Origin of the sequence: Methylobacterium sp. 13MFTsu3.1M2 (genome assembly GCF_900112625.1) — a bacterium.
Taxonomy (GTDB): domain Bacteria; phylum Pseudomonadota; class Alphaproteobacteria; order Rhizobiales; family Beijerinckiaceae; genus Methylobacterium.
This window is the reverse complement of record NZ_FOMM01000002.1, coordinates 57274-438130: the sequence shown is the minus strand read 5'-3', so window position 1 is coordinate 438130 and position 380857 is coordinate 57274. Positions and strand designations below refer to the sequence as shown.

Below are 380857 nucleotides of genomic sequence, written 5' to 3'. Positions count from 1 at the left end.
GCCCGCGCGCGCCGCCTCGATCGTGGCGTTGAGCGCCAGCAGGTTGGTCTGGCCCGCGATGGTCGAGATCAGCCCGACCACGTCGCCGATCCGCGCCACGGCCTCGCTCAGGTCCCGGACCAGCGCGCCGGTCCGGTCGGCCTCCGCGACCGCCGCCCGCGCGAGGCCGGCCGAGCCGTCGACCTGCCGGCCGATCTCCTGCACGGAGGCGCCGAGTTCCTCGGCCGCCGCCGCCACGGTGCCGACGTTGCTGGCCGCCTCCTCGGCCGCGGCCGCGACGGTGGTCGACTGCCCCGCGGTCTCGGCCGCGGTCTCCGTCATGCCGCGGGCCGTGGCCTGCAGGCCGGCCGCCGCGGTCGAGACCTGCGCGACGATCCCGCCGACGGCGTCGGCGAACCGGTCGGCGACCTGCCGCATCGCGAGGCCGCGCTGACGCTCCGCGTCCTGCCGCGCCGCCTCGGCCTCGGCCTCCAGCTGCCGGGTGCGGATCAGGTTGTCCTTGAACACCTGCACGGCCGCCGCCATGGCGCCGATCTCGTCGCGACGGTGTCGGAACGGGACCTCGGTGCCGGCCTCACCCCGCGCCAGTCGGGTCATCGCGGCGGTCATCGCGGCGATCGGCCGCGAGATGTAGAGGAGGCCGAAGATCGCCGCCGCCAGGGCGGACACCAGCGCGAGGCCGATGCTGGCGACGGCCGCGGCGGACGCGGCCTCGACCCGGATCATCGCCGCGTCCGCGTCCTGCTGCGCCGCTTTCTCGTCGTGGTCCGCCAGACGGGCCAGGGCCGCCCGGGCACCGTCGTACAGTGCCACGACGTCGGGCCGGATCAGCAGCGCGGTCGCCTCCGTCTGCCGCCCCGCCTCCACGAGGCGCCGCACGTCCCGATCCACCTCCGCGAATCGGGTCCAGGACGCGCCGAACGCGTCGTAGTGCCGCCGCTCCTCGGCGGTGGTGATCAGCGGTTCGTAAGCCCGGCGCGCGTCGCGCAGCCGCGCGTGCGTGGTCGCCAGGGCGGCCTCATTGGCGTCCCGGTGCTCCGGCGTATCCGACAGCAGGATGAGCCGGTACTGCTTGATGCGCACCTCGGAGGCCGCCACTTCGATCGCGCCGACCTTCTCGAGGGAGGGCACCCAGTCCCTGGCCAGCGCCGTCGCAGCCTGCCCGATCCCGGCCAGCTGACGGAGGGACAGACCGCCCTGCGCCGCGGAGATCAGGGCAAGTCCCGCGAAGAGAAGGGCCAGGATTGCTTTGAGTGGAATGGATGCGCGCATGACGATCCTCGGCCAGATCCGAGTGCGGGACGGTCGCATCGGGCGGCCCGACGCAGGCGACTGCATCTAGCCACTTCGGGATCCCGCGCAACTCGCGCCTTAGAAACATCACAGAACGATTTTTGCTTATAAAAATACTGCAGAAACCGATAATTTACCGAGCAAAGCTACATTATCATATCAGATAAAGGTGAACCGTCGCGCAGGTTCGGGTATCCGGTTCGCCCGAAAATCTCTCTTATCCAGACGAAAGCGTTGACGGCGACGAGACAAGTGACGTTTGTGCCGGACCCGCACGCGACGGACCGCGCCGACCGAGCCCCCATCCTTCCGAGAGGATTCAGCGCCCGGCCGCGATGCCTACCAGAGTCCTCACGCACCTCCGTCGATCCGGCCTTCCGCCGGGATCACCGGGACGAGTTGCACCCCGGCCTTCGCTCCTGCATTGCTCCTCAACCGCAAGGGGAGGGTTCGGGGCATGTCGACGGCTCGGGTCACCGTGGTCGATCACCCGCTGGTGCAGCACAAGCTGACCCATCTGCGGGACAAGAACCGCTCGACCAAGGGCTTCCGGCAGATCCTCAACGAGATCGGGATGCTGCTGGCCTACGAGGTGACCCGTGACCTCCCGCTGGAGCCCGTCACCATCGAGACGCCCCTCCAGCCGATGCAGGGGCAGCAGATCCAGGGCAAGAAGCTGGTGCTCGCGCCGATCCTCCGCGCCGGAGTGGGCTTTCTCGACGGCATGCTGTCGCTGGTCCCGTCGGCCCGCGTCGCGCATATCGGGCTCTACCGGGATCCCGAGACGCTGGAAGCCGTGGAGTACTACTTCAAGGCGCCGTCCGATCTGGCCGACCGGACGGTGCTGGTGCTGGATCCGATGCTGGCGACCGCCAACTCGGCGATCGCGGCCCTCGACCGCCTCAAGGCCCGGGGCGCCTCCGACCTCCGCTTCGTCTGCCTACTGGCGGCGCCGGAGGGCCTCGCCAAGTTCCAGGCCGCCCATCCGGACGTGCCGGTCTGGACCGCGGCGATCGACAGCCACCTGAACGACCACGGCTACATCGTCCCGGGCCTCGGCGACGCCGGCGACCGGATGTACGGCACCCGCTAGGAGCCGGCCTCAGCGCCGACGCCGGGCTCCGGCGCGGCCCTTGCCGACGACCTTGCGGAGGGTCTGCGAGAGCTGATCCACCGAGTAGGGCTTCTGGATCAGGTCGAAGCCGTGGACGCCCTCCTGCGCCAGCACGTGGCTGTAGCCGGAGGTGAGGACCACCGGCAGGTCGGGCAGGCGCCGCTGCAGCTCGCGGGCCAGCGCGATACCGCCCATGCCGGGCATCACGACGTCGGAGAAGACGGCGTCGAAGCGGAAGGGGATCCTCTCGATCTCGACGAGCGCCTCCTCGGCATTGGTCGCCCAGACGGTCTTGTGCCCGAGATCTTCCAGGATCTGCGTGGCGAAGCGGCCGACCTCGATGTTGTCCTCGACGACCAGCACGCAGAGGCTGGCGCCGTCGAGCCCGTTCTCCTCGCTCCGCGGCGTGACGGACATGTCCGGCGCGTGCTCCGCCTGCGGCAGGTAGAGCGTGAAGGTCGTGCCGTGGCCCGGGCTGCTCGACACGTCGACGTCGCCCCCGGACTGCTTGGCGAAGCCGAAGACCTGGGACAGCCCGAGCCCGGTGCCCTTGCCGATGTCCTTGGTGGTGAAGAACGGCTCGAAGATGCGCGGCAGCACGTCGGCCGGAATGCCGATGCCGGTGTCGGACAGCGACACCGCCGCGAAGGTGCTGCGCGACCCCGCGTGACCGCGGATCGCCGGCATCGGCCGGTCGCCGGATAGCTTCAGGGTGAGGGTGCCCTCACCGCCCATCGCGTCGCGGGCGTTCACCGCCATGTTGATCAGCGCGGTCTCGAACTGGCTGAGGTCGGCGCGGATGTAGCAGGGGGTGGCGGGGATCTCGGCCAGAACGCTGATGCGCGCTCCGGTGACCGAATCCAGCATCTCCGCCACGGCCCGCAGCGAGGCGCCCACCTCGAAAACTTCGGGCCGGAGGGCCTGGCGACGCGCGAAGGCCAGGAGCTGGCCGGTCAGCTTGGCGGCGCGGTCGACCGTGTCGGAGATGGCCTCGACGTAACGGCGACGGCGCTCCTCCGGCAGGTCCGGGCGCTTGAGCAGGTCGGTGGAGGATTTGATCACCGTCAACAGGTTGTTGAAGTCGTGGGCGACGCCGCCGGTCAGCTGCCCCACCGCTTCGAGCTTCTGCGACTGCCGCAGCGCCTCCTCCACGCGCTCGCGCTCGGCGCTCTCGGACTGGAGTTTGGCATGAGCCTCCGCCAACGCCTGCATATTGCGTCGCTGCTCGGTCAGATCCGTCAGGATCCCGCAGAGGAGCGGCTGATCGCCCTGGCAGGCGAAGCGGCTGAGCGACAGGAAGGTCGCGCTCTCCGATCCCGCCGCGTGCAGCGCGATCTCCTCGCGGACGGGCCCGTCCATCGCGTGCCGGATCAGGCGCCCGAGGTCGACGTCCGCGTGGACGAAACCCTGGAGCGTGCGGCCGGTCAGGCGCTCCTGCGGCTCGCCGAGCATCTCGGCCAGCCGCCGATTGCAGTAGAGCAGCGTCCCGTCCAGCGCCAACGTGAACGCGCCTTCCTGCATCTGCTCGATCAGCGCCCGGTAGGGCAGGTCCGCGTTCTCGAGCGTGTAGACGAGGCGCTCGTGGTTCGGCCCCTCCACCACGACGGCGTCGAAATCGCCCCGGCGGATGGCCGCGAGGGTCTCCTCGCTCTCCTCCAGCCGCGCCTCGAGTTCGCGGATATGGGCGCGATAGGCGTCGAGCCCGGGCTCGTCGCCGGGCAGCAGAGCGTCCACACCCATCAGAGCGGCTCCGCGGCGGACGCGATCTCGAGACTGCGCAGCACGCGGCCCTCGTCCAGGAGGTCGCCCGAGAGGCGCCGTTCCGGCCCCGGCGCCAGTCTCAGGAGTGTGGGCGCGGCGAGGATCCCGTCGCGCTCGGCAAGGTCGGGTTGCTGATAGATGTCGACGATCTCCAGCTCGTAGCGGCCCGGGAAGTGGGCTTCGCAGATGCGGCGCAGCACTTCGACCGCGCGCAGCGAGCGCGACGCGGTTCCGGCCACGAACAGCCGCAACCGGACGTGCTCCGCGTCCGTCGGAGACGAGGCGGCCGCGTTCAAGGCCGGTCGGCCTTGGGACGGATGTCGAGGCCGACCAGAACCTTCTCGGTGTTCGACAGGTCGCCGATGATCCGCTTGAGCGGCGACGGCAGCCGGCGCACGAGGGTCGGGATCGCGAGGATCTGATCGCCGGCGGCGAGCTGCGGGTTCTTCATGAGGTCGATGACCTCGATGTCGTAGTGGCCGGCCAGATGCTCCTCGCAGAAGCGCTTCAGGTTGCTCAGGGCAGCGAGAGACTTGGCCGTCTGCCCGGCGACGTAGAGGCGCAGGTGATAGTGGCCGGAATCGCGGTCGGGATCCGTCTCGGGTGCTTGGTCGTCCGATGTCGTATCGCTCATTCCGCGGCACTCCGTCGTGCGCTCAACGCCTGCTGCTCCGCCGCGAGCGTGACGCCCCGCGCCGCGTCCTCGGTACGCAGGCTCTCCTCCTCGTCCACGGCCGCCTCGAGGCCGGCCCTGAGCTCCTCGATCTGACGCTCCAGGGCGGAGCGTCGGCGCGCCATATCCCGGAGCCGGCGCTCGGTCGCGTCCCGGTGCTGCTGCGCGGCCGCGCGTTCCTGAGCCTCCTGAACCAGGCGCGCGGTGCCGGTGAGAACACCTGAAGGACCAATATAGGCATCCACCAACTGGATCCCGTCCGACGACATCAGAAATTCGCGGATCTGGTTGGAGTGGCTCATACCCCGCGCCTTGATGACGTAGAGGGTCCGCGTCCGCTCGCCGTTCGCCTCCATGTTCTGGAGCTTGATCCAGGCATCCATCAGGGAGGACACGCCGAGATCGTTGTCCTCGATCAGGGAGCCGTCGCCGCGGAGGGTCGTGAAGATCGCCGTGATGCCGCGGGTCTTGATCAGGTCGATCATGCGCAGGAGCGTCGCCTGCAGCTCGCCCGACGACCCGCGCAGGGCCGAGATCGGGTCGAGCACCACCACGTCCGGCCGGAACTGGTCGAGGTCGCGGTGCATCCGCGCGAGATGCGTCTCCAGACCGAACAGGCTCGGCCGCGCGGCCTCGAAGCGGAGGCGGCCGCTCGCCACGTGCGCGGCGAGGTCGAGCCCGATCGAGCGCGCGTTGCGGATGATCTGGGCACCGCTCTCCTCGAACACGAAGGCCATGCAGCGCTCGCCGCGCCGGCAGGCCGCGTCGAGGATCGAGGCGGCGAGCATGCTCTTCCCGGTCCCGGCCTCGCCGGAGATCAGGATCCCGGAGCCGCGATGGAAGCCCCGCGGTCCCAGCATGGCGTCGAGCCCGGCGATCCCCGTCGAGAGGATGCCGTCGGGCACCCCGTAGACGAGATCCGCCGAGGTCACCGGCAGGACGCTGATCCCCGCGTGATCGATCAGGAACGGGTACTCGTTGGTGCCGTGGGCGGAGCCTCGATACTTGACGACGCGCAACCGTCGCGTGGTGATCTGGTCCTCGACGCGGTTGTCGAGCAGCACGACGCAGTCCGAGACGTACTCCTCCAGGCCCTGGCGGGTGAGCGGCCCGTCGCCGCGCTCGCCCGTGATGATCGCGGTCAGGCCGCGATCCTTGATCCAGCCGAACAGGCGGCGCAGCTCGGTGCGGAGCAGGGTCGGATCGGTGAAGCCCGCGAACAGTGTCTCGATCGTGTCGAGGACGACGCGCTTGGCCCCGATCGAGTCCACCGCGAAGCCGAGGCGGATGAACAGGCCCTCGAGGTCGTACTCGCCGGTCTCCTCGATCTCGCTCCGCTCCACGCGCACGTGGTCGATGGCAAGATGGCCGGCGGCGACGAGACCGTCGAGGTCGTAGCCGAGCGACGCGACGTTCGCCGCCAGATCCTCGGCCCGCTCCTCGAAGCTCATGAACACGCCGGGCTCGCCGTAGAGCGTCGCGCCGTTGACCAGGAAGGTCGTGGCGAACAGCGTCTTGCCGCAGCCCGCGGCGCCGCAGATGAGCGTCGGCCGCCCGGCCGGCAGACCGCCATGGGTCAGGTCGTCGAAACCGGTGATGCCGGTCGCGACCTTGGGCAGTGTCCGGGCGGCTTGCGGGTCGGGCACGATGGGCGAATCCCTGGACGTCTCGGAGGACGGCAAGTCCGGAAGTGCGGCGGCGCTCTCAACCCTGCCGGACCGATCGGGACGGTTCGCACCGCGAGAGACGCGGAGGCGGGCGCGAACAGCGCGTCGAACGGGCAGAGCACCGGTGGAATGCGGTATGGCAACGGGTCCGCCCGCGCAATATGGGTGCGTGACGCGTCCGGCCGCCATCCCGTCGACGGACTGCGCAGATCGATGGAAGGCCTCCATGCTCGGCTGGGACGTCGACGTCAACGAGGCCCTGACGGCGCCGGCCGTCGCGCGCAACCGCGACGCGATCCTGGCCGTGCTCCGCGAGATCCTGCCCGACAGAGGCACCGTTCTGGAGATCGCCAGCGGCTCCGGTGAGCACGCGGTCCACGTCGCCGCGGCCCTGCCGGGCCTGGACTGGCTGCCGAGCGATCCCGAACCCGCCGCCCGGCGCAGCATCGCCGCGCACGCGCTCCGGGCCGGGCTCGCCAATATCCGGCCGCCGCTTGCGCTCGACGCCGCCGCCGCGGCGTGGCCCGTCGCGCGGGTCGACGGGATCGTGTGCATCAACATGATCCACATCGCGCCCTGGGCCGCCACCGAGGGCTTGATGGCCGGCGCCGGACACGCCCTGAGCGCGGGCGGCGTCCTGTTCCTGTACGGGCCGTTCCGCGAGGCGGACCGGCCGTTCGCGGAGAGCAACGCCGCCTTCGACGCCTCCTTACGCGCGCGGGATCCCGCCTGGGGCGTGCGGGACCTCGACGCCGTCGCGGCGGAAGCGGCCCGGCACGGGCTCAGCCTGGTCCGGCGCGTGGCCATGCCCGCCAACAATCTGAGCCTGATCTTCGGCCGGGCGGACAGGTGAGCGCCCGTCTGTCACGGCTTTCCGCATCTGCACACTGTATTCAAGCATCCGCGTGCTGCACTATCCTGTCCTGGACCCGATGCGGCGGCAAAAGCCGCACGGGCCGCAGGAGGAAGCCCATGCGGATGGAACGCAGCGTCTCGAGCCGGGCCCTGGCCCTGCTCGCAGTGGCCGGATTACTGGGATCGACGCAGGCGCGGGCCGCGGATCCCATCAGGATCGGCGTGATCGCCGAGGCGCAGTCGGTGGTCGGGGCCTCGATCCCGCAGGCCGTTCAGCTCGCCGCCGACGAGATCAACGCCCAGGGCGGCGTCGACGGGCGCCAGATCCAGGTCGTCACCTACGACGACAAGTCCTCCGCCTCCGACGCGGTCCGCGCCTTCCAGCGGGCGGTCTCCGAGGACAAGGTCAACCTCGTCATCGCCAGCTACATCTCGGAGGTCGTGCTGGCGCTGATGCCCTGGGCGGCCCGGCTCAAGACGCCGATGATCACGCCCGGCGCGGCCTCGAACGAGATCAGCGCCGCGGTCCACAAGGACTACGCGCGCAACAAGTACACCTTCCACGGCTACCTGACCTCGGCGGCGCTCGCCCAGTCCATCTGCGATTCCACCAAGGACATGCTGATCGACCTGATGAAGGTGAAGACCGCCGCGATCATGAGCGAGGACGCGGCCTGGACCCGGCCGCTCGACGTCGGTTACGAGAAGTGCCTGCCCGAGATCGGCGTGAAGGTCGTCGACCACATCCGCTTCTCGCCGGACACGGGCGACTTCACGCCGATCTACAACAAGATCGAGGCGGCCAAGCCCGACCTGATCGTCACCGGCATCTCGCATGTCGGCGTGCAGCCGACCGTGCAGTGGCAGAATCAGAAGGTGCCGCTCGCCATGACCGGCATGAACTCGCAGGCGACCTCCTCGACCTTCTGGTCGAACACCAACGGCGCGACCCAGGGCGTGATCTTCCAGAGCATCGCCGTGCCAGGCGCGGCGATCACCGACAAGTCGCTCGCCTTCAGCGCCGCGTTCAAGAAGCGCTTCGGCAGCGACCCGTCCTACGCCGGGTACATGGCCTACGATCAGGTCTACTACGCGGCCGACGCGGTGAAGCGGGCCGGCACCACGGAGGCCGACAAACTCGTCGACGCCCTGGAGAAGACCGACTGGGTCGGCACCGTCGGGCGCACGCAGTTCTACGGCAAGGACGACCAATTCACCCACTCGATCAAGTACGGGCCGGGCTTCGTCACCGGCCTGATGGCGCAGTGGCAGGACGGCAAGCAGGTCGCGGTCTGGCCGAAGAGCCTCGCGCAGGGCGCGATCGTGCTCCCGGCGGCCGTGAAGGCGGCGGCCCGCTAGGCGGCTCTCCGGCCCGGCAACGGGCGCGCGGCTTGCCAAGCGCGCCCGTTGCCGCAAGTAGAGCCGGGCCGCGACACCGTGAGCGCGGCCGAGACGACGTGCGCGCGAAGGACAATCGCTGATGGCCACCACCGACCTGCCCGGGACCATGCGCCAGATCCGTTACGCGGGTTCCGGCGGACCGGAGGTGATCAGCCTGGAGAACGCGCCCGTGCCGAGCCCGGGGCCCGGCCAGGTCCTGATCGAGGTGGTGGCGGCCGGGGTGAACCGGCCCGACGTCGCGCAGCGGTCCGGGGTGTACCCGCCGCCGCCCGGCGCCACCGAGATTCCGGGCCTCGAAGTCGCCGGCCGCGTGGTCGCGCTCGGCAGCGGAGTCGAGGGCCTGTCGGCCGGCGACGAGGTCTGTGCCCTGGTGATCAGCGGCGGCTACGCCGAGTACGCCGTGGCCGAGGCGGCCCACTGCCTGCCGCGACCGAAGGCCGTCTCGCTGGTCGATGCCGGCGGTCTGCCGGAGACCTTCTTCACGGTCTACTCCAACGTGGTCCAGCGCGGCCGCCTGACGCGCGGCGAGAGCTTCCTCGTCCACGGCGGGTCGAGCGGCATCGGCGCCACGGCGATCCAGATCGCCAAGCATGTCGGCGCCCGGGTCTTCGCGACGGCGGGCTCCGCCGAGAAGTGCCGGTTCTGCGAGGATCTCGGGGCGGATGCCGCGATCGACTACAAGCAGGCCGACTTCGCCGAGGAACTGAAGCGCCTCACCGACGGGCGCGGCGTCGACGTCATCCTCGACATGATCGGCGCCAGCTACCTCGCCCGGAACCTGAAGTCGCTGGCACCGGACGGGCGGCTGGTGATGATCGCGCTGATGGGCGGCTACAAGGTCGACGGGCTGAACATCACGCCGATCATGCGCAACCGCCTGACCTTCACCGGCTCGACGCTCCGGCCGCGCGGGAAGGCCGACAAGGCCGCGATCGCCGACGGTCTCCGCCGGGACATCTGGCCCGAACTCGAGGCCGGACGCATCCGGTCCGTCACCCACGCCACGTTCCCGCTCGAAGAGGCGCGGGCGGCGCATGAGCTGATGGAATCGAGCGCCCATCTCGGCAAGATCCTGCTGACGACAGGGCGCTGAGCCGGCCCCGTCAGGAACCTGCCTCGGCGGCCCCGCGTTGGCGGCCGGTAACGAGATTGTGTCGCACAGCGCCCGTTCCGGCGTGTGGCGTCCCGCCGAGGAAGGTTTTGCACATGGCCGAGAGACTGAACCCCAACGAGAGCCGCCAGGGCGAGCGCGGTAAGCCGGTGCTCTGGGTCCTGGTGGCGAGTCTCGTCCTGCTGGCGATCGCCACCGTGGGCCTGCTCACGTGGAACGGCGCGAACTCGCCGAAGGACTACGCCAGCCAGAGCCAGGACGCGTCGCGCAAGGAGGTGACGGGCTCGGTCAACGGCCAGTCCGGCGGGTCGTCGCCGTCGAACAGCACCGCCGTTCCGGGCGGCAACCCGTCCTATCCGCAGCCGGCCCAGCCGGGCGCGAACGGCGCGCCGAAGTAAGGCGTCACGCGCGGGACGGGATGCGCCGTCCCGCGGCCGACCCTCTCAGCGGGTCGGGATCGGCGTCGGGCCGCGGTAATCGTAGAAGCCGCGCTTGGCCTTCCGACCGAGCCAGCCGGCCTCGACGTACTTCACGAGGAGCGGGCAGGGCCGGTACTTCGAATCGGCGAGGCCCTCGTAGAGTACCTGCATGACCGACAAGCAGGTATCGAGGCCGATGAAGTCGGCCAGCTGCAGCGGCCCCATCGGGTGGTTCGCGCCGAGCTTCATGGCGGTGTCGATCGACTCGACCGATCCGACGCCCTCGTAGAGCGTGTAGATCGCCTCGTTGATCATCGGCAGCAGGATCCGGTTGACGATGAAGGCCGGGAAATCCTCCGACATCGTCGACGTCTTGCCGAGCTTCGCGATGAACGCCTTGGCCGACTCGTAGGTCGTGTCTTCGGTGGCGATGCCACGGATCAGCTCGACGAGCTGCATCACCGGCACCGGGTTCATGAAGTGGATGCCGATGAACTTCTCCGGCCGGTCGGTCGCCGCCGCCAGCCGGGTGATGGAGATCGACGACGTGTTGGTCGCCACCAGGGTCTCCGGCCGCAGCGACCCGCACAGCGTGGTGAAGATCTCGCGCTTGGTCGCCTCGTTCTCGGTCGCCGCCTCGATGACGAGATCGCACGGGCCGAGGGCAGCGAAGTCGCGGGCGGGGACGATGCGCGAGCGGGCCTCGCCGCTGTCGCCTTCGGTGAGCGTGCCCTTCGAGACGAGGCGCGCGAGGCTGCCCTCGATCACCGACAGCCCGTTCTCGAGCCGGGCGGGATCGCGGTCGTTCAGCAGAACCTCGAAGCCGGCGGTGGCGCAGACTTGCGCGATGCCGCTGCCCATCTGGCCCGCGCCGACGATGCCGACCCGCTTGATCTCCATTTGCATGTGCCGACCTGTGCCCCCAAGGCGGATGCCGCAGCGCTGCCGCCCAGCTCTCTGGACGGCACGGACGCGACGGCACCGCGCGAAGTCTCGCCGCTGCTGCCTTCTAGACCAATCCTCGATCCGGAAGGAACCCGTGAAGCCGCGTTCTGCGACAATGCTCGCGGGTTGCCAGATCCGGTGCCGTTACTGGCCCTTGGCTTTGCCGATCTCGGATTGCAGCTCGGGAACGACCTGGAACAGGTCGCCGACGAGGCCGTAATCGGCCACCTGGAAGATCGGCGCGTCCTCATCCTTGTTGATGGCGACGATGACCTTCGAGTCCTTCATGCCGGCGAGGTGCTGGATCGCGCCCGAGATGCCCACCGCGACGTAGAGGTCCGGCGCCACGACCTTGCCGGTCTGCCCCACCTGCCAGTCGTTCGGCGCGTAGCCCGCGTCCACGGCGGCGCGCGAGGCGCCGACGGCGGCACCGAGCGAGTCGGCCAGCGGCTCGATCAGCTCGTGGAACTTGTCCGAGGAGCCGAGCGAGCGGCCGCCGGAGACGATGATCCGCGCCGAGGCCAATTCCGGCCGGTCGGACTTCGCGATCTCCTCGCCCTTGAAGCTCGAGCCGCCCGCCTCGGGCGCGGCCGCCGAGACGGCCTCCACAGGCGCCGGGGCGCCGCCCTCTTCGGCCGCCTTGAAGGCCGCCGTGCGCACCGTGATCACCTTCTTGCCGGCGGGCGCCTGCACGGTCTGGATGGCGTTGCCGGCGTAGATCGGCCGCTCGAACGTGTCGGGCGAGACCACCTTGATGATGTCGGAGACCTGCGCGACGTCGAGCAGGGCGGCCACGCGCGGCAGCACGTTCTTGCCCGTGGTCGAGGCCGAGGCGATGATCGTGTCGTAGGGCTCGGCGATGGCGGCGATGAGCGCCGAGACCGGCTCGGCGAGATCGTGGTCGTAGACGCCGTCCTCGGCGTTCAGGACCTTCTCGACGCCGTCGAGCTTGCCCGCGGTCTCGGCCACGGCCTTGGAGCCGGTGCCCAGCACGAGGGCGTGGACCGGCGCGCCGATCTCCTTGGCGGCGGCGAGCGCCTTCAGCGTGCTGTCCTTGATCTGGCCGTTGCCGTGCTCGACGAAGAGGAGTGTCGTCATGGTCTGCTGGTGCCCTCGAAGGTGGTGGCGCGGGGCTCGACCGTCGACCGGGAGCCCCGCCTCGGATCAGATGACGCCGGCTTCGACCTTGAGCTTCTGGACGAGCTCGGCCGCGGAGGCGACCTTGACGCCGGCCGAGCGGCCCGGCGGTTCGGCGGTCTTCAGCACTGTGAGCCGCGGCGTGACGTCGACGCCGAGCGCGTCGGGTGCCAGCTCCTCCAGGGGCTTCTTCTTGGCCTTCATGATGTTGGGCAGCGACGCGTAGCGCGGCTCGTTGAGGCGCAGGTCCGTCGTCACGATGGCCGGCAGCTTGAGGCTCACGGTCTGCAGGCCGCCGTCGACCTCGCGGGTGACGTCGAGGCTGCCCTCGCCGGGCTCGATCTTGTACGCGAAGGTGCCCTGAGGCCAGCCGAGCAGGGCGGCGAGCATCTGGCCGGTCTGGTTCGAGTCGTCGTCGATCGCCTGCTTGCCGAGGATGACGAGCTCCGGGCTCTCCTTCTCGACGACGGCCTTCAGGAGCTTCGCGACGGCGAGCGGCTCGCAGTTCACGTCGGTCTTCACCAGGATCGCCCGGTCGGCGCCCATGGCGAGTGCCGTGCGCAGCGTCTCCTGCGCCTGCTGCGGGCCGATCGACACGGCCACGATCTCGGTGACCTTGCCCTTCTCCTTCAGGCGGATCGCCTCCTCGACGGCGATCTCGTCGAAGGGGTTCATGGACATCTTGACGTTGGCGAGCTCGACGCCGGAGCCGTCGGCCTTCACGCGAATCTTGACGTTGTAGTCCACCACCCGCTTGACGGGCACCAGCACCTTCATGGCGGTCACGATCCTTCCCCGGAGGATTCTTGTCGTCGTGCAGGCCACTCCCACGGGCGCGCGAGGCGCAGCGTGGCCGGGGCACGCAAGGCGCCGGACCGTAACGGCCACATTTCCGCCTTGTCAACGCGGCGCCGTGGCGGCCCCGCGAAAACCGCGATGCCGGCTCAGCGATTGGCGCCGGGCACCCAGAGCACGTCGTCGGCCCCGTCGCCGTTCGCCGCCCGGCTCGCCACGAACAGGAAGTCCGACAGGCGGTTGAGGTAGCGCAGCGCCTCCGGTGAGACCGTCTCGTCCTCCCGCGCAGCGAGGCTGACCGCGAGCCGCTCGGCGCGCCGGCAGACGGTCCGGGCGAGGTGCAGCGCCGCGGCAGCCGGCGAGCCGCCGGGCAGCACGAAGGATTTCAGCGGCGGGATCGCGGCGTTGAGCGCGTCGATGTCGCGCTCCAGCCGGTCGACCTGGCTCGCCACGATCCGCAGCGGCTCGTAGGGGAGGGGCTCCGGGGTCGGCGGCGTCGCGAGATCGGCGCCGAGGTCGAACAGGTCGTTCTGGATCGCCCCCAGCATCCCGTCGAGGGGGCCCTGCGTGTGCAGGCGCGCCATGCCGATGCAGGCATTGGTCTCGTCGACGGTGCCGTAGGTCTCGACCCGCAGGTCCGCCTTCGAGCGCCGCTGCCCGTCCGCCAGCGCGGTCGTCCCCTTGTCGCCGGTCCTCGTGTAGATGCGGTTGAGCTTGACCACGGGGTGGCGTACCTCAGAATGTGTAGCCGATCTTGCCGCCGAAATTGGTCAGGCCGCGGTTGTTGGCGCAGAGCCCGGCATTCGACATGTGCTCGACCGTCGCCATGATGCTCCAGTGCTCCGTGAGGCGGAAGCCCAGGGCGGCCGCCTCGCGGAACATCGGCGAGCAGCCGAGGGTGTTGAAGCCGTAGGGCGTCTCGGCCTTCGGGCCGGTCCAGCCGTTATGGGCCACGCCGCCGAAGAACCCGTCGAGGAACACGCGGCGGTTGAAGGTCTCGGGGAAGATCTCGAGCGTCCAGGTCGCGCCGAGATAGGCGTAGCTGGTCCGGCCGCCGGTGTTGTAGCTGCCGCCGACGGTCGGCCGCGGCACGAAGGCCTGCCAGAACGGATCGTCGCTGATGCGCGGCTTGGCGAACAGGATCTCGCCGTTGACGTTCGCCTTGCTGAATCCGGGGAGCTTGCCCTCGGCGCTCCCGGGATCCTGCACCGAGCCGCCGATCCGGATCTCCGACACGATGCTGAGCGGCTGGACGGGGGCCGCGTAGGCGGCGGGCGGCGGCGGCGCGAGGTCGGCGGCCGAAGCCGGCAGAATCGCCGCCCCGGTCAGAAGGCCGAACAGACGGAGGCGGGAAGGGGCAGTCATGCGGGCTCGGCCGGTTAGGCGCAGCGATTTGCTTCTACCGAGCGTAGCAGAGGCCCGCGCGGCGGGGCGGCCTATTCATCCTTCACCGGATCGAAAGGTGTTCGGTGCGGCGGCGCGGTCACACCCGGCCCGACGACCTCACGCCGAGCGCCACCAGACGACGCCCATGATGATCACGATCGCGACGAACTGCAGGAGCACCCGGAGGCGCATCAGCTTCTGCGAGAGGTTCACGCTGCCGCCGCGCATCATGTTGGCGAGGCCCGCGACCAGGACCGCGGCGACGGCGAGGCAGGCGATCAGGACGAGGGTGTTGGACGACATGCGGTCGGGGATCCGGGTGGGGCGCGAGCCGCGATGCGGCTCGGCGCGTCGTTGAGGTCTCGGGCGCTCAGTTGCGGCGGAGCAGGCGCTCGAAATAGTCGAGTTCCTCGCGGGGGCGACTCGGGTCGCCGAGCTTGCGCCGCAGCTCCTCCATGATGCGCCGGGCGCGCTGGACCGCGGATTCGTCGGCCGTGGGGACGCGGACCCGCCCGTCGCTCATGTCGCGGCCGCGGGTCGGGCGCCCGAGGGGATCGTCGTCGCGGGCGCCGGCCTGACCCTGCTGGCCCGGCTGCTGGCCGCCCTCCTGCTGGCCCTCGCCCTGGCCCTCGGCCATCTCCTGCATCTGCTGGGCCATGCCGTCGGCGCCGCGCTTGAGGCCGTCGAGGGCGCGGCCCTGCGCGTCGACCGCGCCGTCCGAATCGCCGTCCTTCAGCGCGTTCTCGGCCTCGCGCATGGCGTCCTCGGCGTCGGAGAGGCCCTGCTCGCCGCGCATGCCGTTCTCCTTCATGCGCTTCTGAAGGTCCTCCAGCCGCTGCCGGAGCGCCTGCTGGCGCTCGCCGACGCCGCCCTGCTGGCCCTCGCCCTGCTGCCCCTGACCGTTCTGGCCCTGTTGGCCCTGACCCTGCTGGCCTTGCCCCTGCTGACCTTGCCCCTGCTGACCCTTCTGACCCTGCTGGCGCTGGCCCTGCTGCCCCTGGCCCTGCTGGCCGCGCTGTCCCTGCTGCGGCTGGCCGCGGTTCTGCGGGCGCTGGCCGTCGCGCTGCTCCTCGCCGTCCTTGAAGGTCTCGTCGCGCAGGCCCTGCTGCTCGCGCGACATCGCGTCGAGATCGCGCATCTGCTTCTGCATCTCGCGGGACGCCTGATCGGAGCGACCGCCGCGCTCGGCGGTCTGGAGATTCTCCAGGATGTTGCGCAGCTGCTCCATCAGGCGCTGCGCCTCGGCGGTGTCGCCGCGCTTCATCGCCTCCGCCATGTCCTGGATCATCTTGTCGAGATCCTCCGGCGTGACGGTCTTGGTCTGCCCGTTGTTCTGGCCGCGCTCGCTCTGCTCGCGGGGCTCGCGGCCCTGCTTCTGCGCCATCTCGGACAGGAACTTGTCGAGCGCCTGCTTCAGGTCCTGCGTCAGGCGCTTGATCTCGTCGTCGGGCGCGTTGCGCTCGATCGCCTCCTTCAGCCGGTCCTGAGCCTGGCGGAGCTGCTTCTCGGCGTCCGACAGGTCGCCGTCCTCGATCTTGAGGGCCATCTCCCAGAGGAGGTCGGCCACCGCGACGAGGTCGGCATCCGTGCGGGCGCGGCGCAGGCGCTCGGTCGCGGTCCGCAGGCCGAGGAAGATCGCGGGCTGCGGCGTGTACGTGTCGGGCGCGACCAGCAGGGCGTCCAGCGCCCCCTGGACCCAGCGGCGATCCGTGTCGGGCGCGATGACGAGCCGGCGGCGCTGCTCGGCGAGCGCCCGCGCCAGCGGTTCGCGGAACGGCCGCGCCGGCAGGACGATCTCGGTGTCCGGCGTGCGCCCCTCCTGGCCGGCCTCGTCCTTGACGACGATGTGGTAGCGGACCTTCGCGCCGGACCACGGGCTCTCGGTGAGGTCCACGAGGGTCTTGGTATCGGTGTCGCCGCTCGCGTCGCCCGGCAGCGCCAGGTTGAACTGCGGCACCGGGACCAGGGCCCGCGCGGACTTCAGCGGCTCGATCACCGCCTCGGCCGAGCTGATCCCGTAATCGTCCTTCGCCCGGTAGGTCAGGTTGAAGGTGCCGCGCCCGTTCACCTCGGGGCCGCCCACGGCGGTCACCTCCGGCGGCCGGTCGGGGATCGCGTCGACCGTGAGACGCTGCTTGCCCGCCGGGGTGACGATCGTCAGCGCGGCGCCGCCGACGATGCGGTAGCGCTCCTCGCGCAGGTCGGCGCGCGCCTCCTGGCCCGGCACCGGGACGAGGCCGGCATTGGGCGTGAGGGTCGTCTCGGACGCGGCCTTGCCCTGGCCGGCGATCCGCACGATCAGCTGCGCGTTGACCGGCGCGCGCAGGTGCTGGTCGCTCCCGTCCATCGCGATCAGCAGCGGCGGAAGCCGCGTGTAGAGCGGCGGGTCGATCCAGCCGTCCACGCGGAAGTTCGGGCCGGGCGCCGCCGGCTCCTGCCAGTCGAAGGCGGCGCCGATCCGCTGGCGCCACTCGGGGCCGGCCACGAACAGGCTGGCGACCGCCGCGACCACCAGGCCGGCGCGCAGCGCGAAGGGGTCGTGCCGGGTCATGCCCGGCCGCGGCAGGCCGACCCGCAGGGCCGAGATCGCCTGCGCGGCGCGGCGCTGGTGGAGGTCCCACAGCAGCCGGCTCCCCGGATCGGCGGCGCCGACGGCGAGGCTGTCCTGGGCGGCCGAGGCCGGCCCGTGCCGCAGCTTCGGATCGCGGGAGGCGGCCTCGCGGTCGAGCCGCGCCAGGGCGAGGCGCCGGTCCGGCCGGGCGATGTGGATCAGCGGCAGGAGCGCGGCGACGAGCAGGATGGCGAGGCCGCCGAGGCCGATCTGGCGCCAGAGCGGCGTGAGGTCGAGCCAGACGCCCGCCCAGGAGACGACCAGGAAGAGCAGGAAGACGCCGATACCGCGCCAGAGCACGGGCCAGGCCTGCTCCCACAGGGCGGCTGCCCGCGCCTGCGCCACGAGCCGGTCGAGCCGCGTGGACGCCGCGTCCGCTCCGCCCACCCGGGTCTTGCTCTCGGTGCCGTTGCTGCCGATCACGCCGACCGTTCCGCCTCACGCCGAAGGAGTGGCCCACGGAGCCGCCCCCGGCGGGCCCCGTCACACGTGCCTAGCATGGTGGGCCGCGCGGGTCGGCGGGTCAAATCGGCGCGACGGCGGCCCGACCGGCGCGCCGGTCAGTTGTGCGCCTGGATGAAGTTGCGCACCTGCGGGTAGATCTGCGACTCCCAGCGCCGCCCGGCGAAGACGCCGTAATGGCCCACGCCGGCCTGGAGGTGGTGGGTCCGCATGTACGGGGCGAGGTCCGAGCACAGGTCGTGGGCCGCCATGGTCTGCCCGACCGCGCAGATGTCGTCCCGCTCGCCCTCGACCGTCATCAGCGCCGTGCGGCGGATCGCGCGCAGGTCGATCGGCTCGCCCCGATACGACACCGCGTTCCGGGCCAGGGCGTGGTCTTGGAACACGGTCTTGACCGTCTCGAGGTAGAAATCGGCGGCGAGATCGAGCACCGCGAAATACTCGTCGTAGAAGGTCTCGATCGCCTCGGCCTTGTCGTGCTCGCCGTTGGCCATGTGCCAGAACAGGTCGGCGTGGCCCTGGACGTGGCGCTTGGCGTTCATCGCCATGAAGGCCGAGACCTGCACGAAACCCGGATAGACCTTGCGGCCGGCCCCCTTGTGGCGCGACGGCACCGTGGCGATCAGGTTCTTCTCGAACCACTCGATCGGCTTGGAGGTCGCGAGCTCGTTCACGCCCGTCGGGTTGATCCGGCAATCCACCGGGCCGGCCATCAGGGTCATGCTGCGCGGGGCGGCCGGGTCCTTCGACTGCGCCATCGCGGCGGCGGCCACCAGCGCCTGCACGGCGGGCTGGCACACCGCCACCATGTGGGCGCCTTCGCCCATGGTCCGCAGGAACTGGATGAGGTGGCTCACGTAGTCGTCGAAGCCGAAGGTCCCGTCGGAGAGCGGCACATCCCGGGCGTTGTGCCAGTCGGTGATGTAGACGTCGTGATCGGGCAGCATCGTGCGCACGGTGGCGCGGAGCAGCGTGGCGAAGTGGCCCGACATCGGCGCCACCATCAGCACCTTGGGCTGCTCGGTGTGGATGTCCTTCTTGAAGTGGAGCAGCGTGGCGAAGGGCGTGACCTCGACCGCCTCCTCGGAGACCGGGACGCTCCGGTTCCCGACATTCACCGACTCGATGCCGTAGGGCGGCCGCGCGAAGGTCAGGCCGGCGCGCATCATCATCCGGGCCCCGGCGGACATCCAGGTCGCCGGCTCGCCCCACCCGACCCAGGGCGACCAGATGTCGTTCAGCAGCCGCCCCCACGCCCGGGTCTGGGCGGCCATGTCGGTCTGCAGATCGAACGCGTCGTACAGCATCGGGCAGGCACTCGCTTGAGCCCTGCCCGGCACGCGGGCCATCGGGGCGGCAACGTTGGCGGATGCCGGAGTGAGGGTTGCATCAGCGTGGCCGTGCAGGATGGGTCCCGTTCCCGGAGGCGGCAACTGTCCGATAGGCGGATGCGAACAAGAATTGTCGTGACGTGACTTTGATGCACCACGCGCCGCGCCGATCACATTCGGGTGTGCCGAATCGCCCGGCACACCCCCGCCGTCACGAGGAGCGGCGAATGACCGGGCGCGGGTCGGACTCGCTCCGACGATGCTCGCAGGCGACCTTGAGGTACCGGTCGCTGCCCCCGGGCAACCTCGCCTGGGCGGCCATCGTCTGGGCGTGCATCAGGCATTCCATCGGCGTGTGCGCCGGCGCGACGATGACGTCGAGGGCGGTGTCGCGCGAGCAGTCCTGGGCCAGCAGCGTGCCGGCACAGACGAGGGCAACGGAGAGCAATTCCGACATGACGGACCTCAGCTTCGAGTGATCGAAAGGTCCGCGGGGTGCTCCGGCGTGCGAGCCACCGCGTTGTCGTTGCCTGGTCGCTTCCTCCGGTTGCTGAAGACTTGAAGCACGTCATGTGCCAGCGCAGCACGACGCGTCCCTTGAGAGGTGCAACGCCGTCCGGGCCGGACTCAGTCGCGGGCGGGAAGCCAGCGCGTCTCTGGCTCGTCGGCGGGCAGGAGCGCCGCGACCGCGTCGAGGTCGACCACGTACTGATCGGTGAGGCGCTGCCACATCTCGACCGGCGAGGCGACCTGCGGCCGGAGCCCGTCGAGGGCGCGGGCGAGCAGGGCCGCATTGACGAGCTTCGGGCGCGGCACGAGCGGGTCAGCGTTCAGCATCGATGACGATCCCATTGGAGTGACGCCATCCTGGGTCGATCGTGGTTAATGATGGGTTACGTGCCGCCTCGACATCTTGCGCTGTTCTTGCGGACGCTTTCGCGCCGGGCTCTGAGCTGGATTCGCCGGCGCCCCCGGTCACGCCGAGGCGCCGCCAGACCTGAGCAACGCTGCCCGCGGACGCACCGGGCCGCGCGGGATCGCCCAGGCGAATCCACGCGCGTTCGCCAGGGCGTCGGCACCCGCTCGAGTTCACAAGCCGGACCCCTTCCCTTATCAGGCAGGCGCATCGAGCCTGTCCCGGCCGACGAAGTGCCGCCGCGCAGGGCGCGCACGGCTCCGGTCGCGCGGCTCCGGTCGATTGTGCGAACGGGACATCATGGACGCCAAACCTGAAGCGATCGGCGCGACGCAGGAGCCGACGGCGCGACTCGTGCTCGCGTCCGCTTCGCCCCGCCGTCTCGCGCTGCTCCAGCAAATCGGGATCGAGCCCGCGGCGCTCCTGCCCGCCGAGATCGACGAGACACCGCGCAAGGCCGAGCCGCCGCGCGAGCTGGCGCGGCGCCTCGCGCGGACGAAGCTCGCCACCGCCGAGGCGGCACTCCACCTGGAGGACACGACGACGCCGACCTGGCTTCTCTCGGCCGACACGGTCGTCGCGGTCGGGCGGCGCGTCCTGCCGAAGGCCGAGATCCCCGACGAGGCCGCGGATTGCCTGCGCCTGCTCTCGGGCCGGCAGCACCGGGTCTACACGGCGGTCTGCGTGCTCTCGCCCCGCGGGCGCCGCGAGCGGATCGTCGAGAGCCGCGTCCGGTTCAAGCGGCTCTCGGGCCGGGACATCCAGGGCTACGTGGCCTCGGGCGAGTGGCGCGGCAAAGCCGGCGGCTACGCGATCCAGGGCCTGGCCGGGGCCTTCGTGGTCAAGCTGGTCGGCTCGTACAGCGGCGTGGTCGGCCTGCCGCTCTACGAGACCCTGAGCCTGCTCGACGGCGAGGGGTATCCTGTGCGGGCCGGGTGGGGCGCCCTCGCATGAACCGCGAACGCCGGCCGCCGCCCTGTCCGATCTGCCGGAAACCGTCCGCGCCAGAGTTCCAGCCGTTCTGCTCCCAGCGCTGCGCCGACGTCGATCTGGGGCGCTGGCTCAACGAGCGCTACGCGATCCCCGAGGAGCTCGATCCCGACGCGCCGCCGCCCCCGCCGGATCCGGAGCGCTGAATTTTTCGGCCTTCCGGTCCCGTCGATGTCACGCGAGGCTGGACAGGCCGCCAAGCACTCACTATACCCCGCGACGTCCGAGGCCGGCACCGGCGCGGACGACGCCCAGGTAGCTCAGTTGGTAGAGCATGCGACTGAAAATCGCAGTGTCGGCGGTTCGACTCCGTCCCTGGGCACCATCATCCCGCTGAGCGCCCGACCATCGGATCGGTAGAGCCGGCGGCAGGATCCTCGATTTTCTGACAATACTCGGCTGCAGGTCGCGGGCGTCCGCGCGTCCTGATCAGCGCGTCTCCGCGTCGCGCAGGTGCAGGTAGGTCGGATCGAATTCGGCCGCTTCCTGCAGCCCGGCCCAGTCGTGGACGGTGAGACGGCGACCCCGGAGCGTGATGAGGCCGGCGGCTTTGAGATCGCGGATCGTCCGGTTGACGTGGACCGATGTGATCCCGAGGGCATCAGCGAGTTCAGGCTGCGTCATCGGCAGGTCGCAGGTCCGGTCGGGTGCCAGCCCGACGGCGTCGAGGCGGGTCATCAGCTCGCAGAACAGGTGGGCCATCCGCGCATACGCTTCCCGGCGCCCGGTGTTGAGCATCCATTCCCGGACCAGGGCGGCGTCCATCAGCGTCGCGCGCCAGAACACCTCGTTGAGGCGCGGGTGCGCCCGCAGCATCGCCCGGACCGTGTCGTGCTGGACGAAGCCGAGGCGGCAGGCGCTCACCGTGGCGATGTTGATGTCGAGCACCTCCAGGAACAGGCTCTGGAAATCCGGCACGTCCCCGGGGACGTGGTAGCTCATCACCTGCCGCTTGCCCGCGCGTGTCGACTTGTAGGTGCAGGCGATACCGCTGAGCAGCGTGAAGCTCCGGGACGGCCGGTCGCCCTCCCGAATGATGTCCTGGTTGGGCTCGAACTGGGCGACCTGCAGCGGGAGCGCGACGAGGGCGGCGCGCTCCGCGTCGGACAGCCGGAACAGGGCCACGGTCTCGATCCGGCGCAGGAACGGGTCTCTGACCGACGGTTGGGGTGTCTCGTTCATCGCGCCTCGGCCGTCCGGCAGAAGCGCTCGGCGTCGCGCGGCCGGTCGTCCACCGTCGTTGGTCCCCGCGTAAGTGTAGGGTCCCGGTCGGGCGCGACCAGGGCGAGGGCCGGCACCGGGCGCCCTCGGTGAGGCCGGGACTGGAATTTCCCGGCCCGTCCGCGCACAGAAGTCCGGCGGCGCGATCGCCGTTCAGCCTGACGGAAAGCCCGATGAACACGGCAGATCTCGCCCCGCACGCGCATCAGGTCCTGCGCGACGCGACCCTGCCCGAGCTGCCCCGGCACTACCGCGGCAAGGTCCGGGACAATTACGACCTCCCCGACGGCCGTCGCATCCTCATCACGTCGGATCGGATCAGCGCCTTCGACCGGGCGCTCGCGGCGATCCCGTTCAAGGGCCAGGTCCTGACCCAGACCGCCCGCTACTGGTTCGAGCAGACCGCCGACCTGTGCCCGAACCACGTCCTCGCCTATCCCGATCCCAACGTGGTGGTCGGCCGGCGCCTGGAGATCCTGCCCGTGGAGGTGGTGGTGCGCGGCTACCTCGCGGGCACCACGTCAACCTCGATCCTGACGCGCTACCGCGCGGGCGAGCGGGACATGTACGGCCACACCTTCCCCGACGGGATGCGGCCGAACCAGCGCCTGCCGGAGGCGATCATCACGCCGACCACCAAGGCGTTCGACGGCGGCCACGACGAGCCGCTCACCGAGGCGGAGATCCTCGAGCGCGGGTTGCTGACGCGCGCGCAGTGGGAGACCGTGTCGAGGGCGGCCCTGGCGCTGTTCGCGCGCGGGACGGCGCTCGCGGCGGAGCGCGGCCTGATCCTGGCCGACACGAAGTACGAGTTCGGCACGGATCCCGAGGGCCGGATCGTCCTCGCCGACGAGATCCACACGCCGGACAGCAGCCGGTACTGGTTCGCGCAGAGCTATCCCGAGCGCTTCGCCGCCGGTTCGGCTCCGGAGAGCTTCGACAAGGATTTCGTGCGCAACTGGGTCGTCGCCCGCTGCGACCCGTACAAGGACCCGATCCCTGAGATCCCCGCCGAGGTCGTCTTGGAGACCGCCGCGGTCTACATCCGCGCCTACGAGACGATCACGGGCAAGCGCTTCGTCCTGCCGGACCCGGCCGAGGAGCCCCTGGAGCGGATCCGGCGCAACATCGCCGCCTATCTCGCGGCGTAGCCTCGGGGTCGGGACAGGGGGTGCGGCGCCCGGCGCCGCACCCGGTGGAGCCTGTCAGGCCGCCGCGGCGATCGGGGCCGGCGACGGCGCGTCCATGGCGCGCAGGTAGACGTCGAGGAGCGTCTCCTGCTCGTCGCGCTCGTCCTTGTCCTGCTTGCGGATCTTCAGGATCTCCTTGAGCACCTTCACGTCGAGACCCTCGCCCTTGGCCTCGGCGAAGACCTCCTTTTTGGCCTCCATCAGGTCCTTGATCTCCTCCTCCAGCCGTTCCACGCGCTCGATGATCGAGCGGATGCGGTCGCCCGCGACGCCCACGGTGTCGGTCATGTCGGTCATGCAGTCCCTCGTCGGATGACGGGGGCACCCTCGCCCGACAGGGTAAGCGGTGGGTTAAGGCCGGGCCGGTGCTTCGACTTGGCCCTGGACCGGGCCCTGGACCCGGCCCCGGATCCAGCCGGAGATCGCATCCGCCACGGCGTCGCTGTTCGATTCCAGCATCATCATGTGGCCGTTTCCGCGGATGCCGTGGTCGGCGAGCGCCAGCCGGTCCGGCTTCGCGCCCGCCTGAGTCAGGAAGGCCGCCGTGCAATCGTCCATTGTCGCCCGGAACGACGCCTCGGCGGTCACGATCACCGCCGGCACCCGGGCGAGGTTCGGCAATCGGCGCGCGGGTTCGGCCTGGAGCCAGCAGCGGATCCTGTCGGGCGCGGCGGCGCTCTCCGCCTGGACGACCGTCAGGTCGGCCGGGCCGCTCACCGGCGGCTCGAAGTGCAGCGGCACCCGGGTGATGCCGTAGGGCCGCGCCCGCGCCTCGCCGACGCGCTCGTACCAGTCCGCGCCGCCCTTGAAGCGGATGTCGTAGAAGGTCGGCCCGTTCGGCTCGACGGCGACGTGCGCCTTCACGAGGTCGGGCCGCTGATCGGAGACCGCCCAGCCGAAGACGCCCGCCTGCGAGTGCGTCAGCAGGATCGCCGGGCCGATCTTCTCCAGCAGGGCGATCAGCGCCGGGTCGACCAGCTCCTCGCTCCGCAGCGCGCTGGCGATGTAGGGCACCTGGGAGAGGTAGAACTGATCGAAGGCGGCGTTGCCGCGGATCCCGGCGCCACCCGGCCACTGCGTGTGGAGCTTCGCCTGCGGGTAGAGCGCGGAGCGCTCCTGCCCGGTGAACACCGTCTCCAGATCCTCGGCAGGCAGGCGGGCGTAGGGGCCGTAGGTGTCCGGGTCGCCGCCCGAGCGGCCGCGACCGACTTGGTCGACGACGTAGACCGCGAAGCCCTGCGCGGCGAAGCGGTCGGCCCAGCCCGGCCGGCCGTCGGGCGTCCCGAGGAAGTTGGTCCCGGTCTGGGCGGTGCCGTGCACTAGGACGATCGGGTAGGGCTGCGTCACCCGCTCCGGAACGCGGTACTCCACGAACATCTGGCCGGACGCCGTCGTCTTGCCGCCCGCGGTGGCGTAGCGGCCGCCGACGAAGAAGTAGCCCGCGGGCTGCGTCGGCCTGAACGGCCCGTCGGCGGCACCCGGCTCGGCGGCTCGGGACGGCGATGCGGTGGCGAGACAGAGCAGGGCCAGCGTCCCGGCGGCGGCGTTCCTCGACATGGCGTCCTCCCGCGGGCGTCTGGCGCGCCCGGCGGGAGGCATATCAGCGTGAAAGTCCGGCCCGGTCCAGCCGGGCGGCCGATCAGGCGTGGGCGAGGCGCGGCTTCTTCCCCAGCGCCTCCTCGACGGTGCCCGCGCCGTCGAGATAGCCGTGGACCTTGGGGTTCGGCATGATCAGCGAGGCCACGAAGGCGATCGCCATCAGGACGGTCACGTACCAGAAGAACGTGCTCTCCATGCCGGCGTCCTTGAACCACAGGGCGACGAACTCGGCGGTGCCGCCGAAGGTGGCGTTGGCGATCGCGTAGGAGAGGCCGACCCCGAGCGCCCGGACGTTGGTGGGGAACAGCTCGGCTTTCACGATACCGCTGATGCCCGTGTAGAACGACACCACGGCGAGCCCGAGGGTGATCAGCGCGAAGGCGAGGTAGGGGTCCTTGTTGGTGCCGAGGGCCGTCATCAGCGGCACCACCATGAGCGTGCCGAGGCCGCTGTAGAGCAGCATGTTCGCCTTGCGGCCGATCTTGTCGGAGAGCGCGCCGAAGATCGGCTGGATGATCATGTAGACGAACAGCACAACCGTCATCGTCTGCGAGGCCGACGTCTTCGGCATGCCGGCGGTGTTGACGAGGTACTTCTGCATGTACGTCGTGAACGTGTAGAAGCTCAGCGAGCCGCCCGCCGTGTAGGCGACCACGACCAGGAACGCCCGCCAGTGCTTGGCCAGCGCGGCGAAGGTGCCGGCGGTCTCCTTGTCGCTGCTGTCCTTCGTCTCGGCCAGGGAGCGCCGGAGATAGAGCGCGACGACCGCCAGCGCGGCGCCGATGAAGAACGGGATGCGCCAGCCCCAGGCGGTGAGTTCCGGACCGGTCATCACCGTCTGCAGCAGCACCAGGACCAGCGAGGCGAGGAGCTGGCCGCCGATCAGCGTCACGTACTGGAACGAGGCGAAGAAGCCGCGCCGCCCCTTGATCGCCACCTCGCTCATGTAGGTCGCCGAGGTGCCGTACTCGCCGCCGACCGACAGGCCCTGGAGCATGCGCGCGAGCAGCAGCAGCACGGGCGCCAGCGTGCCGACATGCTCGTAGGTCGGCAGGATGCCGATCAGCAGCGAGCCGAAGCACATCATCAGCACCGAGATGACCATCGAGGTCCGACGGCCGACGCGGTCGGCGATGCGCCCGAACAGCCAGCCGCCGATCGGCCGCATGAAGAAGCCCACCGCGAAGATGCCGGCGGTCTGCAGGAGCTGACTGGTCGAATCGCCCTTCGGGAAGAAGGCCGGCGCGAAATAGAGCGCGAAGAACGCGTAGCAGTAGAAATCGTACCACTCGACGAGATTGCCCGACGACGAGCCGACGATCGCCCAAATCCGGCGCTTGCGGTCCGCGGCATCATCGAGGTCGCTCGGTGCGATACCGATCGTATCGTCGCGCGAGGCGGACATGGCGTCTCCGTCGATCAATCTTGGTGCCGGCCGAGGCCGGTCTCTTCTTGGTGCGGCGCGACGTTACAGGTGACGCGCCCGATCGCAAGACCGTGATCCGACTTAGCCGAGGACAGCGCAGGGCTGTGTCACCGGCCGCGGGTCCACAGTGCCGCGGGAGGGAACGGTTCGCCTCAGGACCCCGTTGCGGGCCGGCGTGGGCGTCGATGGCGTTCCGACCACCGCAGGAGGAAGAGGCCATGAAGCGAGTTCTGAGAGACGCGGTCGCGGCCGCCATCGTCGTCGCCGGCGCGGCGACGGCGTTCGCGCAGGGCGGCCCGGGCGGCGGCGGGGCCGGCCCCGGTGGTGCGGGCGGCGGCGCCGGCGGCCCGGGTGGTGGGGCCGGAGCGGGCGCGGGTCCGTCCGGCGGCGGCCCGGCCGGCGGCCCTGCTGGCGGTGCCGGCGGCGGGATGAGGGGCGGCGCGCCCGAAGGCGGGGCGATGCGCGGTCCCGGCGGTGCCGAGGGTGGGCCGCGCGGCGCCGAGGGACCGGGTCGCCCGGGCGGCGCGGCCGAGCGCAACGGACCGGCGGACCGGGGCGGCGCGGCCGCGAATCCAGGTGCGGGCGACCGCGGCGCGGGCGACCGCGGCGCGGGCGAACGCGGTGCGGGTGAACGCGGTGCGGGTGAACGCGGTGCGGGTGAACGCGGTGCCGGCGATCGGGGTGGCCGCGAGCCGGGTGCCGGACCCGAGCGGGGCAACCGCGACGCGGCCGGTCCCGAGCGCGGCGGTCGCGGTCCGGCCGGCGAACGGGACGGCCGTGCCGGTGCCCGCGACCGGGGCGCCGTCCGCGGCGCTGTCGGCCGCCTCGACACCCGTCAGCGGACCGAGTTCCGCAGCTCGATCACGCGTCTGGGCGTCTCGCCGCTCCGGGACGTGGCTTTCGGCTTGGCGATCGGCACCGCGATCCCCCGCACGGTCAGGCTCCACAGGCTGCCGCCGGCGATCATCGAGCTGGTGCCGGAATACGAGGGCTACGACTTCGTCCTGGTCCGCGACGACATCGTGATCATCGATCCCGACACCTACGAGATCGTGGACGTGATCCCGGCCTGAGCGGGCAATCACAGGAAGATCGGTGGGCCGGGCGGATCCTCTGCCCGGTGCCCTCTACCGTCCGCCGTCCAGGAGCTTCGACACCACGCGCGCCGTGTAGTCGACCATCGGCACGATCCGCGCGTAGTTCAGCCGGGTCGGACCGATCACGCCGACGACGCCCACGATCTTCTGCGAGCCGTCGCGGAACGGCGCCGCGATCAGCGAGGATCCGGAGAGCGAGAACAGCTTGTTCTCCGAGCCGATGAAGATCCGCACGCCCTCGCCGCCCTCGGCGCGGGACAGGAGATCGATCACGTCCTTCTGGGTCTCCAGATCGTTGAACAGGAGGCGGATCCGCTCGAGATCCTCGACCGCGCGCAGGTCGTCGAGCAGGTTGGCCTGCCCGCGCACGATCAGCTGGCGGGCCTCCGTCGGGCCGACCGGCGTGGCGAGCCCGGCATCGACGAGGCGCTCGGTGATCGCGTCGAGCTCCCGCTTCATCGCCTTGCGGCCGGCCTCGATCTCGGCGCGCAGCGTGCCGAGGGTGCGGCCCTGCAGGCGCGCGTTGAGGAAGTTCGTCGCCTCCTGGAGGGCCCCGGCCGGCAGGCCCGCCGGCAGGTCCACGAGGCGGTTCTCCACCGAGCCGTCGTCCGAGACGAGGATGACGAGGGCGCGGGCGGGATCGAGGCGCACGAACTCGATGTGCTTCAGGTTGACGTTCGCCTTGGTGGTCAGGACGACCCCGGCGCCCCGGGAGACGCCGGACAGCATGGTCGAGGCTTCGGCCAGGGCCGAGTCGAAGGTGTGACCCGAGGCGGCGGCGCGCATCTGCGCCTCGATGCGCGCCTGCTCGTCCTGGCTGACGTCGCCGAGCTCGAGCATCGCGTCCACGAAGAAGCGCAGGCCGAGCTCCGTCGGCAGGCGGCCGGCGGAGGTGTGCGGCGCGAAGATGAGGCCGGAATGCTCAAGATCCGCCATGACGTTGCGGATCGAGGCCGGCGACAGCGCCATCGGGAGGATGCGCGCGAGATTCCGGGAACCGACCGGCTCGCCGGTCGTGAGGTAGCTCTCCACGATCTGCCGGAAGATCTCCCGGGCACGCTCGTTGAGGGCGGCGAGCGCCTGCATCGCTTGGCCGTTCGAGAAGTTGGAACTGGGGTGTGTCACGGGGTCATCCTGTGGTCCGATCATGTCCAACCGTCCCGCGCGGATCAATCCGTACGGCGATGCTTGCCCGCGGTGGCGCGGCGGCCTAAGAGCCCGGCCCTCGACACTCTCGACAGAAGGGGCCCGCGATGCGGCCTTCCAAGCGTGCCGCCGACGAGTTGCGGTCCGTGAGCCTGGAGCGCGCGGTCTCGCGCTACGCCGAGGGCTCCTGCCTCGTCAGCTTCGGCAACACCCGGGTGCTCTGCACCGCGTCGCTGGAAGAGCGCGCGCCGCCGTGGCTGCGCGGTTCCGGCAAGGGCTGGGTCACGGCCGAGTACGCCATGCTGCCGCGTGCGACGCACGAACGCACCCGCCGCGAGGTCGGTTCCGGGAAGCCGTCGGGCCGGACCCAGGAGATCCAGCGATTGATCGGCCGTTCGCTGCGCGCCGTCACCAACCTCCCGGCCATGGGTGAGCGCCAGATCACGATCGATTGCGACGTGATCCAGGCCGACGGCGGCACCCGGACGGCCGCGATCACGGGCGCCTGGGTGGCGCTGCACGATTGCTTCGCCTGGATGCGGACCCGCTCGATCATCTCCGTCGATCCGCTGCGCGACCACGTCGCCGCCGTTTCCTGCGGCCTGTACAAGGGCACGCCGGTCCTCGACCTCGACTACGCCGAGGATTCGGCGGCCGAGACCGACGCCAACTTCGTGCTCACCGGCCGGGGCGGCATCGTCGAGGTGCAGGGCACCGCCGAGATGGAGCCCTTCACGCAGGAGCAGCTTCTCGAGCTCCTCGGCCTCGCCCGCGCCGGCACCGAGCGGCTGGTCGCCCTGCAGAAGGAGGCCCTCGCGTGAGCCGCCGTCTGACCGGGAAGGTGGTCATCGCCACGCACAATGCCGGCAAGCTCGCCGAGATGCGCGACCTGCTCGCGCCGTTCGGGATCGAGGCGGTGTCGGCGGGCGAGCTCGGCCTGCCCGAGCCCGACGAGACCGGCACGATGTTCGCCGAGAACGCGGCGATCAAGGCGCGGGCGGCGGCCGACGCCACCGGTCTGCCGGCCTTCGCGGACGATTCCGGCCTGTGCGTCGACGCCCTGGACGGCGCGCCGGGCATCTTCTCGGCCCGCTGGGCCGGCGCGACCAAGGACTTCACCGGCGCGATGGCGCGGATCTTCGCCGAACTCGACCGGCGCGGCGCCGCCGAGCGCCGGGCGCACTTCGTGTCCGCGCTCGTGCTGGCTTGGCCGGACGGGCACACCGAGCTGTTCGAGGGACGGGTCTTCGGCGACCTCGTCGCCGCGAAGGGCTCCGCAGGCTTCGGCTACGATCCGATCTTCCGGCCGGACGGCCACGACCGCACGTTCGGCGAGATGAGCGCCGAGGAGAAGCACGGGGTCGACTGGCAGCAGGGGCGGGGCCTGTCGCACCGGGCGCGGGCCTTCGTCGAGCTGAGCCGCGCCTGCCTCGCGCCCGGCGCCTGATTGCCAAACGGCGCGCGGGCGCTCACATGCCCGCCATCATGTCATCGACCGGCCCGGACCATCCGACCCGCGACGCGGGCTTCGGGATCTACCTGCACTGGCCCTTCTGCGCCGCGAAGTGCCCGTACTGCGACTTCAACAGCCACGTCCGCCACGCGGGCGTGGACGAGCCGCGCTTCCTGGCAGCCTTCCGCGCCGAGATCGCCCACACCGCCGCCCGCACGCCGGGCCGGACCGTGACCAGCATCTTCCTCGGCGGCGGCACGCCCTCGCTGATGCAGCCCGCGACCGTGGCCGGGCTGCTCGACGCGGTGGCGGAGCATTGGGCGGTCGCGCCGGACGCGGAGGTGACCCTCGAGGCCAACCCGTCGAGCGTCGAGGCGGGCCGCTTCCAGGGCTACCGCGCCGCCGGGGTCAACCGGGTGTCGCTCGGGATCCAGGCCCTCGACGACGCCTCGCTGCGGACCCTCGGGCGCCTGCACGACACCGCGCAGGCGCTCGGCGCGATCGCCCTGGCGCAGTCGGCCTTCGCGCGGACCTCCTTCGATCTGATCTACGCGCGGCCCGGACAGACGCCGGACCTGTGGCGGGCGGAGCTTAGCGACGCGCTCGCGCGGGCCGCCGAGCACCTCTCGCTCTACCAACTCACCATCGAGCCCGGGACGCCGTTCCACGGGCTCGCCGCCGCCGGCAAGCTGGTGACGCCGGACGACGAGGTCGGTCGCGCCCTCTACGACGTCACCCAGGAGCTCTGCGCGAAGGCCGGCCTCCCGGCCTACGAGATCTCGAACCACGCGCGGCCCGGGGCGGAATCGCGGCACAACCTGCTTTACTGGCGCTACGGCGAGTATGCCGGCATCGGTCCGGGCGCCCACGGACGGCTCGTGACGGGACAGGGCCGGGTCGGAACCGTGACGGAGCGGTCGCCCGAGGCGTGGCTCGCCCGCGTCGAGGCCGAGGGCCACGGGATCGTCGAGACCGAGAGCCTCTCGGCCGCCGACCAGGCCGACGAGTTCCTGGTGATGGGCCTGCGCCTGCGCGAGGGGATCGATCCCGAGCGCTACGCGGCGCTCAAGGGCCGGCCCCTGAACGGCAACCGCATCGGCATGCTGATCGGGGACGGCCTGCTCGAGCGGCTGCCGGGCGGCCGCATCGCCGCCACGGCGCGGGGGGCGCCGGTGCTCAACGCCCTGGTCGCGGAGCTCGCCGCCTGATCAGATCGCCGGCTTGGCGAGAACCCGGGGCGCCGGGCTGACGGGCGTCGCGGCGTTGTTGCGGATCTCGTAGACCGCGAGGGACCGCTCGCTCTGACCGTCCGGCCGGAACCGGAACGTCCCATCGACGCCGGCGAAGCCCAGGCCGTTGGTCAGGGTGCTCTCCGCGAAGCGCTGCGAGCCGTAGCGCCGCGACAGGGCCGCGGCGAGCAGCACCGCGTCGTAGGCGAGCGAGGCCACCCGCGGCGGGACGGCGCCGAACCGGGCCTGGTAGCGCGCGCTGAAATTCGAGAAGCCGACGCGGTCCGGCGCGGCGAAGCGGCCACCCTGGAGGGCCGGCACCGCGAACAGTGACGGCTCGTTCCAGAGGGCGGTGCCGAGGGGGCGCACCCGGGCCGGCGAGAAGCCCGCCTTCGTCAGCGCGGCCGCCACGGCGGGCATCGCGTCCGCGGTCTCGGGGATGAACAGCGCGTCGGCGGTGGCGCCGGGCCCGGCGATCACTCGCGCGAGCCGCTCGACCGCCGGGCCGGGCGCGCCGGCCGGGTAGCGCTCCACGGCGGCGACGCGCGCGCCCTTGCGGGCGACGACCTCCCGGAACGCCGCCTCGACGGCGTTGCCGTAGGCGGTCTCGGGGATCAGCGCCGCGAAGGACCTTTTCCCGCCCGCGACCGCGTCCTCGACCACGCGGTCCACCTCCGGCTGCGGCAGGAAGCTCAGCAGGTAGACGCCCTGGTTCGCCACGGTCGCGTCCGTGGAGAAGCCGATCACCGGCTTGCCGGCGGTCCTGGCGACGGCCGCGGCGGCCTGGACGCTGCCGGCGAAGAGCGGGCCGAGGACGATCTCGGCGCCCTGCCGCAGCGCCTCCTGGGTCGCCTCCCGGGCGCCGTCCGGACTGCCCCGGTCGTCCTCGACGATGAGCGTCAGGTCGGGCTGCTGGGCCTCGTCGTAGGCGAGCTGCGCCGCGTTACGCATGGCGGCCCCCACGGTCGATCCCTGGCCGGTCAGCGGCAGCACCAGGGCGACCTTCACCGAGCCCGCCCCGATGCGCCCGCCGCCGCCCGCGGCCGGCATCGACGGCGCCGCGGGCGCGGCGCCCGGTGCATCCGGCACGGCGGCCGGCGGTGACAGCTCGGCCTGCGGCCCGGTCGCGCGTCGCGCGAGGTCGCTGCCGACGCAACCGCCGAGCGAGAGCAGGATCGCGCAGAGCGCGGCGGTCTGGGCGGTGACACGCACGAGACGGTCCCGCGCGCTTGTCGGGCGCGCCATGGCGCGTACTCCTTCGGGCAGGCTCCGCAGCCTGACCGGCAGATTCTCAAATGTAAACGCGGCGGCGAGGACTTGCCCCCGGCCACGCGGCCTCGCCGCGACGAGAGGCGACCAGTGTGGCAAGATCGCCGGTGATGACCCGTAGATTCGACGACCCGGGGCCCGCCGCCCCGACCCGAGCTCCGTCCCCGAAGCTCGCCCCCGACCGCCCGCGCAGCACGACCTTCACGGCCTTCGGCCTCGCGAGCGAGACCGAACCCCTGTCGCCGGGCCTGCACATCGTGGCGACGCCGATCGGGAACTTGCGCGACATCACCATCCGGGCGCTGGCGACGCTGGCGGCCGCCGACGCGGTCCTGGCCGAGGACACCCGCGTCACCCGGAACCTACTGGCGCATTACGGGATCACGACGCCGCTGCTCGCCTATCACGAGCATTCCAACGACGCGGTGCGCGAGCGGATGGTGGCCCGGCTCACCGCCGGCGAGGCCCTGGCGCTGGTCTCGGATGCCGGGACGCCGCTCGTCTCGGATCCCGGCTACAAGCTGGTCCAGGCCGCCATCGAGGCCGGGATCGCCATCACGCCCGTCCCGGGGCCGTCCGCGGTGATGACCGCGCTGGTCGCGGCGGGCCTGCCGACCGACCGGTTCTTCTTCGAGGGCTTCCTGCCGCAGAAGGCCGGAGCGCGGCGCAACCGCCTGGAGGCGCTGATCCAGGTTCCCGGCACCCTGGTCCTGTTCGAGTCGCCGCATCGCCTGCCCGACATGCTGGCCGACGCCGCCGCGGTGCTCGGTCCGGAGCGGCCGGCGGCCGTGACCCGCGAGCTGACCAAGCTCTACGAAACCATCCGGCGCGATACGTTGGGCAGCCTGAGCGCGCGCTTCGCCCAGGAGGGACCGCCGAAGGGGGAGATCGTGGTGATCATCGGTGCGGCGACGGCGCCGGAGCGCAGCGCGGATTCGGATGCCGCCCTCGACGCCCTGATCCTGGCGGCGCTGGAGCGGCACTCGATCAAGGATGCCGCCAGCCTCGTATCCGACGAGACCGGTCAGCCGAGGCGCCTCGTCTACACCCGCGCGCTGGCGCTGGCGCGGGACCAGGGATGACCGGGGCCCTGCCGGACCGGGCCGGCCGGCGCCGCGCCGCCTACCGGCTCGGCCACCGCGCCGAGTGGCTGGCGCTCGCCGCGCTGATGCTCAAGGGCTACTGGCCGATCGGCCGGCGCGTCAGCGTCGCGGGCGGCGAGATCGATCTCGTCGTCCGGCGCTGGAAGACCGTCGTGTTCGTGGAGGTGAAGGCGCGGGCGCGCCGCGACGATGCCCGGGAGGCGATCGACGCCGCCAAGCGGCGGCGGTTCTCACGCGCGGTCCGCGCCTGGATCGGACGCAATGCGTGGTGTGCCGGGTCGACGTTCCGGGCCGACGCCGTGTTCGTCGGATCCCGCACCTGGCCCGCCCATGTCGAGCGGGTCTTCACCATCGAGGGTCTCTGACGGGCGGCCCGAGGCCGCCGGAGCCGACGCGCCGGGTCTCAGTCCCGGGCGGCGCGGATCGCCCCGATCAGGGTCCGCTTCAGGTCGGCCTGGCTGAACGGCTTCTGGACGACGGGCCTGTCGCGGAACGGCTCGCGGATGCCGGCACCGCCGTAACCGGTCGAGAAGACCAGCGGCAGGTCGCGCTTGGCGATGGCCTCGGCGACCGGGTAGATCGGCTCACCCGCCACGTTCACGTCGAGAATGGCGACCTCGAACGCTTCCTGCGACGCCATCTCCAGCGCGGAGGACAGCCGCGCGGCCGGCCCGACCACGGCGCAGCCGAAATCGAGGAGCATGTCCTCCAGCAGCATCGAGATCGCGGCCTCGTCCTCGACGACGAGAACACGGACGCCGTTGAGGACGTCGTCGTTGGGGTCAGCAATCACGCCGGGCCGTCTTCCCTTCGAATGCCCCCGTCGCCGGGGATCTTGCCATGCGGCTGGTCACGCCTTGCGCACCGCGTGAGCAGCGTCCGGACGGGTGAACGCGGCCCGAGGGTCAGCCCGCGAGACAACCTGAGGCGTCGCCCGTAATGCGCAATGTGTCAAGCGTTCCCGGCCCGTTCCGACACCCAGACCGGGCGCTATGTTAACCGATGATACATTTTTGTGCGGGCGGCTTCGCGCGGGCGTATGCGAGTGTCGCCGCGCGGCCGCTCAGTCGTCCTTGAACGTGACCTTGGCGCCCCGTGTCACATGCGCGGCGAGGTCGCGGGCGTTCCAGTTGGTCAGGCGGATGCAGCCGTGGGACTCCGTCTTCCCGACCTTCTCGGGCTCGGGCGTCCCGTGGATCCCGTAGCTCGGAATCGCCAGGTCGATCCAGACCAGGCCGACCGGGTTGTTGGGCCCCGACTGGATGGTGAATTTGTGCTGCGCCTTCACGCCCTTGAACGCGTATTTCGGGTTGTAGGTGTAGTCCGGGTCGAACGCGACGCCCTTCACCTTGGTCTCGCCGCTCGGGGCCGGCTTCTCGGCACTGCCGATCGACGCGGGGTAATAGGCCACGAGCTTCCCGTCGGCGCCGTAGGCGCGGACGTCGCGGCTCGACTTGTCGACCTCGATGCGTTCGACCTTCGGCTCCTGGGGCAGATCCTTGCCCTTCGGCTTGTCCATGCCCATCGGGTCCACCGCCGCGACCGCGATGGTCGTGCCGGCCTTGTCGAGGGGCTTGCCGGGATTGAGCGCGCTCACGAGGTCGCGGCTCATGTGGAAGCGCTCGGCCAGCATCTCGCGGGGATTGGTGTAGCCCAGCGACTTGAGCTCGGCCTGCTCCTCCATCTTGGGCGGGATCCGCTCGACGTAGGGGCCCGCCGCGTCGGCCTCGGAGAGCGTGTAGTCCGTGACGGCGGGCTTGTCGCTGGTCGCCTGGAGCTTGTCCCAGATCTCGGGCGTCAGGGTCTCGCCGGCGGGAAGCCCCTGCGCTACCGCGAAGGCCGAGAGGGCGTGACGGTAATTGTCACCCTTCCGGCCGTCGATCGCTCCGGGATAGAAGCGCGCGCGATCGAGCAGCACCTGGGCCTTGACGATCAGCGGATCGGGCTTGTCGTCCGACGACTTGGCCCGACGGGCCTTCGCGTCGGACTTCGTGCCCTCGCTCTTCCCGGCGCCCGGCTGCGCCAGGGTCGCGGCGTTCACCGCCTCGGCGGTCAGCGCCGGCGGCTGCGCCGTCTCGGCCTTCCGGCCCTTCCCGGTCCGGGCAGCCGCGCCGTGCGCGGCCAGACAACTCGCCAGGAGAGCCACGCAGACCGGCCGCCAAGGTTTCGGGATCATCGCCGTCGTCATTCCGGGGAGCGGGCGCGCTCCCGAGCCGAGAAATGCCGGACCTGCGGGAACGTTCCACGCCGCTCTACTGGCATAGGCGGTGACCGCCGTTACGCTCGCGCTCGTCGAGGTGGAAATGGTTGGCGTGGGCGGCGTTCGAGCCCGGGCCGAGGACGGTGCGGAAGAAGCCGCAGGCCTTGGCGCGCACCGCGCCGAGGAACTGCGCCTCCTCGGAGCCGTCCGGCATCGCCTTGACGGGGATGCTCGCGCGTCCCGCGAAGGCGAAGCCCATGATGTCGGCGGCGTTGGCGAAGGCGTGCTCGCTGAGCTTGGCGTCGACGTCGTGGTTCTGTCCCCGGCAGACATAGGAACCGCCGAGTTCGAGCGCGGTCAGCGGATGCTTCAGCGTTCGATCGGCCTCGATCTGCACCTCCGTGACCCAGCGCGCCAGCGCCTCGGCGGTCCGGCAGGTCAGCGTGGCGCCCTGCGGCAGCACCACCCCGTCGGCGAACTTCGTCACCTTGAGCGGCAGCGGCGCGGTGCACTGGCCTTCGGAGATCGGCGGCAGCGGCTCGAACTCGACCCCGAGGCGCTTGAGGCGTGTCCGGCAGGCGGAATCGTCCGGCGGTGTCACCTTGAGCGCCAGGGCTGCGGCGCCCGACAGCTCCGGCGGCCGCGCGGGCGGCGCCGGCGGCGGTGCGGGGATATCGGGCTTCGCGGTCTCCTTCGCGGTTTCCTGCCCGGACTCCGGCGGCTTGTCCCGGCCATTCTCCCTCGACGGCTCCCGGGCCAGGTCCTTGCTCGGCTCCTTGCTCGGCTCAGCCACCGCAGGTTTCAGCTCGGGCGGCCGCGCCGGCGGCATCGGTGGCGCCGGCTCGGCGACGGGCGGCTTCAGCGCCTCGGGGCGCTCCGGCGGCAGCGGCGGGGGCGTCGGCACCGTGGCCGCCGGCGTGTCGACGGCGCCGACCGGCGTGGCCGGTAGCGCGAGCCCCGCGGCGAGGGCGCCGCCCGCCAGGAGCGTCGCGGATCGGAGGATCGACAGGCTGCGTCCCGGCATGGGGCCTCGAAGCGTGGGCGTTGGCCTCTACAACGGGCGAGACGCCATTCGGATCGCCCGGACCCGGTTGACGGCCGCGCCGATCGGACCACTGTCTTCCGGATCGCGCCGGCACACCCCATGTCGGCGCACCTGCGGCGCGGACGATCGCGCCGTCGCGTGGACGTCGAGATCGAGGACTGCATGTCGGACGCAGCTGATGCCGGGCTCCCGAGCCTGCCGCCGGACAATCCCTTCCGCGAGGCGCAGTGGAGCACCCCGCACGGCCTCCCGCCGTTCGAGCGGATCCGGCCGGAGCACTACCGGCCCGCGTTCGACGCCGCCCTGGCGGCGCACGATTCCGAGATCCGCGCCATCGCGAGTGAGTCCGCTCCCGCCACCTTCGGCAACACCGTCGAGGCGATGGAGCGGGCCGGCCTCGCCCTCGAGCGCGTCGCCGGCGTGTTCTACAACCTGACAGGCAGCCACACGAACCCCGAGCTGCAGGCCATCGAGCGGGAGATCGGGCCGAAGCTCGCCCGGCACGGCAGCGCCATCTACCTCAACCCCGAGCTCTGGGCCCGGATCTCGGCGATCGACGCCGAGGGCCTGAGCGCGGAGCAGCGCCGGGTCCTCGACCGGTACCGGATCCGCTTCCGCCGGTCGGGGGCGGATCTCGGGCCCGAGGACAAAGCCCGCATCGCCGAGATCGCGGCGCGTATGGCGGAGCTCGGGACCACGTTCAGCCAGAACCTCCTGGCCGACGAGAGCAGCTTCACCCTGCCGCTGCAGGGCGAGGAGGATCTGGCCGGCCTGCCGCCGTTCCTGCGGGCCGCGGCCGAGAGCGCCGCGAAGGAGCGCGGCCTCGACGGGCACGTCATCACCCTGTCCCGCTCACTGATCGAGCCGTTCCTGGTCTGCTCGACCCGGCGCGACCTGCGCGAGCGCGCCTACGCGGCCTGGACGCGGCGCGGCGAGAACGGCGGCGCGACCGACAACCGGGCGATCATCGCGGAGATCATCCGGCTGCGCGCCGAGCGGGCGCGGCTCCTCGGCTTCGAGAGCTTCGCCCATTTCGCCCTCGACGACACGATGGCGGCGAGCCCGGACGCGGCGACCGGGCTGCTGCGGGATGTGTGGACGCCGGCCCGGGCGCGGGCGGCGGAGGAGCGCGACCGTCTCCAGGCCACCATCCAGGCGGAGGGGCACAACTTCGCCCTCCAGGCGCACGATTGGCGGCACTACGCCGAGAAGGTGCGGCGCGCCGAGCACGACCTCGACGAGAGCGAGATCAAGGCATACCTGCCGCTGGAGCGGATGATCCAGGCGGCGTTCGACACGGCCTCGCGGCTGTTCGGTCTGACCTTCACGGAACTCGCCGACGTGCCGCGCTACCATCCCGATGTCCGGGTCTGGCGGGTCGGCAATCCCGACGGGTCCGAGGTCGGCCTGTTCCTGGGCGACTACTTCGCCCGCGCCTCGAAGCGGTCCGGCGCCTGGATGAGCGCCTTCCGCTCGCAGGAGCGCCTGAACGGGACGGTCACGCCGATCATCGTCAACGTCATGAACTTCGCCAAGGCGCCGGACGGCGAGGCGACGCTGCTGTCCTTCGACGACGCGCGCACCCTGTTCCACGAATTCGGCCACGCCCTGCACGGGCTGCTCTCGGATGTGACCTACCCGCTCCTGTCCGGGACGGCGGTGTCGCGCGACTTCGTGGAACTGCCCTCGCAGCTCTACGAGCACTGGCTGGAGCAGCCGGAAGTCCTGCGGACCCACGCGCGCCACCATCGCACGGGCGAGCCCATGCCCGACGCCCTGCTGCGGAAGCTGCTCGCCGCGCGGACCTTCAACCAGGGTTTCGCCACCGTGGAGTACACGTCCTCGGCGATCGTCGACATGACCCTGCACCTCTCGGCGGAAGGCGAGGGCGGTCTCGACGTGCCCGCCTTCGAGGCCGAGGCGCTGCGGCGGATCAGCATGCCGGCCGAGATCAGCATGCGGCACCGGACGCCGCACTTCGCCCACATCTTCTCGGGGGATGGCTACGCCGCCGGATACTACAGCTATCTCTGGTCTGAGGTGCTGGACGCGGACGCCTTCGACGCGTTCCGCGAGGTCGGCGACATCTTCGATCCGGAGACGGCGAAGCGGCTGCGGACCTTCGTGTACGGGGCCGGCAATTTGCGCGACCCGCGCGAGGCCTACACGGCCTTCCGCGGGCGGATGCCGAGCATCGAGCCGCTCCTGAAGAAGCGCGGGCTCGCGGCCTGAGCGACGGGCGTGCGGTAAGGGTTTCGTAAACAAACGTCCTTAACGAACGCTTGCAGCGCGAGGCCGCGTGCGGAGTTCGGGGCGATGACGAAGATCGAAGCCAAGCAGGGCGTTTCCCAGGGCATCTCGCCGGCCGACCTGCTCAAGGCCGCGGTGACCGGCAAGACCGACGCCGCGGCCGCCGCGACCGAGACCGCGGCCTCGCCGGCCGGCGGGAAGTTCGCGCTGGCGTCGCTGGCGCGCCTGGATCCGAAGCGGTTCGCGATCCCGGGCGCGACCCTGGCGGTCGGTGTCCTCCTGGGCGGGGGCGTCATGGCGCTCTCCCGCCCGGCCTCGGTCCGGCCCGACGCGCTCGCGGCCCTCGAGACGACGCTCGATGCCGGCCGCACCGAGACCGTGCGCCTCGCCGCCGACATCGCGCAGCTCCACACCGTGCTCGCCGACCTGCGCGCCTCGACCGACGTGGCGCGGAAGGAGGCGGCCAGCCGCAGCACCGCCCTCGGCGAGCGCCTGGCGCAGGTCGACAAGAGCCTGAACGGCAAGATCACGGCCCTCGGCGAGCGGCTCGAGCAGGTCGAGCGCGACCACAACACCCGCCTCAGCGGCCTCGCCGCGCAGCTCGACCGCCGCTCGGCCGCGACTCCGGCCGCCGCGAAGGCGGAGCCGACCCAGACCGGCAGCATCGGCGAGCCCGCCCGCGCCGCCGAGGCGAAGCCCGAGGTCAAGGTCGCGGACGCCAAGGTGAGCGAGCCCAAGCCGAAGCCGGCGGCGGCCGACAAGCCGCCGGTCATCGAGGGCTGGGCCCTGCGGGACGTCTACGAGGGCACCGCGATCCTGGAGAACCGCCGGCGCCGCCTCGTCGAGGTCGCGCCCGGCGACGTCATCCCGGGCGTCGGCCGCGTCGAGGGCGTCGAGCGCCACGGTCGGGAATGGGTGGTGGTGACCCGCCAGGGCCTCGTCACCGCGCAGGCTTGGTAGCCCTCAGCGGCCCGTGAACCCGGTCGGCGCCAGCTCGCCGGGCGCGATCGGGAAGCGCGGCTCGATCGTCATCGGATCGGCCAGGGCCGCCGCGCGCTCAGCGCGCCGGCGACCGTGCCTCAGGGCCCGGGTCTGCGCCGCGCGGGTCGGGTGCAGGATGGCAGCGAGCAGGGACTGCCCTTCGAACTCGCTGTCCAGGTTCTTGGCTTCGAAGACGGGCATGGCCGGCCTGCTTGAGTGCGGTACCGGACACTGCCGAAGGCGTCGATCCGGTCCACATCCCCAATAACGGGGATCGCGTGGACAGGTTCCGTCAAGCTTTCGCTCCGCAACCTCTTTTTTACTTTCGTCCAGGCGTCACCCGAATGCAGTGCGGCCGCGCACACCGGTCCGCGGTCAGACGAACTGGTTCAGCCCCGGGATCGAACCGATGATCGGGCCCATCGCGTCCTCGCCGACCTTCTCGCGGCCGAAGGCGAACAGCTCCTGGCCGAGCGGCTGCATCTGACCCATCGGCACGCCGGCGGCCATCAGCTTCTGGCCGAGCGCCATGACGCCGCCGCCGCCCATCATGCCGCCGAGCATGCCCATCAGGCCGCCGCCGCCGCTGTCGCCGGCATTCGACTCGGCGATCAGCGCCTCGGAGCCCGGCAGGGCCGCCAGCAGCTGGCCGACCTCGGCCGCGGGCCCTTCCTTCTGCAGGAAGGCCAGGATGTGCCCGATGGCGGTCTGAGCGGTCGCGGCGTCGAGCCCGGTGCGGGTGGTGACGCGGGCGAGCAGTTCTTCCATGGTGATGATCTCTTCGGAACGCTTCCAGACGTCCTTCGACTCTGAGGCGTCGGAAATCAAGCGCGCGGCATCGCTTCCCAGGAAAACTCCCCGGTTACAGCGGGCACGGTGCCGCAGCGGGCGACCTCGCCAAGGGCCGCCCCTTCCGGTAGACCCTCGGTCAGTCTTGAACCGTTCCAGGCCGCTGGGCCAGGTGATCCAGGGAGTTGCCGGACCATGCGGGTCGGCCTGTTCGTGCCGTGCTACGTCGACGCCTTCGAGCCCGAGGTCGGGATCGCCACCCTGGAGCTCCTCGAGCGCCTGGGCTGCACGGTCGAGTACCCGTTCGACCAGACCTGCTGCGGCCAGCCGATGACCAACACCGGCTGCCACGCCGAGGCCGCCGCGACCGAGGCGCTGTTCGTCAAGAACTTCTCCGGCTTCGACTATATCGTCGCCCCGTCGGGATCCTGTGTCCATCAGGTGCGCGAGCACCTGACGGCGATCCCGCAGACCGACGAGGTCCGGCACGTCCGCGCCAGCACCTACGAGCTCGTGGAGTTCCTGCACGACGTGCTGAAGGTCGAGGACCTGCCCTGGGCGAACTTCCCCCACAAGGTCGCCTATCACACCAACTGCAACGCCCTGCGCGGCATCCACCACGCGCGGCCGACCGAGCTGGTGAAGCCCTACTTCTCGAAGCCCCTCGACCTGCTGCGCCTCGTGAAGGGGGTCGAGCTCGTCGACCTCGCCCGGCCGGACGAGTGCTGCGGCTTCGGCGGCACCTTCTCGGTGTTCGAGCCCGCCGTCTCGGCGAAGATGGGCTACGACAAGGTCGCCGATCAGAACCGGGCCGGGGCCGCCTACGTCGTCTCGGCGGATTCCTCCTGCCTCATGCACCAGAAGGGCTGCGCCGAACGGCTCGGCTTGCCGCTCAAGTACATCCACATCGCGCAGGTGCTGAACGGAGCCGCCGCATGAGCGCCGAGGACCTCAACCCCCGCGAGCGCGAAGGCGTCATCCACCCCGAGGTGCGGGCCGGCCACGACGAGAGCGAGCGGGCGCCGGACGGCCGGCGTCTCCAGCACGCGGAAGCCGCCTCGAAGCCGATCCGCGCCCCGCAGACCCGGGAGCCGCAGCCGCGCGGCGCGAAGATCCGGGGCGACCGGCCGATCAATCAGTCGGAGGCCGCCGAGCGCTTCCTCGCGGCGCCGCTGCACCAGGCCGCCCACGACGAGCGCCTGTGGGACCTGCGCAAGAAGCGCGACGCCTCCGCGCACGGCATCCCGGAGTGGGAGGAGCTGCGCGAGCTCGCCTCGCAGATCAAGACCCACACGCTGAGCCACCTTGACCGGTACCTCGAGCAGTTCGAGGCGGCCGCGAAGGCCAACGGTGTCCACGTGCACTGGGCGAAGGACGGCGCCGATCACAACCGGATCGTGCTGGACATCCTGCGGAGTCACGGCGCGAAGACGTTGGTGAAGTCGAAGTCGATGCTCACCGAGGAGTGCGGCTTCCGCCACCACATGGCGGCCAACGGCATCGAGGTCATCGAGACGGATCTCGGCGAGCGGATCCAGCAGCTCGACAACGAGGAGCCGAGCCACGTCGTGGCGCCGGCCGTCCACAAGACCCGGATGGACGTGGCCGAGGTCTTCGCCAAGACGCTCGGCACCGATCCGGACAACGACGACGCGCACTACCTTGCCGAGAGCCAGCGCGAGACCACCCGGCCCTACATTCTGAAGGCCGATGCCGGCATGACCGGATGCAACTTCGCGATCGCCGAGACCGGCACGGTCGTGACCTGCACCAATGAGGGCAACGCCGACCTGTCCGGCAACGTGCCGCCGCTGCAGATCCACTCCATCGGCATCGAGAAGATCATCCCGAAGGTCGAGCACCTCGGGGTGTTCATCCGCCTGCTGTCGCGCTCGGCGCTGGGCTCGCCGATCACCCAGTACACCTCGCATTTCCGCGGCCCCCGCGCGGGCACCGAGATGCACATGGTGCTGGTCGACAACGGCCGCTCCGAGCGCCTCGGCATGGAGGAGTTCTGGACCTCGCTGAAATGCATCCGCTGCGGCGCGTGCATGAACACCTGCCCGGTCTACCGGCGCTCGGGCGGCCTCTCCTACGGCGCGACCTATTCGGGGCCGATCGGTCTGATCATCGATCCGACCTTCAACAAGCGGAAATACTCGACGCTGCCGTTCTCCTCGACGATGAACGGCTCCTGCACCAACGTCTGCCCGGTAAAGATCAATATCCACGAGCAGATCTTCGCGTGGCGGAAGGTGCTGGTCGAGGAGCACCAGATCCCGGCGCTCAAGCAGGGCATGATGAAGGCCGCGGGCGCCGTGCTCTCGCGCCCGGCCGCCTACCGGGCGGCGATCGGCGCGGCGGATTCCGCCCTGAAGGTCCTGCCGCGCTTCGCGGTCTACAACCCGCTCAACACCTGGGGGAAGAAGCGCGAGATGCCCGACGCGCCGCGCCAGACCTTCCACGCCTGGTACAAGCAGAACCGCATGAAGGACACGGGTCGATGAGCGCCCGCGACGCGATCCTCGACGGCATCCGCAGGAACCGGCCGGCCGGCGACTTCCCGCTGCCGGAGGTGCCGCTGTTCGCGCCGCTGGTCGGCGAGGACTTGGTCGCCGAGTTCGGCGAGCGACTGAAGCGCATGGGCGGCCGCGTGGCCGAGCCCGGCACCGGCGACGTGTTCGCGGGCGTGCGCGAGCGCCTCGACGCCGCCAAGGTTATCGCCTCCGCGGTGCCGGAGCTGACCGGCAACCGCGACCTGCGGAGCGTGCGCGCGCCCCAGGAGGTCGAGGACGTGGACGTGGCGGTGGTCCGCGCGGTGTTCGGCATCGCCGAGACCGGCTCGGTGCTGTTCACGCAGGACCAGCTGATCGTCAACGCCGTCGCCTATCTCGCGCAGCACCTCGTCGTGCTGCTCGACCCGGCCGACATCGTGCCGAACGTGCAGGCGGCCTACCGCCGGCCGGAATTCGGCCGCTCGGCCTACGCGGTGCTGCATACCGGCCCGTCGGCCACCGCCGACATCGAGGGCGTCCTCATCCACGGCGCGCAGGGCGTGCGCTCTCTGACGGTGGTGCTGCTCCCGAGGGATGGCGCCGAGCGCGGCTAAGACCGGCTCCATCGCTTCAGCCGTCCTTGCGAGCGGAGCGAAGCAATCCAGGGACGCGCTGCTCTGCCTCGCTTCGCTGCGCTCGCGATGACGGTGGCGCCGTCCGACGCACGCGGCGCCGCCGTCTCGCACGCGCCCCCCGATTGAGCCGGAACCGACGGTCGGGCGCGCCCCTTGCTTGGACGGCGGATGGGCCGTCATCCGGCAAGGAGATCCGATGCGCTACACCCTCGGTTGCAGCCTGTCCTACAACATCCTCTCGGACACCACCTTCATCTTTAATCTGGAGGTGGCGAAGCTGAAGAGCGTCGAGATCCTCAGCGAGAGCCTGGTCCTGACGCCGAACCTCAAGCGCGATCTCTACACGACCCCCGATCTCCAGAACCGCTATCTCGCGGTCAACGTCCCGACCGGTCAGTTCGCGCTGGAGTACAATGCCGAGGTCGACCTGACCGTGCACCGGGCCGACCCGGCGACCGTCAACGAGACGCCCATCGGGCAGCTGCCCCTCGACATCCTGCCGTTCCTGCTGCCGAGCCGGTTCGTCTCCTCGGACCGGCTGACGCCCTTCGCGCTCGCCGAGTTCGGGGCGCTCCCCAAGGGCCACGCGCGCGTGAACCAGATCTGCAACTGGATCCACGACCACATCGCCTACCAGCCCGGCTCCAGCGACGGCGAGACGACCGCCCACGAGTCGCTCCTGAAGCGCGCCGGCGTCTGCCGCGACTTCGCGCATATCGGCGCCGCCTTCTGCCGGGCGCTCGGGATCCCAGCCCGGTTCGTGAGCTGCTACGCCCACGGCCTCGTCCCGAGCGACTTCCACGCGGTGTTCGAGGCCTATCTCGACGGGCGCTGGTGGCTGTTCGACGCCACCCGGCAGGCCGACCTCGACGGGCTGGTGCGGATCGGCGTCGGGCGCGACGCCGCGGAGATCGCCTTCTCGACGCCCTTCGGCAACATGCAGCCGGTCAATCAGCAGGTCCGGATCCAGCGCGCGGACGGGCAGGGCAGCCCGATGCCGCGCACGGTGGATGCCATCTCGACCGAGATCCCGGCGCCGCACGCCGGAGCGGCCTGAGCGCGGATCCGGCCGGGATCACGTCGTCCTGTGATCCCGTGATCCCGGCCGCGCCGCCGCGAAGCGGGTGCCGGTGCAGGACGCCCGATCCCGGCCTGCGTCGGCGAAGAGCGGCGCGTCGGCCGCGAAAAGCGGCATGCGGGCTTTATCCGATCAGGCCCGCGACGCCGCCACGGACGCGCGCCGGACCCACCGTTCCGCGCGAGCGAGGACCGCGCGGCGCGCAAGCAGATTGGCGCGCCGGACCTGCCGCGGCGGCGGTGCGACATGTCGTTCCGCCCGTCGGTCGGCGTATTGCCGGCGCCGGTCCCGCGCAGGGATAGTGATACAGCGACTTTCCGGGTGCCGGATTGCCGCGTCCCGCCCGGATCGCGGCCGGGAGATCCTCGGCTTCTCCGAAGACAAGTTGCGTCTCGGAGAAGCGCCCCGTTAGCGCCGGGCCATTGTCCTTCATCTTGTCGTCGCCGCCGAAATGGCCGCAAGCGTGGCTGTGGCGGGGTCGCAACACCGTAAAACGATCCCCGCTCCGCCCCGAGACCTGCCCGTAAACGCCGCGATCCCGCCATAGTCCGGGCCCACCTCAACATCCGCGGTAAACGGCAAATTCGACAACGGTTTACCGTTCGGAAACGAGGACTTCCCGAGCACGCGGACGGATCTCCCGGCGCCTCGCGAACGGCGACGCGCCGCGGTTCAACGCACCCTCGGGATCGGCTGCGAAGGCTTGGTCTGAAGTCATGGTGACGCGTTTGAACGACAAGTCGAAGCTGCCGAGTCGCCACGTCACGGAGGGGCCCGACCGCGCCCCGCACCGCTCCTACCTCTACGCCATGGGCCTGACCCGCGAGCAGATCCACCAGCCGCTGGTGGGTGTCGCCTCCTGCTGGAACGAGGCCGCGCCCTGCAACATCTCGCTGATGCGCCAGGCGCAGGCGGTGAAGAAGGGCGTCGCCGCCGCCAACGGGACGCCGCGCGAGTTCTGCACGATCACCGTCACCGACGGCATCGCCATGGGCCATGGCGGCATGCGCGCGTCGCTGCCGTCGCGGGAGGTCATCGCCGACTCGGTCGAGCTGACCATGCGCGGCCACGCCTACGACGCCCTCGTCGGCCTCGCGGGCTGCGACAAGTCTCTGCCCGGCATGATGATGGCGATGGTCCGGCTGAACGTGCCCTCGATCTTCATCTACGGCGGCTCGATCCTGCCCGGCTCGTTCCGCGGCAAGCCCGTGACCGTCCAGGACCTGTTCGAGGCGGTCGGCAAGGTCGCCGTCGGCGACATGAGCCTCGAGGACCTCGACGAGCTGGAGCAGGTCGCCTGCCCGTCGGCCGGCGCCTGCGGCGCGCAGTTCACCGCCAACACCATGGCGACCGTCTCCGAGGCGATTGGCCTGGCGCTGCCCTACTCGGCCGGCGCCCCGGCCCCCTACGAGATCCGCGACAAGTTCTGCGCCACCGCCGGCGAGAAGGTGATGGAGCTCCTGGAGAAGCGCATCCGCCCGCGCGACATCGTCACCCGCAAGGCGCTGGAGAACGCCGCCACGGTGGTGGCGGCCTCGGGCGGCTCCACCAACGCGGCGCTGCACCTGCCGGCGATCGCCCACGAGTGCGGCATCGAGTTCACCCTGTTCGACGTGGCCGAGATCTTCCGGCGCACGCCCTACATCGCCGACCTGAAGCCCGGCGGGCGCTACGTCGCCAAGGACATGTTCGAGGTCGGCGGCATCCCGCTGCTGATGAAGACGCTCCTCGACCACGGCTTCATGCACGGCGACTGCCTGACGGTCACCGGCCGCACCATCGCGGAGAACATGGACCGGGTGACCTGGAACCCGGACCAGGACGTGGTCTACCCGGCCAACAAGCCGATCACCCCGACCGGCGGCGTCGTCGGCCTGAAGGGCAACCTCGCCCCCGAGGGCGCGATCGTGAAGGTCGCCGGCATCCCGGCCGAGAAGCAGGTCTTCACCGGCCCGGCCCGCGTGTTCGACGGCGAAGAGGCCTGCTTCGCGGCCGTGCAGGCCCGCAGCTACGAGGAGGGCGACGTCCTCGTGATCCGCTACGAGGGCCCGCGGGGCGGCCCCGGCATGCGCGAGATGCTGTCGACCACCGCGGCCCTCTACGGCCAGGGCATGGGCGACAAGGTCGCGCTGATCACCGACGGGCGCTTCTCGGGCGCGACCCGGGGCTTCTGCGTCGGGCATGTCGGCCCCGAGGCCGCCGTGGGCGGCCCGATCGGGCTGCTGCGCGACGGCGACGTCATCACCCTCGACGCGATCCAGGGCACGCTCAGCGTCGCCCTGTCGGACGCGGAGCTGGCCGAGCGGCGCAAGGCCTGGACCGCGCGGCCCAACACCGCGACCTCCGGCTACCTCTGGAAATACGCGCAGGGCGTCGGCCCGGCCTTGTACGGCGCCGTCACCCATCCGGGAGGTGCCAAGGAGACGCAGAGCTATGCGGACGTCTAGGACTGACCTCAGCCGGCGCAGGGCGCCGGCCGGGGCCGATCCCGGTCGGTTCCGGTCCGTCGGCCGGCTCGCGGTCGCGACCTGGGCGCTCGCCCTGGTCGCGCTGCCGGTCGCGCCGTCGCGCGCCCTCGACGCCAATGTCCGCACGCCCGTGCAGGTCCCGGTCGCCGACAAGAGCTACCGATCGGCCAAGGACGCGCTGCGCGCCGGCATGCGCGAGTACAATGCCGGCGACAAGCAGGGCGCCGCCCGCGCGCTGGAGTACGCGGCCGGCCAGGGCCACGCCCTTGCGCTGTGGAAGCTCGGCCGGATGTACGCCGACGGCGACGGCGTCCCGCACGACGACCTGAAGGCGTTCGAGTTCTTCTCGCGGATCGCCGACGCCAGCACCGACGACGGGCCCGATCCGCAGAACTCGGCGGTCCTGGGCAGCGCCTTCACGGCGCTGGGCACCTACTTCCTGGAGGGGATCAAGGGCACCTACGTGCGCCCCAATCCCGAGCGCGCCTACGACATGTTCAACTACGCGGCGTCCTACTACGGGGACCCCAACGCGCAGTACAATCTCGCCCGGCTCTACCTCGACGGCACCGGCGTCGAGGCCGACCCGCGGCAGGCCGCGCGCTGGTTCAACCTCGCCGCCGAGAAGGGCCACCACCCGGCGCAGGCGCTGCTCGGCGACATGCTGGTCAACGGCCTGGGCGGCATCCCGGTCCAGCGGGTGCGCGGCCTGATGTGGCTCTCGCTCGCCCGGGAAGGCGCCGAGAGCCGCAAGGACGACTGGATCGTCGCGCTCTACGAGAAGAACTGGGCGGCCGCCAGCGAGGACGACCGCGCCGAGGCGCAGACGCAGCTCCAGACCGTGGGCTCGATCCGCAAGCGGCGCTGAGCCGCCCTCGACTGTGCAAGCGGCGCTGAGCGGCCTCAGCTCTTCGCCGCGGCGATCGCCGCGGTGAAGGACGGCCGCTCCAGCGTCGCCGCCACCCAGTCGGCGAGCTTCGGCCACCGGGCGCCGTCGACCGGGACCTTGGCCAGCCGCAGGTTGTGGAACGGCGCCGCCACGGCGATGTCGGCGATGCCGAACCGGCCGCCGACGAGGTAGGGCCCGGCGATCTGCGATTCGAGGTAGTCGAACAGCGGCGGCAGCGCCGTGTCGACGGTCCGCTGCGCCAGGGCCTCGTCGCCCTCGACCTTGAACAGGCGGGGCTTGAGGAAGCGCTCGACGAACGGCACCAGCACCTGCCGGGTCAGCTCGCACTCGCCGAACTTGTCGAACCAGCGGGCGCAGGCGGCGTCCCGCGCGTCCTCGGGGATCAGCGCGGGCGCCGGATGCAGCCGCTCGAGATAGTCCACGATGGCGCTCGAATCGGCGAGGCGATACCCGGCATCCTCCATCGCGGGGATCTTCCCCATCGGGCTCGCCGCCCGGAAGCCGGGATCCGCCGCGTGGAAGCCGACCGGGCGGTGCTCGAAGGCGACGCCCTTCTCGTAGAGCGCCGCGAGCACCTTGCGCACGTAGGGCGACACGCTGCTACCGTAGATGATCATCGTCGTTCCCCCCGATCGCGGCTCTAACCGGCCGCCAGCTCCGCCGTCACCGGCACGTGGTCCGACGGCTTGTCGAGCCCGCGCATGTGCTTCTGGACCGAGGCCGAGACCAGGCGGTCGCCGGCCTGGGGCGAGAGCAGCAGATGGTCGATGCGGATGCCGGCATTCCGCTGCCAGCACCCGGCTTGATAGTCCCAGAAGGTGTAGAGCCCGTCGCGCGGGTCGCAGGCGCGCAGGGCGTCGGTGTAGCCCTCGGCGAGGATCGCCCGGAACGCGGACCGGGTCGTCCCGAGGAACAGGGCGTCCGAGCGCCACGCCTCCGGATCGGCCGCGTCGGCCGCCTCCGGGATGACGTTGTAGTCGCCCGCCAGCACCACCGCGATCTCGTCGTCCAGCAGCGCCCGGGCGTGGAGCCGCAGCCGCTCCATGAAGGCGAGCTTGTACGGGTATTTCGGGCTGTCCACCGGGTTGCCGTTCGGCAGGTAGATCGACGCCACGCGCACCGGGCAGGTGTCCGCGCCCGAGATCAGCGCCTCGATGTAGCGGGCCTGCTCGTCGGCGGCGTCGCCCGGCAGCCCGCGCCGAATCTCCGACATGCCGAGGGGCGCCCGGACCAGCAGCGCCACGCCGTTATAGGCCTTCTGGCCCAGCGTCTCGACCGCGTAGCCCGCTGCCTCGATGTCGGCGCGCGGGAAGGCCTCGTCCTGGCATTTCAGCTCCTGCAGGCAGACCACGTCGGGCCGCGCCTCCTCCAGGAAGCCGAGGAGGTGCGGGAGCCGCTGCTTGATCGAGTTGACGTTCCAGGTGGTGATCCGCATCGCCTCGCTTCCGGTCGCCGCCCGGCCGTCATCCGCGCTTCGCGTCGCGCTGACAAGGCCATCCCGGCGCAAGGACGGGCAAGTAGGGTCGGCGGATGAACTGGTTCGAGCCGGTGTCGGCTTACTGCGAGCGGGGCGGGCCGGACTTCTGGGCCGAGCCCGCGAACGCGCTGTCGAACGCGGCCTTCCTGCTGGCCGCCGCCGCCGCGGCGCGGCGCGCCGCCGTCACCGATCCGCCGGACCGGACCTGCCTCGGGCTGGCGGCCCTGATCGCCGTGGTGGGCGTCGGCTCGTTCCTGTTCCACACCCTGGCGGTCTACTGGGCGATGCTCGCGGACGTCGTCCCGATCGCGCTGTTCATCTACGCCTATCTCGCGCTGGCCCTCTCGCGGTTCCTGCGCTTGGCGCCGGTCCGGGTCGCGGCGGCGACGGGCGGCTTCGCGCTCCTCGGATTCGCGCTCACGCCCCTGCTCGACGGGCTGACCGGCCTCGACGTCGCGCGGCTGACCAACGGATCGGTCGACTACCTGCCGGCCCTGCTGGCGCTGTTCGGCGTCGCCTGGGCGGCCGCGCGGCGGCCGGAGGAGCGCTTCGTCGGGACCGGGCGGCGGCTCGCCGGCATCGGACTGCTCTTCCTGATCTCGCTCGCGGCGCGAACCGGCGACCGGGCGGCCTGCGCGCTGCTGCCGACCGGCACGCACCCGCTCTGGCATGTGCTGAACGCCGTCGTCCTGTACGCCCTCGTGGCGACGGCGATCCGCCACCGGGAGACCGCCGGGTGACACGCCCCGCGGTCCCGGGCCAATTCCTTGCGGGCGGGGCGGAATTCTTGCAGAAGTGCGCCGCATCGGGCGCCCGGCCCATCGCGGTCGCCCGGGCACGGAAGGGGTCATGACAGTGAGCTTTCGCCTCGGGATCGCCGGACTCGGGACCGTCGGTGCGTCCGTTGTCCGGATGGTCGAGCGCCGCCGCGCCGCCTTCGCTGCGGCGGGCCTCGACATCCGCGTCACCGCGGTCTCCTCGCGCGACCGTGGCCGGGACCGCGGCCTCGACCTGTCCGGCATCGCGTGGTTCGACGATCCGGTGGCGCTCGCCCGGTCGGAATCCGTGGACTGCGTGGTCGAGCTGATCGGCGGCGCCGAGGGACCGGCCAAGGCCGTGGTCGAGGCGGCGCTCGCGGCGGGCAAGCCGGTGGTGACCGCCAACAAGGCGCTGCTGGCCCGTCACGGCGCCGCCCTGGCCGCGCAGGCCGAGGCGAAGGGCGTGGCCCTCGCCTTCGAGGCGGCGGTGGCCGGCGGCATCCCGGTGATCAAGACCCTGCGCGAGGGCCTGCCGGGCAACGCGGTCTCCCGCGTCTACGGGATCCTCAACGGCACCTGCAACTACATCCTCAGCCGCATGGAGCGCGAGGGGCTGACCTTCGAGGCCTGCCTGAAGGACGCGCAGGCCCTGGGCTACGCCGAGGCGGACCCGACCTTCGACGTCGAGGGGTTCGACACCGCGCACAAGCTCGCGATCCTGACGAGCCTCGCCTTCGGGACCGTCGTCGACGCCGACGGCGTGTCGGTCGAGGGCATCTCCCGGGTGCAGCCCCTCGATCTGCGCATGGCGGACGAACTCGGATACCGGATCAAGCTGCTCGGCGTCGCGCAGGCGACCGAGGCCGGCATCGAGCAGCGGGTCCACCCGACCATGGTGCCGAAATCCTCGGCGATCGCGCAGGTCATGGGCGTGACCAACGCCGTGACGATCGACGCGGACGCGGTGGGCGAGCTCACGCTCATCGGTCCCGGCGCCGGCGGCGAGGCCACGGCCTCCGCGGTGGTGGCCGACATCGCCGACGTGGCGCGCGGCGTGATCCGCCCGACCTTCGGCGTTCCGGCCGCGGCGATGCGCGCCAGCGAGCGCGTGGAGATGCAACGTCACGAGGGCGGCTACTACATCCGCCTCACCGTCCATGACCGCCCGGGCGTCGCGGCCGGCGTCGCGCAGCGGATGGCCGAGCGATCCATCTCCCTGGAGAGCATCCTGCAGCGCCGCGTCGAGGGGCCGGAGACCGATCCGCGCGGCCGCTCCGGCCGGCCGGTGCCGCTGGTGCTGATCACCTACGCGGCGACCGAGGGCAACATCCGCGACGCCCTCGACGCCATCGGCGCCGACGGGCTGCTGGCGGAGCCGCCGCAGCTGATCCGGATCGAGCGTGAATAACAGTGCATACGGTCGCGTGACCCCCCACCGCTTGATGCAGGATAGTGGGCTTTAGCGAACCGGCGTATACGCTGCGCGGCCGTCATCCGACGGTATCCATCCGGGATCCGACCCCAAGATCGGACCCGGCCAGAGGCAGGAAACCATGGAAGAGGCCCCCAAGCCGGCATCGCGCGGCGTCCCGCGCACGCTCGCCCTCGAACTGGCCCGCGTGACGGAGCGTGCCGCCATCGCCGCCGCCCGATTGCGCGGCCAGGGCGACGAGAAGGCGGCCGACCAGGCCGCGGTCGACGCGATGCGCGACGAACTCAACGGCCTGCCGATCCGCGGCACCGTGGTGATCGGGGAGGGGGAGCGCGATCAGGCGCCGATGCTGTTCATCGGCGAGCAGCTCGGTCTCGGGGAAGGGCCCGAGGTCGACATCGCGGTCGATCCGCTTGAGGGCACGACCCTCTGCGCCAAGGACATGCCCGGCGCCATCGCCGTCATGGCCATGGCCGAGCGCGGCTCGCTCCTCGCCGCGCCGGACGTCTACATGCAGAAGATCGCGATCGGGCCCGGCTACCCGCCCGGCCTCGTCGATCTCGACGCCAGCCCGACCGACAACATCGCGGCGCTGGCCCGGGCCAAGGGCGTCGACCCGAAGCAGATCACCGCGCTGATCCTCGACCGGCCGCGCCACGCGGCGCTCGTGGCCGAGGTGCGGGCGGCCGGCGCGGCGGTCCGCCTGATCTCGGACGGCGACATCGCCGGCATCATCTTCACGGCGAGCCCCGAGGAGACGGGCATCGACCTCTATCTCGGGACCGGCGCGGCGCCCGAGGGCGTGCTGGCGGCCGCCGCGATGCGCTGCATCGGCGGCCAGATGCAGGGACGCCTGATCCTCGACACCCCGGACCGTCGGCGCCGGGCCGCCGAGATGGGCATCGAGAATCTGGACCGGAAATACGACCTGACCGATCTCGCGAGCGGCGACGTCATCGTGGCCGCCACGGGCATCACGGACGGGGCTCTCCTGCGCGGCGTGCGCTTCCGGCCGGACAAGATCCAGACCGAGACCCTGGTGTACCGGTCCGAGGCCGGGACGGTCCGCCGGATCCTCGGCGAACACCGGCGCGGGCTGACCTGAACCGGCGGACCGCCGGTCCCGGACCGGCGGCGCTCGGGCGGTGGGCCCGGCCCGGCCTCAGTTCAGCACCACTACCTTGCTGCCGACGCCGACCCGGCTGAACAGGTCGATCGCGTCCTGATTGATCATCCGGATGCAGCCCGACGACACGCTCTTGCCAATGGAGAAGGGCTCGAGGGTTCCGTGGATGCGGAACAGCGTGTCCTTGTTGCCCTGCCAAAGGTACATGGCGCGGGCGCCGAGCGGATTACGCAGACCGCCGGCGACGCCGAGACCGCTCTGCAGCTTGTCGACCTCGCTGGCGAGCTTCGGGCTGCGGGCGATCATCTCCTTCGGCGGATACCAGTCCGGCCACGCCTGCTTGGAATTCACCGTCGCGGTGCCCGACCACGAGAAGCCCTGCTTGCCGACGCCGACGCCGTAGCGGCGGGCCCGGCCGTTGGCCTCGACCAGGGTGAGCTGGTGGGCCCGCGGGTCGACGATGATCGTCCCCGGCTCGTAGGGACCGTGATAGGCGATCTCCTGACGGAGGAAGGCGGGGTTCATCTTCTTGTAATTGAACGCCTGGACCGGGAACACGTCGTCCGTGATCGGGCCGTAGATCTTGGCGTAGTCGATCGGCTCGTTGTCGGGCGCGCGGAGCACGGCCTTGGCCTTGGCGGCCTCTAGCGGCGAGAGCCCCTCGGCCGGAGGCGTGCTGCCCGGGCGTGCCGGGACCGTCGGGTCCGTCTCCAGGTTGGCGGCCGGCGGCGGCGCGACCGGGGCCTGCGCGGCGGGCGGCGGGGGTGCCGGGCGCACGAAGTCGGTGCGGCCGGTATAGGGCAGGTAGCGGCCGCCGCGACGCACGTAGAGCGCGCCGTTCTGATCCTGGTAGAGCTGATTATCGTCGCCGAACCCGTCGATCCCGGCATCGCCCACGGGGCCGCGGCCCTGGGCGTTTGCGGCGGAGGCGAGGGCGAGGACCGTGAAGCCGGCCAGGAGAAGGCGACGGATCGGGGCGGACATGGTTCGAATTCCTCGGGAGGCGCCGCCGGGGCTTGCCGCGACGCGCAGGCGAGCGGGCCGGCACGAAGTCGCGGCACAGCTCATCCCGGGGCTTAGCAAAGGTCGCGCTTTACCGCCAAGTTGCCGACGATCATCGAGGGCAACTTACAGGGTCTTCCGGGTCGTTTCTCGCCGCGTGTGTTGCCCTCGTGCAGCAACGATTTCGGCCGCGCCGCTCACCGATCCGTGAGGGCGCCGGGCGAGCGCCCGTTTACTCGGCACGCCTGCCTCGCCGAGCGGCAGCGACTCGGCGCCAGCGACTTGGCGGATTGCGGTTCGGCCGCGGCGCCGCGACGGCCGAGCGATCCGGTCGGCGGGCGTCCGTCCGGGATGGCACGCTTGCTGCATTGCCCAGTCAGCCGCGCCTGCTGCGGCGGCGGAGCAACGACGCTCCAAACAGCGGACGGTGTGAGTCCGGATCCCCGGCATGAGCGACCGCACGGCGGTTCGCCCACTTACGACGAGCACCAGCTATGGCCAGCTTCAAAACGGTGATGAAGTCGGGTCACCCCCCGACGCTGTTCGCGGCATTCCTCTACTTCGATTTCTGCTTCGCCATCTGGGTCCTGAACGGCGCCATGGGCCCGTTCATCACCGAGACCTACAAGCTGACGCCGGCCCAGACCGGCTTCATGATCTCGCTACCGATCCTCGCCGGTGCGCTGATGCGCTTCCCGCTCGGCGTCTTGGCCCAGTATATCGGCCGCAAGAACGCCGCGATCACCGAGATGGTCGTGATCATGCTGGCGATGGCCTACGGCTATCTCTTCGTCTCCTCCTACAACGACGTGCTCGCCATGGGCGTGCTGCTCGGCATCGCCGGCGCGTCCTTCGGCGTCGCGCTCTCCCTCGGCTCCGGCTGGTTCCCGCCGGAACACAAGGGGTTGGCGATGGGTATCGCGGGCGCCGGCAATTCCGGCACCGTGCTGGCCGTGCTGTTCGCCCCGCCGCTGGCCCAGGCCTACGGCTGGCAGACCACCTACGCCTTCGCGGGCCTCGTGATGCTGCTGCCGCTGGCGGTCATGATCGTGCTCGCCAAGGAGCCGCCGGATTGCGAGCACCAGTCCTTCAAGGAGCACGTCTCCTGCCTGTTCACGAAGGACGGCTGGGCGTTCTCGCTGATCTACGTCATCACCTTCGGCGGCTTCATCGGCCTGTCGAACTTCCTGCCGACCTTCTTCTACGAGCAGTTCGCGGTGACGAAGGTCGAGGCCGGGCGGCTGACGATGCTGGCGGCCTTCATGGGCTCCGGCATCCGGATCGTCGGCGGTTACTTCGCCGACCGGATGGGCGGCATCGCGGTGCTGTCGGTGGTGCTGCTGGCGGCGATCGCGACCCTGCTCTCGCTGACCGCGACCCCGTCGCTGGCGCTCACGACGCTCCTGTTCATGCTGTGCTTCGCGGCGCTCGGCGCCGGCAACGGCGCGCTGTTCCAGCTCGTCCCGCTGCGCTGGCCCACCAACACGGCGGTGGCCGGCTCGATGATCGGCGAGATCGGCGCGCTCGGCGGCGCGATCCTGCCGAACGTCATGGGCCTGTCGAAGCAGTATACCGGCTCGTTCTCGCTGGGCTTCGTCGGCTACGCCGTCTTCACCGCGATCGTGCTCGGTTGCCTCGCCCTCTGGCAGCGCAAGTGGGTCGGGAGCTGGGTCGGGCCGCGCGGCAAGGCGCTCGGCAAGGCGATCGGCACGCCGACCGAGGCCGAGCAGGGTCAGCTCCGGCCCGCGACGGCCTGACCGGCGCCGCGGCGCCTTTCAGCGACGACCGACACGAGACGGGGGCCCGGGCGGTCCCCGTTTTCAGTTGCACCCCGTGGAACGAATTCACGTGCCGGATGCACGTCGGCGGTTGCCTTCCGCCGCGCGACGCGTTTGAATAATGCATTACGAAAGAGCGCCCGGCCCGAGAGCCGAGGTGCCCGGCGACCGCGCGAGGCGGCGCCCCCATGGGAGGAACGGTCGATGTCGAAGCGCTTCAGCGCCACGAACGGCGTGCTCGGCCTGCTCTGTCTGATGTACTTCATCACGTACCTGGACCGGGTGAACATCGCCACGGCCGGTGCGGAGATCATGCGCGATTTCGGCATGTCGAAGACCGATTTCGGTCTGATCCTGTCGGCCTTCGCGTACCCCTACGCGATCTTCCAGGTGATCGGCGGCTCGGTCGGCGACAAGTTCGGCGCCCGGCGCACGCTGCTCGCCTGCGGGGTGATCTGGGCCTCGGCGACCATCCTGACCGGCATGGTCGGCGGCCTCGTCAGCCTGTTCATGGCCCGGGTGCTGCTCGGCTTCGGCGAGGGCGCGACCTTCCCGACCGCCACCCGCGCCATGCAGAACTGGACGGCGCCCGGCCGGCGCGGCTTCGCGCAGGGCATCACCCACGCCTTCGCGCGGCTCGGCAACGCGGTGGCGCCCCCGATCGTGGCCTTCCTGATCTACCATTTCGGCTGGCGGACGAGCTTCGTCATCCTCGGCGCGGTGAGCTTCGTCTGGGTCGCGATCTGGTGGCTGTACTTTCGCGACGACCCGTCCGAGCATCCGGCGATCACCGAGGCCGAGCTCGCGACGCTGCCGCCGCCCCGCCAGGTCGGCGCGAAGCAGAGCGTGCCGTGGGGCGCCCTGACGCGCCGGATGCTGCCGGTCACCGTCACGTATTTCTGCTACGGCTGGACCCTGTGGCTGTTCCTCGGCTGGCTGCCGAGCTTCTTTAAGGAGAACTACAGCCTCGACCTGAAGAACTCGGCCCTGTTCGCCTCGGGCGTGTTCTTCGCCGGCGTCGTCGGCGACACGGTCGGCGGCCTGCTCAGCGACTCGATCCTGCACCGCACCGGCAAGGTGAAGCTCGCGCGCCTGTCGGTGATCGTGATCGGCTTCCTCGGGGCGGCCGCGAGCCTCGCGGGCGTGTTCATGACCCGGGACCTGACCCTCGTCGCGCTGCTGCTGTCCTCCGGCTTCTTCTTCGCCGAACTGGTGATCGGACCGATCTGGTCGGTGCCGATGGACATCGCGCCGAAATACGCCGGCACCGCCAGCGGCCTGATGAACACCGGCTCCGCCGTGGCGGCGATCGTCTCGCCGATCGTCTTCGGCGTCATCGTCGACGTGACCGGGAGCTGGACGCTGCCCTTCGTCGGCTCGATCGGCCTGTGCCTGCTCGGCGCCGCGCTGGCCTTCACGATGCACCCCGAGCGGGAGTTCGTGGATCCCGTCACGCCGCCGGTCGGCCCCGCGGCCACCGTCCCGGCCGGGGAGTAGCGCGCGATGGCGGAGACGATGAAGCGGTCGGGTCCCCTCGCCGGGATGCGGGTGATCGAGCTCGCCCACATCATGGCCGGGCCGGTCTGCGGGCTGATGCTCGCCGACATGGGTGCGGAGGTGATCAAGGTCGAGAAGAGGGAGGGCGACGACACCCGTCGCACCGTCCCGCCCGCCCTCGAGGGCGAGAGCGCGGCCTACATGATGATGAACCGCGGCAAGCGCGGACTCAGCCTCGACCTGAAGGATCCGGACGGTGTCGCGGTCCTGCGGCGCCTGCTCAAGGGCGCGGACGCCCTGATCGAGAACTACCGCGGCGGCACGATGGAGCGCCTCGGGATCGGGTACGAGACCCTGAAGGTCGAGTTCCCGGAGCTGGTCTACTGCTCGCTCTCCGGCTTCGGCCGCACCGGTCCCTACGCCGACCGGGCCGGGTTCGACCTCGTGGCGCAGGGGATGAGCGGCCTCATGTCGGTGACCGGGGAGGGGCCCGGGCGTCCGCCGATGAAGTGCGGGCCGCCGGTCACCGACATCACCGCCGGCATCCTGGCCGCCATGGGCATCCTCGCCGCCTACGCGAACCGGCTCCGCACGGGCCGGGGCCAGGCGGTCGACACGTCGCTGTTCGAGGCCGGCATCACCCACACCTACTGGCAGTCGGCCATCGCCATGGCGACCGGGGTCGCTCCCGGGCCGATGGGCTCGGCCCATCCGCTGAACGCCCCCTACGAGGCCTTCGAGACCGCCGACGGCTGGATCACGATCGGCGCGGCCAACCAGACCAACTGGACGCGCCTGCTGAAGGCCATCGGCGCCGACGACCTCGCCGAAGACCCGCGCTTCGCGCTGAACCGCGACCGGATGGCCAACCGGCACGCGCTCGCCGCGACCCTCGCGCCGGTCTTCCGGGCCCACGGCTCGGCCGAGTGGCTCGCCCGGCTGGAAGCCGGCGGCGTCCCGGCCGGCCCGGTCCTCGACGTGAACGCGATGCACCGGGACCCGCAGACCCTCGCCCGCGAGATGGTGGTCGAGGTCGATCACCCGCGGGTCGGCCGCATGAAGACGCTCGGCCTGCCGGTGAAGTTCTCCGAGACACCGGGTCGCGTGCACGGGCCGGCCCCGTTGCTCGGCGAGCATTCCCGGGCGATCCTGGCGGAGGCCGGCTACGCGCCGGCCGAGATCGACGCGCTGATCGCGCGGGGCGTGGTCCGCGAGACCGCGGCCTGACGCCGCCACCCGGAGACGCCGCGCATGACCGCCAAGCCCGCGACCGACGAGTTGCTGTTCACCACCGACGAGGCCGGCATCGCCCGCATCGTCCTGAACCGTCCGCAGGCGCGCAACGCGCTGACCTTCGCGATGTACCAGGGCCTGATCACCTGCTGCGAGGCGATCGCCGGGAACCCCGCGGTCAAGGCGCTGATCATCACCGGTGCGGGCGACAAGGCCTTCGCGGCCGGGACCGACATCGCCCAGTTCCGCGACTTCAGCACCGCCGAGGACGCGCTGGGCTACGAGCGCTTCATGGACAGGGTGCTGGGCTCCCTGGAGCGGCTGCGGGTGCCGACCATCGCGGCGATCGCCGGCGCCTGCACGGGCGGCGGCGCGGCCATCGCGGCGGCCTGCGACCTGCGCATCGCCACGCGCGACGCCCGCTTCGGCTTCCCGATCGCCCGCACCCTCGGCAACTGCCTGAGCCAGGGCAACCTCAAGCGGCTCTCCGGCCTGATCGGCCCGGCGCGAGTCAAGGACATCATCTTCACCGCCCGCCTCGTCGGCGCCGAGGAGGCGCTCGCCATCGGCCTCGTGGGCGAGGTGGTCGACGATCGGATCGCGCTCACGGAGCGGGTCGATACGCTGGCCCAGCTCTTGGCCAACCACGCGCCGCTGACCATGCAGGCGACCAAGGAGGGTCTGCGGCGGCTCGCCGAGGAGGAGGCCGGCGCCGAGGGCGCGCCGCATCCCGGCGATGACCTGATCCTCATGTGCTACATGAGCCAGGATTTCCGCGAGGGCATGGAGGCGTTCCTCGGCAAGCGCCCGCCCAACTGGACCGGGCGCTAGGGCCGCACCGGAGGGTGTTGCGACGGTCCGGAGAGAAAGCGTCTTCAGTGTCGAGACAGAGGCGCCATGCCTCCTCTCCCGGGCGGGAGAGGGTTGGGGTGAGGGACGAGAACGTTAAGGATCAAGCGCGCGATCCTCCGTCGACGGCGCGCGCCTCGTCTGGACAGCCCTGATCCCTCAACCTCTCCCTCTCCCGCGCGGGAGCGGGGATCCGCACCTCGTGCGGAGCGGGAATGGCGCTGGCCGCGCCGCTCAGCCCGGCAGCGCGCAGACATCGACCCAGGCGGCGCCGGTCAGCTCGGCCATCCGCGCCGGCGCGATCCGCACCGAGCTGTGGGTGCTGCCGGCGGCCGGCACCACCTCGTCGAACGCCTGCAGGGAGACGTCGCAGTAGACCGGCAGCGGCGCCAGCAGGCCGAAGGGGCAGACGCCGCCCACCGGATGGCCGGTGAGCGCCTCGACCTCGCCGAGGTCGAGCATCCGCACCTTGCCGCCGAAGGCAGCCTTGGCCTTCCGGTTGTCGAGCCGCGCGTCGCCGCGCGTCACCACCAGGGCGACCTGATCGCCGACCCGGATCGAGAGCGTCTTGGCGATCTGGGCCGGGGCGACGCCGTGGCCCTCCGCCGCCTCGGCAACGGTCGCGGTGCTGGTCTCCAGCACGATGACCGCGATGTCGGGCGCCTTCTCGGCGAAGAAGGCGCGCACGGAGGCGAGGCTCATGGTTCGGTCCGAAGCTCGGGATCGGGGCGGGGCGGCGCGCGCGCTGCCATAGGCGGCTCCGGTCGCGCCGGCCAGCGCGCCGACGCGGGCCGCCACTGCGCGGGGCGCGACGCTCGCGCGACCGTGTCCCCTCGCGCGACAGGCCCCTCTCCCGGCGGAGAGGGGCCTGCCCGGCAGACTCGCTGCGTGTTTCGACCTACCGCGTCGTCGTCAGCAGCAGGTCCGGCAGCCACATCGCGATGCCCGGCACGAGGCACAGGATCAGGATCGCCACCGCCATCAGGATCACGAAGGGCAGGGTGCCCCAGATGATGTCCGAGAGCGGGATGTCCGGGGCGATGTTCTTGATGACGAAGATGTTGAGGCCCACCGGCGGGTGGATCAGGCCCATCTCCATGGTGATGGTCATCACGACGCCGAACCAGACGAGGTCGAAGCCGGCGGCCTTGAGCGGCGGCAGGATGATCGGCGCCGTCATCAGGATGATCGAGACCGGCGGCAGGAAGAAGCCGAGCGCGATCACCAGCGCCAGGATGGTCACCAGCAGCACCCACGGCGACAGCTGCATCGCGACGATCGCGGCGGCGGCCGACTGCGAGATGTGCAGGTAGCTCATCACGTAGGCGTAGAGCAGCGACATGCCGATGATCAGCATCAGCATGGTCGATTCCCGCAGCGTCGCCGTCAGGATCGGCGTGACGTCGCGGAAGCGCCAGACGCCGTAGATCGCGGCGATCAGCGCCAGGGCCATCAGCCCGCCGAGGCCCGCGGTCTCGGACGGTGTGGCGTAGCCGCCGTACAGCGCCACCATCACGCCGGTGAGCAGGACCACGAAGGGCAGAACCCGCGGCAGCGTCGAGAAGCGCTGCGCCATGCTGTACTGCTCGTCCGCCAGGATCGGCGAGGCCGGCCCGCCGCGCTCCAGGGCCACCTTCGCGGCGGCGTATTCCGAGCGGAAGCGCACCATCGACCACGCGGCGAACAGGCCCACGAGCAGGAGCCCAGGCCCGATGCCCGCGAGGAACAGCCGCCCGAGCGACTGCTCGGCCGCCACCGCGTACAGGATCATGGTGATCGAGGGCGGCAGCAGGATGCCGAGCGTGCCGCCCGCCGCGATGATCCCGGCCGCGAAGCCCGGCGAGTAGCCGCGCTTGCGCATCTCCGGGATGCCGGCCGAGCCGATCGCCGAGCAGGTGGCCGGGCTGGAGCCCGCCATGGCGGCGAAGAGCGCGCAGGCGAAGACGTTGGCGATGCCCAGGCCGCCCGGGATGCGGTGCATCCAGGCGTGCATGGCCGTGTAGAGATCCTGGCCCGCCTTGGACCGCCCGATGGCCGCGCCCTTCAGGATGAAGAGCGGGATCGACAGCAGGGTGATGGAGGCCATTTCCTCGTAGACGTTCTGCGCCACCGTATCGAGGGAGGCGCCGGGCATGAACGCCACCATGAAGGCGAGCGCCACGAAGCCCAGCGCGAAGGCGATGGGGATGCCCGAGAGCATCGCCCCGAGGGTCGCGCCCGCGTACAGGAAGCCGATCGCGGCCGTGCTCATCGTTCAACCTTCGCGGAAACGGTCTGACCCATCGGGTCCGGTCCCCGGGGCGCGACCTCGGCCGCCCCGTGCATGTCGCGATTCACGTCGGCCCCGAGCCCGATCTTGGGCTGCGCCCAGCCGGCGGCCCGCGGCCCGTAGGCGAGGGCCTCGGCGATCTGCAGGACGAACTGGAGGCACAGCAGGCTCATGCCGACGGACATGAGCGTGTAGGGGATCCAGAGGGGCGGTCCCCAGGTCGACTGCGAGACCTGACCGTCGACCCAGGCCTCGTGATCGAGCGACCAGCTCTTCCACGCGAAGAACAGACAGAAGGCGAGGCTGACGACGTCGGCCAGCAGGAGCCGGACCCGGTTCGCCGCAGGCGGGAGGAGGCCGGTCAGGGCCTCGATCGCCACGTGCCCGCGCTTGGCCTGCACGCCGGCCGCCGACAGGAAGGTGGCCCCGATGATGAGGTACACCGCCATCTCGTCCTGCCACTCCGTCGGCTCCTTCAGGAGGTAGCGGACGACGACGCTGTGGGTCAGGACGAGGCAGGCTGCCACCAGGCAGAGGCCGCCGACGGCCAGGATCACCTTGTTCAGGAGGCGCATGCCCCGATCGAAGGTGCCGAGGAGGCCCGGAAGGCGCGGTTCCTCGGCCCCGCGCGCCTCCGGAGCGGCCGTGGCCGCGTCGAAGCCGTGGCTCACGCGACCTGCTCCGCGAGCTTCAGCAGTTCCGCGCAGTTCGCGTTCTTGGCGGCGTAGTCCTTCCAGGCCGTGCTGCGGGCGAGATCCCGCCACTGGCCGAGGGACTTCTCGTCGACCTGGACGACCTTGGCGCCGGCCTTGGCGAAGATCTCCTCGACGCGGGTGTCGTCCTCCTTCGCGCCGGCCTGGCCGAAGGCCTCGAGCTCCGTGCCGACCGCCATGATCAGGTCCTGCTGCTCCTTCGGCAGGCCCGAGAACACGATCTTGGACATCATGATCGGCTCGAGCATGAACCAGTAGGAGCGCTCGCGTCCCGAGGTCAGCGCCTTGGACAGCTCCTCCAGGCGGAAGGAGATCAGGCTAGTGGATGAGGTGATCACCGCGTCGCAGGCGCCGGTCTGCATCGCCGCGTAGGACTCGTTCGACGGGATCGAGAGGGTGGCCGCGCCGGCCTCCTTCATCATCATGTCCATCTCGCGCGAGCCGCCGCGGACCTTCATCCCCTTGGCGTCGGCCGGCGCCACGAGGGCGCGCTCCCGGCTCGCGACGCCGCCGGCCTGCCAGACCCAGGAGACCAGGATGATGCCCTTCGCGTCCAGGATCTCGGTGAGCTTGCGGCCGACGGGGGCCGCCTTCCACGCCACGGCCTGCGCGTAGGACGTCACGAGGGCGGGCATCAGGCCGATATTGAGTTCCGGAATCTCGCCGCCCGCATAGGGGCTCGGGTAGAGCGACATGTCGAGCGCGCCCTTGCGCATGGCGCCGAACTGGGCGTTCGTCTTCATCAGCGAGGAGCCCGGGTAGACCTGGACGTCCAGGGCGCCCTTCGAGCGCTCGCCGACCATCTTGGCGAACTTCCGGCACATGCGGTCGCGGAAATCGCCCTCGTCGATCGTGCCGCCGGGGAACTGGTGGGACAGCTTCAGCGTCGTGGCTGCCTGCGCGCTGTTCAGGCCGAACCGCAGGATGGCCGGTGCCGCGAGCGTGGCCGCGATCAGCGATCGACGAGTTGGCGTCATGGAGCTCTCCCGCACCGCAAACAACGCGGCGTAATTTTGTGCGCTGCAATAGTGCAGCGCTTCGTTGTATGCATGGAAAACCGGCTTGTATATTTTGTCAATGCTCCAGCATAATGTTCGCGCGCGCCGAACATCCGCCGGCCTCAAGGGCGGGGCGGCGCGCGACCCGTTCATCGGGGGAGGGAACGGCGGCATGAGCCACGCGCAGCGGCTGCGGCAGCGAATCGAGGATGAGATCGTCTCCGGCGAGCTCGCCTTGGGATCGCGACTCGACGAGAACCAGCTCGCGGCCCGCTTCGGGGTCTCGCGCACGCCCATCCGGGAGGCGCTGCTGCAGCTCGCCGTCACCGGGCTGGTGCAGACGAAGCCCCGGCGGGGAGCGATCGTCAGCGCGCCCGAGCCGCACCTGCTGCTCGCCATGTTCGAGACGATGGCGGAGATCGAGGCGGCCTGCGGCCGTCTCGCGGCGCGCCGCCTCGTCCCCGAGGACGCCGCCGCACTGCGCGCCGCGCTGGAGGGCTGCCGCGCCGCCCTGACCACCGAGGACACCGAGGCCTACTACGCCGAGAACTACGTGTTCCACACGGTGGTGTACCGGGCGAGCCGGAACGCCTTCCTGGCGGAGCAGGCGCTGTCGCTCCATCGCCGCTTGGCCCCGTATCGCCGGCTGCAGCTGCGCGTGCGCCAGCGCCTGCCGCAATCGCTGGCCGAGCACGAGGCGATCGTCGCCGCGATCATCGCGGGCGACGAGGCCGGCGCCGCGGAGGCCCTCCGGGGCCACGTGATCGTCCAGGGCGACCGCTTCACCGATCTGGTGGCCGGACTGCGGGCGCCGAGCGCCGCCTGAGCGGCGGGGGGCGCGTCGCCCGCGATAATTGCGTCGGCGGTCTGTCCGAATCCGGGCCCGGCCCGGGATCGTCCCTTCATCGCGCCCTAACCCTGCCGGCAGGTCGGACTGCGTAGGTGTTCCGCCCGACTCGACCATAAGTTGCAGTCCCGGCATTGTCGATCCGGAGCCGGGGATCGATCATGCTGAAGGACGTCGTCAGGAGCGCGGGCCGTCGCGCGGGGGTGGATATCTTCCGGGCCAGCCGGGAAGTTTTTCGCTGGAGCCACACGGTCCACGATTACTACCCCGTCGTGCCGTCCGCGCGCTGGTCGCCGGGCCGGGCGCCGCACGGCCAGCTCAAGGCGGTGCTCGCCCGGTCGCACGCGGCCTACGACAGCTTCCTCACGGAACTCGAGGCGCGGGCGGACCTGCTGCACAGCGTCCCGCACGACGCGCCCGTGACCGGTGGGGCGACGCCCCACTGGAACAACACGTGGTTCACCGCCCTCGACGGCGCCGCGCTGATGACCATGCTGGCCTGGAAGCGTCCGTCTCGGTTCTTCGAGATCGGCTCGGGCTGCTCGACCTGCTTCGCGCGGCACGCGATCGACACCCTGAACCTTCCGACGCGGATCACCTCGATCGATCCGATGCCCCGCCGCGAGATCGACGCGCTCTGCGACTGGACCGTGCGCAGCCCGCTGGAATCCTGCGATCTGAAGATCTTCGAGGAACTGAAGGCGGGCGACATCCTCTTCTTCGACGGTTCGCACCGCTCCTTCGCGAATTCGGATGTAACGGTGTTCTTCTTCGAGGTGATGCCGCGCCTCGCGCCGGGCGTGATCGTGCAGATCCACGACATCTTCATCCCGGACGACTACCCGTCCGCCTGGAACTGCCGATTGTACAACGAGCAGTACCTTCTGGCAGCGATGCTGCTGTGCGGCGCGCCGCCGTTCCGGGTGACCGTGCCGGTGATGTATATCTGCCAGGACCCTGCGATGAGCGCTCGGGTCAAGACGGTCTTCGCCGCCCGCGGCACCGGCCCCGACATCCCGTTCCTCTACGCGAACGATTCCCGCACGCCGGGCGCGTCGTTCTGGTTCGAGATGACCGGGACGCCCGGCTGATCGCGGGCGCGGTCTATCGCAGCTGAGGCTCAGGCAGTCTCGGCCGCACCGTAATTGGCGGCGATCACCGACTTCTTCCCGCGGATGTGCTCGCGCATCAGGACGGCCAGCGCCGCACCGTCCCGGGCGCGCAGCAGCGCGATCATGCGCTCGTGCTCGGAGACGGCGCGGGCCCACTGCTCGGGGGTCTGGTGGGCGGAGTAGCGCGAGCGCTGGATCCGGCCGGACAGGCTCTCGTAGATATTGGCGAGGATCGTGTTGCGGCTCGCCGCCATGATCCCCTCGTGGATGCGCCGGTTGTGGCTGAAGTAACCGGCCTCGTCGCCCGATTTCCAGGCCTCGACCATCGCGTCGTGGTCGACCACCAGGGCGTCGATGTCGGCGTCGGTGATCGTGCGGCAGGCGAGGTCACCGGCCGTCGCCTCGAGCCCGGCGATCACCTCCATCATCTCCTCGAGTTCGCCGTCTGAGATGCTGGCGACGCGCGCCCCGCGATTCGGGAGCAGTTCGAGCAGTCCCTCCGTCGCCAGGATCTTGATCGCCTCGCGGAGCGGCGTCCGCGAGATCCCGAAGCGCTCGGTCAGCTCGCTCTCGTTGATCCGCGCCTTCGGCTCCATCTCGCCGGACCGGATCAGTTCGCGCATGCGCTCGGCGACCTCGTCGTGGAGGTAGCGGCGGCTGATGCCGATCCCGGGCTCGATTTTGTTCATGGTCCCCCGACACACGTCAGGTCAGTGCGACCTGTGGTCTATGTGTAGGTGCCCGGCAATGGAGTGTCGAGGCACGAGGGCCCGATCCAGCACGCGGGCCACATGTTCCGCCTGGAGACCCAGCCCGTCGTGGATCTGGTGACGGCAGCTCGTCCCGTCGGCCACCACGAGGTCGTCGGGCCCTGCGGCGCGCAGCGCCGGGAACAGCGACAGCTCCGCCATGGCGAAGGACGTCTCGATGGATTCCGGCCGGTAGCCGAAGGCGCCCGCCATCCCGCAGCAGCTCGACTCGATGACCCGCAGGTCGAGCCCCGGCACCGACCGGAGCACCGTCTCGACCGAGCCCATGACGCCGAAGGATTTCTGATGGCAGTGGCCGTGCAGGTGCGCGACCCGGCCGCCCTGATCGGCGAACGGCAGCGCGATGCGTCCGGCCGTCAGGTCGGCGGCCAGAAGCTCCTCGAACAGGAATGACTGCTTGGCCAGCAGCGCGGCCTCTTCGCCGGGCAGGAGCGCCGCGAACTCGTCCCGGAAGGTCAGCAGGCAGGACGGCTCGAGGCCGACGACCCGTGCCCCCGCACGCAGGAACGGCAGCAGCGCGTCGAGGGTGCGGCGCGCCTCCTGGCGCGCCCGGTCGGTCTGGCCGGCAGAGAGCCAGGTCCGGCCGCAGCAGAGGGGGCGCCGGCCGCGGGACGGGTAGACCCGGTGCAGCCGGTAGCCGGCCGCCTGCAGGACGCGCTCGGCCGCCTCGAGATTCTCCCGCTCGAAGGCCCGGTTGAAGGTGTCACCGAACAGGATCACGTCGCGTAAATCGCCCGCGACGTCCTGCGCGTGGGCGGGCTCGCCCTGCTCGCTCCAGGGCCGGCGCCAGCGCGGCAGCGAGCGCCTGGCCGAGAGGCCGGCGACGCGCTCCGAGAGGGCGGCGAGGGCCGGGTACCGGTCCCGTAGGTTGAGGAGCGGCGCCAGCCGCGCGGCGGCCCCGGCGTAGAGCGGCATCGTCGCGATCAGGCGCTCCCGCAGGGGCAGCCCGTGGCGGGCGTGGTAATGGTGCAGGAACTCGATCTTCATCTTGGCCATGTCGACGCCGGTCGGGCACTCGCGGCGGCAGGCCTTGCAGGAGACGCAGAGATCGAGGGTGCGCTTCATCTCCGGGCTGGTGAAGGCGTCCTTGCCGAGTTGGCCCGAGATCGCGAGCCGCAAGGAATTGGCCCGGCCCCGGGTCAGGTGCTGCTCCTCCCGGGTTGCCCGGAAGGAGGGGCACATGGCGCCGCCGACGAGCTTCCGGCAGGTGCCGTTGTTGTTGCACATCTCGACGGCGGAGCCGAAGCCGCCCCAGTCCGACCAGTCGAGGGCGGTCTTCATCGGAGCCGACACGGCGTAGTCCGGTTTAAAGCGGAACAGGCTGCGATCGTCGAACTTCGGCGCCCGCACGATCTTGCCGGGGTTGAGCCGGTTGTCCGGGTCGAACGTGTCCTTCACGGTCTCGAAGGCGCGGGTGAGCGTCGCGCCGAACAGCGGCTCGACGAATTCCGAGCGCGAGAGGCCGTCGCCGTGCTCGCCGGAATACGAGCCCTTGTAGCGGCGCACCAGCTCGGAGGTCTCCTCCGCGATCGCCCGCATCCGCCGGACGTCACCGGCCTCCTTCATGTCGAGGATCGGGCGGACATGCAGGCAGCCGACAGACGCGTGGGCATACCACGTGCCGCGGGTGCCGTTCTTGGTGAAGACCTCCGTCACCGCGTCGGTGTAGTCGGCGAGGTGCTCCAGCGGGACGGCGCAATCCTCGATGAACGAGACCGGCTTCGCGTCGCCCTTCATCGACATCATGATGTTGAGGCAGGCCTCGCGCACCTCCCAGACGGATTTCTGGCGCGCGGGCTCGACGACCTCCATGACGGCGTCTGGGAAGCCGTGATCGGCCATGCAGGCGTCGAGGCGCTTCAGGTCGCGCCGGAGCGACGCGAGGTCGTCGCCGGCGAACTCCGTCAGCAGAAGGCAGTTCGGCTTGCCCTTGGTGATGTCGGCGAGCGTCGTGCGGAACAGCGGGATATCGGCGCCGAGCACGAGGACGTTGTTGTCGACCAGCTCGACCGCCACCGGGTCCAGGCCGACGATGTGCCGCGTCGTCTCCATGGCCGCCCGGAAGGACGGGAAGTGGCACACGCCCATCACGCGGTGTGTCGGCAGGCGCGAGAGCTTCAGCGTCACCGCGGTGGTCGCGGCCAGCGTGCCCTCGGACCCGACGAGCAGGTGCGCGAGGTTCGGCTGGGCCTCGATCAGCGAATCGAGGTTGTAGCCGCCCACGCGGCGCTGAACCTTCGGGTAGTGCGCCTCGATTTCGGCGCGGTGGTCCTCGGCGAGGCCGCGCATCCGCGCGGCGAGCGCCGCGGCCCGATCCGACCCGTTCACGCCCGGATGCGCGTTTCCGGTCAGGCCGAAGCCGAAGGCCTCGCCGTCGTGGAGCAGCGCCTCGATCGCGAGGACGTTGTCGCTCATCTTCCCGTAGCGCAGGGAGCGGGCCCCGCAGGAATTGTTGCCCGCCATGCCGCCGATGGTGCAGCGGGTGGCCGTCGAGGGCTCGACCGGGAAGAACCAGCCGTCGGCCTTCACCCGGGTGTTCAGGCGCTCCAGCACCATGCCGGGCTCGACGGTGATCGTGCCGGCCTCCGCGTCGTAGGCCAGGACGCCGTTGAAGTACCGCGAGCAGTCGACGACGAGGCCGGACCCGATCGGCTGGCCGTTCTGCGAGGTGCCGCCGCCACGCAGGATGACCGGGGCGCCGTGCTCGGCGGCGATGCGCAGGGTCGCGGCGATGTCGGCGGCGGAGCGCGGCAGCACCACGCCGGCGGGCATGATCTGGTAGATCGACGCATCGGTGCTGTAGCGTCCGCGCGTGAAGGCGTCGAAGCGCGCCTCACCATGGAGCTGCTCCGCCAGCCGGCGCGGCAAACCGGCCTCGAGGCGCGCCGCTGCACGCGGCGCCGGGGCATCCGCCCTCGCTTCCGTCACGATCGATCCCTCCCGAGATGGGACGCGCCCACCCGCGGGGAAATGTATTCAAAATTCACTGCGGCGCAAACCGGCCGCGGTGTCACGCTGGTAACGGGCTGCCGGGGCCCGGTTCCGCGGTCGGCCTCGCGGGCTGCCGCGAACCTCGCCCGGCGCGCGGGCCGTCGCAGCCCCGCGTCCGCCCGTCGGGCGGGTTCTGGTAACGGCCTCAGTGGTTGTCCCGCGGCACCCCGGAGGCCTGCGCGACCTTCTGGAACTTCACCGCGCCCTTCAGCACCATGCCTTGATCGAGCTGGTCGACCTGATCGCGGTAGATCTCCTGCCAGGGCGTCTGCGTCGCCGGGTAGGGATATCCGCCGCGCGCCGCCAGATCCGAGCGCCGGCGCGCGATCTCCTCGGCCGGGAGCAGGATGTCGGCGCTCCGGCGGTTGAGATCGATGCGGATGCGGTCGCCGCTCTGCAGCAGGGCCAGCCCGCCGCCCACGGCCGCCTCGGGAGACGCGTTCAGGATGGCGGGCGTGCCGGAGGTGCCGGATTGCCGGCCGTCGCCGATGCAGGGCAGCGAGGTGACGCCGCGCCGGATCAGGGCGCCGGGCGGCTGCATATTCACCACCTCGGCGGCGCCGGGATAGCCGATCGGTCCGGCCCCGCGCATGATCAGGATGGTGTTCTCGTCGATGTCGAGCGCCGGGTCGTCGATCCGCGTGTGGTAGTCCTCGGGACCGTCGAACACGATCACCCGCCCCTCGAAGGCCATCGGATCGTTCGGATTGCGCAGGTAGCGGGCGGCAAATTCCTCCGAGATCACGCAGGTCTTCATGATCGCGGAATCGAACAGGCTCCCCTTGAGATTGAGGAAGCCGGCGCGCTCCATCAGCGGCTCGCCGTAGGCGCGGATCACGTCGCGGTTCCAGCTGTGCCGCCCGCGGTAGTTCTCGCCGACGGTCCGGCCGTTGCAGGTCAGGGCACCCTCGTGGACCTTCCCGGCCTCGATCAGCTCGGCGAAGACCGCCGGCAGGCCGCCCGCGCGGAAATACTCCTCGCCGAGCCAGCGGCCGGCGGGCTGCATGTCCACGAGCAGCGGGATCTCGAACCCGACCCGTTCCCAGTCGTCGCAGCTCAGCGGCACGCCGATATGCTTGGCGATGGCGTTGATGTGGATCGGCGCGTTGGTCGAACCGCCGATCGCGGCGTTGGCCACGATCGCGTTCTCGAAGGCCTCGCGGGTCAGGATGTCAGAGGGCTTGAGGTCTTCCCAGACCATCTCGACGATCCGCTGGCCGGTGGCGTAGGCCGCCTGGCCGCGCTCGCGGTAGGGCGCCGGGATCGCCGCCGAGCCGGGCAGCGCGAGGCCGAGCGCCTCGGCGAGGGCGTTCATCGTCGAGGCCGTGCCCATCGTGTTGCAGTGGCCCGTGGACGGTGCCGACGACCCGACGATGTCCATGAACTGCTGGAAGTCGATATCGCCGGCGGCATGCCGCTCGCGCGTCTTCCAGACGATCGTGCCGGACCCGGTCAGCTCCTTCTGGAAGTAACCGTTGAGCATCGGTCCGACGTTCAGCGAGATCGCCGGGATGTTGACGGTGGCCGCCGCCATCAGACAGGCCGGCATGGTCTTGTCGCAGCCGGTCAGCAGCACGACGCCGTCGAGCGGGTAGCCGTACAGCACCTCGACCAGCGACAGGTAGGCGAGGTTCCGGTCGAGCGACGCGGTCGGCCGCTTCCCGGTCTCCTGGATCGGGTGGCAGGGAAACTCGAAGGCGACGCCGCCGGCCGCCGTGATGCCGTCCCGCACCCGCTTGGCGAGCTCGACGTGATGGCGGTTGCAGGGCGACAGGTCGGAACCCGTCTGGGCGATGCCGATCAGGGGCTTGCCCGACCGCAGCTCCTCCGGCGTCAGCCCGTAATTGAGGTAGCGCTCCAGGTAGAGGGCGGTCATGCCCGGGTTGTGCGGGTTGTCGAACCAGGCCTTCGAGCGCAGGTCGGCGGGCGTGATCCGGCGTTTGTCGCTCATGGTCGCTTCCTCGCATCCTGGGGCCGGCGCTGGCGGTCCGGCTCGTGTCTTCCGCTACCGCGGCGGGCGTCGCGGCCGCGGTCGCGGCGCCCTGAGCTCGATCTTGCAATACTCTGAGGATTGATCCGCCGCAGCATCTCCGGCGCTGGATTAATTTCAGGACAGCATCCGGGTGTCACCATCGATGGAAATGGCCTGCCCCGAGATCGTCCGGCCGCGCGGCGAGCAGAGCAGCAGGATCTGGTCGGCGAGCTGCCGCGCCGTGACGTACTCCTTCACCGACACGAACGAGAACGCCCGCGCCTCCATGTCGGCGAAGCTCGTGCCCTGCTGCTGGGCCTTCGATTCGAGCACCCGGCGCTGGCGATCCCCGGCGACGAGGCCCGGCAGGATCGCGTTCACCCGGATCCCCGCGCCGCCGAGCTCGATCGCCAGGGACTTGGTGAAGCCGATCACCCCCCACTTGGCGGCCGCGTAGGGGCTGCGCAGGGCGAAGCCGAACTTACCCGCGGCCGAGGAGAGGTTGACGATCGAGGCGTTGGCGCTCTGGCGGAGATGCGGCACCGCCAGGCGCGCGCAGTTGAACTGGCTGGTCAGGCAGACCGTGAGGCAGCGATCCCACTCCTCGGGGGCAATCTCCTCGACCCGGCCGGTCGGGCCGGCGATCCCGGCATTGTTGACGAGCACGTCGAGGCCGCCGAGGAACTCGACCGCCTGGTCCATCATCGCGGCGACGGCGTCGCGGTCGGCGACGTCGGTCCGGCTGCGCCCGACGGTGTCCGGCAGCGCGGCCAAGGCCTCGGCGTCGATATCGCAGGCGAAGACGCGCGCGCCTTCGTCCAGGAACGCGTCGACGATCTCGCGACCGATTCCGGCAGCGCCCGCCGTCACCAGGACCCGCAGGCCGGCAATCCCCAGATCCATGATCAATCCTCTCCCTGAACGTCCCGCAATCCGCCGCGGGTCAAGATGAACTCCGCGGCTTCCCGGATGTCGGCGGCGATCGCGGCCGCGGCCGCCGCACCGTCCCGGATCTCGATGGCTGCCACGGCCTCGGCGTGCCGGCGCAGAGCGAAGCCCTGGAGGAGGCGCTCCGGGTGGGCGCGCAGATCCAGGTTGATCACCGGGCCGGCCTTCAGCCAGAGCCGCGCGATGATCTCCTGCAGGGGTGCCAGCCCGCAGGCGCCGTAGATGGCGAAATGCAGGTCGCGGTTGAGCTGAACGGCGCGCGCCCTGTCGGGCTCCGCCGCCTCGGCCTCGGCCCGGAAGGCCGCCTCGGCACTCCGTATCGCCGCGAGTTCGGCCCCCGTCCGCCGGTCGGCCGCCCGCGCCACCGCGATGCCCTCGACCGCGATGCGGGTCTCGACCAGGGCCCGGAACGCGGCCGCGCCCATGACCGGCACCCGGATCACGCGATTCGGCGCCACCTCCAGCACGCCGTCCGCCGCGAGCCGGCTCACCGCCTCGCGCACCGGCATGACCGAGACGCCGAGCGCCGCCGCACTCTGCCGGAGGGACAGCCGGTCGCCCGGCGCCAGCCGCCCCGAGGCGAGGAGATCCGACAGGGCCTCGTAGACGGTGTCGGACAGGGTCCGCCGCGCGAGCTGGGGCAGGTCGGCCAGCGCCAAAGTGGAATTCATATGCCGACACTAGACGGATCCGGCACTATCGCGCTAGTGATCTGTGATCACAGTTCGGGTGAGGGCCGTCAGAGCCCGCCACAACAACCCGGCTGGAGGACACGCACGGGAGCGGAACGATGACGGACCGGTACGGGGAATCCCTTTCTCGCCGCAGCCTCCTGCGCGCCGGCGGCGCGGCGCTCCTCGCGCCGGCCCTCGCGAGCCCGGCGCTCTCCCAGGGACAGTCCGAGGTGATCCGGATCGGTCACCTCACGCCGCGGACCGGCTTCCTCGGGCCGCTCGGCGAGTTCGCCGTGCAGGCGGCCCAGCTCGCGGTGGAGGAGATCAACGCCGCCGGCGGCATCGCGGGCCGGAAGGTCGAGCTCCTGTCGGAGGACAGCGTCAACCCGCAGACCGCCTCGGCCAAGGCCGAGCGCATGGTCCAGCGCGACCGCGTCGCCTGCCTCGTCGGCGAGATCAACTCCGCTTCGGCGCTGGCGATCAGCCAGGTCGCGCAGCGCGAGAAGATCCTGTTCATCAACACCGGCGCCAACTCGGACGCGCTGCGCGGCTCCGACTGCAAGCGGTTCATGTTCCACGTCGAATCGCAGAACACCATGATGGTGCGGGCCTGCGGGCGGGCGCTCCTCGAGCGGGGCCTGATCAAGGGGCGCAAGGTCTACGCGCTCACCGCCGACTACGCCTTCGGCCACGATCTCCTGAAGCAGGCCAAGAAGTACTTCGCCGCCAACGACGCCACCCTCGTCGGCGAGGATCTGATCCCGACCGAGCTCACCGACTTCTCACCGTTCCTGCTCAAGCTCCGTCAGGCCAAGCCGGACCTCGTGATCTGCAACCTCGCGGGCGCGCAGATCACCAACTTCCTGAAACAGTACAGCGAGTTCGGCCTGCCGTTCCCGGTTGCCGGCTTCGGCTTCGACACGGCGCTCGCCTGGGGCGCCGGGCCGGGGAACTTCCTCGGCACCTGGCCGGTGATCTGGCACCACCAGATCGATTCGCCCTCGGCGAAGAAGTTCGTCGCCGCCTTCAAGGCCAAGTACAAGAAGCCGCCGGAGAACCAGGGCTGGGGCGACTACACGGCGATGAAGATCGTCGCGCAATCGATGAACGAGCTCAAATCGACCGAGTCGATCAAGGTCGTGGAGCACCTGGAATCGGGCGCGAAGTTCGACATCGCCAAGGTCCGCGAGGGCTATTTCCGCCCCTGGGACCACGAGCTGATGCAGGAGATGTTCGCGATCACCGCCTTGCCGGCGGACCAGGTCAAGAACCCCTACGACATCTTCACCTCGACCGGCCCGTTGCCCGGTCCCGGCGAGAGCCTGGAAGTGCTCGCCACGACCCGCGACGAGAACGCCTGCACCTTCCCGGCGTGAGGCGTCCATGCAGCTCGTCTTCATCCTGGAGCAGGTGCTCAACGGCCTGCTGATCGGCGTGCAGTACCTGCTGATCGCGCTGGGTTTGTCGCTGATCTTCAGCCTCGGCGGGATCGTGAACCTCGCCCACGGCGCGTTCTACGCGATCGGCGCCTACATGACCGTGCTGCTGACGCCGACGATCGGCTTCGGCGGCGCGCTCATCGCCTCGCCGCTCGCGGTGGCGGTGCTCGGCCTCCTGATCGAGCGGTTCCTGCTCCGGCGCTTCTACCGTGGCGACCCGACGCTCGGCCTGCTCCTCACCTTCGGGCTCGCGATGGTGGCGGAGCAGGCGCTGCGCATGGCCTTCGGGGCCGCGCCGGTGCCGTTCGGGATCCCGAGCTGGCTGCGCGGGCAGATCTTCATCGGCGACCTGATCTACTCGCGCTACCGGCTCTCGATCCTCGTCGTGGCCCTCGCCTGCGTCGCCGGCCTGTGGCTGCTCCTGACGCGGACCAGCTTCGGGCGGGTGGTCCGGGCGGGCGTGCAGAACCCCGACATGGTCGCGGCGCTGGGCATCTCGCTGCGGCCCTACATGACCGCCGTGGTGACGATCGCGGTCGGGCTCGCGGCGCTCGCCGGGACCATGATGGCGCCGGTCACGGGCGTGCAGCCCGCCATGGGCGCCGAGATCCTGACCTTCGCCTTCGTGGTCGTGGTGATCGGCGGTCTCGGCTCCTTCTGGGGCGTGGTGCTCGCCGCGCTGATCGTCGGCGTGGTCCGGGGCCTCACCGCCTACGCCTACCCGCCGGCCACCGAGGCCGCCGTCTACGCCCTCATGGTGCTCGTCCTGCTGCTGCGCCCGCGCGGCCTGTTCGGCGAGCACATCGCCCGGTTCGAGTGAGCGGAGAGCGTCCCATGTCCGGAACCGCCGAGCCGCTGCCGCTCGCCCTGCCGCAGCGCGGCCTGATCCTGCGCGAGAGCCGCCAGCTCTGGGCGGCGCTCGCCGCTCTGATCGTCCTGCCCTTCGCCCTCGACGCGATCGGCCTGACGCTGATCACCGCCACCGACGTGGTGATCTTCGCCCTGGCGGTGCTCGGCCTCAACATCCTGGTCGGCTGGACCGGGCTCACCTCGTTCGGCCACGGGGCGTGGTTCGGGATCGGCGCCTACGCGGTGGCGATCCTCCAGACGCGCCTCTTCCCCGGCGACATGGCCCTGCCGCTCCTCGGCGCCCTGGCGATCACCGGGCTCGCGGCCCTCGCCGCCGGCGGCCTGATCCTGCGGCGGCGGGGCGTCTACTTCTCGCTCCTGACCCTCGCCTTCACGGCGATGCTCTACGCCATCGCGTTCCGCTGGACCGACCTCACCGGTGGCGAGAACGGCATCGGAAACCTGCACCGCTGGGCGGCGCTGCAGGAGCCCGGCGCCTACTACGCCGCGGTGTCCGGGATCGCCTTCGCGGTCCTGATCGCCCTGTGGCGCTTCCGGCGCTCGCCCATGGGCACCGTCCTGGTGGCAATCCGCGAGAACGAGCAGCGCGCGGGATTCCTCGGCTACGCCACCAACCGCTACAAGCTCGCGGCCTTCGTGATCTCGGCGACGATCACCGGGCTGGCGGGGGCGCTCGCGGCCTACAGTCACCGCTTCACCTCGGCCGACCCGATCTCCATCGCCTTCTCGGGCGAGCTGCTCGCCATGGTGGTGATCGGAGGGATGCGCTCGTTCCTCGGGCCGGCGCTCGGCGCGCTATTCTACATCCTCTTCCGCGAGTTCCTGTCGATCTACACCGCCGACTGGCTGCTGTATTTCGGCCTGCTGTTCGTCGCCTTCATCGTGTTCTCGCCGGACGGGCTCGTCGGCATCGCGGCGCGGCTGCTGAAACCGTTCCGGCGCGTCCCGACCGAGGGCGCGGCCATGTCGGCCCGCCGCGCCGGCGCCTCGGGCCGAGTCCCGGCCCGCTTCATCGCGGAGGGGCGCGGCGACGGCCCGGTGCTGGTCGCCGACGAGATCCGGAAGAGCTTCGGGCCCGTGAAGGCGGTGCGCGGCGTGTCCTTCGCGGTCGCCGACCGGACGCTCCACGCCCTGATCGGGCCGAACGGCGCCGGCAAGACCACCGCCTTCAACCTGCTGTCCGGGATGTTCCGCCCGAGCGGCGGCAGCATTCGCCTCGACGGAAGCGAGATCGCCGGCCTGGAGCCGCACGCCATCACCCGTGCCGGGATCGGGCGCTCGTTCCAGATCACCAACCTGTTCCCGGGCCTCTCCGTGGAGGAGAACGTCCGCCTCGCGGTGCAGGCCCGGCACGCCGCGCATTTCAGCCCCTGGCGGGACGCGTTGGCCGTCCGGGAGATCGCCGACGACACCGCCGAGCTGCTGCGCTGGACCGGCCTGTCCGGCATCGAGCGGGCCGAGGCCGGCAGCCTGTCCTACGGCGGCCAGCGGCTCCTCGACATGGGGCTGGCCCTGGCCACGCGGCCGCGCGTGCTGCTGCTCGACGAGCCCCTCGCCGGGCTGGCGGCCGCCGAGCGCGAGCGGGTCGGCGACCTGATCAAGGCGCTGTCGGCCGACATCCCGGTGCTCCTCGTCGAGCACGACATCGACCGCGTCTTCCGCCTCGCCGACCGCGTCACCGTGATGGCCGACGGCGCCGTGCTGGTCGACGGCTCGGTCGCGGATGCCCGGGACGACGAGCGGGTGCAGGCGGTCTATCTCGGCTCGGGCACGGCGGCGATCGCCGCGAAGCCGCGCGCCAGCGCCGCCGAGGCCGAGACGCTGCTCGCCATGGAGGGCGTCGACACCTTCTACGGCAAATCGCACATCTTGAACGGGGTGAACCTGGCGGTGCGCCGGGGCGAGGTCGTGGCGCTCCTCGGACGCAACGGGGCCGGCAAGTCGACTCTGCTCAAGACCCTGATCGGCACCGCGCCGCCGGCCGCCGGCCGGATCGTGCTCGCCGGCCAGGACATCGCCGGCCTGTCGCCCGACCGGATCGCCCGGCTCGGGATCGGCTACGTGCCGCAGGGGCGGGCGCTGTTCGCCGGCATGACCGTCGCGGAGAATCTGGGCCTCGGCCGCCTGCGGCGGTTCACCGGCGCCGGCATCCACTGGGACGAGGAGAAGGTCCTCGAGTTCTTCCCGCGCCTGAAGGAGCGCTGGACCATCGACGCGGCCCGCCTGTCCGGCGGCGAGCAGCAGATGGTGGCGGTGGCCCGCGCCCTCTCGGGCGACACGCGGCTTCTCCTCCTCGACGAGCCCTTCGAGGGCCTGTCGCCGGCGGTGACGGAGGAGCTGTTCGAGGCCTTCGACCGACTGCGCCGGGAGATCGCGATCATCCTGGTGGACCACCACCTCGACCTCGCCCTGGCGCTGTCCGACCGCACCGTCGCCCTGGAGCGCGGCAGCGTGCAGTGGACGGGCGAGTCGCGTCTCCTGCGCGAGGATCAGGAGTTGAGGCGGAAGGTGCTGTGGCTATGACCGAGAGCGTCGCGATCGTCGGCGCCGGCCTGATCGGCCGGGCCTGGGCGATGATCTTCGCCCGTGCCGGCTGGGATGTGCGCCTGTTCGATCCCGCAGCGGGCGTCGCCGAGGCCGCGATCCCGCTCTGCGCCGAGGGGCTGCGGACGCTGGCGGCGAATGACCTCTGCGCGGATCCCGCGGGTGCCGCGGCGCGCATCCGCGCGGCCGGCACCCTCGCGGCGGCCCTCGACGGCGTCGCCTTCGTGCAGGAGAATGGCCCGGAGCGGCTGGAGGTGAAGCGGAGCCTGTTCGCGGACCTCGACGCCGCGGCACCGCGGGAGGCCGTCATCGCCTCGTCCTCCTCGGCGATCCGCTGCTCCTTGTTCACCGAGGACCTACCGGGTCGGGCCCGTTGCTTGGTCGGCCATCCGGTCAATCCGCCGCACCTGATCCCGCTCGTGGAGATCTCCGGCGCGCCGTGGACGGCCCCCGAGGCGCTGGTGCGGGCCCGTCAGGTCTACGAGCAGATCGGGCAGGTCCCGATCACCGTGCTGAAGGAGATCGAGGGCTTCATCCTCAACCGGCTCCAGGGCGCCCTGTTGGCGGAGGCGTTCCGCCTCGCTTCGGAGGGCTACGTGACCCCGCAGGACCTCGACAAGACCGTGGCGGACGGCCTCGGCCTGCGCTGGAGCTTCATGGGTCCGTTCGAGACGATCGAGCTCAACGCGCCCGGCGGCATCGCCGATTACTGCGCCCGCTACACCGGTTTCTACAAGAGCCTCGCCGCCGACCCGGCGCTGCCCTCGGTCTACGAGGCGCCGGCCACCGAGGCGATCCTGGCCAAGTGGCAACCGCCGACCGATCTGCCCGCACGCATGAACCGCCGCGACGCGCGGCTGGCGGCGCTCCGCGCCCACAAGGCTTCACGGAAGGACTGAGCATGGCCTCACAGCGGAAAGTCATCATCACCTGCGCGGTGACGGGCGCGATCCACACGCCCAGCATGTCGCCGCACCTGCCCGTGACGCCCGAGGAGATCGCCGACGCCGCCATCGGCGCCGCCGAGGCCGGCGCCGCCATCGTGCACCTGCACGCCCGCAACCCGGAGAACGGCCAGCCCGACCAGACACCCGAGGCCTTCGCCAAGTTCCTGCCGGTGATCAAGCAGCGCTCGAACTGCGTGGTGAACATCACCACGGGCGGCGCGCCGACCATGTCCATCGAGGAGCGGGTGCGCCCGGCCGCGACCTTCCAGCCGGAGGTCGCCTCGCTGAACCTCGGCTCGATGAACTTCGGCCTGTTCGGCATGCTCGACCGCTTCAAGGACCTGAAGCACCAGTGGGAGCGGGACTATCTCGGCAACAAGGACATCATCTTCCGCAACACGTTCGGCCAGATCGAGCACATCCTGACGACCTGCGGCCCGAACGGGACGAAGTTCGAGTTCGAGTGCTACGACACCGCGCATCTCTACAACCTGAAATACTTCTTCGACCGCGGGCTCGTGCAGGCGCCGCTGTTCATCCAGACGGTCTTCGGCCTGCAGGGCGGGATCGGCGCGCATCCGGACGACGTGATGCACATGAAGCGCACCGCCGACCGTCTGTTCGGCGATCAGTACCGCTGGTCGGTGCTCGGCGCGGGCCGCAACCAGATGAACATCGCCGCCATGGCGGCCGCGATGGGCGGCAACGTCCGCGTCGGGCTCGAGGACAGCCTCTGGGACGGTCCGGGCAAGCTCGCCGAGACCAACGCCGCGCAGGTCCGGCGGGTGCGCGCGATCATCGAGGGGCTGGGCCTCGCGGTCGCCTCGCCCGACGAGGCGCGCGAGATGCTGGCGCTGAAGGGCGGCGACAAGGTCGCGTTCTGATCGATCAGTCGATGGACGATGCGTCGCGGAAGGTGGGACGCATCGTCCGAGAGCGGCTGACGTTCAGGCTCTTCCGTCCTTGCGAGCGCAGCGAAGCAATCCAGGCGCGCCTCAGGCCTCCGATCGCGCGCAACACTGGATTGCTTCGCTGCGCTCGCAAAGACGTAGGCGAGCGCTCACGGCGAACCGAACACGCGATCCAGATCCGCCTGCGCGGCGCCGTCGATCTCCAGGATCTTCAGCCGGCTCTGCTCGCCGGTCACGATGCGGACCGAGCCGCGGCTGACCTTCAGCGCCTTGGCGATCAGCGCGACGAGCGCCTCATTGGCCGCGCCCTCAACCGGCGGGGCGGCGACGCGGACCTTCAGGTAGGGCTGCCCCTTGTCGTCCCGGGCCCAGCCCTCCGCGGCGTCGCGCCCCCCGCGCGGCGTCAGGCGCACCGCCAAGCGGATCGCCACGGCGGAGCCCTCAGAAGATCTTGCCCGGATTCAGCCGGTTGTCCGGATCGAGCGCCCGCTTCACGAGCCGCATGACGGCGATCTCCTCGGGCGAGCGCGACAGCTTCAGCTTGGCCCGCTTCTCGAGCCCGATCCCGTGCTCCGCCGAGACGGAGCCGTTCAGCTCCGCCAGCGGCTCGTAGATCGCCGCGTCGATCGCCGCGTTGCCGACGGCGTCGAGGCGGGTGGTGTTCCAGTGGAGATTGTTGTCGCCGATATGCCCGTAGACGACCGCCCGGCAGCCCGGGATCGCCGCGAGCCGGTCGAGCGCGCCGCGGACGTAGCCGTCCATCCGCGCGAGCGGCACGCTCACGTCGAAGGCCCGGTCGATCCCGTCGGCGTTCAGGTGCTCGACGCGGTCGCGGATCCGCCACATGCCGCGGCGCTGCTCCTCCGAGGCGGCGACCACGGCGTCGAGGATCGTGCCGTCGCCCATCAGCCCTTCCAGCAGACCGAGGAACCGGTCCGATTCCTCGGGGACGCACTCGACCTCGATGATCGCGTAGAACGGGTAGTCCGGCCCCAGCGGCGGGGTCGCGCGCCCGGGCGCCGTCATCAGCCGGTAGAAGTCCGGCCATAGGCCCTCGAACGAGGAGACACGCCCCTGGAAGGCGCTCTGCGCCGCCCGCAGCACCCGCGCGCCGTCATCGACGCCGGGGCACGCGATCAGCGCCGTCGCGTAGCCGGCGGGCTCCGGCCGCAGGCGGATGACCGCCCGCGTGACGATGCCCATCGTGCCCTCGGTGCCGAGGAAGAGCTGCTTGAGGTCGAGCCCGGTGTTGTTCTTGATGAGCGGCCGCATCGACGACACGATCGTGCCGTCGGCGAGCACCGCCTCCAGGCCGAGCACCATCTCGCGCATCATGCCGTAGCGCAGCACCCGCAGGCCGCCCGCGTTGGTGGAGATCGCGCCGCCGATCGTCGCCGAGCCGCGGGCCCCGAGATCGAGGGGGAAGAACAGGCCCGCCGCGGACGCGGCGTCCTGCACGCTCTCGAGGGTCGCGCCGGTGCCGACCACCACCGTCATGCCGAGCGGGTCCACCGGCTCGATGCCGGTCATGCGCTCGGTCGACAGGGTGATCTCGTCGGGTTGGCAGAGCGTGCCGTCGACGAGGCCGGTGGCTCCGCCCCGCGGGACGACCGCGACGCCCGCCGCGTGGCAGGCGGCCATGACGGCGCCGGTCTCCTCCGTGCTGTGCGGGCGGACCAGGGCCAGGGCGGCGCAGGGCTCAGTCGGGCGCGTCCAGTTGGCCGAGCGTCCCCGCAGCTCCGCACCGGTGACGAGACCGGACGGTCCGACGATCGCGGCGAGGCGGTCGAGGAAGGCGGTGTCGGTCATCGGCATCATCTCGGGGCTCGGTCCGATCGCCGCTCTGTCACAGAATCCCGCGCGCGGCGAGGTTCCGCATGAGCGCGCGGGCACCGAAGGTCCAGGGCTCGCAGGCGTCGCAGCGGCGCATGCGGTTGACGAGGCTGCCGAGCTCCGGGCTCGCCACGACAACGCGGTCGCCGTCGGCGTGGGTGAAGCCGAGGCCCGGCCCGTGCCGGTCCTGGATCGGCGCGAACATGGTGCCGAGGAGGAGGAGGGCGCCGTCGGGGTAGTCGTGCGTCCGCCCCATCAGCGCCTCCGCCAGCTCCTCCGGGTCGCGGCTGATCTCGGAGAGCGGCGAGGTGCCCTCCAGCCGGAAGCCGTCCGTGCCGGTCACCTCGAGGGTCACGGTCGTGCGGCGGACGTCGTCGAGGCCGAACGTATCGTCGAACAGGCGCAGGAACGGCCCCACGGCGCAGGAGGCGTTGTTGTCCTTGGCCTTCCCGAGGAGCAGCGCCGACCGGCCCTCGAAGTCGCGCAGGTTCACGTCGTTGGCGAGCGTCGCCCCGACGATGCGCTGGTGGGAGGCGACCGCGAGCGCCACCTCGGGCTCGGGGTTGTTCCAGTGCGAGTCCGGGTGCAGCCCCGCATCCGCGCCGCAGCCGACGGCCGAGAGCGGCTGCGCCTTGGTGAAGATCTCGGCGTCCGGGCCGATGCCGACTTCCAGGTACTGGCTCCAGGCGCCCTGCGCGACCAGCACCTCCTTGAGGGCCATGGCCTCGGGCGAGCCGGGCTTCAGCCGGCGCAGGTCGTGCCCGACCAGGCGCTCGACCTCGGCGCGGATCGCCGCCGCGGCGGCGAGATCGCCGCGTGCGCGCTCCTCGATCACCCGCTCCAGCATCGAGGTGGCGAAGGTCACGCCCGCCGCCTTCAGGGCCTGGAGGTCGACCGGGGCCAGGAGCCACGGCTTGGTGGCGTCGCGCGCGTCCGGCGGCGTGTTGGCCAGCACCGCGTCGAGGCTGCCGAGGTCCTCGCCCTCTGCGCCGCGCAGGGCGGCGGCGGGGTCTCGGGCCTCGCACAGGTCGCTGACGGTGGGGAAGGCGGCGGTGACGTCGACGATTCGGGCAGCGCCGTCCGCGTCGGCGCGGATCGCCACGACGCTCGGACCTTCCACGTCCGGCCGCCACACCCGGCCCACGAGGGCGCCGCGGCATCCGTCGGCGGGCAGGATCTCCCGCGCGGTCAGGCCCGATAACGACATGTGCTCACGTCCCCTGGATGTCCGCCTTGGATGTCAGCCGCTGAATGCCCGCGCGCGACGGGCTCGGTTCCGGCACCGCGGCCGGCGCCCAATCCCATAGCATTCCGCGCCGCCCGTCATCCCGCCGGAAGTTTCACCGGGCCGCGCCCGTCACGGGCGCCCGGGGGCTCGCCTGACAGATCCAAGATTATCTGCAGCTTTGCCAGGAGGCCGGCTTGCTTTCCCGCGAACCCTCATTTGTACTGCTGCCCTAGAGCCGCCGACAGAGCGGCCTTGATCGGGAGGAAGCATGGCCTCGGTGGGAATCCGCGAGGTTCGCAAGGCTTTCGGATCGACGAATGTCCTGCACGGCGTGTCGGTGGATATCCGGGACGGTGAATTCGTGATCCTGGTCGGCCCGTCGGGCTGCGGGAAATCAACGCTCCTGCGGATGATCGCCGGGCTCGAGAACATCTCCGGCGGCGAGATCCACATCGGCGAGCGCGTGGTGAACGATGTGCCGCCCAAGGAGCGGGACATCGCCATGGTGTTCCAGAACTACGCCCTCTATCCGCATCTCACCGTCCGCGAGAACATGGCGTTCTCGATGCGGATCCGGAAGGCGCCGGCCTCCGAGATCGATCTCCGGGTCAACAAGGCCGCCCAGATCCTCGGGCTGGCTCCCCTGCTGGACCGCTACCCGCGCCAGCTCTCGGGCGGCCAGCGCCAGCGCGTCGCCATGGGCCGGGCGATCGTGCGCGACCCGCAGGTCTTCCTGTTCGACGAGCCGCTCTCCAACCTCGACGCCAAGCTCCGGGTGGCGATGCGCACCGAGATCAAGGAGCTGCACCAGCGCCTGAAGACGACGACGATCTACGTCACCCACGACCAGATCGAGGCCATGACCATGGCCGACCGGATCGTGGTGATGCACGACGGGGTCGTGGAGCAGATCGGGCCGCCCCTCGAGCTCTACGACCGGCCCGACAACCTGTTCGTCGCGGGCTTTATCGGCTCGCCGGCCATGAATTTCATGCCCGGCAAGGTCCGGGCGAACGGGCGTCTGACCTTCACCACCGAGACCGGCCTGTCGATCCCGCTCGCCGACGCGCCCTCCGGGGTCGATGGTCGGCCGCTCATCCTGGGCGTCCGCCCCGAGCATTTCGACCTCGCGCGCGAGGGGATCGCCGCGGAGGTCGTCGTCGTGGAGCCGACCGGCTCCGAGACCATGCTGGCGGTGCGGGCCGGGGGCCAGGACCTCACCTGCGTGCTGCGCGAGCGCGTGCGCGAGCGGCCGGGCGAGACGGTCTCCCTGCGGCCGAACCGCGTGCACTTCTTCGACGCCGAGACCGGCCGTCGCCTGCCGAGCTGACCCGCGTCGGATCCGGCGCGGATTCGAGGCGCGCGGCGCCTCCAGGATCACGATCACCGAGGGAGAAGAAACGATGTCCGTTCTCGATCGCCGGTCCCTCCTCGCGGGCGCCGCAGCGACAGGTCTCGCCGCCGGCGGCGACCTCCTCGGCTTCGCCAAGGCCTGGGCGCAGAACGCGGAGTGGAAGCCCGAGCCGGGGGCGAGCCTGTCGCTCCTGCGCTGGAAGCGCTTCGTGCCGGCCGAGGACGAGGCCTTCATGAAGCTCGTCGACGCCTTCACCAAGGCGACGGGCGTCAAGGTCACGGTGACCAACGAGTCCTTCGACGACATCCAGCCCAAGGCGTCCGTCGCCGCCAATACGGGCCAAGGGCCCGACATGGTCTGGGGTCTGTTCTCGTTCCCGGCGCTCTTCCCCGACAAGTGCCTGCCGCTCGAGGACGTGGCGGAGTCCCTCGGCAAGAAGTACGGCCCCTGGTTCCCGTCGGCCGAGGCCTACGGCAAGGTCAAGGGCAAGTGGATCGCGATCCCCGTGGCGTTCAACGGCGGCTATCCGAATTACCGCATCTCGGCGATGAAGAAGGCCGGGTTCGACAAGTTCCCGACCGACACCGCGGGCTTCCTCGAACTCTGCCGCGGACTGAAGAAGAACAACACCCCCGCCGGCTTCGCTCTCGGCCACGCCACCGGTGACGGCAACACGTGGTGCCACTGGGCGCTCTGGTCACACGGCGGCAACCTCGTCGACGCCAACGAGAAGATCGTCATCAACTCGCCCGAGACCGCCAAGGCGCTCGAATACGTCAAGTCCCTGTACGAGACCTTCGTGCCCGGCACGGTGTCGTGGAACGATTCCTCGAACAACAAGGCCTTCCTGGCCGGCGACCTGTACCTGACCAACAACGGCATCTCGATCTACGCGGCGGCCAAGAAGGACAACCCGAAGCTCGCCGAGGACATGGACCACGCGGTCTGGCCGATCGGCCCGGTCGGCAAGCCCACCGAGTTCCAGCTCGCCTTCCCGATCCTGGCCTTCAAGTACTCGAAGGCGCCGAACGCCTGTAAGGCCTTCATCGCCTTCATGATGGAGGCGGCGAACTACAATCCCTGGCTGGAGGCGGCCCAGGGCTACCTCTGCGAGCCGCTGTCGAACTATCCGAAGAACCCGATCTGGACGAGCGACCCGAAGAACGCGGTCTTCGCCGAGGCGGGACGGCGCTCCCTGGCGGCGGGCGGGCTCGCGCCGGTGAGCGAGCGGATCGCCGCGGTGCTGGCCGACTTCGTGATCGTCGACATGTTCGCCAGTCACTGCACCGGCCGCGAGGACGTGAAGGGCGCCATCAAGAACGCTGAGCGCGCCGCCACCCGCATCTTCCGGAACACCTGACCGCACCCGCCGGAGGCGAGACCATGGCGCACACGGCCCTGACGCAGCCCGCCCCGGCCGCAATCCCGACCCGCTCGGCCTGGCAGCGCGTGCGCGCGAGCCGCGGCTGGGCGGGGTTCTGGTTCATGCTGCCGACGGCGCTGATCCTCGGCCTGTTCCTGGCCTACCCGCTCCTGAAGGGCATCTGGCTGTCCTTCACCAACGCGCGGATCGGCCGCGACGGGGTCTTCGTCGGCCTGGAGAACTACGAGTGGCTCTGGGACGACGACGTCTTCTGGCTCTCGGTGTTCAACACCTGCCTCTACACGGCGGTGGCGTCCGTGGTGAAGTTCGGGGTCGGGCTCTACCTCGCGTTGCTGCTCAACAAGAACATGCCGTTCAAGTCGATCATCCGGTCGATCGTGCTGATCCCGTTCGTGGTGCCGACCGTGCTGTCGGCCATCGCCTTCTGGTGGATCTTCGACAGCCAGTTCTCGATCATCTCTTGGTCGCTGCGCCATCTCGGGGTGATCGACGGCAACATCGACTTCCTCGGCGATCCCGCCATGGCGCGGGCCTGCGTGATCTTCGCCAACATCTGGCGGGGCGTGCCGTTCATCGCCATCACGCTGCTCGCCGGTCTCCAGACGGTCTCGCCCTCGCTCTACGAGGCCGCGACGCTGGACGGCGCCTCCAACTGGCAGATCTTCTCGCGGATCACCCTGCCGCTGCTGACCCCGATCATCGCGGTCGTGATGACCTTCTCGGTGCTGTTCACCTTCACCGATTTCCAGCTGATCTGGGCCATGACGCGCGGCGGCCCGGTGAACGCCACCCACCTGATGGCGACCCTGTCGTACCAGCGCGGCATCCTCTCGGGGACGCTCGGCGAGGGCGCGGCCATCGCCACCGCCATGGTGCCGTTCCTGCTCGCGGCCATCGGCATCTCGTGGTTCGGCCTGCAGCGCAGGGCCTGGCAATCCGGGGGGAACGACCGATGAGCGCGCCCGCACCGCCCGCCCATGCCGATCCGCATCTCAACTCCGTGCTGGAGGCGCGGCCTGCCGGGCTCACGGACAATTCGGAGGGCATGGCCTATCTCGAGCGCCTGCCCCGGCGGCTCGTGACGACCTACCTGCCGCTCCTCCTCATCCTCGCCGTGCTGCTGTTCCCGTTCTACTGGATGGCGCTGACGGCCATCAAACCGGACGAGCAGCTGATCGACATGGAGCGGTTCAACCCGTTCTGGGTCGTGGATCCGACGCTCAAGCACATCAACAAGCTCCTCTTCGAGACGCAGTATCCGCGCTGGCTCTGGAACACGATGTACGTGTCGGTGGCGGCGACCGTGCTGTCGCTGTTCGCGAGCGTGCTCGCCGCCTATGCCTGCGTCCGCGTGCGCTACCGGGGCGCCGGCTGGGTCGGGGCGGCGATCTTCCTCGCCTACCTCGTGCCGCCCTCGATCCTGTTCATCCCGCTCGCCACGATCATCCAGGCCTACGGCCTGTTCGACTCGCCGATCGCCCTGATCCTCGCCTACCCGACGATCCTGATCCCGTTCTCGACGTGGCTCCTGATGGGCTACTTCAAGACCATTCCCTACGAGCTGGAGGAATGCGCTCTGATGGACGGCGCCAGCCGGTGGCAGATCCTCACCAAGATCATCCTGCCGCTCGCCTTCCCGGGGCTGATCTCGGCGGGGATCTTCTCGCTGACCCTGTGCTGGAACGAGTTCATCTACGCGCTGACCTTCCTGTCCTCGACGCAGAACAAGACGGTGCCCATCGCCGTGGTGAGCGAGTTCGTGGACGGCGACGTCTACAAGTGGGGGTCGCTGATGGCCGGCGCGCTGCTCGGCTCGCTGCCGCTGGTGATCCTCTACTCGTTCTTCGTCGAGTACTACGTCTCCGCGCTCACCGGCGCCGTGAAGGAATAGGGGACGGGCAGGACCGTCGTCGTCGCGCGCGCAGCGAAGCGCGTCGGGACGGCGGGACCTCGGTCGGCGTGGCGCGGGCCGGATCGCTGCGCTGTGCTCGCGAGGACGAAGTCCGTTGCCAGCAGGGCTCGACGAGGCGGACAATGCGCGCGGATCCGCCGACGTAGAATCGCGGATTGGCCCCATCGAAGGTCACGCCATGGCCCACTTCATCGACGCCCGCTCCACCCTGGTCAACGACGCCGTCGACGGCCTCGTCGCCGCGAGCGGCGGACGCCTGGCACGGCTCGACGGCGACCCGGGCATCCGCGTCGTCCTCCGCGCCGCTCCGGATCCCGGGAAGGTCGCGGTCATCTCCGGCGGCGGCTCCGGCCACGAGCCGGCCCATGCGGGCTTCGTGGGACCGGGCCTGCTCAGCGCCGCTGTCTGCGGTGACGTCTTCGCCTCGCCGAGCGTCGACGCGGTGCTGGCCGGGATCCTCGCGGTGACGGGGCCGGCGGGGTGCCTGCTCGTCATCAAGAACTACGCGGGTGACCGGCTGAATTTCGGGCTCGCCGCCGAGCGCGCCCGGGCGCTGGGCCACAGGGTCGAGACCGTGATCGTCGCGGACGACATCGCGCTGCCGGACGCCAAGCAGCCGCGCGGCGTCGCCGGGACGCTGTTCGTCCACAAGGTGGCGGGTCACGCCGCGGAGGCCGGGGAACCGCTCGAGACCGTGGCGTCGCTCGCCCGCCGGGCGGCCGGGGCGGCGAAGTCGCTCGGCATCGCGGTCTCTACCTGCACGATCCCCGGCTCGCCGCGCAGCGAGCGGCTGGCGGAGGGACAGGCCGAGCTCGGCCTCGGCATCCACGGCGAGCCCGGCGCGGAGCGCATCGCGCTGCCAAAGGCCAGCGACCTCTCCGAGCTGATGGCCGAGCGTCTCGCGCGGGCCGTCGAAGGTGCGGACCGGCTGGCGCTGCTCGTGAACAATCTCGGCTCCGCCTCCGCGCTCGAGATGCAGGTCCTCACCCGCGCCGTGCTCACCACCGGCCTGGGGCGGCGCGTCCGCCTGCTGCTCGGGCCCGCGCCACTGATGACGGCGCTCGACATGCACGGTGCCTCGCTGTCGGTCCTGCCGCTCGACGACGCGCTGGAGCGCGCCCTGTCGGAGCCCGTCCCGGTCCCGGCCTGGCCCGCAGCGGTGCGGGTCGCGCCGCCGATCCTGAGGCCGGTGCCCGAGGGACTCGCGGGCGAGGCCTTCGTGCCGTCGCAAGACGCCGTCACCACCGCCCGGATCCGGGCCGTCGCCGAGGCCCTGATCGGGGCCGAGGACACCCTGAACGGCCTCGATGCCAAGGTCGGGGACGGCGATGCCGGCACGACCTTCGCGGGCGCGGCGCGGGCCGTCCTGGCCGAGCTCGACCGGCTGCCGCAGGCGGAACCCGCGGCCCTGTGCCGGGCGCTCGCCGAGCGGATCGGGCGCGCGGTCGGCGGATCGAGCGGCGTGCTCGGCTCGATCTTCTTCGCCGCGACGGCCTCGGCCCTCGCCGGCGGCGCCGCGTGGCCCGAGGCGCTCGGGCAGGGCGTGGCGCGCGTCCAGGGTTACGGCGGCGCCCGGGCCGGCGACCGCACGCTGCTCGACGCCCTGATCCCCGCCGTCGAGGCCCTGACGGGCGGCGACCTCGCGGCCGCCGCGGCGGCGGCCCGGGCCGGAGCCGAGGCCACGGCCGGCATGGATCGCGCCGGCGCGGGCCGCTCCAGCTACCTGGCCGCCGGGGACCTCGCCGGTGTCCAGGATCCCGGCGCCGCCGGCGTCGCGGCGGCGTTCGCGGCCCTGGTCGGGGCGTAGGCGCCGGGCGCCGTCACCCGGCATCCGTTGACGCTCCACCCGTCGAGGCCTACCCCATCCCCCATGCGCACCGGCCTGATCCTCGACGATTACCAGCAGGCGGCCCTCGCGCTCGCGGACTGGGCGCGCCTCTCCGACCGCGTCGCGATCTCCGCGATCAGCCAGCACATCCCGAACCCGGACGACCTCGTGGCGCGGATCGCGCAGGCCGAGATCCTCGTGATCATGCGGGAGCGGACGCCGTTCCCGGCGGCTCTGCTGGAAAGGCTGCCGCGGCTGGAACTCCTCGTCACCAGCGGCATGCGCAACCTCGCCATCGACCTCGCGGCGGCCCGGGCGCGCAACGTCGTCGTCTGCGGCACCGATTCCAGCCCGACGCCGCCGACGGAGCTGACCTGGGCGCTGATCCTCGGACTGGCCCGACACGTGGCGCCGGAGAGCCTGACCCTGCGCGCGGGCGGCCCCTGGCAGAGCACGATCGGGACCGACCTCGCCGGCGCGACCCTCGGCGTTCTGGGCCTGGGGAAGATCGGGACGCGGGTGGCCGAGATCGGGCGCGCCTTCGGCATGCGGGTGATCGCCTGGAGCCCGAACCTCGACGATGGTCGCGCCGCCGCCGCCGGGGTGGAGCGGGCGGCCTCGAAGGAAGCCCTGCTGGAGGCGAGCGACGTCGTCACGATCCACCTCGTGCTGGGCGACCGGACCCGCGGCCTCCTGGGCGCGGCCGAGCTGCGCCGCATGCGCCGCGACGCGTTTCTCGTGAACACCTCGCGCGCGCCGATCATCGATCAGGCCGCGCTGGTCCAGGCGCTGGAGGAGGGCTGGATCGCCGGCGCGGGCCTCGACGTGTTCGAGACCGAGCCGCTGCCGGCCGACAGCCCGTTCCGGCGCCTGCCGAACGTGCTGGCGCTGCCGCATCTCGGCTACGTGTCGCGCAACAACTACCGGACCTTCTTCACCCAGGCGGTGGAGGACATCGAGGCCTGGCTCGCCGGCGCCCCGATCCGGCAACTGCGCTGACGTCGCGGAGCTTGCCGGACCCGAACTCAGTCCCGGCGGGGGTCCAGCGCGTCCGCGAGGCCGTCGCCGATCAGGTTGAGCGCCACCAGGGTCGCGATCAGGAACGCGGCCGGGGCCGCGAGCAGGTGCGGCGCCGCCTCGATGGAGCGGGCGCCCTCGGCGATCAGGACGCCCCAGCTGGTCTGCGGCTCCTGCACGCCGAGCCCGAGGAACGACAGGAAGCTCTCCAGCAGGATCACCTGCGGCACCAGCAGCGTCGCGGTCACGGCCACCGGGCCGAGGGTGTTCGGCACGATGTGCCGGAGGATGATCCGGGGTGTTCCGAGGCCGAGCGCCCGCGCGGCGCGGACGAAGTCGCGCTCGCGCAGCGACAGGGTCACGGCGCGCACCACCCGGGCCATGTCGAGCCACTCCACCGCGGCGATCGCCACCAGCATGAGCAGCAGGCTCGGGCGGAAGAAGACCAGCAGCAGGATCACGAAGAACACGAAGGGGAGCGCGTAGAGCACGTCGACGGCGCGCATCATCACGGCGTCGACGGCGCCCCCGACGAAGCCCGCAATCGCCCCGTAGGCGACGCCGATGAGCAGGGCGACGAGGCTGGCCGCGAGCCCGATCGCCAGCGAGATCCGGCCGGCGACGAGGCAGCGGGTCAGCAGGTCGCGGCCCTGGATGTCGGTGCCGAGGGGGAAGTGCAGGCGCCGGACCGGCACCGCCACGACGAGCCCGCGGCCGCCGTCCCGCTCCTCCGCGACGACGGGCGTCCCGAACAGGGCCGAGCGCGGCAGGTAGACGAGGCTGCGCCGGTCGACGCCGGCATCGGAGCCGAGGGTGAGCCGCAACGTGTCGCCGTCGCGCTCGACCGCGTCGAGCCGCGCGCGCATGCGGAAGGCCAGACGCTCGAGCGCCGGCCGGAGACGCGCGGCGTCGGGCTGCGCGGTGAGGCCGGCCGGGAGCTGGCGCAGGTCCGGATAGGCGCGCTCGGGGTCGTGGCCGGTGAGGCCCGGGCCGATCAGGCAGGCGAGGGCGATCAGGACCAGCACGGCGAGCGCCGCCACGGCGGTCCGCTCCCGCGCGAACCGGAGGACGGCGCGCCGGGCCGGCGCCGTGGAAACCGCCGTCACGCCGCCACCCGGAGGCTTGGGTCGAGCCACGCGCAGGCGAGGTCGGCGGCGAGGTTGAGCAGGATCACAAGCCCGGCGACGAGCAGGACCGTGCCCATCACCAGCGTGTAGTCGCGGTTGAGCGCGCCCTCCACGAAGTACCGGCCGATCCCCGGCAGCCCGAAGATCGTCTCGACCACCACCGAGCCGGTGAGCAGGGCCGCCGCCAGCGGTCCGAGATAGGCGACCACCGGCAGCAGCGCCCCCCGCAGGGCGTGCCGGGTGACGCGGGCCGGCGGCAGGCCGAGGCTGCGCATGGTGCGGACGGGCTGCGTCCGCAGCGCCTCGGCGAGCGAGGTCCGGGTCAGCCGGGCCAGGGCGCCGACCTGCGGCAGGGCCAGCGTCACCACCGGCAGGACGAGGTGGCTCGGGGCGCCGTCGTTCCAGCCGCCGAGCGGCAGCCAGCGCAGGGTCAGGCCGAAGGCGATCTGCAGCAGCGGCGCGACCACGAAGCTCGGCAGCGAGAGGGTCAGGGCGGCCCCGACGCCGAGGAGCCGGTCGACGAACCCGCCGCGCCGGAGCGCCGCCACGATCCCGAGGCCGACCCCGAGCACCGTCGCCAGCGCGAGGGCGAGGGCGCCCAACGTCGCGGAGACCGGCAGGCCCCGGGCGATCAGGCCGAGGACGCTCTGGTCGCGGAACGAGAAGGACGGACCGAGGTCGCCCCGCGCCAGCGCCGCGAGGTAGCTCCCGAACTGCGCGATCAGCGGCCGGTCGAGGCCGTAGACCCGGCGCAGGTTCTCCATGGCGGCGGGCGCCAGCGGCCGCTCCAGGTCGAACGGCCCCCCCGGAGCGAGGCGCATCAGGAAGAAGCTGACGGTCACCACGGCGAGCAGCGTCGGCACCGCCTGGAGAAGGCGGCGCAGGATGAAGCGGATCACGCGTCGAGCCTCATGAAGCGGGTCGGCGCGGCGTTGCGCAGGTTCGGGTGGTAGCCGTGCAGCCGCGGCGCAATCAGCGCCTTCGATCGGTAGTGCATCAGCGGGATCCACGGCAGCTCGCGCAGGGCGATCGCCTCGGCGTCGTAGAGCAGGCCGGCCCGGCGGGTGAGGTCGCGCTCGGTGGCGGCTCGCGCCATCAGGGCGTCGTAGGCGACGTCCGACCAGTGGCCGGCATTCATGCCGTCATTCCCGCTCTGGAGCAGGAACAGGAAGTTCTGCGGATCGGAATAGTCGGCGATCCAGCTGTAGCGGGCGACGTCGAAGTCGCCGCCGTCGCGCAGGTAGGCGAAATGCGTCTTCGCGTCCGTGTAGACGTAGCGCGTCACGATTCCGAGGTCGCGCCACATCTCGCCGAGCGCCACCGCGATGGTGCGGTTGTTGTCGCTGAAATTGAACCGGTACTCCACCGTGAGTGGCCGGTCCGGGCCGAAGCCCGCCTCCGCGAGCAGCCGGCGCGCCTCCGCCTCGTGGTCGATCGGCAGGCCGAGGCGGCCCTCGGTCTCGGGGGGCGTGCGGTAATTGTCGAGGCCGGGCGGGCACAGGGAGTAGGCCGGGCTCATGGTGCCGCCGTTGAGGCCGTCGGCGAGGTACTCGCGGTCGATCACGAGCGACAGCGCCCGGCGGACGCGCCGATCCGAGAACGGCGCCTTGCGGGTGTTCACCACCAGCGCCGCGAGCCCCAGCGAGGGGCCGAGCACCACCTGCGGCCCGAAGCGGCGGCGCAGGTCGGCGATCTGGTCGACGGGCAGGTCGGAGAGGGAGTCGATCTCGCCGGCGGCGTAGCGGCGCACCGCGGCGGCGATGTCGGGCGTCGGCAGGAAGGCGACGCGCCGGATCGCCAGGCTCGCGGCGTCCGGATGGTGCGGGTTGGCCTCCAGCGTGATCGCGCCGCCCGGAACGCGGTCGGCGAGCCGGTAGGGTCCGTTGGTCACGAGGTTCCCCGGCCGGGTGAAGCTGTCGCCGTAGCGCTCCACCGAGGCCCGGTGGACCGGCAGGGCGGTCTGGTGGGTCAGGAGCTCCAGGATGTAGGGCGTCGGCTGTTCCAGGGTAATCGCGAGCCGGAGCGGCGCCTCGGCGGCGACGCCGAGGGCGTCGGCCGGCGTCTCGCCGCGGTTCACGGCGGCGGCGTTGCGGATCGGGAACAGGATCTCGGCGTATTTCGCCGCCGTGGACGGGTCGAGCATTCGGCGGAACGCGTAGACGAAGTCGTTCGCTGTGACCGGCTCGCCGTTCGACCAGCGGCCGTCGGGGCGCAGGTCGAAATGCAGGCTCACCCCGTCCTCGGAGATCGACCAGGCGCGCGCCGCGCCCGGGATGATCGTGCCCCGGTTGTCGTAGGTGAGCAGCCCGTCGCAGAGGTCGCGCAGGATGTGCGCCTCCGCGACCGTGGACGAGCGGTGCGGGTCCAGCGTCTCGGGATCGGCGTCGTTGCCGCGGCGGTAGAGCGCGTCGGCCGCGCGGGCGGGCCGCACGGCCGCGAGGGCGAACGCGCCGGCCAGCCAGTCGCGCCGGCGCGGGCGCACGGTCAGGCGCCGGTATCCGGCTTCAGGCCGGCCGCCTCGATTCCCGCCACCGCGCAGATCTCGTCGTTGTCGGAGGTGTCCCCGGAGATGCCGACCGCGCCGAGAAGGCGTCCCTCGCCGGAGCGGATCAGCACGCCGCCCGGCACCGGCACGAGGGCGTCGGGCCCGGCGAGGTGCGTCACGGCGGCGACGAAGTAGGGCTGCTGCTCCGCCCGCGCGTGGATCGCCCGGGAGCCGAGGCCCAGCGCCAGGGCACCGTTGGCCTTGCCGCTCGCGATCTCGGCCCGGCGCAGGGACGTGCCGTCCTCGACCGCGACCGCCTTCAGCGCGCCGCGGGCATCGTAGACGACGACGGCGAGGGGCTTGAGGTTGCGGGCGCGCGCCTCCCGCAGGGCGGTGTCGACGACGGTGCGGGCGGCCTCGAGGGTCAGGTCGATCATCGGATTCCAACACGGACGCCGCTCCGGGCGGCGCCTCCATCCTTACGGACGAGGGCGCGCCGGGTCCACCGACGCGGATCGCTGCGGCCTCCGACACACGACCTCGACGTTCGGCGGCCGGCGCGCTCGACCCGCCAGCCTGCGAGCGCCTGCGCGCCGGTGTCCCGCGGGCCCGTTAACGGATCACGCCGGTCGCGCGGCCGGTAGGCGGATGATGCTCGCCAGGAACGCGTCGTAGCCGGCCGCCACCGCCTCCGGCCGCTCGAAATGCGGGAACGCGCCGGTCGGCAGGGTGTCGACGCGCCAGTTCGGCCGGTCGGCGACCCGCGGCACCAGCCGGTAGTCGACGAAGTCGCCGCGCTCCCCGTGCACCATCCAGACCGGGAGGCGGAGGCGCTCGTAGAGGCGGGTCGCGTCGGTGGGGAACAGGTGGCCCGCGATGAAGCAGAACGGGGCGTGCTCGGCGCCGGGCTGGTGAGCCGAGGCGTGATCGTAGGCGAGCAGACCCTCGTCGATCTCGGAGGAACCGAAGGTCTTCTCCAGGAAGAACCGCATGCTCGGCCGCGTGACCAGCGCGTCGAAGAGCGGCCGGCCGAGCGGAGGGCGGTCGAGGACGCGGAGCAGCCAGTCGCGGCCGCGATGGCCGTCCGGCGGACCCTCCCCGGAGAGCCGGGCGTCGAACCCCGTCGGGCTGACCAGCGCGAGGCTGCGATAGGCGTCGGACCGCTCCAGGCTCGCCCGCGCCAGGAACGAGCACGAGAGCGACAGGGCGAGGGCGTCGATCGCCCAGCCGCCGTGCCGGCTCCGGATCTCGTCGACCGCCGCGTGGATCGCCTCCACCATCAGGCGCGGCGTGTAGCGGCGGCGCGAGCGCTCCGAGAAGCCGAAACCCGGGAGTTCCAGGGCGTAGACCGGGCGCGTGCCGCGGTAGCGCAGGTACACCGGCCGGACCTCGTAGGCGTTGGCCGCCGCGTTGATCGAGTGGATCAGCAGGAGCGGCACGCCCTCGGCCTCAGCGGAGCCGTAGAGCGACAGCGCGCCGGCGCGGCGGGTTCGGATCCGCTCGTGGCGGCCCGGCAGGGCAGGCGGCAGGGTCATCCGCCGGTCCACGGCCAGCGCGCTCCAGCCGACCAGCGCCGCCGCCGAGCCGGCGAGCGTCAGGGCCGCCGCGGTCGCGGCGCGACCGGTGCGATGGCGGGACACGGAACTCATCGGAACACCTCGACGTCCTTCCCGCGGCGGCGGGCCGTGGCCGACAACGCCGGGCCCGCGGGGAAGTGCCCTTCCGGACGCTACGAGGCGTGGCCGGCGAGGCTGCCGGCATTCACCGCCGGGGCCCGGCTCGCCGGCCGCGCCGGCGCGTCGCCCCGGCCCGCGGCCTCGCGCAGGAAATCCACCGTCGGCGCGTCGCTGAGCCAGCCCTGGACGCGCTGCGAGATCAGGAGCTTCCGCTCGCGCCGGTCGTAGTTCGCGTAGGAGGCGGCGACGAATTCGGGCCGGCTCATCGTGCGCGCGGGGCCGGACCGGCGCGTCTCCGCCTTGAAGAACAGGGCGCTGCCGGGCACGCCGTAATGCTGGGCGATCTCCGGATAGACCGGCCAGCTGCCCTGGCCGCCGAGATCGTCCGGGAGGAACGCGTCGAGGTCGCATTCCTCGAAGGGCACGCCGGCCCGGGTCAGCAGGCCGCGGGCGAGGTCGGCCACCACGTAGAGCTTCGTGTGGTTGATCGAGTGCATGAAGCAGCCCCGACGCGCCCAGCGCGTGAGGTGCGTGTCGAGATCGTACCCGGCCTGGACGCCGAGGCCGCGCAGGTACGCGACCGACTCGTCCCAGAGATTGAAGTATCCGAGGCGCTCGAAGACCGGCTCGGAGAACAGCCGCAGCGCCTGCGCCTGCGAGAAGCCCGACAGGTAGGCAAACAGCGTGATCGCCGAGTGCGAGTGCCCCATCGGACCCGAGATCAGGCCGTTGAGCGTGACGTGATCCTGAACGCCCACGTGGACGAGGTCGGGATGGTAGGCGCTGAACACGATGGTCGGGATCAGGCGGACCTTCGGGTGCGTCCGAAGCGTGTCGATCGAGCCGCCGCCCTTGAACTTGGGCAGGTAGATGCTGGTGAAGACGTGGTCGTACCCGTCCGCGTGCGCCATCAGGTCGGCGAGCCGCGGGAACCGGCGGGACGCCGTGAAGGCCGAGACGAAATCCACCTGTGCGTGCGGCAGCAGGTAGCGCATCGTCTTGGCGATGGATCCGGCCTGGCAGACCCCGATCACGAGGATGCGCGGCGATCCGGTCCGCTTCTTCCCGAACTGCGCGAGCCGGTGCCGCGCGCGCCAGAGGCTATCGACGGTCAACATCCGGCCTCTCTCGCATGTCCGCGGGCCGCGGGCAAACACCGCACCCGTGCGGATCCGGCGGGCCGGGACCGCCGATCGCGCCCATCGGGAGGAGCCCCCTCGCGGTGCCGACCGTCGGACCGCCTGCGCGACCAGCGCGGCGGAACCGTGGCTCACGGCGACGCGCGCCGCCTGTGGATCGCCCGGGCTCGGAGGGAGGCGCTCGTCGATCTCCGATTATTCGGAGCGCCGCCCGCCATTTCTGAGAAAAGCGGAAGCAACGCGTACAGCGGACCGCCGAATTCCGACGATTTCGCTCAGATATACGGGCTATGAAAGTCTGTCGCGGAGACGATTCAACTTGCGTGCCGTAGACAGAGTCAAGTCGTTGGATACAAATCCGATTCAACGAAGCATGAAGCTCGCGGACTGGGCGCTCGCGGTCATGAGGACCGGCAGGCCCCCGATGACCGAGGTGGATCCCCTCTCTCGCCGTGACTCCGCGTCAGCGGCCGCTCCGACGGGCGCGGGGCGCTTCCGACCGACCTGCCTGGACAACGGGCCACGGTCCGAGCCGCTCGGACGGCGCAGCCGCGGCATGCCCGCGGTGGCGCCCCTCCGCATCGCCGCGACTGTCGTCGATCCACGCCCGCATGGCCGTCGGCAAACGGTCGATGCGCGGGCGACGGCGCTGCGCGGGTCGGAGGCCGGGTTCCGCATCGGGTCGAAAGCTGGAGACTGCGCGATGGATTACGTACCTCCGATGGCCGCGATCGCGGCGGCCGCACAGAAGGCGCCGCCCGGCGAGGCGACCGTGCTTACCCCGGCGCGCGACGTGAATCCCGTCGCGGCGCCGGATCCGCGGTCGATCTACACGCTCACGCCGGAGGCGGCCGGGGCCGTCTTCGCGCTCGTCGAGAACCGCATCCAAGTGATCGACGCCGCGCTTGACGTGACCGACCGGCGGGGCACGCAGGTCGCTGCCGCCGCGATGGCGACGGCCACGGCGACGACCCCGGTCGTGTCGCCGGAGACGACGAAGACGATCGGCGCCGCCAATCGCAACTGGAGCGAGGATGTCCGGTTGGATCACAGCCCGTCCCGACTCGTCGGCGCCGACACGGTCGTGGCGTACGACAGCCCGCGGGTCACGGCGGCCTGGAGCCTGGCCTTTCCGGACGTGCCCGGCCGGCGGTTCCGGGCCGTGCAATTGCCGGGTCCGAGCCTCCGCTCCGTCCTGCGCGAGGCGGAGGCCGGTTTGGACGACACGGGGAGCGACATCTACCTGCTCTGCAACAGCGCGCATTTCGAGACGATCCGCCAAGCCCATCCGCGCACCCACATCAACTGGATCAACGTCGACAACGACGAGATCGTCGTCGTCTGGCGGAAGCCGTCCGAGGCGGGCTAGCGACAGGCCCGACCGGCTCGGGGCGGCCGCGATCGCGATCGGACCAGGGCTACCCCGTCCGGACGAACGGGAGCCCGGCGGGACCGCCCGATCAGAGCGTCGGCAGCACCGCGCGCAGGTGGGCGGCGAAGGCGCGGGTCAGCGGCGCGGCGTGCGCCTCGTCCAGGTGGATCGTCAGGCCGATCCGCGGCAGCGCGGGCAGGTCGCTGCCGCGGTTCAGGACGCGCAGGTCGGGCGGGACCGCGGCCCGGGTGAGGACTGCGACCGCCTGGGCGGAGCGCGCCACCGCCAGGAGCCCGGACAGGCTGCCGCTCGCGTAGGCGATCCGGTACGCGCGCCCGCCCGCGTCGAGGGCGGCCCGCGCCGCCCGGTGGTCCAGCGTGTCGGGGTCGCCGAGCGCGAGCGGCAACGGGTCGGGCCATGGCGCTTCGGCGCCGCGCGGCGCCACCCAGACGAGGTCCTCGCGCCGCAGGATCTCCCGCCCGGCCGCCAGCGGGACCGAGACGAGGGCCAGATCGAGCTCGCCGCGGGCGAGCCGCTCCTCCAGACGGGGCGTCGCGCCGCAGACCACCTCGATCGCCGCGTCGGGATGCAGGTGCGCGAAGCCGCGCAGCAGGGTGGGGAGGAAGGCCTGCGCGTAATCGTCCGGGCAGCCGAACCTGAGCGTGCCGTTGAGGCGGCCGCCGGACAGTTCCGCCACCGCGTCGTCGTGCGAGGCCAGGATCCGGCGCGCGTGGACGAGGAGCCGCTCGCCCTGCACCGTGAGCACCACCCCGCGCCCGGTCCGGCGCAGCAGCGGCTGCGCGACCAGATCCTCCAGTCGCTTCATCTGCATGCTGAGGGCGGCCTGGCTGCGCCCGACCCGCTCCGCGGCCCGGCTCAGCGCGCCCGTCTCCGCGACCGTGGCGAAGCTGCGCAGGAGGTCGATGTCGAGGCTCTGGGCCATCAGGATCGCTGAACCCTTGGTTCAGAACTATAAGCTTCTCTGGGGTCACGGGCGGTCCTAGCATGGCGGGGCCTGCCACGGGACCCGGATCGATGACGACGCGGAACGACGACCCCGACTTCTGGACGCGCGCGCGCCGGCACCTCGTGCGCTACGGCGGCGCCTTCGCGCCGGTCATCATCGAGCGCGCGGAGGGCAGCTTCGTCTACGACGCGGACGGCCGGAAGATCCTCGACTTCACCTCCGGCCAGATGAGCGCGATCCTGGGTCACGGGCATCCCGAGATCGCCGCCGTCGTCGCCGACCACGTCGGGCGCCTGGATCACCTGTTCAGCGGCATGCTGAGCCGGCCGGTGGTCGACCTCGCGACCGAGCTGGCCGGCCTCGCCCCCGGCGGGCTGGAGCGCGCGCTTCTCCTGACCACCGGCGCCGAGGCCAACGAGGCCGCCCTGCGCATGGCCAAGCTCGCCACAGGCGGCTGGGAGATCGTCAGCTTCGCGCAGTCGTGGCACGGCATGACGGCGGGGGCCGCTTCGGCGACCTACAGCGCCGGCCGCAAGGGCTACGGCCCGGCCCCGGTCGGATCCTTCGCGATTCCCGCCCCGAACGCCTACCGCCCGACCTTCGCGCGGGACGGGGCCGCCGACTGGCAGACCGAGCTCGACTACGCCTTCGCGCTGGTGGACCGGCAGTCGACCGGCAATCTCGCCGCGTTCCTGGCGGAGCCGATCCTCAGCTCCGGCGGCATCCTCGAACTCCCGCCCGGCTACCTCGCGGCGCTGAAGCGCAAGTGCACCGAGCGGGGCATGCTGCTGATCCTCGACGAGGCCCAGACAGGCATCGGCCGCACCGGCCTGATGTTCGCCTGCGAGCGCGACGGGGTGGTGCCCGACATCCTCACCCTGTCGAAGACCCTGGGCGCCGGCCTGCCCCTCGCGGCGGTCCTGACCACGCCGGAGATCGAGGATCTCTGCCACGCCCGCGGCTTCCTGTTCTACACCACGCACGTCTCTGACCCGCTTCCCGCCGCGGTCGGCCTCAAGGTGCTGGAGATCGTCCGGCGCGACGGCCTGGTCGGCCGGGCCGAGGCGGCCGGCGCGCGGCTCGCGGCGCGGCTGCGGGCGCTGCAGCAGCGCTTCGCCTGCATCGGCGACGTGCGCGGGCGCGGCCTTCTGCAGGGCGTGGAGATCGTGGCCGACCGGGACACGAAGGTGCCGGCCCCGGAGCTGGGCGACGCGATCACGCGGCGCTGCCTCGAGCTCGGCTTGAGCATGAACATCGTGCAGCTGCCCGGCATGGGCGGCGTGTTCCGGATCGCCCCGCCGCTCACGGCCACGGACGCGGAGATCGACCTCGGGGTCGACATCCTGGAGCGGGCGATCGAAGGCTCGGTGTGAGGCGGCCCCGTCAGGCCGCCTCGATCTCCGCGCTGACCGTCAGCCACTCCTCCTCGGCGGCGGCGAGCGCAGTCGCGGCGTCCGACCGCATCTTGGCGATCTCGCCGGCCTTGGCGGCGTTCTCCCGAAACGCGGACCCGTCCTCCAGGGCGGCGTCGATCTTCTGGATCGCCGCGGTCAGCTTGGCCATCCGCGCCTCGATCGCCTCCAGCCGCTTGCGCAGGGGCGCGAGGACCGCGCGGCGCTCGACGCCGGCGCGGCGCGCCTCGGCCTTCTGGCCGCCGGAGGGCTCCGAGTCGCGCTCGGCCTCGCGCTCGGGCCCCGACAGGACGAAGCGCCGGTAATCGTCCATGTCGCCGTCGAAGGTCTTCACCGTGCCGTCCGCGACCAGCCAGAGCCGGTCGGCGCAGGCCTCGACGAGGAACCGGTCGTGCGAGACGAGGATGACGGCGCCCTCGTAGTCGTTGATCGCCTCCACGAGGGCCTGCCGGCTCTCGATGTCGAGGTGATTGGTCGGCTCGTCGAGGATCAGGAGGTGCGGGCCGTGGAAGGCGGCGAGCCCCATGAGCAGCCGCGCCTTCTCGCCACCCGACAGCTTCTCGACCGGCGTGTCGGCCTTGTTGGCGCCGAATCCGAGCCGCGCCGTCGCGCTGCGGACCTTCGCCTCGGGGACATCCGGCATCAGGGTCCGGACATGCGCGTAGGCGCTCTCGGCGGGGCGCAGCTCGTCGAGCTGGTGCTGGGCGAAGTAGGCGACCTCCATCTTGGAGGAGCGCTTCACCTCGCCGGCGACCGGCCCGAGCCGGCCGCCGATCAGCTTGCAGAAGGTCGACTTGCCGTTGCCGTTCGCGCCCAGCAGCGCGACCCGGTCGTCCGGCGCGAGGCTGAGGTCGAGGCCGGTCAGGACGATCCGGTCCCCGTAGCCGGCCTTGACGCGCTCCATGGCGACGATCGGCGGCGACAGCGGCTTCTCCGGGCTCGGCAGGTGGATCACCGGCACGTCGTCCTCGAGGAGCGCGGCGATCGGCTCCATCTTGGCGAGCCGCTTCATCCGCGACTGAGCCTGCCGCGCCTTGGTGGCCTTGGCCTTGAAGCGGTCGATGAAGCTCTGCAGGTGCGCGCGCTCGGCATCCTGCTTGGCCTTCGCCTTGGCCTGGAGAACGCGCTTCTCCGAGAGCTGCTTGGCGAAGCTGGTGTAGCCGCCGCGGTAGATCGCCAGCTTGCCGCGGTCGAGGTGCAGGATGTGGTCGACGCTGGTGTCGAGCAGGTCGCGGTCGTGGCTGATGATGATCGCGGTGCGCGGGTAGCGTTCCAGGTAATCATACAGCCAGAGCGTGCCCTCGATGTCGAGGTAGTTGGTCGGCTCGTCGAGGAGCAGCAGGTCCGGCTCCGAGAACAGGACGGCGGCGAGCGCCACGCGCATCCGCCAGCCGCCGGAGAAGTCCGCGCAGGGCCGCGCCTGGGCCGCCGCGTCGAAGCCCAGCCCGTGCAGGATCGCGGCGGCCCGGGCCGGCGCCGAGTGGGCGCCGATATCCACGAGCCGCGTCTCGATCTCGGCCCGGCGCAGACCGTCCGCGTGCTCGGCCTCCGCCATCAGGCGGGCGCGCTCCGTGTCGGCGGCGAGCACGACCGCGTGCAGCGTCTCCGGTCCTGCCGGCGCCTCCTGGGCGACGGCGCCGATCCGCATGCCCTTGGGCAGCGCCACCGACTTCGCGTCGACCGGGAGGTCGCCGAGAATGGCCTTGAACAGGGTGGTCTTGCCGGCCCCGTTGCGCCCGACCAGCCCGACGCGGGCGCCTTCCGGGATCGTGAAGCTCGCGGAATCGAGAATCAGACGGTCGCCGATGCGGTAGGTGAGGTCGTTGACGCGCAGCATGCCGGCGTTCTGGCGGTCCGGACGCCGCGAGGCAAGCGCCGCCGTCGCGCGGGCAGGCCGGCATCCCCGTGTCGCCCCCCGACACAACGCGACGCCTATTTTAAGCTTCAAACATCAGCTTCGGCTGTCGGATTTTTAACGGAATGCCGTCAAACCTGTGGCGAGTGCTGCGCAAATAGACGCTGATAGTGCGTTCATCGGCTCTAGAACGTCGGCACGCGAGTCGGAAAAGCGCCCGGGCGGGGGCGAGCCACAGGGGGGAATCTTGGGCCAGACCCTGATCCTGACCGACGATGTCGAGCGCGCCGAGAGGCTCGCGCGCAATCTCGGCGGCGTCACGCCCGTTGTGCTGCACGACCTCTACGGCGACGCCATCCCGCCGCGGGGGGCGGGGCTGATCATCAGCGACGTCAGCGCGCTGACCTCCGAATCCGTGCGCCGGCTGCGCCAGGCGCTATCCACCGCGCGCGGGCCCGGCATCCCGTTCCTGGCCCTGATCCACGGCAACCTCGGCCGCGGCGAGATCCAGGCCACCGCCCTCGGCGCGACCCGCGCGATGCCGGCCGCCGCGGTCAGCGCCATGCTGCTGAACGCGGTCGCGACCCTGATCGGCACCGCCAAGGCCCCGCCGCAGACCGGCAACTGGCAGGAGCAGGTGAACGAGGCCCGCTCGGCCTTCGTCAGCCTGTTCCGCGCCGATCAGGCGCCCCCGGCCGCGCTGGTCGAGAACGGCGCCGACTTGGTCAACCAGGCGATCCGCGAGGCCAAGGTGCGCGAATGGCTCAGGGTCGTGGCGAGCTTCGACGACGTCACGCACCGCCACTGCCTGAGCGTGGCCGGGATCGCGGCCGAGTTCGCCCGCGTCCTGGGGCTCAACGAGGCGGATTCCCGCTACCTCGTCAAAGGCGCGCTGCTCCACGACATCGGGAAGGCCAAGATCCCCCTCGCGATCCTGAACAAGCCCGCGCCGCTGACGCCGACGGAGCGCGCCGAGATGGCTCGCCACCCGGCGCTCGGACACGAGATGCTGCTGACGGGCGACTACGACGCGCTGACCCTGTCGGTGGTCCGCTCGCACCACGAGTATCTCGACGGGTCGGGCTATCCGGACGGGCTGCGCGGGCAGCAGATCCCCGACCTCGTCCGCCTGATCACCATCGCCGACATCTTCGCCGCGCTGATCGAGGCGCGCCCCTACAAGGCGCCGAAGGCCCCGCGCGAGGCCTACGCCATCCTCGAATCGATGAGGGCGAAGCTCGATGCCGACCTCGTCCGCGCCTTCGGAGCGGTCGCGGTCGCCTGCGAGACGCCCCGCCGCGCCTCCGCCTGAACCCGACCCTCAGACGAGTTCCCAGGCCTTGCCGTCCCGCATCAGGGCGGTGACGAGGGCGTGGTTCAGCTCGTGCCCCGTGTGGAACGCCGAGATCCGGCCCTCGACCGGGTGGCCCGCCAGCGCGAGGTCGCCGACGAGGTCGAGGATCCGGTGGCGAACCGGCTCGCCGGGGACGCGCATCCCGCCCAGGACGTGCCCGCGCACCAGCAGCGCTGCCGAGCGGGGCGAGACGCCCTGCAGGAAGTCGTTCCGCATCAGGTAGCCGTAGGCGCGGCCCGCCATGGCCCGCGCGTAGCGCCCGAAGCTGCGCGCCGGCGCGATCTCCCGCTCGAAGGATTCCGGCGTGATCGCGCCCGACCAGTCGATCGAGCCGAAATGCGCCAGCGCGACGTGGCCGGTGATGTGCAGGCCCGGGCCCGGCTCGATCTCGAGGCGGCGCCGCCCGTTCTCGACCGCCACCGTGCGCAGCAGGCGGATCACCCGGCAGGGCAGGCTCTGCTCGCGCCGGCCCGCGATCCCTATCGCCTCACACCAGGGCGTCGCGCTCCCGTCGAAGATCGGCAACTCGTCGGCGTCGATCTCGGCCAGCACGTTGTCGATCCGCAGCGCGCTGAGCGAGGCCATCAGGTGCTCGATCGTGCGCACGAGGACGCCGTCGCGTCGCAGCGCCGAGGAGAGCGGCTGCGATTCCCGGTAGTGCCAGTGGGCGGGCACGTCGACCGCCCGTCCGTCCTTCAGGTGGCGGCGGAAGACGATGCCGTGGCCGGCCGGGGCGGGGCTGACGCGGACCGTGGCGTGCCGCCCGGAATGGAGGCTGCGGCCCGAACGCTCGAAGGGGCGCGCGAGTGTCGCCTGCTGGCGGGGACCGGTGGAGGATGTCGAGCGCGGGAAAGGTACGTCTTGATGCATCGATACTGCCCGCCTCGGCGGGCCAGGAATTTAGCCCTGATACCTGATCCACGCTAATAAACTCCTGTTCATCGGGACGCGGCTTGACCGCCCCGCCCGCGACCGTCACGATTGCGGCGCCCGATCGATCCAGCACCGCCCCGGCGGGGCGCGGCTTCACTGTGCGGGCTGCTCCCGTCCCCAGATCTGCTGGCCGGCCCCCGTCAGGGCAGGGACGGAGGCCGGAGTTGAGGGAACACGATCGATGGCGCGGTTGGGGACAATACCTTTCTTCAAGGATCCCGGCATCGAGCTCAGCCCCTACGAGCCCCGCTGCCACTGGCGCCGCTTCGACGAGAACGAGGTCCTCGTCGACTTCGACGACATCTCCACCGACGTGTACTTCATCGCCTCCGGCGAGGTCCGCATCCTGAACCGGACCCAGTCCGGCAAGGAAGTCATCCTGGGCGAGATGCGGGGCGGGGCCTTCTTCGGCGAGCTCGCCGCCATCGACGGGATCGGCCGCTCGGCCAACGTCACGGCGCTGACCCGCGGCGAGGTCTGCGTGGTGCCGGCGCCGGTCTTCCGGCAGATCGTGTTCGCCTCCGAGGCGATCGCCGACCGGCTGTTCCGCCTCCTGGCCAAGCGCGTGCGGGAGCTGAACACGCGGCTCATGGAGCACGCCCTGCTCGACCTGAAGCACCGGCTCTACGCCGAGCTGCTCCGTCTCTCCGTGCCCCGGGCCGGCACGGCGGGCGAGCGGGTGGTCTCGCCGCCGCCCTACCATCACGTCCTCGCCGCGCGGATCGGCTGCCGCCGCGAGCAGGTGACCAGGGAGTTCACCGCGATGGCGGCGGAGGGACTGGTCGACCGCACCCGCGGCGCCCTGGTCCTGCGCCGGCCGGACCTCCTGGAAGCGCGCGTGGCCGAGGCGCTGCGCGAGGATTCCTGATCCGTTGTCCGAGGGGCCTGCGCCGCGCCTGCGGCTGGAGGAGCTGACCAAGCGCTTCGGCACCCATCGGGCCGTCGACGCCGTGTCCCTCGACCTCGAGGCGGGGGAGTTCTTCTGCCTGCTCGGCCCGTCCGGATGCGGCAAGAGCACACTCCTGCGCATGATCGCGGGCTTCGAGAGCCCGACCTCGGGACGGATCCTGCTGGGCGCGCAGGACCTGACCGCGCTGCCGCCCCATCGGCGGCCGGTCAATATGATGTTCCAGTCCTACGCCCTGTTCCCGCACATGAGCGTGGCCGGCAATATCGGCTACGGGCTGAAGGGCCTCGGCCGCTCCGCCTCGGCGGAGCGCGTGTCGGAACTGCTCAAGCTCGTGCGCCTGGACGGGTTCGGCGACCGTCGACCGGAGACGCTCTCGGGCGGCCAGCGCCAGCGGGTCGCCCTGGCCCGGGCGCTCGCCCGGGAGCCGAAGCTGCTGCTGCTCGACGAGCCGCTCGGCGCGCTCGACCGCGGCCTGCGCGAGGAGACCCAGGGCGAACTGCGCGCGGTCCAGCGCCGCCTCGGCACCGCCTTCGTCGTCGTCACGCACGATCCCGAGGAGGCGATGATGCTCGCCGACCGGATCGGCGTCATGGAAGCGGGCCGCCTGATCCAGGTCGGGCCGCCGGCCGATCTCTACCGGCGCCCGGCGAGCCGCTTCGTCGCCGGCCTGCTCGGCGACGTGAACCTCATCCCCGGCCGTGTCGGCGCCGGAGGCGCCGACACGGTCCGCACGGTCGAGACCGCGCACGGTCCCGTGCGGGGCGTCGCGGAGGCCGCGCTCGCGGAAGGGGCCGCGGTCGTGGTGGCGGTGCGGCCCGAGGACGTGGTGCTGGGCACGGAAGGGCTGCCGGTGGTCGTCGCCGACGCCGTGTTCCTGGGCGACCGGGTGCGCCGGACGCTGCGCCTGCCCGACGGCGCCACGCTGCGGGCGAGCGGGCGGCCCGCGGAGGCCGCCGCGGCGCCGGGCTCGGACGCACGGGCCAGCTTTCCCGCCGACGTCGCCGTGATCCTGCCGGCATGAGGGCCGCCAGAGCGGAGGCCGACCGCGCGACCGGGCGAACGGAGGCCGGGTCCGCGCGCGCCCGCAAGCGCGGCCGGGTGTTCGAGCGTCTGGCGCGCCTGCCGCCCTTCCTGTGGCTGGCGGCGTTCTTCCTGCTGCCCTTCGTCATCACCCTGAAGATCAGCCTCTCGGAGCCGGCGACGGCGATCCCGCCCTACCTGCCGCTGCTCGACTGGCGCGGCGGGCTCGACGGCTGGTCGGCTTTCCTCGAGGCCCTGAACTTCGACAATTACCGCACGCTCGCCGCCGACCCCCTCTACCGCGACGCCGCCCTGGGCTCCCTGACCTACGCGGGCGTCGCCAGCCTGATCCTCGTCGCTCTCGGGACGCCGCTCGCCTACGCCCTGGCGCGGGCGCCGTCCCGCTGGCAGCCGCTCCTCGTCGCGCTGGTGATCGTGCCGTTCTGGACGAGCTTCCTGATCCGGATCTACGCCTGGATCGCGATCCTGAAGCCCGAGGGACTGCTCAATCTCGCCCTGCGCCGGCTCGGCCTGATCGACGCGCCGCTGACGATCCTCAACACCGACGCGGCGGTGATCGTCGGTCTCGTCTACGCCTACCTGCCCTTCATGGTGCTGCCGCTCTACGCGGTGATGAACCGCCTCGATCCGACCCTGCGCGAGGCCGCGGCGGATCTCGGCGCCTCGCCGAGCCGGGTGTTCTGGACCGTGACCGTGCCGCTCAGCCTGCCCGGGATCGCGGCCGGCGCGGGGCTCTGCTTCATCCCGATGGTCGGCGAGTTCGTGATCCCCGACCTGCTCGGCGGGTCGGAGACGCTGATGCTCGGCCGGGTGCTCTGGAGCGAGTTCTTCTCGAACCGCGACTGGCCGCTCGCCGCGGCCGTCGCCGTGCTGATCCTCGCCATCGTCATCGGACCGGTGATCCTGTTCCGGGACAGCCTGCGCGCGGGCGAGGACGAGGCGCCGTGAGCTGGGTGACCCGCACCGCCCTGGTGGCCGGCCTGGGCTTCCTCTACGGGCCGATCGCGGTGCTGATCGTGTACTCATTCAACGCCTCGCCGATGGTGACGGTCTGGGGCGGGTTCTCGACCCGCTGGTACGGCGCCCTGCTCGCCGACGCGCCGCTCCTGTCGGCCGCCTGGGTCTCCCTGAAGGTCGCTTTCCTCGCGAGCCTGCTCGCCACGATCCTCGGGATGCTGGCCGCGCTCGCCCTGGAGCGGCAGGGGCGCTTCCGCGGTCGCGCCCTGTTCACGGGTCTCGTCTTCGGGCCGATCGTGATGCCGGAGGTGATGATCGGGCTGTCGCTCCTGCTCATGTTCATCGGGATCGGGCTGGACCGCGGCCTCCTGACGATCGTCATCGCGCACACGACCTTCTGCACCGGCTTCGTGGCGGTGGTGGTCGGCGCGCGCCTGCGCGGCCTCGACCGGTCCCTCGAGGAGGCCGCGGCCGATCTCGGGGCGGCGCCGGCGCGCGTGCTGATGACCGTGACGCTGCCGCTGCTCGCGCCCGCCCTCGCGGCCGGCGCGCTCCTCGCCTTCACCCTGTCGCTCGACGACCTGGTGATCGCGAGCTTCGTCTCCGGCCCGGGCTCCACCACCCTGCCGATGCGGCTCTACAGCCAGGTCCGGCTCGGCGTGAATCCGGAGATCAACGCGGCCTCGACCCTCCTCGTCGGGCTGGTGAGCGTCGCGGTGCTGCTGGCGTCCTGGCTCACCGCCCGCCGCGGACAGGGCTGAGCGGCGTCACTCCGCGGCCTGCGCCGCGGTCGCGCCCCCGCGCACCATCTGCGCCACGGCGACCGTCACGACGACGTTCACCACCAGCGCCACGATGCCGACATTCACGTCCTGGAGCGGCCCCAGGACCGGCAGCTTCGCCAAGCTGAACCCGGAGAGGACGGTCGCCGCCACGGTGGCCACGCCCGCGACGATCCCGGCGATGGCGGCGCGGCGGTCGAGGGGATTGCGGCGCATCAGGCTGGTGATGAAGCACGGGAAGAGCTGCGTCACGAAGTTGTAGCCCATGAGCAGGAGCTGCACGATCGTGTCGCCGCCCGACAGGGTGAAGCCGACGCAGACCAGCGCCAGCACCGGAACGAGGATCTTGCACAGCCGCGCGGTCGCGGCGTCGTCCATGCCGGGGCGCAGTGGCCGGACGAGGTTGTTCGCCACCAGCGTGACGCCCGCGATCAGGATCATGGAGCCCGGGACGAGGGCGGTCAGCACCCCCGTGGCGCCGATCAGCCCGATGACCCAGGGCGGGAAGGTCGCGAGGGAGAGCTTGAACAGCGAGAGGTCGACGTCGGGCCCCGTCAGGCCCGGCACCTGCATCACGGCGGTGAAGCCGATCACGAACACGAACAGGTTGATCAGCTGGTAGATCGGCAGGATCACGGCGTTGCGGCGGAAGGCACCGGGCTCCCGCGCCGTGTAGAGCGACGCGAAGGTGTGGGGCCACATGTAGCCGCCGAGCGCGGTCAGCAGGACCGTGGTGGTGAACCAGGTCGGGCTCTGGCCGCGGTCGGGCAGGGCCAGGAAGCCGGGCTTCGCCACCTCGATCGCCGTGAACAGGCCCTCGTAGCCGCCGTAATAGTGGACCGGCAGGTAGATCCCGAGGAACACCACCACGAACAGGATGCTGGTGTCCTTGATCACCGCCGTCCAGGCGGAGCCGTGCACGCCCGACACCACGACGTAGGCGGTGAGCGCGGCCGCGCCGATCCAGACCGCGGTCGTCGACGAGATCGCGCCGTAGGACGCGGTCGAGACGATGATCCCGAGGCCCTTGAACTGCAGCACGAGGTAGGGGACGAGGGCGACGATCCCCACGAGCGCCACCAGCATGCCGAGCGCCCGGCTGCCGTACTTGCGCGCGAAGAAGTCGGGCTGCGTGTAGAGGTTGTGCTGCTTGGCGTAGCGCCAGACCGGCGGCAGCAGCCAGTACGAGGTGACGTAGGCGAGCGTCAGGTAGCAGAGGATGTAGTAGGCGGGGCCGCCCTTGCCGTAGGCGATGCCGGAGCCGCCGAGGAACGTGAAGGTCGTGTAGATCTCCCCGGCCATCAGCAGGAAGACCAGGGCGGTGCCGAAGCCGCGGCCGCCGACGGTCCACTGCTCCAGCCCCATCTCGCGGCCGACCCGCGCGTAGAGTCCGAGGCCGATCGCCAGCGCGAAGCCGGCGGCCACGATAACGAGCGCGATGCTCATCGGGGATCCTCCGGCGCGCGGTTCTGAGGGTCGGTCAGGTAGATCACCCCCATCACGACCGAGGTTCCGATCACGCAGAACACCAGCCAGGCGAGGAGCAGCGGCAAGCCGAACACGAAGGGCTCGACCCGGTTCAGGAAGAACGGGCCGACCAGGATGCCGAGGAAGGGAAGGGCGGCCAGCCACCGCAGATTTCGCATGCGCGATACCGTTCAGAAGGCCCCGATATCGCGGGTTGAATCAGTCACGGACCGTTGTCAACGCCGCGATGGCCCGACGGCGCTCATCCCGATCACGTCTGCGTGCTGTGCGCTCGCGCACGCGGCCGCGCTCCGGGCGCGCATATCCTCAGCGCAGCGTCGCGCCGTCCGACACGGCGGGCGCCGAAGGATTTCACGATGACCCGCACTCTGACCATCGCGGCGCTGGCCGCGCTCCTCGCCGTTCCGGCGGTCCAGGCGGAGGCCCGCCCGCGGCACACCCCCGCCAAGGCGCAGCCCAGCGCCGCGATCAAGGCGCGTCAGACCGTCTTGAACGATTTCAACGCGCGGATGAGCCGCCTGGACGCGCTCATGGGCACCCCGAGCAGGCCGTCGGTCCGCGCGCGCTCGGCCGAGGCCGGCCGCTAGGAAACGTGACGCGCCGGCCGCCCGGACCGGCGCGTCGACTCAGCGGCCCAGGCCGCCCGCCTCCTCCACGAAACGCGCCACCGCGTCCGCGCCCGCGCCCTTGCGCAGGGACGCGAACACGTACGGCCGGGTGCCACGCATCCGCTGCGTGTCGGATTCCATCACCGACAGGTCGGCGCCGACGAGCGGCGCGAGGTCCGTCTTGTTGACGATCAGCAGGTCGGACCGGGTGATGCCCGGACCGCCCTTGCGGGGGATCTTCTCGCCGCCGGCGACGTCGATCACGTAGAGCGTGATGTCGGCGAGTTCCGGCGAGAACGTCGCCGCGAGGTTGTCGCCGCCGGACTCGATCAGCACGAGGTCGAGCTTCGGGAAGCGCCGGCTCATCTCGGCGACGGCGGCGAGATTGATCGAGGCATCCTCCCGGATCGCCGTGTGCGGGCACCCCCCAGTCTCGACGCCGAGGATGCGCTCCTCCGGCAGGGCGCCCGCGACGGTGAGGATCCGCGCGTCCTCCTTCGTGTAGATGTCGTTGGTGATGGCGCAGATCTCGTAGCGGTCGCGGAAGCGCTTGCAGAGCTGCTCCATCAGGGCGGTCTTGCCGGAACCGACAGGTCCGCCGATGCCGACGCGGAGGGGGCCGTTCGTGGAGGTCATGCTGCGGGCTCAGGATCGGAAGATGCGGGAATACTGGGTCTCATGGCGGAAGGAGCCGAGATCCAGGCGGAAGGTGGCGGCACCGAGGGCGTCGAGATCCGCCGCGGCGGCCGCCTCGGCGAGCCCGGCGAGGCGCGGCGCGAGGGCGGCCACGACTCGCGTGCCGGCGGCCTGACCCACGGGCGCCGCCCGGAGGGCCGCGGAGACGAGGTTCTGCAGGAAGGCGAGGCCGTAGGCGGCGAGCACGGGGCCCGGATCCATGCGGTGCGCGCCGGCCGCGAGGCCGACCGCGACCGGGTAGGCGACCGGCCCCGGCAGATTGCCGGCCAGGGCGTCGAGGGCGTCGCAGGGCCACGCGCCGCGCGTCGCGTCGAGGAAGCTGCGGCCCTGCTGGCTCGTCTCCAGGTGCAGCTCCCGCGACGGCGCCAGGGCCAGGGCGAGGTCGTTGACGGCTACCAGCGCGGCGCCGTCCGCGGACAGCGCCGCCGCGTGGGCGTGGGTGGCCAGGATCAGGTCGTTGCGCAGGGCGCCGCGCTCGCAGACGTCCCGGAGCCACGCGGTCAGGCTCGCCTCGTCGCGGACGTCGCCCGCTTCGACCGCCCATTCGAGCCCGTGCGAGTAGGCGTAGGCCCCGACCGGGTAGCCGGGCGACAGCCACGCCATCAGGCGCAGCGCCTCCAGGGCGTCAGCCCGCGGCATGGTGGTGCTGATGGCCGCCGTGCGGGTGGTCGTGCCCGTGGTCGTGCCCGTGGCCGCCGGAATAGGCGCCGCCCTCGGGCCGGAACGGGCGCTCCACCGGCTCGGCGGTGCCGCCGAGGCCCCGGACCATCTCGGCGAGGACGTGGTCGTGCGCAATCCAGACCGCGTCCGGGCCGATCTCGGCGGCGATGTGCCGGTTGCCGATGTGCCAGATCAGGCGCTTGAGGGCGTGATCGCCGGCGGCCCGGATCTCGAGCAGGCGCTCCGGCGCGGCCTCGACCCAGACGAGGCGTCCGTCCTGCAGGACCAGAGCGTCGCCGTCCTCCAGCACGGTCGGCTCCGGAAGGTCCAGCAGGAAGCTCAGCCCCCCGGCGCCGCGCATGGCGACGCGGCGGCGGTGGCGGTCGCCGTGATCGAGGACGACGCGGTCGACGATCTCGCCACCCGACAGGGCGTCGCGGCGGAGGATGCGGGTGGCGCGGATCATGGTCGACGGTTCGGGCTGGATACTCGGGCGCGGTCAGACAACGTCCGTCTCCGGCGTGCCCGGATAGAAGCCGAGCTCACGGATCTGCTCGATCGCGTAGGGACAAGATTTCGGAAAGACGGATCCGGGCAAGCCCGTCTCGCTCGCGGCCCCGAGAACAGCGACGGAATAGGCCTTCGCGAGCACCGCATCCGGCCAGGACTGGAGGCTGGGGCTCATGTCGATCAGGTCATCGATCCGGATGCGCTGCTCGAGGATGGTCGCGCGCCAGCCGTACTTCCGCTTCTCCGGCTGGAATTCCCACTTCAGCAGGTGCAGCAGCAGGATGGCGAGACGGCTCCGGATCTCGGCTTTCTGGGATCCGCCCAAGCTCTCGATCTCCTCGGCGACGTTGGCGCGGTCCAGATCCGGCCAGCGCCCGGCCCGGAGCAGGGCTGCCTGCTCCTCGGTCCAGAGGCAGAGATCGGTCGTGTAGAGGTCGTCCCTCGCCGGAAGCTGGGCGATCTTCGTCATCGCGGCTCTCCTGCCACCGAGCCCATCCTATCTCAGAACAGGAAGTAGCGCTGCGCCATCGGCAGCACCTCGGCCGGCTCGCAGACCAGCAGCTCGCCGTCGGCGCGCACGTCGTAGGTCTCCGGATCGACCTCGATGACCGGCGTGGCGTCGTTCAGCACCATGCTCTTCTTCGAGATGCCGCCGCGGACGTTCTCCACCGCGACCAGCTCCTTCTGCACGCCCAGCCGCTCCCGCAGGCCGTCCTCCACCGCCGCCCGCGAGACGAAGGTGAGGGCGGTTGCGAAGGGCGCCCGGCCGTAGGCGCCGAACATCGGCCGGTAGTGCACCGGCTGCGGCGTCGGGATCGAGGCGTTCGGGTCGCCCATGGGCGCGGCCGCGATGCTGCCGCCCTTCAGCACGAGGTCGGGCTTCACGCCGAAGAAGGCCGGCGTCCACAGCACGAGGTCGGCGAGCTTGCCGGGCTCCACCGAGCCGATGTGCCGGGAGATGCCGTGCGCGATGGCCGGGTTGATCGTGTACTTGGCGACGTAGCGGCGCGCGCGCAGGTTGTCGGTGCCGGACGCGTCGCCCGGCAGGGCGCCCCGCTGGCGCTTCATCTTGTCGGCGGTCTGCCACGTGCGGATGATGACCTCGCCGACCCGGCCCATCGCCTGGCTGTCGGAGGACATCATCGAGAGCGCGCCGATGTCGTGCAGGATGTCCTCGGCCGCGATGGTCTCGCGCCGGATCCGGCTCTCCGCGAAGGCGAGATCCTCGGGGATCGACGGGTCGAGGTGGTGGCACACCATGAGCATGTCGAGATGCTCGTCGATCGTGTTCCACGTGTAGGGCCGCGTCGGGTTGGTGGACGACGGCAGCACGTTCGGCAGCCCGGCCACCTTGATGATGTCCGGCGCGTGGCCGCCGCCCGCGCCCTCGGTGTGGAAGGCGTGGATGGTCCGGCCCTTGAAGGCCGCGATCGTGTCCTCGACGAAGCCCGATTCGTTGAGCGTGTCGGTGTGGATCATGACTTGGATGTCGTGGGCGTCCGCCACCGACAGGCAGGTATCGATCGCCGCGGGCGTGGTGCCCCAGTCCTCGTGCAGCTTCAGCGCGCAGGCACCCGCCCGCACCATCTCGACGAGGCTCTCCGGACGGGACGCGTTGCCCTTCCCGGCGAAGGCGAGGTTCATCGGGAAGGAATCCGCCGCCTCGATCATCCGGGCGATGTGCCAGGGGCCCGGCGTGCAGGTGGTGGCGAAGGTGCCGTGCGCCGGGCCGGTGCCGCCGCCGAGCATCGTGGTGACCCCCGAGCAGAGCGCCTCCTCGATCTGCTGCGGGCAGATGAAGTGGATGTGGCTGTCGAAGCCGCCCGCCGTCAGGATCTTGCCCTCGCCGGCGATGACCTCGGTGCCAGGCCCGACCACGATGTCGACCCCGGGCTGCACGTCCGGATTGCCGGCCTTGCCGAGCCGGAAGATCCGGCCGCGCACGATGCCGACATCGCACTTCACGATGCCCCAGTGGTCGAGGACCACCGCGTTGGTGATCACCGTGTCGACGGCGCCGTCGGCGTTCGTGGCCTGGCTCTGGCCCATGCCGTCGCGGATGACCTTGCCGCCGCCGAACTTCACCTCCTCGCCGTAGGTGGTGAAGTCGCGCTCGACCGTGATCTCCAGGCTCGTGTCCGCGAGCCTGATGCGGTCGCCGACGGTCGGTCCGAACATGTCGGCGTAGGCCGAGCGCGGCAGGCTGGCGGGCTTGGGCGTGTTGGCCATGATCAGAGCTTGCCCATCACGTCGCCGCGGAACCCGTAGACGGTGCGCCCGCCGGAGAGCGGCACCAGCGCCACTTCCCGCGTCGATCCCGGCTCGAACCGCACGGCGGTGCCCGGCGCGATGTCGAGGCGCTTGCCGCGGGCCTGCTCCCGCGGGAACACGAGGCCCGGATTGACCTCGAAGAAGTGATAGTGCGAGCCGACCTGGATCGGCCGGTCGCCGACATTGGCGACCTCGATCACGGTCCGCTCGGCGCCGGGGTTGAACACGATCTCGCCGGGCAGAGTCGTCACAGCGCCGGGGATGTCGGACGAGGCCGCACCGCGGATCGGGTGATGCACGGTGACGAGCTTCGTGCCGTCCGGGAAGGTCGCCTCCACCTGGATGTCGTGGATCATCTCGGGCACGCCCTCCATGACCTGATCGGCGTTCAGCACGGTGGCGCCGGCCTGCATCAGGTCGGCCACGGTGCGGCCGTCCCGCGCGCCCTCGACCACGAAGTCGGTGATCAACGCCACCGATTCCGGATGGTTGAGCTTCACGCCGCGGGCGAGGCGGTTGCGCGCCACCTGCGCCGCCATGGCGATGAGCAACTTGTCCTTCTCACGGGGCGTCAGCAGCACGGGCAACCTCGTCGTCGCGGCGGCCGGAGCAAGGATCATGCGCGCGGCGCGGTCAAGGGCGGGCGTCGGCCGTTGCAGGACCCGGACCAGCGGCCGTCGCGGCCCGCCGGAATCACGGAGGCGTCACGGCGTCATGGCGATGAAGCCGGCGAACAGGTCGGGCAGGGGGGCGCCTTTCACGGCACCCGGCAGGTCGCGGGGGTGGATGAACTCGTCCCGGAACCAGGGATAGCGCTTCGGATCGAAGGAGGCCCGTAGCCAGTCGATCGTCCGCCGCACGCGGGTGATCCGCTCGGCGTCCGGGTGATAGGTCAGCCAGATGTCGACGCTGAAGCGGCCGAGATTGTCCACAGGGACGACCTGCGCGCCGATCGCGCTGGCATAGGTCGGCAGCAGGCCGATCCCGGCCCCCTTGGCGATGGCCCAGTAATACGCGCTGCTGACGTTGATCTTCAGGGTGATCGGGACCTTCGCGGGGAAGCCCGGCACCGTGCGCACGTAATCCTCGAGGGCGACGGTCTGGCCGCCGTCCTGCACCACGATCCGGTGGCGCTCCAGGTCCTCGGGGCGCGCCGGGAGCCCGTAGGTCTCCTCGTAGCTCCGCGCGGCGTAGGGCACCATGTGGATCCGGCCGAGCTTGACGATGCGCAGGTCCGGGCTGGTCGGCCGCGTCAGCTGGATCGCGACGTCGGCCTCCAGCCGCAGGACGTCGGCGGATTCCATCGCGCAGCGGAGGTCGACGGTCAGGCGCGGGTTGGCGCGCTGGAACTCGACGAGGCGCGGCGCGAGCCAGAACGCCCCCAGCCCCTCCGTCACGGCGATCCGCACCTCGCCGGTCTCGGCGAAGGGCGCGCCCTCGCCGGTGCGCACCAGGCTGAACGCCGCCGCCTCCATGCGGCCGGCGGCCTCGAGGATCGCGTGGCCCTCAGCGGTGAGGCGGATGCCGTCGACGTGGCGGGTCAGCAGCGGCGCGCCGATCAGCGCCTCGAGATCGTCGATCCGGCGCCGCACCGAGTTCACCGACAGGCCGAGCTTCGTGGCCGCCGAGCGGAAGCTGCCGGACCGCTGGAGCGCCAGGAAGACCCGGATGCTCTGCCAGTCGGGCATCGGGTCCCGGATCGCCTCCGCCTGTTCCATCGACGGAACACCCCTGTTTCAAATTTTGCACATACAGACAGAGCGCTAGATGCGAAGTGCTTAACCGTCAATCCGTACCCGAATGACAGGTCATCCGATGACGGTGCACATTGCTCGCGCGCAGTTCGTGGCCAAGGACGCCGATCAACTCGGTACAGCGCTAGTCTCTCCCGAGCCGCGGCACGCGCTGAATGCGCTCGAGGTCGGCCGAATTGCCCGGCACCTCGTCATCTTCACGCCGACCCCGGACGATCTGGCGCGGCTGATCGCGTCGGCGCGCGCGGATCTGCCCGATCTCGCGCCCCTGCGCACCGTCCAGCGGGTGATGTCGATCAATCCCGACAGCGTCGTGGCGATCGCCCAGCGCCACCGGTTCGACGCCGCGGATCCGCGGGGCGAGGGGTTCGTGGCCTGCCTGATGCTGAACGCCGACGGCCTGGCGGCGCTCAAGGCCGGGACGCTCGACGCGTCCGATCCGCCCGCCGCGATGCTGGCCGGCCAGCACGAACGCCCGGCCGGGATCTACGTCTGGGCCGTCTACGCGCGGCGGCGCCTCTCCGGCGGCGTCGGCCTCGTCTTCGACCGTCTGTCGAGCCCGACCTACCGGGGCGTCGACTTCTACGCCCGCGCGGCCACCCCCGAGGGGGCCGACCTCCTGACGACTCTCGGCTTCACGGCGCAGACCTCCGTCCGCGGTGCCCTGTACCATTTCGCCCGCGCACCGAAGGCGGAGCCGGCGCCCCCGTACGACACCCACCGCTCCGGCGGGACCGGCATCAGCGTCGCGGTCGCGCGGAACATGGAGGACCTGTCGCGCGTGATCGCCCTGCGCGCCGCCGTCTACATGGCGGAACAAGCCTGCCCGTACGAGGAGGAGTTCGACGGCAACGACCTCTCGGCGACGCACCTGATCGGCTACGTCGGCGACGAGCCGGCGGGCTGCCTGCGCATCCGGTTCTTCGCGGATTTCGCCAAGATCGAGCGCCTCGCGGTCCGGGCCGAGTTCCGCAACACGCGCCTGTCCTTCGCGCTGGTCCGCGCCGGGATCGAGCTGGCCCGGGTCAAGGGCTACCGGCGGCTCTACGGCCACGCCCAGAAGCGCCTCGTCGGCTTCTGGAGCCGCTTCGGCTTCCGGGTCTTCGAGGGCGCGCAGGAGCTGGTCTTCTCGGATTTCGACTACGTCGAGATGCTGATGGAGGCGGAGCCGCACCCGCAGGCGATCGGCCTCGGCGCAGATCCCTACGTCATCATCCGACCGGAGGGGCGCTGGCACCAGGCGGGCGCCCTCGACCGCTCGCGGAGCCGCGCCGTGACCCGCCCGTCCGTCGACCGGGCGGTGGCCGCGCGATGAACCGGCCGATCAACCCGGCGCTGTATCGCCGGCCGCGCAGCGTCCCGGCCCTGGTGCTGGTGGACATGCAGCAGGAATACGAGATCGCGGGCCGCCCGCTCGCCCTGGCGGGGATCGAGCCCGCTCTGTCGAATTGCCGGCGCGCCCTCGCGCATGCCCGCGCGAGCGGCATGCAGGTCGTCTACGTCCGCTGGATCGGCGCGCCGCTGTTCCAGGCGGGCAGCCGCTTCGTCCGCTGGATCGAGGGGTTCGAGCCGCACGGCTGCGACATGATCTTCGACCGGGATCGCCCGTCCTGCTACGCCAGCCCCGCCTTCGCGGACGCGATGGAGCGGGGATCGCCGCCGCTCGTCATCGCGGGCTTCGCCGGCGAGTCGTCCTGCCTCGCGACGGCGGTCGACGGCTTCCACCGCGGCCAGGACGTGACCTTCCTGTCCGACGCCTCCGCGAGCCACGACCTCGACGGGATCTCCGCCGACGAGATCCACCGGTCGGTGAGCGCGGTGATGCGGGTGTTCGGCGACGTCACCGACACGCAATCCTGGATCGCGGCCTCGGCGCCTTTCAGGCCCCAGCCCACAGCTTCGAGACCCACGCACGCCAATGACTGACCGAAGCCAGAATCACGGGGTTCCGGAGGGGGTCCCGGCCGGCGACGATGTGGACCTGCGCCTCGGCCGGCACGCGATCGAGCTGCTGCAGGCGGCGCGCGAGGCCGGCGAGCCGACGCTGATCGCGCAGGCCGAGGCCATGGCGATGGCGGTCGGCTTCGTGCTGGCGAGCCGGCTGCCGGGCGGCGCGCCGGAGACCGCGTGATCAGTCGGCGCCGTCCTCGCCGCCGATGAGGCGCATGGCGCGCAGGCGCGCGGTCCGCTCGTCCTGGGCGCGCCGGTCCGCGGCGAGCGCCCGCCAGAGCACGACGAGCTCATCCGCGACAGGCGAATCGACGGTTTCGTCGGCATCGCGCGCGATATTGGCGTGATCGAAGGCGTCCATGTTCGAGGTTCCGCGCCTTGAGATGCGGTCCGCTAACAGGACAGGATCGCGATCGTCCAGCCCGAAAGTTGAGCAGATCCTGTACAAGCCGACGGGATCGTCACGCGCCGCGCAATCCATCGCCGGCAAACCGAACACCGGATCGTAGATCGGCGAGGATGGGGAGGCTGACGGCGGTCGATCGACCGGGACGATGATCCGGTTCGACCGAATTGCATCCGGAGCCGCTGTTCCGCCGCCTGCCGGGACATGAATTCAATAATCTATTGACGATAATCGATAAATACGCGACCGGCCACGCCGCCCGCCGCCTCGAACAGTGTCCGCACGGGGCCGCGCACGCCGCGAGCCCTCAGAAACATCTCGGACACCGAACTGTGACAAGCCCGACCGGTATCGGCCAGGGCCCGGGCGCCGCACGGGTGCGTCCGATCGGACCGCGAGCACCTCAGGCCCGGGATCGCGTCAGCGCGGCGATGATGGATTCGACCACCACGATCTGCTCCTGCACGGCGACCAGCCGCGGCCCGGCATCCGCGCCGTCGCCCAGCACGAAGGTGCCCTTCTGCCGCCGCGCGTCGCGCAGCTTGCGCACCGACGCGACGATGACCTGCCGCTCCTCGATCAGCGCGTCGCGCAGTTCGTTCAGGCCGTCCAGTTCCAGGGTCGAGGCCATGCGGCGTCCCGGTCTCACATCCTCGGCGCGGCGTCGGCGGCCATCCCGCGCGGGCACGCCGGGCGCCTGTCGTCCGCGCGGAGCGTCCGGCCCCGCGGCGCGGCCCACTCTCGGCGGCGGTAGCACGCTTTCCGCTCACGGAACATTGCCGCGATCCGGGGAGCGCCGCGATGTCCGGCGCGGCCATTGTATGCTATTGAATGCAAAATTATCCCGGTCCGCGAAGCGGTCGGATCAACGGGCGGATAGCGGCGCATGCTGAGTGAGGACGTGCACGACCGCGACGGGTCTCGCGCGGACGAGACGGTCACGGACCGGGGCCACGGCGACGCGCGCCGCGCCGCGATCAAACCGGCGAAGAAGCGCTCGGGCGCGGCCGGCCTGATCCTCCTGCTGCTCGCCGTCGCGGGCGGCGGTGCCTACGGCTACACGCGCCTGAATCAGCCCGCAGTGAAGTCCCGGGCGGCGGCCCCGCCGCCGGTGCCCGTCACCCTCGGAACGGTCGAGCAGGGGCCGTTCGCCCTCGTGTCGAACGGCCTCGGCACCGTCCAGGCGTACAACACCGTCCAGGTGCGCACGCGCGTCGACGGCGAGATCCAGCAGGTCGCGTTCCGCGAAGGTCAGACCGTCCGCAAGGGCGACGTGCTCGTGCAGATCGACCCGCGGCCCTACCGGGCGGCGCTGGATCAGGCGAAGGCCAAGAAGGAGCAGGACACGGCCAACCTCGGCAACGCGAAGGCGGACCTCGTCCGCTACACCGGGCTGGGCGCCTTCGCGTCCCGGCAGCAGACTGAGACGCAGACGGCCCTGGTCGCCCAGCTCACCGCGCAGGTGGCGTCCGACCAGGCGGCCATCGACAACGCCACGACGCAGCTCGGCTACGCCACGATCCGCGCGCCCATCGACGGCGTCACGGGCTTCCGGCAGGTCGATATCGGCAACATCGTCAACGCGGCCGGCCAGACCCCGATCGTGACGATCACCCAGGTCGAGCCGATCTTCGTGGTGTTCACGGCCCCGGAGGATCAGCTGCCCGCCATCACCGCGGCCCTCAAGGCCGGTGACGTGCCGGTGGAGGCCTGGACGTCGGACGGGCTGACCAAGCTCGCCGACGGCAAGCTCGCCCTGTTCAACAATCAGGTCGACACCGCGACGGGCACGATCCGCCTCAAGGCCGTCTACGAGAACAGGAACCACGCGCTGTGGCCGGGCCTGTCGGTCTCCACCAAGATGCGCGTCGGCACGGTCGCGGTCGCCACGACGGTGCCGGACGACGCGATCCAGCACGGGCCCGACGGGCTGTTCGCCTTCGTGGTGGACGATGCCAGCCGGGCGCATCAGCGCGCGCTGAAGGCGGGCCGCTCGGATTCGGGGCGGACGCGCGTTCTCAGCGGCGACCTCCGGCCCGGCGAGCGGGTGATCGTCGCCGGCCAGTACAAGGTGCAGGACGGCAGCCTCGTGGCCGATCCGCACGCGGCCCACACCGCGCAGGCGGAGGCGGTCCAGTGACGCGCGCCGGACGCCTCACGGCGGGCGCGTCCCCGCGCGGGGCCCGGCCATGAAGGGCGGCATCTCGGCGCCGTTCATCCGGTTCCCGGTGGCGACCACGCTGATCATGGTCGGCATCCTGTTCCTCGGGATCGTGGCCTACCCGCTGCTCGGCGTCGCACCGCTGCCGCAGGTGGATTTCCCGACCATCCAGGTGACCGCGCAGCTCCCCGGGGCCAGCCCGGAGACGATGGCCTCGTCGGTGGCGCAGCCCCTGGAGCGGCAGTTCTCGCAGATTCCCGGCGTGTCGCAGATGACCTCGACGAGCTCCCTCGGGATCTCGACGGTCACGGTCCAGTTCGACCTCAACCGCAACATCGACGGCGCCGCGAGCGACATCCAGGCGGCCATCAACGCCGCCAGCGGCCAGCTCCCGAAGAATCTCCCGACCCCGCCGACCTACCGCAAGGTCAATCCGGCCGATTCGCCGATCCTGCTGCTCTCGGCCACCTCCGACAGCATGCCGCTGATCGACGTCGACGACGCGGTCGACGTCCAGCTCGCCCAGCGGATCAGCCAGATCTCGGGCGTCGCGCAGGTCTTCATCGGCGGCCAGCAGAAGCCCGCCGTGCGGATCCAGATCGACCCGGCCAAGCTCGTGGCCAAGGGCCTGTCGCTGGAGGACGTGCGCGCGCAGCTCACCCTCACCACGGTCAACAACCCGAAGGGCAGCATCGACGGCGGCAGCCACAGCTACACCATCTACGCCAACGACCAGCTCACCGCGGCGCACAACTGGAACGACGTCATCGTCGCCTATCGCGACGGCGCGCCGCTGCGCGTCCGCGACATCGGACAGGCGGTCGCCGGCCCCGAGGACACCAAGCAGGCCGGCTGGACCAACGGCAAGCGCGGCATCTTCCTGGTCGTGTTCAAGCAGCCCGGCGCCAACGTCATCGACACGGTCGACAGCATCAAGGCCCAGCTGCCCCGCCTGACCGCCACACTGCCAGCCGCCATCAAGGTCGGCATCCTGAGCGACCGCACGCAGACCATCCGCGCCTCGGTCGAGGACGTGCAGTTCACCCTGCTGCTGACGATCGCGCTGGTCGTCGGGGTGATCTTCGTCTTCCTGCGCAGCTTCTGGGCGACCGTGATCCCGAGCGTGACCGTGCCGCTCGCGCTGCTCGGCGCCTGCGCGCTGATGTGGATGGCGGGCTACACCCTCGACAACCTCTCGCTGATGGCGCTCACCATCTCGGTCGGCTTCGTGGTCGACGACGCCATCGTCGTGCTGGAGAACATCAGCCGCTACGTCGAGGAGGGGATGCGGCCCATGGAGGCCGCCTTCAAGGGCGCGGGCGAGATCGGCTTCACCATCGTGTCGATCTCGGTGTCGCTGATCGCCGTGCTGATCCCGCTCCTGCTGATGGGCGGCATCATCGGAAGGCTGTTCCGCGAGTTCGCCGTGGTGCTGTCGATGACCATCGCGGTCTCGGCCTTCGTGTCGCTGACGCTGACCCCGATGATGGCCTCGCGGCTGCTGAAGGCCCACGACGCCGAGCGCCACGGCCGCCTCTACCGCATGAGCGAGGCCGCCTTCGACTGGCTGCTGGCGGTCTACGCCGACGCCCTCGACGTCGCGCTGCGCTTCCGCCGCGTCACGCTGCTGGTCTTCTTCGCCACGCTGGCGCTGACCGGCTACCTGTTCGTCGCCATCCCGAAGGGCTTCTTCCCGCAGCAGGACACCGGTTTCATGATCGGGGTCACCGAGGCGTCGCAGGACATCTCCTTCTCGGCGATGAAGGCGCTGCAGGAGAAGGTCGGCGCGATCGTCCAGGCCGATCCCGCGGTCGCCACCGTCGGCATGTCGCTCGGCGGCAACGGCCAAGCGCTCAATTCCGGGCGCATGTACATCACGCTCAAGCCCCGCGACGAGCGCGACGTCAACGCCTTCCAAGTGATCGGCCGGCTGCGCCCCAAACTGGAGCGCGTCGAGGGCATCCGGACCTTCATCCAAGCGACCCAGGACGTGCGCACCGGCGGCCGCACCTCGCGGACGCAGTTCGAGTACACCCTCCAGGACCCGGACCTCGCCGAGCTGAACACCTGGGCGCCGCGCATCCTCGACAAGATGAAGACGCTGCCGGAGCTGCGCGACGTCGCCACCGACCAGCAGACCCGCGGCACGACGCTGACGCTGTCGATCGACCGCGACGCCGCCTCGCGCTACGGCATCACGCCCCAGCTCATCGACGACACGCTCTACGACGCGTTCGGCCAGCGCCAGATCGCGCAGTACTTCACGCAGCTCAACAGCTACCACGTCGTCCTAGAGGTGCTGCCGGCGCTGCAGGGCAGCGTCGAGAGCCTCGACAAGATCTACATCAAGGCGCCGATCGGCGGCGGGCAGGTGCCGCTGGCGGCCTTCGCCCGCTGGACGACGGTTCCGGTGGCGCCGCTGGCCGTGAACCACCAGGGGCAGTTCCCGGCGGTGACGATCAGCTTCAACCTCGCCCCCGACGTCGCCCTCGGGCAGGCCACGGAGGCGATCGGCCGGGCGATGCGGGAGCTGCAGGTCCCGCCGACCGTTGTGAGCGGCTTCCAGGGCACCGCCCAGGCCTTCCAGCAATCGCTCTCGACGGTGCCGCTGCTGATCCTGGCGGCCCTGTTCGTGGTCTACCTGATCCTCGGCATCCTCTACGAGAGCTTCATCCACCCGATCACCATCCTGTCGACGCTGCCCTCGGCCGGCGTCGGCGCCCTGGCGGTGCTGATGTGGGCGGGATACGACTTCAGCCTGATCGCGCTGATCGGCATCATCCTCCTCATCGGCATCGTGAAGAAGAACGGCATCATGCTGGTCGACTTCGCCATCGTCGCCGAGCGGGAGGAGGGCCTCTCGCCCGAGGTCGCGATCCGGAAAGCCGCGCTGCTGCGCTTCCGGCCGATCCTCATGACCACGATGGCGGCCCTGCTCGGCGGCATCCCGCTGATGGTCGCCACCGGGACCGGCTCGGAAATCCGGCAGCCCTTGGGCTACGCCATGGTGGGCGGCCTCGCGGTCAGCCAGGTGCTGACGCTGTTCACCACGCCGGTGATCTACATCTACCTCGACCGGCTGGCGCACCGCTTCTCGTTCCGCGACAAGCCGCGGGCGGTGGACGCGGCGCTCGATGACCCCGAGCCGGTGGAGGAGGTCCGCGGCCCGCCAACGCTGCGCGCGGCGGAGTGAGTCCGACCGCCGTCTCTGCGAGCGGAGCGAAGCGATCCAGATACGCCGCGCTCGCCGACGTCGCGCTTCCCTGGATTGCTTCGCTCCGCTCGCAAAGACGCTGAGCGCGGCGAAAGCGACGTCCCGAAGCCAATGGCCGGGCAGCCCTGTCACCGCGGCCCGCTTGGCGGGGCTTCTCGCCGTTCCAGTTCATGCGGCACCGGCCCTCTGAGACCGCGGGAAGCCGAAGGATGCGGATGAGCCAGAACCTGCCGCTGCGAGGGCTGACCGTGCTCGCCCTGGAGCAGGCCGTCGCCGCGCCCTACTGCACCTCGCGGCTCGCCGATGCCGGGGCCCGGGTCATCAAGATCGAGCGGCCGGAGGGGGATTTCGCCCGCGGCTACGATGCGGCGGTCAATGGGCTGGCGAGCTACTTCGTCTGGCTCAACCGCGGCAAGGAGAGCCTCGTCGCCGACATCAAGGATCCGGCCGACGCCCGCCTCCTGCACGCGATCCTCGCCCAGGCCGACGTGTTCGTGCAGAACCTCGCCCCCGGCGCGGCGGCCCGGGCGGGCTTCGGCTCGGCGGAGTTGCGCGCGCGCTACCCCCGGCTGATCACCGTCGACATCTCCGGCTACGGCGCCGGCAACGCCTACAGCGACATGAAGGCCTACGACCTGCTGGTCCAGGCCGAGAGCGGGCTCGCCGGGATCACCGGCCACCCGGCGGGGCCCGGCCGCGTCGGCGTCTCCGTCTGCGACGTCGCCTGCGGGATGGACGCCCACGCCGCGGTCCTCGAGGCGCTGATCGCCCGCGGGATTACCGGGCAGGGCTGCGCCCTGGAGGTCAGCCTGTTCAGCGGCGCCGCCGACTGGATGAACGTCCCGCTGCTCTACTTCGAGGGGACCGGCAAGGCGCCCCAGCGGGTCGGCCTCGCGCACCCGTCGATCTGTCCCTACGGCGCCTTCCCCACGGCCGACGGCAGCCTCGTGCTGATCTCGATCCAGAACGAGCGCGAATGGGCGAATTTCTGCGCCGGCGTGCTCGGGGAGCCGGAGCTCGCCCGGGCCGAGGGCTTCGCATCGAACAACGCCCGTGTGGCCAACCGCGCCGCGGTCGACCTGCGCATCGGCGCCGCGCTGGTGCGGCTGACCCGCGACGCGGCCGCCGCCCGGCTGAAGGCGGCGGGCACCGCCTACGGTTTCGTCAACACGCTGGCGGACCTCGCCACGCACCCCGCGCTGATCCGCGCGGAGGTCCGGACGCCTTCGGGGCCGGCCCGGATCGTGGCGCCGCCGGTGCTGATCGACGGCGCGGTCCGCGCCCTCGGGCCGGTCCCGGCGATCGACGAGCACGGGGCGCGGATCCGCACGGAATTCGCGCCCCGGGCTCGAGGACAGTGATCTGGCAGCGCATCGGAACGGGCGGGAGGAGACGATGAGACTGGACGGCAAGATCGCGCTCGTGACGGGGGCCGGCAGCGGCTTCGGGGCCGGGATCGCCCAGCGCTTCGCCGCGGAGGGCGCCAGGGTGGCCTGCGTCGACATCGACGGCGCGGCGGCCGGGCGCGTCGCGGCGGCGCTCGGCGAGAACGCCATCGCGATCGCCGCCGATGTCGGTCTGGCCGCCGACGTCGCCGCCAGCGTCGCCGAGACGCGGCAGCGCTTCGGCGTGCCGAGCATCCTCGTCAACAACGCCGGCACCACCCACCGCAACAAGCCGCTGATGGAGGTGACGGAGGAGGATTTCGACCGGGTCTTCCGGGTCAACGTGAAGTCGATCTTCCACTACGTCCGGGAAGTCGCCCCGCTGATGCGCGACGCGGGCGGCGGCGCGATCCTCAACGTCAGCTCGACGGCGGCGCTGCGGCCGCGCCCGGGTCTGACGTGGTACAACGCCTCCAAGGGTGCGGCGAGCCTCGCCTCGAAGTCGCTGGCCCTGGAATTGGCACCCTGGAAGATCCGGGTGAACGCCCTCTGCCCGGTCATGGGCGCCACGGGGCTCCTCGAGCACTTCATGGGCGTCCTCGACACGCCCGAGAACCGCGACCGCTTCATCGCCACGATCCCGCTCGGGCGCCTGTCGGAGGCGAGCGACATCGCCGCCGCCGCCCTGTTCCTCGCCTCCGACGAGGCGGCGTTCATCACCGGCGTCGATCTCCCCGTCGACGGCGGCCGCACGGCCTGAGGAGCCCCCGATGGAAGCCTATACCGAGATCCGCGAGGCGGTCGCCAAGCTCTGCGCCGGCTTCCCGGGACCGTACTGGCGGGCCCTCGACCGGGAGATGGCCTACCCGACCGAATTCGTGAACGCGCTGACCGAGAGCGGCTACCTGTCGGTGCTGATTCCCGAGGCGTACGGCGGCTCCGGCCTGCCGCTCTCGGCGGCCGCCGCGATCCTCGAGGAGGTGCAGCGGGCGGGCTGCAACGGCGGCGCCTGCCACGCGCAGATGTACACGATGGGCACGCTGCTGCGGCACGGCTCGGAGGCGCAGAAGGCCGAGTACCTGCCGGGCATCGCGGAGGGCCGCCTGCGGCTCCAAGCCTTCGGCGTGACCGAGCCCACCTCCGGCACCGATACCGGCAGCCTGAAGACGACGGCCCGCCTGGAGGGCGATCACTACGTCGTCAACGGCCAGAAGATCTGGACCAGCCGCGCCGAGCATTCGGACCTGATGCTGCTCCTCGCCCGCACCACGCCAAGGGCCGAGGGCATGAAGCGCACGGACGGGCTGTCGGTGCTGCTCGTCGACATGCGCGCAGCCAAGGGCAACGGCCTGACGATCCGGCCGATCCGCACGATGATGAACCATGCCACCACGGAGGTGTTCTTCGACAATCTCCGCGTTCCGGCGCAGAACCTCATCGGCGAGGAGGGCAGGGGCTTCCGCTACATCCTGTCCGGCATGAACGCGGAGCGGATCCTGATCGCCGCCGAGTGCGTCGGCGACGCCAAGTGGTTCATCGACAGGGCCCGGGCCTATGCCGGCGAGCGGACCGTCTTCGGCCGGCCGATCGGTGCCAACCAGGGCGTGCAGTTCCCCATCGCCAAAGCCTACGCGAACATGCGCGCGGCCGAGCTCATGGTCCGCGAGGCGCTGACCCTCTACGAGGGCGGCGCCAATCCCGGGGCCGAGGCCAACATGGCCAAGATGCTCGCCGCCGACGCCTCCTTCGAGGCCGCCAACGCCTGCATCCAGACCCATGGCGGCTTCGGATTCGCCGAGGAGTACGACGTGGAGCGCAAGTTCCGCGAGACGCGCCTCTATCAGGTCGCGCCGATCTCCACGAACCTGATCCTCGCCTACCTGTCCGAGCACGTGCTCGGCCTGCCGCGCTCGTACTGACATGACCGATCTCAGCGCCTGGATCGGCCGGACGCGGGCGGCGTCCGACCTCGTCACCCCGCGCCTCCTCGCCGAGTTCCGCGCGACCTTCGCGCCGCACCTGGCGCCGGTCGCCGACGGGATCGCGCCGCCGGCCCTGCACTGGTGCCTCGCGCCGGAGACGCCGCCGGCCGACTCCCTCGGGCCCGACGGCCACGCCGCCAAGGGCGGCTTCCTGCCCCCGGTGCCGCTGCCCCGGCGGATGTGGGCGGGGGGCGAGATCGAGACGCTCTCGGACCTGCGCGCGGGGGACACGGTCACGCGCACCGAGACCGTGCGGGACGTCGCCTTCAAGAGCGGGCGGAGCGGGAGCCTGTGCTTCGTCACCGTCGACCACACGGTCTCGACAGAACGGGGCGTCGCGATCCGCGAGCGGCAGGATATCGTCTACCGCGAGGCGGCGGGCGCGCAGACGGGAACCGGCGCCGCACCCGAGCGCGACGGTTCCGAATCCTACGCGGTGATCTGGGAGGTGCCGGCGACGCCGACGCTGCTGTTCCGCTACTCGGCGATGACCTTCAACGGCCATCGCTTCCACTACGACCAGCCCTACGCGACGCGGGTGGAAGGCTACGCCGACCTCGTCGTGCACGGCCCGATGCAGGCGACGCTGCTGATGAACCTCGCCGCGACGCTCCTCGGACGCGTGCCGCGGACGTTCACGTATCGCGGGGTCGCGCCGATGACGGCGAACCAGGTGTTTCGAGTCTGCGGGCGGGTCGCCGGGACGGCGTTCGAGGGCGTGACCCTCGACGCGGGAGGGCATGTCTGCATGCGGGCCCGGGCCGGCGGGTGAGCGGCCGCGGACGCTCGGTCCGCATCCGAGATTGGGCCGGGATCGGCACCCCCGTCGCGCCGCGCGCGAAAAAAGCGGCCCGCGGACGCGTCCGCGGGCCGGCCCCGGGCGGGATCAGGCCAGCTTCAGGCCGACGTTGACGTTGCCGCGGGTCGCGTTGGAGTACGGGCAGACCTGATGGGCGGCGTCGACGAGCTTCTGCGCGTCGGCGCGGTCCAGGCCCGGGAGGCTGATGGTCAGGTCGGCGGTGATGCCGAAGCCGCCCTCGGAGCGCGGGCCGATGCCGACATCGGCGGTGACGGTGGTCTCGGCCGGGACCTTCAGCTGCAGCGACGGCGCGACGGCCTTCATGGCGCCGAGGAAGCAGGCCGAGTAGCCGGACGCGAAGAGCTGCTCCGGGTTCGCGCCCGGACCGCCCGCGCCGCCGAGCTCCTTCGGGGTCGAGAGCTTGACCTCGAAGCTGCCGTCGGCAGTCCGGGCGGCGCCGTCGCGGCCGCCGGTGGCCGTGGCGGTGGTACGGTACTTCACGTCTACGGGCATGGGACTCTCCGGTTTGGGGATGCCGCCGGCATGTAGGCGCCGACTCGCCTCCGCACAGCCCACTTAGATTGCGCGCAATCTAATTTCAAGGATCGATCAGCGCGAAGCGGTCTACATCGACGAGCCCACGATCGGTTATCTTCAGGTGGGGGATCACCGGCAGGGGCAGGAAGGCCACCTGCAGGAAGGGTTCGGGAAGGACGACCTCCAGGCTTCGCGCCGCGTCGCGCAGGGTTACGAGCGACCGGCGGATGGCGTCGAACGGCATGAGACTCATGAGCCCGGCGACCGGCAGCGCGATCTCGGCCAGCACACGGCCGCCCTCGACCACCACGAAGCCGCCCTCGATCGCGCCGAGCCGGTTCACCGCCACGGCCATGTCGGCGTCGTCCGCCCCGACCACCGTGATGTTGTGGCTGTCGTGCCCGACCGACGAGGCGATGGCGCCGCGCTTGAGGCCGAAGCCCTTCACGAACGCGACCCCGACGCCGCGCGCGCCCGGCTGTGTCCGGCCGTGGCGCTCGACCACCGCGACCTTGATGACGTCCTGGTCGAGGTCGATCCGTCGCTCGCCGCCGGAATAGGGCAGGGTCAGGTCGTGCCGCAGGGTGATGATCTTGCCGGGCACGACGCCGATCACCGGCGTCGACGGCCCGGAGCCCGGAGCGGCGAAGTCGGCGGCCGTCACGTGCCGCGCCCGCACGCTCCGGCGGCCGATCGGCTCGATCGACGCGCGCGCGTCGAAGAGCGCCGCGCCCACCGGCCGGCCCGCGCTGAGGACTTGCGACACGGCACAGGCGGCGAGATCGTCGAGCACCACGAGGTCGGCGCGCTGGCCGGGCGCGACGAGGCCCCGGTCGTGCAGCCCGAAGGCGCGGGCCGCCGACCAGGAGGCCGCCCGGTAGGCGGCCAGCGGCGGCACGCCGAGGGCGATGGCCGTGCGGATGACGAAGTCGAGGTGCCCCTCCTCGGCGATGTCGAGGGGATTCCGATCGTCGGTGCAGAAGGCCAGGAACGGCGCCGTCCGCTCGGTCAGGATCGGCGCGAGGGCGTGCAGGTCCTTGCACACCGAGCCCTCGCGGATCAGCACGGTCATGCCCTTGGACAGCTTCTCGCGGGCCTCCTCGGGCGATGTCGCCTCGTGCTCGGTGCGGATGCCCGCCGCGATGTAGCCGTTGAGGCCGAGGCCGCGCAGGAGCGGCGCGTGCCCGTCGATGTGCCGCCCCTGGAAGGCCGCGAGCTTGTCCAGCACGCCCGGGTCGCCCGCCAGCACGCCCGGGAAGTTCATGAACTCGGCGAGGCCGATCACCTTGGGGTGCGTCGCGAAGGGCAGGAGATCCTGCGCCTCGATCCGGGCGCCCGAGGTCTCTAGGTGGTCGGTGGCCGGCACGCAGGACGAGAGCTGCACCCGCAGATCCATCGCCAGCGTCTCGGAGGATCTGAGGAACCACGTGAAGGCGTCGGTGCCGAGCACGTTGGCCATCTCGTGCGGGTCGCAGATCCCGGTGGTGACGCCGTGCGGCAGGACGCACCGCTCGTATTCCTGCGGCGGCATCAGCGACGACTCGACGTGGAAATGCGTGTCGATGAAACCCGGCACCACGATCTTCCCGGACGCGTCGATCTCCCGGGCGCCGCGATACTGCCCGAAGGTCCCGACGATCCGGTCGCCGCAGATCGCGATGTCGGAGGCCACCAGATCGCCGGTGACGAGGTCGAGGAAGTGGCCGCCCTTCAGGACCAGATCGGCCTCGGCCCGGCCCTGACCCTGCGCGATCGCGCGCCGGAGGAAATCCACCTGTGTCATCGCGATCCGCCCCTCCCGCCTGCCATCCGCCAGAAGCATGCCACGGGTGCCGGTCTCCCGGCGACGCTTGCGGATGCGCGGGCGCGGGCGCAGAAGCCCTTCACCTTTGAACCAGTCGAAGCTCTCGATGCCTGCCTATCGCTCACGCACCACCACCCACGGTCGCAACATGGCCGGTGCCCGCGGCCTCTGGCGCGCCACCGGCATGAAGGATTCGGATTTCGGCAAGCCGATCATCGCGGTGGTGAACTCCTTCACGCAGTTCGTGCCGGGCCACGTTCACCTCAAGGACCTCGGCCAGCTCGTCGCCCGGGAGATCGAGGCGGCCGGCGGCGTCGCCAAGGAGTTCAACACCATCGCGGTCGATGACGGGATCGCGATGGGCCACGATGGGATGCTGTACTCGCTGCCGTCCCGCGAGCTGATCGCCGATTCCGTCGAGTACATGGTCAACGCGCACTGCGCCGACGCGATGGTGTGCATCTCGAACTGCGACAAGATCACCCCCGGCATGCTGATGGCGACGCTGCGCCTCAACATCCCGACCGTCTTCGTCTCGGGCGGCCCGATGGAGGCCGGCGAGGTCCAGCTGCCGGGCATCGCCAGGAAGGTCGACCTCGTCGACGCGATGATCGCGGCGGCCGACGACCGGATCTCCGACGAGGACGTCGCCGTCATCGAGCGCTCCGCCTGCCCGACCTGCGGCTCCTGTTCGGGCATGTTCACGGCGAACTCGATGAACTGCCTCACCGAGGCCCTCGGGTTGGCCCTGCCGGGCAACGGCTCGGTGCTCGCCACCCACGCCGACCGCAAGCGCCTCTTCGTCGAGGCCGGCCACCTGATCGTCGATCTGGCCCGCCGCCACTACGAGCAGGACGACGCCAGCGTGCTGCCGCGCGCGGTCGCGAGCTTCCAGGCGTTCGAGAACGCCATGACCCTCGACATCGCCATGGGCGGCTCGACCAACACGGTGCTGCACCTGCTGGCCGCCGCCTACGAGGGCGAGGTGCCCTTCACCATGGCCGACATCGACCGGCTGTCCCGGCGGGTGCCGGTGCTGTGCAAGGTCGCCCCGGCGGTGGCCAACGTCCACATGGAGGACGTCCACCGGGCGGGCGGCATCATGGGGATCCTGGGCGAGCTCGACCGGGCCGGCCTGATCGACACCGGCGTCGGCAACGTCTCGGCCGGAACGCTCGGCGGGGCGCTCGCCCGCTGGGACGTGCGCGGCGAACCGGCCGCTTCGGTCCAGACCTTCTATCGCGCGGCCCCGGGCGGCGTGCCGACCCAGGTGGCGTTCAGCCAGGAATCGCGCTTCGACGCGCTCGACCTCGACCGGGAGGGCGGCGTCATCCGCGACGCGGCGCACGCCTACTCGCAGGATGGCGGCCTCGCCGTGCTCTACGGCAATCTCGCCGAGCAGGGCTGCATCGTGAAGACCGCGGGCGTCGACGCCTCGATCCTGACCTTCACGGGCACCGCCCGCGTGTTCGAGAGCCAGGACGCGGCCGTCGACGGCATCCTCAACGGCAAGGTCACGGCCGGCGAGGTGGTGCTGATCCGCTACGAGGGCCCCCGCGGCGGCCCCGGCATGCAGGAGATGCTCTACCCGACGAGCTACCTGAAATCGAAGGGTCTGGGTAAGGCCTGCGCTCTCGTCACCGACGGGCGGTTCTCCGGCGGGTCGTCGGGCCTGTCCATCGGGCACGTCTCGCCCGAGGCGGCCGAGGGCGGCCTCATCGGCCTCGTGCGGGACGGCGACCGGATCGCCATCGACATCCCGAACCGGCGCATCCACCTCGATGTCGAGACGGCAGAGCTCGACCAGCGGCGGGCCGCCCAGGAGGCGGCGGGCTGGCAGCCGGCGAAGCCGCGCAAGCGGAAGGTGAGCGCGGCCCTGCGCGCCTACGCCATGCTCACGACGAGCGCGGCGCACGGCGCGGTGCGCCGGGTCTGATCAGCGGAGCTCGAGGACCAGGGCGGCGATGGCGGCCAGCAGGGCCGCCGCCGCCACCGCGGCGCCGATGAGGCGCGCGCGGACGGACCGCGTCGCCTTCGCGGGCGCGCCCTTCACACACAGCGCAGGCGCGGATGGGGCATCCGGGATGCGCCCCAGCGCCCGGAGCATCAACGGTTCGATCGCCGCGTATCCGGCCGGGCTCAGGTGGAGCCCGTCCGTCCCGTAATCCGGCAGGAGCCCGCCGGACTCGGACACCAGCACGGCGTGGTAATCGATGAACGTCGCGCCGTGCTCGTGGGCGTGGTCCCGGAGCCACGCGTTGACCGCAGCGATCATGGCGGGGGCGTCCCGCACCTCCGGATTCCACGGGATGCCGTCCACCGGCGTGAGCGAGCCGATCCAGGCCTTCACACCCAGGGCGCGGGCCTCGTCGAGCATGCCGGCGAGCGTGCGGCAGATCTCCTCGACCGGGACGAAGACACCCTCGTTGCGGCCGATATCGTTGACGCCGCACAGGAGATGCACGCCCCGGGCGCCGGTCTCCGCGAGGTCGCGGGCGAACCGCATGGTGATCCAGCGCGCCGTCTGGCCGGAGCCGCCACGGGGGATGAGGTCGTAAGCCTCGAAAGTGCCGGCCCGGTGGAAGCCCCAGAGCTCCGTGATCGAGTCGCCCACGAAGACGATCGGTTCGGCCATGGCTCAGGCGGCCGTCGCCGCCCCGACCGTCTCGACCACCTCCGCCTGGAGACGGTCGGCCATCACTTGGCGCCCCTCCGAAGTCACGTGGACGATGTCGGTGAACAGGGCGCGGGCGTCGGCCTCGAACAGCCGGCTCAGATCCCGCGCCGCGAAGGCCCGGTCGGCCGTGTCCAGCCGAACGAGGACATTCTCGAAGCGCTCGTACTGGCGGTCGAGATAGGCGAGGAACGCGCCGGACGCGGCGCCGGCCTCCGCGCCCGCGAGCGTCCCCTTGCGGACGACCGTCGGTTGCAGGAGGAACCGGACCGGCGCGCCGATCCCGGGCGCGAGCCGCGCGAGTCGCCTGAGCGCCAGCTCGAACTGCCGCACCACCTCCCATTCCCAGATGTCGGACTGCCAGTTCGTGAGCGCGCGCAGGTTCTCGAGGCGATTGAAGATCATCGCCTGCAGGCCGTCATACGACAGGTCCTCCGCGTCCTCGGCGGATTTCCTCGGGTCGAAGAAGTAGTCGTAGAGGCTCTCGTTCGCGAAGTGATTGTAGGGAACGCCGGCCCGCGGATCGAAGCTCCACGGCTGAAATATGTCGGTCGCGCCGCCGACGACCAGGATGACGTCGGGCTGCAGGTCCATCAGCCGCGTCGTGATCAGGGCGATCATCTGGTTGAGACAGGCCGAGACCGCGCCGAAATTGTAGACCCGCGCGCCGGGCCCGTGCGCCTGTTTCAGCCCGGTCTCCAGCCGTCCGGGCACGGTGTCGGCGAAGACCTGGCCGTCGATCAGCGTGCTGTCGCCGACGACGAAGACCCGCAGCGTCTCGGACGGCGGCCGCGCGTCCGCGTGCGCGTCGTTGCGATACCCGAGGGCGTCGTAGCGCCAGCCCTGACCGGACGCCTCGGCCAGCGGCTTCCCGGCGAACTGCGCGTAGGGCGCGGGAAACCGGCTGTTCGCGTCGAAATTCTGGAAGCTCTGCAGGAACTTCCGCCGTCGCGCGTCCGCGCTGTCGTCGGGCGGCCGGTGGGCCATGGTCCGTCTCCTCGCCGGGCGGATGCCCGGTGGCTGTGCGATGGTCGGTGAGCCGGGCGGCGCGACGGCGGGCCCGCTCAGCTCCGCAGCGTCGCGTGGTTCTCCAGGAACCAGCCGTAGGTCTGGCGCAGGCCGTCCTCGAGGGCGATCTCCGGTCGCCAGCCCATCGCCCGCAGCCGCGACACGTCCATCAGCTTGCGCGGCGTGCCGTCCGGCTTGGTCGCGTCGAACGCCAGCTCGCCCGCGTAGCCGATCACCCGCGCGAGCGCCTCGGCGAGCTGACGGATGGTGCAGTCCTCACCCGTCCCGACGTTGATGTGCGAGAGGTCGGGGCGCGTGTTCGCGGCGTAGACCGCGTCGTCCATCTCCATCACGTAGACGCTGGCCCGCGCCATGTCGTCGACGTGCAGGAACTCGCGCATCGCCCGGCCGGTGCCCCAGACCGTGACCTTCGCCAGACCCTCCCGCTTCGCCTCGTGGAAGCGGCGCATCAGCGCCGGCAGCACGTGGGCGTTCTCGGGATGGAAGTTGTCGTTCGGGCCGTAGAGGTTCGTCGGCATCACGCTGCGATAGCGGCGCCCATACTGGCGGTTGTAGCTCTCGCACATCTTGATCCCCGCGATCTTGGCGATCGCGTAGGGCTCGTTGGTCGGCTCGAGCAGCCCGGTCAGCAGGGCGTCCTCGCGCATCGGCTGGGGCGCGAGCTTCGGGTAGATGCAGGACGAGCCCAGGAACAGCAGCCGGTCGACGCCGTGCGTGTGCGCGGCGTCGATCAGGTTCGACTGGATCAGCAGGTTCTCGTGGATGAACTCGGCCGGGTAGGTGTTGTTGGCGTGGATGCCGCCGACGCGCGCGGCGGCGAGGTAGACCTGGTCGATGCGGTTCTCGGCGAAGAAGCGCCGGACCGCGGCCTGATCGAGGAGGTCGAGGGTCCGGCGGTCGGCCGTGAGGATCCGCTCGTGACCGAGCTCACGCAGGCGACGCACGATCGCCGAGCCCACCATGCCGCGATGGCCCGCCACGAAAATGGTCTGACCTCGACCGTCCATCACGCGTCCGTTCCCTGCCGAAAGCTCGGATTTCCAAGCCCCTATAGCCCCTTTGCGGCGCGATATCGCCGCGCAAACACGCGTTTTCTGAGGCGGGCCACGGGGCGCGCGCCGGCCTCCGCGAACCGCGTCGTTGTACGGGAAACGACGAAACCAAATACAACTGAAAGTTAGCGTTAATCATTCTACCAGAAGCTGCATCTCGTTCCTGCTTGCCGACCAACGGGTTGCAGGGCCGGATCGGAATCGCTCCCCGGCCGCGCAGCAATGGAGTTCCAGATGCGTCCCTTGACCGTCGTCCCGGTTACGCCGCGGACTGCGATGATCGCTGTCATCCGTCCGGGCGCCGCCCGCGCGATCCCGATCGCGGCCGGGCTCCTGCTCTGCACGGCCCTGGCGACGCCCGCCCAGGCGCAGCTCCTGCGCGGCGCGCTGGATACAACCACGAATGGCATCCTCGGCACCGGGCTCACGATCGGCACGAGCAGCCCCGGCAGCGGCGTGCTCGGAACCGGCCTCAACGTCGGCACGACGAGCGGCGGGCTTCTCGGCACCGGCGTCACGGTCGGTACCACTGATCCCGGCACCGGCGTGCTGGGGACCGGCCTCAACGTAGGAACCACCAGCGGGGGTGTGCTCGGGACCGGCGTGCTCGTCGGCACGACCGGTCCGGGAGACGGGCTGCTCGGCACCGGTCTCACCCTGGGAACCGCGGGAGGGACCGGAACGGGCGGCTGCGGCACATGCGGCGGCACCGGCGGGGGTGGGACCGGCGGAGGCGGAACCGGTGGTGGTGGTACCGGTGGCGGGTCCAATCAGGGCATCTACATCATCACCGGCAACGTGACGCAGTCCCAGGGGCAGACCGTCATCAACGAGCTGAGGCTCTCGCAGCTCACGAGCGTCACGGGCGTCGCCGCCAACAACACCAGCAACCAGGCCGCGCCGATCGCCGTCGGCAGCGACGCGCTGGCGGTGGGCTACGGTTCGAGCGCGGCCGGGACGGCCTCGACCGCGGTCGGCACGGGCGCCAGCGCCGCCAACACCGGCAGCGTCGCCCTCGGCTACGCGGCCAGCGCGCAGGGCCTCGGCGGAACGGCGATCGGCACGGCCTCCGCGGCGTCCGGAGCCGGCAGCACCGCCCTGGGCTTCGTCGCCGGCGCGACCGGGACCGGCTCGACCGCCGTCGGCGCGGCCGCCTCGGCGGCCGGCAACAACAGCGTCGCGCTCGGCAACGGGGCGGCCGCCAATCAGGCCAACACGATCGCGATCGGCGCGAACGTCAAGACGACCCAGGCCAACCAGGTCGCGATCGGCAATTCCGCGAACACCTACAGGCTCGCCGGCATCGCCTCGCAGGCGAGCGCCGCCGCGCAGAGCGGAGCGACGGCCTTTGTGACCACGGACGCGAACGGCAACCTCGCGGCCTCGGCCTACGGACCGTCGACGATCGCCGGCCTCGGTAACCGGATCGATTCGGTGCAGGCGCAGGTCAACAACCTGGAAGCCAAGACCGACTCGGTCCAGCGCTACGCCATCCAGACCCGCAAGGAGGCCCGGCAGGGCGTCGCCATGGCCATCGCGATGGCGACCGCGCCGATGCCGTCGGCGCCGGGCAAGACGACCTGGGCCACCAACGGGGCGACCTACCGGGGCGAGTGGGCGGGCGGCCTCGCCGTGGCGCACCGGTTGCCGACCTGCTGCGTCCCGATCGCGGTGACCGCCGGCGTGGCCTACGGCGGCGACAACGCCGTCGGTGTCCGCGCCGGTCTCGCAGGCGAGTTCTGACGCGACCATCGCCGCCAGGGACGCACATGATTTCGTCCTTGCGCGGCGGGAAAGGACCGCGATAGTGTCAAGCAATGCTGACACTCGCGGTCGACCATCGGGTTGCGCAAGAGATCGATCGGCGCCCGCACGCCGTCGTGGTCGGCTCGGGCTTCGGCGGCCTCGCCGCGGCGGTCCGGCTGGGCGCGCGCGGCTATCGGGTCACCGTGCTGGAGCGCCTCGCGCAGCCCGGGGGACGGGCCCGCGTCCACCGGCAGGACGGCTTCACCTTCGACGCCGGTCCGACCATCGTCACCGCGCCCCAGCTCTTCGAGGAGTTGTGGCAGCTGGCCGGCCGCAGGCTCGCCGACGACGTGACGCTGGTGCCGATGGATCCGTTCTACCGGATCCGCTTCGCCGACGGCACGTCCTTCGCCTACAGCGGCGACGTGGACCGGATGCGCGCCGAGGTGGCCCGCTTCGCGCCGGACGACGTCGCGGGGTACGAGCGCTTCATGGCGCACAGCCGCGCCGTCTGCCGGATCGGGTTCGAGCAGCTCGGACACGTGCCGTTCGGCAGCGTCGGCGCGATGCTCAAGATCGCGCCCGACCTGCTGCGCCTCTCGGGACACCGCTCGGTGCACGACGTGGTGGCGCGCTTCATCCGCGACGAGCGGCTGCGCACGGTCTTCAGCTTCCATCCGCTCCTGATCGGCGGCAACCCGTTCCGGGCCAGCGCCATCTACTGCCTGATCGCCGACCTCGAGCGGCGCTGGGGCGTTCACTTCGCGATGGGCGGTACGGGACAGCTGGTCGACGGGCTGGTGCGGCTGATCCGGTCGCAGGGCGGCCGCCTGCGCCTCGGCGTCGAGGTCGCGCGCATCCGGGTCGAGGCGGGGGCGGCCACCGGCGTCGACCTGACCGGCGGCGAGACGATCGCGGCCGACGTCGTGGTGTCCAACGCCGATTCGGCCGTGACGCACGCGCGCCTGCTTCCGGAGGCGCAGCGCTGGAGCCCGGGGCGGTTCCAGCGGGCCCGCTCGTCGATGGGACTGTTCGTCTGGTACTTCGGCACCAAGCGGCGCTACCCGGCGGTGGATCACCACACGATCCTGCTCGGGCCCCGATACCGCGGCCTGCTCGCCGACATCTTCGACCGCAAGGTGCTGGCCGAGGACGCGAGCCTCTACCTGCATCGTCCGACCGCCACCGATCCGAGTCTCGCCCCACCGGGATGCGACGCCTTCTACGTGCTGGCCCCGGTGCCGAACCTCGCCGGCGGCCAGGATTGGCAGACCCTCGCCGAACCGTACCGGCGCCGGATCGCCGCCCTGCTCGAGGCGAGCGTGATGCCCGGCCTGTCGGAGGCCATCGTGACCTCGAAGGTGACGACGCCGCTGGATTTCCAGGACGATTTCCTGAGCTACCGGGGCTCCGGATTCGGCCTGGAGCCGGTGCTGACGCAATCGGCCTGGTTCCGTCCGCACAACCGGTCGAGCGCAGTCCGCAACCTCTACCTCGTGGGGGCCGGCACGCATCCGGGGGCCGGCCTCCCCGGGGTGCTGTCCTCCGCCCGCATCCTCGACAGCGTGGTCCCCGATGCCCGCGTTACCGCCTGAATTCGCCGCCGCGGCCGACCGGACCGCCTGCCGGATGGCGATCCGGGCCGGCTCGAAGAGCTTCTTCGCGGCCGGCCAGCTGCTGCCGGCCGACATGCGCGAGGCGGCTTACGGCCTCTACGCCTTCTGCCGGCTGTCCGACGATCTCGTCGACGATGCGGCGAGCCCGGCCGACCGGCGCGGCGCCGTGGCGCGTCTCGAGGCCCGGATCGGCCAGGCCTATGCGGGCCGTCCCGGCGACGCCCCGGCGGACCGCGCCTTCGCGGAGATCGTCGCGGCCCACGCGATTCCGGAAGCGCTGCCGCGCGCGCTGATCGAGGGCTTCGCCTGGGACGCCGAGGGCCGGCGCTACGCCGATCTCGGGGCGCTCCACGCCTACGCTGCCCGGGTCGCGGGCTCGGTCGGGGCGATGATGGCCCTGATCATGGGGACCCGCTGTCCCGACGCGCTGGCCCGCGCCTGCGATCTCGGCGCCGCGATGCAGCTCACCAACATCGCGCGCGACGTCGGCGAGGACGCGCGGATGGGCCGCCTCTACCTGCCGCTGGACTGGATGCGGGAGGCGGGGCTCGATCCGGACGCGTTCCTCGCCGATCCGCGGCCGAGCCCGGCGCTGGCCGGCGTGGTTGCCCGCCTCCTCGCCGAGGCGGACAGCCTCTACGCGCGCGCCGAGGCGGGCATCGCGGTGCTGCCACGCGGCTGCCGGCCCTCGATCCGGGCGGCGGGGCTGATCTACGCCGAGATCGGCCGGGTCGTCGCGGCGCAGGGCTACGATTCGGTCCGCCACCGCGCCCGGGTCACGACGGCGCGGAAGCTCGCCCTGATCGTCCGCGCGATCCGAACGCCCGCGGACGCCGCCGGCCTCGGCGCGGCCCCGCTTCCCGAGACGGCGTTCCTGATCGAGGCCGTGGCGGCCGAGCCGGTCCTGCCGATGCGCGCGCGCCCGGCGCTGCGGCCCTGGTGGGACGTCGGCGGCCGGGTCGTGCACGTCCTCGACCTGATCGAGCGGATGCGCGAGCGCGAGGCGTTCGGCCGCTCCGCACCGTCCTGATCGACGCGGCGGAGGCTCCTCGGTGCGCGACGGGCTGTTCGCCGCCCTCGATATCGGACTCGTCTTCGCCCTGGCGCTGGGTGTCGGGGTCTGGCAGCTCATCGCGGTCCGCCGCAGCATCCGCCGCGACCGGGACGGCAAGGTGGATTGAGGCCACGGTTACCGACGGCGGCCTCCGGGCCGTGACGGCGCGGTGAGCCACTACCCCGCGATCCGGCCGCCCTCATCCGTCGCGGTCACGCGGTCGGCGGATTCGGCGAGCGCGACGTCGCCCTCCAGCAGGCACCCGACCGGGCGGCCGTCCACGAAGCCGAGCCGCACCCGGATCTCGGACAGGCGGCCCATAGCCCGACCCTGCAGGATCCGGATCGGACGGTCGTCCGGCTCGATGAGGCCGTCCTGCAACAGCCCGAAGGCCAGGGCTGCGGCCGCGATGCCCGTGGCGGCGTCCTCGGGATAGCCGGAGGCGCGGGGAAACTGCCGCGCCTCGAACAGCCGGGCCGGGCCGTCCAGCACGGCGTAGGGATAGAGGCCGGTCGACCCGATCCGCGTGCAGGCAGCCTCGACGGCATCGCTGGCGGGCGCGAGGGCGTTCAGCGCCGCCGCGTCGCGCATCGGCACGAGCGTCTTGATCCGGGACGTCACAGCGTTGTGGACCGGCCGCGCAGCGAGGGCGTCGCGCCCGATTCCGAGCGCCGCTTGGGCTGCGGCGCTCTGCTCGTCCGTCAGGGGCCGCACGCGGCCGACCGACTGCGTGATCGCGACGCTCCAAGCATCCGCGCCGCGCGGGCTGACGAACCCCGTTACGGAACCGCTGCCGGTGGCGATGCGGACCGACCCCTCCGGCAGGCGCCCCTCGCGGGCTAGCACCCACAGGACGCCGATCGTGGCGTGGGCGCACATCTCCATCTCGTGGTTCGGCACGAAGAAGCGGAGGTGCAGATCGTGGGCCGGGTCATCGGCCGGCAGCGCGAAGCCCGATTCGTGGCCGTACCGCCGGGCGACGCCCCGCATGGCCTCCGCGTCGAGGGCCCGCGCGTCGGAGACGACGGGACAGGGATTGCCGCCCGTGCCGGCGTGCGTGAAGACGTCGACCACAGTCACGGGCGGCATCGGCCGGCCCTCACTGGAGGTGGCGGGTATAGGTGTCGCCGGCCGCCGCCTTGAGGGCCGCGCCCGCCTCGCGGCCGATCCGCTCCGCCTCCGCGACGGGCCCCTGCCGGGACGCCGCCCAGTGGCGGCTGCCGTCGGGCAGGAAGAGCAGCCCGTCGATCCGCAGAGTGTCCCCGTCGATCTGCGCCAGCGCGGCGATGGGCGTCCGGCAGGACCCGTCGAGTTCCGCGAGCAGCGCCCGCTCGGCCGAGACCGCGATGGTGGTCCGCGCGCAGGCGATGGGCGCCAGGAGGTCGCGGATCGCCGCGTCGTCCGAGCGGCACTCGATGCCCAGGGCGCCCTGCGCCACGGCCGGCAGCATCTCCTCGACCGACAGGACGCTGCGCGCCATGCTCTCCAGGCCGAGGCGCTCCAGGCCCGCGATGGCGAGGAGCGTCGCGTCGCACTCGCCGGCCTCGAGCTTGCGCATCCGGGTGTTGGCGTTGCCCCGCAGCGGGACCACTCGGAGATCGGGCCGCCGCATCAGCACCTGCGCGCCGCGGCGGAGCGACGAGGTCCCGACCCGGGCGCCGGCCGGCAGCCCCGCCAGTCCGTCGGCGTGCGGCGACAGGAACGCGTCCCGCGGGTCGTCGCGCGCGAGGATGCAGGCGATGGTGAGGCCGTCGGGGAGCCAGGTCTCCACGTCCTTCATCGAATGCACGGCGACGTCGACCTCGCCGGCGAACAGGGCCTGTTCCAGCTCCTTGGTGAACAGGCCCTTGCCGCCGATTTCGGACAGGGGCCGGTCCAGGATCTTGTCGGCCACGGTGGTCACGACCACCAGCTCGGTCTCGAGGCCCGGATTGGCCGCCACGATCCGGTCGCGCACCATCCCGGTCTGCGCGAGCGCCATCGGAGAGCCGCGGGTGCCGATGCGCAGGGGGCGGTTCAACATCTGTTCCGGATCGCTTCGCTGGACGAGACACTGCCTTATAGACCGAGCGCGGCGGCAGGCCACATTCCGTCAACCGGTTTCGGGCCAGGGTCTCGCGGCCGTGAAGGCGGGGCGCCCCGCTTTCGCCGGACTGCGCGCCTAGCGGAACCCCGGCGGGTTCTGGAGCCTACAGGTCTTATCGCGATGCTGATCATGCCGAGCCGCCGGCAGTTCCTGACCGGGCTCGGCGTGGGCGCCGGCCTCACCGCCGCGACGGGCGTCTACGCCTTCGACGTCGAGCCGCTGCACCGGCTCGTGGTCACGTCCTACGCGCCGTCCCTGCCGCGCTGGGATCCGGCGCTGCGCCTGCGGGTGGCGGTGCTGGCGGATTTCCACATCTGCGAGCCGTACATGCCGTTCGACCGGGTGTCGGAGATCGTCGCGGCCACCAACGCCCTCGCGCCCGATCTGGTCCTGCTGCTCGGCGACTACCCGGCCGGGCGCATCGCGTGGCGCAAGCTGCCGCTCGACCAGTTCGCCCGGATGATGACCGAGCTGAAGGCGCCCCTGGGCACGCACGCGATCCTCGGCAACCACGATTGGTGGGACGACCACGCCGTCCAGCGGGCCGGCCGCGGCGTTCCGGCGGTCCGGCGCCTGCTGGAGGCGCAGGGCATCCCGGTCCTGGAGAATCAGGCCGTGCGCCTGGTGAAGGACGGGCGGCCGTTCTGGCTGGCCGGGCTCGGCGACCAGCTGCCGTTCCTCAACGCGTGGAGCACGTTCAGCCTGGCCGACCTGCCGCGAACGCTGCGAGCGGTCACGGACTCGGCGCCCGTGATCCTGATGGCCCACGAACCCGACATCTTCGTCTCCGTGCCCGACCGCGTCTCGCTGACCCTCGCCGGCCACACCCATGGCGGCCAGGTCCGGCTGTTCGGCCACGCCCCCGCCATCCGGAAGGTGCGCGGCCACGATTACTCCTACGGCCACATCGTTCAGGACGGCCGCCACATGATCGTCTCGGGCGGTTTCGGGATGAGCCGGATCCCGGTGCGGATGGGCGTCCCGCCGGAGATCGTCCTCCTCGAACTCGGCACGTCGGACGCGTCCGCGACCGCCAGCTGAGCGCGCGAGCGCGTCACGCGGATGCCGACGGTCGCCGCATCGGTGAAGTAGATCCGGGTCGCGCGCAATGGATGTGTCGCCTGCGCGCGCGATCCCGCAAGTCACAGCGGTCATTCGCAGGCATTGACGCGGGTTTGACACACCGAGATGTGCGTGAGAGCGTCCCGCGTCGATTCGATCTGGGGACGTTCATGCCGATCCTGCTCGGCCTCATCGGGATCATCGTCGCGGGACTGTTCTGGATCTTGCGGACGCACGGGACCGTCAAGGGCCTGCAGGAGGTCAACCGGGACACGAAGGGGCTTCAGCGCCGCGCCGTCTCGACCTTCCAGAACCTCGTGGGGACGCCGTTGCAGCGCGTCCGCGACCCGCGCCTGGCGGCGGTGATCCTGATGATCCAGCTGGTCCGGACCGGCAGCCCCCTCACCGCCAGCGAGAAGACGCGGATCCTCGAATACATGGAGCGTCCGCTCGAGGTGGATCGGATCTCGGCCGCCTTCGAGCGGGCCTGGGGCTACACGCAGGCGCGTCTCCCGTTCTCGCAAGTCGCCGACGCCCTGGCGCCGCTGCTGCGAGACGCGCTGACGGTGTCCGAGCGGGGCGAGCTGATCGCGATGCTGACCCAGGTGGCCAGCGCGCATTCCCCGCCCAGCGAGTTGCAGCGCGAGGGCATCGCCCGCCTCAAGCGGCGCCTCCTCGTCGGCGAGGGACCCGTCCTGGTCAGGGGACGAGGCGAATCCGCCTGATCCGCATCGGGGTGGGGCGACGCGCGCCGGAACGCCGCGCCGCTCGCCTTTCCGGACCGCCGCGCTACCTCGCGGGCATGCGCGCGCTCCTGCCTCTCCTCGTCTTCACCGCCCTCTCGGCCGGCGCCGGCCCCGTCCGGGCACAGTCCTGCGACGCGCTGGTCGACAAGGTCACGGCCGAGACGGCGGCCAAGACGGCCGAGCGCCGGAGCGACTACGCGAGCTTCACGGCCGGTCCAGACATGACCCTGACGCTGGCCTGCGGCGGGCCAAACCTGTCCTCTGTAGGCGCGCAGTTTCGCGGCGCGAACCCGCCCGACCACTACTACGACCTGTTCGGGCAGGCCGGGCACGCGGTGACCGGCATCGATGCCGCCGTGATCACCGAGGCCGCGCACCGGGCCCAGGCGACGGCCACGAAGCTCAGGCACAGCAACGTCGATCTCGGCGGGGCCCGGGTCACCTGCTCGGCGATGGTGTCGCCCGACAAGGGTCCGCTGACGCTGTGCGCGGTGATCGAGAACAGCAACCGCAGCTGAGACCGGCGGCGGCGCGGCCGCCGGCCCGTGCGCCCGCCTCAGAGCGGGATGTTGTCGTGCTTCTTCCAGGGCTGCTCCATCTTCTTGGTGCGGAGCATCCCGAGGGCCTTGGCGATCCGGCGGCGGGTCGAGTGCGGCATGATCACCTCGTCGATGTAGCCGCGCTCGGCCGCCACGAAGGGCGAGAGGAACCGGTCCTCGTACTCGCCGGTGCGCGCCGCGATCTTCTCCGGGTCGCCGATCTCGCTGCGGAAGATGATCTCGACCGCGCCCTTCGCGCCCATCACGGCGATCTGCGCCGTCGGCCACGCGTAGTTCACGTCCGCGCCGACGTGCTTCGACGCCATGACGTCGTAGGCGCCGCCGAAAGCCTTGCGGGTGATGATCGTGACCAGCGGCACCGTCGCCTGCGAGTAGGCGAAGAGCAGCTTGGCGCCGTGCTTGATCAGGCCGCCGTATTCCTGCGCCGTGCCCGGCAGGAAGCCCGGCACGTCCACGAAGGTGACGATCGGGATGCCGAAGGCGTCGCAGTAGCGCACGAAGCGCGCGGCTTTCCGCGAGGCGTCCGAATCGAGCACGCCCGCGAGCACCAGCGGCTGGTTGGCCACGAAGCCGACGGTCCGGCCCTCGATCCGGCCGAACCCGGTGATGATGTTGCGCGCGTAGGCGGACTGGATCTCGAAGAAGTCGCCCTCGTCCACCACGTGGCGGATCAGCTCGCCCATGTCGTAGGGCTTGTTCGGGTTGTCGGGGATCAGCGTGTCGAGGGAGGCGTCGATCCGGTTGACGTCGTCGAAGCTCTCCAGCTCCGGCACGCCGTCGATGTTGTTCGCCGGAAGGAAGTCGAGGAGGCGGCGGATCTGGAGGATCGCCTCGACGTCGTTCTCGAAGGACCCGTCGGCGATCGACGACTTGGTGGTGTGGACCTTGGCGCCGCCGAGTTCCTCGGCGGTCACGACCTCGTTGGTGACGGTCTTCACCACGTCGGGGCCGGTCACGAACATGTAGCTCGTGTCGCGAACCATGAAGATGAAGTCGGTCATGGCCGGCGAGTAGACGTCGCCGCCCGCGCAGGGACCCATGATCACCGAGATCTGCGGGATGACGCCCGAGGCCATGACGTTGCGGCGGAACACCTCGCCGTAGCCGCCGAGCGCCGCGACGCCCTCCTGGATGCGCGCGCCGCCGGCGTCGAAGATACCGATGATCGGGGCGCGCATCTTCAGCGCCATGTCCTGAACCTTCACGATCTTCTGGGCATGCGCCTCGGACAGCGAGCCGCCGAACACCGTGAAGTCCTTCGAGAAGAGGAAGACCGTGCGGCCGTTGATCGTGCCCCAGCCGGTCACGACGCCGTCGCCGGGGATCTTCTGCTTCTCCATGCCGAAATCGGTGGAGCGGTGCTGCACGAACATGTCGAACTCCTCGAACGACCCGTGGTCGAGGAGGAGTTCGATGCGCTCGCGCGCCGTCAGCTTGCCGCGCTTGTGCTGGGCCTCGACGCGCTTCTCACCGCCGCCGAGCCGGGCCTGCGCCCGCCGCTCTTCGAGCTTGTCGAGGATGTCCTTCATGGCTGTTCCCGCCCTTCCCCTGCCTGTGACCTGCGACCCGGATCGGGCCGGGTCCAAGCTTATGCGTTCACCGATCGAGCGCCCTTAGCACGCGCTTTTCGGGTGGCAAACCGACGCGGGGAGCCGCGGGATCAGACCTTCGGGGGATAGGGGATGATGGTGGACGGTGCAGGGATCGAACCTGCGACCTTTCCCGTGTGAAGGGAACGCACTACCGCTGTGCTAACCGTCCGTACCGGCGTGCCGCCTGAGCGCACGCCATCGCCGCTCGCCCGTGGGGGCGTCGCGACCCGGTGGCGGGCCTTCTAGAGCGCGGCGGGCCGCGACGTCAAGCGCGGCCGGCGATGTTGGCCGACAGCCGGACGAGCGTTCGAGCAGGCGTCCAGATACGCACCGCACTCGGCTGAGCGCCGCCGTCGCCGGCCCGGGGCACGCCGACGTGCGCGTGCGTGAGGTTGACAAGGGCGCCGGCCCGGTGCGCTGTGCGGGCATGCACGATGGGCCAGCGGGCGCGAAGCCCGGCAGCGACGTGACGGTGGAGGGCGCGGCGAGGCCAGGACGGCCGCGCGTCGCGATCACGTACTGCACCCAATGCAACTGGCTGCTGCGCTCCGCCTGGATGGCGCAGGAACTCCTCTCGACGTTTCGCGATGATCTGGGCGAGGTCGCCCTCGTCCCGGCCACGGGGGGCGCTTTCAACATCCAACTGGACGGGGTGCTCCTGTGGGAACGGGTGCGCGACGGCGGTTTCCCGGACGTGAAGGCGCTGAAGCAGCGCGTGCGCGACCACCTCGACCCGACACGCGATCTCGGTCATATCGACCGGTCATGAGGCGAGGGAACGGCGACGAGCCCGCGTGGCACCGCGGGCCGGGGACGGACCCCGCTTGAGTCCGGACCATCACGCCGAGGGCGCGGGCGTCCCCGCGGTGATTCCCGCGCGCCGTTCCTGGCTGTCGCGGCGGCTGCACCGCTTCGGGCGAAACGGCTTCTCGACCCAGGTCTACCTGATCGCGCTGGTGATCGCGCTGATCGGCCCCGGCCTGCTGTTCACCAGCATCCTGCTGATGCGCTACGCCTCCGCCGAGCGGGCACGGTTCGAGCAGGACGCCCGCGAGAACGTGCGCGGCATCGGCCTGTCCCTGGACCGCGACACCGCCGGTCTCGTGTCGGTGCTGCAGACTCTGGCGACCTCACCGCGGATCCGGCAGGGCGACTTCGAGGCGTTCGACGCCCAGGCGCGCCTCGTCCGCGAATCGATCGACCTGGACGTGCTCCTGCGCCGACCCAACGGGCAGGAGATGGTGAATACCGGCGTGCCGCGCGGCGCGCCGATGCCGGTCGTGACGCTACCCTTCGACCAGGATCTGGCCCGCGGGACGCAGCGCGCCATGGTGAGCGGCTACGTGCCGGGCCCGACGCCGAGCGAGGCCACCTACGCGGTCGGCGTGCCCGTGATGGTCGACGGCGAGGTCGGCTATATCCTGAGCTTCACCGTCCCCCTGTCGCGCCTGCAGGGCATCCTGTCCCGGGAGGTCGTCCCGGGCTGGACGACGGGGATCAGCGACAGGTCGGGCATCGTCCTGGCGCGCCTGCCCGATCCCGAGGCGGTGGTCGGCAAGCAGCGCCTCGCCAGCCTTCGCCAGGTGCAGTCGTCGACGCCCGGGGTCTGGGAAGGCCAGGATCGCCAGCACAAGCCGGTGGTGGTCATCGAGGCGCGCTCGCGGCTCACCGGCTGGATGGTCGCGACCAGCATCCCGCAGGCCCTCGTCGACGCGCGGGTGCGGCGCTGGATCTGGGCCTTCGCGGGCTTCGGCCTGCTGGTGCTGGCCACCTCGTCGCTCCTGGCGGTGAACCTCTGGTCGCGGGTCTCGCGCCCCCTCCGGCTGCTGGCCGCTTCGGGGCCTGCCCTGGCCCGGGGCGAGGCGATCCCGCGCGTGTCGTCGCCGGTCCACGAGATCCAGCGGCTCGGCGTCGTGCTGTCGGAGGCGTCTCTCCGGCTGCGCACCCGGGAGGAGGAGCGCGACCGGGCGCTCGCCGAGACCAAGCGCGGCCTGAGCGCCCTGAGCGAGTCCGAGGCGCGCTTCCGGCACATGGCCGATTCGGCGCCGGCCCTGATCTGGATGACCGACGAGACCGGTGCGGTCAGCTTCGCCAACCTCCATTTCGAGCACCTGTTCGGGCTGCCGGCCGCACGGTTCAACGACGACGGCTGGCACCAGATCGTGCATCCCGACGACCTGGAGAATTTCCGCAGCGCCTTCACGGAGGCGTTCGACGCCCGGATCCCGTTCCGCACGGAGGCGCGGGTGATCGACCGGACGGGCGCGGTGCGCTGGCTCCAGTGCGAGGGCGTGCCGCGGCTCGACGACGCCCAGAACTTCCTGGGCTACACCGGCTGCAACATCGACATCACCGACACGAAGAACGCCGAGGAGCACCTCCTGCTCCTGATCCACGAGTTGAATCACCGGGTGAAGAACACCCTGGCGACGGTGCAGTCGATCGCGGCCCAGTCGCTGCGCGGGCTGGAAGGCGCCGAGGCCGACGCGGCGCGCGCCGCCTTCGAGGCACGGCTCCTCGCCCTGGCGCGGGTCCACGACGTGCTGACCCGGGAGAGCTGGGAGGGAGCGGAACTCTCCGCCGTCGTGGCGGACGCGATCCGGCCGCTGGAGGCCGGCGACGGCCGGGCCTCGCGGTTCCAGGTTCAGGGACCGGCCCTGCGGCTGCCGCCGCGGCTCGCGCTGTCCATCGCCATGGCCCTGCACGAGCTCGGCACGAACGCCGTGAAGTACGGCGCGCTCTCGACCGAGGGCGGCACGGTCGAGATCGCCTGGACGGTGCGGCGCCTGGACGAGATGCAGCTCTCGCTCCGCTGGTCCGAGCGCGGCGGCCCGCCGGTGAAGAAGCCGACGCGGACCGGATTCGGATCACGCCTGATCGAGCGCAGTCTGGCGCGCGAGCTCGCCGGCGAGGTGGTGCTGAGCTACGAGCCGACCGGCGTGGTCTGCACCATCGACGCCCCGGTGCCGCCGCCGGGCCTCCTCGAGCGCAAGGGCGTCGCCGCCCCGACGCGGATCGCGCCGCTGCCGCTCGCCGGGTAGGCACACGGCGCGGCGCGCGCCCGTCAGTGGTACGGATCGGCAGCGTCGCGCAGGCCGTCGCCCATGAAGTTGAAGGCGAGCACCGTCACCAGCACGGGCAGGACCGGCAGCAGCAGCCAGGGGTAGAGCTGCACCGCCGCGAGATTCTGCGCCTCGTTGAGCAGCACGCCCCAGCTGGTCACCGGCGGTCTGAGTCCGAGGCCCAGGAACGACAGGGCGGTCTCGCCGAGGATCATGGTCGGGATCGACAGCGTCGCCGACGCGATCAGGTGGCTCATAAAGTTCGGGATCAGGTGGCGGCCGATCACCCGGGTCGGCGAGGCGCCCATCAGCTCGGCGGCCTGGACGAAATCCTCCTCCCGCAGCGCCAGGAGCTTCCCGCGCACCGCCCGCGCGAGCCCCGGCCAGTCGAGCAGGCCGAGGATCACCGTGATGCCGAAGAAGATCAGCAGCGGGCTCCAGTTCGGCGGCAGCGCCGCCGACAGGGCGAGCCAGAGCGGCAGCTCCGGCAGGGAGCGCACTACCTCGATCAGCCGCTGCACCCCGGCATCGACGACGCCGCCGAAATAGCCCGCGATGCCGCCGAAGAAGAGCCCGAGCGCGAACGAGATGGCGACGCCCACGAGGCCGATGGTGAGGGAGATCCGGGCCCCGTAGATCATGCGCGAGAACAGGTCGCGCCCGAGCTTGTCGGTGCCGAGGAGGAACAGCGTGCCGTTCTCCGGCGGGCAGACGAGGTGCAGGTCGGTGCGGACGAGCCCCAGCCAGTCGTAGCCGTCGCCCCGGCAGAGGAAGCGCAGCGGCTGCGGGGCGGCGGCGTCCACCTTGTAGTCCCGGCGGAACGTGTCGAGGTCGAGATGGGCCCGGTAGGGATAGACGAACGGGCCGACGAAGCGGCCCTCGTGGAACAGGTGCACGCCCTGTGGCGGCGCGTAGAGGAAGTCGCCGTTGCGGCGGGCCTGTCCGTAGGGCGCGAGCTGCTCGACGAACGGCACGGTCGCGTAGAGCGCGAGCAGGATCAGGGCCGAGGCCACGGCGAGGCGGTGGCGCAGGAACTTGCGGAGGATGAGCCGCCACGCGGAGGCCGTGGCGACCGGGCTCTCGGTCCGGGCCTCCGCCTCGAAGGGCGCCGGATCGACGAAGTGTCCGGATGCGGGCAGCGCGTCGGTCATCGCGGGGCGAGTCATCGCAGGCCCATGCGGATGCGCGGATCGAGCCAGACCAGGATCAGGTCCGAGATCAGCATGCCGACGAGGGTGAGGGCCGCGACGAACATCAGGATGAACCCGGCCATGAACTGGTCCTGGCTGCGCAGGGCCTCGAGGAGCAGCGGCCCGACGGTCGGCAGGCTGAGCACCAGGGAGACCAGCACCGACCCCGAGACGAGGTGCGGGAGCAGGTTGCCGATATCCGCGACGAACGGGTTGAGCGACATCCGGAACGGGTATTTCAGCAGCGCCTGCAGGGGCGGCAGACCCTTGGCGCGAGCGGTCACCGTGTAGGGCTTGGCCAGCTCGTCGAGCAGGTTGGCGCGCATGCGCCGGATCATGGCCGCGGTGCCGCCGAGGCCGATCACCAGCGTCGGCACGATCAGGTGCGCCATGAGCGAGCGGACCTTCTCCCAGGTCCAGGGCTGGTTGGTGAGGGCCGAATCGTAGAGGCCGCCGATCGAAAGCCCGAACCACCGGTTGGCGTAGAACAGCAGGATCAGGGCGAGCAGGAAGCCCGGCACCGCGAGGCCGACATAGCCCAGCAGGGTGACGACGGCGTCGCCGAGCGTGTTCCGGTGCGTCGCGGAGTAGATCGCCGCCGGGATCGCCACGAGGTGGACGAACACCACCGCCGTGAGGTTGATCAGCAGGGTCAGCCACAGGGCGTCGCCGACGACGTCCGCCACCGGCTTGTCGTACTCGAACGACCAGCCCCAGTCGCCCTGGAGCAGCCCGGAGAACCCGACCGATCCGGGCAGCACGCCGATCCACATCAGGTACTGCTGCCAGACCGGGCGATCGAGCCCGTACTGCTTGATGAGCAGCTCCGCCTTCGCCACGGAGCTCGCGTCGCCGGTGGCCCGCAGCTCCATGATCCGGTTGGTCAGGTAGTCGCCCGGCGGCAGCTTGATGATCACGAAGACGAGCGCCGAGATGACCAGCAGCGTCACCGCCATCGTGACGACGCGGCGGAGGATCTGGACGATCACCGGGCCTCCGCGCGCTTGTCGGCGCCGGTTTCGGTGCCCTTGTCCCAGAACAGCTCGTCGAGGCGCTGCACGCCGATCATCGCGGTGGGCTCCCAGGAATAGAGGGCGCGCTTCGGGAGGTTGATCAGGCGATCGGCGCCGACCACCGGCTGGAGCGCGCCCGCCACCGTGCCGATCACCCAGGTGTTGTGCGCGTGGTTCATCAGCATCTCGCGCCAGATCGCGGCCTGCCGGCCGGCATCGTCGGTGTGGCGCCACTCCCGGTCGAGCTCGATGAGGCGCTGGACCTCAGGGACGTCGCAGGGCTCGCCGCTCTTGCCGCGGCTCTCGACGTTCATGCTCCACAGCGGCCAGGAATAATGCTCCGGCTGGGCCGGGCTCAGCTCGGTCGGGGGCATGATCGCGGTCGGGACGGCAAGGTCGAGGCCCTGGGCGGCGACCATGACGGTCACGCCCGCGATCGAGCGCCGGTGCAGGTTCGTGCGCTCCTGCGGCTTGGTGATCAGGCGGATCCCGACCTCGCGCCAGAACTCCGTGATGAGCAGCAGCGCGTCGAGGACCATCTCGGCCTCGCCGTCGCTCTCCACCACCAGTTCCAGGGCGCGACCGCCGGGGAGCAGCCGCGTGCCGGAACCGTCGCGGGCCGTCAGCCCGATCTCGTCCAGAAGCTTGGCGGCCCGGGCCGGGTCGTAGGCGGCGTTGAGGGTCCGCATCTCGGGCTCGAACAGCGCGCTCTCCGGCACGATCGTGTCGTTGCCCTCGGTGCCCAGGCCGAACAGGAGCGTGTTGTTCAGGGTGCGCCGATCGATGGCGAGCGACAAGGCGTGCCGGTAACGCACGTCGCGGTTGAGCTGCCGCCACGCCGGATCCGTCGTGGTCAGGTTCGGGTAGAGCGCGATCTCCGAGCCGCGGGCCACTGGCCACAGGTTGGTGCGGTAGCGATGCGCCGCCTCACCCTCCTTGAGGCTCGGGATGTCGGGCATCATCAGCCCGCGGAACATCAGGTCGGCCTCGCCGGCATTGGTCTTGGCGACCAGGAGGCCCTGCGAGGCCACGTCCATCACGATGGAATCGACGTAGGGGAGCTGCGTGCCGGCCGTGTCGACCCGGTGGTAGCTGCGGTTGCGCTCGAACCGGAACCGGGTGGCCGGCGAGCGGGTCCGCGGGACCCAGCCCTGCAGGGTCGGGCAGTCCGGGTTGTTGAGCTCGTAATTGTCGTCGAGGCGATTGTGCAGGGCCGCCCAGCTGCGGAGCTTCAGCGCCTTGGCCTTCGCGTCGGCCGCTTCCTTGCCGACGTAGCGGGCGTGGTACGGCTTGAGATAGTGCGACGGCCGGTAGATCAGTGGGTCGCGCGGCGCCGCCAGGGCCGGCAGGAACATCGGGTTCGGCCGGTCCCAGCTGTAGCGGACGGTGACCGGATCGAGGAATTCCACCTCCGGGAGCTTGCCGTCGACCCGGAAGAAGGCCGCGGGCCCGTCGGGGCTCAGGGCCTTCTCGTTGGCGACATCCTCCCAGTAGTAGCGGAAATCCTCCGCGGTGAACGGGTGCCCGTCCGACCAGCGGTGGCCCTGGCGGAGCGTGAACGTGAAGCGGCCGCCCTCCACGTCGACGCGCTCCAGCACGTCGGGCCGCAGGTTGAGGTCGGCATCGTAGCCGACGAGGCGGGTGTAGCCGTAGACCGACAGGTAGCGGACGTCCCGCGCCTTGGCGATCAGGGTGCGGATCGTGCCGCCCGCGCTGCCGAGGCGGCGTCCGTGGGCGGCGAGGTCGGCCACGTAGGGGGTGGTCGGCGGGCCGGGCGCGTCGGCCGGCGGGGTGTCGGCGAAGGCCCGCGACGGCGCGCGCGACCAGATCAGGCTGGCGCCGAGCCCGGCGAGCAGGGCGCGGCGGGACACGGTGCTGTCGTTCCCGCCCCGCAGCGGGAGAGCGGACGGGGTGCCGTCCTGAATGTCCCAGGCCTTCATGAGCTGCCCCGCAACGTCACGGAGGTGAGCCGGGCGGGCGAGTAGCCGGTCGCCCTGTGCAGGTCGTCGAAGGCGTGGGACCGTGCGATCAGCCCGGCGGCCTGCCGCACCAGGGCGTCGTCGGCCGGCTGCTCGAAATGGCGGCCGTTCCGCGTCCACCGGATCGGCTCCGGGCTGCGCTCGGGCCCGGTGATCATCGCGATGGTCGGGTGCGCGGGGCCGCCATGGGCGTGGATCCGGTGCCCGGCCGCGTCGTCGTCGAACAGCAGCCGGGTCAGACCGCGCGCCCGCGCCTCCACGACCCGCCGGCCCTGGGCGACGTGGTCGTCGAAGAACGCCACCGTCCGCGCCGGGTCGAGCATGGACCAGTCGGCGGTCGACCAATCCGCCGTGCTGTAGCGGGCCTGCCGGTCGCGGTACTGCAGGCCCGACAGGTCCGGATCGTGGCAGAAGATCTGCGCCTGCGGGCGGGCCTGCCGGATCACCCAGGTCGTGAGCCCGCGGAAGACACCCGATTCGATCACGTAGTCGGGCTTCAGCGCCCGCATGGCGACGTAGAGCTGCAGCGCGCCGTTGAAGCCGCTGCCGCCGCGCCGCTGCCGGACGGGGGCGGTGGGTATCAGCGCCCAGAATGCCCGGACCTGCTCCAGGACGTCGCCGTCGGGGACGAGGCCGGCGGCGGCGAGATCGCGTTCCAGGATGGCGGCGGCCGATTCGAGCAGGGTGGCGACTTCGCGCGGCGAGGTCGGCCGGTGGGTCCAGTCGGGGGCGGCCGGGACGAGGTCGTAGCCCAGGCGGTCGAAGAACGGCGACAGCACCTTGCGGCGCAGGCGCTCCAGCATCACGGGCGGCCGGGCCTGCATCACGCGGCCTCCGCGCTGTGGGCGGCGCTGAAGCGCACCCGGTGTCCGGTCTCGACCGGGCGCATCGCCCCGGCCTCGTCGGGGGCCAGGCGGAACGGCTCCTCCCAGCGGGTCGGGTCGTTGCGGTCGGAGGCGACGGCCGCGAAGTCGAGGGGATGGTCCAGGCTCGGGTCGGGCACGGCGGCGAGCAGCGCCCGCGTGTAGGGATGGACGGGCCGGCGGAACAGGGCCGCGCGGGGCGCCTCCTCGACGATGCGGCCCCGGCACATCACGCTGATCGTGTCCGCCATGTAGTCGATCACTGCCAGATTGTGGGAAACGATGAGGTAGGAGAGGCCCAGGGCGGCCTGGAGATCCTTGAGCAGGTTCAGGATCTGCGCCTGGACCGAGACGTCGAGGGCCGAGACCGGCTCGTCGAGCACCAGCAGCCGCGGCTTCGGGGCGAGCGCCCGGGCGATCCCGATGCGCTGCCGCTGCCCGCCCGAGAAGGCGTGCGGGTACCGGCCGAGACCGCTGGGCTCCAGGCCGACCATCGCCATCAGGGCGCGGCAGCGCTCCCGCCGCTCCGCCGCCGGGACGCCGTGGATCTCCATCGGCTCCGACAGGATCTGCCGGACGGTCATGCGCGGATCGAGGGACGCGTAGGGGTCCTGGAACACGAACTGGACCGTGCGGCGATAGGCGAAGAGGGCGTCGCCGCTCAGGCCGTGGACGTCCCGCGGGCCGCTGCCGTCGTCGAACAGGATCCGCCCGGAATCCGGCTGGAGCGCCCGCATGATCATCTTCGAGACCGTGGTCTTGCCCGACCCGGACTCGCCGACGAGCCCCAGCGTCTGGCCCGCCGCCAAACTCAAGGAGACGTCGGACACGGCGTGGACGATCCGCGGCTTCTGCCACAGCCGACCGGCGCGCAGCGTGAAGCTCTTGCTCACCCCCTCCACCTGCAGGATCGGCCCGGCCAGGGGCGCGGGCGCCGGGCCGGGCGGGATCTCGGCCTTGGCCGGGCGGATCGGCGTGAGCCGCTCGCCGGGCGCCATGTCGAAGCGCGGCACCGCGTGGAGGAGCGCGCGGAGATAGGCGTGGCCCGGCGCGCGCATCACCGTGTCGCGCGGGCCCGCCTCGACGAGGCGTCCGCGGTAGAGGACGGCGACGTCGTGGGCGATGTTGGCGACCACGCCGAGGTCGTGGGTGATCAGCAGGATCGCCATCCCGGTCTCCTCCTGGAGCCGGGCCAGCAGGGCGAGGATCTGGGCCTGGGTGGTGACGTCGAGCGCGGTGGTCGGCTCGTCGGCGACGAGGAGGGCGGGTTTCAGGATCAGCGCCATGGCGATCATGGCGCGCTGGCGCAGGCCGCCGGACAGCTCGAACGGGTAGGTCCGCAGGGCGCGGTGCGGGTCCGGGAAGCCGACCCGGGCCAGCGCCCCCTCGGTCCGGGCATCGGCCTCCTTGCGGTCGGCCCCGGTGTGGATGCGCAGCGCCTCGCCGATCTGGTCGCCCACCGTGTGGAGCGGTGACAGGCAGGTCATGGGCTCCTGGAAGATCATGGCGATGCGCTGGCCACGGATCGCCCGCATCGCCTCGCCCTCGGAGGGGAGCCGCGCGATGTCGGCCTCGACCTCGCCGTCCCGGAACAGGATCTGACCGCGGGTGATGGCGGCGGAGGGCGGCAGGATCCGCAGAATCGCCTGGGCGGTCACCGACTTGCCCGAACCGGACTCGCCGACCAGGGCGAGGGTGCGGCCGCGGTGAACGTCGAGGGACAGGCCGTGCAGCGCCTCGAACGGACCGCTCTCCGTGCGGAACGCGACCGCGAGGTCGCGGATGGACAATAGCGGGCTCAACCCGTCCTCGCGATCTGTGAGACCTGAGACTTAGATGCCGCCGGCCCCTTGTCCATCGCGGACGCGCCGAAGTGCGCCCGAACATCCACGACCTGTATCGCCGGGTGCCGCAGGAGGTTGGCCACCAGCGCGCCAACGAAGTCCCAGACGGCCTCGTCGTGGACGCGGTGGTGCGTCAGCAGGCCGAGCGGCCGCTCCGGCGCGCCCGCGATGTCGGCGGCGAGGCCGCGCAGCAGGGCTTCCGGATCGCGCAGGGACCGGCTGCCCCGCCAGTCGATCGGATCGATGGTGGCATCGAGCCGGCGCAAACCCGGGATCGACGGGCCGGGCACGGCCGAGAGGCCGCGATAGCCGAGATCCGGCAGGGCGGCGGCGAGTTCCGGCGCGACGCGGTTCCACGGCGGCACGAAGACAGGCAGCAGCGAGCCTTCCGGCAGACGCTGCCGGGCGATCCGGAGGCCGGCAGCGGCGTCGGCGACCAGGGTGTCGAGCGGGCGGTGCGCGCCGAACTCGGCCCGCTTCTCGCCCGGCGGGGCGTGATTGTGGTGGGCGAGGCCGTGGACGGCGACGGATACACCGGCAGCCGCTTCGAGCCGCCGCGGCAGCGAGGCGTCGATGCCGGCCGGGATCGCGGCGAGGAGCAGCGGGACGCCGTGGTGCTCGGCGAGACCGATGAGGCGGTCGAGGTCCGGACCGCCCGCGACCGCGTCGTCGTCGCGCCAGAACAGCGGCACGCGCAGGCCCCGCGCTGCGACGGCGTCGAGAGCACGGCGGAGAGCGTCGAGGGCCGGCTCGGCCGGCTTAGCCCGGACGGGGCGGGATCGCTCGCCCCCGCGGAGGGATTCGACCAGCGCGACCGTGCGCGCTGCGCCGTCCCGATCGATCCCGGGATCGCCGGGCGCGGGGAGGACGCCCCGCGACGCGATGGCCTGCACCAGGGTCCCGGGCGTCAGCTCCGATTCCGGCAGCACCCGGGCGAGGCCCCGGGCGGCGAGGCGCTCGGCGCGCAGGCGCTGCTCGGTCTCGCCGCCGGCCTCGAAGGGCACGAGGACAGCGGGTGTGCCGGTGGCGAGGAGATCGACGGCCGTGTTGTAGCCGCACTGGCTGACCGACAGGGCGGCGCCGGCCAGGAGCGCGCGATAGTCCGGCTGGGCGCGACCGAGGATGCCGGGCGCGAGACCGTGACCGATCTCGGACAGCTCGGCCTCGGGGACGCCGTGGCCGGCGAGGATCCGCCAGCCGAGATCCGGCCGAAGCCGGGCCGCGCCTGCGGCCGCGCGCAGCAGGACCAGCCCGGCCGGTCCGGATCCGGCGGCGACCACCACGCCGGAGCGGCGCGAGGCCGGCGCGGGCACGGTCCCCTCGTCCACGTAGCCGGTGTAGCGGACCTTCGCGGCGGTGGCCGCGTCGAGGGGCCACGAGGCCTCGAGGGGGATCAGGGCCGGGTCGCCGTGCACCAGCACGGCGTCGTAGAGGTCCGCCACACGCGCGTGCGCCTGGGCGATCCGCTCCGGCTTGGTCGAGGCCACGAGGACGTCGCGCACGGAGGCGAGGACGAGCGGGCGCGGCCGCCGGGCGCGGGCCGCGTCCACCAGGGCGAGGAACTCGGCCGCCAGGGCGCGCCGGCCGAACGGGAACAGCTCGGTGATCACCGCCTCAGGCTCGAAGGCCGCCAGGGTATCGACCATCAGGGCCCGGCGGCGTTCGAGGAGCGCCGGCCCGGCCGGGCGTCCGTCGGAATCCAGCAGCGTCGAGAAGTCCGTGCCGGCGATCCGGAGCGGCGGCAGCTGCACGCGGCGCAACCCGTCCTGTCGGACCATCGGTGCCGGGACGCCGCCCGAGACCAGCATCGTCTCGTGGTCGGCCGCCGCGAAGGCGCGGGCGATGGCGGCCGCGCGGGTGAGGTGCCCCGCGCCGAGCAGATGCGTGACCGCGATCAGGACGCGCACGCGGACAACTCCGATTCGCGGGCGGCCGCGCCCTGCGGCAGACCCGCGGACGCGCGCAGCCGGCCGGCGATCAGCGCGATCGCCGCTTCCGCGGAGAAGTCCTGCACGAGCCGGGCCAGGGCCGCCGCGCCGAGCCGCTGACGGAGGCGCGGATCGCCCGCGAGACGCGACAGGGCCTCGGCCAGCGCCGCCGGCTCGCCGGGCGGCGTCAGGACGCCGTGGACACCGTCGGTGATGAATTCCGGCGTGCCGGCGAAGGCGGTTGCCAGGATCGGCAGCGCCTGGCTCGCGGCCTCCATCAGCACGTTCGGCAGGCCGTCGCGATCGCCGCCGGGGGCGGGCTTCGTCGGCAGGACGAAGAGGTCCGCCGCGCGCATGGCCTCGATCACCGCGGGCTGCGCCAGGGCGCCGCGGAAGCGGACCCGCTCCGCCAGGCCGCAGGCAGCGACCCGGGCCTCCAGGGCTTCGCGCCGCTCGCCACTGCCGATCAGGTCGAGCCGCCAGTGCAGGTGCGCGGGCAGGGCGGCGAGGGCGTCGATGAGATCGTCGTGCCCCTTCTTGGCGACGAGCCGGCCGACACAGAGGAGCCGGAGGGGGCGGTCCGGGTCCGTCCCGTCGCGCGGCTCGCGCGGCGGCGGCGCGTCGGGGAACCGGGCGAGATCGAGCCCGTGATAGGCGAGGAGCGTCCGGCCCGGGGCGAGGCTGTCGAGCCGGGCGAGGCCGTCACGGGTGCAGGTCACGCCCCATTCGGCGTCGCGCAGCTTCTCGGCCAGTTCCCAGTCGGGCGTGGTCCAGATGTCCTTGGCATGCGCCGAGAAGCTCCACCGGCGCCCGGTCAGGAGCGCGGCGTAGCGGGCGACGCTGGCCGGCGTGTGCAGGAAGTGCACGTGGATATGGGCGACCTCGGCCGGCAATTCCCGGGCGAGGACCAAGGCCTGCCCGAGGCGCCGCAGCCGCGACGCCGTCGGATCGCGCCGGAGATCGCGGGCGAACAGCGCCAGGAGCGCGGGCAGGTTCGGCCGCCGGAGCGCGGCGCCGAGGCCTCGGAGCACCCGCAGCGGCGCGTCGCGCAGGTACTCGGGCAGGTAGGCGGCCTCCGCGCGGATCTGCGCGTGCATCGGATGGCGGGCCCGATCGGTCGGGCGCCGGAGGGACCAGATCTCGAGAGCCAGTCCGCACCGTTCCAGCGCCAGCAACTCCTGCGCGATGAAGGTCTCGGAGAGCCGCGGATAGCCCTTCAGCACCACGGCGACCCGTTTGGCGCTCACGAATAGGCCTGCAGGTACGGCCGGGCCGCGACGTCCGCGCCGCCGCGGGCGGTCAGCGCCCGGACGCGGCGCGCGACCGCGTCGAGGCCGTCCAGGAGACCCGGCACCAGAACCCGCGACGGCGGGTCCTGTCCCGGCAGGTCGCGGAGCGCCGCCGCCATGCGCCCGGGCGCCCGGCCTTCCGCCTCCATCAGCACCCGCGCGAGGCCGAGCCGCTCGGCCGCCAGCGCCCGGATCGCCTGTTCCCGCCGCGGCTCGGTCCGGGGCACGAGGATCGCCCGGCGGTCGAAGGACAGGATCTCGCAGAACGTGTTGTAGCCCCCCATTGCGACGACGCCGGCGGCCTTGCGCATCAGGAACTCGATCTCGCTGTCGAAGGTGATGGCCGCGATCCGGTCACCGAGGCGGCGGATGCGCGCCATGAACCCGTCGCGGATGCCGGCATCGAGGAAGGGACCGAAGGCGATGAGCGCGGGCAGGGGGATCGCGGGATCGGCCTCGTAGGCGGCGATCACCCAGTCGATCAGGGCCGCCCCGTCGCCGCCGCCGCCCGGCGTCACCAGGATGAAGGGGCCGTTCGCGATCGGGGGCTCCTCGCGGCCGGCGCGGCGCTCCGGGAGGTCGCGGCGGAGATAGCCGGTGTAGATCAGGCGCCCGTCGATGCGGGCGGCCATCTCGGGCTCCATCGGCAGCGCCGCCAGGGGCTCGTGGATCCGGCTCAGCCCGTACACCCAGATCTCGTCGTAGAAACGCACCATCGTCTCGGCCGCGCCCTTGCGCTCCCATTCGGGGACGAGGCGGTCGGCGTCGTCGAGGACGTCGCGCAGGCCCAGGACGAGGCGGATGTCGCGGGCCGCGGCCTTCTCCAGCACCGGCAGCAACTCGCCGTGGAAGCCGGCCGGTTCCTTGTCGACGATGATCAGGTCGGGCCGAAAGGCGTCGCAGGCCTGGGCGATGATCGCGGAACGCTGCGCGACGGTGCGCGCCAGCGGGGTCGCGCCGTCGAGGCTCGCGTAGCCGCCGTCGGCGAACTTGGTCACCGGCGGCAGCCTGACCGTCCGGACGCCCGCCGCGAAGGCGAAGCGGTCGACCACCGGGGAGCCCGAGACGATCATCGCCCGGGCGCCGCGGTTGCACGCCACGATCGCGTTGGCGATCGCCCGCGAGCGGCGCAGATGGCCGAGCCCGAAGGTGTCGTGGCTGTAGATCAGGACGCGCGGGGCCGGAGACGCCTCGTCCAGTCGCATCGATGTGATCGCCCCGGTTTGACGGCGCGAGGATCGCAGCCGCCGCCCTCTTGCACAAGCCGGGCCGGGCCGCAAACACCCCTGTTAACGGGCCCGGAACCGCGCGCGCCTAGGCTGCCGCGGAATCCGGACGCGGAAATCCTCCGTCATGCCAGCGCCCATCGAGACCCGCGTGCCGGGCTCACCGACAGCACGCGCCGCCGCGCTCCGGTCAGATCTCGCGCATCTCCTGAGCAGCGATGACCGGCTGTTCGCCTTCGGCAGGCGGGCGGCCTGGGTGCTGCTGCCGTTCGGCCTCGCCATGGTCCTCCTCGTCTACGGGACCGGCCCGGACCCGCGGCGCAACTGGTACGGCGACCCCCTCGGCAACGACTTCGTCCAAGTCTGGGTGGCGGGCCGCTCGGCGCTGGAGGGGCGGGGGGCGGACCCCTACGACCTGCCGGTGCACCTGGCGAACCTGAAGGCGGCCTGCGGGCAGGCGTGCCGGTTCGCGTGGCACTATCCCCCGGTGTTCCTCCTGCCGGCGGCCGCGATGGCACTGCTGGATCTGCAGCCGGCCTACCTGCTCTGGACCGCGCTCTCCCTCGCCCTGTTCGCGCTCGCGATGCGGGTCGCGGCCGGCCGGCGGGACGCGGCCCTCGTCGCGCTCGCGCACCCGCTCGTGCTCTGCAACCTCGTCTACGGCCAGAACGGCCTGTTCACCGCGTCGCTGCTGACCCTCGGCGCGGTGCTCGTCGATCGCCGACCGTGGCTCGCCGGGCTCTGCTTCGGCCTGCTGGCCTACAAGCCGCACTTCGCGGCGCTCGCCCCCCTGCTCCTGCTCGTGACGGGACGGCGCGAATGCCTGGCCGCCTGCGCGTCGACGGTGCTGGCCCTCTGCCTCGCGTCGCTGGCGCTGTTCGGGACGGCGCCCTGGACCGGCTTCCTGGGCACGCTCGGGGACACGAACCGGATCATCCTGCAGAACGCGGCGGCGAGCCTCAACCTCAACGCCAGCGCGTTCGGCGCGGTGCGCCTGCTCGGCGGCTCGATGGCCGCCGCCTGGACGGCGCAGGGTCTCGTCGCCGTACTGGCGCTCGGCCTCGCCTTCCGCGCCTGGTCCCGGCCCACCGACCCGACGCTGCGCGCGGCCGCGCTCCTCGTCTCGGCGCCGCTGCTGTCACCGTACCTCCCGGTCTACGACCTGGCGCCGCTCGTGCCGGCCGTGCTCCTCCTGGCGCTCGCCGCGCACCGCGCGGGCGGCCTGCGGCCGCGCGAGCGGGCCCTGCTCTGCGCGGTGCCGCTCTTCGCGGTCGTCCGGGAGGCGGCCGCGCTGACCGGCTTCCCCCTCGGCCTCGTGCTGAGCATCGCGACCTTCGCCTGCATCGCGGAGCGCGTCATGCCGCGGAGCGTCACCCCGAGCCGACGGCGATCCGGGACGGGCGCCGCCGAGGCCCTCACGGAGCCAGCGGCCGCGGGATCCGGAAGGGCAGCATGAGTCGCACCATCGGGTTGCGGAACCGGTCGAGCGACAGGCTCTCGTGCATGGCCCGGACCGGCTCGCCGCCCAGCGTCGAGGCGAGCAGCGAGCGGGCGTAGAACGGCGTGTCCTCGTAGGTCGCGAGCACCCGCGAGCGGCCGCCGTCGCTGCGGGTCTCGCGCGGCATCCGCCAGAAGCGCGTCGCCGGGAGCGCCGCGCCGGGCGGCGGCCGGATCTCGCGGCGGCTGCCGTCCGCGGAGAACCGGAGCGACAGGTTCTGGCCGCCGCCGTCGCGGTGATGGACGTCGTAGAGGATCGCCGCGCCGTCCGGCAGGTCGGCCCGGCACCATGTCCACCGCGAGAAGGCGGCCTCCAGCGGTTCGTCGCCGTCGTTGGTGTCGAAGTAGCCGCTCCCGCTCCAGCGAAGGTCTGGCGCGTCGAAATCGACCTCCACCCGCGAGGACGGCGACATCGGCCACCAGCGGTGGCGCCCGGCCCGGTCGAGATGGAACGGGCCGCCCGTGAACCCGCGCGGCTCGAGACGCACGGTGCCGCGGATCCTCCGGGGCAGGGGCGCGCCGCGCTCATCGATCCGCACCGTCAGCGCCGTGCCGTCCCAGTGCATGGCGCTGGGTCCGACGGCGATGTGGTCGGCGCTGCGCGACAGGCTGGTTGCGCGGCGCTCGGTCATGGCGAAGCGGCCGCGGTCGCCGTAGAGCACCACGTTCATGGCGCAGTGGGCGAAGGGGTCCTTCTCGGCGCTCCAGGCGTAGTAGGGCGAGAACACGCTGCCGATGAAGGCGATGATCGTGAGGCCCTGGCGGCCGTCGTCGCTCACCGCATCGACGTACCACCACGCGTAGCCGCCCCGCGCGACCGCGCCATCGAATCGCGGTCGTCCAGGATCGCTGCCGCTGCCAGCCGCCCCGACTGCGCCGCCATCGGCACGCCCGGGCCGGGATGGATCGAGCCCCCCGCGAGATAGAGGCCCGGCACCGCCGTCCGCGCGCCCGCGCGCTTGAAGGTCGTCGCCCATCCCTGTGCCGCCCGACCGTAGAGGGCTCCGCCCGTCCCGGGGAAGAGGGCGTCGAAGTCCCGCGGCGTCGTCGTGACCGCCGACGACGTGAAGTCCAGGGTGAGCCCGCAGGCCTCCAGCCGGCGGATCAGGTTCCTCTCGCATCTCTCGATCTCCGGCGGCTGAAGGGGGCGCTCCCGGCCATCCGCCGGAGCGTTGACGAGCAGGAGCAGGCGTTCCGGCCCCCGCGGCGCGGCGCCCGCCGCATCCCGGTCCTGGGCACAGACGTAGACGGTCGGGTCGTCGGGCAGGCGGCGGGCGCGCAGGAGCGCGTCGAACTCGGCCCGGTAGTCGCGCGAGAAGAACACCGTGTGGTGCGCCAGCGGGAAACCCGCCGGCACCGCCTCCGCGCAGAGCGTGACCGCGGAGAGCGAGCGCTCGCCGGGCGCGAGCCGCTCGCCGGCGGCGGCCGCATCGGGCCCGAGCAGCCCCGCCCCCAGGGCCGCGCAGTCCGCGTTGCAGACGACGTAGTCGGCGGCCACAGTCGTGCCGTCGCTCAGGCGCACGCCGGTGACGCGGCCGCCGTCCGCGAGGATTTGCGCGACCTCCGCGCCGTACCGGAAGGTCGCGCCGCGCTCCGCCGCCAGATCGGCCACCGCCCGCGCGAGGCCGCTGAGCCCTCCCGCGACGGTCCAGACGCCGGCCTGCTCCACGTGGGCGACGAGCATCAGCGTCGCCGGTGCCGTGAAGGGCGAGGCGCCGCAATAGGTGGCGTAGCGGCCGAACAGCTGGAGCAGTCGCGGGTCGCGAAAGTACGCCCCCAGCGCCGACCAGAGCGTCGTGAAGGGCTGGATTCGCCAGAGATCGCCGAGGCCCGAGAGCCCGACCCGCTGCGCGAGGCCGGCGGGACCCGTCCGGCCCTCGCGGATGAAGGGCCCTTCGAGGGTGCGGTAGACCTCGGCGGAGCGGGCGCAGAAGCGTCGGTAGCCGTCCGCCTCGCGCGGTCCCGCGAAGGCCGCGATCGCGTCCGCGGACGCGTCGATATCGGCGAAGAGGTCGAGACGCTCGTCCCGGCTCCAGGCGTGACGGGCGAGGAGCCTTGCCGGTGACAGGGCGACCCGGTCGCCGAGATCCGCCCCGCACTCGGCGAACAGCTCCTCGAGAACCCAGCGCATCGTGAAGACGGTCGGACCGGCCTCGACGGCGCGGTCCCCGACCGGGACGGCGCGCATCTTCCCGCCGGGCTGCGGCGCGCGCTCGAGGATTGTCGTCTCGAAGCCGACATGGGCGAGCCGCAGGGCGGCGGCGAGGCCACCGATCCCGGCACCGATCACGACGACGCGCTCCTGCGCCACGGCCGCTCCGAACTCCCCCACCACGGGATTGATCTCCCCTCCGCAAAGTGTCAATAAGAAATGACACCTGTTGCTGACAACCGCATACAACACGGGAGGCAACGATATGGAGTCCGGTCGGCGGATCGAGATGGCGCTGGATCGCGCCGTTGCGCACGCGGAGGCGCCCGGCGCCCCGCCCCTTCTGGCGGAGGCTCTCCGCTACGCGGTGTTTCCCGGCGGCCATCGGATCCGGCCGCGCCTCTGCCTCTCGGTGGCCCGCGCCTGCGGCGACGACGACCCGGCGGGGTCCGTGGCGGCCGCCGCCGCTATCGAGCTCCTGCACTGCGCCTCACTGGTCCACGACGACCTGCCGTGCTTCGACGACGCGCCGATGCGGCGGCAGAAGCCCTCCGTCCACGTCGCCTTCGGCGAGCCGATCGCCGTCCTGACCGGCGACGCCCTGATCGTCCTCGCCTTCGAGACCCTCGCGCGGTCCGTCGGGCCTCATCCGGCGCGCCTCGGGCGCCTCGTCGGACTCCTCGGCCGCGCCGCGGGGTCGCCGTCCGGCATCGCGGCCGGGCAGGCCTGGGAATCGGAGGCGCATATCAGCCTCAGCGACTATCAGCAGGCGAAGACGGGCGCCCTGTTCGCCGCCGCCACCGTGGCGGGTGCCGCGGCGGCGGGCGCGGATCCGGAACCCTGGCGCCGCCTCGGCGAGTGCCTCGGCGAGGCCTATCAGGTCGCCGACGACCTGCGCGACGTCGCCTGCCGGCAGGAGGAGATCGGCAAGCCCGCCGGGCGCGACGCGACGCTGGGCCGCCCCAACGCCGCCGCCCTGCTGGGGACCGGCGGCGCGATGGAGCGCCTGTCCCGGCTGACCCGCGAGGCGATCGCGGCGATCCCGCCCTGTCCGGGCGTGGCCACGCTCACCGCCGAGATCGAGGCGCAGGCGCGGCTGTTCCTGCCCGCGAGCCTGCGCGCGGTGGCGGTCTGAGCGCCGGATCGCTCCCCGGAACCGGCACGGTGCCGCCCGTGCCGCCCGCGTGGGCGGACAGGTGGCTCGCGTGGCGCAACCGCCTTGTCGCCAGCCCCCGGTTCCAGCGCTGGGCGGCGGGTTTTCCGCTGACGCGCCGCATCGCGCAGCGCAACACGCGCGCGCTGTTCGATCTCTGTGCCGGCTTCGTCTACGCGCAGGTCCTGACCGCCTGCATCCGCCTCGACCTGTTCGCGATCCTCGCGGAGGGCCCGCAGACGGTCGACGCGCTGGCGCGGCGGCTCGACCTCACGCCCGACGCGGCACGACGCCTGCTGCGCGCCGCCGAGTCCCTCGGTCTGCTGCGCGCCCTGTCGAATGACCGATTCGGGCTCGCCGACCTGGGCGCGGCCCTCGTCGGCAATCCCGGCATCGCCGCCATGATCGAGCATCACGCGCTGCTCTACGCGGATCTCGCGGATCCGGTCGCCCTGCTGCGCGGACAGGCCCAGCCGACCCGCCTCGCGGGCTACTGGCCCTACGCGGCCGGGGCGACGGGCGACGCGCGCACGGTGGCTCCCTACAGCGGCCTGATGGGTGCCTCGCAGGCGCTGATCGCCGAGGATGTGCTCGACGCCTGCGACCTGTCGCGCGTCCGGCACCTCATGGATGTCGGCGGCGGCGAGGGCGCCTTCCTGCAGGCCGTGGCGGCGCGGCACGCCGGCCCCCGCCTGACCCTGTTCGACCTGCCGGCCGTCGCCGACCGCGCCCGAGCGCGCCTCGACCAATCCGGCCTCGGCGTCAGGATCGCCTGTCGCGGAGGCGACTTCCACGGCGGGCTGCCCGCGGGCGCCGACACGATCACCCTGGTGCGGATCGTCCACGATCACGACGACGCGCCGGCCCAGGCACTGCTGCGGGCGGCCTACACGGCGCTGCCGCCGGGCGGCACGCTGCTCATCGCGGAGCCGATGGCCGGGACGCCCGGCGCGGAGCCGGTCGGCGACGCCTATTTCGGCTTCTACCTCCTGGCGATGGGCTCCGGCCGGCCGCGCCGGGCCGAGGAGCTGCGCGCGATGCTCGCGGCCGCAGGTTTCAGCGCCACGCACGAGCATCCGACACGTCGCCCCCTGCTCGCGCGGGTGCTGAGAGCTCAAAAAACAGGCCCAGCCAAGTAAGTGAGACTTGACGCTGACCTGTGTCTATCTAGGATGACACATAGCGGCTTCGCACCAGAGAGAGTCGCAACGCAAAGGGTGGACACTTCCAGCCATGGACGCTCTGGCCGTCATTCTGGAAAACCCGGAGCACCTCTCGGTTCAGCGCCTGGCCCTGACGCCGCCCACTGACGCGGACGCGGTCGTAGCGGTGTCCTGGAGCGGGATCAGCACCGGCACCGAGCGCCTGCTCTGGTCGGGGCGGATGCCGCCCTTCCCAGGCATGGGCTACCCCCTGGTGCCGGGCTACGAATCCGTCGGGACGGTCGTGGAGGCGGATGCCGGCGCTTCGGTCCGGGTCGGCCAGACCGTCTACGTCCCGGGGGCCCGCTGCTTCGGCGCCGTTCGCGGCCTGTTCGGAGGCGCCGCGTCCCATCTGGTCGCACCGGCCGCCCGCCTCGTGCCGGTGGACGAGGCCCTCGGCGAGCAGGCCTGCCTCCTGGCCCTCGCGGCGACCGCCCATCGCGCCCTCGGGCGCCTCGCCCCCGGCGCGGCTCCGCTCATCGTCGGGCACGGCGTCCTCGGCCGGCTGCTCGCGCGGCTGACCCTGGCTGCGGGCGCCGCGCCCACCGTCTGGGAGACGGACCCCGTGCGCGCAGCCGGCGAGCACGGATACACCGTCGTCGCGCCCGACGCGGATCCCCGGCGCGACTACGCGACGATCACGGATGTCAGCGGCAACGCCGCCGGCCTCGACGACCTGATCGCCCGGCTCGCACCGGGGGGCGAGATCGTCCTCGCCGGGTTCTACGAGGCGCCCCTCAGCTTCGCTTTCCCGCCCGCCTTCATGCGCGAGGCCCGGATCCGGATCTCGGCCGAGTTCAGGCCCGAGGACACGGTGGCGGTGACGCGGATGATCGAGAGCGGCCGGCTCTCCCTCGACGGGCTGATTACCCACCGTGCCCCGGCGGCACAGGCCCAGGACGCCTACCGCACCGCGTTCGCGGATCCGGGCTGCCTGAAGATGATCCTCGACTGGAGGGACGCCGCGTGAACGTTCAGCTCAACAAGGCTGCCCTGTCCCAGGCGACTCAGCTCCGCGCCGAGGCCGCGATCGAGCCCGATGCCGTGTCCACCGCACCGGCGAAGAAAGAAACGCAGATCATCGCGATCTACGGCAAGGGCGGCATCGGCAAGTCGTTCACCCTCGCCAATCTCAGCTACATGATGGCCCAGCAGGGCAAGAAGGTCCTGCTGATCGGCTGCGACCCGAAGAGCGATACGACCTCGCTCCTCTTCGGCGGCAAGGCCTGCCCGACCATCATCGAGACGTCGACCAGGAAGAAGCTCGCGGGCGAGTCGGTCGCGATCGGCGACGTCTGCTTCAAGCGCGACGGCGTCTACGCCATGGAGCTCGGCGGTCCCGAAGTCGGGCGCGGCTGCGGCGGCCGCGGCATCATCCACGGCTTCGAGCTTCTGGAGAAGCTGGGCTTCCACGAGTGGGGCTTCGACTTCGTCCTCCTCGACTTCCTCGGCGACGTGGTCTGCGGCGGCTTCGGCCTGCCGATCGCCCGGGACATGTGCCAGAAGGTCATCGTCGTCGGCTCGAACGACCTGCAGTCGCTCTACGTCGCCAACAACGTCTGCTCGGCGGTCGAGTATTTCCGCAAGCTCGGGGGCAATGTCGGCGTCGGCGGCCTCGTGATCAACAAGGACGACGGCACCGGCGAGGCCCAGGCCTTCGCGGAGGCGGCCGGCATCCCGGTCCTGGCCTCGATCCCGGCCGACGAGGACATCCGCCGCAAGAGCGCGAATTACGAGATCATCGGCAAGCCGGACGGGCGCTGGGGCACCCTGTTCGCGGAACTCGCCGCCAATGTCGCGGAGGCCGCGCCGCACCGCCCGACGCCGCTCTCGCAGGACGGGCTGCTCGGCCTGTTCTCCAGCGAGACCACCGGCCGCGACGTCGTGCTGGTTCCGGCGACCCACGAGGACATGTGCGGCGTCGCCCACGTGTCCAAGCCGTCCCTCGAAGTCGTGTACGACGAGGTCTGACGCGCATGGCCGTCTCCCTCGACATCGCCGATCTGCGGGCCCGCAAGGCGCCGGCCACCGTCGACCTCGCCGCGGCGCAGAGCGACGGCCTGGGTTGCCACGCCGGCAAGGACGCGATGGTGGCGGCCGCGGAAGCCGCCGGCCTATCGGAGACCCTGGCGCAGCTGCGCGAGGATTATCCCCAGGGCCCGCACGACCAGCCGCAGAGCATGTGCCCGGCCTTCGGCTCGCTGCGGGTCGGTCTGAGGATGCGCCGCACGGCGACGATCCTGTCGGGCTCGGCCTGCTGCGTGTACGGCCTGACCTTCACATCGCATTTCTACGGGGCGCGGCGCAGCGTCGGCTACGTGCCGTTCAACTCCGAGACGCTCGTCACCGGCAAGCTGTTCGAGGACATCCGCGAGGCGGTCCACGCGACTGCGAAGCCGGAGGATTACGACGCCGTCGTCGTCATCAACCTCTGCGTTCCGACGGCCTCCGGTGTGCCGCTGCGCCTGCTGCCGAAGGCGATCGACGGCGTCCGGGTGATCGGGATCGACGTGCCGGGCTTCGGCGTCCCGACCCACGCCGAGGCCAAGGACGTGCTCGCCGGCGCCATGCTCAAGGTCGCACGCGCGGAGGCCGAGCAGGGGCCCGTCGCCGCCCCCCGCGGTGGCCGTTCCGAGCGCCCGAGCGTCGCGCTGCTGGGCGAGGTCTTCCCGGCCGACCCGGTGGTGATCGGATCGCTCCTGGAGCCGCTGGGACTCTCGGCCGGCCCGGTCGTGCCGACCCGAGAATGGCGCGAGCTCTACGCGGCCCTCGACTGCGCGGCGGTGGCGGCGATTCACCCGTTCTACACGGCGTCGATCCGCGAGTTCGAGGCGGCCGGCCGCCCGATCGTCGGCTCCGCTCCCGTGGGCGTCGACGGGACCGCCGACTGGCTCGACCGGATCGGCGAGGCCTGCGGTGTCGCTCGCGCGACCGTCGAGGCGGCCAAGAACCGCATCCTGCCCGGCATCCGCGGCGCGCTCGGCGCGATGCCGATCAAGGGGCGGATCACGCTCTCGGGCTACGAGGGATCGGAGCTGCTCGTGGCGCGCCTCCTCGTCGAGAGCGGCGCCGAGGTCCCCTATGTCGGCACCGCCTGCCCGCGCACGCCCTGGTCGGAGGCGGATCGCGACTGGCTCGAGTCTCGCGGAACGGAGGTCCGATACCGGGCCTCCCTCGAGGATGATCTGTTCGCCTTCGAAGCGCTGAAGCCCGATCTCGCCATCGGCACGACGCCGGTCGTGCAGCGAGCCAAGGAGCGCGGCACGCCGGCGCTCTACTTCACCAACCTGATCTCGGCGCGCCCGCTGATGGGCGCGGCCGGCGCCGGGTCGCTCGCCACGGTGATCAACGCCGCCCTCGGCAACAGGGCGCGGTTCGACGCCATGCGCGACTTCTTCGAGGGCGTCGGCACCGGCCACGCCGCGGGCGTCTGGCAGGAGGTGCCGCAGAAGCGCCAGGGACCGAAGATCGAGGGCCCCAAGAAGCCGATCGGGGAGATGGCCTGATGCTCATCCTCGATCACGACAGGGCCGGCGGCTACTGGGGCGCGGTCTACGTCTTCACGGCGATCAAGGGCCTGCAGGTCGTCATCGACGGCCCCGTCGGCTGCGAGAACCTGCCGGTCACCTCGGTGCTGCACTACACCGACGCGCTGCCGCCGCACGAGCTGCCGATCGTGGTCACCGGGCTCGCCGAGGAGGAACTCGGCCGGCACGGCACCGAGGGCGCCATGAAGCGCGCCCACGCGACCCTCGATCCGGGCCAGCCCAGCGTCGTGGTCACCGGCTCCATCGCCGAGATGATCGGCGGGGGGGTGACGCCGGAGGGCACGGGGCTCCAGCGCTTCCTGCCGCGCACGATCGACGAGGACCAGTGGCAGGCCGCCGACCGGGCGATGCGCTGGCTCTGGCAGGAGTACGGGGCGAAGAAGTTCGCCAAGAAGGGCATTCCGGCCCGGCCCGAGAAGAAGCCCGGCGAGAAGCCGCGGGTGAACCTGATCGGCCCGGCCTACGGCACCTTCAATATGCCGTCCGACCTCGCGGAGATCCGGCGGCTGGTCGAGGGGATCGGCGCCGAGGTGAACCTCACCTTCCCGCTGGGCGCCCACCTCGCCGACGTGCCGAAGCTGGTCAACGCCGACGCCAACATCTGCCTCTACCGGGAGTTCGGGCGGCTGCTCTGCGAGGATCTGGAGCGCCCGTACCTGCAGGCGCCGATCGGCATCCTGTCCACGACCAAGTTCCTGCGCTCGCTCGGCGCGATCCTGGGCCTCGATCCCGAGCCGTTCATCGAGCGGGAGCGGCACACCACGATCAAGCCGGTCTGGGACCTCTGGCGCTCGGTGACGCAGGACTTCTTCGGGACCGCGAGCTTCGGCATCGTCGCGACCGAGACCTACGCGCGCGGCGTGCGCCACTTCCTCGAAGACGAGATGGGCCTGCCCTGCCACTTCGCCTTCGGGCGCTCGGCGGGTCTGAAGCCCGACAACGCGGCCGTCCGCGCCGCCGTCGCGGCCAAGCCGCCGCTGGTGCTGTTCGGCTCGTTCAACGAACGGATGTACCTCGCCGAGTGCGGCGCCCGAGCGACCTACGTACCGGCCTCGTTCCCCGGCGCGATCATCCGGCGGCACACCGGCACGCCGTTCATGGGCTACGCCGGGGCGACCTACCTGGTCCAGGAGGTCTGCAACGCCCTGTTCGACACCCTCTTCCACATCCTGCCGCTCGCCCGCGACATGGACAAGGTCGAGGCCACTCCCACGCGGCGGCACGCCGAGCTGCCGTGGGACGAGGCCGCCCGGCAGGCACTCGACGCCCTCGTCGAGGCCCAGCCGGTGCTCGCCCGGATCTCTGCGGCCAAGCGCCTGCGCGACGCCGCCGAGCGGGCTGCCCGGGACACCGAGGCCGCCGCCGTAGCGCCCGCCCACGTGGCGCGGGCCCGGGCCGCCCTCGCGGGAGGAGTGCCCGCATGAGCCGCCTTTCCGTTTCACCCAGAGGAGACCTGACGATGCGAACGATGGTCCCGACCGGCCGCCAGCACCAGGAAGCGTTTCAGTTCCGGCTGATCCTGACGGCGACCTACCCGTTCTTCCTCGCCGCCGCGGCGCTGAACCGGTTCCGGCCCAGCCGCGAGACGGCCCGCCCGGGCCTCGCGCCGGCGCGCCGCTCGGTCTTCGGCGAGGCCCGCGCCATGGCGGTTCAGGCGATCCCCTTCGCCTTCATGGGCTGAAACGCCCCTGAGCGAGACGCTTCCGTCCGGTCACGCGGGGGAAGTCGGGCCGTGACAGCCGAAAGGCATCGCGGCTGAACCCGTCGCGCCTCGCCAGAGGCGCGGCCAACACACGGAGGTCTGAACGATGGCGAGTGGACCCGTCACAACAGAAAGACCGAGCAGCCTGTCCGGGCTGACGGAACCGGAAGCCAAGGAGTTCCACGCGATCTTCCTGACGAGCTTCCTCATCTTCACGGCGATCGCCGTGGTCGCCCACATCCTCGTCTGGCTGTGGCGTCCGTGGCTCCCCGGACCGCAGGGCTACGCCTCTCTCGAGGGCGTTCGCGATGCGGCCCACGCCCTCGTCACGATGATCAGCTGAGGAGGATCGGATGCACAAGGTTTGGTTGCTCTTCGATCCGCGGCGCACGCTGGTGGCTCTGTTCACCTTCCTCTTTATCCTGGCGCTGCTGATCCACTTCATCCTGCTCTCGACCGACCGGTTCAACTGGCTGGACGGCCCGAGAAACAACAAGGCGGCCCAGAACACCATCACGCTCGCGCTGCCGCAGATGCCGGCCTGAGTGCCGGTCCGGACCGCGGCGCGCGAGGGCCGCGGTCCACCAACTTTCTTCTTCTCCGGCCTGACTGAGGAGCAGCCGCCATGGCGATGCTGAGCTTCGAGCGCAAATACAGGGTTCGCGGCGGCACCTTGCTCGGAGGCGACCTGTTCGACTTCTGGGTCGGGCCGTTCTTCGTCGGTTTCTTCGGCGTCGTCGGTATGTTCTTCACGGTGCTGGGCACCGCGCTCGTCATCTACGGCGCCGCGATCGGACCGACCTGGAACATCTGGCAGATCAACATCGCGCCGCCCGATGTCAGCTACGGCCTGAGACTCGCGCCGCTGAAGGATGGCGGGCTCTGGCAGATCATCACCATGTGCGCGCTCGGCTCGTTCGTTTCCTGGGCGCTGCGCGAGGTCGAGATCTGCCGCAAGCTCGGGATCGGCTACCACGTCCCCGCGGCCTTCGGCATGGCGATCTTCGCCTACTTCACCCTCGTGGTGATCCGGCCGCTGCTGATGGGCGCCTGGGGCTACGGCTTCCCGTACGGCATCCTCAGCCATCTCGATTGGGTGTCCAACACCGGATACCAGTATCTCCACTTCCACTATAATCCGGCCCACATGCTGGCCGTGACGTTCTTCTTCACGACGACGCTGGCCCTGGCGATGCACGGCGGCCTGATCCTGTCGGCGACCAACCCGAAGAAGGGCGAGACCGTCAAGACGCCCGAGCACGAGGACACCTTCTTCCGCGACACGATCGGCTACTCGATCGGCACGCTCGGCATCCACCGCCTCGGCCTGTTCCTGGCGCTCTCTGCAGGGTTCTGGAGCGCGGTCTGCATCGTCATCAGCGGGCCGTTCTGGACGCAGGGCTGGCCGCAATGGTGGGGCTGGTGGCTCAACCTGCCGGTCTGGCGGTGACGGGTCGGACGCGATCGGAACGAGGGGACTAACGCGGGTCGCCGCCGCTCAGCGCGCGGCACTCCGGGGGAGGGCAGGCCATGGCCTATTACCAGAACATCTTCACGCAGGTTCAGGTGCGCCCGCTCGTGCCGGATCAGGGCGTTCCGGTCGCGGTCGACGAGCGGGTCGGCAAGCCGTTCAACAGCTACCTGTTCGGGCTGATCGGCAACAGCCAGGTCGGGCCGATCTACATCGGCTACATCGCGGCTCTGTCGATCACATGCGGGGTGATCGCCTTCGAGATCATCGGGCTCAACATGTGGGCCTCGGTGAACTGGGACCCGGTCCAGTTCGTCCGGCAATTGCCGTGGCTCGCCCTCGAGCCGCCTCTCCCGAAGTACGGCCTGAAGGTCCTTCCGCCCCTGAACGAGGGCGGGTGGTGGCTCATCGCCGGCTTCTTCCTAACGGCCTCGATCCTGCTGTGGTGGGTCCATCTCTACAAGCGGGCGCGGGCGCTCGGCCTCGGCCTGCACGTGCCGTGGGCCTTCGCGTCGGCGATCTGGCTCTACCTCGTCCTCGGCTTCATCCGGCCGGTGCTGATGGGTTCGTGGTCGGAAGCCGTGCCGTTCGGCATCTTCCCGCACCTCGACTGGACCGCCGCCTTCTCGCTCCGCTACGGGAACCTGTTCTACAACCCGTTCCACATGCTCTCGATCACGTTCCTCTACGGGTCGACGCTGCTGTTCGCGATGCACGGGGGCACGATCCTGGCCTGTTCGCGCTACGGCGCGGAGCGCGAGATCGACCAGATCGTCGACCGCGGCACGGCCACCGAGCGCGCCGCCCTGTTCTGGCGCTGGACCATGGGCTTCAACGCCACGATGGAGTCGGTCCACCGCTGGGCGTGGTGGTTCGCCGTGCTGACGACGCTGACCGGCGGCATCGGCATCCTGCTCACCGGGACCGTGGTCGACAACTGGTACCTCTGGGCGGTCAAGCACGGCGTCGCGCCCTCGTACCCGCAGGTCTACGGCCCGATCGTGGATCCCGCCCATCTCGCACCCGGCATGAAGCCGTGAGGAGGCCGTCATGAAGACGATTCTGGCGGTGGCCGGCGGCGCACTGGCCCTCTTCCTCACCATCGCGATGTTCGGCGGCGCCGGCTGGACCCACCCGCCGATGGCGAACAAGCAGACCGGCTTCCGCGGGACGGGCATGGACCTGATCCGCACCCGCGCCGGCAACGAGGCGCTCGCCGCCGCGAACGTCGCCCCGACCCCGGCCGATCCGGCCGATGCGGGCGGCGACAAGGCCTCGGCCGTTTACCAGAACGTCCAGGTTCTGGGCGATCTCTCGGCCGAGCAGTTCAACCGGCTGATGGTGTCGATCACCGAGTGGGTGGCCCCGCAGCAGGGCTGCACATACTGCCACAGCACCGAGAACATGGCGTCCGACGAGCTCTACCAGAAGCGCGTCGCCCGGCGGATGCTCCAGATGACCCAGTACATCAACTCGTCCTGGAAGGAGAACCACGTCCATCAAGCGGGCGTGACCTGCTACACCTGTCACCGCGGCAATCCGGTGCCGGCCAATATCTGGTTCGACCGTCCGGTCCAGGGGGCGGGGCGCTTCATCCCGCGCAACAACAGCCAGAACCTCGCCTCCGCGGAGGTCGGCAACACCTCGCTGCCCTACGACGTCTATCAGGCCTTCTATCAGCACAAGGAGACGTCGGAGGACGCGGTCCGGGTCAACGCCACCACGGCGCTGCCGGAGACCAAAGGCAAGCCGATCCAGGACGCCGAGAAGACCTTCGCGATCATGATCAGCATGTCGCAATCGCTCGGGGTCAACTGCACCTTCTGCCACAACACCCGGTCGGTGGCGCAGTGGGACACCAGCACGCCCAACCGTGTCCATGCCTGGTACGGCATCCGGATGGTGCGTGACCTGAACCAGGATTATATGGAGCCGCTGAAATCGACATTCCCGCGGAACCGGCTCGGGATCCTGGGCGACGTGCCGAAGATCAACTGCGCCACCTGTCACAACGGCGCCAACAAGCCGCTCAACGGCGCCAACGTGATCGAGCCCTATCCCGATCTGTCGCACCCGACGATCGCCGTGAGCCTGCCGACCGGCGAGGCCAAGGACCCGATCCCCGGGACCGAGACCCCGACGCCGAAGCCCTGATCCGCCCCGGGGCGGCCGGACCACCGGCCGCCCCGCCCAAGCTACAGGGAACCTCCGTGGGGTAGAGGCGTCGATACCGGCGGCCAAGCTCGGCCCTCAGGAGGCGTCCGTGACCATCACCATCTCGAACCTCCAGCCGCTGATCGCGATCCTCGCCGGAATCCTGATCCTGGTGATGCCGCGGCTGCTCAACTACATCGTCGCGATCTACCTGATCGTCGTCGGCGTGATCGGGCTCGGAATCCTGCATTGACGGGCCGCGCCCGCGCCGCGACGGCGCGGACCTGACAGACCGCTCGAGCCGTCAGCCGCGCACGCACAGGGCCATCGGGCGTTCATCTTGCGTTGCGCTGCGGGATGGTCCAACCCCGCCCATCAGCTCGGCCGGCGCCGGGCACCAGATACGGACGGGATCGACATGGCGACCGGCAGCGCGAAGTGGGTCTATGCCTTCGGCGACGGCAAGGCGGAGGGCAAGTCGCAGATGCGCGACCTGCTCGGCGGCAAGGGCGCCAACCTCGCCGAAATGTCCAACCTGGGTCTGCCGGTCCCGCCGGGCTTCACGATCACCACCGAGGTCTGCACCTACTTCTACGATCACGGCAAATCCTATCCGCCGGAGCTCAAGGATCAGGTCGCGGAAGCGCTCGCCCAGGTGGGCAAGCTCACCGGCCGCAAGTTCGGCGACGCGACGAACCCGCTGCTCGTGTCGGTCCGCTCGGGTGCGCGCGCCTCGATGCCCGGCATGATGGACACGGTCCTCAATCTCGGCCTCAACGACGAGACCGTCCTGGCCCTCGCCAAGGAGGCCGACGACGAGCGCTTCGCCTACGATTCGTACCGCCGGTTCATCACGATGTACTCGAACGTGGTGCTCGGCGTTGAGCACCACGCCTTCGAGGAGGCGCTGGAGCAGTACAAGGAGGGCAAGGGCTTCGACCTCGACACCGAGCTCGGCGCCGGCGACTGGAAGACCCTCATCCAGACCTACAAGAAGATCGTGCGCGATGAGCACGGCTCGGACTTCCCGCAGGGCGCGGACGACCAGCTCTGGGGCGCGATCGGCGCCGTGTTCAATTCGTGGATGATCCCCCGCGCGAAGAAGTACCGGGAGCTGAACAACATCCCGGAGAGCTGGGGCACGGCCGTCAACGTGCAGGCCATGGTGTTCGGCAACATGGGCGACACGTCGGCCACCGGCGTCGCCTTCACCCGCAACCCCTCCACCGGTGAGAAGGCGCTCTACGGCGAGTTCCTGATCAACGCGCAGGGCGAGGATGTCGTAGCGGGCATCCGCACCCCGCAGAACATCACCGAGAAGGCGCGGGAAGAGGCTGAGAGCGACAAGCCTTCCATGGAGAAGGCCATGCCCGAGAGCTTCGCGGAGCTGACCCGGATCTACGGGATCCTGGAGTCGCACTACCGCGACATGCAGGACATGGAATTCACTATCGAGAAGGGGAAGCTCTGGATGCTCCAGACCCGCAACGGCAAGCGCACTGCCAAGGCCGCCCTGCGCATCGCCGTTGATCTGGCGGGCGAGGGGCTGATCTCCCGCGAGGAGGCGATCGGCCGCGTCGAGCCCGGCGCCCTCGACCAACTCCTGCACCCGACCATCGACCCGAAGGCCGACCGCAAGGTGATCGCCTCCGGCCTGCCGGCCTCGCCCGGCGCGGCGACCGGCGAGATCGTGTTCAATTCCGAGGACGCGGAGGCGCACCGCAAAGCCGAGCGCAAGTGCATCCTGGTGCGGATCGAGACCTCGCCCGAGGACATCCACGGCATGCACGCCGCCGAGGGCATCCTCACCACCCGCGGCGGCATGACCAGCCACGCGGCCGTGGTGGCCCGCGGCATGGGCAAGCCCTGCGTCTCCGGCGTCGGCTCGATCCGGATCGACTACAAGGCGCAGACCCTGACGGTCGGCGGCACGACGCTGAAGGCCGGCGACCGGATCACCATCGACGGCTCTACCGGCCAGGTGATCCAGGGCGAGGTGAAGATGCTGGAGCCCGAGCTGTCGGGCGACTTCGCCACGCTGATGGAGTGGGCCGACGCGATCCGCGGCATGAAGGTCCGCGCCAACGCCGACACGCCGACCGACGCCCGGACCGCGCGCAACTTCGGCGCCGAGGGCATCGGCCTCTGCCGCACCGAGCACATGTTCTTCGAGGGTGACCGCATCATCGCGGTCCGCGAGATGATCCTCGCCGACGACGCCGAGGGCCGACGGACGGCGCTGGCGAAGATCCTGCCCTACCAGCGGCAGGACTTCCTCGAGCTGTTCACGATCATGTCCGGCCTGCCGGTCACGATCCGCCTCCTCGACCCGCCGCTCCACGAGTTCCTGCCGCACACCGACGCCGAGGTCGCCGAGGTCGTGAAGGCGACGGGCGTTTCCGAGGAGAAAATCCGGCACCGGACGCGCGAGCTGTCCGAGCACAACCCGATGCTCGGCTTCCGCGGCTGCCGCCTCGCGATCGCCTTCCCGGAGATCGCCGAGATGCAGGCCCGCGCGATCTTCGAGGCCGCGGTCCAGGCGGCCGCCAATACCGGCAAGGCGGTGACGCCCGAAGTGATGGTGCCGCTGGTCTTCACCCGCGCCGAGTTCGACATCGTGAAGGCCCGGATCGACGCCATGGCGAAGGCCGTGGCCGAGGAGAAGGGCGCGACCCTCGACTATCAGGTCGGCACGATGATCGAGCTGCCGCGCGCGGCCCTCAAGGCCAACGAGATCGCCGAGACCGCGGAGTTCTTCTCCTTCGGCACCAACGACCTCACCCAAACGGCGCTGGGCATCTCCCGCGACGACGCCGCCACCTTCCTGGGCCCTTACACCCAGAAGGGCATCCTGCCGGCCGACCCGTTCATCACGATCGACCAGGAAGGCGTGGGCGAGCTGGTGCGCATCGGAGTCGAGCGCGGCCGCAAGACGCGCCCGGACATCAAGCTCGGCATCTGCGGCGAGCACGGCGGCGACCCGGCCTCGGTGGGTTTCTGCCAGGAAGTCGGGCTCGATTACGTCTCCTGCTCGCCCTACCGCGTGCCGATCGCCCGGCTCGCGGCCGCACAGGCGGCGCTCGGCAAGGTCGCCGGCAAGGAAGGCTGAGACCGGTCCGGGGGACGCCGAGCACGTCCCCCTTTCGGCTATCAACCGTCCGTATGAGGATCAGTGGAAAAATTCGCCTTTCGGTCGAACTCGCCTCTTTTTGAGGCGTTCTTCGATTGAACGGGTACGCCCGACGTGCGCCTAATCGGCCCGCGTCGGGTTCAGCATCGCCCGTCAGAAGCGGCCGCCACCATGTCCCACAGCCCGTCGCCGCTGTGCCTCGCCGAGACCGAAGCGGTGGCGGCTGTCCCGAGCGTCGCCGTTCGCGCCTATCTCGCTCTCGTCGCCGGTCTCGGCGGTGTCGTCACGGCCGTGATGCTGATGATGTCGGTCGCGGCCAACAGCGGCAGCGAGGCGGAGCGCATCTCGGCGACGCAGGAAGACAGCTACGCGACCACGCTGGTCGGCGCGCTGGCGGTCAACCTGTCCAAGCCTCTGCGCTGAGCGCGTATCCGGCGTCGACCGCCCCGGGTGGCCCTATCCACTGCGCGGCTCCGATGCGGACGTCCTGACGACGACGGTCGAATCACCGCGCCCCCGACACGGCCCGCGCGGCCGAGCCGGTGAAACGGGTCGGCAGGTCGTCGCCGGGGCTGCGGAGACTGAAGCGCGTGGTGACCCGGTCGGGCGCGGCGCCGACCACCGCGTCGGGCGCGGCACCGCGCAGGCGCGTGGCGGCCACGTGCACGGGCGTGGCGCGGCTCGCCGGGGCAGCGCCCGGGCCGGCCGATACGGAGTCGAACAGGGCGCGCAGTTGCGCCTTGGCATCCGCGTCCGGAGCCACGAGGGAGCGGGCGCGAGCCGGAACCGCCGCCGCCGGCTTGTCGAGGGCGCGGATCTCGGCCGCCGGCGCGAGGTTGGCCATCCCGCGCTCCAGCGCCGCGAACTGCACAGGGCGGGGTGGCGGCAGGGGCATGTTCAGGCTCGCCGCGACGGCGGCCATATCGGCGGGGCGCCGCGGCGGGAGCGGTGCCGTGACGGCGGTCACGGTATCGTCGACGGCGACCGGCTGACTGGCGGTCAGGAGCGCCTTGGCGTCGGCGGGCCTGGTGTCGGAGGGCTTGGTCTCGGCGCCTTTCGCCTGCGCCCGCTCGGCCAGCGAGCCGCGCAGGGCGTCGTCGGCCGCGGGCGCCGCGTAGGCGAGGGCCGCGCGCGCGCCCGCCGGATCCTGCGGATCGGCGCTCGCCACGGCGACGACGGGCGCGCGGCGCGACTTCCGCGCCGTCTCCACCGGGGCCGGCACCGGCGCGGGTTCCGGTGCCGACCGGCCGCCGCCGAACAGGCTGGCCAGGAAGCCGAACAGGCCGGGCCCGTCCTCCTCCTCGCCGCTGGCCATCTGCGTCGTGAGGCCCGCCACGGTGCCGCCGCGGGCCAGGATCTCGGCCTTGGCCTCCTCGTAGCGAGGGAAGGGGCGGTTGTCGCTCGGGAGCAGGACGGTCTTGCCGTCCGGGAAGAGGCGGGCGAGCTGATCGTGCGTCATGCGCGGCCACATCCGCACCGAGCCGACGTCGAGGTGAACGAACGGCGTGCCGGCATGCGGGTACCAGCCGACGCCGCCGCGCTGCATCTGGAGGCCGACCTCGCGGATGCGGTCGATCGAGACGTCCGGCAGGAAGAAATCCATCGCCTTGCCGAGCATGTGCTGGCTGTACTCGGCCACCATCTTGGAGCGGCGGCGCAGCATCGCGTTGGTGCCCGGCGAGCGGTAGGCGGAGACGACGTGGATCGGCTGGCTCGCACCGACCTGCCGGTAGGCCTCCCAGACCGTGTCGAACAGGCGCGGGTCCATCTTGGTGGGCTCGTTCACGCGCCAGTCGCGCAGGAGCCAGTTCAGCTGCTCGAGGGCCGCCCGGTCGTAGCGGCCATCGCGCTTGAACGTGATGGTCGCGCTCTCCTGCGTGTGCGTGTGGTAGATCGTCAGCGAGCGGGTGTCGCCGTTGGCGACCGCGTCCTCGGTCTCGGCCGTCCCGGCGAGCAGTCCGAGCGCGAGGCCGGACAGGGCGAGGGTCAGACGGCGAAGGGCGCGCGGGAGACTGGGCACGACGGTCCTGATCCTCTCCCGACAGCCTGACCCGACGCCTGTTGAACCGGGTTCGCGACCGAAACGGCTAAGGCTCGACCGTGGCGAAATCGTGCCCGCCTGTGCGGCCGCGCACGCGAAAGTTGAGAGTTGCGCGGGTGGACTACCACCACCCGCGCGGCGCCGGTTGCTGTGGTGCGGGCGTCCAGAGACCCGGCTCGCCGTATTCCGGCGCGCTGTCGGCCCGGGCGGCGCGGCGCAGGGGACGGCGCGGCGCGTCCGCCTGCTCGTAGCGCCCGGTCGGCCACGCGTCGGCATCCGCGACCGGACGTTCGGGCGCGCGGCGATGAGCCGTCCGAGTCGCGGGCGGCTTCGGCGCGCGCTCGGCCTTGCGCCGCGGCGCCTCGTCGGGAAGCCTTGCAATCGCCGGCCCGCCGCCGCCGGGCAGCCCGAGGGCCGCGCGCATCGGCGCGTCGTAGCCGTAGAGGTCCGGCAGGGTGCGGTAGGTGCCGCCATCGTCCACGAAGGCCGTGAAGTAGGCGAGGTGGACCGGCAGCTTCTCCGGCAGCCGGATCGTGCGCTCGCCCTTGCCGATCAACTTCTTCAGCCGATCCTCGGACCAGTTCGGCAGCACCACGTCGGCGAGGCGGAACGGATCGTCGACGCGCACGCAGCCGTGGCTGAAATCGCGCTTCGAGGCGGAGAACAGCGAGCGGTTCGGCGTGTCGTGCAGGTAGACCGCGTGCTGGTTCGGGAACATGAACTTGATGAAGCCGAGGGCGTTGCGCTCCCCCGGGGGCTGACGCAGCGAGATGTGGCCGCCGCGGCGGACCACCTCGTAGCCGCCCCAGGTCTTGCCGCCGTAGCCGGCGAGCTTCGGCGCCATCGTCTTCAGGATCGAGGGCGGGACGTACCATGACGGGTTGACGACCGCGTATTCCATCGAGCCCGAGAACAGGGGCGTGCGCGATTCCGGCTTGCCGACGATGACCCGCGCTTCGTCGCGCATGACGCCGCCCCGATAGGCGCGGAGGCGGTATTCCGGCACGTTGACCAGGATGTAATCCGAGCCCAGGTCGCCCGGCAGCCAGCGCCACCGCTCCATGTTGACGATGAGTTCGGCCTCCCCGCCGGTCGGGCGCGCCGCGCGGCCGGCATCCGCCAGGGCCAGCACCGTCTGGACGTTCAGGACGCCGTTGCCCGGCAGCCCGCGGCCGCGCTGGAACTTCGCCACCGCGTCCGCGACGACCGAATCGTACTCCTCCGGCTCACCGGCGCCTTTGTCCATCGTGGCGGCCGGACGGCTCTCGAGGTTGAAATGCGCCCGCAGCAGCGGGACGCGGGCGTCGCGCATACCGACGCGAAGGGCCGGTCCGGCCGGGAGGCGCAGCGGCTTCACGGCCGTCGGCGCGGGACCGCGCAGGGCGGCGAGCCGATTCTTCAGCGCGAGATAGCCCGGCGTCGCCGGATTGTAGGCCTGAAGCGCCTCGCCGGCCTTCGCGCCGGCCTCGTCGAGCTTCGCCAGCACGTCGTTCCCGGCCGGAAGATCGAGATGCGGGGTGATCAGCCGCGAGATCGAGGCGAGATTGATCCGGCCGCCGCGAGCGTCCCGGGCGTAGAGCACCGCCGCAGCGGACAGGCGCAGATCGGCATCGGCGACCGCCTTCTCGTCCGGCTTATCGGCGAGCGCCGGCACCGTGTAGGCGCGCGGGTCGAGACCGTCCTCGGCGGCGGCCGACAGCCGCGCCGAGACCGCCTTCGCGGCGTCGGTCCACGCGCCGCCGGAAATCCACAGCGGCCGGAAGGTGCGGGCCTCGTAGAAGCTCCGGATCGCGTCGCGATCCTTGCCGGTCAGGCGCAGCAGGAGGGGCGCGGCATCGGAGAACCGGGCGAAGACCGCTGCGCCGAGCGGATCCGTCGGGGCGACCGGGGCAGCGGCCGCGGGGGCCGGTGCCGGCTCGGCCGCCGGCGCCTCCGGCTTGTAATCGGGAAGGGCGGGTGTGGCCGGAGCCGACGGGCCTGCCTGCGCCGGTGGGGCAGGCGGCGCGGCGGGCGGCGATGCGGGAATATCGACGGCCGGCTGGTCCAGCGAGACCGTCTCGGCACGGAGGGAGCCGGCCGGGGCCAGTGTGCCGCCGAGGAGGGCGGCCAGCGCGATGAGGCTGGAGCGCGGGACGCGCATCGTGATCTCCCGGGGTGCGGCGGCGGGACCGCACGCTCAGATTGTGATTATCCGCGCAAGCGTGGCTTTCAGCAACCGCAGTTGTCGCGAATAGAAGGTCGGTCCTGCAGGTGAATGTGTCATTTCTAATGCTGCTCAGCTTATGATCGGCTAAATCATCTGCCATCAGCGACCAGCAGGGCCGAAATTTTCTCCTGTGTGGCCGAAACGAATGCGCTCGGTGCGCTAGCGCACGTGGCGCACGATCAGGCCGCGTCCTCGGTTTTAGCGTCGTCCTCCAGCCCCAGATCCTTGAGCTTGCGATAGAGGGTGGAGCGACCGATGCCGAGGCGGCGCGAGACCTCCGACATCCGCTGCCGGTAGAACTGGAGCGCGAAACGGATGATCTCCGCCTCCAGCATATCCATCGGCTTCATCTCACCGGTTTCCTCGGCGACGAGCGACATGGCGTGCGGGTCGCGCACCTCGACGCGCACGATCTCCCGCACCGGCTCGGGCGCGTAGGCGGGCATCTGCGGCTGGACCGGCGCCGCAGGGATCCGCACGTCGAAACCCTCGACCTGGGCGGCGATCTGCGGGAACTCGGAGACGGTCAGCTCGTCGCCGTCCGCCAGGACGACGGCGCGGAACAGGGCGTTCTCCAGCTGCCTGACGTTGCCCGGCCACGGATAGCGCGTGAGCAGGGCCATCGCCTCCGGGCTGATCGCCCGAACGCGCTTGCCTTCCTCGGCCGAGAACCGCGCGCAGAACGAGCGGACGAGATCCGGAATGTCCTCGCGGCGGGCCCGCAGCGGCGGCAGCGTCATCGGGAAGACGTTCAGGCGGTAGTAGAGATCCTCGCGGAACTTGCCCTGCTTCACGAGGTCGAGCAGCGACCGGTTGGTGGCCGAGACGAGCCGGATGTCGACCCGCACCGAGCGCTTGCCGCCGACGGGATCGACCTCGCCCTCCTGGAGGGCGCGGAGCAGCTTCACCTGAGCGTCCAGGGGGAGTTCGCCGATCTCGTCGAGGAACAGCGTACCGCCCGAAGCCTCGACGAACTTGCCGGCATGCTTCTCGGTGGCGCCCGTGAAGGCTCCCTTCTCGTGGCCGAACAGGGTGGATTCCACCAAGTTCTCCGGGATCGCGCCGCAATTGACCGTCACGAACGGCTTGCCGCGGCGGTCGCCGGACCCCTGGATTGCCCGGGCCAGGACCTCCTTGCCGACGCCGGACTCGCCCTCGATCAGGACCGGGATGTTGGACTTGGCGGCCCGCTCGGCGAGGCGGATCACCCGCTCCATGTCGGGGCTCTTGGAGGTCAGGTCCTTGAAGGTCAGGGCGCCGGAAGCCCGGCGGCGCATGCGGCGCACCTCCTCCTCCAGCGTATCGACCCGGAGGGCGTTCTTGATCGAGACCTGCAGCCGCTCCGCGCCCGCCGGCTTGACCACGAAGTCGACGGCGCCGGCCCGCATCGCGTTGACCACCGTGTCGATCGACCCGTTGGAGGTCTGGACGATGACCGGTGTGGCGAGGCCGCTCTTGCGCATCTCGGCCAGGACGCCGAGCCCGTCGAGCCCCGGCATGACGAGGTCCAGGAGCACGACGTCGGCCCCCTCGGATCTCAGCAGGGTCAGCGCGTCCGCGCCCGTCTCGGCGATCCGCGCCTCGAAGCCGAAACGGCGCACGGCTGCCTCGGCCAGGCGCCGCTGGACCGGATCGTCATCCACGATGAGCACGGTGGCGGACATAGCGGCTCCCTGAACGGCGCACGAAGGCCGGACGCCCGACGCGGGGTCCACCCGGTCGCGGCCTCCGATTCGGCGACTGTTTCGTTTCGAGCCGTAGCGTGACCCACAGTCGTAAAGTGGCGCTTAACGACGTTTGCACCGCGTCGTCACCGATCGCGCACCGGTCCGACCAACCGTCCGCGTTGAACGCGTGGCGGCACGCTCGATATCAGGGTACGGGGCCGGAGCCCTTGGAGAGGATTGCACGACATGACGCCGAGCCACACCGCCTCGCCGGTGACTGTCCGCCTGCCGGAGGGCGTGAGTGCCGCGCGCGCCGCCGCGAAGGCTGCCGACCTCGGCCATCTACCGGAATGGGACCTCACGGACCTCTATTCCGGCCTCGATGATCCGAACTTCTCCGCCGACATGACTCGCGCCGAGGAGGAGTGCCGCCGCTTCTCCGAGGCCTATGCCGGCCGGATCGCCGAGCTCGCCGCGGGCCCTGACGCGTCCGCGCGGCTGGCCGAGGCGGTGCGGGCCTACGAGGGCATCGAGGACCTGCTGGGCAAGCTCATGTCGTTCGCGGGCCTCGTCTATTCCGGCGACACGACCGACGAGGCGCGGGCCAAGTTCTACGGCGACACCCGCGAGCGCCTGACCGGCGCCTCGGCGGATCTCCTGTTCTTCGCTCTGGAGCTGAACCGCGTCGACGACGCCGCGATGAACACCGCGATGGCCGAAGGGCCGCTCGCGCACTACGCGCCGTGGATCGAGGACCTGCGGCGGGAGAAGCCGCACCAGCTCGACGACCGGACCGAGAAGCTGTTCCTCGAGAAGTCGGTCACGTCGAACGCCGCCTGGGATCGGCTGTTCAACGAGACGATCGCCTCGCTGCGCTTCACCGTGCAGGGCGAGGAGATGCCGCTGGAGCCGACCCTGAACAAGCTTCAGGATCCGGACGGGGCCGTCCGCAAGGAGGCGGCCGGCGCGATCAGCGCAGTGCTGCGCGGGCAATCGCGCGTGTTCACGCTCATCACCAACACGCTGGCCAAGGACAAGGAGATCTCCGACCGCTGGCGCGGGTTCAAGGACGTTGCCGACGCGCGGCACCTGTCGAACCGGGTCGAGCCCGAGGTGGTGGAAGCCCTCGTCGACGCGGTGCGGGCGGCCTATCCGCGCCTGTCCCACCGCTACTACACGCTCAAGGCGAAGTGGTTCGGGCAGGAGGCGCTGCCCTACTGGGACCGCAACGCCCCGCTGCCCCGCGTGGAGCAGCGCACGATCCCCTGGACGGAGGCCCGCGACACGGTGCTCTCGGCCTACGACGCGTTCTCGCCGAAGATGGCGGGGATCGCGCGGCGCTTCTTCGACGAGCGCTGGATCGACGCGCCGACCCGCCCCGGCAAGGCACCGGGCGCCTTCGCGCATCCGACCGTGCCCTCGGTCCACCCCTACGTGCTGGTCAACTACCAGGGCAAGCCGCGGGACGTGATGACGCTGGCGCACGAACTCGGCCACGGCGTCCACCAGGTGCTGGCCGGGCCGAACGGCGCCCTGATGGCGCCGACGCCCCTGACGCTGGCCGAGACGGCGAGCGTCTTCGGCGAGATGCTGACCTTCCGTCGGCTCCTCGCCGCGACCACGGACACGACCCAGCGCCGGGCCATGCTCGCCGCCAAGGTCGAGGACATGATCAACACGGTGGTGCGCCAGATCGCCTTCTACTCGTTCGAGCGGAAGGTCCATCTCGCCCGCGCCAAGGGTGAGCTGACCACCGACCAGATCAACGCGCTGTGGCTGTCCGTCCAGGCGGAGTCGCTCGGTCCAGCCATCACGCTGGATTCCGGCTACGAGCCGTTCTGGGCCTACATCCCCCACTTCATCCACTCGCCCTTCTACGTCTACGCCTACGCGTTCGGCGATTGCCTCGTGAACTCGCTCTACGGCGTCTATGCCCGGGCGGAGGAGGGCTTCGTGGACCGCTACTTCGCGCTGCTGTCGGCCGGCGGGTCCAAGCCCTACGGCGAGCTGCTCGCACCCTTCGGCCTCGACGCCAAGGATCCGGGCTTCTGGCAGATCGGGCTCGGCATGATCGAGAGCATGATCGCCGAACTGGAGAGTATGGAAGGCCGGGCCTGAGAGGAGCGCCGCGGACCGGGCCGGCCCCCGCGGCGCAGGGACCCACGCCCCTGGTTCGCGGCCGGGGGCGGCTTATCTGCGGATCAACAGCAGGCAAGCAGATCGAGAGATGGCCGAGACCGACCGCGAAGCCAACCGCTTCTCCGCCCGCGCCGGGCGCTACGCCAGCGTGGGCGCCAATGTCGGCGGCGTCGCCGCCCGGATGGCCATGGCGCGGCTGTTCGGGAAGGAGGGCACCACCAACGCCGCCGCGCTGGCGCAGGCGCTGGGTGGCCTCAAGGGCCCGATCATGAAGGTGGCCCAGTTGCTGGCCACCGTTCCCGACCTTCTCCCGCCGGAATACGCGGCCGAACTGCAGAAGCTCCAGGCCGACGCCCCACCGATGGGCGCGGCCTTCGTCCGGCGCCGGATGCAATCGGAGCTCGGCGCGAGCTGGCAGGGGCGCTTCGGCAGCTTCGACCTCAAGCCCGCGGCGGCCGCCTCGCTGGGTCAGGTCCATCGAGCCACCACCAAGGATGGTCAACGCCTCGCCTGCAAGCTGCAGTACCCGGACATGCAATCGGCCGTCGAGGCCGACCTGAAGCAGCTGGAGGTCGCGTTCGCGCTCCACCGCCGGATGAACTCGTGGCTCGACACGCGCGAGATCGCGAAGGAGATCGGCGCGCGGGTGCGCGAGGAACTCGACTACGAGCGCGAGGCCAAGCACGCGGCCCTCTACGGCGCCGTGCTGAAGGACATCGCGGCGGTGCGCGTGCCGCGCGTCTTTCCGGAGCTCTCGACGAAGCGTCTGCTCACGCTCGGCTGGCTCGACGGGGACAAGATCCTGGGCTTCGCCGACGAGCCGGTCGAGGTGCGCAACCGGATCGCCCAGGCGATGTTCAAGGCGTGGTGGCACCCTTTCAGCCGGGCAGCGGTGATCCACGGCGACCCGCATCTGGGCAATTACACCGTGTTCTCGGACGCCGGCGAGGCCGCGGGAATCAACCTGCTGGACTACGGCTGCGTCCGGATCTTCCATCCGCGCTTCGTCGGCGGCGTCGTGGATCTCTACCGCGGCCTGTTGGAGAACGACGATGCCCGCATCGTCCACGCCTACGAGGTCTGGGGATTCAAGGATCTCGACAAGGAGAAGATCGAGATCCTGAACATCTGGGCCCGCTTCATCTACGGGCCGCTGCTCGAAGACCGCACCCGCACCGTCGCCGACGGCGTGAAGCCGGGGGAGTACGGTCGCCGACAGGCCTTCCAGGTCCATCAGGCCCTGAAGGAGCGCGGGCCCGTTACTGTCCCGCAGGAATTCGTCTTCATGGATCGCGCGGCCGTAGGGCTGGGCGCCGTGTTCCTCCACCTCAGATCTGAGCTCAACTACCACCGGTTGTTCGAGGCCGAGATCGAGCATTTCTCGCTGGACGAACTCACGAAACGCCAGGGCCGGGCACTCACCGAAGCCGGTCTGCCGAAACCGGCCTGATTCGACGCGAAGATCCACCGGGAGAGCGATCAACTTGCGTGCGTCCGATTGCGGCAGGTAAACGCTTGAGCTACATCCGACCGCGACCGCAAGAAGTCGCGTCTTAGGGAAACGAGCGCACGATGGCCGAGAGTGACACGGTGGCCGGGCACACCTACAGCCCGGCGATGGACGCGACGACGCACGAGCAGACCTATCGCGGATTTGTCCGGTTCGTCGAAATCGCCACTGGCGTCGTCATCTGCTGGGTGCTGGCCCTCGCCATCGGCGGGATCCGCGAGGCGTGGCTGCTGGCCATCGTCGGCGTGATCGCCTCCGGAGCCGCGGGCGCGGTGGGCGCCCTCGCGCCGGCCGTGGGGTGGAAGGCCCCGCTGGTCGTCGGCATTCTCCTCGTCCTCTACCTGTTCTTCGCCTGAGAGGGCCGTGGGCGGCGGCGTCGAGCGTCGCCGCGGATGACGAACCCGCTCGCGTTCGCCGAGCGGGACGCTGACACATTGTTGGCAATTAAATTGGGCGCAAGTTACATTCCGGCCGCATCCATCGCGGTATCGTAGATCCGCCTCTCGAAAAGCTGCGCCGGTTCGCGCATTCGAAAGGCCGAGCTTTTCCAGGGGAACCCTCGCATGCGCATTGCTGTGCTGTCCGAGACGGACTCCGCGGAGCCGCGCGTCGCCGCGGTTCCTGAGACCGTCAAGAAATTCAAGACTCTCGGTGCCGACGTCGTGGTGCAGTCCGGGGCCGGTCAGAAGGCCGGAATCCTGGACTCCGAGTACGAGGCCGCCGGCGCCAGCATCGCTGGGAGCGCCGCGGATGCTGCCGGGGACGCCGACCTCGTGCTCAAGGTGAGGCGCCCGAGCGCCGAGGAGCTGCCGCAGCTGAAGCGCGGCGCCACCGTGATCGCGATCATGGACCCCTACGGCAACGAGGACGCCCTCAAGGCGATGGCCGAGGCCGGGATCGACGGCTTCGCCATGGAGCTGATGCCCCGCATCACCCGCGCGCAGGTGATGGACGTCCTGTCCTCGCAGGCCAATCTCGCCGGCTACCGCGCGGTCGTCGACGGCGCCGCCGAGTACGGGCGGGCCATGCCGATGATGATGACCGCCGCCGGCACCGTGCCGGCCGCCCGCGTCTTCGTCATGGGCGTCGGCGTGGCCGGCCTCCAGGCCATCGCGACAGCCCGCCGGCTCGGCGCGGTCGTCACCGCCACCGACGTCCGGCCCGCCACCAAGGAGCAGGTCGAATCGCTCGGCGCCAAATTCGTCGCCGTCGAGGACGACGAATTCAAGCAGGCCGAGACGGCCGGCGGTTACGCCAAGGAGATGTCGGCCGAGTACCAGAAGAAGCAGGCGGAGCTGGTCAAGGGTCACATCGCCAAGCAGGACATCGTCATCACCACCGCGCTGATCCCGGGCCGGCCGGCGCCGAAGCTGGTCTCCGAGGAGATGGTGGCGTCGATGAAGCCGGGTTCGGTCCTCGTCGATCTCGCGGTGGAGCGCGGCGGCAACGTCGCCGGCGCCAAGGCCGGCGAGGTCGTCACGAACGATCGCGGCGTGAAGATCGTCGGCCATGTCAACGTGCCGGGGCGGCTCGCCGCCACCTCGTCGAGCCTCTACGCGCGCAACCTCTACGCCTTCGTCGAGACCCTGATCGACAAGGAGTCGAAAGCGCTGGCCATCAACTGGGACGACGAGCTGGTGAAGGCCACGAACCTCACCCGCGACGGCTCGGTCGTCCACGCATCCTTCCAGCCCAAGACCGATGGCGCAGCCTCGGAAGCCGCCTCCGTGGGGCTGGCCAAGTCGGAGGCCAGCAAGGCGTCCGGTGCGGCCACCCCGGCGGGCGCGCAGTGAAGCCTGGCCGAGAGGAGTAGCAGAATGGCAAACGTCATCGTCCCTCCCGATCAGGCGGCCGATCAGGCCCGCGTGCTGGCCGACGCCGCGCGCGCGGCGGCCGCGGTGGCGCGCAACGCCGCCGACCAGGCGCAGGTCATCGCCGACGGCATGGGCCACGGGCTCAGCGCCGCCACCGGCGGCGCGGTCGATCCGACCGTGTTCCGGCTCGCGATCTTCGTGCTGGCGATCTTCGTCGGCTACTACGTGGTCTGGTCGGTGACCCCGGCCCTGCACACCCCGCTCATGTCGGTGACCAACGCGATCTCGTCGGTGATCATCGTCGGCGCGATCCTGGCGGTCGGCGTTCCGCTGATCGAGAAGGGCACGGGCCTCGCCCGGTTCTTCGGCTTCATCGGCATCGTGCTCGCCAGCGTGAACATCTTCGGCGGCTTCCTCGTCACGCAGCGCATGCTCGGCATGTACAAGAAGAAGGGCTGAGCCGGTGTCAGAGAACGTCTCCTCCCTTCTCTATATCGTCGCCGGCGTCCTGTTCATCATGGCGCTGCGGGGGCTCTCGCACCCCACGACCTCCCGGCAGGGCAACCTGTACGGCATGGTCGGCATGGGGCTCGCCATCCTGACCACTCTGGTCGGCCACCCGCCGGCGGGTGCCGGCGCCTGGATCCTCGTCCTGCTGGGCTTAGGGCTCGGCGGCGGCGCCGGCGCGGTGATCGCCAAGCGCGTGCCGATGACCGCGATGCCGCAGCTCGTGGCGGCCTTCCACTCGCTGGTCGGCCTCGCGGCCGTCTTCGTGGCCGCGGGCGCCCTCTACGCACCGCAAGCGTTCGGCATCATCGAGAACGGGCACTTCCACAAGCAGTCGCTGTTCGAGATGGGTCTCGGCGTGGCCATCGGCGCCATCACCTTCACCGGCTCGGTGATCGCCTTCGCCAAGCTCGACGGGCGCATGTCCGGCAAGCCGATCATGCTGCCTCAGCGCCACCTCATCAACGCGCTGCTGGCCGCCGGCCTCGTGCTGCTGATCGCCCTGTTCATCGGCACCGAGTCGAAGGCGATCTTCTGGCTGATCGTCATCGCCTCGCTGGTGCTCGGCGGCCTGATCATCATCCCGATCGGCGGCGCCGACATGCCGGTGGTCGTGTCGATGCTCAACTCGTACTCGGGCTGGGCGGCGGCCGGCATCGGCTTCACCCTGGGCAACCTCGCGCTGATCATCACCGGCTCGCTGGTCGGCTCGTCGGGCGCAATCCTGTCCTACATCATGTGCCACGCGATGAACCGGTCGTTCATCTCGGTGATCCTCGGCGGCTTCGGTGGCGACACCGCCGCCGCCGGCACCGGCCAGGTCGAGACCCGGCCCGTGAAGCAGGGTTCGGCCGACGACGCGGCCTACATCATGAAGAACGCCGAGCGGGTCATCATCGTCCCGGGCTACGGCATGGCGGTCGCCCAGGCGCAGCACTCCCTGCGCGAGATGGCCGACATGCTGAAGAAGGAGGGCGTCGACGTGAAGTACGCCATCCACCCGGTGGCGGGCCGCATGCCGGGCCACATGAACGTGCTGCTCGCCGAGGCCAACGTGCCCTACGACGAGGTCTTCGAACTGGAGGACATCAACGGCGAGTTCCCGCAGGCGGACGTCGCCTTCGTGATCGGCGCCAACGACGTCACCAACCCGGCCGCCAAGACCGACAAGGCCTCGCCGATCTACGGCATGCCGATCCTCGACGTGGAGAAGGCCAAGACCGTGCTGTTCATCAAGCGCGGCATGGGCTCCGGCTACGCGGGTGTCGAGAACGAGGTGTTCTTCCGCGACAACACCATGATGCTGTTCGGCGACGCCAAGAAGGTCGTGGACAGCGTGCTGAAGTCGCTCTGAGACCCAGGTCTCCAGCAGCGTCGAGGGGCGGGCAGCGATGCCCGCCCTTTCTCGTTGTGGCGATCGGGTTCGCCGTCGCTGTTGCGGCGGGGCGCAAGATTCCTCGCGCCGGCCGGTGTAGGGTGGCGTCCGTGTCGTCCGCTCCACTCCTCGCCGAATTGCCGCCCTTCCTGGGTGTGGCCGCCTCCGTGACCGGCCGGCGCTGGCAGGAGCGCTGCGGCGGCGCGGCCGTCCAGAATCACATCGCCAAGATGGTCCAGGCCCACGGCCTGCCGGAACTGCTGGCCCGGGTGCTCGCGGGACGCGGGATCGTACCGGAGGCGGCGCCCCGCCACCTCGCTCCGCGCCTGCGGGACCTGATGCCGGATCCGGACACGCTGCTCGACATGGAGGCGGCCGTCCGCCGACTCGTTCGGGCGGTGAAGCGCGGGGAGACCGTGGCGGTTTTCGGCGACTACGACGTCGACGGCGCCGCAAGCGCGGCCCTGCTCGCCGGATACCTCCGCGAGCTGGGTTTGCGCGCGCCGATTCACATTCCCGACCGGATCACCGAGGGCTACGGACCCAACATCGCGGCGATCACCGCGCTCGCGGCCGAGGGCGCGACGCTCCTCGTCTGCGTCGATTGCGGGACGAGCGGCCACGCGCCCCTGGAGGAGGCCGAGAAATCCGGCCTGGACGTCATCGTCCTCGACCACCACGCGGCCTCCGAGGTGCTCCCGCCGGCCCGCGCCGTGGTCAACCCGAATCGCCTCGACGACCTCTCGGGCCTCGGCCATCTCTGCGCCGCCGGCATCGTGTTCCTGACCCTGGTCGCGCTGAACCGCGCCCTGCGGCAGGACGGCTTCTTCGGCGGCCATCGTCCCGAACCGCAGCTCACCGCCGCCCTCGATCTCGTCGCCCTGGCGACCGTTGCCGACGTCGTGCCCCTCACGGGCCTCAACCGGGCCTTCGTGACCCAGGGCCTCACGGTGATGCGCCATCGCGGCCGCACCGGGCTCGCGGCGCTGCTGGACGCCGCCTCGCTCGGCGAGCCGCCGGAAGCCTGGCACCTCGGCTTCGTCCTCGGGCCGCGCATCAATGCCGGGGGCCGCATCGGCGATTCGGCACTGGGCGCCCGCCTGCTGACCACGGCGGACCCGAGCGAGGCGGCCCGGATCGCCGCCGACCTCGATCGGCTGAACCGCGAGCGCCAGGCGATCGAGGCGCAGGCCGTCCAGGAGGCCGAGGCCGAGATGGACCGGGCGCTGACGCTGGATCCGGCCCGCACCGTGCTGGTGACCGCCAGCGCCGAGTGGCACCCCGGCATCGTCGGCCTCATCGCCTCGCGGTTGAAGGAGCGCTTCAACCGCCCGGCCTTCGCGTTCGCGATCCGCCCGGACGGCACCGCCACGGGCTCTGGGCGCTCGATCCCGGGCGCGGATCTCGGGCTCGCGGTCCGCGCCTGCGTCGAGGCCCGGCTCGCCAGCAAGGGCGGCGGCCACGCCATGGCGGCCGGCGTCACCGTGCGGGCCGATGACATCCCGCGCTTCGAGGCGCACCTGGCGATACTGCTCGGGGCGAGCGTCGCGGTGGCCCGCGCGGCTGACGCCCTGCTGATCGACGGCGGCCTCAGCGCCGGCGGCGCCACCGCGGAGACGGTCCGGCTGCTGCAGCAGGCCGGCCCGTTCGGCCAGGGCGCGCCCGAGCCGCTCTTCGCGCTGGGCCGGCATCGCCTCGTCGATGCCGGCGTGGTCGGCTCGAACCATGTCAGGGCGCGACTGCGCAGCCGCGACGGTCAGGTGGTCGGGGCGATCTGCTTCCGCGCGGCCGAACGGCCGCTCGGCCTCGCCCTCCTGAACGGGATCGGCCGAGAGATGCACGTGGCCGGGACCCTGTCCTGCGACCGCTGGCGCGGCGCCGAGCGGGCCCAGCTCCGGATCGTCGATCTCGCGCCGTCCGAACCCTGAGACGCCCCGGCGTCAGGTCCCGGCCATCACGAGCGCCCAGAAGCGCTTGTACCGCGTCGTGGGGGCATCGACCCGAGCGATCCCGATCCTGCGGATCTGCGGGAGCAGCATGTTCTTGTTATGCTCGGGGCTCGCCTTCCAGCGGGCGAGCACCTGTTCCAGGGTCTCGGAGCCGGCGCTGAGATTCTCGGCTGCCCAGGATCTCGCGAGACCGGCCGACGCCATGCGCGAGGTGAAGCTGCCGCCGGCATCGTGGCTGAGCTGGCCGCGGCGGGCGTTGTTACCGGCCTGGAAGGCCGCCGCCTTCACGAGAGCCGGATCGACCACGACCGGGCTCAGGCCGTGCTGGACCCGGTAGGCCGAGATCGCCGCGGCGGCCGCGACCTCGTCGAGCACGGCGGTGTGCGTCGCGTTCTCGACAGAGGACTCGGGAAGGACCGAGAGACCGCCGCACCCGGTGAGAGCCAGCAGGAGGGCGGCGGCGATGGCGCGACTGAGTTTGGGCACGGTCCGAACGGCATTGCGTGAGACGGGACCGTCTCCCTCCGGCGCGGTTGCGGCGAAAGCGCGGCGCGCGGCGCGCCGGCAGGATCCCGCCGACCGGCGTGGCGCCAGAGCCACGCCCGGCCGCGGATCAGGCCGCGAATTCAAGCTGCGGATTCAGGCCGCCAGGGCGCTGCCTTTGAGCATGGAGGGCGCGAAGGCCCGCAGGAGATCCGGATCCAGATGCCCGGCGCTGTCCGTCATGATCGACAGCGCCTCGGCGGGCGAGGCGGGCTGCCGATAGGTCCGCCGCTCGGTCAACGCGGAGAACACGTCGCAGATCGTCACGATCCGCACGAGGTCGGAGATCGCGGGGCCGGACAGCCGATCGGGATATCCTTTCCCGTCCAGACGCTCGTGGTGGTGGCGAACCACGTCGATCACCGCGTCCTCGAAATCGCCGTGCGCCCGGAGCAGATCGGCGCCGATGTCGGGATGGCGCTGCATCAGCCGCAATTCCTCGGCGTTGAGCGGCCCCGGCTTGTTGAGGATCTCCACGGGGATGCGCGCTTTGCCGATGTCGTGCAGGAGCGCCGACCGCACCAGCAGTGCGAGATCGGTCTGACCGAGCCCGATCTGCGAGCCGAACGTGGCGGCATGGCCCGCGACGCCGAGGGTGTGCTGATAGACGCCGATTTCGTGGCGCCAGACCTCGGCAAGCCACTCGGAGATCCCGACCTCGGAGATCGCCGCCAGAACGAGTTCGGTCCCGCGATCCGCGTCGGCGCGCTGCAGCCGGGCCCCGAGGGCGGCGCTGTCGAAGATCTCGGCGACGACGGCGGTCGCGCCCGAGACGCGCTCCAGCAGCCGGCGCTGCCGCAGCTCTGCGGACCGCGTCGCCTCCTCGATCATGGCGAAGACGTTCGCCAGAACGAGTTGCCGGGGCGAGGCGGCCGGCAGCTGACGCAGATAGCGGGTAGCCGGCATGGGTTCGCCGCGCACGAGGACGAGGCGCGGAACCGGCGGTCCGTGGTGGGGGAGGGTCGACTGCACTTTGGCGGTATGGGCCGGCGGCAGGTCGAGGATGACGAGGTGCGGGCGGCCTGACGGTAGCGGCGCGCCGGGCGGGATCGCCCAGCAGTTCATCACGAGCGCGATGGCACGCTCAAGGGCCGATCGTTCGGACGGGCGGTCCGATACGAGGAGGACGAAGGGGCCGTCCGAGAAAACCGAGGCTGCGCCGAGGGCCAACGCGGTAGCTCCTCGCCCGCACGGTCAACGATCGGTTCACCCTACGCGTAAAATTTGAGGAAAGCGTTACCCCTACGCACTCTCTGGTATCGCGGATCCAGCACTGACTTCAGGCGAGCTTTGCGTTCGCGACGTCGGCGGTCGGCTCGACAGTGTTTCGGGCACGGTCGGCGGAGAGGAAGTCCGCGAACTTGACGGTGAGCAGCGCCTGGCAGGCGGCGAAGGCGACAAAGATGGCGAGGAAGCTGGCGATCATCGGATTCTCCGGCGCGGTCTGGAACCGCCTCATGTTGCGACGCAATGCGTGCCATGCTGCTGCGCAACTTGGTATGCCAGATTACGAATACCGATTATGTCGGACATGCATGGGGCGCGCAGATCGAGCCCACAAAGTTCGGACTGATGCCCAGTCATGCATAAAAATGCACAACTGACCGGCTTCGCAAGGTCGTGGCCTCACCGAACATGTTCTGCAGTGCATCAACGCTTGCGCGCGATTTATATTCAGGCGCGTGCTGAGCTCGTGTGATAGCCGGCGCGGCGAACGAGGGTTCCCCCCGAGCGCCGCTCGCGCCCTTGGCCCATCATCATGCCGCAGAGGCACGAGGTGTCGTCCGCGCCGGACGATCCGTCAGGCGAGGACAGAACGGTCGCTCAATCCAGATAATCGCCGTAGGTGTCGACGTGCTGCGCGAGGCCCAGACCGTGCTCGCGCACGAGTCTCTCGGCCAGATCGGCATCACGGGCTTCGAGCGCCGAGATGATGGCGACGTGCTCCCGGATGGAGCGCTCCGCCCGATCGCCCTGCCGGAGCGCGGTGCTGCGGATGCCGCGCACGTGCATGAGCAAATTGCTGGTCAGATCGGCGATCGCCTCGCAGTGACCCAGCGCGATGATCCGCTGATGAAATCGGATGTTCGCGTCCGAATACTCGTCCATGTGTTCGGACGGCTGGCCCTCGAAGAACTCGGGGAAGGATTCGCGCAGCGAGCGGAGCTGGCCGTCGGTGGCGCGCGCGCAAGCGAGGCGTGCCGCCATGCTCTCCAGCGCCGTCCAGGCGTGGATCATGCTGACGATCTCGCGCTTGTTCTTCTTGATCACGAAGACGCCGCGCCGGGCCTCGGAGCGGACGAAGCCTTCCTGCTCGAGAACCGTCAGGGCCTCCCGCACCGGGGTGCGGCTGACACCGAGATCCTGCGACAGCTTGCGCTCGTCGAGCCGCACCTCGTCCGGACGCCCGTAGATGTCCATGTTGGTGATGGCCGTCTTGAGCGCCTCGTAGGCCAATGTCCGGAGACTGGAGCTGGCGACGATGGGCTTCACGCTCAGCGGTTCGGAATTCGACATCCCTCGTCCAGTCAGCTCACACGCATGATGTCTCGCACGCATTCTCTGTCGTGCGCTCTCAAACGACCTAACCCAAACCTTTGCGAGATCCTAGTCGATCGCGGAGCGGTCCCACAGACCTGTGACCATTGCCGGCGCTCGGCACCTGAAAAATTGGCCGCGGCGCGACCATCACCCGTCGCCTAGCGAGACACGTTCGGGAAGGCGATTTAATCCCTGGTCGCGAACCTGTGTTTTTTTGCAGGTTTGATTGACACCCCGGGATTAAATCAGCACCATCTTGCTGGCATACCGTCGACCATCGGACATCAAGGCGGACTCGGCGCCGGATGCTGCTGTACTGCAGAGATTATTTGTCTGCGGGCCAAGAATTTTTCGAAGAATTCCGATCACGTTGTTCTGACAAGCTGCGCCGTGGCAGGGCATAAGCCCGGCTTGAGCGCGAACGCCGACAAGAATACTGCCAAGAGGGAACGGTATGTCCGAGATCGTCAAACCGGTTGGGCGCGGCCGCTGGCTGCAACTCGCCTTCGGCGTCGTCTGCATGTGCATGATTGCCAATATGCAGTACGGCTGGACCTTCTTCGTGAGCCCGATGCAGGAGCGGCACGGCTGGGATCGCGCGGCGATCCAGGTGGCGTTCACGCTGTTCGTCGTCACCGAGACGTGGCTGGTCCCGATCGAGGGCTGGTTCGTGGATAAGTACGGTCCGCGCATCGTCACGCTGTTCGGCGGCCTGCTCTGCGCCGTCGCGTGGGTGATCAATTCCTACGCGGACTCGCTCACCGTGCTTTATATCGCGGCCGCGATCGGCGGCACCGGTGCAGGCGCGGTTTACGGGACCTGCGTGGGCAACTCGCTGAAGTGGTTCCCCGACCGCCGCGGCCTGGCCGCCGGCATCACCGCCATGGGCTTCGGCGCGGGTTCGGCACTCACGGTCGTGCCGATCCAGGCGATGATCAAGTCCCAGGGCTACGAGGCGGCCTTCTTCTACTTCGGGATCGGGCAGGGCGTGATCGTCATGCTGATCGCCCTGTTCCTGCGCGCGCCGGCCAAGGGCCAGGTTCCGGAAGTCGCCCGGGTCAGCCAGTCGAAGCGGGACTACAAGCCCTCCGAGATGGTCCGCACCCCGATCTTCTGGGTCATGTACGCGATGTTCGTCATGATGGCCGCCGGCGGCCTGATGGCCACCGCGCAGCTCGGCCCGATCGCCAAGGACTTCAAGATCGCCGACGTCCCGGTCTCGCTCCTGGGGATCACGCTGCCGGCGCTGACCTTCGCGGCGACGCTCGACCGGGTTCTCAACGGCGTGACGCGCCCGTTCTTCGGCTGGGTCTCCGACCATATCGGCCGCGAGAACACGATGTTCCTGTCCTTCGCGATCGAGGGCCTGGGCATCTACGCGCTGAGCCAGTTCGGCCAGAATCCGATCGCCTTCGTGCTGCTGACCGGTCTCGTGTTCTTCGCGTGGGGCGAGATCTACTCGCTGTTCCCGGCGACCTGCGGCGACACGTTCGGCTCGAAGTACGCGGCGACCAATGCCGGGCTGCTCTACACGGCCAAGGGCACCGCGGCGCTGATCGTTCCCTACACCAGCGTGCTCACGACCATGACCGGAAGCTGGCACACGGTGTTCCTCGCGGCCGCGGCCCTCAACATCCTCGCGGCCCTGCTGGCGCTGTTCGTCCTCAAGCCGATGCGCGCCGCCTACACCAAGAAGCCCGAGGCGGGCCTCGCGCCGGTGCTGGCGCAGTAGCAGGCCCCGATCGCTCGGCGCCGCGGCGCCGAACCGAAGCGAATGAGCCCGGCGCCGTCTTTACGGCGCCGGGCTTCCTGCATACCGGGAACCGGGCCTTCCGGAGATCGGGCATGGACAGGGACGAGCGGATCGCGCGCGAGGGCGTCGTGGCGGCGGCGCGGGCACTCGACGCACAGGGGCTGAACCGCGGCACGTCGGGCAATGTCTCGGTGCGCTTCCGCGACGGGCTCCTGATCACCCCGTCGGGCGTGCCCACGGATCGGATCGAACCGAACGACGTGGTCCGGATGGGTCTCGACGGCACCCACGCGCCGGATCGGAAGCCGTCATCGGAATGGCGCTTCCACCGGGACATCCTCGCGTCCCGTCCGGAATTCCACGCGGTGGTCCACGCGCATCCGGTCTACTGCACCGCCTTCGCGATCTGCGGAGAGGCCATCCCGGCGGTCCACTACATGATCGCGGCCTTCGGCGGCCCGACGGTACGCTGCGCGCCCTACGCGCCCTACGGCACCGCGGAACTCTCAGACCTCGCCCTCGCAGCGCTCGTCGACCGCAACGTCTGCCTCCTCGCCAATCACGGCATGATCGCGGCCGGGGCGAGCCTGGAGAAGGCCCTGTGGCTCGCCGTCGAGCTGGAGACGCTCTGCCAGCAATACGCCGTCGCGCGGCAGATCGGGACGCCGATCATCCTGTCCGACGACGAGATCGGCACGACGGTCGAGCGCTTCCGCGGCTACGGTCTGAATGCGGCGCGGCCGACCGCGCCGGAGACGACCTGACGCGCGGGTGACCTAGCGCCCGAGAAACTGACCGACCGCCAGCCCGGCCTCCCGGGCGTACTCGGCGGCCGCGACCTTCTTGCCGCCCTCCGCCTTGACCTTGCGGATCTCGAGGCGCCCGCCCTGCGCGCAGACGCTGAAGCCCTCGTCGTCGACGGCAATCACCTCGCCGGGCTTGCCGACGACGTCGGCGAGCTTGCGGATCCGATGCAGGCTGCAGTCGAAGATCTGGAGCTTCTTGCCGTCGTGCGTGGTCCAGGCACCGGGTGCCGGGTTCGCCGCGCGGATCAGGTTGTAGATCTGCTCGGCGTGGGCCGACCAGTGGATCTCCGCCTCGGCGCCGCGGAACCAACCCTCGTAGCTCGCGGCGTCCTCGTCCTGATCGATCTCGACATGCTGGCCGGCCACGACGAGGTCGGCCGCCTCGAGCATGGCCTCGACGCCCATCGGGAACAGGTTGTCGAAGTAGACGTCGCCCAGGGTCGCGTCGGCGCCGATCGGGCAGGATTTCTGCAGGATCACCGGCCCCTCGTCGAGGCCGTCGGTCGGCCGGAAGATTGTCAGGCCGGTCTGCAACTCGCCCCGGGCGATCGGCCAGTTGATCGAGGAGGGGCCCCGGTAACGCGGTAGCAGGCTCGGATGATACTGGATGGTGCCGTGCTTCGGGATGTTGACGAAGCTCTGCGGCGCGAACTGGAGCACGTAGGCCATGATGCCGATATCGGCGTTCAGGCCGCGCATGGCGTCCTCGGCCTCAGGGCTCTTCAGGCTGGGGAACTGGAAGACCGTCAGCCCCTTCTCGACGGCCGCCGTCTTGAGGACATCCGGCTTGGCACCGGGCTTCTCAGGCGCGCAGAACACCGCCGCAACCTCATCGCCTCGTTTGAGGAACGCCTCCAGGACCGCTTTTCCGAAATCCTGTTGACCGATGAAGGCGATGCGCATGCAGGCTCCTGGGTGTCATCCGGACCCTGAGCGGGGCCGGGGAGAAACAAACCGAACGCGGGCTCGGCGGCGCGACCGTGCCCCGGCTGTCGAACGGCGTCACCCGGAATCCGGGGCCGCGCTTCACGCACGCCCCCGGATTGTAACATCGGCGATCCGGGATCTCGCCCCCGGATCGCCGGAGACCGATCACTCCGCCGCGATCTTCTGGACCGCGCCGATCGCGCCGGACTCGGCGATCTCGCCGACCTCGGCCTCGGAGTAGCCGAGCACGGAGCGCAGGATCTCGTCGGTGTGCTCACCGAGGAGCGGCGAGCGGGTGACCTCGCTCGGGCTCGCCGACAGCTTGATGGGGTTGCCGACCGTCAGGTACTTGCCGCGGGTCGGGTGATCGACCTCCACGATGGTGCCGGTCTTCCGCAGGGACTCGTCCTCGGCGATCTCCTTCATCGACAGGATCGGGCCGCAGGGGATGTCGTACTTGTTCAGGGTGTCCATCACCTCGAACTTCGACACCTTCATCGTCCAGGCCTCGATCCGCGTGAAGATCTCGTTGAGATGCGGCAGGCGGGCCTTCGGGGTCGCGTAGTTCGGATCGGTCTTCCAATCCGGCTCACCGATGATGTCGCAGATCGGCTCCCAGACGGCGGCCTGGGTGATGACGTAGATGTAGGAGTTCGGGTCCTGCTCCCAGCCCTTGCAGCGCAGGATCCGGCCCGGCTGGCCGCCACCGGAATCGTTGCCCGCACGCGGGGTCGCCTCGCCGAACGGGATGCCCTCGCCGAACTGGCTGTACTCCCTGAGAGGCCCGTGCGCGAGACGCTGCTGGTCGCGCAGCTTGACCCGGCAGAGGTTGAGCACGCCGTCCTGCATGGCACAGTCGACCTTCTGGCCGAGGCCGCTCTGGGTCCGGTGATAGAGCGCCGTGACGATGCCGAGGGCGAGGTGCAGGCCGGTGCCGGAATCGCCGATCTGCGCGCCCGTCACCATCGGGATTCCGTCGCGGAAGCCCGTCGTCGACGCGGAGCCGCCGGCGCACTGCGCGACGTTCTCGTAGACCTTGCAATCCTCGTAGCGGCCCGGACCGAAGCCCTTCACGGAGGCCAGGATCATCCGCGGGTTGACCTCGTGGATCTTCTCCCAGGTCAGGCCCATGCGGGCGAGGGCGCCGGGCGCGAAATTCTCGACCAGGACGTCGCATTCCTTGATCAGCCGCCAGAGAACCTCCTTGCCCTTCGGGTTCTTCGAGTCGAGCGTGATCGACCGCTTGTTGTGGTTCAGCATCGTGAAATAGAGGCTGTCCACGTCCGGGATGTCCTGAAGCTGCTGACGCGTGGCGTCCCCCGCGCCCGGCCGCTCGACCTTGATGACGTCGGCGCCGAACCAAGCCAGGAGCTGCGTACAGGTCGGGCCGGATTGAACGTGGGTGAAGTCCAGGATGCGGACGCCTTCGAGGGCCTTGGTCATGATCGGTCTCGGAGCTGGAGTCGATTTGGGGATGTCGGAGGGCGGCTCAGGCCGCGCGGGATATCGGTTCGATGCCTGCACGAGCCCGTGTCGCGCGTGCCGCGACTGAGGGGCAGGGGCCTTCCATCCTCGAACGGATCATGTCTGTTCTCCCTCCCACAGCGCGGTCCCGTCGTATCGCGACACCGTCACGCGGACCCGGGGTGACGAGTCCGCCAATTTGTATACCACATGCCATTTGCCGGATGCGAGTGCCTATTGTGGACACCTCCGGCACCGGCCGATGGCCGACCGTAAGCCGCTGCGGGCTCGCGCTCAACACGCTGCACAGCGTGCATGGGGTCCGGGGCGGCGACCCCTTGGCATTCGCCGACAGGCGGTCCATGATTTCGCCAAAATTGCCCTAGCCGCGGGATGAAAAACGCGCCGCGGCCGTGGGTGAAACGATGTAACGCTGCACGAGGAACGCCCATGCTCGCCAGCACCAGCCTGATCAAGTCGTCCTGGATCGCCGTCGACGTCGCCCACGACCGCGCCGAGCGCGTCCTGGTGGTCGAGACCTACATCGCCGTCAGCCCGCTCGAACCGAATTACGACGCCGCGCAGTACGAGCGGGTGCTCGCCTGCGTTCAGAAGGTGCTCAAGACGCACCCGGAGATCGACCGCGCGTCGATCCTGAGCATGCATCGTGGCTCCGGCTGTACGGCTCTGTTCCGCGACACGCCCGCGAAGCACCCCGCGGCGGCCTGAGGCGTTCAGGCCTCGCCGCCCTCGGTCGGTCGGGACAGGTCCGGCGGCTCGAGGGCGACGCGGGCCGCGTGGAACCACCAGAGCGGGATGTCGCGATTGGCCTTCGCCAGTTCCGACGCCCATCCCTCCTTGGGCATGACGTCGGCCCGGTCGGCGAACAGGCGCAGCGCCGCCTCCGCGCGTTCCCGTCGGCAACGCTCCTCGATCGCCCGCCGCTCGGCCTCGGCGCGGGCGTCGGTCTGCTCGATGAGGCGCCGGGTCGCGAGATCGTCGGCGTCGAAGGCGAATTGCTGCCAGAACGCCTCGGCTTCCCGCGCGACATCCCGCTCGCGGCGCAGCGTCGCGAGCGCTTCCTCCGCGGTGTGCCGCGCCGTCTCGGCGGCCTCGGCGCGGGCGACGAGGCGGTTGTTCGCCTCCAGCAGCTCCCGCTCGCGCTCGGGCGACATCCGCTGCCGGCGCAGCACCCGCAGTTCCTCCTCGTCGGCATGGCGGGCGGCCATCAGGTCCGCGAGCGGACCGGCCGCCAGGGCGTCGGCGGATCGGCGATAGCGCTCGCGCAGGCCCGGGTGGCGGGCCTCAAGGTCCGTGTCGGTCCAGGCGGCGCGATCCTCCCCGTCCGTCCGCTCGCAATCGTACAGAGCCTGCGCCAGGGCTTCGCGCAGGTCGTCCGGAAATCGTGCCGCGGCGTGTCCGTTCATGAACCTGCATTCGCGTTGAGCGATCGATAGAACCTAGAACGCGCGCGCCCGCCGGGAGAGACCGTCGCTGTGTGACGAACGCGTTTTTTTTCGACGCGGCTCGGCCGCGCGGCGGCGGCGATACGCGCCCGTCCACCGAGGCATTCCGGCCGGGATGCCAGCGTCGCCGTCATCCAGCCTCTGGCGCGCATCCTGTCTGCCGGTCTCGTCTGACGGGAGTCGCGGTGCATCATCGCTGACCCTGCTTGCCTGAGCCTGTGTGGCGCGCACCGGGATGCCGATCGCGATGGCCGATCCGCTCTGGTCCCGGCGCCGGTCTCGGAGCTCGCCGACGCGGCTCGATGTTCGCGAGCTTCATGCGTCTCGGAATCGCGATAGCGCCGACGGATCACCCGGGATACATCGCGAGAAGGCTCCTTCACGCGTCGATCGCAGTCGATGGTCCATACTGGCTACAATCCGGCGCTGGTCGCCCTGTCGATCGGCCTCGCGGTCTTCGCGTCCTACACCGCGCTGGACCTGGGCGCGCGGATCCGCGGGCCCGTCGCGGGACCGCGCTGGCCGTGGATCGCCGGCGCCGCCCTCGCCATGGGCGGGGGCATCTGGTCGATGCACTTCATCGGCATGCTGGCCTTCGAGATGGGCCTGCCGGCCGCCTACGATACCGGGCTCACGCTCCTGTCCCTCGCGATCGCCGTCGCGGCGACCGGCGCCGCCTTCCTGTGGGTGGCGCGCGTCGGCGAGGGGACCGGCAGCCTTCTCGTCGCCGGCCCGATGATGGGCCTGGGCGTTGCCGGCATGCACTACACCGGCATGGCGGCGCTGCGGATCCCCGGCGACCTCGCCTATAGCCCGGCGATCATCGCGCTCTCGGTGGCGATCGCCGTGACCGCGGCGACCGCCGCCCTGTGGCTCTCCTTCCGGCAACACGGCGTCTGGCAGAAGCTCGTCGCGGCCTGTGTGATGGGCCTCGCGGTGGCGGGCATGCACTACACCGGCATGGCGGCGGCGACGATCACCGCCGAGGCGGGCGGCGCCCACGCCGCCCACGCGGTGACCGGCGCCCCGGCTCAGCAGAACCTCGCCCTCTACGTCGCCGGTGCCACGTTCCTCATCCTGTTCCTGGCGATGCTCGCCTCGTCGCTGGACCAGCAGCGCGTGCAGCGTGAGCTCCAGGCGAGCGAGGCGCGGTTCCGGGCCGCCGTGCAGGCCGTGCGCGGCGTGCTCTGGACCAACGATGCGGCGGGCCGGATGCTCGGCGAGCAGCCGGGCTGGAGCGCGATCACCGGTCAGACGCGGGCGGAGTATCAGGGCTACGGCTGGGCCGACGCGGTCCATCCCGACGACATGGAGGCCTCCGTCGAGACGTGGAACGCGACCGTCCGGGCGCGGCGCACCTACGTCCACGAGCACCGGGTCCGGGTCCGCGACGGGACGTGGCGACACTTCGCGATCCGCGCCATCCCAGTCCTCGACGCGCGCGGCGAGATCCGCGAGTGGGTCGGCGTCCACACGGACATCACCGAGCAGCGTCAGGCCGAAGCCGACCTGCGCGAGTCCAACGAGGAGATCCAGCGCTACGCCTACATCGTCAGCCACGACCTGCGCGCGCCGCTGGTCAACGTGATGGGATTCACGAGCGAGCTGGAGGCGACCCGGACCGAGGTCGCCGCGGCTCTCCGGGATCACCCGGCTGCAGAGCGGCTCGACGCCGATTTCGGCGAGGCGCTCGGCTTCATCAAGGCGGCGGTGAACCGGATGGAGGGGCTGATCGCCGCCATCCTCAAGCTCTCGCGAGAGGGCCGGCGACAATTCTCGCCCGAGGCCCTCGACATGACGAGCGTGCTCCGCGGCGTGGCCGATGCCCAGCGGCATCAGGCGGAGGCGGTCGGGGCCACGGTGACGATCGCCCGCGACCTGCCCGAGATCGTCGCCGACCGGCTCGCGATCGAGCAGGTCTTCGGCAACCTGCTGGACAACGCCGTGAAGTACCTCGACCCGAGCCGGCCCGGACGGATCACCGTCACGGCCAAGGCCGTGGGCGAACGCGGCGTATGCTTCTCCGTCGCCGACAACGGCCGGGGGATCGCCGCGCGGGACCATGCCCGCGTCTTCGAACTCTTCCGCCGATCGGGCGCCCAGGACCGCCCGGGCGAGGGGATCGGTCTCGCCCACGTGAAGGCGCTGGTGCGCTCGTTCGGTGGCCGGATCGAGATCCGTTCAGAACTCGGTGTGGGCACGACGTTCGACGTGACCTTGCCGCACGGGACAGCTACAGCGGTCCGGATCGACCCCGAACCGGCGCCCATCGCCGCCTAATGAGCGTGGAGCGGCCCGTGCACCCCGTCAGCATCGTGATGATCGAGGATGACGAGGGCCATGCGCGCCTGATCGAGCGCAACATCCGACGCGCCGGCGTCAACAACGACATCGTGCCGTTCCGCAACGGCACTTCGGCGCTGGACTATCTGCTCGGACCGGACGGCTCCGGCGAGGCGAGCGCCCGACGGCACCTGCTGATCCTGCTCGACCTCAACCTGCCGGACATGACCGGCCTCGATATCCTCGAGAAGGTGAAGGCGAACCCGCACACGCGTCGGTCCCCGGTGGTGGTCCTGACCACGACGGACGACAGCCGCGAGATCCAGCGCTGCTACGACCTCGGGGCCAACGTCTACATCACCAAGCCGGTGAGCTACGACGGCTTCGCGAACGCGATCCGCCAGCTCGGGCTGTTCTTCTCGGTCATGCAGGTTCCGCAGAACCCATGACTGCTCGGCGTGCCAGCGGGGACGGCACCGCCGCGGCGGCACGCATCCTCTACATCGACGACGATCCCGGCCTCGGCCGCCTGGTCCGGCGCGCCCTCGAGGCGCGCGGCTACGCGGTCGAGCTCTGTCCCGACGGCGCGGCGGGGCTGGCGCGGCTCGCCCAGGGCGGGATCGACGCCGTCGCCCTCGACCACCACATGCCGGGACAGACGGGCCTGGACCTGCTGCCCGAGATCCGCGCGCTGCCCGAGGCGCCGCCGGTCATCTACGTGACCGGCTCCGAGGACAGCCGCGTCGCCGTGGCGGCCCTGAAGGCCGGAGCGGTGGACTACGTCTGGAAGGACGTCCAGGGTCAGTTCCGCGAGCTGCTCGGCGAGGCCGTCGCCACCGCCCTCCGGCAGGAGAGCCTGCGGCGCGACAAGGAGCGGGCCGAGGCCGAGATGCGCGAGGCGCGCGACCGCGCCGAGCTGCTGCTGCGCGAGGTCAACCACCGCGTGGCCAACTCCCTGGCCCTCGTCGCCGCCCTGGCGCACATGCAGCGCAACGCCGTCACAGACCCGGCCGCCAAGGCGGCGCTCGACGAGATGCAGGCCCGGATCTCGGCGATCGCCGGCATCCACCGCCGCCTCTACACGTCCGACGACGTCGAATCCGTCGAGCTCGACGCCTACCTGCAGAGCCTGGTCGAGGAGTTGCAGGCCGCCATGCGGGCGAGCGGGCGCGACCACGCGATCCGCCTTCGTGCCGCGCCGGTGCGGCTCTCGACCGACAAGGCCGTGTCGGTCGGCGTGGTCGTGACCGAACTCGTGACCAACGCCTACAAGTACGCCTACCCGGTCGGCACGTCGGGCGAGATCCGCGTCGCGGTCGAGCGGGACGCCGCCGACACCGTGCTGCTCGCCGTCGAGGATGACGGTATCGGCTGGACCGGGGAGGGCGAGGTCCGCGGCACCGGTCTCGGGTCGCGCATCGTGCGCGCCATGGCGTCGAACCTGCGCTCGGCCCTGTCGTATGCCCCCCGAAGCGCCGGGACGCGCGCCGTCCTCGCGTTCCAGGCCTGAGCGTCCGGATCTAGCCGCCGGCTCGCCCGGCGATGCGGTCGAGGGCCTCGAGCATCGGCGCCAGGGCGTCCTCGTCGAGTTGCTGGAAGCCCAGCGCCCGGCTCATGAACAGACCGAGGATGGCGAAGTACAGGACGGAGCCCTCGCCCGGGGGAGCGCCCTCGATCCGTCCGAGCTGGTCCAGCTGATCCGCGACGAACGCCTGAAAGTCTTTCTGCGCCTCCGGTGACTCCATCGATGCCAGCAGGAGTGCGCGCGCCGCTTCGTTGTCGTCGCAGTAGTGCCCGCGGATATGCGCCACCATCGCCCTGGGAAGCTGCGACGGGCCGGCCGGTATCTCCCGCGCGCAGGCGTCGATCTCCGCGCGCACGTCCGCGAGCTTGCGGGCGACCAGCGCCCCCACCAGGGCGTCCTTCGACGCGTAATGGTGCAGGACGCCGCCTTTGCTCAGCCCGGCCTCGGCCGCGACCGCGTCGATGGTCAGCCCGCGGACGCCTCCCTTCAGGAGAACGGCCGCGGCCGCCTCCAGGATGATCTCGGGGCGCGCCGCCAGTCGCTGTCGCTTCGCCTGCATCACGGACCTGCACTAAAAACCGTCTGGACGGTATGTAACGGATGGCGTAGGAACGCGCCACGCAATTCGCACGAGTCGCGCCGACACGGTCGATCGCATGAACCGCATCGCCTTCCTTCCATCGGCATCCGCGCTGCTGATGTTAACCGCGCTCGCGTCGATCGGGTGCGCCCAGGCCGCGCCCGAGACGGCGCTCGACTCCGCCGTGGCGCGCGTGCGGGTCGTGCAGGCGCGTCGCACACCGATGGCGCTCGACGTGGTGGTGACCGGCGACGTCCAGGCCCAGGCGCAGGTCAACGTCTCGTTCCGGACGAACGGGAAGGTCGCCGAGCGGCGCGTCGAGGTCGGCGACCACGTCACGGCCAATCAGGTCCTCGCCGTCCTCGAACCCCTGACGCAGCAGGCGAATCTCGACAACGCCAAGGCCGCCCTGGCTTCGGCCGAGGCGCTGCTGACGCAGGCGAAGATGTCGTACGAGCGCCAGAAGCAGCTCCTGGCCGGCGGCTTCACGACCCGCTCGACCTACGACAACGCCGAGCAGGAGCTGCGTACCACGCAGGCGGCGGTCGACTCGGCCAAGGCGGCGCTGGGAACCGCGCAGGAGCAGTTCTCCTATACCGAGCTGCGCGCGGGCGTGTCCGGCGTGGTGACGAGCCGCAGCTTCGAGGTCGGCCAAGTGGTCCAGTCGGGCCAGACCGTGCTGGTCGTCGCGCAGGACGGGCCCCGCGACGCGGTCTTCAACGTCTACGAATCGCTGCTGGCCCAGCCGCCGGCCGGCGACACCGTCGCGGTGGCGCTGCAGTCGGACCCGTCCGTCACCGCGGTCGGGACCGTGCGGGAGATCTCTCCCACCGTGGATGCCGCCAGCGGCACGGTGCGGGTCAAGATCGGCCTTAAGTCGACGCCCGCCGCCATGGGGCTCGGCGCCGTCGTGATCGGCCGCGGGCGCTTCGCGCCGCACGAATCGGTGATCCTGCCCTGGTCGGCGCTCTACCGCTACGACGGGAAGCCCTCGGTGTGGGTCTACGATCCGGACCGGAAGACCGTCTCGGTCCGCGCGGTGGAGATCGATCGCTTCGGCCCCGATATCATCGCGCTGAAGCGCGGCGTCGAGCCGGGCGAGCGCGTGGTCGTCGCCGGCATCCAGTTCCTGCGTCCCGGCCAGACGGTCGCGGCCGCCGAGATCGGAGACCGCCCATGACGGCGCGCGCGTATCTCGTCCTGGGCCTCCTCGCGACGGCACTGGCCGGGTGCAACGGTCACGGCGAGGAGGGGGGCGAGGCCGCGGCGGCCCCGGTCCGTCCGGTGCTGACGCAGGTTGTCGTACCGAGCGACACCGTCACGTTCGGGCCGTTCGCCGGCACGATCGAGCCGCGCTACCAGGCGCAGCTCGGCTTCCAGATCCCCGGGCGCATGGTCGCGCGGGACGTGACGATCGGCGACCTCGTCACCCGCGGCCAGCGCCTCGCGGCCCTCGACACCATCGTGACCCGTTTCGACCTGACCCGCGCCGAGGCCGACCTGGCCGACGCGAAGGCGCAGGCCGAGAACGCAGAGGCCGCGGAGTCGCGGACCCGGCGCCTGATGACCGGCAACGCCGTCTCCCAGGCGACGCTCGACCAGGCTGTCGCCAAGCGCGAGACCGCCCGGGCCCGGGTGGATCAGGCGATGGCGAGCCTCCAGAAGGCCCGCGACCAGATGGGCTACACTGAGCTGAAGGCCGAGTTCGACGGTGTCGTGACCCAGCGCCTCGCCGAGGTCGGCCAAGTGCTCAGCGCCGGCCAGGGCGTCGTGACCGTGGCGCGGCCCGACGTCCGCGAGGCGGTGGTCGACATTCCCGAGGCCCATGTCGGGGCTCTGCCGTCGGACGGCGTGTTCACCGTCGCGCTCCAGAGCGCGCCGGAGCTGACGGCGCGCGGGCGCGTCCGCGAGATCGCGCCCCTCGCCGAGTCGGGGACGCGGTCCAAGCGCATCCGGATCACCCTGGACGATCCCGGCCCGGCCTTCCGGCTCGGCGCGACCATCAACGTGTCGCTCATGCGCAAGGTCGCGCCCACCGCCCTTCTGCCCGCCTCGGCGCTGCTCGAGGACGGTGACCGCCGCTCGGTCTGGGTCGTCTCGCCCGACGGGAAGTCGGTAGCGCGCCGCGACGTCACCGTGGCGGCGCGGGACAACGCCGAGGACGGCCGCGTCGCGGTCGTCGCCGGCCTGAAGGCCGGCGAGCGCGTCGTGGTCGCGGGCGTCCACGTCATCAAGGAAGGCCAGGCCGTGCGCCTGACCGACGGCGCCGTCTGATCCGGCCGCACGGGGTTTTCGCGTGAAGGACTTCAACCTTTCCGACTGGGCGCTCGGGCACCGCTCGTTCGTCTGGTTCCTCATGCTGGTCTCGCTGATCGCGGGCCTGATGGCCTACACCCGCCTCGGCCGTGAGGAGGATCCGCCCTTCACCATCAAGACCATGGTGGTGCAGACCACGTGGCCGGGCGCGACCATCAAGGACACCCTCGATCAGGTCACCGACCGGGTCGAGAAGGAGCTCCAGCAGCTCAACGGCCTCGACTTCGTCCGCAGCTACACGACGCCCGGATCGTCGACAGTCTTCGTCCAGTTCCGCGACACGCTCAAGAAGAACGAGATCCAGCCGGCCTTCTACCAGGTCCGCAAGCGGCTCGGGGACATCAAGGGTCAGTTCCCGGAGGGCGTGCAGGGTCCGTTCTTCAACGACGAGTTCGGCGACGTCTACGGCAATATCTACGCGTTCACGGCCGACGGCCTGACGCACCGGCAGCTGCGCGACTACGTCGAGGGCATCCGCACCGAGGTCCTGCGGGTGCCCAATATCGGCAAGACCCAGTTGATCGGCACGCAGGACGAGACGATCTACCTCGACTTCTCCACCCGGAAGCTCGCCGGCTACGGCATCGATTTCCAGGCCCTGATCAAGGCCCTGCAGGCGCAGAACGCGGTCTCGGCCTCCGGCGTGGTGCAGGCCGGGCCGGAGCGCATCTCGCTGCGGGTCAGCGGCTCCTTCGCCTCCGAGGCCTCGCTCCAGGACTTCAACCTGCGGGTCAATGACCGCTTCTTCCGCCTCGCCGACATCGCCGAGATCAGCCGCGGCTACGAGGATCCGCCCGCACCGCTGTTCCGGGTGGACGGCAAGCCCGCGATCGGCCTCGCCATCGCGATGCGTCCGGGCGCCAACCTGCTGCATTTCGGAGAGGCGCTGAAGGAGCGCATGCGCGCCATCGAGGCTACCCTGCCCGTGGGCGTCGGGGTCCACCTCGTCTCGGACCAGCCCAAGCAGGTCGAGCACGCGGTCGGCGGCTTCACCCAGGCGCTGGTCGAGGCCGTCATCATCGTGCTGGGGGTGAGCTTCGTGAGCCTCGGCGTCCGGGCCGGCCTCGTCGTCTCCGTGTCGATCCCGCTCGTGCTGGCGATCGTCTTCGTCGTCATGCAGATCATGGACGTCACCCTCCAGCGCATCTCCCTCGGCGCGCTGATCATCGCGCTGGGCCTCCTTGTCGACGACGCCATGATCACCGTCGAGATGATGGTGGCCCGCCTGGAGCGGGGCGACACGCTGCGGAAGGCCGCCACCTTCGCCTACACGTCGACGGCGTTCCCGATGCTGACCGGGACGCTCGTGACGGTGGCGGGCTTCCTGCCGATCGGCTTCAACGGCTCCGGCGCCGGCGAGTACACCTACTCGCTGTTCGTGGTGATCGCGGCCTCGCTGCTGGTCTCCTGGGTCGTGGCGGTCCTGTTCGCGCCGCTCGTCGGCGTCACGCTCCTGCCGAAGACCATGAAGCACCACACGGAGAAGGAGGGGATCTTCACGCGCCTGTTCGTCTGGGCGCTGCGGCTCGCCATGCGCTGGCACTGGACGACGGTGGTGGTCTGCCTCGGGCTGATGGCGGCGGCCATCGTCGGGATGGGTCACGTGCAGCAGCAGTTCTTCCCGTCCTCGGACCGGTCCGAGGTGCTGGTCGACCTGACCCTTCCGCAGAACGCCACCATCGCAGAGACCCGGGCGCAGATGGACCGGTTCGAGGCGAACCTGAAGGACGATCCGGACGTGACGAGCTGGTCGTCCTACGTCGGCGAGGGCGCGGTGCGCTTCTACCTCCCGCTCGATCAGCAGCTCGCCAACGCGTTCTTCGGCCAGATCGTCATCGTCACGAAGTCGCTGGAGGTGCGCGACCGCGTGATGGCGCGCCTGCAGACGATCGGCCTGCGCGACTTCGTCGGCACCGACGTGCTGGTGCAGCCCCTGAGCCTCGGGCCGCCCGTGGGCCGGCCGGTGCAGTACCGCCTCAGCGGCCCGAACATGGAGACGGTGCGCCGCCTGTCGCTCGACCTCGCCAACGTGGTGGCGGCCGACAAGCGCCTCGACGTGCCGACCTTCGACTGGAACGAGCCCGGCAAGGTGCTGCGCGTCGAGATCCTCCAGGACAAGGCGCGCCAGCTCGGCGTGACCAGCCAGGACGTCGCCGGCATCCTGAACGGGATCGAAGGCGGGCAGGCGATCACGCAGGTCCGAGACTCGATCTACCTCGTCAACGTCGTCGGCCGCGCCCGCGCCGCCGAGCGGTCCTCGCTGGACACGCTGCAGTCGCTGCAGGTCGGTCTCGCCAACGGCACGGTGGTGCCGGTGCTCGCCTTCGCGCGGATCGGCTACGATCTCGAGCAGCCGATCGTCTGGCGCCGCGACCGTCTCCCGACCGTGACGGTGCGCGCCACGATCCACGACGCGACCCAGCCGGCCACCATCGTGGCCGCCCTGCAGCCCGGCCTCGACGCCTTCATTAAGGCCCTCCCGGAGGGCTACACGGTCCAGACCGGCGGCGCCGTCGAGGAATCCGCCAAGGGCCAGGGCCCGATCGCGGCCGTAGTCCCGGTCATGCTGCTGGCCATGGCGTTCCTGCTGATGATGCAGCTCCAGAGCTTCGGCCGGATGCTCCTCGTCTTCACCGTGGCGCCGCTCGGCCTGATCGGCGTGGTGCCGGCGCTGCTCCTGTTCGACAAGCCGATGGGCTTCGTCGCCATCCTGGGCATCCTGGCGCTCATCGGGATCATCATCCGCAACGCAGTGATCCTGGTGAGCCAGATCGAGGAGTTCCGGGCCGAGGGGATGGCGCCCTGGCAGGCGGTCTTCGAGGCGACCCACCACCGCATGCGGCCGATCCTCCTGACCGCCGCCGCGGCGAGCCTGGGCCTGATCCCCATCGCCCGGGAGGTGTTCTGGGGGCCGATGGCCTTCGCGATGATCGGCGGGATCCTGGCGGCGACCTTCCTGACGCTCCTGTTCCTGCCCGCGCTCTACGTCGGCTGCTACCGTATCCGCCCGGAGACGGGCGGCGCGCCGGCGGCCCACGCCGGCTGATCGGCCGGCTCACGCGATCGCGGCGCCCGCGGGCGCTGCGAGAAACGGTCGGCCCGCCCCTCCGCCCCCTCAGGGCGGGCCGACCGTGACGATATTTCACGCGAGCGGGGCCACACCGCCGGAAACCCGACGGTGTTCCGGCGCGTAGGGTGCGACGGAAACGAGGACCGTCCCGCCCATGAACGCCTTCATCGCCGTCGTCCTGGTCTGCGCCAACGGGCTCGCGCAGGAGTCCTGCACGGACGCCCAGGCGCTTGAGGTCCGCAAGGTCCGGGTCGCCAACGAACTCGGCTGCGCCACCGGCTGGCAGGAGATCATCGCCCGCACCGAGCTGCGCGAGGAGATCGGCAAGACCGCCTACCTGAAGACGGAGTGCCGCCGGGTGAAGGAGCCGCGGTGACGCACGCGGCGACCGCTACTTCTCGTACTTGATGTAGGCGAAGCGCGGATCGGTCGGGGTGCCCTCGAGCCCCTGTCCCTCCAGGCCCGGCTGCCAGGAGACGACCTCCTCGATCTTCCGGGCGAGGGCGAAATCCTTGTCGGTGATGCCCTTGGCCGCGTGGTTCATCAGCCGGACCTCGACCCAGGCGTAGGAGGCCGTGATGTCCGGATGGTGCCACGCCGCCTCGGCGAGGTGGCCGACCGTGTTGATCACCATCAGGGTGCTCTTCCAGCCGGACGTCTTGTAGGTGCGCCGGATCCACCCGTCCTCCAGCCGCCAGGCGGGCAGCTCGGCCTTCAGCCGCGCCTCCACGGTCGCGTCGTCCAGTGCGCCCTCGCGTCGCTCGCTCATGATCCATCTCCGATGAAACCGTCGCGGCCGAGGGTGCCGCCGCGGCCGGTTGCGCGCAAGCGTGTTTGCCGCTGTGGACGGAAACCGATGTGAGCCCTATGACCTTTTGGCAATGGCGTCCGGCTCGATCGGCACTCCAGTCTGCCGCCGCTGAAGACTGCGCAATACGATGGGAGAAGGCGTGATGCTGTCACGGCGCGCGATGCTCGCCGGGGGCCTGCTCGGCGGCCTCGGCCTGCGGGCGGCGCGCGCCGACGTGCCGACGATCCGCCTCGGCAGCCTGCCCTTCGGCACGTCCACCTGGGAGGCGGCGGTGATCAAGGCCCGCGGCCTCGACACGGCCAACGGCTTCGAGCTCGACGCGGTCAAGCTCGCCGGCAACGACGCGGCCCGGATCAGCTTCATCGGCGGGCAGGTCGACACGATCATCGGCGACCTGCTCTGGGCCGCCCGCCTCGGCAACGACGGCCAGGCGGTCCGCTTCATCCCGTACTCGACCTCCGAGGGCGGCGTGATGGTGCCGGGCGGCAGCCCGGTGAAGAGCCTCAAGGATCTCGCGGGCAAGCGCCTCGGGGTGGCGGGTGGCCCCCTGGACAAGAACTGGCTCCTCCTCCGGGCACAGGCCAAGGACGCGGCCGGCATCGACCTCGAGCAGGCCGCCGAGATCGCCTACGGCGCCCCGCCTCTGATCACGCTGAAGCTGGAGCAGGGCGCCCTCGACGCGGCGCTGACCTACTGGACCTACTGCGCCCGCCTCAAGGCCAAGGGCTATCGGCAGCTGGTCGGGGCCGAGGACATCATGCACGCCCTCGGGGTCCCGGGCGACGTGGCGCTGATCGGCTACCTGTTCCAGGACGCCACCGTGAAGGAGAAGCCCGCGGCCGTGGCGGCCTTCGCCCGGGCCTCGCGCGCCGCCAAGGACATGCTCGCCTCCGACCCGAGCACGTGGGAGATCGTGCGCCCGCTGATGGCGGCGGAGGACGAGGCGACCTTCGAGGCCCTGAAGCACGATTTCCTGGCCGGCATTCCGCGCCGCTCCATCGCGGAGGAGCGCGCCGACGCCGAGAAGCTCTACGCGGTGATGGCGCGGCTCGGCGGCGCCCGCCTCGTCGGAAAGGGCAACGCGCTCCCGCCGGACCTCTACTACATCGGCCGCAATGGTTGAGGCGGCCGCCCGGCGGGCGCGCGTGTCGACCGTCAAGACTATCAGGATCATCGGGACCGCATGGGCGCGCTGACCCGTATCGCGTCCCTGGCCGTGCTCCTCGCCGCCTGGCAGTTCGCCGCGATGGAGGCGGGCTCGCGCCTGCTGCCGGCGCCCCTCGCGGTGCTGCGCTTCATCGTTCAGGAGGCGGAGCGCGGCGACCTCGCGCACAACGTGGGCATGACGCTGCTCCGCGTGGCGATCTCCTTCACCGTGGCGATGGTCCTCGGCGTCCTCCTCGGCGTCGCGCTCGGACGGTCCAAGTCCGCCGACCTCACCCTCGACACGCCGCTGCTCGTCCTCCTGAACACGCCCGCCCTGGTGATCACGGTCCTGGCCTATGTCTGGGTCGGCCTCACCGAGACCGCCGCGATCCTGGCGGTGGTGCTCAACAAGCTGCCGAACGTCGCGGTGATCGTGCGCGAGGGCGCGCGGAATCTCGATCCCGGGCTCGACGAGATGGCCCGCGCCTACCGGCTCGACCGGCGCAGCTGGGCCCGCGACATCCTGATCCCGCAGCTCCAGCCCTACATGGTCACGGCGGCGCGGTCGGGTCTCTCGCTCGCCTGGAAGATCGTGCTGGTCGTGGAGCTGCTCGGGCGCCCGGACGGGGTCGGCTTCGCGATCAACTACTACTTCGTCCAGAGCACCGACGTGGCGGCCATCATCGGCTACAGCCTCGTCTTCATGGCCGTGATGATCGGCATCGACGTCCTCCTCCTCCAGCGGCTCGAAGCCTATGTCCGTCGCTGGCGCTGAGCCCGTCCTCCAGGTCGCGATCGCGTCGAAATGGTACCGGCCCGCCCGGGCCGAGGCGGTCGAGGCCGTCCGGAACCTGACCTTCGGCGTTGGCGCCGGGGAGATCGTCTGCCTGATCGGGCCGTCGGGCGCCGGCAAGACCACCACCCTGCGGATCCTGCTCGGCCTCGACACCGCGTTCGAGGGCCGCGTCTCTGGCGCGGACCGGGCGGGCATCGTGTTCCAGGAGCCGCGGCTCCTGCCCTGGCGCAGCGTCGAGCACAACGTCCGCCTCGGCCTGCCCCGGGCACGGCGCGGGCGCGATCTCGACGATCTGTTCGCGCGGCTCGGCCTGACGGCGTGGCGGACGCGCTACCCGAAGGCCCTGTCGCTGGGCATGCAGCGGCGCGTGGCGCTGGCGCGCGCCCTGGCCGACGGCCCGCGCGTCCTCGTCCTCGACGAACCGTTCGTGTCCCTCGACGACGCCGCCGCCGCGGAGCTGCGCGGCCTCGTGGTGGACACGGTGGACCGGGCCGGCATGAGCGTGCTGATGGTGACGCACAACGTCGCCGAGGCGATCGGGATCGCAGACCGGCTGCTCCTCGTGTCGCGGCGCCCGGCCAGTCTCATCGCCGACGTCCGCCTCGACCGGCCGCGCCGGGAACGCGACCGCGCCTGGGCCGAGGCGACGCGGGCGAAACTCGCCGCGCAGCATCCGGAGATCATCGCGCAGTGACGCGTGTCGCGCCGGCCGTTCGACCGATGCAATCGGTCCAGGTCGGCCACTGCGTTCAGCGCGCCTCCCGAACGGATCGTTGAACCGCCCTCCATCTCAACCTCGGACGATCCCCGGCCAGGCAGGCCATCTCCCCGCGGGACCCGAGCGGCGTAGGGTCGCTCGAGGGAGGTGGGGATCTGTGTCGGCAGGTCGTTCGCGCGGACGGCCCTCGGCGGTCTCGCGCACGCGGCGCGGGAGGTGCTAAAGCGCGGCACCTTCAGCGACGCGGCGGAGGCCGTGTCGGGCAGCGAGGCGAAAGCCTACATGGCGGAAGAGCCGCGGCAGGCGCGACCGCTCGGGATCGCTGCCGCACGGCGGGCGATCCTGCGGCGAGCATGCACCGATCGACCCGGATACGCGAGTCGCGGCAAGGACCGGGCGGCACGGTTTGTCATCGCGTCGCGATACGGACGAGAACGCCGCCGCTATACCGGTGCCCTCCTCGAACCGGCCCACCCGAGGTCGGCCCCGCGCCGCGATGAACGCCGGACCGGCCGGCCGCGGAGCCTTGTCGAATCCAGAGCGTCCCGATGTCCCGCACATCCCCCTCGGCCATCGACCGCGCGCCCGTCGCCGACCGGTCGGGCACCGGCAACGTGGTCAGGCTGGCCGTCGCGCAGGCCCTCGCCGGCGCGAACTCGACCGTCGTGTTCGCGACGGGCGCGGTCGTCGGCAACATGCTCGCGCCGAGCAAGGTCCTGGCCACATTGCCGATCTCGATCTTCGTGGTCGGGATGGCCGCCTGCGCCCTTCCGACGGGCAGCATCGCCAGGCGCCACGGGCGCCGCACCGTCTTCATGGTCGGCACCGGGTGCGGCGTGCTCGTCGGCCTGCTCTCGGCCTGGGCGATCGTCGCGGCCAGTTTCTGGCTGTTCTGCGCGGCGATGTTCCTCGGGGGCGCCTACGCGGCCGTGGTCTTCTCGTTCCGCTTCGCCGCCGCGGACTGCGTTCCGGCCGAGCGCCGCCCACGGGCGCTGTCGGCCGTCATGGCCGGCGGCGTCTTCGGCGGGGTGATCGGGCCGCAGCTCGTCACCCACACCATGAACCTGTGGCCACCCTACCTGTTCGCCGCCACCTTCCTGGCCCAGGCCGCCGTCGCCGCCGCGGCCGCCCTGATCCTGGCGGGCGTTCGCCTGCCGCGGCCGGCCGCCGGGTCCGTCTCGGGCGGACGACCGCTGGCCGTCATTCTCGCGCAGCCGCGTTTCGTGATCGCGGTGATCTGCGGGGCCGTGTCCTACCTCCTGATGAACTTCGTCATGACGGCCGCCCCGCTGGCCATGCGCCTGTGCGGCCACGCGCAGGAGGATGCCAATCTGGGCCTGCAGTGGCACGTCATCGCCATGTACGGCCCGAGCTTCTTCACCGGGCGGCTGATCACGCGCTTCGGCGCGTCCCGCGTGGTGGCGACCGGCCTCACCTTGACGGGGGCGGCCGCGCTCGTCGGACTCGCGGGCGCGGACGTCGGGCATTTCTGGCTGTCCCTCATCCTCCTCGGCGTCGGCTGGAATTTCGGCTTCGTCGGCGCCTCCGCGATGGTGCTGGACTGTCATCGCCCGGAGGAGCGGACGCGGGTGCAGTCGATCAACGACTTCATCGTGTTCGGAATGGTGGCGGTCGGTTCGTTCTCGTCCGGGGGCCTGCTGACGAGCTACGGCTGGGACACGGTTCTCTGGGTGTCCTTCGCGCCCTTGGCGCTGGCCGCGACGGCGCTCGCGCTCACGACAGGGCGCGGCGCGAAGGCGTGGTAGCCTGGATCGTCCCTCGCGGTCGCAGAGCCTGTCGATGACCCTCGATCAGTTGCGCATCTTCGTGGCGGTCGCCGAACGTCAGCACGTCACCCGCGCGGCCGAGGCCTTGAACATCGTGCAGTCCGCGGTCAGCGCCGCGGTGTCCGGGCTGGAAGAGCGCCACGCGGTGAAGCTGTTCCACCGGGTCGGCCGCGGGATCGAGCTGACCGATGCCGGTCGCGTCTTCCTCGAAGAGGCCCGTGCGGTCCTCGCCCGCGCCAAGGCGGCCGAGCGGGTCTTGGCCGACCTGAGCGGCCTGCGGCGGGGAAGCCTGCGCGTTCACGCGAGCCAGACCATCGCCAGCCACTGGCTGCCCCGCCATCTCGTCGCGTTCCGGGCCGCCCATCCGGATATCACGATCCGGCTCGCCGTCGGCAACACCGCAGAGGTGGCGCGGGCGGTCGCCGATGGTTCGGCCGAACTCGGCTTCGTCGAGGGCGAGGTCGAGGATCCGGTCCTGGCGAGCGCGGCGGTCGCGCAGGATCGGCTCGTGCTCGTCGTGCCGGCCGGCCACCCCTTCTCGGCCCGGGAGACCCTGACGGCCGCCGATCTCGCGGGCCACCCGTGGGTGCTGCGCGAGGCGGGTTCCGGAACGCGCTCCGCCTTCGAGGCGGCGCTCGCGGCGGCGGGGCTGGCGCTCGCGGATGTGGCGGTGTCGCTCGAGCTGCCCTCCAACGAGGCCGTGCTCGCCGCGATCGAGGCCGGGGCCGGTGCGAGCGTCCTGTCGGAGGCGGTCGTGGCGAGCAAGCTGGCCGCCGGCGCGCTCGTCGCGCCGCCGTTCCCGTTGCCGGCACGGACCTTCCGGATGCTGCGCCACAGGGAGCGGTACAGGAGCCGCGCCGCGGACGCCCTGCTCGGCCTGATCCGAGACGGGGCGCCGTGAGCGGCGCAGTCAGGGCCGCGGCTTCAGCGCGGCGAGATAGTCGATGATGGCCTGCCGGTCGGCGGGATCCACGCTGGCCTTGTAGCTGTGAATCATCTTGTCGACGATCCCGCTCCACTGCGCCTTCGACAGGGCGGGCTGCGTGAGGATCATCCCGGCCGAGTGACAGGCGAGGCAGGTGTTGCTGATCGCCTCGGCGCCCGGTCCCGCCGGGAAGACCTGATCGGACGTGGGCCATTCGACCTGCTGCGACGTGAAGCGCATCGGCTCCGGCGCGGCGGCCGCGGAGACGGGGATCAGGGCGAGCGCGGCCAGGCAGCGCGCTATTGGCGTCAGGGACATGAAACTCCTCCTCAGGCGACCTGGAGCGTCACGGTCTCGACGCCGTTCTGCATGAAGCCCGCGCCGTTCCAGACGGGGTCCATCGGCTGCGCGAGTCCGTTCGTGTTGGTGCAGCGGACCTTGACGGCGCGGGTGCCGGTCGCGAGGGCCGGCAAGCCGACGTCGAAGCGGCGGAAACTGTAGGCGCCCGCGTCGGCCCCGAGCCGCGTCGGCGCCCAAGACGCGCCGCCGTCGGTCGAGATCTCCACGGACCTGACCCCGCAATCGCCCCCGAAGGCGATGCCGCGCACGGCCACCGGCGCGCCGGCCGCGACCCGGGCGCCGTCCTGCAGGTTCGTCACGAAGGCGCGCGGCACCATGCGGTCGATCGGCACCGTCTTGAAGCCGGTCTGGCCGGGCCGGACGTTGGCTTCCGGCACGTCCGGGATGCGGTAGGCCGTCTCCATCCAGTACTGATCGTCGGGCCTGTCCAGAACCTCGATGTCCGACAGCATCTTGACCCAGTAGGTCGAGTACCGGCCCGGAACGACGAGGCGCAGCGGGAAGCCGTTCAGCAGCGGCAACTGCGCGCCATTCATCGCGTAGGCGATCATCACCTCGCCGTCGCGGGCATGGTCCAGGGCGAGGGATTTCCGGAAGTGCGGCGCGTCGCTCATGACCGGCTCGTCGAGGCCGGCGAAGCGCACCTGTACGGCCCCGGCCCTCACGCCCGCGCGGTCGAGCACGTCCTTCAGGCGCACGCCGGTCCAGAGGGCGTTCCCCATCGCGCCGTTGGCCCACTGCGCGCCGGGGACCCGCGGCACGAACAGGCCCCGCGAATTGCCCGAGCACTGGTTGACCGCCGCGATCTCGAATCGCGGCATGCCGGCGAGTGCGTCGAGGGACAGCGACAGGGCCGTCTCGACGTGGCCGCGCACTGTCAGACGGAAGGACGGCACGTCGATCGCGGTCGGGATCTCGGCCCAGTGCCAGCGCACGTAGAAGCGGTCGTTGGGGGTGAACACGCCCTCGTCGAACACCGCGAAGGGTGTCTCCAGCAGCGGCGGCCGGGTGCGCTGCAGGATCATCGCGCCCTTCCCGGGGAAGGCGGTCGTGACCGCGCGCTGCTCGGGACCGCCGGGCAGGGGGAGTCTGACCGTGCCGGCGGCCCAGGCCGGGGCGGCCGCAGCGAGGCCTCCGAGGCCGAGGCCGGCCAGCACGGCACGGCGGGGAAGGGCGGATTGGCTCACGGCGGTGTCTCCTCAACAGCGTGGGGTAACTCGATGACCGTTGCTCTGCGGTTTGCAGATCGCGGTTGCGCGGTCCGATCTCTCTCCTGACGCTCCTCGAACCGGGCCCGGGCATCGCGCGATGCAGGAAGGCGGATCAGGTGGAGGCTGACGGCGGTGGGCGCGGCGAGCGAGGGTGCAGGTCCAGGGCCCGGCCGACGATCGAGACCTCGACCGCCTCGGGCCGACGACTCTGGGGTTGACCGCGAGGCGGGAGCTAAGCCTGGCTACCGAACCGTGGATGCGGCACGCGATCGATAGAGGGTTGGTCCTGCGCGACACGGCTCGGCTCCGGAGCAGGGAGCCACCATCCCTCCCGCCGAGTGTTCAATCCAACAGAACTTATGGAACGAACTGATCGCGATTCCCGATCGTTCCGGGTGGCGGTTCGGCGAACTCCGAGAACGCGGTCGGCACGACAGCCCCCGCGTCGGGGCAGCGCTGGCCGCGCGATCTCAGCCTTTGCGGCCCGCCTCCGGATCCTCGGCCTCGGGCAGGGCGACGTAGATCATCACGCCGAGGACCGTCATGGCGAAGCGGAAGGCGGATTGCTGGCCGTTCCAGACCTTCGACATCCACATGCCGAACCACTCGGCGCCGATGCCCAGGAAGCCCGCCTGCCAGACCAGGAAGCCGACGCTCAGGCCGGCGATCGCCCAGGTCTTGGCCCGGTCGAAGTCGCCGCGCGGGGCCCGCAGCCGCGCCAGCATCAGCGCGACGCCGATCCAGAGCAGGAGCGCCGTGACAGCCTCCCCGGCGACGATCATCGCGAAGGCGCCGCGCTGCAGTGTCGGATCGGTGATCGCGCGGTCGGCGATGCCCGAATCCGGCAGGATCGTGTCCATCGACAGCACGTGCTGCACGAAGGCGAGGTTCACCGCCGGCTCCGTGACGTTGCCGTACACGACCAGCGTGCAGGTCAGTGCCAGGGCGCCGACGAGCGCGGCCTTCGAGAGGCGGACGACGAGCATGGGCGGCCCTTCCAGATATGCGGGCGTCGCCTTCGGAGCCGGGCCACGGCCTCGGCCGATCGCGGCGTCCCTCAGTTCGCTTTCGCCTCGACCTCGAGCCGGTCGAGGACGGCGGCCGGTGAGCGCGCCGCGCCCAGGTCGATGAAGCCGATCCCCGCCGGCTCCTTGGACTTGGCGTGCACCACGAGCTTGCCGGGTTTCATCACGAACTGGCCCATGGCGGCGCCGATCCCCTTGGCGGCCGCGCTGTTGCCCAGGATGATCGGCACGCCGAGCAGGCTGGCGGTGACGTATTCCTTGCGCAACTCGTCCGGCTTGAGGCTGAGATCCTTCGACTGCGCGGCCAGGAAGCGCTCGAACAAGCCGGCATTCTCGACCGTCAGGTTCAGGGTCTTGGCGCTGCCCGAGAACATCACCATGGTCGCCGCCGGCAGGGTGCCGGAGAACAGTTCGGGCCCGATGCCTCCGAGCGTGCCGGACAGGCGGACGGTGCCGATGTCCCGCCCGGAGATCGTGACCTCGCGCAGGGCGAGGTCACGGGCCTTCTCGTCCAGGCTCGCGTCGGCCACGAGGTCGAGGTCGAGGTCCCGGTAGCCGTAGGCCGGCAGCAGGCCGAGGAGCGGCGCGCCCGCGAGCAGGTCGGCGGGCAGGCTCAGGCCGGTGAGGCTGATGCGGGTCGCGCTGGGCACGCCGTCGGTCAGCGGGCCGAAGGCCAGGGCCGCCTCGCGCAGCGCGACGCGGGGGGACGTCCGCGGCGACACCGTGACCGCCAGGGGATCCGCGGTCCTGTCGGCCGGCCTGGGCTCGGGTGTCCGCGCCGACCGGCCCGGATCGGGCAGGGCGCCGCGGGCCGGGGGCCGGACGTCGCGGGGAGGCGCCCGCTCGGCCTCCGCCTCGGGCGGCAGGTCGATCGACAGGTCGGTGAGGGTGAGCGTGCCGAGCTTCGGCGTCAGGCGACGCATCTCGACGTCGGAGAAGCCGGCGCCGCCCGTCGGCTCGGCGGCGATGCCCTGGAGGGTCGCGACGGTCGGCGCCAGGGAGGTCCCCAGCGCGGCCACGCGGCCGACATGGATCCGCAGCGCGCCGCGGGTCATCGACAGGTTGTCCAGGGTGGTGCCGCCCTCGGAGCCCGAGGAAGTGTAGGCGGCCCGGCCGATCTCGAACAGCACCGGCCCCTTCGGATCGGTGTCGCTGACGCTCAGGCCCTGCATCTCCAGACTGCCGACCGAGGTGGCGTCGATGAGATCGGCGGCGGCCGCGGCCAGGGGGCGGCGGTCGCTGGCGCCGTCGAACCCGTTCGCCACGATGGCGAAGGCGCCGCTCCAGCCGTCCGGGACCTGCCGGCCGCCGAGATCGCGGCCGTCGAGGCGGGCGATCTTCACGGTGGTGCCGCGCGCGTCCGAGTAGGTGACGTCCGAGACCTGGATGGTGCCGTAGACGCGCTGGACCGGTCCCTTGCCGTCGCCGGGCACCGTGTAGAGCCGGCTGAGCGCGGCGAGATCCAGGTCCGTGGCGCGCACCTGACCGTAGGTCCCGGATCCGCGGTTCGGCCCCGCGACGGAGCTGACCGTCGCGCCGGCCGCCGTCAGCTCGCCGACGCGGCCGGCCCGGATGTCGCGGGCGACCACGTCGCGGTAGGTGACGGTCTGCCGGTTCTCGCCGGGACCCGCGTTCTCGGAGACGAGGACCGGGACGGTCAGGCTGCCGGCGTCGAGCCGGGCGAGGCGCTGCTCCCAGGGCACGTTGGAATCCGGGCGCAGGATCGCCGCGAGATCCTCCTTGGAGAGGCGGGTGCCGCTGGCCGTCAGCTTCGGAGCCTTCAGCAGCGTGCCGCCCAGCGGGATCACCACGTCGTTGACCGTCACGTCCTGGACGGCGGCGGCGCCCTCCTGCGCGGCGAGCGGCGCGGGCGCGAGGCCGAGAAGGGCCAGCGTGACGGCCGCCGCCCAGGCCGACCGGAGGCGGAGACGGGCCTTCGGGTGGTTCATGGCAGCGTCCGGACCAGGGCTCTCGCGGGGATGCCCTAGCCGTGCCGTGTTTTGCCAGGCGAGGCAATCGCGCGCGCCGGCCCGGGCGATCGAGCCGGGAAAGGTGTCGTACGGACGCAACGGCGCGGCGGCGCCGGGCCGGGCACTACAACGAGAAGGAGGTGCCGCAGCCGCAGGAGGCGGTGGCGAGCGGGTTCTCGATCTTGAAGGACTGCCCGATCAGGTCGTTCACGAAATCGATGGTCGAGCCGCTCATGTACTCGAGCGAGACCGGATCGACGATCACGGTGGCGCCGTCGCGCTCGATCGCGACATCCTGCGCCTCGCGGGCGCGGGTGATGTCGAAGGCGTAGGAGAAGCCCGAGCAGCCGCCACCGTTGACGCTGATCCGCAGCGACGAGCCCGCCGGCTCCGCCACCATGATCTCGTTGATGCGCTTGGCCGCGCGGGCGGTCAGGGTGATCTCAGCCATCGGTCTCTGGCCACGCATTCGTTCGGTGGACGGCGCGCCCGGCCCGTTGCCGAGGGCGCCTCGACCCACAAGATATGAGCCGCAAGCCCGCGCCGCAACGCGCCGGGCGGGGAGCCGTCATGAGCAGGGTGCGTGAGTTACAGAGCGGATGCCGTGCGACCGAACGGTGAGCGCTGGCGCGCGCCCTACGCCACCGACCCGGCCCGCACCCGGGGCCGCCTGATCCCGGAGGCCGGCTCGCCGACCCGCAGCGACTTCCAGCGCGACCGGGACCGGATCATCCACTCGACGGCGTTCCGGCGGCTGAAGCACAAGACGCAGGTCTTCGTGCATCACGAGGGCGACCATTACCGCACCCGCCTGACCCACACGCTGGAGGTGAGCCAGATCGGCCGGGCGCTCGCCCGCGCCCTCGGGCTCGACGAGGACCTCGCGGAAGCTCTGGCCCTCAGCCACGACCTCGGCCACACCTGCTTCGGCCATACCGGCGAGGATGCCCTCGACGCCTGCATGGCGCGCCACGGCGGCTTCGATCACAACGCCCAGGCGCTGCGGATCGTCACCCGGCTGGAGCGGCGCTACGCCGGCTTCGACGGGCTGAACCTCGCCTGGGAGACGCTGGAGGGCCTCGTCAAGCACAACGGTCCGCTGCTCACCGCGGACGGCCACCCGACGCCCCGCTACGCCGCCCGCGGCATCCCGGCGGCGATCCTGGAATACGACGCGCTGAATCCCCTCGACCTGTGGAGCCAGGCCGGCCCCGAGGCCCAGGCCGCCTCGCTGGCGGACGACATCGCCTACGCCGCCCACGACCTCGACGACGGGCTGCGCGCCGGCCTGTTCGAGATCCCGGAGCTGCGGGCGGTCCCGTTCCTGGCCGGGCTGCTCGACGAGATCGACCGGCTGCATCCGGGCCTGGAGCCGTCGCGGATGATCCACGAGCTCGCCCGCCGGGTGATCACCCGCTTCGTCGAGGACGTCATCCGCGAGGGCGGCCGCCGCATCGCCGCCCTGGATCCGCAGCGCGTCGAGGACATCCGCAACGCGGATCAGCCGGTCATCGTGTTCTCGCCGGAGATCGCGGCGGCCGACGCCGAGATCATGCGCTTCCTGTGGGAGCGGATGTATCGGCATCCCGGCGTGGTGGCCGTGCGGAAGAAGGCCGACGCCATCGTCAACGACCTGTTCGCCGCGTTCGCCGCGGCGCCGTCCCGGATGCCGGAGGAGTGGAGCGCCGGTCTCGACGGGGCCACCGAAGCCCGGGTCGCCCGCCGGGTCGCCGACTACATCGCCGGCATGACCGACACCTACGCGGTCCTGGCGCACCGCAAGCTCTACGCGACGACGCCGGACCTCCACTGGGAGTTGCCCAGCCGGGGCCTGCCCCTCGCCGAGCCCTGAGGGCCCGGCGCGGGGCCGGCGCGTGTCAGCAGCCGCAGCCGCAGGTGAAGCTGCCGTAGCACCCGCCGTAGCCGTAGCCACCGTAGGCAGCGGGATAGCCGTAGCCGTAGCCGCCGTAGGCGGCCGGGTAGCCGTAGCCGTAGCCGTAGCCGCCATAACCGTAGCCGCCGTAGACGCTGCCGGCGGCGAGCCCGAGCCCGAGGCCGATCCCCGCGCCGGCCAGCCCGTAGCCGAGGGCCCGACCGTAGCCGCCGCGGTAGCCGTAACCGTAGCCGCGCCCGTAGAAGCCGCGGGCCACGTAGCCGCCGCGGTAGCCGTAGCCGCCGCGGTAACCGCCCCGGAAGCTGCCGCCATGGAATCCGCCACCATGGAATCCGCCGCCGCGGAACCCGCCCGCCTCGGCACTCGGCGCGGCCAGGATGAGCGCGCAGAGCGCCGTGCCCGCAATCGTCAAGGTCTTCATCAGTAACTCCGCGATCGGCCTACTCACGATCGCCAACGATGACACCGTGTCGTCTCGTTCGAGACAAGACGGACACTGGGCGATCCGTATTCGTCGCGCGGGATAACCCGTCGGCGACGCGCACGTGGTTACCGGAGCGATGCCGCGACCGCGGATTCCGCGGGCTCGGTGCGCGGCCCGGCGCCGTGACACCCTCCCGCCCCCTTGCTAGACCGCCGGGGCGGGCGCAGGCCGGACGGGCCGGGCGACGAGACCCCCGCGCGAGCGAGATCGAGACCCATGAACATCTTCGCCCTGTTCGAGGCGCGCGTGCGCGAGGCCGTGGAGGCGCTGACCCGCGCCGGCCACCTGCCCGAGGGCCTCGACCTGGGCCGCGTGGTCGTCGAGCCGCCCCGCGACGCATCGCACGGCGATCTCGCCACGAACGCCGCCCTGGTGCTCGCCAAGGAGGCGCGGACCAATCCGAAGGCGCTCGGCGAGGCCCTGGCGGAGGAACTCCGCGCGGACCCGCGGATCGTCGAGGCGAGCGTCGCCGGGCCGGGCTTCATCAATCTGCGGCTCGACCCCGCGATCTTCCACGCGGTCGTGCGCGACGCGCTGACGGCGCCGGAGGCGTTCGGCCGCGCGCGGTTGCCCGGCGGCCCGATCAACGTCGAGTATGTGTCGGCGAACCCGACGGGGCCGATGCATGTCGGGCACGGCCGCGGCGCGGTGTTCGGCGACGCCCTGTGCAACCTGCTCGTCGCCGCCGGCCGGCAGGTGAAGCGGGAATACTACATCAACGACGCCGGCGTTCAGGTCGACGTGCTGGCCCGCTCGGCCTTCCAGCGCTACCGCGAGGCCCTGGGCGAGCCCTTCGCGATCGCCGAGGGCCTCTACCCGGGCGACTACCTGAAGCCCGTGGGCGCCGCGCTGGCCGAGACCCACGGCCGCGCGCTCCTCGACAAGCCGGAGGCGGAGTGGCTGCCCGCGGTGCGCGAGACCGCGCTCGGCATGATGATGGACATGATCCGGGCCGACCTGGCGGCGATCGGCATCCGCCACGACGTGTTCTTCTCCGAGCGCACGCTCCAGGAGAGCGGGGCCGTGAAGTCCCTGCTCGCGGAACTGCGCGCCAAGGGCCTCGTCTACGAGGGCCGCCTGCCGCCGCCCAAGGGTCAGCTGCCGGAGGATTGGGAGGACCGCGAGCAGACGCTGTTCCGCACCCGGGAATTCGGCGACGACAGCGACCGCCCGCTGCTGAAGTCGGACGGCTCGTACACGTACTTCGCCTCCGACATCGCCTACCACCGGGCCAAGTACCTCGCCGGGGCGACCGAGCTGATCGACGTCCTGGGCGCCGATCACGGCGGCTACGTGAAGCGCATGCAGGCTGCCGTGAAGGCGGTCAGCGACGGCAAGGCCACGCTCGACGTCAAGCTCTGCCAGCTCGTGCGGCTGTTGCGCGCAGGCGAGCCGGTCAAGATGTCCAAGCGGGCTGGCGAGTTCGTGACCCTGCGCGACGTGATCGACGAGGTCGGCCGCGACGCGATCCGGTTCATGATGCTCTACCGGAAGAACGACGCGACCCTGGATTTCGACCTCGCCAAGGTCGTGGAGCAAACGAAAGACAACCCGGTCTTCTACGTCCAGTACGCCCATGCCCGCGTCCGCTCGGTGCAGCGGCAGGCGCGCGAGGCCTTCCCGGACGCCGACCTCTCGGCCGCGGCGCTGGCCCGCGAGGCGGATTTCTCCGTGCTGAGCGACCCGGGCGAGATCGAGATGATGCGCCTCATCGCGCAGTACCCGCGGGTCCTCGAATCCGCGGCGCTGGCGCACGAGCCGCACAGAATCGCCTTCCACCTCTATGAACTGGCCTCCGCGCTGCATAGTTTCTGGAACAAGGGCAAAGACTTGCCGCAATTACGGTTTGTTAATGCAACCGACCGAAAGTCGACGTGGGCCCGGCTGGCGCTCGTCGAAGCTCTGCGGAGCACGCTGGCGGCCGGCCTTGCGATTCTCGGTGTGACCGCGCCGGACGAGATGCGATAGGCCCGAGTGCATCGGGCCGGTCTTCGGCGTTGATGTGAGGATGCTGCCATGACGAACGCTTCGCGCGCTCAGGTCGATTTGGACGCCCTCGCGCGCGATCTGCGTCAGGAGAAGGGCCAGGCGCCGCAGGCGTCCGGCAAGGGCGACCCGCTGGCGGAACTCGCCCGCATCGTCGGCCAGGACGACCCGTTCCGGGCGCTGCTCGCGGCCCGCGACGAGATGCGCGCCGTCGCGCCCGCCGCTCCGCAGCAGGCCGCCTGGAATGCCCGGGTCGAGCCGAGCTTCGCCCCGGAACCCGCCAAGGCCACGCCGGCCGACGCGTTCGACCAGTATCTCGCCTCGGTAGAGCAGGACACGCACCGCGAGGGCGCCGGCTACGCTCCGGAGAGCGGCCCGACCTCGACCGGCGACGAGGAGACCTACGCGGACAGCCGCGCGCTCCGGCGCGCCAATCCGCGGCGGCGGCTCGTCTCGGTGGGTGCCGGCGTCGCCGTGGTGGCACTCGCCGTCACAGGGGCGCTCACCTACAAGGGCCTGAGCAATTCGGGCCACGGCGGCGTGCCGGTGGTCCAGGCCGATTCCACGCCCCTCAAGGTCGCCCCGAAGGTCGCCGACGGCGTCGAGATCCCGGATCAGAACCGGCAGATCTACGACCCGAAGGGCAAGAAGGACGGCCAGATCAAGATCGTGAACCGCGAGGAGCAGCCCCTCGACGTGGCCGAGGCCGCGCGGGCGGCCCAGGGCCCGTCGCAGCCGAGCGGCGCCCAGGGTGGCACGACGCCGGGCAGCGGCCCGTTCGAGGCCTTCGGGGAGCCGCGCCGCGTCCGCACCGTCGCGGTCAAGCCCGAGGCACCGCCCGCGCCGCCGCCGCGCGAGCAGCAGGCCGCCGATGCCGGGCCGGCCCCGATCCCCACCATGGTCCTGCCGAGCGACGAGCCGCCCGCTCCGCCGGCCCCGAAGTCCAGGCCCGTCCGCCAGACCGCCGCAGCCATGCCGGCGACCACGGCCACGCCCGTCGACGCGCAGCCGGAAGCCGCGGTCGAGCAGCCGGCGCCCAAGCCGGTAGCCGTGAAGCCGCCGCCGAAAGCCGCCCAGCGCATCGCCGCCGTCGCTCCGGCCGGGGCGGCCGCGCCCGACACCACCGCCAGCACCACGACGGACGACGACGCCGTGAAGTCCGGCCCGGTCAGCGGCTTCTCGGTCCAGCTCGGGGTGCGCAGCTCCGCCGCCGAGGCCAAGGCCGCGTTCCACCAGTTGCAGGCCAAGTACGCGCAGCTCGCCGGCAAGCCCGAGCTGATCCGGCAGGCCGAGGTCAACGGCAAGACGATCTACCGCGTCCGCGTCGGACCGCTGGAGAAGGCCCAGGCCGCGAGCCTGTGCAGCGCCCTGCAGGGCGCGGGCGGCCAGTGCTTCGTGGCCAAGAACTGATCTCCTGACGGCACCTCGCGGACGGGACGGCGTGCCCGTCCGCGGTGATCCGCGTCGCCCGTCCGACCGAGTCCGCACGGCAACACGGGCGGCGCGATCGCCCCGGCCAGCGGTCCGGGGCCCCGGTTTGGTCTTGCCGGCTCCCCGTTCCCGCCCGACTCTGTCGCCATCGATTCGCGCCGCCCGGCGGCCCTGCCGCCGTTCTCGCGCCGTCTTCGCGCCGCCACCGAGCAGTATCCGAGCCGTTCCAGATGACCTCCCGCGCCCTGATTCTCGGCTGCACCGGCCCGTCGCTCACGGCGGAGGAGAGGGCCTTCTTCCGGGACGTGAAGCCGTGGGGCTTCATCCTGTTCAAGCGCAACATCGGGACGCCCGACGAGGTCCGCACCCTCACCGGGGCACTCCGGGACTGCGTCGGGTCCGACCGGGCGCCGATCCTGATCGATCAGGAAGGCGGCCGGGTCCAGCGGATGGGTCCGCCCCACTGGCCGGCCTATCCGGCCGGCGGCCGCTACGGTCGGCTGAACGGCAGCGCCGCGACCGTCGCCCGGCTCGGGGCGCGCCTCATGGCGCACGACCTCGCCGAGGTCGGCATCAACGTCGACTGCGCCCCCGTCCTCGACGTGCCGGCGCCGGGCTCGCACGACATCATCGGCGACCGGGCCTACGGGACGAGCCCGGAGCGGGTCACCGAGATCGGCCGCGCCGTCGCCGAGGGCCTGATGGCCGGCGGCGTCCTGCCGGTGATGAAGCACATCCCCGGGCACGGGCGCGCCACCTGCGACAGCCACCACGGCCTTCCGGTGGTCGACGCGACCCGCGCGGATCTCGCCGGGCAGGATTTCCGCACCTTCCGCGCCCTCGCGGACCTGCCGATGGCGATGAGCGCGCACGTCGTCTTCACCGCCATCGACCCCGACCGGCCGGCGACCCAGTCCGACACCGTCATCCGCGACATCATCCGCGGCGCCATCGGCTTCGACGGCCTGCTGATGACCGATGACCTGTCCATGCACGCGCTGACCGGCACGTTCCGCGATCGGACGGAGCGCGCCTTCGCGGCGGGGATCGACATCGGCCTCCACTGCAACGGCGCGCGCGACGAGATGCAAGCGGTGGCCGAGGCGGCGCCCGAACTGACCGGCGAGGCCGCGCGGCGCGCCGCCGCCGCCCTGGCGCGGCTCGACCCTACCGTCGACCGGCTCGACGTCGCGGAAGCCCGCGACCGCTTCGCCGCGGCCCTCGCCGCCGCCTGATCTGAGACACCGCGCGGCGATCCATCGCGGCCTTCCACCGGCCGTGGCATCGCCTCTGCTTGTGTTCGGGCGGCGCGATCCCTAGGTTCGCCCCGAAATCCTCAACCGGACGTGGCGTCACGCTCCCGCTTCTTCGGGGCGCCCGCAGGAGGTTGCCATGGGCAGCATGAGTATCTGGCACTGGGTCATCGTCGCAGTCATCGTGATGCTGCTCTTCGGACGCGGCAAGGTATCCGACCTGATGGGCGACGTCGCCAAGGGCATCAAGGCCTTTAAGAAGGGCATGGCCGAGGACGAGACCCCGCCGGCGGCCCAGGCCGCGCCGCCGCCGGCCGAGCCGGTTCGCACCATCCCACACACCGCCGAGACGAGCCCCGGCACCGCGATCCCGGCGAGTCATATCCCCGGCGGCGAGCGCAAGCCGGTCTGACGGCGAGCTTGACTGTAGGACTGTCAGAGCGCGCGCGCTCGTGTAGAGCCTGACGGGGTCCGGCCGCCGTGCCGGATCTCGGGGCAGCAGGACCGTCGACGACATGCTGGACATGAGCTGGGGCGAGGTGATGCTGATCGGCGGCGTCGCCCTCATCGTCATCGGGCCGAAGGATCTGCCGAAGGCGCTGCGCACCGTCGGGCAGATCACCACGAAGCTGCGCCGCATGGCCGGCGAGTTTCAGATGCAGTTCAACGAGGCGATCCGCGAGGCCGAGCTTGACGACGTCCGGCGCGAGGTCGACGGCATCCGCAACACCGTCCGCACGGCGGGCTCGACCTTCAATCCGGTGCAGACGATCCGCGACGAGCTGAAGGGCGCCGTCGAGGGCCGGGCCAAGATGGGTCCGGAGAAGATGGGACCGGAGATGCCCGGCCCCGAGACCCCGCCGGTCGAGACCCGGTCGCTGGCCGACGCCACGGCGCAGCTGAAGGCCGAGCAGGAAGCCGCGGCAACCCCTCAAGCCGCCGATACGCATCCGGTCACGCCCGCCGGCGCGTCGGACCATGGTGCGACGACCGAGGTCGCGGAGGCGCCCCTGCCCGTGCCCGGCTCGGTGGACGATCCGTTCGGCCCTCCGCCCGACCCGCCCGCCGCGCATCCCGCCACCGAAGAGTCCAAGAACGGCACGGCTGCCCGATGATCAGCGAGGCGGACGAGGCCGAGATCGAGGCATCCCGGGCGCCCCTGCTCGAGCACCTGATCGAATTGCGGTCGCGGCTGATCAAGTCGCTCATCGCCTTCGTGCTGATGTTCTTCGCGTGCTTCTTCTTCTCGCGCGACATCTACAACGTGCTGGTCTACCCCTACGTCTCGATCGTGGGTGCGCAGAACGCCGAGCTGATCGCCACGCACTTCCTCGAGCAGGTCTTCACCAACATCAAGCTCAGCGTCTTCGGCGCGGCCTTCCTGGCCTTCCCGGTGATCGCGACGCAGATCTACGCCTTCGTGGCACCCGGCCTCTACCGCAACGAGCGCAAGGCGTTCCTGCCCTACCTCGTCGCCACCCCGATCTTCTTCCTGCTCGGCGCGCTCGTGGTATTCTTCCTGGCGATGCCGCTGCTGATCAAATTCTCGGTGTCGCTCCAGCAGGTGGGCGTCGCCGGGGAGCCGACGATCAAGCTGCTCCCGAAGGTCGACGAGTACCTGTCGCTGATCATGACGCTGATCTTCGCGTTCGGCATCGCCTTCCAGCTGCCGGTGATCCTGACGCTGCTCGGCCAGATCGGGATCATCGACGCGGCGTTCCTGCGCGAGAAGCGCCGCTACGCGATCGTGCTGGTCTTCGTCGCCGCCGCCATCCTGACCCCGCCGGACGTCATCTCGCAGCTCTCCCTCGCGATCCCGATGCTGCTCCTCTACGAGGCCTCGGTGTTCTCGGTGGCGCGGGTCGAGAAGCTGCGCGCCGCGCGGCGCGTCGAGGAGGGGCTGGAGCCCTGAGCCGGCGCGCCGGGCTCAATCCGGCGCGCGCAGGCGGTAGCCGACGCCGGTCTCGGTGAGTAGGTAGCGCGGGCGCTCGGGATCGGGCTCGAGCTTCTGGCGCAGCTGCCGGATGTAGACGCGCAGGTACTGCGGGTCCGACGAGGCCGGCGCGTGGCGCATGAGCTGCGCGTGGGTGAGCACCTTGCCGGCGTGCTGCACCAGCACGCGCAGGAACTCGTATTCCCGCGGCGACAGCTTCACCTCGCGCTCGCCGATGCGGACGATGCGGCGGACGAGGTCGACCGAGAGGTCCTCGACCCGGAAGACCGGCCGCTCACCCTGCATGGCGAGGCGATGGCGCAGGGCCGCGCGGATGCGCGCCAGCAACTCGTTCATGCCGAAGGGCTTGGTGACGTAGTCGTCTGCGCCGAGATCGAGGGCCTCGACCTTGCCGCGCTCGTCGTCGCGGCTCGACAGGATCACGACCGGCAGGTCGGGCCAGCGCTCGCGGATCGCCGCCAGGAGCGCGTGGCCGGCCATGTCGGGCAGGCCGAGGTCGAGGAGCGCGAGATCCACCCCGCCGGCCTCCAGGGCGGCAAGCGCCGCGGCCCCGTCGGCGGCCTCGACGACCGCGTAGTCCTGCGTCCCGAGACCGGTGCGGAGCAGCCGGCGGATCGGCGGCTCGTCGTCGATCACCAGGATGCGGGCTATGCTCACGCGTTCCGTCTCTCGTGGCGGTCTCGGGCGGCCTATTCGGGCCGCAGCAGCACGTGCCGCTTCTTGCCGAAGGAGAGCTTGATGACCCCATCCGCGGTCACGTCGCCGCGGCCAAGGACAGCCTTCTCGTCTGTGACCGGCACGTCGTTGACGCGCAGGCCGCCGCCCTTGATCTGACGGCGCGCCTCGCTGGTGGACGGCACGAGCTTGGCGACCTCCGGCCCGAAGGCGGTGAGCACGCCGAGGCCCGCCTCCAGGGCGGCGGACGGCACGGTGACGCTCGGGAGGTCGGCGGCCAGCGTCCCCTCGACGAAGGTCTTGCGGGCGGTCTCGGCGGCGGCCTCGGCGGCCTCGCGGCCGTGCATCAGCGCGGTCGCCTCCGTGGCCAGCACCGTCTTGGCCGCGTTGATCTCGGAGCCGGCGAGGGCGGAGAGGCGCGCGATCTCCTCCATGGGCAGCAGGGTGAACAGCTTGAGGAAGCGGGCCACGTCCGCGTCCTCGGTGTTCCGCCAGAACTGCCAGTAATCGTAGGGCTTCAGCATGTCCGGGTTGAGCCAGACGGCGCCGGCCGCGGTCTTGCCCATCTTGGCGCCGGACGACGTGGTCAGCAGCGGGCAGGTCAGGGCGTAGAGCTGCGGCGTGCCCATGCGGCGGCCGAGATCGATGCCGTTGACGATGTTGCCCCACTGGTCCGATCCGCCCATCTGCATGACGCAGCCGTAGCGGCGATTCAGCTCCACGAAGTCGTAGGACTGAAGGATCATGTAGTTGAACTCGAGGAACGACAGCTCCTGGTCGCGCTCCAGGCGCAGGCGCACGCTGTCCATCGACAGCATGCGGTTCACCGAGAAATGGCGGCCGACGTCGCGCAGCATCTCGATGTAATTGAGCTTGGTCAGCCACTCGGCGTTGTCGACCATCACGGCGTCGCCGGCCGCGTCGCCGAAGCGGAGGAACCGGTCGAAGGTCTTGCGGATCTCGGCCTTGTTGGCGTCGATCTGCTCCACGGTGAGGATCTTGCGGGTCTCGTCGCGGCCAGACGGATCGCCGACCCGGGTCGTGCCGCCGCCCATCAGGGCGATGGGCCTGCCCCCGGTGGCCTGCAGCCAGTGCAGCATCATGATCGACAGGAGATGCCCGACATGGAGCGAGGGCGCCGTGCAGTCGTAGCCGACATAAGTGGTCAGCCGGCCCTCGAGGGCCGCGGCGTCGATGCCGGCGAGGTCCGAGGTCTGGTGGATATAGCCGCGCTCGGTCAGGATCCGCAGGAAGTCGGATTTCGGCGCGAAGCTCTCGGCGGTCATGGATGCCATCTCGGGTCGCGCGCTGGCGCGACAGGCCGAGGCCCCGCATGCTAGCTCGCGCTGGGTTCAGGATACGGCGCGCTCTTAGCAGGGCGTTGGCCGAAAGGCACGGGGCAGCACGGCATGGCGATGATGCGCGCGATCGGACTGATGAGCGGCACCTCGCTGGACGGCGTCGACATCGCGCTGATCGAGACCGACGGCGAGCGCGTCCACGTGGTGAAGGGCCACAACAACTTCCTCGAACCGCTGGGCCCCACCGGCTATCGCGGCTACGCCGACGACGAGAAGGCGCTGCTGCGCGCGGCCACCAAGGACGCCGAATCCGTCCTCCATCCCGCCGACCGGCCCGGGCGTCTGCCGGAGGCCGAGGCCTTCGTCACCCTCGCCCATGCCGAGGCCGTGGAGCGCTTCCTGGAGGAGCACGGCCTGAATGCCTCCGAGATCGACGTGATCGGCTTCCACGGGCAGACCGTGATCCACCGTCCGGACCAGCGGATCTCGATCCAGATCGGCGACGGGCAGGCGTTGGCGACCCGGCTCGGCATCCCGGTCGTCTCGGACCTGCGCCGGGCCGATATCGAGGCGGGCGGGCAGGGAGCGCCGCTGGTGCCGGTCTTCCACAAGGCGCTCGCCGAGGCGTCGGGCTTCGACGGGCCCTTCGGCATCCTCAACATCGGCGGCGTCGCCAACGCGACGCTGATCGACTCGAAGGGCGGCGTCATCGCCTTCGACACCGGTCCCGGCAACGCCCTGATCGACGAGTGGATGCAGGAGCGCGAGGGCAAGAACCTCGACGATGGCGGCCGCACCGCCGCCCGCGGCCGCCCGGACGAGCAGCTGCTCGCCTGGCTCCTGACGCACCCGTTCTTCTTCCGCAAACCGCCGAAGTCGCTGGACCGGAACTGGTTCTCACACAAGCTCGCCGGGCAACTCTCGACCGAGGACGGCGCCGCGACGCTCACGGCCTTCACGGCCCGGGCCGTGGCCCGGGCCCTCGACCACGCCCCGGAGGTCCCGACCCGCTGGATCGTGGCCGGCGGCGGCGCCCGCAACGGCGAGCTGGTGCGGCTCCTGAACTACCACCTGCGCGCCGAGATCACGACCGCGGACGCGATCGGCTGGTCCTCCGCCTATCTGGAGGCGCAGGCCTTCGCGTACCTCGCGGTGCGCTCGCTCAAGGGCCTGCCGATCACCTTCCCGGCGACCACCGGGGTACGCGAGGCCATCACCGGCGGGGTGCTGGCGCGGCCGTGAGCCTCGGCTACGCCCTCCGGCGGATCGTCGAGGAATACCCGCTCGCCCGGCTCGACCCGCCGGCCGGCCACCCGCTCGCTGCCGTCATCCGCAGGGGTGCGCCGGACGAGCTGCGCGCCGCCCTGGAGCCGATCGACGGGCCGTTCCTGGTGAAGGGCAGCCCGGGGCGCGGGAGCCACTGGGCCGCGATCCCCTGGATCGCCGTGTTCGATCCCGCCGTCACCACCAGCGCCACGCGGGGCTACTACCTCGTCTACCTGTTTCCGGCGAACCGCGAGGCGGTGCACCTGTCACTGGCGCAGGGAACGGTGGCGGCGATCCGCAGCCACGGTCCGGCGGCGGCCGGTGCCCATCTTCGCGCCAGCGGCGCCGCGCTCAGGACTCGACTGTCGGACTTCGCCGACGCGCTGCCGAACGCGGCGATCGCCCTCGGCAGCGCGGGCGAATTGCCGGAGGGCTACGAGGCCGCCCACATCCTCGGCCTCACCTACGCCCTCGCCGATCTCGGTGACGAGCGCCGGCTGCACCGGGATCTGGCCGCCGCGGTCGCGGCGTACCGGGCGCTCAAGGCGCGGGGCGGGCTCGATCTGCCCGGTTCGCCGAAGTCGCCATGAGGCTGGCGACCGCTTCGGCCCGTCGCCGCGCGCGGGTCTGCCCCGCCGCCCTGCACGGGCCGCGTTTGTGCCCCCGCCGCTCCCGCGCTAAGGCAGCCGCGCCATGTCGCACAACACCTTCGGCCACCTGTTCCGCGTCACGACCTTCGGCGAGAGCCACGGGATCGCGCTCGGCTGCGTCGTCGACGGCTGCCCGCCCGGCCTGCCCCTGGAGGCCGAAGAGATCCAGGCCGAGCTGGATCGCCGGAAGCCCGGCCAGTCGCGCTTCACGACGCAGCGCCGCGAGCCCGATCAGGTCAAGATCCTGTCCGGCGTCTTCGCGGACGACCGCACCGGCGGCCGCCAGCTCACCACCGGCACCCCGATCGCGCTGATGATCGAGAACACGGATCAGCGCTCGAAGGACTACTCGGAGATCCGCGACAGCTACCGCCCCGGCCACGCCGACTACACCTACGACGTGAAGTACGGCATCCGCGACTACCGCGGCGGCGGCCGGTCCTCGGCGCGGGAGACCGCCGCGCGGGTCGCGGCCGGCGCGGTGGCGCGCAAGGTCATCCCGGGCGTGACCATTCGGGCGGCCCTCGTGCAGATGGGCCCGCACGCCATCGACCGGTCCCGCTGGGACTGGGACGCGGTCGGCAACAACCCGTTCTTCTGCCCCGATGCCGAGACGGCGTCCTTCTACGAGACCTATCTCGACGGGCTCCGGAAGGACGGCTCGTCGGTCGGCGCCGTCATCGAGGTCGTCGCCGAGGGCGTGCCGCCCGGTCTCGGCGCACCGGTCTACGGCAAGCTGGACGCGGACCTGGCCGCCGCGATGATGTCGATCAACGCCGTGAAGGGCGTCGAGATCGGCGACGGGTTCGCGGCGGCGGCCCTGCGCGGCGAGGACAACGCGGACGAGATGCGGGCCGGCAACGGCGGCCGGCCGCGCTTCCTGGCGAACCACGCGGGCGGCATCCTGGGCGGCATCTCCAACGGCGAGCCGGTCGTAGTGCGGTTCGCCGTGAAGCCGACCTCCTCGATCCTGACCCCGCGCCGCTCCGTCACCCGCGACGGCGGCGAGGTCGATCTCGTCACCAAGGGCCGGCACGATCCCTGTGTCGGCATCCGCGCCGTGCCGGTCGCGGAGGCCATGATGGCCTGCGTGCTGGCCGATCACTATCTGCGCCATCGCGGACAGGTCGGATCCCAGCCCTGATCCGGGTCCGTCCCAACGATTCGAGAATGCCCGTGCCCCACTGCACCGTCACAGAGGCCATCGCGGCCTTCGCCCGCGGCGAGATCGTGGTCGTCACCGACGACGACGACCGCGAGAACGAGGGCGACCTCGTCGTCGCCGCCTCGCTCTGCACGCCGGAGAAGATGGCGTTCATCATCCGCAACACCTGCGGCATCGTATGCGCGCCGATCACCCAGAGCGAGGCGCGGCGCCTGCACCTCGCCCCGATGGTCGCGTCGAACGACGCGCCGCTGGGCACGGCTTTCACGGTCACGGTCGACGTCAAGCACGGGCTGACGACCGGCATCTCGGCGGAGCAGCGCTGCAACACCGTGCGGGCGCTGGCCAACGGCAACATGGGCGCCGGCGACTTCGTGCGGCCCGGCCACGTCTTCCCGCTGATCGCCCGCGACGGCGGCGTACTCATGCGCTCGGGCCACACCGAGGCCGCCGTCGACCTGTGCCGCCTCGCCGAGCTGCCGCCCGTGGGCGTGATCTGCGAGCTCGCCAACGACGACGGCACCGTCATGAAGGGGCCGCAGATCGAGACCTTCGCCGAGAAGCACGGCCTCAAGCAGGTCTCGGTGGCTGACCTGATCGCATATCGGCAGGCCCGCGATCGTCTGGTGGAGCGGGTCGGACACTTCCCGGTGCGCTCGAACCACGGCGACCTGAATGCTTACGTCTTCTCGACGCCCTTCGAGTCGATCCAGCAATTCGCGTTCGTGATGGGCGAGATCGGCGACGGCCGCGACGTGCTGGTGCGCCTGCACCGCTCCAACGTCGCTGCCGACGTGATCGGCGGCGGCAAGCAGATCGACGCCGTGCTCAAGCGCTTCGCGGCGGCCGGGCGCGGCGTGCTGGTCTATCTCCGGGACGGCACCGCGGGTGTCCCGGTCAAGAGCGTCACCGACGAGGGAACGGAGGCGCTCCGGGCGCGGCAGTGGCGCGAGGTCGGGCTCGGCGCCCAGATCCTGCGCGATCTCGGCGTGGTCTCGATCCGCAACCTCGCCACCTCGTCCCGCTCCTATGTCGGCCTCTCGGGCTTCGGTATCGAGCTCCTGGGCGACGAGCGCCTGGAGGGCTGAGGCCCGGAAGAGCGCCCCGGTCAGGCGCGGCGCAGGACGGTCCAGAATGCCGCGCCGGCCATGATCGCCGCGGCGCCGCGGTTCAGCCGCGCGCGAAAGGCCGGCCGCCGGAGAGACTCGCGCGCCCGCGCCGCCAGGGCCGCGTAGGGCGTCATCACGGCGAAGAGGATCGCGGCCGTGATGACGACGAGGCTGACGCAATCCGCCGCCGTCACGCCGCGCAGATCGACGAGCGTTGGCAGGATCGCGAGGTAGAAGACGATCGTCTTCGGATTGCCCACGGTGATGGTCAGCCCGGCGACGAAGCTGGTCCACGGCCGGTCCCGCGACTCCCCCTCGACCCGGGCTGCGGCTCCGGCCGCCCGCCAGAGCCGGAACGCCAGGTAGGCCAGGTAGAGCGCCGCGCCGTAGCGGACGACGACGAAGACCGCCCCGAGCGCCTCCGCGATCAGCGACAGGCCGAAGATCGCGGCGGCGAGATAGGTCAGGTCGCCGAGGATCAGGCCGAGCGAGAAGGCCATCGCGGCGCCGAAACCCGCGCCCAGGGCCCGGGCAACGAGGGCGACGACGCCGGGCCCGGGGATCGCGGCAGCGACCCCGAGGGCCAGCGCGTAGGTCAGGAAGCCCGCGAGCGTCATCGAGCGGTGCCCGCGGCCGGGACGGGAATGCTCCGCAGGGGTGGGCGCAGACGGCTCCGTGGCGGCATGGCGGCGATCTCCTCCGAGACGCCGATTATCGCCTGCCGCCGGACGACCGCAACGCAGCCGCCGTCAGCGGCCCATCAGCGCGTCGACGTGGGCGGCCACCGACTTGCCGAGGCCCTCGAGGCTGTAGCCGCCCTCGAGGATCGAGACGACCCGGCCGCCCGCGCAGCGCTCGGCCAGGTCCATCAGGCGGCGGGTCGCCCAGCCGAAATCCTCGGCCTCCAGCCGCAGGTTGGCGAGCGGGTCCAGCCGGTGCGCGTCGAAGCCGGCGGAGATCACGATCACGTCCGGCCGGAACGCCTCCAGGCGGGAGAGGATGCCGGTCTCGAACGCCTCGCGGAACACCTCGCCGTCGTCGTTCGGCCGCAGCGGCACGTTGACGATCGTATTCTTCTCGCCCCGCTCGGACGACGATCCGGTCCCGGGATAGAGCGGCATCTGGTGGGTCGAGCAGTAGAGCACCGAGGCGTCGTTCCAGAAGATGTCCTGGCTGCCGTTGCCGTGGTGAACGTCCCAGTCCACGAGCGCCACCCGCTCGGCGCCGTGCTTCTTCCGGGCGTGCAGGGCCGCGATGGCGGCGTGGTTGAACAGGCAGAAGCCCATCGCGCGGGTCCGCTCCGCGTGGTGGCCGGGCGGGCGCATGGCCACGAAGGCGTTGCGGCACTCGCCGCCGACGACGGCGTCGACGGCGTGCATCCCGCCGCCCACGGCCCGCAGCGTCGCCTCGAGGCTGCCCGCCGACAGGATCGTGTCGGAATCGATGCCGACCATGCCGTGCTCGGGCACCGCCGCCACCAGCGCGTCCACGTACTCGCGCGGGTGCGCGAGGGTGACGGCCTCGATCTCGCCCCGGGGCGCCGTGGCCCGCACGAGGCCCGCGAAGCGCTCGTCCTCCAGGGCCCGCTCCACCGCGCGCATCCGGGCCGGTCGCTCCGGATGCCCCTCGGGGACCTCGTGATCGAAGCTGGCGGGATGGCTCACGTAGAGGGTGGTCACGAGGGTCGCTCCCGGGATGCTCGCCTGTCGCGCACCGACAACAGGAGCCGGCAATGTGCCACGGGCCCAACGCGCGGACTACGGCGGGGTGCCGTTGCCCCCTTATGGTTGCGTGATTCTTCCACGGGACGGACCCGGATCGGCGATCCGCGCGCCCCGTCCGCGGCCGCGGCGACCTTCGAGGCGGGGATATGCGGATCATCTCGGGACTCGGCTGCGTCCTGCTGCTGGCGGGCTGCACCTTCAAGGGCGTGCCCGATCCGGCGCTCTCGGCCCGCGACGCCGAGTACATGGCCCTGGTGCCCGAGGCCGAGTTCGATCCGCACTTCGCCCGCTACGAGATCGCCGACCCGACCCGGGAAGCGCCCGGCACGATCGTCGTCGAGACCAAGGAGCGCCAGCTCTACCTCGTCCTGCCGAACGGCCGGGCGATGCGCTACGGCGTGTCGGTGGGCGACGAGGCGTATGGCTGGACCGGCACGGCCCGGATCGACCGCAAGGCGGAGTGGCCGGCCTGGAACCCGCCGGCCGAGATGATCCGGCGCTGGCCGCACGTCCACGCCATGCAGGGCGGCCCGATGAACCCGCTCGGCGCCCGCGCCCTGTACCTGTCGGATCGCGGTCGGGACACGCTCTACCGGATCCACGGCACGAACGAGCCCGAGAAGATCGGCCAGGCGGTCTCCTCGGGCTGCATCCGAATGCGCAACATCGACGTGGTCGACCTCTACAACCGGGTGCCCGTGGGAGCCACGGTCATCGTCCGGTAACGCAACCGGTCAACGTCCCAATAAGCCTGCTTGCTCGGGGGGTGTTTACCTGAACTTCCGTTCAGATCTCGCCATTAACCTCTGGAAGGGGAGCGGTCCCGTAAGTTGAAGACACACAGGGACTAGAGCCGACCGCAACAAAGGTCGGGGAGGCAGGCGATCATGACCACCATTTCCGTTCAACAGTTCTGCAACCATGCTGTCTCGGCCGGCACGATCAGCGACGAGGACCTGCTCGTCCTGAAGCGCGAGGTTCTCCCGGACGGCCTCATGAACCGCGAGGAGGCCGACCTGCTGATCGCCCTCGAGCGGGCGGTGATCGGTTCCGACGCCTTCGCCGACTTCCTGGTCGCCTCGGTCGTCGACTTCGCCGTGTGGGGCTCGCGCCCGACCGGCTACATCGACCGCGACGTCGCCGCGTGGCTCGCCGCCTCGCTCAGCGGCCGCGACGGCCCGAGCGCGGTGGGTGCCCGGATCGCCATGGAAGTCGTCCGCGAGGCCGAGAGCAGCGCCGAATCACTGGTGGCCTTCGCCCTCGAGGCCAACCGTCGCGCCCGCGACACGGTCCAGGCCCCGCGCATGACCTTCGCCCTGGCCGCCTGAGCCTCAGACCAAGGCGCAGCTTCCGTCCGCGGCGCAACTGATCTATCGGGACAGTCAAGCCGGTGCGCAATCCGGCGATCTCGAAAGCAGTGCGCCAGCGATGTTCGACAAGATCCTGATTGCCAACCGGGGTGAGATCGCCTGCCGGGTGATCAAGACGGCCCGGAGGATGGGCATCAAGACCGTAGCGGTCTACTCGGATGCCGATCGCGACGCCGTGCACGTCGCCATGGCCGACGAGGCCGTGCATATCGGGCCCGCTGCCGCCTCCGAATCGTACCTCGTGATCGAGAAGATCGTCGAGGCCTGCAAGAAGACCGGCGCCCAGGCCGTCCATCCGGGATACGGCTTCCTCTCCGAGCGCGAGGCCTTCCCGAAGGCGCTCGAGGCCGCCGGCATCGTGTTCATCGGCCCCAACCCGGGGGCCATCGCCGCCATGGGCGACAAGATCGAGTCGAAGAAGGCGGCCGCCGCCGCCGAGGTCTCGACGGTTCCGGGCTTCCTCGGCGTGATCGAATCACCCGAGCACGCCAGGAAGATCGCCGACGAGATCGGTTACCCGGTGATGATCAAGGCCTCCGCGGGCGGCGGCGGCAAGGGGATGCGCATCGCCTACTCGGGCGAGGAAGTGGCGGAGGGCTTCGCCCGCGCCAAGTCGGAGGCGGCCTCCTCGTTCGGCGACGACCGCGTCTTCATCGAGAAGTTCATCACCGACCCGCGCCACATCGAGATCCAGCTGATCGGCGACAAGCACGGCAACGTCGTCTACCTCGGCGAGCGCGAGTGCTCGATCCAGCGCCGTAACCAGAAAGTGATCGAGGAGGCGCCGTCGCCGCTCCTCGACAAGAAGACCCGCCGCAAGATGGGCGAGCAGGCCGTCGCGCTCGCCAAGGCGGTGAACTACGATTCGGCCGGCACGGTCGAGTTCGTCGCTGGGCAGGACAAGTCCTTCTACTTCCTGGAGATGAACACCCGTCTGCAGGTCGAGCATCCGGTCACCGAGATGATCACCGGCCTCGACCTCGTCGAGCTGATGATCCGCGTCGCGGCCGGCGAGAAGCTGCCGATCACCCAGGACGACGTGAAGCTGAACGGCTGGGCGGTCGAGAGCCGCGTCTACGCCGAGGACCCGACCCGCAACTTCCTGCCCTCGATCGGTCGGCTGACCACCTACCGTCCGCCGGAGGAGGGTCAGCAGGGCACGGCGATCATCCGCAACGATACCGGCGTGGAGGAGGGCGGCGAGATCGCCATCCACTACGACCCGATGATCGCCAAGCTGGTCTCCTGGGCGCCGACCCGGGCCGAGGCGATCGCCGCGCAGGGCGAGGCCCTCGACGCCTTCGCCATCGACGGCATCCGCCACAACATCCCGTTCCTCTCGGCGCTGATGGCCCATCCGCGCTGGCAGGAGGGTCGGCTGTCCACAGGCTTCATCGCCGAGGAATTCCCCGAGGGTTTCACGGCTCCGGAGCCCGCCGGCCCGGTGGCGATCCGCATGATGGCGGCGGCGGCGGCGATCGACCACAAGCTCAACCAGCGCAAGCGCGGCATCTCCGGGCAGATGCGCGCGCCCGGCCTCTTCGCCTTCGAGCGTGAGCGCGTGGTGATCCTGGCGGGTCAATCCTTCCCGGTGACGGTCGAGCCGGAGGGCGAGGACATCCTCGTCACCCGCGACGACGGCACGGCGCTCACGGTGGCGAGCGCCTGGCGCCCGGGCGAGCCGGTCTGGATCGGCACGATCGGCTCGGAGCGCGTGGCGATCCAGGTGCGCAGCCTGCTCAACGGCGTGTTCCTGCAGCACGCCGGCGCGGCCGCCGAGGCCCGGGTCTACACCCGCCGCGAGGCGGAGCTCGCCGCCCTGATGCCGGTGAAGGAGCAGGCCGGCTCGGGCAAGCAGGTGCTCTGCCCGATGCCCGGCCTCGTGAAGCAGATCCTCGTCACCGAGGGCCAGGAGGTGAAGAACGGCGAGCCGATCGCGGTCGTCGAGGCCATGAAGATGGAGAACGTCCTCCGCGCCGAGCGCGACGCGACGGTGGGGAAGATCCACGCCAAGGAGGGCGACAGCCTCGCGGTCGACGCGGTGATCCTGGAATTCGCCTGATCGCGGGGCACGCGTCGCGCTCGCGGCCGTGACCGCGGTTCACAACGAGCAGACCAAGCTGCTGGCGACGGCGCTGAACAACATCGCCGTTGCCTACGTCGTCATCGGCTTCGTCACGCCGATGACGGCCGCGAGCTTCGGTGTGCCGAGTGCACCGGCGCTGCGCGTCGAGAACGCGATCTTCACGCTCGTTTGGCTGGGGACCGGCTGCGCACTACTGTTACGGTGCGAGGCGTGCCCTCCGGAGCCTGAAGCCGTGAACTACGACTGGATCTTCGTAACGTTCGGCATTCCGGCGATCACGCTGGCGATCGCCTACGCGGCCGTGCGCGCGAACGAGCGGGCCGCGCATCGCCTCGATCCCCCAGCGGGCGAGTAGGCTCTCACAGCTCCGGCATGCCCCTCTATTTCGCCTACGGCGCCAACATGGATGCCGCCGCGATGGCGCTGCGCTGCCCGGTTTCGCGGCTGATCGGCGGCGGACATCTGCCGAACCACCGCTTCATCATCATGCGCGAGGGCTACGCGTCCGTCGTGCCCGATCCAAGGCGCACCGTCTGGGGCGTCCTGTGGGAACTCGCTCCCGACGACATCCCGGCCCTCGACCGCTACGAGGGTGTCGCCGGGGGTCTCTACACCAAGGCGGCGCTGCCGGTCCGCACCGGGGAGGGCGTCAAGCGCGCCCTGATCTATCGCGGATGCTCGACGGCGCCCGGCCGTCCGAGGCCCGGGTACCTGGAGGCGGTCGTCGCGGCGGCGCGCGCGGCGCAGCTGCCGCCCGCCTATCTTCGGGAACTCGGCACCTGGACCCGCGGCCTGCCCGCCTGAGCGTCGCGCAGTTGGTACGCGACATGCTTGCCCACGAGCGAGCTGGAGGGCGAGCGGCAGCACCGCGCCCGTCCGGCCATCCGTGATTGCGCGGCGCGCCCGTCGGTCAACGACGATCGGCGTGCGTTCGCGAGGGAGAGTTGTGCATGTCGTATCTGGCGCCCGCCGATTTCGTGAAGAAGGCCGTCGATGCCGGTGAGGCGAAGGTCTTCATGGCTACCAAGGACACGTTCATCCGGGCCTACATGGCCGGCGCGATCCTGGCGCTCGCCGCCGCCTTCGCGGTGAGCGTCAACCAGGCGACCGGCCAGCCGCTGGTCGCGGCGCTGCTGTTCCCGGTCGGCTTCTCGATGCTGTACCTTCTCGGCTACGACCTGTTCACCGGCGTCTGCGTGCTCACGCCGCTCGCCCTCATCGACAAGCGCCCCGGCGTCACCGTGGCCGGCGTCGCCCGCAACTGGGTGCTGGTCTTCTTCGGCAACTTCGCGGGCGCCCTGACCACCGCGGTGATGATGTCGATCGTCTTCACCTTCGGCTTCGCCACCGAGCCGAACGCCGTCGGCAAGCTCATCGCCGGGATCGGCGAGGCGCGCACCCTCGGCTACGAGAAGTACGGCGCCTCGGGGATGCTGACGCTCTTCGTCCGCGCCATGCTGTGCAACTGGATGGTCTCGACCGGCGTCATCGGCGCCATGCTGTCGACCTCGGTGCCTGGCAAGGTCATCGCGATGTGGATGCCGATCACGGTGTTCTTCTTCATGACCTTCGAGCACTCGGTGGTGAACATGTTCCTGTTCCCGTCGGCGATCCTCATGGGCGGCCACCTGACGGTGATGGACTACCTGCTCTGGAACGAGATCCCGACGCTGATCGGGAACATCGTGGGCGGCATCGCCTTCACGGGCCTGATGCTCTACTCCACGCATGTCCGCACCGGCGCGACGCGGACCCCGGCCCTCGGCGCCGGCATGCGTCGCCCGATCGCGGCCGAGTGAGGCCATCCCGGCCCGCGCCGCCGGCGCGGGCCCTTCCAGGCGAGACCGCGCCCGCATGAGCGAGACCCGGACGATCTCCGTCATCGTCACCGGTCGCGTCCAGGGCGTGTCCTACCGGGCCTGGACGCAGTCCGAGGCCCGCGCCCGCGGCCTCGCCGGCTCCGTGCGCAACCGCGACGACGGCACGGTCGAGGCGGTATTCAGCGGCGCGCCGGAAGCCGTGGCGGAGATGGCGGCCCTGTGCCGGTTGGGTCCGCCGGGTGCGCGCGTGACCGACGTGGCCGCGCGGGACGGCGGCGACGTGCCGCGCGACGGCGAATTCCGGATCCTGCGCGACTGAGATCGCCGCCGCGGGTTCAGCGCGCGCCCGCGGACTGGTATGGCGGACGGCCCCTTCGCGTATCCGCCATCCGGAGACCATGACCGACCTGTCCGCCGGCAGCGCCGCCTTCTCGCATCTCGATCTCGCGGCGCTGCTCTACTTCGTCCTCGCCTGGATCGCCTACGGCCTGTCCGTCGGCCGGCTGCGCGGCAGGATGGTCTCCCTCAGCCAGATCATGAACGGCCACCGGGCCAACTGGGCGCGCCAGGTCATCGGCCGCGACAACCGGGTGGTCGACACGCAGATCAACGCGTCGCTGCAGAACGGCACGGCCTTCTTCGCCTCGACCTCGCTCATCGCGCTGGGTTCCGTCCTGACCCTGTCGCGCTCCGGGGACGACGTCCTGAACCTGTTCGCCACGCTGCCCTTCGGGACGGTGGCCAATCGCCTGACCTGGGAGCTGAAGGTCGCCGGCCTCGCGCTGATCTTCGTCTACGCGTTCTTCAAATTCGCCTGGGCCTACAGGCTGTTCAATTACACGGCGATCCTGCTGGGCGCCGTGCCGCACAAGGGGTCCGGCACGAGCGACGTCGAGATGCTGCGGGCGGTGCGGCGGCTCGCGGCCATGAACGTCAGCGCCGGGCGGCACTTCGCCCGCGGTCAGCGCGCGTTCTTCTTCGCACTGGCCTATCTCGGCTGGTTCATCAGCCCCTACGTGCTGTTCGTCTCGACGACGGCCGTCGTGATCATCATGTGGCGCCGCCAGTTTGCTTCGGAGATCCGCAAGGCGCTCCTCGAAGCCGGGGAGGGGCCTCACGAGGGACCGCTCGAGGCGCCGCTCCTGTCGCCCGCCGAAGAGGCCCGCACATGACCGACCCACGACCCGACGACGCCGCGATCGAGACGGCGATGCTGCGCCTCGTGGCCGAGCGCGGCGCCGACAAGACCGTCTGCCCCTCGGAGGTCGCCCGCGCCCTCGGCGGCCCGCACCCGGACGGCTGGGGCCCGCTGATGCAGCCGGTCCGCCGGGTCGCGGTGCGGCTCGCCCATGCCGGGCGGATCGCGATCCTGCGGAAGGGGAAGCCCGTCGACCCGGACGATTTCCGCGGGATCTACCGCCTGTCGCTGCCGACCTCCGATGCGGCCTCGGAAGCCCCCCCGGAATCCGGTCCCGGCAGCCAGTCCGGCGTGTAGCCGGACAGGCGGTAGGCGACGAGGCCGATCCACTCCTTCACGGCCAGGTCGAACTGGAGCAGCCCGTCCGACGCGAAGCCGTGGAAATGCGCGACGTCGCTCCAGCCTCGGGTCCGGTAATCCACCGGGAACGCGTCCACCGCGAATCCGGCCTGCCGGAAGCAGCCGACCGCCCGGGGCATGTGCCAGGCCGAGGTCACGAGCAGCCAGCGCTCGCCGGGCTTCGGCTGGACCAGGGCCGCCGAGAAGGCGGCGTTCTCGTGGGTATTGCGCGAGCGGTTCTCCAGGATAAGGCGCGTCCGCGGCACGCCGATCACGTCCGCCTGCCGGCTCACGATGTCGGCTTCGGCCATGCCGCCCGCGATGAAGCCGCTGCCGCCGGAGAAGACCAGCCGCGCCGCCGGGTAGCGCCGGGCGAGGTCGGCGAGATAGATCGGCCGCTCGCCGGCATCGTTGACGACGATCTGGCGACGCGCCTCCGAGAGGCCCGTCTCGATGCCGCCGCCCAGCACGATGATCCCGGCCGGGGCCGGCCCGTCATCCGGATAGGCGGGGAAGCGCTGCTCGAGGGGGATCAGGGCCACGTCCGACAGGGGCGCCAGCCCGGCCGCGCCGAGCAGCAGGGTGCCGAGCAGCGCCAGACCGAGGCCGGCCCTCCGCCACCGCGTCACCGCCGCGACGGCGATCCCGAGCAGGATCGCGAAGATGCAGAAGTTCGACGGGGTGATCAGGAAGAAGATCACCTTCGAGACGGGGAAGAACACGGTGCTCAGGCCGGCTTCGTCTCGGCCTCGAACCGGGCGAGCGCCGCGGCGTCCGGCGGAAGGAGACTCGCGAGGTCGGCGCCGCGCTCGACCTCGCGCTGGATCCAGAGATCGAGGCGCTGCTGCTCGACGGCCTCCAGGGCGACCCGCTCGGCGAGCGCCGCCGGCACGGCGACGAGGCCGCTCGAGTCGCCGACCAGGATATCGCCGGGATGGATGGCGGCGCCGCCGCAGGCGACGCGCTCCTGCGTGCCGACCAGGGCCAGGGCCCCTATGGCCGCGGCCGGCCGGCACCAGGCGGGGAGGCCGATCTCCTCGGGCAGGGCCGCGTCGGTGATCAGACCGACGGCGCCGCGCTGGGCGAGGCGTGCCGCCAGGATCGCTCCGAATGGCAGGGCGAGGGCGGAGGCCGCGGCATCGATCACGACCACAGCGCCTTCGGGGACGGCATCGATGGCCGCGGCGAGATCGCCCGCGGCGTCGTCGCGGGCCGGGATCATCCGCATCGTGTAGGCGGGCCCGACCACGGTTCCGCTCCCCCGCGCCGAGAGCCCGTGTGGCGTGCAGGCCTTCACCCCGGCCCGCGCAAGGGCGCGGGCGAGGCTCGCCGGTGTCACGGCGGAGAGCGCGTCGCGCAGGGTTGGGTCGATCGCCATCGGGGGCTCCGTGAAAGGCCGGTCCCGGTCCGGGCGGCGCGGTCGGGGAAGGTGGATCGCGCGGGCGTGCCGGCAAGGCTCCGGGCGCCCGCGGCGGCCGTCAGGCGATGGGCTCGCCGAGCGCCCGGGCGGCACCGGGCCGGACGGCGATCCGGTCGTACCAGCGCCGCAGCGCCGGGCGCTCGATCCGCTCGGCCGGAAGGTTCAGCCAGCGATGCGCCGCGCAGCCGAGGGCGATGTCAGCGATGCCGAAGCTGTCGCCGACCGCGTAGGTCCGGTCCGCGAGATGGCGGTCGAGGATCTCCGCCATGGCCTCGCTCTTCTTCAGCGATGCGGCGATCAGGCCGCGGTCCGGATCGGCCGCGCGGTAGAGCTGCCAGAAGGCGTCGCGCATGGCCGGCGTGAAGCTCGTGGCCTGCCAGTCGAGCCACTGCTCCGCGTGGGCGCGCGCCCGGGGGTCAGCCGGCAGGGCCAGGGCCGGGCTCACCGCCGCCAGGTAGCGGAGGATCGCGTTGGATTCCCACAGGACGAAGCCGTCCTCCTCCAAGGTCGGGACGAGGCCGTTCGGGTTCATCGCGCGGTAGCCGGGGTCGTCGACGACCCCGTGGGCGCCGCCGGCCTCGACCCGCTCGTACGGCAGGCCCGTCTCGTCGAGTCCCCACACCGCCTTCTGCACGTTCACCGAGGTGAGGCGGCCCCAAAGCCTGCGCATAATCGAAGAGTCTCCGTCACGCCTTCGGCGGGTAGGCGTGGTCCTGCCCGCCCGGATCGGTCACGCGCACCCCGTCGGGGGTGTCGTGCAGGTAGCCCGGTCCGATCGGCACCTTGCCGTGGCCGCCGGGAATGTCGAGCACGTAGGTCGGCTGGGCGAGGCCGGAGAGGCGGCCGCGCAGGGCGCGCATCAGCGCCTGCCCCTTGGGCACGTCCGTGCGCAGGTGGGCCGTCCCGGGGGCCAAGTCGCCGTGGTGGAGATAGTACGGTTTGATCCGGTTCTCGACGAGGATCCGCATCAGCGCCTCGAGGGTCGCGGCCTCGTCGTTGACGCCGCGCAGGAGCACCGACTGGCTGACCAGGGGAATGCCGGCATCGACCAGCCGGGCGCAGGCGGCGCTGGCGGCGGCGGTGAATTCCCGCGGATGGTTCGCGTGCACGGCGACGAAGACCGCCCGCCCGAACCGCTTGAGCGCCTGGACCAGGGCATCGGAGACGAGATCGGGCTTCACCACGGGCACGCGCGTGTGGACCCGCATGACCCGGACATGGGGGATGGCGGCGAGGCGCTCCGCGATGGCGCCGAGGCGGCGCGGCGAGAGCGCGAACGGGTCGCCGCCGGTGAGCACCACCTCCCAGATCCGCGGATCCTGCGCGATGTAGGCGAGGGCGGCGTCGAGTTCGGCGTCGGTGAGCGTCCCGAGCCCGTCGGGCCCGACCATCTCCCGGCGGAAGCAGAAGCGGCAGTAGACCGGGCAGACGTGGAGCGGCTTCAGGAGCACGCGGTCCGGGTAGCGGTGCACGATCCCGGTCACCGGGGCGTGGGCGGCGTCGCCGATCGGGTCGGCGCGCTCCTCCGGCGTCGCCACGGCTTCCGCGGCGCGGGGCACGAACTGGCGGCCGATCGGGTCGTCGGGGTCCTGCGGGTCGATCAACTCGGCCATGTCGGGCGTCACCGAGACCGCGTAGCGCGCGAGGACGGCGCCGAGGGCCTCGGCCTCCGCCCCCGAGATCAGGCCGGCGGTGAGGAGGTCGTCCGCGCTGCGCAGGACCCGGTTCATGGCCGCGTCTCCGCCACGGGAGTCCAGATCACGTCCTCGACCCGGGTAGCCCCGCAGGCCAGCATCGCCAGGCGGTCGAAGCCCAGGGCGACTCCCGACGCCTCCGGCATGACGGCCAGCGCCGCGAGGAACTCGTCGTCGATCGGGTAGCGCTCGCCGTAGACCCGCTGCTTCTCGGCCATCTCGGCCTCGAACCGGCGGCGCTGCTCCGCCGGGTCGGTCAGCTCGCCGAACGCGTTGGCCAGCTCGACGCCGCAGGCGTAGAGCTCGAACCGCTCGGCCACCCGCGGGTCGTGCGGCGCCGGACGGGCGAGGGCGGCCTCGCTGATCGGGTACTCGCACAGGATGGTCGGGCGGCCGAGGCCGAGATGCGGCTCGATCCGCGCGACGAGGACGCGGGAGAACAGGTCGGCCCAGGTATCGTCCGGGGCGACCCGGAGGCCGGAGGCCGCGACGGCGGCGGCCAGTGTCCCGCGGTCCGTCTCGCCGCCCGGCGCGACGCTCGCCAGCAGGTCGATCCCGGCGAAGCGGTCGAAGGCCTCGGCCAGGGTCAGGCGCTCCGGCTCGGCGAAGGGGTCCGTCTCCCGGTCGCGGAAGGTGAAGCGGCGGGCGCCGGCGGTCTCGGCCGCGCCGGCGAGCAGGTCGGCGCAATCCGCCATCAGCGCCGTGTAGGGGGCGCCGGCCCGGTACCACTCGAGCATCGTGAACTCGGGATGGTGCAGCGGCCCGCGCTCGCGGTTTCGGAATACCCTGGCGACGCTGAACAGTCGTGGCTCGCCCGCCGCCAGCAGCTTCTTGCAGGCGAATTCCGGCGAGGTGTGCAGGTACAGGGGCGTGCGGGCGCCGCTCGCGCCGACGGCCTCGGTGGCGAAGGCGGACAGGTGCGCCTCGTTGCCGGGCGAGACCTGCAGGCAGGCGGCCTCGGCCTCGACGAAGTCGCGGTCCGCGAACCACGCGCGGAACGCGGCGAGGACGCGGTTGCGCAGGAGCAGCGCCGGGCGCCGGTCGGCGTGGCGGCCGGCCGACCACCAGGGGGAGGCGGGTCCGCTCACGACCGGCCTCTGAGCCGGATCGGGACCGGCCGGCTCCGACCGGGACGCGTCGCGTTCTGGAGCACTCTCATCCTCGGACCTGACTGGCTCCGGGCCGCGGAGACGCGCCGCGGCCGATGCCGGTTGCCATCGACGGTCCACGCCCGCCCGCTGGCAACCGCGGCGCAGATGCGATAGTGGCGGGGTCCGAGATGCAGCGCCCGCGCTTGGCGCGTGCCGGCCCCCATGTCAATGCAGGACGCAATTCCGTGAAGGTGATCGCCTCAACGCTCCGTAAGGGCAACGTCGTCGAGAAGGACGGCAAGCTCTACGTGATCCTGTTCGCCGAGAACATCCACCCCGGCAAGGGCACCCCGGTGACCCAGCTCGACATGCGCCGGATCACGGACGGCGTGAAGGTGTCCGAGCGCTACCGGACGACCGAGCAGGTCGAGCGCGCCTTCGTGGAGGATCGCGAGCACACCTTCCTCTACAGCGACGGCGAGGGGTTCCATTTCATGAACCCCGAGAACTACGAGCAGATCGCGGTGCCGCAGGACGTGGTCGGCGACGCCGCCCCGTACCTTCAGGAGGGCATGGCGGTGATGCTCTCCGTCCATAACGGCGTCCCGCTGACCATCGAGCTGCCCCAGCGTGTCACGCTCGAGGTCGCCGAGACCGAGCCGGTCCTGAAGGGCCAGACCGCCTCGTCGTCCTACAAGCCCGCGACCCTGTCGAACGGCGTGCGCACGACCGTGCCGCCCCACATCGCCGCCGGCACCCGCGTCGTCGTCATGACGGCCGACGGATCCTACGTCGAACGCGCCAAGGACTGATCCGGTCCGCGCCGGCGACCAACCCTGCGAGGTCGGTCGCCGCGTTCAGCGCGCGGATCGCGTGGCAGCCTCCAGGGTGGCGTAGCAGCCCTGCGAGATCGCCTGCGCGCGCAGGCGCTCCGTCCCGCTGAAGGGACGGCCATCCTCCCGGAACAGGTCCTCGCGGAGGAGCGCCTCCGAGGTGCAGCGGGCGGCGATGCGGCAGAGCGGCGGCTCGCCGCCGGTGCGCGCGCAGATCGTCACGTAATCGGCGCGGAACGCCCGCAGCCCGGCGCGCGGATTGGCGCCGACCACCGTGACGAGCCCGGTCAGCAGCGCCAGCAGCAGCGGCTGGTGGATGAGGTAGATCGCGAGGCTGTGCCGGCCCGCGAAGGTGGCGGCGCGGCCGAGCCGCGTGCGCGGCGCCCAGGCTCCCAGCCGCGACCGGGCGAGGCGCGGCAGGGCCAGACGACCCACGACGATGCCGGCCAGCACAAGCCCGAACCAGGGGAAGAGCGGCACGTAGTCGTTCGTCCGCGGCAACACCGAGCCGAGGCCGAGGAAGAACAGGGCCGGCGCGTCGAGGACCGGCGCGTGCACCACGTGCGGCGCGGCGAGCACGGCCGCGGCCGCGACGGCGGTGACCGGGACCGGCAGGAACAGGAACGGCAGCCCGAGCAGGCTCGAGACGGCGATGCAGTGGAGCACGCCGAAGAACACGAAGGCGTCCGGGAACATGACCCAGGTGCCGAGGGTCACGAGGAGCGCCGCCCCGCCGATCCGCGCGAGCCGCAGCAGCGTCGGTCGAAGCCGGACCCCGCGCCCGTTCATCAGCACGAGGCCGATGCCGACCAGGACCAGGAAGGTGCCGGCGATCGCCTCGGCGGCGTGCCGCCCCGTCGGCGTCAGCGCGTAGTTCTCCGCGGTCAGCCGCAGGTGACCGAGATCCCAGAGCGTGTGGTAGCTCGCCATCGCCAGCAGGGCGGCCGCCCGCGCCGCGTCGATGACCGGCAGGCGGCGCCGCTGCGAGGCGGGCGCGACCGGGGGGGCGGCGACGGGACGGTCGAGGGTGACGTCAACGGACATGATGGTGCACCCAAACCATGTCGGGGCCGTCCTTTCCATCGCGCCGTGCGACGGACGCTCCGACCGAGCCCGAAGCGGGTGCGTCGGCTCTCGGAAACGTGAACGCCGAAGCGGCGTGCGCGAGAGTGCCGGGAGGGAGAGCCGGCATCCGGAAAACCCCTCGGCAGCCCCGACGCTTAAACGCCGGTTTCGCCCGAGCCTGCGACCGATCGACTGTTGCGGCCCCGCCTCCTTGCGCCAAGATTGCAACTTGGCGTCACTGTTCTGCCGGCCAAATGGGCTTCCCGGACATCAGGACTTCGTTAATCTTGCCGGGAGAGCGCGCGGCGTGATTCGGTGTAGGTTGCTCGGCCATGTCTGACGAACGCGGATCCGGGCCGGAGAACCCCGAGCGGGGGATTGTCGCCCGAACCGGCGAACTGGATCAGCACGAGGATGAGGCGCTCGACCTCGTCGAGGTGGCCGGCCGCATCAAGTGGTTCGACGTCTCCAAGGGTTTCGGGTTCATCGTGCCCGACGACGGTGCGCCCGACATCCTGCTCCACGTCACGTGCCTGCGGCGCGACGGCTACCAGGCGGCCAGCGAGGGCGCCCGCATCGTCGTCGAGGCCGTCGAGCGGCCCCGCGGCTGGCAGGCCTTCCGGGTCATCTCCCTCGATCAGGCGACGGCGGTGCATCCCTCCGAGCTGCCGATGCCGCGCACGCACGTCACCGTGACGCCGACCAGCGGGCTCGAGACCGCCGTCGTGAAGTGGTTCAACCGCCTGCGCGGGTTCGGATTCCTGACCCGCGGCGACGGGACGCCGGACATCTTCGTGCACATGGAGACGCTGCGGCGCTACGGGATCGCCGAGCTGAAGCCCGGCGAGTCCGTCCTGGTGCGCTACGGCGACGGCTCGAAGGGCGTGATGGCGGCGGAGGTGCGGCTGATCGACGGGACGATGCCCGCGTCCCATTGAGGCCGCGTTTTCCCGGCCCGGCGTACCCCGTCCTATCTCCTTGTCGATGCTCGGAAAATCCGGAGCCGGATTCCCCTTCGGCATGTCCTGGTCTATCACCGGGCGACGGGCCTCAAGGTCCGCGCGCCATCCCACGAGAGGCATGAGCCTGTGAGATCCCTCCTTCGCACCGCTCGGGCGGCCGCCATCGCCTGCCTCGCCCTGACCGCGATCGCCCCGGCGCCCGCCGTCGTGGCGCAGGCGGCCGCCCGGACCGCAGCAACCAAGTCGGAGCCGCTGACGATCGTCACGAAGGCCGGGCCGAAGCGCTTCGACGTCGAGGTGATGCGCGACGACGCCGCCCGCGCCCGCGGCCTCATGTTCCGCCGGCACATGGCGGCCGACCACGGCATGCTGTTCGACTTCGAGCAGAACCAGCCCGTCACGATGTGGATGAAGAACACCTACCTGCCGCTCGACATGGTGTTCATCCGGCCCGACGGGACGATCAGCCGGATCGCCGCCGACACCGAGCCGCTCTCCACGGCGATCATCCCGTCGGGCGGCCCGGTGGTGGCGGTACTCGAGCTGAACGCCGGCACCGCGGCGAAGCTCGGGATCGCCCCGGGCGACCGGATCGAGCACGCCATGTTCAAGGCCCGCTGAGGCGCGCCCGCGCGATTCGCGAACGCACCGGGAACAAGCGCCTTGACCACCGCCGATTTCCGCTCCAGTGTTCCGGCAATGTTCCGGCGCGCCGGAAGGCTGGTTCAGGGCGGAGGACCCGATGGGCGACGCGGCTGAGGTCGAACTGTTCGGCAACGACGACTGGTCGGTGCAGGCGGACGGAATCGAGCACCGCCAGACCGGCTACTTCATCGCCCGCTCCGCGCTCGCGACGCGCCGGGCGGAGGGCCTGTGGGACTGGCCGCTGCAGATGGCCGAGAAGCGCTGGTGCCGGCCGAGCCTGTTCCGCGAGGCGTTCCTCGCCGCTCTCGACCGGTTCGGCATCCCGCGGGACGCCGAGCTGATTCGCTCCTTCGCGCTGGGCTACGGCATCCGCGCCGTGATCTCGCCGGCCGCCGAGACCTTCGTGAGCCTGGGCGACATGCTGAAGCCCCGCGAGATCGCCGAGCCGGCGCGCGCCGCCAGCCCGCGGCCCGTCCGGGCCCTGGCGGCCGCCGGCGCCTGAGGGCCCGGCGACGGCGGCCGATTTGACCCGGGCGGCCGCCCGCGGATAGCCCTCAGCCTCGGAACGAGGGAGAGAGCATGATGGCGGATCACGACCGGGCCGGACTCGACGGGTTGATCACGCCGCCCCTGTCGCGACGGGGCTTCGTGATGACGAGCCTGATGAGCGGGCTGACGCTCGCGACCACCCGCGTCGAGGCCCAGGTGATTCACACCGACAGTGCGGGCATCGAGGCCGGCGAGGTGAAGATCCCGGCCGCGGACGGGCCGATGCCGGCCTACCGCGCGGTTCCGGAGGGCGCAGGCCCGTTCCCGATCGTCCTGGTGATCGAGGAGATCTTCGGCGTCCACGATTACATCAAGGACATCTGCCGCAGGCTCGCGAAGGCCGGCTACTGCGCCGTGGCCCCCGAGCTCTACGCCCGCCAGGGCGACCTCTCGACCATGTCGGATCCGAAGCAGATCATCCGCGACGTCATCGCGAAGACGCCGGACGCGCAGTGGATCGGCGATCTCGACGCGACGGTGGCCTGGGCGGCCTCGGCGGCGAAAGGCGACCCGAACCGCCTCGGCGTCATGGGATGGTGCCGCGGCGGGCGCGCCACGTGGCTCTACGCGGCGCATCGTCGCGACCTGAAGGCGGCCGTCGCCTGGTACGGGCCGGTCGGTGGCGAGCGGACCGACATCCAGCCGCGCACCGCCGGCGACGTGGCGGCCGAGATCCACGCGCCGCTCCTCGCCCTCTACGGCGGGGCCGATACCGGCATCCCCGTGGCGGCGGTCGAGGAGGCGCGCGACCGCGCCAGGGCGGCCGGCAAGAGCGTCGAACTCGTGGTTTACCCGGACGCGCCGCACGGCTTCCACGCGGATTATCGTCCGAGCTACCGCCGCGAGGCGGCGGAGGACGGCTGGAAGCGCGCGCTGGCCTTCCTGAAATCGCACGGCGTCGGCTGAATAGTCGGCCCAGGACGCCCGATCGGGCGCGTTCCGGGTTGGCTGTGTTACCCAAGACACGGCCACAACTTCACAATCGTGCAAGGATCCAAGGAGGATCTGTGCCCGCGCGGGTCTGGCCCTTCGCGGCGCTCGGGCGTTGAACCGATCGAAGCGACCGCCGTTCAGCCCCTGTAGAGTGTCCTGGTCCATGAGCGATTCGGTACAGCCTGGCCAGAAGCCCGTGATCCTCGTCGTGGAGGACCAGCCCGACGAGCGCTTCCTCGCGGCCACGCTGCTGGAGGATACCGGCTTCACGGTGATCGAGGCCGAGACCGCCGATCGCGCCCTGGCGATCCTCAACGATCGCGCGGACGAGGTCAGTGTCGTCTTCTCGGACGTCCGCACGCCCGGACCGATCGGCGGCTTCGAGCTCGCGCGGATCATCGGCGTGACTTGGCCGCGCGTGCGGGTCCTGCTGACCTCGGGCGACGCGGGCGACCAGCCGAGCGACCTGCGCGTCTCGGCGACCTTCATCCCGAAGCCGTGGCGCGCCGAAGACATCCTCGCCTGGGTGGAGCAGGCGGCCGGGCGACCCTCGGCCGGGTCGGGACCGTCCGTTATCGGACCGGGCGGCAAAATAATCCCGTCCGGCTTGGAAACCTGAGGCGGCCGCACAGTTGTACGCCACTCCGGAGCGCGCCGCGCCCGGACTTCCGCAGTACAACCGATCCCCGACGCCGCCATGAAGATTGTCGCAACCAACCACGCCGATTCACTCCGACGCCCCGGTTCGCGGGATTCGGCGGAATCCGCCGTTCTCGACACGGTCCGGGAGGGGCTGCTCAGTGTCTACGGCACGGCGGATCGCGACCTGCCGGCGGAATTGGCGGCGCTGGCGCGGCAGCTCGACCGTCCGGGTCCCGCGGGCTGCGGCCCGACCTAGCTTCCGCCGCGGAACCTTGACAGGAGACTGCGCCAGCGGGTCGCCAAGACGAGAGAATCTGCTATTCAGCGCATTCTGACCTGCCGACGCAGTGCGTCTCTCAGTCGAGTCCCGGATGCGTCTCACAGTTCTTCGCGGATCGCTCACCGCCGCCGCGATCATGACCCTGGCCGGTCTCGCGTCCGTTCAGGCGGCGACCCCGCCCGCCCAGCCCGCCGACGGCGCGGGCGGTGTGGGTGACCGCAAGGCGACGGTGACCAAGCGGCTGCTCGGGCGCGGCACGGCCTCGACCTACGCGTTCTACGCCGCGGGCGCGGCCCCCGAGACGGGCCGGCCGGTCGCGATCGTCCTGCACGGGTGGGGCGCGGTCAATCCGCAGAGCTACGGCGGCTGGATCGATCATCTCGCCCGCCAGGGCTGGCTCATCTTGTATCCACGATTTCAGGAGGTGAACCGGACCCGCCCGGCCGACGCCCCGGCCATCGCGGAATCCCTCGTCAAGGCGGCCCTCGCCGAGATCGCGACGGACGGCGAGGCGAAGCCCGACCTCGGCCGCGTCGCGATGATCGGCCATCTCGCCGGGGCTCCGCTCGCCATGGATCTGGCTGCCGCGGCCAAGGCCCAGGGCCTGCCGGTGCCGAAGCTGATCTTCGCGGTGATGCCCGGTGGCATCGCCAGCGGGCCGAAATCCCGCGGCATCGCCCTCACCGACCTGTCGGCGATCGATCCCGCGACGCTGATCGTGACCATGGTCGGCGACAAGGACACGCGGGCCGCCGATCTCGCGGCCAAGCGCCTCCTGCGCGAGGCGAGTGCCGTGCCGCTGGAGCGCAAGCTCTTCGTGCGGGCCCTGTCGGACGATCACGGCTTTCCGGCCCTGACGGCGACCCTCGCGTCCCCGGCGGGGGTGGACACGGCCTATGACGGCGGCGCCATCAAGCCGGGACCGGAGCCGAAGGACGCGACCAAGGACGCGGCGAAGCCGCCACCGTTCCGCTGGTCTGCCGACATGGCGCTGTCCGGCGAGCAGCAGACCCTGGTCTCGCAGATCAACCTCGCCCGGGTCGACGCGCTCGATTATCTCGGTTTCTGGAAGACCTTCGACCTCGCCGCCGCGGCGGCCTTCGCCGGGTCGGATGCGGCGGCGCTGAAGAACAATCCGCGCCTCGCCGACATGGAGCGCTGGAGCGACGGCTGGCCGGTGAAGCGGCTCGCCGTCGAGACGCCGCGGCCCACACCGGCCGCTCAGGCCGGGACTCCGGCGCCCGCACCCGCCGGACGCAAGCGCTGAGATCGGACGCTGCGACAGCTTGGCCTTGGCGCGCGGCTTGCTAATCTCTCCCCGTTCGACACGGGAGGGAGATCATGCCCGAGTTCGTCGCCAGCCTGCTCGCCGCCGCGGCCTTCTGCCTGACGTTGCTCGCGCTGAACGCGCTGACACGGCTGCTGATCCAGGCGCATATCGCCCCCTCGGATCTCGGCGAGACCGGCTTCCTGCAGGTCGGCGGCGCACTCCTGATGGCCCGGGCGGCCTACCGGCGTTCGCCCCAGCGCCGACCGGGCTGACGCTCAGCGCAGGAACGCGCCGAACGAGCGCGGGCCGTTGCCCGTCGGGATAGTCGCCAGCACCTCGAGCGTCCTCGAATCGAGGACGCTCAGCGTGTTGTCGCCCCAGTTGGCGACGTAGAGGCGTCCGTCGGGATCCGCGGCGATCCCTTCCGGGTGGTCGCCGACATCGACGTCGGCGATCGGCTTGAGCGTGGCGAGGTCGAACGCCGTGACGCTGCCGGCATACTGGTCCGTCACGAAACCGCGCCCGCCGGCGAGGGCGATGACGTAGGGCCGGCGGCCGGTCGGGATGCGGCCGATCTCGCGCCCCGTCTTCAGATCCAGCACCGAGACGTCGTCGCCGGTCACGTTGGCCGTGTAGGCGCGCCCCGCCGCGGCATCGAGCGTGATTCCGAACGGATGCTGCCCCACCGGGATGACCTTGGTCTCCCGCCGGGTCGCGGCGTCCACGACCGAGACCGTGTCGGCCTCGCGGTTGGCGACGTAGAGCGTCGCCCCGTCGGGGCTGACGGCGATCCCCGAGGGCGAAGCGCCGACCGCGATCTCGCCGTCCGGCACCAGGGTGCCGTCGCGCTCGGTCAGCACGAACAGGCGGTGCCCGTACCAGTCGGCCACGTAGACCGCGCCGCCCCGCGGGTCGGAAGCGACGCCGAGCGGGCCGCCGGGCAGCGGCACCTCGGACAGGACCTTGCCAGCGTCGAGGTCGAGGATCGCGAGGCCGTGCCCCTCCGGGCGCGTGACGTAGGCCCGCCGGCGATCGGGCGACAGGGCGATCCCAGCCGGGGCCCCGTCGACTGGGATGCGGCGCACCACCTTCCCGGCGGCCAGATCGACGATCTCGACCGCGCCGCCAAGCTGGGCGGTGACGACGGCCTCCCGGGCCGGTTCGGCACGGGAGGCCGTCGCCACGAGGACGAGGCCGGCGGCGAGGGCCGCGCGGCCCCGAGCCGGGCTCACGAGCCCTTCTCGACCTTGGCCTTCAGGTTGGCGAGGCTCGCCTTGATCCAGTCGCCGACGCCCTTCTCGGAGGCCTCGTCGTTCAGATCCGGCGGCGGGTCGTTGTTCATGTAGCCGCGATAGAAGGCGGCCTTCCACTCGACCTTCGACTTGGCGTTGCCCTCGGGCTCGACCGTGATCGTCGCCGAGTAATCGTTCGCAGGAAGATCCTTCACATCGACCTTGTCGATGTAGTAGGAGAACATCTTGTCCTCGGGCTTGTACTTGTTGCTGGTCTCGGAGATCTGATTGCCGTTCTTGAGCGTCAGCACGCGCTTGAACTTGCCGGCCGGGTCGCCGTTGAGCTCCGTCTTGGTGACGTTCTGCATCCAGTCGGCGTTCTTCAGGTCGCCGACCACGGCCCAGACCTTGTCGGCGGGGGCGTTGATCTCGATCGACTCGGTGATCTTGCGCCGGGTCGGGCCGTGGGCCTGCGCGGTCGCCGCCACCAGGGCCGCCGTGGCCGCCAGGGCCAGGGTGATTTTCTTCATCTTGTCCTTCTCCTCCCGCCCTCAGCGGTCGTCGCGATCGAGGACGCGCGCCTCGGGGCCGAGGGCCGCCGCGACCTTGTCCTCGATCCAACCCCAGGCCTCGCGCTCGCGCGGTCCCGCGGTCTTGCCAATGGCGATGGCGAGGTAGGCCATCTCCGTCAACACCTTCCCGGGCTCCAGCATGTGGAGCCGGGTCGAAAGAATGGCGGCCTCGAGGACCGCCGCCTGCGCGCGGTTGAAGCCGATGAACGGCGCGTGCGCGGCGCTGTGGACCATCCGGCCCCGGAAGCGCGGCCGGGTCTCGTGGGCTTCGACGGAGGCGACCGCGAATTCCGCGTGGCCGAAACTGTCGGCGAGGCGGCGGCCCTCGATCGCCGCGCACGGCAGCGTCGGCCACTCGCGCCGGCCCGTCACCGCGCCGGCGATCACGCGGATGTCGCGCGGGCTCGAGGCAGCGAAGCAGGGATTGGCCTCCAGGTTGACGATCGTCGGCGATGGCCGGAACGGCGCGAGGACGTAGCCCTCATCCTCGCCGATCAGCCCGAACGGGACGAGGTGCAGCTCGCCCGCCGGGGACAGGGTGGTGACGATGGTCTCGAGGATCAGCGGCATGGCCTCACGCCTTGTCGGCGGGGACGAGGCGCCCGCAGACCAGCTTCGACGGCGGATCCTGCGGGCGCTCGGGGGAGACCGCGGCGCGCGCCTCGCTGTCCGAGATCGTCTCGGATGACGTCGCACCGGCCTCGGGCCCGACCAGGCGCGCGTCGCGGGTCCCGGGCGGCGGCGCGTCGGGTCCGGAATGACGGGTATGGCCGGCCTTCTTGAAAGCGGTGGCATCCTCGACATCGGCGTCGGCCGCGCAGCCCCAGTCGAGGGCCTCGTCCTGAACGTAGCGCTTGCCGAGCCGCCACGCCGTCTCGGCCTTGGCGAGTTCGGCGCCGAGATAGAAGGCGTGGGCGCCGTCGCTCGCCACATCGAGGTCGGGGAAGAAGGCCATCGCGTCGGTGCCGACCCTGTGGATGTCGCGGTTGTAGAGGTGGATCCCGTCCTCGGCGATCACGATCCGGTAATTCGGGTCGCGCACCTCGGCGGCGGCCTGGGCGATCTCGTCGGCGGTCTGCACGAACGGGCGCTTGTCGTGAAGGGCGAGGAGCGCCCGGCCGTAGCCCTTCGGCAGCGCCGAATCGGCCTTGGCCGCGTACATGACCCGCCGGGCGGCGTCGTGCTCCTCGACGGTGCGGCGGGTGTGGTTGGAGACCTGCACGATCAGCACGTTGCGGATCGACAGCTCCGAGCACATCCCGACGAGCAGCGCCGTGACGCCCAGGGAATCGGCCTCGGTCAGCTCGGTGAGGTTGCCGGTGCCCATCATCATGTCGATCTCGGGCCAGCGGGCGCGGGTGTCGCGGTAACGCGCGATCGAGTCGACGAAGCCGTGGTGGATCGGCTCGAGGATCGGGTCGGCCAGGAACGGCCGCCCCGCCTTGAGCATGCGCTCGATCGCGCGATCGAGGGAGGGCAGGTCGTCCGGCCGCATCGGCACGAGGATCGGCATCGCGTCGGTCTCGAAGGCGAGATCGAGGGTCTCCTCGTTCAGGCTCAGCAGGAAGTCGGCGCCGGCGCCGGCGCCCCGGACCAGTTCCTCGCGGGAGAAGGAATCGACGCTGACCCTCAGGCCGGCGCCCTTCAGGGCCCGCACGGAATCCTCGAGGTGCGGGAACGGGGTATCGGGCAGGCCGCCGAGATCAATGACGTCCGCGCCGCGCCCGGCGAGATCGAGCCCCTTGGCGAGGATCTGGTCGACGCTCATCTTCGACGCGTCCACGATCTCCGAGAAGATCCGGAGGTCGTGCCGGGACAGGTCGACCTTGCGGGCGGTCAGGCCGAGCCAGGCCGGCAGGTCGACCACCTCGTCGGGTCCGCGCTCCACCGGGACGCCGAAATGCGCCGCAAGGTGCTCGGGCTCGGCCCGGCACCGGCCCGGCAGGACGATCCGCGTGGCGCCCTCGGGCAGCACGACCCGCCGGCGGATGATCTCCTCGGTCATCAGCGCCGCGACCTTCACGCCGGCATCCGCGATGCTCCAGTGGAGGGTCTGCGGAAGCCCCGCCGCGACCTTCTCGAGCCGCGCCCGGGCGAGGCGGCCGGTGACGAAGACGATGTGCTCGGCGGTGCTCACGCGGCGCCCCTCGTCTCGACCGCGACGCGGCGGTGCGGTCCCCAGACCTCGATCGTACCCCCGAAACATGCCGCGAAGCCCGGGAAGGCGGCATCCACGATCCGGTCCCGCGCCAGCGCGGCGGGGTCGACGCCCGGCGGCGCATCGACGGATTTCACCAGGACGCAGCGCTCCGCCCCGACCCGCGCGGCGAGCCAGAGGGCGAGGCTGTCCGAGGTGACGTCCCAGGTCTCCGGGATGTCCGGGTGGCCGGCTCGGAGAGCGCGCGGGTTCCAGACCCGAATCCGCGCGGGCGCCGTCTCAGCCCAGGGCTCCAGGCTCTGCACGAGCCGCGGCTCGATCCCGCGGAAGATGCCGGCCGCGTCACTCATGGCGTCGAGCGCCCGGCGATGGGCCTCGGCGTCTCCGAAGCGCTCCCGCGCCTGCGCGGCCCGGACGGCGTCCGCGAAGGCGCCGCCGCCCGGCACCACGATGCAGCGCCCGTGCGTGCCGTCGCCGATCGCCTCCAGCAGGGCGCGGCGGCGATGCGGATCCGCCTCGAGGCTGCCGCCGATCTTGATGACGCTCGTCACGCCGCGTCCTGCCGGCTCGGCCGCAGGGCGCGCAGGGCCTCGGCCACGCGCAGGGGATCGATGCCGTTGCGGCGGTCGAAGTCCCGGCACAGGCCGCCGCGGAAGCCGAGGTAATCCGGCCGATGCGCGCAGAGGCCGGGGATGTCGATGACCCGCAGCGACCCGGCGAGGCCGCTCATTAGGCCGTTCGCCCGGCAGGCGGTGGTGAAGGCCGAGAGGTCCGAGGGCGCGGCGAGGTCGGGCAGGCGGGCGCCGGTCTTGCCGGCGGTGTCGATCATGGCGCCGGCGAAGCCGGCCGCCGCCAGGGCGGGCACATGCGGGGCCGCCGGCCCGTCCTCGGCGAACAGCACGGCGATCAGCCGGCCCGGCGCGGCCGCGACGCGGTCGGCCAGCGCCGCCGCGTCCCGGATCTCGGCAGGACGTAGACCGATCTTCACCCAGTCGACCCCGGTCCGGGCCAGGGCGGCGACGGATCCGGCCGCCGGATCGGCCACCGCGCTCGTCGCGGCCCCTCCGGACACGCGGGCGACGATCTCCCGCACGACGTCCTCGTCCAGGGCGCCGAGCGCCCCGCGCTCCGGGTCCTTGGCGTCGATCAGGTCGGCGCCGGCGAGGCGGGCTGCCTCGGCCTCGGCCGGATCGCGAACGCTGACGAGGAGCCGGGGCAGGGGGTCTTGCTGGATGGTGGACGCGGGCACGAAACACTCGAACTTGAACGGGCCGTCTCAGGACTTCCCGGGCAGCGGCTCGGCGAGCAGGCGGTTCTTGACCACCCAACGCATCGCGTGCGCCCAGGTATCGTCGGTGTCGGCCCGGATCGTCACCTGCCCGCCGCGCACCACCTTGCCGGTATCGGCTTCGGCGATCGCGACGCTCAGGTTGAAGATCTGGCCGGACCCCTTCTCCACATAACCGGTCACGACGAGGTCCGCACCCAGGCTCTTGGCGATGTCGGCCGCGCAGCCGTTGCATTTGTAGAGCGGCCCCTCCTTGGCCACGACGTCGGCCTTGGGCGCGGTATCGACGATCTCCAGACCGGCCTTGTCGCGCAGGGCGTTGCGCAACTCGTCGGTGACGAGGGCGAGCTTCCGGGCGTCCATCGGCCGCGTCCGGGATCCGTAGGCGGCACCGGGATCGAACAGCTCGACCGGGAACACGGCGGCCTTCTCGGCGGCGCCGGCCGCACCGGGCAGGGCGGTCCACAGGACGACGCCGCAGGCGAGCGCGGCGCGGAGAGACATGTGGCGCATCGGCGGGAGCTTCCTCTCGAGGCGTGCGACCGCCCGAGGCGGCGGCATCGTTCCCGCCATAGGTCGGGCGAAGGGACAATTTGGCAATGTACTTCCGCGCCCGCCTATCCCACGACGGTAACGTGAACGTCGGGACGAGACGCCGCGGTTGAGCGGCCTGAGCGGAAGCTGATAGAGGCCGCGCGCATGCACCATCCTGCACCCGACACGGCCCTCCGGCACAAGACGCGCCCGTCCTGGCTGCGCGCGGCCGCCGTCGCGCTCGCCATCGCCCCGGCGGCGGCGCGGGCCGAGGACCCGGCGCCGGCGGCGGTGGCGCAGCCGGCCCAGGCCGCCGCTCCGCAGGCGCTCGAGACCCATGTCGGCCTGATCTACCGGCCGCAGCCCGCCCCGTCCTCGTACGATGCCGAGGCGGCGCCGGAGGACGAGGGCCTGGCCGGCGCCAAGATGGGCATCGCCGACAACAACACCACCGGCCGCTTCACCAAGCAGACCTACGTCCTGGACGAAGTCGCCCTGACCGACGACAAGCCGGACGCGGTGGCGGCGGCCAAGGAGCTGATCGGCAAGGGCGTGCGCTACCTGGTCCTGGCGCTCCCCGCCGACGCGGTTCTGGCCGTGGCCGACGCCGTCAAGGACACGGGCGCGGTCGTGCTCAACGCGGGGGCGCCCGACGATCGTCTGCGCGGCGCCGAGTGCCGCGCCAACGTGTTCCACATCCTGCCGTCGCGGGCGATGCTCACCGACGCCCTGGCGCAGTACCTGACCGTGATGCGCTGGCGGAAGCTCTTCCTGATCGTCGGCCCGACCGACGCCGACAAGGCCTACGCCGACGCGATGCGCAACTCGGCGCGGAAGTTCGCGCTGAAGATCACCGCCGAGAAGCCCTGGACCTTCGGCCCCCTCGCCAAGGCGCGCGGCGACACGCCGACCCGCGCCGAGGCGATGGTCTTCACCCGGGGCCTCGACTACGACATGGCCATCGTGGCCGACGAGGAGGGCGACTGGGGCGACTACGTGCCCTACCGCACGGTCGATCCGCGCCCCGTCGGCGGCACCCAGGCGCTGACGCCGACGACCTGGTCCCCCGTGCTGGAGACCTGGGGCGCCGCGCAGGCCCAGAACCGGTTCCGGCGGCTCGCCTCGCGGCTGATGCGCCCGCTGGACTATCAGGTCTGGGCGGCGGTGCGGACGGTGGGCGAGGCCGTGACGGCGAAGAAGACCAACGACCCGGCCGTGATCGCTCCGTACCTCGTCGAGCCCGCCTTCACGCTGCCGGCCTACAAGGGCGTGCCCCTGAGCTTCCGGCCCTGGGACCATCAGCTCCGGCAGGCGATCATCGTGGTACAGCCGAAGGCGCTGGTCTCCGTCGCGCCCGAGCAGGGTTTCCTGCACCAGCGCACGCCCCTCGACACGCTGGGCGTCGACCTCCCCGAGACCACCTGCAAGTTCAAGTGAACCCGCGGCCTGCGGCGATGGCGAGCGGCCAAGGCCCTCGCAACGCGCGGAAATCGCACTACAAACGTCCCCCGAGAACGTCCGCCCAGGGCGCCGGGCCGTCGCAAGGGAAGGAAACCGTATGAGCCGCCGCGTCGAGGCATGTCTGAGTGGGGTCGCCCTCGGTGCGTGGTTCGCCCTGTGCGGGCCGGCCGCCGCCTTCACCGCCTACGTGACGAACGAGAAGGGCAACTCGGTCAGCGTCATCGACACTAACACGATGGCGGTGACGGCGACGTGGAAGGTCGGGCGGCGCCCGCGCGGTGTGACCGTCTCCAAGGATGGCAAGGAGCTGTTCGTCTGCGCGAGCGACGACGACCGGATCGACGTGCTCGACACCAGTTCCGGAAAGGTGGTGCGCTCGCTGCGCTCCGGGCCGGATCCGGAGCAGTTCATCCTCGACGCTTCCGGGAACCCGCTCTACGTGGCCAACGAGGACGACAGCCAAGTTACGATCATCGACATCGAGAAGAACAAGGTGCTCGCCGAGGTACCGGTGGGCGTCGAGCCGGAGGGGATGGGCCTGTCGCCGGACGGGAAGATCCTCGTCAACACCTCCGAGACGACCAACATGGCCCACTTCATCGATACGAAGACATTCCAGGTCATCGACAACGTGCTGGTCGACGCCCGGCCGCGCTTCGCCGAGTTCACCGCCGACGGCAAGTTCCTGTGGGTCTCCGCGGAGGTCGGCGGCACGGTGAGCGTGATCGACGTCGCCCAGCGCCGCGTGATCAGGAAGATCACCTTCAAGATCCCGGGCGTGAACGACGAGGCGATCCAGCCGGTGGGCATCCGGATCACCAAGGACGGGTCCAAGGCCTTCGTGGCCCTCGGGCCGGCGAACCGCGTCGCCGTGATCGACGCCAAGACCTACGCGGTCGAGAAGTATCTGCCGGTCGGCCAGCGGGTCTGGCAGCTGGCCTTCACGCCTGACCAGAAGCAGCTCTTCACCACGAACGGCACCTCCAACGACGTCTCGGTGATCGACGTGGCCGCCGAGAAGGTGGTGAAGAGCATCCCAGTCGGGCTCCTTCCTTGGGGCGTAGCGATCTCGCCGAACTGATCCGCGCGACCTCCGGGCGCCGAGCGAGGACGGCCGCGCGCGACGCGGTCCTAGGGTGGAACACGATATGACACGCATGATTCGAACGGCGGCCCTCGGCCTGGCAGGGCTGCTCGCCGCGGCACCGGCCAGTGCCCTCGACCTGACCAAGAAGCGGGAGAACCTGCCCGACCTCGTCCTGGGCGACGATCAGGGCAACGACTTCGTGGTCGAGAACAAGGACATCACGCTGGAATCCGGCAAGGCCTACCGGCTACGGATCGTCGCCAAGGGGCGCCAGGAATACAAATTCTACGCGCCGGAGTTCTTCCGCTACATCTGGTTCAACCAGATCGTGATCGAGCACAAGGAGATCCACGGCGGCGGCCCACCCGATCACCTGGAGTTCGACGATCCCGGCGAGATCGCCATCGAGTTCGTCGCGATCAAGCCCGGCACCTACACGTGGTCGGTGCACGGCCTGGAGTCCAAGGGCATGACCGGCACGCTGACGGTGAAGTGATGCGCATCCTCCTCCTCTCCGCCTGCCTCCTCGCCGCCGGCCCGGCCCTCGCGGCCGACGACGCCGCGTCCTGCGCCGAGGGCATCACGATGATCCGCAACGCCCTCGCCCTGAACCCGCCCGAGACGGCGGTGCCGAAGCTCAAGAAGGCCCTGCGGGTGGCCGAGCGGGAGCAGAAGGAGGGCGAGTTCGACGAGTGCCTCGACGCCGTCTCCGACGCCCGGAAGGTCCTGGGCCGATGAGCGCGACCGAGCCGGCGGCCCTCCTGATCGAGCATGTCGGCCACAAGTTCGGCGCCCGCGCCGCGCTGGACGACGTCTCGATCACGGTGGAGCGTGGCCACTTCGCCGCGCTGCTGGGGCCGAACGGCGCCGGCAAGACGACGCTGTTCTCGGTTATCACCCGGCTCTACAACAACCAGACCGGGCGGGTCTCGATCTTCGGCCACGCCCTGGATCGCGAGCCGTCCCGGGCGCTGGCGCGGCTCGGCGTCGTGTTCCAGGCCCGCACCCTCGACACCGACCTGACGGTCGAGCAGAACCTCCTCTACCACGCGAGCCTGCACGGCATCGCCCGCGGCGCCGCCAAGGTCCGTGTGGGCGAGCTGCTCGACCGCGTCGGACTCGCGGACCGGCGCCACGACAAGGTGCGCACACTCTCGGGTGGCCAGTCGCGCCGGATCGAGATCGCCCGCTCCCTGATCCACCGCCCCGACCTGCTGCTCCTCGACGAGCCCACCGTCGGCCTCGACCTAGAATCCCGGGCCGACATCGTGGCGATCGTCCGCGCCCTGGTGCGCGAGGAGGGGTTGTCGGTGCTCTGGGCGACCCACATCTTCGAGGAGATCGCGGACGACGACGACGCCGTGGTGCTGCACCGGGGCCGGATCGTCGCCCGAGGCCGGGCCGGCGGGATCGGCAGGCCCGGCGAGGCGCTCGCCGACGCGTTCCGCCGCCTGGTCGCCGAGCCGGGGAGGGCGGCGGCATGACGAACCCGACGCCCCTCGCCACCCGGATCGGCCCCGCCCCGCCGCGCGGACAGGCCGCGCGGATCGGCCGCCTCGACGCGGTCGGCTACCTGATCTGCCTCGGCGGCATCGTCCGCCGCGAGCTGCTGCGCTTCTTCAATCAGAAGGAGCGGTTCTTCTCGGCGCTGGTCCGGCCGCTGGTCTGGCTGTTCATCTTCGCGGCCGGCTTCCGCAACACGCTCGGCGTGTCCATCGAGCCGCCCTACCAGACCTACGTGCTCTACGAGGTCTACGTGGTCCCGGGCCTCGCCGTGATGATCCAGCTGTTCAACGGCATGCAATCGTCGCTGTCCATGGTCTACGACCGCGAGGTCGGCTCGATGAAGGTGCTGCTCACCTCGCCCTATCCGCGATGGCTGCTCCTGCTCGCCAAGCTGATCGCCGGCGTCGCCGTCTCGATTGTGCAGGCCTACGCGTTCCTGGCCGTGGCGTATTTCTGGGAGAGCGACATCCCGTGGCTGGGCTACCTCGCGGCGCTGCCGGCCTTCCTGGCCACGGGGCTGATGCTGGGAGCGATCGGGCTGTTCCTGTCCTCGCTGGTTCGCCAGCTCGAGAACTTCGCCAGCGTGATGAACTTCGTGATCTTCCCGATGTTCTTCGCCTCGTCGGCCCTCTACCCCCTGTGGCGGATCCGGGAATCCTCCGAGACTCTCTACTGGATCTGCGAGCTGAACCCGTTCAGCCACGCGGTCCAGCTCGTCCGCTTCGCCCTCTACCTTCAGTTTGAGCCGGTCGCCTGCGCCGTTGTGGTGGGCGTGGGGCTCGCTTTCTTCGGCATGGCGGTGGTCGCCTACGACCCCGGCCGCGGCATCATGGCCCGGCGCGGCGGCCCGGCCGGCGACAACACTTGATGGAGTCCGCCCGATGAACGTCCTCCTGACCCGCATCGTCGGCCCGGCGCTGGGGCTCGCGATCCTCGCCGGTCCCGCCCTGGCGCAGCCGAAGCAGGATCCGGATTGGCCCTGCGTCCAGCGCAAGGTCGCCACACTCAGCCCCGGCCAATTCTGGACCGGCCCCGACGTGGAGGCCGCCGGCGACTGGGGCAGCGACAACGACGCCGCCGTCCTGGCGCAGAAGATCGCGTCGCGCCGCACCGACCTCTCGCAGGTCGGCCCGCTTCTCGACACGTTCGCGGAGAAGTTCGGCTCCGACAAGGACGCGAAGGACAAGGCCCTGACCCGCGTCTACGCCGGCGTGTTCGAGGTGCTGAACGGCGAGCGCAACAAGGTGGTGGGTGGCATCGCGCGCTACGCGCAGGGCCAGCGCCGGATGGCCGAGCGAATCCGCGACGAGGCCGACAAGATCAGTCAGGTGAAGGACGCGCCGAGCGCCTCCGACGCCACGGAACTCCCGAAGGACCAGTCCGAGCTGGAGACGAAGTTCGCCTGGGATCGCCGGATCTTTCAGGAGCGGAGCCAGTCGCTGACCTATGTCTGCGAGGTTCCGCAGCTGCTCGAGCAGCGGCTCGGTGAGATCGCGCGCCTGATTCAGGCGCGGCTCTGACCCCACGCCAGCGATCATTGCCAAACTATCCCGGGCAGATTGCCGAAATATCCTTAAGTGCCTGAAATCTTTACCGAAACTGTTGCTGTTTAACCACGTGGCGGCGGCTTCGGTCGGCGCGGCCCGGAAATGAGGCCGAAACGCGTCTCACGTGTTCTTGAACCAATTGTGCGCGTTCCCGGCACCCGCCAAGAAAGACCCAAGCTCGGCAGTCACGAGCACGTGTTTGGGTTTGAGGGGGTTGGGGATGTCACTTCGGGCGCTTCGGAGCAGCCTGGTCGCGTCGGCATCGATTCTCGCCGGGACGGTTCTCCCGACGGCGGTGCAGGCTCAGCAATCGGTCACGCTCGGCGAGATCAGCGTCGTCTCGACGTCGCCGGTTGGGTCCGGCGGCGGAAATTCGAGCCAGGCGCAGATCTTCAACGGTCCCGGACCGGTGCCGCCGGCCGGCTCCCTGGGACCGAGCACCGGCGTGCGGCTGCGCGGCTCCGAGCAGCCGCTCTACAAGATCCCCAGCACCGTCGAATCGGTCACGGCGAGCGATATCACGATCGATCGCGCCAGCGACAACCTGACCACGACGCTGGCCCGCCGCACGCCCGGCATCAACGTCTCGGACTCGCAGGGCAACAACAACCGCGTCGACATCACCTACCGCGGCTTCACGGCCTCGCCCGTGCAGGGCGTGCCGCAGGGCCTCGCCGTGTATCAGAACGGCGTGCGCATCAACGAGGCCTTCGGCGACATCGTCAACTTCGACCTGATCCCGCCGCAGGCAATCCAGCGCATCGACGTGGTCACCGGCAACCCGGTCTTCGGCCTCAACGCGCTCGGCGGCGCGGTCAACATCCAGATGAAGAACGGCTTCACCTGGCAGGGCACCGAGATCTCGGCCTGGGGCGGCTCGGACGCGCGCACCGCCGGCTATCTCGAGTACGGCAAGGTCTCCGGCCCGTGGAGCTTCTACTTCACCGGCGACGGCCTGAACGACCGCGGCTGGCGCTACGAGAGCCCGAGCACGATCGGCCGCCTATACGGTGACATCGGCTACCGCTCGCAGGATGCGGAGTTCCACCTGATCGGGCTCGCCGCCCGCAGCTTCTTCGGCGCGGCCGCGGCCACGCCGGTGGACTTCACCCACCGCGACCCGCGGGCGATCTTCACCTTCCCGCAGACCACCACCACCGAGGTCGGCACGCTCCAGCTGACCGGCCGGGTCGACATCTCGCCGACCTGGGATCTCGCCGGCAACGCCTATTTCCGCCGCTTCAGCCAGACCTACGTCGACGGCAACGACGGCAACTTCGAGAACTGCAGCACGCGCTCCAGCTTCCGCGGCAACCTCTGCTTCGAGGATGACGGCTTCAGCCCGGCCGCCGGTCAGTCGCAGCTCGCCTTCCGCAACCAATTCCTGATCCTGGGCCAGCAGAACCAGCGCATCCCGTTCCGGGCGGGCATCCCGTACGGCACGCTGGACACGACCCGGACGGAAGCCACCGGCTTCGGCGGCTCGCTCCAGGCCGCCAATCGCGACCGGATCTTCGGCCTGTCCAACACCTTCGTGGTCGGCGGCAGCATCGACGCGGCCAATTACGGCTTCAAGTCGTCCAGCACGCTCGGCGTCATCAACCCGGATCTGTCGATCACGACCAACCCGAGCAACCCGTTCTACGGCAACGTCCCGGGCCTCGGCACGCCGCAGCTGCGGACCGCCGGCGCGCTCGGCATCGCGCCGAGCTCGGTCAACGGCTCCAACCTCTACATGGGCCTCTACACCCTCGACACGCTCGACGTGACCGACCGGCTGTCGCTGACCGCCGGCGCCCGGCTCAACTTCGCGCGCATCCAGAGCGAGGACCTGACCGGCTTCTCGCCGGACGTGACCGGCACGCACTACTTCAACAAGATCAACCCGGTCGCCGGCCTGACCTACCGGTTCTTCGACGCGCTGAACCTCTACGGCAGCTACTCGGAGTCGAACCGCGCCCCGACCCCGCTGGAGCTGGCCTGCGCCAACCCGGACCGGCCGTGCCTGCTGCCGAACTCGCTGGTGGCCGACCCGCCGCTCAAGCAGGTCACCGGGCGGACCTACGAGGTCGGCTTCCGCGGCCAGCTGCCGAACACCTATGACGGCGGCATCATCACCTACAAGATCGGCGCCTTCCGCACCGATCTCGCCAACGACATCCTGTCGCTGGCCACTCCCGGCAACACCGCCCGCGCCTACTTCGTCAACGTGCCGTCGACGCAGCGGCAGGGCATCGAGGTCGGCGGCGAGTACACGGCCGATTACCTGCGGGTCTACGCCAACTACGCGCTGGTCGACGCGACCTTCCAGTTCAACGGCACCCTGTCGTCGCCCAACAACCCGCTCGCGGATGACGGCGCGATCCAGGTCCGCAAGGGCAACGTCGTGCCGCTGGTGCCGACCCACCAGATCAAGGCCGGGTTCGACTACTTCGTCACGCCCAACTGGCAGTTCGGCCTCTACCTCCAGGCCTTCTCGTCGTCCTACTTCCGCGGCGACGAGTCGAACCTGAACCGTAAGCTGCCGCCCTACTACGTTCTGAACTTCCAGACGAAGTATCAGGTGACGAAGAATCTCGAGGTCTTCGGCCTCATCACCAACCTGACCAACAACCGCTACACCACGTTCGGCACCTACGCCGAGCCGGGCGCGGTGGCGGGCAACCTGCGGATCAGCGATCCGCGGACCACGACCCTGGCGCAGCCCTTCTCGGTCTACGCCGGCATCCGCTATGCCTTCGGCGCCGATCCGGTGCCGATGTCGCCGGAGCCGATCATCCGGAAGTACTGATCCGTCAGCGGCGTCGAGAGGCGGGCGCCTCCCGCGGCCAAAAGGCCGCGCGGGGCGCCCGTCGCGTTTCCGCGCTACCGCATGCGGCCTCCTGTCTCGGGAACGGGCCCGTTCGCCCGGCGTCTCCCCGGTAGCCGCACCGGCGCATTACCGTCCGCTCATGCATGAGGGGTCGGCGCCGGCCGCATCCCGACACCGTGGAGCCTCGTCCCGATGATCATGCGTTTCGCCGTTGCAGCCCTGGCCCTGGCGGCCGCGACGCCAGCCCTGGCGACCCCGTGCGCCGACGAGGTCGACACGCTGCAGCGGCGGCTGGACAGCGCCGGCGCGGCCTCGGTGACCGGCACGACGCCGCCCGGCGGCACCACGTCCTCGAACTCGCCCAAGGCGCTCGACACGCCGCCGGCGCTCACCAAGTCGGACGCCGCCGTGAAGCCCACCGCCGCGGGCGTCGAGGAAGCCAAGAAGCTGGTCGCGCAGGCGCGCCAGCAGGACAAGGGCGGCGACTCCCAGGGCTGCCGCGACACGATCCTGAAGGCCAAGGAGAAGGCCGGCGCGCTGCCGTAGCGCGCTTCCGGCCGGCACCGCTCCCGTGCCGGCCCTTCCCCTCAGTAGGCGTTCTCAGTCTTGAACAGCGCGAACGGCGTGGTCAGCAGGATCTGCAGATCGAGCAGCACCGACCAGTTCTCAATGTAGTAGAGGTCGTGCTCGACGCGCCGCTGCAGCTTCTCTGAGGTGTCGGTCTCGCCGCGCCAGCCGTTGACCTGCGCCCATCCGGTGATGCCGGGCTTCACCTTGTGGCGCGCGAAGTAGCCGTCGACCACTTGGTCGTAGAGCGTGTTGGCGGCTTTGGCCTGCAACGCGTGCGGGCGCGGGCCGACCAGCGACAGGTCGCCCTTGAGCACGTTGAACAGCTGCGGCAGCTCGTCGAGCGAGGTCTTCCGGATGAAGCGCCCGACCGGCGTGACCCGGGGATCGCCCCGTGTCACCATCTTGGCCGCGCCGGCGTCGCACTGATCCACGTACATCGAGCGGAACTTGTAGACCTCGATCAGCTCGTTGTTAAACCCAAGGCGCTTCTGCCGGAACAGCACCGGCCCGCGCGATGTCAGCCGGACCGCGAGGGCGATGACCAGCATGAGCGGCGATAGCGCCAGCAGCATCATCAGGCCGACGCAGCGGTCGAACAGCGCCTTCACCACGACGTCCCAGTCGGCGATCGGACGGTCGAACACGTCCAGCACCGGGACGGAGCCCAGATACGAGTAGCTGCGCGGGCGCAGGCGCAGCTTTGCGGCGTGCGCCGAGAGACGGATGTCGATCGGCAGGACCCAGAGCTTGGCGAGCATCTGGAGGATCCGGGCCTCCGCGGTGATCGGGATCGTGAAGACGATCAGGTCGAGCCGGGCGTGCCGCGCGTAGGCGACGAGGTCGTCGACGTTGCCGAGCTTCGGGTGCCCCGCCACCACGTCCGAAGAGCGATCGGCATTGCGGTCGTCGAACACCCCGACGATGCGGATGCCGCTCTCGCTCTGCGTCTCCAGGGCGGCGATCAGGTCCTCCGCGGGCTGCCCGCCGCCCACGATCGCGGTGCGCCGGTCGAACCGTCCTGCCCGGGTCTGGGCATCGATGATGCGGAACAGGACGAAGCGGCCGACCAGCAGCATCGCGAGGCCGGTGCCGAAGAAGGTCGCGAGCCAGAGGCGCGAGTAGTGGTCGGCGACCTTGGCCAGCACGAGGCCGGCGGCGACCATCAAGAATGTCATCGACCACGCCGCGATCAGCCGGACGGCGGTCTTGAAGAAGCTCCGGAAGGCAGCGACCCGGTAGCCGCCGGACGCCTGGATCAGCGTCACGGTGATCACCGCGATCATGCCGATCGCGCCCGCGTAGGTCAGTCCGAACGGGACGCGGCCGCGGAGCATCAGCACGTGCAGCAGTGCGCCCAAGCCGAAGATGAGCGCGCATTCCAGCCCGCGCACCAGACCGGCCACCACGACGGGCGAGATCGCCGTCGGGCCGGGGACGGCGGTCTCGGCGAGGGGCACGCTGCCCGCGGCCGGGGTCGAGGAAGCCTCCATCGGGACGGCGGCCTCGAGAAGATCGCGAATGTCGAACGCGCTCATCGATCGGCTCCCCCCGAGCCTTGCGGTCGCTGCCTCGGCGAAACCCTGGCACGGGGCGTTGTGGGAACATTTAAGAGCGCGGGCGCCGCCGCCTTTTCCACCGCGGCGCACAGGCCCCCGTTCCTCTTGCTGCTGGTCTCGTCGTCAGGCGGTCCGGGCCCCGGCGATCGCGCGCGGTGCGGGATCGCGGCGCTCCGCGCGGGCCTCGAAGGCCGCGGCGTAGCCGGAGATCACCTCGCTGCCCATGCGTTCCAGCGAGAAGCGCTGCCGGATCGAGGCGCTCAGACTCTGCGTCCGCTCGGCCAGGGCCTCCGGCGCGGCGTCGAGGACCCGTCGGATCCCCTCCACGAGCGCCGCTGGGTCGCGCGACGGCACGAGGTCGCGCGCGGCCGCGCCGAAGATCTCCGGGATTCCGCCGACCCGGGTGGCGACCAGGGGCTGCGCCGCCGCGGCAGCTTCCAGCACGACGTAGGGCAGCGACTCCGCGAGCGACGGGACGACGAGGATCCGCCCGCGGGCGAGCACGGAGCGGATCGCCTGCGGCGGCTCGAACGCCACCGCGTCGGCGAGGCCGAGCCGCGCCACGGTGTCGCGAAGGATCTCGGCATCCGGTCCCGACCCGACGAGGAGCAGGCGCAGCGCCCGGCCCTCGGCCCGCAGCCGGACCAGGGCCTCGAGCAGGTAGGGCAGGCCCTTGGCCTCCCGCAGCTCGCCGACGTAGAGCAGGTCGAAAGGCTCGGCGACGCGGTCCAGCGGCGCGAACTCGGCCTCGGCGATGCCGTTGTGCACGATCCGCGTCACGCGCTCGGGACCGCCGACGAAGCTCCGATGGCGGCCGGCGACGTACTCGCTCTCGAACAGGAACGCGTCGGTGCGGCGGGCGAGCACCGCCTCGGCACCCATGTAGAGGCGGTGCAGCGGGCTGCCCGGCCGGTAATTGTAGCTGCCGCCGTGCGGCGTGTAGGCGCGGATCGCCGGACCTGCCGCGGCGAGCCGGGCATAGGCGCCGCCCTTGGCGCCGTGTCCGTGCAGGACCTCCGCGCAGACCTCCGCGGCCCTCTGCGCCACGGCCCGGAGGCAGGACCAGTCCGACGGATGCGGATTGCGGCGCATCGGCAGCCGGACAAGGCCGAGGTCCAGGCAGGGCACCAGGTCCGCCAGGGCGCCCGCAGCGCGGTCGCCGCCGGTGCTGGAATCACAGACGAGACCGACATGGTGCCCCGCGGCCGCCTGGAGGCGAGCGAGATCCATGACGTGCCGGAACAAGCCGCCCACCGGCGCGCGGAACACGTGCAGGATCCGGTAACGCTGAGCGATGCCAGAGTCGTTCGTCTTCGGGACCACGGTCCAGCTCCCGGGAATATCAGTCCCCAGGTTGTGATGCATCCGTGGTCGCAGGAAACTTAAAGCAGGTCGCCGCGTCTCGACCTTTCCATCAGGACGGTAACCGGAGTTTTACGCGCACGGTCGCAATCGATCCCAACGCTACGTCATCGGCGAGCCGTTCAGGCTGGCCCAGATCGTCCCGTAGTGGCAGGCGGTGGCGGCGAGGACGAAGCCGTGCCAGATCGCGTTCTGGAAGGGCAGGGTCCGCCAGATGTGGAACACGACGCCGATCGAATAGAGCGCTCCGCCCATTCCTAAGAGCCACAGGGCGGTGGGCTGGAGCGCCGCGATCACTGATTCGTAGGCGAACAACCCGCTCCAGCCGAGCAACAGGTAGAGCCCGATCGACAGGCGGTCGAACCGGCCCGGCAGAAACAGCTTCACGGCGATCCCGATGAGGGCCACAACCCAGATCATCGCCAGGAGCGCGTACGCCCGCGGGCCCGACCCGACGAGGGCCACCAGCGGCGTGTAGGTCCCGGCGATCATCAGGTAGATCAGCGCGTGATCGGCGCGGCGCAGGAGCCATTTGCGCGGGCTCACAGGGTAGAGATTGTAGACGGCCGAGACGCCGAGCATCAGGACGAGGGCCGTGGCGTACACGACAACGGCCGCACGTTCGCCGAGCCCGAGATGCGCCGTGACCGCGGTCGCCACCAGGGCCACGGCACCGGCGAGGCCGAACACCACGCCGAGACCATGGATCACGCCATCCGCCATGATCTCCCGCGGCGTGTAGTGCCAGGTCAGGGAGAGCGGTCGACCATCCTCCGCGAGAGACATCTTGAAGCCTCCTGCCACGCGTGCAGCTTAAAGCTTGAGAAGTCTTAGTCGTTCCATGTGCAGATTGCTGATGGGGAGTTATCCCAAGGTTCCACTGAAAGCGGTAAAAGTCTCGTGCGGCGCAGCAAGGTCGCTGCACCGCACGAGAGCCTAGATGCGGCCGGCGGTGAGCCCCTCGAAGCCCAGCGGCGGCTCGGCGGCTGCGGGCTCGACCAGGCCGGATCCCCGGCTGAGGCGGGCATGGACGGTGGCCATCGTGAGCACCGCCATGGCGAGCACCTGATGCGCGAGCGCCGCCCAGAGCGGCACGGCGAGGAGCAGCGTCGCGATCCCAAGCGCCATCTGGGCGAGGACGAGGATGACGACCCCCGTTGCCCGCCCAGCCGCGCTCTTCGGGCCGGTGAGCCAGGCGTCGACGGCGTGCAGCACCGCCACGACGAAGACGAGGTAGGCCGTCACCCGGTGGTCGAACTGAACCAAGGCGTGGTTGTCGATGAAATTCTCGATCCACGGCCGGATCGCGAACAGGCTGTCCAGCGGCGGGACGAGATGGCCGTCCATGGTCGGCCACGTGTTGTAGACGAGGCCGGCATGCGAGCCGGCAACGAGGCCACCGAGGAAGATCTGCACCAGGACGAGGATCGGCAGCAGCAGGGCGGTCGCCCGCAGGCGCGCCGGGGCCGGCGCCAGGACGCCGGGGCGCTGGCCCGCGGCCAGCCAGACCAGCCCGGCCAGGATCAGGCTCGCGGTGGTGAGGTGCAGGGCGAGCTTGAGCGGCGCCACGGCCGTCATGCCTGGCTGGAGGCCTGAGGCGACCATGATCCAGCCGATGGCGCCCTGGAGGCCGCCGAGCGCGCCGAGACCGAGCAGGCCGAGGCCGAGCCGCCGGCTGATCCGGCCCTGCCACCAGAACACGATTAGCGGCAGGAAGAACACGAGGCCGATCACCCGGCCGAGCAGGCGATGGCCCCATTCCCATCCGTACAGCACCTTGAAGGCGGACAATCCCATCCCCTGGTTGAGGATGTTGTATTGCGGCGTGTCCCTGTACTTGGCGAACTCGGCCGCCCAGTCTGCCTCCGTCAGCGGCGGGATCGCGCCCGTGACGGGGCGCCACTCGGTGATCGACAGGCCGGACCCGGTCAGCCGCGTCGCACCGCCGACCGCCACCATGGCGACCACCAGGGCCGCGACCGCGTAGAGCCAGGTTCGCACCGCCCCCAACCGCCGGTCGCCCGCGCCGCTCATATCCATACACGTCCCTTCCGCGGATGCCGGGATGCCCCCCGCAGTGCCCGGGTTAGGGGATGTCCGAGCGCCCATCAACGGCGCCGGCGCCGCAGCCCGCGTCAGCGGGCGCGTTGCCAACCGGGTTCTAGGACGGTAGCCGTCGCCCGTCCGAGCCCGCGGCGCCGCCCGCGGGACCAGGAGCACTGTTCGAAGGCACGGTCCAGGAACACAGCAATGCGCCGCCGCACCCGGACCCTGATCGGCACCCTCGCCATCCTGGTCTTCGTCTGCCTCTACGGGCCGCTGGCGATGACCCTGGCCGATAGCCGCATCTCGGAGACACCGGCGGCGGTGCAGGCGGTGATCTACTCGATCCTCGGCATCGCGTGGATCTTCCCACTGATGCCGCTGATCCGGTGGATGGAGCGACCCGATCGCTGAGGCCAACCCTCGATTTTGCCGCACTCGGGGATCACAAGCCTGCCGTCGCCGCTCGAGACCCCCTCCGTGCACCGCCCGACTCTCTGCCTCAAGCCGCTGGCCGCTCTCGTCGTGCTGCTCGCGCCCCTGCCGGCCCTGGCGCAGGGGACACCGCGCTCCATCGGTGAATGCGAGCGTCTCAAGAACGACCTCGCCTACAACCAGTGTCTCGCGATGTTCGGACCGGCGGCCAAGAACGTCGCCGGGGGCTACGCCTCGGCCGATACGGCGGTCGCCATGGCGGCGACGCCCGCGGCGGCCATGGCCGAGCCGATCCCGCAGGTGGAGGAGACGGTCGAGGCCAGCACCAGCCGGCGTCGACGCTACCGGTCCGTGCGCGGCCGTCAATACGCCTCGTTCTCGACCGGCTACCGCCACCGGCGTCGGCGTTAGCGGCCACCGGCCCGCGTCACTGCACTAACGGCGATCCGGAGCTTCGAGCGCCTCGAGGACCCGCGTACCCTGAACCGAACCGTCGCCTGGCCAGACGTTCCAGTCGGCGACCTGATCGAGAGCCTCGGCGAGGCGGCGCTTGTAGACGTGGCGCGGCACTTCCTCGGCACCGAACTGCGACAGGTGGTCGGTGACGAACTGGGTATCGGCGAGCCGGTAGCGCCCGGCGCGCAGGCGGGCCATCAGGTGGACGAGGGCGACCTTCGAGGCGTCGCGGACCTCGTGGAACATGCTCTCGCCGAAGAAGGCCGCCCCCAGCGAGACGCCGTACAGGCCGCCGACGAGCCGGCCGTCCGCGCCCGCGTAGACCTCGACCGTGTGGACGTGGCCGATATCGAACAGGGCGCCGTAGAGCTCGCGGATCCGCCCGTTGATCCAGGTGCGCTCGCTGTCCCGCCGGGGCGCCGCGCAGCCGTCGATCACCCCGTCGAAATCGGTGTCGCAGCGGACCACGAACTGGTCGGACCGGACCGTCCGGGCGAGGCGCCGGGGAACGCGGAACGTGTCGAGGGGCAGAACGCCGCGCGCCTTGGGTTCGACCCAGTAGAGCGTGGGATCGTCGGCATCCTCCGCCATCGGGAAGATGCCCGCCGCGTAGGCCTTCAGCAGGATCTCAGGGGTGATGTCCACGCGGGCGGTGTCGTGCATGCCGTGAATGTCGCGCGCGGACGGCGCGAAGACCAGATCCCGCGCGCGCCGCGCTCGCCGCAGCCCCGCCCAGGTCCGGTCAGGCTTTCATGCCGCCGTCTTCCAGGAAATGCTCCAGCCAGTGAATGTCGTAAAGGCCGTTCTGCACGTCCGGGTTGCGGACCAGCGTCCGGAAAAGCGGCAGCGTCGTGTCGATCCCGTCGATGACGAACTCGTCCAGGGCGCGCCGCAGCCGCATGAGGCACTCGTTGCGGGTCCGGCCGTGGACGATCAGCTTGCCGATCAGCGAATCGTAGTTCGGCGGGATCCGATAGCCCTGGAACGCGGCCGAATCGACGCGGACGCCGAGGCCGCCGGGGGTGTGGTAGTGGGTGATCTCACCGGGCGACGGCCGGAAGGTCTCCGGGTGCTCGGCGTTGATCCGGCACTCGATGGCGTGGCCCTCGACCTTGATGTCCGCCTGGCTCACCGAGAGCGGGCCGCCCGAGGCGACCTGGATCTGCTCGATGACGAGGTCGATCCCGGTGATCATCTCGGTGACCGGATGCTCGACTTGGATGCGGGTGTTCATCTCGATGAAGTAGAAGCGTCCGTCCTCGTAGAGGAACTCGATGGTTCCGGCGCCGAGGTAGCCGAGCTCCTTCATGGCGTTGGCGCAGATGCCGCCGATCTCGGCGCGCATCGACTCGTTGAGGGCCGGCGAACCGCCTTCCTCCCAGACCTTCTGGTGTCGGCGCTGGAGGGAGCAGTCGCGCTCGGCAAGGTGCACGGCGCCGCCGCGGCCGTCGCCGAGCACCTGCACCTCGATGTGCCGGGGCTTCTCCAGATATTTCTCGAGATAGACCGCGTCGTCGCCGAAGGCGGCCTTGGCCTCGGACTTGGCCATGCCGATCGCCTGCTCCAGCTCGGCCTCGGAGCGCGCCACCTTCATACCACGGCCGCCGCCGCCGGCCGCCGCCTTGACGAGCACGGGGTAGCCGATCCCGGCAGCTACGCGCTTGGCCGTGTCGATGTCGTCGACGCCACCCTCGGAGCCCGGCACGCACGGGATGCCGAGCTTCAGTGCCGTGCGCTTGGCCTCGATCTTGTCGCCCATGGTGCGGATGTGCTGCGCCTTGGGTCCGATGAAGCCGATCTGGTGATGGGCCAGAACCTCGGCGAAGCGGGCATTCTCCGACAGGAAGCCGTAGCCGGGATGCACGGCATCGGCCCCGGTGATCTCGCAGGCCGCGATGATCGACGGGATGTTGAGGTAGCTATCGCGGGCGGCCGGCGGCCCGATGCAGACGCTCTCGTCGGCGAGGCGCACGTGCATCGCGTCCGCGTCGGCGGTGGAGTGGACCGCCACGGTAGCGATCCCGAGCTCCTTCGCCGCCCGCAGGATGCGCAGGGCGATCTCGCCGCGGTTCGCGATCAGGATCTTGTCGAACATCGGACCCGTTAGGGCGTCCTGGCGATCCCGGACCGCGCAGGATGCTCTATCCTCTCGTGTTGCGGCGTCGTCCGGGACTGGGCGGCGGGCGCCCGGCGGACGTCCTAGGTGATGACGAGCAGGGCCTCGCCGAACTCGACCGGCTGACCGTCCTCGACGAAGATGGCGCTGATCGTGCCGGCGCGGGGCGCCACGATCTCGTTGAAGGTCTTCATCGCCTCGATCAGCAGCAGCTTGTCGCCGACCGCGACCGTCGAGCCGACATCCACGAAGGCCTTGGCGTCGGGCGAGGGGCGGAGATAGGCGGTCCCGACCATCGGCGAGGGCACGGTGCCGGGCTGCGCGCGGGCCGGCTCGGCCAGGGCGAGGGGAGACGACGCGGCGGGCGCGGAAACCGGAGGCGGGGCGACGGCCGCGAGCGGCGCGGGCGCCGCAACCTGCACGCTCACGGGCTCCAGCCGCCGCGCCACGCGGATGCGCAGGTCGCCCTTCTCGACCTCGATCTCGGACAGGCCGGTCTCGGTCACGAGGTTGGCGAGCTCGCGCACGAGTTCGGGATCGATGGCGTCGTTCTTTGGCATCCGGCCTACTTCGTCTCGCGGCACGTCGGTGCGTCCATCCGGGCTCGGCCCTGGACCCCACCGCGGCCCTGCGGCTGGCGGCTCTTAGACGAAGGCGCCCCGGCGCGACAAGGCTGCGCGGACCGCCTTCGGGGTTCCTCGGCCCGATCCGTCAGCTCAGCAGGAGGCGTGGCCGCACTGGCGCACGTCGGCGATGGTCTTGCGCATCGGCTCGACGCCGACGGCGCCCGGGATCACCTCGTCGCCGATGATGAAAGCCGGCGTGCCCGACAGGCCCAGGCGGTCGCCGAGGCCGCGGTTCTCGCTGAGCGCTGCCTTCACCTCGGGGGAGGCCATGTCCTTCTGCAGCTTGGCCGTGTCGACGCCCATGTCCTTGGCGACCTGAATCGCGCGGGCGCCGTTCACCCGGCCCTTGGTCTCCAGAAGCTTCTGATGAAACTCGAACAGCTTGTCGCCCTTCAGCTGCTGGCGCACCGCGACGGCGACCTGGCTGGCCTCCAGCGATTCCGGGCCGAGGACCGGGAAGTCCTTGATGACCACCCGCAGCTTCGGGTCGGATTTGATCAGCGCCTGGATGTCGCCCAGGGCCTTACGGCAGTAGCCGCAATTGTAATCGAAGAACTCGACCAGCGTGACGTCGCCCGACGGGTTGCCGGCAACGACGTCGTGGGGACCGTTGTGGAGAGCCTCGCGCGACTCCTTGAGGGCGGCGGCCTGGGCCAGGCGTTGCGTCTCGGCCTGCTGCTTCTCGGCCTCGGCGAGGGCCTCCTGGAGCACCTCGGGATGCTTGATCAGGTAGTCCTTGACGATCGCCTCGATGCCGGCGCGCTGCGCGTCGGTGAACGGCGCGGCGGGGGGCGTCGCGGTCTGCGCGAGGGCCGGGACGGCGACGAGGCCGAGCGCCAGGACCAGCGCGGGCAGGGGGCGGATAAAGGGCATAGATCCTCGCTTGCGCGGCGGGGCGGCCCGCGCGTGGCGCGAGCGGTAGGGGCTGGGTTAGGCGTTTTCGCGGCGTCCGGTCAATTCCCGCGGCGAGGGCGGCGTGCGCCGCCGGCTTGAGGCGGGAAGGGGGAGCGTCTAACCCCCGGAGGCTCCAGCGTCGTCCGGCTCAGAGCAGACCCCATGATCCCGATCTCCCGGCGCGCCGCCGCCGTCCAGCCGTTCCTCGCGATGGATGTCATGGCCGCCGCCGCCGCCAAGGCGCGGGCCGGCAGCGACGTGGTGCGGATGGAGGTCGGCCAGCCGTCGGCGCCGGCGCCCCGGGCGGTCATCGCGGCCGCGCAGGGGGCGCTCGCGGCCGGCCGCGTGCCCTACACCGAGGCCCTGGGCCTGCCGTCCCTGCGCGCCCGCATCGCCCGGGACTACGCGGAGCGGCACGGCGTCGCGGTGAGCCCGGAGCGCGTGGTGATCACCACCGGATCCTCGGCCGGCTTCATCCTCGCCTTCATGAGCCTGTTCGACTCCGGCGCCCGGGTCGCCGTCCCGCAGCCCGGCTATCCCGCCTATCGCAGCATCCTGGCCGCCCTCGACCTCGTGCCGGCGCCGATGGTGCTGCGCGCCGAGGACCGCTTCGCGCCGACCGCCGCCCTGCTGCGCGAGACCCACGCCCGCGCGCCAGTCTCCGGGGCACTGGTGATGAGCCCGGCGAATCCCTCCGGCACAGTCATCACGGAGGGCGCCCTGCAGGATCTCTGCGCGGCGGCGCGCGGCCTCGGCCTGCCGCTGATCTCCGACGAGATCTATCACGGCCTCAGCTACGGCGAGCCCACCGTCACGGCCCTGCGCTTCGACCCCGACGCGGTCGTGATCAACTCGTTCTCGAAGTACCACTGCATGACCGGCTGGCGCGTCGGCTGGATGGTCGTGCCGGAGGCGCTGGTCCGCCCGATCGAGCGGCTGGCCCAGAACCTCTACATCTCCGCGCCGTACCTGTCGCAGGTCGGCGCCCTGGCAGCCTTCGACGCGACGGACGAACTCGACGCCGTTCGCGACGGCTACGCACGCAACCGCGCGATCCTCCTGGACGCGCTGCCGGCCCTCGGCCTCGGCCGCGTCCACCCGGCCGACGGCGCCTTCTACCTCTACGCGGACGTCTCGAACCTCACCAACGACGCTTCGGACTTCTGCCGGCGCATGCTCGACGAGGCGCACGTCGCGGCGACGCCGGGCCTCGATTTCGATCCGGACGTGGGCAACCACCACGTCCGCTTCTCCTTCGCGGGCTCGGAGACCGAGTGCCGCGAGGCGGCGCGGCGCCTGAAGGCGTGGCTGCGCTGACAGGTCAGGCCGCCGGCACGAGCGCGCCGACCGCCTCGACCAGCTCCGAGAAGTGTTCGATCACCCGGTCGGGCCCGAGCTCGGCGACCGGGCGGTCGGTGTAGCCGAAGGTGACCGCAACCACCGGGATCCCGGCGGCCTTGGCGGTGTCGATGTCGGTGCGGGAATCGCCCACCATCACCGCGCGGGCCGGATCGCCGTCGGCGCGGGCGATGGTGCCGGTCAGGTGGCGGGGGTCAGGCTTCGACTGCGGGAAGGTGTCCCGACCGCAGATCGCCGCGAAGCGGTGGCCGATGCCGAGGAGGCGCAGCAGCTCGACCGACTGCCCCTCGTACTTGTTGGTGCAGACCGCGAGCCGGAAACCCGCCGCCTCGAGGGCGTCGAGCGCCTCGACAACGCCCGGGAAGAGGTGGGACGTGTCGGCGAGGTGCGCCCCGTAATGAGCAATGAAGGCGTCGAACAGCCGGTCGTGGTCCTCCGGCGAGAGTGGCCGGCCCTCGGCCTCGAAACCCCGCCGGATCAGCGCCCGGGCGCCGGCGCCGATCAGCCCGCGCGCCTGCGAGAGGGGCAGCTCGGCCAATCCCTCGCGCTTCATCAGCACGTTGAGGGTGCCGATAAGGTCGCCCGCGGTCTCAGCGAGCGTCCCGTCCAGGTCGAACACGGCGATCGGGGGCTTGCGCGTCGATTCGGTAGACATGCCTGGGCGGTTCCGTGCTCGGCGGGATCTCGAAAGGCGTCGCTATCGGGGCTGGGCACCCGGGGCAAGCCGACCGGCGCAGCACGGTGGATGCGCGGATCGTCTCACCGGGCGCCCCAGACTCGCCCGAAAGCGCAGCGAAACGCAGCGCGTATCAGCCCCGGGACCCGCGATGAAACTCTTCCTGCCCCTCCTGGCCGCCTGCGCCGCGCTGCAAGCCCTGCCGGCGGCGGCGACCTCCTTCGAGTTCGTGCCCGCCCCGCAGACCGACCTGAACCGGATGTACCGGGTCGACAAGGTGACCGGCGAGGTGACCTCCTGCCAGTACGGCCTCCAGGAATCGGCGGGCGGCATCGGCCAGACGGTCTGCTTCGGATCGGGAGAGGGCGCCGGGCCGCAGACGCCGTCGGAATACGGGCTGGTGGCGAGCCGGCATACCCGCGAGGCCGGCGTCTTCCGGGTGAACTACCGCACCGGCGAGATGAGCATCTGTTTCGTGCTGGTGAAGAAGGAGCAGGTCGTCTGCACCCAGCAGGGCAAGCCGGGCGCCGAGGGCGCGTCCGACGCGCCGCTGACCGGTCCGGCCCCGGGTCGCGCGGGCGCCAGCGCCACCCCGACACAGGGCGGCCGTCCGTGACAAGGCCGTGCGGGCGGGGCGTTCCGGTCGGCCCGGTCCCGTGCTAGGGGCCGCCCGACGCCCACGGAAAGACCGGCTGCCCATGACCCGCGCTCCCTCGCTCCCCCTCGCCGACCGGGCCGTGTCCCGGTGAGTGGGCCGGACCTGCGGCGGGCCGCGGCCGCCCGCGCCCTCGACCTCGTCGAACCGGGCATGCGGCTCGGCCTCGGCACGGGCTCCACGGCGGCGGCCTTCGTGGCGCTCCTCGGCGAGCGCGTCCGCGCCGGCCTCGACATCGTCGGCGTCCCGACCTCCGAGGCCACGCGCGCGCAGGCCGAGGGCCTGGGCATCCGCCTCGCGACCCTGGACGAGCAGCCCGAGCTCGACCTGACCATCGACGGCGCCGACGAGGTCGACGACCGGCTGCGCCTGATCAAGGGCGGCGGCGCGGCACTCCTGCGCGAGAAGATCGTCGCCTGCGCGAGCCATCGCATGGTGGTGATCGCCGACGCGGCCAAGCACGTGGCGCGGCTGGGCGCCTTCCCGCTCCCGATCGAGGTCAATCCCTTCGGCCTCAAGGCCACGCACCGGGCCGTCGAGGCCGCAATCGCCGGGACCGGCTGCTCCGGCGAGGTCCGGCTGCGCGCCCTGACGGATGGCAAGCCCCTGGTCACCGACGGAGGCCATTACATCCTCGACGCGCGCCTCGGAGCGATTCCTGATCCGGAGGCCCTCGGCGCCGCCCTCTGGGCCGTGCCGGGCGTCGTCGAGCACGGTCTGTTCCTCGGCATCGCCGACGCCGCGATCCTGGCGGCGGCGCGGGACGGGCAGGCCGAGGTCACCGTTCTCGGCAGCCTCACCTGAGGCGCCGCCCTCCATCGCCGGCCATCCTCGCAAGAAAGTCCAGCATGTCCCGTCGCCTCACCGCCGTGCCAGGCCTCGCGCTCAGCCTCGCGCTCGGCCTCGCGCTCCCGGCGCTCCCCCACGCGGCGGTCGCGCAGCCGCAGAAGGCCGCGCAGGCCAAGCCGGCGGCGCAGCCGGCCGCCCCGGCTGCCGGCACCCCCGCGGCCAACAGCCCGGCCGCGGCCACCTACACGCCGGCCCACCTCGCCCTGGCCCGCGAGGTGATGCTCAGCTCCGGCATCGCCCGGTCGTTCGACTCGGTGCTGCCGGCCTTCGCCGACCAGATCCGCAAGCAGGCGGTCACCCGTCCCGAGCTGTCCAAGGACCTCGAGGAGGTCCTGGCCTCGCTGCAGCCGGAGATGGAGCTGCAGAAGCAGCGCATGATCGACATCGCGGCGCGCACCTACGCCTCGAAGTTCTCGGAAACCGAGTTGAAGGAGATCGCGACCTTCTTCCGCTCGCCCGCCGGCAAGCACTACGTCGAGGCGCAGCCGCAGCTCCTCGACGAGATGGTGCAGGAGATGCAGGACTGGACGCAGGACGTCTCCGAATACGTCATGGTCCGCGTCCGTGCCGAGATGGGCAAGCGCGGACACCAGATGCAGTGAGGGCAGCCGCTCCCGGGGGCGGATCGCCGTGAGAGGTCGTTCATGAGAGCGAGCGGCCGCATGTACGCGGCGGGCGGCGCGCTCCTCGCGGCCATGCCGCTCGCCATGGTGCTGGCTAACCGGTCGAGCCCGCTGATGGTCGGGCTGGCGGCGCTCGCCTTCCTGGCCGGACGATGGGCGGAGGACGCGTCCGCCCTGCGCCGCGCGCTGCTGTCCCCGCTGCGGACGCCGCTCGCCGGGGCGGCGCTCGCCTTCCTGGCCTGGGCGCTGGTCTCGCTGGCCTGGAGCCCGTTCCCGGCGGCCTCCCTGCGGGTGCTGGGCGAGTTCATCCCGACGCTGCTTGCCGCCTACCTCCTGGCCTGCCTCGCGCCCGGCCGGATCCCGGCCTTCGCGCCGCGGCTCGGCGCGATCGCGATCGCGCTGGCGGGACTCCTGATCGCCGTGGATCTCGCCTCGGATCTGGCCCTGGAGCGGGCCCTCGGGCGCCGGGTCGCGGCCTTCGTGCACAACCGGCCGGCCCTGACCCTCGACCTCGTGGCCGGCCCGCTGGCCCTCGTCCTCTGGAAGGACCGCGCCCGCGGCCTCGCCGCCGCGACCCTCGCCTTCGCGAGCCTCGGCGTGGTCCGCTCGATCAGCGGCGCCGCCCAGCTCGGCCTCCTGGCGGGCGCCGCGATGGCGACCCTCGCGCTTTCGCTGCCCAGACGGGTCGGCATAGGCCTCGCCGGACTCGGTCTCGGCCTCGCGCTGATCCTCGCCCCGGTCGAGGGCGACCTTCTCGCCCGCGCCATGCCGGAGGCCGCCCACGAGCGCCTCGTCCAGTCCTCGTCCCGGGCCCGAGTGGCGATCGCGCGCAGCTTCGGGGCCGCGGTGGCGGCCGATCCCTGGCGCGGCGCGGGCGTCGGCACCAGCGCGCGCTTCGCCGAGACGGCCGTCGCGCAGACGGTGCAGCCGGAGATGCGCGTCCTCCTCGGGGTCGGGCACCCGCACAACAGCTTCCTGCAGGTCTGGGCCGAGCTCGGCCTGCCCGGCGCGATCCTCGCGGCGCTGACCGCAATGCTGATGCTCGCCCGGATCGCGCGGCTGCCGCGACCGGACCGCGCGGCGGCGCTCGGCCTCGTGGCCTGCGCGGCTTCGATCGCCTTCGTCGAGCACAACGGCTGGGCCGCGTGGTGGACGGCGGGGCTCGGCGCTGCCATCACCTGGATGCGCGCGGCCCCTCGGGGCGGCGCGATCGTGAGATCCGAGCGGGACGGTCCGGCATGAGCGCGTTCGACGTCGACCTCTTCGTCATCGGCGGCGGGTCCGGGGGTGTCCGCGCGGCGCGGATCGCGGCCGGGTACGGCGCGCGGGTGATGCTGGCCGAGGAGTACCGGGTGGGCGGAACCTGCGTGATCCGCGGCTGCGTCCCGAAGAAGCTGATGGTCTATGCCGGCCGCTTCGCCGACGAATTCGAGGATGCCGCGGGCTTCGGGTGGACGGTGGAGAAGCCCCGCTTCGACTGGGGCACGCTCAAGGCGCGGCGCGACGCGGAGGTGACCCGGCTCGAAGGCATCTACGACACCAACCTGATCCGCGCCGGCGTCGAGATCGTACCCGAGCGGGCGGTGATCGAGGATCCCCACACGGTCCGCCTCGTCGCGTCCGGCCGCACCATCCGGGCCGAGCGGATCCTGGTGGCGGTCGGCGCGCACCCCGTGAAGGAGCCGGCGGTGTCGGGCATCGACTTGGCGATCACCTCCAACGAGGTGTTCGAGCTGGAGCGCCTGCCGGACCGGATCCTGGTGATCGGCGGCGGCTACATCGCGGTGGAGTTCGCCGGCGTCTTCGCGGCGCTCGGCAGCCGCACGACGCTGCTGCACCGGGGCGACAGGTTGCTGCGCGGGTTCGACGACGAGATCCGCGACGCTCTGGCCGAAGCCTACGCCCAGCGCATGGACCTGCGGCTCGGGCGCACGCTGCGGCGCATCGAGCGCCGGGACGGCGACCTCTGCGCGCAGCTCGACGACGGCGGCGAGATCCTGGTGGACGAGGTGCTCGTCGCCACGGGGCGGCGGCCGAACGTCGAGGGCCTCGGCCTCGACCGGGTCGGCATAGAGACCGACGCCGCCGGTGCGATCCCGGTCGACGCCTACTCGCAGACCAAGGTGCCGTCGATCTACGCGGTGGGCGACGTGACCAACCGCGCCAACCTGACGCCGGTGGCGATCCGCGAGGGTCACGCCTTCGCCGACACGGTCTACGGCGGCAAGCCGGCCTGCGTCGACCATCGCCTGATCCCGACCGCGGTGTTCTCGACCCCCGAGATCGGCGTCGTCGGCCACAACGAGGCGGCCGCCCGGGCGATCTACGGCAAGATCGACGTCTACAAGGCGCGCTTCCGCCCGATGAAGGCGACCCTGTCCGGCCGCGAGGAGCGGATCTTCATGAAGGTGCTGGTCGACTGCGCCAGCGACCGCGTGGTCGGCGTCCACATCTTCGGCCACGATGCCGGGGAGGTGATCCAGGCGGTGGGCATCGCCGTGACCATGGGCGCCACGAAGGCCGATTTCGACCGGACCATCGCGGTCCACCCGACAGCCGCCGAGGAGCTGGTGACCATGCGCGTCCCGGAGGTCACCAAGCACCCGGTCGGCGTCGGCTGAGGCCTGCGCCGCGGCCGGGGCTCGACGCGGTGCGCGACCGAGCCATATCAGGGTCATGGGCAAGCAGGGCACCGGCAAGGGACGACGCGAGGACGACGCGCACGCGCGGCGGCAGGCGATCATCGACGGCCTGCTGGAGGACGCCCTGCGGCCGGCCTTCCACCGGCCGCCGAGCCACGAGGCCCTCTCCCCGGACATCCGGCATGCGATCGACCGCCTCCTCGCCAAAGCTGAGGCGCAGCGCAGCCGCAACCTGACCTACGACGACCTGGAGGAGGCGCTGCCGCCCCGGGACGTCTCGGCCGAGGATCTGGAGGCGATCTTCTGGATTCTGGCCGAGCACGGGATCGAGGTCGAGGACGGCGAGGCCTGACCCGAGACCTGAATCCGGGACGCGCCTGCCCCCCGATTCACGCCACTCGCCAGTGTAGAGGAACCTCTCTATAAGCCGCGCTTCGCGCGTAGGCGCGATCGCACGAAGAGGTGCGCGGAGAGAGACCATGGGCGAGCGTTGGACACCGAAGAGCTGGAGACATCTGCCGATCGAGCAGGTCCCCACCTATCCGGACGCCGCCAGCCTCGGTGCCGTCGAGTCGCAGATCGCGAGCTTTCCGCCGCTGGTCTTTGCCGGCGAGGCCCGCAAGCTGAAGGCCGCGCTCGGGCGCGTCGCCGCGGGCCAGGCCTTCCTGCTCCAGGGCGGCGACTGCGCTGAGAGCTTCGACGAGCACTCTGCCGACAACATCCGCGACTTCTTCCGGGTGTTCCTGCAGATGGCGATGGTGCTGACCTTCGCGGGCGGTTCGCCCGTGGTGAAGGTCGGGCGCATCGCCGGGCAGTTCGCCAAGCCGCGCTCGTCGCCGACCGAGACCCTCGAGGGCGTGAGCCTGCCGAGCTACCGGGGCGACATCATCAACGGCATCGGCTTCACCGAGGAGTCGCGGGTGCCGGATCCGCGCCGCCAGCTCGAGGCGTACCGGCAATCGGCCGCGACGCTGAACCTGCTGCGCGCCTTCGCAACCGGCGGTTACGCGAACCTCGAGAATGCGCATCGCTGGATGCTGGGCTTCGTGAAGGATTCGCCGCAATCCTCGCGTTACCAGGACGTCGCCGGCCGCATGACCGACGCGCTCGACTTCATGCGGGCGATCGGCATCAATCCGGAGACCCATCCGGAGGTGCGGACCACCGACTTCTACACCAGTCACGAGGCCCTGCTGCTCGGCTACGAGGAGGCGCTGACCCGCGTCGATTCGACGACCGGCGACTGGTACGCGACCTCCGGCCACATGCTGTGGATCGGCGACCGGACCCGGCAGCCGGACCACGCCCACGTCGAGTACGCCCGCGGCATCAAGAACCCGATCGGCCTCAAGTGCGGCCCGTCCATGAAGGCGGAGGGCCTGATCCGGCTCATCGACCTGCTTAACCCGGAGAACGAGCCGGGGCGCCTCAGCCTGATCTGCCGCTTCGGCGCCGACAAGGTCGGCGACCACCTGCCGGCGCTGATCCGGGCGGTCGAGCGGGAAGGGCGCTCGGTCGTGTGGATCTGCGATCCGATGCACGGCAACACGATCCCGGCCGGCCGCTACAAGACCCGGCCGTTCGAGCGGGTGATGCAGGAGATCGAGGGCTTCTTCGGCGTCCACCGCGCCGAGGGCACCTTCGCGGGCGGGATCCACCTGGAGATGACCGGCAAGGACGTGACCGAGTGCACGGGCGGCGCCCGGGCCCTGACGGCGGACGACCTGCAGGACCGCTACCACACCTACTGCGACCCGCGTCTCAACGCGGAGCAGGCGCTGGAGGTGGCGTTCCGCACGGCCGAGCTGGTCAAGGCCGAGCGCAGCCACATCGAGCGCCCGCGCCTCGACGCGGCCGAGTAGGGCGGATCTCCGACCGGTCATCCGACCGGCCAACGACGCGCGCTGTCCCCTCGCGGGGGCGGCGCGCACCGCCGGACACCGCGATGGTCAGGCGATCGCCCGGAGCGTGCCGTTCCAGCGGCGGATGACCGAGGCGACCTCCGAGACGGGGACGGCGCGGCTGAACAGGTAGCCCTGGACCTCGTCGCAGCCCTCGGCGCGCAGATGCGCGAGTTGCGTCTCCGTCTCGACGCCCTCGGCGGTCGTCGTCATGCCGAGGCTGGCACCGAGCCCGATCACCGCCCGAACGATGAAATCGGTCCCGTCCTTCACGCACAGGTCGCGCACGAAGGACTGGTCGATCTTGATCTTGTCGAACGGGAAGGAGCGCAGGTAGCTGAGCGATGAGTAGCCGGTGCCGAAATCGTCCATCGCCACGCGCACGCCCAGCGCGCGCAGGCTATGCAGGATCGCCGTTGTCGCACCGGGATTGGCCACCAGGACCGTCTCGGTGATCTCCAGCTCCAGGCGCCGGCCCGGCAACCCGGTCCGCCGCAGCGCCTCGCGCACGGCGGTGACGAGACTCGCCGAGGTGAACTGCACGGCCGAGACGTTGACGGCGACCTTGAGCTCGTCCGGCCAGCGGGCGGCCTCCTCGCAGGCGCGGCGCAGCACCCACTCGCCGAGCGGCACGATCAGCCCGAGCTCCTCGGCGATCGGGATGAATTCGGCCGGCGAGACGGAGCCGCGGACCGCGTGGTTCCAGCGCAGCAGCGCCTCGAAGCCGCAGATCCGGTCCGTCTCGAGGCTGTAGATCGGCTGGTAGTAGACCTCGAACGCCTCCCGGGCGAGGGCGTCACGCAGGTCGCGCTCCATGATCCGCCGGGCCATGAGGCGGGCATCCATGGCCGGTTCGAAGAAGCGGAACGCTCCGCGCGCCTCGGCCTTGCCCCGGTCGAGGGCGACTTCGGCGTTCTTCAGGAGCTTGTCCGCGTCGGACCCGTCGCTCGGGGCGAGGGTGATGCCGATGGTGAGCCCGACGCAGATCGTGTGATGGGTCAGGCTGTAGGGCGCGCCGACGACCTCGATGATGCGCCGGGCGAGGATGGCGGCGTCCTCGGGCCGGTCGACGCCGCGCTGGACCACGATGAACTCGTCGGCTCCGAGGCGCGCGACGCAGTCGATCTCGCGCACGCAGGCGGTGAGCCGATTCGCGACCGCGACGAGCAGCTCGTCGCCGATCCCGTGGCCCAGGGTCTCGTTGACCGGCCGGAAATCGTCGAGGTCGATGGCGAAGACCGCGAAGCCCTGGTCGCGCCCGGCCTGCGCCACGGCCACGTCGATCTGCTGCCCCACAGCCACCCGGTTGGGCAGGCCGGTCAACAGGTCGTGATGCGCCAGGAAGGCGATGCGAGCCTCGGCCCGGCGGCGCTCCGTGACGTCCTCGTAGGTGGCCACGAAGCCGCCATCGGCGGCCTCGCGCCGGTCGATGGCGACGATGCGGCCGTTGCTCAGCTCCTGGAAATGCGTCTGCCAAACGCCGTTGCTGAAGGCGTCCCGCTGCTGGCGCAGCAGCGCTTCGAGATCGCAGCCGGGATGGTTGCCGGCCGCGAGACTGGCGCTCAGGACCTCAAGGGCCGTCATGCCGGGTACGACCGTGCCGGGCGGCAGGCCGTAGATCTCGCCGTAGCGCCGGTTGACCACCATCAACCGATGCTGCGCGTCGTACAGGCAGAGCCCCTGGGACATGGTGTCGAGGGCCGCATCGAGGCGCAGGTTGGTCCGGGTCAGGAAATGCGCCTGCTCCTTGAGCAGGCTGATATCGCTGCACACCGCGATGAAGCCGCCCTGCCGGGTCGCGGTGCGGCTCACCCGCAGCCAGCGGCCGTCGGCCAACCGGACGTCGCCGTCCCGGGCCAGGGCTCCGAAGCGATCCTCCGGGACATCCGAGCGGTAGTCCTGCGGCTCGTGCGCAACCTTCGTCAGCGACAGACCGGCCTCGATGGCAGCGTCGAGCCCGTCGAAGAAGCGCAGGGCCTGCGCGTTGGCCAGGGTGATCCGGCCGTCGGCATCGACCACGACGACGCCTTCCCGTGCTGTCTGCAGCGCGTCCGTCACCTGCGTCTCGGTGCCCCGGCGCTGGCTGCCCTCGCGGAGCGTGAGAGCCCGGATGGTCGACCGCATCGCCGCGACGGCGTTCAGCAGCCGGCTCAACCGGTCGCGGCCGCCGGTGGGGATCCGATCGTCGCGCTGGCCGCCCGCGATCCGTTCGGCCGCCTCGGCCGCCGCGCCGACCGATCCGCCGATGTGGCGGGTGAGCAGCCAGGCGATCAGCCCGCAGGCGATGATCACGAGGGCCGCCGCGATGGCGTGCCACCGGACGACGCCCCGCACGCGCTGCCGCGCAGCCTGTCGGAAGGTGAAGCCGTCGCCGGCCATGACGTTGATCAGGAGATCGATCTGGCCTTCGATTGCGTCGGCCTGCCGTTCGAGAGACGCCTTCTGATCCGGCCGCACCGTCACGGGATCGAAAGCGCGGCGCAGGCTCTCCCAGGACGCCACGCTGGTCTGGACGGCCTCGGCCGTCCGCGCCGCCCGCTCGGACTGGGCCCGCTCGGCCGCGATGGTGAGATCCTCGGCCAGGATCGCCGAGAGGTCGGTGATGTCCGCATCCCGCTTCGCCACCTCGGCAGCGTCGCCGGTCTGCATCCGCCGGACGAGGGCGGCGCGCATCTTCGCGAAGTCGGCCGCCACCGCGCGGGCGAAGCTGATCGAGGTCAGGGATTCGTCGTAGGTCCGTGTGACGAGCGTCCCGACCTGCGTGATCGCCAAGCCAGCCGAGAGCGCGAGCGCGCCCAGGAGAAGACCGACACAGAGGAAGGCGACGCTGACCGCGGCGCGAATCGACGTGATACGGCCCGTCCGCGTCGCGGCCGCGCGGGTGTGCCCGGCTCGGTCCGCGCACGCCGTCGGTGTCTCGGGATCTCGCATCGCACAGGTCGCTGGGTCACACGTCCGGCCAGCGATAAATGTCAGTTGTTAAGAGGCAATTAGCTGGCTTGTCTCAGATCACGGATCAGCTGCGCGCGACCGTCACGGAGCAATCGGCGGATCGTGCACAGTCGACCGCACGATCGGTGAAATCTTCGGCACCGCGCTTCTGCCGGCGAGCGGATCCCGTCGATTGAACGCAACCTTTCATTACGAGTGGCGCGCATTTGAGCAACGGATCCGACCGGCGCGATGCTCATGTCGCCAGCTCGGCACCGATATACCGACCGGTTTCCGACAGCTCAGAGGCCGTATCCGCGCGCCGGCCGCGCCGTCGCGACGCGGTCCGCGGCCGGCGCGCCCGAGTGATTCCCGCGGTCGAGTGATTCCCGCGGTCGAGTGTTTCCCGCGTTCACCGCTGCGCCGAGCGGAGCGGCCCGGGCGGAGGCGGTGACTTCAGGGGCTCGACGGACTGGCCGTCCCGCAGATCCGGGGCGGGGCTGTAGATGATCCGGCTGTCGGCGGGCAGCCCCGAGTCGAGCTCCAGCGTGCGCCCGAGATCGCGCCGGACTCGGATTGTCCGCCACGTCACCCGGTCGTCGTCGCTGAGGGTGGCGACCCTGAGGTCGTTGCCGTCGAACACCGTCGCCTCGGCGGGGATCGACACGCCGGGCTCGGCCCGGGGGATCTTGAGAGTGACGTAGGCGTACAGCCCGGCCCGCAGCGCCCGGTCGGCGTTGGGGACGTCCACCTGGGTGGTCAGCGTGCGCGACGCCGCGTTCAGCGCGACGGAGCTGCGCTCCACGTAGCCTTCGAAGCGCCGGCCCGGCATCTGCGGCACGGTGATCTCGGCACGGACGCCGGGCTTGACGCCGACGGCATCCTTCTGCGGCACGTTGACGGTGATGCGCAGCAGGCTGTCCTGGTCCATGCTCAGGAGCGGCGTGCCCCCGTTGTCGGCGCGGACGAGGTCGCCGACATCGACGTTGCGCACGGTCACGACCCCGTCGAACGGCGCCACGACACGCTCGAAGGCGGTGAGCGCCTTCAGGCGGTCGACCACGGCCTCCTGCGCCTTGATGTTGGCGGTGGCGACCTTCACGCCGGCCTCGGCGGCGGCGAGCGCGGCGGCTTGGCTCAGCACGCCCGCCTTGGTGTTGTCGGCGTTCTGCCGCGAGGCCCAGCCCTGCACGGCCAGGGTGCTGGTGCGGTTGTTGGTGAGGTTGGCGAGGTTCACGTTCGCGCGGGCCTGCTCGACCTGCGCCTGCGCCTGGAGCAGCTGCGCCTTCAGCTGGCCGACCTGCGCCTCGGCCTGCGCGAGCTGCTGGTCGAGATCCGGTGCGGCGATGCGCAGAAGGAGGTCGCCCGCCTTGACCCGGGATCCGATATCGACCCGGCGCTCCGCGATGTAGCCGGTGGCGCGCGCGGCGATCGCCGCCGTGGTGAAGGCCTGGATCTCGCCGGGAAGCACGAGATCGAGGGGCCCCTCGGCCCGCTCGGCGGCCACGGTGCGCACCTGCGGCACGAGGGTCTTGATCCGCTCCAGCGTCGCGGTCGCCTCCACGTCGCGCTGCCAGTGACCGTAGGCACCCCAGGCGAGCAGGCCGAGTCCGGCGAGGCCGACCAGCAGGAACGGGGCCTTGCTGGGCGGCGGAAGGACGTCCGAGCCCGCGTCGTGCGCCTTCATCGATCGGCTCTCCGCCCCGGACATCCGGCCAAGTCACGTTGAGGGTAGCGCCCGGCGGGCCGGCCGGCCAGCGTGTGCATTGGCCGCATCGGCGCGTCGGCCTAACGCGCTAGCCCGGCCACCAGCGGGCGCCGGCTGAGGCGCTTGTGCAGGTGGACCATCAGGGCGATGCCGAAGAGGGGCGTCAGCAGGTTGAGGACCGGGACGATCATCAGGCCGGCCAGGAGGCACCCGGCGCCGAGCGTCCGGACCGAGAAGGCGCGGCGCATCTCGGCGGCCTCGGGAAGGGGGCGGAACCGGGCCGCCGCCATCTCGAAGTACTCGCGGGACAGCAGGTAGGCGTTGGCGGCGAAGAAAGCCGCGATCCCGATGACGGGAACGAAGAAGATCACCAGGGCCGCCAGGTTCACCAGCAGCGTCACACCGGCGAAGCGCAGGGCGTAGAGCATGGCGGTCCCGAACGGCATGGCGCGTCCGGGCGGCTCGTTCGGGAAATCGGTGCGCTCGACGATCTCGGCCGCGTCGTCGAGGAAGAAGCCCGCCACCAGGATCGAGACCGCCGGCATCAGGTAGGCGAGGGCCACGACCAGACCGAAACCCGCGAGGTAGTAGGCGAGGCTGTCGAGGATCGGGTACTGGGCGGAAATGTGGTGGCTCGCCTGGAAGGCCTGGATCAGCCGGGTCAGGCCGAGCCAGATCAGGAGCAGGAGCCCGACCGTCAGGCCGAGGGACTTCCACAGGATCGCGCGCAGCGGCGGCGAGAAGGTCTGGCGCAAAGCCGCCGCGGCGGACTCGACGAGCATCGGGCGAGAATTCCGGCCTGCGCCGGAAGCGGCGCTGGCGCGTTGTGGAGCGGTGCGGCGACCGGTGCAAGATCGGGCTCCGTCGCAGGGGCGGCAGGGTGCGGGGAGCACGCGTGCAGGACACGACAGGACAGGTCTCGGCGCCGCGGGCGCCCGATCACCGGTGGAGCGACCCGGTCGTCCGGCCCACCTACAGGCCGCGCCTCGCGCCTCTACCCGAGAAGCCCGACGTGCTGGTGATCGGCGCGGGCGCCGCCGGCATCGGCGCGGCCCGCACCCTCGCGGCCCGGGGCGTGTCCGTCGCGGTGCTGGAGGCGCGGGAGCGCGTCGGCGGCCGCGCCCTGACGGTGACCCTGCGCGGCCACGCCCTCGATCTCGGGGCCCACTGGCTCCATGCCGGGCCGATCAACCCCCTCGTGGCGCTCGGCCGGGCGCGCGGCGAGCGGCTCCGCCGGGCCGCGCAGGAGAGCCACGTCTGGGTCCGGGGCCGGCCGGGCCGCGCCGACGACGTCCGGGCCAACGCGCGCGCCTTCGACCGCGCGGACCGCGCCATGACCCGTGGCGCCGCGCAGCCCGGCCCCGACCGACCGGCCGCCAGCGCGCTGCCGCCCGGGCTCGGTGCCTGGGGCGACCGGGTCGCGCAGGTCCACGGCCTCGTCTCGGGCCGGCCACTGCAGGCGGTCTCGCTCCACGACTTCCCCAGCATGGAGTACGGCGACAACTACTTCCTGGCCGACGGCTACGGCAGCTACGTCGCCCGCCTGGCGGACGGCCTGCCGGTGGCGCTCGCGACGCCGGTGACCCGGATCGACTGGTCGGGCGGCCGCGTCCGCGCGACCGGCGCCGACGGGACCGTCTACGCCGCCCGCGCGGTGATCGTGACGGTTCCGATGATGGTGCTCCGGGACGGGCCGGCCTTCACGCCGCCGCTGCCGAACGCGGTGCGCGCCGCCATCGACGGCTTCACCACCGGCATCTACGAGCACGCGGTGCTGCACTGGCCATCGAGCCCGTTCCGCGGCCGCGACCGGCTGGCGGCGATCCACGGCGGGCGGCGCGCCCCGCCGGGCCTCCTCACCCGCATCGACGACACGCCCTTCCACTACTACGAGCTCGACCTGCACGAGGCGGCGGCGATCGACGCCGCGGGATCCGGCGCGGACGGCGTGCGCCGCCATGTCCGCGCGGTCCTGGGCGAGCATTTCGGCCGGGCGCGGCTGCGCGACCTGACGATCCCCGCGGTGAGCGCGTGGCGCCACGACCGGTGGTCGCGCGGCTCGTGGGCCGTGGTCCCGCCGGGCCACGCGCCGGCGCGACAGGCCCTCCGCGCCGCCGTCGCCGACACCGTCTGGTTCGCCGGCGAGGCGCTGTCCCGGGAGCAGTGGGGCACGGTCGGAGGCGCCTACGCGGAGGGCGTCCGGGCCGCCGAGGCCGTGTCCGCCGTCGTACAGACGGGCGCCGGCGAGCGTATCCGGGCGGGCACAGGCTGAAGCGCGCGCGGCGCGGAACCTGCCGGAACGCTTGCCGCAGCCGGACAAGACAGGCATCCCCCGGCCGAAACGCGACAGGGGGCGGCGATGGATTGGGTCGAGGGCATCGGCTATCTCGGGACGGCGCTGACCATCACGGCGACGGCCATGAGCACGATGATCCCGCTGCGGATCATCTCGCTCTGCGCGAGCTGCGCCGTGATCACCTACGGCATCATGATCGGCAGCATGCCGGTGGTGCTGACCGAATTGATCCAGATGCCGTTCAACGCCTACCGGCTCTGGCAGATGCTGCGCCTCGTCCGGGACGTGGAGACGGCCGCCGAGAACGACCTGTCCCTGGAATGGCTCCGGCCCTTCGGCTCCCGACGCCCGTTCGGCATCGGCGAGGTGGTGTTCCGCAAGGGGGATCTCGCCACCGAGATGTACTACATCGAGAGCGGCGTGTTCCGGATCCCGGAGGTCGACCTCGAGGTGCGCCAGGGCGGGATCGTCGGCGAGCTCGGGCTCCTGTCGCCCGGCAACGCCCGCACCGCCTCGCTGGTCTGCGTCGAGGCGGGACACGCGCTGTGCGTGTCCTACTCGGACGTGAAGCAGCTCTACTACCAGAACCCCGAATTCGGGTTCTACTTCCTCAAGCTGACCAGCGAGCGGCTCTTCCAGGGTGTGCAGGGCATGTCCAAGCCCCAGGCGGTGGCCGGCGACGCCCTGTGAGGCGCCGCCGTCCGCTGCTCAGTGTCCGCCGCTCAGAGCATGCTCGGCAGGATGCGGTCCGGCGGCCGGTGTCCGTCCATGAAGGTCTTGATGTTGATGATGACCTTCTCGCCCATGTCGGTGCGGCTCTCGTAGGTCGCCGAGCCCATGTGGGGCAGGAGGACGACCTTGCCCTGGCGGGCGAGCTTGACGAGGCGCGGGCTGACGGCGGGCTCCTGCTCGAACACGTCGAGGCCGGCCGCCGAGACCTCCCCGCCCTCGATCAGGCGCGCCAGGGCGTTCTCGTCGATCACCTCGCCGCGGGCCGTGTTGACCACGATCGCCTCGGGCTTGAGCAGCTTGAGGCGCCGGGCCGAGAGCAGATGGTAGGTGGCGGGCGTGTGCGGGCAGTTCACCGACACGATGTCGACGCGCGCCAGCATCTGGTCGAGGGATTCCCAGTAGGTCGCGTCCAGCGCGCTCTCGATGGCGGCCGGCACCCGGCGGCGGTTGTGGTAGTGCACCTGCAGGCCGAAGGCGCGGGCGCGCTTGGCGAGCGCCTGGCCGATCCGGCCCATGCCGACGATGCCGAGGCGCTTGCCGGTGATGCGCCGGCCGAGCATCCAGGTCGGCGACCAGCCGGTGGTCCACTCGTCGTCCGGGATGATCCGAGCGCCCTCGGTGACCCGGCGGGCCACCGCGAGGATCAACGCCATCGTCATGTCGGCGGTGTCCTCGGTCAGCACGCCGGGCGTGTTGGTGACCGTGATGCCGCGCTCCAGCGCCGCCGCCACGTCGATATGGTCGACGCCGTTGCCGAAATTGGCGATCAGGCGGAGGTTCGGGCCGGCCTGGGCGATCAGCCCGGCATCGATCTCGTCGGTCACGGTGGGGACGAGCACGTCGGCCTCGCGCAGGGCCGACGCCATGGCGTCCGGCGCCATCGGCGCGTCCTCGGAATTGAGCCGGACGTCGAACAGCTCGCGCATCCGCGTCTCGACGGCATCCGGCAGGCGCCGCGTCACGACCACCAGCGGCTTGCGCTTCGACACGTCTCTCTCCCCGTCAGCCCAGCGGCCTTGATCGCGGCTCGCGCCCGGTGGCTCCCGCCCGGACCGCGTCCCGCAAGCGTCCGTTAACCGAACTCGGCCAGACAGGATCGGTCACGGGGCGCCGGTTCCGGAGCCCGTTCCGACCCATCGGCCTCTCTACCAGAGGTGGGCCGGAACACAATCGGATGCGGACCGGTCCGCGTGTCGAACCGGCCCCGCTTTCGACATGTCCGGCGCCCAGCAACGCCACGTCTGGATAGGGAGACGACCATGCGCGTGTCATGCCTCAGCCTCGCCGTCGCGGCGGTGCTGGCCGGCGGCCTCGCGACCGGTGCCCGCGCGGCGCCGCCGACCGGCCCCGAGGCCGGGGTCGGGCCGGTGACCAAGCTGCCGCTGCCGCGCTACGCGAGCCTGAAGACCGATCGCGTCAACCTCCGCGAAGGCCCCTCGAAGGATCACAGGACGCTCTGGGTGTTCCAGCGGGCCGGCCTGCCGGTCGAGATCGTGGGCGAGTTCGAAACCTGGCGCAGGATCCGCGATTCGGAGGGCACCGAGGGCTGGGTGCTGCACTCGCTGCTGTCCGGGCGCCGCACCGCCATCGTGAATGCCGGCCCCGACAAGGGTGTCGAGAAGGCGGCCGTGTCGCTGCGGGCCAAGGCCGACGACGGCGCCGACGACGAGGCCAAGCTCCAGACCGGCGTGATCGGCAGCGTCAAGAGCTGCACCGGCACGTGGTGCCGCATGATCGTCGCGCTTCCCAACAAGCGGGACGTCGACGGCTACATTCGCCAGAATCGCCTGTGGGGCGTCTACCCGAACGAGGTCGTGGAATAGCGGTCCGGGCGCCCCGACGGCGCCCGTCCGTCATTCCGGGCGGCGCGCTAGCTCCCGGCACGCCGGCAGCCCGAAAAAGCCAAGGCCCGGACGATGCCGGGCCTCGCGTCGCTCGCGTACTGCGTTGGACCCGGGCCTCAGCCCTGGCGGCGGCCCGCCGGACGGCTGCGGCGCAGGCGCACGATCACCTCGACCCCGGCGATCTCCATGCCCTCGGGCGCCTCGGGCAGCGAATCGACCGTGATGCCGCAATCCGGCATGTCGATCACCTGGCTCTCGTCCTCCAGGTAGAAATGGTGGTGCTCGGTCGGGTTCGTGTCGAAATAGGCCTTCGACCCGTCGAGCGCGAGCTGGCGCAGGAGCCCGGCCTCGGTGAACTGGTGCAGCGTGTTGTAGACGGTCGCCAGCGAGACCGGCACCTTGGCGCGCATCGCCTCGTCGTACAGCATCTCCGCCGTCAGGTGGCGGTCGCCGCGGCCGAAGAGCAGCCAGCCCAGGGACAGGCGCTGCCGCGTCGGGCGCAGGCCGGCCCGACGCAGACGGTCGCGCAGGTCGGACAGCGGACAGCCGCGGCGCGGAGTCCCGTTGGCCTCCAACTGGGGGGCGGGGACCCGGCCGTTGAAGACGGCCTGGAATGGCACCGGTTCGGACATCGCTGGACTGAACGCTCGACGAGGGGCCTGAAGGAACGGATGTCTCCTCAGTATATTGAAGTGGTCGGACAGTCGCAACCCGAGCGTTGCCGCATACCCGCGGCTGCAGGCTTTGAAGGCGCGGCGCCCCGTGCTAACCCGCGCGCCAGCCGATGGGCCGAGTATAGTCGCCCGCGACGCGAAGATCGCGCACATCCGAGGAAACAGCCAACGCAATGCCGCCAGACGCCGAGACACAAGCGCATGGTGCGAACCGCCGGTCGCACTATTCCTACGAGGATCTTCTGGCCTGCGGGCGCGGCGAACTCTTCGGATCCGGCAACGCGCAGTTGCCGCTGCCGCCGATGCTGATGTTCGACCGGATCACGTCCATCGGGACCGAGGGCGGCGCCCACGGCAAGGGGCACGTGACGGCCGAGCTCGACATCCGGCCGGACCTCTGGTTCTTCCCCTGCCATTTCCAGGGCGACCCGGTGATGCCGGGCTGCCTCGGCCTCGACGCCCTCTGGCAGATGCTGGGCTTCCATCTCGGCTGGCTCGGCTCGCCGGGCCGCGGCCGCGCCCTGGGCGTCGGCGAGGTGAAGCTCGCCGGCCAGGTGCTGCCGACGATCAAGAAGGTCGTCTACAATGTCGACGTGAAGCGGGTCCGTCAGGGCAAGCTCGTGCTCGGCATCGGCGACGGCTGGCTCGAGGCCGACGGCGAGCGCGTCTATCAGGTCCAGGACATGCGGGTCGGCCTGTTCCAGAGCTGAGCCGCAGCCGCCGCGCGTCCGGTTCGCGGCTTGGCCGCAACGCCGGACGGTCTCGGCGGTTGAGATTGTGTCCGCGTCACCTTAGCTGACCGTGACGCGGCCCGGGCGACCGGGACCGCGACGGAGGTAGTGTCACCATCATGCGCCGTGTCGTCATCACCGGGATGGGCATCGTCTCGTCCATCGGCAACAACACGCAGGAGGTGCTCGCCTCCCTGCGCGAGGCCCGCTCGGGCATCGCGCGCGACGCCAGCTACGCTGAGCACGGCTTCCGCAGCCAGGTCTCCGGCGCGCCCACCCTCGATCCCGAGGGCGTGGTGGACCGGCGCGCGATGCGCTTCCACGGCGGCGGGACCGCCTGGAATCACGTCGCCATGGATCAGGCGATCCAGGATGCCGGCCTGGATCAGGGCGACATCTCGAACGAGCGCACCGGCATCATCATGGGCTCGGGCGGTCCCTCGACCCGCGTGATCGTGGAGGCCGCCGGCATCGCGCGGGACAAGGGTCCCAAGCGCATCGGCCCGTTCGCCGTGCCGAAGGCGATGTCGTCGACCGCCTCGGCGACGCTCGCGACGTGGTTCAAGATCCGCGGCGTGAACTACTCGATCTCCTCCGCCTGCGCGACCTCGAATCACTGCATCGGCAACGCCGCCGAGATCATCCAGGGCGGCCGGCAGGACATCATCTTCGCGGGCGGCTGCGAGGATCTCGACTGGACGCTCTCGGTGCTGTTCGACGCCATGGGCGCCATGTCGTCGAAGTACAACGACACGCCGTCCCGTGCCTCCCGCGCCTACGACGCCAACCGCGACGGTTTCGTCATCGCGGGCGGTGCGGGCGTGCTGGTCCTGGAGGAGCTGGAGCACGCCAAGGCGCGCGGCGCCCGGATCTACGGCGAGGTCGCGGGCTACGGCGCCACCTCGGACGGCCACGACATGGTCGCGCCGTCGGGCGAGGGCGCCGTGCGCTGCATGCGCCAGGCGCTGGACGGGCTGAAGGGCGCGCGGATCGACTACATCAACCCGCACGCCACCTCGACCCCGGTCGGCGACGACAAGGAGATCGAGGCGATCCGCGAGGTGTTCGGCCGCGGCGAGGATTGCCCGCCGATCTCGGCCACCAAGTCGCTGACCGGCCATTCCCTGGGCGCCACCGGCGTGCAGGAGGCGATCTACAGCCTGCTGATGATGAACAACGGGTTCATCTGCGAGAGCGCGCACATCGACACGCTCGACCCGGCCTTCGCCGACATGCCGATCCTGCAGCAGCGCCGGGACAACGCGCAGCTCGGCCACGTGCTGACCAATTCCTTCGGCTTCGGCGGCACCAACGCCACCCTGGTCCTGAAGCACGTCGACGCCTGATCGCCCGGCGCGGAACCGCCGGCCACAGGCCGGCGTTTACCCGCTGTTGAGATCTGGTGGTGGCGATGGGGACTTTCATCTTCGGAACATTGGGCGGCCTCATGATCGCCGGTGTCGCGGCGATCTTCGCGAAGCAGGCCGCGCTGGAAGAAGCCGATTCCCACACGGACGGGCATTTCTAAGCCCGGCCTACGACGCCACAAACGCCCCGCCCGCCGGCGGGGCTTTTTTTTGCCCGCCGTCTGCCGGTGTCGCGTTTGGATCGCGGCGCGAGCCGCGTTAAGGCAGCCTGCCGCGGTTCGCTGGTCGCGACCGCGGTCCGGACCCGCTTCGCGGGTCCGGCGTGCTCGGTCAGGATGTGAGTCGGCATGACGGGTTTGATGGCGGGCAAGCGCGGCCTGATCATGGGCGTCGCGAACGATCACTCGATCGCCTGGGGGATCGCCAAGGCGCTGCACGCCCAGGGCGCGCGACTGGCCTTCACGTACCAGGGCGAGGCCCTGGGCCGCCGGGTGGCGCCCCTCGCCGCCAAGCTCGATTCGGACATCGTTCTGCCCTGCGACGTCGAGGATCTGGCCTCGGTCGACGCGACCTTCGAGGCCCTGGACGCCCGATTCGATGGTGGCCTAGACTTCGTGGTCCACGCCATCGGCTTCTCTGACAAGGCGCAGCTCAAGGGCCGCTACGTCGACGTGACGACGCGCGAGAATTTCGTGCGCACGATGACGATCTCGTGCTTCTCGTTCACCGAGATCGCGCAGCGCGCGGCCAAGCGGATGAACCAGGGCGGCTCGCTGCTGACCCTGACCTACGGCGGCGCGACCCGGGTCATGCCGAACTACAACGTCATGGGCGTCGCCAAGGCGGCGCTCGAGGCCTCGGTGCGCTACCTGGCGAGCGACCTGGGCCCGGACGGGATCCGGGTCAACGCGCTCTCCGCCGGCCCGATGCGGACGCTGGCGGGCGCCGGGATCGCCGACGCGCGACTGATGTTCAACCACCAGCGGGCGCACGCGCCTCTGCGGCGCACGGTCAGCCTGGAGGATGTCGGCGGTTCGGCCCTCTACCTGCTGTCGCCGCTCTCGGGCGGCGTCACCGGCGAGATCCACTTCGTGGATGCCGGCTACAACATCATCTCGATGCCGCGCCCGGACGTGCTGCAGGCGCAGGACGAGGCCGGCGTCGTCGGGGACGCCTGAGGCGCCTCACTCCTCCGGGATGCGCCCCGGGGGCAGGGGACCGGCCGGCGAACCGCGCTCGCCGCGGACCGAGCGCCGCTCCCGGGCGGCGCGCGCCTCCTCCGCTGTCGGCGGCGCCGAGGGATAGTTCGACGCGAAGGGGTTGGGCGGCGCCCCGCGCCCGGAGCCGCCGAACAGCTTGTCGAGGAAGCCCTCCTCGGCGCTCGCGGGTCGGGCGACCAGGAGAAGGGCGAGGGCGAGGATCGGGCGAAGCTGCATCGTCGTCGTCTGCGTGCCGGGACCGAGCCGGGTTAGGGCCACTTTCCGGCGGATCGGAGGCCGGGTCCCCGTCGCCTGGAACCCCGGCGCGTCCGGCGGGTTCGCGGTCAACGATGAGAGCGCGTACAGGAGGCGTGATGTCCGAGGTAACCTATCGCATCGTCGAGCACGACGGCGGCTTCGCCTACAAGGTCGGCGACGTGTTCTCCGAGACGTTCCCGAGCCGCGAGGAGGCGCTGCAGGCGGCGCAGGCCGCGGCGGCGGAGCAGCAGGTCCCCGGGTCGACCGAGGGGATCCGCTATCAGGATCAGGCCGGCGGCTGGCACGACGAGACCGCGCAGGGCAGCGACCGGCCCCGCGCCCGGGTCGTGGAGTAGCCGCGGCGGACGGGACGGACATGCGCGATCGTCCGCAACGGCGGGAAATCTCGTGGCGCGTGCGCGGCGCGTAACCCCGGCCGCGGCGCCGGCCGGTCGCAGGGCGCCCGCCCTGCCGAAGGGCGCGCGGCGGACGACTCCGTCGCCGGAGACGCTGGCGGCGCTCGGCCCGGACCGGCTGATCGCGCTGATCCTCGGCGAGACCGGGCGCAACCCGGCCTTCAAGAAGCTGGTGAGCGCCGCGCTCGCCTCGCTCCAGGGCCCCGAGGCCGTCGCGGCGATCGTCGACCGGCGGCTGACGGCCCTCGAGGGCGCCCAGGGCTACATCGACTGGCAGAAGCGCCGGACCTTCGCGGCCGACCTCAACACGACCGTGACGGTGATCCTCAACGAGTTGCGGCCCCTCGATCCGGGGGCCGCGCTCGACCGGCTCCGCCGCTTCCTCGACGGCGCCGACGCGGTCCTGAACCGCGTGGACGACAGCACCGGCGCCGTGCAGGGCGTGTTCGACCGCGCCGCCATGGCCTTCGTGGAGATCGCCGGTGCCCTGCCGCCGGAGGACGCCGCCCGGTTAGCGGCGCGCCTCGTCGAGCCGTTCGCGGCGGATCCGTTCGGCCCCCTCGGAACCGTCCTCGGCGAGATGATCCCGGCGCTGCCCGAGCCTTCCCTCGCGGAGATCGACGACCGGCTCGCCGCCGCCGAGGCGGCGCTGCCGCAGGGTGGGGATCCCCGCCGCGACGCGACCCATCACCGGCAGGCGGCCCGGATCCAGATCCTGCGCCTGCGCCAGTCCGTCGCCGACCGGCGCGGCGACACCGACACCTTCATCGCCCTGGAGCGGGCGACCTTGCCGGGGCGGGAGAACCGCGTCGCGATCGCCCGGCGGCTCCTCGACGCCGCGCGCGCCACCGAGGCGCTGGACTGGATCCGGCGCATGCAGGACCCGGGCCTGCGCATCGCCACGCGGGCCGACCTGATCGCCGGCTTCGACCTGCGCGGACCCGAGCGGGAACGGCAGGCGCTGGAGATCGAGATCCTCGACGCGCTCGGCCGGGGCGACGAGGCGCAGGCCCTGCGCTGGGGGCGGTTCGAGCGCGAACTCGACGCGCCGATGCTGCGCACCTTCCTCGCCAAGCTTCCGGATTTCGAGGACGAGGAGGCGCTCCGGCGCGCCCTCGACCACGCCGTGGCCTTCCCGCAGCCGCACCGGGCGCTCGCCTTCCTGGCGGCCTGGCCGGATCTGCGCCGTGCGGCCGCGCTGGTCGTCGCGCGGCCTGAGACCTGGCAGGGCGACCAGTACGCGGTGCTGGCGCCGGTCGCCGAGGCGCTGGCGCAGGATCACCCCCGGGCCGCGACGATCCTGTATCGCCGGCTCCTCGACTCGATCCTCGAGACCGGCCGCAGCGCCGCCTACCCGCACGGCGCGCGCTACCTCGCGGAGCTCGACGCCCTGGCGGGGCGCCTCGCGACCGGCGACGTCGATCCGGATCCGCAGGCCTACCGCGCTGCTCTGCGACGGGCGCACGGCCGCAAGCACGGGTTCTGGAGCCTCGTGCGCGACTGAACCGGACGCGCGGCCGGCTCAGTCCTCCAGCACGATGGCGTCGACCCGGTCCGGGTAGAAAGCCACGTGGTCGCGGATTGCCGCGACGGCCGGGTACGGGTCGCCGTAGCTCCAGACCGCGTCGGGGCGCCGATCGCCGTCGACGACGAGGTCGAAATAGTGGGCGTCGCCCTTGTACGGGCAGTGGCTCGTCCGCGCCGAGGCGACGAAACAATCGGCGCGGATGTCGCTTCGCGGCACGTAGAAGACCGGTGGGTACCGAGCCTCCTGCAGCCGCAGGGCGTTCCGGGTCTCGGCGACCGCGGCGCCCGCCACGACGACGCGGACGCGGCGGGACTCGGGCTCGACGGTGATCGGGTGGTCCGGTCCGGGCAGCTTCATGGCGTGTTCCCTCCCTCGGGCTTCAACTCGACGGTCCCGAGCGCGTCGGCGAGGCGCGTCTTCGCGGTCCCGGGCCGCAGGGGCTTCTGCTGGGTCTCGTGCGGCGCCCAGCCCGAGAGCCACAGCACCTCGAAGGTCGCCCGCACGCGACCGTCCGGGTCCGAGAACCGCTCGGCGTAGATCTCGGCCGTGCGCAGCAACGTCGCCCGCCGCAGCGGCGTCCGCCGCCGCTCGGTGAGCACGTTGGTCATGCCCATGGCCCGCAGGTCGCGCATCAGGCCGAACGGGTCGGCGTAGCGGACCGTCAGCGTGTCGGTATCGGCCACCGGCAGCGCGAAGCCCGCCCGCTGCAGCAGGCCGCCGGCCTCGCGCACCGCCGCGAAGGGCGCCACGCGGGGGCTGACCCCACCCTCGACCTCGCTCTCGGCCTGGGCGAAGCTCTGGCGCAGCTCCGTCAGCGTCGCGCCGCCGAGCAGGCAGCCGACGAACAGCCCATCCGGACGGAGGGCGCGGCGCAGCTGGATCAGCGTGCCGGGGAGGTCGTTCACGGCGTGGAGGGCCAGCAGCGACACGGCGAGGTCCAGGCTCCCGGTCGCCAGCGGCAGCGCTTCGGGATCTCCGACGATCAGGTCGCCGCCCGGCTCTGGCAGGGCCGCGAGGCGGACATGCCGCGCCGCCGGATAGCGGGCGGCGAGCAGCCGGGTCGCCACGGGACGCGGCGTGGCGAGGTCGAGAACAGAGACGAAGCTGCGCAGGACGGCGCCGAGCCGGTCGTCGAGATCCTCGGCGAGGCGGTCGAGGAGGAAGCCCGGGTAGCCGAGGCGCCCGGCACGGGCGAGGCGGCGGCGGGCGAGGCGCGTGTCGAACAGGGCGGCGGGAGCATCCATCGGGGGGCAGATGGCATCTGCGGTCGCGTCGCGCCACCGTCGCCGCGCACGGTCTCGTGAGCTGCGCTAGGATGCTGGAACGACTCGGGAGCGTCGCTGTTCCTGCTGCAACCGGCCCAACGGCCGAGATTCCTCAGGGAGCACACATCATGAAGCGCATGCTCGTCGGGGCCGCCGTGGCCCTCACCACCCTGGCCGCCGCGGGCGGCGCCGAGGCGAAGGGCTGCATCAAGGGCGCCATCGTCGGCGGCATCGCGGGTCACTACGCCGGCCATCACGGCCTCGTCGGTGCCGCGGCCGGCTGCGCCATCGGCCGCCACCGCGCCAACGCGCGCGACCGTCAGGTCGAGCGGCAGCAGATGGCGCCGCAGGCGCGCCCCGTCTCGGCCCAGTAAGCCAGCTCTGCGGGAGCGCGTCGCGCGCATGACGGCCTTCCAGGCCGTCGCCACGGCCCTGCGCGGTCTGCCGCGCGGGGCCGTCTCCCTGATCTACCCGCCCACCTGCGCGGGCTGCGGCGGCGCCACCGCCGACCCGGGCGCCCTCTGTCCGTCCTGCTGGTCGAGCCTGCGCCTGATCGAGGAACCGGTGTGCCAGCGCTACGGTACACCCTTCGCGGTCGACCTCGGGGTCGGCCCGCTGGTGTCGCCCCGGGCCATCGCGGAACCGCCGGTCTTCGGCCGCGCCCGGGCGGTCGCCCTCTACGATTCCGTGGCGCGGCGGCTCGTCCATCGCCTGAAATACGAGGACCGGCTCGATCTCGCCGGCGTGATGGCCCGGATGATGGCCGCGAGCGGCCGGACCCTGATCGCCGAGGCCGAGTGCCTCGTGCCGGTACCGCTCCATCGCGGACGCCTGTGGCGGCGGCGCTTCAACCAGTCCGCCCTGCTGGCGCGGGCGATCGCGGATGCGGCAGGGCGGCCGTGCGTCGCCACGGCCCTGGTGCGCGTGCGCGCCACGCGATCCCAGGTCGGCCTGAGCCGCGCGGCGCGGGCCGAGAACCTGAGCGGCGCCTTCCGGGTCGCTTCCGCCGAGCAGCACCGCGTCCGCGGGCGCCGGGTCCTTCTCGTGGACGACGTCATGACCACCGGCGCCACCGGCAACGCCGCCGCCCGCGCGCTCCTGCGCGGCGGGGCGACGTCCGTGGATCTCCTGACCTTCGCCCTCGTCGGCGACATCGCCGGCTGAAGCCTGCCTTCAGCGCCCGGCCTGCACCCGCTCCGGGAAGCCCGCCAGGGTGAAGTCGAACGCCTCCGCGATCCCCTCGTACCAGAGCGAGAACGGCGTCGGACGCGCGAGGTGCAGGGCGCCCTCGGTCTCGCGCCCCTCGTGCTGGAGGGCCGCCCCGTGCTTGGCCGCGAGCCGCAGCATGGGCCCGTTTCCCGACAGGCAGCGGACGTGGAGATCCTTGACGCCGCGATGCCGCGCCGCGCGGGCGATCCGGGCGAACAGGGCGGCCCCGATCCCCTTGCGGCGGAAGGTCTGCTCGACCGCGAAGGCCGCCTCAGCGTGCGGCCCCAGGGCGTAGCGGGACGCGCCCGGCCCCATCGGCCGCAACTCGGCGAGACCGCGCAGCACGCCGCCCACGAAGGCGCCGTACATCACGCCCTCCGCGGTCAGCGCCTGCGCGGCGTAGGCCCGGACTCCGGCCTCGCTGACATTGCCCATGAAGCGGCTCGCCCGGGTCTCCGGATCCAGCCGCAGGAAATAGTCGAGGACCGCAGCGCGGTCCGCCGGCCAGAGACGCCGGATGGTGTGGGTCGGCCCATCGAGGGCTTGTACCGCCATGATGAAGCTCCGGTTCGTGCGCGCTGCCGCGCGGGGTGATCCGGACGCTCCTCCCAAGAGACCGCCGGGATGTCGCATCCCCGTATTCATTGTGCAATGCAGCAGAGTGCGGGGCCGGCCGGCCGCGGGCCTGCCATGCGTGGGACCGATGGGAGGCTTCGATGGGACGCCTCAATGGGACGCCTCAATGGGACGCTTGCCCGCGGCTGTTCGGCCGCGGGCTTGATTCAGGCCGAGCTTGCGCGGCACTGGAACAGGCCCCGGGTCGTTGACCGCCGACGCGGGTGCAGGGGGTGCCGAACCGGTACCGCGATCAGCAGCGAGGAACCGGCGGCGTGAACGACAGATCCGGCAAGCCCATCGCCCCGTCGCCGGCGGCGCTCGCCGGTGCGGTCTCGCCCGGCCCGGTCCACGAGCGCTACGAGGCGCTGGTCGCCACCGGCGCCATCGAGCGCGATCCCGCCCAGGCGCACCTCGTGCGCGCCCTCGACCGGCTGGTCGTCGACCTCCAGCGCCGCAAGCGGGCCAGCAAGACGAGCGCCCTGGGGTGGCTGTTCCGTCGCAAGGACGAGGCCGAGGCGATCAAGGGCTTGTACATCTGGGGCTCGGTCGGGCGCGGGAAGACCATGCTGATGGACCTCTTCCACGAGGCGGCGCCGGAGCCGAAGCGGCGCGTCCATTTCCACGGCTTCCTGGCCGACGCGCACGAGCGGATCCACGCCTACCGTCAGGCGCTGAAGGCCGGCACCGTCAAGGGCGACGACCCGATCGGACCGGTGGCCGACCAGCTGGCCGACGAGGCGACCCTGCTGTGCTTCGACGAGTTCACTGTCACCGACATCGCCGACGCGATGATCCTGGGTCGCCTGTTCAACCATCTGTTCCGGCGCGGCGTCACCGTCGTCGCGACCTCGAACGTCGAGCCCGACCGACTCTACGAGGGCGGCCTCAACCGGGCGCTGTTCCTGCCCTTCGTGGCGAACCTCCAGGAACGCGTGACCGTCGTCCGCCTCGACTCCCGGACGGATTTCCGGCTCGAGAAGCTCGGCGGCGCGGCGGTCTACCATGTCCCCGCCGACGCGGCGGCGCGCGCGGCCCTCGACGCCGCCTTCAAGGCGCTGACCGGCAAGGCTCGCGGCCTCCCAGCGACGGTCACGGTCCACGGCCGGGCCGTGGCGGTTCCCGAGCAGGCGACCGGCGTGGCCCGGTTCGGCTTCGACGATCTCTGTCGCCAGCCCCTCGGCGCCTCCGACTACATGGCACTCGCCCGCGCCTACCACACGGTGATCCTCGACGGGATCCCGGTGATGGGCGAGGCGGAGCGGAACGAGGCCAAGCGCTTCATCACGCTGGTCGACACGCTCTACGACCGGCACGTGAAGCTCGTGGCCTCCGCGGCCGCCGAAGCGCAGGACCTCTACACCGCCCGGACCGGCCGCGAGGCCTTCGAGTTCGACCGGACCGTCTCGCGCCTCATCGAGATGCGGTCGCGGGAATATCTCGGCCAGCCGCACGGCCGGCCGGATTCCGAGGCGTCGGGCGCCACCACCGGGCTGGTGGAGACGTGAGCGCCCCGTCGCGCGCCGGATCGATCTTCGGCCTGCGCCGGCGCAATTGGCGCGGCGCCGGCCCGCTGGGCTGGCTCCTCGGCTCGCCCGTCGCCTTCATCCTGCTGATCGTCGCCCTGGGCAGCGGCACGGCCAATTACGTGACCGGCGAGACCGACCGGGCCGCGACCGCCCGGGCGAACGCGACGATCGCCGGGATCGAGCGCCTGATCTCCGAGGTGAAGGACCTGGAGACCGGGGAGCGCGGCTTCGTGCTGGTCGGCAGCGAGGATTACCTCCGACCCTACACGACCGCCCTCACCAAGATCGACACGGAGCTGACCGGCCTCGGCGCCGCCGCGCAGGAGTCGGTCCGGGCCGGCGGCCCGTCGCTCGCCGGGCTGATCGCGCAGAAGCGCGACTTCGCCGCCCGGGTGGTGGAGGCGCGGCGGAACCGGGGCTTCGACGCCGCCATCGACCTCGTCCGCACCGGCGAGGGCAAGCAGCTGATGGACGCGATCCGCGCCGAGTCGGCGGCCCGGCAGGCCGCGACCCTGGAGCAGCTCGCGACCATCCAGGCGCGCGAAGCGTGGCGCGGACTCCTGCTGTTCCTCCTCTCCGCGGCGGCGGCCCTCGGAGCGATCGTGCTGCTGGCGCGCCTCGCCCTGGTGCGACGGCAGGAATCCCTGCGGATGTCCCGCCTCCTCGACGGGGTGCTGGCCAACGCGCCGGTGGGGCTCGGCTTCCTCGACCGTGACCTGAAGATCCGGCACATGAACCGGGCGCTCGCCACCATGAGCGAGCGCGGCTTCGGGGCCGATCTCGGCGCGCCGATCTGGGCCATGCTCCCGACGCTGCGGGAGGAGCTGGCCCCGAAGCTGGCCGCGGCCCTGACGGAAGGCTTGGTCTCGCCGAACGTCCCGGTGGCGGTGCCGACCCCCTCGGCGCCGGGCGGCGTGCGGCATTTCTCGATGAGCTTCTATCCGCTCCGGGGCGAGGAGAGCGCGGCGGCCGACCAGAGCGTCGAGGGCGTCGGCCTCGTGGTGGTCGACGAGACCATCCGCCACCTCGCGGAGGCCCGGCTGCGCCGGAGCGAGGAGCGCTTCCGCTCGCTGATCGAGGCGAGCGCCGCCATCGTCTGGACCGCCAACCCGGAAGGGAGCCTCCATCGCCGCCAGACGGCCTGGACCCGCTTCACCGGCCAGGACGAGGCCGCCTACGCGGGGCTCGGCTTCCTCGACGCGGTCCACCCGGAGGACCGTGCGCATACCCGCGCCGCGTGGACCCGTGCTGTCACCAGCCTGGAACCCTACGCCACCGAGCACCGGATCCGCGCCGCCTCCGGGACCTACCGGCACATGAGCGTGCGCGCCGTCCCGATCCTCGAACCCGACGGCACCCTGCGGGAGTGGGTTGGGACCCACACGGACATCACCGAGCGCAAGGAGGCCGAGGCCGCGATCGAGGCGGCGCGCGCGGCGGCCGAGGCCGCCAACGCGGCCAAGAGCCAGTTCCTGGCCAATATGAGCCACGAGCTGCGCACCCCGCTCTCGGCGGTGATCGGCTATTCCGAGATGGTGCAGGAGGAGCTGGAGGATATCGGCGAGGCCGATCTCGTCACCGACATGAAGAAGATCGAGACCAACGCCCGCCACCTCCTCGGCCTGATTAACGACGTGCTCGACATCTCGAAGATCGAGGCCGACCGGGTCGAGATCTACGCGGAGGATTTCGAGGTCGCCGCCGTGGTGCAGGAGGTCGCGGTCACGGTCGAGGGTCTCGTCGCCAAGAAGGGCAACACCCTGGCGCTGGAGCTGGAGCCGGGCCTGGGCAGCGCGCATACCGACGTGACCAAGCTGCGGCAGTGCCTGATCAATCTCCTGAGCAACGCCGCGAAGTTCACCGAGGATGGCCGGATCACCCTGGCGGTCGCCCGGGCGGACGGTGCGCTGCGCTTCTGCGTGACCGACACCGGCATCGGCATGACGCGGGAGCAGGTCGGCAAGCTGTTCGAGCGGTTCACCCAGGCCGACGCCTCCACGACGCGCCGGTTCGGCGGCACCGGGCTCGGCCTCGCGATCACCCGGGCCTTCGCCGAGATGCTGGGCGGCTCGATCACCGTGAACAGCCGCGAGGGGCAGGGCACCGCCTTCACGCTGACGCTGCCGGACCGTTTCGAGGCCGCCGCGGCCGAGGACGCGGACCCGGCCGCATCGGGAGACGGCGACCGCGGGACGATCCTGGTGGTCGACGACGACGCCGCCACCCGCGATCTGCTGGCGCGCTTCCTGGAGCGCGAGGGCTTCTCGGTGACGGTCGCCGAGGACGGGCGGCGCGGGCTCGATCTCGCTCGCAGCCTGCATCCGCGGGCCGTTCTCCTCGACGTCACCATGCCGCAGATGGACGGATGGGCGGTGCTGCGGGCCATCCGGGCCGATCCCGAGATCGGCGCGACGCCGATCGTGATGGTGACGGTCCTGGACGAGCAGAACCTCGCCTTCTCCCTCGGCGCCACCGACTACCTGCAGAAGCCGATCGACTGGGGAAGCCTGCGCCAGATCGTCGACCGCTTCCGCCTCGCCTCGGGTGACGGCGCGATCCTCGTCGTCGAGGACGAGGCCGACGTCCGCGAGCACGTCTGCGCCTATCTCGCGCGCGAGGGCTTCCCGGTCCGCGAGGCCGAGAACGGCCTGCGCGCTCTGGCAGCCCTAGAGACGGAGCGCCCATCCCTCATCCTGCTCGACCTGATGATGCCCGAGATGGACGGATTCGCGTTCCTGCGGGCGCTGCGGGCCCGGCCTGACAGCCGCGACGTGCCGGTGGTGGTGCTCACCGCCAAGGACATCACGGCCGAGGACCGGCGACGTCTGGCCGGTCAGGCCGACAGGGTGCTCGCCAAGGGCTCGACCGGGCTCAAGGAGCTGGCCCGCGAGCTGCGTGCCCTGGTCCCCGCGACGGAGGACGCGCCCGCACAGGGACCCGGGCCCGGCTGAGCGCCCGCGGACGACGCGCGGTCCCGGATCGAGGATGGTGCCGCGTCAGAGACCCCGGAACGCCAGCATCAGCGCGCCGACGGCGATGCCCCACAGGGCCAGCGTCGACCAGATCGCGCGGTAGCGTTCGTTGCGGGCGAAGCGCTCCAGCCGGCGGGCATCGCCGGTGCCGGCCTCGTCGAGGCGGACCAGCACGCGCTTCAACCGCATGGCAAGGTCCGGGATGTCGCCGACGACGTCGGAGACGACCTTGAGGGCGTCCAGGCCGCTCTGCGCCCGGCCGACCGGCCCCATGTTGCGGGCGATCCAGGCGCGCACGACCGGCTCGGCCGTGGTCCACATATCGAGGCGCGGGTCGAGGGAGCGGGCGACGCCCTCCACCACCACCATGGTCTTCTGGAGCATCACCAGCTCGGTGCGGGTGCTCATGTCGAACAGGGCCGTGACGTCGAACAGCAGGGTCAGGACCTTGGCCATCGAGATCTCGTCGGCCCGGCGCTGGTGGATCGGCTCGCCGATGGCGCGGATCGCCTGCGCGAAATCCTCCACGGAGTGGTGGGCCGGCACGTAGCCCGCCTCGAAATGGACCTTCGCCACCCGGCGGTAATCGCGCAGGATGAAGCCCAGCAGGATCTCGGCGAGAAACCGGCGCTCGTTCGGGCCGAGGCGGCCCATGATGCCGAAATCGACCGCGACCAGCCGGCCCTCGGCATCGACCAGCAGGTTTCCCTGGTGCATGTCCGCGTGGAAGAAGCCGTCGCGGATCGCGTGCCGCAGGAAGCTCTGGATGACGGTCCGGCCGATTGTCTGCGGATCGTGCCCCCGGGCGGCGAGCTCCGCGGCGCTGTGCAGGCGGGTCCCCTCGATCCACTCGGCCGACAACACCTCGCGGGCGGTCAGCTCCCATTCCGGCCTCGGCACACGGAAGTCCGGATCGTCCTTGGTGTTCTCGGCGAGCTCGGAGGCGGCCGCCGCCTCCAGGCGGAAATCCATCTCCATCAGCACCGAGCGCGCGAGGATCTCCACCACCTCGCGCGGGCGCAGCCGCTCCGCCTGCGGCGACAGGGCGTTCACCACCCGCGCCATGAAGCGCATGACCTCGAGGTCGCGCATGAAGCGCTCGCGGACGCCAGGCCGCATCACCTTCACGGCGAGGGCGCGCTGCGTGCCGTCGGGATCCTGCACGATCGCCTTGTGGACCTGCGCGATCGAGGCGGCGGCGATCGGCTCGCTGAACGACACGAACAGGGCGCTCACGGGCTTGCCGAGGGCGGCCTCGACGGTACGAAGCGCGACCGCCTGCGGGAAGGGCGGCACCCGGTCCTGCAGTTTCTCCAAGTCGAAGGCCGCGCGCATGCCGACGATGTCGGGCCGCGTCGCCAGGAACTGGCCGAATTTCACGTAGGACGGGCCGAGGCGCGTCATCGCCGCAGAGAGCCGGGCCGCCCCGTCGTCGAGGCCGGGCCGCTCGAGGGAGCGGCCGATCCGCAGGGCGAGGCGCAGGTGCGGGGGCAGCTCAGAGGGGTCGACGAGGGCGAGGGCGCCCTCGCGGGCCAGCACGAAGCCGACCCGCGCGCCGCGAAACAGGTTGACGGCGGCGCTGATCACCGGTGCTGGCTCCCGTCGCGCGCGGCGGCGGTCAAGAGACCTTCCAGCCCGAATGGATCGCCACGATCCCGCCCGTCAGCGCCCGGTCGGTGACGTGCCGGAAGCCCGCGCGCTCGATCATGCCCGCGAAGGCGCCGCGGGTCGGGAATTTCCGGATCGACTCCACGAGGTAGCGGTAGGACTCGGCGTCCCCGGCCACCCGGGCGCCGATGCGCGGGATCACGTTGAACGAGTAGGCGTCGTAGATGCGGTCGAGCAGCGGGATGTCGACGGCCGAGAATTCCAGGCAGAGGAAGCGCCCACCGGGCTTCAGCACCCGCCGCGCCTCGGCCAGCGCCGTCTCGATCCGCGGCACGTTCCGGATGCCGAAGGCGATCGTGTAGGCGTCGAAGGACGCGTCCGGCAGCGGCAGCGCCTCGGCGTTGCCGGTCACGAAGGCGATCCGGTCGCCGGCCTCGTCGACCTTGCGCTCCCGTGCCCGCTCGGCGCCGACCCGCAGCATCGACTCGTTGATGTCGAGGACGGTGACGCGGGTGCGCGGACCGCCCGCGGCTAGCACCCGGAAGGCCACGTCGCCGGTGCCGCCGGCGACGTCGAGATGCGCGAAGGCGCGGTTCTGCGGCGGCCGCAGCATCGAGACGAGCTGCGCCTTCCAGGCCCGGTGCAGGCCCGCCGACATCAGGTCGTTCATGATGTCGTAGCGGCGGGCGACCGAGTGGAAGACGCTGTCGACGCGCCCCTGCTTCTCGTCGAGCGCCACGCGCTCGAAGCCGAAATCCGCGCTCGCGCGCTCAGACGCCCCGTCTCCGGCCTTCATGACGCTCCCAATCCTCGATGGGCGCGTCATAGCGAAGGTCGCGCCCGACCGCCATGCGTCGAAACACGCGGCTGGGGACCGACCCCGGTGCTGCGACGCGCCGAAGACGTGTCTCAGCCGACCCGGGTGCGGAGCGCGTCCGCCACCGCGCTGGCCATGGCGCGCGTGCCCATCGGGTTCGTGCCCTCGCCGGCGATGTCGGCGGTGCGCGCGCCGCCCGCGAGGGCGTCGGTGATGGCGCCGTCGAGGGCGTCGGCCGCGTCGCCGAGGCCGAAGGAGTAGCGCAGGCACATGGCGAGCGAGCCGATCATGGCGATCGGGTTGGCCTTGTCCTGGCCGGCGATGTCGGGCGCCGAGCCGTGGACCGGCTCGTAGAGCGCGCGGCGCAGGCCGCTCGCGTCGACCGCGCCGAGGGAGGCCGACGGCAGCATGCCCAGCGAGCCGGTGAGCATGGCGGCGATGTCGGAGAGCACGTCGCCGAACAGGTTGTCGGTCACCAGCACGTCGAACTGCTTGGGCCGGCGCACCAGCTGCATGGCGCAGTTGTCGGCGAGGATGTGCTCGAGCTGCAGGTCGGCGTAGTGCGCGGCGTGCACCTTGGTGACGACCTCCTTCCAGAGAACGCCCGACTTCATCACGTTGTGCTTCTCGGCCGAGGCGACCCGGCCCGAGCGCTTGCCCGCGAGGTCGAAGGCCACGTGGGCGATCCGCTCGATCTCAGCCGTCGTGTAGACCTGGGTGTCGACCGCCCGCTTGGAGCCGTCCTCCAGCGTGGTGATCTCCTTCGGCTCGCCGAAATAGACGCCGCCGGTGAGCTCCCGGACGATCATGATGTCGAGCCCCTCGACGAGTTCGCGCTTCAGCGCCGAGGCCTCGGCCAGCGCCGGGTAGCAGATCGCGGGCCGCAGGTTGGCGAAGAGGTCCAGCTCCTTGCGCAGGCGCAGCAGGCCGGCTTCGGGGCGGTTCTCGTAGGCGACACCGGCCCATTTCGGTCCGCCGACCGCGCCGAGCAGGATGGCGTCCGCGTCCCTCGCGCGCTGCAGGGTCGCGTCCGCGAGCGGGACGCCGTGCGCGTCGAGGGCGCTGCCGCCGACGAGGTCGGTCTCGGTCTCGAAGGTCGCGAGACCGGTCTCCTTGAGGGTGTCGAGCACCACCTGCATGCCGCCGGCGACCTCCGGGCCGATCCCGTCGCCGGGGAGGAGCAGGAGCTTGTAGCTGGCCATGACGGTCTCGCGGGTTCGGTCTCGACGTGCCGGCGGGCTTTATCGAGGCTGCACCGTCATTGGCAAGCTTCGGCAAAGCGCCGGCCCGCAGGCCGGGACGGATCGGGCACCGCGGTCAGAGGATCACGACCCGGCCGGTGCCGATGTCGTAGAAGCCGCCCACGACCTTCACCCGCTCGGCGGCGACGGCCTCCGCGATGATGGGGCCGGCCTGCTCGAGGCGCCGGACGCTGTGCCGGACATTCTGGGCGACGGCCTCGGCCAGGGGATCCTGCGCACGCGCCTTTTCGGCCAGATCCACCGCCGGGCGAATCGCCTCGATCAGCACGGGGAGATGACCGGGGAGCGACGCGTTGGTCTTCATGACGTCGATCGTTGCCTTCACGGCCCCGCAATCGGAATGGCCGAGGACGAGGATCAGCGGCGCGCCCAGGACCGACACGCCGTATTCGAGGCTGGCGAGACCGTCGGTGGTGACGAAGTTGCCGGCGACGCGGACGACGAACAGATCGCCCGGTCCCTGGTCGAAGATGAAATCCGGGGCGACCCGGGCATCGGCGCAGCCGACGATACACGCGATCGGATACTGCGCCGCGGCCCGCGCGGCGCGACCGGCCGAGAAGTCCCGGTTCGTCGACGTGTTGGCGACGTAGCGGCCGTTGCCGTCGCGCAGCCGCGTGAGGGCCGCCTCGGGCGTGATGGCGTTCGATCGCGCGCCGTCGGGGGCCGCCTCGGCCCGCCGGATCCCGGCGGAAGCCCCCATCACGGTACCGGCCGCGGCCGCGGCCAGCAGGCCGCGCCGGGAGAGAGAGGGTCGATGCAGATCGCACACGGTGGACGGTCCCCTTCGGATCTGACGCCGGCCAGGCCCGGCGGACCGCTCGCTCCGGCAGCGCTGAGACAAGCACTGCGAGTCGTATCCCGGCGCGTTCTTCACCACCGAGTCCAAACTTTGCAGGAAATCCTGGACCGAAGGCCGGGCGCGCGGCATCCCTTCGGTCGGGATCCGGCTGAGTCGGGGCGCGGATGTTGGACGATCATTTCCGGGCGCGGATCGCTCTGCTTCGATCCGAGCGCGATTTCCGCCTGGCTGTCGCCGGTTACTGCCAGGGCATGATCGAACCGGCGCAGATTGTTTGGCCGAACCACAAGCTGCTCAATCAGATCGGGCGCTACGTGGTCTCGTTCATGCTGATCCACAACGACTACGCGTGGCGGCACCACGGCGGTCCCCGCCCCACCCTGACTGTCCTCCAGGCGATGGTGGGATCGAGCCCGAGGCAGACGGCCGGCTTCGTGTCGGCCCTGAAGGCCGGGCGATTCGTCACCGCGGTGGCGGATCGGGGCGACGGGCGCGTGAAATGCCTGCAGGCGGCGCCGGCCCTGGTGACCGAGATCGCGCGGAGCGGGCGCCTGTTCGTCGCCGCCATGGACGCGGTGACCCGTCGCGACCCGGGCCGCGCCGGGATGCTCGACGGCCCCGACCGGCTCGGGGAGTTGGTGCGCCTTTCGGCCGCCCACGTGCTGCGGCACGGCACGCTCATCGCGCCGTTCCCGCGGGTGCTCCATTTCGCCGGACGGGACTGCGGCTACCCGCTGCTCACGGCCCTGGTCGGGGCCCACTATGCCGCCACGGTGCCCGGCGCGCCGGCGGCGGTGTCGCTCAGCCTGCGCAGCCTCGCCGAGCGGCTGGACGTGTCGCGGGCGCATGTCGGCAACCTGCTCGGCGAGGCCGAGACCGCGGGATGGATCCGGATCGCCGGCGGCCACCTGACCGCCTTCGACCCGACGCTGCTGGCGGAGTTCGAGGTCTGGGCCGCGGGGCAGATGCTGTTCTACGACGATCTCGCGGCAGCGATCCTCGCGGAGGCGCCGGCCGCGCCCGTCCCGGTCCGCGCCTCCGGACGCGCCGGTCTCGCTTGTGTTCCGGTCGATCCGGGGATACCTACGGGCGGCACCGCGCCGTGAGAACGTCCCGCGCGGGTCGCCGACAGGAGAGACGAGCCTTGGCCAGAGCCGGCTCAGCGATCGAGACCGCCCGCGCCGCCTCTACGGCGCTTCGGTCCCGTGCGCGCCGCTCCGGGCTCCTTCTTCCGCTTCTGCTTACCCGCCCCTGAGGGCCGTCCGGGCGCGCGCCTGGGCCTTCAGGGGAGTTCTTTCATTCGCGATTCCGCCCGCGAGGGCACCACGCCGCGCCGCGCCATCACGTGCCGGGCGGCCCGCGACAGGGTAATGCCATGACTACGACCAGCACCGCTTCCGCCCGCGACCGGATCCTGATCTTCGACACGACGCTCCGCGACGGCGAGCAGTGCCCCGGCGCCACCATGACCTTCGACGAGAAGCTCGCGGTCGCCGAGTTGCTCGACACGATGGGCGTCGACATCATCGAGGCCGGGTTCCCCATCGCGTCGAACGGCGATTTCGAGGCGGTCTCGGAGATCGCCCGGAGGACCAAGCGCGCGACAATCGCCGGACTCGCCCGCGCGATCCCCGCCGACATCGCCCGGGCCGGCGAGGCCGTGCGCCACGCCAAGCGCGCGCGGATCCACACCTTCGTGTCGACCTCGCCGATCCATCTCGCGCACCAGATGCGCAAGAGCCAGGACGAGGTCGTCGAGATCATCCTCAAGACCGTGGCCCAGGCCCGCGACCTCGTCGAGGACGTGGAGTGGTCGGCCATGGACGCGACCCGCACGCCGCTCGACTACCTGTGTCGCTGCGTCGAGGCGGCGATCAAGGCCGGCGCCACGACCATCAACCTCCCTGATACAGTCGGCTATGCCACGCCGTCGGAGTACCGCGACATGTTCGCGAACGTCCGCGCGCGCGTGCCGAACGCCGACAAGGCCGTGTTCTCGGTCCATTGCCACAACGATCTGGGTCTCGCGATCGCCAATTCCCTGGCGGGCATCGAGGGTGGCGCCCGGCAGGTCGAGTGCACGATCAACGGCATCGGCGAGCGGGCCGGCAACGCGGCGCTCGAGGAGATCGTGATGGCGCTGCGCACCCGCGCCGACGTGCTGCCCTACGAGACCGGCGTCGAGTCGACGATGCTGACCCGCGCCTCCAAGCTCGTGAGCCACGCTACCAACTTCCCGGTGCAGTTCAACAAGGCGATCGTCGGCCGCAACGCCTTCGCGCACGAGAGCGGCATCCACCAGGACGGGATGCTGAAGAACGCAGAGACCTACGAGATCATGACGCCGGCCTCGGTGGGGCTGACCAAGACCTCCCTGGTGATGGGCAAGCACTCGGGCCGGGCGGCGTTCCGCTCCAAGCTGGAGGATCTCGGCCTGCACCTGTCGGACAACCAGTTCCAGGACGCGTTCGACCGGTTCAAGGCCTTGGCCGACCGGAAGAAGCACGTCTACGACGAGGACATCGAGGCGCTCGTCGACGAGAACCTCGCCACGGCCCATGACCGGATCCGGCTGGTCTCCCTGTCGGTGATCGCCGGCACCCGCGGGCCGCAGCGCGCCACGCTGCGGATCGCCGACGAGACCGGCACGCGGATCGAGGAGGCGGACGGCAACGGGCCGGTGGACGCGGTGTTCAACGCGATCTCGGCGCTGGTCCCGAATCAGGCGCAGCTGGAACTCTATCAGGTCCATGCCGTGACCGGCGGGACGGACGCGCAGGCTGAGGTCTCGGTGCGGCTGCGGGACGGCGAGCGCAGCGTCACCGCGCGCGGCGCCGATCCGGACACGCTCGTGGCGTCGGCGAAGGCGTATCTGTCGGCGCTGAACAAGCTGTCGGCCCATTCCGTGCGCGTGCATGCACAGCATGCGGCGGCGGAATGAGAAAAAGCGGCTGCCGGGGGTGGACAGGCCCCGGCCGCGTTGGTATCAGCCCGCCACCCCGGACGGACTTGGTGGCCACCGGGCGGTCGCAGAAGCGATCGGGCGCATAGCTCAGTTGGTAGAGCAGCTGACTCTTAATCAGCGGGTCCTAGGTTCGAACCCTAGTGCGCCCACCAAGACTTAGCCTACTTCCTGCGAACCGGACCTCAACCCCGGTAAGCGAAGGGTAAGAAGGCGAAGCGACCAACAATCTTCATTGCAGCGTTGAACCGCTCTCCGTTCGCCAAACCTCGACGGGCGAGCTAGGTCCGCGGAAGCTCGCTTCACGGCCGAGGGCTACGATTCGGTTCGCCAAGCCATCGCAGCGCTTAAAGATTGAGTTCTGACGGTCGGCTTCGAAAATACGCGTCGATGGAGGGGACTGGCTCACGATCGTCACCGTCGCACGATTGCGCCTCGCCCACATTCCCCTCTGTCCGCGCAAGCTGCCGAAAAAGCTCCGCGCGGCGGTGCCGGCGGGGCTGAGGGTCGGCGCTGGATGTCCCGATCGACGCTACGCTGCCAACAGCGCGATCCAAGACCCTGCCGCATCCATCCGCTTGGCGCACATCAAGAGGCCATCGGCCGAGCGACGCACTTCGACACGATGATGCACGTGCGGAGCGAGGCGTACATGCACACCGAGGTCGAAGCCGCATCGCCCGTCGCCGAAGCCGGCCGCAGCAAGGTCCGACCGGAACTCGGCCGCCACCGCGAACGCGACGACGGCACCGTCCACCAACACGTCCAGGCACAGCGGGGTGTCGGGATGCGCCTCGTCGCGCGCCCAGCCCCCGACGTGCAGCAGGCCATCGCCCGTCACGCCGCATCGGTCCAGCCACGCTCGCACCGGGCCCGGCTCTGCAGCACCGTCCAACGAGACAGCGCGGAGGGCTAAGCGCCCGCGCAGCGCGGCCAAGTCGGGGCCGAGTTCGGCGCGCGGAGCGTAGGGCATGCGCCCAATGCCGACGTCGAGGGCCTGCACGCCATCGAAGCCCCCACGCACGCCAGGCGCCGCCAGGAAGCTCTCCGCCGGAGCATTCTCCGCGAGCAGCAGGTCGTGCGTGTCCAACTCGACGTGCCAGTAAGTGAGATCCGCCACCGCCTCGCCACGCGTGATGCTCGAGCCGTTGACCAGATGTCCCGCGGCCGCGAGCAGCCCGTCCACCCACAGGCAGTGATCTGGAGAAACAAACAGGTCGCGGGCGGGCACGCCCTCGCCTAGCGCGTCGGCCCGGATGCGGACGGGGCGCTCGGCCGGGGGAACCATCGATCCCCGGTACGCGCGGGTGCCGATCCAACGGATCGGGCGCGGCGTACCGGCAGCCGTGATGGCGAGATCGCCCGCCGCGAGCTGCTCCACCGGCACGTCCGAGATGACTCGATCGCGCAGGACACGGATCCGCGTCCCGGTCACGTAGCAGGGGGCTGGGTTGGCCGGCTGAGAGGGGTTCGTGGGGTTCGGGGCCGTAGCGGCGCGCACGATCGTGCCGCCCTGGCCGTCCGACACCGCCGCGAAGCTGGTCGTGCGGGGGGCCGACAGCACGAAGTTCTCGCTCACCTGCCCGCCACCGGAGTGGGTGCCGGTGATGGTGATCGAGCTGTTCGCACTGTTGTAGCTGACGCTGGAGTTGGTCAGGCCGGCGAGCGCGATCTCGTTGCCCGAACCGAAATTGGAGATGGTGTTGGCGAAGGTGCCACCATTGGTCGGCTGAGCCGCCACATTGAGCCCGAGGCGCGCTGTCGCCGTGCCCGACATCGTGCCGAAGGTGATCGTCCCCGTGCCGGCCGAGGTCGGACCGCCGAGCTGAAGGGTGCTCGACACCGCGCCGCCGTTCGAACCGATCGCGGTGCCGCCGGAGTAGGTGCTGCCCCCCGTCAGCGTCTGCGTGCCACCGGTGACCGCCACGCCGCCAGTACCGGAGATCGCGCCGCTGTAGCTGGTCGAACCGTTGGTGATGGTCAGGGCCTGCGCACCGAGCGTCGTCCCGCCGGTGCCCGAGAGCGTGGTGATCGAGGCACCGGCCGTCGTCCCCGAGATGTCGAACGTGCCGGCATTGGCTACGGGTCCGAGATTGTTGGGAGCGTTGCCGAGGACGCGCAATGTCGTGGCGCCGCCGGCGATCCCGAGGCCGCCGTTCAGCGTTCCCGTGCTGGGGGTCAGGCTGTTGGTGCCGCCCGTGACGTTGATAGCGACGGCCCGGACGGTTGTGCTGCCGCCGGTGAAGCCGCCCGAGATCGTGCCGGTGTTGGTGATGGCGATGTTCGCGCCGGACAGACCGGCTCCCCCCTGGCCCGCGATGCCCGCCGTGCCACCATTCGCGGCCCCGCCCAGACCACCGTTTCCGCCCGTGATCTGGCCGGTGTTGGTGCCCGTGCTCCCGTAGAGGAAAAGTCCGATGCCGCCCTCACCGCCGGAACCGCCGAAAGCGCCGGGACCGCCGGCGGCACCGCCGGCACCGCCGTTTCCGCCGGTGATCTGAGCGCTGGCGATGAAGGATCCGGGGCCGGGCTCAACGAAGCCGTAACCACCGCTGCCGCCGCCACCACCTCCGCCCGTCCCGTTGCCGGCACCGCCCGCTCCACCGGTGCCGCCTGTCCGCGAAAAGGTGAAGCCTACGCCATTCCCGGTGTTGGAGAGGTACTGGCCGTGGCTGCCGCCGCCGCCGCCGCCGCCGCCGTCGCCGGGATTCGGACCGGCAAGGCCAGCGCCGCCAGCCCCCCCGAAAAAGCTGGAGCCCGTGTTGGTCGAGTAGGCGCCACCCGTTCCCGACGTGTTGGTGACAGTTCCACCGGCCGCCGCGCCCCCGTTGCCGCCGGCGCCTCCGACCGAGCCTGCGGCACCGCCCGCACCTCCGCCGCTCCCCTGGGCAGAAGCGCCGCCGTTTCCACCGGCCGCGCCGGTGCCGTTCGCCACCTCGTCCGCCCCGGGCTGACCGCCGGTGCCATTGACCGGATCTGCGCCGCTCCCGCCCTGACCGCCCGACATCGCCGCGTTCCCAACCATCCGTATCGACCCGTCAGCCGCAATCTTGCGCGGGCAGGTACTTGCCGTCAGCGTGACGCCTGTAGGCCCTCGGAGTCGAGGATGCAGCGTCGCCTAATCGGTGATCGCCGGGCTCGAGACAGCGCTTTTTGACCCGTTGTGCTCTCTCCGCGACAGGAAGTCAGACTGATCTGGCATGGAAACTGATTTGATGGCCTTTCATGCTCCTCTGCTGGGAAGGATAGTTATCAACAGGTCGACAGGTTGGTTCGCACGCCACTCATGCGCCCCAGCGCAGGGGTCGATCCGGATGTGGCCCGTCCGCAGTGCGACATATCTCAGAATGGATTCGGCGAAGTCCCGCGCGACGAATGCCGGCGGAGCTGAGGTCGGATCAGGGTCGGGAACTTAGTCTGCGCGCGGGCGGCGCGGCTCCTGTCAGCCGGGGGGCGCAGGCGGATCCTTCGGCTCGGTGCGATTGCCGATGATAATCCTGACCATCGGCGTCAAGAGCGCCTGTGCCGGGAGTCAGGCTTGAGCGCGGCCGGATCGGCCGGGCAGGCAATGCGCCACCGCCGCGACAGCTCAGTGTGCGCTGGTCCGGCATCCGCCGCGGCGACCTTGACGCCTGGGTTGCGACGCCGAAGACCCATGCACAGTCGATATCAACAGGACGCTCGAAGGCCGAAACCTTAGCTCAGTTTCACTCATGGAGAGCCTTGCGCCCCGGCCTGATGATAGCGCCACGGGCGTAACTGAGGATAGATTTTGCGGTTCTGGCGAGCAGTGTTCTACCATTCAACCTGACACGAAGTATCAGTTTTGCTACACGATTAGGTAAGAAGATCATGGAGATCGCCGCGCTTAAGGTCATCAATCTCCTCGCCGAACCGTACCATTTCGGAAAATATTCCGCCAGCTCGACTACCTGTTTCAACGTGAGCTTTTCCCCAGAGACAATATTGATGTATATCTGGTCTCTCAAGTATATATAGTTTCTGCGACTCCCAATTATGTCATGGTCAATTTTCCTGACGGAAAGTATATGCTTCAAATGTTCCAAACGATTGGAAAATCGTTCTTGACTGTATTGAAGCCGCTCGACTGAAGGCAAGCGCCCGGTCGAGGACATATTTTTATCGTGAACCCTATAGTAGCCCAGCGCCTCATTGAACGTGTAGATTTCGCCCATGAACGGAGCCGCGATAAGGATTACACCGTCCACCGTATCATAGGATGCCTCCCGAAGAAGATCGCACACATCTCTTCGAAAAATATTCCCCGAGGTCGGAGGCGAAACATATGCTCCTGTTTCAGATATGTCCTGAATGTAGGAATTTTTGGTTTTTTGAGCGCTCAGATCAGGGAAAATTCTACCTTGTTCGTCCCCTTTTTCATCGATTATTGACAAGGGAAACTGAAGCTTAGAGTATTTTTCATCTAATGCACCGACAATTTTCCGTAAAGACTCTGAAGAAAGCTTATCGTCAGCATCCAAGAACAGAACGTGCCTCGCTGTCGTATTATCTAAACCGAGTACGCAGGCGCTTACAGGACCACCGTTTTCCTTACGTAGACATTTTACCCCAGTGCCCTGAATCAAAGTCCACGAATTATCTGTCGATCCATCGTCCACGACGACCAGTTCACAGTCATCAGGGAGTTGTAAACTCACACTTTCGATCGCTTCGACTATATATTTCTCGTAATTATAACAGTTGACAATGATCGCGAGCTTCTTGGCACCCATCTGTCGGCTCCCAGTTCAGCCACTGAAACCCCGGGGGCCCAGCCGCGAATCATTCGCATCTGACTCTATCTTCGACTGCAAATACGGCAAATATCACCCATACGGATACGGGAAATTTCACTGAAGATTTGTTGGCGGCCAATTCAGATCAAGAAAATTAATTTTCGGTCTCAGCTCTCCGTTTTCGACTCAACCCCACATCATCGCGTAGGAAAATTATTTCATTATTTTCCAATTGCCATCGAATGTTCGGCCCTACGTGACAGAAATTATAAATCCAGCCGTAATAGCCTCCAGCTTCGGAAACAGTGCTATGCTCATTTGCCAATGGAGTTTCGAAATAACCGACTGAGCGGTCCGCAACGACTGTGTGGCCGAGAGAAATTCGACTCCTGATCGAGCGCCACCCTCCTTTCAACGTTATAGAGGGTGTGGTTGTAGACATCGACACCGTGAGGCAGCACGCCCCGCTCGTTCATGCCGGTGGACACCGTCCGCCGCAGATCGTTCAACCGCCACTCCGTTACGCCAGACCGCTTGTTTGTCGCGGCCTTCGCGTTCAAGAATCCCGAGAATCTGGCGGCGCCCCCACCGAACAGGAGCGGCCAGCCAGCACTGGGCTGGACGTTTGCGAGCAGGTCGAGGCGCGGGACAGTGGCACGTCGAGCAGCAGACTATTCTTGGTCCGCTGGCTCGGTAGTCGCCAGATGCCGCTCGCCAGATCAAGCTCGGCCCGCGTCATGCCCGCCACCTCCTCGCGGCGCTGACCGGTCCGCGTTCGCGAGCGGACGATGCGGCCGAAGTCGTCATCCCGACAAGCCTTCAACGCAGCCTTGATCTCGTCGGGCAAGAGCAATCCGGCAGCTCTTCTCCTCCTGAGCCGTCTCGATCGTGCCGACTACGGGGTTGGGCTCGGCCCTGCCGTTCCCGATCAGCCACGCATAGATGGCTGAGAGCGTGGCCCGCGCCCTTTTCGCCGCGTCCGGCTCGTTCCTCTTCAAGATCACCCCGAGGCGCTCGGCGACTGTCGCCCGGCTCACAGCGTGAAGCGGCTCGCGCAGCTTCCAAGTGGCTGCTCAGTGTTCGACCCGGACGTCACGACGGCCCACGCCTTGACGCGTCGCTCCTCGGCGCGCGGATCCAACCTGACTTGGCCAACACCGGCCGCTCGTTCGCCGCTCGCCAGGCATCGGTCGACGACAGCAGCAAGACCCGGCCGAGGGTGTCCCGCTTGGTCTGACCGATCGCGTTGCGGCATTGGACGATCCGCTGCCGCGAGCCGCCCGCGCCGACGCGCAGGCCGAAGCCAGGGAAGTCGTCGAACACGACCAGGCGTTCTTTCCCGGCCGAGAGTTCGAGGCGGCAGCGGTCTGTTCGGCGAGGCGACTTCCGGCAAGCACGCAGAGCGACTTCAGCGGTGCCCCGCGTTGGACAATCGGCGGGTCCATCGATTTCGGGAACGCGCTCAAGCTGTCGGCGACGCCGGCAAGCAGAACATGCGCGTCTCGGCGCCCGAAGCGTCGTCCTCTTACGCAGCGGGTCCGAAGTTCGAACCCCAGCGCGCCCACCGAGCCTTCGAGGACCATGGCCGAACCGCTCGGCAGCGTACTCCGCCAACCTTTCTTGCCTTCGGCGCGTCCTACGAAGGTGCGGCGCGTTTTCCGATCTCGACGTGGGGGCGCCGTCCCGGTTAGCTGGTGTGACACGGATCGGAGGGTCAGGAGGGAGCTGTGACAGGAGTTCGGCTGCGCGTGTCCGCCCCAAGGTGTCGTGCCCGCGCCGGTCGCGTCGGCGTAACGCCCTGCATGTCCGGCGGAGAGCGGGATCGGGAGGGGACATGACATCCACCGCTCTCGCCGTGATGATGGCCGGCGTGCTGGGGGCCTTCTGCACGATCGTGTTCGCGGTCGACTGGGTACCGGGCTCCGTCGTTGGATTGCCGAACCTGCCGAGCCGGCGCGTGATCGGCCTGTGGGTCTACAACGGCGTTCTCTGCCTCGCCCTGGCCGCTTGGTTGGTGTGCACGTATTTCTGCACCGTCGACGGCTACGACGACATTCCCGCGGTGCGCGACAGCTACTGCAGGCCGCACGCGACCGTGGGCGCGTGACCGGCGCTACTCCGGGCTCGGCGGGGTGCCGTGGCCCGCACGGGGGCCACCCTGAAAGTCGGGTCCGCGGCGGCGCGGTACGGGTCGGGGCATGATCATCCACTCGCCGCGCGGCACGCCGACGGTGCTGGATCGGCCGGTGACGTCTGGCCGGAATGCCCGGCGCGGATCTGCTAGCTGAGCTTGTCGTCGGGCTCCGTGGGCTCCACGCTCGTGCCCAGCGCACCGCCCGCGGGCGGATCGGTCCGACCGCGCTGGTCCCGGCCCGAGACTCCGTCCGTCTCGCCCGCCCGCTGCCCATGCGGGTGCAGCGCGTGACGGTTGGCGCGGGCCATCTCCTTGTGGGTCGGGATGGACCGCCACGGCGCGGAAGCGGTCCCCAGGCGAAGCGTTGAAGGGGACCGCGTGAGGAACACCGCGAGCAGGACCCACGGAATGACGAACACGGCGAACGCGGTGAGGCCCATAGCGATCCTCCAGAGAATTCAGCAGTAACGGTTGAAACTCCGGCAACTCAGTACTGATCCCGCAAACCTCACTTTAATCGATACTGCACCGCAGCGCGTTCTTCGGGGCGCAAGACGCGGAACACGATCGACCGGCCGGACCGTCGGACCACTGCCGGCAACCCGGCGCGTGACGTGTGCGCGCGGCACGCCTTCGTCCTCCGAGCCCTGTGCCGGCCGCGGTGGGTGACCTCAGCCCGGCGGCCGCGTGCGGACCGTCGCGAGTTCCTCGCGCAGATAGGGCGCCGTGCGGCCGGCCGCGGCCGCGGCGACGACCTCGGGCCGGCCGGCGGCCACGACGATGCCGCCCTGGTCGCCGCCGGCGGGGCCCATGTCGATCACGTGGTCGGCTTGGGCAACGACGCGCATGTCGTGCTCGACCATGACGACGGTGTTGCCCGCGTCGACCAGACCGTTGAGCTGGACCATGAGGCGGTCGACGTCGGTCGGGTGCAGGCCGGTCGTCGGCTCGTCGAGGACGTAGAGCGTGCCGCCGCGCTGCCCGCGCTGCAGCTCGGTGGCGAGCTTGATGCGCTGGGCCTCTCCACCGGAGAGTTCGGTCGCCGGCTGGCCGAGCCGCAGGTAGCCGAGGCCGAGATCGCGCAGCACGGTGAGCGGCCGCAGCACGGACGGCTCGTCCGCGAAGGCCGCGCAGGCCCGGTCGACGGTCAGCGCGAGCACGTCCGCGATGCTCAGCCCGTTCCACGTCACCGCCAGCGTCTCCGGCGCGTAGCGCGTGCCGTGGCAGGTCGGGCAGGGGGCGTAGACGCTCGGCATGAAGAGCAGCTCGACGCTGACGAAGCCCTCGCCCTCGCAGGCCGGGCAGCGCCCCTTGGCCACGTTGAAGGAGAAGCGGCCCGCATCGTAGCGGCGCCGCCGAGCCTCCAGGGTCGCGGCGAACAGCTTGCGGACGGCGTCGAACAGGCCCGTGTAGGTGGCGAGGTTCGAGCGCGGCGTGCGCCCGATGGGCTTCTGGTCGACCTGCACCAGGCGCCCGATCCCGTCCATGCCGCCGGCGATGCGGCCCTCCGACGGGCCCGGCACCTCGTCCAGGGGATCGTCCGACTCGTCCTCGGTCTTCACCGGCCGGCCGAGACGCTCGCCGACCAGCTCGAGCAGGGCCTGACTGACCAAGCTCGACTTCCCGGAGCCCGAGACGCCGGTCACGGCGGTGAGACACCCGATCGGGAAGGGGACCGAGACGCCCTTCAGGTTGTTGCGAACGATGCCTTCGAGGCGCAGCCACCCCGCGGGCTCCCGCGACGGCCGCGGGGGCGCCTCCACCAGCCCGAACAGGTAGAGCCGCGTCCGGGACGCCGCGACGTCACGCAGGCCCTCCGGCGGCCCGCTGTAGAGGATCGTGCCGCCGTTCTCGCCCGCTTCCGGCCCGACGTCGACCAGCCAGTCGGCGCGGCGCATGGTGCCGATGTCGTGCTCGACGACGAAGAGCGAATTGCCCGCGGCGAGCAGCCCGGCCAGCGCGTCGTGCATGGCGTCCCCGTCGGCGGGGTGCAGACCGGCCGTGGGCTCGTCGAGCACGTAGACGACGCCGAACAGCTGCGAGCGCAGCTGGGTCGCGAGGCGGAGGCGCTGCAGCTCACCCGACGACAGGGTCGTGGTGACACGGTCCAGCGAGAGGTAGCCCAGGCCCAGATCCGCGAGCGTCCCGATGCGCGCGATGAGGTCCGAGGCCAGGCGCTGGGCGGCGAGGCGCTTCTCGATCGACAGGTTCGGCGTGACGCGCACGTCCGGCGCGCCCGCATGGGCCGAGCCCCCGGACGCGGCACGCTCGGCGCGGTCCTTCCGGCCCACCGCGCGGTCGAGGGTGGCGGGTGCGGCGTCGACCTCGGGCTGCCGGTCCTCGGCCGCCGGCCTCAGGGCCTCGGCGAGCGCCGAGAGCGGCATGCGCGAGAGCGCGCCGATATCCAGCCCGGCGAACGTGACCGAGAGCGCCTCGGGCTTCAGCCGCTTGCCGTGGCAGGCCGGGCAATCCTCGCTCACGAGGTAGCGCGCGGCGCGGCGGCGCATCAGCGCGCTCTGCGAGTTGGTGAAGGTGCCGAGCACGTGGCGGCGGGCGCTGGTGAAGGTGCCCATGTAACTCGGCTCCAGGCCGCGGCGGCGGGCGAGCCGCGTCTGCTCCGGGGTGAGGCCGGCATAGACCGGCTCCTGCGGCTGCTCGTCCGTGAACAGGATCCAGTCCCGGAGCCTCCGGGGCAGCGCTTTCCAGGGCGTGTCGACGTCGACGCCCCGGCTGACGAGGATGTCCCGCAGGTTCTGGCCGCCCCAGGCCTGCGGCCAGGCCGCGACGGCCCGCTCGCGGATCGTCAGGGACGGGTCCGGCACCATCGAGGCTTCCGTGGCCTGGTAGACCCGCCCGAGGCCGCCGCAGGACGGGCAGGCGCCCTGCGGCGTGTTGGGCGAGAAATCTTCGGCGTAGAGCATCGGCTGGCCGGGCGGGTAGGTGCCGGCGCGCGAGTACATCAGGCGCACGAGGCTCGACAGGGTCGTGACGCTGCCGACCGAGGAACGCGCGCTCGGGGTGCCGCGCTGCTGCTGGAGCGCGACAGCGGGCGGGAGGCCCTCGATCGCGTCGACGTCGGGGACGCCGACCTGGTCGATCATCCGCCGCGCGTAGGGCGCGACCGATTCGAAGTAGCGGCGCTGCGCCTCCGCGTAGAGGGTGCCGAAGGCCAGCGAGGACTTGCCGGATCCGGAGACGCCCGTGAACACGACGAGCGCGTCGCGCGGCATCTCCACGTCGATGTCGCGCAGGTTGTGCTCCCGCGCGCCCCGGACCGTGACGTAGCCCGTCCGCGCCGCGCCCGCCCGCGCGATCGTCGTTTCGCGCCGGGGTTTCGCTTGGTCCATGAGCAGCCTTCTTGGAGGAGGCCGGCGCCCCCGCGGATCGTGAAATCGGGAGACCGGAGACCGGCGCGGGCGACGGGGCCGTCACCGCGCGGGCCGCCGTGGCGACCCGTATACCGTCCGGCCCGTAAACCGAAGCCGGACCGCGCCGGGAACGCGTCAGACAGCTGGCTTCGCGGCGGAGCGACCGGGACAGCTCGGTCGCAGGCGTGGACCGTCGCCGCAGCACCACCGGACCGGATCAGGTCACGGGCCTTCTCCTCGCTCCTGGCGACCGGCGGCCCGACACGTGGGGTGCGGTCGACGGCCTGGCGGTTTTCCGAAGGCGGGCGCAGAACGTGTGGGCGCCCCGTCGAGGAACCGAGCATGGTCAACGAGCACGTCGCGATCCGGACCGAGGACGGCGTATGCGGGACGCACGTCGTCGCGCCGGACGGCGCGGGGCCCTGGCCGGCCGTGATCCTGTACATGGATGCCGGCGGTATCCGACCGGCCATCGTCGACATGGCGCGGCGGCTCGCGACCGGCGGCTATCTCGTTCTGTTACCGGACCTCTTCTACCGCTACGGGCCCTATGGCCCCTTCGTTCCTGCGGACGTGTTCAAAGGCGATTTCCGAGCGATCCTCGGCCCGCTGATGGCGACGACGGACAATCTCAAGGCCGCGACCGATACAGCGGCGCTCCTCGCCTATCTCGACACGCGCGACGACGTCGCGGGGCGCGCGGTCGGGGCGGTAGGCTTCTGCATGGGCGGCCGCATGGCCATCACGGCGGCCGGCACGTATCCGGACCGGTTCGCCGCCGTCGCCAGCTTCCACGGCGGCAATCTCGCGACCGAGGAACCCGCGAGCCCGCATCGTCTGGCACCCGCGCTGAGGGCCGAGATGTATATCGCGGCCGCCGAGAACGACGGAAGCTACCCGTCCGCGATGGCCGAGAGGCTGGAGACGGCGCTGTCGCGAGCCGGTGTCCGGTATGCGGCTGAGACCTATCCCGCCGCGCACGGCTGGATGATGCCGGACTTCCCCGTCCACGATCGCGCGGCCGCGGAGCGCGGCTGGGCGGCGATGGGCGCCCTGTTCGACCGCGCCCTGCGCAGCACGGGCTGAGCGCGGCCGCGTCGCTAAGCGGCCACCGGCAGCCGCAGCACGTCGTCCATCGTGATCGGCCGGCCGGCCTCGCAGCAGAGATGGAGCAGGGTGGACTGGCGGAACCGCAGGTCGCCGGTCACCTCCTCGCCGAGCCAAGCGGGCTTGCTGAAGGACTGATCGGCCCGCGCGAGCTCGACCTCGGCCAGGACCATCCCGGCCAGCGACCCCTGGAAGACGTCGACCTCCCAGGTCAGCCCGTCGTGCGGCACGCAGTAGCGGATCTTCTCGATCACGTTGCCGGTGCACACCTGATCGACCATGGCGGCGCCGTCGGCATGCGGGATCTCGTACTCGAACTCCGCGCGGGCGATGCCTTCGCGGGCGCCCTTGACCGTCAGCCAGGCACGCTCGCCGTCGAGCCGCACCCGGACCTTTCCGCGCGCGAAATGACCGACCAGGCCGTCCTTCAGGTGCCGAATGGATGTGGCCGCGTCGCGCCAGCCCGCGCCTGCCACGAGGAACTTCCGCTCGATCTCTAACCGCATCCACGCGTCCATTGCTTCGGCCGGACGCCTCGTAGCCCATCGGGGCCGCCGAGTCAGGCGGACTGGATCATCCGGTGCGGACGCACGGGAACGGGACTCGGCCTCGACGCAGATGTGCCGCTCACCGTTGCGGCAGAACGATCGTCAGCCTCTCGGATCGCCGTCGATCCGGCGACGTCGTGCCCGGGCGCGAACCGTGCCGTCGGCGTGACCGAGTCGATGATCGTGGGAGCGTAAGAACAAGCGGCGGCGCCGCGAACGATACGCCTGCAAAGGAACGCGGCCGTTCCTGCACAATATGTTCTCATCGCTGTCTAAATCGGTGCCAATGCTGCAGCGCATTGTGAATTCATGCCGGTAAACTTCCGGAGGTGTCGTCTTCCCGCCAGAAAGCGTCGAAGAAAGGCAAGCCCGTGAGGGGCCCACCGGTAGTTTTTCATTGTCATTGATAAAAGGCTCGCTCAGCTCAGGGTAATAATCGACGACTGGAAAATGCAATAGATCGCAGAGATCGTAACCAGATGTGTCGTATTACCGTAGCGGGCGTGAGCAAGATCTTCGGCTGGAGCTGCGCGAGGGCCTCGCGACCCGGCACCGAGACGATGCACGTGCTCCGGGCCGAGAAGGGCTACATCATCGTCGGTCAGGAGACGGACGGGACCGTCACCCCGGACGATGTCGGGCTGGCCGGCATGATCGCCAAGGCGAAGACGGACTTCGTCGGCAAGCGCTCACTCGCCCGGCCCGACGTGGTCGCCTCCGGCCGCAAGCAGCTCGTCGAGTTCGTCACCGACGACCCGAGATGCGTCCTCGACGAGGGCGCGCAGGTCGTCGCCGACCCGAACCAGCCGATCCCGATGCGGATGCTCGGCCACGTGACGTCGAGCTACTGGAGCGCGAATTGCGAGCGCTCCATCGCGCTGGCCCTCGTGGCGGGCGGGCGCGACCTGCTCGGCCAGACCCTCCACGTCACGACCCCGGACGGCTTCACCACCGCCACCGTGGCCGAGCCGGTGTCCTTCGATCCCAAGGGGGGCGCATCCATGCTCGAGGCACGCTACCGCACCGCCCGCACGCTCCCGCTCGGCCGCACCGCGGCGCCGGTCCGCGCCGGACTCCTGATCCAGCCGGCCGAAGCCGAGGCGCGCTTCTCCCTGCGCCTGCGCGGCCCCCGGGTGCCGGCGGCCGGTCTCCCGCTCGACCGCCCGATCAACACCCTGTCGGGCGACCAGACCCGCTGGATCGCCCGCCTCGGTCCCGACGAGTGGCTGATCGGCGCGCCCGAGACGGATGCCGACATCCTGGCCGCCGCCGTGAGCACCGACCTCGCCGGCCGGACGCACGCCCTCGTGGACGTGTCGCACCGCAATGTCGGGATCGACGTCCGCGGGGACGCGGCCGCGATCGCCCTTAACGCCGGCTGCCCCCTCGACCTCGGCGACGCCGCCTTCCCGGCGGGCAGCGCCACCCGCACGCTTCTCGGCAAAGCCGAGATCGTGCTGATCCGTCGCCCCGGCCCGGTCCCGACATACCGGGTTGAGTGCTGGCGGTCCTTCGCGACCTACGTGTATGGCTTGCTGCAGGAAGCCGCCTTCGGGGCCGGCCCGCTGGAGAGAGCCGCCGCGCGATGATCAGCGCCTTCGATCTGTTCAAGATCGGGATCGGCCCGTCGAGTTCCCACACGATCGGGCCCATGGTGGCCGCGCGCCGCTTCCGCGACCGCGTCTCCGGCCGGGCCGGCGTCGCGCGGGTGTCCGCGGAGATCTTCGGCTCCCTCGCCTGGACCGGGCGCGGCCACGGCACCGACGTGGCGATCTTCCTCGGCCTGCTCGGCCACGAGCCCGCGACCGTCGATCCGGACGCCGTGACGGGCTACACGCGAACCCTGGCCGAGACCGGCGCCATCGGCCTGCCGGGCGTCGCCTTCGACACCACGAAGGACCTTGTCTTCAACTTCGCCGAGGTCCTGCCCCGCCACACCAACGGCATGCGCTTCCGCGCCCTGGACGCCGACGGCGCCGTGCTGGACGAGGTGGTCTGCTACTCGGTCGGCGGCGGCTTCGTCGAGGAGGAGGGGGCGGGGGAGACCGGCGGCCTCGGCGCCGTCGCGGTGCCCCACCCGTTCGAGAGCGGTGCCGACCTGCTGCGGATCTGCGCCGAGACCGGCCTCACCATCCCGCAGGTCCAGATGGCCAACGAGCGCGCCCTGCGCACCGAGGCGGAGATCGAGGCCGGGCTCGACGCCGTCCGCGACGCCATGCTGGCCTGCATCAGTCGTGGCCTGCGCATGGACGGCGAGCTGCCCGGCGGCCTCAGGGTCCGGCGGCGCGCGAAGCGCCTGCACGAGACCCTCGAGGCGAACCGCCTCACGAACAGCCGGCCGGCCCACGAGATCATGGACTGGATCAGCCTGTTCGCCCTGGCGGTGAACGAGGAGAACGCGTCCGGCGGCCGGATCGTCACGGCGCCGACCAACGGTGCGGCCGGGATCGTGCCGGCGGTGCTGCGTTACATCGTCGACTTCTATCCCGGCTGGAGCGAGGCGCGCGGCCGCGACTACCTCCTCGCCGCCGCGGCGATCGGCGGTCTGATCAAGCGCCGGGCCTCGATCTCGGGCGCCGAGGTCGGCTGCCAGGGGGAGGTCGGCTCCGCGGCCGCCATGGCGGCGGCCGGGCTCGCGTCCGTCCTCGGGGGCGACGCGCGGCAGGTCGCCAACGCCGCCGAGATCGCCATGGAGCACCATCTGGGCATGACCTGCGACCCGATCGGGGGGCTCGTCCAGATCCCCTGCATCGAGCGCAACGCCTTCGGTGCCAACAAGGCGGTGGCGGCCGCATCCCTCGCCCTCCACGGCGACGGGGTGCATTTCGTGAGCCTCGATCAGGTCATCGAGACGATGCGCCAGACCGGCCACGACATGCAGGCCAAGTACAAGGAAACCTCGCTCGGCGGCCTCGCGGTCAACGTGGCCGCCTGCTGAGCGCGACGTCCCGCGCGGCCTCGCAGGGGACCGTGTCAGGCCGCCTGCGACGCCCCCGGCAGCGCGAACGGCTCCGGCGCGTGACCCTCCGCGCGGAGCGCGGCCAGCAGGTCGTCGGGCGCGAGGTTGAGGGTGCGCGTGCTCACCAAGGGATGGACGTTGATCCGCGCCTCCGCGAGCAGGCTGTCCTGGACGAAGATCCGCAAGCTGCCCGGCGCGGCGTTGAGGGCGGCGAGCGGCGACACCGCGCCGCTCGCGACGCCGAGCTGCTCGCCGAGTGCCTCGGCACTGGCGAAGGACAGGCCGCCCCGCGCGCCGAGGACGGCCCGGAACGCCTTCAGGTCCACCTGGGTGTCGTGACGGAGCGTGACGAGGAAGTGCGTCTTCTTGCCGTCGCGCAGGAACAGGTTCTTGGTGTGCGCGCCGACGATGTCGCCGCAGGCCGCCATCATCGCCTCGACGGTCAGGACCGGCGCGTGCTCGTAGAGCTTGTAGGCGACCCCGAGCGCGCGCAGCCGGGCCAGGAGATCGTCGGAGGTCATAGCCATCGGGTTCCTCATCGGGATTCGCGGGCCGGCGGACCGAGGACGCCGATCCGGCGCAGGTGAGTCAGAATCTCCCGGGCGGCCTCGTCGGGCTCGGGCCGGACGAGGAGGCGCCCGCCGCCGGACGCGGCCTCTCCGGTCGCCGCCCTCAGCCGCTCCGCCGCCGAGCCGCCGGACGGCGCACCTTTCACGATTTTCGGCCGGCGGCGATAGGGGCGTTCCTCGAAGACCGGGACGGGGGCGGCGGCCGCGGCCGGGTCGCCCGCGACGGTCTCGATCACGCCGCGCCGCGCCTGCCCGTAGGCGAAGGGGAGCGGCGCGGGCGCGTCGGGATGGATCGTGGCCAGGACCGGGCCGCGCAGGCGCACGCGGCGGCGCGCGCCGCGGCCGAGGGTCTGGTCGAGGGACAATGCGCCCGCGTCGCCGGCCGCGAGGGCGACGACGTCGGGGATCAGGAGGCCGTCGAGGGCCTCCGCGACCGCGTAGGGAACCATCCCGGTCTCGTCGCCCCCCTGGCCGCGCCGGCCCGCGAGGATCAGGCCGGGCGCCATCGCCGCGAGGCGGGCGGAGAGGGCCGGCACCGGATCGACGCCCGCCGGCACGGGGACGTGCACGATCCGGGACAGGCCGTGGCCCAGCGCGTCCGCGACGGCGGCCGCGTCCGGCCCGGCATGGAGGCCGACGGCCTCGCCGAGGCCCGTCGCGAGGCGGATCGCCTGGGCCTCCAGCCGCGGCAGGACCGTCGCGCCCGAGACCGGCTGCCGTCCGGCGGAGAGGAGCACGACGCCGATCATGGGCTGCCCTCCGGGCGCGCGGCCTCCGCGGCCTCCGCGGCCAGCAGCCGCAGAAGGGCGGGCATGACCGCCTGCGCGTCCTGCACGATGGCGAGGCCCGCCCGCTCGATCATCGCCGCGTGCAGGTCGGTGTTGACCGCCACGACGTGCTCGCAGCCCGCGATACCCTGCCGGTGCTGCGGCGCCCCCGAGATGCCGAGGGCGAGGTAGCAGGTCGCCGCCAGGACGGTGCCGGAGGCGCCGACCTGGGTCCGACGCGGCATCAGCCCGGAGTCGCACAGGACCCGGCTCGCGCCCGGGGTCGCGCGGAGCGCCGCGACCAGCTGCCGGAACGCGTCGAGGTCGGTGACGCCGTTGCCCGCGGCGGTGACGAACTCGGCGAGCGCGAGCGGCACCGTGGCCGGGTCGGCCGGGACGCGCTGCGCCGAGAGGATCGCCGTCCCGGCCGTCGCGGGCTCCGCCGTCGCGACCGCCAGCGGCCGCGCCTCCCGGGGCGGGCCGGCATACTCGGCCACCGCGTCGGGGGCGACGGTGGCGAGCAGCCCGGGCGCGGCCCGCTGCTCGACGCTGCGGCCCCGCGCCGGGCGGATCAGCCCGGAGGCGGAGACGCCCTCGGCCTGGGTGAACAGCGGCGCGCCGAGCCGGACCGCGACCCGGCGGGCGACGTCGCCGCCGTCGAGGGATTCCGGGAACAGGACGTGGCGCGGATCGAGCGCTGTCAGGGCCGCGACGATCCGGGCGGCCCGGCCGGCGGGATCGTAGGCGCTATCGTGGAAGGCCCGCACGGCGCCGTCGTCGTCCCGGACGATCGCCACCGAGGTCTTGCCGATGTCGACGACCATGACGTCGCCGGCCTCCGGCACGTCGGGCTCGACGCCGACGTAGATCCAGTGGCGGCCGAAGATGTCCGCCATGTCGGCCTTGAAGACTTCGGGGCTCAGGTAGAACTCGGCCGGCAGGCTGTAGCCGCGACGGCGCTCGCGCCAGAGACGCTGCAGAGGGGTCGGCGTCACGTCGAGCATGGGACCTCCGGAGCCATTCAGGCCCCGAAACTATCGTCGCCGGACCGGCCGCCCGCTGCCACGCCAGCGACACTCGCTTGGTCAACGGCGACGTGGCGTGGACCGGCCCGTGCCGGGGGCCGGGGCGCCGCTACTCGGCGGCCGACCGCGTGACGGTCTCCGCCCCGTCGTCCACGCCGAAGCGCGCGATGCTGTCCTCCAGCCGCAGCGCGGCGTTGATCAGGGCCATGTGGGAGAAGCCCTGCGGCGTGTTCCCGCGCTGCGCCCCGGTGGCCGGGTCGATCTCCTCGGCGAGCAGCCCGACATCGTTGCACCGGGCGATCAGGCGCTCGAAGGCGGCCCTGGCCTCGCCGGTCCGCCCGTCGAGGGCGAGGCAGCCGACCCGCCAGAAGGCGCAGGCCGTGAACGTGCCCTCGTCGCCCTCCAGGCCGTCCTCCATGCGGTAGCGGTAGATCAGGTCGCCGACGCCCAGTTCGCGCTCGACCGCCGCCAGGGTCGCGCGCATGCGCGGCTCCCGCGGGTCGAGGGCCCCGAACAGGGCGACGCGCAGGACCGCGGCGTCGAGGTGGTGCGAATCGTAGGCGCCGACATAGGCCCGCTTCTCGGCGTTCCAGCCCTTCTCGAGGTATTCCGACCGGATCTCTGCGGCGATCCGCTCCCACTCGGCGATCTTCGCCTCCGGCACGCCCGCGATGTTGCGGGCGATCCGGGCCGCGTCCCGCAGGGCGACCCAGAGCATCGCCTTGGTGTGGACCTGCTGGCGCGGCCCGGTGCGCAGCTCCCAGATGCCGTTATCCGCGTCGTGGCGGTGGCGGATGGCCCGGGCGGTGAGATTGTCCAGCACCTCCGGCAGCCGATCGTTGACCTTCTCGGGCGGGTCGTAATCGACCGCCTCGAGGAAGACGCACAGGGCCCGGAGCAGCTCGCCGTAGATGTCGTGCTGGTCCTGGCACTCGGCGATGTTGCCGATCACCACCGGCCCCACCCCGTTCCAGCCGGCGAGGTGGCTCAAGGCCTCCTCCGGCGGCATGTCGCCGGCGATGCCGTACATGAGCCGAGTCTCCCGCCCGAAGGTGCCGTCGCGCTCGCGCAGGAAGCGCAGGAACTCGGACGCCTCGCGGACGTAGCCCAGCATCACGAAGGCGGTGACCGTGAAGGCGGCGTCCCGCATCCAGGTGAAGCGGTAATCGTAGTTGCGGTTGCCCGGGACCGCCTCGGGCAGGCCGGCCGTGGCCGCCGCGACGATCCCGCCCGAGGGCGAGTAGGTCAGCAGCTTCAGGCACAGGGCGGACCGCATCACCGCGTCCCGGTAGACGCCGCGATAGGTGCTCCGGGCGCACCAGCGGCGCCAGTAATCGGCGGTCGACTCCAGCCGCCTTTGGGCGCCGGCGAAATCCTCGATGCAGGCCTCGTCCTGATCCTCGCCGTGGGTCAGGACCAGGTAGGCGGTCTCGCCCTCCGCGAGGTCGAAGCGGACCTCGGCCGCGTCGCCCGCGAGGGTCGGGCACGCGTGCGCGTTGACCCGCACGCGCCAGTCCCCGGCCTCGAACAGGACCGACCCGCCCTCGACCAGCGGCGTGCAGGGGCGGCGAGCGTAGTCGAAGGTAGGACGGATCCGGAACACGCCCGAGACCCGGCCCTGCTCGCAGGTCAGAAGCCGGATCAGGCGGCTCTCGCTTTCGCCGTCCGGCCCCTCGTCGGGCTCCGGGCTCGGCGGGTTGACGGGCATCAGGTCGACGAGGCGCGCCCGGCCGGTCTCCGTGGTGAAGGTCGTCTCCAGGATGTTGGTGTCCGGCAGGTAGCGGCGCGCGCTCCCGGTCGAGCCGTCGAGGGCGAGGCTGCACGATCCGCCCTTCTCGTCGTCGAGGAGCTTCACGAACAGCGCCGGCGAATCGTGGCGCGGCCAGCACAGCCAGTCGATGGAGCCGTCCCGGGCGATCAGCGCGCAGGAATGGGTGTCACCGATGAGGGCGTAATCGCTGATGGGCTTCGACACGGGGCTTCCGGATGGCGGCACCCGGTCCGCCGGGCAGGACAGAGTCCTGAGGTAGCCGGGCGGCGCCGGGCGGGGAGTCCCGATCGACGATTCGCCGCACGGCCGCGCGCGATCGCTCCCGTTCGGTCAGGCCCCGGGCCGCGGTAGCATACGGTCGCTGATGATCCGCCGCTGGATCTCGCTCGTGCCCTCGAAGATCGTCGTCAGCCGCGCGTCGCGCCAATAGCGCTCGACCCGGCGCTCGGTGGTGTAGCCGTTGCCGCCGTGGAGCTGCATCGCCTGGTTGGTGACCCGAACCGCCATCTCGGTGGCCAAGAGCTTCACCATCGCCGACTCGCTCTCGGCGGCCTCGCCCTGGTCGAGGAGGTGGGCGGCCTGATGCCAGAAGGCGCGCGCCTGCGCGACCTCGGCGGCCATGTCGGCCAGCGCGAAGCGCAGCGCCTGGAAGTCGCCGATCGGGTGTCCGAACTGGACGCGCTCCTGCAGGTAGCTCTGGCAATCCTCGACCGCCGCGCGTGCGACGCCGACGGCCCGGGCCGCCGTGTGCACCCGGGCGATGTTGAGGCCGCGCTGGACGGCGGCGAACCCTCCGGAATCCGCGTCCGCCCCCTGGTCGCCGTAGAGCCCGGTGAGCCGGTCGCTCTCGGGCACGCACACGTCCTCCAGGCTCAGCTCGAAGGTCTGGAAGCCGTGATAGCCGATCTTGTCGATCACCCGGCCGGTCACGCCGGGCGGGAAGCTGTCGCGCTCCTTGAGCACGAGGAACGTCTCGAGGCCGGCCGAGCGCGACTCACCCGGCTCCGGGTCGCGGGTCCGGGCCAGGACCTCGATGAAGTCGGCGCCCTTGGCGAACCCCGCCCAGCGCTTGGTCCCGGTGATCCGCCACCGGTCGCCGTCGCGCACCGCGCGGGTTTGCACGCCGGCGAGGTCGGACCCGGCATCGGGTTCCGACAGCGAGATCGAGCCGATCCACTGCCCCCGGGCCGAGCGCCGGATCAGCTCCGCCCGGCGGTCCGGGTCGAGGGTCTGGGTGCCGAGGCCCTGACCGCGGGCCAGGATGCTGCCCACCGAGAGCCAGGCCCGGGCCAGCTCCTCCGAGACGAGGCAGTACTCGAACACGCCGAGCCCGAGGCCGCCGTGCTCCGCCGGGATCGTGATGCCGAACCAGCCCTTCTCCGCCATGGCGTCGATGAGCGAACGCGGCATCTCGGCCTTGTGACGGTCGAGCTCGTCGGCCAACGGCAGGACGGTGTCGCGGGCGAAGGCCCGGGCCTCGTCCTGCAGCGCCGCCCGTGCCTCGGTGCGCCAGGGCGAGGCGAGTTCCGGCGGCTTCGGCGCGATCAGGTCCTTCCGATCCTCGGTTCCGGTCATCGTTCCCCCCTGTGATGTGACGCCGTGCGGCAACTCAGTTCAGGTCCGTGCGGGAAACACGCGCTTACAAAATGGTTCCGTGCCCCATCTTCGAATAATCGGCGGACGGGGTCATAATAGCTTGATGATGCAGGCCGAACCGCAGACCGACTCCTTCGCGATGAGCGCACCCGCAACACCCCACATCCTCGTCGTCGAGGACGATCGGGAGATCTCGGCGCTGATCGCGCGCTACCTGCGCGGCAACGATTGCCGCGTCACGCTGGCCGGCGACGGCGCCGACATGGACCGGGTCCTGGCGGAAGCGCGGATCGACCTCATCGTGCTCGACCTGATGCTTCCCGGCGAGGACGGGTTGAGCCTGTGCAGGCGCCTGCGCGGCACCTCGCAGATCCCGATCCTGATCCTGACCGCGAAATCCGAGGACGTGGACCGGATCCTCGGCCTCGAACTCGGCGCCGACGACTACCTCGCCAAGCCGTTCAACCCGCGGGAACTGCTCGCCCGCATCCGCGCCATCCTGCGCCGGGTCGCCGCCGAGGCGCCGGACGCCGACGAGCGGCGGCGCCTGCACTTCTCGGGCTGGACGCTGGACGTCTCCCTGCGTCAGGTCCTCTCGCCCGAGGGTGCGCGGATCTCGATCACCGGTGCGGAGTTCGACCTCCTCCACGCCCTGTGCCTCCGGCCGGGGCGGGTGCTGTCCCGGGACCAGCTCCTCGACCTCACCCAGGGCCGCGCCGCGGGCCCGTTCGAGCGGAGCATCGACGTGCTGATCTCCCGGATCCGCCAGAAGATCGAGCGCGACACCCGCAACCCCGAATTCATCCGCACGATCCGGTCCGGGGGCTACCTGTTCACGCCCGAGGTCACGCGGTCATGAGCGGTCTGGGGCGCCTCCGCGCGCGGCTGCGTCCGAAGACGATCGCGGGCCAGATCGCGCTGCTCGTGGTCGCCGGCATCGCGGTGGCCCACGTGGTCGCCACCGCGGCGTTCCTGATGCTGCACGAATCGCAGAATCCCGACACGCTGCCGGGCGTGGCCGCGAGCCGCCTCGGCGTTCTGGTGAGACTCATGGACGCCGCCGACCCGGCGGCGAGACCGGCGCTGCTGGCGAGCGGCCGCAGCCTGCCGCTGATCCAAGTCGAGCCCTGGGACGGGACGGTGCCGCCGGGGGCGAAGCCGGCCCCCGACCTGCCAGTGATCCGCAAGCTGCGCTACGGCGCCGGCCGGCCGGTGACGATCACCGACCTCGCCGCGGCCGACCCGGCGCGCGACAAGTCGGACGGCCGCCTCCATATCGGCATCGTCACGCCGGCGGGTGTGCGGGTCCAGGCGACGCTGCCGAACGATCCTCTGAGGGGACCCCGCCAGGGGGCGCTGATCTTCACCGTGGTGTTCCTGGCGCTGACGCTGGCGCTGCTCTGCGTCTGGGCCACGCGCGCCCTCACGGCGCCGCTGAAGCGGCTCGCGGGCGCGGCGGAAGCCTTCGGCGCCCGCGACGACCACGTGGCGCTGCCGGAGGCGGGGCCGCGCGAGGTGCTCGCCGTGTCCCGGGCGCTGGACCGGATGCGGTCGCGCGTCCGTCGCCTGATCGACGACCGGACGCAGATGCTGGCGGCGATCAGCCACGACCTGCGCACGCCGATCACCCGGCTGCGCCTGCGCGCCGAGTTCATCGAGGACGAGAATGCCCGGGCCTCGACCCTGCGCGACCTCGACCAGATGAACGGCCTCGTCGAGGCGGCGCTCTCCTTCGTGCGCGACGGCCAGATCCGCGACGCGAACAGCCACAGCCTCGTGGATCTCGCCTCGGTGGTGCAGACGGTCTGCGACGACTTCTCGGATTTCGGCGCACCGGTCAGCGTCAGCCGCAGCCGGCACGTCCTGGTCCAGGGCCGGCCCGAGGAACTCCAGCGGGCGGTGACGAACCTCGTGGACAACGCCGTGAAGTACGGCGGCCGGGCCGACGTGCAGATGGAGGCCTCCGAGCGCGGCGTCAGAGTCTGCATCCTGGACAACGGCCCGGGGATCCCGGAGGCGGAGCGCGAGGCGATGCTCCAGCCCTTCGTGCGCGGCGACCGGGCGCGCAATCTCAACGAGGCCAGCGGCTTCGGCCTCGGCCTCTCGATCGTGCAGGCCATCGTCGAGGCCCATAACGGGCGCCTGCGGCTGGAGAACCGCCCCGAGGGCGGGCTCTGCGCGGCGATCGAGCTGCCCCTGGCCGCCCAGGCCTTCGCGGGGCGCGCGGCGCACAAGCCCGCGCCGCTCCCGGCCGAGGCGGCCTGAGGCCGCCTCGAGTCCCGTCCGCTTCTACGCCGCCCGCACGTTGCGGAGGAACTGCGCCACCTCGGCGCGGAGCTGCTCCGAGCGGGTCGCCAGCGAGTCGGACGCCTGCGCGACCGAGTCCGCGGCCTCGCCGGCATCGCCAGCGACCCGCGCGACCTCGGCGATCTCCAGGGTCATCGTGCCGGTGCCGGCCGACGCCTGCCCCATGCTGCGCACGATGTCCTGCGTGGTGACGCCCTGCTGGTCCACCGCCGCGGCGATGCTGGTCGACACCTGGTTCATCGCCTCGATCTGGGCGGTGATGCCCTGGATCGCCCCGGCCGCGTCGCCCGTGACCGTCTGGATCGAGGCGACCTGACGGCTGATCTCCTCGGTGGCGCGGGTGGTCTGCGCGGCGAGTTCCTTGACCTCGGCGGCGACCACCGCGAAGCCGCGGCCCGCCTCGCCGGCGCGGGCGGCCTCGATCGTGGCGTTGAGCGCCAGCAGGTTCGTCTGCCCGGCGATGGTCGAGACCATGCCGACCACGTCGCCGATGCGCGTCGCGGCGGCGGCGAGGTCGGTCATGGTCTGCTCGGCCCGGCGGGCCTCGCCGACGGCGGTGGCGGACATGCCGGCGGCCTGCTCGACCTGCCGGCCGATCTCCTGGACGGTCGCGCCGAGCTCCTCGGCCGCGGCCGCCACGGTGTTGACGTTGTCGGAGGTCTGCTGCGCGGCCCCGGCGACGCTGGTCGAGCGCTCGGAGGTGCTGGAGACCGCGGCGCGCATCGTGTCCGAGGCGCCCTGAAGCTCCGTGACGGCGCCGGTCAGGCCCTCGACGATGCCGCCGACCGAGTGCTCGAAGCCGTCGGCCAGCTGCTTGAGCATGGCGCGCCGGCTCTGCTCCTCGCGCAGGCGCGCGGCCTCGGTGGTCTGGAGCTGCTGGGCGGCCTCCTCCAGCGACATGTCGCGGATCGTGACCACGGCGCGGGCGATGTCGCCGATCTCGTCGCGCCGCGCGCTGCCCGGCACGTCGGTCAGCGCCTGGCGATCGGCGAGGGCCTTGAGGGCGCGGGTGAGGGCACCGAGCGGCGCCACGATCGAGCGGGCGAGCAGCAGGCCGAGCAGGGCCGTTCCGGCGAGCACGAACAGGCCGGTCAGGATCAGCGTGCGCGACAGGGCCTGGACCGCGTCGATCGCCTCCGCCTGGGTCTGCTCCGCCACAACCGTCCAGGGCGCGCCCAGAACGGTCACCGGCGAGGCGGCCGCCATGTGGGTGCCGTTCTCCGCCGCGAAGTCGACGGGACCGCCGGCCTTGACCCGGTCGGCGGCGAGGCCGATCCCGGCGAGGCCCGCGCCGGCACGGACGCCGGGGTTCAGCGGCGGGTTGCTGCGCAAGAGGCCGTCCGCGCCGACCGCCAGGATCTGGCCCGTGTCGCCGAGACCGGTCCGCTTCGACAGCGTCTGGTCGAACAGGGCGGGCGTGACCCGCATGACGATGAAGCCGATCCGCTCGGCCGCCTGCGCGGTGCCCATGGCGACGTTGGCCCGCTTGGTCATGGCGCGGCCGAGGAAGGCGGCCGGGACCCCGTCCACCGGGTAGGCGGCAAAATCCTCGTACAGGACCGCGCCCGAGTCGGCGGATTTCAGGCGCTCGACGAGGCGTGCGAGCGCCGTCCCCGCCAAGCCGTCCTCCGTGACCGCTTTGCCGAAATCGGCGCCCTTCGTCGTGGTGTAGTCGATCCGGCCGTTGTCATCGATGAACATCAGGTCGGCGTAGCCCGGCTGGGCGACAAGCTTGCGCGCCACCTCCTGAACCTTGACGTGCCGGCGGGCATACATCGACGACATGCCGCTGCCGTCGAGGGCGACCCGCGCCTCGGCGGTCTGCGGCGCGCGGAACGCCGCGATGACGCTCTCGGTGTCGGGCTTCGCCGGGTCGAGGTTCTCGAGCAGGTCGGGGAAGTTCGAGACGATCTGCGGGTGGGCCGCCACCGCCAGGAAGTCGGCCTGCGCCCGATCCGCCACCAGCTCGATCGCGTCCCGGCGCGCCGCCGCGGCGAGTTCGAGGCGCTCGTGGGCCGCGGTCATCAGACCCGCCCGCGCCGAGTACCAGCTGAATCCGCCCATGGCGGTGGCGCTCAGGAGCGCCAGGCCGACGGTCGTCGCGGGAAGGCGCGTGCTCAGCCGCGATAGCGAGATCATGATGCCCCTGTATTCTTTGGAAGATTGGTTTGACGTGAACCAATCGCCCAATCCTTATAAAAATCTCGTAAACACCGATACACCGCTCAAAACTTGAGCACACGCGGAACATACAACTTAAAGAACAGTCTGAGCACCATGATTCCAAGTTGTGAATGGTCGAGCGCCCGTTCCGGCAAGATTTCGCTGCGCAGGTCGTCACGGACGCCCGCGCGGCGTTGAGGGATGCGCGACATCCGGCCAAGTTTCGGCCAGCCCGTTTCGGGCAGCCCGTCGTCCCGCGGCCGCCCCGGACACACCGTCACGGATCTTGCTGACCGATCCCGTCTCGCGGTCGGCGTCATCGGCCGGTTATGAGTCCGGGTGGTAGAGCGGCCGCGGAGAACGGTCGCTTCGTGACGGCGATGGAGGTGGGATGAGCGGCGAAGACCAGCCGGACCGGGCGCGCAGCATCGCGCTGATCGGGGCCCCGATCGAGGTCGGGACCAGCGAGGCCGGCGCCCTCATGGGCCCGGCGGCCCTGCGCACGGCCGGGCTGGTGCGGGCGCTCGCCGAACTCGGCCACGCGATCGCGGATCGCGGCGACGTCGCCCCGGACGGACCCGCCGGGACGCGCGGGCTGGACGGTGTCGCCGCCTGGACGCGGGCCCTGTCCCGCGCCGTGGAGGACGCCCTCGACGCGGGGGCGCTGCCGCTGACCGCCGGCGGCGATCACAGCCTGTCCCTGGGCTCCGTCGACGGGGTGATGCGGCACTGCGCGCGGCGCGGCCAGCCCGTCTTCGTCCTCTGGCTCGACGCCCACGCCGACTTCAACACGCCGGCGACCTCGCCCTCCGGCAACGTCCACGGCATGCCGCTCGCCGCTCTGTGCGGCGAGCCGGGCTTCCCGCCGCTCTTCGCCGAGCCGGCGCCGGCGCCCCTGCCGCCCGCCGACGTCCACCTGTTCGGCCTCCGGTCGATCGATGCCGGCGAGCGCGCCCTCGTGACGGCGCGCCGGGTCGGCGTCACCGACATGCGCACGATCGACGAGTTCGGCGTCGTGGCGCCCCTGCGGCGGGTGCTCGACCGCGTCGCCGCGCGGGGCGCGCACCTCCATGTCAGCCTCGACATCGACTTCCTCGATCCGTCGATCGCCCCGGCCGTGGGCACCACCGTTCCGGGCGGCGCCACCTTCCGGGAGGCCCATCTGATCATGGAGATGCTCCACGATTCCGGTCTGGTCCGCTCCCTCGACGTGGTGGAGCTCAACCCCTTCCTCGACGAGCGCGGCCGCAGCGCCCGGGTGCTGGTCGAGCTGGTGGCCAGCCTGTTCGGCCGGCGCATCCTCGACCGGCCGACCCTGCCGATCGAGGCCGTGCCGGCAGAGCCGGCCGGGCGCGCCTGATGCACGGCCCTCTCGCGCCCTCATCCGCGCCCGAGATGACCGCGCCCGCGCGCCAGCGCTCGGACGGGCGCGTCCAGCTGCGTGTCGGACTGGCCCGTCCGGGCGGCGGGACGCGTATCCTGGATCTGGCGGAAGCCGGGCCGTCGCGGCTGCGCTTCCCCCGGGGCACCGGCGCGCCGGAGGCGGTCCTCGTCAACACGGCGGGCGGCGTCGCCTGCGGCGACACCTTCGCCATCGACCTCACGCTCGAACCGGGGGCCGAGCTGGTTCTGACCACGACGGCGGCCGAGAAGATCTATCGCTCTGACGGCCCCGTGAGCCGCATCGTCAACACGCTGAATCTGGGGGAGGGGGCCGGCCTCGCCTGGTTGCCGCAGGAGACGATCCTGTTCGATCGGGCCCGGGTGCGGCGGCGCTTCGTGGCCGATCTCGCCGAGGGGGCCGCGCTGCTCGCCGTGGAGGTCGTGGCGTTCGGCCGCGCCGCCCGGGGCGAGCGGATCGGCGACGGGCTATTCGCGGATTCCTGGCGGATCCGCCGGGGCGGGCGCCTCGCCTACGCCGACGACCTCCTGCTGGAGGGGCCGATCAGCGACCACCTCGCTCGCCCGGCCATCGGCGGCGGCGCCCGCGCCTGCGCGACGATCCTCGACCTCTCCGCCGGGGCGGAGGCGCGCCTCGAGGAGGCGCGGACCCGGCTGGCCGAGGCCGCGTCGCCCGGGACGACGGCGGCGGCGAGCGCCTGGAACGGCCATCTGGCGGTCCGCGCGCTGGGCGACGCGGTCGGGCCTCTGCGCGGGCTCGTCGCCCGCTTCCTCGCGGGCTACCGCGGCCTGCCGATGCCGCGGGTCTGGCAGAGCTGACGCGGTCCGCGCGATCCGGGCCTCGGGGCCGTTGCCTGCGACCGCCGACCTCTGCTAGAGACGCGCACCCGGAGCTGTCCGCCAAGCTCCGGACGGGACGGCAGCGCCGTTCGGGAAGGCCTCGTGGCGGAGTGGTTACGCAGAGGACTGCAAATCCTTGCACCCCGGTTCGATTCCGGGCGAGGCCTCCATCCTTCCCAGACAGATTGTGCCGGCCGTGACGGGCCGGTGCGCGCCCGTCAGGCGCCGTGGACCTCCACCATGAAGGTCTCGATCGCCCGCTGCAGGCTGTGGGTCCCGGCATTGACCCGGGCGGCGCTGCCGCGCACCTGCCCGGCCTGCGCCTCGTTGGACGCGGCCGCGGCCTGAACGCCCGCCACGCTCTCGGAGACCTGCCGGGCCTCCGCGGCCGCGCCGAAGATCGCCCGCGCGATCTCCTGGCTGGCCTGCCCCTGCTGGTCGGTGGCGTCCGCGACCTCGGAGGCGATCAGGCTCATCCGGGCGATGGTCTCGCCGATCGTGCCGATGGCGCCGACCGTGCGCCCGGCGGCCCCCTGGATCGCCCCGACCTGCCCGGTGATGCGGTCGGTGGCGAGCGCCGTCTGGCCGGCCAGCGCCTTCACCTCCGCGGCGACCACCGCGAATCCCCGCCCCGCGGCGCCCGCGCGGGCCGCCTCGATCGTGGCGTTGAGCGCGAGGAGGTTCGTCTGCTCGGCCACCTCGCGGATCAGCGTGACCACGGCGCCGATCTCCTCGGCCGCCTGCGAGAGGCTCATCACCGTCTCCTTGAGCCCCTGCGTGTCGGAGAGGGCCGAGGTGGCGATCGCGCTGGTGTGACGGACCCGCGCCTCGATCTCCCGCGCCGAGGCCGAGAGCTCCTCGGCCGCGCTGGCGATGCTGTCGACGAGGCCCGCGCTCTGCTGCGACGCTCCGGCGACGACGGCCGACTCGGCCGCCATCGCGCCCGCGTTGCCCGAGAGCGTGTCGGCCGCCGCCTGCATCGCCTCGGCCGAGTCGGCGAGATCGGTGACGGCGCGGTGCGTCTCGGCCTCGAAGGTGCGCGTGGCCGCGGCCAGGGCCTTCGCCCGGCTGCGGTCGCGGTCGCGCCGCGCCTGCGCCTCGGCGTCGAGGTCGCGCTTCTCGATCAGCGCCGTCTGGAACGCCGCGATGGCGGCGGCCATCTCGCCGATCTCGTCGCGGCGGTGCGTGAACGGGATCGCGCGGCCGAGATCGTTGGCGGCGAGCGCCGTCATCCCCTCCTTGAGCCGATGCAGCGGCCGCCGCACCTGGCTCACGATGATCCAGATCGCCGCGAGGAGGCCGAACGCCAGCGCCGCTGCCGGCACGGCCACCAGGGTGATCCGCGCCCGACGGCGGTCGGCCGCGTCCGCGGCGCGACGGGCGTTCAGGCGGTTCAGCACCTCCCGTCCGAGAATGCCGATCTCGGCCACCATGCGCTCGCGGTTCTTCACGGTCGCCTCGTCGGTCGCCTGGATCAGCGCGGCCTTGGGCGAGACCGTGAGGCCGAGTTCGGCCGTATCGGTCTGGTAGGCGACGAATTCCTTGACGAAGAGGTCGAACCGCCGCCGACGGTCGGCGGGGAGTTGATCCTCCATGGCCTCGAGGAAGGGCACCCGCACCTGCTCCACGGTGGCGAGGGCGTCGTGGAGCGCCGACAACCGTGTGCGCGCCTCCGTCGTGTCTTCCGCGGTGTAGAGGGCCGTGGCCTGCACGACCGCGTGCTCGATCGCCTGCCCCAGGGCGCCCGCCTGAAGGCCGGCGTTCCAGATCCGGTCGGTGGCGGCCGCCCGCTCCTGCTCCCAGTTCGATTGTCGAACCGCGAAGGCAGCGATGCCGATCGCCACCAGGGCCAGCAGCCCGATCACCGCGGAGAGCTTCAGGCCGAGTGAGATGCGCATGGCGACGAGCCGCTTCTGGCCGGAGATTCGTGTGACCGCAGCTATATCGAAGCAAACCTTTTTGAACAGGTAAATATAGCCGGCAAAAACATTTAACTTATACTCCGAAGCTCCGAGATTTTTGACATCGCGCAGCCCGGCTCAACCTCAGCATCCAGGGGCTCATCGTAGGAAGAATTCGCGGATCTCGGCCGGTGCCGATTGTCAGTTCAGTCTCGCGAGCGCTGCCGGCAGATGCGCCGGCAGGCAGGAGCACTGTTTCACCCGGACGAAGCTGGATCGCCGCGCGCCCGACCGCGCGGGACACGGGTCGGCGATCACGGCAGGCGGATCTCGGTCCGACCTGGGATGCACGACTCCGGAAGCGGTAGGGCGGCCACGATCTCGCGACGGAGATCGTCGCGCTGGGCCTCCACGAGGTCGGGGAGGATATCGGCCTCGTGCTCGTCCAGGGCCGCGATCAGGCGGGGATGGTCGGCGCTCCACTCGAAGGCAACGCGCACCTCGCGTTCGGCGTAGGGGTCCTGTGGGTCGAGGCAGCGATGGGTCGGCATAGCGGCATGGTCGTCACACCGGCGCGCCGGCAGGCGGTCCCCGTAGGAGCAGGAGACGACAGACGGATGACTTCCACCGGCCGCGGACCGGCAGAGCCGGCGACGGGCCTCGGCGACGATGTTGCCGATCAGTCACATTCCGGGCCTCCCGACCTCCGCGGGAGGCGCCACGCGCTGTGTCGGGGGGCGCAGCGCGTCGGTTTGGACGCGGATCGTGCATCGAGGCCCTTGCGTCCCGCCATCCCGGTGTGTAGAGACCCCCTCGTGATCCCCGATAGCTCAGTTGGTAGAGCAGGCGACTGTTAATCGCCTTGTCGCAGGTTCGAGTCCTGCTCGGGGAGCCATCCACTTACCAACATCTTGATCGAACTGAGTTTTCGGCTCTCTCACTCGTCCCGGGTTCTGAGGTTCGGGAACAGCGTTGCCGTTCCGGCATCCGTCAATACGTGCGACGTGCCGTGTTCGACTGGCGCGATGCAGGCGTGCCGGCGCCTCTGCCGCCCGGTGCCGTCGCAGATCGATCCTCCACACTCCCCGCGGGATCAGGCGCGCGGTGGCGCCGATGGATGGCGGGATGTTTCGCGCGCCCTCGAACGTCTACGTCGTGCGCCCGTGCCGCCCGCCCCGATGTGGCGCGGCGCGCTGAGCCACGACGACAGGCACGGCGGTGATCCCGATGTCGGGCGGCATGCTCGGTTCCCTGGCCCTGGCGGCCGTCTTCACGCTGGGGTGCTTCGGCATCCACAGCGCGCGCCGGCATCCGGACGCGGTGACCATCGGTCTGTTCCTCCTGCTCGGCCTGCTCGCGTCCCTGTATGTCGGCCGGCACGTCGGACCGGACGCGCACCATCCCACGTGGCAGCACGAGGCCCTGTATCGCGAGAGCGCGCCGACGTCGCATCCGACGATGTGACGGACGTGGCACCGCGCTGTCGGAACGCGCGGCGACATCGACCTCGATCGACCTCGATCGACCTCGATCGACCGCGACGACCGTCGCGTGTGGCCGATGGCCTCGCGGTGACCTAGTTCCCGGAGCCCTCCTGCGAGAGACCGGCCATGGCTTTCCCCGATGCGAACGAACCCAGCGCCCCGTCGATCAGCGCCCTCGAGCTGGTCAATACCCTGATCGAGCGCAAGGAGAGCGGCGAGCCGGTCGACGCCGACATCCTGTCTTTCCTGACCGACATGGAACGGCTCGGGCTCACCGACACCGATGCTTATGCGACGCTCGACGCGTATCGGCCTGGGCCCGCACTGGGTGCGACCGGCGGGGATGACGCGAGCGAGGCGGACGCCTAGCGCCGGCGATACGCCGCGCCGATCCGGCCGGTCGTGACGATGGCACCTTCATCCCCGCCGACGCCGCGGCGTCGGCGGGGATGGTCCGAGCCGGATGCGGCCGTCGTCAGGACGGTCGCGGCTCACCGGCAGCGGTGGCGACGTCCATCCCGGCCGAGATAGGTTCCGCTCTGCGGGTCGTAGGATCGGAACCGGCGCGCGCAGTAACGGTCGTCGTCCGCGGCGCGGTAGGTTTCGGTGTCGGCGTAGCCGTACGTGACGGGCGCATAACCGCCGTAGTACCCGGTGTCGTAGCCGTATCCAGGATAACCGTAGCCGCCGTACAGCCCGCCCACGGCGACGCCGAGGCCGAGGCCGCCGAGCCCGTATCCGCCCCGTCCGTAGCCGTAGCCATAGGGGCGGCCGTAGTAGCCGCGGTTGTAGCCGTAATGGCGATGATGACCGTAGCCCCGGTGGGCGCCGAGCCCGTGCCCGAACCCGGGATTGGCGAATCCGCCGCCGACAGCCGGTCGGCCGAAATTGTGGTTGCCGAAGCCGTTATTGGCGAAGCTACCCCCTCCGGCACCGGCAGCCGGCCCGAAGGCGTGATTGCCGAAGCCCCGGTTGGCGAAGCCGCCGCCCGCGGCGCCAGCCCCGACACCGGGACTGCTGAAGCCGCCGCCGCCGACGGCCGCCGCTCCGAAATTGTGGTTGCCGAAGCCGTGGTTGGCAAAGCTGCCCGCCTGCGCCATGGCTCCGGTCGGCGCCCCGAGGAGAGCGCCGGCAAGGATTGCCGACGCGATCGCTGTGACTGTCGTGTTCATGGTCGCCACTCAGGCTGTGTTGCGTCTACTGTGATCAACGTCGCGCCCGAGACGGCCAATCCCGCTTCCTTTTGTCCCGCCACAGATCGGAGAGCGGCGCGCCGCGCCGCTCGTGAGCCGGAGACCTACGAGTGCTGCTGGGCCTTGAGGCTGCTCTGCGCCCCGGACTCGTCCGTCTTCGAGTTCGCGAGGCCGCTCGTGTTGCCGTCGGTGTCGGCGTCCGTCTCGGCAACCACCTGCCGGTTGCCGGCGTGGTCCTGGTACTGCTCGGTCTGGACGTTCTTGCTGTCCAGCCCGCGCTCGTCGCTGTGCCGCGACTTGTCGCGATTGCTGAGCACCATGTTCTCCGGCAGCACGCCTTCGGGCAGGTCCGACATGGCCCCGGATCCGGTCCCCTTGCCCTGAGCGCCGGGACCGACTTTGTGCCGACTGGCATTCGCCATGATCATTCTCCGATGCGGATCAACACGTCTCGGGCACGGCGGCTCGCGGTGCCCGCGCGGATCGGGCGGTCAGCGATCCTGCTGATAGCCCTGGTTGGTGGTGTTCACCTTGGAGTTTCCGGCCTGGCCGACCTTGTCCGGATCCTTGGTCTGGGATCCGGCCCGCCCCTGCGTGAGCGGCGCTTCGCTGGCGCTGCCGGGACCCTTGTCGGACCGGTTGGCCGGCGGGACGGGCGGTGGCTTGGTCGTCATGTGCACCTCGTGGTGGCCAGTAAGGAGCCAACCCGACAGGGTCCTCATCGTTCCGGGCGCAGTTGTTCCGGCCACGCTCGAGAGCTGAGCCGTGGCGCGCGAATAGAACGACACACGCACCTCCGCTCATCGCGACTGCGATAGAGCGATTGATCGACTGTTCTACTTCGGACAATCGCGCGACGACGGCGGCATGTCGCGGCTGTTCGGGAACCGCGCGAGACGATGCGAACGGGCCCGGATCTCCGTGGCGGCGACAGCGACACCGCCCGAGAACCTGCGCCGTCGCGACGACCGGCGCGCGCGACCCGACCGGATCCGTGCCGATGCGGTATCTGTCGGCCGGCGCGGCCGGCAGATTCTGCCGCTCGGCCGATCCTGCCGGCCGAGAGCCCGAACCCGCCGCTGAAATCATTGGGAAAATTCTGGAACGACCCGTGCCTGACCACCGTGAGGGCGGTCGCGGAGGCGTACCATGTCGGTCAACACGGTTTCGGGCAGTTCACTCCAGCGGGATCTCGTCAGCGCCCTCAGGCAGGCGCGGGCGGCGAACGTTGCCCGCCTCGATGTCGGCACCGCCGCGACGGCGAACCAGGAGACCGGCAAGCAGGCGGCCGCGGACGACACGGCCCCGTCGACCGGGACGGCCTCGACGCCGACCCTGTCGAACGACCTGATGGCGTCGCTCCTCCAGCTGCAGTCGGACTTCAGCCAGATGGGGCTGCAGAACGGCGTCACGGCGCCCGCGGAAGCCGCGGCCAACGCCGACGACACGTCGACGACCGGCACCGCCACCGGTACGGCGCCCGGTCAGGCCGCGGGCGGCGCGTCCGCCGTCCATCACCATCGCGGCCATCACGGCCACCGGCCGGTCTCAGATGCCGAGCAGAGCGAGGGTGCGGCCCAGGCCGGCACCGCGACCGACGCGTCCGCGGTCTCGTCCGCGAGCACGTCCACCAGCACGTCCACCACCGCGACCGCCGATACCGCGACGGCGACGGACAGCGGCAGCGACCTGCAATCCTTTCTGCAGCAGGTGACCAAGGCGGTGACCGCCTACGCGGCCGGCGGACCGCTCGGCATCGCGGCCGCGCTGACCAGCACCACCAAGGCCTGACGATCGCGGGCCCGGCCCGCGGCTGGAGCGGCGCGGCCGCCTCTGGCATGATCGGGGTAACCGGAGAGCGCCATGGCCCTGACCGTCCCCGTGATCCTCGGCAGCGTTCGGACCGACCGCATCGGCATCCGCGCCGCGCGCTTCCTGATCGCGCAGCTGGAGTCCCGCGGCCACGCCGCCCCCCTGGTCGATCCGGCCGAGCTGGCGCTCCCGCTCCTCGATAGGATGTACAAGGAATACCCGGCCGGGACGGCGCCGGAGCCCCTGCAGCGCTGCGCCGACCTCTTCCGCCGCGCCGACGCCTTCTTGGTCGTCACGGCCGAGTACAACCACGGTGTGCCGCCGGCACTGTCCAACACGCTCGATCACTTCCTCGAGGAGTATTTCTGGCGGCCCTCGGCCATCTGCTGCTACTCGGCCGGCCAGTTCGGCGGCGTCCGGGCCGCGATGCCGCTGCGGGCCATGCTCGCCGAGATGGGCATGTCCAGCATCCCCTCCCTTCTGCCGATCCCGCGACTCCAGAAGGTCATCGACGCGCAGGGCGTCCCCGCCGAGCCCTGGCTCGCGGCGGCGGCCGGCCGCTTCCTGGACGAGCTGGAATGGCACGCCGAGGCCCTGCGGGAGCGGCGCCGGGGCGGCACGCCGTACTGACCCGCGGAGCGCCCTCCGGACGCCGCGGGCCCGGGTCGGACGGTGGCTCGAGCGGTGTGGCCCCCAGCATCGCCCCTGCCGGAGCGGAGGTATTCGGACGGCGAACCGGGCCTCCACGCGGGCGTTTCTGTGCGCTGAATCTGTCGAGACGGCGCATTCGATTCTGGAAATGCCCAAATACTCGGCACACGATTGTAGAACAACTGTGCCGGATCGGGCCCGCGAGACGTTGAACCCGCGGAGCGCTCATGTCGCGAGACAGTATTGCGCTGTTGCAAAAAGGTGGCTGCACACAGCCCCGAAGTATGAGAGCTTGGCCGTGTTCCCGAACCCGGACCGACTCCGATGAAGATCGACGAGAGGGCGCTCCTGCAGGAGCGCGTGCGGACGCTTGTCCTGCGCCACGCCCTGGAAGCCGTACTGGACCGCCTCGCGTCGGTGGCGCGCGAGGCCGGGAAAGATGCCGAGACGGAATTCCTGAGCCTGGAGCAGTCGCTCGTCTCGGCCGCGCGCGGTCTCGCCGATCGGGCCACCGCCCAGAAGCTGGCGGTGCTGGTCGCCGTCGAGGACGCGGGCACGACGATCCGGGCCGCGTTCGACAACGCCCATGACCGCCTCGAGGCGCTGCGGCCGGCCCATCTCACCCTCGTCGCACCGACGGCGGCCGTCGCCGCCTAGCTGCGCGCGGTCTCGGGCTGAGCCCGGAGCGCCCGGCGCGGAAGCGATGTCGGTGCGGCCGCGCCTCGGGCTGGGACGCACCGCCGCGGGATCGTCGAGGACAGCGGGGATCTGGAACGCAGGGACCGGAATCCGGGACCGAACGTCCCGCCGCGCAACCGATACAGGCGGCGTCTCCTGCCGCACCGCTCGAAGATCCGGTCCCCGACTCGCCGTGGCTCACCGGAGACGTCCGCGAGGCTCCGCTCCGGCGCGGCCGGGGCTGGCGGAAGCCCGGATCGGGCGGGCGCGTCCGCGACGCGCCCGCCAGCTCACTGCCAGCTCACTGCTTGGCGCGGTTGATGATCGCCCAGAGCGCGTGGGCGACGGGCTCGGTGACGGTGCGACGGTACTTGCGGTGAACCAATTGCCCGTTGTGGTAGACGTCCTGCTCCACGTAGAGCCGCTCGCCGTCCCAGCGGACGATGTTGTCGGACTCGGTGGTCTCCTCGACGCCGAGATCGCCTCGGAGAATCGAGTTGCCTGTCTGGGTCAGCATACGCGCGTCCTCGTTCACGCAGTCGGTTCTACCCGGGAAGCGCCGCCGCGGCCCGTGCAGCGCGATCCCAGGCAGCCCCCGATGTGGGCAGCATAGGAGGGCATCGGCGGACTTGCCAGCGAGGTGATGGACGCAAGCGCCCGACCGTCACGTCGTCCCCGCCGGCCCCGCGATCCGGGCACGACCTTAACGTTACCCATGTGCGCTTCGGCACGTCCAGCTCGGCCGTAAGGTGCGATCCTTCACAGGCGCACCCAGTCTGTCCGCACGACGCGGGCGGGATCGGCGGCGCGACGGAGGCGTCCATGCTCGCTCGCCCGTTCCGCCTGCTCGCCCCGGCGCTCGCAGCCCTCGGACTCGTGGCCCTGCGCCTCGCGAGCCCGTTCATCGGGCCGGTGTCGCCCGCGCAACCGGGCGCGACCGACGACGCGGGCGTCGTCTTCCGGCACTATCTCTGACGCTCAACCCCGGCGGCTCAGCACGGGAGCGGCGGCCGGCATCGGGCAAGACGCGCCGGCCGCGGGCCCGAGGATGATGTCGCCCTGGCGCGGGTTGTTGACGGTGAACGGGGCCGTCTCCTGGAGACCGATGAAGCCGCGCCCGATCTGCGGCACGAACAGGTCGCCCCCGAACCGGACGAAGCAGCGGTCGAGCACCGCCTCGTAATCGAAGGTCCGCTGGGTGATCGGGGTCCCGCCCGCGCCCGGCGCACCGCAATAGGCCGTGATGTCGATCTGGCCCGGCCGCGCCAGCCGCACCGGGAGCGACTGGCCGGGCAGCAGCGTGGCGGGCGGGCCGCCGTCCTGACGGGTGACCAGAACGAGGTTCGACCGGTTGTAGACCCGGCGCAGGCAATCCGCCGACGCGCCGGAGACGACCGAGACCGACCCGACGATGCCGAGCACGAGGCCGGCCCATGCGCACGCTACACGCTTCGTCACCGCAATTCCTCCGCCGGCCGGGCGCTCGACCGGCCGAGGCCGTCGATGGTGCCGTCCATGACTTGAACAGCGGCCAGCTTGGCCGCGCAAGACGAACGCGGCAAGACCCGCCGCGTTCACGCGCGCATCGTAAATTCCCGCGCCCGCCTCGGGATCAGCGGCGCTCGTAGAGGAGGCGGGCCCGGATCGTGCCCGGGATGGCGCGGATCTCGGTGAGCAGCGCCTCGGCATCCGCGTCGGTGGCGTCGGTCTCCAGCACCACGTAACCGACCTCGCCGTCGGTCTGGTAGAACTGCGCGGCAATGTTGACGTGGCCGCGGGAGAACACGTCGTTGAGCCGCCCGAGCATGCCGGGCAGGTTGCGCTGGACGTGGATGAACCGCGTCCCGGTCGGACGGGCCGGGAGCTGCACCTGCGGGAAGTTCACCGCGCCGACCGTCGAGCCGATATCGGAATAGTCCACGAGCTTGCGCGCTACTTCGGAGCCGATCCGCTCCTGCGCCTCCTCGGTGGACCCGCCGATATGCGGGGTGAGAATCACGTTCTCGAGGCCCTGGAGCGGGCTCACGAACGTTTCGGCGTTCGAGCCGGGCTCCACCGGGAAGACGTCGACGGCCGCGCCCTTGAGATGGCCGTCGCGCAGGGCCGCGGCCAGCGCCTCGAGATCGACCACGGTGCCCCGGGCGTTGTTGATCAGGAAGGCGCCGGGCTTCATCGCCCGGATCTCGGCGGCGCCGATCATGTTGGCGGTGGCGTCGGTCTCCGGCACGTGCAGCGAGACGACGTCGCTCTGCGCCAGCAGGGCGTGCAGCGTCTCGACCGGCTCGGTGTTGCCGTGGCGCAGCTTGTCGGTGTGGTCGTAGAACAGCACGCGCATGCCCATGGCCTCGGCCAGGGTCGAGAGCTGCGTGCCGATATTGCCGTAGCCGACGATGCCCAGCGTCTTGCCGCGCACCTCCAGCGAGCCCACCGCCGACTTGTCCCAGCGGCCCGCGTGGGCGCCCACCGAGCGCGGAACGATCCGGCGCAGCAGCATCACGATCTCGCCGATCGTCAGCTCCGCCACCGAGCGGGTGTTGGAGAAGGGCGCGTTGAAGACGGGGATGCCCCGGTGGCGCGCCGCGTCCAGGTCGACCTGATTGGTGCCGACCGAGAAGCAGCCCACGGCCAGGAGCCGGTCCGCCGCCTCGAAGGCGGCCGCGTCGAGCTGCGTGCGAGAGCGGATGCCCACCATGTGCACGCCCTGGAGCGCCTCGTGCAGGGCCTCCCGGTCCAGCGCCTTCGGCAGGCGGGTCAGGTTGGTGTAGCCGGCCGCCCGCATCAGCGCCACGGCGCTGTCGTTGATGCCCTCGAGCAGCAGGACGCGGATCTTGTCCTTCGGCAGGGAAAGCTTGTCGGGCGTCATGGGCGTCGATCGTCTGGCAGCAGGCCGGGCCGGGCGGTGCCGGCAGGCCCTGGAGTCGAGCGGCCTGGGATAAGAGGGCGCCGTGTGCGTTGCAACATGGCGCGGTGACGGACCGCCCCGCTTGACCGCAGCCCCACCCCCGGCCTGCCGCATGGCTCCCGCATGGCTCATCGGATGCCGGCCGGTCCGGGCGCGGCACGACCGGAGCGGGCACCGCTCTGCCAAATATTCGGGCAGTTCAAACCGGCTTGAACTGACGTGATCGACGGAACTCGACCCCGGCTCGCGGCTTATTGGGCCCTGTACTGTAACGACCCGCCTGCCGCTCCGCCGGCCGGCGTCCTTCCTCACGGTCCCCGACGATGCATATCCGCACCGGCTTCTCGATCGCCTTCGATACGTTCGGCCCCACGCCGATGAACCTGCTCCTCAACGTGCGCCCGGAGCGACGGGGCGAGCTCCTGACGCCGGAGGTGATCGCCTTCGATCCGCCGGTCGCGGCGTCGCAGCACGTCGACGCCTTCGGCAACGTCTGCACGCGCATCGTCGCGCCGGGCGGCCGGATCACCATGTCGGCCGATTTCACGATCGCCGACAGCGGGCTGCCGGACGATCAGGCTCCCGGCGCTCGGCAGATCGCCGTCCAGGACCTGCCCGACGAGGTCGTGCCGTACCTGCTCGGCTCCCGCTACTGCGACACCGACAAGCTGTCGGGCATCGCGTGGTCCCTGTTCGGCGGCACGCCGGAGGGCTGGGCCCGCGTCCAGGCGATCGTCGACTTCGCCCACACCCGCCTGCGCTTCGACTACCAGCAGGCCGACGCGACCCGCACCGCCTTCGACGGCTACACGCAGGGCGTCGGCGTGTGCCGGGACTTCGCGCACCTGGCGATCACCCTGTGCCGGTGCATGAACATCCCGGCCCGCTACGCCACCGGCTACCTCGGCGATATCGGCGTGCCGAAGGACCCGGCGCCGATGGACTTCTCCGCGTGGTTCGAGGTCTTCCTCGAAGGGCCCGAGGGGCCGCGCTGGTACACGTTCGACGCCCGCCACAACCGGCCCCGCATCGGCCGCATCGTCATGGCCCGCGGCCGCGACGCCACCGACTGCGCCCTGACGACGAGCTTCGGTGCCGCCCATCTGGTCCGGTTCGACGTCCACACCGACGCGGTGACCGAGGCGCCGGAGACCCTGGCCCGGGCCGCCTGAGGCGCGCGCCCGCCGCGTCACCCGGCCCCACCCGCTAGATCGCCTCGGCGGTCTCTCGGGCCGGCGCCGGGTTGTTCGCCAGGTGCAGGAACGTCTGGTCGAACTCCGCGACCTCCGTCAGCGCGTCCCAATCCTCGATGGTCAGGATGCCGCCGCTCAGCGTGACGAGCCCGCGTCCACGCAGAGTGCGCAGGACCCGGTTGAGGTGGACGCTGGTCAGGCCGAGCGCGTCGGCGAGTTCGGACTGCTTGGGCACCAGCGGGCAGCTCAGGCCGCGCGCGAGCCCGACCGCCTTCTGCCGCAGGTACAGCTCGCAGAACAGGTGGGCCACGCGGCCCAGCGCCTGCCGCCGCCCGAGGCTGGTGATCCGCTCGCGGTAATGGGCGGCGTCGATGAGGCTGTCGCGCCAGAGGGTGCCGGCGAGCCCCGGATTGCGCAGGAGGACCGCGCGCAGGTCGTCGTGCGCGATCAGCGCCACGACGCAGGGCGTCAGGGTGGCGAGGTTGTGATCCATCCGGTGCAGGTGGAGGCTCTGCAGGTCCGGCAGGTCGCCCGCGATGTAGAACGACAGGATCTGCCGCCCCCCCTCGGCGAGGGCGGCGTAGCGGTAGACCCAGCCCTGGAGGACGAGGCAGCTGTGGGTCGGCCGGTCGCCGAACCGGACGATGTCGTGGCGGGCCGGCAGGTTCCGGACCGTGTGCGGCAGATCGAGAAGCGCCGCGCGGTCGGAATCGGCGAGCCGCGCGATGCTGTCGAGCTTGCGCGCCAGCATCTCCATCGGGGTGTTGTACCCGTTCGGCATCGGGGGCTCAGGCCCCGGATCGCGCGGAGCGCGCGGTGCCGCCGCGCCGACGGCGGGCAGCCCGAGAGTCGAGATCAGGACAACCCACGCTTCACCCCCTTACGCCCCGGATCGCCGACCGGCGCGGACCTCGGTCGAGCGGGGTTGCCCCCTCGGCCGTCGGAAGCGCGACCGCAAACGTTCGACGGCGGACAAGTTTGCCGGATCTGCGGCCGGCGGCAAGACCACCGATATCGCCCGGACCCCGCGGACCGTCCTCCGCCCCGCGAGCCTAAAACCCTAATCGGTTGAAGTCGCAAGGCCGATGCTGTAAGGGACGCGCGTCCTCCCGGATCCGCCCTCGCGCGCTCGTCTTCTGGCGCGCCCGCCGGGCCGCCGGACGGACCGCCCTCGTCATCCGTATCGACGCGTCGGCAAACCGGGTCCCGCGGGACCGGTCGCCTCTCCCGAAAGACTCCGGGAAGGCCGCGGCGAACGGGGGCGCCTGCAACGCGAGCCGCCGACGCAACGGGCCTCCGCCGGGGGCCGTTCAGGAGACAGAATGACCGCAGGTACCGCTCTGGGGCGTGGCCCGAGCCGCGAGGATTTCGCAGCCCTCCTCGAGGAGAGCTTCCTCGAACACGAGATCACCGAAGGCTCCGTCGTCAAGGGTCGCGTCGTCGCGATCGAGAAGGACGTGGCCGTCATCGACATCGGCGCCAAGACGGAAGGCCGTGTCGCGCTCAAGGAATTCACCGGTCCCGGCCGCGAGGGCGAGCTGAAGGTCGGCGACGAGGTCGAGGTCTACGTCGACCGGATCGAGAACGCGCTCGGCGAGGCCGTCATCTCGCGCGACAAGGCGCGCCGCGAGGAGAGCTGGGTCAAGCTCGAGAAGTCGTTCGAGAACAACGACCGCGTCACCGGCACGATCTTCAACCAGGTCAAGGGCGGCTACACGGTCGACCTCGACGGCGCCGTGGCGTTCCTGCCGCGCTCGCAGGTCGACATCCGCCCGGTCCGCGACGTCACCCCGCTGCTGGGCACCCCGCAGCCGTTCCAGATCCTCAAGATGGATCGCCGCCGCGGCAACATCGTCGTGTCGCGCCGGACCGTCCTCGAGGAGAGCCGCGCCGAGCAGCGCTCCGAGCTGGTGGCCAACCTCGAGGAAGGTCAGGTCATCGACGGCGTCGTCAAGAACATCACCGAGTACGGCGCGTTCGTCGACCTCGGCGGGATCGACGGCCTGCTGCACGTCACCGACATGGCGTGGCGCCGCGTGAACCACCCGTCCGAGGTCGTCACCATCGGTCAGACGGTCAAGGTCAAGATCATCAAGATCAACCACGAGACGCACCGCATCTCGCTCGGCATCAAGCAGCTGCTGGCCGATCCGTGGGAGGGCATCGCCGCCCGCTACCCGGAGGGCGCCAAGCTCAAGGGCCGCGTGACCAACATCACCGATTACGGCGCCTTCGTGGAGCTGGAGCCGGGGATCGAGGGCCTGATCCACGTCTCCGAGATGAGCTGGACCAAGAAGAACGTCCATCCGGGCAAGATCGTCTCCACCTCTCAGGAGGTCGAGGTTCAGATCCTGGAAGTCGATCCGGTCAAGCGCCGCATCTCGCTGGGCCTCAAGCAGACCCTGCAGAACCCCTGGGAGGCCTTCGCCGAGAAGCACCCGGTCGGTTCCGAGGTCGAGGGCGAGGTCAAGAACAAGACCGAGTTCGGCCTGTTCATCGGCCTCGAGGGCGACGTCGACGGCATGGTCCACCTGTCGGATCTCGACTGGAACCGTCCCGGCGAGCAGGTCATCGAGGAGTTCAAGAAGGGCGACATGGTCCGCGCCCAGGTTCTCGACGTCGACGTCGAGAAGGAGCGGATCTCGCTGGGCGTGAAGCAGCTCGGCGGTGACCCCTTCGCCGAGGCCGGCGAGATCAAGAAGGGTCAGATCGTCACCTGTGAGGTGGTCGAGGTGAAGGATGCCGGCGTCGAGGTGAAGATCGTCGACACCGACATGCAGACCTTCATCCGCCGGGCCGAACTCGCCCGCGACCGCGGCGACCAGCGCCCCGAGCGCTTCGCCACCGGCGAGAAGTTCGACGCCCGCGTCGTCCAGTTCGACCGGAAGGCCCGCCGCGTGCAGGTCTCGATCAAGGCCCTCGAGGTCGCCGAGGAGAAGGAGGCCATGGCCCAGTTCGGCTCCGCCGATTCGGGTGCCTCCCTCGGCGACATCCTCGGTGCCGCCTTCAACAAGAAGCGCTCCGACGACGAGTGAGAGACGGCCCCTGCCGCCCGGCCTGTCCGGGCGGCGGATCCGCCGCGTCGAGACCCGCGCGGGACCCCGGTCCCGCGCGGGTTTTTCTTTGGGCGCCGGCAATCCAAGGTTGCCAGGAGCGCGCGGCCGGTCCGGTCGTGCCGCCCGACGCGACAGCGACGGGCCGCCCCGTCATTTTCTTCGCGCGCCCCGTATCCACGCCCGCGGAAAATGCTCTAGAACACCGGCCTCGCACGGCTCGGACGGAGCGAGCCGAAGGAAACCAAGGACTTGCCCGGCGCGGGGGTACGGCTCCCGCACCCCGTCGAGGGGCCGGTCGGGGTGCTTTAGGGGAAGCGACAGCATGGCAGCCGATGCCGAACTGCTGATTGACCGGCGGCGCCTGCGCCGCAGGTTGTCCCTCTGGCGCGTGCTCGGCGTCGGCGGCCTCATCGTGGCGGTCGGGGCCCTCGGGTACCGGGTGCGGACGGGCGCGGACGGCGCCTTCGCGGTGCAGCCCCAGATCGCCCGCATCTCCGTCTCGGGCTTCATCGCCGGGAGCGAGGCCACCGCCAAGCTGATGAAGCGGGTCGGCGATTCGGACGCCGTGAAGGGCGTGATCGTCTCGATCAACTCGCCGGGCGGCACGACTACGGGCTCGGAGGAGATCTTCCGCAACCTCCGAGCGCTCGCCGCCAAGAAGCCGATCGTGGCCTTCGTGGACGGAACCGCCGCGTCCGGCGCCTACATCACCGCGATCGCGGCCGATCACATCGTCGCGCGCGAGACCAGCCTGGTCGGCTCGATCGGCGTGCTGTTCCAGTACCCCGACTTCTCGGGTCTGCTGGACAAGGTCGGCGTCAAGGTCGAGTCGGTGAAGTCGTCGCCGCTCAAGGCCGAGCCCTCGGGCTTCACCCCGACCTCGCCGGAGGCGCGCGCCGCGCTGGCCTCCGTGGTGGGCGACACCTACGCGTGGTTCAAGGGCCTCGTCGCGGAGCGCCGCGGCATGGATCCGGCCCAGCTCAGCACCGTCTCGGACGGACGGGTGTTCAGCGGGCGCCAGAGCGTGCCGCTGAAGCTCGTCGACGAGCTCGGCGGCGAGCGGCAGGCGGTGGCGTGGCTGGAGAGCGCCCGCGGCGTCCAGACGAACCTGCCGATCAAGGACTGGAAGCCCGCCTCGGAGAGCCGGTTCTCCCTGTGGTCGGCCGCCGGGATCGGCGCCGACCTCCTCGGCCTGGAAGGCCTCGCGGCGCGGCTGCGGTCCGTCGGCGCCGAGGCCGAGGCCGCCCGGGGCGGGATGCTCGCCCTCTGGCGCCCGGAACCCTGAACGACCGCCGCCGCGCAGCCCGCCCCGATCCCGCGAGAAGATCCCACGCCATGATCAAGTCGGAGCTCGTCCTCAAGATCGCCGAGCAGAACCCGCATCTCTACCAGCGCGACGTGGAGATCCTGGTCAACGCGATCCTCGACACCATTTCCGACGCGCTGGCCCGCGGCGACCGGGTCGAGCTGCGCGGCTTCGGCGCCTTCTCGGTCAAGCGCCGGGAGGCGCGCCGTGGACGCAACCCGCGCACGGGTGCCGCCGTTGCCGTGTCCGAGAAGGCGATCCCCGTGTTCAAGACCGGCAAGGAGATGCGCCAGCGCCTGAACGCAGCCGGGATCGGCGAGAATGCCTCGGCCGCCGAGTAGGAAGGACCTGTGAGCGCGATGATCCGTTTCCTGAAGAGCCTCGTGCTGCTGCCGATCGCCGCCCTGGTGATCCTCCTGGCGGTGGCCAATCGCGCGCCGGTGCGGCTCTCCTTCGATCCGTTCAACGTGGACGCGCCGGTCTTCAGCGTCGATCTCCCGCTCTACGCGATCCTGTTCGGCGCGGTGGCCCTGGGCATCGTGGTGGGCGGCATCTTCACGTGGCTCGGCCAGGGCAAGACCCGCGCGCGGGCGCGCTATCACCGCCGCGAGGCCGTCCGGCACGAGCGCGAGGCGACCCGCCTGCGGGCCTACGCGCCGGAGACCGAGACCTCGGGCGTCTACACGGTCCCGAATACCGGCCGGACGGCCCTGCCGGCCCCGCGCTGAGGCGGCCTCCTCAGCGCAGGCCGCGCGCGGCCGCCATGAAGGCCGCGATCTTCGCCGGATCCTTCACCCCGGGCGCCGTCTCGACCCCAGACGAGACGTCGACGGCGCCGATCCCCGTGCGGGCGAGGGCGTCGGCCACGTTTCCGGCATCCAGTCCGCCCGACAACATGGTCCCGGGCGGGAGCGCGGCGCCGCGCAGGATCTCCCAATCGAAGCGCCGGCCGTTGCCGCCCGGCAGGGCGGCGTCCGGCGGCGCCTTGGCGTCCAGCAGGATCCGGTCGGCGACCGCCGCGTAAGCCGGCAGGGCCGCGAGATCTGCCGACGTCGCGATGCCGAGCGCCTTCATCACCGGCCGTCCTGTCCGGGCACGGATCGCCGCGACGCGCTCCGGGCTCTCCCGGCCGTGGAGCTGGACCAGATCCGGATCCACCGCCTCGACGGACGCGGCGAGAAGCGCGTCGTCCGGATCGACGAGCAGGATGACCCGCTCGGCCCGGCCGCGGGCCAGGGCCGACAGCGCGGCGGCCCCCGCCAGCGCCACGTGCCGGGGACTGCGGGGGAAGTGCACGAGGCCGATCCAGTCCGCTCCGGCCTCCAGAGCGGCGGTCAGGGTCGCTTCGGTGCTGAGCCCGCAGATCTTCACGCGGGTCGGGGACGGGGAGGAGGCCATCGGCCTCCTATAGCCGATCCCGCACCGACGAGCAGGCCCGCGGCGCGCCGAGCGGTCATACCGGTCGCGCCCGCACCGCCCACCCGGCAGTGCCGGCCGGCAGGGTCGCTCCCCTAGTACAGGGCCGGCACGTAGACGTTCGGGATCAGGAAGCCGCTGAAGACGAGCTTGCCGTCGACGAGCCGGAGGGGCGGGAGCGCCTTCAGCGGCGTCCCGTCGGCCGGCGCGTCGTGGCCGGGGCGCTGGGCCAGCCCCAGGAGCCCGCCGACCAGCTGGCCTACCAGGGCGCCCCGGTCCGAGCCGAAGCGCTGGCCGACGATGCTGCCGACCAGCGCGTCGACGCCGGCCGCCCGCAGGTCGATCTGCCCGGCGGGCCGGTGGGCGGCGTCGAGGGCGAGCGTGCCCTTCGCCTGGACGCGCTGCGCCCCCTTGGCCAGCGACAGGGCCGTCAGGTCCAAGGCGCCACCCGCCTGACGCCAGCGCTCCAGCTCGCGCGCCACCGTCCCGGTGCGCAGCACGGTCGCCTGCGTCAGGGTCGCGTCCAGGGCGAGGTCGGCCGGATCCTGCGTTCCAGTGACGGCGTCGAGCTGCGGAACCGCCGCCTGGTTCAGGCGCAGGCTGACATCCACGGCGCCGTCGGAGTCGAAGCGGCCCGGGCTCGGCCGGGCATGCAGCTCGAGATGCCGCCCCGAGACCGCGATCGGGCCGGGCTCGGCGCCCGTCACGGTGATGTCGGGCTTGTCGACGACCAAAGACGCGCGGATGAAGCCCCCCGCGGCGCCGTGGAAGCTGCCCTGGAGCGCGGTCCAGGACGCGTCGCCGGTCAGCGGGCCCTGCTCGACGTGGAAGGGGCCCGCGCTCTCGAAGACGACCAGGCGGGGCTGGTAGATCTGCGCCACCGCCGTGCTCGGCCCGAGCCGGAAGCGCCCGTCGGCGCGCTCGAGGGTCACGGCGCTGCAGCGCAGCTCCAGGCGGAACGGGTAGCCGCCGAGGGATCGGTCCGCGCAGGTCCAGGTGCGTCCGGCGGTCGCCTCGCGGGCGATCCAGCCGTCGATCTCGCTGGCCGCGCGCTCCCGCATCCATAGCCAGCCGGCCGACCAGCCCACGACCACGAGGGCGAGCAGGATGTAGGGCAGGAACAGCCCCCGCCGGGATCGCCGCGCGCCCCGTACCGGAGCTGTCTCAGCGGCACCCTCCGGCCGCGTCCGATCCTGCACCATGCGTTCCGCTCCCCGACCCGTCCCCGCGGGGACATCGTGGCCCCGGCTTGTGGCCACGCAAGGGGCGAAACTGGGGCAGCACCGCCCCGGGGTCGACCGCCGCGGACGCGATCCGTCCGCGCGCGGCGCGTTCCCGGTCAGACCTGCGCCGGCTCGACGGTGTCGACCTGCAGATCCTCGACGATCGCCGTCCGCTCGGCCTCGTTCTCGGCGAGGCGGTGGACGTGCATCTCGGTGGCACCCCGGCGGCGGACACGGTCGAGCCAGGTCCGGCGCAGATGGTCGCGCGGGCTCTCGCTGGAACTCGCCACCGAGACCATCTCGGCGATGCCGGCGTTGTCCCGGCGGACGGCGATCACCACGGCCTGCGCCATCTCGTCGAGGTCGAAGCCGCCGGCCGGGTGGACACCGACCACGTAGCGCCGGCCGGAGCGGCCGCGCCAGGCCGAAAGCGGGAGCGCTGGGGAGCCGCGCAGACCCGCGGTCGTCTTGAGGCGTTCTTCACGCACATCCTGCCTCCGGGTGCGATCGTCCTTCAGGTCGCGAAGCGCGGCCGACCAGGACAGGGCTCTTCTGTTCGCCATTTGTTCTAACCTAACGCGCGATATCCACAGGCGTCAAGGGCGACGTTCCTAGAGCGAGATGTGGCGACGATGCCCGTTATCCACAAGCCGCCGGGCGCCGGTCCGACGCGGAAAACCGCGCTCGCGAACGGCTCAGCGTCGGGCGTCTGCGGCGGCCGGCGCCTCGTCGGCCGGCACGGCGTGCCCCTCGGCCGCGAGGCCCTGGAGGCCGCCCTCGACGAGGGCGTTCGAGGCCGTCTCGAGCCGCTCCTGCGCCAGCGCCTGGAACTCCTGGCGGGGCAGGCCCGGCGGGATGGGCGGCAGAAACTCGATCACTGCCCGGCCCGGCCGGCGCACGAGGCTGTTGCGCGACCAGAACAGGCCGGTGTTCAGCGCCACGGGCAGGCAGGGCACGTTCAGGGCGGTGTAGAGGTGCGAGAGCCCCTGCTTGTAGGCGGGCGGCGCCCCGACCGGACGCCGGGTGCCCTCGGGGAAGATGATGAGCTGGCGGCCGTCCCTGATCGCCGCACCGGCGGCGGCGTTCATCAGGCTCATGGCCCGGCTGCCCTTCGACCGGTCGATCGCCACCATGCCGCTGCGCGACAGGTACCAGCCGATCAGCGGGATGAGCAGCAGCTCCTTCTTCAGGATGTAGGCGAAGTTCGGCAGCACCGTGCAGAGGGCCAGCGTCTCCAGGGCCGACTGGTGCTTGGCCGCCACCAGCAGGGGGCCGGCCGGGATGTTCTCCAGCCCGCGGAACTCGACCCGCGTTCCCGCGACGACCCGCAGGAGCCACAGGGTGATCCGCCCCCAGGCGCGGGCGAGCCGCAGCACCGACCGGCCGGAGACCAGCATGGGCAGGCCGGCGAAGGCCAGGACCGTCGTGACGGCGTAGAAGCAGACGTTGAAGGCGAGAGAGCGGAGGGCGAGCATCGGGAACCGTGTCGTGGCGGCTCCCCTGTAGCGCGCCCGCGTGTCCGCGGCCAAGGGCGACGTGCCAGGCGGCGTCAGGTCCCCTCGGGGCGATGCCCGCCCCGGACGAGCCCCGCGCCGCGCCCGGCGACCAGCCAGTAGACCAGGCCGGCGCTGGCACCGACCGCGAACAGGATCAGCGTCAGGCGCGCCTCGCCCGCGAGGAGGGCGGCGTCGCGGGCGCCGCCGGACCGGAGCGCGCCGCGCGTCAGCCAGGGGAGGGCGGCGGTGAGCAGCCCGCAGCCGGCGCCGTACCACAGCAGGCCGCGGCGCCCGAGGATCTCACCACCGAGGCCGATCACGGCCGGGGGCACGAACAGCAGCGCAAACAGCGCCTTGGCGAGGCCGGCGAGGAGCAGGGCGAGCCCCTCCGGCGGCAGCCCGGCCGAGAGGTCCGACAGGGCCATGTCGAGTCCGGCGAGCGCCCCGCCGGACAGCCAGGCCTGCGCGGCCGGGTCGACGAGCAGCGCCAGCACCAGGACCGCGAGGCCCGTGGGGACGGCGAGCAGCAGGGCGAAGGCCCCGAGAATCAGGCGACCGAGGGCGTGCATGCCGCGAGCCTCTACACCGGGCGCCCCCACCCGTCGCGCGGAAGCCGCACCCGATCCTCGCGGATCCGGCGCGGCTTCCATCGTTCCGCGGCCCGGGGCGCGTATGCCGTCAGCCGTGGGCCGGGGCCGCGCCGCCGGGATCGCCGTGCGTGTGCTTCTTCCGGAACCGGCCGAGCCAGATCGAGAAGTGGCGGATCACCACGTAGAAGACCGGGGTCAGGAACAGGCCGAAGAAGGTCGCGCCGATCATCCCGAAGAACACCGCGGTGCCGAGCGCCTGGCGCATCTCGGCGCCGGGGCCGGTCGCCACGACCAGCGGCAGGGTGCCGAGGATGAACGCGAAGGCGGTCATCAGGATCGGGCGCAGGCGGAGACGGCAGGCCTCGACCGCCGCCTCGACCGGGCCGCGATGCTCCCGCTGCTCGATGTCGTGTGCGAACTCGACGATCAGGATCGCGTTCTTCGCCGCGAGGCCGATGAGCACGATCAGGCCGATCTGGGTCAGGATGTTGTTGTCCTGCCCCCGGAACTGCACGCCCGCGAGCGCGGCGAGCACGCCGGTCGGCACCACCAGCAGGATCGCGAGCGGCAGCGCCCAGGATTCGTACTGCGCGGCCAGCACGAGGAAGACCAGAAGCACGCCGAGGGCGAAGACCGCGCCGGCCGTGCCGCTCGCCGCCTTCTGCTGGTAGGCGATCTCGGTCCAGTCGTACGAGTAGCCGTCGGGCAGCGCCTTCTTGGCGATCTCCTCCATGGCGGTGAGCGCCTGTCCGGTGGAGACGCCAGGCTTGGCCACGCCCTGCACCGGGACCGAATAGTACAGGTTGAACCGCTGCACGATCTGCGGACCGGTCACGTCCCGCACCGAGGCGAGGGTGCCCATCGGCACCAGGGCGCCGGTGGAGGAGCGCACCTTGATCTGCGAGATGTCCTGCACCGACGTGCGGAACGCCGCGTCGCCCTGCAGGCGCACCTGATAGATGCGGCCCAGGGTGTTGAAATCGTTGACGTAGGTGCCGCCGAGATCCGCCTGGACCGACGAGAACACGTTGGCCAGCGGCACGTTCAGCATCCGCGCGATGGTGCGGTCGATGTCGAGGAAGAGCTGCGGCGTCGAGTTGTCGAAGGTCGTGAACACGCGCTGCACGTCCGCGCTCTGGTTCGCCTGGGCGATCACCTCGCCGGCGGCGGCCATGAGCGGGCCGATATCCGAGGACTGGCGGCTCTCGATCTGCATCTTGAAGCCGCCGCCGTTGCCGAGACCGCGGACGGGCGGGGGCGGGATGACGATGACCCGCGCCTCCTGGATGTCCGAGGTCGCCTTCAGCACGTCGCCGGTGATGACGGCCGCGCTCCGACCCACTTCCGCGCGCTCCTTCGCCCCCTTGAGGGTCAGGAACATCACGCCGGCATTGGTCGTGTTGGTGAAGGTCGCGCCGTCGAAGCCCGCGATGATCACCGCGTTGGCCACGCCGTCGACCGTCCGGGCCTGCTTGGCAGCGCGCAGGCACACCTCCGTGGTGCGGTCGAGAGAGGAGCCGGACGGGAGCTGGACGACGCCGATCAGGTAGCCCTGGTCCTGGTCCGGGATGAAGCCCGTGGGGGTCGTCTGCGCGAGGTGGAGCGTGCCAGCGATCACCGCGGCGTAGACCAGCAGCATCACGCCCAAGCCCACGATCCCGCCGGTGAGCACCCGGATCGTCCGGCCGTAGGCGTTCGATGTGGCGTCGAAAGCGCGATTGAAGCCGTTCGCCAGCCAGTTCACGAACCGGGTCAGGAAGAACTTCGGCTCCTTGCGGGCGTGGTGGGGCACCAGCAGCAGCTTGCAGAGCGCCGGCGACAGGGTCAGCGAGTTGAAGGCCGAGATCAGGGTCGAGGCCGCGATGGTGAGCGCGAACTGCTTGTAGAACTGGCCCGAGATGCCCGGGATGAACGCCGTCGGCACGAACACCGCGGCGAGCACCAGCGCGATGGCGATGACCGCGCCGCCGACCTCGTCCATGGTCTTGTGGGCGGCGTCGCCCGGCGACAGGCCCTCGGCCATGTTGCGCTCGACGTTCTCCACCACCACGATGGCGTCGTCGACCACGATGCCGATGGCGAGCACCAGCCCGAACAGGGTCAGGTTGTTGAGCGAGAAGCCGAAGGCCGCCATCGCCGCGAAGGTGCCGATCAGCGAGACCGGGATCGCGATGACCGGGATCAGGGCGGTCCGCCAGCTCTGGAGGAAGACCAGCACCACGATGACGACGAGGCCGACCGCCTCGAACAGCGTCTTGTAGACCTCGTGGATCGATTCCTCGATGAACTCCGTCGGGTTGTAGGCGATGCGGTACTCGACGTCCGGCGGGAAGTTCTTCTTGACCTCCTCCATCACCTTCTTGACCGACGCCGCCGCGTCGAGCGCGTTGGTGCCCGGCCGCTGGAAGGCGCCGATGCCGACCGCGGGCGTGTCGTTGAGGAACGAGTTGGTCGTGTAGTCCTTCTGGCCCATCTCGACGCGGGCGATGTCCTTGACCCGGACGAGGCGCCCGTCCTGCGCCTTGATGATCACCTCGGCGAACTGCTCGGGCGTCTTGAACCGGGCCTGCGACTGCACGACGAGCTGGAACGCCTCGCCCTTGGCGGCCGGCGGACCGTTCAGCTGGCCGGCGGCCACCTGCACGTTCTGCTCCTGCAGGGCCGTCGTGACGTCGGTGACCGAGAGGCCGTAGGCGGCCAGCTTGTTCGGGTCGACCCAGACGCGCTCGGCGTACTCGTTACCGCCGAAGATCGTGATGTCGCCGACGCCGTCGAGGCGCAGCAGCTCGTCGCGGATGTTCAGGTAGATGTAGTTGGCGAGGTAGTTCTGGTCGTAGGTCTTGTTCGGCGAGAGCAGGTGCACGACCAGCATCAGGTCGGGCGAGGCCTTGCGGACCGTGACGCCGAGGTTGCGCACGTCCGGCGGCAGGCGCGGCTGCGCCACCGAGAGCCGGTTCTGCACCAGCACGTTGGCGATATCGAGGTTGGTGCCGACCTTGAAGGTCACGGTCAGCAGCATGTTGCCGTCGTTGGTCGACAACGACGTCATGTAGAGCATGTTGTCGACGCCGTTGACCTCCTGCTCGATCGGCGTCGCGATCGTGGCGGCCACGGTCTCGGCGTTGGCACCCGGATAGGAGGCGCGCACCGTCACGGTCGGCGGCACGATCTCGGGGTACTGCGAGACCGGCAGGCTCTCGTAGGCCACGAAGCCGAGGATCAGGAAGACGATCGACGTGACGGACGCGAAGATCGGTCTGTCGACGAAGAAATGGGCGAAACGCATCGGTCAAACCTCTGAGGCCCGCCGGTCTCCCGGACGGGGCCCTGCGTCGTCGGTGCGGGGCGCGCCGCGCGGCGCGCACGAAGGCGTTCGTGTCGAGCCCCGGGGGCTCAGGTCTTGCTCGGGGGCAATTCGATCGTCTCGGGGGTGACCTTCGCGCCCGGACGGACACGAGACAGGCCGTTGACCACCACGGTCTCGTCGCCCTTCAGCCCCGACTGGATCACCCGATAGCCGTCGACCTTCGGTCCCAGCACGACGTCCTTCTGCTGGATCACGTTCTCGGGCCCGACGATGTAGACGATCCGCTTGTCCTGGTTGGCCGCCACGGCGTCGTCGGGCAGCAGGATGCCCTGGAAGGGCTTGGTCGCCGGCATCGAGACGATGCCGAACAGGCCGGGCTTGATGAACAGGTCGGGGTTCGGGACGGTCGCGCGCAGCAGGATCGTGCCTGTGGCGTTGTCGACGCGGTTGTCGACGAAGTCGAGCGTGCCCTTGCGGGTGGGCTTCGCCTCGCCGGACAGGGCGATCAGGATCGGCACGCCCTTACCCTGCTGGGTCTGGCCCATGCCGATGCCGAGGCTGTTCTGGTACTTGAGGAACGACTTCTCATCGACGGTGTAGCTGAAATAGATCGGGTCGAGGGACACGATCGTCGTCAGCATGGTCTGGTCGGCGCTGACGATGTTGCCCTCGGTCACCAGGCGGCGGCTGATGCGGCCGTTGATCGGCGCCTTCACCTCGCTGAAGTCGTAGTTCAGCTGGGCGTTGTTGAGAGCGGCCTGGGCGCTGTCGACGTCGGCCTGAGCGGTCTGCGAGGCCTGCCGGCGCTGGTCGGTGACCTGCTCGGAGATGTTGCCGCTGCGGGACAGGGTCTGCGCGCGCTCCAGGTCCGTCTGCGAGAAGGACTGGCGCGCCTTGGCGGAGGCCAGGGCCGCCTGGGCCTGCTCCAGCGCCGCCTTGTAGGGGCGCCGGTCGATCACGAACAGGACGTCGCCCTTCTTCACCGTCTGGCCGTCGACGAAGTTGATCTTCTCGAGGTAGCCGGTGACGCGGGCGCGGACCTCGACGTAATCGATCGCGTCGAAGCGGCCGGTATACTGATCCTGCTCGACGATCTGGCGCACCACGGGCTTGGCCACGGTGACCTTGGGCGGCGGGCCGCCCGGCGCCTGCGCGCGGGCCGGAGTCGCGAGGGGGCCTGCCGCGAGAGCCGCGATCAGGCCTGACAAGACGGTGAGTAGGCTGGGAAGCCGGCTGCGCATCGGGTCCTGCTGTCCGTTGGCCGACCGTCCGGTCGCGCCGAGCTTGACGATTGTTCCGCCGCGGGTGCGCCGTAACCCGCGGTCGACGGTGTTGCTTGTGCGCGAACGCACATCACGGTCCCGCGAGCCGGATTGAAACGGCAGATTAGGCGATAGTTTCGCCCGCGCTGTACCAGTCCTTGAAACCGCCCTTGTAGTGTTCGGCGAGGTCGAGCCCGGCATTCTGCGCCGCCATGAGCGCGTGAACCGAGCGGACGCCCGAGGCGCACGAGAACACCGCCCGCCGGCCGTCCTCGGCGACGAGGGCCGCGACCGCCTGCGGGTCGAAGCCGGAGAGCGGGTGCGAGACGGCGCCGGGGATGTGCCCGGCCTCGTACTCGTGCGATTCACGGACGTCGATGATCAGCATCGAGCCGTCATCGAGCCCTTGCTTGACCGTCTCGCGATCGAGGTCGACCACCCGCATCGGCAGGATCTCCGTTCCGCCCGCTCTCCGCCAGGCTGGCTGACTGACGCTTTTCCTTATTCGTCAGACTCCGGCGGCGCAACGTGCGTCGTCGTCCCGCGGTCGCGGGCCGCGACCGTCGGCCGGCGGGCAGGCGTCTGGGTCCGGCGCGGATCGGCGGTCGCCGTCAGAGCGCCGCGAGGGTCGGCGCCACGGCCGCGAAATGCGCGGGCCAGTCCGGCGGCCGGTACCCGGTCAGACGGCCGGCTAGTTCGGCGCGGAGCGACCCGTCGGGCCGCGCGAGCGCCTCGATCGCCTCGATCCAGCCCGGACCGTCCAGGGGATCGCGGAACAGCGCGAAGCCGTCGGCGATCTCGCGGTGGACGGCGATGTCAGAGGCGATTACCGGCAGCCCCGAGGCCGCGGCCTCGACGACGGGGATGCCGTAGCCCTCGGTGAAGGACGGCATCAGCAGGGCGGTGCAGCTGCGCATCAGTGCCGCCAGACCGTGGGTCGACAATCCCGAGGCCTCGATGACGTGGGCGCGCACGCCGGGGCAGCGCTCCAGCATGTCGATGGCGCTCTCCGCCTCCCAGCCCCGGCGCCCGACCACGACGAGCCGGGGTGCCGCCGCCCCGTGGCGCTCGGCCAGGAGCCGCCAGATCTGGAACAGCAGCAGGTGGTTCTTGCGCGACTCGATGGTGCCGCAGACCAGGAAGGTCGGCCGGTCGGGGGTGAATCGGGGCCCGGCGTGGCCGAAGGCGGCCTCGACCCCGAGATGGCCCACGGCCACCGGCGGCCGCCCGAACCCCTCGGCGGCGAGATGCGCGAGGGTGCGCCTGCCGGTATCCTCCGAATTCACCAGGATGGCAGAGGCGTGCCGCCCGATCGTGCGCAGTCGCGCCCGGTGCCGGTCGGCCTCACCGGACCGGCCGTATTCCGGGTGGGTGATCGGGATGAGGTCGTGGACGAAGAACGCCGCCCGCACGTCCCGCCGGCTATAGAGCCAGTCGAACCGCCGCGGGTCGTCGAGGCGCAGGTGCGAGGTGTGCAAATAGAGCGCGTCCCGGGGCAGGATCGCGACCGACCGGCCGCGCAGCGCGATGTCGACGGTCTTGCGCGCCTGGATCCGCCGCCGGTCGGCGGACCCGGCCTGCGGTGCGGTGCCGGGCGGCGGCGCGGCGGCGGGATCGCCGCAGCGGGACGCGAGCCGCCGGTAGACCGGGTCCGACGCGGCGTCCCGGTCCTCGACCCAGCCGGCCGCCACGGCCTCGACGATCTCCAGCGCCTGCGCGCGGTCGAGGATGCGCGGCCCGAACGCCGTGGAGACGACGCCGACGCCCGTCTCCGCCCGGCCGAGATAGGCGCGCGCGTAGGCGAGGTCGACGCGGTCGATGCCCGACGGGCTCGCGTGGCGCAGCCGCGTGACGAGGCGCGTGAGATCGAAGGCGATCGGTCGGTCCGTCATGATCCTCTGGCAATCGCGGGGGCGAGGCCTCCCCGTAGCGGGCCTGACCCGCGAGAGCCAGCACATCCGCGCGGCCCGCGCGCGCCGAAGGGCTTGCGCGGGCGCGGCGCGGAGGCTAAGAGCCGCGAGCCCTAGCGGCGTCGGAGTGTAGCGCAGCCCGGTTAGCGCACTAGTCTGGGGGACTAGGGGTCGTGGGTTCGAATCCCGCCACTCCGACCATTCAAGCCTTTGGGCAACAAGGCTCTGTCCTGGAACGATCGCTGGTCAGTCGGCGAGCAAAGGCGGAACGCGCGGTGCACGTGGGCACTATGGGCCACCAGAGCCACCCACGGTCTGTTCTCGGTCGGTGCATTCCTGGCGGCGAAGGGTCGCCGAAGCCTATGGCCTCGAACCCGACCGTCTCGGCGCTTCACGAGGCCGCCGAGCTCTCTGACGAGGCGATCGACTTGGATCCCCAGCAGCGCGGCCGGCGGCGGAGGCGCGCCTCCCCGACTTTCAGCGCCCGCAGGTAGGCGCGGCCGTCCAGGCTTCGCCCTGCCTTGGCCAGATCGGATCATTCCGCCACACGTCGACGAAGCGGTGCGGAGCTGCGGGTGCTGTCGGTGCGCCTGGTGAGAACTCCCTTCCGCGCTGCCCAAACTCGCCATCGCGCGACGCGGCGCGGAGGGTCAGGATCGACGGCGCTGGCGCCCGGCCGATCTCAACCCCTGCACGCCGACACGCGCCGGATCCGCGACCTCTCCGGACTCGTGATCACGGGACCTGCGGGAGGCGCATCTCCTTGCGGAAGCTCTTGTCGAAGGCGGTGGCCGGCACGAAGCGGCGCAGCAGGCTGACCTGCCTCGCCTTGGGGCCCGCCGTGTAACGGCGCTTCGGGCTCGTCGCGGTGGCGGCTTCGACGATGACCTTCGCCACGACCTCGGGCGCATCGGCGGACTTCATGACCTCACTCAGGAACCGGTCCCGACCGGCGCGCTCCGCCTCGTAGATGCCGAGCGGCGCGTCGGGGCGCACGAGGTTCCGGTCGAAGGCCGTCCGGGTGAAGGCGGGCTCGACGAGCACGATCCGGATCCCTTGCCCACGAACCTCGTGGTCCAGCGACTCGGAGTAGCCTTCGACGGCGTGCTTGCTGGCGTCGTAGAGCGCCATGTAGGGGGCCGGGATCAGGCCCTGAACAGAGCTGACGTTGACGATCCGGCCGCCCTTCTGCGCGCGCATCAGGGGAAGCACGGCGCGGGTCGTCCGGATGACGCCGAACAGGTTCACGTCGAACATGGCCTGAGCCTGCGAGACCGACGATTCCTCGGCCGCGCCGCTGATGCCGAAGCCGGCGTTGTTCACGAGGAGGTCGATCCTCCCCGTCTCGCCGAAGACGGTCTCGACCATCTCAGTGACCGATCTCTCATCGGTGACGTCACAGACGATGGTGGCCATCCCGCCGTCCACGGCCGGAGACGCCCTCCGGCTGGTCCCGAATACGCGGTAGCCCGCAGCCTGAAGGGCCTTCGCCGTCTCCAGCCCAATGCCGGACGAGGCGCCTGTGACCACCGCGGTCTTGATGCTGCCCTTGCTCATATCGTCCTCCGATCCACGCGGCACCTTACCCGCTGCGACCCAATATAAATTATGATCATCATTTTTTAAAGCAAGCCAGATCCGAGGGCCTCGCCAATCCGGTCCAGTGTCTCGGAGGATTCATCGGCGATCTCCGTCACGGATCGCGAGCGCGGGTCGGTCGGTTCGAGGATCCTGCCGAACTGCTCCTCGGGTGCTCCCAGCACCGTCGCCTCGAGACAGGCGGGCGCCCCGCTCATCCCGAAGGAGACGCGGCCCCGGGACGCGGACGCCGTTCGCCTCGGAGGCGCCGACACCCATCGGCCTCGTCCGCGTCGCAGGCCTCGTCTCAGCGTCCCGAATTGGCGGCCGCCGTAAGGCTTGGCTGAACAGGGGATGTGCTCGGCGCGGGCTCCGCCAGGAACATCCGGCCGGTCGCGAAGGCGGCCGCGTTGACGAGGCCCATGGCGACGAAGCCGGCCGAGAGGGCGACGAACATCCCGACCAAGCCCAGCCCGAGCCTCGCCGCGATCCAGGCTCCCCCCAGGGCCACGGCCATCCGAAGGACGCTCGCGGCGAGCGGCCAGCCGACAAGCCCGGCCCCCTGGGCCGCGAAGTAGAGGGCGAGGCCGGCCCCGAAGAATCCGTAGAACGGTCCGACGACGCGCAGGTAGGTCGAGCCGGTGGCGAGCATCGCCGGATCGTGCCCGAACAGGCTGAGCCACCCGGCAGGATGGAGGGCGGCCGTGAGGCCGATGGCCTCCGTCAGGACACCCGCCACGAGGGCGCCGGTCAGCGCGGCCTGACGGGCGCGTGCGTGCATCCCGGCCCCGAGGGCGGTCCCGACGAGGGCGGCGATCGGCGAGCCGAGCCCGAACACCATGGGGACCAGCAGGTACTCAAGCCTCGCGCCGGTCCCGTACCCCGCCACTGCCGCCGGTCCCGCCGTCCCGACGAAGCCGGTCGCGGCGATGACGGTGACGTTGGAGGTCATGCTGGCGATGCCGGAGAGCAGGCCGACGCGCAGGATCTCGCGGGACGGCGCCCAGGTCAGCCTCGGCGGGCGAGGGCTCGGGCGCAGGACACCCCGGCCGGACCAGATGTAGGCGGCGAAGAGGGTGGCGCCGACGGCGTAGTAGGCGGCGAAGGCGACACCGCCGCCCACGACCCCGAGGCGGGGGAACGGTCCCCACCCGAAGATCAGCGCGGGCGAGAGCGGGATCAGCAGGACGGCCCCGGCGCAGGTGACGCCGGCCGGGAGCGCCATGTTGCCGGTCCCACGGATTACTGCCGCCAGCGCGTTGAACAGCCAGATCAGGATCGCGGCGCCGAACACGACGGTCGCGTAGGCCGTCGCGGCCCTGAGCGAGGCACCCGTGCCGCCCATCGCTGCGTAGAGGCGCGGTCCCAGGGTCAAGGCGAGCAGGCTGGTCACCACACCGAGGCCGAGGCCGATGGCGGCGGCGTGCCACGCGAGCAGACCCGCCGCGTCCTGCCGACCGGCGCCCAGGGTGCGCGAGACCGCCGACTGGATGCCGCCGCCCATGCCGCCCGCGGACAGCATCTGGACGAGCATGACCACCGGGAAGACGAGCGCCATTCCGGCGAGGACGTCGGTGCCGAGCTCGGCGACGAAGTAGGTCTCGATCAGGCCGATGGAGGTCTGGACGACCATGACCGCGACATTCGGCACGGCCATCCGGGCCAGCGTCGGCAGGAGAGGGGCCGTCAGCAGTCGGCGCGTCCTGATGTCCATGAGGGCTTCCTCGTCCGTGACAGCTTCGGCGGCCGGCTACGCGATGCCCGAGGAGCGGACTCGGGAGGTCGGACCCCCTCGTCCGGCTTCGGGGGTATTGAAAAGGAGCCCCGGCCGGCCACCCGAGACCCGGATGTTGGCGTCGACGATCGTCACGCCGGTGGGGCCTCCGAACTGCTCAAGGCCCTCGATCTCGGCGGCGCTACCCTCGACCATCCCCGCGGCCGGCGCGACCTCGGAGGCCTGGACCAAGGCTGGCTTCAGGGTCACGGAAATCCGGGCCGGCCAGACCGGTGCGTACGATGACCAGTCCGCATCCATCGCCGGCTCCCCCGCGGGCCCTCGACGGTTTGATATGACGCTCATAATCTATTATGATCATCATCTATCGTCAACGGCCTTCCCGTCTGCCAAGCGAGGCTTTCTTGGACAATCGGGCCGCGCATCCCGAGCCGGCGGTCGGCGAGGCCCGGGGCCCACGCGACGTCCTCGAAGCCCGGGGCGTTGCCTGTGTCAGCGCCGATCTCCCGGCCGTCGCGACGCGCGGTCGTTACGCCCTCCCTGGTCAAAGGGATTCTGCGGAACCTCGAGCCTTTCGCGACGCCCGATGCGCTGAACCCGATCCTGGCCCGCTTGCCAGCAATCCGCTCGCAGCAGTGCGGTGACGCGGCAGCAGCCGCAGCGCCCGCACTCGGATGCCAGAGTGATGATGGCAGGGGTCAACGCGTCTTCTTCGGCCGACACGGAGGGCACATCGCGTCGCGTGCCGCGGTGCTGGTCGACGGTCCGGCAGGCGTGGCGTTCCGGAAGACCGTACCTCTCTTGGATGTCTGCAACCGCCTAGCGGCG

The 380857-nt window shown here is 71.1% G+C and carries 359 protein-coding genes, 6 tRNA genes and 2 pseudogenes (1 of these 367 cut by a window edge); 195 read left to right on the top strand and 172 right to left on the bottom strand.

The genetic code is table 11. The annotated features are described in order from the left end of the window. On the bottom strand, positions 1–1272 hold a 1272-nt coding region (locus BM314_RS02090), incomplete at its 3' end, for a methyl-accepting chemotaxis protein (protein ID WP_091976658.1). A 478-nt stretch (positions 1273–1750) separates the two neighbouring features. On the opposite strand from BM314_RS02090, the gene upp reads away from it, so the two are divergent. Continuing rightward, positions 1751–2386, top strand: a complete 636-nt coding sequence (upp, locus tag BM314_RS02085) for a uracil phosphoribosyltransferase (RefSeq protein ID WP_020096508.1) — start codon at positions 1751–1753, stop codon at positions 2384–2386. Positions 2387–2395: 9 nt separating this feature from the next. On the opposite strand, the gene BM314_RS02080 is transcribed toward upp, so the two are convergent. The 4 genes from BM314_RS02080 to kaiC are packed head-to-tail and all read right to left on the bottom strand — an operon-like array spanning position 2396 to position 6487. Further along, positions 2396–4147, bottom strand: a complete 1752-nt coding sequence (locus BM314_RS02080; RefSeq protein WP_091976656.1) for an ATP-binding protein — start codon at positions 4145–4147, stop codon at positions 2396–2398. Further along, a complete protein-coding gene (locus BM314_RS02075) occupies positions 4147–4419 on the bottom strand; it encodes a circadian clock KaiB family protein (protein WP_020096506.1) in 273 nt (90 codons plus the stop codon). The genes BM314_RS02080 and BM314_RS02075 overlap by 1 nt, the downstream gene beginning before the upstream one ends. Positions 4420–4460: 41 nt before the next feature. After that, positions 4461–4802, bottom strand: coding sequence for a circadian clock KaiB family protein (locus BM314_RS02070; protein WP_056528328.1), 342 nt, complete (start codon positions 4800–4802; stop codon positions 4461–4463). Beyond that, positions 4799–6487 (bottom strand): circadian clock protein KaiC, encoded by a 1689-nt coding sequence (gene kaiC, locus BM314_RS02065; RefSeq protein WP_091976655.1) that lies wholly within the window; start codon positions 6485–6487, stop codon positions 4799–4801. Before kaiC ends, BM314_RS02070 begins: the two co-directional genes overlap by 4 nt. Before the next feature lie 247 nt (positions 6488–6734). Here kaiC and BM314_RS02060 point away from each other — a divergent pair, with 247 nt between their 5' ends. The 4 genes from BM314_RS02060 to BM314_RS02045 all read left to right on the top strand — a co-directional run bounded on the left by BM314_RS02060 (position 6735) and on the right by BM314_RS02045 (position 10273). Next, positions 6735–7361, top strand: coding sequence for a DUF938 domain-containing protein (locus tag BM314_RS02060; protein WP_091976653.1), 627 nt, complete (start codon positions 6735–6737; stop codon positions 7359–7361). 119 nt (positions 7362–7480) lie between these two features. Then, entirely contained in the window at positions 7481–8722 is a 1242-nt protein-coding gene (locus BM314_RS02055; protein ID WP_091976652.1) for an ABC transporter substrate-binding protein, read from the top strand. Between the two features lie 121 nt (positions 8723–8843). Beyond that, entirely contained in the window at positions 8844–9857 is a 1014-nt protein-coding gene (locus BM314_RS02050) for an NAD(P)H-quinone oxidoreductase (protein WP_091677170.1), read from the top strand. 113 nt (positions 9858–9970) lie between these two features. Then, positions 9971–10273, top strand: a complete 303-nt coding sequence (locus BM314_RS02045) for a flagellar basal body-associated FliL family protein (RefSeq protein WP_020091847.1) — start codon at positions 9971–9973, stop codon at positions 10271–10273. A gap of 45 nt (positions 10274–10318) precedes the next feature. Here BM314_RS02045 and BM314_RS02040 read toward each other — a convergent pair whose 3' ends face one another. The 10 genes from BM314_RS02040 to BM314_RS01995 form a co-directional block, all read right to left on the bottom strand. Further along, on the bottom strand, positions 10319–11200 hold the full coding sequence (locus BM314_RS02040) for a 3-hydroxybutyryl-CoA dehydrogenase (protein WP_091976650.1): 882 nt from the start codon (positions 11198–11200) through the stop codon (positions 10319–10321). A 183-nt stretch (positions 11201–11383) separates the two neighbouring features. Continuing rightward, on the bottom strand, positions 11384–12337 hold the full coding sequence (locus BM314_RS02035; protein WP_020091849.1) for an electron transfer flavoprotein subunit alpha/FixB family protein: 954 nt from the start codon (positions 12335–12337) through the stop codon (positions 11384–11386). Positions 12338–12403: 66 nt separating this feature from the next. After that, positions 12404–13153 (bottom strand): electron transfer flavoprotein subunit beta/FixA family protein, encoded by a 750-nt coding sequence (locus tag BM314_RS02030; RefSeq protein ID WP_056528346.1) that lies wholly within the window; start codon positions 13151–13153, stop codon positions 12404–12406. A 167-nt stretch (positions 13154–13320) separates the two neighbouring features. After that, positions 13321–13893: a cob(I)yrinic acid a,c-diamide adenosyltransferase gene (locus tag BM314_RS02025; protein ID WP_056528350.1), complete on the bottom strand. Its 573-nt coding sequence runs from the start codon at positions 13891–13893 to the stop codon at positions 13321–13323. A gap of 13 nt (positions 13894–13906) precedes the next feature. After that, positions 13907–14536, bottom strand: coding sequence for an acyloxyacyl hydrolase (locus BM314_RS02020; RefSeq protein WP_020091852.1), 630 nt, complete (start codon positions 14534–14536; stop codon positions 13907–13909). 138 nt (positions 14537–14674) lie between these two features. Beyond that, positions 14675–14860, bottom strand: coding sequence for a twin transmembrane helix small protein (locus BM314_RS02015; protein WP_020091853.1), 186 nt, complete (start codon positions 14858–14860; stop codon positions 14675–14677). A 67-nt stretch (positions 14861–14927) separates the two neighbouring features. Further along, entirely contained in the window at positions 14928–17591 is a 2664-nt protein-coding gene (locus BM314_RS02010; protein WP_244539819.1) for a TIGR02302 family protein, read from the bottom strand. Between the two features lie 137 nt (positions 17592–17728). Then, on the bottom strand, positions 17729–18937 hold the full coding sequence (phaZ, locus tag BM314_RS02005) for a polyhydroxyalkanoate depolymerase (protein WP_091677165.1): 1209 nt from the start codon (positions 18935–18937) through the stop codon (positions 17729–17731). A 235-nt stretch (positions 18938–19172) separates the two neighbouring features. Beyond that, positions 19173–19418 carry a hypothetical protein gene (locus BM314_RS02000; protein WP_091976649.1) on the bottom strand — a complete coding sequence of 82 codons (246 nt, stop codon included), beginning with the start codon at positions 19416–19418 and terminating at the stop codon, positions 19173–19175. A 170-nt stretch (positions 19419–19588) separates the two neighbouring features. Then, positions 19589–19798, bottom strand: coding sequence for a hypothetical protein (locus tag BM314_RS01995; protein WP_020091857.1), 210 nt, complete (start codon positions 19796–19798; stop codon positions 19589–19591). A 379-nt stretch (positions 19799–20177) separates the two neighbouring features. Here BM314_RS01995 and BM314_RS01990 point away from each other — a divergent pair, with 379 nt between their 5' ends. The 3 genes from BM314_RS01990 (at position 20178) to BM314_RS01980 (ending at position 21192) form a co-directional block, all read left to right on the top strand. Then, positions 20178–20831 carry a Maf-like protein gene (locus BM314_RS01990; RefSeq protein ID WP_091677159.1) on the top strand — a complete coding sequence of 218 codons (654 nt, stop codon included), beginning with the start codon at positions 20178–20180 and terminating at the stop codon, positions 20829–20831. Next, positions 20828–21013 (top strand): DNA gyrase inhibitor YacG, encoded by a 186-nt coding sequence (yacG, locus tag BM314_RS01985; RefSeq protein WP_020091859.1) that lies wholly within the window; start codon positions 20828–20830, stop codon positions 21011–21013. Before BM314_RS01990 ends, yacG begins: the two co-directional genes overlap by 4 nt. A 103-nt stretch (positions 21014–21116) precedes the next feature. Then, a tRNA-Phe gene (locus tag BM314_RS01980) sits at positions 21117–21192 on the top strand. A gap of 104 nt (positions 21193–21296) precedes the next feature. On the opposite strand, the gene BM314_RS01975 is transcribed toward BM314_RS01980, so the two are convergent. Then, positions 21297–22049, bottom strand: a complete 753-nt coding sequence (locus BM314_RS01975; protein ID WP_020091860.1) for a Crp/Fnr family transcriptional regulator — start codon at positions 22047–22049, stop codon at positions 21297–21299. A gap of 212 nt (positions 22050–22261) precedes the next feature. Here BM314_RS01975 and BM314_RS01970 point away from each other — a divergent pair, with 212 nt between their 5' ends. Further along, complete coding sequence (locus tag BM314_RS01970) at positions 22262–23239, top strand: phosphoribosylaminoimidazolesuccinocarboxamide synthase (protein WP_091927833.1); 978 nt, start codon at positions 22262–22264, stop codon at positions 23237–23239. A 54-nt stretch (positions 23240–23293) separates the two neighbouring features. Here the strand turns inward: BM314_RS01970 and BM314_RS01965 are convergent, their stop codons facing one another. From BM314_RS01965 to BM314_RS01955, 3 genes are all read right to left on the bottom strand, one after another. Beyond that, entirely contained in the window at positions 23294–23575 is a 282-nt protein-coding gene (locus tag BM314_RS01965) for a DUF2312 domain-containing protein (protein ID WP_020091862.1), read from the bottom strand. Between the two features lie 54 nt (positions 23576–23629). Then, positions 23630–24835 (bottom strand): alpha/beta hydrolase, encoded by a 1206-nt coding sequence (locus BM314_RS01960; protein ID WP_091976647.1) that lies wholly within the window; start codon positions 24833–24835, stop codon positions 23630–23632. An 82-nt stretch (positions 24836–24917) separates the two neighbouring features. Beyond that, positions 24918–26282, bottom strand: coding sequence for an MFS family transporter (locus tag BM314_RS01955; protein WP_091677151.1), 1365 nt, complete (start codon positions 26280–26282; stop codon positions 24918–24920). A 239-nt stretch (positions 26283–26521) separates the two neighbouring features. Here BM314_RS01955 and BM314_RS01950 point away from each other — a divergent pair, with 239 nt between their 5' ends. Then, entirely contained in the window at positions 26522–27376 is an 855-nt protein-coding gene (locus BM314_RS01950; RefSeq protein ID WP_091976646.1) for a DUF1236 domain-containing protein, read from the top strand. Between the two features lie 54 nt (positions 27377–27430). Here BM314_RS01950 and hrcA read toward each other — a convergent pair whose 3' ends face one another. Next, positions 27431–28486 carry a heat-inducible transcriptional repressor HrcA gene (hrcA, locus tag BM314_RS01945; protein WP_020091867.1) on the bottom strand — a complete coding sequence of 352 codons (1056 nt, stop codon included), beginning with the start codon at positions 28484–28486 and terminating at the stop codon, positions 27431–27433. 167 nt (positions 28487–28653) lie between these two features. Here hrcA and rph point away from each other — a divergent pair, with 167 nt between their 5' ends. The 3 genes from rph to hemW are packed head-to-tail and all read left to right on the top strand — an operon-like array spanning position 28654 to position 31207. Further along, entirely contained in the window at positions 28654–29367 is a 714-nt protein-coding gene (gene rph / locus BM314_RS01940) for a ribonuclease PH (protein ID WP_091976644.1), read from the top strand. After that, positions 29364–29993: an RdgB/HAM1 family non-canonical purine NTP pyrophosphatase gene (gene rdgB / locus BM314_RS01935; protein WP_020091869.1), complete on the top strand. Its 630-nt coding sequence runs from the start codon at positions 29364–29366 to the stop codon at positions 29991–29993. The genes rph and rdgB overlap by 4 nt, the downstream gene beginning before the upstream one ends. 26 nt (positions 29994–30019) lie before the next feature. Then, entirely contained in the window at positions 30020–31207 is a 1188-nt protein-coding gene (gene hemW / locus BM314_RS01930) for a radical SAM family heme chaperone HemW (RefSeq protein WP_170868017.1), read from the top strand. Here the strand turns inward: hemW and BM314_RS01925 are convergent, their stop codons facing one another. Beyond that, complete coding sequence (locus tag BM314_RS01925) at positions 31208–32473, bottom strand: penicillin-binding protein activator (protein ID WP_091976643.1); 1266 nt, start codon at positions 32471–32473, stop codon at positions 31208–31210. Between the two features lie 134 nt (positions 32474–32607). On the opposite strand from BM314_RS01925, the gene rsmI reads away from it, so the two are divergent. Together rsmI and BM314_RS01915 are read left to right on the top strand one after the other, a co-directional pair. Beyond that, complete coding sequence (gene rsmI / locus BM314_RS01920) at positions 32608–33579, top strand: 16S rRNA (cytidine(1402)-2'-O)-methyltransferase (RefSeq protein ID WP_020091872.1); 972 nt, start codon at positions 32608–32610, stop codon at positions 33577–33579. Continuing rightward, a complete protein-coding gene (locus BM314_RS01915) occupies positions 33576–33965 on the top strand; it encodes a YraN family protein (RefSeq protein WP_020091873.1) in 390 nt (129 codons plus the stop codon). The genes rsmI and BM314_RS01915 overlap by 4 nt, the downstream gene beginning before the upstream one ends. 38 nt (positions 33966–34003) lie before the next feature. On the opposite strand, the gene BM314_RS01910 is transcribed toward BM314_RS01915, so the two are convergent. The 3 genes from BM314_RS01910 to BM314_RS01900 all read right to left on the bottom strand — a co-directional run bounded on the left by BM314_RS01910 (position 34004) and on the right by BM314_RS01900 (position 36824). Further along, the gene (locus BM314_RS01910) at positions 34004–34393 is read right to left on the bottom strand and encodes a response regulator (RefSeq protein ID WP_012319888.1); all 390 of its coding nucleotides are present in this window, start codon (positions 34391–34393) and stop codon (positions 34004–34006) included. Positions 34394–34663: 270 nt separating this feature from the next. Then, complete coding sequence (locus BM314_RS01905) at positions 34664–35776, bottom strand: L,D-transpeptidase family protein (protein WP_091976680.1); 1113 nt, start codon at positions 35774–35776, stop codon at positions 34664–34666. 76 nt (positions 35777–35852) lie between these two features. Further along, positions 35853–36824 carry an extensin family protein gene (locus BM314_RS01900; protein WP_091976641.1) on the bottom strand — a complete coding sequence of 324 codons (972 nt, stop codon included), beginning with the start codon at positions 36822–36824 and terminating at the stop codon, positions 35853–35855. A gap of 183 nt (positions 36825–37007) precedes the next feature. Here BM314_RS01900 and BM314_RS01895 point away from each other — a divergent pair, with 183 nt between their 5' ends. Together BM314_RS01895 and BM314_RS01890 are read left to right on the top strand one after the other, a co-directional pair. Beyond that, positions 37008–39077: a M3 family metallopeptidase gene (locus BM314_RS01895; RefSeq protein WP_091976678.1), complete on the top strand. Its 2070-nt coding sequence runs from the start codon at positions 37008–37010 to the stop codon at positions 39075–39077. 84 nt (positions 39078–39161) lie between these two features. After that, the gene (locus tag BM314_RS01890; protein WP_091976640.1) at positions 39162–40055 is read left to right on the top strand and encodes a hypothetical protein; all 894 of its coding nucleotides are present in this window, start codon (positions 39162–39164) and stop codon (positions 40053–40055) included. A 3-nt stretch (positions 40056–40058) separates the two neighbouring features. On the opposite strand, the gene BM314_RS01885 is transcribed toward BM314_RS01890, so the two are convergent. Both BM314_RS01885 and BM314_RS01880 read right to left on the bottom strand, forming a co-directional pair. Further along, complete coding sequence (locus BM314_RS01885; RefSeq protein WP_012319883.1) at positions 40059–40277, bottom strand: hypothetical protein; 219 nt, start codon at positions 40275–40277, stop codon at positions 40059–40061. A gap of 174 nt (positions 40278–40451) precedes the next feature. Next, the gene (locus BM314_RS01880; RefSeq protein ID WP_091976677.1) at positions 40452–40844 is read right to left on the bottom strand and encodes a DUF2267 domain-containing protein; all 393 of its coding nucleotides are present in this window, start codon (positions 40842–40844) and stop codon (positions 40452–40454) included. Between the two features lie 216 nt (positions 40845–41060). On the opposite strand from BM314_RS01880, the gene BM314_RS01875 reads away from it, so the two are divergent. The 6 genes from BM314_RS01875 to BM314_RS01850 all read left to right on the top strand — a co-directional run bounded on the left by BM314_RS01875 (position 41061) and on the right by BM314_RS01850 (position 48409). Then, positions 41061–41804, top strand: a complete 744-nt coding sequence (locus BM314_RS01875; RefSeq protein ID WP_091976638.1) for a (Fe-S)-binding protein — start codon at positions 41061–41063, stop codon at positions 41802–41804. Beyond that, positions 41801–43372 carry a lactate utilization protein B gene (locus tag BM314_RS01870; RefSeq protein WP_056528400.1) on the top strand — a complete coding sequence of 524 codons (1572 nt, stop codon included), beginning with the start codon at positions 41801–41803 and terminating at the stop codon, positions 43370–43372. The genes BM314_RS01875 and BM314_RS01870 overlap by 4 nt, the downstream gene beginning before the upstream one ends. Beyond that, a complete protein-coding gene (locus BM314_RS01865) occupies positions 43369–43974 on the top strand; it encodes a LutC/YkgG family protein (RefSeq protein WP_091976637.1) in 606 nt (201 codons plus the stop codon). Before BM314_RS01870 ends, BM314_RS01865 begins: the two co-directional genes overlap by 4 nt. A 217-nt stretch (positions 43975–44191) precedes the next feature. Further along, entirely contained in the window at positions 44192–45052 is an 861-nt protein-coding gene (locus BM314_RS01860) for a transglutaminase-like domain-containing protein (RefSeq protein WP_020091882.1), read from the top strand. A gap of 737 nt (positions 45053–45789) precedes the next feature. Beyond that, complete coding sequence (gene ilvD, locus BM314_RS01855) at positions 45790–47520, top strand: dihydroxy-acid dehydratase (protein ID WP_091976635.1); 1731 nt, start codon at positions 45790–45792, stop codon at positions 47518–47520. Next, a complete protein-coding gene (locus BM314_RS01850) occupies positions 47507–48409 on the top strand; it encodes a tetratricopeptide repeat protein (protein ID WP_091927843.1) in 903 nt (300 codons plus the stop codon). The genes ilvD (BM314_RS01855) and BM314_RS01850 overlap by 14 nt, the downstream gene beginning before the upstream one ends. Before the next feature lie 35 nt (positions 48410–48444). Here BM314_RS01850 and BM314_RS01845 read toward each other — a convergent pair whose 3' ends face one another. Both BM314_RS01845 and xth read right to left on the bottom strand, forming a co-directional pair. Next, a complete protein-coding gene (locus tag BM314_RS01845; protein ID WP_091976634.1) occupies positions 48445–49068 on the bottom strand; it encodes a glutathione S-transferase family protein in 624 nt (207 codons plus the stop codon). Positions 49069–49091: 23 nt separating this feature from the next. Continuing rightward, the gene (xth, locus tag BM314_RS01840; RefSeq protein WP_091976633.1) at positions 49092–49886 is read right to left on the bottom strand and encodes an exodeoxyribonuclease III; all 795 of its coding nucleotides are present in this window, start codon (positions 49884–49886) and stop codon (positions 49092–49094) included. A gap of 95 nt (positions 49887–49981) precedes the next feature. On the opposite strand from xth, the gene BM314_RS01835 reads away from it, so the two are divergent. The 3 genes from BM314_RS01835 (at position 49982) to glpX (ending at position 53223) form a co-directional block, all read left to right on the top strand. Beyond that, entirely contained in the window at positions 49982–50668 is a 687-nt protein-coding gene (locus tag BM314_RS01835; RefSeq protein WP_091677122.1) for a ceramidase domain-containing protein, read from the top strand. 109 nt (positions 50669–50777) lie between these two features. Further along, entirely contained in the window at positions 50778–52094 is a 1317-nt protein-coding gene (locus BM314_RS01830; RefSeq protein WP_091976631.1) for a homoserine dehydrogenase, read from the top strand. A gap of 145 nt (positions 52095–52239) precedes the next feature. Beyond that, positions 52240–53223 carry a class II fructose-bisphosphatase gene (glpX, locus tag BM314_RS01825; protein WP_020091889.1) on the top strand — a complete coding sequence of 328 codons (984 nt, stop codon included), beginning with the start codon at positions 52240–52242 and terminating at the stop codon, positions 53221–53223. 57 nt (positions 53224–53280) lie between these two features. On the opposite strand, the gene BM314_RS01820 is transcribed toward glpX, so the two are convergent. Continuing rightward, entirely contained in the window at positions 53281–54228 is a 948-nt protein-coding gene (locus BM314_RS01820) for a L,D-transpeptidase (RefSeq protein ID WP_091926585.1), read from the bottom strand. Between the two features lie 512 nt (positions 54229–54740). On the opposite strand from BM314_RS01820, the gene BM314_RS01815 reads away from it, so the two are divergent. From BM314_RS01815 to BM314_RS01800, 4 genes are all read left to right on the top strand, one after another. Beyond that, positions 54741–56003 carry an MFS transporter gene (locus BM314_RS01815; RefSeq protein WP_020091891.1) on the top strand — a complete coding sequence of 421 codons (1263 nt, stop codon included), beginning with the start codon at positions 54741–54743 and terminating at the stop codon, positions 56001–56003. Between the two features lie 225 nt (positions 56004–56228). Beyond that, on the top strand, positions 56229–57521 hold the full coding sequence (locus BM314_RS01810; RefSeq protein WP_020091892.1) for an MFS transporter: 1293 nt from the start codon (positions 56229–56231) through the stop codon (positions 57519–57521). 6 nt (positions 57522–57527) lie between these two features. Further along, a complete protein-coding gene (locus BM314_RS01805; protein WP_170868016.1) occupies positions 57528–58748 on the top strand; it encodes a CaiB/BaiF CoA transferase family protein in 1221 nt (406 codons plus the stop codon). A gap of 24 nt (positions 58749–58772) precedes the next feature. Then, on the top strand, positions 58773–59585 hold the full coding sequence (locus BM314_RS01800) for an enoyl-CoA hydratase/isomerase family protein (RefSeq protein ID WP_091677110.1): 813 nt from the start codon (positions 58773–58775) through the stop codon (positions 59583–59585). Between the two features lie 252 nt (positions 59586–59837). Here BM314_RS01800 and BM314_RS01795 read toward each other — a convergent pair whose 3' ends face one another. The 4 genes from BM314_RS01795 to dctP form a co-directional block, all read right to left on the bottom strand. Beyond that, positions 59838–60305, bottom strand: a complete 468-nt coding sequence (locus BM314_RS01795; RefSeq protein ID WP_091976630.1) for a YbaK/EbsC family protein — start codon at positions 60303–60305, stop codon at positions 59838–59840. 196 nt (positions 60306–60501) lie between these two features. Continuing rightward, positions 60502–61854 (bottom strand): TRAP transporter large permease, encoded by a 1353-nt coding sequence (locus tag BM314_RS01790; protein ID WP_020091896.1) that lies wholly within the window; start codon positions 61852–61854, stop codon positions 60502–60504. After that, the gene (locus BM314_RS01785; protein WP_056528433.1) at positions 61851–62543 is read right to left on the bottom strand and encodes a TRAP transporter small permease; all 693 of its coding nucleotides are present in this window, start codon (positions 62541–62543) and stop codon (positions 61851–61853) included. Before BM314_RS01785 ends, BM314_RS01790 begins: the two co-directional genes overlap by 4 nt. Next, positions 62540–63562 carry a TRAP transporter substrate-binding protein DctP gene (gene dctP, locus BM314_RS01780; protein WP_020091898.1) on the bottom strand — a complete coding sequence of 341 codons (1023 nt, stop codon included), beginning with the start codon at positions 63560–63562 and terminating at the stop codon, positions 62540–62542. The genes BM314_RS01785 and dctP overlap by 4 nt, the downstream gene beginning before the upstream one ends. A 193-nt stretch (positions 63563–63755) precedes the next feature. Here dctP and BM314_RS01775 point away from each other — a divergent pair, with 193 nt between their 5' ends. Continuing rightward, positions 63756–64409 carry a GntR family transcriptional regulator gene (locus tag BM314_RS01775; protein ID WP_056528436.1) on the top strand — a complete coding sequence of 218 codons (654 nt, stop codon included), beginning with the start codon at positions 63756–63758 and terminating at the stop codon, positions 64407–64409. A gap of 182 nt (positions 64410–64591) precedes the next feature. After that, entirely contained in the window at positions 64592–65521 is a 930-nt protein-coding gene (locus tag BM314_RS01770) for a class I SAM-dependent methyltransferase (protein ID WP_091976628.1), read from the top strand. A 29-nt stretch (positions 65522–65550) separates the two neighbouring features. Here the strand turns inward: BM314_RS01770 and BM314_RS01765 are convergent, their stop codons facing one another. The 5 genes from BM314_RS01765 to BM314_RS01745 all read right to left on the bottom strand — a co-directional run bounded on the left by BM314_RS01765 (position 65551) and on the right by BM314_RS01745 (position 72894). After that, a complete protein-coding gene (locus BM314_RS01765; RefSeq protein ID WP_020091901.1) occupies positions 65551–66231 on the bottom strand; it encodes a GntR family transcriptional regulator in 681 nt (226 codons plus the stop codon). A gap of 21 nt (positions 66232–66252) precedes the next feature. After that, entirely contained in the window at positions 66253–69240 is a 2988-nt protein-coding gene (locus tag BM314_RS01760) for an FAD-binding and (Fe-S)-binding domain-containing protein (protein ID WP_091976626.1), read from the bottom strand. A gap of 208 nt (positions 69241–69448) precedes the next feature. Continuing rightward, positions 69449–71254: an IlvD/Edd family dehydratase gene (locus BM314_RS01755; RefSeq protein WP_020091903.1), complete on the bottom strand. Its 1806-nt coding sequence runs from the start codon at positions 71252–71254 to the stop codon at positions 69449–69451. Positions 71255–71410: 156 nt separating this feature from the next. After that, entirely contained in the window at positions 71411–72178 is a 768-nt protein-coding gene (locus tag BM314_RS01750) for an SDR family oxidoreductase (protein WP_091926591.1), read from the bottom strand. A gap of 2 nt (positions 72179–72180) precedes the next feature. Continuing rightward, positions 72181–72894 carry a GntR family transcriptional regulator gene (locus BM314_RS01745; RefSeq protein ID WP_091976624.1) on the bottom strand — a complete coding sequence of 238 codons (714 nt, stop codon included), beginning with the start codon at positions 72892–72894 and terminating at the stop codon, positions 72181–72183. A 119-nt stretch (positions 72895–73013) separates the two neighbouring features. Here BM314_RS01745 and BM314_RS01740 point away from each other — a divergent pair, with 119 nt between their 5' ends. The 5 genes from BM314_RS01740 to BM314_RS01720 are packed head-to-tail and all read left to right on the top strand — an operon-like array spanning position 73014 to position 79581. Next, the gene (locus BM314_RS01740; protein ID WP_091976623.1) at positions 73014–74273 is read left to right on the top strand and encodes an ABC transporter substrate-binding protein; all 1260 of its coding nucleotides are present in this window, start codon (positions 73014–73016) and stop codon (positions 74271–74273) included. 7 nt (positions 74274–74280) lie between these two features. Next, complete coding sequence (locus BM314_RS01735) at positions 74281–75156, top strand: branched-chain amino acid ABC transporter permease (RefSeq protein ID WP_091677084.1); 876 nt, start codon at positions 74281–74283, stop codon at positions 75154–75156. 14 nt (positions 75157–75170) lie between these two features. Next, positions 75171–77729, top strand: coding sequence for a branched-chain amino acid ABC transporter ATP-binding protein/permease (locus tag BM314_RS01730; protein ID WP_091976622.1), 2559 nt, complete (start codon positions 75171–75173; stop codon positions 77727–77729). Then, positions 77726–78649 (top strand): 3-hydroxyacyl-CoA dehydrogenase, encoded by a 924-nt coding sequence (locus BM314_RS01725; protein WP_091976620.1) that lies wholly within the window; start codon positions 77726–77728, stop codon positions 78647–78649. The genes BM314_RS01730 and BM314_RS01725 overlap by 4 nt, the downstream gene beginning before the upstream one ends. A 2-nt stretch (positions 78650–78651) precedes the next feature. Further along, positions 78652–79581, top strand: a complete 930-nt coding sequence (locus BM314_RS01720) for a 3,5-dioxohexanoate:acetyl-CoA acetone transferase (protein ID WP_091677076.1) — start codon at positions 78652–78654, stop codon at positions 79579–79581. 176 nt (positions 79582–79757) lie between these two features. Here BM314_RS01720 and BM314_RS01715 read toward each other — a convergent pair whose 3' ends face one another. The 3 genes from BM314_RS01715 to BM314_RS01705 are packed head-to-tail and all read right to left on the bottom strand — an operon-like array spanning position 79758 to position 82648. Then, positions 79758–80039 carry a DUF167 domain-containing protein gene (locus BM314_RS01715; RefSeq protein WP_091976618.1) on the bottom strand — a complete coding sequence of 94 codons (282 nt, stop codon included), beginning with the start codon at positions 80037–80039 and terminating at the stop codon, positions 79758–79760. Between the two features lie 10 nt (positions 80040–80049). Beyond that, positions 80050–81417, bottom strand: coding sequence for an FAD-binding oxidoreductase (locus tag BM314_RS01710; protein ID WP_244539818.1), 1368 nt, complete (start codon positions 81415–81417; stop codon positions 80050–80052). A 37-nt stretch (positions 81418–81454) separates the two neighbouring features. Beyond that, positions 81455–82648 carry a fumarylacetoacetate hydrolase family protein gene (locus BM314_RS01705; protein WP_091976617.1) on the bottom strand — a complete coding sequence of 398 codons (1194 nt, stop codon included), beginning with the start codon at positions 82646–82648 and terminating at the stop codon, positions 81455–81457. A gap of 289 nt (positions 82649–82937) precedes the next feature. Between BM314_RS01705 and ugpC the strand changes: the two genes are divergently transcribed. The 6 genes from ugpC to BM314_RS01675 all read left to right on the top strand — a co-directional run bounded on the left by ugpC (position 82938) and on the right by BM314_RS01675 (position 90146). After that, complete coding sequence (gene ugpC, locus BM314_RS01700; protein ID WP_091976615.1) at positions 82938–83999, top strand: ABC transporter ATP-binding protein; 1062 nt, start codon at positions 82938–82940, stop codon at positions 83997–83999. A gap of 73 nt (positions 84000–84072) precedes the next feature. Next, entirely contained in the window at positions 84073–85383 is a 1311-nt protein-coding gene (locus BM314_RS01695) for an ABC transporter substrate-binding protein (RefSeq protein WP_020091915.1), read from the top strand. 23 nt (positions 85384–85406) lie between these two features. After that, positions 85407–86363 carry a carbohydrate ABC transporter permease gene (locus BM314_RS01690; RefSeq protein WP_020091916.1) on the top strand — a complete coding sequence of 319 codons (957 nt, stop codon included), beginning with the start codon at positions 85407–85409 and terminating at the stop codon, positions 86361–86363. Positions 86364–86452: 89 nt separating this feature from the next. Next, on the top strand, positions 86453–87298 hold the full coding sequence (locus tag BM314_RS01685; protein WP_234082978.1) for a carbohydrate ABC transporter permease: 846 nt from the start codon (positions 86453–86455) through the stop codon (positions 87296–87298). 199 nt (positions 87299–87497) lie between these two features. Continuing rightward, positions 87498–89126 (top strand): dihydroxyacetone kinase subunit DhaK, encoded by a 1629-nt coding sequence (locus BM314_RS01680; RefSeq protein ID WP_091976614.1) that lies wholly within the window; start codon positions 87498–87500, stop codon positions 89124–89126. Between the two features lie 63 nt (positions 89127–89189). Then, positions 89190–90146 carry a D-2-hydroxyacid dehydrogenase family protein gene (locus BM314_RS01675; RefSeq protein WP_170868015.1) on the top strand — a complete coding sequence of 319 codons (957 nt, stop codon included), beginning with the start codon at positions 89190–89192 and terminating at the stop codon, positions 90144–90146. A gap of 26 nt (positions 90147–90172) precedes the next feature. On the opposite strand, the gene BM314_RS01670 is transcribed toward BM314_RS01675, so the two are convergent. The 6 genes from BM314_RS01670 to BM314_RS01645 form a co-directional block, all read right to left on the bottom strand. Then, positions 90173–91270, bottom strand: a complete 1098-nt coding sequence (locus tag BM314_RS01670) for an ABC transporter permease (protein WP_091976612.1) — start codon at positions 91268–91270, stop codon at positions 90173–90175. Beyond that, entirely contained in the window at positions 91267–92190 is a 924-nt protein-coding gene (locus BM314_RS01665; protein WP_091976611.1) for an ABC transporter permease, read from the bottom strand. Before BM314_RS01665 ends, BM314_RS01670 begins: the two co-directional genes overlap by 4 nt. Continuing rightward, positions 92187–93773 (bottom strand): peptide ABC transporter substrate-binding protein, encoded by a 1587-nt coding sequence (locus BM314_RS01660; protein WP_091976609.1) that lies wholly within the window; start codon positions 93771–93773, stop codon positions 92187–92189. Before BM314_RS01660 ends, BM314_RS01665 begins: the two co-directional genes overlap by 4 nt. A 2-nt stretch (positions 93774–93775) precedes the next feature. Then, positions 93776–94213: a GlcG/HbpS family heme-binding protein gene (locus BM314_RS01655; RefSeq protein WP_091976607.1), complete on the bottom strand. Its 438-nt coding sequence runs from the start codon at positions 94211–94213 to the stop codon at positions 93776–93778. 183 nt (positions 94214–94396) lie between these two features. Further along, positions 94397–95425 (bottom strand): alpha/beta fold hydrolase, encoded by a 1029-nt coding sequence (locus tag BM314_RS01650; protein ID WP_091976606.1) that lies wholly within the window; start codon positions 95423–95425, stop codon positions 94397–94399. A gap of 80 nt (positions 95426–95505) precedes the next feature. Further along, a complete protein-coding gene (locus BM314_RS01645; RefSeq protein ID WP_091976604.1) occupies positions 95506–96570 on the bottom strand; it encodes a WcbI family polysaccharide biosynthesis putative acetyltransferase in 1065 nt (354 codons plus the stop codon). A 724-nt stretch (positions 96571–97294) separates the two neighbouring features. On the opposite strand from BM314_RS01645, the gene BM314_RS01635 reads away from it, so the two are divergent. After that, positions 97295–97960, top strand: a complete 666-nt coding sequence (locus tag BM314_RS01635; protein WP_106735905.1) for a hypothetical protein — start codon at positions 97295–97297, stop codon at positions 97958–97960. A 91-nt stretch (positions 97961–98051) separates the two neighbouring features. Here the strand turns inward: BM314_RS01635 and BM314_RS01630 are convergent, their stop codons facing one another. After that, positions 98052–98906: a LysR substrate-binding domain-containing protein gene (locus BM314_RS01630; protein WP_091976603.1), complete on the bottom strand. Its 855-nt coding sequence runs from the start codon at positions 98904–98906 to the stop codon at positions 98052–98054. A gap of 92 nt (positions 98907–98998) precedes the next feature. On the opposite strand from BM314_RS01630, the gene BM314_RS01625 reads away from it, so the two are divergent. Continuing rightward, positions 98999–100303, top strand: coding sequence for an aspartate aminotransferase family protein (locus BM314_RS01625; protein WP_091976601.1), 1305 nt, complete (start codon positions 98999–99001; stop codon positions 100301–100303). Between the two features lie 10 nt (positions 100304–100313). Here the strand turns inward: BM314_RS01625 and BM314_RS01620 are convergent, their stop codons facing one another. Beyond that, the gene (locus BM314_RS01620) at positions 100314–102179 is read right to left on the bottom strand and encodes an ABC-F family ATP-binding cassette domain-containing protein (protein WP_091976600.1); all 1866 of its coding nucleotides are present in this window, start codon (positions 102177–102179) and stop codon (positions 100314–100316) included. Between the two features lie 265 nt (positions 102180–102444). Between BM314_RS01620 and BM314_RS01615 the strand changes: the two genes are divergently transcribed. Beyond that, positions 102445–103509, top strand: coding sequence for an HD-GYP domain-containing protein (locus tag BM314_RS01615; RefSeq protein WP_091976598.1), 1065 nt, complete (start codon positions 102445–102447; stop codon positions 103507–103509). A gap of 9 nt (positions 103510–103518) precedes the next feature. On the opposite strand, the gene BM314_RS01610 is transcribed toward BM314_RS01615, so the two are convergent. Next, complete coding sequence (locus BM314_RS01610) at positions 103519–104421, bottom strand: UDP-3-O-acyl N-acetylglycosamine deacetylase (RefSeq protein WP_091976597.1); 903 nt, start codon at positions 104419–104421, stop codon at positions 103519–103521. Positions 104422–104665: 244 nt separating this feature from the next. Here BM314_RS01610 and BM314_RS01605 point away from each other — a divergent pair, with 244 nt between their 5' ends. From BM314_RS01605 to BM314_RS01590, 4 genes are read left to right on the top strand one after another with little or no spacing between them, the layout of a single operon-like run. Next, the gene (locus tag BM314_RS01605; RefSeq protein WP_026604752.1) at positions 104666–105352 is read left to right on the top strand and encodes a Crp/Fnr family transcriptional regulator; all 687 of its coding nucleotides are present in this window, start codon (positions 104666–104668) and stop codon (positions 105350–105352) included. A 4-nt stretch (positions 105353–105356) separates the two neighbouring features. After that, a complete protein-coding gene (locus tag BM314_RS01600) occupies positions 105357–106415 on the top strand; it encodes an ABC transporter ATP-binding protein (RefSeq protein WP_091926614.1) in 1059 nt (352 codons plus the stop codon). Next, entirely contained in the window at positions 106412–107383 is a 972-nt protein-coding gene (locus BM314_RS01595; RefSeq protein WP_091976595.1) for an ABC transporter permease, read from the top strand. The genes BM314_RS01600 and BM314_RS01595 overlap by 4 nt, the downstream gene beginning before the upstream one ends. After that, the gene (locus tag BM314_RS01590) at positions 107380–108153 is read left to right on the top strand and encodes an ABC transporter permease subunit (RefSeq protein ID WP_091976594.1); all 774 of its coding nucleotides are present in this window, start codon (positions 107380–107382) and stop codon (positions 108151–108153) included. Before BM314_RS01595 ends, BM314_RS01590 begins: the two co-directional genes overlap by 4 nt. A 6-nt stretch (positions 108154–108159) precedes the next feature. On the opposite strand, the gene BM314_RS01585 is transcribed toward BM314_RS01590, so the two are convergent. Together BM314_RS01585 and BM314_RS01580 are read right to left on the bottom strand one after the other, a co-directional pair. After that, complete coding sequence (locus tag BM314_RS01585; RefSeq protein ID WP_091976593.1) at positions 108160–109620, bottom strand: sodium:solute symporter family protein; 1461 nt, start codon at positions 109618–109620, stop codon at positions 108160–108162. Beyond that, positions 109617–109820 (bottom strand): DUF3311 domain-containing protein, encoded by a 204-nt coding sequence (locus BM314_RS01580; RefSeq protein ID WP_042673517.1) that lies wholly within the window; start codon positions 109818–109820, stop codon positions 109617–109619. The genes BM314_RS01585 and BM314_RS01580 overlap by 4 nt, the downstream gene beginning before the upstream one ends. A 198-nt stretch (positions 109821–110018) precedes the next feature. On the opposite strand from BM314_RS01580, the gene BM314_RS01575 reads away from it, so the two are divergent. Continuing rightward, the gene (locus BM314_RS01575) at positions 110019–110249 is read left to right on the top strand and encodes a hypothetical protein (RefSeq protein ID WP_091976592.1); all 231 of its coding nucleotides are present in this window, start codon (positions 110019–110021) and stop codon (positions 110247–110249) included. 39 nt (positions 110250–110288) lie between these two features. Here BM314_RS01575 and ureG read toward each other — a convergent pair whose 3' ends face one another. The 7 genes from ureG to BM314_RS01540 all read right to left on the bottom strand — a co-directional run bounded on the left by ureG (position 110289) and on the right by BM314_RS01540 (position 116125). After that, positions 110289–110906 (bottom strand): urease accessory protein UreG, encoded by a 618-nt coding sequence (ureG, locus tag BM314_RS01570; protein WP_091677028.1) that lies wholly within the window; start codon positions 110904–110906, stop codon positions 110289–110291. Positions 110907–110915: 9 nt separating this feature from the next. Continuing rightward, the gene (locus BM314_RS01565; RefSeq protein ID WP_091677025.1) at positions 110916–111605 is read right to left on the bottom strand and encodes an urease accessory protein UreF; all 690 of its coding nucleotides are present in this window, start codon (positions 111603–111605) and stop codon (positions 110916–110918) included. Beyond that, complete coding sequence (locus tag BM314_RS01560) at positions 111592–112092, bottom strand: urease accessory protein UreE (RefSeq protein WP_091976590.1); 501 nt, start codon at positions 112090–112092, stop codon at positions 111592–111594. Before BM314_RS01560 ends, BM314_RS01565 begins: the two co-directional genes overlap by 14 nt. Positions 112093–112125: 33 nt before the next feature. Further along, on the bottom strand, positions 112126–112605 hold the full coding sequence (locus tag BM314_RS01555) for a DUF29 domain-containing protein (protein ID WP_020091942.1): 480 nt from the start codon (positions 112603–112605) through the stop codon (positions 112126–112128). Positions 112606–112637: 32 nt separating this feature from the next. Further along, on the bottom strand, positions 112638–114365 hold the full coding sequence (gene ureC, locus BM314_RS01550) for an urease subunit alpha (protein WP_020091943.1): 1728 nt from the start codon (positions 114363–114365) through the stop codon (positions 112638–112640). A 2-nt stretch (positions 114366–114367) separates the two neighbouring features. Then, positions 114368–114988 (bottom strand): urease subunit gamma, encoded by a 621-nt coding sequence (locus BM314_RS01545; protein WP_091976589.1) that lies wholly within the window; start codon positions 114986–114988, stop codon positions 114368–114370. Between the two features lie 123 nt (positions 114989–115111). Next, positions 115112–116125: a LysR family transcriptional regulator gene (locus BM314_RS01540; protein ID WP_056528549.1), complete on the bottom strand. Its 1014-nt coding sequence runs from the start codon at positions 116123–116125 to the stop codon at positions 115112–115114. 97 nt (positions 116126–116222) lie between these two features. Here BM314_RS01540 and BM314_RS31350 point away from each other — a divergent pair, with 97 nt between their 5' ends. Genes BM314_RS31350 through BM314_RS01525 form a run of 3 tightly spaced genes read left to right on the top strand, consistent with a single transcriptional unit; the run spans position 116223 to position 118292 of the window. Continuing rightward, a complete protein-coding gene (locus BM314_RS31350; protein ID WP_091976587.1) occupies positions 116223–117476 on the top strand; it encodes a GNAT family N-acetyltransferase in 1254 nt (417 codons plus the stop codon). Next, positions 117473–118087 carry a cysteine hydrolase family protein gene (locus BM314_RS01530; RefSeq protein WP_091976585.1) on the top strand — a complete coding sequence of 205 codons (615 nt, stop codon included), beginning with the start codon at positions 117473–117475 and terminating at the stop codon, positions 118085–118087. The genes BM314_RS31350 and BM314_RS01530 overlap by 4 nt, the downstream gene beginning before the upstream one ends. Then, positions 118080–118292, top strand: coding sequence for a hypothetical protein (locus BM314_RS01525; protein WP_091976584.1), 213 nt, complete (start codon positions 118080–118082; stop codon positions 118290–118292). Before BM314_RS01530 ends, BM314_RS01525 begins: the two co-directional genes overlap by 8 nt. Here the strand turns inward: BM314_RS01525 and BM314_RS01520 are convergent, their stop codons facing one another. Together BM314_RS01520 and BM314_RS01515 are read right to left on the bottom strand one after the other, a co-directional pair. Next, complete coding sequence (locus BM314_RS01520) at positions 118293–118472, bottom strand: hypothetical protein (protein ID WP_091926624.1); 180 nt, start codon at positions 118470–118472, stop codon at positions 118293–118295. A 448-nt stretch (positions 118473–118920) separates the two neighbouring features. Beyond that, on the bottom strand, positions 118921–119148 hold the full coding sequence (locus BM314_RS01515; protein ID WP_042673504.1) for a hypothetical protein: 228 nt from the start codon (positions 119146–119148) through the stop codon (positions 118921–118923). A 255-nt stretch (positions 119149–119403) separates the two neighbouring features. Between BM314_RS01515 and BM314_RS01510 the strand changes: the two genes are divergently transcribed. The 6 genes from BM314_RS01510 to BM314_RS01485 all read left to right on the top strand — a co-directional run bounded on the left by BM314_RS01510 (position 119404) and on the right by BM314_RS01485 (position 128031). Further along, complete coding sequence (locus tag BM314_RS01510) at positions 119404–120657, top strand: efflux RND transporter periplasmic adaptor subunit (RefSeq protein ID WP_091976582.1); 1254 nt, start codon at positions 119404–119406, stop codon at positions 120655–120657. 49 nt (positions 120658–120706) lie between these two features. Beyond that, positions 120707–123871 carry an efflux RND transporter permease subunit gene (locus tag BM314_RS01505; RefSeq protein ID WP_091976580.1) on the top strand — a complete coding sequence of 1055 codons (3165 nt, stop codon included), beginning with the start codon at positions 120707–120709 and terminating at the stop codon, positions 123869–123871. Positions 123872–124107: 236 nt separating this feature from the next. Next, positions 124108–125253 carry a CaiB/BaiF CoA transferase family protein gene (locus BM314_RS01500; protein ID WP_091976579.1) on the top strand — a complete coding sequence of 382 codons (1146 nt, stop codon included), beginning with the start codon at positions 124108–124110 and terminating at the stop codon, positions 125251–125253. A 34-nt stretch (positions 125254–125287) separates the two neighbouring features. After that, positions 125288–126037 (top strand): SDR family oxidoreductase, encoded by a 750-nt coding sequence (locus BM314_RS01495; RefSeq protein WP_042669500.1) that lies wholly within the window; start codon positions 125288–125290, stop codon positions 126035–126037. Between the two features lie 10 nt (positions 126038–126047). After that, the gene (locus BM314_RS01490) at positions 126048–127196 is read left to right on the top strand and encodes an acyl-CoA dehydrogenase family protein (RefSeq protein ID WP_056528575.1); all 1149 of its coding nucleotides are present in this window, start codon (positions 126048–126050) and stop codon (positions 127194–127196) included. Between the two features lies 1 nt (position 127197). Next, positions 127198–128031: an HTD2 family dehydratase gene (locus tag BM314_RS01485; RefSeq protein ID WP_091976577.1), complete on the top strand. Its 834-nt coding sequence runs from the start codon at positions 127198–127200 to the stop codon at positions 128029–128031. 114 nt (positions 128032–128145) lie between these two features. Here the strand turns inward: BM314_RS01485 and BM314_RS01480 are convergent, their stop codons facing one another. Both BM314_RS01480 and ade read right to left on the bottom strand, forming a co-directional pair. Next, the gene (locus tag BM314_RS01480) at positions 128146–128571 is read right to left on the bottom strand and encodes an organic hydroperoxide resistance protein (protein ID WP_020091957.1); all 426 of its coding nucleotides are present in this window, start codon (positions 128569–128571) and stop codon (positions 128146–128148) included. A gap of 85 nt (positions 128572–128656) precedes the next feature. Next, a complete protein-coding gene (ade, locus tag BM314_RS01475; RefSeq protein WP_091976576.1) occupies positions 128657–130378 on the bottom strand; it encodes an adenine deaminase in 1722 nt (573 codons plus the stop codon). A gap of 127 nt (positions 130379–130505) precedes the next feature. On the opposite strand from ade, the gene ilvD (BM314_RS01470) reads away from it, so the two are divergent. Continuing rightward, the gene (ilvD, locus tag BM314_RS01470; RefSeq protein ID WP_091976672.1) at positions 130506–132335 is read left to right on the top strand and encodes a dihydroxy-acid dehydratase; all 1830 of its coding nucleotides are present in this window, start codon (positions 130506–130508) and stop codon (positions 132333–132335) included. On the opposite strand, the gene BM314_RS01465 is transcribed toward ilvD (BM314_RS01470), so the two are convergent. The 3 genes from BM314_RS01465 to BM314_RS01455 form a co-directional block, all read right to left on the bottom strand. Next, complete coding sequence (locus tag BM314_RS01465) at positions 132336–133034, bottom strand: GDSL-type esterase/lipase family protein (protein ID WP_091976575.1); 699 nt, start codon at positions 133032–133034, stop codon at positions 132336–132338. 3 nt (positions 133035–133037) lie between these two features. Next, on the bottom strand, positions 133038–134060 hold the full coding sequence (locus tag BM314_RS01460) for a lipase (RefSeq protein WP_091976574.1): 1023 nt from the start codon (positions 134058–134060) through the stop codon (positions 133038–133040). A gap of 77 nt (positions 134061–134137) precedes the next feature. Then, positions 134138–135109, bottom strand: a complete 972-nt coding sequence (locus BM314_RS01455) for a GDP-L-fucose synthase (RefSeq protein ID WP_020091962.1) — start codon at positions 135107–135109, stop codon at positions 134138–134140. A 321-nt stretch (positions 135110–135430) separates the two neighbouring features. Here BM314_RS01455 and BM314_RS01450 point away from each other — a divergent pair, with 321 nt between their 5' ends. The 4 genes from BM314_RS01450 (at position 135431) to BM314_RS31225 (ending at position 139697) form a co-directional block, all read left to right on the top strand. Further along, on the top strand, positions 135431–136897 hold the full coding sequence (locus tag BM314_RS01450) for a hypothetical protein (RefSeq protein ID WP_244539817.1): 1467 nt from the start codon (positions 135431–135433) through the stop codon (positions 136895–136897). A gap of 74 nt (positions 136898–136971) precedes the next feature. Beyond that, entirely contained in the window at positions 136972–138495 is a 1524-nt protein-coding gene (locus BM314_RS01445) for a phytoene desaturase (RefSeq protein ID WP_091976571.1), read from the top strand. Further along, positions 138476–139546, top strand: a complete 1071-nt coding sequence (locus tag BM314_RS01440) for a phytoene/squalene synthase family protein (protein WP_091976569.1) — start codon at positions 138476–138478, stop codon at positions 139544–139546. Before BM314_RS01445 ends, BM314_RS01440 begins: the two co-directional genes overlap by 20 nt. Positions 139547–139568: 22 nt before the next feature. Then, positions 139569–139697 (top strand): hypothetical protein, encoded by a 129-nt coding sequence (locus tag BM314_RS31225; protein WP_280141588.1) that lies wholly within the window; start codon positions 139569–139571, stop codon positions 139695–139697. A gap of 50 nt (positions 139698–139747) precedes the next feature. Here BM314_RS31225 and BM314_RS01435 read toward each other — a convergent pair whose 3' ends face one another. Continuing rightward, positions 139748–140659, bottom strand: a complete 912-nt coding sequence (locus tag BM314_RS01435) for a PhzF family phenazine biosynthesis protein (RefSeq protein WP_091976568.1) — start codon at positions 140657–140659, stop codon at positions 139748–139750. Between the two features lie 10 nt (positions 140660–140669). Further along, a complete protein-coding gene (gene hemC / locus BM314_RS01430) occupies positions 140670–141593 on the bottom strand; it encodes a hydroxymethylbilane synthase (RefSeq protein WP_020091968.1) in 924 nt (307 codons plus the stop codon). A gap of 183 nt (positions 141594–141776) precedes the next feature. On the opposite strand from hemC, the gene BM314_RS01425 reads away from it, so the two are divergent. The 3 genes from BM314_RS01425 to BM314_RS01415 all read left to right on the top strand — a co-directional run bounded on the left by BM314_RS01425 (position 141777) and on the right by BM314_RS01415 (position 143982). Next, complete coding sequence (locus BM314_RS01425; RefSeq protein ID WP_091976566.1) at positions 141777–142697, top strand: metallophosphoesterase; 921 nt, start codon at positions 141777–141779, stop codon at positions 142695–142697. A 191-nt stretch (positions 142698–142888) separates the two neighbouring features. Beyond that, a complete protein-coding gene (locus BM314_RS01420; protein WP_091976565.1) occupies positions 142889–143443 on the top strand; it encodes a tellurite resistance TerB family protein in 555 nt (184 codons plus the stop codon). A 77-nt stretch (positions 143444–143520) separates the two neighbouring features. Then, a complete protein-coding gene (locus tag BM314_RS01415) occupies positions 143521–143982 on the top strand; it encodes an ABC transporter ATPase (protein WP_091976563.1) in 462 nt (153 codons plus the stop codon). 38 nt (positions 143983–144020) lie between these two features. Here the strand turns inward: BM314_RS01415 and BM314_RS01410 are convergent, their stop codons facing one another. Both BM314_RS01410 and BM314_RS01405 read right to left on the bottom strand, forming a co-directional pair. Next, on the bottom strand, positions 144021–145553 hold the full coding sequence (locus BM314_RS01410; RefSeq protein ID WP_091976561.1) for an acyl-CoA carboxylase subunit beta: 1533 nt from the start codon (positions 145551–145553) through the stop codon (positions 144021–144023). Between the two features lie 157 nt (positions 145554–145710). Beyond that, positions 145711–145785 (bottom strand) — tRNA-Val (locus tag BM314_RS01405). Between the two features lie 258 nt (positions 145786–146043). Here BM314_RS01405 and BM314_RS01400 point away from each other — a divergent pair. Further along, the gene (locus tag BM314_RS01400; RefSeq protein ID WP_234082982.1) at positions 146044–146385 is read left to right on the top strand and encodes an Rdx family protein; all 342 of its coding nucleotides are present in this window, start codon (positions 146044–146046) and stop codon (positions 146383–146385) included. Between the two features lie 55 nt (positions 146386–146440). Next, positions 146441–148657 (top strand): sensor histidine kinase, encoded by a 2217-nt coding sequence (locus BM314_RS01395; RefSeq protein ID WP_091976559.1) that lies wholly within the window; start codon positions 146441–146443, stop codon positions 148655–148657. A 23-nt stretch (positions 148658–148680) separates the two neighbouring features. On the opposite strand, the gene BM314_RS01390 is transcribed toward BM314_RS01395, so the two are convergent. From BM314_RS01390 to BM314_RS01355, 8 genes are read right to left on the bottom strand one after another with little or no spacing between them, the layout of a single operon-like run. Beyond that, positions 148681–149829, bottom strand: coding sequence for an ABC transporter permease (locus BM314_RS01390; RefSeq protein WP_091976558.1), 1149 nt, complete (start codon positions 149827–149829; stop codon positions 148681–148683). 11 nt (positions 149830–149840) lie between these two features. Continuing rightward, complete coding sequence (locus BM314_RS01385; RefSeq protein ID WP_020091976.1) at positions 149841–150857, bottom strand: ABC transporter permease; 1017 nt, start codon at positions 150855–150857, stop codon at positions 149841–149843. After that, the gene (locus tag BM314_RS01380; RefSeq protein WP_091976556.1) at positions 150854–152821 is read right to left on the bottom strand and encodes an ABC transporter substrate-binding protein; all 1968 of its coding nucleotides are present in this window, start codon (positions 152819–152821) and stop codon (positions 150854–150856) included. The genes BM314_RS01385 and BM314_RS01380 overlap by 4 nt, the downstream gene beginning before the upstream one ends. Continuing rightward, positions 152818–153684, bottom strand: a complete 867-nt coding sequence (locus tag BM314_RS01375) for a hypothetical protein (protein ID WP_056528623.1) — start codon at positions 153682–153684, stop codon at positions 152818–152820. Before BM314_RS01375 ends, BM314_RS01380 begins: the two co-directional genes overlap by 4 nt. Next, positions 153684–155525 carry an ABC transporter ATP-binding protein gene (locus BM314_RS01370; protein ID WP_091976554.1) on the bottom strand — a complete coding sequence of 614 codons (1842 nt, stop codon included), beginning with the start codon at positions 155523–155525 and terminating at the stop codon, positions 153684–153686. The genes BM314_RS01375 and BM314_RS01370 overlap by 1 nt, the downstream gene beginning before the upstream one ends. Continuing rightward, positions 155522–157474, bottom strand: a complete 1953-nt coding sequence (locus tag BM314_RS01365; RefSeq protein ID WP_091976552.1) for a glycosyltransferase — start codon at positions 157472–157474, stop codon at positions 155522–155524. Before BM314_RS01365 ends, BM314_RS01370 begins: the two co-directional genes overlap by 4 nt. Then, a complete protein-coding gene (locus BM314_RS01360) occupies positions 157462–158742 on the bottom strand; it encodes a glycosyltransferase family 4 protein (protein WP_091976550.1) in 1281 nt (426 codons plus the stop codon). Before BM314_RS01360 ends, BM314_RS01365 begins: the two co-directional genes overlap by 13 nt. After that, positions 158739–159989 carry a glycosyltransferase family protein gene (locus BM314_RS01355; RefSeq protein WP_091976549.1) on the bottom strand — a complete coding sequence of 417 codons (1251 nt, stop codon included), beginning with the start codon at positions 159987–159989 and terminating at the stop codon, positions 158739–158741. The genes BM314_RS01360 and BM314_RS01355 overlap by 4 nt, the downstream gene beginning before the upstream one ends. Positions 159990–160137: 148 nt before the next feature. Between BM314_RS01355 and BM314_RS01350 the strand changes: the two genes are divergently transcribed. After that, positions 160138–161466 (top strand): glycosyltransferase family 87 protein, encoded by a 1329-nt coding sequence (locus tag BM314_RS01350; protein WP_091976547.1) that lies wholly within the window; start codon positions 160138–160140, stop codon positions 161464–161466. Here the strand turns inward: BM314_RS01350 and BM314_RS01345 are convergent. Both BM314_RS01345 and crtD read right to left on the bottom strand, forming a co-directional pair. Further along, the gene (locus BM314_RS01345; protein ID WP_091976546.1) at positions 161426–162286 is read right to left on the bottom strand and encodes a carotenoid 1,2-hydratase; all 861 of its coding nucleotides are present in this window, start codon (positions 162284–162286) and stop codon (positions 161426–161428) included. The two genes, BM314_RS01350 and BM314_RS01345, sit on opposite strands and share 41 nt — an antisense overlap. Further along, entirely contained in the window at positions 162283–163818 is a 1536-nt protein-coding gene (gene crtD, locus BM314_RS01340; protein ID WP_091976671.1) for a 1-hydroxycarotenoid 3,4-desaturase CrtD, read from the bottom strand. Before crtD ends, BM314_RS01345 begins: the two co-directional genes overlap by 4 nt. Positions 163819–163924: 106 nt before the next feature. On the opposite strand from crtD, the gene BM314_RS01335 reads away from it, so the two are divergent. From BM314_RS01335 to BM314_RS01265, 15 genes are all read left to right on the top strand, one after another. Then, entirely contained in the window at positions 163925–164794 is an 870-nt protein-coding gene (locus BM314_RS01335) for a polyprenyl synthetase family protein (RefSeq protein WP_091926646.1), read from the top strand. A 29-nt stretch (positions 164795–164823) separates the two neighbouring features. Further along, positions 164824–165951 (top strand): methyltransferase, encoded by a 1128-nt coding sequence (locus BM314_RS01330; RefSeq protein WP_091976544.1) that lies wholly within the window; start codon positions 164824–164826, stop codon positions 165949–165951. Between the two features lie 94 nt (positions 165952–166045). After that, positions 166046–166984: a chlorophyll synthesis pathway protein BchC gene (gene bchC, locus BM314_RS01325; protein ID WP_091976542.1), complete on the top strand. Its 939-nt coding sequence runs from the start codon at positions 166046–166048 to the stop codon at positions 166982–166984. Next, on the top strand, positions 166981–167985 hold the full coding sequence (locus BM314_RS01320) for a chlorophyllide a reductase iron protein subunit X (RefSeq protein WP_042669531.1): 1005 nt from the start codon (positions 166981–166983) through the stop codon (positions 167983–167985). The genes bchC and BM314_RS01320 overlap by 4 nt, the downstream gene beginning before the upstream one ends. Positions 167986–167990: 5 nt before the next feature. Continuing rightward, a complete protein-coding gene (bchY, locus tag BM314_RS01315; RefSeq protein ID WP_091976540.1) occupies positions 167991–169520 on the top strand; it encodes a chlorophyllide a reductase subunit Y in 1530 nt (509 codons plus the stop codon). Next, complete coding sequence (gene bchZ, locus BM314_RS01310; protein ID WP_091676920.1) at positions 169520–170986, top strand: chlorophyllide a reductase subunit Z; 1467 nt, start codon at positions 169520–169522, stop codon at positions 170984–170986. The genes bchY and bchZ overlap by 1 nt, the downstream gene beginning before the upstream one ends. Before the next feature lie 35 nt (positions 170987–171021). Then, positions 171022–171243: a hypothetical protein gene (locus BM314_RS01305; RefSeq protein WP_170868014.1), complete on the top strand. Its 222-nt coding sequence runs from the start codon at positions 171022–171024 to the stop codon at positions 171241–171243. Positions 171244–171370: 127 nt separating this feature from the next. Then, the gene (gene pufB / locus BM314_RS01300; protein ID WP_091976537.1) at positions 171371–171607 is read left to right on the top strand and encodes a light-harvesting antenna LH1, beta subunit; all 237 of its coding nucleotides are present in this window, start codon (positions 171371–171373) and stop codon (positions 171605–171607) included. Positions 171608–171617: 10 nt separating this feature from the next. Then, a complete protein-coding gene (gene pufA, locus BM314_RS01295; RefSeq protein ID WP_020091993.1) occupies positions 171618–171809 on the top strand; it encodes a light-harvesting antenna LH1, alpha subunit in 192 nt (63 codons plus the stop codon). A gap of 80 nt (positions 171810–171889) precedes the next feature. After that, on the top strand, positions 171890–172714 hold the full coding sequence (gene pufL / locus BM314_RS01290) for a photosynthetic reaction center subunit L (RefSeq protein ID WP_020091994.1): 825 nt from the start codon (positions 171890–171892) through the stop codon (positions 172712–172714). Between the two features lie 80 nt (positions 172715–172794). Beyond that, positions 172795–173775: a photosynthetic reaction center subunit M gene (gene pufM, locus BM314_RS01285; protein ID WP_020091995.1), complete on the top strand. Its 981-nt coding sequence runs from the start codon at positions 172795–172797 to the stop codon at positions 173773–173775. Positions 173776–173785: 10 nt separating this feature from the next. Continuing rightward, positions 173786–174889, top strand: coding sequence for a photosynthetic reaction center cytochrome PufC (gene pufC, locus BM314_RS01280; protein ID WP_091976536.1), 1104 nt, complete (start codon positions 173786–173788; stop codon positions 174887–174889). Between the two features lie 109 nt (positions 174890–174998). After that, entirely contained in the window at positions 174999–175142 is a 144-nt protein-coding gene (locus tag BM314_RS01275; RefSeq protein WP_012319762.1) for a DUF3096 domain-containing protein, read from the top strand. 165 nt (positions 175143–175307) lie between these two features. Continuing rightward, the gene (gene ppdK, locus BM314_RS01270) at positions 175308–177998 is read left to right on the top strand and encodes a pyruvate, phosphate dikinase (protein ID WP_091976534.1); all 2691 of its coding nucleotides are present in this window, start codon (positions 175308–175310) and stop codon (positions 177996–177998) included. A gap of 192 nt (positions 177999–178190) precedes the next feature. Further along, on the top strand, positions 178191–178442 hold the full coding sequence (locus BM314_RS01265) for a hypothetical protein (RefSeq protein WP_020091998.1): 252 nt from the start codon (positions 178191–178193) through the stop codon (positions 178440–178442). A gap of 82 nt (positions 178443–178524) precedes the next feature. Here BM314_RS01265 and BM314_RS01260 read toward each other — a convergent pair whose 3' ends face one another. The 3 genes from BM314_RS01260 to BM314_RS01250 form a co-directional block, all read right to left on the bottom strand. Next, a complete protein-coding gene (locus BM314_RS01260; RefSeq protein WP_091976533.1) occupies positions 178525–180039 on the bottom strand; it encodes a peptidoglycan L,D-endopeptidase MepK in 1515 nt (504 codons plus the stop codon). Positions 180040–180181: 142 nt separating this feature from the next. Continuing rightward, a complete protein-coding gene (locus BM314_RS01255; protein ID WP_091976531.1) occupies positions 180182–182200 on the bottom strand; it encodes a L,D-transpeptidase family protein in 2019 nt (672 codons plus the stop codon). A gap of 245 nt (positions 182201–182445) precedes the next feature. Further along, entirely contained in the window at positions 182446–183930 is a 1485-nt protein-coding gene (locus BM314_RS01250) for a sigma-54-dependent transcriptional regulator (protein ID WP_091976530.1), read from the bottom strand. Between the two features lie 249 nt (positions 183931–184179). Between BM314_RS01250 and BM314_RS01245 the strand changes: the two genes are divergently transcribed. The 7 genes from BM314_RS01245 to recJ all read left to right on the top strand — a co-directional run bounded on the left by BM314_RS01245 (position 184180) and on the right by recJ (position 193206). Beyond that, entirely contained in the window at positions 184180–186051 is a 1872-nt protein-coding gene (locus BM314_RS01245) for a M3 family oligoendopeptidase (protein WP_091976528.1), read from the top strand. 109 nt (positions 186052–186160) lie between these two features. After that, positions 186161–187522 (top strand): ABC1 kinase family protein, encoded by a 1362-nt coding sequence (locus BM314_RS01240; protein ID WP_091976527.1) that lies wholly within the window; start codon positions 186161–186163, stop codon positions 187520–187522. Positions 187523–187644: 122 nt separating this feature from the next. Further along, on the top strand, positions 187645–187938 hold the full coding sequence (locus BM314_RS01235; RefSeq protein ID WP_020092004.1) for an aa3-type cytochrome c oxidase subunit IV: 294 nt from the start codon (positions 187645–187647) through the stop codon (positions 187936–187938). A gap of 207 nt (positions 187939–188145) precedes the next feature. Further along, positions 188146–189375, top strand: a complete 1230-nt coding sequence (locus tag BM314_RS01230) for a Re/Si-specific NAD(P)(+) transhydrogenase subunit alpha (protein WP_091976525.1) — start codon at positions 188146–188148, stop codon at positions 189373–189375. A gap of 24 nt (positions 189376–189399) precedes the next feature. Next, positions 189400–189855: a proton-translocating transhydrogenase family protein gene (locus tag BM314_RS01225; RefSeq protein WP_020092006.1), complete on the top strand. Its 456-nt coding sequence runs from the start codon at positions 189400–189402 to the stop codon at positions 189853–189855. Positions 189856–189859: 4 nt separating this feature from the next. Beyond that, entirely contained in the window at positions 189860–191257 is a 1398-nt protein-coding gene (locus BM314_RS01220) for an NAD(P)(+) transhydrogenase (Re/Si-specific) subunit beta (RefSeq protein ID WP_020092007.1), read from the top strand. Between the two features lie 131 nt (positions 191258–191388). Then, a complete protein-coding gene (gene recJ, locus BM314_RS01215; protein WP_091976669.1) occupies positions 191389–193206 on the top strand; it encodes a single-stranded-DNA-specific exonuclease RecJ in 1818 nt (605 codons plus the stop codon). Positions 193207–193218: 12 nt separating this feature from the next. Here recJ and BM314_RS01210 read toward each other — a convergent pair whose 3' ends face one another. From BM314_RS01210 to BM314_RS01200, 4 genes are all read right to left on the bottom strand, one after another. Next, positions 193219–193713: a CAP domain-containing protein gene (locus tag BM314_RS01210; protein ID WP_020092009.1), complete on the bottom strand. Its 495-nt coding sequence runs from the start codon at positions 193711–193713 to the stop codon at positions 193219–193221. Between the two features lie 153 nt (positions 193714–193866). Continuing rightward, positions 193867–194940 (bottom strand): HD-GYP domain-containing protein, encoded by a 1074-nt coding sequence (locus BM314_RS01205; RefSeq protein ID WP_091976524.1) that lies wholly within the window; start codon positions 194938–194940, stop codon positions 193867–193869. A 109-nt stretch (positions 194941–195049) separates the two neighbouring features. Continuing rightward, complete coding sequence (locus tag BM314_RS30445) at positions 195050–195196, bottom strand: hypothetical protein (RefSeq protein WP_020092011.1); 147 nt, start codon at positions 195194–195196, stop codon at positions 195050–195052. A 398-nt stretch (positions 195197–195594) separates the two neighbouring features. Then, positions 195595–196287: a GntR family transcriptional regulator gene (locus BM314_RS01200; protein WP_020092012.1), complete on the bottom strand. Its 693-nt coding sequence runs from the start codon at positions 196285–196287 to the stop codon at positions 195595–195597. 478 nt (positions 196288–196765) lie between these two features. Between BM314_RS01200 and oxlT the strand changes: the two genes are divergently transcribed. Further along, the gene (oxlT, locus tag BM314_RS01195) at positions 196766–198043 is read left to right on the top strand and encodes an oxalate/formate MFS antiporter (RefSeq protein ID WP_020092013.1); all 1278 of its coding nucleotides are present in this window, start codon (positions 196766–196768) and stop codon (positions 198041–198043) included. 113 nt (positions 198044–198156) lie between these two features. Further along, positions 198157–198828, top strand: a complete 672-nt coding sequence (locus BM314_RS01190) for a class II aldolase/adducin family protein (protein WP_091976523.1) — start codon at positions 198157–198159, stop codon at positions 198826–198828. Between the two features lie 12 nt (positions 198829–198840). On the opposite strand, the gene BM314_RS01185 is transcribed toward BM314_RS01190, so the two are convergent. Beyond that, entirely contained in the window at positions 198841–199773 is a 933-nt protein-coding gene (locus BM314_RS01185; protein WP_091976521.1) for a methionyl-tRNA formyltransferase, read from the bottom strand. A 189-nt stretch (positions 199774–199962) separates the two neighbouring features. Then, complete coding sequence (gene frc, locus BM314_RS01180) at positions 199963–201240, bottom strand: formyl-CoA transferase (RefSeq protein ID WP_020092016.1); 1278 nt, start codon at positions 201238–201240, stop codon at positions 199963–199965. 471 nt (positions 201241–201711) lie between these two features. Between frc and BM314_RS01175 the strand changes: the two genes are divergently transcribed. After that, on the top strand, positions 201712–201990 hold the full coding sequence (locus BM314_RS01175; protein WP_091976519.1) for a hypothetical protein: 279 nt from the start codon (positions 201712–201714) through the stop codon (positions 201988–201990). A gap of 5 nt (positions 201991–201995) precedes the next feature. Here BM314_RS01175 and BM314_RS01170 read toward each other — a convergent pair whose 3' ends face one another. Beyond that, complete coding sequence (locus tag BM314_RS01170) at positions 201996–202688, bottom strand: hypothetical protein (protein WP_020092017.1); 693 nt, start codon at positions 202686–202688, stop codon at positions 201996–201998. A 438-nt stretch (positions 202689–203126) separates the two neighbouring features. Here BM314_RS01170 and BM314_RS01165 point away from each other — a divergent pair, with 438 nt between their 5' ends. The 3 genes from BM314_RS01165 to BM314_RS01155 are packed head-to-tail and all read left to right on the top strand — an operon-like array spanning position 203127 to position 206520. Continuing rightward, positions 203127–205007: an MHYT domain-containing protein gene (locus BM314_RS01165; protein WP_091976518.1), complete on the top strand. Its 1881-nt coding sequence runs from the start codon at positions 203127–203129 to the stop codon at positions 205005–205007. After that, positions 205007–205459 (top strand): response regulator, encoded by a 453-nt coding sequence (locus BM314_RS01160; protein WP_020092019.1) that lies wholly within the window; start codon positions 205007–205009, stop codon positions 205457–205459. The genes BM314_RS01165 and BM314_RS01160 overlap by 1 nt, the downstream gene beginning before the upstream one ends. After that, positions 205456–206520 (top strand): sensor histidine kinase, encoded by a 1065-nt coding sequence (locus BM314_RS01155; RefSeq protein WP_020092020.1) that lies wholly within the window; start codon positions 205456–205458, stop codon positions 206518–206520. The genes BM314_RS01160 and BM314_RS01155 overlap by 4 nt, the downstream gene beginning before the upstream one ends. A 10-nt stretch (positions 206521–206530) precedes the next feature. Here the strand turns inward: BM314_RS01155 and BM314_RS01150 are convergent, their stop codons facing one another. After that, complete coding sequence (locus BM314_RS01150; protein ID WP_020092021.1) at positions 206531–207094, bottom strand: TetR/AcrR family transcriptional regulator; 564 nt, start codon at positions 207092–207094, stop codon at positions 206531–206533. A gap of 139 nt (positions 207095–207233) precedes the next feature. Here BM314_RS01150 and BM314_RS01145 point away from each other — a divergent pair, with 139 nt between their 5' ends. The 4 genes from BM314_RS01145 (at position 207234) to BM314_RS01130 (ending at position 212877) form a co-directional block, all read left to right on the top strand. Continuing rightward, complete coding sequence (locus BM314_RS01145; protein WP_244526765.1) at positions 207234–208295, top strand: efflux RND transporter periplasmic adaptor subunit; 1062 nt, start codon at positions 207234–207236, stop codon at positions 208293–208295. Next, positions 208292–209389 (top strand): efflux RND transporter periplasmic adaptor subunit, encoded by a 1098-nt coding sequence (locus BM314_RS01140; protein WP_091976516.1) that lies wholly within the window; start codon positions 208292–208294, stop codon positions 209387–209389. Before BM314_RS01145 ends, BM314_RS01140 begins: the two co-directional genes overlap by 4 nt. A gap of 22 nt (positions 209390–209411) precedes the next feature. Next, positions 209412–212477, top strand: coding sequence for an efflux RND transporter permease subunit (locus BM314_RS01135; protein WP_091976515.1), 3066 nt, complete (start codon positions 209412–209414; stop codon positions 212475–212477). A 178-nt stretch (positions 212478–212655) separates the two neighbouring features. Beyond that, entirely contained in the window at positions 212656–212877 is a 222-nt protein-coding gene (locus BM314_RS01130) for a hypothetical protein (protein WP_091976513.1), read from the top strand. Positions 212878–212892: 15 nt separating this feature from the next. On the opposite strand, the gene BM314_RS01125 is transcribed toward BM314_RS01130, so the two are convergent. Next, positions 212893–213270 (bottom strand): 4a-hydroxytetrahydrobiopterin dehydratase, encoded by a 378-nt coding sequence (locus tag BM314_RS01125; RefSeq protein ID WP_020092026.1) that lies wholly within the window; start codon positions 213268–213270, stop codon positions 212893–212895. A gap of 184 nt (positions 213271–213454) precedes the next feature. Here BM314_RS01125 and BM314_RS01120 point away from each other — a divergent pair, with 184 nt between their 5' ends. From BM314_RS01120 to BM314_RS01095, 5 genes are all read left to right on the top strand, one after another. Further along, the gene (locus BM314_RS01120) at positions 213455–214435 is read left to right on the top strand and encodes an ABC transporter substrate-binding protein (RefSeq protein ID WP_020092027.1); all 981 of its coding nucleotides are present in this window, start codon (positions 213455–213457) and stop codon (positions 214433–214435) included. A gap of 60 nt (positions 214436–214495) precedes the next feature. Continuing rightward, on the top strand, positions 214496–215233 hold the full coding sequence (locus tag BM314_RS01115) for an ABC transporter permease (RefSeq protein ID WP_091976511.1): 738 nt from the start codon (positions 214496–214498) through the stop codon (positions 215231–215233). Beyond that, positions 215214–215948, top strand: a complete 735-nt coding sequence (locus BM314_RS01110) for an ABC transporter ATP-binding protein (protein ID WP_091976510.1) — start codon at positions 215214–215216, stop codon at positions 215946–215948. The genes BM314_RS01115 and BM314_RS01110 overlap by 20 nt, the downstream gene beginning before the upstream one ends. Positions 215949–216520: 572 nt before the next feature. Then, positions 216521–217738 carry an MFS transporter gene (locus BM314_RS01100; protein WP_091976508.1) on the top strand — a complete coding sequence of 406 codons (1218 nt, stop codon included), beginning with the start codon at positions 216521–216523 and terminating at the stop codon, positions 217736–217738. Positions 217739–217772: 34 nt separating this feature from the next. After that, a complete protein-coding gene (locus BM314_RS01095; RefSeq protein WP_091976507.1) occupies positions 217773–218660 on the top strand; it encodes a LysR family transcriptional regulator in 888 nt (295 codons plus the stop codon). A gap of 9 nt (positions 218661–218669) precedes the next feature. Here BM314_RS01095 and BM314_RS01090 read toward each other — a convergent pair whose 3' ends face one another. The 5 genes from BM314_RS01090 to BM314_RS01070 all read right to left on the bottom strand — a co-directional run bounded on the left by BM314_RS01090 (position 218670) and on the right by BM314_RS01070 (position 223701). Further along, positions 218670–219002 carry a sulfite:cytochrome C oxidoreductase subunit b precursor gene (locus tag BM314_RS01090; protein ID WP_091676868.1) on the bottom strand — a complete coding sequence of 111 codons (333 nt, stop codon included), beginning with the start codon at positions 219000–219002 and terminating at the stop codon, positions 218670–218672. Between the two features lie 11 nt (positions 219003–219013). Beyond that, a complete protein-coding gene (locus BM314_RS01085; protein WP_091976505.1) occupies positions 219014–220231 on the bottom strand; it encodes a molybdopterin-dependent oxidoreductase in 1218 nt (405 codons plus the stop codon). 494 nt (positions 220232–220725) lie between these two features. Then, a complete protein-coding gene (locus BM314_RS01080; protein ID WP_091976504.1) occupies positions 220726–221241 on the bottom strand; it encodes a DUF2165 family protein in 516 nt (171 codons plus the stop codon). 71 nt (positions 221242–221312) lie between these two features. After that, positions 221313–223229: a hypothetical protein gene (locus BM314_RS01075; protein ID WP_091976502.1), complete on the bottom strand. Its 1917-nt coding sequence runs from the start codon at positions 223227–223229 to the stop codon at positions 221313–221315. A 145-nt stretch (positions 223230–223374) separates the two neighbouring features. Next, positions 223375–223701, bottom strand: coding sequence for a HesB/IscA family protein (locus BM314_RS01070; protein ID WP_020092036.1), 327 nt, complete (start codon positions 223699–223701; stop codon positions 223375–223377). 153 nt (positions 223702–223854) lie between these two features. Here BM314_RS01070 and BM314_RS01065 point away from each other — a divergent pair, with 153 nt between their 5' ends. After that, positions 223855–225102, top strand: a complete 1248-nt coding sequence (locus tag BM314_RS01065) for a deoxyguanosinetriphosphate triphosphohydrolase (RefSeq protein ID WP_091976501.1) — start codon at positions 223855–223857, stop codon at positions 225100–225102. Positions 225103–225127: 25 nt separating this feature from the next. Here BM314_RS01065 and BM314_RS30810 read toward each other — a convergent pair whose 3' ends face one another. Further along, on the bottom strand, positions 225128–225565 hold the full coding sequence (locus BM314_RS30810; protein ID WP_091926675.1) for a hypothetical protein: 438 nt from the start codon (positions 225563–225565) through the stop codon (positions 225128–225130). Between the two features lie 279 nt (positions 225566–225844). Here BM314_RS30810 and argS point away from each other — a divergent pair, with 279 nt between their 5' ends. The 6 genes from argS to tatC all read left to right on the top strand — a co-directional run bounded on the left by argS (position 225845) and on the right by tatC (position 232210). Further along, on the top strand, positions 225845–227596 hold the full coding sequence (argS, locus tag BM314_RS01055) for an arginine--tRNA ligase (protein WP_091976499.1): 1752 nt from the start codon (positions 225845–225847) through the stop codon (positions 227594–227596). Between the two features lie 48 nt (positions 227597–227644). Then, entirely contained in the window at positions 227645–229024 is a 1380-nt protein-coding gene (locus tag BM314_RS01050) for an SPOR domain-containing protein (RefSeq protein ID WP_091976498.1), read from the top strand. Positions 229025–229275: 251 nt separating this feature from the next. Next, entirely contained in the window at positions 229276–230280 is a 1005-nt protein-coding gene (nagZ, locus tag BM314_RS01045; protein ID WP_091976496.1) for a beta-N-acetylhexosaminidase, read from the top strand. Positions 230281–230437: 157 nt separating this feature from the next. Next, positions 230438–230710, top strand: a complete 273-nt coding sequence (locus tag BM314_RS01040) for a twin-arginine translocase TatA/TatE family subunit (RefSeq protein ID WP_020092042.1) — start codon at positions 230438–230440, stop codon at positions 230708–230710. Between the two features lie 103 nt (positions 230711–230813). Continuing rightward, positions 230814–231413 (top strand): Sec-independent protein translocase protein TatB, encoded by a 600-nt coding sequence (gene tatB, locus BM314_RS01035; protein ID WP_091976495.1) that lies wholly within the window; start codon positions 230814–230816, stop codon positions 231411–231413. Further along, on the top strand, positions 231410–232210 hold the full coding sequence (tatC, locus tag BM314_RS01030) for a twin-arginine translocase subunit TatC (RefSeq protein WP_020092044.1): 801 nt from the start codon (positions 231410–231412) through the stop codon (positions 232208–232210). Before tatB ends, tatC begins: the two co-directional genes overlap by 4 nt. Positions 232211–232225: 15 nt before the next feature. Here tatC and BM314_RS01025 read toward each other — a convergent pair whose 3' ends face one another. Then, positions 232226–232909: a response regulator gene (locus BM314_RS01025; RefSeq protein WP_091976493.1), complete on the bottom strand. Its 684-nt coding sequence runs from the start codon at positions 232907–232909 to the stop codon at positions 232226–232228. Between the two features lie 32 nt (positions 232910–232941). Next, positions 232942–234213 (bottom strand): tyrosine--tRNA ligase, encoded by a 1272-nt coding sequence (gene tyrS, locus BM314_RS01020; RefSeq protein WP_042675258.1) that lies wholly within the window; start codon positions 234211–234213, stop codon positions 232942–232944. 123 nt (positions 234214–234336) lie between these two features. On the opposite strand from tyrS, the gene BM314_RS01015 reads away from it, so the two are divergent. From BM314_RS01015 to ribB, 4 genes are all read left to right on the top strand, one after another. Further along, positions 234337–235470, top strand: a complete 1134-nt coding sequence (locus tag BM314_RS01015; protein WP_020092047.1) for an anhydro-N-acetylmuramic acid kinase — start codon at positions 234337–234339, stop codon at positions 235468–235470. Then, positions 235467–236084 (top strand): DUF3578 domain-containing protein, encoded by a 618-nt coding sequence (locus tag BM314_RS01010; protein WP_091926682.1) that lies wholly within the window; start codon positions 235467–235469, stop codon positions 236082–236084. The genes BM314_RS01015 and BM314_RS01010 overlap by 4 nt, the downstream gene beginning before the upstream one ends. Positions 236085–236187: 103 nt before the next feature. Beyond that, entirely contained in the window at positions 236188–237288 is a 1101-nt protein-coding gene (gene aroC, locus BM314_RS01005) for a chorismate synthase (RefSeq protein ID WP_020092049.1), read from the top strand. A gap of 32 nt (positions 237289–237320) precedes the next feature. Continuing rightward, the gene (gene ribB / locus BM314_RS01000) at positions 237321–238397 is read left to right on the top strand and encodes a 3,4-dihydroxy-2-butanone-4-phosphate synthase (protein WP_091976668.1); all 1077 of its coding nucleotides are present in this window, start codon (positions 237321–237323) and stop codon (positions 238395–238397) included. Positions 238398–238417: 20 nt separating this feature from the next. Here ribB and BM314_RS00995 read toward each other — a convergent pair whose 3' ends face one another. Continuing rightward, positions 238418–239035, bottom strand: coding sequence for a LysE family translocator (locus tag BM314_RS00995; RefSeq protein WP_091976492.1), 618 nt, complete (start codon positions 239033–239035; stop codon positions 238418–238420). 132 nt (positions 239036–239167) lie between these two features. Continuing rightward, positions 239168–240097, bottom strand: a complete 930-nt coding sequence (locus tag BM314_RS00990) for a histone deacetylase family protein (protein ID WP_091976490.1) — start codon at positions 240095–240097, stop codon at positions 239168–239170. 191 nt (positions 240098–240288) lie between these two features. Between BM314_RS00990 and BM314_RS00985 the strand changes: the two genes are divergently transcribed. The 9 genes from BM314_RS00985 (at position 240289) to BM314_RS00945 (ending at position 246913) form a co-directional block, all read left to right on the top strand. Next, positions 240289–240867, top strand: coding sequence for a L,D-transpeptidase (locus BM314_RS00985; protein WP_091976489.1), 579 nt, complete (start codon positions 240289–240291; stop codon positions 240865–240867). Between the two features lie 162 nt (positions 240868–241029). Further along, complete coding sequence (locus BM314_RS00980) at positions 241030–241470, top strand: hypothetical protein (RefSeq protein ID WP_020092054.1); 441 nt, start codon at positions 241030–241032, stop codon at positions 241468–241470. Between the two features lie 100 nt (positions 241471–241570). Beyond that, positions 241571–243574 (top strand): acetyl-CoA carboxylase biotin carboxylase subunit, encoded by a 2004-nt coding sequence (locus BM314_RS00975; RefSeq protein ID WP_020092055.1) that lies wholly within the window; start codon positions 241571–241573, stop codon positions 243572–243574. 28 nt (positions 243575–243602) lie between these two features. Further along, positions 243603–243953 (top strand): hypothetical protein, encoded by a 351-nt coding sequence (locus BM314_RS00970; RefSeq protein ID WP_091926686.1) that lies wholly within the window; start codon positions 243603–243605, stop codon positions 243951–243953. 17 nt (positions 243954–243970) lie between these two features. After that, a complete protein-coding gene (locus BM314_RS00965; RefSeq protein WP_091926687.1) occupies positions 243971–244402 on the top strand; it encodes a gamma-glutamylcyclotransferase family protein in 432 nt (143 codons plus the stop codon). A 146-nt stretch (positions 244403–244548) separates the two neighbouring features. Next, positions 244549–245397 carry a formate/nitrite transporter family protein gene (locus BM314_RS00960; RefSeq protein ID WP_020092058.1) on the top strand — a complete coding sequence of 283 codons (849 nt, stop codon included), beginning with the start codon at positions 244549–244551 and terminating at the stop codon, positions 245395–245397. Positions 245398–245452: 55 nt separating this feature from the next. Beyond that, entirely contained in the window at positions 245453–245737 is a 285-nt protein-coding gene (locus BM314_RS00955) for an acylphosphatase (RefSeq protein ID WP_091976487.1), read from the top strand. A 79-nt stretch (positions 245738–245816) separates the two neighbouring features. After that, on the top strand, positions 245817–246590 hold the full coding sequence (locus BM314_RS00950; protein WP_020092060.1) for a DUF599 domain-containing protein: 774 nt from the start codon (positions 245817–245819) through the stop codon (positions 246588–246590). Then, on the top strand, positions 246587–246913 hold the full coding sequence (locus BM314_RS00945) for a DUF3253 domain-containing protein (protein WP_091976486.1): 327 nt from the start codon (positions 246587–246589) through the stop codon (positions 246911–246913). Before BM314_RS00950 ends, BM314_RS00945 begins: the two co-directional genes overlap by 4 nt. Here the strand turns inward: BM314_RS00945 and BM314_RS00940 are convergent. From BM314_RS00940 to epmA, 5 genes are all read right to left on the bottom strand, one after another. Next, the gene (locus BM314_RS00940; RefSeq protein WP_091976485.1) at positions 246832–247677 is read right to left on the bottom strand and encodes a YdcF family protein; all 846 of its coding nucleotides are present in this window, start codon (positions 247675–247677) and stop codon (positions 246832–246834) included. The two genes, BM314_RS00945 and BM314_RS00940, sit on opposite strands and share 82 nt — an antisense overlap. Positions 247678–247682: 5 nt before the next feature. After that, positions 247683–248333, bottom strand: a complete 651-nt coding sequence (locus BM314_RS00935) for an RraA family protein (RefSeq protein WP_091976483.1) — start codon at positions 248331–248333, stop codon at positions 247683–247685. A gap of 100 nt (positions 248334–248433) precedes the next feature. Beyond that, the gene (locus tag BM314_RS00930) at positions 248434–249045 is read right to left on the bottom strand and encodes a glutathione S-transferase family protein (protein WP_020092064.1); all 612 of its coding nucleotides are present in this window, start codon (positions 249043–249045) and stop codon (positions 248434–248436) included. A 16-nt stretch (positions 249046–249061) separates the two neighbouring features. After that, a complete protein-coding gene (locus tag BM314_RS00925; protein WP_091976481.1) occupies positions 249062–250105 on the bottom strand; it encodes a lysine-2,3-aminomutase-like protein in 1044 nt (347 codons plus the stop codon). Beyond that, complete coding sequence (gene epmA, locus BM314_RS00920) at positions 250102–251157, bottom strand: EF-P lysine aminoacylase EpmA (RefSeq protein WP_091976480.1); 1056 nt, start codon at positions 251155–251157, stop codon at positions 250102–250104. The genes BM314_RS00925 and epmA overlap by 4 nt, the downstream gene beginning before the upstream one ends. A 191-nt stretch (positions 251158–251348) precedes the next feature. Between epmA and efp the strand changes: the two genes are divergently transcribed. Continuing rightward, positions 251349–251972: an elongation factor P gene (gene efp / locus BM314_RS00915; protein WP_199778764.1), complete on the top strand. Its 624-nt coding sequence runs from the start codon at positions 251349–251351 to the stop codon at positions 251970–251972. Between the two features lie 45 nt (positions 251973–252017). On the opposite strand, the gene BM314_RS00910 is transcribed toward efp, so the two are convergent. Continuing rightward, a complete protein-coding gene (locus BM314_RS00910) occupies positions 252018–253037 on the bottom strand; it encodes a heparan-alpha-glucosaminide N-acetyltransferase (protein ID WP_091976478.1) in 1020 nt (339 codons plus the stop codon). 353 nt (positions 253038–253390) lie between these two features. Here BM314_RS00910 and BM314_RS00905 point away from each other — a divergent pair, with 353 nt between their 5' ends. The 8 genes from BM314_RS00905 (at position 253391) to BM314_RS00870 (ending at position 258611) form a co-directional block, all read left to right on the top strand. Continuing rightward, positions 253391–253996, top strand: a complete 606-nt coding sequence (locus BM314_RS00905) for a cold-shock protein (protein ID WP_056528802.1) — start codon at positions 253391–253393, stop codon at positions 253994–253996. A gap of 210 nt (positions 253997–254206) precedes the next feature. Then, positions 254207–254641, top strand: coding sequence for a DUF192 domain-containing protein (locus BM314_RS00900; protein ID WP_244539821.1), 435 nt, complete (start codon positions 254207–254209; stop codon positions 254639–254641). Positions 254642–254762: 121 nt separating this feature from the next. Next, positions 254763–255167 carry a hypothetical protein gene (locus BM314_RS00895; RefSeq protein WP_020092071.1) on the top strand — a complete coding sequence of 135 codons (405 nt, stop codon included), beginning with the start codon at positions 254763–254765 and terminating at the stop codon, positions 255165–255167. A gap of 80 nt (positions 255168–255247) precedes the next feature. Further along, the gene (locus tag BM314_RS00890) at positions 255248–256120 is read left to right on the top strand and encodes a dienelactone hydrolase family protein (protein ID WP_020092072.1); all 873 of its coding nucleotides are present in this window, start codon (positions 255248–255250) and stop codon (positions 256118–256120) included. 190 nt (positions 256121–256310) lie between these two features. Continuing rightward, entirely contained in the window at positions 256311–256766 is a 456-nt protein-coding gene (locus BM314_RS00885) for a response regulator (RefSeq protein WP_042675510.1), read from the top strand. Between the two features lie 78 nt (positions 256767–256844). Continuing rightward, positions 256845–257045: a hypothetical protein gene (locus tag BM314_RS00880; protein ID WP_020092074.1), complete on the top strand. Its 201-nt coding sequence runs from the start codon at positions 256845–256847 to the stop codon at positions 257043–257045. A gap of 115 nt (positions 257046–257160) precedes the next feature. Beyond that, positions 257161–258336: an alpha/beta hydrolase gene (locus BM314_RS00875; protein WP_091976475.1), complete on the top strand. Its 1176-nt coding sequence runs from the start codon at positions 257161–257163 to the stop codon at positions 258334–258336. A gap of 74 nt (positions 258337–258410) precedes the next feature. After that, complete coding sequence (locus BM314_RS00870) at positions 258411–258611, top strand: hypothetical protein (RefSeq protein WP_091976473.1); 201 nt, start codon at positions 258411–258413, stop codon at positions 258609–258611. 3 nt (positions 258612–258614) lie between these two features. Here BM314_RS00870 and BM314_RS00865 read toward each other — a convergent pair whose 3' ends face one another. From BM314_RS00865 to BM314_RS00835, 7 genes are read right to left on the bottom strand one after another with little or no spacing between them, the layout of a single operon-like run. Then, on the bottom strand, positions 258615–259571 hold the full coding sequence (locus BM314_RS00865; RefSeq protein ID WP_091976471.1) for a YncE family protein: 957 nt from the start codon (positions 259569–259571) through the stop codon (positions 258615–258617). After that, positions 259568–260101 carry an SRPBCC family protein gene (locus BM314_RS00860; RefSeq protein ID WP_056528820.1) on the bottom strand — a complete coding sequence of 178 codons (534 nt, stop codon included), beginning with the start codon at positions 260099–260101 and terminating at the stop codon, positions 259568–259570. Before BM314_RS00860 ends, BM314_RS00865 begins: the two co-directional genes overlap by 4 nt. A 21-nt stretch (positions 260102–260122) precedes the next feature. After that, complete coding sequence (locus tag BM314_RS00855) at positions 260123–260713, bottom strand: DUF447 domain-containing protein (RefSeq protein ID WP_056528823.1); 591 nt, start codon at positions 260711–260713, stop codon at positions 260123–260125. A gap of 4 nt (positions 260714–260717) precedes the next feature. Next, entirely contained in the window at positions 260718–262280 is a 1563-nt protein-coding gene (locus BM314_RS00850; RefSeq protein ID WP_091976470.1) for a DUF6513 domain-containing protein, read from the bottom strand. Then, the gene (locus tag BM314_RS00845; protein ID WP_091976469.1) at positions 262277–262852 is read right to left on the bottom strand and encodes an amino acid kinase family protein; all 576 of its coding nucleotides are present in this window, start codon (positions 262850–262852) and stop codon (positions 262277–262279) included. Before BM314_RS00845 ends, BM314_RS00850 begins: the two co-directional genes overlap by 4 nt. Continuing rightward, positions 262849–263550 carry a (5-formylfuran-3-yl)methyl phosphate synthase gene (locus BM314_RS00840; RefSeq protein WP_091976467.1) on the bottom strand — a complete coding sequence of 234 codons (702 nt, stop codon included), beginning with the start codon at positions 263548–263550 and terminating at the stop codon, positions 262849–262851. Before BM314_RS00840 ends, BM314_RS00845 begins: the two co-directional genes overlap by 4 nt. A 27-nt stretch (positions 263551–263577) precedes the next feature. Further along, complete coding sequence (locus tag BM314_RS00835) at positions 263578–264102, bottom strand: DUF3280 domain-containing protein (protein ID WP_091976466.1); 525 nt, start codon at positions 264100–264102, stop codon at positions 263578–263580. A gap of 186 nt (positions 264103–264288) precedes the next feature. Here BM314_RS00835 and BM314_RS00830 point away from each other — a divergent pair, with 186 nt between their 5' ends. The 9 genes from BM314_RS00830 to BM314_RS00790 all read left to right on the top strand — a co-directional run bounded on the left by BM314_RS00830 (position 264289) and on the right by BM314_RS00790 (position 273082). Next, positions 264289–265560, top strand: a complete 1272-nt coding sequence (locus BM314_RS00830; protein WP_091976464.1) for an ABC transporter substrate-binding protein — start codon at positions 264289–264291, stop codon at positions 265558–265560. A 121-nt stretch (positions 265561–265681) separates the two neighbouring features. Beyond that, positions 265682–266665, top strand: a complete 984-nt coding sequence (locus BM314_RS00825; RefSeq protein ID WP_020092085.1) for a YVTN family beta-propeller repeat protein — start codon at positions 265682–265684, stop codon at positions 266663–266665. Positions 266666–266732: 67 nt separating this feature from the next. Further along, entirely contained in the window at positions 266733–267167 is a 435-nt protein-coding gene (locus BM314_RS00820) for a cupredoxin domain-containing protein (protein WP_091976462.1), read from the top strand. After that, positions 267167–267409, top strand: a complete 243-nt coding sequence (locus BM314_RS00815; RefSeq protein WP_091976461.1) for a hypothetical protein — start codon at positions 267167–267169, stop codon at positions 267407–267409. The genes BM314_RS00820 and BM314_RS00815 overlap by 1 nt, the downstream gene beginning before the upstream one ends. Then, positions 267406–268155 (top strand): ABC transporter ATP-binding protein, encoded by a 750-nt coding sequence (locus BM314_RS00810; RefSeq protein ID WP_091926704.1) that lies wholly within the window; start codon positions 267406–267408, stop codon positions 268153–268155. Before BM314_RS00815 ends, BM314_RS00810 begins: the two co-directional genes overlap by 4 nt. After that, a complete protein-coding gene (locus BM314_RS00805) occupies positions 268152–269045 on the top strand; it encodes an ABC transporter permease (RefSeq protein ID WP_091976459.1) in 894 nt (297 codons plus the stop codon). Before BM314_RS00810 ends, BM314_RS00805 begins: the two co-directional genes overlap by 4 nt. A 13-nt stretch (positions 269046–269058) precedes the next feature. Continuing rightward, on the top strand, positions 269059–269697 hold the full coding sequence (locus BM314_RS00800) for a hypothetical protein (RefSeq protein ID WP_091676777.1): 639 nt from the start codon (positions 269059–269061) through the stop codon (positions 269695–269697). A gap of 247 nt (positions 269698–269944) precedes the next feature. Further along, entirely contained in the window at positions 269945–272515 is a 2571-nt protein-coding gene (locus BM314_RS00795; RefSeq protein WP_091976458.1) for a TonB-dependent receptor, read from the top strand. Positions 272516–272728: 213 nt separating this feature from the next. Next, the gene (locus BM314_RS00790; RefSeq protein WP_091976456.1) at positions 272729–273082 is read left to right on the top strand and encodes a hypothetical protein; all 354 of its coding nucleotides are present in this window, start codon (positions 272729–272731) and stop codon (positions 273080–273082) included. 41 nt (positions 273083–273123) lie between these two features. Here BM314_RS00790 and BM314_RS00785 read toward each other — a convergent pair whose 3' ends face one another. The 4 genes from BM314_RS00785 to BM314_RS00770 all read right to left on the bottom strand — a co-directional run bounded on the left by BM314_RS00785 (position 273124) and on the right by BM314_RS00770 (position 278064). Then, positions 273124–274641, bottom strand: a complete 1518-nt coding sequence (locus BM314_RS00785; protein WP_091976454.1) for an undecaprenyl-phosphate glucose phosphotransferase — start codon at positions 274639–274641, stop codon at positions 273124–273126. A 144-nt stretch (positions 274642–274785) separates the two neighbouring features. Then, on the bottom strand, positions 274786–275985 hold the full coding sequence (locus BM314_RS00780; RefSeq protein ID WP_091976452.1) for a glycosyltransferase family 4 protein: 1200 nt from the start codon (positions 275983–275985) through the stop codon (positions 274786–274788). Positions 275986–276126: 141 nt separating this feature from the next. Further along, on the bottom strand, positions 276127–276810 hold the full coding sequence (locus BM314_RS00775) for a PAQR family membrane homeostasis protein TrhA (protein ID WP_056528859.1): 684 nt from the start codon (positions 276808–276810) through the stop codon (positions 276127–276129). 150 nt (positions 276811–276960) lie between these two features. Further along, positions 276961–278064, bottom strand: a complete 1104-nt coding sequence (locus BM314_RS00770) for a COX15/CtaA family protein (RefSeq protein ID WP_091976451.1) — start codon at positions 278062–278064, stop codon at positions 276961–276963. A 210-nt stretch (positions 278065–278274) separates the two neighbouring features. On the opposite strand from BM314_RS00770, the gene BM314_RS00765 reads away from it, so the two are divergent. Both BM314_RS00765 and BM314_RS00760 read left to right on the top strand, forming a co-directional pair. Next, a complete protein-coding gene (locus BM314_RS00765) occupies positions 278275–278481 on the top strand; it encodes a DUF2842 domain-containing protein (protein ID WP_012319661.1) in 207 nt (68 codons plus the stop codon). 66 nt (positions 278482–278547) lie between these two features. Beyond that, positions 278548–278913, top strand: a complete 366-nt coding sequence (locus tag BM314_RS00760; RefSeq protein ID WP_020092097.1) for a hypothetical protein — start codon at positions 278548–278550, stop codon at positions 278911–278913. A 24-nt stretch (positions 278914–278937) separates the two neighbouring features. On the opposite strand, the gene aat is transcribed toward BM314_RS00760, so the two are convergent. The 4 genes from aat to BM314_RS00740 all read right to left on the bottom strand — a co-directional run bounded on the left by aat (position 278938) and on the right by BM314_RS00740 (position 282573). After that, on the bottom strand, positions 278938–279621 hold the full coding sequence (aat, locus tag BM314_RS00755; protein ID WP_091976450.1) for a leucyl/phenylalanyl-tRNA--protein transferase: 684 nt from the start codon (positions 279619–279621) through the stop codon (positions 278938–278940). Positions 279622–279700: 79 nt separating this feature from the next. Next, positions 279701–281053, bottom strand: a complete 1353-nt coding sequence (accC, locus tag BM314_RS00750) for an acetyl-CoA carboxylase biotin carboxylase subunit (protein WP_091676759.1) — start codon at positions 281051–281053, stop codon at positions 279701–279703. 104 nt (positions 281054–281157) lie between these two features. Beyond that, positions 281158–281634, bottom strand: coding sequence for an acetyl-CoA carboxylase biotin carboxyl carrier protein (gene accB, locus BM314_RS00745; protein ID WP_091976448.1), 477 nt, complete (start codon positions 281632–281634; stop codon positions 281158–281160). Between the two features lie 156 nt (positions 281635–281790). After that, positions 281791–282573: a DsbA family protein gene (locus tag BM314_RS00740; protein ID WP_020092101.1), complete on the bottom strand. Its 783-nt coding sequence runs from the start codon at positions 282571–282573 to the stop codon at positions 281791–281793. Positions 282574–282756: 183 nt separating this feature from the next. On the opposite strand from BM314_RS00740, the gene BM314_RS00735 reads away from it, so the two are divergent. Continuing rightward, on the top strand, positions 282757–283911 hold the full coding sequence (locus BM314_RS00735) for a pyridoxal phosphate-dependent aminotransferase (RefSeq protein WP_091976447.1): 1155 nt from the start codon (positions 282757–282759) through the stop codon (positions 283909–283911). A 4-nt stretch (positions 283912–283915) separates the two neighbouring features. Here BM314_RS00735 and gph read toward each other — a convergent pair whose 3' ends face one another. Continuing rightward, complete coding sequence (gph, locus tag BM314_RS00730; RefSeq protein WP_091976445.1) at positions 283916–284608, bottom strand: phosphoglycolate phosphatase; 693 nt, start codon at positions 284606–284608, stop codon at positions 283916–283918. Between the two features lie 172 nt (positions 284609–284780). Here gph and BM314_RS00725 point away from each other — a divergent pair, with 172 nt between their 5' ends. From BM314_RS00725 to BM314_RS00695, 7 genes are all read left to right on the top strand, one after another. Continuing rightward, a complete protein-coding gene (locus BM314_RS00725; RefSeq protein WP_020092104.1) occupies positions 284781–285245 on the top strand; it encodes a hypothetical protein in 465 nt (154 codons plus the stop codon). 129 nt (positions 285246–285374) lie between these two features. Next, positions 285375–286088, top strand: coding sequence for a ribose-5-phosphate isomerase RpiA (gene rpiA, locus BM314_RS00720; protein ID WP_020092105.1), 714 nt, complete (start codon positions 285375–285377; stop codon positions 286086–286088). Between the two features lie 44 nt (positions 286089–286132). Beyond that, positions 286133–286735: a DUF2059 domain-containing protein gene (locus BM314_RS00715; protein ID WP_091976444.1), complete on the top strand. Its 603-nt coding sequence runs from the start codon at positions 286133–286135 to the stop codon at positions 286733–286735. 42 nt (positions 286736–286777) lie between these two features. Beyond that, on the top strand, positions 286778–287998 hold the full coding sequence (locus tag BM314_RS00710; protein WP_244539816.1) for an O-antigen ligase family protein: 1221 nt from the start codon (positions 286778–286780) through the stop codon (positions 287996–287998). Next, complete coding sequence (gene gor / locus BM314_RS00705) at positions 287995–289377, top strand: glutathione-disulfide reductase (protein ID WP_091976441.1); 1383 nt, start codon at positions 287995–287997, stop codon at positions 289375–289377. The genes BM314_RS00710 and gor overlap by 4 nt, the downstream gene beginning before the upstream one ends. Positions 289378–289432: 55 nt before the next feature. Next, complete coding sequence (locus tag BM314_RS00700; RefSeq protein WP_020092109.1) at positions 289433–289750, top strand: RNA polymerase sigma factor region1.1 domain-containing protein; 318 nt, start codon at positions 289433–289435, stop codon at positions 289748–289750. A gap of 127 nt (positions 289751–289877) precedes the next feature. Next, positions 289878–291260, top strand: a complete 1383-nt coding sequence (locus tag BM314_RS00695; RefSeq protein WP_020092110.1) for a class II 3-deoxy-7-phosphoheptulonate synthase — start codon at positions 289878–289880, stop codon at positions 291258–291260. 87 nt (positions 291261–291347) lie between these two features. Here BM314_RS00695 and BM314_RS00690 read toward each other — a convergent pair whose 3' ends face one another. The 3 genes from BM314_RS00690 to BM314_RS00680 form a co-directional block, all read right to left on the bottom strand. Further along, a complete protein-coding gene (locus tag BM314_RS00690) occupies positions 291348–294071 on the bottom strand; it encodes an EAL domain-containing protein (protein ID WP_244539815.1) in 2724 nt (907 codons plus the stop codon). A gap of 571 nt (positions 294072–294642) precedes the next feature. Further along, on the bottom strand, positions 294643–295917 hold the full coding sequence (locus tag BM314_RS00685; protein ID WP_091976438.1) for an efflux RND transporter periplasmic adaptor subunit: 1275 nt from the start codon (positions 295915–295917) through the stop codon (positions 294643–294645). Between the two features lie 101 nt (positions 295918–296018). Further along, positions 296019–296720, bottom strand: coding sequence for a sulfate transporter family protein (locus BM314_RS00680; RefSeq protein WP_091976436.1), 702 nt, complete (start codon positions 296718–296720; stop codon positions 296019–296021). Positions 296721–296950: 230 nt separating this feature from the next. Here BM314_RS00680 and BM314_RS00675 point away from each other — a divergent pair, with 230 nt between their 5' ends. Both BM314_RS00675 and BM314_RS00670 read left to right on the top strand, forming a co-directional pair. After that, the gene (locus BM314_RS00675; protein ID WP_244539820.1) at positions 296951–298210 is read left to right on the top strand and encodes a flavin monoamine oxidase family protein; all 1260 of its coding nucleotides are present in this window, start codon (positions 296951–296953) and stop codon (positions 298208–298210) included. An 87-nt stretch (positions 298211–298297) separates the two neighbouring features. After that, complete coding sequence (locus tag BM314_RS00670) at positions 298298–298924, top strand: Crp/Fnr family transcriptional regulator (protein WP_056528908.1); 627 nt, start codon at positions 298298–298300, stop codon at positions 298922–298924. Positions 298925–298956: 32 nt separating this feature from the next. On the opposite strand, the gene BM314_RS00665 is transcribed toward BM314_RS00670, so the two are convergent. Beyond that, positions 298957–299955, bottom strand: a complete 999-nt coding sequence (locus BM314_RS00665; protein WP_020092116.1) for a 2-hydroxyacid dehydrogenase — start codon at positions 299953–299955, stop codon at positions 298957–298959. A gap of 270 nt (positions 299956–300225) precedes the next feature. On the opposite strand from BM314_RS00665, the gene BM314_RS00660 reads away from it, so the two are divergent. After that, positions 300226–300789: an SH3 domain-containing protein gene (locus tag BM314_RS00660; protein WP_020092117.1), complete on the top strand. Its 564-nt coding sequence runs from the start codon at positions 300226–300228 to the stop codon at positions 300787–300789. 137 nt (positions 300790–300926) lie between these two features. On the opposite strand, the gene irr is transcribed toward BM314_RS00660, so the two are convergent. Further along, positions 300927–301442: a Fur family transcriptional regulator Irr gene (irr, locus tag BM314_RS00655; RefSeq protein WP_012319639.1), complete on the bottom strand. Its 516-nt coding sequence runs from the start codon at positions 301440–301442 to the stop codon at positions 300927–300929. 215 nt (positions 301443–301657) lie between these two features. On the opposite strand from irr, the gene fabA reads away from it, so the two are divergent. The 4 genes from fabA to fabI all read left to right on the top strand — a co-directional run bounded on the left by fabA (position 301658) and on the right by fabI (position 304760). Further along, a complete protein-coding gene (gene fabA, locus BM314_RS00650; protein ID WP_091676726.1) occupies positions 301658–302194 on the top strand; it encodes a 3-hydroxyacyl-[acyl-carrier-protein] dehydratase FabA in 537 nt (178 codons plus the stop codon). Between the two features lie 140 nt (positions 302195–302334). Beyond that, positions 302335–303561: a beta-ketoacyl-ACP synthase I gene (gene fabB / locus BM314_RS00645; RefSeq protein ID WP_056528916.1), complete on the top strand. Its 1227-nt coding sequence runs from the start codon at positions 302335–302337 to the stop codon at positions 303559–303561. 56 nt (positions 303562–303617) lie between these two features. After that, complete coding sequence (locus BM314_RS31220; protein ID WP_280142529.1) at positions 303618–303743, top strand: hypothetical protein; 126 nt, start codon at positions 303618–303620, stop codon at positions 303741–303743. Between the two features lie 186 nt (positions 303744–303929). After that, positions 303930–304760, top strand: coding sequence for an enoyl-ACP reductase FabI (gene fabI / locus BM314_RS00640; RefSeq protein WP_091976432.1), 831 nt, complete (start codon positions 303930–303932; stop codon positions 304758–304760). A gap of 6 nt (positions 304761–304766) precedes the next feature. On the opposite strand, the gene BM314_RS00635 is transcribed toward fabI, so the two are convergent. Further along, on the bottom strand, positions 304767–305018 hold the full coding sequence (locus tag BM314_RS00635) for a hypothetical protein (protein ID WP_042672450.1): 252 nt from the start codon (positions 305016–305018) through the stop codon (positions 304767–304769). A 137-nt stretch (positions 305019–305155) separates the two neighbouring features. Between BM314_RS00635 and BM314_RS00630 the strand changes: the two genes are divergently transcribed. Next, the gene (locus BM314_RS00630) at positions 305156–305395 is read left to right on the top strand and encodes a hypothetical protein (RefSeq protein WP_020092122.1); all 240 of its coding nucleotides are present in this window, start codon (positions 305156–305158) and stop codon (positions 305393–305395) included. 52 nt (positions 305396–305447) lie between these two features. Continuing rightward, positions 305448–306959 carry a DUF6880 family protein gene (locus BM314_RS00625; RefSeq protein WP_091976431.1) on the top strand — a complete coding sequence of 504 codons (1512 nt, stop codon included), beginning with the start codon at positions 305448–305450 and terminating at the stop codon, positions 306957–306959. An 18-nt stretch (positions 306960–306977) separates the two neighbouring features. Here the strand turns inward: BM314_RS00625 and BM314_RS00620 are convergent, their stop codons facing one another. Both BM314_RS00620 and BM314_RS00615 read right to left on the bottom strand, forming a co-directional pair. Continuing rightward, entirely contained in the window at positions 306978–307340 is a 363-nt protein-coding gene (locus tag BM314_RS00620) for a DUF427 domain-containing protein (protein ID WP_020092124.1), read from the bottom strand. Beyond that, entirely contained in the window at positions 307337–308227 is an 891-nt protein-coding gene (locus BM314_RS00615; protein WP_091976429.1) for a methyltransferase domain-containing protein, read from the bottom strand. Before BM314_RS00615 ends, BM314_RS00620 begins: the two co-directional genes overlap by 4 nt. 149 nt (positions 308228–308376) lie before the next feature. Between BM314_RS00615 and BM314_RS00610 the strand changes: the two genes are divergently transcribed. Beyond that, positions 308377–308622: a hypothetical protein gene (locus tag BM314_RS00610; protein WP_020092126.1), complete on the top strand. Its 246-nt coding sequence runs from the start codon at positions 308377–308379 to the stop codon at positions 308620–308622. A gap of 28 nt (positions 308623–308650) precedes the next feature. After that, positions 308651–309412, top strand: coding sequence for a ComF family protein (locus BM314_RS00605; protein ID WP_091976428.1), 762 nt, complete (start codon positions 308651–308653; stop codon positions 309410–309412). 9 nt (positions 309413–309421) lie between these two features. Here the strand turns inward: BM314_RS00605 and BM314_RS00600 are convergent, their stop codons facing one another. After that, complete coding sequence (locus tag BM314_RS00600) at positions 309422–310012, bottom strand: GNAT family N-acetyltransferase (protein WP_091976426.1); 591 nt, start codon at positions 310010–310012, stop codon at positions 309422–309424. A 335-nt stretch (positions 310013–310347) separates the two neighbouring features. Here BM314_RS00600 and zapE point away from each other — a divergent pair, with 335 nt between their 5' ends. Both zapE and BM314_RS00590 read left to right on the top strand, forming a co-directional pair. Next, positions 310348–311580 (top strand): cell division protein ZapE, encoded by a 1233-nt coding sequence (gene zapE, locus BM314_RS00595; RefSeq protein WP_056529318.1) that lies wholly within the window; start codon positions 310348–310350, stop codon positions 311578–311580. After that, positions 311577–314552: a response regulator gene (locus tag BM314_RS00590; RefSeq protein ID WP_091976424.1), complete on the top strand. Its 2976-nt coding sequence runs from the start codon at positions 311577–311579 to the stop codon at positions 314550–314552. Before zapE ends, BM314_RS00590 begins: the two co-directional genes overlap by 4 nt. A gap of 45 nt (positions 314553–314597) precedes the next feature. On the opposite strand, the gene ubiB is transcribed toward BM314_RS00590, so the two are convergent. The 4 genes from ubiB to BM314_RS00570 all read right to left on the bottom strand — a co-directional run bounded on the left by ubiB (position 314598) and on the right by BM314_RS00570 (position 319032). Next, a complete protein-coding gene (gene ubiB / locus BM314_RS00585; RefSeq protein WP_056528937.1) occupies positions 314598–316160 on the bottom strand; it encodes a 2-polyprenylphenol 6-hydroxylase in 1563 nt (520 codons plus the stop codon). Between the two features lie 31 nt (positions 316161–316191). After that, positions 316192–316977, bottom strand: a complete 786-nt coding sequence (gene ubiE / locus BM314_RS00580) for a bifunctional demethylmenaquinone methyltransferase/2-methoxy-6-polyprenyl-1,4-benzoquinol methylase UbiE (RefSeq protein ID WP_020092132.1) — start codon at positions 316975–316977, stop codon at positions 316192–316194. 113 nt (positions 316978–317090) lie between these two features. Continuing rightward, a complete protein-coding gene (leuB, locus tag BM314_RS00575) occupies positions 317091–318200 on the bottom strand; it encodes a 3-isopropylmalate dehydrogenase (protein WP_091976423.1) in 1110 nt (369 codons plus the stop codon). Between the two features lie 115 nt (positions 318201–318315). Further along, complete coding sequence (locus tag BM314_RS00570; protein WP_020092134.1) at positions 318316–319032, bottom strand: carbonic anhydrase; 717 nt, start codon at positions 319030–319032, stop codon at positions 318316–318318. A 194-nt stretch (positions 319033–319226) separates the two neighbouring features. On the opposite strand from BM314_RS00570, the gene BM314_RS00565 reads away from it, so the two are divergent. The 3 genes from BM314_RS00565 (at position 319227) to BM314_RS00555 (ending at position 322179) form a co-directional block, all read left to right on the top strand. Beyond that, positions 319227–320168 carry a hypothetical protein gene (locus BM314_RS00565; protein WP_091976421.1) on the top strand — a complete coding sequence of 314 codons (942 nt, stop codon included), beginning with the start codon at positions 319227–319229 and terminating at the stop codon, positions 320166–320168. 269 nt (positions 320169–320437) lie between these two features. After that, entirely contained in the window at positions 320438–322003 is a 1566-nt protein-coding gene (locus tag BM314_RS00560; RefSeq protein WP_091976420.1) for a 2-isopropylmalate synthase, read from the top strand. A gap of 100 nt (positions 322004–322103) precedes the next feature. Then, positions 322104–322179, top strand: a tRNA-Lys gene (locus tag BM314_RS00555). 377 nt (positions 322180–322556) lie between these two features. Here BM314_RS00555 and BM314_RS31215 read toward each other — a convergent pair. The 4 genes from BM314_RS31215 to BM314_RS00530 form a co-directional block, all read right to left on the bottom strand. After that, positions 322557–325031, bottom strand: coding sequence for a Hint domain-containing protein (locus BM314_RS31215; protein WP_280142528.1), 2475 nt, complete (start codon positions 325029–325031; stop codon positions 322557–322559). 700 nt (positions 325032–325731) lie between these two features. After that, positions 325732–326778 (bottom strand): glycosyltransferase family 2 protein, encoded by a 1047-nt coding sequence (locus BM314_RS00535; protein WP_091976417.1) that lies wholly within the window; start codon positions 326776–326778, stop codon positions 325732–325734. Between the two features lie 559 nt (positions 326779–327337). Continuing rightward, positions 327338–327628 carry a site-specific integrase gene (locus tag BM314_RS30070; protein WP_139237800.1) on the bottom strand — a complete coding sequence of 97 codons (291 nt, stop codon included), beginning with the start codon at positions 327626–327628 and terminating at the stop codon, positions 327338–327340. A 245-nt stretch (positions 327629–327873) separates the two neighbouring features. After that, positions 327874–328104 carry a hypothetical protein gene (locus BM314_RS00530; RefSeq protein ID WP_091976415.1) on the bottom strand — a complete coding sequence of 77 codons (231 nt, stop codon included), beginning with the start codon at positions 328102–328104 and terminating at the stop codon, positions 327874–327876. Between the two features lie 511 nt (positions 328105–328615). Here BM314_RS00530 and BM314_RS00525 point away from each other — a divergent pair. Further along, positions 328616–328888, top strand: a complete 273-nt coding sequence (locus BM314_RS00525) for a hypothetical protein (RefSeq protein ID WP_020092139.1) — start codon at positions 328616–328618, stop codon at positions 328886–328888. Positions 328889–329061: 173 nt separating this feature from the next. Here the strand turns inward: BM314_RS00525 and BM314_RS00520 are convergent, their stop codons facing one another. After that, positions 329062–329355 carry a hypothetical protein gene (locus BM314_RS00520; RefSeq protein ID WP_020092140.1) on the bottom strand — a complete coding sequence of 98 codons (294 nt, stop codon included), beginning with the start codon at positions 329353–329355 and terminating at the stop codon, positions 329062–329064. Positions 329356–329586: 231 nt separating this feature from the next. After that, positions 329587–332262, bottom strand: coding sequence for an excinuclease ABC subunit UvrA (locus BM314_RS00515; RefSeq protein ID WP_091976413.1), 2676 nt, complete (start codon positions 332260–332262; stop codon positions 329587–329589). Between the two features lie 363 nt (positions 332263–332625). On the opposite strand from BM314_RS00515, the gene BM314_RS00510 reads away from it, so the two are divergent. Then, entirely contained in the window at positions 332626–333369 is a 744-nt protein-coding gene (locus BM314_RS00510) for a dienelactone hydrolase family protein (RefSeq protein WP_091976412.1), read from the top strand. Between the two features lie 14 nt (positions 333370–333383). On the opposite strand, the gene BM314_RS00505 is transcribed toward BM314_RS00510, so the two are convergent. Next, positions 333384–333896 carry a CYTH domain-containing protein gene (locus BM314_RS00505; protein WP_091677196.1) on the bottom strand — a complete coding sequence of 171 codons (513 nt, stop codon included), beginning with the start codon at positions 333894–333896 and terminating at the stop codon, positions 333384–333386. A 590-nt stretch (positions 333897–334486) separates the two neighbouring features. Here BM314_RS00505 and BM314_RS00500 point away from each other — a divergent pair. The 3 genes and pseudogenes from BM314_RS00500 to BM314_RS00490 all read left to right on the top strand — a co-directional run. Further along, positions 334487–334930, top strand: a pseudogene (locus BM314_RS00500) (glycine cleavage T C-terminal barrel domain-containing protein); the annotation flags it as partial. 9 nt (positions 334931–334939) lie between these two features. Further along, complete coding sequence (locus BM314_RS00495; protein ID WP_091976664.1) at positions 334940–335527, top strand: sarcosine oxidase subunit gamma; 588 nt, start codon at positions 334940–334942, stop codon at positions 335525–335527. Next, positions 335524–336876 (top strand): L-serine ammonia-lyase, encoded by a 1353-nt coding sequence (locus tag BM314_RS00490; protein ID WP_091976410.1) that lies wholly within the window; start codon positions 335524–335526, stop codon positions 336874–336876. The genes BM314_RS00495 and BM314_RS00490 overlap by 4 nt, the downstream gene beginning before the upstream one ends. Positions 336877–336911: 35 nt before the next feature. On the opposite strand, the gene BM314_RS00485 is transcribed toward BM314_RS00490, so the two are convergent. The 5 genes from BM314_RS00485 to BM314_RS00465 form a co-directional block, all read right to left on the bottom strand. Continuing rightward, positions 336912–337424 (bottom strand): prolyl-tRNA synthetase associated domain-containing protein, encoded by a 513-nt coding sequence (locus BM314_RS00485; RefSeq protein ID WP_091976409.1) that lies wholly within the window; start codon positions 337422–337424, stop codon positions 336912–336914. A gap of 8 nt (positions 337425–337432) precedes the next feature. Then, positions 337433–338215 (bottom strand): adenine nucleotide alpha hydrolase family protein, encoded by a 783-nt coding sequence (locus BM314_RS00480; RefSeq protein ID WP_091976407.1) that lies wholly within the window; start codon positions 338213–338215, stop codon positions 337433–337435. Then, on the bottom strand, positions 338212–339237 hold the full coding sequence (locus BM314_RS00475) for an electron transfer flavoprotein subunit alpha/FixB family protein (protein ID WP_244539814.1): 1026 nt from the start codon (positions 339235–339237) through the stop codon (positions 338212–338214). Before BM314_RS00475 ends, BM314_RS00480 begins: the two co-directional genes overlap by 4 nt. A 130-nt stretch (positions 339238–339367) precedes the next feature. Beyond that, complete coding sequence (locus BM314_RS00470; protein ID WP_091976405.1) at positions 339368–341233, bottom strand: glycoside hydrolase family 15 protein; 1866 nt, start codon at positions 341231–341233, stop codon at positions 339368–339370. 126 nt (positions 341234–341359) lie between these two features. Next, entirely contained in the window at positions 341360–342604 is a 1245-nt protein-coding gene (locus tag BM314_RS00465) for an acyl-CoA dehydrogenase family protein (RefSeq protein ID WP_091976404.1), read from the bottom strand. Between the two features lie 124 nt (positions 342605–342728). Between BM314_RS00465 and BM314_RS00460 the strand changes: the two genes are divergently transcribed. Continuing rightward, positions 342729–343484, top strand: a complete 756-nt coding sequence (locus tag BM314_RS00460) for a response regulator (RefSeq protein ID WP_020092151.1) — start codon at positions 342729–342731, stop codon at positions 343482–343484. After that, the gene (locus tag BM314_RS00455; protein WP_056527902.1) at positions 343481–344890 is read left to right on the top strand and encodes an ATP-binding protein; all 1410 of its coding nucleotides are present in this window, start codon (positions 343481–343483) and stop codon (positions 344888–344890) included. The genes BM314_RS00460 and BM314_RS00455 overlap by 4 nt, the downstream gene beginning before the upstream one ends. A 24-nt stretch (positions 344891–344914) precedes the next feature. Here BM314_RS00455 and BM314_RS00450 read toward each other — a convergent pair whose 3' ends face one another. Then, positions 344915–347071, bottom strand: a complete 2157-nt coding sequence (locus BM314_RS00450; RefSeq protein WP_091976403.1) for a methyl-accepting chemotaxis protein — start codon at positions 347069–347071, stop codon at positions 344915–344917. Between the two features lie 415 nt (positions 347072–347486). Between BM314_RS00450 and rocF the strand changes: the two genes are divergently transcribed. From rocF to BM314_RS00435, 3 genes are all read left to right on the top strand, one after another. Beyond that, positions 347487–348455, top strand: coding sequence for an arginase (gene rocF / locus BM314_RS00445; protein WP_056527896.1), 969 nt, complete (start codon positions 347487–347489; stop codon positions 348453–348455). Then, positions 348455–349315: an urease accessory protein UreD gene (locus BM314_RS00440; RefSeq protein ID WP_091976401.1), complete on the top strand. Its 861-nt coding sequence runs from the start codon at positions 348455–348457 to the stop codon at positions 349313–349315. The genes rocF and BM314_RS00440 overlap by 1 nt, the downstream gene beginning before the upstream one ends. 117 nt (positions 349316–349432) lie before the next feature. Next, positions 349433–349506 (top strand) — tRNA-Cys (locus BM314_RS00435). A 48-nt stretch (positions 349507–349554) separates the two neighbouring features. Here the strand turns inward: BM314_RS00435 and BM314_RS00430 are convergent. Together BM314_RS00430 and BM314_RS00425 are read right to left on the bottom strand one after the other, a co-directional pair. Next, complete coding sequence (locus tag BM314_RS00430; protein ID WP_091976400.1) at positions 349555–351234, bottom strand: methyl-accepting chemotaxis protein; 1680 nt, start codon at positions 351232–351234, stop codon at positions 349555–349557. Between the two features lie 317 nt (positions 351235–351551). Beyond that, complete coding sequence (locus BM314_RS00425; RefSeq protein WP_091976398.1) at positions 351552–351788, bottom strand: hypothetical protein; 237 nt, start codon at positions 351786–351788, stop codon at positions 351552–351554. A 268-nt stretch (positions 351789–352056) separates the two neighbouring features. On the opposite strand from BM314_RS00425, the gene BM314_RS00420 reads away from it, so the two are divergent. The 3 genes from BM314_RS00420 to BM314_RS00410 all read left to right on the top strand — a co-directional run bounded on the left by BM314_RS00420 (position 352057) and on the right by BM314_RS00410 (position 353090). Continuing rightward, positions 352057–352132: transfer RNA gene (locus BM314_RS00420), tRNA-Asn, on the top strand. A gap of 344 nt (positions 352133–352476) precedes the next feature. Next, a complete protein-coding gene (locus BM314_RS00415) occupies positions 352477–352701 on the top strand; it encodes a hypothetical protein (RefSeq protein ID WP_244526756.1) in 225 nt (74 codons plus the stop codon). A 146-nt stretch (positions 352702–352847) separates the two neighbouring features. Next, a complete protein-coding gene (locus tag BM314_RS00410) occupies positions 352848–353090 on the top strand; it encodes a hypothetical protein (protein ID WP_091976397.1) in 243 nt (80 codons plus the stop codon). A 122-nt stretch (positions 353091–353212) separates the two neighbouring features. Here BM314_RS00410 and BM314_RS00405 read toward each other — a convergent pair whose 3' ends face one another. The 3 genes from BM314_RS00405 to BM314_RS00395 all read right to left on the bottom strand — a co-directional run bounded on the left by BM314_RS00405 (position 353213) and on the right by BM314_RS00395 (position 354588). Beyond that, the gene (locus BM314_RS00405; protein WP_091976395.1) at positions 353213–353893 is read right to left on the bottom strand and encodes a BA14K family protein; all 681 of its coding nucleotides are present in this window, start codon (positions 353891–353893) and stop codon (positions 353213–353215) included. Positions 353894–354018: 125 nt separating this feature from the next. Beyond that, the gene (locus tag BM314_RS00400; RefSeq protein ID WP_091976663.1) at positions 354019–354336 is read right to left on the bottom strand and encodes a hypothetical protein; all 318 of its coding nucleotides are present in this window, start codon (positions 354334–354336) and stop codon (positions 354019–354021) included. A 69-nt stretch (positions 354337–354405) separates the two neighbouring features. Then, positions 354406–354588, bottom strand: a complete 183-nt coding sequence (locus BM314_RS00395) for a hypothetical protein (RefSeq protein ID WP_091976393.1) — start codon at positions 354586–354588, stop codon at positions 354406–354408. A 475-nt stretch (positions 354589–355063) separates the two neighbouring features. On the opposite strand from BM314_RS00395, the gene BM314_RS00390 reads away from it, so the two are divergent. From BM314_RS00390 to BM314_RS00380, 3 genes are all read left to right on the top strand, one after another. Then, positions 355064–355705, top strand: a complete 642-nt coding sequence (locus BM314_RS00390) for a cell wall anchor protein (RefSeq protein ID WP_091976391.1) — start codon at positions 355064–355066, stop codon at positions 355703–355705. A 72-nt stretch (positions 355706–355777) separates the two neighbouring features. Then, positions 355778–356356 (top strand): NADPH-dependent FMN reductase, encoded by a 579-nt coding sequence (locus tag BM314_RS00385; protein WP_091676658.1) that lies wholly within the window; start codon positions 355778–355780, stop codon positions 356354–356356. Positions 356357–356701: 345 nt separating this feature from the next. Then, on the top strand, positions 356702–357034 hold the full coding sequence (locus BM314_RS00380) for a hypothetical protein (protein WP_020092164.1): 333 nt from the start codon (positions 356702–356704) through the stop codon (positions 357032–357034). A 322-nt stretch (positions 357035–357356) separates the two neighbouring features. Here BM314_RS00380 and BM314_RS00375 read toward each other — a convergent pair whose 3' ends face one another. Next, on the bottom strand, positions 357357–357572 hold the full coding sequence (locus BM314_RS00375) for a hypothetical protein (RefSeq protein WP_020092165.1): 216 nt from the start codon (positions 357570–357572) through the stop codon (positions 357357–357359). Positions 357573–357877: 305 nt separating this feature from the next. Between BM314_RS00375 and BM314_RS30435 the strand changes: the two genes are divergently transcribed. Continuing rightward, entirely contained in the window at positions 357878–358030 is a 153-nt protein-coding gene (locus BM314_RS30435; protein WP_165923077.1) for a hypothetical protein, read from the top strand. Positions 358031–358033: 3 nt separating this feature from the next. Here the strand turns inward: BM314_RS30435 and BM314_RS00370 are convergent, their stop codons facing one another. Beyond that, a complete protein-coding gene (locus BM314_RS00370; RefSeq protein WP_091976389.1) occupies positions 358034–358513 on the bottom strand; it encodes a hypothetical protein in 480 nt (159 codons plus the stop codon). A gap of 154 nt (positions 358514–358667) precedes the next feature. Beyond that, positions 358668–359918 carry a phosphoglycerate dehydrogenase gene (gene serA / locus BM314_RS00365; RefSeq protein WP_091976388.1) on the bottom strand — a complete coding sequence of 417 codons (1251 nt, stop codon included), beginning with the start codon at positions 359916–359918 and terminating at the stop codon, positions 358668–358670. A gap of 362 nt (positions 359919–360280) precedes the next feature. Here serA and BM314_RS00360 point away from each other — a divergent pair, with 362 nt between their 5' ends. After that, on the top strand, positions 360281–361129 hold the full coding sequence (locus tag BM314_RS00360) for a transglutaminase-like domain-containing protein (RefSeq protein ID WP_091976387.1): 849 nt from the start codon (positions 360281–360283) through the stop codon (positions 361127–361129). A 34-nt stretch (positions 361130–361163) separates the two neighbouring features. Here the strand turns inward: BM314_RS00360 and BM314_RS00355 are convergent, their stop codons facing one another. After that, positions 361164–361931, bottom strand: coding sequence for a Crp/Fnr family transcriptional regulator (locus tag BM314_RS00355; RefSeq protein ID WP_091976385.1), 768 nt, complete (start codon positions 361929–361931; stop codon positions 361164–361166). Positions 361932–362472: 541 nt separating this feature from the next. Between BM314_RS00355 and rpsA the strand changes: the two genes are divergently transcribed. From rpsA to BM314_RS00335, 4 genes are all read left to right on the top strand, one after another. Further along, complete coding sequence (gene rpsA, locus BM314_RS00350; RefSeq protein ID WP_010683172.1) at positions 362473–364185, top strand: 30S ribosomal protein S1; 1713 nt, start codon at positions 362473–362475, stop codon at positions 364183–364185. 343 nt (positions 364186–364528) lie between these two features. Further along, a complete protein-coding gene (gene sppA / locus BM314_RS00345; protein WP_020092171.1) occupies positions 364529–365491 on the top strand; it encodes a signal peptide peptidase SppA in 963 nt (320 codons plus the stop codon). Between the two features lie 50 nt (positions 365492–365541). Beyond that, positions 365542–365853, top strand: a complete 312-nt coding sequence (locus BM314_RS00340) for an integration host factor subunit beta (RefSeq protein WP_012319412.1) — start codon at positions 365542–365544, stop codon at positions 365851–365853. 18 nt (positions 365854–365871) lie between these two features. Further along, on the top strand, positions 365872–366240 hold the full coding sequence (locus BM314_RS00335; RefSeq protein WP_026604778.1) for a LapA family protein: 369 nt from the start codon (positions 365872–365874) through the stop codon (positions 366238–366240). Positions 366241–366250: 10 nt separating this feature from the next. Here the strand turns inward: BM314_RS00335 and BM314_RS00330 are convergent, their stop codons facing one another. From BM314_RS00330 to BM314_RS00290, 9 genes are all read right to left on the bottom strand, one after another. Next, positions 366251–366910 (bottom strand): phosphoribosylanthranilate isomerase, encoded by a 660-nt coding sequence (locus tag BM314_RS00330; protein WP_091976384.1) that lies wholly within the window; start codon positions 366908–366910, stop codon positions 366251–366253. A gap of 113 nt (positions 366911–367023) precedes the next feature. Beyond that, entirely contained in the window at positions 367024–368130 is a 1107-nt protein-coding gene (locus BM314_RS00325) for a DUF2125 domain-containing protein (protein WP_091976382.1), read from the bottom strand. A gap of 137 nt (positions 368131–368267) precedes the next feature. Further along, complete coding sequence (locus BM314_RS00320) at positions 368268–368714, bottom strand: hypothetical protein (RefSeq protein ID WP_012319408.1); 447 nt, start codon at positions 368712–368714, stop codon at positions 368268–368270. Between the two features lie 132 nt (positions 368715–368846). Further along, positions 368847–369626: a lysophospholipid acyltransferase family protein gene (locus tag BM314_RS00315; RefSeq protein ID WP_091976381.1), complete on the bottom strand. Its 780-nt coding sequence runs from the start codon at positions 369624–369626 to the stop codon at positions 368847–368849. Positions 369627–369700: 74 nt separating this feature from the next. Then, positions 369701–370216 (bottom strand): hypothetical protein, encoded by a 516-nt coding sequence (locus BM314_RS00310; protein WP_091976379.1) that lies wholly within the window; start codon positions 370214–370216, stop codon positions 369701–369703. A gap of 109 nt (positions 370217–370325) precedes the next feature. Then, complete coding sequence (locus BM314_RS00305) at positions 370326–373523, bottom strand: efflux RND transporter permease subunit (RefSeq protein WP_056530065.1); 3198 nt, start codon at positions 373521–373523, stop codon at positions 370326–370328. Positions 373524–373630: 107 nt separating this feature from the next. Then, complete coding sequence (locus BM314_RS00300; RefSeq protein WP_091676637.1) at positions 373631–374785, bottom strand: efflux RND transporter periplasmic adaptor subunit; 1155 nt, start codon at positions 374783–374785, stop codon at positions 373631–373633. 145 nt (positions 374786–374930) lie between these two features. Further along, positions 374931–375251: a rhodanese-like domain-containing protein gene (locus tag BM314_RS00295; RefSeq protein WP_091976377.1), complete on the bottom strand. Its 321-nt coding sequence runs from the start codon at positions 375249–375251 to the stop codon at positions 374931–374933. Between the two features lie 166 nt (positions 375252–375417). Further along, positions 375418–376698 carry a glycosyltransferase family 4 protein gene (locus tag BM314_RS00290; RefSeq protein ID WP_091976375.1) on the bottom strand — a complete coding sequence of 427 codons (1281 nt, stop codon included), beginning with the start codon at positions 376696–376698 and terminating at the stop codon, positions 375418–375420. 141 nt (positions 376699–376839) lie between these two features. On the opposite strand from BM314_RS00290, the gene BM314_RS00285 reads away from it, so the two are divergent. Next, a tRNA-Pro gene (locus BM314_RS00285) sits at positions 376840–376917 on the top strand. A 534-nt stretch (positions 376918–377451) separates the two neighbouring features. Here BM314_RS00285 and BM314_RS00280 read toward each other — a convergent pair. The 4 genes and pseudogenes from BM314_RS00280 to BM314_RS00265 form a co-directional block, all read right to left on the bottom strand. Continuing rightward, the gene (locus tag BM314_RS00280) at positions 377452–378273 is read right to left on the bottom strand and encodes an oxidoreductase (RefSeq protein ID WP_091976374.1); all 822 of its coding nucleotides are present in this window, start codon (positions 378271–378273) and stop codon (positions 377452–377454) included. A 328-nt stretch (positions 378274–378601) separates the two neighbouring features. Then, positions 378602–380008, bottom strand: coding sequence for an MATE family efflux transporter (locus tag BM314_RS00275; RefSeq protein ID WP_091976372.1), 1407 nt, complete (start codon positions 380006–380008; stop codon positions 378602–378604). A gap of 36 nt (positions 380009–380044) precedes the next feature. Continuing rightward, positions 380045–380278 carry a hypothetical protein gene (locus tag BM314_RS00270; RefSeq protein WP_139237799.1) on the bottom strand — a complete coding sequence of 78 codons (234 nt, stop codon included), beginning with the start codon at positions 380276–380278 and terminating at the stop codon, positions 380045–380047. 309 nt (positions 380279–380587) lie between these two features. Further along, positions 380588–380857: pseudogene (locus BM314_RS00265) on the bottom strand (transposase); its annotated part runs 317 nt beyond the window's last position; the annotation flags it as partial.

Excerpts from the sequence above, each read along its gene's own strand:
- upp (WP_020096508.1), top strand. The coding sequence starts at position 1,751 with ATGTCGACGGCTCGGGTCACCGTGGTCGATCACCCGCTGGTGCAGCAC.
- BM314_RS02080 (WP_091976656.1), bottom strand. The coding sequence starts at position 4,147 with ATGGGTGTGGACGCTCTGCTGCCCGGCGACGAGCCCGGGCTCGACGCC.
- BM314_RS02070 (WP_056528328.1), bottom strand. The coding sequence starts at position 4,802 with ATGAGCGATACGACATCGGACGACCAAGCACCCGAGACGGATCCCGAC.
- BM314_RS02060 (WP_091976653.1), top strand. The coding sequence starts at position 6,735 with ATGCTCGGCTGGGACGTCGACGTCAACGAGGCCCTGACGGCGCCGGCC.
- BM314_RS02055 (WP_091976652.1), top strand. The coding sequence starts at position 7,481 with ATGCGGATGGAACGCAGCGTCTCGAGCCGGGCCCTGGCCCTGCTCGCA.
- BM314_RS02050 (WP_091677170.1), top strand. The coding sequence starts at position 8,844 with ATGGCCACCACCGACCTGCCCGGGACCATGCGCCAGATCCGTTACGCG.
- BM314_RS02045 (WP_020091847.1), top strand. The coding sequence starts at position 9,971 with ATGGCCGAGAGACTGAACCCCAACGAGAGCCGCCAGGGCGAGCGCGGT.
- BM314_RS02040 (WP_091976650.1), bottom strand. The coding sequence starts at position 11,200 with ATGCAAATGGAGATCAAGCGGGTCGGCATCGTCGGCGCGGGCCAGATG.
- BM314_RS02035 (WP_020091849.1), bottom strand. The coding sequence starts at position 12,337 with ATGACGACACTCCTCTTCGTCGAGCACGGCAACGGCCAGATCAAGGAC.
- BM314_RS02030 (WP_056528346.1), bottom strand. The coding sequence starts at position 13,153 with ATGAAGGTGCTGGTGCCCGTCAAGCGGGTGGTGGACTACAACGTCAAG.
- BM314_RS02020 (WP_020091852.1), bottom strand. The coding sequence starts at position 14,536 with ATGACTGCCCCTTCCCGCCTCCGTCTGTTCGGCCTTCTGACCGGGGCG.
- BM314_RS02015 (WP_020091853.1), bottom strand. The coding sequence starts at position 14,860 with ATGTCGTCCAACACCCTCGTCCTGATCGCCTGCCTCGCCGTCGCCGCG.
- phaZ (WP_091677165.1), bottom strand. The coding sequence starts at position 18,937 with ATGCTGTACGACGCGTTCGATCTGCAGACCGACATGGCCGCCCAGACC.
- BM314_RS02000 (WP_091976649.1), bottom strand. The coding sequence starts at position 19,418 with ATGTCGGAATTGCTCTCCGTTGCCCTCGTCTGTGCCGGCACGCTGCTG.
- BM314_RS01995 (WP_020091857.1), bottom strand. The coding sequence starts at position 19,798 with ATGCTGAACGCTGACCCGCTCGTGCCGCGCCCGAAGCTCGTCAATGCG.
- BM314_RS01990 (WP_091677159.1), top strand. The coding sequence starts at position 20,178 with ATGGACGCCAAACCTGAAGCGATCGGCGCGACGCAGGAGCCGACGGCG.
- yacG (WP_020091859.1), top strand. The coding sequence starts at position 20,828 with ATGAACCGCGAACGCCGGCCGCCGCCCTGTCCGATCTGCCGGAAACCG.
- BM314_RS01975 (WP_020091860.1), bottom strand. The coding sequence starts at position 22,049 with ATGAACGAGACACCCCAACCGTCGGTCAGAGACCCGTTCCTGCGCCGG.
- BM314_RS01970 (WP_091927833.1), top strand. The coding sequence starts at position 22,262 with ATGAACACGGCAGATCTCGCCCCGCACGCGCATCAGGTCCTGCGCGAC.
- BM314_RS01965 (WP_020091862.1), bottom strand. The coding sequence starts at position 23,575 with ATGACCGACATGACCGACACCGTGGGCGTCGCGGGCGACCGCATCCGC.
- BM314_RS01960 (WP_091976647.1), bottom strand. The coding sequence starts at position 24,835 with ATGTCGAGGAACGCCGCCGCCGGGACGCTGGCCCTGCTCTGTCTCGCC.
- BM314_RS01955 (WP_091677151.1), bottom strand. The coding sequence starts at position 26,282 with ATGTCCGCCTCGCGCGACGATACGATCGGTATCGCACCGAGCGACCTC.
- BM314_RS01950 (WP_091976646.1), top strand. The coding sequence starts at position 26,522 with ATGAAGCGAGTTCTGAGAGACGCGGTCGCGGCCGCCATCGTCGTCGCC.
- hrcA (WP_020091867.1), bottom strand. The coding sequence starts at position 28,486 with ATGCAGGCGCTCGCCGCCCTCAACGAGCGTGCCCGGGAGATCTTCCGG.
- rph (WP_091976644.1), top strand. The coding sequence starts at position 28,654 with ATGCGGCCTTCCAAGCGTGCCGCCGACGAGTTGCGGTCCGTGAGCCTG.
- hemW (WP_170868017.1), top strand. The coding sequence starts at position 30,020 with ATGCCCGCCATCATGTCATCGACCGGCCCGGACCATCCGACCCGCGAC.
- BM314_RS01925 (WP_091976643.1), bottom strand. The coding sequence starts at position 32,473 with ATGGCGCGCCCGACAAGCGCGCGGGACCGTCTCGTGCGTGTCACCGCC.
- rsmI (WP_020091872.1), top strand. The coding sequence starts at position 32,608 with ATGACCCGTAGATTCGACGACCCGGGGCCCGCCGCCCCGACCCGAGCT.
- BM314_RS01915 (WP_020091873.1), top strand. The coding sequence starts at position 33,576 with ATGACCGGGGCCCTGCCGGACCGGGCCGGCCGGCGCCGCGCCGCCTAC.
- BM314_RS01905 (WP_091976680.1), bottom strand. The coding sequence starts at position 35,776 with ATGATCCCGAAACCTTGGCGGCCGGTCTGCGTGGCTCTCCTGGCGAGT.
- BM314_RS01900 (WP_091976641.1), bottom strand. The coding sequence starts at position 36,824 with ATGCCGGGACGCAGCCTGTCGATCCTCCGATCCGCGACGCTCCTGGCG.
- BM314_RS01895 (WP_091976678.1), top strand. The coding sequence starts at position 37,008 with ATGTCGGACGCAGCTGATGCCGGGCTCCCGAGCCTGCCGCCGGACAAT.
- BM314_RS01890 (WP_091976640.1), top strand. The coding sequence starts at position 39,162 with ATGACGAAGATCGAAGCCAAGCAGGGCGTTTCCCAGGGCATCTCGCCG.
- BM314_RS01885 (WP_012319883.1), bottom strand. The coding sequence starts at position 40,277 with ATGCCCGTCTTCGAAGCCAAGAACCTGGACAGCGAGTTCGAAGGGCAG.
- BM314_RS01880 (WP_091976677.1), bottom strand. The coding sequence starts at position 40,844 with ATGGAAGAACTGCTCGCCCGCGTCACCACCCGCACCGGGCTCGACGCC.
- BM314_RS01875 (WP_091976638.1), top strand. The coding sequence starts at position 41,061 with ATGCGGGTCGGCCTGTTCGTGCCGTGCTACGTCGACGCCTTCGAGCCC.
- BM314_RS01870 (WP_056528400.1), top strand. The coding sequence starts at position 41,801 with ATGAGCGCCGAGGACCTCAACCCCCGCGAGCGCGAAGGCGTCATCCAC.
- BM314_RS01865 (WP_091976637.1), top strand. The coding sequence starts at position 43,369 with ATGAGCGCCCGCGACGCGATCCTCGACGGCATCCGCAGGAACCGGCCG.
- BM314_RS01860 (WP_020091882.1), top strand. The coding sequence starts at position 44,192 with ATGCGCTACACCCTCGGTTGCAGCCTGTCCTACAACATCCTCTCGGAC.
- ilvD (WP_091976635.1), top strand. The coding sequence starts at position 45,790 with ATGGTGACGCGTTTGAACGACAAGTCGAAGCTGCCGAGTCGCCACGTC.
- BM314_RS01850 (WP_091927843.1), top strand. The coding sequence starts at position 47,507 with ATGCGGACGTCTAGGACTGACCTCAGCCGGCGCAGGGCGCCGGCCGGG.
- BM314_RS01845 (WP_091976634.1), bottom strand. The coding sequence starts at position 49,068 with ATGATCATCTACGGTAGCAGCGTGTCGCCCTACGTGCGCAAGGTGCTC.
- xth (WP_091976633.1), bottom strand. The coding sequence starts at position 49,886 with ATGCGGATCACCACCTGGAACGTCAACTCGATCAAGCAGCGGCTCCCG.
- BM314_RS01835 (WP_091677122.1), top strand. The coding sequence starts at position 49,982 with ATGAACTGGTTCGAGCCGGTGTCGGCTTACTGCGAGCGGGGCGGGCCG.
- BM314_RS01830 (WP_091976631.1), top strand. The coding sequence starts at position 50,778 with ATGACAGTGAGCTTTCGCCTCGGGATCGCCGGACTCGGGACCGTCGGT.
- glpX (WP_020091889.1), top strand. The coding sequence starts at position 52,240 with ATGGAAGAGGCCCCCAAGCCGGCATCGCGCGGCGTCCCGCGCACGCTC.
- BM314_RS01820 (WP_091926585.1), bottom strand. The coding sequence starts at position 54,228 with ATGTCCGCCCCGATCCGTCGCCTTCTCCTGGCCGGCTTCACGGTCCTC.
- BM314_RS01815 (WP_020091891.1), top strand. The coding sequence starts at position 54,741 with ATGGCCAGCTTCAAAACGGTGATGAAGTCGGGTCACCCCCCGACGCTG.
- BM314_RS01810 (WP_020091892.1), top strand. The coding sequence starts at position 56,229 with ATGTCGAAGCGCTTCAGCGCCACGAACGGCGTGCTCGGCCTGCTCTGT.
- BM314_RS01805 (WP_170868016.1), top strand. The coding sequence starts at position 57,528 with ATGGCGGAGACGATGAAGCGGTCGGGTCCCCTCGCCGGGATGCGGGTG.
- BM314_RS01800 (WP_091677110.1), top strand. The coding sequence starts at position 58,773 with ATGACCGCCAAGCCCGCGACCGACGAGTTGCTGTTCACCACCGACGAG.
- BM314_RS01795 (WP_091976630.1), bottom strand. The coding sequence starts at position 60,305 with ATGAGCCTCGCCTCCGTGCGCGCCTTCTTCGCCGAGAAGGCGCCCGAC.
- BM314_RS01790 (WP_020091896.1), bottom strand. The coding sequence starts at position 61,854 with ATGAGCACGGCCGCGATCGGCTTCCTGTACGCGGGCGCGACCCTCGGG.
- dctP (WP_020091898.1), bottom strand. The coding sequence starts at position 63,562 with ATGACGCCAACTCGTCGATCGCTGATCGCGGCCACGCTCGCGGCACCG.
- BM314_RS01775 (WP_056528436.1), top strand. The coding sequence starts at position 63,756 with ATGAGCCACGCGCAGCGGCTGCGGCAGCGAATCGAGGATGAGATCGTC.
- BM314_RS01770 (WP_091976628.1), top strand. The coding sequence starts at position 64,592 with ATGCTGAAGGACGTCGTCAGGAGCGCGGGCCGTCGCGCGGGGGTGGAT.
- BM314_RS01765 (WP_020091901.1), bottom strand. The coding sequence starts at position 66,231 with ATGAACAAAATCGAGCCCGGGATCGGCATCAGCCGCCGCTACCTCCAC.
- BM314_RS01755 (WP_020091903.1), bottom strand. The coding sequence starts at position 71,254 with ATGAGCGACAAACGCCGGATCACGCCCGCCGACCTGCGCTCGAAGGCC.
- BM314_RS01750 (WP_091926591.1), bottom strand. The coding sequence starts at position 72,178 with ATGGATCTGGGGATTGCCGGCCTGCGGGTCCTGGTGACGGCGGGCGCT.
- BM314_RS01745 (WP_091976624.1), bottom strand. The coding sequence starts at position 72,894 with ATGAATTCCACTTTGGCGCTGGCCGACCTGCCCCAGCTCGCGCGGCGG.
- BM314_RS01740 (WP_091976623.1), top strand. The coding sequence starts at position 73,014 with ATGACGGACCGGTACGGGGAATCCCTTTCTCGCCGCAGCCTCCTGCGC.
- BM314_RS01735 (WP_091677084.1), top strand. The coding sequence starts at position 74,281 with ATGCAGCTCGTCTTCATCCTGGAGCAGGTGCTCAACGGCCTGCTGATC.
- BM314_RS01730 (WP_091976622.1), top strand. The coding sequence starts at position 75,171 with ATGTCCGGAACCGCCGAGCCGCTGCCGCTCGCCCTGCCGCAGCGCGGC.
- BM314_RS01725 (WP_091976620.1), top strand. The coding sequence starts at position 77,726 with ATGACCGAGAGCGTCGCGATCGTCGGCGCCGGCCTGATCGGCCGGGCC.
- BM314_RS01720 (WP_091677076.1), top strand. The coding sequence starts at position 78,652 with ATGGCCTCACAGCGGAAAGTCATCATCACCTGCGCGGTGACGGGCGCG.
- BM314_RS01710 (WP_244539818.1), bottom strand. The coding sequence starts at position 81,417 with ATGACCGACACCGCCTTCCTCGACCGCCTCGCCGCGATCGTCGGACCG.
- BM314_RS01705 (WP_091976617.1), bottom strand. The coding sequence starts at position 82,648 with ATGTCGTTATCGGGCCTGACCGCGCGGGAGATCCTGCCCGCCGACGGA.
- ugpC (WP_091976615.1), top strand. The coding sequence starts at position 82,938 with ATGGCCTCGGTGGGAATCCGCGAGGTTCGCAAGGCTTTCGGATCGACG.
- BM314_RS01695 (WP_020091915.1), top strand. The coding sequence starts at position 84,073 with ATGTCCGTTCTCGATCGCCGGTCCCTCCTCGCGGGCGCCGCAGCGACA.
- BM314_RS01690 (WP_020091916.1), top strand. The coding sequence starts at position 85,407 with ATGGCGCACACGGCCCTGACGCAGCCCGCCCCGGCCGCAATCCCGACC.
- BM314_RS01685 (WP_234082978.1), top strand. The coding sequence starts at position 86,453 with ATGGCCTATCTCGAGCGCCTGCCCCGGCGGCTCGTGACGACCTACCTG.
- BM314_RS01680 (WP_091976614.1), top strand. The coding sequence starts at position 87,498 with ATGGCCCACTTCATCGACGCCCGCTCCACCCTGGTCAACGACGCCGTC.
- BM314_RS01675 (WP_170868015.1), top strand. The coding sequence starts at position 89,190 with ATGCGCACCGGCCTGATCCTCGACGATTACCAGCAGGCGGCCCTCGCG.
- BM314_RS01655 (WP_091976607.1), bottom strand. The coding sequence starts at position 94,213 with ATGATCGACCTGACCCTCGAGGCCGCCCGCACCGTCGTCGACACCGCC.
- BM314_RS01650 (WP_091976606.1), bottom strand. The coding sequence starts at position 95,425 with ATGAGTTCCGTGTCCCGCCATCGCACCGGTCGCGCCGCGACCGCGGCG.
- BM314_RS01645 (WP_091976604.1), bottom strand. The coding sequence starts at position 96,570 with ATGTTGACCGTCGATAGCCTCTGGCGCGCGCGGCACCGGCTCGCGCAG.
- BM314_RS01635 (WP_106735905.1), top strand. The coding sequence starts at position 97,295 with ATGGATTACGTACCTCCGATGGCCGCGATCGCGGCGGCCGCACAGAAG.
- BM314_RS01630 (WP_091976603.1), bottom strand. The coding sequence starts at position 98,906 with ATGGCCCAGAGCCTCGACATCGACCTCCTGCGCAGCTTCGCCACGGTC.
- BM314_RS01625 (WP_091976601.1), top strand. The coding sequence starts at position 98,999 with ATGACGACGCGGAACGACGACCCCGACTTCTGGACGCGCGCGCGCCGG.
- BM314_RS01620 (WP_091976600.1), bottom strand. The coding sequence starts at position 102,179 with ATGCTGCGCGTCAACGACCTCACCTACCGCATCGGCGACCGTCTGATT.
- BM314_RS01610 (WP_091976597.1), bottom strand. The coding sequence starts at position 104,421 with ATGCATCAAGACGTACCTTTCCCGCGCTCGACATCCTCCACCGGTCCC.
- BM314_RS01605 (WP_026604752.1), top strand. The coding sequence starts at position 104,666 with ATGGCGCGGTTGGGGACAATACCTTTCTTCAAGGATCCCGGCATCGAG.
- BM314_RS01595 (WP_091976595.1), top strand. The coding sequence starts at position 106,412 with ATGAGGGCCGCCAGAGCGGAGGCCGACCGCGCGACCGGGCGAACGGAG.
- BM314_RS01585 (WP_091976593.1), bottom strand. The coding sequence starts at position 109,620 with ATGAGCATCGCGCTCGTTATCGTGGCCGCCGGCTTCGCGCTGGCGATC.
- BM314_RS01580 (WP_042673517.1), bottom strand. The coding sequence starts at position 109,820 with ATGCGAAATCTGCGGTGGCTGGCCGCCCTTCCCTTCCTCGGCATCCTG.
- BM314_RS01575 (WP_091976592.1), top strand. The coding sequence starts at position 110,019 with ATGACCCGCACTCTGACCATCGCGGCGCTGGCCGCGCTCCTCGCCGTT.
- ureG (WP_091677028.1), bottom strand. The coding sequence starts at position 110,906 with ATGACCTCCACGAACGGCCCCCTCCGCGTCGGCATCGGCGGACCTGTC.
- BM314_RS01565 (WP_091677025.1), bottom strand. The coding sequence starts at position 111,605 with ATGCCGCGGGCTGACGCCCTGGAGGCGCTGCGCCTGATGGCGTGGCTG.
- BM314_RS01560 (WP_091976590.1), bottom strand. The coding sequence starts at position 112,092 with ATGATCCGCGCCACCCGCATCCTCCGCCGCGACGCCCTGTCGGGTGGC.
- BM314_RS01555 (WP_020091942.1), bottom strand. The coding sequence starts at position 112,605 with ATGACGAAGATCGCCCAGCTTCCGGCGAGGGACGACCTCTACACGACC.
- ureC (WP_020091943.1), bottom strand. The coding sequence starts at position 114,365 with ATGGCCAACACGCCCAAGCCCGCCAGCCTGCCGCGCTCGGCCTACGCC.
- BM314_RS01540 (WP_056528549.1), bottom strand. The coding sequence starts at position 116,125 with ATGGAACAGGCGGAGGCGATCCGGGACCCGATGCCCGACTGGCAGAGC.
- BM314_RS31350 (WP_091976587.1), top strand. The coding sequence starts at position 116,223 with ATGACGGTGCACATTGCTCGCGCGCAGTTCGTGGCCAAGGACGCCGAT.
- BM314_RS01530 (WP_091976585.1), top strand. The coding sequence starts at position 117,473 with ATGAACCGGCCGATCAACCCGGCGCTGTATCGCCGGCCGCGCAGCGTC.
- BM314_RS01525 (WP_091976584.1), top strand. The coding sequence starts at position 118,080 with ATGACTGACCGAAGCCAGAATCACGGGGTTCCGGAGGGGGTCCCGGCC.
- BM314_RS01520 (WP_091926624.1), bottom strand. The coding sequence starts at position 118,472 with ATGGACGCCTTCGATCACGCCAATATCGCGCGCGATGCCGACGAAACC.
- BM314_RS01515 (WP_042673504.1), bottom strand. The coding sequence starts at position 119,148 with ATGGCCTCGACCCTGGAACTGGACGGCCTGAACGAACTGCGCGACGCG.
- BM314_RS01510 (WP_091976582.1), top strand. The coding sequence starts at position 119,404 with ATGCTGAGTGAGGACGTGCACGACCGCGACGGGTCTCGCGCGGACGAG.
- BM314_RS01505 (WP_091976580.1), top strand. The coding sequence starts at position 120,707 with ATGAAGGGCGGCATCTCGGCGCCGTTCATCCGGTTCCCGGTGGCGACC.
- BM314_RS01500 (WP_091976579.1), top strand. The coding sequence starts at position 124,108 with ATGAGCCAGAACCTGCCGCTGCGAGGGCTGACCGTGCTCGCCCTGGAG.
- BM314_RS01495 (WP_042669500.1), top strand. The coding sequence starts at position 125,288 with ATGAGACTGGACGGCAAGATCGCGCTCGTGACGGGGGCCGGCAGCGGC.
- BM314_RS01490 (WP_056528575.1), top strand. The coding sequence starts at position 126,048 with ATGGAAGCCTATACCGAGATCCGCGAGGCGGTCGCCAAGCTCTGCGCC.
- BM314_RS01485 (WP_091976577.1), top strand. The coding sequence starts at position 127,198 with ATGACCGATCTCAGCGCCTGGATCGGCCGGACGCGGGCGGCGTCCGAC.
- BM314_RS01480 (WP_020091957.1), bottom strand. The coding sequence starts at position 128,571 with ATGCCCGTAGACGTGAAGTACCGTACCACCGCCACGGCCACCGGCGGC.
- ade (WP_091976576.1), bottom strand. The coding sequence starts at position 130,378 with ATGACACAGGTGGATTTCCTCCGGCGCGCGATCGCGCAGGGTCAGGGC.
- ilvD (WP_091976672.1), top strand. The coding sequence starts at position 130,506 with ATGCCTGCCTATCGCTCACGCACCACCACCCACGGTCGCAACATGGCC.
- BM314_RS01465 (WP_091976575.1), bottom strand. The coding sequence starts at position 133,034 with ATGGCCGAACCGATCGTCTTCGTGGGCGACTCGATCACGGAGCTCTGG.
- BM314_RS01460 (WP_091976574.1), bottom strand. The coding sequence starts at position 134,060 with ATGGCCCACCGGCCGCCCGACGACAGCGCGGACGCGCGACGGCGGAAG.
- BM314_RS01455 (WP_020091962.1), bottom strand. The coding sequence starts at position 135,109 with ATGGACGGTCGAGGTCAGACCATTTTCGTGGCGGGCCATCGCGGCATG.
- BM314_RS01450 (WP_244539817.1), top strand. The coding sequence starts at position 135,431 with ATGATCGCTGTCATCCGTCCGGGCGCCGCCCGCGCGATCCCGATCGCG.
- BM314_RS01445 (WP_091976571.1), top strand. The coding sequence starts at position 136,972 with ATGCTGACACTCGCGGTCGACCATCGGGTTGCGCAAGAGATCGATCGG.
- BM314_RS01440 (WP_091976569.1), top strand. The coding sequence starts at position 138,476 with ATGCCCGCGTTACCGCCTGAATTCGCCGCCGCGGCCGACCGGACCGCC.
- BM314_RS01435 (WP_091976568.1), bottom strand. The coding sequence starts at position 140,659 with ATGCCGCCCGTGACTGTGGTCGACGTCTTCACGCACGCCGGCACGGGC.
- hemC (WP_020091968.1), bottom strand. The coding sequence starts at position 141,593 with ATGTTGAACCGCCCCCTGCGCATCGGCACCCGCGGCTCTCCGATGGCG.
- BM314_RS01425 (WP_091976566.1), top strand. The coding sequence starts at position 141,777 with ATGCTGATCATGCCGAGCCGCCGGCAGTTCCTGACCGGGCTCGGCGTG.
- BM314_RS01420 (WP_091976565.1), top strand. The coding sequence starts at position 142,889 with ATGCCGATCCTGCTCGGCCTCATCGGGATCATCGTCGCGGGACTGTTC.
- BM314_RS01415 (WP_091976563.1), top strand. The coding sequence starts at position 143,521 with ATGCGCGCGCTCCTGCCTCTCCTCGTCTTCACCGCCCTCTCGGCCGGC.
- BM314_RS01410 (WP_091976561.1), bottom strand. The coding sequence starts at position 145,553 with ATGAAGGACATCCTCGACAAGCTCGAAGAGCGGCGGGCGCAGGCCCGG.
- BM314_RS01400 (WP_234082982.1), top strand. The coding sequence starts at position 146,044 with ATGCACGATGGGCCAGCGGGCGCGAAGCCCGGCAGCGACGTGACGGTG.
- BM314_RS01390 (WP_091976558.1), bottom strand. The coding sequence starts at position 149,829 with ATGACCGACGCGCTGCCCGCATCCGGACACTTCGTCGATCCGGCGCCC.
- BM314_RS01380 (WP_091976556.1), bottom strand. The coding sequence starts at position 152,821 with ATGAAGGCCTGGGACATTCAGGACGGCACCCCGTCCGCTCTCCCGCTG.
- BM314_RS01375 (WP_056528623.1), bottom strand. The coding sequence starts at position 153,684 with ATGCAGGCCCGGCCGCCCGTGATGCTGGAGCGCCTGCGCCGCAAGGTG.
- BM314_RS01355 (WP_091976549.1), bottom strand. The coding sequence starts at position 159,989 with ATGCGACTGGACGAGGCGTCTCCGGCCCCGCGCGTCCTGATCTACAGC.
- BM314_RS01350 (WP_091976547.1), top strand. The coding sequence starts at position 160,138 with ATGCCAGCGCCCATCGAGACCCGCGTGCCGGGCTCACCGACAGCACGC.
- BM314_RS01335 (WP_091926646.1), top strand. The coding sequence starts at position 163,925 with ATGGAGTCCGGTCGGCGGATCGAGATGGCGCTGGATCGCGCCGTTGCG.
- bchC (WP_091976542.1), top strand. The coding sequence starts at position 166,046 with ATGGACGCTCTGGCCGTCATTCTGGAAAACCCGGAGCACCTCTCGGTT.
- bchY (WP_091976540.1), top strand. The coding sequence starts at position 167,991 with ATGGCCGTCTCCCTCGACATCGCCGATCTGCGGGCCCGCAAGGCGCCG.
- bchZ (WP_091676920.1), top strand. The coding sequence starts at position 169,520 with ATGCTCATCCTCGATCACGACAGGGCCGGCGGCTACTGGGGCGCGGTC.
- BM314_RS01305 (WP_170868014.1), top strand. The coding sequence starts at position 171,022 with ATGCGAACGATGGTCCCGACCGGCCGCCAGCACCAGGAAGCGTTTCAG.
- pufB (WP_091976537.1), top strand. The coding sequence starts at position 171,371 with ATGGCGAGTGGACCCGTCACAACAGAAAGACCGAGCAGCCTGTCCGGG.
- pufA (WP_020091993.1), top strand. The coding sequence starts at position 171,618 with ATGCACAAGGTTTGGTTGCTCTTCGATCCGCGGCGCACGCTGGTGGCT.
- pufL (WP_020091994.1), top strand. The coding sequence starts at position 171,890 with ATGGCGATGCTGAGCTTCGAGCGCAAATACAGGGTTCGCGGCGGCACC.
- pufM (WP_020091995.1), top strand. The coding sequence starts at position 172,795 with ATGGCCTATTACCAGAACATCTTCACGCAGGTTCAGGTGCGCCCGCTC.
- pufC (WP_091976536.1), top strand. The coding sequence starts at position 173,786 with ATGAAGACGATTCTGGCGGTGGCCGGCGGCGCACTGGCCCTCTTCCTC.
- ppdK (WP_091976534.1), top strand. The coding sequence starts at position 175,308 with ATGGCGACCGGCAGCGCGAAGTGGGTCTATGCCTTCGGCGACGGCAAG.
- BM314_RS01265 (WP_020091998.1), top strand. The coding sequence starts at position 178,191 with ATGTCCCACAGCCCGTCGCCGCTGTGCCTCGCCGAGACCGAAGCGGTG.
- BM314_RS01255 (WP_091976531.1), bottom strand. The coding sequence starts at position 182,200 with ATGCGCGTCCCGCGCTCCAGCCTCATCGCGCTGGCCGCCCTCCTCGGC.
- BM314_RS01250 (WP_091976530.1), bottom strand. The coding sequence starts at position 183,930 with ATGTCCGCCACCGTGCTCATCGTGGATGACGATCCGGTCCAGCGGCGC.
- BM314_RS01245 (WP_091976528.1), top strand. The coding sequence starts at position 184,180 with ATGACGCCGAGCCACACCGCCTCGCCGGTGACTGTCCGCCTGCCGGAG.
- BM314_RS01240 (WP_091976527.1), top strand. The coding sequence starts at position 186,161 with ATGGCCGAGACCGACCGCGAAGCCAACCGCTTCTCCGCCCGCGCCGGG.
- BM314_RS01235 (WP_020092004.1), top strand. The coding sequence starts at position 187,645 with ATGGCCGAGAGTGACACGGTGGCCGGGCACACCTACAGCCCGGCGATG.
- BM314_RS01230 (WP_091976525.1), top strand. The coding sequence starts at position 188,146 with ATGCGCATTGCTGTGCTGTCCGAGACGGACTCCGCGGAGCCGCGCGTC.
- BM314_RS01225 (WP_020092006.1), top strand. The coding sequence starts at position 189,400 with ATGGCAAACGTCATCGTCCCTCCCGATCAGGCGGCCGATCAGGCCCGC.
- BM314_RS30445 (WP_020092011.1), bottom strand. The coding sequence starts at position 195,196 with ATGATCGCCAGCTTCCTCGCCATCTTTGTCGCCTTCGCCGCCTGCCAG.
- BM314_RS01200 (WP_020092012.1), bottom strand. The coding sequence starts at position 196,287 with ATGTCGAATTCCGAACCGCTGAGCGTGAAGCCCATCGTCGCCAGCTCC.
- oxlT (WP_020092013.1), top strand. The coding sequence starts at position 196,766 with ATGTCCGAGATCGTCAAACCGGTTGGGCGCGGCCGCTGGCTGCAACTC.
- BM314_RS01190 (WP_091976523.1), top strand. The coding sequence starts at position 198,157 with ATGGACAGGGACGAGCGGATCGCGCGCGAGGGCGTCGTGGCGGCGGCG.
- BM314_RS01185 (WP_091976521.1), bottom strand. The coding sequence starts at position 199,773 with ATGCGCATCGCCTTCATCGGTCAACAGGATTTCGGAAAAGCGGTCCTG.
- frc (WP_020092016.1), bottom strand. The coding sequence starts at position 201,240 with ATGACCAAGGCCCTCGAAGGCGTCCGCATCCTGGACTTCACCCACGTT.
- BM314_RS01175 (WP_091976519.1), top strand. The coding sequence starts at position 201,712 with ATGCTCGCCAGCACCAGCCTGATCAAGTCGTCCTGGATCGCCGTCGAC.
- BM314_RS01170 (WP_020092017.1), bottom strand. The coding sequence starts at position 202,688 with ATGAACGGACACGCCGCGGCACGATTTCCGGACGACCTGCGCGAAGCC.
- BM314_RS01165 (WP_091976518.1), top strand. The coding sequence starts at position 203,127 with ATGGTCCATACTGGCTACAATCCGGCGCTGGTCGCCCTGTCGATCGGC.
- BM314_RS01160 (WP_020092019.1), top strand. The coding sequence starts at position 205,007 with ATGAGCGTGGAGCGGCCCGTGCACCCCGTCAGCATCGTGATGATCGAG.
- BM314_RS01155 (WP_020092020.1), top strand. The coding sequence starts at position 205,456 with ATGACTGCTCGGCGTGCCAGCGGGGACGGCACCGCCGCGGCGGCACGC.
- BM314_RS01150 (WP_020092021.1), bottom strand. The coding sequence starts at position 207,094 with ATGCAGGCGAAGCGACAGCGACTGGCGGCGCGCCCCGAGATCATCCTG.
- BM314_RS01145 (WP_244526765.1), top strand. The coding sequence starts at position 207,234 with ATGTTAACCGCGCTCGCGTCGATCGGGTGCGCCCAGGCCGCGCCCGAG.
- BM314_RS01140 (WP_091976516.1), top strand. The coding sequence starts at position 208,292 with ATGACGGCGCGCGCGTATCTCGTCCTGGGCCTCCTCGCGACGGCACTG.
- BM314_RS01130 (WP_091976513.1), top strand. The coding sequence starts at position 212,656 with ATGAACGCCTTCATCGCCGTCGTCCTGGTCTGCGCCAACGGGCTCGCG.
- BM314_RS01125 (WP_020092026.1), bottom strand. The coding sequence starts at position 213,270 with ATGAGCGAGCGACGCGAGGGCGCACTGGACGACGCGACCGTGGAGGCG.
- BM314_RS01120 (WP_020092027.1), top strand. The coding sequence starts at position 213,455 with ATGCTGTCACGGCGCGCGATGCTCGCCGGGGGCCTGCTCGGCGGCCTC.
- BM314_RS01115 (WP_091976511.1), top strand. The coding sequence starts at position 214,496 with ATGGGCGCGCTGACCCGTATCGCGTCCCTGGCCGTGCTCCTCGCCGCC.
- BM314_RS01110 (WP_091976510.1), top strand. The coding sequence starts at position 215,214 with ATGTCCGTCGCTGGCGCTGAGCCCGTCCTCCAGGTCGCGATCGCGTCG.
- BM314_RS01100 (WP_091976508.1), top strand. The coding sequence starts at position 216,521 with ATGTCCCGCACATCCCCCTCGGCCATCGACCGCGCGCCCGTCGCCGAC.
- BM314_RS01095 (WP_091976507.1), top strand. The coding sequence starts at position 217,773 with ATGACCCTCGATCAGTTGCGCATCTTCGTGGCGGTCGCCGAACGTCAG.
- BM314_RS01090 (WP_091676868.1), bottom strand. The coding sequence starts at position 219,002 with ATGTCCCTGACGCCAATAGCGCGCTGCCTGGCCGCGCTCGCCCTGATC.
- BM314_RS01080 (WP_091976504.1), bottom strand. The coding sequence starts at position 221,241 with ATGCTCGTCGTCCGCCTCTCGAAGGCCGCGCTCGTCGGCGCCCTGGCA.
- BM314_RS01075 (WP_091976502.1), bottom strand. The coding sequence starts at position 223,229 with ATGAACCACCCGAAGGCCCGTCTCCGCCTCCGGTCGGCCTGGGCGGCG.
- BM314_RS01070 (WP_020092036.1), bottom strand. The coding sequence starts at position 223,701 with ATGGCTGAGATCACCCTGACCGCCCGCGCGGCCAAGCGCATCAACGAG.
- BM314_RS30810 (WP_091926675.1), bottom strand. The coding sequence starts at position 225,565 with ATGAAGACCTTGACGATTGCGGGCACGGCGCTCTGCGCGCTCATCCTG.
- argS (WP_091976499.1), top strand. The coding sequence starts at position 225,845 with ATGAACATCTTCGCCCTGTTCGAGGCGCGCGTGCGCGAGGCCGTGGAG.
- BM314_RS01050 (WP_091976498.1), top strand. The coding sequence starts at position 227,645 with ATGACGAACGCTTCGCGCGCTCAGGTCGATTTGGACGCCCTCGCGCGC.
- nagZ (WP_091976496.1), top strand. The coding sequence starts at position 229,276 with ATGACCTCCCGCGCCCTGATTCTCGGCTGCACCGGCCCGTCGCTCACG.
- BM314_RS01040 (WP_020092042.1), top strand. The coding sequence starts at position 230,438 with ATGGGCAGCATGAGTATCTGGCACTGGGTCATCGTCGCAGTCATCGTG.
- tatB (WP_091976495.1), top strand. The coding sequence starts at position 230,814 with ATGCTGGACATGAGCTGGGGCGAGGTGATGCTGATCGGCGGCGTCGCC.
- tatC (WP_020092044.1), top strand. The coding sequence starts at position 231,410 with ATGATCAGCGAGGCGGACGAGGCCGAGATCGAGGCATCCCGGGCGCCC.
- tyrS (WP_042675258.1), bottom strand. The coding sequence starts at position 234,213 with ATGACCGCCGAGAGCTTCGCGCCGAAATCCGACTTCCTGCGGATCCTG.
- BM314_RS01015 (WP_020092047.1), top strand. The coding sequence starts at position 234,337 with ATGGCGATGATGCGCGCGATCGGACTGATGAGCGGCACCTCGCTGGAC.
- aroC (WP_020092049.1), top strand. The coding sequence starts at position 236,188 with ATGTCGCACAACACCTTCGGCCACCTGTTCCGCGTCACGACCTTCGGC.
- BM314_RS00995 (WP_091976492.1), bottom strand. The coding sequence starts at position 239,035 with ATGACGCTCGCGGGCTTCCTGACCTACGCGCTGGCCCTCGGGGTCGCT.
- BM314_RS00985 (WP_091976489.1), top strand. The coding sequence starts at position 240,289 with ATGCGGATCATCTCGGGACTCGGCTGCGTCCTGCTGCTGGCGGGCTGC.
- BM314_RS00980 (WP_020092054.1), top strand. The coding sequence starts at position 241,030 with ATGACCACCATTTCCGTTCAACAGTTCTGCAACCATGCTGTCTCGGCC.
- BM314_RS00975 (WP_020092055.1), top strand. The coding sequence starts at position 241,571 with ATGTTCGACAAGATCCTGATTGCCAACCGGGGTGAGATCGCCTGCCGG.
- BM314_RS00965 (WP_091926687.1), top strand. The coding sequence starts at position 243,971 with ATGCCCCTCTATTTCGCCTACGGCGCCAACATGGATGCCGCCGCGATG.
- BM314_RS00960 (WP_020092058.1), top strand. The coding sequence starts at position 244,549 with ATGTCGTATCTGGCGCCCGCCGATTTCGTGAAGAAGGCCGTCGATGCC.
- BM314_RS00955 (WP_091976487.1), top strand. The coding sequence starts at position 245,453 with ATGAGCGAGACCCGGACGATCTCCGTCATCGTCACCGGTCGCGTCCAG.
- BM314_RS00950 (WP_020092060.1), top strand. The coding sequence starts at position 245,817 with ATGACCGACCTGTCCGCCGGCAGCGCCGCCTTCTCGCATCTCGATCTC.
- BM314_RS00945 (WP_091976486.1), top strand. The coding sequence starts at position 246,587 with ATGACCGACCCACGACCCGACGACGCCGCGATCGAGACGGCGATGCTG.
- BM314_RS00935 (WP_091976483.1), bottom strand. The coding sequence starts at position 248,333 with ATGGCGATCGACCCAACCCTGCGCGACGCGCTCTCCGCCGTGACACCG.
- BM314_RS00930 (WP_020092064.1), bottom strand. The coding sequence starts at position 249,045 with ATGCGCAGGCTTTGGGGCCGCCTCACCTCGGTGAACGTGCAGAAGGCG.
- BM314_RS00925 (WP_091976481.1), bottom strand. The coding sequence starts at position 250,105 with ATGAACCGGGTCCTGCGCAGCGCGGACGACCTCCTCACCGCCGGCCTG.
- efp (WP_199778764.1), top strand. The coding sequence starts at position 251,349 with ATGCAGCGCCCGCGCTTGGCGCGTGCCGGCCCCCATGTCAATGCAGGA.
- BM314_RS00910 (WP_091976478.1), bottom strand. The coding sequence starts at position 253,037 with ATGTCCGTTGACGTCACCCTCGACCGTCCCGTCGCCGCCCCCCCGGTC.
- BM314_RS00905 (WP_056528802.1), top strand. The coding sequence starts at position 253,391 with ATGTCTGACGAACGCGGATCCGGGCCGGAGAACCCCGAGCGGGGGATT.
- BM314_RS00895 (WP_020092071.1), top strand. The coding sequence starts at position 254,763 with ATGGGCGACGCGGCTGAGGTCGAACTGTTCGGCAACGACGACTGGTCG.
- BM314_RS00890 (WP_020092072.1), top strand. The coding sequence starts at position 255,248 with ATGGCGGATCACGACCGGGCCGGACTCGACGGGTTGATCACGCCGCCC.
- BM314_RS00885 (WP_042675510.1), top strand. The coding sequence starts at position 256,311 with ATGAGCGATTCGGTACAGCCTGGCCAGAAGCCCGTGATCCTCGTCGTG.
- BM314_RS00880 (WP_020092074.1), top strand. The coding sequence starts at position 256,845 with ATGAAGATTGTCGCAACCAACCACGCCGATTCACTCCGACGCCCCGGT.
- BM314_RS00875 (WP_091976475.1), top strand. The coding sequence starts at position 257,161 with ATGCGTCTCACAGTTCTTCGCGGATCGCTCACCGCCGCCGCGATCATG.
- BM314_RS00870 (WP_091976473.1), top strand. The coding sequence starts at position 258,411 with ATGCCCGAGTTCGTCGCCAGCCTGCTCGCCGCCGCGGCCTTCTGCCTG.
- BM314_RS00860 (WP_056528820.1), bottom strand. The coding sequence starts at position 260,101 with ATGAAGAAAATCACCCTGGCCCTGGCGGCCACGGCGGCCCTGGTGGCG.
- BM314_RS00855 (WP_056528823.1), bottom strand. The coding sequence starts at position 260,713 with ATGCCGCTGATCCTCGAGACCATCGTCACCACCCTGTCCCCGGCGGGC.
- BM314_RS00835 (WP_091976466.1), bottom strand. The coding sequence starts at position 264,102 with ATGCGCCACATGTCTCTCCGCGCCGCGCTCGCCTGCGGCGTCGTCCTG.
- BM314_RS00830 (WP_091976464.1), top strand. The coding sequence starts at position 264,289 with ATGCACCATCCTGCACCCGACACGGCCCTCCGGCACAAGACGCGCCCG.
- BM314_RS00825 (WP_020092085.1), top strand. The coding sequence starts at position 265,682 with ATGAGCCGCCGCGTCGAGGCATGTCTGAGTGGGGTCGCCCTCGGTGCG.
- BM314_RS00820 (WP_091976462.1), top strand. The coding sequence starts at position 266,733 with ATGACACGCATGATTCGAACGGCGGCCCTCGGCCTGGCAGGGCTGCTC.
- BM314_RS00815 (WP_091976461.1), top strand. The coding sequence starts at position 267,167 with ATGCGCATCCTCCTCCTCTCCGCCTGCCTCCTCGCCGCCGGCCCGGCC.
- BM314_RS00810 (WP_091926704.1), top strand. The coding sequence starts at position 267,406 with ATGAGCGCGACCGAGCCGGCGGCCCTCCTGATCGAGCATGTCGGCCAC.
- BM314_RS00805 (WP_091976459.1), top strand. The coding sequence starts at position 268,152 with ATGACGAACCCGACGCCCCTCGCCACCCGGATCGGCCCCGCCCCGCCG.
- BM314_RS00800 (WP_091676777.1), top strand. The coding sequence starts at position 269,059 with ATGAACGTCCTCCTGACCCGCATCGTCGGCCCGGCGCTGGGGCTCGCG.
- BM314_RS00795 (WP_091976458.1), top strand. The coding sequence starts at position 269,945 with ATGTCACTTCGGGCGCTTCGGAGCAGCCTGGTCGCGTCGGCATCGATT.
- BM314_RS00790 (WP_091976456.1), top strand. The coding sequence starts at position 272,729 with ATGATCATGCGTTTCGCCGTTGCAGCCCTGGCCCTGGCGGCCGCGACG.
- BM314_RS00785 (WP_091976454.1), bottom strand. The coding sequence starts at position 274,641 with ATGAGCGCGTTCGACATTCGCGATCTTCTCGAGGCCGCCGTCCCGATG.
- BM314_RS00775 (WP_056528859.1), bottom strand. The coding sequence starts at position 276,810 with ATGTCTCTCGCGGAGGATGGTCGACCGCTCTCCCTGACCTGGCACTAC.
- BM314_RS00770 (WP_091976451.1), bottom strand. The coding sequence starts at position 278,064 with ATGGATATGAGCGGCGCGGGCGACCGGCGGTTGGGGGCGGTGCGAACC.
- BM314_RS00765 (WP_012319661.1), top strand. The coding sequence starts at position 278,275 with ATGCGCCGCCGCACCCGGACCCTGATCGGCACCCTCGCCATCCTGGTC.
- aat (WP_091976450.1), bottom strand. The coding sequence starts at position 279,621 with ATGCACGACACCGCCCGCGTGGACATCACCCCTGAGATCCTGCTGAAG.
- accC (WP_091676759.1), bottom strand. The coding sequence starts at position 281,053 with ATGTTCGACAAGATCCTGATCGCGAACCGCGGCGAGATCGCCCTGCGC.
- accB (WP_091976448.1), bottom strand. The coding sequence starts at position 281,634 with ATGCCAAAGAACGACGCCATCGATCCCGAACTCGTGCGCGAGCTCGCC.
- BM314_RS00740 (WP_020092101.1), bottom strand. The coding sequence starts at position 282,573 with ATGCCCTTTATCCGCCCCCTGCCCGCGCTGGTCCTGGCGCTCGGCCTC.
- BM314_RS00735 (WP_091976447.1), top strand. The coding sequence starts at position 282,757 with ATGATCCCGATCTCCCGGCGCGCCGCCGCCGTCCAGCCGTTCCTCGCG.
- gph (WP_091976445.1), bottom strand. The coding sequence starts at position 284,608 with ATGTCTACCGAATCGACGCGCAAGCCCCCGATCGCCGTGTTCGACCTG.
- BM314_RS00725 (WP_020092104.1), top strand. The coding sequence starts at position 284,781 with ATGAAACTCTTCCTGCCCCTCCTGGCCGCCTGCGCCGCGCTGCAAGCC.
- BM314_RS00715 (WP_091976444.1), top strand. The coding sequence starts at position 286,133 with ATGTCCCGTCGCCTCACCGCCGTGCCAGGCCTCGCGCTCAGCCTCGCG.
- BM314_RS00710 (WP_244539816.1), top strand. The coding sequence starts at position 286,778 with ATGAGAGCGAGCGGCCGCATGTACGCGGCGGGCGGCGCGCTCCTCGCG.
- gor (WP_091976441.1), top strand. The coding sequence starts at position 287,995 with ATGAGCGCGTTCGACGTCGACCTCTTCGTCATCGGCGGCGGGTCCGGG.
- BM314_RS00700 (WP_020092109.1), top strand. The coding sequence starts at position 289,433 with ATGGGCAAGCAGGGCACCGGCAAGGGACGACGCGAGGACGACGCGCAC.
- BM314_RS00695 (WP_020092110.1), top strand. The coding sequence starts at position 289,878 with ATGGGCGAGCGTTGGACACCGAAGAGCTGGAGACATCTGCCGATCGAG.
- BM314_RS00685 (WP_091976438.1), bottom strand. The coding sequence starts at position 295,917 with ATGAAGGCGCACGACGCGGGCTCGGACGTCCTTCCGCCGCCCAGCAAG.
- BM314_RS00680 (WP_091976436.1), bottom strand. The coding sequence starts at position 296,720 with ATGCTCGTCGAGTCCGCCGCGGCGGCTTTGCGCCAGACCTTCTCGCCG.
- BM314_RS00670 (WP_056528908.1), top strand. The coding sequence starts at position 298,298 with ATGGATTGGGTCGAGGGCATCGGCTATCTCGGGACGGCGCTGACCATC.
- BM314_RS00660 (WP_020092117.1), top strand. The coding sequence starts at position 300,226 with ATGCGCGTGTCATGCCTCAGCCTCGCCGTCGCGGCGGTGCTGGCCGGC.
- irr (WP_012319639.1), bottom strand. The coding sequence starts at position 301,442 with ATGTCCGAACCGGTGCCATTCCAGGCCGTCTTCAACGGCCGGGTCCCC.
- fabA (WP_091676726.1), top strand. The coding sequence starts at position 301,658 with ATGCCGCCAGACGCCGAGACACAAGCGCATGGTGCGAACCGCCGGTCG.
- fabB (WP_056528916.1), top strand. The coding sequence starts at position 302,335 with ATGCGCCGTGTCGTCATCACCGGGATGGGCATCGTCTCGTCCATCGGC.
- fabI (WP_091976432.1), top strand. The coding sequence starts at position 303,930 with ATGACGGGTTTGATGGCGGGCAAGCGCGGCCTGATCATGGGCGTCGCG.
- BM314_RS00635 (WP_042672450.1), bottom strand. The coding sequence starts at position 305,018 with ATGCAGCTTCGCCCGATCCTCGCCCTCGCCCTTCTCCTGGTCGCCCGA.
- BM314_RS00630 (WP_020092122.1), top strand. The coding sequence starts at position 305,156 with ATGTCCGAGGTAACCTATCGCATCGTCGAGCACGACGGCGGCTTCGCC.
- BM314_RS00620 (WP_020092124.1), bottom strand. The coding sequence starts at position 307,340 with ATGAAGCTGCCCGGACCGGACCACCCGATCACCGTCGAGCCCGAGTCC.
- BM314_RS00615 (WP_091976429.1), bottom strand. The coding sequence starts at position 308,227 with ATGGATGCTCCCGCCGCCCTGTTCGACACGCGCCTCGCCCGCCGCCGC.
- BM314_RS00610 (WP_020092126.1), top strand. The coding sequence starts at position 308,377 with ATGAAGCGCATGCTCGTCGGGGCCGCCGTGGCCCTCACCACCCTGGCC.
- BM314_RS00605 (WP_091976428.1), top strand. The coding sequence starts at position 308,651 with ATGACGGCCTTCCAGGCCGTCGCCACGGCCCTGCGCGGTCTGCCGCGC.
- BM314_RS00600 (WP_091976426.1), bottom strand. The coding sequence starts at position 310,012 with ATGGCGGTACAAGCCCTCGATGGGCCGACCCACACCATCCGGCGTCTC.
- ubiE (WP_020092132.1), bottom strand. The coding sequence starts at position 316,977 with ATGAAGGCCGGAGACGGGGCGTCTGAGCGCGCGAGCGCGGATTTCGGC.
- leuB (WP_091976423.1), bottom strand. The coding sequence starts at position 318,200 with ATGGCCAGCTACAAGCTCCTGCTCCTCCCCGGCGACGGGATCGGCCCG.
- BM314_RS00565 (WP_091976421.1), top strand. The coding sequence starts at position 319,227 with ATGTTGGACGATCATTTCCGGGCGCGGATCGCTCTGCTTCGATCCGAG.
- BM314_RS00560 (WP_091976420.1), top strand. The coding sequence starts at position 320,438 with ATGACTACGACCAGCACCGCTTCCGCCCGCGACCGGATCCTGATCTTC.
- BM314_RS31215 (WP_280142528.1), bottom strand. The coding sequence starts at position 325,031 with ATGTCGGGCGGTCAGGGCGGGAGCGGCGCAGATCCGGTCAATGGCACC.
- BM314_RS00535 (WP_091976417.1), bottom strand. The coding sequence starts at position 326,778 with ATGGGTGCCAAGAAGCTCGCGATCATTGTCAACTGTTATAATTACGAG.
- BM314_RS00525 (WP_020092139.1), top strand. The coding sequence starts at position 328,616 with ATGACATCCACCGCTCTCGCCGTGATGATGGCCGGCGTGCTGGGGGCC.
- BM314_RS00520 (WP_020092140.1), bottom strand. The coding sequence starts at position 329,355 with ATGGGCCTCACCGCGTTCGCCGTGTTCGTCATTCCGTGGGTCCTGCTC.
- BM314_RS00515 (WP_091976413.1), bottom strand. The coding sequence starts at position 332,262 with ATGGACCAAGCGAAACCCCGGCGCGAAACGACGATCGCGCGGGCGGGC.
- BM314_RS00510 (WP_091976412.1), top strand. The coding sequence starts at position 332,626 with ATGGTCAACGAGCACGTCGCGATCCGGACCGAGGACGGCGTATGCGGG.
- BM314_RS00505 (WP_091677196.1), bottom strand. The coding sequence starts at position 333,896 with ATGCGGTTAGAGATCGAGCGGAAGTTCCTCGTGGCAGGCGCGGGCTGG.
- BM314_RS00495 (WP_091976664.1), top strand. The coding sequence starts at position 334,940 with ATGCTCGAGGCACGCTACCGCACCGCCCGCACGCTCCCGCTCGGCCGC.
- BM314_RS00490 (WP_091976410.1), top strand. The coding sequence starts at position 335,524 with ATGATCAGCGCCTTCGATCTGTTCAAGATCGGGATCGGCCCGTCGAGT.
- BM314_RS00485 (WP_091976409.1), bottom strand. The coding sequence starts at position 337,424 with ATGGCTATGACCTCCGACGATCTCCTGGCCCGGCTGCGCGCGCTCGGG.
- BM314_RS00480 (WP_091976407.1), bottom strand. The coding sequence starts at position 338,215 with ATGATCGGCGTCGTGCTCCTCTCCGCCGGACGGCAGCCGGTCTCGGGC.
- BM314_RS00475 (WP_244539814.1), bottom strand. The coding sequence starts at position 339,237 with ATGCTCGACGTGACGCCGACCCCTCTGCAGCGTCTCTGGCGCGAGCGC.
- BM314_RS00465 (WP_091976404.1), bottom strand. The coding sequence starts at position 342,604 with ATGACCGGAACCGAGGATCGGAAGGACCTGATCGCGCCGAAGCCGCCG.
- BM314_RS00460 (WP_020092151.1), top strand. The coding sequence starts at position 342,729 with ATGATGCAGGCCGAACCGCAGACCGACTCCTTCGCGATGAGCGCACCC.
- BM314_RS00455 (WP_056527902.1), top strand. The coding sequence starts at position 343,481 with ATGAGCGGTCTGGGGCGCCTCCGCGCGCGGCTGCGTCCGAAGACGATC.
- BM314_RS00450 (WP_091976403.1), bottom strand. The coding sequence starts at position 347,071 with ATGATCTCGCTATCGCGGCTGAGCACGCGCCTTCCCGCGACGACCGTC.
- rocF (WP_056527896.1), top strand. The coding sequence starts at position 347,487 with ATGAGCGGCGAAGACCAGCCGGACCGGGCGCGCAGCATCGCGCTGATC.
- BM314_RS00440 (WP_091976401.1), top strand. The coding sequence starts at position 348,455 with ATGCACGGCCCTCTCGCGCCCTCATCCGCGCCCGAGATGACCGCGCCC.
- BM314_RS00430 (WP_091976400.1), bottom strand. The coding sequence starts at position 351,234 with ATGCGCATCTCACTCGGCCTGAAGCTCTCCGCGGTGATCGGGCTGCTG.
- BM314_RS00425 (WP_091976398.1), bottom strand. The coding sequence starts at position 351,788 with ATGCCGACCCATCGCTGCCTCGACCCACAGGACCCCTACGCCGAACGC.
- BM314_RS00415 (WP_244526756.1), top strand. The coding sequence starts at position 352,477 with ATGCTCGGTTCCCTGGCCCTGGCGGCCGTCTTCACGCTGGGGTGCTTC.
- BM314_RS00410 (WP_091976397.1), top strand. The coding sequence starts at position 352,848 with ATGGCTTTCCCCGATGCGAACGAACCCAGCGCCCCGTCGATCAGCGCC.
- BM314_RS00405 (WP_091976395.1), bottom strand. The coding sequence starts at position 353,893 with ATGAACACGACAGTCACAGCGATCGCGTCGGCAATCCTTGCCGGCGCT.
- BM314_RS00400 (WP_091976663.1), bottom strand. The coding sequence starts at position 354,336 with ATGGCGAATGCCAGTCGGCACAAAGTCGGTCCCGGCGCTCAGGGCAAG.
- BM314_RS00395 (WP_091976393.1), bottom strand. The coding sequence starts at position 354,588 with ATGACGACCAAGCCACCGCCCGTCCCGCCGGCCAACCGGTCCGACAAG.
- BM314_RS00390 (WP_091976391.1), top strand. The coding sequence starts at position 355,064 with ATGTCGGTCAACACGGTTTCGGGCAGTTCACTCCAGCGGGATCTCGTC.
- BM314_RS00385 (WP_091676658.1), top strand. The coding sequence starts at position 355,778 with ATGGCCCTGACCGTCCCCGTGATCCTCGGCAGCGTTCGGACCGACCGC.
- BM314_RS00380 (WP_020092164.1), top strand. The coding sequence starts at position 356,702 with ATGAAGATCGACGAGAGGGCGCTCCTGCAGGAGCGCGTGCGGACGCTT.
- BM314_RS00375 (WP_020092165.1), bottom strand. The coding sequence starts at position 357,572 with ATGCTGACCCAGACAGGCAACTCGATTCTCCGAGGCGATCTCGGCGTC.
- BM314_RS30435 (WP_165923077.1), top strand. The coding sequence starts at position 357,878 with ATGCTCGCTCGCCCGTTCCGCCTGCTCGCCCCGGCGCTCGCAGCCCTC.
- serA (WP_091976388.1), bottom strand. The coding sequence starts at position 359,918 with ATGACGCCCGACAAGCTTTCCCTGCCGAAGGACAAGATCCGCGTCCTG.
- BM314_RS00360 (WP_091976387.1), top strand. The coding sequence starts at position 360,281 with ATGCATATCCGCACCGGCTTCTCGATCGCCTTCGATACGTTCGGCCCC.
- BM314_RS00355 (WP_091976385.1), bottom strand. The coding sequence starts at position 361,931 with ATGCCGAACGGGTACAACACCCCGATGGAGATGCTGGCGCGCAAGCTC.
- rpsA (WP_010683172.1), top strand. The coding sequence starts at position 362,473 with ATGACCGCAGGTACCGCTCTGGGGCGTGGCCCGAGCCGCGAGGATTTC.
- sppA (WP_020092171.1), top strand. The coding sequence starts at position 364,529 with ATGGCAGCCGATGCCGAACTGCTGATTGACCGGCGGCGCCTGCGCCGC.
- BM314_RS00340 (WP_012319412.1), top strand. The coding sequence starts at position 365,542 with ATGATCAAGTCGGAGCTCGTCCTCAAGATCGCCGAGCAGAACCCGCAT.
- BM314_RS00335 (WP_026604778.1), top strand. The coding sequence starts at position 365,872 with ATGATCCGTTTCCTGAAGAGCCTCGTGCTGCTGCCGATCGCCGCCCTG.
- BM314_RS00330 (WP_091976384.1), bottom strand. The coding sequence starts at position 366,910 with ATGGCCTCCTCCCCGTCCCCGACCCGCGTGAAGATCTGCGGGCTCAGC.
- BM314_RS00325 (WP_091976382.1), bottom strand. The coding sequence starts at position 368,130 with ATGGTGCAGGATCGGACGCGGCCGGAGGGTGCCGCTGAGACAGCTCCG.
- BM314_RS00320 (WP_012319408.1), bottom strand. The coding sequence starts at position 368,714 with ATGGCGAACAGAAGAGCCCTGTCCTGGTCGGCCGCGCTTCGCGACCTG.
- BM314_RS00315 (WP_091976381.1), bottom strand. The coding sequence starts at position 369,626 with ATGCTCGCCCTCCGCTCTCTCGCCTTCAACGTCTGCTTCTACGCCGTC.
- BM314_RS00310 (WP_091976379.1), bottom strand. The coding sequence starts at position 370,216 with ATGCACGCCCTCGGTCGCCTGATTCTCGGGGCCTTCGCCCTGCTGCTC.
- BM314_RS00305 (WP_056530065.1), bottom strand. The coding sequence starts at position 373,523 with ATGCGTTTCGCCCATTTCTTCGTCGACAGACCGATCTTCGCGTCCGTC.
- BM314_RS00300 (WP_091676637.1), bottom strand. The coding sequence starts at position 374,785 with ATGCGCAGCCGGCTTCCCAGCCTACTCACCGTCTTGTCAGGCCTGATC.
- BM314_RS00295 (WP_091976377.1), bottom strand. The coding sequence starts at position 375,251 with ATGCGGGTGGTCGACCTCGATCGCGAGACGGTCAAGCAAGGGCTCGAT.
- BM314_RS00290 (WP_091976375.1), bottom strand. The coding sequence starts at position 376,698 with ATGACGGACCGACCGATCGCCTTCGATCTCACGCGCCTCGTCACGCGG.
- BM314_RS00280 (WP_091976374.1), bottom strand. The coding sequence starts at position 378,273 with ATGAGCAAGGGCAGCATCAAGACCGCGGTGGTCACAGGCGCCTCGTCC.
- BM314_RS00275 (WP_091976372.1), bottom strand. The coding sequence starts at position 380,008 with ATGGACATCAGGACGCGCCGACTGCTGACGGCCCCTCTCCTGCCGACG.